At 56.7% G+C, this 461,373-nt stretch carries 418 protein-coding genes, 7 tRNA genes and 1 other RNA gene; 300 read left to right on the top strand and 126 right to left on the bottom strand.

Features of this window, described 5'->3' with window-relative positions:
• The first annotated feature begins 82 nt into the window (after positions 1–82).
• From NCG89_RS03320 to NCG89_RS03235, 18 genes are all read left to right on the top strand, one after another.
• Positions 83–1,225: a CaiB/BaiF CoA transferase family protein gene (locus tag NCG89_RS03320; protein WP_251088353.1), complete on the top strand. Its 1,143-nt coding sequence runs from the start codon at positions 83–85 to the stop codon at positions 1,223–1,225.
• Positions 1,226–1,330: 105 nt separating this feature from the next.
• On the top strand, positions 1,331–2,347 hold the full coding sequence (locus tag NCG89_RS03315; RefSeq protein WP_251088352.1) for an SAM-dependent methyltransferase: 1,017 nt from the start codon (positions 1,331–1,333) through the stop codon (positions 2,345–2,347).
• Positions 2,348–2,455: 108 nt separating this feature from the next.
• The gene (locus NCG89_RS03310) at positions 2,456–2,677 is read left to right on the top strand and encodes a hypothetical protein (protein ID WP_251088351.1); all 222 of its coding nucleotides are present in this window, start codon (positions 2,456–2,458) and stop codon (positions 2,675–2,677) included.
• A gap of 1,676 nt (positions 2,678–4,353) precedes the next feature.
• Positions 4,354–4,809, top strand: coding sequence for a flagellar basal body-associated FliL family protein (locus NCG89_RS03305; RefSeq protein WP_251088350.1), 456 nt, complete (start codon positions 4,354–4,356; stop codon positions 4,807–4,809).
• Positions 4,810–4,819: 10 nt separating this feature from the next.
• Positions 4,820–5,764, top strand: coding sequence for a flagellar motor switch protein FliM (locus NCG89_RS03300; protein ID WP_251088349.1), 945 nt, complete (start codon positions 4,820–4,822; stop codon positions 5,762–5,764).
• A gap of 5 nt (positions 5,765–5,769) precedes the next feature.
• A complete protein-coding gene (gene fliN / locus NCG89_RS03295; RefSeq protein ID WP_251088348.1) occupies positions 5,770–6,159 on the top strand; it encodes a flagellar motor switch protein FliN in 390 nt (129 codons plus the stop codon).
• Positions 6,160–6,162: 3 nt separating this feature from the next.
• Complete coding sequence (gene fliO / locus NCG89_RS03290; protein WP_251088347.1) at positions 6,163–6,636, top strand: flagellar biosynthetic protein FliO; 474 nt, start codon at positions 6,163–6,165, stop codon at positions 6,634–6,636.
• On the top strand, positions 6,633–7,478 hold the full coding sequence (gene fliP / locus NCG89_RS03285) for a flagellar type III secretion system pore protein FliP (protein WP_251088346.1): 846 nt from the start codon (positions 6,633–6,635) through the stop codon (positions 7,476–7,478). The genes fliO and fliP overlap by 4 nt, the downstream gene beginning before the upstream one ends.
• A 9-nt stretch (positions 7,479–7,487) precedes the next feature.
• Complete coding sequence (gene fliQ, locus NCG89_RS03280; RefSeq protein ID WP_251088345.1) at positions 7,488–7,757, top strand: flagellar biosynthesis protein FliQ; 270 nt, start codon at positions 7,488–7,490, stop codon at positions 7,755–7,757.
• A complete protein-coding gene (gene fliR / locus NCG89_RS03275; RefSeq protein WP_251088344.1) occupies positions 7,757–8,551 on the top strand; it encodes a flagellar biosynthetic protein FliR in 795 nt (264 codons plus the stop codon). Before fliQ ends, fliR begins: the two co-directional genes overlap by 1 nt.
• 5 nt (positions 8,552–8,556) lie before the next feature.
• Positions 8,557–9,681, top strand: coding sequence for a flagellar biosynthesis protein FlhB (flhB, locus tag NCG89_RS03270; RefSeq protein WP_251088343.1), 1,125 nt, complete (start codon positions 8,557–8,559; stop codon positions 9,679–9,681).
• A 36-nt stretch (positions 9,682–9,717) separates the two neighbouring features.
• Entirely contained in the window at positions 9,718–11,808 is a 2,091-nt protein-coding gene (flhA, locus tag NCG89_RS03265; RefSeq protein ID WP_251088342.1) for a flagellar biosynthesis protein FlhA, read from the top strand.
• 20 nt (positions 11,809–11,828) lie between these two features.
• A complete protein-coding gene (gene flhF, locus NCG89_RS03260) occupies positions 11,829–13,202 on the top strand; it encodes a flagellar biosynthesis GTPase FlhF (protein ID WP_251088341.1) in 1,374 nt (457 codons plus the stop codon).
• A 115-nt stretch (positions 13,203–13,317) separates the two neighbouring features.
• On the top strand, positions 13,318–14,145 hold the full coding sequence (locus NCG89_RS03255; RefSeq protein WP_285236389.1) for a MinD/ParA family protein: 828 nt from the start codon (positions 13,318–13,320) through the stop codon (positions 14,143–14,145).
• On the top strand, positions 14,142–14,870 hold the full coding sequence (locus tag NCG89_RS03250) for an RNA polymerase sigma factor FliA (RefSeq protein WP_251088339.1): 729 nt from the start codon (positions 14,142–14,144) through the stop codon (positions 14,868–14,870). The genes NCG89_RS03255 and NCG89_RS03250 overlap by 4 nt, the downstream gene beginning before the upstream one ends.
• 72 nt (positions 14,871–14,942) lie before the next feature.
• The gene (locus NCG89_RS03245; RefSeq protein WP_251088338.1) at positions 14,943–15,425 is read left to right on the top strand and encodes a DUF2802 domain-containing protein; all 483 of its coding nucleotides are present in this window, start codon (positions 14,943–14,945) and stop codon (positions 15,423–15,425) included.
• A 233-nt stretch (positions 15,426–15,658) separates the two neighbouring features.
• The gene (locus NCG89_RS03240; RefSeq protein ID WP_251088337.1) at positions 15,659–16,768 is read left to right on the top strand and encodes a hypothetical protein; all 1,110 of its coding nucleotides are present in this window, start codon (positions 15,659–15,661) and stop codon (positions 16,766–16,768) included.
• A 182-nt stretch (positions 16,769–16,950) separates the two neighbouring features.
• Positions 16,951–17,319 carry a hypothetical protein gene (locus tag NCG89_RS03235; protein ID WP_251088336.1) on the top strand — a complete coding sequence of 123 codons (369 nt, stop codon included), beginning with the start codon at positions 16,951–16,953 and terminating at the stop codon, positions 17,317–17,319.
• Between the two features lie 202 nt (positions 17,320–17,521).
• Here NCG89_RS03235 and NCG89_RS03230 read toward each other — a convergent pair whose 3' ends face one another.
• Genes NCG89_RS03230 through NCG89_RS03215 form a run of 4 tightly spaced genes read right to left on the bottom strand, consistent with a single transcriptional unit; the run spans position 17,522 to position 23,432 of the window.
• Entirely contained in the window at positions 17,522–20,623 is a 3,102-nt protein-coding gene (locus tag NCG89_RS03230) for an efflux RND transporter permease subunit (RefSeq protein ID WP_251088335.1), read from the bottom strand.
• Between the two features lie 11 nt (positions 20,624–20,634).
• A complete protein-coding gene (locus tag NCG89_RS03225; RefSeq protein WP_251088334.1) occupies positions 20,635–21,627 on the bottom strand; it encodes an efflux RND transporter periplasmic adaptor subunit in 993 nt (330 codons plus the stop codon).
• Positions 21,620–22,879 carry a TolC family protein gene (locus tag NCG89_RS03220; RefSeq protein WP_251088333.1) on the bottom strand — a complete coding sequence of 420 codons (1,260 nt, stop codon included), beginning with the start codon at positions 22,877–22,879 and terminating at the stop codon, positions 21,620–21,622. The genes NCG89_RS03225 and NCG89_RS03220 overlap by 8 nt, the downstream gene beginning before the upstream one ends.
• Positions 22,880–22,928: 49 nt before the next feature.
• Entirely contained in the window at positions 22,929–23,432 is a 504-nt protein-coding gene (locus NCG89_RS03215) for a hypothetical protein (RefSeq protein WP_251088332.1), read from the bottom strand.
• Between the two features lie 252 nt (positions 23,433–23,684).
• Between NCG89_RS03215 and NCG89_RS03210 the strand changes: the two genes are divergently transcribed.
• The 12 genes from NCG89_RS03210 (at position 23,685) to efpL (ending at position 35,758) form a co-directional block, all read left to right on the top strand.
• On the top strand, positions 23,685–23,870 hold the full coding sequence (locus NCG89_RS03210; protein ID WP_251088331.1) for a hypothetical protein: 186 nt from the start codon (positions 23,685–23,687) through the stop codon (positions 23,868–23,870).
• Positions 23,863–24,852, top strand: coding sequence for a sigma-54 interaction domain-containing protein (locus NCG89_RS03205; RefSeq protein ID WP_251088330.1), 990 nt, complete (start codon positions 23,863–23,865; stop codon positions 24,850–24,852). The genes NCG89_RS03210 and NCG89_RS03205 overlap by 8 nt, the downstream gene beginning before the upstream one ends.
• Positions 24,853–24,862: 10 nt before the next feature.
• A complete protein-coding gene (fliE, locus tag NCG89_RS03200; RefSeq protein ID WP_251088329.1) occupies positions 24,863–25,252 on the top strand; it encodes a flagellar hook-basal body complex protein FliE in 390 nt (129 codons plus the stop codon).
• Between the two features lie 21 nt (positions 25,253–25,273).
• Positions 25,274–26,881: a flagellar basal-body MS-ring/collar protein FliF gene (fliF, locus tag NCG89_RS03195; RefSeq protein WP_251088328.1), complete on the top strand. Its 1,608-nt coding sequence runs from the start codon at positions 25,274–25,276 to the stop codon at positions 26,879–26,881.
• Positions 26,868–27,878: a flagellar motor switch protein FliG gene (fliG, locus tag NCG89_RS03190; RefSeq protein WP_251088327.1), complete on the top strand. Its 1,011-nt coding sequence runs from the start codon at positions 26,868–26,870 to the stop codon at positions 27,876–27,878. Before fliF ends, fliG begins: the two co-directional genes overlap by 14 nt.
• 33 nt (positions 27,879–27,911) lie before the next feature.
• Positions 27,912–28,673, top strand: coding sequence for a FliH/SctL family protein (locus NCG89_RS03185; protein WP_251088326.1), 762 nt, complete (start codon positions 27,912–27,914; stop codon positions 28,671–28,673).
• Positions 28,666–30,021: a flagellar protein export ATPase FliI gene (gene fliI, locus NCG89_RS03180; RefSeq protein WP_251088325.1), complete on the top strand. Its 1,356-nt coding sequence runs from the start codon at positions 28,666–28,668 to the stop codon at positions 30,019–30,021. Before NCG89_RS03185 ends, fliI begins: the two co-directional genes overlap by 8 nt.
• A complete protein-coding gene (gene fliJ / locus NCG89_RS03175) occupies positions 30,018–30,470 on the top strand; it encodes a flagellar export protein FliJ (protein WP_251088324.1) in 453 nt (150 codons plus the stop codon). The genes fliI and fliJ overlap by 4 nt, the downstream gene beginning before the upstream one ends.
• Before the next feature lie 918 nt (positions 30,471–31,388).
• A complete protein-coding gene (locus tag NCG89_RS03170; RefSeq protein ID WP_251088323.1) occupies positions 31,389–32,612 on the top strand; it encodes a flagellar hook-length control protein FliK in 1,224 nt (407 codons plus the stop codon).
• Positions 32,613–32,974: 362 nt separating this feature from the next.
• Complete coding sequence (locus NCG89_RS03165; protein WP_251088322.1) at positions 32,975–34,867, top strand: hypothetical protein; 1,893 nt, start codon at positions 32,975–32,977, stop codon at positions 34,865–34,867.
• A 21-nt stretch (positions 34,868–34,888) separates the two neighbouring features.
• Entirely contained in the window at positions 34,889–35,059 is a 171-nt protein-coding gene (locus NCG89_RS03160; RefSeq protein WP_251088321.1) for a hypothetical protein, read from the top strand.
• 126 nt (positions 35,060–35,185) lie between these two features.
• Complete coding sequence (gene efpL / locus NCG89_RS03155) at positions 35,186–35,758, top strand: elongation factor P-like protein EfpL (protein WP_251088320.1); 573 nt, start codon at positions 35,186–35,188, stop codon at positions 35,756–35,758.
• Between the two features lie 51 nt (positions 35,759–35,809).
• Here the strand turns inward: efpL and NCG89_RS03150 are convergent, their stop codons facing one another.
• The 3 genes from NCG89_RS03150 to flgA all read right to left on the bottom strand — a co-directional run bounded on the left by NCG89_RS03150 (position 35,810) and on the right by flgA (position 37,326).
• Positions 35,810–36,217 carry a flagellar export chaperone FlgN gene (locus tag NCG89_RS03150; RefSeq protein WP_251088319.1) on the bottom strand — a complete coding sequence of 136 codons (408 nt, stop codon included), beginning with the start codon at positions 36,215–36,217 and terminating at the stop codon, positions 35,810–35,812.
• A 1-nt stretch (position 36,218) separates the two neighbouring features.
• Positions 36,219–36,518: a flagellar biosynthesis anti-sigma factor FlgM gene (gene flgM, locus NCG89_RS03145; protein ID WP_251088318.1), complete on the bottom strand. Its 300-nt coding sequence runs from the start codon at positions 36,516–36,518 to the stop codon at positions 36,219–36,221.
• Between the two features lie 94 nt (positions 36,519–36,612).
• Positions 36,613–37,326, bottom strand: coding sequence for a flagellar basal body P-ring formation chaperone FlgA (gene flgA, locus NCG89_RS03140; protein ID WP_251088317.1), 714 nt, complete (start codon positions 37,324–37,326; stop codon positions 36,613–36,615).
• A 375-nt stretch (positions 37,327–37,701) separates the two neighbouring features.
• Here flgA and flgB point away from each other — a divergent pair, with 375 nt between their 5' ends.
• The 17 genes from flgB to NCG89_RS03045 all read left to right on the top strand — a co-directional run bounded on the left by flgB (position 37,702) and on the right by NCG89_RS03045 (position 53,872).
• Positions 37,702–38,124, top strand: a complete 423-nt coding sequence (gene flgB / locus NCG89_RS03135) for a flagellar basal body rod protein FlgB (protein ID WP_251088316.1) — start codon at positions 37,702–37,704, stop codon at positions 38,122–38,124.
• A 3-nt stretch (positions 38,125–38,127) separates the two neighbouring features.
• Positions 38,128–38,529 carry a flagellar basal body rod protein FlgC gene (gene flgC / locus NCG89_RS03130; protein ID WP_251088315.1) on the top strand — a complete coding sequence of 134 codons (402 nt, stop codon included), beginning with the start codon at positions 38,128–38,130 and terminating at the stop codon, positions 38,527–38,529.
• A gap of 10 nt (positions 38,530–38,539) precedes the next feature.
• Positions 38,540–39,199 carry a flagellar hook assembly protein FlgD gene (locus NCG89_RS03125; RefSeq protein WP_251088314.1) on the top strand — a complete coding sequence of 220 codons (660 nt, stop codon included), beginning with the start codon at positions 38,540–38,542 and terminating at the stop codon, positions 39,197–39,199.
• Between the two features lie 36 nt (positions 39,200–39,235).
• On the top strand, positions 39,236–40,453 hold the full coding sequence (flgE, locus tag NCG89_RS03120; protein ID WP_251088313.1) for a flagellar hook protein FlgE: 1,218 nt from the start codon (positions 39,236–39,238) through the stop codon (positions 40,451–40,453).
• 39 nt (positions 40,454–40,492) lie between these two features.
• Positions 40,493–41,233 carry a flagellar basal-body rod protein FlgF gene (flgF, locus tag NCG89_RS03115; protein WP_251088312.1) on the top strand — a complete coding sequence of 247 codons (741 nt, stop codon included), beginning with the start codon at positions 40,493–40,495 and terminating at the stop codon, positions 41,231–41,233.
• A gap of 13 nt (positions 41,234–41,246) precedes the next feature.
• A complete protein-coding gene (gene flgG / locus NCG89_RS03110) occupies positions 41,247–42,032 on the top strand; it encodes a flagellar basal-body rod protein FlgG (RefSeq protein ID WP_251088311.1) in 786 nt (261 codons plus the stop codon).
• Between the two features lie 26 nt (positions 42,033–42,058).
• Positions 42,059–42,742 carry a flagellar basal body L-ring protein FlgH gene (gene flgH / locus NCG89_RS03105; RefSeq protein ID WP_251088310.1) on the top strand — a complete coding sequence of 228 codons (684 nt, stop codon included), beginning with the start codon at positions 42,059–42,061 and terminating at the stop codon, positions 42,740–42,742.
• A 16-nt stretch (positions 42,743–42,758) separates the two neighbouring features.
• The gene (locus NCG89_RS03100) at positions 42,759–43,898 is read left to right on the top strand and encodes a flagellar basal body P-ring protein FlgI (protein ID WP_285236388.1); all 1,140 of its coding nucleotides are present in this window, start codon (positions 42,759–42,761) and stop codon (positions 43,896–43,898) included.
• Positions 43,899–44,315 carry a rod-binding protein gene (locus NCG89_RS03095; protein ID WP_251088309.1) on the top strand — a complete coding sequence of 139 codons (417 nt, stop codon included), beginning with the start codon at positions 43,899–43,901 and terminating at the stop codon, positions 44,313–44,315.
• Positions 44,316–44,318: 3 nt separating this feature from the next.
• Positions 44,319–46,208: a flagellar hook-associated protein FlgK gene (gene flgK, locus NCG89_RS03090; protein WP_251088308.1), complete on the top strand. Its 1,890-nt coding sequence runs from the start codon at positions 44,319–44,321 to the stop codon at positions 46,206–46,208.
• A gap of 24 nt (positions 46,209–46,232) precedes the next feature.
• A complete protein-coding gene (gene flgL / locus NCG89_RS03085; protein ID WP_251088307.1) occupies positions 46,233–47,426 on the top strand; it encodes a flagellar hook-associated protein FlgL in 1,194 nt (397 codons plus the stop codon).
• A 513-nt stretch (positions 47,427–47,939) separates the two neighbouring features.
• A complete protein-coding gene (locus NCG89_RS16860) occupies positions 47,940–49,406 on the top strand; it encodes a flagellin N-terminal helical domain-containing protein (RefSeq protein WP_285236387.1) in 1,467 nt (488 codons plus the stop codon).
• Positions 49,407–49,696: 290 nt separating this feature from the next.
• Positions 49,697–49,975, top strand: a complete 279-nt coding sequence (locus tag NCG89_RS03065; protein ID WP_251088306.1) for a flagellar protein FlaG — start codon at positions 49,697–49,699, stop codon at positions 49,973–49,975.
• 145 nt (positions 49,976–50,120) lie between these two features.
• Positions 50,121–51,521, top strand: a complete 1,401-nt coding sequence (fliD, locus tag NCG89_RS03060) for a flagellar filament capping protein FliD (RefSeq protein ID WP_251088305.1) — start codon at positions 50,121–50,123, stop codon at positions 51,519–51,521.
• Between the two features lie 115 nt (positions 51,522–51,636).
• Entirely contained in the window at positions 51,637–52,053 is a 417-nt protein-coding gene (gene fliS, locus NCG89_RS03055; protein ID WP_251088304.1) for a flagellar export chaperone FliS, read from the top strand.
• 9 nt (positions 52,054–52,062) lie between these two features.
• On the top strand, positions 52,063–52,410 hold the full coding sequence (locus NCG89_RS03050; protein ID WP_251088303.1) for a flagellar protein FliT: 348 nt from the start codon (positions 52,063–52,065) through the stop codon (positions 52,408–52,410).
• 343 nt (positions 52,411–52,753) lie between these two features.
• Positions 52,754–53,872: a sigma-54 interaction domain-containing protein gene (locus NCG89_RS03045; protein WP_251088302.1), complete on the top strand. Its 1,119-nt coding sequence runs from the start codon at positions 52,754–52,756 to the stop codon at positions 53,870–53,872.
• A gap of 48 nt (positions 53,873–53,920) precedes the next feature.
• Here NCG89_RS03045 and NCG89_RS03040 read toward each other — a convergent pair whose 3' ends face one another.
• Together NCG89_RS03040 and fliK are read right to left on the bottom strand one after the other, a co-directional pair.
• Positions 53,921–54,205 (bottom strand): EscU/YscU/HrcU family type III secretion system export apparatus switch protein, encoded by a 285-nt coding sequence (locus tag NCG89_RS03040; protein ID WP_251088301.1) that lies wholly within the window; start codon positions 54,203–54,205, stop codon positions 53,921–53,923.
• Positions 54,202–55,566, bottom strand: a complete 1,365-nt coding sequence (fliK, locus tag NCG89_RS03035; protein WP_251088300.1) for a flagellar hook-length control protein FliK — start codon at positions 55,564–55,566, stop codon at positions 54,202–54,204. Before fliK ends, NCG89_RS03040 begins: the two co-directional genes overlap by 4 nt.
• A gap of 276 nt (positions 55,567–55,842) precedes the next feature.
• Between fliK and NCG89_RS03030 the strand changes: the two genes are divergently transcribed.
• Positions 55,843–55,919, top strand: a tRNA-Arg gene (locus NCG89_RS03030).
• A gap of 166 nt (positions 55,920–56,085) precedes the next feature.
• On the opposite strand, the gene NCG89_RS03025 is transcribed toward NCG89_RS03030, so the two are convergent.
• Positions 56,086–56,262, bottom strand: coding sequence for a helix-turn-helix domain-containing protein (locus NCG89_RS03025; protein ID WP_432757881.1), 177 nt, complete (start codon positions 56,260–56,262; stop codon positions 56,086–56,088).
• A gap of 171 nt (positions 56,263–56,433) precedes the next feature.
• Between NCG89_RS03025 and NCG89_RS03020 the strand changes: the two genes are divergently transcribed.
• The 13 genes from NCG89_RS03020 to NCG89_RS02960 all read left to right on the top strand — a co-directional run bounded on the left by NCG89_RS03020 (position 56,434) and on the right by NCG89_RS02960 (position 76,873).
• Entirely contained in the window at positions 56,434–56,673 is a 240-nt protein-coding gene (locus NCG89_RS03020; protein WP_251088298.1) for a hypothetical protein, read from the top strand.
• Positions 56,666–57,883 (top strand): Arm DNA-binding domain-containing protein, encoded by a 1,218-nt coding sequence (locus NCG89_RS03015; protein WP_251088297.1) that lies wholly within the window; start codon positions 56,666–56,668, stop codon positions 57,881–57,883. The genes NCG89_RS03020 and NCG89_RS03015 overlap by 8 nt, the downstream gene beginning before the upstream one ends.
• A gap of 57 nt (positions 57,884–57,940) precedes the next feature.
• Positions 57,941–58,849 (top strand): hypothetical protein, encoded by a 909-nt coding sequence (locus tag NCG89_RS03010; protein ID WP_251088296.1) that lies wholly within the window; start codon positions 57,941–57,943, stop codon positions 58,847–58,849.
• The gene (locus tag NCG89_RS03005; protein WP_251088295.1) at positions 58,846–59,190 is read left to right on the top strand and encodes a hypothetical protein; all 345 of its coding nucleotides are present in this window, start codon (positions 58,846–58,848) and stop codon (positions 59,188–59,190) included. The genes NCG89_RS03010 and NCG89_RS03005 overlap by 4 nt, the downstream gene beginning before the upstream one ends.
• A gap of 73 nt (positions 59,191–59,263) precedes the next feature.
• Positions 59,264–59,452: a hypothetical protein gene (locus NCG89_RS03000; protein ID WP_251088294.1), complete on the top strand. Its 189-nt coding sequence runs from the start codon at positions 59,264–59,266 to the stop codon at positions 59,450–59,452.
• Positions 59,439–59,678 carry a hypothetical protein gene (locus NCG89_RS02995; RefSeq protein WP_251088293.1) on the top strand — a complete coding sequence of 80 codons (240 nt, stop codon included), beginning with the start codon at positions 59,439–59,441 and terminating at the stop codon, positions 59,676–59,678. The genes NCG89_RS03000 and NCG89_RS02995 overlap by 14 nt, the downstream gene beginning before the upstream one ends.
• Positions 59,679–59,722: 44 nt before the next feature.
• Entirely contained in the window at positions 59,723–59,965 is a 243-nt protein-coding gene (locus NCG89_RS02990) for a hypothetical protein (RefSeq protein WP_251088292.1), read from the top strand.
• Positions 59,966–60,728: 763 nt separating this feature from the next.
• Positions 60,729–60,878 carry a DUF8742 domain-containing protein gene (locus NCG89_RS02985; protein WP_251088291.1) on the top strand — a complete coding sequence of 50 codons (150 nt, stop codon included), beginning with the start codon at positions 60,729–60,731 and terminating at the stop codon, positions 60,876–60,878.
• 400 nt (positions 60,879–61,278) lie between these two features.
• Positions 61,279–67,695, top strand: a complete 6,417-nt coding sequence (locus NCG89_RS02980) for a P-loop NTPase family protein (protein ID WP_251088290.1) — start codon at positions 61,279–61,281, stop codon at positions 67,693–67,695.
• On the top strand, positions 67,670–70,420 hold the full coding sequence (locus NCG89_RS02975) for a DISARM anti-phage system protein DrmE domain-containing protein (RefSeq protein WP_251088289.1): 2,751 nt from the start codon (positions 67,670–67,672) through the stop codon (positions 70,418–70,420). The genes NCG89_RS02980 and NCG89_RS02975 overlap by 26 nt, the downstream gene beginning before the upstream one ends.
• Before the next feature lie 2 nt (positions 70,421–70,422).
• The gene (locus NCG89_RS02970) at positions 70,423–74,013 is read left to right on the top strand and encodes a DEAD/DEAH box helicase (RefSeq protein WP_251088288.1); all 3,591 of its coding nucleotides are present in this window, start codon (positions 70,423–70,425) and stop codon (positions 74,011–74,013) included.
• A complete protein-coding gene (locus NCG89_RS02965) occupies positions 74,013–76,070 on the top strand; it encodes a DUF8724 domain-containing protein (RefSeq protein ID WP_251088287.1) in 2,058 nt (685 codons plus the stop codon). Before NCG89_RS02970 ends, NCG89_RS02965 begins: the two co-directional genes overlap by 1 nt.
• Positions 76,067–76,873 (top strand): phospholipase D-like domain-containing protein, encoded by an 807-nt coding sequence (locus NCG89_RS02960; RefSeq protein WP_251088286.1) that lies wholly within the window; start codon positions 76,067–76,069, stop codon positions 76,871–76,873. Before NCG89_RS02965 ends, NCG89_RS02960 begins: the two co-directional genes overlap by 4 nt.
• A gap of 402 nt (positions 76,874–77,275) precedes the next feature.
• Here the strand turns inward: NCG89_RS02960 and NCG89_RS02955 are convergent, their stop codons facing one another.
• From NCG89_RS02955 to NCG89_RS02945, 3 genes are all read right to left on the bottom strand, one after another.
• Complete coding sequence (locus tag NCG89_RS02955; RefSeq protein WP_432757880.1) at positions 77,276–78,223, bottom strand: IS5 family transposase; 948 nt, start codon at positions 78,221–78,223, stop codon at positions 77,276–77,278.
• 564 nt (positions 78,224–78,787) lie between these two features.
• Complete coding sequence (locus tag NCG89_RS02950) at positions 78,788–79,720, bottom strand: hypothetical protein (RefSeq protein WP_251088285.1); 933 nt, start codon at positions 79,718–79,720, stop codon at positions 78,788–78,790.
• A gap of 330 nt (positions 79,721–80,050) precedes the next feature.
• On the bottom strand, positions 80,051–80,521 hold the full coding sequence (locus tag NCG89_RS02945) for a Uma2 family endonuclease (protein WP_251088284.1): 471 nt from the start codon (positions 80,519–80,521) through the stop codon (positions 80,051–80,053).
• A gap of 169 nt (positions 80,522–80,690) precedes the next feature.
• On the opposite strand from NCG89_RS02945, the gene NCG89_RS02940 reads away from it, so the two are divergent.
• Both NCG89_RS02940 and NCG89_RS02935 read left to right on the top strand, forming a co-directional pair.
• Positions 80,691–81,368, top strand: coding sequence for a hypothetical protein (locus NCG89_RS02940; RefSeq protein ID WP_251088283.1), 678 nt, complete (start codon positions 80,691–80,693; stop codon positions 81,366–81,368).
• Between the two features lie 836 nt (positions 81,369–82,204).
• Complete coding sequence (locus NCG89_RS02935) at positions 82,205–82,990, top strand: hypothetical protein (protein ID WP_251088282.1); 786 nt, start codon at positions 82,205–82,207, stop codon at positions 82,988–82,990.
• Between the two features lie 579 nt (positions 82,991–83,569).
• On the opposite strand, the gene NCG89_RS02930 is transcribed toward NCG89_RS02935, so the two are convergent.
• From NCG89_RS02930 to NCG89_RS02900, 7 genes are all read right to left on the bottom strand, one after another.
• Entirely contained in the window at positions 83,570–84,346 is a 777-nt protein-coding gene (locus NCG89_RS02930; protein WP_251088281.1) for a hypothetical protein, read from the bottom strand.
• 116 nt (positions 84,347–84,462) lie between these two features.
• On the bottom strand, positions 84,463–89,562 hold the full coding sequence (locus NCG89_RS02925) for a site-specific integrase (protein ID WP_251088280.1): 5,100 nt from the start codon (positions 89,560–89,562) through the stop codon (positions 84,463–84,465).
• Between the two features lie 525 nt (positions 89,563–90,087).
• On the bottom strand, positions 90,088–90,348 hold the full coding sequence (locus NCG89_RS02920; protein WP_251088279.1) for a hypothetical protein: 261 nt from the start codon (positions 90,346–90,348) through the stop codon (positions 90,088–90,090).
• Between the two features lie 13 nt (positions 90,349–90,361).
• Complete coding sequence (locus NCG89_RS02915) at positions 90,362–90,889, bottom strand: hypothetical protein (protein ID WP_251088278.1); 528 nt, start codon at positions 90,887–90,889, stop codon at positions 90,362–90,364.
• Between the two features lie 163 nt (positions 90,890–91,052).
• Positions 91,053–91,559 carry a flavin reductase family protein gene (locus NCG89_RS02910; protein WP_251088277.1) on the bottom strand — a complete coding sequence of 169 codons (507 nt, stop codon included), beginning with the start codon at positions 91,557–91,559 and terminating at the stop codon, positions 91,053–91,055.
• Between the two features lie 35 nt (positions 91,560–91,594).
• A complete protein-coding gene (locus NCG89_RS02905; protein ID WP_251088276.1) occupies positions 91,595–92,623 on the bottom strand; it encodes a methionine synthase in 1,029 nt (342 codons plus the stop codon).
• Between the two features lie 19 nt (positions 92,624–92,642).
• Positions 92,643–93,620, bottom strand: a complete 978-nt coding sequence (locus tag NCG89_RS02900) for a DUF1852 domain-containing protein (RefSeq protein ID WP_251088275.1) — start codon at positions 93,618–93,620, stop codon at positions 92,643–92,645.
• Positions 93,621–93,808: 188 nt separating this feature from the next.
• On the opposite strand from NCG89_RS02900, the gene NCG89_RS02895 reads away from it, so the two are divergent.
• Entirely contained in the window at positions 93,809–94,702 is an 894-nt protein-coding gene (locus tag NCG89_RS02895; RefSeq protein ID WP_251088274.1) for a LysR family transcriptional regulator, read from the top strand.
• Between the two features lie 10 nt (positions 94,703–94,712).
• On the opposite strand, the gene NCG89_RS02890 is transcribed toward NCG89_RS02895, so the two are convergent.
• The 6 genes from NCG89_RS02890 to prpC all read right to left on the bottom strand — a co-directional run bounded on the left by NCG89_RS02890 (position 94,713) and on the right by prpC (position 101,763).
• Positions 94,713–94,934: a cysteine-rich CWC family protein gene (locus tag NCG89_RS02890; protein ID WP_251088273.1), complete on the bottom strand. Its 222-nt coding sequence runs from the start codon at positions 94,932–94,934 to the stop codon at positions 94,713–94,715.
• 122 nt (positions 94,935–95,056) lie between these two features.
• Positions 95,057–95,521: a YiiD C-terminal domain-containing protein gene (locus tag NCG89_RS02885; RefSeq protein ID WP_251088272.1), complete on the bottom strand. Its 465-nt coding sequence runs from the start codon at positions 95,519–95,521 to the stop codon at positions 95,057–95,059.
• 33 nt (positions 95,522–95,554) lie between these two features.
• Positions 95,555–96,418 (bottom strand): isocitrate lyase/PEP mutase family protein, encoded by an 864-nt coding sequence (locus tag NCG89_RS02880; protein WP_251088271.1) that lies wholly within the window; start codon positions 96,416–96,418, stop codon positions 95,555–95,557.
• Positions 96,419–96,677: 259 nt separating this feature from the next.
• Positions 96,678–97,859 (bottom strand): 2-methylaconitate cis-trans isomerase PrpF, encoded by a 1,182-nt coding sequence (prpF, locus tag NCG89_RS02875; RefSeq protein ID WP_251088270.1) that lies wholly within the window; start codon positions 97,857–97,859, stop codon positions 96,678–96,680.
• Between the two features lie 14 nt (positions 97,860–97,873).
• Complete coding sequence (acnD, locus tag NCG89_RS02870; RefSeq protein WP_251088269.1) at positions 97,874–100,510, bottom strand: Fe/S-dependent 2-methylisocitrate dehydratase AcnD; 2,637 nt, start codon at positions 100,508–100,510, stop codon at positions 97,874–97,876.
• A gap of 83 nt (positions 100,511–100,593) precedes the next feature.
• On the bottom strand, positions 100,594–101,763 hold the full coding sequence (prpC, locus tag NCG89_RS02865; protein WP_251088268.1) for a bifunctional 2-methylcitrate synthase/citrate synthase: 1,170 nt from the start codon (positions 101,761–101,763) through the stop codon (positions 100,594–100,596).
• Between the two features lie 328 nt (positions 101,764–102,091).
• Here prpC and NCG89_RS02860 point away from each other — a divergent pair, with 328 nt between their 5' ends.
• Entirely contained in the window at positions 102,092–103,585 is a 1,494-nt protein-coding gene (locus NCG89_RS02860) for a short-chain fatty acyl-CoA regulator family protein (protein ID WP_251088267.1), read from the top strand.
• A gap of 181 nt (positions 103,586–103,766) precedes the next feature.
• On the opposite strand, the gene NCG89_RS02855 is transcribed toward NCG89_RS02860, so the two are convergent.
• Entirely contained in the window at positions 103,767–106,181 is a 2,415-nt protein-coding gene (locus NCG89_RS02855) for an efflux RND transporter permease subunit (protein ID WP_251088266.1), read from the bottom strand.
• A 173-nt stretch (positions 106,182–106,354) separates the two neighbouring features.
• Here NCG89_RS02855 and NCG89_RS02850 point away from each other — a divergent pair, with 173 nt between their 5' ends.
• Both NCG89_RS02850 and NCG89_RS02845 read left to right on the top strand, forming a co-directional pair.
• Complete coding sequence (locus NCG89_RS02850; RefSeq protein WP_251088265.1) at positions 106,355–107,161, top strand: outer membrane lipoprotein-sorting protein; 807 nt, start codon at positions 106,355–106,357, stop codon at positions 107,159–107,161.
• Positions 107,158–108,348 carry a hypothetical protein gene (locus NCG89_RS02845; RefSeq protein WP_251088264.1) on the top strand — a complete coding sequence of 397 codons (1,191 nt, stop codon included), beginning with the start codon at positions 107,158–107,160 and terminating at the stop codon, positions 108,346–108,348. Before NCG89_RS02850 ends, NCG89_RS02845 begins: the two co-directional genes overlap by 4 nt.
• Before the next feature lie 68 nt (positions 108,349–108,416).
• Here NCG89_RS02845 and NCG89_RS02840 read toward each other — a convergent pair whose 3' ends face one another.
• From NCG89_RS02840 to NCG89_RS02830, 3 genes are all read right to left on the bottom strand, one after another.
• Positions 108,417–108,824: a GFA family protein gene (locus NCG89_RS02840; RefSeq protein ID WP_251088263.1), complete on the bottom strand. Its 408-nt coding sequence runs from the start codon at positions 108,822–108,824 to the stop codon at positions 108,417–108,419.
• A gap of 48 nt (positions 108,825–108,872) precedes the next feature.
• Positions 108,873–109,910, bottom strand: a complete 1,038-nt coding sequence (locus tag NCG89_RS02835; protein ID WP_251088262.1) for a medium chain dehydrogenase/reductase family protein — start codon at positions 109,908–109,910, stop codon at positions 108,873–108,875.
• Positions 109,911–110,123: 213 nt separating this feature from the next.
• Positions 110,124–111,074 (bottom strand): AP2 domain-containing protein, encoded by a 951-nt coding sequence (locus tag NCG89_RS02830; protein ID WP_251088261.1) that lies wholly within the window; start codon positions 111,072–111,074, stop codon positions 110,124–110,126.
• Between the two features lie 461 nt (positions 111,075–111,535).
• On the opposite strand from NCG89_RS02830, the gene fur reads away from it, so the two are divergent.
• Complete coding sequence (fur, locus tag NCG89_RS02825; RefSeq protein WP_251088260.1) at positions 111,536–111,949, top strand: ferric iron uptake transcriptional regulator; 414 nt, start codon at positions 111,536–111,538, stop codon at positions 111,947–111,949.
• A gap of 60 nt (positions 111,950–112,009) precedes the next feature.
• On the opposite strand, the gene NCG89_RS02820 is transcribed toward fur, so the two are convergent.
• Complete coding sequence (locus NCG89_RS02820; RefSeq protein ID WP_251088259.1) at positions 112,010–112,447, bottom strand: DUF6491 family protein; 438 nt, start codon at positions 112,445–112,447, stop codon at positions 112,010–112,012.
• A 148-nt stretch (positions 112,448–112,595) separates the two neighbouring features.
• Here NCG89_RS02820 and NCG89_RS02815 point away from each other — a divergent pair, with 148 nt between their 5' ends.
• Complete coding sequence (locus NCG89_RS02815; protein WP_251088258.1) at positions 112,596–113,036, top strand: MaoC/PaaZ C-terminal domain-containing protein; 441 nt, start codon at positions 112,596–112,598, stop codon at positions 113,034–113,036.
• On the opposite strand, the gene NCG89_RS02810 is transcribed toward NCG89_RS02815, so the two are convergent.
• Entirely contained in the window at positions 112,996–115,341 is a 2,346-nt protein-coding gene (locus NCG89_RS02810) for an ATP-dependent DNA helicase (protein ID WP_251088257.1), read from the bottom strand. The two genes, NCG89_RS02815 and NCG89_RS02810, sit on opposite strands and share 41 nt — an antisense overlap.
• Positions 115,338–117,095 (bottom strand): VRR-NUC domain-containing protein, encoded by a 1,758-nt coding sequence (locus NCG89_RS02805; RefSeq protein WP_251088256.1) that lies wholly within the window; start codon positions 117,093–117,095, stop codon positions 115,338–115,340. The genes NCG89_RS02810 and NCG89_RS02805 overlap by 4 nt, the downstream gene beginning before the upstream one ends.
• A gap of 122 nt (positions 117,096–117,217) precedes the next feature.
• On the opposite strand from NCG89_RS02805, the gene ybaK reads away from it, so the two are divergent.
• The 3 genes from ybaK to NCG89_RS02790 all read left to right on the top strand — a co-directional run bounded on the left by ybaK (position 117,218) and on the right by NCG89_RS02790 (position 119,347).
• The gene (gene ybaK, locus NCG89_RS02800) at positions 117,218–117,688 is read left to right on the top strand and encodes a Cys-tRNA(Pro) deacylase (protein ID WP_251088255.1); all 471 of its coding nucleotides are present in this window, start codon (positions 117,218–117,220) and stop codon (positions 117,686–117,688) included.
• A gap of 170 nt (positions 117,689–117,858) precedes the next feature.
• Positions 117,859–118,584: an SIMPL domain-containing protein gene (locus tag NCG89_RS02795; RefSeq protein ID WP_251088254.1), complete on the top strand. Its 726-nt coding sequence runs from the start codon at positions 117,859–117,861 to the stop codon at positions 118,582–118,584.
• Positions 118,562–119,347: a 2-keto-4-pentenoate hydratase gene (locus NCG89_RS02790; protein ID WP_251088253.1), complete on the top strand. Its 786-nt coding sequence runs from the start codon at positions 118,562–118,564 to the stop codon at positions 119,345–119,347. Before NCG89_RS02795 ends, NCG89_RS02790 begins: the two co-directional genes overlap by 23 nt.
• Before the next feature lie 23 nt (positions 119,348–119,370).
• Here the strand turns inward: NCG89_RS02790 and NCG89_RS02785 are convergent, their stop codons facing one another.
• Positions 119,371–119,877, bottom strand: a complete 507-nt coding sequence (locus tag NCG89_RS02785) for a DUF2244 domain-containing protein (RefSeq protein ID WP_251088252.1) — start codon at positions 119,875–119,877, stop codon at positions 119,371–119,373.
• 162 nt (positions 119,878–120,039) lie between these two features.
• Between NCG89_RS02785 and NCG89_RS02780 the strand changes: the two genes are divergently transcribed.
• Positions 120,040–121,065, top strand: a complete 1,026-nt coding sequence (locus NCG89_RS02780; RefSeq protein ID WP_251088251.1) for a hypothetical protein — start codon at positions 120,040–120,042, stop codon at positions 121,063–121,065.
• Between the two features lie 51 nt (positions 121,066–121,116).
• Here NCG89_RS02780 and NCG89_RS02775 read toward each other — a convergent pair whose 3' ends face one another.
• Both NCG89_RS02775 and NCG89_RS02770 read right to left on the bottom strand, forming a co-directional pair.
• Positions 121,117–121,791, bottom strand: coding sequence for a pseudouridine synthase (locus NCG89_RS02775; protein ID WP_251088250.1), 675 nt, complete (start codon positions 121,789–121,791; stop codon positions 121,117–121,119).
• A gap of 32 nt (positions 121,792–121,823) precedes the next feature.
• Positions 121,824–122,186 (bottom strand): cereblon family protein, encoded by a 363-nt coding sequence (locus NCG89_RS02770; RefSeq protein WP_251088249.1) that lies wholly within the window; start codon positions 122,184–122,186, stop codon positions 121,824–121,826.
• Positions 122,187–122,250: 64 nt separating this feature from the next.
• On the opposite strand from NCG89_RS02770, the gene NCG89_RS02765 reads away from it, so the two are divergent.
• Complete coding sequence (locus NCG89_RS02765; protein WP_251088248.1) at positions 122,251–122,925, top strand: class I SAM-dependent methyltransferase; 675 nt, start codon at positions 122,251–122,253, stop codon at positions 122,923–122,925.
• On the opposite strand, the gene NCG89_RS02760 is transcribed toward NCG89_RS02765, so the two are convergent.
• Both NCG89_RS02760 and NCG89_RS02755 read right to left on the bottom strand, forming a co-directional pair.
• Positions 122,922–123,968, bottom strand: coding sequence for an amidohydrolase family protein (locus NCG89_RS02760; RefSeq protein ID WP_251088247.1), 1,047 nt, complete (start codon positions 123,966–123,968; stop codon positions 122,922–122,924). The two genes, NCG89_RS02765 and NCG89_RS02760, sit on opposite strands and share 4 nt — an antisense overlap.
• 169 nt (positions 123,969–124,137) lie before the next feature.
• Positions 124,138–125,073 (bottom strand): LysR family transcriptional regulator, encoded by a 936-nt coding sequence (locus NCG89_RS02755; protein WP_251088246.1) that lies wholly within the window; start codon positions 125,071–125,073, stop codon positions 124,138–124,140.
• A 177-nt stretch (positions 125,074–125,250) separates the two neighbouring features.
• On the opposite strand from NCG89_RS02755, the gene NCG89_RS02750 reads away from it, so the two are divergent.
• From NCG89_RS02750 to NCG89_RS02730, 5 genes are all read left to right on the top strand, one after another.
• A complete protein-coding gene (locus NCG89_RS02750; protein WP_251088245.1) occupies positions 125,251–126,666 on the top strand; it encodes an acetyl-CoA carboxylase biotin carboxylase subunit in 1,416 nt (471 codons plus the stop codon).
• 37 nt (positions 126,667–126,703) lie between these two features.
• Positions 126,704–128,515, top strand: a complete 1,812-nt coding sequence (oadA, locus tag NCG89_RS02745) for a sodium-extruding oxaloacetate decarboxylase subunit alpha (RefSeq protein WP_251088244.1) — start codon at positions 126,704–126,706, stop codon at positions 128,513–128,515.
• A 317-nt stretch (positions 128,516–128,832) separates the two neighbouring features.
• Entirely contained in the window at positions 128,833–130,521 is a 1,689-nt protein-coding gene (locus NCG89_RS02740) for a hypothetical protein (RefSeq protein WP_251088243.1), read from the top strand.
• 212 nt (positions 130,522–130,733) lie between these two features.
• Complete coding sequence (locus NCG89_RS02735) at positions 130,734–132,119, top strand: hypothetical protein (RefSeq protein ID WP_251088242.1); 1,386 nt, start codon at positions 130,734–130,736, stop codon at positions 132,117–132,119.
• Positions 132,120–132,122: 3 nt separating this feature from the next.
• Positions 132,123–133,070, top strand: coding sequence for a 1-aminocyclopropane-1-carboxylate deaminase/D-cysteine desulfhydrase (locus tag NCG89_RS02730; protein WP_251088241.1), 948 nt, complete (start codon positions 132,123–132,125; stop codon positions 133,068–133,070).
• Here NCG89_RS02730 and NCG89_RS02725 read toward each other — a convergent pair.
• Positions 133,020–133,820 carry a DUF1853 family protein gene (locus tag NCG89_RS02725; RefSeq protein ID WP_251088240.1) on the bottom strand — a complete coding sequence of 267 codons (801 nt, stop codon included), beginning with the start codon at positions 133,818–133,820 and terminating at the stop codon, positions 133,020–133,022. The genes NCG89_RS02730 and NCG89_RS02725 overlap by 51 nt on opposite strands.
• Positions 133,821–134,140: 320 nt before the next feature.
• Between NCG89_RS02725 and NCG89_RS02720 the strand changes: the two genes are divergently transcribed.
• The 6 genes from NCG89_RS02720 to NCG89_RS02695 all read left to right on the top strand — a co-directional run bounded on the left by NCG89_RS02720 (position 134,141) and on the right by NCG89_RS02695 (position 140,567).
• The gene (locus tag NCG89_RS02720) at positions 134,141–135,034 is read left to right on the top strand and encodes an NAD(+) kinase (RefSeq protein ID WP_251088239.1); all 894 of its coding nucleotides are present in this window, start codon (positions 134,141–134,143) and stop codon (positions 135,032–135,034) included.
• Complete coding sequence (locus tag NCG89_RS02715) at positions 135,027–135,878, top strand: rhomboid family intramembrane serine protease (protein ID WP_251088238.1); 852 nt, start codon at positions 135,027–135,029, stop codon at positions 135,876–135,878. The genes NCG89_RS02720 and NCG89_RS02715 overlap by 8 nt, the downstream gene beginning before the upstream one ends.
• A gap of 122 nt (positions 135,879–136,000) precedes the next feature.
• Positions 136,001–136,279 (top strand): YeaC family protein, encoded by a 279-nt coding sequence (locus NCG89_RS02710; RefSeq protein ID WP_251088237.1) that lies wholly within the window; start codon positions 136,001–136,003, stop codon positions 136,277–136,279.
• Between the two features lie 3 nt (positions 136,280–136,282).
• The gene (locus NCG89_RS02705; RefSeq protein WP_251088236.1) at positions 136,283–137,119 is read left to right on the top strand and encodes a DUF2797 domain-containing protein; all 837 of its coding nucleotides are present in this window, start codon (positions 136,283–136,285) and stop codon (positions 137,117–137,119) included.
• A gap of 18 nt (positions 137,120–137,137) precedes the next feature.
• Positions 137,138–139,792 carry an aminopeptidase N gene (gene pepN, locus NCG89_RS02700; RefSeq protein WP_251088235.1) on the top strand — a complete coding sequence of 885 codons (2,655 nt, stop codon included), beginning with the start codon at positions 137,138–137,140 and terminating at the stop codon, positions 139,790–139,792.
• Between the two features lie 145 nt (positions 139,793–139,937).
• Positions 139,938–140,567, top strand: coding sequence for a phosphoadenosine phosphosulfate reductase domain-containing protein (locus NCG89_RS02695; RefSeq protein WP_251088234.1), 630 nt, complete (start codon positions 139,938–139,940; stop codon positions 140,565–140,567).
• Between the two features lie 54 nt (positions 140,568–140,621).
• Here the strand turns inward: NCG89_RS02695 and NCG89_RS16855 are convergent, their stop codons facing one another.
• Positions 140,622–140,750: a hypothetical protein gene (locus NCG89_RS16855; RefSeq protein ID WP_285236386.1), complete on the bottom strand. Its 129-nt coding sequence runs from the start codon at positions 140,748–140,750 to the stop codon at positions 140,622–140,624.
• Here NCG89_RS16855 and NCG89_RS02690 point away from each other — a divergent pair.
• The 8 genes from NCG89_RS02690 to NCG89_RS02655 all read left to right on the top strand — a co-directional run bounded on the left by NCG89_RS02690 (position 140,749) and on the right by NCG89_RS02655 (position 149,776).
• Positions 140,749–141,774: a quinone-dependent dihydroorotate dehydrogenase gene (locus tag NCG89_RS02690; protein WP_251088233.1), complete on the top strand. Its 1,026-nt coding sequence runs from the start codon at positions 140,749–140,751 to the stop codon at positions 141,772–141,774. The genes NCG89_RS16855 and NCG89_RS02690 overlap by 2 nt on opposite strands.
• The gene (locus NCG89_RS02685) at positions 141,774–142,433 is read left to right on the top strand and encodes a MarC family protein (protein WP_251088232.1); all 660 of its coding nucleotides are present in this window, start codon (positions 141,774–141,776) and stop codon (positions 142,431–142,433) included. The genes NCG89_RS02690 and NCG89_RS02685 overlap by 1 nt, the downstream gene beginning before the upstream one ends.
• A gap of 198 nt (positions 142,434–142,631) precedes the next feature.
• Positions 142,632–143,945: an ABC1 kinase family protein gene (locus NCG89_RS02680; RefSeq protein ID WP_251088231.1), complete on the top strand. Its 1,314-nt coding sequence runs from the start codon at positions 142,632–142,634 to the stop codon at positions 143,943–143,945.
• Between the two features lie 203 nt (positions 143,946–144,148).
• Positions 144,149–145,360 carry a sensor histidine kinase gene (locus NCG89_RS02675; RefSeq protein WP_251088230.1) on the top strand — a complete coding sequence of 404 codons (1,212 nt, stop codon included), beginning with the start codon at positions 144,149–144,151 and terminating at the stop codon, positions 145,358–145,360.
• A 27-nt stretch (positions 145,361–145,387) separates the two neighbouring features.
• Positions 145,388–147,064 carry a sensor domain-containing protein gene (locus NCG89_RS02670; protein WP_251088229.1) on the top strand — a complete coding sequence of 559 codons (1,677 nt, stop codon included), beginning with the start codon at positions 145,388–145,390 and terminating at the stop codon, positions 147,062–147,064.
• Positions 147,065–147,284: 220 nt separating this feature from the next.
• Positions 147,285–148,775, top strand: a complete 1,491-nt coding sequence (locus NCG89_RS02665) for a DUF3336 domain-containing protein (protein ID WP_251088228.1) — start codon at positions 147,285–147,287, stop codon at positions 148,773–148,775.
• A 141-nt stretch (positions 148,776–148,916) separates the two neighbouring features.
• Positions 148,917–149,345, top strand: coding sequence for a YeeE/YedE family protein (locus tag NCG89_RS02660; RefSeq protein WP_251088227.1), 429 nt, complete (start codon positions 148,917–148,919; stop codon positions 149,343–149,345).
• Between the two features lie 11 nt (positions 149,346–149,356).
• Positions 149,357–149,776 (top strand): DUF6691 family protein, encoded by a 420-nt coding sequence (locus NCG89_RS02655; protein WP_251088226.1) that lies wholly within the window; start codon positions 149,357–149,359, stop codon positions 149,774–149,776.
• Positions 149,777–149,826: 50 nt separating this feature from the next.
• Here the strand turns inward: NCG89_RS02655 and NCG89_RS02650 are convergent, their stop codons facing one another.
• Positions 149,827–150,795, bottom strand: coding sequence for a tRNA dihydrouridine synthase (locus NCG89_RS02650; RefSeq protein WP_251088225.1), 969 nt, complete (start codon positions 150,793–150,795; stop codon positions 149,827–149,829).
• Between the two features lie 114 nt (positions 150,796–150,909).
• Here NCG89_RS02650 and NCG89_RS02645 point away from each other — a divergent pair, with 114 nt between their 5' ends.
• From NCG89_RS02645 to glpK, 15 genes are all read left to right on the top strand, one after another.
• Complete coding sequence (locus tag NCG89_RS02645; protein WP_251088224.1) at positions 150,910–151,674, top strand: hypothetical protein; 765 nt, start codon at positions 150,910–150,912, stop codon at positions 151,672–151,674.
• Between the two features lie 171 nt (positions 151,675–151,845).
• On the top strand, positions 151,846–152,013 hold the full coding sequence (locus NCG89_RS02640) for a DUF3012 domain-containing protein (protein WP_251088223.1): 168 nt from the start codon (positions 151,846–151,848) through the stop codon (positions 152,011–152,013).
• Positions 152,014–152,286: 273 nt separating this feature from the next.
• Positions 152,287–153,174, top strand: coding sequence for a type II secretion system protein N (locus NCG89_RS02635; RefSeq protein ID WP_251088222.1), 888 nt, complete (start codon positions 152,287–152,289; stop codon positions 153,172–153,174).
• The gene (gspD, locus tag NCG89_RS02630; RefSeq protein WP_251088221.1) at positions 153,171–155,255 is read left to right on the top strand and encodes a type II secretion system secretin GspD; all 2,085 of its coding nucleotides are present in this window, start codon (positions 153,171–153,173) and stop codon (positions 155,253–155,255) included. The genes NCG89_RS02635 and gspD overlap by 4 nt, the downstream gene beginning before the upstream one ends.
• A 1-nt stretch (position 155,256) precedes the next feature.
• Positions 155,257–156,744 carry a type II secretion system ATPase GspE gene (gspE, locus tag NCG89_RS02625; protein WP_251088220.1) on the top strand — a complete coding sequence of 496 codons (1,488 nt, stop codon included), beginning with the start codon at positions 155,257–155,259 and terminating at the stop codon, positions 156,742–156,744.
• Positions 156,731–157,945: a type II secretion system inner membrane protein GspF gene (gene gspF, locus NCG89_RS02620; protein WP_251088219.1), complete on the top strand. Its 1,215-nt coding sequence runs from the start codon at positions 156,731–156,733 to the stop codon at positions 157,943–157,945. The genes gspE and gspF overlap by 14 nt, the downstream gene beginning before the upstream one ends.
• 58 nt (positions 157,946–158,003) lie before the next feature.
• Positions 158,004–158,390: a type II secretion system major pseudopilin GspG gene (gspG, locus tag NCG89_RS02615; protein WP_251089329.1), complete on the top strand. Its 387-nt coding sequence runs from the start codon at positions 158,004–158,006 to the stop codon at positions 158,388–158,390.
• Entirely contained in the window at positions 158,365–158,895 is a 531-nt protein-coding gene (gene gspH / locus NCG89_RS02610; protein WP_251088218.1) for a type II secretion system minor pseudopilin GspH, read from the top strand. Before gspG (NCG89_RS02615) ends, gspH begins: the two co-directional genes overlap by 26 nt.
• Positions 158,892–159,251, top strand: coding sequence for a type II secretion system minor pseudopilin GspI (gene gspI, locus NCG89_RS02605; RefSeq protein WP_251088217.1), 360 nt, complete (start codon positions 158,892–158,894; stop codon positions 159,249–159,251). Before gspH ends, gspI begins: the two co-directional genes overlap by 4 nt.
• A gap of 7 nt (positions 159,252–159,258) precedes the next feature.
• Complete coding sequence (gspJ, locus tag NCG89_RS02600; protein ID WP_251088216.1) at positions 159,259–159,897, top strand: type II secretion system minor pseudopilin GspJ; 639 nt, start codon at positions 159,259–159,261, stop codon at positions 159,895–159,897.
• Positions 159,894–160,886: a type II secretion system minor pseudopilin GspK gene (gene gspK / locus NCG89_RS02595; RefSeq protein ID WP_251088215.1), complete on the top strand. Its 993-nt coding sequence runs from the start codon at positions 159,894–159,896 to the stop codon at positions 160,884–160,886. Before gspJ ends, gspK begins: the two co-directional genes overlap by 4 nt.
• Positions 160,883–162,073, top strand: a complete 1,191-nt coding sequence (gene gspL, locus NCG89_RS02590) for a type II secretion system protein GspL (protein ID WP_251088214.1) — start codon at positions 160,883–160,885, stop codon at positions 162,071–162,073. The genes gspK and gspL overlap by 4 nt, the downstream gene beginning before the upstream one ends.
• Positions 162,073–162,549 carry a type II secretion system protein M gene (locus tag NCG89_RS02585; RefSeq protein WP_251088213.1) on the top strand — a complete coding sequence of 159 codons (477 nt, stop codon included), beginning with the start codon at positions 162,073–162,075 and terminating at the stop codon, positions 162,547–162,549. Before gspL ends, NCG89_RS02585 begins: the two co-directional genes overlap by 1 nt.
• Entirely contained in the window at positions 162,546–163,268 is a 723-nt protein-coding gene (gene gspN, locus NCG89_RS02580) for a type II secretion system protein N (protein ID WP_251088212.1), read from the top strand. The genes NCG89_RS02585 and gspN overlap by 4 nt, the downstream gene beginning before the upstream one ends.
• Positions 163,269–163,370: 102 nt before the next feature.
• Positions 163,371–164,855, top strand: coding sequence for a glycerol kinase GlpK (glpK, locus tag NCG89_RS02575; protein WP_251088211.1), 1,485 nt, complete (start codon positions 163,371–163,373; stop codon positions 164,853–164,855).
• On the opposite strand, the gene NCG89_RS02570 is transcribed toward glpK, so the two are convergent.
• From NCG89_RS02570 to NCG89_RS02560, 3 genes are read right to left on the bottom strand one after another with little or no spacing between them, the layout of a single operon-like run.
• A complete protein-coding gene (locus NCG89_RS02570) occupies positions 164,846–167,665 on the bottom strand; it encodes a putative bifunctional diguanylate cyclase/phosphodiesterase (protein WP_251088210.1) in 2,820 nt (939 codons plus the stop codon). The genes glpK and NCG89_RS02570 overlap by 10 nt on opposite strands.
• A 9-nt stretch (positions 167,666–167,674) precedes the next feature.
• Positions 167,675–168,826, bottom strand: coding sequence for a hypothetical protein (locus NCG89_RS02565; protein WP_251088209.1), 1,152 nt, complete (start codon positions 168,824–168,826; stop codon positions 167,675–167,677).
• The gene (locus tag NCG89_RS02560; protein ID WP_251088208.1) at positions 168,823–169,299 is read right to left on the bottom strand and encodes a hypothetical protein; all 477 of its coding nucleotides are present in this window, start codon (positions 169,297–169,299) and stop codon (positions 168,823–168,825) included. Before NCG89_RS02560 ends, NCG89_RS02565 begins: the two co-directional genes overlap by 4 nt.
• 405 nt (positions 169,300–169,704) lie before the next feature.
• Between NCG89_RS02560 and ung the strand changes: the two genes are divergently transcribed.
• Positions 169,705–170,385: a uracil-DNA glycosylase gene (ung, locus tag NCG89_RS02555; RefSeq protein WP_251088207.1), complete on the top strand. Its 681-nt coding sequence runs from the start codon at positions 169,705–169,707 to the stop codon at positions 170,383–170,385.
• A gap of 11 nt (positions 170,386–170,396) precedes the next feature.
• Here ung and ygfZ read toward each other — a convergent pair whose 3' ends face one another.
• A complete protein-coding gene (gene ygfZ, locus NCG89_RS02550) occupies positions 170,397–171,428 on the bottom strand; it encodes a CAF17-like 4Fe-4S cluster assembly/insertion protein YgfZ (RefSeq protein WP_251088206.1) in 1,032 nt (343 codons plus the stop codon).
• A 105-nt stretch (positions 171,429–171,533) separates the two neighbouring features.
• On the opposite strand from ygfZ, the gene NCG89_RS02545 reads away from it, so the two are divergent.
• The gene (locus tag NCG89_RS02545; RefSeq protein ID WP_251088205.1) at positions 171,534–171,788 is read left to right on the top strand and encodes an FAD assembly factor SdhE; all 255 of its coding nucleotides are present in this window, start codon (positions 171,534–171,536) and stop codon (positions 171,786–171,788) included.
• The gene (locus NCG89_RS02540) at positions 171,757–172,185 is read left to right on the top strand and encodes a protein YgfX (protein ID WP_349631924.1); all 429 of its coding nucleotides are present in this window, start codon (positions 171,757–171,759) and stop codon (positions 172,183–172,185) included. The genes NCG89_RS02545 and NCG89_RS02540 overlap by 32 nt, the downstream gene beginning before the upstream one ends.
• A 1-nt stretch (position 172,186) precedes the next feature.
• On the opposite strand, the gene nadB is transcribed toward NCG89_RS02540, so the two are convergent.
• Positions 172,187–173,785, bottom strand: coding sequence for an L-aspartate oxidase (nadB, locus tag NCG89_RS02535; RefSeq protein WP_251088203.1), 1,599 nt, complete (start codon positions 173,783–173,785; stop codon positions 172,187–172,189).
• A gap of 230 nt (positions 173,786–174,015) precedes the next feature.
• On the opposite strand from nadB, the gene rpoE reads away from it, so the two are divergent.
• From rpoE to recO, 10 genes are all read left to right on the top strand, one after another.
• Positions 174,016–174,612 carry an RNA polymerase sigma factor RpoE gene (gene rpoE, locus NCG89_RS02530; protein WP_251088202.1) on the top strand — a complete coding sequence of 199 codons (597 nt, stop codon included), beginning with the start codon at positions 174,016–174,018 and terminating at the stop codon, positions 174,610–174,612.
• Positions 174,609–175,190, top strand: coding sequence for a sigma-E factor negative regulatory protein (locus tag NCG89_RS02525; protein ID WP_251088201.1), 582 nt, complete (start codon positions 174,609–174,611; stop codon positions 175,188–175,190). Before rpoE ends, NCG89_RS02525 begins: the two co-directional genes overlap by 4 nt.
• Before the next feature lie 93 nt (positions 175,191–175,283).
• The gene (locus NCG89_RS02520; RefSeq protein ID WP_251088200.1) at positions 175,284–176,099 is read left to right on the top strand and encodes a MucB/RseB C-terminal domain-containing protein; all 816 of its coding nucleotides are present in this window, start codon (positions 175,284–175,286) and stop codon (positions 176,097–176,099) included.
• A complete protein-coding gene (locus NCG89_RS02515; RefSeq protein ID WP_251088199.1) occupies positions 176,096–176,566 on the top strand; it encodes a SoxR reducing system RseC family protein in 471 nt (156 codons plus the stop codon). Before NCG89_RS02520 ends, NCG89_RS02515 begins: the two co-directional genes overlap by 4 nt.
• Positions 176,567–176,663: 97 nt before the next feature.
• On the top strand, positions 176,664–178,463 hold the full coding sequence (lepA, locus tag NCG89_RS02510; RefSeq protein WP_251088198.1) for a translation elongation factor 4: 1,800 nt from the start codon (positions 176,664–176,666) through the stop codon (positions 178,461–178,463).
• A 15-nt stretch (positions 178,464–178,478) separates the two neighbouring features.
• Complete coding sequence (gene lepB / locus NCG89_RS02505) at positions 178,479–179,534, top strand: signal peptidase I (RefSeq protein ID WP_349631923.1); 1,056 nt, start codon at positions 178,479–178,481, stop codon at positions 179,532–179,534.
• Between the two features lie 23 nt (positions 179,535–179,557).
• Entirely contained in the window at positions 179,558–179,926 is a 369-nt protein-coding gene (locus NCG89_RS02500) for a DUF4845 domain-containing protein (RefSeq protein ID WP_251088197.1), read from the top strand.
• 2 nt (positions 179,927–179,928) lie between these two features.
• Positions 179,929–180,603 (top strand): ribonuclease III, encoded by a 675-nt coding sequence (gene rnc, locus NCG89_RS02495; RefSeq protein WP_251088196.1) that lies wholly within the window; start codon positions 179,929–179,931, stop codon positions 180,601–180,603.
• A 26-nt stretch (positions 180,604–180,629) separates the two neighbouring features.
• The gene (era, locus tag NCG89_RS02490) at positions 180,630–181,526 is read left to right on the top strand and encodes a GTPase Era (protein ID WP_251088195.1); all 897 of its coding nucleotides are present in this window, start codon (positions 180,630–180,632) and stop codon (positions 181,524–181,526) included.
• Between the two features lie 6 nt (positions 181,527–181,532).
• The gene (gene recO, locus NCG89_RS02485) at positions 181,533–182,279 is read left to right on the top strand and encodes a DNA repair protein RecO (protein ID WP_251088194.1); all 747 of its coding nucleotides are present in this window, start codon (positions 181,533–181,535) and stop codon (positions 182,277–182,279) included.
• Here the strand turns inward: recO and NCG89_RS02480 are convergent.
• Complete coding sequence (locus NCG89_RS02480) at positions 182,256–184,886, bottom strand: ATP-binding protein (protein WP_251088193.1); 2,631 nt, start codon at positions 184,884–184,886, stop codon at positions 182,256–182,258. The genes recO and NCG89_RS02480 overlap by 24 nt on opposite strands.
• A gap of 150 nt (positions 184,887–185,036) precedes the next feature.
• Between NCG89_RS02480 and cysM the strand changes: the two genes are divergently transcribed.
• The 3 genes from cysM to mazG are packed head-to-tail and all read left to right on the top strand — an operon-like array spanning position 185,037 to position 189,046.
• On the top strand, positions 185,037–185,939 hold the full coding sequence (gene cysM / locus NCG89_RS02475; RefSeq protein WP_251088192.1) for a cysteine synthase CysM: 903 nt from the start codon (positions 185,037–185,039) through the stop codon (positions 185,937–185,939).
• A gap of 60 nt (positions 185,940–185,999) precedes the next feature.
• Positions 186,000–188,234: a GTP diphosphokinase gene (gene relA, locus NCG89_RS02470; RefSeq protein ID WP_251088191.1), complete on the top strand. Its 2,235-nt coding sequence runs from the start codon at positions 186,000–186,002 to the stop codon at positions 188,232–188,234.
• On the top strand, positions 188,234–189,046 hold the full coding sequence (gene mazG, locus NCG89_RS02465; protein ID WP_251088190.1) for a nucleoside triphosphate pyrophosphohydrolase: 813 nt from the start codon (positions 188,234–188,236) through the stop codon (positions 189,044–189,046). The genes relA and mazG overlap by 1 nt, the downstream gene beginning before the upstream one ends.
• A 60-nt stretch (positions 189,047–189,106) precedes the next feature.
• On the opposite strand, the gene NCG89_RS02460 is transcribed toward mazG, so the two are convergent.
• Positions 189,107–189,442 carry a type 1 pili tip component gene (locus tag NCG89_RS02460; protein WP_251088189.1) on the bottom strand — a complete coding sequence of 112 codons (336 nt, stop codon included), beginning with the start codon at positions 189,440–189,442 and terminating at the stop codon, positions 189,107–189,109.
• 447 nt (positions 189,443–189,889) lie between these two features.
• Here NCG89_RS02460 and adk point away from each other — a divergent pair, with 447 nt between their 5' ends.
• The 3 genes from adk (at position 189,890) to NCG89_RS02445 (ending at position 192,746) form a co-directional block, all read left to right on the top strand.
• Positions 189,890–190,537, top strand: coding sequence for an adenylate kinase (adk, locus tag NCG89_RS02455; protein ID WP_251088188.1), 648 nt, complete (start codon positions 189,890–189,892; stop codon positions 190,535–190,537).
• A 180-nt stretch (positions 190,538–190,717) separates the two neighbouring features.
• Positions 190,718–191,704, top strand: coding sequence for a ferrochelatase (gene hemH, locus NCG89_RS02450; protein WP_251088187.1), 987 nt, complete (start codon positions 190,718–190,720; stop codon positions 191,702–191,704).
• Positions 191,705–191,828: 124 nt separating this feature from the next.
• Positions 191,829–192,746 carry a hypothetical protein gene (locus tag NCG89_RS02445; protein WP_251088186.1) on the top strand — a complete coding sequence of 306 codons (918 nt, stop codon included), beginning with the start codon at positions 191,829–191,831 and terminating at the stop codon, positions 192,744–192,746.
• 48 nt (positions 192,747–192,794) lie between these two features.
• Here the strand turns inward: NCG89_RS02445 and mobA are convergent, their stop codons facing one another.
• On the bottom strand, positions 192,795–193,424 hold the full coding sequence (mobA, locus tag NCG89_RS02440) for a molybdenum cofactor guanylyltransferase MobA (protein ID WP_251088185.1): 630 nt from the start codon (positions 193,422–193,424) through the stop codon (positions 192,795–192,797).
• Between the two features lie 71 nt (positions 193,425–193,495).
• On the opposite strand from mobA, the gene tsaB reads away from it, so the two are divergent.
• The 6 genes from tsaB (at position 193,496) to NCG89_RS02410 (ending at position 199,649) form a co-directional block, all read left to right on the top strand.
• Entirely contained in the window at positions 193,496–194,182 is a 687-nt protein-coding gene (tsaB, locus tag NCG89_RS02435; protein ID WP_251088184.1) for a tRNA (adenosine(37)-N6)-threonylcarbamoyltransferase complex dimerization subunit type 1 TsaB, read from the top strand.
• Positions 194,183–194,398: 216 nt separating this feature from the next.
• Positions 194,399–195,199 carry an undecaprenyl-diphosphate phosphatase gene (locus NCG89_RS02430; protein ID WP_251088183.1) on the top strand — a complete coding sequence of 267 codons (801 nt, stop codon included), beginning with the start codon at positions 194,399–194,401 and terminating at the stop codon, positions 195,197–195,199.
• 37 nt (positions 195,200–195,236) lie between these two features.
• On the top strand, positions 195,237–196,136 hold the full coding sequence (locus NCG89_RS02425; RefSeq protein ID WP_251088182.1) for an NAD(P)-dependent oxidoreductase: 900 nt from the start codon (positions 195,237–195,239) through the stop codon (positions 196,134–196,136).
• A gap of 7 nt (positions 196,137–196,143) precedes the next feature.
• On the top strand, positions 196,144–197,436 hold the full coding sequence (locus tag NCG89_RS02420) for a M18 family aminopeptidase (protein WP_251088181.1): 1,293 nt from the start codon (positions 196,144–196,146) through the stop codon (positions 197,434–197,436).
• 52 nt (positions 197,437–197,488) lie between these two features.
• Positions 197,489–198,580, top strand: coding sequence for a tRNA-queuosine alpha-mannosyltransferase domain-containing protein (locus NCG89_RS02415; RefSeq protein ID WP_251088180.1), 1,092 nt, complete (start codon positions 197,489–197,491; stop codon positions 198,578–198,580).
• A gap of 61 nt (positions 198,581–198,641) precedes the next feature.
• A complete protein-coding gene (locus NCG89_RS02410; protein WP_251088179.1) occupies positions 198,642–199,649 on the top strand; it encodes a tryptophan--tRNA ligase in 1,008 nt (335 codons plus the stop codon).
• An 18-nt stretch (positions 199,650–199,667) separates the two neighbouring features.
• On the opposite strand, the gene NCG89_RS02405 is transcribed toward NCG89_RS02410, so the two are convergent.
• The 3 genes from NCG89_RS02405 to NCG89_RS02395 form a co-directional block, all read right to left on the bottom strand.
• The gene (locus tag NCG89_RS02405; protein WP_251088178.1) at positions 199,668–199,928 is read right to left on the bottom strand and encodes a hypothetical protein; all 261 of its coding nucleotides are present in this window, start codon (positions 199,926–199,928) and stop codon (positions 199,668–199,670) included.
• 154 nt (positions 199,929–200,082) lie between these two features.
• Positions 200,083–202,125 (bottom strand): TonB-dependent receptor, encoded by a 2,043-nt coding sequence (locus NCG89_RS02400; protein WP_251088177.1) that lies wholly within the window; start codon positions 202,123–202,125, stop codon positions 200,083–200,085.
• Positions 202,126–202,340: 215 nt separating this feature from the next.
• Positions 202,341–202,427, bottom strand: a tRNA-Leu gene (locus NCG89_RS02395).
• A gap of 146 nt (positions 202,428–202,573) precedes the next feature.
• On the opposite strand from NCG89_RS02395, the gene queA reads away from it, so the two are divergent.
• The 5 genes from queA (at position 202,574) to NCG89_RS02370 (ending at position 205,922) form a co-directional block, all read left to right on the top strand.
• Positions 202,574–203,635 carry a tRNA preQ1(34) S-adenosylmethionine ribosyltransferase-isomerase QueA gene (gene queA, locus NCG89_RS02390; protein ID WP_251088176.1) on the top strand — a complete coding sequence of 354 codons (1,062 nt, stop codon included), beginning with the start codon at positions 202,574–202,576 and terminating at the stop codon, positions 203,633–203,635.
• Positions 203,636–203,646: 11 nt separating this feature from the next.
• Entirely contained in the window at positions 203,647–204,747 is a 1,101-nt protein-coding gene (gene tgt / locus NCG89_RS02385) for a tRNA guanosine(34) transglycosylase Tgt (RefSeq protein ID WP_432757887.1), read from the top strand.
• A gap of 75 nt (positions 204,748–204,822) precedes the next feature.
• A complete protein-coding gene (locus tag NCG89_RS02380; protein WP_251088174.1) occupies positions 204,823–205,152 on the top strand; it encodes a YqfO family protein in 330 nt (109 codons plus the stop codon).
• Between the two features lie 5 nt (positions 205,153–205,157).
• Positions 205,158–205,685 (top strand): gamma carbonic anhydrase family protein, encoded by a 528-nt coding sequence (locus NCG89_RS02375; RefSeq protein ID WP_251088173.1) that lies wholly within the window; start codon positions 205,158–205,160, stop codon positions 205,683–205,685.
• Positions 205,686–205,718: 33 nt separating this feature from the next.
• Complete coding sequence (locus tag NCG89_RS02370; RefSeq protein WP_251089327.1) at positions 205,719–205,922, top strand: DUF1289 domain-containing protein; 204 nt, start codon at positions 205,719–205,721, stop codon at positions 205,920–205,922.
• A 16-nt stretch (positions 205,923–205,938) separates the two neighbouring features.
• On the opposite strand, the gene NCG89_RS02365 is transcribed toward NCG89_RS02370, so the two are convergent.
• Positions 205,939–207,198, bottom strand: a complete 1,260-nt coding sequence (locus tag NCG89_RS02365; protein ID WP_251088172.1) for an HlyC/CorC family transporter — start codon at positions 207,196–207,198, stop codon at positions 205,939–205,941.
• 113 nt (positions 207,199–207,311) lie between these two features.
• Positions 207,312–208,100: a cytochrome C assembly family protein gene (locus tag NCG89_RS02360; RefSeq protein ID WP_251088171.1), complete on the bottom strand. Its 789-nt coding sequence runs from the start codon at positions 208,098–208,100 to the stop codon at positions 207,312–207,314.
• Between the two features lie 248 nt (positions 208,101–208,348).
• Here NCG89_RS02360 and ffh point away from each other — a divergent pair, with 248 nt between their 5' ends.
• From ffh to NCG89_RS02290, 14 genes are all read left to right on the top strand, one after another.
• Entirely contained in the window at positions 208,349–209,722 is a 1,374-nt protein-coding gene (gene ffh, locus NCG89_RS02355) for a signal recognition particle protein (protein WP_251088170.1), read from the top strand.
• A 328-nt stretch (positions 209,723–210,050) separates the two neighbouring features.
• Complete coding sequence (gene rpsP, locus NCG89_RS02350; RefSeq protein ID WP_251088169.1) at positions 210,051–210,308, top strand: 30S ribosomal protein S16; 258 nt, start codon at positions 210,051–210,053, stop codon at positions 210,306–210,308.
• Between the two features lie 3 nt (positions 210,309–210,311).
• A complete protein-coding gene (gene rimM / locus NCG89_RS02345; RefSeq protein ID WP_251088168.1) occupies positions 210,312–210,845 on the top strand; it encodes a ribosome maturation factor RimM in 534 nt (177 codons plus the stop codon).
• A 38-nt stretch (positions 210,846–210,883) separates the two neighbouring features.
• On the top strand, positions 210,884–211,624 hold the full coding sequence (gene trmD / locus NCG89_RS02340; RefSeq protein ID WP_251088167.1) for a tRNA (guanosine(37)-N1)-methyltransferase TrmD: 741 nt from the start codon (positions 210,884–210,886) through the stop codon (positions 211,622–211,624).
• A 48-nt stretch (positions 211,625–211,672) separates the two neighbouring features.
• Entirely contained in the window at positions 211,673–212,035 is a 363-nt protein-coding gene (gene rplS / locus NCG89_RS02335; RefSeq protein WP_251088166.1) for a 50S ribosomal protein L19, read from the top strand.
• Positions 212,036–212,168: 133 nt separating this feature from the next.
• Positions 212,169–213,080: a site-specific tyrosine recombinase XerD gene (gene xerD, locus NCG89_RS02330; protein WP_251088165.1), complete on the top strand. Its 912-nt coding sequence runs from the start codon at positions 212,169–212,171 to the stop codon at positions 213,078–213,080.
• A gap of 63 nt (positions 213,081–213,143) precedes the next feature.
• Positions 213,144–213,959, top strand: coding sequence for a DsbC family protein (locus tag NCG89_RS02325; RefSeq protein ID WP_251088164.1), 816 nt, complete (start codon positions 213,144–213,146; stop codon positions 213,957–213,959).
• Positions 213,960–214,101: 142 nt separating this feature from the next.
• Positions 214,102–215,409 (top strand): homoserine dehydrogenase, encoded by a 1,308-nt coding sequence (locus NCG89_RS02320; protein WP_251088163.1) that lies wholly within the window; start codon positions 214,102–214,104, stop codon positions 215,407–215,409.
• Between the two features lie 99 nt (positions 215,410–215,508).
• Positions 215,509–216,906: a threonine synthase gene (thrC, locus tag NCG89_RS02315; protein ID WP_251088162.1), complete on the top strand. Its 1,398-nt coding sequence runs from the start codon at positions 215,509–215,511 to the stop codon at positions 216,904–216,906.
• A complete protein-coding gene (gene recJ, locus NCG89_RS02310; protein ID WP_251088161.1) occupies positions 216,906–218,639 on the top strand; it encodes a single-stranded-DNA-specific exonuclease RecJ in 1,734 nt (577 codons plus the stop codon). The genes thrC and recJ overlap by 1 nt, the downstream gene beginning before the upstream one ends.
• A 216-nt stretch (positions 218,640–218,855) precedes the next feature.
• Positions 218,856–219,954, top strand: a protein-coding gene (prfB, locus tag NCG89_RS02305) for a peptide chain release factor 2 (protein ID WP_251088160.1) whose coding sequence is annotated in 2 segments (ribosomal slippage) — positions 218,856–218,930 and positions 218,932–219,954 — 1,098 coding nt in all. Because the reading frame shifts where the segments join, the coding sequence is not laid out codon by codon here.
• 129 nt (positions 219,955–220,083) lie between these two features.
• Entirely contained in the window at positions 220,084–221,583 is a 1,500-nt protein-coding gene (gene lysS, locus NCG89_RS02300) for a lysine--tRNA ligase (RefSeq protein WP_251088159.1), read from the top strand.
• A 234-nt stretch (positions 221,584–221,817) separates the two neighbouring features.
• Positions 221,818–222,471 carry a Crp/Fnr family transcriptional regulator gene (locus NCG89_RS02295; protein WP_251088158.1) on the top strand — a complete coding sequence of 218 codons (654 nt, stop codon included), beginning with the start codon at positions 221,818–221,820 and terminating at the stop codon, positions 222,469–222,471.
• 30 nt (positions 222,472–222,501) lie between these two features.
• Complete coding sequence (locus NCG89_RS02290) at positions 222,502–223,731, top strand: hypothetical protein (protein WP_251088157.1); 1,230 nt, start codon at positions 222,502–222,504, stop codon at positions 223,729–223,731.
• Positions 223,732–223,739: 8 nt separating this feature from the next.
• On the opposite strand, the gene xseA is transcribed toward NCG89_RS02290, so the two are convergent.
• The gene (gene xseA, locus NCG89_RS02285; RefSeq protein WP_251088156.1) at positions 223,740–225,095 is read right to left on the bottom strand and encodes an exodeoxyribonuclease VII large subunit; all 1,356 of its coding nucleotides are present in this window, start codon (positions 225,093–225,095) and stop codon (positions 223,740–223,742) included.
• Between the two features lie 133 nt (positions 225,096–225,228).
• Here xseA and guaB point away from each other — a divergent pair, with 133 nt between their 5' ends.
• Positions 225,229–226,695 (top strand): IMP dehydrogenase, encoded by a 1,467-nt coding sequence (guaB, locus tag NCG89_RS02280; protein WP_251088155.1) that lies wholly within the window; start codon positions 225,229–225,231, stop codon positions 226,693–226,695.
• A gap of 85 nt (positions 226,696–226,780) precedes the next feature.
• Entirely contained in the window at positions 226,781–228,364 is a 1,584-nt protein-coding gene (gene guaA, locus NCG89_RS02275; RefSeq protein ID WP_251088154.1) for a glutamine-hydrolyzing GMP synthase, read from the top strand.
• Between the two features lie 100 nt (positions 228,365–228,464).
• Here guaA and NCG89_RS02270 read toward each other — a convergent pair whose 3' ends face one another.
• Positions 228,465–229,337: a LysR family transcriptional regulator gene (locus NCG89_RS02270; RefSeq protein WP_251088153.1), complete on the bottom strand. Its 873-nt coding sequence runs from the start codon at positions 229,335–229,337 to the stop codon at positions 228,465–228,467.
• Between the two features lie 282 nt (positions 229,338–229,619).
• On the opposite strand from NCG89_RS02270, the gene tadA reads away from it, so the two are divergent.
• Both tadA and NCG89_RS02260 read left to right on the top strand, forming a co-directional pair.
• Positions 229,620–230,090 (top strand): tRNA adenosine(34) deaminase TadA, encoded by a 471-nt coding sequence (tadA, locus tag NCG89_RS02265; RefSeq protein ID WP_251088152.1) that lies wholly within the window; start codon positions 229,620–229,622, stop codon positions 230,088–230,090.
• A gap of 222 nt (positions 230,091–230,312) precedes the next feature.
• On the top strand, positions 230,313–230,762 hold the full coding sequence (locus NCG89_RS02260) for a BLUF domain-containing protein (RefSeq protein ID WP_251088151.1): 450 nt from the start codon (positions 230,313–230,315) through the stop codon (positions 230,760–230,762).
• Between the two features lie 96 nt (positions 230,763–230,858).
• Here NCG89_RS02260 and mltF read toward each other — a convergent pair whose 3' ends face one another.
• Positions 230,859–232,304 carry a membrane-bound lytic murein transglycosylase MltF gene (gene mltF / locus NCG89_RS02255; RefSeq protein WP_251088150.1) on the bottom strand — a complete coding sequence of 482 codons (1,446 nt, stop codon included), beginning with the start codon at positions 232,302–232,304 and terminating at the stop codon, positions 230,859–230,861.
• Between the two features lie 146 nt (positions 232,305–232,450).
• On the opposite strand from mltF, the gene purL reads away from it, so the two are divergent.
• The 3 genes from purL to secF all read left to right on the top strand — a co-directional run bounded on the left by purL (position 232,451) and on the right by secF (position 239,245).
• A complete protein-coding gene (purL, locus tag NCG89_RS02250; RefSeq protein ID WP_251088149.1) occupies positions 232,451–236,365 on the top strand; it encodes a phosphoribosylformylglycinamidine synthase in 3,915 nt (1,304 codons plus the stop codon).
• Positions 236,366–236,437: 72 nt separating this feature from the next.
• Positions 236,438–238,309, top strand: a complete 1,872-nt coding sequence (secD, locus tag NCG89_RS02245; protein WP_251088148.1) for a protein translocase subunit SecD — start codon at positions 236,438–236,440, stop codon at positions 238,307–238,309.
• A 12-nt stretch (positions 238,310–238,321) separates the two neighbouring features.
• Positions 238,322–239,245 (top strand): protein translocase subunit SecF, encoded by a 924-nt coding sequence (gene secF / locus NCG89_RS02240; RefSeq protein ID WP_251088147.1) that lies wholly within the window; start codon positions 238,322–238,324, stop codon positions 239,243–239,245.
• A 549-nt stretch (positions 239,246–239,794) separates the two neighbouring features.
• Here secF and NCG89_RS02235 read toward each other — a convergent pair.
• A complete protein-coding gene (locus tag NCG89_RS02235; RefSeq protein ID WP_251088146.1) occupies positions 239,795–240,100 on the bottom strand; it encodes a hypothetical protein in 306 nt (101 codons plus the stop codon).
• A complete protein-coding gene (locus NCG89_RS02230; protein ID WP_251088145.1) occupies positions 240,093–240,899 on the bottom strand; it encodes an inositol monophosphatase family protein in 807 nt (268 codons plus the stop codon). The genes NCG89_RS02235 and NCG89_RS02230 overlap by 8 nt, the downstream gene beginning before the upstream one ends.
• 184 nt (positions 240,900–241,083) lie before the next feature.
• Here NCG89_RS02230 and pyrG point away from each other — a divergent pair, with 184 nt between their 5' ends.
• The 11 genes from pyrG (at position 241,084) to rpoS (ending at position 251,251) form a co-directional block, all read left to right on the top strand.
• On the top strand, positions 241,084–242,712 hold the full coding sequence (gene pyrG / locus NCG89_RS02225; protein WP_251088144.1) for a CTP synthase: 1,629 nt from the start codon (positions 241,084–241,086) through the stop codon (positions 242,710–242,712).
• Positions 242,713–242,781: 69 nt separating this feature from the next.
• The gene (kdsA, locus tag NCG89_RS02220) at positions 242,782–243,633 is read left to right on the top strand and encodes a 3-deoxy-8-phosphooctulonate synthase (protein WP_251088143.1); all 852 of its coding nucleotides are present in this window, start codon (positions 242,782–242,784) and stop codon (positions 243,631–243,633) included.
• Between the two features lie 27 nt (positions 243,634–243,660).
• On the top strand, positions 243,661–244,944 hold the full coding sequence (gene eno, locus NCG89_RS02215) for a phosphopyruvate hydratase (RefSeq protein ID WP_251088142.1): 1,284 nt from the start codon (positions 243,661–243,663) through the stop codon (positions 244,942–244,944).
• Positions 244,945–245,068: 124 nt separating this feature from the next.
• Positions 245,069–245,350: a cell division protein FtsB gene (gene ftsB / locus NCG89_RS02210; protein ID WP_251088141.1), complete on the top strand. Its 282-nt coding sequence runs from the start codon at positions 245,069–245,071 to the stop codon at positions 245,348–245,350.
• Positions 245,351–245,359: 9 nt separating this feature from the next.
• On the top strand, positions 245,360–246,070 hold the full coding sequence (ispD, locus tag NCG89_RS02205; RefSeq protein ID WP_251088140.1) for a 2-C-methyl-D-erythritol 4-phosphate cytidylyltransferase: 711 nt from the start codon (positions 245,360–245,362) through the stop codon (positions 246,068–246,070).
• Positions 246,067–246,564, top strand: coding sequence for a 2-C-methyl-D-erythritol 2,4-cyclodiphosphate synthase (ispF, locus tag NCG89_RS02200; RefSeq protein ID WP_251088139.1), 498 nt, complete (start codon positions 246,067–246,069; stop codon positions 246,562–246,564). Before ispD ends, ispF begins: the two co-directional genes overlap by 4 nt.
• Entirely contained in the window at positions 246,554–247,564 is a 1,011-nt protein-coding gene (gene truD, locus NCG89_RS02195; protein ID WP_251088138.1) for a tRNA pseudouridine(13) synthase TruD, read from the top strand. The genes ispF and truD overlap by 11 nt, the downstream gene beginning before the upstream one ends.
• An 11-nt stretch (positions 247,565–247,575) precedes the next feature.
• Positions 247,576–248,244, top strand: coding sequence for a protein-L-isoaspartate(D-aspartate) O-methyltransferase (locus NCG89_RS02190; RefSeq protein ID WP_251088137.1), 669 nt, complete (start codon positions 247,576–247,578; stop codon positions 248,242–248,244).
• A gap of 94 nt (positions 248,245–248,338) precedes the next feature.
• Positions 248,339–249,265 (top strand): DUF368 domain-containing protein, encoded by a 927-nt coding sequence (locus NCG89_RS02185; protein ID WP_251088136.1) that lies wholly within the window; start codon positions 248,339–248,341, stop codon positions 249,263–249,265.
• Between the two features lie 144 nt (positions 249,266–249,409).
• Positions 249,410–250,192 carry a peptidoglycan DD-metalloendopeptidase family protein gene (locus tag NCG89_RS02180; RefSeq protein WP_251088135.1) on the top strand — a complete coding sequence of 261 codons (783 nt, stop codon included), beginning with the start codon at positions 249,410–249,412 and terminating at the stop codon, positions 250,190–250,192.
• A gap of 84 nt (positions 250,193–250,276) precedes the next feature.
• Positions 250,277–251,251 (top strand): RNA polymerase sigma factor RpoS, encoded by a 975-nt coding sequence (rpoS, locus tag NCG89_RS02175; RefSeq protein WP_251088134.1) that lies wholly within the window; start codon positions 250,277–250,279, stop codon positions 251,249–251,251.
• Positions 251,252–251,329: 78 nt separating this feature from the next.
• On the opposite strand, the gene fdxA is transcribed toward rpoS, so the two are convergent.
• Both fdxA and mutS read right to left on the bottom strand, forming a co-directional pair.
• Positions 251,330–251,653, bottom strand: coding sequence for a ferredoxin FdxA (gene fdxA / locus NCG89_RS02170; protein ID WP_251088133.1), 324 nt, complete (start codon positions 251,651–251,653; stop codon positions 251,330–251,332).
• Between the two features lie 140 nt (positions 251,654–251,793).
• The gene (gene mutS, locus NCG89_RS02165) at positions 251,794–254,328 is read right to left on the bottom strand and encodes a DNA mismatch repair protein MutS (protein ID WP_251089326.1); all 2,535 of its coding nucleotides are present in this window, start codon (positions 254,326–254,328) and stop codon (positions 251,794–251,796) included.
• Between the two features lie 317 nt (positions 254,329–254,645).
• On the opposite strand from mutS, the gene recA reads away from it, so the two are divergent.
• A complete protein-coding gene (gene recA, locus NCG89_RS02160) occupies positions 254,646–255,671 on the top strand; it encodes a recombinase RecA (protein WP_251088132.1) in 1,026 nt (341 codons plus the stop codon).
• Positions 255,672–255,692: 21 nt separating this feature from the next.
• On the opposite strand, the gene ppk2 is transcribed toward recA, so the two are convergent.
• The gene (gene ppk2 / locus NCG89_RS02155; protein ID WP_251088131.1) at positions 255,693–256,448 is read right to left on the bottom strand and encodes a polyphosphate kinase 2; all 756 of its coding nucleotides are present in this window, start codon (positions 256,446–256,448) and stop codon (positions 255,693–255,695) included.
• A 106-nt stretch (positions 256,449–256,554) separates the two neighbouring features.
• Here ppk2 and NCG89_RS02150 point away from each other — a divergent pair, with 106 nt between their 5' ends.
• Entirely contained in the window at positions 256,555–257,652 is a 1,098-nt protein-coding gene (locus NCG89_RS02150) for a phosphatase PAP2 family protein (protein WP_251088130.1), read from the top strand.
• Between the two features lie 37 nt (positions 257,653–257,689).
• Here NCG89_RS02150 and NCG89_RS02145 read toward each other — a convergent pair whose 3' ends face one another.
• From NCG89_RS02145 to NCG89_RS02090, 12 genes are all read right to left on the bottom strand, one after another.
• Positions 257,690–258,856: a PilT/PilU family type 4a pilus ATPase gene (locus tag NCG89_RS02145; protein WP_251088129.1), complete on the bottom strand. Its 1,167-nt coding sequence runs from the start codon at positions 258,854–258,856 to the stop codon at positions 257,690–257,692.
• Positions 258,857–258,985: 129 nt separating this feature from the next.
• The gene (locus NCG89_RS02140) at positions 258,986–261,037 is read right to left on the bottom strand and encodes a pilus assembly protein TadG-related protein (RefSeq protein ID WP_251088128.1); all 2,052 of its coding nucleotides are present in this window, start codon (positions 261,035–261,037) and stop codon (positions 258,986–258,988) included.
• 30 nt (positions 261,038–261,067) lie between these two features.
• Entirely contained in the window at positions 261,068–261,322 is a 255-nt protein-coding gene (locus NCG89_RS02135) for a DUF3613 domain-containing protein (RefSeq protein WP_251088127.1), read from the bottom strand.
• On the bottom strand, positions 261,319–262,017 hold the full coding sequence (locus NCG89_RS02130) for a tetratricopeptide repeat protein (protein WP_251088126.1): 699 nt from the start codon (positions 262,015–262,017) through the stop codon (positions 261,319–261,321). Before NCG89_RS02130 ends, NCG89_RS02135 begins: the two co-directional genes overlap by 4 nt.
• A gap of 13 nt (positions 262,018–262,030) precedes the next feature.
• Positions 262,031–262,903, bottom strand: a complete 873-nt coding sequence (locus NCG89_RS02125) for a type II secretion system F family protein (protein ID WP_251088125.1) — start codon at positions 262,901–262,903, stop codon at positions 262,031–262,033.
• A 4-nt stretch (positions 262,904–262,907) separates the two neighbouring features.
• A complete protein-coding gene (locus NCG89_RS02120; protein ID WP_251088124.1) occupies positions 262,908–263,774 on the bottom strand; it encodes a type II secretion system F family protein in 867 nt (288 codons plus the stop codon).
• An 11-nt stretch (positions 263,775–263,785) separates the two neighbouring features.
• Positions 263,786–265,036 (bottom strand): TadA family conjugal transfer-associated ATPase, encoded by a 1,251-nt coding sequence (locus NCG89_RS02115; protein ID WP_251088123.1) that lies wholly within the window; start codon positions 265,034–265,036, stop codon positions 263,786–263,788.
• 18 nt (positions 265,037–265,054) lie between these two features.
• Positions 265,055–266,371 (bottom strand): type II and III secretion system protein family protein, encoded by a 1,317-nt coding sequence (locus NCG89_RS02110; RefSeq protein ID WP_251088122.1) that lies wholly within the window; start codon positions 266,369–266,371, stop codon positions 265,055–265,057.
• A gap of 62 nt (positions 266,372–266,433) precedes the next feature.
• On the bottom strand, positions 266,434–267,336 hold the full coding sequence (cpaB, locus tag NCG89_RS02105; RefSeq protein ID WP_251088121.1) for a Flp pilus assembly protein CpaB: 903 nt from the start codon (positions 267,334–267,336) through the stop codon (positions 266,434–266,436).
• A 199-nt stretch (positions 267,337–267,535) separates the two neighbouring features.
• The gene (locus NCG89_RS02100; protein WP_251088120.1) at positions 267,536–267,985 is read right to left on the bottom strand and encodes a TadE/TadG family type IV pilus assembly protein; all 450 of its coding nucleotides are present in this window, start codon (positions 267,983–267,985) and stop codon (positions 267,536–267,538) included.
• A 66-nt stretch (positions 267,986–268,051) separates the two neighbouring features.
• Complete coding sequence (locus tag NCG89_RS02095) at positions 268,052–268,525, bottom strand: prepilin peptidase (RefSeq protein WP_251088119.1); 474 nt, start codon at positions 268,523–268,525, stop codon at positions 268,052–268,054.
• 2 nt (positions 268,526–268,527) lie between these two features.
• On the bottom strand, positions 268,528–268,704 hold the full coding sequence (locus NCG89_RS02090; protein ID WP_251088118.1) for a Flp family type IVb pilin: 177 nt from the start codon (positions 268,702–268,704) through the stop codon (positions 268,528–268,530).
• A 189-nt stretch (positions 268,705–268,893) separates the two neighbouring features.
• On the opposite strand from NCG89_RS02090, the gene NCG89_RS02085 reads away from it, so the two are divergent.
• On the top strand, positions 268,894–269,340 hold the full coding sequence (locus NCG89_RS02085; protein WP_251088117.1) for a regulatory protein RecX: 447 nt from the start codon (positions 268,894–268,896) through the stop codon (positions 269,338–269,340).
• A gap of 617 nt (positions 269,341–269,957) precedes the next feature.
• Complete coding sequence (locus NCG89_RS02080) at positions 269,958–270,389, top strand: Spy/CpxP family protein refolding chaperone (protein WP_251088116.1); 432 nt, start codon at positions 269,958–269,960, stop codon at positions 270,387–270,389.
• A gap of 63 nt (positions 270,390–270,452) precedes the next feature.
• Here the strand turns inward: NCG89_RS02080 and NCG89_RS02075 are convergent, their stop codons facing one another.
• Both NCG89_RS02075 and NCG89_RS02070 read right to left on the bottom strand, forming a co-directional pair.
• Positions 270,453–273,392 carry an insulinase family protein gene (locus NCG89_RS02075; protein WP_251088115.1) on the bottom strand — a complete coding sequence of 980 codons (2,940 nt, stop codon included), beginning with the start codon at positions 273,390–273,392 and terminating at the stop codon, positions 270,453–270,455.
• Positions 273,393–273,470: 78 nt separating this feature from the next.
• Positions 273,471–274,283, bottom strand: coding sequence for a glutaminyl-peptide cyclotransferase (locus NCG89_RS02070; protein WP_251088114.1), 813 nt, complete (start codon positions 274,281–274,283; stop codon positions 273,471–273,473).
• A 192-nt stretch (positions 274,284–274,475) separates the two neighbouring features.
• Here NCG89_RS02070 and NCG89_RS02065 point away from each other — a divergent pair, with 192 nt between their 5' ends.
• Complete coding sequence (locus tag NCG89_RS02065) at positions 274,476–274,700, top strand: hypothetical protein (protein WP_251088113.1); 225 nt, start codon at positions 274,476–274,478, stop codon at positions 274,698–274,700.
• A gap of 168 nt (positions 274,701–274,868) precedes the next feature.
• Positions 274,869–276,011 carry a Na+/H+ antiporter NhaA gene (locus tag NCG89_RS02060; RefSeq protein ID WP_251088112.1) on the top strand — a complete coding sequence of 381 codons (1,143 nt, stop codon included), beginning with the start codon at positions 274,869–274,871 and terminating at the stop codon, positions 276,009–276,011.
• Here NCG89_RS02060 and mnmC read toward each other — a convergent pair.
• The gene (mnmC, locus tag NCG89_RS02055; RefSeq protein ID WP_251088111.1) at positions 276,008–278,080 is read right to left on the bottom strand and encodes a bifunctional tRNA (5-methylaminomethyl-2-thiouridine)(34)-methyltransferase MnmC2/FAD-dependent 5-carboxymethylaminomethyl-2-thiouridine(34) oxidoreductase MnmC1; all 2,073 of its coding nucleotides are present in this window, start codon (positions 278,078–278,080) and stop codon (positions 276,008–276,010) included. The genes NCG89_RS02060 and mnmC overlap by 4 nt on opposite strands.
• A gap of 47 nt (positions 278,081–278,127) precedes the next feature.
• On the opposite strand from mnmC, the gene NCG89_RS02050 reads away from it, so the two are divergent.
• From NCG89_RS02050 to NCG89_RS01995, 12 genes are all read left to right on the top strand, one after another.
• Positions 278,128–279,837: a peptide ABC transporter substrate-binding protein gene (locus tag NCG89_RS02050; RefSeq protein WP_251088110.1), complete on the top strand. Its 1,710-nt coding sequence runs from the start codon at positions 278,128–278,130 to the stop codon at positions 279,835–279,837.
• A 30-nt stretch (positions 279,838–279,867) separates the two neighbouring features.
• Entirely contained in the window at positions 279,868–280,785 is a 918-nt protein-coding gene (locus tag NCG89_RS02045) for an ABC transporter permease (RefSeq protein ID WP_251088109.1), read from the top strand.
• Positions 280,782–282,089, top strand: a complete 1,308-nt coding sequence (locus NCG89_RS02040) for an ABC transporter permease (protein WP_251088108.1) — start codon at positions 280,782–280,784, stop codon at positions 282,087–282,089. The genes NCG89_RS02045 and NCG89_RS02040 overlap by 4 nt, the downstream gene beginning before the upstream one ends.
• A complete protein-coding gene (locus NCG89_RS02035) occupies positions 282,086–283,069 on the top strand; it encodes an ABC transporter ATP-binding protein (protein WP_251088107.1) in 984 nt (327 codons plus the stop codon). Before NCG89_RS02040 ends, NCG89_RS02035 begins: the two co-directional genes overlap by 4 nt.
• Positions 283,066–284,037, top strand: coding sequence for an oligopeptide/dipeptide ABC transporter ATP-binding protein (locus NCG89_RS02030; RefSeq protein WP_251088106.1), 972 nt, complete (start codon positions 283,066–283,068; stop codon positions 284,035–284,037). The genes NCG89_RS02035 and NCG89_RS02030 overlap by 4 nt, the downstream gene beginning before the upstream one ends.
• A gap of 120 nt (positions 284,038–284,157) precedes the next feature.
• The gene (locus tag NCG89_RS02025; RefSeq protein WP_251088105.1) at positions 284,158–285,858 is read left to right on the top strand and encodes an AMP-binding protein; all 1,701 of its coding nucleotides are present in this window, start codon (positions 284,158–284,160) and stop codon (positions 285,856–285,858) included.
• 81 nt (positions 285,859–285,939) lie between these two features.
• Positions 285,940–289,830 carry an ATP-dependent RNA helicase HrpA gene (gene hrpA / locus NCG89_RS02020; protein ID WP_251088104.1) on the top strand — a complete coding sequence of 1,297 codons (3,891 nt, stop codon included), beginning with the start codon at positions 285,940–285,942 and terminating at the stop codon, positions 289,828–289,830.
• Between the two features lie 160 nt (positions 289,831–289,990).
• A complete protein-coding gene (locus NCG89_RS02015; protein ID WP_251088103.1) occupies positions 289,991–290,854 on the top strand; it encodes an HvfB family MNIO-type RiPP peptide maturase in 864 nt (287 codons plus the stop codon).
• Positions 290,854–291,585 carry an HvfC family RiPP maturation protein gene (locus NCG89_RS02010; protein WP_251088102.1) on the top strand — a complete coding sequence of 244 codons (732 nt, stop codon included), beginning with the start codon at positions 290,854–290,856 and terminating at the stop codon, positions 291,583–291,585. The genes NCG89_RS02015 and NCG89_RS02010 overlap by 1 nt, the downstream gene beginning before the upstream one ends.
• A 215-nt stretch (positions 291,586–291,800) precedes the next feature.
• Positions 291,801–292,487 carry an MlaA family lipoprotein gene (locus tag NCG89_RS02005; RefSeq protein ID WP_251088101.1) on the top strand — a complete coding sequence of 229 codons (687 nt, stop codon included), beginning with the start codon at positions 291,801–291,803 and terminating at the stop codon, positions 292,485–292,487.
• 130 nt (positions 292,488–292,617) lie between these two features.
• Positions 292,618–293,793: a PP2C family protein-serine/threonine phosphatase gene (locus NCG89_RS02000; RefSeq protein ID WP_251088100.1), complete on the top strand. Its 1,176-nt coding sequence runs from the start codon at positions 292,618–292,620 to the stop codon at positions 293,791–293,793.
• 4 nt (positions 293,794–293,797) lie between these two features.
• Complete coding sequence (locus NCG89_RS01995) at positions 293,798–294,286, top strand: STAS domain-containing protein (RefSeq protein WP_251088099.1); 489 nt, start codon at positions 293,798–293,800, stop codon at positions 294,284–294,286.
• A gap of 98 nt (positions 294,287–294,384) precedes the next feature.
• Here the strand turns inward: NCG89_RS01995 and NCG89_RS01990 are convergent, their stop codons facing one another.
• The 4 genes from NCG89_RS01990 to dusA all read right to left on the bottom strand — a co-directional run bounded on the left by NCG89_RS01990 (position 294,385) and on the right by dusA (position 298,629).
• On the bottom strand, positions 294,385–296,103 hold the full coding sequence (locus NCG89_RS01990) for a Na/Pi cotransporter family protein (RefSeq protein WP_251088098.1): 1,719 nt from the start codon (positions 296,101–296,103) through the stop codon (positions 294,385–294,387).
• Between the two features lie 92 nt (positions 296,104–296,195).
• The gene (locus NCG89_RS01985; protein WP_251088097.1) at positions 296,196–296,645 is read right to left on the bottom strand and encodes a tellurite resistance TerB family protein; all 450 of its coding nucleotides are present in this window, start codon (positions 296,643–296,645) and stop codon (positions 296,196–296,198) included.
• Between the two features lie 3 nt (positions 296,646–296,648).
• Positions 296,649–297,596 (bottom strand): transaldolase, encoded by a 948-nt coding sequence (gene tal / locus NCG89_RS01980; protein WP_251088096.1) that lies wholly within the window; start codon positions 297,594–297,596, stop codon positions 296,649–296,651.
• Entirely contained in the window at positions 297,586–298,629 is a 1,044-nt protein-coding gene (gene dusA / locus NCG89_RS01975) for a tRNA dihydrouridine(20/20a) synthase DusA (RefSeq protein ID WP_251088095.1), read from the bottom strand. The genes tal and dusA overlap by 11 nt, the downstream gene beginning before the upstream one ends.
• 106 nt (positions 298,630–298,735) lie before the next feature.
• On the opposite strand from dusA, the gene gltX reads away from it, so the two are divergent.
• From gltX to NCG89_RS01910, 13 genes are all read left to right on the top strand, one after another.
• Positions 298,736–300,235, top strand: coding sequence for a glutamate--tRNA ligase (gltX, locus tag NCG89_RS01970; RefSeq protein WP_251088094.1), 1,500 nt, complete (start codon positions 298,736–298,738; stop codon positions 300,233–300,235).
• A 94-nt stretch (positions 300,236–300,329) separates the two neighbouring features.
• Positions 300,330–300,405, top strand: a tRNA-Ala gene (locus NCG89_RS01965).
• Between the two features lie 199 nt (positions 300,406–300,604).
• Complete coding sequence (locus tag NCG89_RS01960; RefSeq protein ID WP_251088093.1) at positions 300,605–300,883, top strand: polyhydroxyalkanoic acid system family protein; 279 nt, start codon at positions 300,605–300,607, stop codon at positions 300,881–300,883.
• Positions 300,884–300,966: 83 nt separating this feature from the next.
• Complete coding sequence (locus NCG89_RS01955; protein WP_251088092.1) at positions 300,967–302,367, top strand: DegQ family serine endoprotease; 1,401 nt, start codon at positions 300,967–300,969, stop codon at positions 302,365–302,367.
• Positions 302,368–302,408: 41 nt separating this feature from the next.
• A complete protein-coding gene (locus NCG89_RS01950) occupies positions 302,409–303,020 on the top strand; it encodes a DUF4136 domain-containing protein (protein WP_251088091.1) in 612 nt (203 codons plus the stop codon).
• A 106-nt stretch (positions 303,021–303,126) separates the two neighbouring features.
• An RNA gene (gene ffs, locus NCG89_RS01945) (signal recognition particle sRNA small type) lies at positions 303,127–303,223 on the top strand.
• Between the two features lie 161 nt (positions 303,224–303,384).
• The gene (gene dnaX / locus NCG89_RS01940; RefSeq protein ID WP_251088090.1) at positions 303,385–305,397 is read left to right on the top strand and encodes a DNA polymerase III subunit gamma/tau; all 2,013 of its coding nucleotides are present in this window, start codon (positions 303,385–303,387) and stop codon (positions 305,395–305,397) included.
• Positions 305,394–305,714 (top strand): YbaB/EbfC family nucleoid-associated protein, encoded by a 321-nt coding sequence (locus NCG89_RS01935; RefSeq protein WP_251088089.1) that lies wholly within the window; start codon positions 305,394–305,396, stop codon positions 305,712–305,714. The genes dnaX and NCG89_RS01935 overlap by 4 nt, the downstream gene beginning before the upstream one ends.
• A gap of 2 nt (positions 305,715–305,716) precedes the next feature.
• Positions 305,717–306,313, top strand: a complete 597-nt coding sequence (gene recR / locus NCG89_RS01930) for a recombination mediator RecR (protein WP_251088088.1) — start codon at positions 305,717–305,719, stop codon at positions 306,311–306,313.
• Positions 306,306–307,415, top strand: coding sequence for a ribonuclease D (gene rnd, locus NCG89_RS01925; RefSeq protein WP_251088087.1), 1,110 nt, complete (start codon positions 306,306–306,308; stop codon positions 307,413–307,415). Before recR ends, rnd begins: the two co-directional genes overlap by 8 nt.
• Positions 307,415–307,672 (top strand): YcgL domain-containing protein, encoded by a 258-nt coding sequence (locus tag NCG89_RS01920; RefSeq protein ID WP_251088086.1) that lies wholly within the window; start codon positions 307,415–307,417, stop codon positions 307,670–307,672. Before rnd ends, NCG89_RS01920 begins: the two co-directional genes overlap by 1 nt.
• A gap of 5 nt (positions 307,673–307,677) precedes the next feature.
• Positions 307,678–308,121: a YcgN family cysteine cluster protein gene (locus NCG89_RS01915; RefSeq protein ID WP_251088085.1), complete on the top strand. Its 444-nt coding sequence runs from the start codon at positions 307,678–307,680 to the stop codon at positions 308,119–308,121.
• A 2-nt stretch (positions 308,122–308,123) separates the two neighbouring features.
• Positions 308,124–308,582, top strand: coding sequence for a hypothetical protein (locus NCG89_RS01910; protein WP_251088084.1), 459 nt, complete (start codon positions 308,124–308,126; stop codon positions 308,580–308,582).
• 66 nt (positions 308,583–308,648) lie between these two features.
• On the opposite strand, the gene cysK is transcribed toward NCG89_RS01910, so the two are convergent.
• Positions 308,649–309,608, bottom strand: coding sequence for a cysteine synthase A (cysK, locus tag NCG89_RS01905; RefSeq protein WP_251088083.1), 960 nt, complete (start codon positions 309,606–309,608; stop codon positions 308,649–308,651).
• 179 nt (positions 309,609–309,787) lie between these two features.
• Between cysK and NCG89_RS01900 the strand changes: the two genes are divergently transcribed.
• A complete protein-coding gene (locus tag NCG89_RS01900; RefSeq protein ID WP_251088082.1) occupies positions 309,788–310,636 on the top strand; it encodes an AAA family ATPase in 849 nt (282 codons plus the stop codon).
• Between the two features lie 4 nt (positions 310,637–310,640).
• The gene (locus tag NCG89_RS01895; RefSeq protein ID WP_251088081.1) at positions 310,641–311,816 is read left to right on the top strand and encodes a vWA domain-containing protein; all 1,176 of its coding nucleotides are present in this window, start codon (positions 310,641–310,643) and stop codon (positions 311,814–311,816) included.
• A 19-nt stretch (positions 311,817–311,835) separates the two neighbouring features.
• On the opposite strand, the gene NCG89_RS01890 is transcribed toward NCG89_RS01895, so the two are convergent.
• The gene (locus NCG89_RS01890) at positions 311,836–312,618 is read right to left on the bottom strand and encodes a TrmH family RNA methyltransferase (protein WP_251088080.1); all 783 of its coding nucleotides are present in this window, start codon (positions 312,616–312,618) and stop codon (positions 311,836–311,838) included.
• A gap of 395 nt (positions 312,619–313,013) precedes the next feature.
• Between NCG89_RS01890 and NCG89_RS01885 the strand changes: the two genes are divergently transcribed.
• The 3 genes from NCG89_RS01885 (at position 313,014) to NCG89_RS01875 (ending at position 315,482) form a co-directional block, all read left to right on the top strand.
• Positions 313,014–314,303, top strand: a complete 1,290-nt coding sequence (locus NCG89_RS01885; RefSeq protein WP_432757896.1) for an ammonium transporter — start codon at positions 313,014–313,016, stop codon at positions 314,301–314,303.
• Positions 314,304–314,433: 130 nt separating this feature from the next.
• Positions 314,434–314,682 carry a glutaredoxin family protein gene (locus NCG89_RS01880; RefSeq protein ID WP_251088079.1) on the top strand — a complete coding sequence of 83 codons (249 nt, stop codon included), beginning with the start codon at positions 314,434–314,436 and terminating at the stop codon, positions 314,680–314,682.
• Positions 314,679–315,482: an MOSC domain-containing protein gene (locus tag NCG89_RS01875; RefSeq protein ID WP_251088078.1), complete on the top strand. Its 804-nt coding sequence runs from the start codon at positions 314,679–314,681 to the stop codon at positions 315,480–315,482. Before NCG89_RS01880 ends, NCG89_RS01875 begins: the two co-directional genes overlap by 4 nt.
• A 39-nt stretch (positions 315,483–315,521) precedes the next feature.
• Here the strand turns inward: NCG89_RS01875 and NCG89_RS01870 are convergent, their stop codons facing one another.
• On the bottom strand, positions 315,522–317,462 hold the full coding sequence (locus NCG89_RS01870; RefSeq protein ID WP_251088077.1) for a transglycosylase SLT domain-containing protein: 1,941 nt from the start codon (positions 317,460–317,462) through the stop codon (positions 315,522–315,524).
• Positions 317,463–317,558: 96 nt separating this feature from the next.
• On the opposite strand from NCG89_RS01870, the gene NCG89_RS01865 reads away from it, so the two are divergent.
• Positions 317,559–319,454 carry an ATP-binding cassette domain-containing protein gene (locus tag NCG89_RS01865; protein WP_251088076.1) on the top strand — a complete coding sequence of 632 codons (1,896 nt, stop codon included), beginning with the start codon at positions 317,559–317,561 and terminating at the stop codon, positions 319,452–319,454.
• 4 nt (positions 319,455–319,458) lie between these two features.
• Here the strand turns inward: NCG89_RS01865 and NCG89_RS01860 are convergent, their stop codons facing one another.
• Positions 319,459–319,902: a universal stress protein gene (locus NCG89_RS01860; protein ID WP_251088075.1), complete on the bottom strand. Its 444-nt coding sequence runs from the start codon at positions 319,900–319,902 to the stop codon at positions 319,459–319,461.
• Between the two features lie 270 nt (positions 319,903–320,172).
• On the opposite strand from NCG89_RS01860, the gene NCG89_RS01855 reads away from it, so the two are divergent.
• The 5 genes from NCG89_RS01855 (at position 320,173) to NCG89_RS01835 (ending at position 324,701) form a co-directional block, all read left to right on the top strand.
• Positions 320,173–320,670, top strand: coding sequence for a hypothetical protein (locus NCG89_RS01855; RefSeq protein ID WP_251088074.1), 498 nt, complete (start codon positions 320,173–320,175; stop codon positions 320,668–320,670).
• Positions 320,663–320,932 (top strand): DUF1653 domain-containing protein, encoded by a 270-nt coding sequence (locus tag NCG89_RS01850; RefSeq protein ID WP_251088073.1) that lies wholly within the window; start codon positions 320,663–320,665, stop codon positions 320,930–320,932. Before NCG89_RS01855 ends, NCG89_RS01850 begins: the two co-directional genes overlap by 8 nt.
• Positions 320,933–321,048: 116 nt before the next feature.
• A complete protein-coding gene (gene topA, locus NCG89_RS01845; RefSeq protein ID WP_251088072.1) occupies positions 321,049–323,709 on the top strand; it encodes a type I DNA topoisomerase in 2,661 nt (886 codons plus the stop codon).
• A 17-nt stretch (positions 323,710–323,726) separates the two neighbouring features.
• The gene (locus NCG89_RS01840) at positions 323,727–324,212 is read left to right on the top strand and encodes a hypothetical protein (protein ID WP_251088071.1); all 486 of its coding nucleotides are present in this window, start codon (positions 323,727–323,729) and stop codon (positions 324,210–324,212) included.
• 204 nt (positions 324,213–324,416) lie between these two features.
• Positions 324,417–324,701 carry a hypothetical protein gene (locus NCG89_RS01835; RefSeq protein WP_251088070.1) on the top strand — a complete coding sequence of 95 codons (285 nt, stop codon included), beginning with the start codon at positions 324,417–324,419 and terminating at the stop codon, positions 324,699–324,701.
• Between the two features lie 23 nt (positions 324,702–324,724).
• On the opposite strand, the gene NCG89_RS01830 is transcribed toward NCG89_RS01835, so the two are convergent.
• The 3 genes from NCG89_RS01830 to NCG89_RS01820 all read right to left on the bottom strand — a co-directional run bounded on the left by NCG89_RS01830 (position 324,725) and on the right by NCG89_RS01820 (position 326,340).
• Entirely contained in the window at positions 324,725–325,213 is a 489-nt protein-coding gene (locus NCG89_RS01830; protein WP_251088069.1) for a hypothetical protein, read from the bottom strand.
• The gene (lexA, locus tag NCG89_RS01825) at positions 325,213–325,815 is read right to left on the bottom strand and encodes a transcriptional repressor LexA (protein ID WP_251088068.1); all 603 of its coding nucleotides are present in this window, start codon (positions 325,813–325,815) and stop codon (positions 325,213–325,215) included. Before lexA ends, NCG89_RS01830 begins: the two co-directional genes overlap by 1 nt.
• 207 nt (positions 325,816–326,022) lie before the next feature.
• The gene (locus tag NCG89_RS01820) at positions 326,023–326,340 is read right to left on the bottom strand and encodes a DUF6763 family protein (protein ID WP_251088067.1); all 318 of its coding nucleotides are present in this window, start codon (positions 326,338–326,340) and stop codon (positions 326,023–326,025) included.
• A 264-nt stretch (positions 326,341–326,604) separates the two neighbouring features.
• Between NCG89_RS01820 and NCG89_RS01815 the strand changes: the two genes are divergently transcribed.
• Both NCG89_RS01815 and NCG89_RS01810 read left to right on the top strand, forming a co-directional pair.
• Positions 326,605–327,732, top strand: a complete 1,128-nt coding sequence (locus NCG89_RS01815) for a mechanosensitive ion channel family protein (RefSeq protein WP_251088066.1) — start codon at positions 326,605–326,607, stop codon at positions 327,730–327,732.
• Positions 327,722–328,471: an S-methyl-5'-thioinosine phosphorylase gene (locus NCG89_RS01810; RefSeq protein WP_251088065.1), complete on the top strand. Its 750-nt coding sequence runs from the start codon at positions 327,722–327,724 to the stop codon at positions 328,469–328,471. The genes NCG89_RS01815 and NCG89_RS01810 overlap by 11 nt, the downstream gene beginning before the upstream one ends.
• A gap of 6 nt (positions 328,472–328,477) precedes the next feature.
• Here the strand turns inward: NCG89_RS01810 and NCG89_RS01805 are convergent, their stop codons facing one another.
• On the bottom strand, positions 328,478–329,272 hold the full coding sequence (locus tag NCG89_RS01805; RefSeq protein ID WP_251088064.1) for a CsiV family protein: 795 nt from the start codon (positions 329,270–329,272) through the stop codon (positions 328,478–328,480).
• Positions 329,273–329,322: 50 nt separating this feature from the next.
• Positions 329,323–332,787, bottom strand: a complete 3,465-nt coding sequence (mfd, locus tag NCG89_RS01800; protein WP_432757879.1) for a transcription-repair coupling factor — start codon at positions 332,785–332,787, stop codon at positions 329,323–329,325.
• Between the two features lie 320 nt (positions 332,788–333,107).
• Here mfd and NCG89_RS01795 point away from each other — a divergent pair, with 320 nt between their 5' ends.
• The 10 genes from NCG89_RS01795 to NCG89_RS01750 all read left to right on the top strand — a co-directional run bounded on the left by NCG89_RS01795 (position 333,108) and on the right by NCG89_RS01750 (position 343,674).
• Positions 333,108–334,499 carry a glyceraldehyde-3-phosphate dehydrogenase gene (locus NCG89_RS01795; protein ID WP_432757895.1) on the top strand — a complete coding sequence of 464 codons (1,392 nt, stop codon included), beginning with the start codon at positions 333,108–333,110 and terminating at the stop codon, positions 334,497–334,499.
• Between the two features lie 223 nt (positions 334,500–334,722).
• Positions 334,723–336,063 carry a Na(+)-translocating NADH-quinone reductase subunit A gene (locus NCG89_RS01790; protein WP_251088061.1) on the top strand — a complete coding sequence of 447 codons (1,341 nt, stop codon included), beginning with the start codon at positions 334,723–334,725 and terminating at the stop codon, positions 336,061–336,063.
• 3 nt (positions 336,064–336,066) lie between these two features.
• Complete coding sequence (locus NCG89_RS01785; RefSeq protein WP_251088060.1) at positions 336,067–337,263, top strand: NADH:ubiquinone reductase (Na(+)-transporting) subunit B; 1,197 nt, start codon at positions 336,067–336,069, stop codon at positions 337,261–337,263.
• The gene (locus tag NCG89_RS01780) at positions 337,256–338,026 is read left to right on the top strand and encodes a Na(+)-translocating NADH-quinone reductase subunit C (RefSeq protein ID WP_251088059.1); all 771 of its coding nucleotides are present in this window, start codon (positions 337,256–337,258) and stop codon (positions 338,024–338,026) included. Before NCG89_RS01785 ends, NCG89_RS01780 begins: the two co-directional genes overlap by 8 nt.
• 3 nt (positions 338,027–338,029) lie before the next feature.
• Positions 338,030–338,695 carry an NADH:ubiquinone reductase (Na(+)-transporting) subunit D gene (locus NCG89_RS01775; RefSeq protein ID WP_251088058.1) on the top strand — a complete coding sequence of 222 codons (666 nt, stop codon included), beginning with the start codon at positions 338,030–338,032 and terminating at the stop codon, positions 338,693–338,695.
• The gene (gene nqrE / locus NCG89_RS01770; RefSeq protein WP_251088057.1) at positions 338,696–339,304 is read left to right on the top strand and encodes an NADH:ubiquinone reductase (Na(+)-transporting) subunit E; all 609 of its coding nucleotides are present in this window, start codon (positions 338,696–338,698) and stop codon (positions 339,302–339,304) included. It begins immediately after the preceding gene.
• 27 nt (positions 339,305–339,331) lie between these two features.
• Positions 339,332–340,555, top strand: coding sequence for an NADH:ubiquinone reductase (Na(+)-transporting) subunit F (nqrF, locus tag NCG89_RS01765; RefSeq protein ID WP_251088056.1), 1,224 nt, complete (start codon positions 339,332–339,334; stop codon positions 340,553–340,555).
• A gap of 7 nt (positions 340,556–340,562) precedes the next feature.
• Positions 340,563–341,570 carry an FAD:protein FMN transferase gene (locus NCG89_RS01760; protein ID WP_251088055.1) on the top strand — a complete coding sequence of 336 codons (1,008 nt, stop codon included), beginning with the start codon at positions 340,563–340,565 and terminating at the stop codon, positions 341,568–341,570.
• Between the two features lies 1 nt (position 341,571).
• A complete protein-coding gene (gene nqrM, locus NCG89_RS01755) occupies positions 341,572–341,817 on the top strand; it encodes a (Na+)-NQR maturation NqrM (protein WP_251088054.1) in 246 nt (81 codons plus the stop codon).
• A gap of 678 nt (positions 341,818–342,495) precedes the next feature.
• Complete coding sequence (locus NCG89_RS01750) at positions 342,496–343,674, top strand: integrase core domain-containing protein (RefSeq protein WP_251088053.1); 1,179 nt, start codon at positions 342,496–342,498, stop codon at positions 343,672–343,674.
• Between the two features lie 278 nt (positions 343,675–343,952).
• Here the strand turns inward: NCG89_RS01750 and NCG89_RS01745 are convergent, their stop codons facing one another.
• Positions 343,953–345,056: a 3-deoxy-7-phosphoheptulonate synthase gene (locus NCG89_RS01745; RefSeq protein ID WP_251088052.1), complete on the bottom strand. Its 1,104-nt coding sequence runs from the start codon at positions 345,054–345,056 to the stop codon at positions 343,953–343,955.
• Between the two features lie 127 nt (positions 345,057–345,183).
• Between NCG89_RS01745 and NCG89_RS01740 the strand changes: the two genes are divergently transcribed.
• The 3 genes from NCG89_RS01740 to NCG89_RS01730 are packed head-to-tail and all read left to right on the top strand — an operon-like array spanning position 345,184 to position 348,356.
• Positions 345,184–346,431 carry a lipoprotein-releasing ABC transporter permease subunit gene (locus NCG89_RS01740; protein ID WP_251088051.1) on the top strand — a complete coding sequence of 416 codons (1,248 nt, stop codon included), beginning with the start codon at positions 345,184–345,186 and terminating at the stop codon, positions 346,429–346,431.
• Positions 346,424–347,134, top strand: coding sequence for a lipoprotein-releasing ABC transporter ATP-binding protein LolD (gene lolD, locus NCG89_RS01735; RefSeq protein ID WP_251088050.1), 711 nt, complete (start codon positions 346,424–346,426; stop codon positions 347,132–347,134). Before NCG89_RS01740 ends, lolD begins: the two co-directional genes overlap by 8 nt.
• 1 nt (position 347,135) lies before the next feature.
• Entirely contained in the window at positions 347,136–348,356 is a 1,221-nt protein-coding gene (locus NCG89_RS01730; RefSeq protein WP_251088049.1) for a lipoprotein-releasing ABC transporter permease subunit, read from the top strand.
• On the opposite strand, the gene NCG89_RS01725 is transcribed toward NCG89_RS01730, so the two are convergent.
• On the bottom strand, positions 348,353–348,889 hold the full coding sequence (locus NCG89_RS01725) for a DUF2062 domain-containing protein (protein ID WP_251088048.1): 537 nt from the start codon (positions 348,887–348,889) through the stop codon (positions 348,353–348,355). The two genes, NCG89_RS01730 and NCG89_RS01725, sit on opposite strands and share 4 nt — an antisense overlap.
• 94 nt (positions 348,890–348,983) lie before the next feature.
• On the opposite strand from NCG89_RS01725, the gene NCG89_RS01720 reads away from it, so the two are divergent.
• From NCG89_RS01720 to NCG89_RS01640, 17 genes are all read left to right on the top strand, one after another.
• Positions 348,984–351,320 (top strand): DNA internalization-related competence protein ComEC/Rec2, encoded by a 2,337-nt coding sequence (locus NCG89_RS01720; RefSeq protein WP_251088047.1) that lies wholly within the window; start codon positions 348,984–348,986, stop codon positions 351,318–351,320.
• A 198-nt stretch (positions 351,321–351,518) separates the two neighbouring features.
• A complete protein-coding gene (locus NCG89_RS01715) occupies positions 351,519–352,172 on the top strand; it encodes a MotA/TolQ/ExbB proton channel family protein (RefSeq protein WP_251088046.1) in 654 nt (217 codons plus the stop codon).
• The gene (locus tag NCG89_RS01710) at positions 352,169–352,600 is read left to right on the top strand and encodes an ExbD/TolR family protein (RefSeq protein ID WP_251088045.1); all 432 of its coding nucleotides are present in this window, start codon (positions 352,169–352,171) and stop codon (positions 352,598–352,600) included. Before NCG89_RS01715 ends, NCG89_RS01710 begins: the two co-directional genes overlap by 4 nt.
• Before the next feature lie 22 nt (positions 352,601–352,622).
• Complete coding sequence (msbA, locus tag NCG89_RS01705) at positions 352,623–354,422, top strand: lipid A export permease/ATP-binding protein MsbA (RefSeq protein WP_251088044.1); 1,800 nt, start codon at positions 352,623–352,625, stop codon at positions 354,420–354,422.
• 6 nt (positions 354,423–354,428) lie between these two features.
• Complete coding sequence (gene lpxK, locus NCG89_RS01700; RefSeq protein WP_251088043.1) at positions 354,429–355,409, top strand: tetraacyldisaccharide 4'-kinase; 981 nt, start codon at positions 354,429–354,431, stop codon at positions 355,407–355,409.
• A 43-nt stretch (positions 355,410–355,452) separates the two neighbouring features.
• Complete coding sequence (gene kdsB / locus NCG89_RS01695; RefSeq protein ID WP_251088042.1) at positions 355,453–356,220, top strand: 3-deoxy-manno-octulosonate cytidylyltransferase; 768 nt, start codon at positions 355,453–355,455, stop codon at positions 356,218–356,220.
• Entirely contained in the window at positions 356,217–356,693 is a 477-nt protein-coding gene (locus tag NCG89_RS01690; protein ID WP_251088041.1) for a low molecular weight protein-tyrosine-phosphatase, read from the top strand. The genes kdsB and NCG89_RS01690 overlap by 4 nt, the downstream gene beginning before the upstream one ends.
• 4 nt (positions 356,694–356,697) lie before the next feature.
• The gene (gene murB, locus NCG89_RS01685) at positions 356,698–357,705 is read left to right on the top strand and encodes a UDP-N-acetylmuramate dehydrogenase (RefSeq protein ID WP_251088040.1); all 1,008 of its coding nucleotides are present in this window, start codon (positions 356,698–356,700) and stop codon (positions 357,703–357,705) included.
• Between the two features lie 186 nt (positions 357,706–357,891).
• Positions 357,892–358,536, top strand: coding sequence for a UvrY/SirA/GacA family response regulator transcription factor (uvrY, locus tag NCG89_RS01680; RefSeq protein ID WP_251088039.1), 645 nt, complete (start codon positions 357,892–357,894; stop codon positions 358,534–358,536).
• A 17-nt stretch (positions 358,537–358,553) separates the two neighbouring features.
• Positions 358,554–360,395, top strand: coding sequence for an excinuclease ABC subunit UvrC (gene uvrC, locus NCG89_RS01675; protein WP_251088038.1), 1,842 nt, complete (start codon positions 358,554–358,556; stop codon positions 360,393–360,395).
• Positions 360,396–360,480: 85 nt separating this feature from the next.
• Positions 360,481–361,041, top strand: coding sequence for a CDP-diacylglycerol--glycerol-3-phosphate 3-phosphatidyltransferase (pgsA, locus tag NCG89_RS01670; protein WP_251088037.1), 561 nt, complete (start codon positions 360,481–360,483; stop codon positions 361,039–361,041).
• Positions 361,042–361,149: 108 nt separating this feature from the next.
• Positions 361,150–361,225: transfer RNA gene (locus NCG89_RS01665), tRNA-Gly, on the top strand.
• Positions 361,226–361,381: 156 nt separating this feature from the next.
• Positions 361,382–361,455 (top strand) — tRNA-Cys (locus NCG89_RS01660).
• Positions 361,456–361,601: 146 nt separating this feature from the next.
• Complete coding sequence (locus NCG89_RS01655; protein ID WP_251088036.1) at positions 361,602–362,429, top strand: SOS response-associated peptidase; 828 nt, start codon at positions 361,602–361,604, stop codon at positions 362,427–362,429.
• A gap of 145 nt (positions 362,430–362,574) precedes the next feature.
• Positions 362,575–363,021 (top strand): hypothetical protein, encoded by a 447-nt coding sequence (locus NCG89_RS01650; RefSeq protein ID WP_251088035.1) that lies wholly within the window; start codon positions 362,575–362,577, stop codon positions 363,019–363,021.
• Between the two features lie 4 nt (positions 363,022–363,025).
• Complete coding sequence (locus tag NCG89_RS01645) at positions 363,026–365,425, top strand: CFI-box-CTERM domain-containing protein (protein WP_251088034.1); 2,400 nt, start codon at positions 363,026–363,028, stop codon at positions 365,423–365,425.
• A gap of 126 nt (positions 365,426–365,551) precedes the next feature.
• Positions 365,552–365,639, top strand: a tRNA-Leu gene (locus NCG89_RS01640).
• A gap of 131 nt (positions 365,640–365,770) precedes the next feature.
• Here the strand turns inward: NCG89_RS01640 and NCG89_RS01635 are convergent.
• The gene (locus NCG89_RS01635; protein WP_251088033.1) at positions 365,771–366,523 is read right to left on the bottom strand and encodes an endonuclease/exonuclease/phosphatase family protein; all 753 of its coding nucleotides are present in this window, start codon (positions 366,521–366,523) and stop codon (positions 365,771–365,773) included.
• A 237-nt stretch (positions 366,524–366,760) separates the two neighbouring features.
• Here NCG89_RS01635 and NCG89_RS01630 point away from each other — a divergent pair, with 237 nt between their 5' ends.
• The 5 genes from NCG89_RS01630 to NCG89_RS01610 all read left to right on the top strand — a co-directional run bounded on the left by NCG89_RS01630 (position 366,761) and on the right by NCG89_RS01610 (position 371,931).
• Complete coding sequence (locus tag NCG89_RS01630; RefSeq protein ID WP_251088032.1) at positions 366,761–367,423, top strand: outer membrane beta-barrel protein; 663 nt, start codon at positions 366,761–366,763, stop codon at positions 367,421–367,423.
• Positions 367,424–367,642: 219 nt separating this feature from the next.
• Positions 367,643–368,149 carry a (2Fe-2S)-binding protein gene (locus tag NCG89_RS01625; RefSeq protein ID WP_251088031.1) on the top strand — a complete coding sequence of 169 codons (507 nt, stop codon included), beginning with the start codon at positions 367,643–367,645 and terminating at the stop codon, positions 368,147–368,149.
• Positions 368,146–370,314 carry a xanthine dehydrogenase family protein molybdopterin-binding subunit gene (locus tag NCG89_RS01620; protein WP_251088030.1) on the top strand — a complete coding sequence of 723 codons (2,169 nt, stop codon included), beginning with the start codon at positions 368,146–368,148 and terminating at the stop codon, positions 370,312–370,314. Before NCG89_RS01625 ends, NCG89_RS01620 begins: the two co-directional genes overlap by 4 nt.
• 81 nt (positions 370,315–370,395) lie before the next feature.
• Complete coding sequence (locus NCG89_RS01615; RefSeq protein ID WP_251088029.1) at positions 370,396–371,481, top strand: MBL fold metallo-hydrolase; 1,086 nt, start codon at positions 370,396–370,398, stop codon at positions 371,479–371,481.
• Between the two features lie 15 nt (positions 371,482–371,496).
• On the top strand, positions 371,497–371,931 hold the full coding sequence (locus NCG89_RS01610; protein ID WP_251088028.1) for an HIT family protein: 435 nt from the start codon (positions 371,497–371,499) through the stop codon (positions 371,929–371,931).
• Here the strand turns inward: NCG89_RS01610 and NCG89_RS01605 are convergent.
• Positions 371,928–373,796: a cation:proton antiporter gene (locus tag NCG89_RS01605; RefSeq protein ID WP_251088027.1), complete on the bottom strand. Its 1,869-nt coding sequence runs from the start codon at positions 373,794–373,796 to the stop codon at positions 371,928–371,930. The two genes, NCG89_RS01610 and NCG89_RS01605, sit on opposite strands and share 4 nt — an antisense overlap.
• Before the next feature lie 216 nt (positions 373,797–374,012).
• Between NCG89_RS01605 and NCG89_RS01600 the strand changes: the two genes are divergently transcribed.
• Positions 374,013–375,617: a hypothetical protein gene (locus tag NCG89_RS01600; protein ID WP_251088026.1), complete on the top strand. Its 1,605-nt coding sequence runs from the start codon at positions 374,013–374,015 to the stop codon at positions 375,615–375,617.
• Between the two features lie 55 nt (positions 375,618–375,672).
• Here NCG89_RS01600 and NCG89_RS01595 read toward each other — a convergent pair whose 3' ends face one another.
• Positions 375,673–375,933 carry a hypothetical protein gene (locus NCG89_RS01595; RefSeq protein WP_251088025.1) on the bottom strand — a complete coding sequence of 87 codons (261 nt, stop codon included), beginning with the start codon at positions 375,931–375,933 and terminating at the stop codon, positions 375,673–375,675.
• 125 nt (positions 375,934–376,058) lie between these two features.
• Between NCG89_RS01595 and NCG89_RS01590 the strand changes: the two genes are divergently transcribed.
• Both NCG89_RS01590 and rdgC read left to right on the top strand, forming a co-directional pair.
• Positions 376,059–377,045, top strand: coding sequence for a cation diffusion facilitator family transporter (locus tag NCG89_RS01590; protein ID WP_251088024.1), 987 nt, complete (start codon positions 376,059–376,061; stop codon positions 377,043–377,045).
• A gap of 102 nt (positions 377,046–377,147) precedes the next feature.
• Positions 377,148–378,065, top strand: a complete 918-nt coding sequence (gene rdgC, locus NCG89_RS01585) for a recombination-associated protein RdgC (protein WP_251088023.1) — start codon at positions 377,148–377,150, stop codon at positions 378,063–378,065.
• Positions 378,066–378,699: 634 nt separating this feature from the next.
• On the opposite strand, the gene NCG89_RS01580 is transcribed toward rdgC, so the two are convergent.
• Positions 378,700–378,787 (bottom strand) — tRNA-Ser (locus tag NCG89_RS01580).
• A gap of 450 nt (positions 378,788–379,237) precedes the next feature.
• Here NCG89_RS01580 and NCG89_RS01575 point away from each other — a divergent pair.
• From NCG89_RS01575 to NCG89_RS01525, 11 genes are all read left to right on the top strand, one after another.
• Positions 379,238–379,621, top strand: coding sequence for a hypothetical protein (locus NCG89_RS01575; RefSeq protein ID WP_251088022.1), 384 nt, complete (start codon positions 379,238–379,240; stop codon positions 379,619–379,621).
• Between the two features lie 132 nt (positions 379,622–379,753).
• Entirely contained in the window at positions 379,754–380,404 is a 651-nt protein-coding gene (locus NCG89_RS01570; protein ID WP_285236385.1) for an MBL fold metallo-hydrolase, read from the top strand.
• A 7-nt stretch (positions 380,405–380,411) separates the two neighbouring features.
• Positions 380,412–380,903, top strand: coding sequence for a cyclic pyranopterin monophosphate synthase MoaC (gene moaC / locus NCG89_RS01565; RefSeq protein WP_251088021.1), 492 nt, complete (start codon positions 380,412–380,414; stop codon positions 380,901–380,903).
• Positions 380,900–381,148: a MoaD/ThiS family protein gene (locus NCG89_RS01560; RefSeq protein ID WP_251088020.1), complete on the top strand. Its 249-nt coding sequence runs from the start codon at positions 380,900–380,902 to the stop codon at positions 381,146–381,148. The genes moaC and NCG89_RS01560 overlap by 4 nt, the downstream gene beginning before the upstream one ends.
• Positions 381,149–381,152: 4 nt before the next feature.
• The gene (locus NCG89_RS01555; protein ID WP_251088019.1) at positions 381,153–381,608 is read left to right on the top strand and encodes a molybdenum cofactor biosynthesis protein MoaE; all 456 of its coding nucleotides are present in this window, start codon (positions 381,153–381,155) and stop codon (positions 381,606–381,608) included.
• Between the two features lie 204 nt (positions 381,609–381,812).
• Positions 381,813–382,289, top strand: a complete 477-nt coding sequence (locus NCG89_RS01550; RefSeq protein WP_251088018.1) for a flavin reductase family protein — start codon at positions 381,813–381,815, stop codon at positions 382,287–382,289.
• A complete protein-coding gene (locus NCG89_RS01545; RefSeq protein WP_251088017.1) occupies positions 382,290–382,850 on the top strand; it encodes an NUDIX hydrolase in 561 nt (186 codons plus the stop codon).
• Between the two features lie 108 nt (positions 382,851–382,958).
• Positions 382,959–383,864: a PhzF family phenazine biosynthesis protein gene (locus tag NCG89_RS01540; protein WP_251088016.1), complete on the top strand. Its 906-nt coding sequence runs from the start codon at positions 382,959–382,961 to the stop codon at positions 383,862–383,864.
• 53 nt (positions 383,865–383,917) lie between these two features.
• On the top strand, positions 383,918–385,354 hold the full coding sequence (locus NCG89_RS01535) for a DNA recombination protein RmuC (protein WP_251088015.1): 1,437 nt from the start codon (positions 383,918–383,920) through the stop codon (positions 385,352–385,354).
• A gap of 8 nt (positions 385,355–385,362) precedes the next feature.
• On the top strand, positions 385,363–385,857 hold the full coding sequence (gene bcp, locus NCG89_RS01530) for a thioredoxin-dependent thiol peroxidase (protein WP_251088014.1): 495 nt from the start codon (positions 385,363–385,365) through the stop codon (positions 385,855–385,857).
• Between the two features lie 75 nt (positions 385,858–385,932).
• Positions 385,933–386,370 carry an OsmC family protein gene (locus NCG89_RS01525; RefSeq protein WP_251088013.1) on the top strand — a complete coding sequence of 146 codons (438 nt, stop codon included), beginning with the start codon at positions 385,933–385,935 and terminating at the stop codon, positions 386,368–386,370.
• A 7-nt stretch (positions 386,371–386,377) separates the two neighbouring features.
• On the opposite strand, the gene NCG89_RS01520 is transcribed toward NCG89_RS01525, so the two are convergent.
• Positions 386,378–386,857, bottom strand: a complete 480-nt coding sequence (locus NCG89_RS01520; RefSeq protein ID WP_251088012.1) for a YkvA family protein — start codon at positions 386,855–386,857, stop codon at positions 386,378–386,380.
• 191 nt (positions 386,858–387,048) lie between these two features.
• On the opposite strand from NCG89_RS01520, the gene yajC reads away from it, so the two are divergent.
• From yajC to NCG89_RS01505, 3 genes are all read left to right on the top strand, one after another.
• Complete coding sequence (yajC, locus tag NCG89_RS01515) at positions 387,049–387,384, top strand: preprotein translocase subunit YajC (protein WP_251088011.1); 336 nt, start codon at positions 387,049–387,051, stop codon at positions 387,382–387,384.
• A 64-nt stretch (positions 387,385–387,448) separates the two neighbouring features.
• Positions 387,449–388,462, top strand: a complete 1,014-nt coding sequence (locus tag NCG89_RS01510; protein WP_251088010.1) for a 1-aminocyclopropane-1-carboxylate deaminase/D-cysteine desulfhydrase — start codon at positions 387,449–387,451, stop codon at positions 388,460–388,462.
• A 28-nt stretch (positions 388,463–388,490) separates the two neighbouring features.
• Positions 388,491–389,843, top strand: a complete 1,353-nt coding sequence (locus NCG89_RS01505) for an alanine/glycine:cation symporter family protein (protein ID WP_251088009.1) — start codon at positions 388,491–388,493, stop codon at positions 389,841–389,843.
• A 29-nt stretch (positions 389,844–389,872) separates the two neighbouring features.
• On the opposite strand, the gene alr is transcribed toward NCG89_RS01505, so the two are convergent.
• Complete coding sequence (alr, locus tag NCG89_RS01500) at positions 389,873–390,946, bottom strand: alanine racemase (RefSeq protein ID WP_251088008.1); 1,074 nt, start codon at positions 390,944–390,946, stop codon at positions 389,873–389,875.
• Between alr and NCG89_RS01495 the strand changes: the two genes are divergently transcribed.
• The 4 genes from NCG89_RS01495 (at position 390,941) to thrH (ending at position 395,284) form a co-directional block, all read left to right on the top strand.
• Positions 390,941–392,383: a trypsin-like serine peptidase gene (locus NCG89_RS01495; protein WP_251088007.1), complete on the top strand. Its 1,443-nt coding sequence runs from the start codon at positions 390,941–390,943 to the stop codon at positions 392,381–392,383. The genes alr and NCG89_RS01495 overlap by 6 nt on opposite strands.
• A 76-nt stretch (positions 392,384–392,459) precedes the next feature.
• Entirely contained in the window at positions 392,460–393,383 is a 924-nt protein-coding gene (locus tag NCG89_RS01490) for a 5'-nucleotidase (RefSeq protein ID WP_251088006.1), read from the top strand.
• A 67-nt stretch (positions 393,384–393,450) separates the two neighbouring features.
• Positions 393,451–394,425, top strand: a complete 975-nt coding sequence (cysB, locus tag NCG89_RS01485; protein WP_251088005.1) for an HTH-type transcriptional regulator CysB — start codon at positions 393,451–393,453, stop codon at positions 394,423–394,425.
• 241 nt (positions 394,426–394,666) lie between these two features.
• The gene (gene thrH / locus NCG89_RS01480) at positions 394,667–395,284 is read left to right on the top strand and encodes a bifunctional phosphoserine phosphatase/homoserine phosphotransferase ThrH (protein ID WP_251088004.1); all 618 of its coding nucleotides are present in this window, start codon (positions 394,667–394,669) and stop codon (positions 395,282–395,284) included.
• Positions 395,285–395,338: 54 nt separating this feature from the next.
• On the opposite strand, the gene NCG89_RS01475 is transcribed toward thrH, so the two are convergent.
• Positions 395,339–396,694: an anthranilate synthase component I family protein gene (locus tag NCG89_RS01475; protein ID WP_251088003.1), complete on the bottom strand. Its 1,356-nt coding sequence runs from the start codon at positions 396,692–396,694 to the stop codon at positions 395,339–395,341.
• A 489-nt stretch (positions 396,695–397,183) separates the two neighbouring features.
• Here NCG89_RS01475 and NCG89_RS01470 point away from each other — a divergent pair, with 489 nt between their 5' ends.
• The 6 genes from NCG89_RS01470 to NCG89_RS01445 all read left to right on the top strand — a co-directional run bounded on the left by NCG89_RS01470 (position 397,184) and on the right by NCG89_RS01445 (position 406,069).
• Positions 397,184–398,917: an acyl-CoA carboxylase subunit beta gene (locus NCG89_RS01470; RefSeq protein ID WP_251088002.1), complete on the top strand. Its 1,734-nt coding sequence runs from the start codon at positions 397,184–397,186 to the stop codon at positions 398,915–398,917.
• 49 nt (positions 398,918–398,966) lie between these two features.
• Positions 398,967–401,810, top strand: coding sequence for a biotin/lipoyl-containing protein (locus NCG89_RS01465; RefSeq protein ID WP_251088001.1), 2,844 nt, complete (start codon positions 398,967–398,969; stop codon positions 401,808–401,810).
• 112 nt (positions 401,811–401,922) lie between these two features.
• The gene (mce, locus tag NCG89_RS01460) at positions 401,923–402,336 is read left to right on the top strand and encodes a methylmalonyl-CoA epimerase (RefSeq protein WP_251088000.1); all 414 of its coding nucleotides are present in this window, start codon (positions 401,923–401,925) and stop codon (positions 402,334–402,336) included.
• 60 nt (positions 402,337–402,396) lie between these two features.
• Positions 402,397–404,556, top strand: coding sequence for a methylmalonyl-CoA mutase (gene scpA / locus NCG89_RS01455; RefSeq protein WP_251087999.1), 2,160 nt, complete (start codon positions 402,397–402,399; stop codon positions 404,554–404,556).
• 98 nt (positions 404,557–404,654) lie between these two features.
• Positions 404,655–405,620 carry a methylmalonyl Co-A mutase-associated GTPase MeaB gene (gene meaB, locus NCG89_RS01450; protein WP_251087998.1) on the top strand — a complete coding sequence of 322 codons (966 nt, stop codon included), beginning with the start codon at positions 404,655–404,657 and terminating at the stop codon, positions 405,618–405,620.
• A gap of 2 nt (positions 405,621–405,622) precedes the next feature.
• The gene (locus NCG89_RS01445) at positions 405,623–406,069 is read left to right on the top strand and encodes a YiiD C-terminal domain-containing protein (protein ID WP_251087997.1); all 447 of its coding nucleotides are present in this window, start codon (positions 405,623–405,625) and stop codon (positions 406,067–406,069) included.
• A gap of 15 nt (positions 406,070–406,084) precedes the next feature.
• Here NCG89_RS01445 and NCG89_RS01440 read toward each other — a convergent pair whose 3' ends face one another.
• Positions 406,085–407,296, bottom strand: a complete 1,212-nt coding sequence (locus NCG89_RS01440; protein WP_251087996.1) for a patatin-like phospholipase family protein — start codon at positions 407,294–407,296, stop codon at positions 406,085–406,087.
• 12 nt (positions 407,297–407,308) lie between these two features.
• Positions 407,309–408,127 carry a posphoenolpyruvate synthetase regulatory kinase/phosphorylase PpsR gene (ppsR, locus tag NCG89_RS01435; RefSeq protein WP_251087995.1) on the bottom strand — a complete coding sequence of 273 codons (819 nt, stop codon included), beginning with the start codon at positions 408,125–408,127 and terminating at the stop codon, positions 407,309–407,311.
• 122 nt (positions 408,128–408,249) lie between these two features.
• Between ppsR and ppsA the strand changes: the two genes are divergently transcribed.
• The gene (ppsA, locus tag NCG89_RS01430; protein WP_251087994.1) at positions 408,250–410,625 is read left to right on the top strand and encodes a phosphoenolpyruvate synthase; all 2,376 of its coding nucleotides are present in this window, start codon (positions 408,250–408,252) and stop codon (positions 410,623–410,625) included.
• A gap of 124 nt (positions 410,626–410,749) precedes the next feature.
• Positions 410,750–411,064, top strand: a complete 315-nt coding sequence (locus NCG89_RS01425) for a Rieske (2Fe-2S) protein (protein WP_251087993.1) — start codon at positions 410,750–410,752, stop codon at positions 411,062–411,064.
• Between the two features lie 13 nt (positions 411,065–411,077).
• Here the strand turns inward: NCG89_RS01425 and NCG89_RS01420 are convergent, their stop codons facing one another.
• The 9 genes from NCG89_RS01420 to NCG89_RS01380 all read right to left on the bottom strand — a co-directional run bounded on the left by NCG89_RS01420 (position 411,078) and on the right by NCG89_RS01380 (position 418,455).
• On the bottom strand, positions 411,078–411,671 hold the full coding sequence (locus NCG89_RS01420; protein ID WP_251087992.1) for a cytochrome c oxidase subunit 3: 594 nt from the start codon (positions 411,669–411,671) through the stop codon (positions 411,078–411,080).
• Positions 411,668–411,943 carry a cytochrome C oxidase subunit IV family protein gene (locus tag NCG89_RS01415; protein WP_251087991.1) on the bottom strand — a complete coding sequence of 92 codons (276 nt, stop codon included), beginning with the start codon at positions 411,941–411,943 and terminating at the stop codon, positions 411,668–411,670. Before NCG89_RS01415 ends, NCG89_RS01420 begins: the two co-directional genes overlap by 4 nt.
• Before the next feature lie 102 nt (positions 411,944–412,045).
• Positions 412,046–412,957, bottom strand: a complete 912-nt coding sequence (locus NCG89_RS01410; RefSeq protein ID WP_251087990.1) for a GNAT family N-acetyltransferase — start codon at positions 412,955–412,957, stop codon at positions 412,046–412,048.
• Between the two features lie 7 nt (positions 412,958–412,964).
• Positions 412,965–414,104 (bottom strand): JmjC domain-containing protein, encoded by a 1,140-nt coding sequence (locus tag NCG89_RS01405; RefSeq protein ID WP_251087989.1) that lies wholly within the window; start codon positions 414,102–414,104, stop codon positions 412,965–412,967.
• Positions 414,082–415,446, bottom strand: coding sequence for an adenylosuccinate lyase (purB, locus tag NCG89_RS01400; protein ID WP_251087988.1), 1,365 nt, complete (start codon positions 415,444–415,446; stop codon positions 414,082–414,084). The genes NCG89_RS01405 and purB overlap by 23 nt, the downstream gene beginning before the upstream one ends.
• Before the next feature lie 60 nt (positions 415,447–415,506).
• The gene (hflD, locus tag NCG89_RS01395; RefSeq protein ID WP_251087987.1) at positions 415,507–416,148 is read right to left on the bottom strand and encodes a high frequency lysogenization protein HflD; all 642 of its coding nucleotides are present in this window, start codon (positions 416,146–416,148) and stop codon (positions 415,507–415,509) included.
• A complete protein-coding gene (gene mnmA, locus NCG89_RS01390; protein WP_251087986.1) occupies positions 416,141–417,262 on the bottom strand; it encodes a tRNA 2-thiouridine(34) synthase MnmA in 1,122 nt (373 codons plus the stop codon). The genes hflD and mnmA overlap by 8 nt, the downstream gene beginning before the upstream one ends.
• Before the next feature lie 16 nt (positions 417,263–417,278).
• A complete protein-coding gene (locus tag NCG89_RS01385; protein WP_251087985.1) occupies positions 417,279–417,722 on the bottom strand; it encodes an NUDIX hydrolase in 444 nt (147 codons plus the stop codon).
• A gap of 43 nt (positions 417,723–417,765) precedes the next feature.
• Entirely contained in the window at positions 417,766–418,455 is a 690-nt protein-coding gene (locus NCG89_RS01380) for a pseudouridine synthase (RefSeq protein ID WP_251087984.1), read from the bottom strand.
• A gap of 148 nt (positions 418,456–418,603) precedes the next feature.
• On the opposite strand from NCG89_RS01380, the gene icd reads away from it, so the two are divergent.
• The gene (icd, locus tag NCG89_RS01375; RefSeq protein ID WP_251087983.1) at positions 418,604–419,860 is read left to right on the top strand and encodes an NADP-dependent isocitrate dehydrogenase; all 1,257 of its coding nucleotides are present in this window, start codon (positions 418,604–418,606) and stop codon (positions 419,858–419,860) included.
• A gap of 342 nt (positions 419,861–420,202) precedes the next feature.
• Here the strand turns inward: icd and cspD are convergent, their stop codons facing one another.
• Positions 420,203–420,418, bottom strand: coding sequence for a cold shock domain-containing protein CspD (cspD, locus tag NCG89_RS01370; protein WP_251087982.1), 216 nt, complete (start codon positions 420,416–420,418; stop codon positions 420,203–420,205).
• 217 nt (positions 420,419–420,635) lie between these two features.
• Here cspD and clpS point away from each other — a divergent pair, with 217 nt between their 5' ends.
• Complete coding sequence (clpS, locus tag NCG89_RS01365; RefSeq protein WP_251087981.1) at positions 420,636–420,962, top strand: ATP-dependent Clp protease adapter ClpS; 327 nt, start codon at positions 420,636–420,638, stop codon at positions 420,960–420,962.
• A gap of 33 nt (positions 420,963–420,995) precedes the next feature.
• Entirely contained in the window at positions 420,996–423,260 is a 2,265-nt protein-coding gene (gene clpA / locus NCG89_RS01360; protein WP_251087980.1) for an ATP-dependent Clp protease ATP-binding subunit ClpA, read from the top strand.
• A 72-nt stretch (positions 423,261–423,332) separates the two neighbouring features.
• Here the strand turns inward: clpA and infA are convergent, their stop codons facing one another.
• From infA to trxB, 4 genes are all read right to left on the bottom strand, one after another.
• Positions 423,333–423,551, bottom strand: a complete 219-nt coding sequence (gene infA, locus NCG89_RS01355) for a translation initiation factor IF-1 (protein ID WP_022957154.1) — start codon at positions 423,549–423,551, stop codon at positions 423,333–423,335.
• Positions 423,552–423,709: 158 nt separating this feature from the next.
• A complete protein-coding gene (locus NCG89_RS01350; protein ID WP_251087979.1) occupies positions 423,710–424,420 on the bottom strand; it encodes an arginyltransferase in 711 nt (236 codons plus the stop codon).
• A gap of 67 nt (positions 424,421–424,487) precedes the next feature.
• Positions 424,488–425,207 carry a leucyl/phenylalanyl-tRNA--protein transferase gene (aat, locus tag NCG89_RS01345; RefSeq protein WP_251087978.1) on the bottom strand — a complete coding sequence of 240 codons (720 nt, stop codon included), beginning with the start codon at positions 425,205–425,207 and terminating at the stop codon, positions 424,488–424,490.
• A 19-nt stretch (positions 425,208–425,226) separates the two neighbouring features.
• A complete protein-coding gene (trxB, locus tag NCG89_RS01340; protein WP_251087977.1) occupies positions 425,227–426,177 on the bottom strand; it encodes a thioredoxin-disulfide reductase in 951 nt (316 codons plus the stop codon).
• 328 nt (positions 426,178–426,505) lie between these two features.
• Here trxB and NCG89_RS01335 point away from each other — a divergent pair, with 328 nt between their 5' ends.
• From NCG89_RS01335 to gorA, 7 genes are read left to right on the top strand one after another with little or no spacing between them, the layout of a single operon-like run.
• On the top strand, positions 426,506–428,758 hold the full coding sequence (locus NCG89_RS01335) for a DNA translocase FtsK (RefSeq protein WP_251089395.1): 2,253 nt from the start codon (positions 426,506–426,508) through the stop codon (positions 428,756–428,758).
• A gap of 7 nt (positions 428,759–428,765) precedes the next feature.
• Positions 428,766–429,371, top strand: coding sequence for an outer membrane lipoprotein periplasmic chaperone LolA (lolA, locus tag NCG89_RS01330; RefSeq protein ID WP_251087976.1), 606 nt, complete (start codon positions 428,766–428,768; stop codon positions 429,369–429,371).
• Positions 429,371–430,678 (top strand): replication-associated recombination protein A, encoded by a 1,308-nt coding sequence (locus NCG89_RS01325; RefSeq protein WP_251087975.1) that lies wholly within the window; start codon positions 429,371–429,373, stop codon positions 430,676–430,678. Before lolA ends, NCG89_RS01325 begins: the two co-directional genes overlap by 1 nt.
• A 41-nt stretch (positions 430,679–430,719) precedes the next feature.
• Positions 430,720–431,094 carry a fluoride efflux transporter CrcB gene (crcB, locus tag NCG89_RS01320; RefSeq protein ID WP_251087974.1) on the top strand — a complete coding sequence of 125 codons (375 nt, stop codon included), beginning with the start codon at positions 430,720–430,722 and terminating at the stop codon, positions 431,092–431,094.
• Positions 431,095–431,123: 29 nt separating this feature from the next.
• On the top strand, positions 431,124–432,425 hold the full coding sequence (serS, locus tag NCG89_RS01315; RefSeq protein ID WP_251087973.1) for a serine--tRNA ligase: 1,302 nt from the start codon (positions 431,124–431,126) through the stop codon (positions 432,423–432,425).
• 1 nt (position 432,426) lies between these two features.
• Positions 432,427–433,830: a siroheme synthase CysG gene (gene cysG, locus NCG89_RS01310; protein WP_251087972.1), complete on the top strand. Its 1,404-nt coding sequence runs from the start codon at positions 432,427–432,429 to the stop codon at positions 433,828–433,830.
• A gap of 24 nt (positions 433,831–433,854) precedes the next feature.
• On the top strand, positions 433,855–435,204 hold the full coding sequence (gene gorA, locus NCG89_RS01305; RefSeq protein WP_251087971.1) for a glutathione-disulfide reductase: 1,350 nt from the start codon (positions 433,855–433,857) through the stop codon (positions 435,202–435,204).
• Between the two features lie 137 nt (positions 435,205–435,341).
• On the opposite strand, the gene NCG89_RS01300 is transcribed toward gorA, so the two are convergent.
• Positions 435,342–437,336 (bottom strand): carboxy terminal-processing peptidase, encoded by a 1,995-nt coding sequence (locus NCG89_RS01300; RefSeq protein WP_251087970.1) that lies wholly within the window; start codon positions 437,334–437,336, stop codon positions 435,342–435,344.
• A 1,005-nt stretch (positions 437,337–438,341) separates the two neighbouring features.
• Here NCG89_RS01300 and NCG89_RS01295 point away from each other — a divergent pair.
• Positions 438,342–439,034 carry an FRG domain-containing protein gene (locus NCG89_RS01295; RefSeq protein ID WP_251087969.1) on the top strand — a complete coding sequence of 231 codons (693 nt, stop codon included), beginning with the start codon at positions 438,342–438,344 and terminating at the stop codon, positions 439,032–439,034.
• Positions 439,035–439,310: 276 nt separating this feature from the next.
• The gene (gene nhaB, locus NCG89_RS01290; RefSeq protein ID WP_251087968.1) at positions 439,311–440,819 is read left to right on the top strand and encodes a sodium/proton antiporter NhaB; all 1,509 of its coding nucleotides are present in this window, start codon (positions 439,311–439,313) and stop codon (positions 440,817–440,819) included.
• Between the two features lie 62 nt (positions 440,820–440,881).
• Here nhaB and gspG (NCG89_RS01285) read toward each other — a convergent pair whose 3' ends face one another.
• The 8 genes from gspG (NCG89_RS01285) to NCG89_RS01250 form a co-directional block, all read right to left on the bottom strand.
• The gene (gspG, locus tag NCG89_RS01285; protein WP_251087967.1) at positions 440,882–441,352 is read right to left on the bottom strand and encodes a type II secretion system major pseudopilin GspG; all 471 of its coding nucleotides are present in this window, start codon (positions 441,350–441,352) and stop codon (positions 440,882–440,884) included.
• A gap of 3 nt (positions 441,353–441,355) precedes the next feature.
• Positions 441,356–442,354, bottom strand: a complete 999-nt coding sequence (locus tag NCG89_RS01280; protein ID WP_251087966.1) for a YhdH/YhfP family quinone oxidoreductase — start codon at positions 442,352–442,354, stop codon at positions 441,356–441,358.
• Complete coding sequence (gene sohB / locus NCG89_RS01275; protein WP_251087965.1) at positions 442,351–443,388, bottom strand: protease SohB; 1,038 nt, start codon at positions 443,386–443,388, stop codon at positions 442,351–442,353. Before sohB ends, NCG89_RS01280 begins: the two co-directional genes overlap by 4 nt.
• Before the next feature lie 60 nt (positions 443,389–443,448).
• Complete coding sequence (locus NCG89_RS01270) at positions 443,449–444,093, bottom strand: cation/multidrug efflux pump (protein WP_251087964.1); 645 nt, start codon at positions 444,091–444,093, stop codon at positions 443,449–443,451.
• Positions 444,090–445,802, bottom strand: a complete 1,713-nt coding sequence (locus NCG89_RS01265) for a FimL-related protein (protein ID WP_251087963.1) — start codon at positions 445,800–445,802, stop codon at positions 444,090–444,092. The genes NCG89_RS01270 and NCG89_RS01265 overlap by 4 nt, the downstream gene beginning before the upstream one ends.
• 130 nt (positions 445,803–445,932) lie before the next feature.
• Positions 445,933–446,649, bottom strand: a complete 717-nt coding sequence (dnaQ, locus tag NCG89_RS01260; RefSeq protein ID WP_251087962.1) for a DNA polymerase III subunit epsilon — start codon at positions 446,647–446,649, stop codon at positions 445,933–445,935.
• Positions 446,646–447,101 (bottom strand): ribonuclease HI, encoded by a 456-nt coding sequence (rnhA, locus tag NCG89_RS01255; RefSeq protein ID WP_251087961.1) that lies wholly within the window; start codon positions 447,099–447,101, stop codon positions 446,646–446,648. The genes dnaQ and rnhA overlap by 4 nt, the downstream gene beginning before the upstream one ends.
• Before the next feature lie 7 nt (positions 447,102–447,108).
• The gene (locus NCG89_RS01250) at positions 447,109–447,873 is read right to left on the bottom strand and encodes a class I SAM-dependent methyltransferase (protein ID WP_251087960.1); all 765 of its coding nucleotides are present in this window, start codon (positions 447,871–447,873) and stop codon (positions 447,109–447,111) included.
• Between the two features lie 95 nt (positions 447,874–447,968).
• Here NCG89_RS01250 and gloB point away from each other — a divergent pair, with 95 nt between their 5' ends.
• The 9 genes from gloB to NCG89_RS01205 all read left to right on the top strand — a co-directional run bounded on the left by gloB (position 447,969) and on the right by NCG89_RS01205 (position 458,512).
• Complete coding sequence (gene gloB / locus NCG89_RS01245; RefSeq protein ID WP_251087959.1) at positions 447,969–448,751, top strand: hydroxyacylglutathione hydrolase; 783 nt, start codon at positions 447,969–447,971, stop codon at positions 448,749–448,751.
• A gap of 78 nt (positions 448,752–448,829) precedes the next feature.
• On the top strand, positions 448,830–450,461 hold the full coding sequence (locus NCG89_RS01240) for a LysM peptidoglycan-binding domain-containing protein (protein WP_251087958.1): 1,632 nt from the start codon (positions 448,830–448,832) through the stop codon (positions 450,459–450,461).
• A 42-nt stretch (positions 450,462–450,503) separates the two neighbouring features.
• Positions 450,504–451,538, top strand: a complete 1,035-nt coding sequence (locus NCG89_RS01235) for an ABC transporter permease subunit (protein WP_251087957.1) — start codon at positions 450,504–450,506, stop codon at positions 451,536–451,538.
• Positions 451,535–452,590: an ABC transporter permease gene (locus NCG89_RS01230; RefSeq protein WP_251087956.1), complete on the top strand. Its 1,056-nt coding sequence runs from the start codon at positions 451,535–451,537 to the stop codon at positions 452,588–452,590. The genes NCG89_RS01235 and NCG89_RS01230 overlap by 4 nt, the downstream gene beginning before the upstream one ends.
• Positions 452,583–454,400 (top strand): extracellular solute-binding protein, encoded by a 1,818-nt coding sequence (locus NCG89_RS01225; RefSeq protein ID WP_251087955.1) that lies wholly within the window; start codon positions 452,583–452,585, stop codon positions 454,398–454,400. Before NCG89_RS01230 ends, NCG89_RS01225 begins: the two co-directional genes overlap by 8 nt.
• Positions 454,400–455,386, top strand: a complete 987-nt coding sequence (locus tag NCG89_RS01220) for an ABC transporter ATP-binding protein (protein ID WP_251087954.1) — start codon at positions 454,400–454,402, stop codon at positions 455,384–455,386. Before NCG89_RS01225 ends, NCG89_RS01220 begins: the two co-directional genes overlap by 1 nt.
• Positions 455,383–456,372, top strand: coding sequence for an ABC transporter ATP-binding protein (locus NCG89_RS01215; RefSeq protein WP_251087953.1), 990 nt, complete (start codon positions 455,383–455,385; stop codon positions 456,370–456,372). The genes NCG89_RS01220 and NCG89_RS01215 overlap by 4 nt, the downstream gene beginning before the upstream one ends.
• Positions 456,373–456,480: 108 nt before the next feature.
• Positions 456,481–457,356: a tyrosine-protein phosphatase gene (locus NCG89_RS01210; protein WP_251087952.1), complete on the top strand. Its 876-nt coding sequence runs from the start codon at positions 456,481–456,483 to the stop codon at positions 457,354–457,356.
• 16 nt (positions 457,357–457,372) lie between these two features.
• Positions 457,373–458,512, top strand: coding sequence for a methyltransferase (locus NCG89_RS01205; RefSeq protein WP_251087951.1), 1,140 nt, complete (start codon positions 457,373–457,375; stop codon positions 458,510–458,512).
• Positions 458,513–458,536: 24 nt separating this feature from the next.
• Here NCG89_RS01205 and NCG89_RS01200 read toward each other — a convergent pair whose 3' ends face one another.
• Entirely contained in the window at positions 458,537–459,841 is a 1,305-nt protein-coding gene (locus NCG89_RS01200) for a methyltransferase domain-containing protein (protein ID WP_251087950.1), read from the bottom strand.
• Positions 459,841–460,140 (bottom strand): hypothetical protein, encoded by a 300-nt coding sequence (locus tag NCG89_RS01195; RefSeq protein ID WP_251087949.1) that lies wholly within the window; start codon positions 460,138–460,140, stop codon positions 459,841–459,843. Before NCG89_RS01195 ends, NCG89_RS01200 begins: the two co-directional genes overlap by 1 nt.
• A gap of 126 nt (positions 460,141–460,266) precedes the next feature.
• Here NCG89_RS01195 and NCG89_RS01190 point away from each other — a divergent pair, with 126 nt between their 5' ends.
• Entirely contained in the window at positions 460,267–461,340 is a 1,074-nt protein-coding gene (locus tag NCG89_RS01190) for a 3-deoxy-7-phosphoheptulonate synthase (RefSeq protein WP_251087948.1), read from the top strand.
• The last annotated feature ends 33 nt before the right edge of the window (positions 461,341–461,373 follow it).

Below are 461,373 nucleotides of genomic sequence, written 5' to 3'. Positions count from 1 at the left end.
TGTAAGCAAACTCGGGCGGTGGCGCTGGGAAGATGTACTGCCCCTCCCGGGATAAAACAACAGATAAAAGGAAAAATAGCCCATGGGACCATTACACGGTTTTAGAATTATCGAGTTTGAGGGCCTTGGCCCCGCCCCCTTCGCCGGCATGATGTTTGCCGATATGGGGGCAGAGGTGATCTCCATCACCCGCAAAACGGTGTCGGAAGGCAAGCCCTTCGATAACGCCATTAGCGAGCGGGGCAAAAAGTCGATTGCGGTGAACCTGAAGTCGCCTGAAGGCATTGCGTTGATTTTGCAGTTGATCGAATCTGCCGACGCGCTGATCGAAGGCTTTCGCCCCGGGGTCATGGAGCGCCTGGGCTTGGGGCCCGAGGTGTGTCAGGCGCGCAATCCCAAACTGGTCTACGGGCGCATGACCGGGTGGGGGCAGACTGGCCCCAAAGCCCATCTGGCCGGACACGACATCAATTACATTGCGCTGTCTGGCGCCCTTCACGCCAGCGGCCGGGCAGGTGAGAAGCCGACCCCGGCGATCAATCTGGTGGGCGACTTCGGTGGCGGCGGTATGTACTTGGCCTTCGGGGTTGTGTCCGCGATGTTGGAAGCCAGTCGCAGCGGCCAGGGACAGGTGGTGGATGTGTCCATGGTAGAGGGTGCCGCCTCGCTGATGAATATGGTGTACAGCTTCTTCAATAACGCCAACTTTGGCTGGAAGGACGAGCGCGGCGTGAACATTCTGGACACCGGCGCTCACTTCTACGACACCTACGAAACCCGCGATGGCAAATACATGGCCATCGGTCCCATTGAGCCCCAGTTCTATCAGCTGTTGAAAGAAAAAATGGGCCTGAGTGAAGACCTCTTCGGCGATCAGAACAACCAGGAGAAATGGCCCGAACTCAAGGACCGGCTGGCCGAGATCTTCAAAACCCGCAGCCGGGACGAGTGGTGCGAACTGTTGGAAGATTGCGATGCCTGCGTTGCGCCGGTGTTGTCCATGACGGAAGCACCCCATCACCCCCACAATTTGGCCCGGCAGAGTTTTGTCGAGGTTGGTGGCCATTTGCAACCGGGACCGGCGCCAAAGTTCAGCCGCAGCGTGCCGCCGGTGCCGACCCCGGCATCCCGCCCCGGCAGCGACACCGACAGGGTGCTCAGCGAACTGCTAGGCTGTAGTGAGCAGCAGGTGCAGTCTTACCGGGCCAGTGGCGTGCTGACTTAAGTCCGCCCTGGGTCAATTCACCCCGGTGTGTTGCTGGGGTGATGCTCCGAAAGTCCTCCCCCGGCGTATAGCTGGCTTAAAACAAAAATTGGAGGAGCTTGCGAGATGGACCCGATATTTCTAGCTGAACGCGGCCTGGTACCCGACACCCTGTTGCGAATGGGGATTCGTCGACAACTCGCTGATCGGCTCGCCGAGGAGCATCGCGGCGATTTGCAGGAGAGCGAAGACCGACGTCGCCGTTTTCGTCGGGACCTGCGCGAGTCCGCCATCACCATTAATACCGCCGATGCCAATGCCCAGCATTATGAGGTGCCCGCAGCGCTATTCGAACTCATGCTCGGCCCCCGGCTGAAATACAGCAGTTGTTGGTGGGAGGGCGCTGCCAACCTGGCCGAAGCGGAAGAGGCCATGCTGCAGCTCTACGCCCAGCGTGCCCAGCTGGCCGATGGTCAGCGCATTCTCGATATGGGTTGCGGCTGGGGCAGCTTTACGCTGTGGGCGGCGGAGCATTATCCCAACTCGAGTATCACTGCCGTCTCTAATTCCCACGGCCAGCGCGAATTTATCGAGCAGCGGGCCCGAGAGCGCGGGTTGAGCAATATTTCGGTCATCACCTGCGATATCGCCAAACTGGAACTTGAACAACGCTTTGATCGGATCGTCACCGTCGAGATGATGGAGCACGTGCGCAACTATCGGGATCTGTTGGAAAACTGCGCCAGCTGGTTAGCACCGGAAGGGCTGATGTTTGTGCATATTTTCTGCCACGCTTTTTTGCACTATCCCTTCGATGGCGGCTGGATGACCGACAACTTTTTCAGCGGCGGCCAGATGCCGGCCTTTGACACCCTGATGCATTTCTCTGATCACATGCGCATCGTCGACAGCTGGCGGGTCAATGGCGTTCATTACTCCAAAACCCTTGAAGCCTGGTTGGCGCTGCTGGACGACAACAAGGCTCAGGCCCTGGAGATTTTGCGGGACGCGCCCAATCCCAAAGTGCAGTTGCAGCGCTGGCGGATTTTTCTGCTGGCCTGCTCCGAGCTGTTCGCTTATCGGGGTGGTCAGGAGTGGTTTGTTGGTCATTATCTGCTCACCCCGGGCAAGCGGGCCGACTGAAGCCCCGCGCCGCTAAACCTGAATTGTGCATATTTACACTGAATGCATCCGGGGGATGCTGGTCACAAGGGGTGAGAGCACAATATTCACCTACTAGGAGGATTCAACATGAAAGGGAAAAATCTGTTAATTCCGGGCGTTATTATTGTTGGCTCACTGGCGCTGTTTGGCTGCGCCGACGACGAAGCTGCCAGCAGCGGCGGCAGCGCGCCCCAGTCGACTTCGCTGAGTATCGATACCGATGAAGGCGCCTTTTCCTACAAGAATGATGGCGGCGGCGAAAGCACCTCTGTCAGCGTCGACACCGATGGTGACGGCAAGGATAAGTAATCCGCTGACGCGATAATCGAAACCCCGGGCAGGGTAACCTGCCCGGGGTTTTTTGTGGCCGGTGGGTTTTGCACCGGACGGGGCCAACATTTTGTGTCTTCAGGCGGGATGAGTTCAGTTCAGCAATGTCAGCCCCCCATCGCTCCCTGACCCGGAGAGGAACTGAGAGTAACGGAGGGGAAGGGTTCATATTTGAGGCAGTAGTCTGGACGATTGTGCCGTGGTTCGTGGACTCTTCGCTGCGCTCAGAGAACGACGGGGAGGAGCGTGACGATGAGTTTAGCTCTGGAATACCAGCCGCTTCCGTCGCTCCCTGACCCGGAGTGAAACGTAGGGGAAGGGTCCACAGACTAGGCCGCGGCCCGGATGATTGTGCCGTTGTTCATAGACCCTTCGCTGCGCTCAGGGAACGACGGGAAGGGACGTGAGGATGAGTTCAGCTCTGGAATACCAGCCGTCTCCGTCGCTCCTTGACCCGTAGTGGAACGGAGGGGAAGGGTCCATATTTGAGGCAGTAGTCTGGACGATTGTGCCGTGGTTCGTGGACCCTCCGCTGCGCTCAGGGAACGACGGGAAGCAACGTGAGGATGAGTTCAGCTCTGGAATACCAGCCGTCTCCGTCGCTCCCTGACCCGGAGAGGAACGGAGGGGAAGGGTCCATATTTGAGGCAATAGTCTGGACGATTGTGCCGTGGTTCGTGGACCCTCCGCTGCGCTCAGACAACGACGGGGAGGAGCGTGAGGATGAGTTTAGTTCTGGAATGCCAGCCGTCTCCGTCGCTCCCTGACCCGGAGAGGAACGGAGGGGAAGGGTCCACAGACTAGGCAGCGGCCCGGATGATTGTGCCGTTGTTCATGGACCCTTCGCGGCGCTCAGGGAGCGACGGGAAGCAACGTGAGGATGAGTTCAGTTCTGAAATACCAGTCGCTTCCGTCGTTCCCTGACCCGGAGAGGAACGGAGGGGAAGGGTCCACAGACTAGGCAGCGGCCCGGATGATTGTGCCGTGGTTCGTGGACCCTTCGCGGCGCTCAAGGAGCGACGGGAAGCAACGTGAGGATGAGTTCAGTTCTGGAATGCCAGCCGTCTCGGTCGCTCCCTGACCCGTAGCGCAACGGAGGGGAAGGGTCCACAGACTAGGCAGCGGCCCGGATGATTGTGCCGTTGTTCATGGACCCTTCGCGGCGCTCAGGGAGAGACGGGAAGCAACGTGAGGATGAGTTCAGTTCTGGAATACCAGCCGCTTCCGTCGTTCCCTGACCCGGAGTGGAACGGAGGGGAAGGGTCCATATTTGAGGCAGTAGTCTGGACGATTGTGTCGTGGTTCGTGGACCCTTCGCGGCGCTCAGGGAACGACGGGACGGAACGTGAGGATGAGTTCAGTTCTGGAATGCCAGCTGTCTCCGTCGCTCCTTGACCCGGAGTGGAACGGAGGGGAGGGATCCACAGTCTAGGCCGCGGCCCGGATGATTGTGCAGTGGTTCGTGAACCTTTCGTCGCGCTCAGGCAACCACGGCAAGGCCCGCCAAAGTTTTGTCGCGCAGCAGCCAAAAACTGTATAAGCATCTGAAAAACAACAATAAAAATCATTGGCACAGCGATTGCAAAATCCCTGCAAACAGACGCCTGTCAGCCAAAATCCTGACGGCGTGGTCATGAGTAAAGGCAGGGAACCCAATGAAGTCCAAGATCATTTTAATTCTCGTCCAAGTGGTGCTGCTGGGGGTGGCAGGCGGCGCTACCTGGTGGTTTACCAAGGGGAGTGCGCCAGCGCCGGTGGATGGTGAGGTTGTTGAAGAAGCGCCTAAGGCCAAGCAGCCGATCTACTTCAGCATTGAGCCCGCCTTTGTGGTGAATCTGCAGGACACCCGCTCGACTCGCTTTGTACAGATTCAAGTCGACCTGATGAGCCGTGAGCAAGAGGTACTGGACCACGTGGAAATGTACCTGCCCCGGGTGCGCAATGATTTGATCATGCTTTTCTCCCGCCTGGATCGGGAGGCAATTTCTACTGAGGAGTCGCGCCTGAAATTGCAGCAGGACACCCTCGATACCGTGAATACCGTGTTGAAAGACGAAGCTGGCAAGGCGGGTATCGAAGCGGTGTATTTCTCCAAGTTTGTCGTGCAGTAAGGAGCGCGCCGTGGCCGGTGTACTGGACCCTGAAGAACTCGACGCCCTGATGGATTCTGCCGAATCTGCCCGGGAGGGCAGCTCGGGAAAGTTTGATCTTTCCCGGCAGGACTTTGCCCTGCAGAGGCTGTTGCCGGCGGTATCGCAATTGTGTAACCAATTTGCTGCCGGTGCCCGCGAAACCCTGCTGGGCCTGGTGCCGGGTGTTGCTACCGTCAGCCTGGATGAAATCTCCTCCATGCCCTTTGGCGAGTTAAAGGCCCGTCTGCCCGCGCCCTGCAGCGCGGCCCTTTATCAGGGCTTGCCCGACGGTGCCGGGTTTTTGCTGGCGATGGAGTCCGAGCTTGTGTTCCAACTGGTTGACCGTTACTACGGCGGTCGTGGCGGCGCAGTGCCGGTACGGGAAAAGCTGTCGGTCACCGAACAGAGCTTTACCGAACAGGCGAATGGGCTACTGAAGGACAACCTCGCCACGGCCTGGAAGTCGCTGTTGGCCCAACCGCCGAGCCTGATTCAACAGGCCTGGAATATGGGCGCGATTGAGGCCTTTGAAGACCACGATGCCATGGTTGCCTGCCGCTTTGTGGTGAGTTTTGGTCTTGAAGGCGACAACTTTGGCATGTGGACCGCGCTGCCCTGGCCAGCTCTGGATGCCCTGCGGGACCGACTGAAAGACACTCCCCGTGCCCACAACGAGGGTGACGCTCAGTGGCAGCAGCGCCTGACCAAACGCCTGGAGTGTGCCCCCTTGGATTTGGCTGCCGTGCTGGCGGAAACCGAACTCAGCTTGAAGCGGGTTCTGGCCTTTAAACCTGGCGACATTATCGATATTGCCGAGGCTGACGAAGTGGTGATCAAGCTTGATGGTCGGCCTTTGTTTTTTGGCCGCCTGGGCAGTCAGCAGGGTAATTTCGCGGTGCGTGTTGAGGGGCGCTGTCCCCCGGAAGAGGAGTAGCGGCCATGTCCGACACCAATCCTCCCCAGGATCGCCCCCAGCGGGCAGAACTGAATGAGTTTGGCGAAGCCTCGCCAGCAACCAACAACCCTCCGGCGGCCAACGCCGGTCAGCAAATAGGTGCAAAAATGGGTGATATGAGCCTGGATATGATCATGGATGTGAATGTCGGCGTTTCCGTGGAGGTCGGCCGCAGTCGAATGAGCATCCGCGATCTTAAGGAAATGAAGCAGGGCGCTATCATTGAGCTGGATCGCGCTGCGGGAACCCCGCTGGATGTGCGGGTCAATGGCACCCTGGTAGCCCGGGGCGAGATTGTCGTGGTGAAAGAAAAGTACGGCATTATGCTCACCGAAGTGGTCAGCCAGGAAGAGCGCCCCCGGCGCGGCGAATAAGCCATGAAGCAGCTGTTAGTGGCTATTGTTGCACTGCCAAGCCTGGCGCTGGCCGCCGAGGACAGCGCCCCGGCCCTGCCAAAAATCGGTGCGGGCAGCGGTCTGGCCAATGCCGATATCGGCGGCATGCTGGCGGCTTTTGTTCTGGTGTTAGGCTGTTTGTTTCTGGTCAGCTGGTTTCTGCGCCGCTCTCGCCTGGTCGGTGCGCCGAACCAGGCTGGGGTGAACGTCATCGCCCAGTTGCCGCTGAACATGAAGGAAAAACTGCTGGTCGTGCAGGTGGGTGAGGAGCGCCTGTTGTTGGGCGCCACCCCCGGTTGTATTCGAACGCTGCACACCTGGAAGGCCGACGAGCCGATGCCCGGTGAGGTCCATAAAAACTTCTCATCTTTGTTGAGCGAACGTCTTGGCGGGCTCAAAACGCGCAATCGGGATTCCGCTGCCCAAGCTCCCGCAGAAAAAGGAGCCGAGCAATGAGTCTCCTGTCCCGGTTAGGTCTTTCTGCTCAGGCCAGTGACGAGTCCAACGCGGCGCAATCTGAGGTCATTCCATGCAGTGCAGGCAGCCGCCTCTGGCAGGTTGTGTGTGGGCTGATTGCACTGGTCGCACTGTTATTGCCGCTGGATGGTCTCGCACAAAACTTGAGCATGCCTGCAGTGACCTCCGTGCCCACCTCGGGCGGCGGTCAGCAGTACAGCGTGTCGCTGCAACTGTTGGCGGTGATGACGGCACTGACTTTGTTGCCAGCCCTGTTGCTCGGTATGACGGCCTTTACCCGAATTATGATTGTGCTGTCGATCCTGCGTCAGGCGCTGGGCACCGGCCAAACCCCATCCAATCAGGTGCTGCTCAGCCTGGGGCTGTTTCTGAGTCTGTTCATCATGTATCCGGTCGGAGAGGTTGCCTACCGGGACGCGATTCAACCTTACATTGCTGAGCAGATCGAATTCGACGAGGCCCTGCAAAAGGCGGCGGCGCCATTTCGGGATTTTATGTTGCGCCAAACCCGGGAAGAGGACATTGCCCGCTTTGCCGAAATCGCCGGTTACCAGGGCTTTGATAAGCCCGAGGACGTGCCTTTTTCGGTGTTGATGGCCTCCTTTCTCACCAGCGAACTCAAAACCGCTTTCCAGATCGGCTTTTTGTTGTTCATTCCCTTTGTGGTGATCGATCTGGTGGTGGCCAGCGTGCTGATGTCGATGGGGATGATGATGTTGTCGCCAATGATGATCTCGCTGCCCTTCAAAATCATGTTGTTTGTGCTGGTGGATGGCTGGGGCCTGATCATGGGCTCCCTCGCTGCCAGCTTTTACCAGTAGGGGGCCGGGATGAACGCCGATACCGTCATCGAATTGGGCCGTCAGGGGATGAATATCACCGTGCTGCTGGCGGCGCCCCTGTTGCTGGCTGCCCTGGCCGCCGGTCTGCTGATTGGTATGTTCCAGGCCGCCACCCAAATTCAGGATATGACCCTGAGCTTTATCCCCAAGCTGGTGGTGCTGGTGCTGGTGCTGGCCATTACCGGGCCGTGGATGTTGACCCAGCTGGTGGATTACACCCGCAAATTATTTGAAATGATTCCGGGGCTGGTGAGCTGATGTTCCCCGGGGTGGCCTTTTCTGAAGCGCAAATGATGAGCAGTCTGGCCGCAGCCTGGCTGCCCTTTATGCGAATCGGCGGCGCCCTGATGACGGCGCCGCTATTCAGCGCGGCCTATGTGCCCATGCGCATTCGCCTGATGATTGCGATTTTTATCAGCGCCGCCTTGTTGCCCTTCCTCAACGCGGGGCAAGCCGCCGGGCCCCTCAATTTACTGGGTATTGAAGCGGTGTTGCTGGCCGGTAAAGAATTGCTGATCGGTATCTGCCTGGGCTTTTTTCTGCAGTTGGTCTTCGATGCTATTCTGGTCGGTGGCCACCTGATTGCTAACGGAATGGGCCTGGGCTTTGCGATGATGGTTGACCCCCAGCGCGGGGTACAGGTGCCGGTGCTGTCGCAGTATTTGTTGATCGTCACCATGCTGCTGTTTGTGGTCTTAGACGGGCACCTTGCCTTTTTGGCCATGCTGGTGAGAAGTTTCCAATTGTGGCCGGTTGCCGGCGTGGGCTTTAGCCCCGACCAGTTTGGCTTGATTGTGGCCCAGGGCGGAGTGATTTTTTCCGGCGCCATCCAGATCGCGATTCCCGCCGTTATCGCCTTGCTGTTAGTCCAAATTTCGATTGGCGTGATCAGTCGCGCGGCCCCGACCCTGAACCTCTTTGCCGTGGGCTTCCCGCTGGCGATGCTGGTGGGCTTCCTGCTGCTGGAGCGGATTCTGCCGAGTCTGCTGCCCCAGCTTAACAGTCTGCTCAATGGCGCCTACGACGCCATTGGCCGCTTCCTCGGAGTCTAGGGGCGATGGCTGAGAATCAGGACGGTCAAGAACGTACCGAAGAGGCGTCGGCCAAGAAACTGGCCGACGCCAAAAAGAAGGGCCAGGTGCCCCGCTCGAAAGAGCTGTCTACCATGATGGTGACCGTTGCTGGCGCGCTCACCCTGCTGGCCACCGGCGGCCAGTTGGGTCAGACGATGATGGACCTGATGCGCCACGGCTTGTCCCCCGAGGGCCTGCTCACACCCACCGAAGACCTGGGCGGCGAATTTATGTCCCAGCTGGGTCAGGGGCTGATTTCCATTTGGCCACTGCTGCTGGTGGCGATCATTGCCACCATCCTGTCCTCGGTAGCGCTCGGTGGCTGGACCTTCAGTCTGTCGGTCAAGCCTGAACGGCTCGACCCGATTAAAGGCTTCGCCAAATTGTTCTCCCTGCGCAGCCTCGGGGAGTTGGCAAAATCCATTCTCAAAATGTCGGTGATTGGCCTGGCTGCCTACATTCTGCTGCGCAACACCGAGGCTGATATTTTGCTGCTGGGTTTGCAGTCGGCGGACACCGCCATTGCCAGCAGCGCGTCATTGCTGGCCTGGTTCTTTCTGCTGGTCAGTCTGCCCCTGATTCTGATCGCGGCCATCGATGTGCCCTGGCAGATGTTTAACTACAAAAAAGAATTGAAGATGACCCGCCAGGAAGTGCGCGATGAGCACAAGGAATCTGATGGTCGTCCAGAAGTGAAAGCCAAGCTGCGTGAGATGCAGCAGGCGGCGGCTTCTCGCCGGATGATGGAAAAAGTCCCCGACGCCGACGTGATCATCACCAACCCCACTCACTTCTCGGTGGCCTTGAAATACGACGAGGCCCGGATGTCGGCGCCCAAACTGGTGGCCAAAGGGGCCGACCATATTGCCGCGCGGATTCGGGAAGTGGCGGGGGAGCACGACGTGCCCATCGTGGAGTGTCCGCGGCTGGCCCGGGCAGTGTATGCCAGCGTGGAGCTGGATCAGGAAATCCCCGGCGGTTTGTATCTGGCAGTAGCCCAGATACTCACCTACGTCTATCAGCTGCGCAGCTGGGAGAGCATGGGTGGCGAGCAGCCCGATATACCCCAGCCCGAGATTGACGACCAATTTTTGAAGGACCTGCTGTAAAGCAGCGCGACGAGGCGAATCATGGCGAGCCAAACAATGACAATGCCAAACTGGATGCACAATGTGGCGGGAAGTGGCCTCGGGGTATTGGCCCTGTTGCTGGCTTGCCTGGCGATGCTGGTGTTGCCCATGCCGCCCTTCCTGTTGGACTTGCTGTTCACCTTTAACATCACCCTGTCGCTGGTGATTATTCTGGCGGTCATCTATGTCGAACGGCCGATCAATTTCAGTGTGTTTCCTACGGTCTTGCTGCTGGCCACCTTGCTGCGTTTGGCATTGAACGTGGCTTCCACCCGGGTGGTACTGCTGGAAGGGCATACCGGCCCCGGCGCGGCCGGGAAGGTGATCGAATCCTTTGGCGAGTTTGTTATCGGCGGCAATTATGTGGTCGGTATCGTGGTGTTCATCATCCTGGTGGTCATCAACTTTGTGGTGGTCACCAAGGGTGCTGGCCGGGTATCGGAAGTGACCGCCCGGTTTACGTTGGATGCCATGCCCGGCAAGCAAATGGCCATCGACTCCGACCTCAACGCGGGGATTCTCAGTCAGGAAGAAGCCAGCCGCCGTCGGGAGGAAGTGCGTACCGAAGCCGATTTCTACGGCAGCATGGACGGTGCCAGCAAGTTTGTTCGCGGTGACGCGGTCGCTGGGATTCTGATTCTGTTTATCAACGTGCTCGGCGGGCTCGGTGTGGGCATGAGCCAGCATGGGCTGAGCTTTTCCCAGGCCATGCATAACTACACCCTGCTCACCATTGGTGATGGTCTGGTTGCCCAGTTGCCCTCGCTGCTGCTCAGCGTCGCGGTGGCCATCATCGTCACCCGGATCTCTCGCCCCCAAAACATGGGCGAGCAAATGGTCGGGCAGATGTTTGCCAACCCCAATGTGCTCTACCTCACTGCGGCCCTGCTGGGGCTGATGGGCATTATCCCCGGTATGCCCAACCTGGTCTTTCTTATGCTGGCAGCCGCCTGCGGTGGCCTGGGTTACTGGGCGGCGCTGAAGAAAAAACAGGCGGTGGAAATCGTCGACGAAGAGGAGCCGGTTGAGGCGCCCGCCGCGGCCAAGGAGCCCAGCGAGTTGAACTGGGAAGAAGTGACCCAGCTCGACATTATCAGCCTGGAGGTGGGTTACCGGCTGATCCCCCTGGTGGACCGCAGTCAGGGTGGCGAGCTGATCAACCGGATTACCGGAGTGCGCAAAAAGCTGTCCAAGGACCTGGGCTTTCTGATTCAGCCGGTGCACATCCGCGACAACCTGGAGTTGGCCCCCGGCGCCTACCGCATTCAGTTTTTGGGAGACACCATCGCCCAGGGCGACATCCAGCCCGGCATGGAGCTGGCGATCAATCCGGGCAATGCCCAGGGTGCGCTGCGGGGCGTTCACACCAAGGACCCGGCCTTTGGCATGGACGCGGTGTGGATTGATGCCGGTCAGCGGGATCAGGCCCAAACCATGGGCTATACGGTGGTTGACCCCTGCACGGTGATCGCGACCCACCTCAGCCAGTTGCTCAAACAGCATGCCCACGAGCTGCTCGGCCACGAAGAAGTCCAGCAGTTGCTGGATCGGCTGGCCAAAACCGACGCCAAGCTGGTGGAGAACCTGGTGCCTAAACAATTGCCTCTTAGTATCGTAGTTAGAGTTATGCAAAGTCTGCTCAAGGAAAACGTCTCTATACGTAGTATCCGCAGTATTGCCGAATCTTTGGCGGAGCAAGCCCCTCGTACCAAGAACCCCGACGAACTTTTGGAAGGGGTGCGTGTCACCTTGGGTCGAATGATTATCCAAGAAATCAATGGCTTAGAAGAGGAGTTAGAAGTCGTCGCCCTCGATCCTGATTTGGAACAGTTGTTGCAAGACCTTACCCGAGGCGCCAATGGCGTGGCGGGGCTGGAGCCTGGCATAGCAGAACGCTTGCAAACCCAGCTAGTTGAATTCGCCCAGCGCCAAGAAATTAGCGGCAAGCCATCTGTGGTACTGGTGTCGCCGTCGATTCGGGCTTGGTTGTCGCGATTTATTCGCCGCAGTGTGCCCAGTTTGAATGTGCTGTCCTACAACGAAGTGCCGGACAGCAAACAGGTGAGATTGCTGTCCACGATTGGTCAGCAGGCGAGATTGAACTAAGCCGCTCTTGAGGTAAGGCCATGAAGATTAAAAAATATCGCGCTGCGGACACCCGCCAGGCCATGAAACTGGTGAAAGCCGCCCACGGTCCCGATGCCGTTGTGCTCGACTGCTACAGCGTCGATGACGGTGTTGAGCTGGTGGTGAGCTGGGAAGATACCAGCCATGCTCCCAATACCGAACTCAGCGCGGTTGATCTGTTGCGTGCCCGTGAGCAGGCTGCTGCCGAAACCCAACAGCCGGTTCAGCAGGCTGCGCAGAACACCAATCAGGCCCAGCCGACACCGGCCGCTGCCCAACCCCGAATGGTCTGGTCTCAGGATGACGAACTGCTGACCATGAAGCGGGAACTGGCTGAAATGAAAACCATGCTGATGGGTCAACTCAAGGGCCACAGCTGGAAAGAGGCCGATTACAGCGCGCCGGAACACACCGATCTGCATACCTTTATGGCGGCCCTCGATCTGGACCCGGAGCTGGGTAGTCAGCTTGCCGAGCAGATTCCCGCCGACGAAGCGCCAAGCATTCGTCGTGAAATTCTGAAAATGGTGCTGGCCCGTTCGCTGCCGGTGATTGCACCGCCAAGTGTTGGCGCCATTGCCTTGGTCGGCCCACAGGGCTCCGGTAAAACCACCAGCATTGCCAAGCTGGCGGCGCAACACGTGTTGCAGCACGGCAAAGACAGTGTCGCCATTTTGAGTACCGATACTGCGCGGGTGGGTGCCCAGGAGCAATTGCGCGCCTACGGCAGCATCCTGCAGGTGCCGGTTCACTGCGCGGATACAGTGGAAGAGGCCGGCAAAATTTATCGGTTGTTGCGTAAGAAATCGCTGTTGCTGGTGGATACCGGCGGCGTGTCTTTCCGCGATAAGGCGGGCATCGATGGCCTGGCCAAATTATTGGCGGCCTTGCCCGAGGTTAACGTCATGCTGAACTTGCCGGCGGATAGCCAGGCCCATGTGCAGCGCGAAATTTTAGACGCTTATCGGGTGCTGGCACCGCAGGCGGTACTGGTCAGCCGTATCGACGAAGCCACCCGTCTGGGCGGCGTGATTTCCAACCTGATTCAATGCCAGTTACCCATGACCTGGGTTTCCAACGGTCCCAATGTGCCCCGCAATCTGTCGGTGGCTGATGCGGGCAAGCTGGTCAAAATGGCGGTCAAGATGGCCAGTTTCTATGAGCGCGCTAGCAAGCCTACAGCGCAAGCTGCCCCACGTCAGGCAGAAGCTGCCGGCGCAGCATCCGCGCCCGGTCAGGCAACACAACAGCATGCTCAGCAGCAGGCCGGGCAAATTCCGGGTCAGCAAATTCCGGGGCAGCAGCCGGGCCAGGCATCAATGCCGCCGCGCCAGCAGGTAACTGGCGGACAGGCGATCAGTGTGCACGGTTGATCTGCAGTATCGGTTTTCCTTGGATAAATAAGGTGTTTATGGAAAAGCATCAGTCGTTACAAAAGGGACTCCTCGCGGGGAGTAGCAACAGAATTCGGTGGGGGAGCGCCAAAGCATGAGTGCGGTAAAAGTCGTAGCAGTGACCAGCGGAAAGGGCGGTGTTGGTAAAACCAATGTGTCGGTCAATCTCGCCTGCCAAATGGCCAGGGCGGGTCACAAAGTACTGTTATTGGACGCGGACCTGGGGTTGGCCAATGTCGATATCATGCTCGGCCTGCGCCCCAAGTGGAACTTGTCCCATGTGCTCGCCGGCGACTGCAATATCGATGACATTCTGCTCACCGGTCCCAACGGTATTCACATTATTCCCGCCGCCTCAGGCATCAAGAAAATGGCCGAGTTGGGCCCCGAACAGCACGGTGTCATCGTGCGTTCCCTAAGCGCCCTCAGTGAAAAATATGATGTATTGATCGTCGACACTGCCGCTGGTATTGCCGACAGTGTGGTGACCTTTAGCAAAGCCAGCCAGCATGTGCTGGTGGTGGTGACCGACGAATTGACCTCCATGGCCGACGCCTACGCCCTGATCAAGGTATTGAACCGGGATGCAGGCATTCGCCGTTTCAAAATTTTGCGCAATATGGTCGACAGCCAGCAGCAGGCCCGGGAGGGCTTCAACCGGCTGGATGAAGTCGCACGCCGCTTTCTGGATGTCAATCTGGAGTACTGCGGCTATGTGCCCCGTGATCCCTTCCTGATCAAGGCCGATGCCCGTCAGCAAGCGGTGAGCGAACTCTACCCCGGCGCGGAATCGTCATTGGCCTTCCGGCGTCTCGCCGACACGGTGGAGCGCTGGGAGACGCCCCTTGGCCCCAGCGGCAACATTGAATTCTTCATGGAGCGGATGCTGGAAGAACAGGCGAGTGCGGGAGCCGCCTCGTGAGTGTTCACAACGCCTATCTGGACGTTCAGCGCGGCAGCCGGGATGAGCTGGTGTTGCGCCACGCCACCCTGGTCAAGCGCATTGCCTATCACATGATCAGCCGACTGCCGAGTAGCGTTGATGTTGAGGACTTAATCCAAGCGGGCATGATCGGCCTGCTGGAGGCGGGCAGCCACTACCAGGGTGATAAAGGCGCAAGTTTTGAAACCTATGCCGGTATCCGTATTCGGGGTGCCATGATCGACCAGCTGCGTCAGAGCGGGTGGGCGCCCCGCTCAGTATCCAAGCAATTGCGTGAACTCAGTGAGGCGGTTGCCCGAGTGGAAGCGCGCCTGGGTCGGGAAGCCGGTGCCAACGACATTGCCAGAGAAATGGGCCTGTCGCTGGACGATTACCACGAATTACTCAAAGACACGAGTTCGGTGCGGCTGTTTAGCATCGACCAGATTCGAGAGGAGGGCGGCGATGCCGACAACCTCGCCGGAGATGAGCGCTACGCCCCCCTTGAGAATGTACTCGAAGCGGGGTTTCAGGCTGACCTGGTCAGCCAGATAGACGGTCTGCCCGAGCGCGAAAAACTGGTGCTGTCCCTGTACTACGATCAGGGGCTGAACTTGAAGGAAATTGGCGAAGTGCTGGAGGTGAGTGAATCCCGGGTTTGCCAGATTCACAGCCAGGCCATTGTTCGCCTGAAGAGCCGCATGCGGGAATGGACCGCCGAGTGACACCGTTTTAACGACAGTAATTTATGGGGTTAGGCGGTCAGCTAGCCGCTACCCAATGAGAGGGCTAAAGCCATGAACGAATTGATCCGCGATATTCTCGATGCCACCGCCCCGGCGCTCAATGCCCTGGTGGCCACGCCAGTCACCCATTTGGTAGGTGGCCTGATGACAGTGATCGGCCTCGGGATTTTGATGCAGTTTTTGCGCCTGCGCCGCCGAGCCAGCGAGCAGCAAGTCGAAGAATCGCGACTGGCGAAAGAAGCCGAGTTTGCCGCCCAACATCAGGCGGAGGTCGAGCTGCTGGAGCAACGCCTCAAGTCACAGGACAGCGCGCTGTTGTTGATGGGTGAGCGAGTGCAAGCGCTGGAAGAGTATCTGGAAATGCTCGGTAGCAAGCAGCAACGCCTGGAAGCCGACAAGAAAAGCCCCCACTTTTATCAGCACCTGCGCCTGCTCGCCCACAAGGGCATGAGCGCGGTGGAGCTGGCGCAACGCTTTGGCATTTCTGCCTCGGAAGCGTCTCTGATTGCGGCGATGAATCGCAAGGCGGGTTAGACCGCTCTGCAAGGTTTCTGTGGACTTGCCTGGCATCAAAGCAAGTCCTATCGATGAGGGTTTCGGTCATTTCGGCCAAACCCACTATCGCGTCTTTACCCGCCTGATTTAGGTCTCCCCAATCGCGAATAATTTGCGGAGCAGTTTGTATTGCATGCACGGCGTCTTTGCTAGAATTCCGCCGCAGTCTGGCTGGCCAAATTCTGGCCCGATGTTTAGAAAGGAATCTACCAATGAATGCTCGTATCTCCGCACTTGTGGTTATGGTGCTGCTAATGCTTGCCGGGTGTGCCGGTCAGCCTGCGGCGCTGACTCAGAGTCAAATCGACGAAATCCAAACAATTCAAATCGTCAATTTTGTCCCCCAGCGCGAAATTAACGCCAAATTGTCCACCACTCAGATGTATCCCGTATACATGGGGCCAGGTGGATTTGTAGCCGGTGCGCTGTTTGGTGCGGCGGTCGGTGCTGCCAACGCGCTTGGAGATCACATGGGCGCAAAAGGTGCCGAGGAAAAGGCGCAATTTTACCGGGATGAACTCCTGCATTTTGATTTTCCCAAAGCACTCAGCGGCCATCTTGAATTAAGTGCGCAGCAAATTCCCTGGGCTCAGTCTCGGGGTGTTTCTGATTGGGTTGGGGTTGATGAATTGGATGTTGCCAGTTTGCAGCCCCAGAACCCTCGCGACACCTTGCTTGTTGTTCAATCGATGTATTCCATTGCCAGCGACCAGACCATTGTTGCAATTGATGCCATTGCCACACTGTTTCAGATTGAGACAAAAAGTGATTCACCCAAGGTGCTGCTGAGTAACCACTACCATGTTCAGTCGCCCGTCCATCGCGTGCCAGACGGAGATGAGGGCCTGGAGCTTGTTAATGCTGAGCAAGGGGCTGAGCTGATTGCCGAAATAAAGGATAAATACCAGCAGAAAGCCGATGCCGTGGAGTACAACGAGTCGCGTCTTCAATATTTGAAGAAGAAACGGGATGGCGAAATTCGCGATGTGGAGAAGCGCATCGTTTCGTCTCAGTATCTCGTCGATATTAGCAAACAGCCTTGGAGTTCGGCGACGTTGGCCAGCGCTTTGGACGCGGGCGCCCAACAACTTGCTCGCCTTATCAGCATTGATCTTTCGGCTCAAGCCAGTGCTAGCGCTGAGCAAAGCGCGCTTGAAGATATTCCGGCTACTACTGTGGGCAGCACGATGAGTAGTCACACCAAGCTGAAAGGCCGCAACCTGGGCGATTCTCAGGGTTACACGGCCTATCGGATGGAGGCTGGTCACTTCTACGCTGCGCCTCAGGGGCAGCGCCTTCGTCTTTACGGCCCTGAGCGTTGAGGAGAGTCATTGCAGGCCCGCTCTTCGCAATTTGGTGGGCCTTTATTACCGGGTGCGTATCAACGGTCAATGAAGTCCAGCCCGATTACCGCACCTTTGGCGGAAGGGGACCGCGTTCGCCGAATGGTTTCTCTGCTCAGAATACGATTTGTCTGGCCTATACCGACGAAAGAGCGAGTGAAGTGTCGGCCTACACGTCGGTAAGCAGAGAGAGCGCCAAACAGTGGCTTGAAAATGCGCTTCAACAGACCTTTGGTCTGCCTGTTATTTTGGACACGTTGCCAGCCTCGCCGACCAGCACGGAAGTGATTTTGCGTAGGGCCTATTTTCGTGGAATGGGTACGCCAACCATTGCCGCAAATGTTGTATTAAGTCTGCGGCTTGGCGAGTCTGAGTATACCTACCGAGGACAATACACCAAGACAAACTGGTTCAGCGCGGATAGCGAATACGAAGCCAGCCTTGACAAGGCTTTACAGCAAGCACTGACCAAAATAGCGGCAAATCAACAGGCGCGAAGTGTTTATCTCGCTGCGAGGTGCCAACTCTGATCGCCTGCCAGTGTCGGCCGGGTGGGTGTCTGGAGATTCTCAAAGTAGTTGTGAATAGTAGTGAGCTTGGCAGGAGCAAATTGGCGATTCAACCGGAGCTGTAAGCGATTATTGCCAAGGCCGAGACAGCAGGCTTCTGATCCTGTTTTCCTGGAACTCGGTATGACTGGCAGCCGTTTTGCTGCCAGTCAATTCTGATAGGCTAGTCGGTTTGATTTCGCCGGTGTACCCAGCGATAAAGCACCGGCAATACAAATAAGGTCAACAAGGTCGACGAGATAATGCCGCCGATCACCACCGTGGCCAGCGGGCGTTGAACCTCAGCTCCGGTACCCGTATTCAAGGCCATTGGCACAAACCCCAGGCTGGCAACCAAAGCTGTCATCAATACCGGGCGTAGCCGAATTAGCGCTCCTTCAATGATAGCCTCACGCAAATCGCCCGTCTCGTGCCAAAGGTCACGAATAAAGGCCAGCATCACCAAGCCATTCAAGACCGCAACCCCCGAGAGCGCAATAAAGCCAACGCCTGCCGAAATTGATAGGGGAAGATCGCGTAGCCACAAGGCCAATACGCCGCCGGTCAGGGCCAGGGGCACACCGGTAAAGATGATCAGTGAATCCTTTAAAGAACCGAAGGCCATTACCAATAGCCCGATAATAATGGCCAGTGTGACGGGCACCACGAGCGCCAGCCGCTGGCTGGCGGATTGCAGTTGCTCAAAGGTGCCTCCGTAATCCAACCAGTAGCCACTGGGCAAATCCACCTTTTCGACAATCTGACGTTCAACCTCATCCACAAAACTGCCCAGATCCCGGTTTCGCACGTTGGCGGTAACGACCACGCGACGCTTGCCGTTTTCCCGGCTGATTTGCGCCGGCGCCGGTTTAAGCTGTAGCGCGGCGACTTCCGCCAGCGGAACATAGTTGCCATTGGGTAGGGGAACCGGCAAAAATCCAAGGCTGTCGATGTCGCGCCGTATCGCTTCGGGTAACCGTAAGGCAAGGGTAAAGCGGCGATCCCCTTCGTAAATCAGCCCAACCTCTTCACCGCCGATGCCCGCCGCAATCAGGGATTGCAGGTCATCAACTGTCAAACCGTAGCGGGCCAGTGCAATGCGGTTGGGAATAATCGACAACATGGGCAAACCGCTGACCTGCTCCACACGCGCGTCAGCGGCGCCATCGACTTCCTGAACCACCGCCAAAATGTCGTCGGCGGTTTTTTCCAGCTGATCCAGATCATCACCGAATACTTTGATGCCCAGATCCGCCCGTACACCGGAAATTAACTCGTTAAACCGCATTTGAATGGGTTGGGTAAACTCGTAGTTGTTGCCCGGTAAGGCTTCGAGTGCTTCTTCCATTGCATTTACCAGCTCTGCCTTGGAACGGCCTGGATCAGGCCATTGACCTCGAGGTTTCAGCATCACAAAGTTGTCAGCGACATTGGGTGGCATGGGATCGGTGGCCACTTCTGGTGTGCCGATTTTAGCGAATACCTTATCGACTTCCGGAAAGCCTTTCAGGCGCTCTTCGAGTATCTCCTGCAATTTGATGGATTGCTCAAGCCCAGTGCCGGGTATCCGCATGGCATGTAGGGCGATGTCGCCCTCGTCGAGCTGGGGTATAAACTCCGAGCCCAGTGTGGTTGCCAGCCACAGGCAAAACGCCACCAACAGCGCTGCGCTTGTGACAACCATGCCAGGCAGGGCGAGCGCCTTTTCCAGCAGCGGGCGATACAGATTTTTGCCAGAGCGGATGATCCGGCTTTCCTGCTCCTGGATCGGGCCCTTCATAAACACCGCAACCGCTGCAGGAACCAGCATGAGCGAGATGATCATGGCTGCCAGCAAGGCCATCACAACGGTGGCAGCCATTGGGTGGAACATTTTTCCTTCCACCCCGCTGAGGGTAAAGATTGGGATGTAAACAACGGTGATGATGGCCACGCCAAACAGGCTGGGGCGGATCACCTCCCGCGTCGCGTCATACACCACCTCAAGACGCTCGCGTAATGCCAGCGTTTGACCAGTATGACTCAATCGCCGAATGCAGTTTTCAACGATGATCACCGCACCGTCAACAATCAGTCCAAAGTCCAGCGCCCCCAAACTCATCAGGTTGGCAGAAACGCCGGTGCGTACCATCCCGGTAATGGTTGCCATCATGGAAAGCGGTATGACCGCAGCGGTAATCAAGGCTGCACGAATATTGCCGAGCAGCAGAAACAGCACCACGATGACCAGCAACGCGCCTTCCAGCAGGTTTTTCTGCACGGTGACGATGGTTTTATCCACCAGTGTTGTGCGGTCGTAAACGGTTTCTACCTTGATACCGTCCGGTAAAGAGGCTTTGACACTTTCCAGCTTGGCCGCAAGATCTCGGGCCACCGTGCGCGAGTTTGCACCGGTCAACATCATGGCAGTGCCCAACACCGTTTCTTTACCATCGCGGGTGGCTGCGCCGGTACGCAGCTCCTTGCCAATAGCAACCTCAGCCACGTCTTTGACCATGACGGGGGCTGAGCCGTGGAGACCGACAACCACGTGTTCTATGTCGATAATGGTCTGAAGCTGCCCCGGCGAGCGCACCAGTATCTGCTCACCATTGCGCTCGATATAGCCAGCACCACGATTATTGTTGTTGGCCTGTAAAGCACCAGCGATATCCTGCAAGGTGATGCCGTGCTCCAGCAACTTCATCGGATTCGGTGTTACGTGGTATTGCTTGTCGAAACCACCAATGGTGTTGATCTCCACCACGCCGCGAACCTGAGCCATCTGCGGTTTAATAATCCAGTCCTGAATTTCCCGTAGTGCGGTTGCATCCCACGGTTCGCCACTGGGCTGAAGGCTGTCTTCGTCTGCCTGTACGGTGTAACTGAATATTTCGCCCAGGCCAGTAGCAATTGGCCCCATCCGGGGTTCAAGGCCCGAGGGTAAGGCGCTTTTGATGGCGGCCAGTCGCTCGTCAATCAGATTGCGGGCGTGGTAGATATCCGTGCCTTCCTCAAACACCACGGTAACCTGCGACAGGCCGTAGCGGGACAGCGAGCGGGTGTAATCCAGTTGCGGTAACCCATAGAGCGCTGTTTCAACCGGAAAGGTGATCCGCTGCTCGGCCTCGAGGGGGGAGTAACCCGGCGCTTCGGTATTGATTTGTACCTGCACATTGGTAATGTCCGGTACGGCGTCAATGGGAAGCTGCTGATAACTCCAGATGCCCATCCCGGTCAGAACTAGTATGAGACTCAGCATCAGAAAGCGCCTCTCGATGGAGAGCCGCACAATTGAATCAATCATGTTTCTCTCCTTCAGTGTTCGTGAGCTGCGCCGGATTTTTCGATATCGGCCTTGATCAGATAGCTGTTCTCGACGACGTAGTGCGCACCCGCGTCCAGCCCCGACAACACCTCTGTATGGCGGCCATCGCTGCGACCGGTTTTTACAACCTGTGCGTGGTATTCATCGCCTTGCTGAACAAAAACCACCGTGTTGCCGTCAAGCTGCTGCAGCGCCCGGCTTTCCACAACCAGCGGAGCGCTAATGATTTCCGCATCGATTTCACCGCTTACTAGGTCGCCGGGTGCCATATCCCCATCAGGATTATCGAGCGCTACGCGGGCCAGGATGTAAGGTTCGCCCTGGTCTGCGGGGGCGAGGGATTCTATGCTGCTGTCGTGACGGTGACCGTTGTGTACAACGTGCACCGGTAGCCCCGGCTTTACTTCAAAACGCTGGGCGGAAAATACCTGCAAGGTGGCCCACAGTTGCTGGGTATCCACCACGGTAAACAAGGGGGCATTACCACTGATCTCACCGACACTGGTCTGGCGAGACTGGATGACACCCGCAATAGGCACGCGGATCGCGTAATCTTTTAAGCTGTCGTTGGATTCAATGATGGCCAGTACCTCACCCTTGCCAACTTGCTGGCCAACACGAGCGCTGACGGATTTCACCAGACCAGCAAAGCGGGCCCGGACTTCAATGCGTTGATCCGGTGGCAATTCAAGGCGACCGTAAACCCTGAGATGACGTTCTATGGTGCCGGGGGCTGCGATGCCAGTGCGAATACCATTGCGGCTAGCCATGACTTCGGAAATGGTGGTCGATGGCGTTCCCTCATCGTGTTCATGCTCAGCATCTTCGTGATTTACGGACTTCGAATGGTCTGCAGCGCCATGATTGTCATGCCCCCCACCAGCAAGGGTTTGTTGTGCGGGCAAGGAGAGAAAGGTTCCGAGCAAAAAGTATTTTAAAGTCGTCGTGATTTTCATGGTGTGTTTTCCGAATTTATCAGTCATGGCGGCTCTCCCCGTTAAGCGGAGTCGCTGTAAGCTGTTCGATCAAGGCCTGATGGTAGAGGGCATTGGTTGCCTCGCTGATCAGCCGCCGCTGTGCGTCCAGCAGTTCCTTCTGAACCGCTAACCAGTCGCTATAGCGATAGCGCCCTTGTTCATAGGCGCGGCGAGTATGGGCTTGTGCCGATTCTAGTGCTGGGATGACGTCGGTCTGGAGGGAGCTGGTTGCCAATTGACTCTGCTGGTAGGTCTTCCAGGCCCGATAAAGGCCTCTGCGCAGTGCGAGACGTGCCTCCTGCTGGCGGTAGGCTTGGCTTTCCAGCTGCGCTCGTGCCGCCTTTTCTTCGCCGCGATTGCGCCTGCCTGAGAATAGAGGAATGTCCATGCTGGCGATCAAACTCGAGTCGCCGCTGAACTGATCGCGCCGCACGCCTAGACGCCAACCAACATTGGCGCTGGATTGACTGCGTACCAGTGCCAGTTCGGCCTCAGCTATTCTCTGTTCGGACGCCAGTATCGCTATGCCGGGGGACGACACGACGCGACGCCATAGATTGGGAAAGTCTCCCGGCACCGGGTGAGCAAAGAGGTTCCCGCTGACCTCTTCAAACTGAGCTTCGCTTGCGTCCCACAACGTTGCCAGCGCGAACTTTTCGGCATCGTATTTGGCCTGCAGCGTCGCAAGATTCAGTTCTACCTGAGCCTGCTGCGCTTTCGCCCTGAGTCGGTCGGCATCCGGCGCCGCGCCTTTGCGGGCAAAACGTGAGGCAACAGCCAAGGTTTCGTTAGCAAGTTGCAAAGCCTGATCTTCGACTTCAATTTGCTGTTGCAAACTGAGAACGGTAACAAAGCCTTGGGTTACCGCAGCGATCAAATCCAGAGCGGCGACCTCTCGCTCTAGAACAATTTTCGCGTAGCGAGTGTCGGCCACTGCGGTACGGGCTGAGCGTTTACCACCAAGCTCGATAACCGAACCTATAGAGAGTGCGTATTCCGCCTTGTCGGCTCCGGAGAACTCGCCACTACCTGCGAGATTTTCCGTGCCAATACCCAGTGTGTAACCGGGACTCATATTGGTGGATTCTCGTTGCGCTTTAGCGGCTTTCTGCCGTAAAGGAAAAACCTGTAGCTGAGGGTTTTCGTCAAGCGCGCGAGTGATCGCTTCCTGCAGTGTCAGCTGTGCCTGGGCCGCAGGCGCAGCCAAGCACAGCACCAGTGCAAGCCACCGCCCGCACGGGAAATACAAGATATTCATGGATTAATCCTGTTGTGTTAACGCAAAAAAGTTTTGGTTGAAACAGGATTTAGTGGATTGGCGGTCTGAACGGCGTGGTTTGATGAGCTTCCGTTAGCCAGGCGAAATAGTTCATGGCTTTCGTGCCTCGGCCAGTCTGCTCAACGAGGGCATTAGAGGGGGGTAAGAAGGTCGTTTGATGAAAATGACAATGACAGCAGTGAACGCAGCTCTCTGCATCATCGCTATGCTGTTCTTTATCACTCACATCTGCGGAGTGCCCATCATGGCGTAATTCTTCGCTAGCTGCAGTGTCGCCACTAATGCCGTGTTCATCCAGCATTGCCCACACGGATTGCGATGCAATCAGCGCGACAAGCATATAGATGATGCGGATGTGGCTTTTCATGTCGATAAGCGTGGTTAGAGAAAATGCATGATTGGAAAGAGTATACGTTACAGGCGATTGAATAAAGTTCCTGGATTGACGAAGGTGATGGCTTGATGCCGGGGCTGCTGTCCAAGTTTCAAAAAACTGATCTTTGTCGAAATTCACGAGCCATGACAATCGCATACAGTCACTCTGTCCCCATCGTATTGGCATTCGCAACTGAGCATATGGGATTTATGCGCAATTTCACTGGGATTCTCTAGTCGATGGGGCGTCTCATCTCAAAATAGCACTTGGCAACGCCAAAACCCCAGCGCCAAAAATCCGTCAAAATCCTGAGGGATATATATAAGTATTTGAAAAATAACAATTAAAAACACTGGCACGGTGATTGCAGATCCTAGCCAAAAGCGACTGTTATTAGGCGTTAGGACTATGAAAGCAATCATTGCGAAAATCAGACCCTCCGCGTCCCGCACGGCGCCCCAGCGGCTTGTCAGTGCCGACCTTGGCCTGTGCGAGCAGGAGCTGCGCCAGGCCAGTGACATGATGCTGCGCTACCTGGATTCACTGGCCAAGCAACCCAGCCCGCTGGTAAGCGAGGGTTGTGGTCATGCCTGAGTTGATCGCTGCCGATATCGCTTCCAAAACGGTGAAAGGACTGGCCAAGCGGGTCGCCCAGACCGATGCCTCGGTGTTGCTCTGCGGTGCCAGTGGCGCGGGCAAGGAGATTTACGCCCGTTTCATTCACAGCCAGTCCCGCCGGGCCGACGGCCCTTTTGTGGCGGTGAACTGCGCAGCCATTCCCGAAAACATGCTCGAGGCCATGCTGTTTGGTTACGAGAAAGGGGCCTTCACCGGGGCTATTTCCAGCCATGCCGGTAAATTCGAGCAGGCGCAGGGGGGAACCTTGCTGCTGGATGAAATCTCGGAGATGGATCTGGGGTTGCAAGCCAAGTTACTGCGGGTGTTGCAGGAGCGGGAGGTGGAGCGCCTGGGTAGTCGCAAAACGATTACGTTGGATGTGCGCCTGATCGCCACCACCAACCGGGATCTGAAGGCGGCGGTCAACGCTGGCCGCTTCCGGGAAGACCTGTTTTATCGACTGAATGTGTTTCCCCTTTATGTGCCCCGTCTTAACGAGCGCCGGGACGACATTCTCCCCCTGGCTGAGCACTTTTTGGCCCGCCAACCCGGTGTGCGTCACCCCCAGAGCGTGCTTACCGATGCGGCTCGCCGCAAGCTCTGTGATTACACCTGGCCCGGCAACGTGAGGGAACTCGACAATGTGATTCAGCGGGCGCTGATTTTGCGCCAGGACGATTACATCGATGAGGTCGATATTCAGTTTGAGACCGGGCTGAATTTGATGAGCAGTGCCGCACCTTATGTTGCCGATAGCGATATGGCAGCCAGTGACCACCCTGACGACCCGGAAATGGATGCGCCGCTGAGCGGTATTATCCGCGACCAGGAACGCTTGGTGATTAACGACGCCCTGCGCCGCGGCAAGTCCAAAAAAGAAGCTGCTGAGATTCTTGGCATCAGCCCACGTACCCTTCGTTACAAACTGGCTCGCCTGCGCGAGCACAGCGCCAGCTAGGTAGATAGCCATGAGTGATAGTTTGAGTGTCAACCAACTGCTGAGTCAGATTCGGACCATTCGTCAGCAAACGGCGATGCCTGCCCAGAATCCGATGGCGCAGAACACTGGCGAGCTGGATCGGGTCAATCCCAACCCCGGCGAGCTGCGCACTGGCAGTGTTGGCGGCCCTCAGCAGACCGGCTTTTCCCAGCTGCTGACCCAGTCGATTGATGCGGTTAACGAGATGCAATCCAAATCGGGTGCTCTGTCGGCGGCGTTTTCCAGCGGCGATAAGAATGTGTCGTTGACCGAGGTGATGGTTGCCTCCCAAAAAGCAGATGTGTCGTTCAAGGCGCTGGTAGAGGTCCGCAACAAGTTTGTGGACGCCTACCAGGAAGTCATGCGGATGTCGATCTAACCCCGGAGCTGAGAAAGCATCATGGCTGAACAACAAGGCAAAGCGCCCAATCTGCTGCTCAACCAGTTGGCGGGGAATCCCATTACCCGTCAGCTGTTGATCCTGATCGGCATCGCCGCCAGCGTGGCACTCGGTGTGGCAGCGGTGCTCTGGTCCCAGGGGCCGGACTACCGCAGTTTGTACACCGGCCTGGCGCCGGAGCGGGCTGCCGCAGTGGTTGACGCCCTCAATGCCGCCAATATTCCCTACAAAGTCCAGGACAGCACGGGTTCGATCATGGTTCCTGCCCAGCAGTTGCACGATGCGCGGCTGAAATTGGCGGGCGAAGGTGTGATGCGCGATGGCAGCGGTATGGCCATGCTCGATCAGCAGCAGGGATTTGGTGTTAGTGAGTTTATGCAGTCTAAAAAATATCACTACGCCCTGGAGCAGGAACTGGCCAGAACCATCGAAAGTATCCAGCAGGTGCGCAAGGCGCGCGTGCATCTGGCCATTCCCAAGCAATCCGTATTTATCCGGGATCGCAAGCCGCCAACGGCGTCCATTATGCTCGACGTATACCCGGGGAGCCGCATTCAGAAGGGCAGTGTGGATGCCATCGTCAATCTGGTGGCGACCAGTGTGACCGGCATGCAACCGGAAGATGTCACCGTGGTGGATCAATTGGGCAACCAGCTCTCCGAGAAGGAAAGTCAGGATCAGCTCAGTGTCAGTACCCGGCAATTGGATTATCAGCGCCGCATTGAAGCGGGCTATGAGGAGCGGGTGGCCGGTTTGATCCGGCCCTTTGCAGGTTCCGGCCGAGTGCAGGTGCAAGTGGCCGCGGATGTGGATTTCTCCACTGTGCAGGAAAGCCGCGAGAGCTGGAACCCGGATCGTCAGGTGGTGCGCAGTGAACAGATCAATGAGCGCGGCCCCCTTGATGGTGACCCCGCTAATGCCGCCGGCGTGCCCGGTGCCCTGAGTAATCAGCCGCCGATGGCCGGCACGAAGGGTGCCGACAATGGCGACGTGAACGGTACTCGTTCGGTGGTGCGCAACTACGAAATTGAGCGGGTGCTCAACCACACCGTGAGCTCCAGCGGCATGATTCGCCGTCTGTCGGTGGCCGTGGTGGTGGACAACAAACGGATTACCAACGAAGAGGGGCAGGTGATCTCCCAGCCCTTGAGCGAGGCAGAGATTGGCCAGCTGACTTCGCTGGTAAAAGATGCGGTGGGTTTTGATGGCGAGCGCGGTGATCGGGTGACGGTCATGTCGGCGGATTTCCGCATGGAAACCGCGGAGCTTGAAGAAGTGTCGGCTCCCGGCTTTTGGGAGCAGCCCTGGTTCGCCAGTTTAATCAAGCAGATTCTGGCAGGGCTTGCGGTGTTGATCATTGTCTTCACCGTCATTCGCCCAGCCCTGCGCAATCTGATGCAGGCCAATCAGCCGCCACCGGCCTTGCCCCGTGGCGAAGAGGATGGCCTCAGCGGTGAAGTGATGCAGCGCCCGGTAGCGGCGCTGGCGGGGCCGGGAGCACCGGCCTTTGAGCAAAAAATGAATGATGTTCGGGCGGCGGCAGAGCAAGACCCCCGGCGAGTGGCACAGGTGGTAAAACGGTGGGTGGCAGAAAATGGCGAGTCTTAATGCGATGACAGTAGCGGGCAGTGAGAAAGCGGCGCTTCTGCTACTGATGTTGGGTGAAGACCAGGCGGCCAAGGTGCTCAAGCATGTGGACGCGGTGGATGTCGAAAAAATCGGCTCGGCGATGGCGTCTATCCGCGATGTGGACAACCGCAAAGCCGAATCGGTAGTCAATGAGTTTCACCGGGCCCTGTCCTCGGAAAATACCCTCGGTGTGGGGGTGTCTAACTATGTCCGCAAGGTGCTCACCAATACGCTTGGCGAACAGAAGGGCGCAACCCTGGCTGACCGGGTGTTGGGCCAGGAGCAGGCCCTCGAAATCGATTCGCTGCGCTGGCTTGAAACTGAGGCGCTGGTGCAGATGCTCAAAGACGAGCACCCCCAGATCATTGCTATTACCCTGGCCCATCTGGCCAAGGAGCAGGCGGCGAAAGTGCTCAAAGCGTTACCCACGGATCTTCAGGAAAACGTGGTGATGCGCATTGCCACCATGCAGACCATCCCCCAGGCGGCCATGAAGCAGCTGCAGGATGTGCTCAAGAAAAAACTGTCGGTGTCGGCCTCCTTCAAGACCAGTACGGTTGATGGCGCCATGACGGCGGCCAGCATCATTAACTCGCTGGATGCCGATTCAGAGACCCGGGTGCTCGAGGCCCTGGCCAAGGCGGATGAAGCCCTGTCTGATCGTATTCAGGACCTGATGTTTGTGTTCAGCAATCTGATGGATATTGCCGACAAGGGCATTCAGATGCTGCTGCGGGAAGTGCCCTCAGATATTCTGCCCATCGCCTTGAAAGGCGCTGAAGAGCGGGTGCGCGACAAGATTCTGAATAACATGTCCAAGCGCGCCAAGGAGATGATTATTGAGGATATGGAAGCCCGCGGCCCGATCAAAATCAGTGAAGTGGAAGAGGCCCAGAAAGAAATTTTGGCCATCGCCAGAAAACTGGCAGAGAGCGGTCAGATCGATCTGGGCAAAGGTGGCGACGATTATGTGTAAGCCAACGCCACGGGCATTGTCAGGGCGATACTCGTGACCGAGACCTTTGAGCGTTGGTCTCCCCGGCGCATTGAGGGGGACGACCAGCCTGTCGAGGCGGTGGCTCAGGCAGAGCGGCCCTCGCTGCAGGGCGATGTGCGCCCCTGGGTGCCGGCTGACCTGGGGGCGGTAGCCGCCAAAGCCGCGGCAGGGTCTTCGTCTCACGCCGCTTCGACTGCGCACGCCCAAACCCAAGCCCAGCGCCAACAAAACCACCAAAGTGAGCTTGATGCCCTGCGCCAGCAGGCCCAGCAGCAAGGTTATGAGGAAGGGCTCCGGCGGGGCCAGCAAGAGGCACACAATTTGTTGGCCCAACAAAGCCAGCAGCTGCAAAACACCATTGCGGCTTTGCGTAATGTCGCCGGGCAGTTGGATGAATCCCTGGAGCGGGAAGTCATTGGCTTAAGCGTGGGCCTGGCGGCGCAGCTTCTGCGTCACGAATTGCAGCAGCACCCCGAATGGCTTCATGAGCAAATTCAGGCGGCCACCGCGATGCTCCCCGGTGCGGGGGGCGGTTTGGAAATTCATCTGCACCCGGCCGATGTCGATACGCTGCAGCAGCATTTTGCCCAGAGCGGCGAGGTTGCTGAGGGCAACTGGCAGTTTGTCGAGGACGCCAACATCAGCCCCGGTGGCTTTATGCTGGCCAATGACAACTCCCGAGTTGATGAGCGGCTGGAAACCCGCTTAGCGGCCATTCTGCGACAAGCCTTTGCAAATTCTCCTTTCGTGTCTGGGGGCCGGGTTGATGACTGAGTTCAGTCACAGCGATGGCGGCAGTCTGGCCCAGCGGATAGCGGGCTACCGGCAGCGGCTGGGTGATGTCGGCCAAACCCGGGTCGAAGGCAAGCTCAAGCGGGTCGTTGGCACCATGCTCGAAGCGGTTGGCTGTAAGTCAGCAGTTGGTGGGTATTGCATGGTTGAGACGGTGGATGGCAACTGGCTGGAAACCGAAGTCGTCGGCTTTGCTAACGACAAACTGCTACTCATGCCCACCGGCGAGTTGCGCGGTGTCATGCCCAACGCCCGGGTGATTCCCATTGAAAAAGGCTCCGACGTGCCGGTTGGCGACGGCCTGTTGGGCCGCGTGCTCGACGGCGCCGGGCGGCCCCTGGATGGCCGGGGCAGCTTGCACTGCAGCGCCAGCCGGCCATTGTCGGGGGAGCCGATTAACCCCCTGTCCAGACAGCCGATTCGGCAGCCCCTCGATGTGGGGGTTAGGGCAATCAATTCCCTGCTCACAGTAGGTCGCGGTCAGCGCCTGGGCCTGTTTGCCGGCAGCGGCGTGGGCAAGAGTGTGCTGCTGGGCATGATGACCCGCTTTACCAGCGCCGATGTGGTGGTGGTTGCCCTGATTGGTGAGCGCGGCCGGGAAGTCAAAGAATTTATCGACAGTATTCTGGGCCCGGAAGAAATGCGCCGGGCGGTGGTGGTGGCGACCCCTGCAGATCACCCGCCGCTGATGCGGATGCGGGCGGCATGGCTGGCCACCTCGATTGCTGAGCACTTTCGGGACCAGGGTAAGCAAGTGTTATTACTAATGGATTCGCTGACCCGCTTCGCCCAAGCTCAACGAGAGATTGCACTGGCCGTGGGTGAACCGCCCGCCACCAAGGGCTACCCGCCGTCGGTGTTTGCCCGCTTACCGGCACTGGTAGAGCGCGCTGGAAATGGCGAGGCTGGCGGAGGGTCCATCACTGCGTTCTACACGGTGCTGGCCGAAGGGGACGATCAGAACGACCCCATCGTGGATTCCGCCAGGGCGATATTGGACGGTCATATCGTGCTGTCCAGAGCGCTGGCCGATGCCGGGCATTTTCCAGCAATAGATATTGAAAAGTCGGTGAGCCGGGCAATGAACGACATCACCGAAAAGGGCCACCAGGATACGGTGCGCTATTTCCGGCAGATGTACTCGCTGTACCAGCAAAACCGGGACCTCATTACCATTGGGGCCTACCAGCGGGGCAGTGATGCCCGATTGGATGAAGCGGTCAGTTTGTGGCCCAAAATTAGCGGGTTTCTGCAACAGGCCTACGACGAATCAGAAACCTTTGATCGAAGCCTGGATGAGTTAAGTCTACTGGTGAGTGGAACTGAATGAAAAAATCCGAGCGCATGGACAGTGTGTTGAAGCTGGCTGACAAAGCGGAGCAGCAAGCCGCCGAGCGATTTGCCGCGAGTCAGCGCAACGCCAACAAGCAACGCCGCAAACTGGATGAACTGAAACAGTATTACCGCGAGTACAGCGCTGCGAGCAGTGCCGCCGGTGCTGGACTGGATCTGCGGCGGTTGCAGGAAACTCGACAGTTTATGAGCAAGCTCGCCACCGCCATCGGCATGCAGCAGGAACAGGTGGATAAGGCTGAGCGCAATATGCAGGGTGAACGCCAGCAGTGGATGAGCACTCGCCAACGCAGCATGAGCCTGGAAAAGCTGACCGAACGCTATCAGCAGAGTGAAGCCCAAGAGGCGGATCGCCGGGAGCAGTTTGTGGCAGATGATATGGCCGCGCAGCGCTTCCTGTGGAATCGGAGCATGCCGGTGCTGTAGTGGCTTTGGTCTGACGTCGGACGCAGTGACGTGGTAAGAGAGCCCGGGGTGATTCGTTGCCTCGGGCTTTTTTTGGGCGGGAGATGCTGGACGGGAGATGCAAGGCGGGAGATGCAAGATGCGAGACGGATGGCACTTACTTTAGATAAATATTGCCCAAATTGTCGTTCCCGCGAAGGCGGGAATCCAGGTTTTGCTGAAATATCAGTGTACCCGCGCACGTGGGTGCCCAGTACTTTGGGCTGAAATATCGTCGTACCCGCGCACGCGGGTATCCAGTATGTTTGCTAACGTAGCCGGGTTTTCTGGATGACCGCATTCGCGAGCATGACCACCTAAAAATGATTCCGCTCAGTAGTGCGCCTTCTCGGGGATGACTGGCTTAAAGTAGAAACAGAATCTTCCGCGACGAGACTTGATTTACCAAAGCCTGAATGTACGACCGTCTGGAGGGGTTACCGAAATATCGTCGTACCCGCGCACGTGGGAATCCTGCAACGATAGCACCGGATATCGTCATACCCGCGAACGCGGGTATCCAGTATGTTTGCTAACGTAGCCGGGTTTTCTGGATGCCCGCGTTCGCGAGCATGACGACCTAAAAATGATTCTGCACAGTAGTGCGCCTTTGCGGGGATGACAGGTTTAATTAAGTGCCATTCAGTCGCGAGACGCCATACGGGTCATCTAGCGCGTTAGCGCTCCGGTGTCTGACCAAAAAACGCCTTAACCAACCTACACAGCCACACTCAAATTTCTGGGGTGCTACCGATTATGATAAGCCGCTGGCACAGCCTTTGCTCTAAACCCTAAAGAGTCACCTAATTTTGCCGCTTTTGGCCCCCTTCAACGGGCTTTGGCGGCCCTAACGCAAACTCTGTTAGAGGCAATTGCACGATGCAAACTCCGGCCATTTCAGTGAGTAATATCTTTGAGTCCCTGCTTGGCAAAGGCGCCCCTTCGGGCGCGGCCAGCGCGGCAGAAACCCCTTTTAATCAACTGTTTACCGCACAGCAGCTGAGTTTGCTGGGCGGTCAGCCCCAGGATTTCGCCGCCATTCAGGCCCAAGCATTGGCCCAATTCAGCCAAGAGCAGGGCGAGGCCTTGTCGGCCGAATCCTTGCTATCGGAGGTTGCCTTGGGCGACGGTGAGGGCTTTCCTCTCGGCGGCAAGGGATTGCCGCAGTTGCAGTCCTTGCTGGCCAGCCAGCCTCAGGGCGTTGGTACTGCGCTGAACGGCGAGATGGCAGCAGAGGGTGACGACGTGGCGGAGTCGGGTTTGGCGCTCTCGGCGATGCTGCAGCAAATGGTTGCCAAAAGGACCGCTGGCGATTCGGTCACCGGAGCGGCGGCTGAAGCCCATGGTGAGCCTGGCAGCTTGAAGACGGCCGATGCCAAGGCGGCGCTGAACCAACTGACGGGAGCCACCCCGGACAAGGCACCCAGCCAGGGTACGCTGGCCTTTGGTGATACGGCGTTAGCCAAACCCGAGGCAATGACCACCGCCGAGGGCTTCCGTCAGGCCCTTGTCCAGCAAAGCGGCGAAACCACCAGCGATGAAAAAGTCGGTGCTATCACCGAGAAGGCCGACAGTGATATTGAACTGGCCAGCTTGATGCGGGATCTGCGTGGTGCGCAAAACTCGGCCCAAACCAAAGCGCCAGCCATGTTCACCGTGAGCCAGAACGCGGTCACTGACCCCGCCTGGAGTCAGGCAATGGCAGCCCGGGTGGGTTATATGATGAACAACGGGGTTCACACGGCCACCGTGCAACTACACCCCGAAGAACTGGGCAGTATTCAAGTGCAGATCAGCCTCGATGGCGATAGCAGCCGTGTGCAGTTTCAAACTCAGCACGCTGAGACCAGTGAGCTGGTGGAGCGAATGTTGCCGCGTTTGACGCAGGGCTTTGAACAGCAGGGCCTGCGCCTGGACGATGTAAAAGTCAGCCTGATGAACCAGAATGCTAACGCCAGTCTCGCCCAGGGTCAGGGACAAGGCCAGAACGCCGCGACCGGTCAAGGTGGCAATAATCCGGGCGCGCGGGGTGATCAGCAGGGCAACATGGGGGGCAATGGCGAAGGCGAAGTATTGCGTAATGTGGTACTGAGTCGGGCCGGTGGGGTGGATGATTACGCTTAGTGGTCCGTGCGGCAAATAAGGTCACACTCAGAGCGTCTGTGTGGGTGCGAACCGAGGCGGTTTCGCCTCTAATGGCCCAGTCCTTAGCAAGGCGGGCGCGCCCGCACAGGCGCTCCCGAAGGGCCGCAGCACAAGGGATTTTGGACTGCGTTGCAGCCCTTGCAAAGGGCCGGGCCATTCCCTGCGGACTGCGCCTTGCCAAAACCCCTTGTGCTGTGGCTCAGCGTAACCGTATTTGCCGCACGGACCACTAGTGCTCCATGCAAAAATGCGATTGTGTCGGCCGCTTGCATCATTATCCCCTTTTACAGCGGTAGTTTTGTAAACTGTTGCAAAGATAAGGAACCCATAAGGGCCAGTGAGTGAGCTCCCCAAGCAAAGTCGTTTTCTGTTTTACCCTGATTTTTTCTGCCTGTTTGAGCTTTGCCGGGGATAAATACACCGACCTTACCGATAGCAGTCAGAGTCCGGGATTCAGCAAGCGCATCGTGCGGCATGAGGACAGCCAGTTTTCGGTCATGGTGGGCATGCGCGTCCATCTGGCGCTGACGACGTTAATGGGAGAGCCGTTGGTCTACTGCCCGGCGACATGGTGGCTAGATGAGATATACGATCACAGTAGCGGCGAGGCAAGTGTCCATAAATTTCCGGTAGACCTGCTCCCCGCGAGTGTTCAGCGTGATCTGGATTTTTACAGCCCCAAACTCATTTTCAAGCTGAAAAGTGGTTATTTACTGGCTTGTGATCCGGGTGTGATGTCGGAAGCTGCTAGTGAAGCACCCAGTTTTACCGTTCCTGCCAGCCCAGCATGGGGAAAGCTGCTGTTTTCGAGGGAGGGGGATAAGTCATCTTTTCTCCCGGCGGAGCGTGCTCAGTCGATTTTGCGCGATCTTTTTGAAAGCCAGCAGCACTCCGCTCACGTTGTCAGTGAAGTGTGGATCGCCGACGAGTCAAAAATTAACCTGTGGTCGCTAGCAAGATTCCGTGCGCAAAATGCCATGAATGCGCTTTCCCGGCAGAGGGAGCAGAGCACAGACCCGCAGCGTATAAGTGAGTTGGACAGGGCCATTGGTGATCAGGCTGGCCGATTCAGAGCGGCCTTTAACAAGAGTATGTCTATGCCGGGGCGGTTTGCCCGGCAACGTGGCCTGAAGACCACCCCTTGTCAGCAACAGGCAGCAAAGGCCCTGACCACACTCGCCGAAGCGGCTGAGATTGGTCGTCGTATGCAGCGATGTATTCCGAACGCTCCCAAAGCCGCCACCGCCAAATCGGTACCGGATTTACGCCTGCAGACGGCGGAGCTGGAGCAGGTCGGCGAGATTCAAATCAGCGGTGATCTTCGCTACGTTAAATCGATGAGTTCAGGGGTGGTGCTGCAAAAGTACGATGATCTCTATTTTCACCGTCGCGATGGTGATCTTCGTCAGCTTGATGGCCAGTTGGCCAAGCGCACGCTAGCAAATTACGCCAATGTCATTGAGCGTGATAACGGTAGTTTTCTGACTTACCTTCAGGGCACTCAGCTGGCGCATTACGGTAAAAGCGGGCGCAGGTTGGCAGCGCTGGCTTTGCACACCCAAAATGCCACGGTCATGCGCAGTAAATCACGTGAAGGCAGCAGCCTCATTGAGCTTGCGCCGGGCCCCGACGGTTCAGTTCTGGCGGTCTATCTATCGACAACAAACCAGCGGGATGATCACAGGCTGGAAGTTGATCAGTGGCGAGGCGGCGAATTGGTAAGCTTGGTCAGCAGGCCGTTGGGTGCCACCTTGTACTGGCCTCAGCTCACTGTGAATACCACCGGACCCGGTGGGTATTGCTGGCTTCAGGCAGAGCTAAGTTACACCTCTGCGGACGAAAAAGTGGTGCAACACCAATTCTGCCTGCGCCACCAAGGTGATCGCTACCAGCTCGATTCAGTGGACCTTGCCACGCGAACTGCTATTGAGGAAGCAAATCAGAAACAGCGCAATTTGTTTGCCCAGCGCGCCGAGCGTCTGCAGTATCCTGAGTGGCTCGAAGAGGAACACTTTGCACACCAGGCTGGGGTTTACCATTACAGCGCAAGAGAATCGAAAGGTTTGAGCGATGGTGAGAACGATACTGGTTGGATTTATTTGCGCAGCCCGAGCGGTGCGTATTTGTTGCCGAAATCCTTTGGTGTGCGAGAGCGGCTGAGAGCGGTCGATGCTGACGGGAAGTGTCTGGCAACCGGCCAAGGAAAGATATTTCGATTCTATTGCGTTAAATAAGGGCTAATCGGAGAGCGAATAATGACCATTGACGACAAAAGCCCGAGTGACCCAAAGCGACTACTCGATCACATCTGCCGCTGCTGCGGCCACCGCTACGCCCTGCCCAGTATGAATCGCGAGGGATTCACCGTGTGGCATTGCCCCGCCTGCGACCTTGAAGAGCGAATTCATATCACACCCCGGCGGTGAGATCGCGACGACTGAGCCGTTTCTGCCGTCGTGGATTAATCGCTATACAAATCCCCGCTATCACTCCTAAAATTCCGCCACGCAAATCTGCCGGGCTAGCCCGGCCCCTATACAGGAAGCAAGCCCATGCCGAAGGCGAGTGAGATCAAAAAGAATATGGCGTTGGATTACAACGGCGGCACTTACATGGTGAAGGATATCGAGCGTTCGGCGCCCCAGGGTCGGGCCGGGGGTAGTTTATACCGGATGCGTATGTACGATGTGGTGACCGGCCACAAGATCGACGAGACCTTTAAGGACTCGGATATTTTGAATTTTGCCGATTTAAGCCGTCGAGCGGTGATGTATTCCTATGCCGATGGCGATGAGCATGTGTTTCTCGATCAGGAAGATTTCTCCCTCTACAACCTCAATAAAGACGCCATCGCTGAAGAGATGATGTTTATCAACGAGGATACGCCCGGCGTGCATGTCGTGGTGGTCAACGATATGCCGGTGGCGCTGGATATGCCGACCAGTGTGGAGCTGGATGTGGTAGAGACGGACCCTTCAATTAAAGGCGCATCGGCGACCTCCCGGACCAAGCCCGCCAAATTGTCGACGGGCTTGACCGTGCAGGTGCCGGAGTACATCGCTACGGGTGATCGCATTAAGGTGAATGTTGAAGAGCGCCGGTTTATGTCCCGGGCGGAAAAGTAAGCGGGCATCCCCCGATATCAATGACGGGGGAGGCTGGTTGCGGGTAGGTGATTAGGCTTTGGCCAGTGCGTGGCTGCGGGAGTTTTGCTGGCTGACGCCATTGGCGGTATACACGCCGCCGTCATCGCCAAGCCCGAGAATATCCAGGGCGCGACGGGTATAGCGCAATTGCGACGACACATGGGCGCCGGCCTGCTGATTCAGTCGCTGGCAGTTGGCCAGGCTGAGCCGGATAGTGTCGGGCAATTGTGGTGAGACTTCGGGGTGGCTGCTTAAATAGGCCTGGCGCTGGGCCTCTAGAGTCTGCAGGGTGGTGCTGAGGCGGGTTTTTTGCTCAGCCAGTGCCAGCAATTGGCCGTGCTCGGGTGCCCGCTCCAGATTTTCGCACTCCTGGCTCAACAGAGCTTCCAGTGCAGCGCTATGGGTTTCGATGGCTTGCAGCAGATCGAGATATTCCATATCAGCGCACCGATACCATTTCCATGTCGATAAAGGCTGCCGCCAGCCGCTTGGCGTCCACGACGTATTCGCCGTTGCGAATGGCAGTTTTGATCGCGTCGACCTTGGCCCGGTCAATGCCGTCGCTGGCGTTCACCGCCGCGCGGGCAGAGGCGAGCAGGGGGGCATCGGCCTTCGACATGCCGGTCGACGGCGCCTCGATTTGGCTTGGGGCATTGCTGGTGCCGGCTTTGCCGCTGGCCCGGCTGGTGTCCAGCTTGCCGGTTTGGCTGGGGGAGCCACCATCAATACGGTAGATCATGGTTGATATCCTTTAAGCGAATCGCTTTATCTTGGTTATCGGCCGTCAGGCGGAAAACTTTAGTGTGACTATTGCCCATAAATTGCGGCCCTGTTCACGGAATCAGAACCTGGTGGTCTGACTCCACAACCCCTTCCAACTGCTTGCCAGAGCTTAGGTTTTTAACCTTGATCCGGCCGCCCAGCGGCGCGTTTTCCATGGCGATTCCGGCCATGGTTACCTTGATGCCGCCAGTGTTGCTGTTTAAGTAAACTTTTTGACCCTTCTGAATGGCGCTGTCGGCCTCCACCATATTGGGGGTGAGCACGGCGCCCTGGGCAATGCTGTAGCGGGCGCGATAGCCGCCGCGGCCTTCGAGGCTGCGCAGATAGCCATAGCCCAGCGTAGCGATATCCCGTTTGCTCCAGCTCACGTCCTCGGCGCGAATCAGGCTGCCGGGGGCGATGGGATACCGGGCGACCATCACCTTGGTATAGGCGGCGATGCTCACTGGCACGTAAATCTTCCAGGCTTGGCCACTGGTGCAGCGTACACCGACGGTCGTCCGCCGTTTGATCCGGCCACCCGGCGGCAGAAAGGCCTCCAGCGCAGCGTCGCACTTGGCTAGCTTGCTGCGCGGATCGAGCCGATCGGCCGTCACCTCGGTGTTCATGTCTTTCCAGGGATTGCGGGCCGCAATATAGGCCTTGGCCGTCGCGGCGATGCGCTCAGGGCTTTCGTAACCGGCTTGGGCATAACTGGCCTGGGCAAGTGTCGCGATACATGCGCCGCTTAACAGTAAGGCCTTGATGAAATGTCCTGTTGCCATCGTCAGTTACCCAGTTTCTCCAGCAAATCGCCAATTTTTTGTCAGTTATGTGGTTCTGTAGAGGGTTTTGCAATTGCTGTGCCAGCGTCAGGGATGCTGCTGGGCTATGGCGACAGTGGAGGGAAGTACGCAGGTAACTAGGTAGTTATGCGGCGTCGAAACTTTGCCGCTGGAGAGGAAAAAATCTGCCGAATTTTTGGCTATTTGCCGTCTTTGCTTTTGTATCTGTCTGAAAAATAACAACAAAAAATATTGGCACAGCGTTTGCCTCGTCCCTGTCAAACACGCAAGTCCGACTTTAAACGCCGCTTCATAGAGTTTATCGGATGAAAAACGAAAAACTTTAGTGGCATTTTTCGGAAAACGGGTAACACGATGGCAATTAATTTTAACAAGGCATTGGGAGTTCACGAGCAGGCGTTGTACCTGCGCGAGCGCCGTAATGAAGTGTTGGCAGGAAATATCGCCAACGCGGAAACCCCTGGGTACAAAGCCCGCGACATCGATTTTCGCGCTGCACTGGGTCAGGCCGAAGGGCAGTTGGGCATGAATTTGGCGGTGGCAAAAACCCGAGCCGGGCATATGGACCTGGGGCCGGTCAACGCAAGCGCCAACGGGGTAGAAGCGGTTGATTTGAAATACCGTAATCCCCAGCAGCCCTCCCTGGACGGCAACACAGTAGAAAGCCACGTTGAGCAGGCCGAGTTTGCCGACAATGCCCTGCGTTACCAGAGCACGCTGCAGTTCTTGGGCAGCCGCTTCAGCAGTTTGAAATCCATTATTCAGGGAGGCCGCTAAGCCATGGCTAATTCTTTGGATCTGGCCGCAGCTGCGATGAACGCGCAAATGCTGCGCCTCAATACCGTGGCCAGCAACCTGGCCAATGCCGATTCCATCAGTGGTAGCGAAGAAGACGCCTACCGGGCCAAACAGCCGGTGTTTTCCGCGGTGATGGATCAGCAGCGGGCAACCACCAGTGTGGCGGTCACCGGTGTAGTAGAGAGTGAAGCGCCCATTCAGAAGCGTTACGAGCCCGGCAACCCGATGGCGGATGCTGACGGTTACGTCTATGAGTCCAACGTGAATACGGTGGAGGAGATGGCAAATATGATTTCTGCCTCTCGGGCCTATCAGAATAACGCCGAGGTTTTTTCCACCACCAAAGCCCTGTTGCTGCGCACGTTGCAACTGGGCCAGAACTGAGGAATAGGGGATGGAACTTCGCTCCGTGACTGAATTGCAGCAAGCCTCTGCTGCCGCCAAGAAAGATGCCAGCTCGTTGGATCAGGACGACTTTATGAAGTTGATGCTCCAACAGTTGAAAAACCAGGACCCCTTCAAACCCACCGACAACACCGAATTTATTAGCCAAATGGCCCAGCTGACCTCGGTCAGCGGCATCAGCGAGATGAATGCCAACCTTGCCACGCTGGCGGATTCGCTGTACTCGGCCCAGCTCCTTGAAGCCTCCTCATTGATTGGCAAAGAAGTGCTGGTCGACTCCAACAAAATTGCCCTGCCGTCCTCGGGTGGTGTGGGCGGGCAGTTGACCCTGCCGGTCAGCAGCACCGCCGTGAATGTTGAAATTCTGACACCTGGCGGCGAGGTGGTGGGCAAGGTGTCCCTGGGGCCACAAAACGCCGGCGATGTGCCCTTTGAGTGGAATGGGGTGGGCCTGAATGGCAACCGCCTGCCACCCGGCAACTATCAGATTCAAGCCAGCTATCGTAACGGCAATACCCAGGAAGCCCTGGGAACCCAGGTGCGGGCGGCCGTAAACAGCGTGAGCGTGCCCAGTAATGGCGGCAGCGCACAATTGCAATTGAAGGGATTGGGCACTGTGGCGCTTTCCCAGGTTATCGAAATTCGTTGATCCCGGTGGGATCGCTATGCCAGTAGGAGTGACATTATGAGCTTTCGTATCGCACTGAGTGGATTGAACGCCGCCTCTGCCCACCTGGATATCACGGCGCATAACATCGCCAACGTGAATACCACGGGCTTCAAGAGTTCCCGGTCGTCCTTTGCGGACGTATTCGCCACCTCGAACAACGACGTCACGGCCACCACCCCCGGTGCCGGTGTGCGTCTGAACACCATTACCCAGCAGTTCTCCCAGGGCAATATCGACTTCACCGATAACAACCTGGACCTGGCCATCAGCGGTGAGGGCTTCTTCACCATGAAAGGCGCCAACGGGATTACCTATACCCGCGCCGGGGCCTTCAGCGTTGATCGTGACGGCTACGTGGTGAACAGCAACCTGGAAAAACTGCAGGTGTTTCCGGCGGCCGCCAATGGCACCTTTGCCACCGGCTCCCTGGCCGATCTGAAACTGCAGATCACCGAGAACCCACCGCAACAGACCAGCCGCACCGACATTGGTTTGAATCTGCCTGCCAATGCGCCCGTCCCGGCGGCGAGCCCATTCGACCCGACCTTGCCCTCGAGCTACAACCACGCTACCTCGATGACGGTGTACGACTCCCTGGGCACCAGCCATACGGCGACCATGTACTTTATTAAGGAGCCCACTGCTAACAACTGGAGTCAGCGCTTGTATGTGGACGACAACCCGGTGGGTGGCGCCAATACCCTGACCTTTGATAATGCCGGTATTTTGACCAGCCCGGCCTCAGGTCTGGTTACCTATCCAGCCTACGATCCCGGCACCGGTGCCGCCGATCTGAACCTGAGCTTTAACTACATCGACACCACCCAGTATGGCCAGGAGTTCAGCGTGAACAACCTGCAGCAGGATGGTTTCACCACGGGCCGGATGACCGGCATCGAAGTCAGCAGCACCGGGGTGGTCTCTGCCCGCTTCACCAATGGCCAGTCTTCGCAACTGGGAAAAGTGGCGATGGCGATCTTCTCCAACCCCAATGGCCTGCAGCAGCAGGGCGATACTTCTTGGGCGGAAACCTATACCTCGGGTGGTCCGCGCTTGGGTGAGGCTGGTACTTCCAATTTTGGGCTGTTGCAAGCCGGTGCCCTGGAGGGTTCCAACGTGGACTTGACCGCCGAGCTGGTGGAAATGATCACCGCCCAGCGGAATTTCCAGGCCAACACCCAGATGATCTCCACATCTGACCAGGTAACTCAGGCGATTATCAATATTCGCTAATGACTGAGCTGAAGCAGATAAGCGAGTAAGGAGCAGACGATGGACAGATTGGTTTTTCTCGGCATGACCGGTGCGAAGCACACCCAAATGGCACAGACCAACAATGCCAACAATCTGGCCAACGTCAGCACTGCGGGATTTCGGGCTGACTTTCAAAGCCTGATGACCCAGAACATTGACGGACCGGGCCACGCCACCCGCGCCAATGCGGTGATGGCGGGCACGGAAACCGACTTTACCCCGGGCGCGGTGATGAGCACCGGCCGCGACCTGGACGTGGCTATTCGCGGCAGCGGCTGGTTTGCGGTGCAGGCTGCCGATGGCAGCGAAGCCTACAGTCGTCGGGGCGATTTCAGTCTGACCAGTGATGGCATGTTGATTAACGGCGCCGGCCAACCGGTGATGGGTGACGGCGGCCCGGTGGCCATTCCCGATCATCAAAGCCTGTTTATTGGTGACGATGGCACCGTGTCGATTGTCCCCCTGGGCCAGGGGCCGGAATCCCAAGTGACAGTGGACCGCATTCGCCTGGTGGATGCGGACCCCGCGCAATTGGTGAAAGGGGAAGATGGCTTGATCCGCCTGAAGGATGGCGGTCAGGCAGAAACCTCGGCGGCGGTGCGAATTACCGCCGGCAGTTTGGAGTCATCCAATGTGAATGCGGTGGACGCCATGGTGAATATGATCGCGCTGGCGCGCCAGTTTGAAATGCAGGTGAAGGTGATGGATACCGCCAAAACCATCGACGAAACCAGCGCACGTCTGATGCGATTGGAATAAGAGGAACGACAGTATGAACTCATCTCTGTGGGTCGCAAAAACCGGCCTGGATGCCCAGCAAACCCGGATGCAGGTCACCAGTAACAACCTGGCCAACGCCAATACCACCGGCTTCAAGCGGGACCGGGCGTCCTTTGAAGACCTGCTGTACCAGAATCAGCGTCAGGTGGGCGGCCAAACCTCCCAGCAAACCCGTTCACCCAGTGGCCTGGCTGTGGGAACCGGGGTGCGGGTGGTGTCGACCGAGAAAATCCATCAGCAGGGCAGCATGAACCAGACTGGCAACTCGCTGGACCTGGCTATTCAGGGCCGCGGCTTCTTTCAGATCCGCATGCCCGATGGCTCCATGGCGTACACCCGTGACGGTGCCTTTCAGCTGGATGACCAGGGACAACTGGTCACCAACACCGGCAATATCGTGGAGCCCGGTATCACCGTGCCCCAGGGCACCCAGAGCATTACCGTGGGTAGCGACGGGGTGGTGAGCGCCCTGATCGCTGGGGAAACCACACCATTACAAATCGGCAGCCTGCAGCTGGCCGATTTTGTGAATGCCTCCGGTCTGCAGGCCCGGGGCGAAAACCTGTATCTGGAATCCGCCTCTAGCGGTGCGCCCCAAACCGGCACCCCCGGCTTGACCGGCATGGGCACGGTTGCCCAAGGCGCCCTGGAAGGCTCTAACGTGAACGTGGTGGAAGAGCTGGTGAATATGATCGAAACCCAGCGTGCCTATGAGATGAATTCCAAGGCCATCTCCACCAGTGATCAGATGATGCAATATGTTAACAACAATATGTAATTCGGCTTCGGCCCCGGGACGACACCATGCGTAGAACTCACTTTACCCGCCTGCTGCTGATCGCCGTACTCGCTGCCTTGGGCGCCTGCGCCCAGAACCCGGCGGCCCGCAACAACGCCAATTGGGAGTCAGCGGCGGTACCGGTTGAGCCGATGCCGCCGGCGACCGCCGGATCAATTTATCGGCCGAACTATGGCATGAAGCTCTTCCTCGACCGTCGGGCCCGCCAGGTGGGGGACATTATTACCGTCACCCTGCAGGAAAAGACCGATGCCAGTAAGTCGTCTACCACTGCCACCAGCAAAAGCAGTGATCTGGAGATTCCGGGGGCGACTGTACTCGGCCGGGCGGTGACCCGCGGCGGCATTCCCATTGATACCTCGGTCGGCAACGAGCAGGAGTTTTCGGGGCAGGGCAGCAGCTCCCAGAGCAACAGCCTGACCGGCAGCATTACCGTTACCGTGTCTGAGGTGCTAACTAACGGCAGCCTGCGGGTGCGCGGCGAAAAGTGGGTGACGATTAACCAGGGCGAAGAATTTATCCGCCTGATGGGCATTGTTCGCCCAGAGGACATTGCGGCGGACAACACGGTGCCGTCTTACAAAGTGGCCGATGCCCGCATTGCCTACAGCGGCAAAGGTACCTTGGCCGATGCCAATTCCATGGGCTGGCTTGGCCGCCTGTTCCAGTCCGTGCTGTCGCCCTTCTGAGGGTGGTAGGAGAAACATGATGAAGAAACTGTCGGTGAATCTTGGTAAGGGCCTACTGTCGGCGCTGTTGTCGGCCAGCCTGATGCTTGGCTTGAGCCAGGTTGCCCGGGCCGATCGGGTGAAGGATCTGGTTAGCGTCGCCGGGGTGCGGGAAAACCAACTGGTGGGCTACGGTCTGGTGGTGGGCTTGAGTGGCACCGGGGACCAAACCAGTCAGGCGCCTTTTACCGTGCAAAGCATTAAAAACATGCTCAGCGGCTTTGGCATTCGGGTGCCGGATAATGTGAACCCCCAGCTGAAAAACGTGGCTGCGGTCACCGTGCATGCCAATTTGCCGCCCTTCGCCAAGCCCGGCCAGACCATTGATATTACGGTGTCATCCATTGGTAATGCTGCCAGCCTGCGCGGCGGCAGCCTGTTGATGGCGCCCCTGATGGGAGCAGATGGCCAGGTCTACGCCATTGCCCAGGGCAGCTTGCTGGTGGGCGGTTTGGGCGCTTCCGGCAATGACGGCTCCCGGGTAACCGTAAACATCCCCAGCGCCGGTCGTATTCCCAATGGCGCGACCGTCGAGCGGGCCGCGCCCAGCACTATGGCCGCTAACGGTGAAATCATGTTGAATTTGAAGAAGCCCGATTTCACCACCGCTCACCGTCTGGCCCAGGAAATTAACAGCAAGTTCGGTGCGGGCACTGCCAGCGCGCTGGATTCTGCCTCCGTGAAAGTGCTTGGCCCCAGCAACCCGGATCGCAGCGTGACCTTTATCTCGTTGCTGGAAAGTCTGGAAATCACCCCGGCGGAAGCCGGTGCCAAGGTCGTGGTGAACTCCCGCACGGGCACCATTGTTATCGGTGGCAACGTCCGGGTGATGCCCGCCGCGGTGACCCACGGTTCCTTGACGGTATCGATCAGCGAAAACCTGAATGTCAGCCAGCCCCAACCCTTCAGCCGAGGCGGCACCACGGTGGTCACCCCGGAATCGTCCATTGAAGTGACTGAATCAGGCTCGCGAATGTTCCTGCTCGATGCCGGGGTCACCCTGGAGGAAATCGTCAAGGCGATTAACTCGGTGGGCGCGGCCCCTGGTGACCTGGTGGCGATCCTCGAGGCGCTGGATCAAGCGGGCGCGCTGCGCGCCGAGCTGGTGGTGATCTAAATGGATATCAAGGCCCAAAACTATCACGACTTTTCCGGTCTGGCGGCGCTCAAGAAAGAGGCTGCACAAAGCCCGGAAGAAGCGGCGATGCCGGTCGCGCGGCAGTTTGAGGCCCTGTTTGTGCAGATGATGCTGAAAAGCATGCGCGACACCGTGCCCGAGGGCGGGTTGTTCTCCGACTCCGGCCAGAAAATGTATCAGGACATGCTCGACAGTCAGTTGTCGGTGTCGATGTCTGAGCATCAGGGTATTGGCCTGGCTGAAGTCATCGCCAAGCAACTTGCCCGGCAACAGGGAGTATCCGAGTCGAGCAGTGGCGAGTTGACCGCCACGGCGGACTCTCTGCGCCTGCAATTGCGCCAGGCCCGTATTCAGGAAATGGCCAGCGGTGCCGATATGTCGTCTTTAGAGAGGTAAATCATGGGTGATATGTTGGGCAATTCTCTGTCGGCGCTGGTGTCCTACCAGCGGGCGATGGCTACTAGCAGTCACAATATCGCTAATGCCGATACCGAAGGCTACAGCCGCCAGCGGGTCGACTTTTCCAGTCGCACACCTCAGCAGGTGGGCAACCTGAGCATTGGCTCCGGGGTGAGCCTCTCCTCGGTGCGGCGGGTTTACGATGAATTTGCCACCAGCCAGTTGCGCGATGCGACGGCGGGCTTTAACCATCTGGACAGCTACTACAAGCTGGCCGTCCAACTGGACAATGTGGTGGCCGATCCGGACATCGGCCTGGCGTCGTCCATGTCGCGGTTCTACAACAGCATTCAGGACATGGCGGACGACCCGAGTTCGATTTCGTCGCGCCAGTTAATGATTGCCGAAGCCAATTCCCTGGCGTCGCGGATTGCGGAGCTGGATTCGCAAATGTCGTCCATGGATAAAGAGGTCAATCTGCGCATTAGCAGCTCGGTGGCATCTATCAATGACCTGGCCGCACAGGTTGCCGAAATGAACCGGTTGATCTCAGAGAGCGAAGGGCAGTTTGGCACAGCGGCCAATGACCTGCTGGATAAGCGGGACCAAGCCGTCATCCAGCTCAATGAGCTGATTGGTATCAAGACCGTGGTACAGGACGACGGCGCGCTGAACGTGTTTATCGCCAACGGCGAATCCCTAGTGTTGGGACAAAAGAGCACCCAGTTGGCGGCGGTGCGCAGCGAGTTTGAGCCTGATCGGGTGGAGCTGGCCCTGCAGAAAAGTGGCGGCAATGCGGTGATTTCTGACATTGTCAGCGGCGGTGTGCTGGGCGGCGTGCTGTCCTTCCGGGACGGCATTCTCAGCGAGGCGAAAAGCGAGCTGGGCCGGATTACGGTTACCCTGGCCACCACCTTAAACGAACAAAACCAGGCAGGTATGGACCTGAACGGCGATATGGGTCAGGCCTTGTTTGGCATCTCTGAACCCCAGGCTTTTCGCTCCACCGCCAACACCGGCAATGCGACGGTAACCGCGCAAATCACCGATATGGGCCAGATCACTGGCGACAATGTGCTGATGCGCTTTGATGGCAGCAACTGGAATTTTTATACCGCAGGCAGTCAGGTGCCCGTGACGGGTGTGACAGGTGCGGGCACAGCGGCTGACCCCTTTGTCTATCAGGGTGTCAGCTTTGTGGTCAGCAATACGCCGGCGACAGGGGATCGCTTTTTGCTGCGCCCCACCGCGGATGCGCCCCGTCACCTCTCGGTGTTGATTAATGACCCTGCGCGAATAGCCGCAGCGGCGCCAACCCGCACCCGTGCCGAACCTGACAATGCCGGCGGCGCCAGTATCAGTCAGACAGAGATTATTGATCCCAGCGACCCGGCCTTGCTCAGTGATGTGACCATTGAGTTCACGAGCCCGACCACCTATAGCATCAACGGCAGTGGCAGCTTTAGCTACGTTCCGAGTGCGAATATCGACATTAACGGCAATCGGCTCAGCATTAACGGTAATCCAGCGGCAGGTGATCGCTTTTTTATCGGCGCCAACGTTGGCGGGGTGGGCGACAACCGCAATGCCTTGAAGCTGGTGGCCACTGAGACCAAAGGTGTTTTGAACGGCGGCACCGCCAGCTTGCAAACCACCCTGAGCGGGTTGGTTGGCGATGTTGCCGTGGCGACCCGCAGCGCCGAGGTCAACCGGCAGTCCCAGCAGAATTTGCTGACCCAGACCCAGGCCCGCCAGCAGGAGATATCCGGGGTGAATCTGGACGAAGAGGCGGCCAATTTGCTCAAGTTCCAGCAGGCCTATCAGGCAGCGGCCAAGGCCACCAGTGCCGCCAACGACATGTTTCAGGCGCTGATGGCGGCGTTCCGCTAAGCGGCGTATTGAGGTAGTGACACCATGAGAATCTCCACCGGACAGATTTACGCCAAGGGCCTGGGTGCCATGCTGGAGCAGCAGGCTCGGCTGGCCAAAACCCAGGAGCAAGTGGCAACCGGGAAGAAATTATTGTCTCCCGCCGACGACCCGGTCGGCAGTGTCCGGGCTCAGGAATTGACCCGGGCCCTGGAGCGCACCGGCCAGTATCAGCGCAATGCCAATGTGCTGGACAACCGCCTGCGTTTGGAAGAGGGGGTGTTAGGCAACAGCGTTGAAGTGCTGCAGCGCATTCGGGATCTTGCCGTGCAAGGGGCCAACGCCACTCAGGACAACGAAAGCCGCAAGGCCATTGCGAACGAGGTCTGGCAACAATTAAACAGCCTGGTGGGCTATGCCAATACGCGCGACAGCAGCGGCAACTTTATCTTCGCTGGCTTCAAAGAGGGGAGTCAGCCCTTCAGCTATGCCAACGGGTCTGTGACCTATAATGGCGATGATGGCGTGCGACAGCTGGAGATTGGCCCTGCGGCGGCTATTGCTGATGGCGACCCCGGGTCGGCGATTTTCATGAATATTCCCAGCGGCAATGGTCGCTTTCAGGTTTTGCCTAGCGCCGCTAACCAGGGCGATTTGATTGCGGAGGGAGGCTCGGTGTCCGACCCTTCCCAATTCACTGGCGCCGGGCTGCGGATCGAATTTACTGCCCCGGACCAATATCAGGTGGTGGATAGCGGTGGAGGAGTTGTGGCTGCCGGTAACTACCAACGCGGCGATAGCATCACCGTTGCCGGGATGACGGTAAATCTGACCGGTAGACCGGCCGCCGGAGACAGTATCGAGTTGGCACCCGCTCGCGTTAAGGATGTGTTCGCTACCGTTGCGGAGTTTGCGACGGCACTGGATACCTCCCGTTCCAGTGCTGCGGATCGGGCCACTTTAACCAATCAGATTAACGCGGTGATATCGAATCTGGATCAGGCCATATCCCATCTGGTGGACAAACAAGCCGGTGTCGGCGCGCGGATGCAGTCACTGGAATCGCAAATGGATATTAACGCGGGCGCCGAAATTCGCCTTCAGGAATCCCTTGCCGATATTACGGAACTGGACTACGCCGAGGGCATCAGCCGGATGAACCAGCAGCTGCTCGGCCTACAGGCCGCCCAGCAGGCCTTTGCCAAGGTGCAGGGCCTGTCGTTGTTTAATTATCTTTAAGGCGGCTGCGCTGCCGGTCTGACGGCGGTTGTGGGACGCATGACGGGAGACGGGAGATGCGGCGCGTTATGTTATGCGCTTCTTGTCGGCCTAAGAGATATTTTGTCATTCCGGACGCGTTTTTTTGCGATCCGGAATCCAGTGGCTTGCGTTCGTAGCCGTCTGGGCCCCGGTTCGAAGCTTACCCCGGGATTGATCTGGGGGCGGGGCGATGTACGGCGTAATCAACTTGCTATCGCGCCAAATTCTCAGAATGGGGTTTTGCGTGTTACCTGGCCTCAGACTTCAGACAATCAAAGTCCCCTGTTTACACCCGTCAACTGCAGTGCTCTACTCGTCCGAAACGTGCCGCTTTTTTAATACGTTAGGCCCACTAGGTACATCTACTAACCCTAAAATTCTTAAAGGTTTTTTCCTTCTCACCGATACAGAGTTTGAAAGCGCAACGAAGCCGACAGGCCGCTGCTTAACAAAGACGACAGTCTTTATCTCGATGAGATTAGGAGAAACACCATGGCACTTAGTATCAACACCAACGTCGCCTCCCTGAACGCACAGCGTAACCTGTCGCGCTCACAAGACACCCTGAACACCTCCCTGCAACGTCTGTCTACTGGCCTGCGTATTAACAGCGCCAAAGACGATGCTGCAGGCTTGGCCATCTCAACCCGCTTCACTACCCAGATCAATGGTCTGAACCAGGCGGTTCGTAACGCCAACGACGGTATCTCACTGGCTCAAACCGGTGAGGCCGCGCTGGACGAAATCACCAACAACCTGCAGCGCATCCGCGAGCTGGCGGTACAGTCTGCCAACTCCACGTACTCTGCCTCTGACCGCGCCGCGCTGGATGCTGAAGTACAGCAGCGTCTGGCTGAGATCGACCGGATCGGTGGTCAAACTGCCTTCAACGGCACCAAGATTCTTGATGGCACCTTCGGCACCGCTACTTTCCAAGTTGGCGCCAATGTGGGCGAGACCATCAGCGTTAACTTGACCACCGGTGTGAAGTCTACCCAAATGGGGCAAATCGCCACTGCAACTGGTGGAGCGGTCACCGCCAACGCCCTGACAGATGGCGGTTTGACCATTGCGGTGGGTAGCAATGCCGCTGTCTCGGTACAAGCGTCCGTTGCTGGCAGTGACAATGGCCAGGCCGCTACTAGCGCCTACGCCAAAGCCGTTGCAATCAACTCAAGCGGTGTACCTGGCTTGACTGCAACCGCCTCCAACAGCGTGGTTGACGATGGCTTTACCGACATCACTGCGGGTGATACCGGTGCAGACACCTACGACCTCACCATCAACTCAGTCAATATCTACTCTTCATACGATTTGACTGGAGGTGACATTACCGCCTCGGATATGGCTGCTCAGATCAACTTGTACTCCAACCAAACTGGTGTGACCGCGAGTTATGACTCGGTTGCTGATGAGTTAACCCTGTCGACTGCTGATGGTCGCAACATTGACGTCACTTCAACGTTGACCAATGTTGGTGGCGGCACAGCCCCTGCTGGTGGCTTCAGCACAGACGTGGCCACCAACAACACCGGCACACTCACCAACAATCGCGGCACGATCAGCCTTACTTCCACTGAAAACATCGCAATGACTGGCCAGTTCGCTGATATTGGTCATGCCAACAGCATCACTAAGGACACCAGCACCCTGTCTTCCGTGTCAGTGTCTACTGTGGCTGGCTCTAACGACACCATCAGCCGGATCGACGCCGCGCTGACCACCGTGAGCGACTTGCGCAGCACCTTCGGTGCGGTACAAAACCGCTTCGAATCCACCATCACCAACCTGCAGACCATTTCTGAAAACCTGTCTGCATCGCGTGGCCGGATTCTGGATGCGGACTTCGCCGCCGAAACTGCCAACCTGACCAAGGCGCAAATCCTGCAGCAAGCGGGTACCGCGATCCTGGCCCAGGCCAACTCCCTGCCGCAGAGTGTACTCAGCCTGCTGCAGTAAGCCGAAACCGCCCCGCAGCCCAGGCTGCGGGGATTTTTTGGCTTAACAATTTATGTCGGATTTGGCGGAAGGGCCGTTCAGCTCTTGCCGCCGTTTTTGCATGTCGGCAGATAATTCTCAGCCGGCGAGGTAGGTGACAAATGGACACCAATCTTTCGATAAGCAACGCTGTGCGAAGCGTGCCAGCCGCTAAAGCTGAAGCTGGGCCGGTTCGACAGCAGGCCGCGTCTGTATCCAGTGCACCGGGCTCTGGGTCAGAGCTCGAGGCCAAAAGCTCAGGCCAACCTGAAGTGAGCCGCCTGGCCCTCGCTGTTGTGGCGCTGGCTGACCAGGGGCGCGCGCCGGATGTTGAGAAAACTGAAGAGGCGGTGGCGCGTCTGAATGAAATATTGAAAGACCGGCGCCGCGAACTGGAGTTTTCGGTGGATCAAGACACGGGGCTGACTGTCCTCAAGGTTATCCATGCTGAAAGCGGTGAAGTCATCCGCCAGATTCCGCCAGAGGAGCTGCTGCACATTGCGCGCACGTTTATTGAAGGAACCGGGAGTTTCATTGACGATCAGGCGTAATGACTGATCGATTTCGCCGCGGTAGGGGAAAGTACGATCTGCGCTGCTTGCGGCTGAGTAGTATAGTTTGAATAGAAAATTACGTTGTTTGAATTACGATTTTTGAATCACGTTCTTCTGAATCACGTTGTATGCTGGAGACAACATGGCATCGCTTACAGCTTCAGGTATCGGCTCGGGATTGGATATCAACAGTATTGTTTCCCAGCTCGTCACGGCAGAACGCGCGCCGCAGCAAAATCGTCTCGATGCCAAAGAGGCGCTGATTCAGGCGAGGATGTCGGCCTATGGCACCCTGAAGTCCGCGTTGAGTGAGTTCAAAACCAGCCTGACTGCCCTGAAAGACCCGACAACCTTTGCCAAGCGCAGCACCACGGTTGGTGATGCCACGGTATTCACTGCCAGCGCGACCACCTCAGCGGTGGCCGGTAACTACGCGGTGTCGGTGGAGCAGCTGGCGACCCGCCATAAAATTGCTTCCGAGGCATTCACCGATTCAGACACTGTGGTTGGCACCGGTACACTGAGCATCTCTGCTAACGGTGAATCTTTCTCCTTCGCCATCGCGAGCGGCAGCGATTCGCTGTCGGCGATCCGCGACCAGATTAATAATCACGCCGACAATTTTGGCGTGACTGCCAGTATTGTGACCGACCAGGACGGCGCACATCTGGTTCTCAGTGCCAATAATAGCGGTGTGGAAAATCGCCTCACCGTGACGGCGACACCGGCGGTGGACGACACCGGTGATTTGAGCAAGCTGGCATTTGACCCATTAGCGGCCAGCAACGCCATGACCCAGAAAGTGGAAGCGAAGGATTCCATTGTGATGGTCGATGGCTTCACCCAGACCAGCCCCAACGACCAGGTTACCGGCATGATTGAGGGTGTGACCCTGAATCTCAAAACCGCCAAGCCGGGTGAAAATATCAATCTGGTGGTGAGTAAAGATACTTCTTCCGTGCGCAAGAGCATCGAAAGTTTTGTGACCAGCTATAACAAGCTGATTACCACGGTGAAAGACCTCACCGCCTATAATCCCGAAGCGGATACCGCCGGCTTGCTGCAGGGGGATTCCACCACCCGCAACATCGCTAACCGCCTGCGTCAGGAAATCAGCGCCGCAACCACGGGGGCGGCTTCCGAGCTGGATACCCTGGCCGAACTGGGCATTACCACGGCAGAGAGCGGTAAGCTTGAGATCGACGCAGGCAAGCTGAATGAAATTCTGGACAGTGATTTTGCCAGCATCCCCAGTCTTTTCGCAGGCGATACCGGCTATGCCTCCCGCCTGGACTCGCTGATCAGTAGCCTGACCGATACGGGCGGTTTGCTTTCGACGCGTACCGATGGATTGGAAAGCCAGATCGACCGCATTAACGATCAGCGCGATGCCCTGGAGCGTCGTATTGCGGCGATTGAAGCGCGCTACACCGCGCAGTTTTCCGCTTTGGATAGTTTGATTGGTCAGCTCAGTAGCACTGGCGAGTTTCTCAACCAGCAGCTGGCAAATCTGCCTGGCATTGCCAGCAATAACAACAAGTAAGCTGAACGCAGCTCGCATCGAGAAATCCGTATAAATACTGGGTAAGAAACCGATAAAGAAGCCTCTCTCGCTGCCGATAAGGTAAGTAGAAGATGGACAAACACGAGGTAGGGCAATGACTTACACAGCGGGAATGGCCAGTCGGGCCTACAGTAACATCGGTGCGCAAACCCAGGTGACCGGCGCGAGCCCGCACCGCTTGATCCAATTGCTGCTCGATGGCGCGCTGGATCGCCTGGCCGCAGCCAAGGGCCAGATGCAGCGTAATGAGACGGTCAATAAAGCGACCACCATCGGCAAAGTGATCTCCATTATTGATGGTCTGCGCATGAGTCTCGATCATAACGTCGACGGTGAAATGAGTGAGAATCTCGAAAACCTGTATGACTATATGAATCGGCGCCTGTTGATCTCAAACATCAACAATGATGTACCCGCGCTCGAAGAAGTTGCAGCCTTACTGCGTGAGTTGAAAGAGGCTTGGGATGCCATCCCCCAGAGCCAGCAAGACGTGTCAACAGTTGCGGTATGAGGTGACATTGTGGGAATCGAAACCTTTAGACATTCAGACGGACTGAGCCCTCGGCAGCGCGAACTAAGCGGTCTGCTCGATCTGAGCGAACAAATTTTGAGCTTTGCTGAGCTGGGCGATTGGGGGTCGGCGGTCAAGCTCCAGCGCCATCGTCGCCTGAGTATGGACGCCTTCTTTGCCGAACCCTGTGCGCCCGCCGAGAGCGCTGAAGTGTCCCGGGTGATCCGCAGTATTCTGGATATTGATCATCAGGTATCCGACATTCTGTATAACTTTCGCCACCAACTGGTGAAGGAATCCGGGGCTGCTTCCCGGGGAATGCGTCAGGTCGATACCTATCTCAGCAACAGCGTGTAGTTCCTCTTCCCCCGTGTCCCGTCCCATGCGGTTTATGGGCGGGGCACACCTTTAACTCGCCTAATCCATACCCGCCTAGTGGTAAGCGCTTATTGGTTCCCCCATCCGCTTTCGGCACACTGTTGAAAAGTAAGGGCAGACTTGCCGATATCGTGGGAATTCTGAGACAGCGTAGCTGCCCCAAAAAAAAACATAAGCAAAGCGTTAGGTTTTCTAAGAAGATTTACGTATTAGATCGATACCGCTTCTGTCTTAGCATAAAGATGTAAACCAATAAAAGTCGTGGTTTTGAGACGCTCCAGCATTGCGACAGACATGCTGATTATTTGGGGGGAGCTTGGTAATGGATGGTATGTTGGCTAACCCAACCCGCAGTAAATCTCAGAATATGACAACGCAGCGAGGTGGCCTGGTGTCCAAGGTTATGTGCGATTTAGAGCGCGTAATCAAACAGGTCGCTGAGTTCGACACCCTGGTTCTGATTCGTGGTGAATCCGGTGCGGGTAAGGAAGTGGTTGCCCGTCGAATCCATGAATCTTCCAACCGCGCAGGCCAGCCTTTTATTCCCGTTAACTGTGGCGCCATTCCGGCAGACCTGTTGGAAAGCGAGCTGTTTGGCCATGAAAAGGGGGCCTTTACCGGCGCCGTAGCCACGCGCAAAGGTCGCTTTGAAATGGCCGAGGGCGGCACCCTGTTTCTCGACGAGATTGGCGATATGAGCCTACCCATGCAGGTGAAATTGCTGCGGGTGCTGCAAGAGAAAAGTTTCGAGCGAGTGGGCAGCAATCAGACCCAGAAGTGCAACGTGCGGATTTTGGCCGCAACCCATCGCAATCTGGAAGACATGGTCAATGAAGGCAGCTTCCGTCAGGACCTGTTCTATCGCCTGGAAGTCTTCCCCATCGAGGTGCCGCCGCTGCGTGAGCACCCGGAAGATGTTGCCGTACTGATGGGCAAGTTTATGGCTCGCTTGGAGAGCCGGGGCATGCGGACCCCGCGTTTTTCAAGTTCCGCCATGCGCTCATTGCAGCGCTACTCCTGGCCCGGCAATGTCCGGGAGCTGGAAAACCTGATGGAGCGGATGTCCATCACCCACAGCGGGCAGGTGGTTAGGTCGTCAGACCTGCCCCGGCAATACCGCTCTCTGGATGTGGTGGACACGGCAGATGACGACCTGGACAGCGATAACGGTCAGGACCAGGCTGCGCTGTTGGATGCCCTGACTCGGGACCGCCAGGACGAGGCCGACGAGAGTGCGCCCATGGTGAATAACCTGGGCAGTGGTTCACCCGTGCTGCCTAGCGCTGGCATGGATTTGAAAGGCTATCTCCAGGACCTGGAACAGTGGTTTATTGTGGAAGCACTGCGCAAGGAAGACGGGGTCATCACGCGTGCCGCGCAATTGCTTGGCCTGCAGCGGACCACCCTGGCTGAGAAAATGAAGAAGCTGGGTATCAGCTAATTTGCAAATCGGGGCGGGTGTTGTCGCGTCGGCCCGTTCCTCCCTGTGTTACTCGGTATATCCCTCAGGAACTTTGTCCTTTAGCCGGTAAGCGAAGGCGATAATTTCGGCCACTGCCACATACAATCCCCGGGGGATTTCCTCGTCCAGTTCAACCTGCATCAGCAGTTTCATCAGGTCGGCATTCTGGTAGATGGGAATATCGTGCTCAGTGGCCAGTTCCAGAATGCGCCTGGCCACCTCGCCTTCGCCTTTCGCGGTGAGCTGAGGCGCATTGCGGCCGTCGTAGTGCAGGCTGACGGCCACCTGTTCTGGTTGCTGCGGTCCGCTCATGCTTTCACCTGGATAAATGTGGTCTCGCTCAGACTGTTTTCACCACGGCTTGATGACAGGCCGAGTTGCAAGGCGAGTTGGGGGGAATCCACACCCTGGGCGACCAGGCCGTCCCGCAGCTCGTGCAAATGCTGCTCGAAAAGGCTGAGCGTATGGCTGTGCGCGAAATTGAAACGGCTGGAGAGGGTTTCCTTTTCCCACTCCAATGCCACCTGAATCGGGCCCAGCCCCGGTAGATCGAAGCTGAGTTTGACCTGCCAGCGTCGCTCCCGTGTCGTCTCCGGGCCCTCTTGCGCGCCGGGAGATTCACCTTGTCGCTGATCCCGGTTCCACAGGAACTGCATTTGCCAGAGGTCCACACCATCCCGGTCGAGCACCGGTAGCTCCACCATCAGTGAGGCTGGTTGACCCTCCGGTTGGCGCAGATGGAGCAGCTGGTTCGATTCAATTCTGGCCAGGGCTGATTTGATATCTGCCAGCAGGCGAAGGGTTAGCTGCGCTTCGCTTGTTGAAGGTGGTTGCAGTGCTTTGCGCCCCTGTGGAAACAGCTCTCCGGGCAGCTCTGATCCCGATGAGGGCGTCGGGTAGGCCTTGGCCAATTGCTGCTGGCGATCGATGGGGGGCGCGCCAGGTGTTGCCGGCAGGTTCAGCGGGGGCGGCAAGGGGGCGGCGGCTGTCGCGCTGGCGCCGGACGGGCTCACGGGGGGATAGGCGCTGGTTTTGCTATTGCCTGAGCCAGGTGGTGCCGCCCCTTTGGGTGTCGTTTGGGATTCGTTCTGAAGCTGCTGCAGCAACTTCAGCATGGCGGCTTTCAGATCAGGTTGCTGGGCCGCTGGTGCGGATGTTGGCGACGGCGTATTGCCGGTATTGAGCAGGTTCGCCTCCATAAAGGTGCCGCTGCGTAACACCTGCTTGCGCAGGTTCGCGGCGTCGAACAGCTGCTCGGGCTGGGGCAACTGACCCAGCAGCGCTCTGGCGAATTGAGCGGCAGGTTGCTGGCTTGCCTGCAATGAGGCTGATACCAGTGTTGCCATCGCCTGTGGCAGCGGCTGCTGATTGGGGAGCAGCTGGCGAAGTTGCCGGTTCACTTCGCTGGCCGGAGCGTTAAGAATCCGCAGGGTGGGGCGTTGGCGATGGTCCCGGCCGCTGAGCATCAATCGCAATTCTTCGCCGCTGCGCAATGGGGTCTGGCTTTCGGCCATCAGGCGCAAATTGCCAGAGGCCAACTCGTATAAATGGTTGGCGCGCTCACCCAGTACGGTGGCAATCAACACCCGGTCAGCGGGAATCACCGGCGCAGGACCGGCCGGGCGGTTCACCGCGGCAGGTTGGCTGGGCACTGTGGGGTTAATGATTACCATGACATATTTCCCAATGACTCAACTTGTTATCGGCAGGTTGCAGCGGAACTTGAGTCTCCCTGACCGAACGCGCGCCGCATCGCGACGGTGGTGTTGGTCATTGCTTCCCACCTGGAAAAGAGGCTGGGGGTGACTGAAATCTGCCCAAAATGGTGAAAAAAGAATCAACGAAATCAAGGGATTGCCGGGAAAAAGGCCCCGGCCATCTTTTATTAAAAATATTCGGTGCCAGCGTTGACAGTACCGGACACCTTCAATATAGTACGCACCCTCGACGCGCTCGTAGCTCAGCTGGATAGAGTACCTGGCTACGAACCAGGCGGTCGGAGGTTCGAATCCTCCCGAGCGCGCCATTATTAAGTTGCTGAATTGCAACGGAAAAGCCCAGCCTATGGCTGGGCTTTTTTATGCCTGAAATTTGGGGCTGTGGCAGGTTTGTGACAGGTTTTGTGACACATCTTCCGGCCCTATAGTTCGGCTTGACCTCTTGGTGCATGCCTAAAGCACACGATGTTGCTGTTATCCCTCTATGCGCTCAAACAGATCTTTCACATCGCAGTTGAAATAGTCGCAGAGCTTATCAATAGCCTCAAGGTCCACCCTTGTGGCTGTCTCTTTGTAGAGCAACGTTATCGTATTTCTGTGCAGGCCTGTGTCTCGTGCGACATCGGTCACTTTCAATTTTCGCTCGCCCATGAGTCTACTTAAGTGGCATTTAATCATTCTAAAAATTTATTTGTCATCCAGAATGCAAAAAAGGTGTTGAAAAAGTCATTTTTCCAGCTAGAATGTTATTCAGGATGACAAACCGCCTCCCTTGATGGCTTTTTGTCATTTCGAAATTCTAGCATAGAAGGAGTGACGCAAATGCCTGATCAAACGTTTTTGACTACTGACGAGCTCTCGGCGCGGATTAAATACGATGCTCGGACAATCCGGAACCAGCTGAAAGATTCAGTTTTGTTGGAAGGAGTGCATTACTTTCGTCCTTTCGGTGGGCGAAAAATTCTCTACATTTGGGAAACCATCGAAAGGGATATGAAAAAAGTTCGGCCCGTCACTTCCATTGATATCCCCATGTCATCAGGAGGAATGTGTCGTGTCTAAAATTCGAGTGAGAAAAGAAACAGGATTTTTATACTTTGATTTCTTTTTTAGGGGCCAGCGCTGTAGAGAGCAGACTCGATTAGAAGATACGCCGCCAAACCGCAGGAAAATGGAGCAGGTCTTAAAGAAAATTGAAGCCGAGATCATGCTCGGTCAATTCGACTACCTTGCGTATTTTCCGAACTCCAAAACCGGCCAGAAGCTTGTTCAAGAAGAAGGGCTCCGTCTTCAGTCACCCGCACAGGCATCAGTGGCCCGGGTACAGCAGATGCCCTTGCAGGAATCGATGGACTGCCCAAATTTCCAAGTGTTTGCGGAGCAGTGGCTGATCGAAAACGAGGTTCGTTGGCGCAAGGCGACGCTGGAGCTTCAGCAGTCCATCCTGAAACGGCACCTGATGCCGGCATTTGCGGATAAAAGCGTCAACAGCATCACCAAAGCGGAAGTGCTGTCGTTTCGGTCGACACTTGCCAAAGTCCCCGGTCATAACGACAAGATGCTAAGTGCTAAAACCATCAACGAAATTGTTGGCTCCCTTAAGGCCATCTTGGATGAGGCTGCTGACCGGTATGGCTTTACCAGCCCGACGGAACGCATCAAACGTCTCAAAGTACAGAAGAAGGACATCCAGCCGTTTTCTCTGGAGGAGGTACGGCTCATCCTCGAGAAAGTCCGGGAGGACTACAACCCCTACATGACAGTTCGCTTCTTCACCGGAATGCGGTCCGGTGAGCTCCACGGCCTTAAGTGGCGGTTCGTTGATTTCGAGCGGCGTCAGATCCTGATTCGCGAGGCGTTCTCGAAAGGGCGCACCGAATATACAAAGACCGATGGGAGTCAGCGGGAGATACGCATGTCGGAATTGGTCTATCTGGCGCTGAAAAAGCAGGAGGCAGCGACGCGAAAACTCAGTGAATACGTGTTTTGCAATACCAGGGGCCTGCCATTGGACAACAAAAACTTCACTGATCGCGTGTGGTACCCCCTGCTTCGTTTCCTTGCCCTGGAACCACGGCGCCCATACCAGACACGGCACACCGCCGCCACGCTCTGGTTAGCCGCCGGTGAGTCGCCAGAATGGATCGCCACGCAGCTGGGTCATACCTCGACTGAAATGCTATTTCGCGTGTATTCCCGCTACGTGCCCAATCTGACGCGGCAGGATGGCTCAGCCTTCGATCGGCTGTTGGCGGAAGGAGAGCAAGCATGAACGTGATTACCGTGGCGGGATCCGCCTCCAGTGAGAGCGTCGGCGAGGAGGAATGCAATGCAGCGACTATTTGAAGGGAATGGTCACCATCTCGTGCCGACATCACCAGCGGCATTGCAAGCACAAGACAGTGTGCCGCTCAGGGACTACTACTTCCGCGTCCTGGGTCGGATTGACCGGCTGAACCGGGCAGGGCAGGGCTGTACCCGGCTGGAGTTGGGTTGTATTGCGGGTACCGCGACTGCAGTGCTGCGGCATGACCACTTCCTTCCCCGACAGCGTGATGTGAATCACGGCGATATTGTCAGGGTGTTCGGTGAGTTGCGGATGTTGAATGGTCGTAATGTCATCAAGATCGGGGCTTTTAAGCGACTTGATCCTGGGGCCACCGTGTCTGCCCGAGCGCTATTGCCCCGAGAGTGGGTGCTGCCATTGTACATTCCAGACCTTAGAGCCGTTGTCCGCCATTGGGAGGCCATTGGTCATGCGCCGTTATCCCAGTTTCTGTCGGGGGTGTTTAGTGATGCCAGTACAGCAATGGGTTTCCTGAATGCCCCTGGCAGCTACCGCCATCACCACGCCCATCAGGGCGGATTGCTAGAACATAGCGCCGACATGCTACGGCGATTTGAAGGGCAGCCGCTGTACCAATGCCCGGGCCCAAAGCGAGATCTGGCGACAGTACTTATCCTGCTTCACGACATCGGCAAAACGGTCACTCTAGTTGGAAGTAGTTGTTATCCACGCGGAGCGCGCCAGCCGCATGAAATGGCGGGCTTGGAGATGATGGCTGCTCCTCTTGCTCAACTGGAGATGGTTGATCCGGAGATGGCCAATTTGATCCGGGGCTTTTTCAAGCCAGGACACTGGGCGCCCCGGCACCACCATGCAGTCTACCGATTGGTGTCCGCACTGGACCGCCAGAGTGCGGATATCACCCTTACCCAAAGAGAGTGGCAAAAATGAGTCAGCAAACACCTGGTTTTGAACAACAGCAGCGCCAGCTGAGGCCCTTACCCAAGCGAGAGGTCACAATCCCGTACATGGCGAACATGGCTGAGGAGTTCCTCGTCGGCTTGACCTGGACGCTTTTCGGGGTCGTTGAGAGCAACGAACTGGCGGTAAGGGGCAGAGCGGGGCGTGTCGACGTCTTTGGCCACGTCCCCTCACTCTTGTTCTACCCGCTGATCGCGAACCGGCTGTTCGGGATCAATGCGGCCGACAGAGTAGCTGCTGAGCGCCTATCGGGAACGACGTCTACCCAATACGAGATCAACTTCAGGGAGGCATCAAAAAATGCGGATTAAGACTATTACGGCCGCCAGATATGCCAGGGAGAGACGCCCCATCGCGAAAAACCTAGCGCGGGGTGGCGTCGACATGTACTTGCTCACCAAAAATGGACAAATCTCAGGAGCGGTAGTTAGTTATGAGAGGTGGTTACAAAGCATCCGTCGCCAGGAGCTAGAAGAAGCCTTCGCTGAGTTCACAGCTATTCTGCGTGAATTCGAGGCCGGTCAAGACGCGGTGGATACGGCTGGGCAAAAAGGAGCACATGATGATTCTTGAGCTGATATCGCCGAGGCGCCTGAAGCGGGAATTGAACAAGGTCATAAAAAATCTGGAGAAAGGCAACCCTGATATCTACATTGTCTCCAGAAAGGGCAAGCGTGTGGCATATGTTATGGCGCCAGACCTCTTCATGGACTGGCTCCATCGGGTCGATCACGCGGATTCCGATGAGGCGATTCGCGCCCTGCGTGAGCAGCGATCAGCCCCGACAAAAGCACCGTGACGTGGAATTTTCGATTTCTTACAAATGGACAGGGAGGCATAGATATGAAGCATACAGTGACGGAAACGATAGAGATCGACCGCCTGAACGCGATCACCTGCGATATATGCCAGACGACATACCGTGACGGTCTGGAGATGCAGGAATTTCATCACATCCTCACGACTGGCAGCTATGGATCCATATTTGGTGACGGAACGTTGATTGAGTGCGATATCTGCCAGCATTGCCTGATGCGGTTGCTGGGGGGGTACATCCGCACAGAACATCAGGATGAGCGAGCCTGAATGCGCTGGATACCAAGCAAAAATTAGTGTGGACGATTGTCTATGCTGGAGTGAGACACTGCCAAATGCCTTCGGGATGTATCTGTTAAGCAGAGCCTGAACCGATCAGAGATCAGTTATATCGGCTAGTCGAACACAACTCGCCAAAACTCCGTCCAGATTAAAGGTAATCGAGGTGGAACATCCCCCGTCGGAGTCGTTACAGCAGCTTTAAGCTTCGAAATTGAGCCGGTCGCTTTAGGAAGGTTTTCGCATCGACTGTATACCGGTCTCCGTGTATTGCAATTTCCGCGAACACATGACGGCCGGTATCATCCCAAGGCTGATCCGCAACAATGCCCGAAAGATCCTCTCCTCGGCACTCAAATATGCTCGAGATGGCTACTGCGTTGAGCTTCAAGGTCTCGCGCTGCTTAGACCACATACACGTTCTGTCAGCAAGGCTGGCGCGATAAATGGGGATTTTGGTCAACCAGTAATTGATTAAAAAAATGCTCATTCCAGCTTAGAGTTTTGCCGCCAAGCTGTACCATCTGCCTGAAAATGCGACATGATCATGTATACAATATATAAATATAAAGGCATTTGGATTTTAATAACATAATAACTGGGGCCGGCACATTTTTTAGTCCGTGCTTCTGCGCGCATGGTCAAAAAACTCATTGCGCAACAGATACCTAGCTACATTCTGGAGCTAATACCTACCTGCTGGTCAGGCTTGCTGCTACACTCCCTGCGGTCAGGGAAAGGAATCTCAATAAGAATGCTGAAACTCGAAGATATCAAGTCAGGGGCTGAAATTCGGGGTATACAGGGCGACGACATCGTTAAAGTCGCCCATATTGATCCTGTAGGCTCAGACGCTGTCACGGTCATTTATAAAGACGCTCAGGCAATCTGGGCGAGCAAATGATGTTTCGCTCCGACGAGTCATGCTTGGAGCAGTCAAAATTAGGCTGCATTCGGCAGCGGATGAATCCATACCCCCAACACACCGTCGTGAGATTACAGGCCAGTGGCCCCGCCTCTAAAACCATCAGTCGGATCTATCTTGTCCTAGGCTCGCTAATGCTTGTAGATGACAAGCTATCGTGTTTTTTTTGTTCAAGCTCCGTAGTTGGGCAATTGCAATACGAGGGGCTATGGGAAATTAAGTCCCGAATCGAAAAATTCCGCTACCAAAAGCAGGGAACGTCAGTTGTAGGTACTTTTTATAAACATACTGATTGCGTGATCTTCCGATTAGATCAGCTATTCCGAGGTAAAAATGACCTTTTGCATTCACTATTGACTCTTCAGAGCAAGGGACTTAAATGAAAAGCTATCAATTCAAGGAAACGCCAGTAGGTCTACCGGATTGCCAACTACTCTCGGGCGGAAAGTTCTCTTTGACCGGGTTCAGCAAGACACTAGGGATGGACAGGGCAAAACTTGGCAAAGCCAAGAAAGCGGTACAGAGCCTGAAAGGCGAAACGTCCTCCGTCTGCCCTAAAAGCAACCCAAATCACGTTATTGTCAATTTCTATTCCACCCCTTGGTTCCGTTTGTTTACCCTCAAGAAGGTTGTCAACAGTGGTAAAGATACCTATCACGACGGCAATCTCTACTCATGGGATAAGGCAGTGATTGAACAGTATATGCCGGATTTTTTCCGATTTGCCTCTGCACCTACCCCCATACCATCGCTGAATAAGTTTGAGCCACCGACTGACAGCTGCGCGGCGTCGCTTATAAAAGTTCCCGATTTTTCGCGAAATTCCGGACTGGATGATGGGGATCGAAAACATTTAGATGAATTGGAAGCAGTCCTATCAAAGCTTCAATTAAGAATCCCGGCCTTAATTGAGCAGCTTAACGAGGACGTCGAAAATTGGGCTGAACTGGATGACGAACGACGATCCCTTGCCGCAATGGTGGTGTGGTCAGTCGGTACTGTATTTAACTTGAGTACTCTTAACGAAGCTTTAGAAGAAAACCCGCAAATATTTGTGCCTTACTACGAGAAGATGATTTCCAAACTCGACCCAGGTACTTATACAGAAATCGAAATAGAGACACCTGAGGAAAAGCGACAGTCGGTCGCAGACTCTATTTCAGACCTTGATCTGGAAGTAATGTCGGTTCCCTCACTTTGCGAGGAAATGATATCTGCGGCAAATTCATTAAAAGCATCGCCGAAGGACAAAGCTCTTTCCCGCCGAATTTTGGCGTTGGCCACCTCAATTAGCTTGAGACAAAAAACTAAAGCGGTACTGAGCCAAGAGGAGTTCGACGAGTTTACCAAGCGTGTAATCGAGGTGCTTTCGTTCCTTTACCCGCCATCACCAATGGCAAGACATTTTTCTGGCGAGGATGGTGCAACCCTGGCGATAGATTGGGTTATTTGGTCTGCGTGTGGGGGCCTGGACCTAACTCCGAAGACTGTTGTCGACTCGCTGCGCGCTGTGGTCGTCGACGCCGAACCAAGTATCGAACGCGTTGTCGAGCTGGAGGACGAGTTATCCAAGCTGACTGAGAAACTGGAGGAACTTGGGGCGAAAGAGGAACCATCAAATATTCGAGATAAGCGCGATCACAAAAACGCGATTGCTGCCGCCACTAGTGAAAAGGTTGCGTTGGAAGCCCAGCTTAGCGATCTTGCTCTGGATATTTATGAGCTTTGCTACCCTGACTTGGGTGATATGAGCAAGGAAGATAAGGCCCTCACCGCCACTGCCTATCCCAGAGAACGTGGCCTTGAAATCATGGCTCTGCTTCCTGAGTTTGTTCCCGACGGTTCCGGCGATGGGCAGGAAGCAGAACCTGAGGGCGAGCTAACACCACCTAGCGAAGATGCCGAGCGGGCCCTCGAGCGTGAGACGTTTGTCACCAAGGAAACACAGGAAAGCAGCCCTGCCAATTCTGATACGGCAACTCCTGATCAGGCAGAGACTCGTGAACCAGTACCAGTACCAGAGCCAGAGCTAGAAAGGGTCGCTGAAGAAGAGCTTGGCTCGGAGCAAGAGATCGTTAAAGAAGAGGTCAAACAGGTTACCACCAGAGCTCATACTGTGATTGGGCAGGAATGCCTTGATGCACTTGAGCAGGATGCCTTCATACCCGGCGAGAAAATCAACGATCTGTTTAATGAAAGCCTCGTACTGCAACAGGTTAACTACGCTGCGCAGCTATCGTATTCGCTCGAAGAGACCCAGCTAAGCACAGATTTTTTGCCGTGGCACCTTTTCAAAGCAGCGTACTACGGCGTGAACACTTTTGACGATCGCGCGGTCTTTTCTAAATCGCAGCGCACACTGAACGGCATTACCCCGGCCGATATTGAGAGCTGGTCAAAACAGCGTGGCGGAGAGATGCTCCCTTACCTAGTCTTTGCAGCGGCATTCCAACCGACCGTTTTTGGCGGTACCGAGTCCACGGGACATCTTCTGTTAGCCTCGCTGCCTGAGACCATGTTTGATAAAAACACGGCCAGCCTGATTTCTGAGACGGCAGAAATGGCGCGCCGCGGCGAGAAAATGACACTGTCACTGCTTCGCCAGGCCAAAGCGGGCGCCGCCCAAGAGGCGCAGAAGTTCGAAACCGGTCAGGTGGAAGAGTGGTGCAAGAAAATTGTCACCGCAACGCGAGGCTATGCACCCTACCGCAAGGCGCAGTCACTGAGTCTTGAATCAGGCTTGTTTGGTCGCGTGACCGACGCTCTCATCTTGAACAAGCGCGAAGAGTACACCTTCATTGAGCAGTTCGTTGGTCAGTACCAAACGCCAGAAGACGCTCAGCGCCTGCTTGTCGAACTGCTGCAACACGTCAATATGTATCAAGGTGAGGACATCACCAAGATCGGTATGACGCGGTTTTTTGCCAAGATGTCTGCACTGACGTCAATGTGCCGTGAATGGCTGGCAGTTAACCGCCCAGTTCACAGCGACAAATCCGAAGAGTACGCGAAGAAATTCATTACGCGCCTTGAAAACACCATCACCTTCTTTGCTGAAGGATCAAAGGCCGCATCGAGCGCGGGTGCCGCTGCCGGTATGGGCTTCCTCGCGGCGACGTTGTCTAGCCTGCTCCGCGTGATCAACCGCGAAGTTCCTCGCCTGCCTTACGACATGGTAAAGGGTTGGTATTACCACCCTCGCCAAAAAATGTTTTTGGAGACAGGACATCGTAGCGATGAAACCTCTGAGGCCGTTCGCTGGATGATCGGCAACGTGGGTGTTCAGGTTGAGACGCGCCATGCCTATGAGTCCGCTCTCGCCGCCGGCCGCGTTCACATGGCCGAGGTGATCCGTCAGCGCCTTGAACTGGGCGGGGTATCGATTGATGGTGCAGCCACAAAGCGTGCCTTTGAGAGCGAGAAAAAGAAATTACTCAATCGCTGCATTAACCTCGAGTCCATGGTCGAGACGGCCGCGCACAGTGGTCTGCTCAGCGAACAAGGTCCACAGAATTTCATTACCCAGCTTGAAGAGGCTCGAGATGAGATTGAAAGCTTCGACACCATCCGCCCCATGGATGACGTTGAGGCCGAGATCGATAGCGTCGACCGCAAACTGCGCGCGAAAACAGCCTCCCTCAAAGAAAAGCTCGAGAATCGCTACATCGAAGGCGTAGAGAAACTGCGGTCACAAGTTGCCGATGCGGTGCCGGATTCCTGGGTGGAAAGCATTGAGCGCGCTCTGTCTGAAGACAACCTGCCGGTAGTGCAGGAAATGCTCGCAGACCTCGATCGCCACATCGAGCGCGGCGAGCGCATGCGCGCCCCCGACATCAAAGAGTTGCCGGTACTGTCTCAATTCATCACAAAACAACCCGGCATCTTCCGTTTCATGCAGGGCAAAGGCCTGCGCCGCGACGTGCTCACCGAGGCGAATGAAGGCGGCGCAAAGATGGGCCTGTCGATTACCAAAGCGACACAGCTTAAACGTCCTCTGCAGGTGATGGATGAACTGCTTGGCAAGAAGCCCGCTGCCAAGCTCAACCAGACGCTGTTCGAGCAGATGGCTGGTATTCTGGCAGCAGTAGGGATAGCCCCGACCGAGGCAACCTATAACGCCAAAGTGCAAAACAGTATCAAGCACGACACGGCTCACGGCACCAGCTTCACTTATTTGCAGCTTAAAGCGCAGGAGTCTCGGCGTCCTTTCCCGTACTTTGGGCCGCGCCGAGACGGGCAGTACTGGACGGTCATCATTGCCTACCAGAACTGGACGGTGGACAACCTGCGTGAGCAGTTGCAGAACCGCAGTACGAGCGCCGGCAACTGTATTCTGATTTCGGTTACTCCGATTACGCCGGAGCACCGCGATGAATTCGCCCGCTACTGTAAAGATGCTCAGCGCACCATCTTCCTGATTGACCCGGTATCGCTCGTCTTCCTGGCGTCCGTGGATAACGACGAACTGGGGACGACTGATACTGAGAAGTTCCTGTGGCAAGCCGCGCCGTACACCTACTACAACCCGTATGTCGGTAAGACGGCAAGTCCGCCGGAACCGGAAATGCTGTTCGGTCGCGAGCACGAAATTACCAGTCTGCTCGACATGCGCAGTGGCGCGGCCATTGTCTATGGCGGTCGCCAGCTGGGTAAATCAACCATTCTGGAAGCGGTGCAGCGTGCGTATCACAACCCTCGCCAGCATCACTATGCCTATTACAGCCCGCTCGACCGTGAACTGTGCCGCGATGATCCGCAGCGCAAAGAGTCGCTGGATCTGGCCAAGCGCGAGGTGTGGGGTCGTTTGTACGACTTCATGCTGATCGATGGTCTTATCGCCGATCCGGTGAAAGAGCGCACCTCCGAGCTGCTTGAGAAGGCCGTGACCGATACGATCACCTCCAGAAAGGATGTTCACATCATCGCCCTGTTCGATGAGATCGACCCCATTCTGAAGATCGACTTCGCTCATGACTTCCCCATCTTCCGTGCGATTCGTTCGCTGATGCGGGGCCAGGGTGTGCAAGGTCGCTTCAAGATGATTATCGGCGGTCTGGCAAACGTGAAGCGCTTTGAAGACAGCCCGAACTATCCGCTGAGCCAGTTGGGTAGCTCCATTCAGGTCAGCATCATGCCATCGCGTGAAGCAACGCATTTGGTGGTTGAGCCCATCCAGGCGGCAGGTTACCGCTTTGAGTCGACCGATGTGGTGAATGCGATTCTCGCTTCAACAAACCGTCACCCGGGCCTGATCCAGATACTCTGTAACCAACTGCTGATTTCCATGGGCCGCAACGCCAATGGTGCGGTAGGGCAGACCATCATCACCCGCGAGAACGTGCAGTCCGCATTGAACGTCCCAGAGGTTCTGGACACGATCCGCGAACGCTTCGAGATGACCCTGAACCTCGATAAACGTTATCTGGTCATGGTTTACTCGATTCTCAACGAAGGCACCGGTGCGCAGAGCTTCTCGGTTGCTGAGGCAAAAGACCTGGCCACGATTTGGGCGCCGAAAACCTTTGGCTCCTATTCAGAACGCCAGTTCAAACACTTCCTAAACGAACTGGTTGGTCTTGGCGTCATGCTCGAACTGGAATCGGGCCGCTTTGAACTGCGAAACTCCAGCGTGAGAAAGCTGCTGTCCGAGTCGCGCACGCTTGACGTCCAGAACAAGCTGGAACAAGCCATCATCGATATGGATCAAATCGACCCGATGGACTACCGCTCGTTCAGCCGCTCCGATGCGAAAAGCTACCCGCGCCCCATTACCTTCCGTGATGAGAAAACCATCACCGGCATGGTGAGTGAAATCGATTCGCAGAAGCGTGGCTTCATCCAGCCAAAGCACTTCACCTCGACGATGGTTGTAGGTTCGGATGCGCAGGGTATTAAGGATGTCGCCCTGACGATGCCCTCGCTCTTTGAAACCGAGCAGGCCTTCTTCAAAGACGGGGCCTCTCACAAGGCCTATCAGATGTTCAGTGTCAGCAGCGCGAAGTACAAATCGCCCGCCGACCTCGACAAGAATATGGGCGTGTTGTTTGCCAACGCCGAGAAGAAGCCGCAGATGCTGGTTATCGATGTGGCTGAAGATGTCGGCATTGCCTTGCTGCTGGGTCTTTTGGATACCTCAAACAGCATTGGCAGCGCGCAGAAGGCGTCGAAGTATCCCGTGCGAATTATCTTCCTGGTTGGCCCCGTTGTTTACTGGGAGTGGCTGCAGGCCGCCGAGTTTACGGCGGGTCGCGAAGACGCCCAGGCCGTTATCCACTTGGCCCGCTGGAAGCGCTGCGCAATCAATTTGCTGCTGGAACAGATCGACATGGTCGACTCTGCCCCGGCGGTTGAAGAGGCGGCAATCAGCACCGGCGGTTGGCACTGCGCCCTGAATACCGTCGTGACGCTTCGCCGCAGCAAAAAGAATGCAACCTCGATCCGCGATTTCGGTCGCAATTTCCAGCCGCTGCCGGAAACCGATGAGCGCAATTCCCGAAGCTTCCTGAAAATGGCGGGCGTATTCAGCCTGCCCTGGGTTGAGCCTTTGCTGGTTCAGCTGTCTCAGGATGGCAGTGGTTTTGACCGTGACGGGTTCGGCATCAACCTCATCTGCGTGGATTCGTTGGCGGATACCCCCGAGTCTGAAATCGACGGCTACCTGAAGTGGCTGCTCTCCATGGACCTGCTCAAAGCAGAATCGATGCAGGGTCAGCAGCGCAAACTGGTTTACAGCGTTGCCCCTGAAATCAAGCACATGGTGGAGATGGTCCATGGCTCAACAGCCTCAGTGGATTGAAAAGGCGCAAGGGTATCGCTTTGCGATTCCCGCCTTTAACTACATCGAGACTCTGGCGTGCGGCGATGTGCTGGGTAGCGCCGCCGCGGCGCTGGGCTACAGGCTAAGGCACGGTCAGTCGGTTTGGTTATCGGCGCCTGTTGCGGGGGCCGCTGATTTAGGCCACTTGCTTTGTTATCTGCATGCGCTGCGCATGGAGGCTCACAGCGGGGTTCTGCAGTCCCGGTGGTTTAATCGTATCAATATGTATGAGCGTCCCGACCTGGTGGTCTGGACCAACCGCCGCGAGCAGTTTGTTGGTCTTCGTACCAACCCGGAGCTTGGCGTGGATATGATTCGCGCCAATGCCAGTCATCGAGATGGCATTGTTCCACTCCTAAATCCCGATCGCGTGCTAAGGACACTGCTTGCGCAATCCAGCGCGAACACGTTACAGCTTTGCGAGGATCTCGTCGGCAATTGCCATCCTTTCGCCATGGTTGTCGATGCGACACCCTACGGGCGAAGAGATGACGTCGGCACGTTACTGGAAACGCTGAACTCCTACTTCCCAAGCGTCCCCGTGGTCATTCTGACGGCGATGGGTGACTTTCACACTGAGCAGGACATTGCTCGCAGGCCGTTCAATCTATGGAGGCAGCCGGTAGGGCGAGGGCTCTTCAAGGAAAAGACCCAAACAAACTTGAGGCCGCGAATCCTCGTCGCCAAAGACAACACGTTCAACGAACACTTGACGCTGCTTTGCGACCAGGGCCGACAGGTTAAAGAGGCCGTGAAGTTCAGCCCCTCGGGCCGCGAGGCTATCAAGGCTATTGACCAGATCACCAGTGCACTGCGCTCGTTGGCCGTTCCCCTGTCATTCCATGAGAATCACCAAAACGCCAACCGTCGTGGAGGGCCCTATCCCGTCAAGCCGGTCAGTGATTGGCTGGACGACCTGAGTCGGGTGTCACTTTCGAGCGGCGAGCATCAGGAGCTGCTGTACCTGTTCACGCAGCAGGCGTCTCAGCTATTGGAAATGCTGGAAGAGGGGGGCGTTGGTAAACAGCAGGCGGTTGATAAGTGGATAAAGGAAAACCTTAAGACCGGTACCCGCATTGCAATTGGTGTCGGGAGCGAACGCTCAGCAAGTCTTCTTCAAACCTGGCTCATCGCCCAATACAACGTGTCAATCTCGGACGGTTCGCTGTCCGTTGTCGGGGTGAATAGCAGTCGAGACCTTTACCGGAAAAGCACAGCACCCATCGACAAACTCCTCCTTGTTGGCCCCTTATGGCTACAAGGCTATTGGGCTTTCACGCTGGCAAATAACGTTGACCTGCTCTGCTATGAATCCGAGTCGTACTGGGCAATCAAACACGGTCAGCGCTGGAAGGCTTATCTCAATGGCGATGCCGATTCGCCGTCGTGGTGGGACCTTAAACCCAGTCCGTTTCGCTATATCAATCCCGCTGAAACTGGGATGCCGGTGGAAGTGTGGTCTGACTGCTCGGGCCAATACAAACACCGTATCGAACTCGACATAACACTGCCCAAGGATAACGCGTGGTTCGACATCCTCATGGCACCCATTGCCGAGCCGGCGCCATCCGGCGCCCGGGAGCCAGACGATGACGATGTTGTCGTATTGACCGATGCCGGGCGCAAACACTCATTCCACCGCCGCCAGCGCGTGTACGTCGTTCGGGATGAGGATGGCAAAGACAAGCTCAAACGAATCCCTGCCGAAGACATTACGACGCATGACACCCTCTTGCTTACCGATGACGGGAGCGATGATTGCCAGGCGCTGCTTGAGACTCTGATCAGCTACACATCCGATAACACGGCGGACTACGACCTCGTTCGCCAGTTCTCCGCGCGGTGGGAAGATTATGTCAGCCTGGCGATAGACAAGACCGGCAGCACCGATGCGTTCCACAAGGCTCTCACCGCCGAAGGTATCAAAATCGGGTTGCCGGCAGTCCAGGGTTGGGCGCGTCACACGGGCATTGGCCCCAGTGATGGCGTGAGAAGCACCACCGAGCATGTGTTTGCCGTTGCCAAAATAGCGGGGGTGGCCACCAAGCCGTCCGAGGTTGAGCCGATTGCCAAGGCTATCCAGCATATCCGCAATATCCACAGAGGCCTCGGCAAAGATTTGCGGCGCCTTATCGCCAATGCCGCGGTTCCGGACAGAGAGATAACTGGCTCAGCGGCCAAGGTTTTGAACCAGGAGGTGTTATCCGACCTGGTTCGACTTGAAGGCGTAGAGAAAATCATCCAGTTTCCGCATGCCCCAAAAGATACTGTCCGGACGCTTTCCGGGCTGTTAAAGGACCATGCTGAAATCAGTGACCGTGTTGTCGTGACACCGCGGGCGGTGAGGTCTGCCGAGGACTCAAACTACGGCAATCTCGACAAGGCAGAGAAGTGCCTGTCGCTGCTGGAAAATGAGTACTTCGACATGTTTATGGGTGACAAACATCCCTCTGACTGCGAGCTAGCCTCTCGCCGCGCCGGTATTACCTATGCCGGCGGCATGTCGGCGGTTACGCAAGGGCAGCATGCCTCCGCGTACAGCGTGCGTTATAACGGGAAGAACGTTGATATCGGTCGCCACTTGAGAATAGGGTCGAGTCGAGACCCAGAGCTGTGTTTTCGCACCCACTTTCACTGGGACGATCAAGATAAGAAAGTGGTCATACATCATTTCGGGCGACACCTGCCCACAAGGAAACGGTAACCATGCCTACAACCCCGCCCCTCAGTTTCGCTGAGAAATCAGCAATCAATCGCAAGCTTATCGACGCGTTTTCGCTAAGTCTTTTCGACAAGGAAACGGATGTGATTGCCTGGCCGGGTAAGGTCTACAACGAGTTCGCGCCATATCAGATGGCACTGGCAGGATCGATAGGCTACGCGCCGAAGCCTGACTTTGAGGGCGCGCAGGCGCCCAACGCTATGGGCATGGTGCTGCTTGTTGAGCCAACGGAGAGTGGTGACGTTGAAGCGCGGGTAAGCGGTCAATTCGATATCTGTTTTCGGCAGATCCCAGATATCGCCATTCAGCGCTCGCGACTCAAGAAAGAGGGCGGAGACCCGAAAGCAACCCAGTCTATTGTGTTGAGTTATCGCCGCCTCACCGTCCAGTTTGAAGACGTTCCACTGAGCATGAATATCAACACCGGCCTTAATCAATGGGTTACCCCTCCGGCCGCCAACAGTATCGTTAAAGGCCTGAGTGACATTCAGGACATGTGCCTGACAGACCCGCGGATATTCAAGGTGCCTGAGCTGACGGACAAAGGCTCGGCCAAGTTTGTGTTCAACTGGCCAGAAGGTGGCGACTATGCCATCGCCGATCAGGACGAATTCAACCAGACTATCGCCCGCGATATCTTTGAGCGCGAAACTGACCTGATGCGGCACAATGTGCGCCTGCGGGCCCGCATCCGCAAAGCTCCAGTCAGCCTGAGCGATCGGCCAAACGCCCATCTTGTCGAAATCTATCTGGAAAACATCACCACGCGGGATGAGGCCAGAGCGTTTGGCCTGGATTCCAGCGCCTTCCTGTTTGATGTCCGGTTTAATACCAAGCTGGTCGCCGGGCAAGGCCACCTTTTGCCCCACAAGCTGGCGCCGAAGGATTACCGGTATATGGAAAACGACGGGGTGCCAGGGTATGGCATCACCACGTCCATCGAGCAGATTGCCGACAATCACTATGGCACCAACGCCATCCCGGTGTCAGGGCTGAGCAGAATCAAGAACCCGAGCCCCGCTGAGTTGGGCATGTCCTCAGAGCCATCCTTCGCTCATCTGTCCACGAATCCGGTACCAACCCTCAAAGGATTGGTTGCCGCAATGGATGCCTATTTGCTCGAGTGGCAAAAGCAGATTGACGGCATGTTGGCCGCCGGCAAAGAGTCCGAAGCAGAAGTCGCCATGGCTGAGCGCGCGCTATTGGTTGCAGAAAAGGCCAATATCGACGATGGCGTATCACTGCTGGAGACCCATCCCAAGCTCTTGCAAGCGTTCAAGTGGATGAATGAGTCGATGTTGGAGAGCTTTAAGCATCAAGGCAAACCCATCGATCAGTGGCGGCTGTTCCAATTAGGGTTCATTCTGACGCAGGTCAGGGCGGTGTATGAGCGCTGCAGCCCAGAGTCGGAGTTAACGGATCATCTCTCGACAGCCGAGGTACTCTGGTTTGCCACCGGCGGCGGTAAAACCGAAGCCTATATGGGCATCATCGTTATGGCCATGTTCTACGAGCGGATGTACCAGCGCCTATACGGACCCACGGCGTGGATGAAGTTCCCACTGCGCATGCTGTCCGTGCAGCAGTTTCAGCGCCTTTCCTATGCCGTTGCCCAAGCCAACCGTATCAAGGTCAGGGAGGGAGCCACCCTCGCGGGGCACCCTTTCACTATTGGGTATTTTACCGGGGGTGGTACGCCCAGCGGTATCAGCTCCAACTACAACAACGCTGAGCAATATTTCTTGCCCAAGCTGGATGCGCGCTCAAGAGAGAAGCTGCAATTCATCAGTGACTGCCCCTACTGCAATCACCAGGACAGTATCAAGGTCGTCACCGATATTCCGGACGCCAGGCTGAAGCATGTCTGCGAGAACCCTGAATGCTGGTCGAACACTGAAATGCCAGAGGGTACGTATGGCGAGGGTACGCGCGGGGAGCTGGGTATCTATGTGTCGGATGAAGAGGTTTACCGCTATCTCCCAACCGTGCTGGTAGGTACCATCGACAAACTATCGGTTATAGGCCACAACCGTCGCTTCAAGGCGCTCTTAGGCAGCGCGCCGTATTTCTGCCCGGTTCACGGTTTCAGCTCGACAACGAAGTGTGAGCATCGATCCATCACCCGCGATAGCGACGGGGAATACCAATCGGACTCCTGTCCTAACAACACCAAAACGTCGGCCGTGAGAGTGGTGCCATCACCACCCGGCCTGAAAGCGGGCATCTCCTTTATCCTTCAGGATGAGCTTCACCTGCTCAAAGAAAACACCGGTAACTTTGACGCACACTATGAGTCCACAATGCGGGCGCTCCAGATGGCGCAGGGATGCCGTGAACCCAAGGTGTTGTCGGCCACGGCTACCATCAAAGGGTATGAAGACCATATTCACCACCTGTATCAAAAGCATGCCCGCCGCTTTCCTTCGCCAGGGATGAAGCGGGGAGAGTCATTTTATTCGCGGGTCGAACTGGGTGAGGATGGCAAGCCGTTAATTCAACGCTGGTACGCCGGGATACTGCCGATTGGCAGTGGCCGTATCATGCAGCGTAGCTCTGCGTTGGCGAGCACCAAGTTTCTCACAATGATTGACGAATGGAGAGCAGAGCTTACTGCTAACCCGAAGTCAGTCTGTGACACTCTCGGCGTCGATGTTAGCAAAGCGCCAGTGCTGCTCGATTACATCGAGACCTACCTGAATACCTGTTTGCTATACAGCAACTCAATGAACGACAACACGGACATTCACCGGGCGCTCGATGAGTTTCAAGAGGGAATGGGGCGTGTCTACGAACATTTGGACGGCAACTCAACGCTGGACCATATCCAAGGAATCATCCACCACATTGAGCGCAAGCGGCCGGATGATCCATTCCGCCAAGTAGTCGCCACGAGCGTTGTTTCGCATGGCGTCGACATGCATCGCCTGAACTTTATGATTATGGCGGGCTGGCCTAAGTCCATATCAGAATACCTTCAGGCTTCGGCGCGCGCAGGCCGGGTTGAGCCGGGCGTCGTTCTAAACGTCCTGAACAGCAAGACCCTGTTTCAAACGAATGTCTTTTTGGACTTCCAGGATTATCACCTCTTCATGGATAGAATGGTGGAGAGCGTGCCGGTTAACCGCTTTGCTCCCAACCTGCTCCAAAAGACCCTGCCGGGGGTGGTTAACGCCGCAATCCTGAACTGGATGGTCAATCACCCAGGGTGTGGTGAGGGAATTCTGAAGAGCGCTGGAAACCTGCGTGACGCGCTTCGGGATACCACCAATGGCGCCGCGGATGGTCTTCGCACGCAGCTGAAAGAGTCTCTTGGTGTTCCAGATTTTGCCCGCGCGTTCTTCGATCATCGTGTGCTGGCAAAATATGAAATGCAGCTGGATAAGGCGATTACACGGGTTCTGCATGGGTTGGAGAATCTGCCCAGCCAGCTTGCTACTGCGCGCCCTGCAGAAGCACTGGAGCGCATATTGGGTAATCGGCCGATGCGCAGTTTGCGGGATATTGAAATCAGCGTCTCAGTTCGCGTAAATGAATCTATCTCGGAAGACCTTTTAGAAGCACTGGGAGATCGCTAATGGCTGGCTTTTTGGATGAGGGTATTAATAAAAGCAAATTGTTTTACGACGGGCTACTGCCAGGCAATATTGTCCGCCTTCAAAACTACAGCTACGCAAAGGTCGCAGGGGTCTCAAACAATGATGAGGATGCGAGTCGAATTGATGCTCAGCAGCTCATCTCAGTTGCTTCGCGTGTGATAAAGCAATGGGGTGAACTGACCAATGCCGTCATTGACCCAGCCTTGGAGCGCGCGCTCGAGTATCACGACGAGATCAAAATAGTATCGCCGGACGGTGTGTATGTTGACCCGTTTCCGATGCTTTTGACCTGCAGCGTTTGCAAGAAACTCGACTACCACCTGAACCCGCGGGATGAGTCCGATAAGCGATCTGAAGCTCATCGCCGCATCCGAAGAGCCGGCGGAAAGCCGTATATCCCTTGCCGCTACCCGGGCTGTAACGGCCACATGAAGCAGCTTAAGCTGATTGCCATCCACCGTTGCGGGGTGATGATTCCGCTACAGACGCCAGGTGGAGCAAGACGATCCTCTAACCTGAAGTACGAGGCAACCGGCGGCGGTGTGTTTCAAAGTAATTTTGTGGATATGGATAACGGTGATCAATTTCACTCGCTGCAACCAGACTGCCGGTCCTGCTTGTCGCTCTATCCAGACAGTGCCCAGTCCAGTCTGAGGGCGACACCGGTTACAAATAAAGACCGTCTGTATCCAAAAAACATTCAGTATTTATGCTTGAACGAATCAACAGGGCGCATGGTTGCCAATGCCATGGCTCTTGCAGGTGGCATTGATGATCCGTTGACTCCGCTGGGGAAAGATGTCGGCCAGGGTATTGCGAGTGCGTTGCTTGGCCTTGCCAGCGGGGAAGACCTAATCAACTACCTACGCGATTCTGTCGGCAAGGCAGGCCCTGACGACGGAGAAATTGAACGCATCACCAAAGAGCTGAACAAACAACGCAATGTGCTTTCCCAGCTAGATCAAATGGGTCTTCCTGAAGATACGCTGCAAACAATGCAGCAACTTTCAAAGGACAAGATCACAGAGCTTGAGGGAGAGTTGAAGCGCGCGCAGGGCGTCTTTGCGGGCGTGGAAGAATACATTCACAACGATGAGTTGCTCGCTACCTTGGTTCATAACCGCAGAGCGGTCGAGGCGGTGTTGCTTCCGCAGGATTTCAAAGAGCGAGAAACAACAAAGCGGTACGCAGACCAGATATCTTGCCCCGAGGAACGAAGCGATACATATAACTCGATAGCACTGCTCAAGGAACGTTTTCACGTTAAAGAGGTCTCGCATTATCCACAGGTCAATGTCGTGTTGGCGAGCCTTGGATTCACCAGAGAGCTATCATCGCCCCCCGAAGGGGATGGTGTACCGCCAGTCGTGCTAAGCCCATATCAAGACGTGGCCTCGTCGCGTTATGCAGGGAAGCAACTGTTTTATGCGCTGCCAGCGGAAACTGAGGCCATTGAGATCAAGCTTGACCCATGCGCCGTTTTACGCTGGTGTGTAGAACAGGCAGGTTGGGAAAATCCAGGTAGTGATGTGGTTGACGACGAAGTTAGAGCCAAAGCTTATTTGCTGCTGAACTGTCCGGCACTATCCATGTCGCCGCCAGACGTGTTGGGGGCAACAAAAGACCGGCCGCTTAGGGAAAGCGCCCCATTCCATCTTCTCCACTCCATCAGCCACAGCTTGCTTGCGACGATCAAGCCTCATACCGGTTACGATGAAAAGTCGGTGATGGAATATCTCCTGCCAATGGATCTGTCGATACTGCTCTATGTGACAAGCGTTCAAAACTATACAGCGGGCGGCCTGCTTACACTCTTCCGTCACCATCAGCTTGCCTGGTTTAACGACGCATCCAATTTTGCGCTGACGTGCGTTTTCGATCCTATTTGCTCCGATCGCGGCGCGGCCTGCAGCGGCTGTATTCAAGAGGTTTTAGGTTGCGAGACTTTCAACCATGGATTGTCGCGTAGCTATATACACGGTGGCACGCTGGACCCATCCGCCATGATTACGATACCAGAAGGATTCTGGCAGTGAACTCCGCTGCGCTATACGAGGCGCTTTTCCAGTGCTTCAGATGCATGCAATTTAGACAGGCGAAGCAAATCGCCAATGACCTGACTCTCGCTATCAACAATGCCCTGCTATGCGGGGCTGTTTCTATAGACACCCGCTGCTTACCCCCTGAACTTAGTGCAAGGCTGTCTTCTGTTAAGCCAAGCCCAGCAATTATCTCGGTGCCCTGGCAGGCCTATAGAGCTAGTCAGGTGGGGCAAATGGATATGTGGCTCCATTATCCCGAGTTAGAGAGAATATTGGCCACAGCCCCCGCTGAGTATGAGGACAACATTCATGCCCCATGGAGCTGGATGCAGCCCAATGCGGGTTCATTACTAGGCTTCATGGCTGCATTGTTGTTTGAGGCGAAGGAGCAGCTTCTGATTGTTAATCCATATTGGAGTGTTGATGGGGTGAACAACCTGAAGGTGTACAAAGGGAAAGATGTCTCAGCCCCTAGATCTATTACCGTAATGACCTGGCCAAGCCCCAATTATGGCGATCGGGCGGGCCTGAAAGCATTTTGCGACTGGATGGAAGCCGAAGGAAGTTCGCTAAAAATCCTTATTCCAAAGCCCCTGGCAAACGGACAGTTGCCGCTCGTTCATGCGAAGGTAATGGCGACCGATACTATGAAGGGTTACCTGGGGAGTGCCAATATTTCAGAGAACGGGTTGCAGCGGTCAATTGAGGCGGGGGTGGCACTCCAGGGGCCTGCTGTAGAGCAGTTACGCCGATGGTTCGATGGAATAGCCTGTAACTTTGAAGAATTAGACTGTTGAATTACAGGCGAATTTGAATCATTTATATCAAATATTTTCAGGATTTGATTCCCTCGTACTTTCAAATATCTACTTGATGAAAAACGGTTAGTTAGTTTCCGGTTAGATGGTTCAAAATTCGATGCAATTTGAGAGTCGATCTGGAATGCAAGTAAACAAGTTGTTTCAAGAATTACTTTGCTCACTCCAGTTCAGTACATTTATGGAGAATGTATCCCGTCAGAGCATATGAGACAAGTAAATCCGGTAAGTCCTTTCTCACTATTGTCTTGGGAAGCTCTGCACAACTTCCCGCGCTCATAAAATATGGTCGTTTTCCCGCGCCATTTGCGCAAAACAGCACCATTTACTGTTCCGCCTTGTCTGTAGTCAGCCATATGGCTGGCTACAGACGCACCTTCCCTACGAAGGCAGGTATTTTTCCGCTCTCAGCAGGTTGGTGAACGCTGAGAGGACATACAGGCGATTGGTATTTTTCGCCAGTCCACGGTAACGAACCTTCCCATAACCAAACTGCTGCTTGATCGTCCGGAACGGATGCTCAACCTTTGCACGAACGCTGGCCTTTATCCCCTCCAGCATTTCCTGCAGCGGGTCAGCCAGCTTGCGCCGGGTGCCGGGGCGTAGCGCAATACGCCAATCGACATCCCGATCTGTAAATTCATCTCGCTTATGGATGCCGGTATAACCCGCATCACCCCAGACCCGCTGTTCTTCTCCATATAGAAGCTGATCTGCCGCATTAAGATCATGCACATTCGCGGATGTGGTCTCGATGCTGTGAATCAAGCCGTCCCGGTCATCCACGCCAATATGCATCTTCATGCCAAAGTGCCATTCATTGCCTTTCTTGGTCTGGTGCATCTCGGGGTCTCGCTCGCCCTCCTGATTCTTGGTTGAGCTGGGCGCGGCGATAATCGTGGCATCAACAATGGTGCCTTCACGCATCATCAGGCCCTGCTGACGCAACTGGGCGCTCACGGTATCGAAGATCACTTTGCCCAATTTGTGGCGCTCTAAAAAATGACGGAAGCGGAGAATGGTGCTTTCATCTGGCAGCCGGTCGGACAATCGCAGCCCGGCAAAGCGGCGCATGGACTCGATCTCGTACAACGCATCCTCCATCGCCGGATCGCTGAGGTTGTAGAACAATTGCAGGCAATGCACCCGAAGCATAATGGGCAGCGGGTAAGGCGGGTTTCCATTCTCACCCTTGGGATAGTGCTTGCGAAGCCTCTTCTCCAGCTTGGCCCAGGGAATTAAGCCATCCATTTTTTCAAGGAACAGCTCCCGCCGCGTTTTACGCTTTTTGTTCTGGTATTCGGCTTCGGCGAAGGTAAGCTGGCTCATGCAGTAGTCCGGTTAAAATGGGTGGTCGCAGAATTGTCTCAAATTCTAGAGGTTGTGCAGAGATTCCCTTGGCTCATAGGTTTGCCGTTTTAATTGAAGCCGGCCTTGGGAAATGATGTTGATTTAAGATCGTATACAGATATTAATGCTTGCCATCAATATTTAACGGAAGAGCAGTCTGTAAAATTGGATAACCTATAGACGTTCCTACTATCAACAAGAAAATCGCGATTAAAAAGCAGAAAGTTTGTACAATTCCAACTTGTCTTTACCGAGACGCACAACGACGAATCAGGAGGAAAAACAAAGCGGAAGGAAACCAAAAATAACGCCATAATCGTGACTAACGAGGTGGGTCAATTTTAGATGCAAATTTCGTGTCAGTTTTAAATTAAAATCAACACTTGGATTAAAACGATTCGACTGGACGCAAGCGAGCTATTACTCAGAAAGCTCAGACGCGATTACGCTAAAAATCTCCGTAAAATTTACCTGTCGGAAAAGAACAAAAACAGCTTAAAATAAAGGAATAGCTGGGTGGCGTCCTTCTGCACGCCACCCAGACTAGCGGCTATCGTATGGCCTTAAGCCGGCCCTAAGTAGAAGAGATTCTCTACCTCGCAATACAACCCTTGAAACCACGCCACCCTTTGAGGGAGCCTTTAGTACAAACGCCGGAAATGGGCCCATCAAGGTCTCCTTATCCGGGGGGAGAAACGTCACCGCTTCCGACAAATCCCAGCTGAGTAGCGGTCGGTAGTATTTGTCATTTAACCGAAGATCTTCTAGTCTAGCAGTGTTCAATAAGTGCCGGGATCTGACTGCGCACTCATAATCAACTATATCTAGGTCATCCGAAAACTTAATGTTGCAATATCCGCTGTTCAAATCAATTCCATGGTTAACGGCGATACCTTCGCGGTATGCGAATTGAACATAGCCCTTCCTCCCAGGTAAAGTCGTGTTTGGCTTTAGTAAGCTTGTAACTATGTTAAAGATGCCAATGGTGATGGGCTTATCCGTGCCGCATTCGCTGCAATAGTATTTTGAAGTTGCCATCCCTTCAATCGCCGTAATCACCACCAGTTCCTTGCGCTTATATGCGATCAGTTCATCATCTATGACCTGGCCGGTGTATGCCATCCGTGAAACCCGGCCAACCACTTCACCTTGGTCTAGCTGAAGATTGATACCCACGACAGGGCTACGGCCGCCAATCAGCACGGCCTGCTCCTTTGACGATCCTCTGGCATATCTGGCAGTGACGATGCTATGGCGCCCTTGTCCAGAGAAGAAAAAGTGGTCGTGGAATCCGGAATAGACCTTTCGCTCTACCTCCGCGTTAAGAAGATTTGGGCTCAAGGACTCCTTACGATAGGCGATTTCATCTATTTCGTGAAAGTGACTATCAGGGCACAGGTACTCAGCCCAGTCACCGGCAAAGCTGATCTGACTGTAGACGAGGTATCCCAGAGCTGCGATGAGGACTAAGCGCATTGTCTTACACCAATCATGTAGTTGGCATAATTTTCGGGTCAAAACAGACCTAATGCAAATCCAGGTGTAATCTCCCCGAAGAATAATCGAGGTTTCGAGTAGAGACTTTTACGATACTCGCACAAGGAGCGAATGATGAAGCCGGACAACGTCTGTCCGGACAGAAAGGCAGCTTCATTGAAGCTGACGGTGGATCTCCTTGGAGACGCGCGCTTCCAGCCGCCATTTTGCCGTAGCTCCGTGAAGTTTTGTCATCAATTGACGCCTTTCTCATTGCAGCGTCTTACTCGCGGGCTATTTACCATTGCTGGCCTAAAGCTGGTCTTCTGGCTAGTTGTCCCTGCCCAGTAGCGCAGTAACCGGCATATCCAATTCAGCAACGGGTTCAGCGCACACCGGTTCACAGCCGGAAAAGGTACCCGTTTTCACCCATTCGTCACCGGTGCACTGATACGTTTCGATTTCACACTGCTCAGGGGTAGCCAGCCATAAATACGTTATGCCTAGTTGGGCATACAGCGCTAACTTCCGCCGCAGACAGACATCCTTTGCTGCCGGCGAGGTCATTTCACAAATCCAGTCGGGTTTGGTCATGAACTTGTGATCATCCGGTATTATGAGTGGGCGACCCTTTCGCCAGGCGGCGATATCGGGAACCAGCACGACCTCGTCCAGTTTGAAATGGATTTCAGGGCTTTTCGACGAACTAGCGCCATCGATGCGAGCATCGGAAGCGATAAGCGGGACACGCTCAAGGAATCTCAACACCATGCGCAGTCGAAGGAACTCAATGCCGCTCACTCCAAAGTAGAGGCTGCATCACAGTCTTATGAGAAGGCAAAATCTCGGACCAGCACTTTGGGGGCTAAGCAAGAAGTGGACGAAGGTGTGCTGGCTAACCAACTAATTCAAGCTGGGGGGGCTGGGGCAAGTTAGGCAGGCAATACAGAATCTCGGGCTGGGATAGGCGGTGCAGGACTTACAGCAGTCTTTGGTAGGAACGCGCTTTCTTGATACAGCGGAAGGTAGAGAGCAGGCGGAGGTGGCGGCATCGTTATGGGCGCTGCATGGAAGGGGTAGCACCAAGCCGGCAGATCAAGAAGCAGCGAACGAATCTATCTTGCGATTAGCTGACATCGGGATGACGTCGGGATTAACTATGGATCACAGTATTAATGCTGGGTCAAATGCAGGCTTGGCGCCTGGGGTGGAAGAAAAAGCAGCGGCGGTGGCTAACGAAGCGTCCATAGCTGGCGATGCGGTCGCCGCAGCAACCGCTGGGGTGGGGAGCGAGCTGGCTGCGCTTCAAGAGAAGGGTTGTAGAGCTTTCATGGCGGAAGGTGAGAAAGCTGATCAGGAGGCTTACCAGGCATTTGTTGACGAGGTCGATGCCCAGACCGAACCAAACAAGGTGAAGGCGGAGAAAAATTCTATCGGCGGGAAGCAAGAGCAGCGCACACCGCAACAGTTAGCTAAACAGGCGGAAGAGAAAAATGAGTCCGTTAACAAAGGGCTGACGAGATCAACCTTGAATGATATGGCGAAGGCTGCGAATGCAATGGTTACTGGTGAGGAGCCTGAGGACTCCGATGACATGGGCTCAAAAAGGCGGACAGGAGGTAGTTCGAGCCGGAGAGACTCAAGATGACGACCGGTCAGTCGATGCGGTCGTCATCGTCGGTAAAGCCGAGTGTAAGCGGGTTGAAGGTTGTTGAAAGCGGAGAAATGCCACATTCGTCACTTGAGGAATGTTCTTGTGACTCGCATTGCGGGCTTTGATCCGGGGTGCGGAGATGGATTCGAATACTCGCCGCGATAAGCAAGAGCGATAAAAGAATAAGAACCAGAGGTATGACCATATTCAACTTCCGTATCAATGAAGGGGTTTGAATGAAGAAGCCGTGTTGAATGGTGGCTATTCTGTGATCGAGTATGGCTGGGGCGGCACTCGATTTCAAGCAAATTAAATACCAAGATTTTACCATTTGGATGGATTGCGAAAAAATATTGCGTCTATGTATCGCTATGTTAGTGGATAGAAATTCCAGATTGGAGGTTGAGGGGCTTTCATTGAAAGCAGACCCTAACGCAGGAGGATGCCAGGCAAAGACTTTGGAACCAGCCCGTAGAGCCCAGTCCAGTGAAAACGATAACGGCGGAGGAGCTTTGCGTTTCCCTCTTATCTCCCTAGTGTATGGCATATCGCGCAGAGGAATGAGATTTTGGACCTACGAAGACGTTCTTCGTATGAATACATGGACTACCTCCAAAGTAGTCCAAGATTTTATCCGCATCCCCCTAGGTCAGTTTTGGATGCAATTCAACAAACCGCAGTTTGCGCACCCAATCATGCGGAACTAATCCACTAGCCTCCCCCGGACATAGCGCGCGTCCGCGCATGTTTATCCTTCCTCCCTGGGCAGAATTTGCATTAGTTTTTTCTGGCGTCATAATCCTCTCCAACAGTTAAGAGGAGTCGCCACGATGCCTATTCAGCGAACTTTCACCATTGCTCTCTCAGCAGCCTTATTGCTGGTGGCGATTACCGGCTGTTCGGATTCCGACATCTCGGGTGCAGCTGTCATTGACGAAAGCCTCAAGAGTACCACCGAGGTGAGCGGGAAAATGTCCCTGGACAACCCGTTCGGAGACCCCGTTGGCACCGAGTACGAAAAGCACATCGTCGACAAACAGCAGTTTTATAAAGAGGTCGCGAAAGGGGTTTCCAATACGCCCAACATCCCGCTGAAGCCTGGACTTTACGCTGGCATGATCGATGACACCGCAAGTAGCGCTTATTGGGTGGATGGCGTCGCCTACGCCGGCCACATCTATCTCGTGATCAACGACAATGGAACCTTTGATTACTACGAAAGCTTAAAGCGAGTTGGCGAAGATGACATGGCGATTAGAGGTGTTCATGGCAGATATTCAGTGAAGGGATTTACACTGCGAACCAGCAACGTAAAGGGACACCTTACTCTTCTGCCCCCAGGGAACACTTTTGTCGTGAATAGTCTCAATGTGGGTAACGATATGCGGAAGGACTTTCCAGAGCAGCACATCGACTGGGCCAAGACGAAGGCCGGTGAACTCGTGGCTCACTTGCTGCGCAAAGACCTCGGGCTGACCGAAATGATTGGGGATGATCTTCCAAAATCCGAAACAGCGCTGATTGACAACCTGCAGTTTGATGACAGATTCAGTAACGATGCCGATTTCCGCAATGCCGTCATTAGTCGCCCATATGATGACCCACTGATCCTGTGAGCGCCCACAAATGTCGCCACTATTCTCAAACACCCCAATATTCAAAGGTTGTGCGGAGACCCCCTAGACCTGGAATCTTCCCGAGTTTCTCGGAGAGTTATTCGCTCTGGTTTAGACGCGCCCTGCCATAGAGGTGGCGGGTGATTTGGTCATTTTTGATTTGGCACTGCGCAAGCTCTGCTTCCGCTCTAAGGCGCCAAAATCCGCGGAGGGCTATCGGGCCAATGATGCAGATGGCCGCAATCCAAGAAAGTCACGCATCAATTAAGGCTTCTGTGGTGTGGTACGCTGGGTCGCTATCAAGATTACGTTTTGCGCGGTCTAACAGCAATTGATCCTCACGTCGACCATCACAAATGTGATACGAAAGTAAGGCAGTTACAATAACTGCCATGAAAGCGCTTATGATCGCAAGTCTTGTTGGCATCGCTGAAAATACTCATTTGATTTTTCTCTTTGTCCACTCCGACTAGGTGCGAATCTCAATCATGGGGAGATTGTTCAATGTAACCGTCCGATAGAACGGCAAGCTTAGTAATGAGATTAACGCTGTGGTGACTGAGCCTTCGTGATGTATTTTCAATTGTCGTCATAAAGATCATGTCCTGAATCGGGAATTCTATCAGCGTCTTCAATTTCGAGTTCTGCTAATACTTGTGCTATTAGCGATAAAACCTTATGGAGGTCTGTTCTGATTATCTCATAAGTGTGGGTTAGTTGTTCTTCGTCCGCTTGATAAGTATTAATTGATACGATGTTTGTTATTCTATTGTTTGCCACAATTTCTTCAATTTTTTCCCGAGTTTTTCCGCTAAGTTTAAGAAAAGTGGACGTAATAGAAGAAAAATCTTTGTGATTTATTTTGCTGTGTATGGTTTTGATGGTGCCGTCATGCAGATTTAATTCTGACACGTTTCCTGTGATTCTTATGCTTGATTTCTTGCCGGTGAAGGTCGGGATCGCGCGCTCATCTTTCGGAACCGATTTCCTTTCATTGTTTTTTAGTATTAATTCCGCTGAATTTTTTGAAATATTTTTTCTGCAGGACAGAATCTTATTTTTCGTAGATTGTTTTGTGTCGCGGAATTTGCTGTTGAACTCTGATTTTTCTGAGAAGAGTATGGCTTTTAGTGTTTCGAAATCGTCTTCGTTGAACATTCCAAATTGGGCGGGATGTGTGCTCTCGACGTGCAAATCAAGAAGTATTTTGTCTTCTACATCTCTTGGCATGTTTTTCCGATGAACGAGGATGAGGTTTAGGATTGAGGCGGCTTTGTTCCAATCTGAAAGCGCGTCCCAGATGTTCGTTTCGGACGCTCTGGGCACTGAGAGTGTGATGTGTGGTGCTGGATCCATGGAATTCCTCCCTTCACTGTTTCCAAGGACAGTCTTGCACACATTTTTGTGTATCAAATGTCAGTGAGATGGGGTAAATGGCGCATCTCAACGGCTATTTTTGATTTTTTTTCAGTCTAGGCGGCCGAATTTTGGCTAAATCGATCGTGGGTCAGGACCGCCAGGACGACAAATCTCGCCAAGTTTCGGTCGAGTTTTTCCTCAGGTGCCTGAGTGTCGGGCAGTAATTTGATGCCTTTTTTGTCTCCAGTCATCTTCATCTTAAATCCAATATTTGAAAATTCTTGAATGAGACGGGGTTGTTCGGAGGCGGAGCAGCGTATTACCACGTGCTGGCGGGCGCGGAGACGTAATCCCCCAAGGTGCCGGAGCAGCATCCTCGGGATGTCAGTTTGCTCAGTGCGGATGCTCGCAATCTGCTGATCAAGCCAACCTGGTGGAATATACCGGTGAAGTGCGGAGGTTTCCTGAAAAGCAGATTTATCCTGGAGGTACTGAGGATTTATTTTGTGGAGACGGTTCGGATCAATTAATTGCCAACCTAGAGAATACTGTGTGTCTGTCAGTGCCTCCGCGAGTTTTTGTAAGTCAGAAAGCGTTAGTGGTAATCCCGCTGCGGCGTCAAATGGATCGACGCCTCTGGAACAGGCGGTGAGCCACGAGGTGGTCGTTTTTATTGATTTCCCCGCGTTTAAACTTAGTCTACCTGACAATAGTTTTGGTGGCTCTGGTATTGAGGGCGTCTCAGCTTGGGCATGGATGTCCTCTCTTTGCAGGCCATATGCGTACTGAGTGGCGATGGAGGATCCCTCCCGCACACGCTGTTGTCGCTTCCGGAGATAGCCAGGCGTTTCATTAAAGAGGGCGGCCATTACGGTGTTGTCTAGAGGCGCGGTCGCTGCCGAGATCATCCTAGCGATATGGAAGTGGGCAGTGTGAATATAGTACTGAAATGTGACGCCCACATTGGCGTGGCCTAGGGTGGCCGACGTGTATGTTAGCTGACGGATTCTCTCTATCACTTCAGTCTCAGGAGGAAGCGCCAATAATGCCTCTGAAGGCGATGAATGCCGAAATCGATGCGGGACCCCGTTCTGGTCGTGGGTTGCAAATTTGATGGCGCTGTATAAGCCTGCGAGTAGCAACCGTTCGTTTTCCCCGCTCTGAAGGTAATCAAAAAGATGCTCGCGCCGTTTGGGGTTGGGGGGCAGGCTGATTTTCTCTTTCAGCACTAGCGTTCGTATGCCAGCTGCGGTTTTGATTGACCGGTCTGCATGGGGTCGAAAAAGGACAACCTGAGTGTCACCGTATTGAGCGAGATCGCTGTCGCGTAAGCGAGTCACCTCTGATATTCGCGCGCCTTTTTCACGCATCAGCTGCATGGCAACTCTCATTTGGCCGATCCCTGCACCAATATGCGCGTGGAGCTGACCAGACTCCGTCCAGGCAGAGAGTATGGAATCAATGAGGGTGTACTCAGTCTCGGTGATCACGCCCGCGTCGATGCCTGCCCATGAATCTTTGCCAGTTGTCTTCAATGAAATACTTGGCAGGTCATAGTGCTGCCCCATCTCATAAAAGAGGCGATTAATCGCTTTGGCATGGCTGTCTGCCGTTTTGCGGTTTCCGGGAAGTGCAGCTTCGAGAAGGCCCGTGAGCTCATCGCTTTCGTAGTCAAGAATGCATCCGTTCTCGCAAGAAACGCTTAAAGCTGACCATGCCTCAAATAGATAATCCCTGACGGTATTTCGCTTGAGTGTTTTGCCGGTATGCTTGTTCGCATGTGGTCCAAGCATAATTTCAGCCCAATGGGCGAGGAGGTAGGTTACCTCGGATAAATCCTCGGTGTTTCTCCGCCAGGTGCTGATGTGGTCAATCAGCTGCTCTCGAGCAGGCGCGCGGCTTTCTTCGTCTTTAGGTATGAAGGAGCGAAGTCGTTTGAACTGGGCAGTTTGGCGTTTGGGCTGCGCCGACGGGCGAGAGAGGAATTCCCGTGGCGGTCGGTCTGCCAGGATTGGATCTACTGACCGGTCGGCTGGCCGGTTGTAGACTAGATCGAGTAATCGTCTTCTGGAAAGCTCCGCGTGAGGGCGGGCCATGTTGATGATGTCGGCATAGAGCGGTGGCAGTGTGATGCGTCGCGCGTAAGCGACTGTGGCCTCCAAGGTTGCCACGGAGATTGCTGCGCCAAATATCCTGCTGGGCTCTGAATTGGAGGCTTCTCCGCCCAGCCGAAGCCAGGCCAGGCAGCATAGTAGCGCTGGCCCAGCCAAAGTACGCGCCTGTCCCTCGATCTCTATCACCTGAAAGTCTGCACCCTTGATCAGCGGTGTAGCTGCGAGGGCCGCGAGCCATGTCTCAGTTTTTTTGAAGCTGTGACAGGTCCCCCAAATCATGAGCGCACAACGGGCAATCAGGTAGCGATCCACCGGCTCGCCTCGTGCAATGTAGTCAAGCAGAGACTGTTCTAGCGCCGTGAGTTGTCCGGCGGCCACCATATTGGCGCGAGTAATAGACAGCGGCGGCCGGACATCCCAGGCTGTTGCTGCCGGCAATGCAATCTTACATCCGGGGTCAGAGCGATGGGATTTGAGCCGGATCCTGGCTTCCCGGCAAACTCGGTAGCTTGTCAGTAGATTATCGGCGGTTCTGGCAATAAGCGTGTCACGGATAGCCAGCGCCGTGTTCTCAGTGACAATCGTCCCCTGCGGTAATCTTGCCGGCGAATATCCGGGAATATGTTGAGCGAAAACCTCGGTGATCAACTCTCGGCGTGACCGCAGTAGTCCCCCTTTTATTTCCTCTTGGATTTGGCCAAGCAGAAGTTTGGTGTCTGACTCTTGTTCTGCCTCTTCCAGCGCTTTGAGTTTTTTGCTGGAGACCCACAGGTGGGGTGGGGCTTTAACAGATTTGGGCGCTTGGATGGCCAAATCTTCAAAAAATTGATTGAGATAAGGCCGAAGTGTCGTGGCAAGCTCTTTGGGGCTAACCAGGCCGTAGTCCCCAAAGACAATCCCTTGAAAGCCGTGGCCGAGATGCGCTTCAACGAGCAAGGGCGGTGCGCTCAGCTCCCGGAGCAGGGTACTTTGCAGGTGCCGCATTTGGTTGATATCAATGCCGGAGGGGAGATACGAGCGCAGCCATTGGGCGGGATCGATATCGCAGATTTCATCCCCGTCGACTTGGAAGAACAGAGGCCTTGCACCATTTAGCGCAGACTTGGCATCCTTCTTTATACGAGAGGGGGCGTGGATAACGCCCGAGACCACCTCGCTGAGGTAGGAGAGATACTGGAAAAGGTATGCCAGGGCAAAACTGGGAATCACCGCAAGGCGGCGATATACGGCGCTGTCGCTGGGTTTGTCCCTGAAAATGACCAAGCCATAGGTCAGGCAGAGATCGTGGGAGCGCAACTGCCCCAGTTCAAAAGTAAAGCGGTGCGCCGCGCCGAGGCCGAGAGCGGTACAGGCCAGTTGTGCACGTCGCCCCAGGTGTTCGGCTACATTGCTGGGTGAGAGTCGCCGCAGGGATTTTTGCAGGCGGTTCATCTCTGCAATCGCATTGTCGAAAACTGCTGGCCGGATACCCGACTTGGGGGCACCGACGCGAGTTGAGATGCGATCAATGGATGGCGCGGGCATTACCTCCCCGTAAAGCGTCTGTATTGCTCGGTGCCATCGGGTGTGGAGATTTTCATCAGAGAAGCTGATGTAATGCAGCGCGGCTAGACTGCCTTGCACTCGCTCGGAAAAGAGAAGCTGTGTAAGGGGTAGATCGTACTCCTGCATGAAGACTGCCTGAAGGACGCTGCCTCTCAGTCGGGTTTCGGTGAATCGCTCAACGGCATCGCGCAGAGCGCTTCTGATTTGGTCTTTTGCCGCAAGTAGCTGGTCGATCTTGGCGTCAATGTTGGCGTCATCGGCAGAGGCCAAAAATGCCCAACCGTCCTCTAGCGACACATCGTCTGGCAGTTGGCAGCGCAGCTGAAATTGGGTTTGCACGGGGGATGCGAGTTGATGGAGCGGTGCCGCGGGTAGGCTGCTGGCGATAATGTGCTTTATCGTCACGACTACGGCATCGCCCTGACGCTCTATCGAAATGATTCCCCCATTGGGAGCCGATGCGACCTCATTGTCGCTACCTCCGATGAGCGCCGGTGCGAGTTCATCGAATGGTCGGCCGTATAGTGCCGTCAGAATCCACAACAATTTGGCCGCTTCCCGTTCTGGCGTGAGCGCAGGAAGTGCAAGAAGACACTTCATGGCCTGCCGGGCCTGCCGGGCCTGCGGGTCGGTAAATGCCTCAGAACTCATGCCAGCGAAAGCGCGGTTTAGTCGGATATGGTGACTATGCTGATTGAATGTTCTGGCCTGATTCTCTGAATCTGTGGCAGCTGCCTCGTCGTAGAGGATCAGCTCAGGTTCAAGTGCTTCAGAGTCGTCGTCCGGCGACTTCGCTAAATGTGTAAAGCGGATGTGGGCTGGCGGAGGTTCGTCGTTTTCCAGCCCGGGCGGCGTACCTCGTAATGCGACCGCGGCTCGGTAGCGCTTCTCGGTAGACTGCCTTGAGGTTCCTGTGGGTTTTGTCTGCGATCCCTTTCCGGTTTGCGCGCCCCGGGGACGTCGACTGGTCCCATGGACGATCTGGAGCAGGCTCTCCAGGATAACCAGCCATTCATCTACGCGGGGCCCGCTAACCCTCTTCTGCGCAATATCCCCCCGCAAACGATCCACGCAGGCATTGATACTCGCGGCATCCAGGCTCTGAGGCCGGTACGACTGCAGTTGGGTGCGAGCTACCGACTGGGCCGGCAGTTGGTGCACAAAATTACAGGTACCTACCAAGGTGGTAGCGGACAACTCGGACCTGAATAAAGACAGCAGAGTGACATATCTGGCCAGGTCGAGTAGTGGGGCTGATGCATTGTTCTCGTAGTCGAGCCGTTCATCATTTGCCAGCGAGGCATAGATTGGGGAAAGCGTCTTAAAGTTTGCCAGTGGGTGGGTTCCACGGCGTGTTTTTAGCGCGGGTGATGCCGATGTCCTGATTCGGCTGGCAGCCTCGAAGAGATCCTCGATGTCCTGAGAGTTCAGCCAGGAGCGGAGGGGGGCGGAATCCTCAAGCAGGTGTTCAATGGTGCTCGCGACGGCTAGTCCATGACTGGCCGTCCTGCATTTTGTCAGATCGAGGTCGAGCACCTTTTGACTGATAAGCACGATAAGACGATCCCAAGAGGTCCTTCAGGATAGTAAAACGTGACACTTAATAAGTCGATAATTTCGAGATTTATATCTATAAGGGTACGATTAGAAGTATTTAAAACGACATTAAAATGTAAATAACCTTTTGAAAATATAGGTTTTTATAGATTTTAACGGATGGCTTGGTTGTTTGAGGTATGTTAACGTGGGTACGGAAATTTTGTCTACGAACCAGGCGGGGTTCGAATCCTCCCGAGCGCGCCATATTTAAAGGGCTGTAGCGATACAGCCCTTTTTTATTTTCCTAAACTCCTGCTTTCTTCCTAAATTCTACGCAACTTCCGTCGCTATTCTGCAACCAGGGTGGGGCGCCTTCTTGCTATAGCGCGCAGTTTTTAAAACCATACGCTCGCCGCGAGATCATTTCCGTGTTGTTGTGGAAACCCTCGGAGACATAGCTGCTCGTGCCACACTGCCACGATGGCCGAATTAGTCTTGGCTGACCCGCCTGAGAAGGGGCGAAGCGAAGATCCTATTTGTTTAACGACACAGCACCATCAACCAGGTGGGCAGGGTGGCGGATAAAATAAATAGACTGCCGCAAAACAAGAATGAATGACGTGGCGCTATTGACCACAATAACGCCACCAGCGAGGTCGCCGCGCCGATGTGGAATACCGTCAGACATTGTTCGGTGCTATCCAATGGCAGGCGCAGGCTCAACTCTGCGGCAAAGAAAATGATGGTGTAGGTTGCCGTACCTGCGAAGCTACTGCGTAACACCAGCTGGTAGGAGGGCATGGGCATCTGGCGCTTAGTGTAGGGTCTGTGACGCAGCGGCCAGGCTGGCGCTACGATAGATGTGGAGCGGCACATCGCTTCCGGCATTTTGGGGCGGCGACAGGTGCAAGCCCGCGTCCAGCATGGCATGGCTGAGGTTTTTGAGCAGAGAAATGGCGAGATGGCGATGCTGCTGAGAAAGGCGGTCGCCAAGGCAGCTATCCAGTTGAGTCCACTTTTGGCGTTGCGCCAAGCTTGCGCAGGCCAGTAGCCAGTATTCGCCGCGGCTAGCGATGGGGCAAGCATAATACTTCACGCTGGGAGCGGGTCGGCAGGCCGTAAATATCAACCCGAGAAAGGCGTGGAAGCTGCGCTCGGCATCAAGGGTCAGACCCACCGCTTTGAAACCGCTGCGCCAGTCAGGGGCAGACGGCGTGCGCGTGAAGTGCCCGTGTTCCTGTGCCCAGAGTCGAATGCAAATCACCAATAAATTGTCGGTCGACTGCAGTTCGCGCAGTGGTCTGCCCTGGGTTTCTGATTCGAGGCTGAAATGCAAACTCATCTGAGGCTCCAGTGGTTCTTATTCAGATCTTAAATTACCCCCAAATCAGCCTTGGTGCAAATGATAATTAATAGCATTTGGTGAAAATGATGAAACCTTCAAGGTGACGGTGTCCCAGGCGGGTGCCGGCCAGTGTGTTCCTGCTTCTTTTAAGGAAAACGGTCTAGCTTGCTTGGGGCAATGCCAGATGGCGGTACTGCCCTTTGAAATACAGCAGTGGCTCTGTTGCTGATGCCCTTGTCGGCGTGATGGCTTTTACCTCGCCAATAACTATCAGGTGATCGCCTGCCGGGTGTTCAGCCTGAATCTCGCAGTCCAGCCAGTGCAGACTCCCGCCCAACACCGGATTGCCCATCGGTGAGGTTTGCCAGGCTATTCCCCGCCATTTGTCCGCCCCCTTGCGCGCGAATTGATTGGACGTGCTGATTTGCTCGCCGGACAGGATATTGACCGCGAAGCGACCGGCGCGCCGAATTTTGGGGTAGCTCAGGGAGCTGGACATAACGCTGAATGACACCAGGGGCGGGCTGACCGACACACTGTAGAAGGACTGGCAGGTGAAGCCAACGGGCTGGCCGTCAACACAGGATGTGATGACGGTAATACCGGAAGCAAAGTGCCCCAGCGCGTCGCGAAAGTGCTGGGCTTCGATAGGGGTAACAGGGCACATAATAGGATTTTGCAACAAGTGGAGGGATTACCGGGTCAGCGCGTAAGCTCTGCCCGGACGATGGCGGCGCCGGCGCTCAAGGCGTTCAGCTTGCCGTTGGCGACCTGAAGGGACAGGGGCGCCATACCGCAGTTGGTGCAGGGGTAGAGCTTGTCGGCGTCCACATACTTCAGTGCCTCCCGCAGGGTATTGGCGACCGCTTCTGGCGTCTCAATGGCGTTGCTGGCCACGTCAATGGCGCCCACCATCACTTTTTTACCGCGAATCAGTTCAAGCAGCTCGATGGGAACATGGGAGTTATGGCACTCCAGTGAGATCAGATCGATATTGGATTGTTGCAGCTTTGGAAAGGTTTCTTCATATTGCCGCCACTCCGCGCCCAGGGTCTTTTTCCAGTCGGTATTGGCCTGAATGCCGTAGCCGTAGCAAATATGCACTGCCGTTTCGCATTTAAGCCCCTCGATGGCCCGCTCCAGGGTGGCTATGCCCCAGTCGTTGACCTCGTCAAAAAATACGTTAAATGCAGGCTCGTCGAATTGAATAATATCGACCCCGGCGGCCTCCAGCTCCCTGGCTTCCTGGTTGAGGATTTTGGCAAACTCCCAGGCGAGTTTTTCCCGGCTTTTGTAGTGTTTGTCGCACAGCGTATCAATCATGGTCATGGGGCCGGGCAGGGCCCATTTTATGGCCTGGTCGGTCTGCTGGCGCAGGAACTTGGCGTCCTCAACAAATACCGGTTGTTGGCGGGAAACGGCGCCCACCACCGTCGGCACACTGGCGTCGTAGCGATCGCGAATTCTCACGGTTTCGCGCTTTTCAAAATCCACACCGTTGAGGTGCTCAATGAAGGTGGTGACAAAATGCTGACGGGTTTGTTCGCCATCACTGACGATATCAATGCCCGCCTGTTGTTGTTCGTGTAAGGACAATCGCAAGGCATCCTGCTTGCCCTCGCGTAATTGTTCGCCCTGTAACTTCCAGGGTGACCATAGCGTTTCCGGCTCGGCCAGCCAAGCGGGCTTGGGCAGGCTACCGGCGGTTGACGTGGGGAGTAATGCTTTCATTGGTATTGACCTTAATTTGTTATGCGGCGTCACTGGCGGCCCATTGTTCAAGAAGGTGTTTGTAGGGCTTGATAAACCGCTCTTCAGTAAATTTTCCCTGTTTTACCGCGAGCTGACTCCGCTCCTCTCTGTCGTAAACAATGCGGGTGAGCGAATAATCCTGATGTGTCAGGCTGGGCTGATACGTTTGTCCCGCCGCCGCGTTGGCATTGTAAATTTCAGGCCGGTAAATCTTCTGGAAGGTTTCCATGGTGCTAACGGTGCTGATCAGTTCCAGGTTGCTGTAATCACCCAGCAGGTCGCCGCTAAAGTAAAAAGCCAGCGGGGCGACGCTGCCCGGGGGCATAAAATAGCGAACCTGCAAACCCATTTTTGCAAAGTATTCGTCGGTTAATGAATATTCATCCTGCCGGTACTCAGCTCCCAGTACCGGGTGGCTGTTCTCGGTGCGATGATAAATTTTGCTGCTGGACACGCTCAGGCAAATCACCGGCGATTTTTTGAAGTTGTCCTTGTAGGCGCTTGAGTTCAAGAAGGCCTTGAATATCTTGCCGTGCAGCTCGCCATAATTGTCAGGCAGGCTGAACTCGCGGCGATCCTTGTTGTGTTCCGCCAACACCACGCTGAAATCATAATCTCTTACATAAGAAGAAAAGTTGTTGCCAACAATGCCCTCAATACCTTGCTGGGTCTTGTGATCGAAAATATTGGTTTTCAGAATCTCTATGGTGGGGAAGGTGTCACCCTTGCCCTCAATATCGATGTCCACCGAAATGATTTTCAGCGCAACGGCGTAGCGATTTGCCTGTGGGTTGTCCCAGTGCGCCAGCGCATTAAAGCGGCTGTTGATCATCTGCAGAGTGTTTTTCAGGTTCTCCTGGCGATGCTCACCCCGGGCCAGATTGGCAAAGTTGGTGGTGATGCGGGTGTTGTCAGACGGGTGATAGTCCTCGTCAAAGTTCAGGGTTTTAATGCTGAAGGTAAACGGCGTACTCATGGTGGTCCGGTTTCCTGTATATCGTGTTAAACAGAGCGCTAGCGCAGGCGTCATCAGTAATAGACTACCGAAAAATAGGGCTGCAAGGTCAGCGAGCAGGGGGCAGAGTAGAGGACTTAACAAATGAATAAAAATGGTTTATTTTCAGAAATCCATTATTTATATTCATGCATAGGTGCCGCTGATCCATGCTCGAACGTATCCATCTCACTGTTATTCAGGCTGTTGATCAGCGCGGTTCACTGACGGCGGCGGCCGATCACCTTTGCCTGACCCAATCAGCGTTAAGCCACACCATCCGCAAGTTGGAAGATAAACTCGGCAGCCAGATCTGGATCAGAGAGGGCCGCAGCCTGCGCCCTACTCAGATCGGCGAATACTTGCTGGGGGTGGCCAATCGCGTGCTGCCCCAGTTGGATCACGCCGAGACTCTGCTCCAGCAAATGGCCCAGGGCGAGCGGGGTACTCTTCGCATTGGCATGGAATGCCACCCCTGTTATCAATGGTTGTTGAAAGTGGTGTCGCCATTTCTAGCCCAGTGGCCCGATGTGGATGTGGACGTTAAACAGAAATTTCAGTTTGGTGGCGTCGGCGCGCTGGTCGGTTACGACATCGACTTGCTGGTTACCCCCGACCCCTTTCACAAAGCCGGTCTCCATTTTCAGCCCGTGTTTGACTATGAGCAGGTATTGGTTGTCGCCGGTGATAGCTCGCTGGCACGGCGCCGTTTTCTGAAGGCGGAAGATTTGCGCAATGAGGTACTGATTACCTACCCGGTGCCAAGCGATCGTTTGGATATTTACACCCAGTTTCTCAACCCGGCGGGTGTAAACCCGAAACGCCACAAGACCAGTGAAACCACCGATATCATGTTGCAAATGGTCGCCAGCGGTCGCGGCGTGGCTGCACTGCCGCGCTGGTTGGCAGAGGAATATGCCACCAAGCTGGACATCACTTCGGTGCGCCTTGGTCGCAGTGGTATTGCCAAGCAAATCTACCTGGGTACTCGGCAAGATGATGGCGATGCCGACTACCTTCGAGCGTTTATCGAGTTGGCGAAGCAGTATCAGCAGGGGGAGTAGTGTGGAGAAATCAGCGGATTTTGACGGGACGGGCGGCAATGTCCCGCAGGCACTGACTGCATAAGCAATCTTGCCAGCGCTCGGCGATCCACTCTTGTTGCGCAGTGGTCAAGGCGATATCGACGCAATGGCAAATCGTGATCGCCCCGGGTTTGCACGCGAAATAGGCACCGCAACGGGGGCAGGCAATGGCTTCATGTTTGCAAGCGGACTGTGCTTTCGAAAGTGCCACAAGGTTACCTTTAAGTTGTGGACAGGACACTGGTGCGCCATTGCGGTTTGACCCTAAGCCGTTTGACTCTGAGACACTTGGCTCTAAGCCGCTTGCCCCTATGCAGCGTAACCCGAGCCGAGTCACTGGGAGACGCGCTGAATCACCTTGTAGGTGCCGGTGTAGACGGCCACCTGTTTGCCGTCTTGTTCAACCATGACTTGCAGGGTGATACGCCCCTGGCGCTGTTCGTCCAACACCTGATTGAACGTTGCCATGGCGGAATCGCTGACATTGGCAATGGCATAGAAATTACAGGTGGCGGGGGCGAGATAGCGCATGTGACTCTCTGTCACCATCACGTCATAGCGATGGGGTCTGGACTTCAACATCAGCGAGACTATCGCCCAGCCCGCGGCGGTTGCCAGCGCGGCGATACTGCCTCCAAAGCCGGTTTGCTTGTCGTTGATATTGGGTGCCAGCGGCATATCCACCCGCAGGCGGTGGTCGCCGAATTCGGTGAAGCGCAGATCCATTGACTGCAGCAGCGGAATCGCCTGGCGCGTCTGTCGACAGAACTCGCTCAGTGAAAATTCAACCGTGTTCATTCTTTTCACCTTGTAAAGTGTGCTGGCGCCGGGTCAGGCGCGGTAGCGCTGTTCCAGTTCGTCGATGAAATCTTTACCGACAAGACGCTGGCGCTCTTTAAACGGTGCGACCAGTGCCGGGTCTTCCGTCAGGTGGCGCTCGTCGCGCAGCACGGTCAGTGCGCGCTGCATACCGGCGACGGCACTTTGCAGGGCGGCGTTGGCGTAAAGCACCATGCCGTAGCCGTACTCGGCCAATTCGTCGGTGGTCGCGATGGGTGTCTTGCCGCCAATCACCATATTCATCAGCAGCGGTGCGCGCAGGAATCGCGGCAGGCGACGCACTTCGTCGGCGGTTTCCAGCGCTTCCACAAACAGAATGTCGGCACCGGCTTCGGCGTAGCGCTGGGCGCGCTCGACGGCGGCATCAAAGCCGTCGATGGCGCGGGCATCGGTGCGGGCCATGATCAGAAAATCTTCGCTGCGGCGTGCATCTACGGCAGCTTTGATTTTGCCCACCATTTCATCGGCGCTGATCACCGCTTTACCGTTAAAGTGACCGCAGCGCTTGGGGCTGACCTGATCTTCCAACTGGATGCAATCCGCACCGGCGCGCTCCAGGGTTCTGACGGTGTGACGGGTATTCACGGCATTGCCAAAACCGGTATCGGCGTCCACCAGTATCGGCAGCTCCACCGCATCGCGGATACGGCCGGTCTGCTCGGCAATTTCTGCCAAGCCCATAAAGCCCATATCCGGCAGGCCGATATGCATATTGGTCACACCGGCGCCGGTCACGTAGATGGCGTCAAACCCGAGGTCGGCAATAACCTTGGCGGACAGGGCGTTAAAGGCGCCGGGGACCAGTGCGCCGCGGCGGGCGTTGGCTAATTCTCTGAGTTGCTTTCCGGTGGACATGATCTTTTCCTGTTTGAATTTGTGGTGTTAAAAAATTTTCTTGCTTTACTTGCAGGGGGGCTTAGCTTTCCAAAAGGTCCACCCTCACCCCAGCCCTCTCCCAGTGGGAGAGGGAGCCCATGAAGCCGGGCTGTTAATTCCCTCTCCCAGAGGGAAAGGGGGCCACGAAGCCAGCTGTTAATTCCCTCTCCTCTGGGAGAGGGTTAGGGTGAGGGAATTTGGTGCTGAGGGGCGATGGTCAAGATGAGGCCAATACTCCTTAAAAGGCATCCCCAGGCACCCGCACCCAGCCTTCCATCAAAATTCGCGCACTGCGGCTCATGATGGCGCGCCGGGCCTGCCATTGGCCGTTTTCCTGTAGGGCTTCCGCGCCGACTCGCAAGGTGCCGGAGGGGTGGCCAAAGCGGACCGCCTGGCGCTCGCCACCACCGGCGGCCCTATTTACCAGCGTGCCGGGAATGGCCGCCGCCGTGCCGATGGCCACCGCGCAGGTGCCCATCATGGCGTGATGCAGTTTGCCCATGGATAGGGCGCGCACCAGCAGGTCGATATCCTTGGCGGCGATGTGGTTTCCACTGGACGCTACGTAATCCTTAGGCCCAGCCACAAAGGCCACTTTGGGTGTGTGCTGGCGCTGCTGAGCTTCTTCCGGTGTGTTGATCAGGCCCATGCGCAGCGCACCGGCAATACGAATCTGTTCCAGTCGTGCCAGCGCAGCCGCATCGTTATTAATCTGCTCGCGCAGCTCGGTGCCGCTGTAGCCGATCTCTTCCGCTTTAACGAACACGGTCGGAATCCCGGCGCTGATCAGGGTCGCCTGCAGTGTGCCAATGCCGGGAACTTCGAGCTCATCCACCAAGTTGCCGGTGGGAAACATTGAGCTTTCCCCATCATCGGACGGGTCAAGAAATTCCAGTTCGATTTCAGCCGCGGGGAAGGTCACGCCGTCCAGTTCAAAATCACCGGTTTCCTGCACCTGGCCGTTGCACACTGGCACGTGGGCGATAATGGTTTTGTTGATATTGGCCTGCCAGATGCGCACCACACTGGTGCCGTTTTCCGGCACTCGTGAGGGATCAATCAAACCGGCGTGAATGGCAAAAGCACCAGCAGCGGTAGAGAGATTGCCGCAGTTACCGCTCCAGTCGACAAAGGCCTTGTCGATGGCGACCTGGCCGTAAAGGTAGTTCACATCGTGATCGGGCTCGTCGCTTTTCGACAGGATCACGCACTTGCTGGTGCTGGAGGTCGCCCCACCCATACCGTCGATATGGGCGGCATAAGGGTCGGGGCTGCCGATCACCCGCATAAACAACTGATCGCGCGCCGCGCCGGGTCGCTGGCAGCTTTCGGGCAGGTCTTCCAGACGGAAGAACACGCCCTTGGAGGTGCCGCCACGCATATAGGTGGCGGGGATGCGAATTTGTTGCGCGAAACTCATGCTGTTCCCTCTGATCAGGCGGCTTGATTGCTGGCCAGGAAATCCTGGGCAAAACGCTGCAGCACACCACCGGCAGAGTACACGGAGACTTCCTCGGCGGTATCCAGCCGGCAGGTGACAGGAACGCTAACACGTTCACCGCTGCGGCGATAAATAATCAGGGTCAGCTCGGCGCCGGGCGCAATCTCACCGATCACGTCGAAGGTTTCGGTACCGTCAATGCGGTAAGTATTGCGGGTTTCGCCTGCTTTGAATTCCAGCGGAAGCACGCCCATGCCGACCAGGTTAGTGCGGTGAATACGCTCAAAACCTTCGGCAACAATCGCCTCCACCCCAGCCAGTCGCACGCCTTTGGCGGCCCAGTCCCGGGAAGAACCTTGGCCGTAGTCGGCACCGGCCACAATAATCAGCGGTTGCTTGCGCTCCATATAGGTTTCAATGGCCTCCCACATGCGCATCATTTCGCCTTCGGGTTCCAGTCGTGCCAGCGAGCCCTGAATTACCTCGTCGGTCTTGCCATCCCGGCACATTTCATTAAGCAATTTCGGGTTGGCAAAGGTGGCGCGCTGGGCGGTCAGATGATCGCCCCGGTGGGTTGCATAGGAGTTGAAGTCTTCCTCCGGCAGGCCCATTTTTGCCAGGTATTCACCCGCTGCGCTGGACGCCAGAATGGCATTGGAGGGCGACAGGTGATCGGTGGTGATGTTATCGCCCAGCACGGCCAGCGGGCGCATCCCTTTCAGCGTGCATTCGGTGGCCAGCGCGCCTTCCCAGTAGGGCGGGCGACGAATATAGGTGCTCTGGGGGCGCCAGTCGTAAAGCGGGCTGGGTGCACGCTCGCCGCGATCCAGATCAAACATCGGGATATACACCTGATTGAATTGCTCGGGCTTTACGTGCGCAGCGACCATGGCGTCGATTTCTTCGTCTGAAGGCCACAGGTCTTTCAGGGTAATGGCCTTGCCGTTTTGATCCGTGCCCAGCACGTCTTTTTCAATATCAAAGCGCACGGTACCGGCAATGGCATAGGCGACTACGAGCGGCGGAGACGCCAGAAAGGCCTGTTTGGCATAGGGGTGGATACGGCCATCGAAATTGCGGTTGCCCGACAGCATCGCCGTGGCGTACAGGTCGCGGTCGATAATTTCCTGCTGGATGATTGGGTCCAATGCGCCGCTCATGCCATTACAGGTGGTGCAGGCATAGGCAACAATGCCAAAGCCCAGCTTCTCCAGTTCCGGCAGCAGACCGGATTCTTCCAGATACAGGCGCGCCACTTTAGAACCCGGTGCAAAAGAGGATTTCACCCAGGGCTTGCGTAGCAAACCCCGTTCGTTGGCCTTTTTCGCTAGCAAACCGGCGGCCACCACATTGCGCGGGTTGGAGGTGTTGGTGCAGGAGGTAATCGCCGCAATAATCACTGCGCCGTCGGGCAGTTTGCCATCGACTTCTTCGGCCTGGGCCTGCTCCAGATTGACGGCGATACCGCGCGCTTTCAAATCGCGGGTGGCCAGGCGGCGGTGGGGGTTGGAGGGGCCAGCCATTGTGCGTTCAACGCTGGAAAGATCAAAGGTTAAAACACGCTCGTACTCGGCATTCGCCAGATCATCGGCCCACAGGCCGGTGGTCTTGGCGTAATTTTCGACCAGCGCGACCTGCTCGGCATCGCGGCCGGTCAGCCTCAGGTAGTCGATGGTTTGTTCGTCTATATAAAACATCGCCGCTGAGGCGCCAAATTCCGGGGTCATATTGGAGATGGTGGCGCGGTCACCAATGGTGAGTGCGCGAGCGCCTTCACCAAAAAATTCCAGATAGGCTGAGACCACTTTTTGCTGACGCAGAAATTCGGTCAGCGCCAGGACAATATCGGTGGCGGTAATGCCCGGCTGACGTTTGCCCGTCAGCTCCACGCCGATAATATCCGGCAGGCGCATCATCGAAGGGCGACCCAGCATCACGGTTTCCGCTTCCAGGCCACCCACGCCAATGGCGATCACGCCCAATGCATCCACATGCGGCGTATGGCTGTCGGTACCGACACAGGTATCGGGGTAGGCGACACCCTTTCCGTTTTCATCCGGGCGGGCTTGAATCACAGGCGACATTTTTTCCAGATTGATCTGGTGCATGATGCCGTTGCCGGCGGGGATTACATCAACGTTTTCAAAGGCAGTTTTGGTCCACTCGATAAAATGGAAACGGTCTTCGTTGCGGCGGTCTTCAATGGCGCGATTTTTTTCGAAGGCATCAGGATCAAAGCCGGGGGCTTCGACGGCCAGGGAGTGATCCACAATCAACTGGGTGGGCACCACCGGATTCACCTTGGCGGGGTCGCCGCCTTGCTCGGCAATCGCATCGCGCAGGCCCGCCAGATCGACCAGTGCGGTCTGGCCAAGAATATCGTGACAAACCACTCGGGCCGGATACCAGGGGAAATCCAGATCCCGGCGACGCTCGATCAACTGTTTGAGCGAGTCGGTCAGCGCCGCTGGATCACAGCGACGGACCAGCTGCTCGGCCAATACCCGTGAGGTATAGGGCAGGGACTCGTAGGCGCCGGCCTGAATGTCATTCACGGCGGAGCGGACATCGTAGTAGTCCAGGGCGGTGCCAGGCAGGGGCGTGCGGTAAGCAGTATTCAAAGACAACAAGGTAGCAATCTCTCAAAAAAAGGTGCGACAGCGCGTCCGCTGTCGCAAAGGCATGACAAATGGGGTTTATACCGGGGCGGCAATCACAGGCGCTGGGCCATTGGGGTAAAGGCCAGATCTTCCGGGCCCGTGTAATTGGCACTGGGGCGGATAATCTTGTTATCGATGCGCTGCTCAATCACATGGGCAGACCAGCCAGCGGTGCGGGCAATCACAAACAGCGGCGTAAACATGGCAGTGGGCACGCCCATCATGTGGTAGCTGACCGCGCTGAACCAGTCGAGATTGGGGAACATTTTCTTCACTTCCCACATGACGCTCTCCAGGCGCTCGGCAATGCTGTACATCTTCAGGTTGCCCGCTGCTTCCGACAGCTGTTTTGCGACGTCTTTGATGACGATATTGCGCGGGTCGCTCACGGTATACACCGGGTGGCCAAAGCCGATGACCACTTCCTTGTTTGCCACCCGCTGGCGGATATCGGCTTCTGCTTCGTCGGGTGATACATAGCGCTTCTGAATTTCAAAAGCCACCTCATTGGCGCCGCCATGCTTCGGCCCGCGCAGGGCGCCAATGCCACCGGCAATGGCGGAGTACAGATCACTGCCGGTGCCGGCAATCACCCGGGAGGTGAAAGTAGAGGCATTGAACTCATGCTCGGCGTAAAGAATCAGCGAGGTGTGCATGGCCTTCACCCACTGCTCAGAGGGCTTCTCGCCGTGCAGCAGGTGCAGGAAATGACCGCCGATGGAATCGTCGTCGGTATCCACATCAATGCGGCGACCAGAGGTAGACCAGTGATACCAGTACAGCAGCATCGAGCCCAGCGAGGCCATCAGCCGATCGGCAATATCCCGCGCGCCGGGAATATTGTGGTCGTCTTTTTCCGGTAATACGCAACCCAGGGCCGACACACCGCAGCGCATCACATCCATGGGGTGGGCGGCGGCGGGAACCGCCTCCAGGGCGCTTTTCACATTGGCGGGCAGGCTGCGCAGGGCCTTGAGTTTGGTTTTGTAGGCGCGCAATTCGGCAGCGCCGGGCAGCTTGCCGTGAATCAGCAGGTGGGCAACTTCTTCAAACTCGCAGTTTTTGGCGAGGTCGAGAATATCGTAGCCGCGATAGTGCAGATCATTGCCGGTGCGTCCCACCGTGCAGATGGCGGTGTTGCCTGCAACCACACCCGACAGGGCCACCGATTTCTTGGGCTTCTTGACCGAGGGTGCGGCGGTATCCAGTGCGGCGTTACTCATTGTGCTCTCCATCGGGGTTGGGGTCGCGGTTCAGATAAATTGAAATCGGGACCGCGATTTTGCAAAATTTGCATCCGGGCGGTGCACTCTCTCGAGGGCGCGCCACCGGGAACTGGCGACGAGGACTGATGCTTTGAGTGTGGGCCGTTAAGCCGAATTTATAAGCGCTGAACCTCGATGGCGGGCATCTTCACGCGATGCCCCGTTTGCCTCAAGGCCTGAAAATGTGGAGATTTGCGAAAGGAAATTGCGATTTTGCGAAGTTTGCAAAAATTGCTCGGGTATAATTTCGCCATCAGCTGGCCCGCTGCTGTGGGAAGGAAGAAATATGCGCAAGATCTATATGGGCGTTCGCCTGCGGGCACTGCGGGAGGAGCGCCAGTGGACCCAGACCCTGATGGCTCAGCAGTTAGATATTTCGCCAAGCTATCTCAACCAGATCGAAAACAATGACCGTCCGCTGACGGTACAGGTGTTGCTCAAGCTGCAATCCCGGCTGGGTGTTGATCCGCAGTTTTTCTCCGAGGACGAAGAGGCGCGGCTGTTGGCCCAGCTGCGCGATGCGGTGGCGGATATGGCCGCCGACGTGCCCAATGCCGAGCTGCAGGGCTTTGTACAGCAAATGCCGGCGCTGGCCGAACTGGTGACGCGCTTGCATAAACGCTGCAGCAGCGCGGAAGAGCGCAATATCGGCCTGACCAACAGCAGCGACGACCGCAACAAGGGGGGCGCCAGCGGCCTGGCCCAGCCCCATGAGGAAGTGCGGGATTTTTTCTACGCCCGCCACAATTATATTGATGCACTGGATACCTACGCTGAAACCCTTTACGAAACGCTAACCTTAAGCGGTGGTGCCATTCCCGGTGGTGCCATTCCCAGTGGCGGGAGAAGCGGCGCGGGGAAAAAGCAGGACACCCTCAGCTGTGTCGAACTCATACCCCTGCTGCGGGAGTACCTGTTTGAGGCTCACGGCGTTCGCGTGCTAAGGCGCTCCACAAAGCAGGGTGAGGCCCTGCGCCACTACGATCCAGAAGCCAAAATTCTGCAAATCGATACCACCATTGAACCCGGGCGGCAGGCCTTTCAACTGGCAAACCAATTGGCGCATCTTGAGGTTGGGGCCTTGATTGAATCGATTACCGAAGATGCGGAGTTTAGTGGAGACTCTGCCCGGGAGCTGACCGGCATCGGTCTGGCCAGCTATTTCGCCGGTGCCCTGATCCTGCCGTACCGCCGATTTTTGCAGGCCGCCGAGCAACGTCAGTACGATATTGAATTGTTGTCGGAACAGTTTGGTGTGAGCTTCGAGACAATCTGTCACCGCCTTTCCACCCTGCAGCGGCCTGACGCGCGGGGTGTGCCCTTCTTTTTTGTGCGGGTTGATCGGGCCGGCAATATTTCCAAACGCCAGTCGGCAACCGATTTTCACTTCTCCCGCACCGGCGGCACCTGCCCGCTGTGGGCGGTCTATGAAGCCTTTTCCCAACCTGAGCGCATTCTTACCCAGTTGGCCACCATGCCCGATGGCCGCAGCTACCTCTGGCTGGCCCGCTGTGTTACCCACCGCAGAGGGGGCTTTGGCAAGCCGGCCCGCACTTTCGCCATTGGTTTGGGTTGCGATCTGCGTCATGCCGAGCGGTTGGTTTACGCCAAGGGGCTCAACCTCAACGATCCCAGTGCCGCCACCCCCATTGGTGCAGGTTGCAAGGTCTGTCATCGAAACGACTGCGGGCAGAGGGCCTTTCCCGCACTGGACCGGCCCCTGTACATTGATCCCCATTCCCGGGAATGGCAGCCTTATCCTATTGATGTTCGCGACTGATTTCCTGTTGCAGAAGAGGCGCCGTGGTCGGGCATGTCCCGCTAACCCAGCGGCCCCGTGATGTTGTTCGGTCAATCCTTGACCGGCAGGGCTACAGCCAATCAGTTGCCATCACTATTGAGCAAACCACACCTGAACCCGGGCCCTTTGTCGCGTTGTTGAGCAAGGTTGGAGCTGACCCTTAGTCTGAATCGGAGGCGGCTGGGTGCTCTTTGCCGAAGGGCTTGGTTAGCATTAGCAGTGCCGGCATAAAGAGCAGGTCTGCAATCAGTGCGCTGGCAATCGATACCGATAGCAGTAGGCCGAAGTCGGCAATCACCGCCATGTTGGAGAACTGGTAGCAGGCGAACGCGCCGAGCAATATCAGGGTGGTAATGATCAGTGCCGGGCCGACATCCTCCAGGGCTTGCTCCATGGCCTTGGCATAGTTGCCCGTCTCTTTGAAGCGGTGCCGGAAGCGGGTGACCAGGTGGATGCTGTCATCAACGGCAATACCGATGGCGATGGTCGCCAGCAAGAGCTTCATGTAGTCCAGGTGCATATCCAACCAGCCCATCAAGCCCATTACCGCGACCACCGGCAAGATATTGGGGATCATGGTCAGTAAGCCTACTTTGATCGAGCCAAAGGCAATGCAAAGAAACAGCGCGATGCCGACAAAGATCAGGCTGTACCCGTAGAGTTGGGTGTCGGCGATGTAGTCGGCGATTTTGATCCACATTAAACCGATACCGGTTTTGCGTACGTCGGCGCCGGGCAGGGGGTTCTCCTCAAGGTACTGGTCGATGGCGTTCATAATTTTGCGCACTTCGGATGACTCCATAATCTCAATGCGCAATTCCAGCACGGCGGTGGCGTAGTCTCGGCTGACAAAATCCTCCAGTTCTTTGCCGCCGGATATTTCATAGACCAGAAAATATTGCCCGATCAGTGCTCGGTCATCTGGTACCCGGTACCAGCTTTTATCATCGCCGTGAAAACTCCGGTTCAGATCTTTCTGGATATCGACCACCGAGTAGGTCTTTTTAACCCGCGGTAGCGACTCAGCATATTGCTGCAGTCGGTCCAGAGCGTGCAGCAGCTCAGGGTCTTTTACGCCATCGGCTTTGCCGGTATCGATCAAATAGGCAAAGTTCAGTATGCCACCCATCACCGACTCGGCTTTTTCGGTGTGCTGACGCCATTCGACGTGGGGTTTGAATTCAGTGAGGAAATTAAAGTCGGTGCGCAGCAGCGACAACCCGGCCACGCTGACCACAATCACCGCGCCACCCATACCGAGTAGGGTTTTGGGTCGGCTCAGGTTTTGCCGGATACACCATTGCACCGCTGCCAGCACCCAGCGATTTACCCCGAGGGCCGCGGGCTTTTTGCTTGCTGATTTTTTACCGCCCGCCAAAAACACCACCAACAAACTGATGGAGAAGATCAGGGTGAACATCACCCCGGCAGCGGCATACATGGCCATCTCGCTGAGCACTTTGAGATGGGAGACGCTCATGACCAGAAAGCCGAAGGCGGTGGTCAGCGCGGCGAGCAAACAGGCGCCACCGACCTTGCCAATGGCTTTTTCCACTGATTTTTTGCGGTCACCGGTCACGGCCAATTCGCGCTGGAACTCGAGAATAATATGCACCGACTGGGCCACACCCACCGCGCATAGCAGCGTCGGCACAATGCCAAAGAACAGGCCGATCACCCAGCCGAAGATGCCCATCACGGCGAGAACCAGAATGGTGCTGAGCAGCACAACGGCCAGGGGGCCTAGCAGCCCCAGCCAACTGACCCGGAACAGCAGGGCGGACATCACCGCCAGCATGGCCAGTGTCAGCAGGGTGCCGATGGCGGTGTCCTCGGTGAAGATGTAGTTATAGGCGGCGTTCATTGCGACATCGCCGGTGATGTAGAACTCCAGTCCGGCATACTCCGGGCGACTCAGAATCTCGCGTATTTTGCTGTCACTGGCCTGGGGATAGAGGTTTTCCAGGGTGGGGCCCTGCTCGGGGTCGAGAATGATGTCGTCCAGGGTGTCGACGCTGCTCCGCGACATTTCGAGAATAATGGCGCCGTAGCTTGCGTCCTGATTGATCAGGTAATTTACATAAATGGGCTTGTCGAGTACCGACTCCCGCAACTCCAGCAAGGTGCTCTGATTGTCGGGAAAGTCGATCATCAGCTCGTCGATGGTAATACTGTCGCCATCGGCCCGAATGAATTCCACGTTGGTGAGGCTGGTAACCTCCCGGAGGAAAGGCACTTCATTTTCCAGTGCGGCGGTCAGACTGGCGATTTGCTGCATGGCCTCATAATTAAAAGGGCCGTGGGGGCGATCGGGCACCCGGTATAGCAGATAGCTGACCTCGTCGGAGTGGAATTGATCGAGATACTCCTCGTAGGCGATGTAGGCGGGGTCGGCTTTATCAAAGTAGGCGTCGAGACTGTTATCGGTCTGTACTTTGCCGGCAAAAAACAGACCGCCACCAAGCAGGGTAAGGCTGAACAACACCACCAACAGGCGATGATTTACCGCCCAGCGGGCGATATTGGCGAGGAGCTGGTCGACGATATCGACCAATTTGGTGGCCTGATTTGCCATAGCGCGTTTCCCATTGTTGATTATTGTTTTTGTCTGGAACTGGCGAAGGTTTGCCAAGTTTCAATGGCGTAGATAGTATTCAATGAGCGTTAGGTTATCCAGTGTGCCGGTGACGCAACCGGGTATGCTATCGCCTAGCAATGCCAAAAAATAAGATAAAACAGGGGAGTGTCATGCAATTTTACCGGAACCTTATCGGTCTACTGGTCGCAATGATTGTCGCCTTGAGCGCGGTGGCTGACGATGCTGATTCTGCGACCGATCCCGCTGTCAAGGGGCTGGAGATTGCCGAGGAAATGAAAGCCAGGGATCGGGGTTGGGGTGACAGCACGGCCCACCTGGAAATGCAGCTGTTCGACAAAGATACCCTGCTTGCCACCCGGGAGATGCGCCTGAAAAATCTGGAAGTGCTCGATGATGGGGATAAATCGCTGACGATTTTTGATACCCCCAGAGATGTGCAGGGCACCGCCTTTTTGAGTTTTACCCACGTGCTGGAGCCCGATGAGCAGTGGCTGTATTTGCCGGCCCTGAAACGGGTGAAGCAAATCTCGTCAAAAAATAAGACCAGTCCGTTTATGGGCAGTGAATTCTCCTACGAGGATTTGAATTCCTTTGAGGTGCCGCGCTATGACTATCGCTGGCTGCGGGATGAGATGTTCGACGGGCAGGATTGTTTTGTGGTTGAGGCGCGCTCGAAGGACCCGTATACCGGCTATTCCCGCGAGGTTGTCTGGGTCGATAAGGCGGAATACCGGCCGTTGAAGGTGGAGTATTACGACCGCCGCCAGCAACATCTCAAGACACTGATCTATTCTGACTACCAGCGTTACCTCGATCGACATTGGCGCGCGTCCTTGCAAACCATGACCAATCACCTCAACGGCAACAGAACCGAGGTCCGTTTAACAGGCTATCGTTTTCAAACCGGGCTCAGTGACACCGACTTCAGTCAAAATAGCCTGAAGCGCGCCCGTTGAAGGCGTTATTGGGTTTACTGCTGTGCGTTGCCCTGCCAGCAGTGGCAGAGCTGCAGGGGCGGGTTGGACTGGAAGAACGCTGGTTCCCTGATAGTCCCCTTGATTCTCGGCAGCGCGATCACAGCCGGTCGGTACTGATCGAGCCCGAGTGGTACCAGCGCCTTGGCGGCGACGACAGCCTCAACCTTAAAGTGTTCTACCGCCATGACGATGGTGATGTTGAACGTCGTCACGGCGATATTCGCGAAGCGTACTGGCTGCATGTTGGCAGCGACTATGAGCTCACCCTGGGTATCAATCGGGTGTTCTGGGGCGTCACTGAATCCCAGCACCTTGTTGACATCATCAATCAAACCGATCTGGTTGAAGCCCCTGACGGTGAAGAAAAGCTGGGCCAGCCGATGGCCCACCTGGCTTTGCTGCGCGACTGGGGTGTGGTGGATTTGTTCCTCTTGCCCGGCTTTCGTGAGCGCACTTTTCCGGGGGTTAAGGGTCGCCTGCGCAGTCATCCCGTCACGGTGGGCGATGCCCAATACAGCAGTGGCGCAGAGAAAAAACATGTGGATCTTGCCGCGCGCTGGAGTCATTACGTTAATGACGTCAGCATTGGGCTGTCGGCCTTTCACGGCACGTCACGTGAGCCCCTGTTTCAGCTCCAGGATCAAGGCGGCGCCGCGGTGTTGCAGCCGCTGTACCCTCAGATCACCCAGTCTGGCCTGGATCTGCAATATGTTCAGGGCGATTGGTTATGGAAGTTGGAAGCGATCTACCGACACCTTGTGTCGGATGTGGGTGCTGGAACCTCCGCCGCCCATTTCAGCGCGGCAACCGGCGGCTTTGAGCGCACCCAGGTGGGAATTTTGGGCTCTGACTGGGATCTGGGGTGGATATTGGAGCTTTCCTACGATAGCCGCCAAAGCGGCATGACGGCGTTTCAGCGGGATCTGTTTTGGGGGGCGCGTTTTACCGCCAATGATATTGCCGGCACAGAGGTACTGGTGGGCTTTGGTCAGGACTTGCAGCAGGATAAGGTGGAGTTATTTCGAATGGAGGCGAGTCGACGATTTGGTGCGGCCACTCGCTTGAGCTTGGAAATCAGTATTTTTGACGGGGCATCACCCGAGTCGCCGCTCTATCTGCTGCGCCGTGACAGTTATGCCGAGCTGGGGGTTGAATACTTCTTTTAGGTTTTTTTCAGTCAGGCGCAGTGAACGGAAAAGCTCACTGCGCAGTTTTCCATTGATTAGTGCGCGAATCACATCGGCGGCATGGCCTCAAACTGGGCGACGCCATCAGCGATGAGGTGGAAGGGCTGTTTGTCTTTGGTGAAGATGGCAACCTGGGCTTTTCCGAAAGCGGAAGGGTCGTCCAGTGTGCCAACCTTGACTATCACGGCAGGGAAGCCTGGCGCTCGGGTTAATAGCTGGGTGCCGCAGTTACTGCAAAATTCCCGGGTGACCGGCTTTTCAATATCGCTTCGGCGAAACTGCGTGGGTGTTCCCTGGGTATATTCGAAGCTGTTCTGATTGACCATCATAAAATAGTTGGCGCCGCCGCCAGCCAGGTATTGGCACTCCCGGCAGTGGCATTGCCCTTTCATCATCACGTCACCATCCACCTGATAATGAATGTTGCCGCAGTAGCATCGGCCTGTCAGTTTCATAAGGTTCTCCATTGTTATGGTTATGTTGCCTTGGTGAGCAGAGCTCGGTTACTCCAGAATCAGTTTACCTCGCGATTCGCCGCCACTTAACTGGTTTTGCGCTCTTGCCGCTTCCTCGAGCGGAATGCGCTCGCCAATGAGTGGCTTCAGTTTGCCTTCGGCGAGCAAATCCATCAGCGCGGCCAGGTCCTGATGGTAGAGTTCGGGATACTGGTGGCGCCAGATATCCACATTGTAAGTGCAAAGGCTCTTTGCGTTGGAGAGCAGTTTTAGCGGCGAAAAGAACAGGCTATAAAACAGACTCCGAATAAAATTCTTAATGCTGGGTCGTCCCTGGTTCATCAGACTCAGGACGCCATAGCTAATCACCACTCCGCCGGGTTGCAGCATGCGAATGCTGCGCAGGGTCTCTTTTCCGCCGATGGAATCAAAGACGGCGGCGACACCTTCACCGCCGGTAATTTCCTGCACCCGCGCATCGATATCTTCGTTGTGGTAATCGATAGCGATACCGCCACGCTTGATGACAATGCTGTGCTTCTCAGCAGAGGCCAGCGCGATGGTCTTGATATTGTGCAGTGCGGCCAGTTCCAGCAGGGCGGTACCAACACCACCGGCACCGGCGTGGATCAGCACCCAGCTGCCGGCTTGGGCACGAGAGACACGAGTTAGCATTTGCCAGGCAGTGAGGTAGTTCAGTACCAGGGCAACTGCTTCGCCACTGTCCACGCCTTCCGGCACCGGCACGCACTGGGCGGGGTCGAGCAGTCGATGGCGGGCATAACTGCCGTGAACGGTGAGTGAGGCCACTCGCTGGCCCACGGCGAATTCGTTACTAACACCGGGTCCTATTGCCTGAATTTCCCCTACCACATCATAACCGGGGGTGCGCGGCCAACCGATATCTTTGGGCAGGGGGTACACGCCTTCTCTGAGCATTACGTCGGCAAAGGCCACACCGGCGGCATGCATTTTGATTTGAATTTGTCCGGGACCGGGCTTTGGAATAGGCGGATGAAGGACCTTGAAAACCTGCGGTCCCCCTCGCTTGCTGGCGATCACCACTGTGGAGAGCTTATCGCGCATATTATTCCTTACTTGCTGGCCTGTGGGGCTGACGTGGATATTCAGACTTGAGGAGGCAGTGTAATTCACAGCCAGCGCGCTGTGAACGCTGGCGTGTTGATACCGCATTGGCGCTAAATAGCTGCTGCCACTGCCGCTTTCAAAACCGGCGGCGCGAGTCGTTGCGGCGAGGGCTCACTGAGGTGACAGCCAGCCGGGTTGCGCAGCGATGCGCTAGCGCCGCGATTTGCGACTTTTGGTGCTGGCCGATTTTTTGGCGGCGGTCTTCACCGGCGCCTTCTTGGTTGGGGCTTTTTTCGCTGCGACCTTTGTCACTGCCGCTTTCTTGGCCGGTGTTTTCTTCGCAGGCGCTTTCTTTGCGGGTGCTTTCTTGGCCACCGGCTTTTTCGCTGGCGCTTTTGCAGCCGCCTTTGATGCTGCAGCTTTTTTCGCCGGCGCGGCTTTGGCTGTCGTTTTCTTCACGGCTGCCTTCTTGGCGGCGACTTTTTTAGCGGCCGCTTTCTTGGCTGTCACTTTCTTTGCGGCCACCGGCTTGGGCGCGACTTGCTTTTTGGCTACTGCCTTTTTCTTGGCAGCGGCTTTCTTGTTTGGCGCAGCCTTCGATTTGGCGGTGGTCGTCTTAGCCTTTTTTACGCCGGGCTTTTTGGCCTCGTCAGCTGCAGCCTGGGCCGCAACGGCGTCGTTCAGCTCGCCGCGTTTGGAGGCCCAGAACACACCTTTAAGACGGGCGATACCGGCTTGGCGTGCCTGGATGGCCAGCTCTTTGGCCTTTTTCTCGCCAAAGGTGTTGTAGGAGAAGCTGGCTTTTGCGCTGCTGTTTTCGCCGACCGGCCAGTGAGCTTCCCAGTAGCGAGTTTCGCGAATACTGCCATCTTTCAGGGCGTAGCGTTTGCCGTAGGTATACACGCCGGGAATACCTGACGTGTTGTTGCGACGCACGGTAGCGCAGAATTGTTTGCGGGTAGTGGGTGGATAATCCCGGATGACTTCATCCCGGTAGGCTTTGGCTGCCTGTTGGGCTTTGCGCTTGCCCCCATATTTTTTGTCGGGAAAGTTTTTTACGTGAAGCTTGCCTTGTCTGCGCAGGCTGACTCGCCAGGCGTGAGTGCGGTAAAGATCATCATCAATCCGCGAGATACCATACATCGCTTTGCTGTTCGACATAATATTTTTGCTTAATCCATTAATAACCGCAGTGCATCAGGAGGCAGCCGCAAAGGCGTTCCGACTGATCGATGTCAAGATGGGGCTCATTGTGGATGGGATATCTTTACCAGACAACGGGGAACCACATGTCGCGCCAACTCTTACATCGGGGCTGCCTAGCACGCTAAAGCCGGTCACTGCGCGCCGAGCGTCGAGAAAAAATCCAGGGACTTTACCGGGCGAATGGTAATGGGTTTCTCCGCATCGTGCAATTATTGACTTTTCTTTCAAGAGCTGTCTGTGCCACGGATGGCGCGGGTTTGCCGGTGTCACTACATTTGAGTTTCTCGGCAGGTGTTCCGTTGTGAGTCTGCTGCTCAGCCAAATGAATGATGTCCTCAAATCGCGCAGCAATACTTTTACTCAGCACGCTTTGCAGGCATGATTGCCGCTGAAATTAACTAAGGAGCGGCAGAGCAATGTCGACGGAAACACAGGACATTCGTGAAGCAGGCCTGAAGGTCACCCTGCCGAGGGTCAAAATTCTGCAATTGATGGAGTCAGCGGCCGAGGCCGGCGACCACCTGAGTGCCGAGGATGTTTACCGGCGCTTGCTTGAGGGCGGCGAGGATATTGGTCTGGCGACCGTGTATCGGGTGTTGACCCAGTTTGAGGCTGCTGGCTTGGTGATGCGTCACAATTTTGAAGGGGGCCATTCTGTGTTCGAAATGGCCGGTACAGAACACCACGATCATATGGTTTGTCTTGATGACAACTCCATTGTGGAGTTTCACGACCCGGTGATTGAAGCGCAGCAGAAAAAGGTTGCCGACAAGTACGGCTTTGAGTTGGTTGATCACTCCCTGGTGTTGTACGTGCGCAAAATCGACTGAGGTTTCGCCGCTGTCTTGTCGGGCCGGCACCGCTTGAGGACGCCGGCCCGCGCTCTCTGATTATTCCCTGCTAGCCTTGTACAACGTGTCAGCGTCCTCTGCGCTAATGGGGTAAAACTCGCCCAGACCACAGGAAGCGCCGCGCATAAAGCTGCCACCGACGTCGTCGATGACGGTAATGATGTCGACGTTACACAGTTCGTGCAGGGAGGTTTTGTAGGTGACGGCTTTGAAGCGGGTCAGGCCGCCGCAGGCGCGATCCAAGGTGTTCAGGTAGACCTGGTCGGGGCGGGTGTAGAACAGGATATTGCGGTTATCCAGCACCTTCATTTCCCGTATGCGGGTAATGCCTAAACAGCGCTCCGCCTCGCCGGTTGCCATGGTTTTGGTGGCTTCCATTACCGGATCTGGTTTTTTGTCTGCCGCATTGTTGTCTGCTAGCGCCACCGAGCTGGCGGCAGTGATGAGTGCGGCTGCGGTGATACCGATAACGCGCATGAGGTTCTCCAGGGTTGCTAACGATTGAATTTATCTTGTTTATTGTAGCGCCTTCCAAGCTGAACGGTAGCTGAGTGGCAGCCTCAATGCTGTCGAGTTTAAAGGATGTGTCCGGCCGGACGGTCTGGCAAGTAGTGGAAGTTTATCGTTGAAATTTTTTGAAGATTTTGCCCCCGGGCAGCGGGTTACCTCGACCCGCAAGTATTGCGTTAGTGAAGCTGAAATTATCGAATTTGCTACGCAATGGGATCCCCAGCCCTTTCATGTTGACCCCGAGGCGGCGCGCCAAACTGAGTTTGGTCGGGTGTTCGCTTCGGCCCTGCATACCCAGGCTATTACCACTAAACTCGCCCATGAGTGCGGGTTTTACGATATGGCCATGGTGGCCGGATTCGGTGTGGATGAAATGCGCACCCCCAAACCGGTTTTTGGCGGCGATGAACTCGATCTGGTGGTTGAGGTGGTGGCGGTAAAATCCTCAGCCAGTCGCCCCCATCAGGGGATTGTCACCTTTGGCTTTACCAGTGCCAATCAGGCTGGCGAGGTGGTCATGACGTATCGTCTGGCGCTGCTGCTGAATCGGCGTTGAGTCGCGCGGCTGGCACCGGATGCCACCAGCTGGGTAGCAGCGCGTTGACTTCGGCCTCGGCAAATCTTGGGTCAATCAGTTCGATGACTCCGCTATCGCTGGGGCTGCGGATCAAGCGTCCGGCCGCCTGAATCACCTTTCGCAGGCCCGGGTAGAGGTAGGTGTACTCGTAGCCATTGCCAAAGCGCGCGTGCATCCGCTGTTGCAGAATCTGATGAAAGTGGTCGAAGGGCGGCAGGCCGAGAGTGGCCACAAACACCCCGATTAACTGCTCGCCCGGCAGATCGATTCCCTCTGAAAACACCCCGCCCAATACCGCAAAACCGACACCGGCGTGGCCGCTTTTGAATCGGTCGATAAAGTCTTGCCGCCGCTGGGGCGCCATCGCCGGGGTTTGCTTGAACACCGGCACGTCCGGATGGGCTTTTGCCATTTGTGCGGTCAGGTCATTCAGGTAGCGGAAGCTGCTCACATACATCAGGTAGTTGCCGGGCTTGCGCTGGTATTGCCGGGCAATTCGCTCGGCAATCGGCGCCAGCGATTGCTGGCGGTGTTGCAAGCGGGTGCTGATATGCCGCACTACCCGCAGCTCCAATTGATCGGCCGAGAAGGGGCTGTCGATATCCTGCCAGTGGCTGTCGGCGGGCAGGCCCAGCAGGTCGCGGTAATAGTCCGGTGGTGACAGCGTGGCGGAGAACAGCACGCTGCTGTGGGCGCTGGCAAATCGCGCCTGGAGATGGTCGGCGGGAATCAGATTGTCGATATTCAACATTGCGCTGCCGGGCAAGGCATTGCCGCTAAGATCACGCTGGAAATCGAGACTGCACAGGGAGTGGTCGCCAAACAGTTCTGCGAGGCGCAGGTAGGCTACGGCGGCAAATAACAGCTGCTGGGTTTCATTGTCGCCGGCGTGTTCGCTGAGGTGGTCGATCACCGCGTGAATCAGCCCTTGCAGGGCCTGGTTCAGCTCGTCGGGCGGGGCGGGCAAATAGTGGCGTTCGGTGGTGGCACTGCCCTCACGCTGGCCGATCTGCTGCTGGTAGTGGTCGGTCAGTTGGCGCCACGCCTTGTTTAGCGTGGTAATGGCTCTGGCCACCGGTTTGGCCATGCGTTTTCTGGCCCCTTTGAAAAGCCCTTCGCTCAGGCCGACGCTGTACATTCCCCGGGCCCGGTCGACCAGGTTATGGGCCTCGTCGACCACCGGCAGGCAGCGCCATTCATCCTGCTGGCTGAGGGCAAACAGCAATGCCTGCTGGTCGAAGTAATGATTGACGTCGCCCACGGTGACATCGCTCCAGCGGGCCATCTCCTGGCCGAGAAAGTAGGGGCAAATCTGGTGTTCAAGGGCAATGCGCCGCAGGGTCGGCTGGTCCAGAAAACCGGCTTCAGTTGCGGCTTGCCTGGCACCATCAAGGCGGTCAAAAAAGCCGTCAGCCAGTGGACAGGATTCGCCGTGGCAGGCCAGATTAGGGTGCTCACACGCATGCTCCCGGGCGCTCAGCTCCACTATTCTTAAAGGCACCGCCTCACGCTGGCATTGCTTGAGTGCGCCAAGGGCATCGAGTGCCAGTTGCTTGCCGGTGTTGCGACAACTGAGAAAGAACAGGCGATCGATTTGTTTGCGGGGCAAGGTCAGCAGCGCGGGGTATAGCACACCGAGGGTTTTGCCGATGCCGGTGGGCGCTTGTAACAGCAAATGGCGGCCGGTGCTGATGGTCTTGTAGACCGTTTCTGACAGGTCGCGCTGGCCCCGTCTAAAGTGGTCAAAGGGAAATTTCAGCGCGCTGAGGGCAGTATCACGCTGTTGACGATGACGTTGATTTTGCTCTGCCCACTGCCGGTAGCGCGCGCACAGTTCGCCGGTGAAATTGAGCAAGTCGGCAGCCTCGAACAGTAGCTCCTCACTGGTTTCCCGCTCTTTGACTACATCAAAATAGGTCAGCTTAAGACAGATGCTGTCGCGGTTCTCTCGCAGGCAGAACAATGCGCCGTACACTTTTAACTGGGCCCAGTGCAGTCCCCTTGGGCCAGGGCCAATACGGCGAACGTCCCCCCGATGGGTTTTGATCTCCTCAAGGTAGGGGCTTTTTTTGCTGGCGAAGTAGCCATCCACCCGGCCGCCCAGGCTGAGTCCTTCCCACTCGCCGCTGAGCGGATACTCGGCCACATAGGGGTCGGGTCGTCGGGACTGGACCTTGATGTGGCCGGTGACGCCTTCCAAGGCAGTGGGTGAGGGGGTGTAGCGAAAATCCAGGCTGCCTTTGCGAGCGGCGAACTCACACAATGAGCGAACTGACACATTCATGACGGTGTTGCCTGCGGGGTCGGGTCGCGCCAACGAACCTGGGCAACTGATGCCTTGACCCCGAGTTGGTTGAAAACGTTCAGCCACAAGGTTTGGTGGTCCTGAAGGCGATCACCGGGGCCTTTGACTTCGATAAGTTCAACATCGCGCTGGGGCAGATTGAACTGAATGAGGTCGGGCATGCCGCGGCGGTGGTGACGCAGGTCCAGCAGCAGGTGCCGAAAAATCGCCAGCAATTTTTGCGGTGCGATGCAATCCAGCGCCTGCTCGATCAGGGTTTCGCTGAGGGCGGGCCAAAAAATCAGACTGCAACTCATACCGTGTTTAGCCTGGTAGCACTGCCGAATATGGTCCCGGTAGCTGCCGTCCTGCAGGCTGGCCAGGCGGGCTTCGATGGCATCTCGCCGGCGACTGACAAAATCTTCCCGGTACAGATCGGCGGGGCCGGATTGAAAGGGGTGGAAGAACGCGCCGGGCAGGGGGGCGAACAGGACCGGCCAGAGCAACAGGCCGAGGAGCCCGGGAAACAGGTGGTTTTCGACGTAGTAGACCGGCGTTTCTTCAGTGCTGAGCTGGTCGCGAACGGTCATTTCTACCGACTGATCAGGTTGCTGCATCAGTTCAAGCTGCTGTTGGCGAATGGGCGCTGTGCGCTGCAAATTCAGGCTTGGCAGCGCGACATCGGCCACCTTCTTCTGCAGTCGTTTGGCGACGCGCCCCAAATGCAATTGCACCTCTGGCTGGGGGAAGTAGTGAAATTTCTCGCTGAGCTCGTGGAGCAGGGCTTCGGTCGCCTCGGGTTGCTTCTCGCGCATCCGGAAGTACCGCACCCAGGCCGTGCCGAGGTGACATTGCCGATACAGGTTGGCGGCGTCTTCGTGGCGGCCGCCGCGCTCGGCATGTTGCCCCATCGCCAGCAAAAGGCGCTGTCGGCGGTGCTCCAACCAGGGGTTGGTTGAGGCGGGCGGCGGGGTCAGGGGCGGCACTGCTGTTCCAGCATCAGTCTGGACATCCTGCTGGGCCGCCTCAGTGAGTGCCTGTTGGCAGTGGTGGAGGGTCAGGTAATAGTCGACTTCATCCCGGGTATGAAAGGCCCGGGAGTCGGCAGTGAAGGGGACGTTCTCATAGCTTTGCACCCCCAGTTCAGCCAGTACAAACTCGCTCCAGTCCTGGCGCATGTTGCCGAAGAACATCAGGCGGACTCGCTCGAGCAATGTCTCGGTCTCTAGCGCCACCACCGAAAAAAGTGCGGCTGGCCACAGCGTGCCCAGGGCAGTGTCCTGCTGATCAGGCAGCTGCGCCACCAGCAAACGGCTTAATTCAGCCTTGCCCGCGCTCGCGCCCAAAACCGATTTAGCATCTGGCTTGAGCGCGCTGAGCTGCAATAGCAGCTGGTGCAATTCAGCGCGCCGGCACAACTGGGCGATTTCCAGAGCCTGGATAGGTGGGTCCGGGCGAACCAGCGTTTGCTGGACCAGCTCGGCCAACGCGCTGTCGAGGTCTGTGATTTCTGCATAGCGCAATTTGTCGGTGCGAAACAGGTGGCCCTTGCGCATGGTCATCCGGGCCAGCAGCGCCATGGCTGGCAATGATAGAGCCAGAATACGATCGAGTTGGGTCTGCTCTTCTGCTAGCAGCAGGTCACCATGATGATGACGACACCAACTGACTACGCTCTGAAAATTGCGCAGGTAGTAAAACGGGTCGGCCAGCGGCGCGGGGCGCAGACCCTCTGGAGTGGGCTTCGACGGCATCGGAATGTTTGGATAACTGGTTTTTTGTACAGTATCGTGTTTTTGTTGTGACTCTGGCAAGTTCGCTATGGCAATATTTTTGCGGCCCGTCGATGAGCCCCCACTAAACCGACCCTACCTTTATGACACCTGCTATTGATCAAGCCCGGCGTGCGGGCATTACCTTTGAACGGCACGAATATCGCCACGACCCAAAAGCGGACTCCTACGGCATGGAGGCAGCTGAGAAGCTGGGTGTTTCGCCGCAGCAGGTATTTAAAACGCTGGTGGCCCAGCTAGACGGCAAGGAATTGGTGGTCGCCGTTTTGCCGGTGGATAGCCAGCTCAACCTGAAAAGTCTGGCCAAGGCATTGGCCGGAAAGCGGGCCGTAATGGCCGACAAGAATGCGGTGCAGCGCAGCAGCGGTTATGTGTTGGGTGGGGTGAGCCCCTTGGGGCAGAAACGAGCGCTGCGCACGGTGATTGATGCATCGGCAGAAAGTCTGCCGCAAATGTACGTCAGCGCTGGCCGGCGGGGCCTGGAGATTTCACTCAGGCCCCAGGACTTGGCCATGCTGTGCGATGGGCAGTTTGCCGATATCAAGGATTCATAGCCCTGGTCTAGGGTAGGTAGGCTAGAGCGGGCAGACTAGGGCAGGCACGTGTGGGAAGGCCAATGCGGGCAGGTCAGGGCCGGACGCCCGCGGTAGGCAAGCCCGATGGAAAGGCGGTGAACCGAGTCTGCCCGATGGGCTCTAACAAGCACATTCAAGGGGAGTGCGATATGCAAGGACAACCATCCACCACGCGGGTTGCCGTAATTCTTGGCCTGTCTCTGGTGCTGGGCCTGGGGCTGCTGGGCTATTTATTGGGCGACGCCGCCCTGGGGGTGAAGGAATACGAGCGCAGCGTGACCGTCAAAGGGCTGGCGGAGCGGGAGGTCGCAGCAGACATTGTGATTTGGCCGATTCAATTCACCGAGGCAGGCAATGACCTGGGAAAGCTCTATCGGGATATTGATGCCAGTACCGCCAAAATCCGCGCTTTTCTGCTTAAGCATGGGGTGGCTGCGGAGGCGATTTCAGTGGATTCGCCAGCCATTACCGACAAGTTGGCGCAGCAGTATGGCAACAATGGGCGGGGGGAATTTCGCTACACCGCGTCCCAGAATGTCACGGTGTATTCCAGTGACATACCCACCATTCGCACTGTGATGAGCTCGCTGTCTGAGCTAGGCCAGCAGGGCATTGCCTTTACCGGCGCAAATTATCAGGCGCGCACCGAGTATTTGTTTACCGGTTTGAATGACATCAAGCCGGAAATGATCGAAGAGGCCACTCGCCAGGCCCGCCAGGTTGCCGAAAAATTTGCCGAGGACAGTGACAGCCAGTTGGGCAAAATCCGGCGGGCGTCTCAGGGGCAATTCAGCATCACTGATCGGGACAATAACAATCCCCACATTAAGAAAGTGCGCGTGGTGTCCACCGTTGAATACTATCTGTCTGATTAAGCGCCGGTGTGCCTGGCTTTGGGTGGCGGCCTCACTATTGTGGGGGCCGCTCGCCATTGCCGCCGACCCTGGCGATCTGGAGTCGGCCTATCGCCTGCAAACCAAGGCAATCCATTTACAACTCGCCGGCCAGCAACCCTTGGGTTTTAAGGCTGGGTTAACCTCCCGGGCTGCGCAACAGCGATTTGGTGCGAGTGGCCCGGTGGCAGGTGTGTTGCCGGCCAATGCCGAGCTTGGCAGGCAGGTGCGGTTGCAGGATTTTCTGCAGCCGATGCTGGAATTGGAATTGGCCTTTCGTCTGCGTGAGCCGGTGGATACCCCTATTGCCAGTGTGGCGGCGCTGAAGGACCTTGTCGCCGCGTTCACGGTGGCTGTGGAGTTTCCTGATCTGGGTTTGCTGACCCTCCCCGGTGGGGAGGCCGGCCGTGCTCCCTCAGTGGCGGACATTATTGCCGCCAATGTCGGCGCCAAGCACCTGATCCTCGGTAATACCCTACGTCTGGCCGACCAATCGCCGGACGATATTACGTTGAAGTTATTGCTCAACGGTCAAGATTTGCGCGTTGCCCAATCTTCAGATCTGAGCGACGGTCAGTGGCAAACGCTGCTGTTTCTGGTTAACCGTACGGTGGCCAGCGGTTGGCGGATTGAACCCGAGCAATGGTTACTGACCGGCGCGTTGGGGGGGATGATGCCTTTGCAAGCGGGTGAGTACCGCCTGTTGAGCGACCTGGGTAAAATCCGCTTTTCGGTGGTGCCGTGAAACCGCAGCCGGGAGTCGTGTATTCAGGCCTGGAGGCGGGCTTCGGTGCTGAACTGGCGCACCGGCAGGCCCAGACGCTTTAACTCTGCGAGCAGGGTGCTGCAGTCTTCTTTGTTGAGGAACCGCCCCAGCGCCACTTCTTCTCCCTGATGGCTGAGACTGATGCGCAGTGGGTCCCAGGGATGGGGTAGCACGGTGACCAGCACACTGCAGGTTTGGCGGGGCCAGCACCAGCGCCGTTCCGGGTAAAAATAGCCGCTCTCTATCAGCAGGCTGGCGCCGTCAAGGTGGACAATTTGCTGCAGCTGCAGCTTGCCGAACACCTTGCGGAGCAGGTACCACAGCAGCACAAGTTCCAGGCCCATAAAGGGCAACACCAGCCATGCCCCCATAGCGACAAAGCCGCTGGCGAACAGGCAGTTCAAAGCGAGCACCCCGGCCAGAATGCGGCGATTGCTCTGCCAGCTGGCGGAGCAATTGGGGCGTAGTGTGATCAGGGTCGCCTCGTGTTGGGTTTCAACTTGCACCATTTGTCGCGTCCTCGATGCCTGTCTTCAGTCTATCAGTGCTCGCCACATCTGCCCATATACGGCTCTTTACGCCATTTTGCAGGCTGGTCTCTAGAATTTTCTGGCCACTCCCACTAGGCTTTGTCACTTTGTTGTCAAACTATGTCTTACTGGGGTGCGCAGATGGTAAAGGGATTGGTGAAACGCCGTGTTGGCTCAGGACTTATTTGGTTGGGCGCGGCTGGCGTTGCCGGGCTGCTGAGTGCTTGTGGCGGCGGTGGTGGCGGCGGAGGCGGTGGCAGTTCCTCCGCCAGTGAGGCGAGTATTAGCAGCGAGCGCAATCTTGCTAACTGCGTTGAGCAACCGACTTCCACCGATGTCTACGATATTGATGCCTACCACGCCTGCGGAGACGAGACTGGTGACCTGACCGGATTGTGGATGGTGGTTGCTGACTACCAGGTGACTAGCACTCTGGGCGGCTCCTACGAGGGACAGTGGCGCATGACCATGCGCATTGCCGAGGAAGAAGGACAGCTGTTCGCCCATACCTGTAAGGGCTTTGCCTTTCCCGCCAGTCATAATGTGACTGCCAGTATCGACGACGAATCCGAGTTCACCATAGAAGACCCGATGTCCGGGGCGGTCATTCGGCTGACTGCCATCGATGCCTTGAACCTGGAGGGCGAGCACGAGAGTGCGGATTCGGTGCCTCTTACCGGAACGAGCGTTGCCCGCAGTGTGGTGTCGGCCAGAAAACTGACCGACGATACGGAGCTGCCCTTTGGGCGCTTTGATATCGATTACCAGATCCAGGGCCAAAGCGGACAAGTAGACGGTCAGGCCAACAAAGCGCCGGTGACCTGTATGGTGCAGTCGTTGGGTGAGACAGTGCAGCCCGGTGGGAGTATTCCGTACAGCGAAATTACCAATGTGGTGGCCCAGATAGGCTCGGCAGCATCGCCCTCATTAGTGTCGGCTTCGGCGGGTGAGGCCAAACCCCGTCCCGGAGAAACCGATCCCGATTTCGACTTTAGCGCGGTCGAAGTGGTGGTCGACGGTGATGCGATGGTGGGCAGTTCCGATCCCGATCAGCACGAATTTGAATACCTCATCAATGACCGCGCAACCATCGAGTTGGTAACTACCGTTGACGATGGCGAGGAGCCGCGCAGCTTTGCCAATACATCGGCGACGCTGGATTTCTAAGGCTGGTCTCTGCGCTGGCGCGGTGTCGAACCTATCGCCACCGACGCCAGGTCACCGCTGTGCGGCAAAGCCTGAATCCAGGGTGAAGGTCATCACCTTTCCGCCATTGGGGTGGGCAAATTGCAGGTGGCAGGCGTGGAGCATCAAGCGGTCAGCCTGGCATTTTGCTGCGTCGTGGGCATAAAACTCACATCCCAGAATGGGGTGGCCGATGGCTGCCATGTGCACGCGAAGTTGATGGGAGCGGCCGGTGATGGGCATTAAGCGCATCAGTGAATTCCCCTCGGGGGTCACTTCAATCAATCGATAAGCTGTTTGTGCCGGTTTGCCGTATTCGAAGTTGACCTCCTGCCGGGGCCGGTTAGGCCAGTCGCAGGCCAGCGGCAGGTCGACCTTGCCCTGGGGATTGTCCGGCTGGCCATAGACTACCGCATCGTATTCCTTTTCGACGCTGCGTTGGGCAAAGGCCAAGCTCAACACGCGGTGGGTGTCTTTGTTCCGCGCCAGCACCATCAGTCCCGAGGTGGCCATATCCAGGCGATGCACTATCAGGGCCTCGGGGTAGTCCTGCTGTACCCGGGTGATCAGGCAATCCTGATTTTCGGGCAGCCGACCCGGCACCGATAATAGGCCGGCAGGCTTTGCCACGACGAGCAAATGATCATCAATGTGGATCAGCTCATGGGTGGCATCGCAGCGGGGAGCAATAAATTCGGAGTTGGCCATAGGCGGTCAGTAATCAGATTGTCGCAGTCAGTCTAAGGGCGGCCGACCAGACTGCCGGGAATCAGGCCAAAAAAGGCGTCGCTGCCGTCGTCGTAGAACCAGCCGAGGTGGGTCTTGCACTCTTCGCACAGGGCGTACTGCCATAAATAATCGGCGAACCAGCTGAACTCCGTAGTGGGTTGGCCGCAAATGGCGGCGCCGGGCGCCCACTGAAAACAGCATACGTCGTATACTTGCGCGCTTGGGTTGAGGAAGCGATGTTGATGGGCGCCGTCCACCTGTATACGAAAGCCTTCTGCGGTAACGGCCTGTCGGCAACTGCGACAGTGGAGCAGCTCTCGCTGGTCCAGGTTGCCGGGGAGATCCAGCAAATCTGCAATGGCTTGGTGGCTCATACCGCGGGCTCTCTCACCCTAAAGTTGGTTCAATCCGGTAAAGGCTATCGTACTTCGAGGGGACATGTCTTATTCCTTGGCAAATTTGAAAGCAAAATTAACTCGCCAACTGGCAGCGTATATTCCCGCCGCGGAGCTAAGCCAGCAAGCGTTGCCACTGGTGCCGGAAATTTCGCTGCTGTTGATTGAGCAGAGCTATCCCCAGTCCCAACTCACCCAGGAACAGGTGCAGCGGATCATGAATTATCCCGCTTACTGGAGTTTCTGTTGGGGAAGTGGCCAGGCCTTGGCCCGCTATTTGTTGGACAACTGCGCTCTGGTGGCGGGCAAGCGGGTGCTGGATTTTGGTTGTGGCTCGGGTGTTGCCGGGATCGCCGCCGTGATGGCTGGCGCGTCGGAGGTGGTCGCCTGCGATATTGATGAAGACGCTATTCTGGCCAGTCAGGCCAATGCCCAGATCAATGGCGTTTCAATGATGTACTCCGGGGATTTTTTCGCTGATCAGCAGCACTATGACGTGATTTTAGTGGCTGACGTGCTCTACGATCGAGAGAACCTGCCTTTGCTCGATGCCTTCCTGACTCGGGCCGATCAGGTGCTGGTGGCCGATTCCCGGGTAAAGGATTTTAGCGTGCCGGGGTACTGCCATATCGGTCATCAGCGCGCCACCACGGTGCCCGATCTTGCCGAGTCGGAGGCCTTCTCCCATATCAATCTTTATCTTGGGAATTCGGCCTAACGCGGAGTTTTTGGTGCTAATGGGTGGGGCTTGTCTGCCACCGCCGGCTCTGGCAGCAGGCGCAGGAAGTTATCTCTGGCAACTCCCTCGGCAACGTCGCGGGGCAGCGCGTCGAGCAGCGGCAGAAAGTCATCGAGGCTGCTGCCAATGTTGTCGTACTTGCCCAGCGCGTCCGAGCCAATCATAAAACGATCAGGATAGCGCTTGATCAGTGCCAGCCAGTCTGGATCGGGCTGGTCGCCCTTATCCAGAATATAGGGCCGCAACACCGTCCAGGACAGATCGATATACAGGTTGTCATGCTCGGCCAGGAGCTGCTTCAGGGTTGGTAGCAAAAAAGCCATTTTGCCCTGGTAGCGATGCAGGGTTTTGCTGGTGCCCGCATGGGCCCAAATAAAATTCACGTCAGGGTGGTGCTGCAGCGCCTCCTTCAGCTCGCCCAGGTAGAGCGGGTTGCGCTCGCGCTTTGAGGTAATGTTGGAGTGGAGCATGACCGGCATGCCGTAGCGCTGGGCAACGCGATACACCCCTTCCATTGCCTCGCTGTTCGCCCGGGGCGGCTCGTCCTGGGTGAGTGCAGTCAGGTCATCGTGGCGGGTGAGAACCTCGCCGATTCCCTGCCACACCCCTGGGTACATTGCGATTAGCGCCTCCAGCTGTTCACCCGCATTTTTATCGGTGGGATTGAAGCCCACAATGAACGGGTGCAGGCGTTTGCGCTGCTGGGCGGTGAGCGTGTCGAGGGCTTTGATGAGGTAGGTGTCGGTGGCGCTATACCAATACAGCCCGCCGTTATCGCCGCTGTAGTAGCGCGGTCTTTTCGGTTCGTCTTCGTGCCACTTCTTCATGAGCGGAATGCCACTGATCATGGCGTGGTCGATCTTGTGTTTATCCATCATGGCGATGAGCTCGGTTAATGGCTCGCCGCGCTGAAAGAAATCGACGATGTGCAGATGGCTGTCACTGTATTGATACTGCCCGTGGCTGAGCACGCTGGCGGTTGTCAGGATTATGGTGCTGAAGCACCGGGCAACCCACCCCATGATTTTCTCCCTGTTTACATTGCGCTGTTGGTATCCCTTGGCGGGATTTACGACTGGCGCGTAGCCGGGTGGTTCCGTGGCCGGTATGAAGTTGGTGCAGATTGGCGGTGCTGGCGCGGTGGCGATGCTCGGCTGTATTGGCTACCTGCACCAGCTTGTGCCGCGGGCCCTATGGCCTTTGATTCAGGAGAGCATCCGGGGTGTGGAGCGTGTTGAGAAAGGCATTGGCTAGGGGGTTGAGATGTTTGCCTCGGGGATAGGCGCTGCACCAAGAGCGACGAATAGGAAAGCTGCTGACCGCGAGCTGGATCAGTTGCTGGCGGCGCAAGCTCTCCTCAACAAGGGGGCGAGGCAATATGGCGTATTCATCGGCGTCGCCTGCTTGGCTGAGAAGGGTGGCCAAGATGGTCTGGTGGCTGCCCAGCTGGCGTGTTCTCTGCAGGATCAGGCTGTTTTCCCGGCAAAAGCTCTCGAATATTTGCCGGGTGCCGGAGCCGGGTTCGCGACAAAGCAGGCGATGGTCGAGCAGGTCGAGGAGGCTGAGTTGCGTACTGTGGGCCAGGGGGTGAGTGGGTCGTGCCACGGCCAGTAATTGATGCTCGGCAAAGGGGGTGTAGTTCAAGCTGCGGTCGCCCGGAACCTGGGTCATGATCGCCAGATCGTCGAGGTTTTCCTGCAGCCGTTCCATCAGCCGCTGGTGATTTTCCACATGCAGAACAATTTCCGCTTCTTTGTGTTGATGGCAAAAGGGCAGGATGTATCTGGGCAGTAAATACTCCGCGCTGCTTTCAATGGCGATGCTCAAGGTGCCGGACAATTTGCCATGCAGTTCGGTGAGCTCAATTTCCAGATGGACCAGTCTTTGCTTGATCTCTCGGGCGGCCCGCTCGAGCAATTCGCCCGGCGCGGTGAGATAGAGCTGGCGACCGATATAGTCAAACAGGGGCTGCTGGACCAGTTCTTCCAGGCTGCGCATCTGGCTGCTCACCGCGGGTTGGGTTAAGGCCAGATGATCGGCGGCCTTGGAGTAGCTGCGGTGTTGGCACACGGCTAAAAAGACGTCGAGCTGGCGCAGTGTGAGGCGATTCAAGTAGCTGGGTTGCATGGAAACTGGCCTGACGGATGCGTTTTTGAAATATAAGTAATTCCTTATGGTGCTGTAAATTATTATTAATTTTTTATTGTGATGGCTTTTGGCTAGGGTATTAGCAAATTCAGCGCCTGTGGGCGACTCCGCCCAATGGTGGGGTCGGTATTGGCGGCGTGAACAGGGAGCGCGGGAATGTTAAAGAAAATCCTCATTGCCAACCGCGGTGAGATTGCGGTGCGAATTGTTCGAGCATGCGCCGAAATGGGCATTCGCTCGGCGGCCATCTACACCGAACCGGACCGGTTTTCGCTCCATGTTAAGCGCGCGGATGAAGCCTATAACGTGGGCAGTGACCCCCTTGAGGGCTATCTCAATCCTCGCAAGCTGGTGGCTCTGGCGGTGGAGACCGGCTGCGATGGTCTGCATCCCGGCTACGGTTTTCTGTCTGAGAATGCCGAGCTGGCGGAAATCTGCGCCCAGCGGGGCATTGTGTTTATTGGCCCCAGCAGTGAAGTGATCCGGCGCATGGGTGACAAGACCGAGGCCCGCCGGGCGATGAAAGCGGCCGGTGTGCCGGTTACACCCGGCACGGAAGACAACCTGGCCAATGAAGACGAGGCCGCCAAGGTCGCCGCCGATATTGGCTACCCGGTGATGCTCAAGGCAACCTCGGGCGGTGGCGGGCGCGGTATTCGTCGCTGTGACAGCGAGGCCGATTTGCGTCGTCAGTTTGGTCGCGTCGTCTCTGAAGCCACCAAGGCTTTTGGCAGGGCGGATGTTTTTCTGGAGAAGTGCATTGTTAATCCCCGGCACATCGAGGCCCAGATCCTCGCCGATAGCCAGGGCAATGTGATTCACCTGTTCGAGCGGGATTGCTCTATCCAGCGGCGCAATCAGAAGCTGATCGAAATTGCGCCATCGCCCCAGCTTACGCCTGAACAGCGGGCCTATATCGGCGATCTTGCGGTGCGCGCGGCGGAGGCAGTCGGTTATGAAAATGCAGGCACGGTCGAATTTCTTCTCGCTGACAACCAGATCTATTTCATGGAAATGAACACGCGGGTGCAGGTCGAGCACACCATCACCGAGCAGATTACCGGGGTGGATATTGTGCGGGAACAGATTCGCATTGCCTCGGGCCTGCCCTTGTCCTACCGCCAGGAGGACATCTCTTACCGCGGTTATGCCCTGCAGTTTCGGGTGAATGCCGAGGACCCCAAGAACGATTTTTTGCCGAGTTTCGGCAAGATCAGCCGCTATTACGCGCCGGGTGGGCCGGGTGTGCGCACCGATACCGCTATTTACACCGGCTACAGCATTCCGCCTTATTTTGATTCGATGTGCTTAAAGCTCATCGTATGGGGGCTGACCTGGGAGGAGACCCTGAATCGGGGCGAGCGTGCTCTGAACGACATGCGGGTACAAGGGGTGAAAACCACGGCGGCCTACTATCAGCAAATCCTGAAACACCCGGATTTTCGCGCTGCCAAATTCGACACCAGTTTTGTGGAAAGCCACCCCGAGCTAACCCAGTACTCGGATAAGAGTCGCCCCGAGGAGGTCGCCCTGGCGGTGGCCGCCGCGATTGCCGCTTACGCCGGGCTGTAATGCCTGACAATCAAACATTGCCGCAGAGAGTCTCACCATGAGCAAAGCCAAAGCAGTCAAAATTACCGATGTTGCCCTGCGCGACGGGCATCAATCCTTGATCGCCACCCGCCTGCGTACCGACGACATGCTGCCGGTGTGTCCGGAGATGGACGAGGTGGGGTTCTGGTCCATGGAAGTGTGGGGCGGTGCCACCTTTGATTCCTGCGTGCGCTTTTTGAAGGAAGACCCCTGGGAGCGTCTGCGCAAACTGCGCGCTGCCTTGCCCAATACCCAGTTGCAGATGCTGCTGCGTGGCCAAAACCTGCTGGGCTATCGGCACTACGCCGATGACCTGGTGAAAGCCTTTGTGCAGAAGTCCGCCGACAATGGCATGGATATTTTTCGTATCTTCGATGCCATGAATGATGTGCGCAATCTGGAAACGGCGATTGCCGCTGTGAAGGAAACCGGTAAGCATGCCCAGGGCACCCTGTGTTACACCACCAGCCCGGTCCACAACACCAAAACCTTTGTGAAGCAGGCCAAAGCGATGGTCGCCATGGGGGTCGACTCGATAGCCATCAAGGATATGGCGGGCCTGCTGACCCCGGATGCCACCGCCGATTTGGTGGCGGCACTGAAAGATAAATTCGATGTGCCCATCGCCTTGCACAGCCATATGACCTCGGGGCTGGCCGGCCTGTGCCAGCTGCGCGCAATTGACGAGGGCGTGGATATCATCGATACCGCAATGGCAGCCTTCGCCAATGGCACCAGCCACCCGGCTACCGAAACCATGGTGGCCGGCTTGAAAGGAACCGCCAGAGATAGCGGGCTGGACCTTGAGAAACTGCAGAGCGTGAGCAAAAAGCTCTGGGCGGTGCGCAAGAAATACCATCAGTTTGAGAGTGAGTTCACCCGGGAAGATGTCAGCGTTCAGATCAATCAGGTGCCCGGGGGCATGATGTCGAATCTGGCGAATCAGCTGAAAGAGCAGGGCGCGCTGAATCGAATCGATGAGGTCTTTGCCGAAATTCCCGCAGTGCGAAAGGATCTGGGTTATCCCCCTCTGGTAACACCAACCTCACAGATTGTCGGCACCCAGGCGGTGATGAATATTCTTGCTGACAAGCGATACACCACCATCACCAATGAGGTGAAGCGATATTTGCAGGGCCATTATGGCGCTGCGCCGGCAGAGGTAAACAAGGAATTGCGCGCTCAGGCGATCGGCAGTGGTGAGGTGATCGACGTGCGTCCCGCCGATTTGCTTCCCCCTGAACTAGACAAACTGCGCAAGGAAATTGGTGACCTGGCAGAGGGTGAAGAAGACGTGCTGACCTACGCCATGTTCCCGGACCTGGGGCGGAGCTTTTTGGAGCAGCGTCGGGACGGCAGCCTCAAACCCGAAGTGCTTGAACCCCAGGCGGGTGCCAGTCGGCCCGTTGGCGAAGGCGGCGTGCCGACGGAGTTTGTGATTGATGTTCACGGCGAAAGTTATCAGGTGGCGATCACCGGAGTGGGGATCAAAGGCGCCGGCAAACGCCACGTGTACATGACCCTGGATGGCATGCCAGAAGAGGTGGTGTTTGAGGCCCTGAACGAGTATCAGGCCGAGGGTAGCAGTGGCCGCAAGCAGGCCAGTAAGCCCGGCCACGTCAGCACCAATATGCCGGGCAATATCGTTGAAGTGCTGGTAGCCGAGGGCGACACCGTGAAGGCTGGCCAGGCGGTGCTGGTGACCGAAGCCATGAAGATGGAGGCCGAGGTCCAGGCGCCCGTGGCGGGCAAAGTGGTGAGTATTTATGTTGCCAAAGGCGATCGCGTGACCCCGGGCGAAGTACTGTTGGAGATCGCGCCGGAATAACCGCGGGGCGGTTGCCTGAATTAAATAGAAAAAAATCACCGTCGAGGCTTGCAAACGTTAATGATAATAAATATCATTAACAACAAGTCGCCGGTGGTGGTTAATGTCTCCCCCTCGTTTCACACGCCATTGCCGGTGGCTTGTCTCTCCGTATTGACCCCAGTCGACGCTGTCGGCTGGGGTTTTTTTATTGCCGAAGTTACACCGCATCTGGCGACGGCGGCATGGAAAATTGCTTTTGCTCATAGGCTGTGATTTTATCTTGCCGGTCTGGCCAAGGGAGGCTGGTCGAATACAAAGCACAACAGGAGGTGCACATGCGTCAGAAAAACCTGAAGGTTTTTTTATTATCTTTTCTTTTCCTTTTCGCTCTCTCTGCCTGTAACGACGATAGTAAAGGCAGTGGCGGTAGCTCTGGGCCAGAAACGGCGACACCCGCTGTTGAAAGTGAGCATGCCAATCTCGCGCTTTTTGGCGACATCGACCCAAACAAAACCACGGAGGCTGGCGAGTCTCAACCCTCTCTTTTACTCGATGATGAAGATATCGATTATTCGGCATTCGGGATGCAATTTGTCAATGTGCAGGAGCCTGCTGTGGCTCAGGCCGAGGGCGATGCCACTCCGACGTCTGATGCGGTCGATGAAAAGCTTCAACTAGTTCGCTCGGCGCTGGAGGAGCAAGGTGCCTCGGTAAACGAACTGGTCAATCGCAATATTTCTGGCATTCAAGCCGCTGTCAGCTTGATTGTGCTTGATGTGGAGTTTGCCGGAAGCGCCTACACGAGTTCGGCAATCCGTAACCTACTGCTCGATCAGTTTGGCTCCGATGCAAATGTTGCCGTGTTGCCTTCAGGCGGAGCGGCAGGTCGTGAGTTTCGGGTTAGCATGGCATTTTGGCAGCTCGACGATCAGCTTTTTACTTGGCTAGCGGTATTTGCCAGCAGCTTCGCCGAGCAGGTCACTCGAACCTATGGCGACATCAATAACGGTTCTGCGGTGATGACCGCGGGCACCGCTGCAAATTTGGTCGACAATTCCCAGAGCTTCAGTCAGAACGAGGAGGCCAGCAATGCGGCGGATATTCTTTGGGTTATCGATAACTCGGGCTCAATGTCTGAAGAGCAACAAAATCTGGGCAGCGGAGTAGACCAGTTTTTCGATAGCTTGATCACGGCGGGTGTGGACTTCCATTTGGGCGCCACCACGACGGATTCGGGATTTTGCACCGCACTGACTGAATTGCCTGACGGTTCTGGCGATCGTTTCATTTCTCCTGCCACCGTCAATGGGAAGGCAATGTGGAGTCATGAAGCGGAGGGAGAGGCCCCTTCCGGAATTGCGCGCCCCGGCGCAAATGGTAGCGGCTCCGAAACCGGATTTTTCTGCGCTGATCAGGTGGCCCTCGGCGATTTTGATCGAGAAACGGCGCCAAATATCGCGGTCTTTGTTTCTGACGAGCCGGAAAATGAATCGGTTTATGAGGTTAAACCCCACGGTGCCGATTCCATTTATGTGGCTCGAAATTTCAACACGTACAAACAAGTTTTTACCGCGAGTGGTACGACGTTCTTCGCCATTGTCGGCCCGTCGGAGCAGACCCGAGACACCTTTGAATCTCCGATGCCGTCGGGCGAAGGTTACGATTGCGTGGGTGATGGCGGGTCGGCCAGCGGCGGCGCACACTACCGGGATATCGCTTTGAGTACGGGGGGCAGCGCCTCTTCAATTTGCGCCAGTGCAGATAGCTGGAACGTGATGTTCGAGCAGGTTATTCAGGCGGCTACGGGCCTCGCCAGTAGTTTTCAGTTAGATTTCGTGCCTTTGGCTTCCACGGTTGAGGTGACTGTCGATGGTGTTGCTGTACCGCGGGATGTGGGTCACAGCAATGGCTTTGACGTGCTTTACAGTAATCAGGGAGCAGCGCTTGTATTTTATGGTGATGCGTTGCCCCAGGCGGGTGATGAAATCTCCGTTACCTACCAATCACTCCCCCCAGCGCCCTAACGCGTAGTCCTTTCTCTCGCAATGCCCCTTGCTGCCTCAAAGGTGGGGAGGGGCATGGTACGGAACGGGAGGAGGCTGATATTTTGTGTCATAGCGCTTCTAGAGAATCTGGGGCGCTGTTGTATTTGGCAAAACGTGGTTGGTGTCGTTGTTTATCCGGATAAGCCCCCCCTATAATCAGCATGTTGCAGAGATAACAAGGGGACAACTTCTTGGGTGCCATTACCGAAGCCGTGGTGTTTTTCCGTGAGGGTAGCATCGTCAAGGAGATGTATCTGTCCGAGTTTGAAGCCGTGTTGGATGAGGTGGTCGGCATTAATGACTTTGCCGGCGACGAGGTCCACGCGGTTTTTTTGCAGGTTAACTCCCAACTGAAAATCACGGCTGCGGTTTTCTTTTTGATTAGTTTCGATGCCCGTGGCCGGGTTTCCGGTAGCTGGAATATCCCGTTACGTCATCTGATGGACTATGCCTCCCTGGGCCCCGATTTAGGCGGCGGGCCAATCAAAGTGGCGTGTTATAGCGCTTGTCCGGAAGACTGGTATAAGAACCAGCTCTGGGACCCGGATATGACGGAGGGCAAGACCTTTCGTCAACTCAGCGCGGCCATTGAGCGCAACCGTTTGGGGATTTTGAGTGAGCGCAGTGCGCCGGTACATCAGCCCGTCGCTGCCCAATTTTTTGATGGTTATGCCGGGTCTTCTCCAGATCAGGCAAGCCCTGCACCCACTCCGGTGTCCCCGCCGCAGCCAGCATCCGCGCCGCCGCTGCAAACTCAAGCCAAGCCGGCAGGGCCGGTGTTTAACCGTCGTTATCGCCAAAAGCGCAAGGCCTTGATCGCCCGGTATCGACTTGCCATGGCGACACAAGCGCAGGAGCTGCGCAGACGGCGCGAGTCCCTGGAATTGCGCCAGCAGGAGCAGCTCCAGCAGCGCGATACGCAAATTCTGGCATTGCAGACGGAATTGGAGGCGCTGCGCCAGCAGGATAAAAACACCGAAATGTTGCTGCACCGGGCGCGCAAGCAGATTGAAGACACTTCCCGGGAGATGGAGTCGGCCCTGTCGAAGGGAAGTGGTGAGCACAGTGCACAGATTAGTGCCTTGCGTGATCAGTACGCGCGCGAGCGAGACGAGCTTTTGGCGGAGCAGAAGCTGAAGTACGAAGGCCTAATCCAGCGGCGTGAGGAAGAGTTGTTTGCCAGGGCCACGGAGATCGTCGAAATTCGCGCCCAGCTCAGCGAGGTCAAAAAGCAGAATCATGAGTTGATGCTGAGCAGCGGCGACAACGTTGTTGATGAAATGGCAAAGAAGGGAATTGTCTTCGTTGCCTACCACCCCGGTATCGAGCATTTGCTGATCGCCCGGGATGATATGCCTGAGTATCTGGCTGACCCAGTCGCTTTTGCAGCGCAGCGCTGTGAGGTATCGGTGGAGCATTATAAGGAGTGGCTGGCCCACTACCGCCTGCCTATTTGTCGTGCTCTGGAAGAGGGGCACTATTGCGGTCGTCCGGTAGACAAGGTGCTGCGGCCGCGATTATTCCGCGCCGGCGAGGGGGATCGTTGCACTGCCCATCGCCACGGGGTCCAGGAATAACACTTGCCTGAAAGAAAACTGCACGGGGAGGGGGGCTCTCCGCTGCAACAGACTCGCCTGGCTGGACGCAGCGTCGATGTCCTTCGATTGGATCAGCTCGGCGGTCTCGCGCCGGGCAATAAATGGTTCAAGCTGCGGGAAAATCTCCGCGCCGCCCGCGCCCAGGGGGCGAAGACCCTGGCCAGCTTTGGCGGGCCCTGGTCGAACCACCTTCATGCCCTGGCGGCCTGCGCGCAGGAGGAGGGCTTTGCGTCTGTGGGCTGGGTGAGGGGCGAGGCGGATTCATCGATGACGTCGATGCTTGCCGATGCCCGGGCCTGGGGAATGCAGATCCGTTTCTTAAGCCGCAGTGATTACCGCCGCCGCCATGACCCCCAATTTATCTCGACTTTGGTGGCCTCCCTGGACGCTCCCTATGTGCTGCCCGAAGGCGGTGCCAACGAGCTTGCCGCCCGAGGTTGTGCCGGGATTCTGGATTTGCTTCCCGATGGCGGGCGGGACTATGACCTTATTCTGGTGGCTTGTGGAACGGGCACAACCCTAGCCGGATTGGCGGGTGCTTATCAGGGCAGGGCGCGGCTTATTGGTATTCCAGTCTTAAAGGCTGAAAAGTTTATGGCCGCTGATATTGCCCGGCTGATCGGCCCCCCGGCGGGTCAGGGGGCGCGTTGGCAATTGGATTTTCGCCATCACTGGGGACGCTACGGAAGTATGCCGGCGGGGCTTGGTGAGTTTGTGCGCGCCTTTGAGGCTGACGCGGGAATTCCCCTTGATCCGATCTATACCGCAAAGCTGTTTTACGCGGCCCAAACCCTTATCGCCACCGGTGAAGTGGCTGCGGACGAAAAAATGCTTCTGCTGCACACTGGCGGTTTGCAGGGGCGGCGAGGTTTTCCCGGCTTATTCGGCGACGGGGCCGAGTTCTTGCCACAGGTCAGGGCACAAGAATAAAAACCCACCCGAGGGGTGGGTCAGCATGATAGGGCGTGCGCGGGCGAGATTGAGGTGGCGCAGTGTCAGCGCTTCGGCCTGTTGAAAGGTAGCGCCCAGCCAATCCGGCTTTGCCAGGTAGCGCCACTCTTGTCGCTGCCCCCATTGCATGAACTCAGAAACCGTCATCCACTCACCCTGGGGGTGATCTGCCAGAAAGTCCTCGGTTGCTTCTGCGGTGTGGCGACGGTGCCGAAACAATCGGCCGCTCAACTGCAGTTGCCGCTTGTCGACGCAAATACCCGCTGCTTGAAGGCTCTGCTGCGCCGCCTCAGTGGAGGAAAGGGGGAGTTGATGAGTGACAAGGCGGTGGATTTTTTTGTCGAGTCGGTCGGCCTGATTTGGACCGAGCCAGCCGGTATACGGCGCGGCGTTGTGGAGCGATGGGGCATACAGGTAGAACTTGACGGCCAGCTCCAGGTGAATGGTTTGTTCACTGGACAGGCAGCGATAAATGACATCGAACTCTCCCAGGGTGCGCCCCTGTTGGCGCACCGCAAAATTGTGGCAAAGGAGCTCGGTCTCGGGGTCCTGGTCGAGAAAGAAATGCCACAGGCTTTCGAACAAGAGCCCCAGTCGTGGGCTCTGATTGCGCGCGGCCAGGAACTGGCGCAAGGGGCTGTCGTCTTCGTCCAGTTGGCACAGCCAATCGGCGCGATGTGGGGTTAACGGCAGTTTTGGCGCGCAAATTGAAGTGCCGTCGAGGCACACGTCGTTAATCAGAGCGGATTGAAAGCAGCTCCAGGCGAGGCTTCTTACCAGCGCTGAGCGGTAGGGCAGCGGTGCGGTGTAAATGATCGGACCCTCGGCGTTGCCCCGGCAGCATCCGGTAGCAGTCGATTGAATTCTGGGTCAGCCTAACTAAATTGCCGATGGCAGACCAGCTTCGGGCTGAGGGGCTGGCGCAAGGGGCGCCTTATCTGCGAGCATCCAGTGTCCTGTCCGGCAGCTGAGCCGGTCCTAAAACCGGGTGAGTAGCTTTCTTTCTCACGCATCTGGTTATAATGGCCACCCTCTTACGGCGTAGACTTATGGAAAATTTTCGCAATATCGGAGTAATGGGGCGGGAAGGCAACGGTGTGGTGGAAACGCTGCGGCGGCTGCTGGTGTTGCTTGAGGGCCGCAATGTCACCACGGTCCTTGATGAGAGCCTGTCCCCTTTATTGCCCGACCATGGCCTGCGGGTTTGCCCCCGTAAAATGATCGGAGAAATCTGCGATCTGATCATTGTTGTGGGTGGTGATGGCAGCCTGCTCGGCGCAGCCCGAAGCCTGACCCGGCAAAGTGCGCCAGTGCTCGGCGTAAACCGCGGACGGCTGGGGTTTCTCACCGATATTTCCCCGGGGGAAATTGAAAGTCAGATCGGCGCCGTGCTGGACGGTCACTATGTGACGGAAAAGCGGTTTCTGTTGGACGTGGAGGTGATGCGGGACGGCGCCCGCATCGGCCGGGGTGATGCGCTGAACGATGTGGTGCTGAACTCAGGGACCTCTGGCCACATGATGGAATTTGAGCTGTTTGTCGATGGCGAGTTTGTCTACCGGCAACGCTCAGACGGCCTGATTGTGTCGACCCCCACAGGGTCAACGGCCTACTCGCTTTCTGCCGGGGGGCCGATTATGCACCCGCGTCTAGATGCCATCGTTATTGTGCCGATGTTCCCCCATACACTCAGCAGCCGCCCCATTGTGATTGGCGGTAACAGCGAAGTGAAAATGGTGGTGTGCGCCAGCAATGTGGTGAACCCACCGGTGACCTGCGATGGTCAGGTGAAAATCACAACCCAGCCTGGTGATGCCATTTACGTGCGCAAAAAGCCCCATAAACTGAAGCTTATTCACCCCCTCGGCCATAGTTTTTACGCGAGCTGCCGGGACAAGCTGGGCTGGGGCGGACACATGCCGATAGAGCCAAGCGATGACTGAACGAGTTGCGTTGCGCGAGCGTCTTGAACGCGATCTTAAAGGCTTCTCTCGCCTGCTGTGGCAGGCCGGTTTGCCCCACCGCATTTCAGAAGAGCGCGGCGAGCAGGTCGTTTGGGTGCCGGGGGAGGATGAAGCCGAGCAGGTCCGGGCCCTTTACCAGCGCTTTAACGATGGTGAGCTTGCCGCCGTCGAGATTGTCGATGCCCCGGTTGCCGCCAAGCGGGGGCTGTTTCGCCACAATTTGGCTGCCTTGCCGGTGCTCGCAGTACTGTTACTGCTGAGCGTTTGCGGTGGCGTGCTGGCCTGGCTCGACCGGGATTTCCAATGGTTGACCTGGCTCAGCTTTTACAAGCTGAGCATCTTTAATGGCCAGTTGATGGGGGAGTGGCCCAGCGATCAGCCCTGGCGGATCATCACGCCAATTTTTCTGCACTTTGGGCTACTACACCTGGCCTTTAACAGCCTGTGGTTGTGGGAGCTGGGCGGAATGATCGAACGCCGTCAGGGCAGCCTGCGGATGATTGCCATTGTGCTTTTGGTCGGCGCCGGATCGAATATTGCCCAAGCCATGGTTGGGGTCAGCCTGTTCGGCGGCATGTCTGGCGTGATCTACGGCTTGCTGGGTTATATTCTGGCCTGGAACAAACTTGCGCCGTCGCGGCCCTTTCCGCTCGTGCCGGGTGTGGCGATCGCCATGTTAATCTGGCTTGGTCTGTGTGTGGTGGGCTTTGCGAGCCTGCTCGGCGCGGGCGATATCGCCAATACGGCCCACATCAGCGGGCTGATTCTCGGCCTGGTGCTGGGCGCGGCTGCAGGCTGGTTTTCGCGCCGGGCATCGGTCTGATTACCGACAAATCCCAAACTGCCGCTGGCAGCGTATGACTTTGGTATACTGCCGCTCACCAAGGGCGCCTCGATGGCGCCGCCGGCAGTCATGTCCTCTCTACAATCCTGGTTAGACACCCGATGAATTTTCAGCAGTTAATCGACAACCTCAACCCCGAAATCTATCAGGCATTAAAACGTGCGATTGAAATAGGAAAATGGCCCGATGGCCGTACCCTCAGTGCTGAGCAGCGCGAACATTGCATGTCGGCAGTCATCGCCTACGACCTGAAAATGCACAAGGAAGAACAGCGGGTTGGGTATATCGATCGGGGCCATAAAGCCGAGGGTGAGCTGTGCGGCGACGATCATGAGCATGGCAGCTCGGACGACCCCCAAACCCTGAAGTGGGCTGATTGATCCATGGCGTTGACGGAAATGGCCGGTGCCGTGGCCAAGATGAAAACCGCGCTGAATGAGGGGGAGGCCCAGTACGCCCTGCCCCTCGGCGACGAGTTACTGTCCATGAATGAGCGCATCGGCCGGCGACTGCGGCTGCATTACTCCGGGCAAATCAATTGCGTGCACTGTGGTCGGTTGAGTAAAAAGAGCTTCAATCAGGGGTATTGTTACCCGTGCTTTCAGCGTCTGGCTCAGTGCGATAGCTGTATTGTCAGTCCGGAAAAGTGTCATTACTTCGCCGGGACGTGCCGGGAGCCCGAGTGGGGTGAACAGCACTGTATGATCGACCACATTGTTTATCTGGCCAATTCCTCTGGTGTGAAGGTGGGAATTACCCGAGGGACCCAAGTGCCCACTCGTTGGATTGATCAGGGCGCGGTAGCAGCATTGCCTATTTTTCGGGTGAGTAACCGCCTCCAGTCCGGGCTGGTCGAGACTCTTTTCAAGGCTCATGTGGCGGATAAGACCAGTTGGCAGGCGATGCTGAAAGGCGAGCCCGAGCCCGTCGATTTGCATCAGCGTGCTGCCGAACTTCGTCAGGCCTGCGAGGTTGAGCTCGCTGCGCTGACTAAGGAACAGGGTTTGCAAGCCATCCAGCCTCTGGATGAGGCCGAGGCACTGGAGATCCGTTATCCGGTTGAGGCGTATCCGCGCAAAGTCAGTTCCTTCAATCTGGATAAAACCCCCTCGGTGGAAGGCACCTTGATGGGGATTAAAGGCCAGTACCTAATTTTCGATACAGGGGTAATCAACATGCGGAAATACGCGGGTTACCACCTGGTGGTTACGGAGTCCTGAGGGACAGGAGAGATATTCATGCGCGACGCGCAGCCTCGCACCATTTATCTGAAAGACTATCAGCCCCCCGCGTTTTTAATCGACGAGACCGAGCTGAGTTTTGCGTTGGGTGAGCAGCACACCCAGGTGCGCAGCCGTTTGCGGCTGCGGCGAAATCCCGCGGTCGCCGGTGTTCAGGGGCTGGAGCTTCACGGTTGCGACCTGGAGTTGCTGTCTTTGGCGATTGATGGAGAGGAACTTGCCGAGGGGCAGTGGCAGATCAATGGCGAGCTGCTGCAAATCGCCGAGGTACCCGATGAATTTGTACTGGAGTGTCACACGCAGATTTATCCGCAAAATAACACCTCGCTAGAGGGGCTGTATAAATCCTCGGGCATGTTCTGCACCCAATGCGAGGCCGAAGGTTTTCGCAAGATTACCTATTACCTTGACCGGCCTGATGTGATGTCGGTATTCACCGTGACGGTTGAGGCCGACGCGACCCGATATCCGGTCTTGCTCTCCAATGGCAACTTGGTATCTGCCGAGGACATTGGCCAGGGGCAACATCGCGCCGTATGGCACGACCCCTTTCCCAAACCCGCGTACCTGTTTGCGCTGGTGGCTGGGGACCTCGCCGTGGTGGAAGACGGCTTCACCACCGCCTCTGGTCGGGAAGTTGAGCTGAATATCTACGTTGAGGAGAAAGACCTCGATAAGTGTGACCATGCGATGGCGTCGCTCAAAAATGCCATGCGCTGGGACGAAGAGGTCTACGGCCGGGAATACGATCTGGATATTTTCAATATCGTGGCCGTCGACGACTTCAATATGGGGGCGATGGAAAATAAGAGCCTCAATATTTTCAACACGTCCTGTGTGCTGGCCAAGCCCGAAACCACCACCGATATGGGCTTTCAACGGGTTGAGGGTGTGGTTGCCCACGAGTATTTCCACAACTGGTCTGGCAACCGGGTGACCTGCCGCGACTGGTTTCAGTTGAGCTTGAAGGAGGGCTTCACGGTATTTCGCGATGCGGAGTTCTCGGCGGATATGGGCTCCCCAACCGTAAAACGGGTTGAAGACGTTACCCTGCTTCGCACCGCCCAGTTTGCCGAAGATGCCGGCCCGATGGCCCACCCTGTGCGGCCCGATTCGTTTATTGAAATATCCAATTTCTACACTGTGACCGTGTATGAGAAGGGCGCGGAAGTGGTTCGGATGATCCACACCTTGCTGGGCGCAGAGAACTTCCGGAAAGGCAGTGACCTCTACTTTGAGCGCCATGACGGTCAGGCAGTGACCTGTGAGGATTTCGTGGCGGCAATGGAGGCGGCAAGTGGCATCGATCTGGGTCAATTTCGCCGTTGGTATTCCCAGGCGGGTACCCCGATTGTGGAAGTCAGCGGTACCTTCGATGCTGATCGAGGCAGTTACGCCCTGACGGTGAAACAAAGCTGCCCACCGACACCGGGCCAGCCGACTAAAGAAGCCTTCCATATTCCTCTGGCCATGGGCTTGATTGGCGAGGCAGGGGCATTACCCCTGAGCTTGGAAGGTGTGCCTGCCGATCCGGATACCGCCGACAATACGCAGCGGGTGCTGAACATCACCCAGCCGGAGGAGACCTTTGTCTTCACGGGGCTGGCTGAGGAACCGGTTCCCTCTTTGCTGAGAGGTTTCTCGGCGCCAGTGAAATTGCGCTTCGGGTATAGCCGTGCGCAATTGCTCCGCTTGATGCGCAGTGACACCGATGGTTTCTGCCGTTGGGATGCCGCTCAACAACTGGCGGTGATGGAAATTGAGGCGGCGGTGGCTGCCCTGCAGGCAGACCAGCCGGTGAATGTGGCTGATGATTTTGTCGGTGCCTGTCGAGCGCTGTTGGCGGACGACGCACTGGATCCGGCCATGGTTGCATTGATGCTGCAGCTACCCTCGGAAGCGTATTTGGCCGAGCTGTACCATCCCGTGGATGTGCATGCATTGCACCAGGCCCGGGATGAGGTGCGCTTGGCCCTTGGCAAGCAGCTAAGCGAGATCTTGTGGCAGGTATACCAGCGCTGTCAGTCCGATGAGCCCTATGCCCCAAGCGCTGAGCAGATCGCCAGACGGAGCCTGAAGAATTGCGCGTTGTCCTACTTGATGCGCGCCGGGGGAGAGCAGGCAGTCGCTGCGGCCGTCGCCCAGTTTGAGAACAGCAAGAACATGACTGACCGATTGGCTGCGCTGACGCAGCTGGTCAACAGCCCAGCCGAGTACAAGGCCCAGGCCTTGCAGCGTTTTTACCAGGATTGGCAGCATGAACCCCTGGTGATTAACCAGTGGTTCCAGGTGCAGGCGATGTGCCAGCTGCCGGGTACGCTGGAGAAAGTCCGCAGTTTGATGGGCCATCCGGCCTTCGATATCCGCAACCCGAATAAAGTCAGAGCCCTGATCGGCGCGTTCTGTGGCCAGAACACGGTGAACTTCCATCGTGAAGATGGCGCCGGCTACGCCTTCCTGGCTGACCAGGTGATTGACCTGAATCGCAGCAATCCGCAGATCGCCTCCCGCCTGTTGGTGCCACTGACCAAGTGGCGCAAATACCTGCCGGCGGTGCAAGGCCGAATGAGGGCGGAGCTGGAGCGCATCATGGCGGAGCCCGCCCTGTCCAACGATGTGTATGAGGTGGTCTCGAAGAGTTTGGCTGAGTAGGTGCGACAAATCGGTGCTATAAAAAGCGAGATTGTTATAACTATATGCTTTAATGTTATAACTGTATGATTTTTATAGAAAAATATTCTCTTTTTCGGCTGTTGTGGTAAAGTGGCGGCCCGTTAAGCCAACGATAGCACTGAGCATGAATCTCGACCTGGAGCAACTCAACAAGGAATTGCGCGATAAATCTGCCGCGGACATCATCCGCTGGGCAGTCGGTTTGGGTGAGCCAATGATGGCTTCCACCAGCTTTTCGCCCAATTCGGCCGTGATGCTTAAATTGGTGACCGAAGCGGCGCCTGCTATGCCAGTGGTGTGGGCGGACAGCGGCTACAATGTTCCCGACACCTATCGGGTGGCCGAGCAGCTGATCAAGTTGCTCAAGCCCAATCTGAAGGTCTACATTCCCGAGATGACCGCCGAGCGGCGCAATGCGCTGATGGGTGGCATTCCCCATCCGGATGACAATCCCGAACTGCACAAGGAGTTCACCCGCCAGGTAAAACTGGAGCCCTTCGACCGTGCCTTTAAGGAGCTGGCGCCCAAAATTTGGGTGACCGGTATTCGCAAGGAAGAAACCGCTTTCCGTCAGGGCTTGGATATTCTGTCCTGGGATGGCCGCGGCATTCTCAAGGTGGCGCCGATTTTTTACTGGAGTGAGCAGGACGTGCTGGATTACATGCAGTCCCACCAGCTTCCCAGCTGCAAACACTATTTTGATCCCACCAAGATTGCTGAAAATCGCGAGTGTGGGCTTCATACCTCGGCCTGAACGTGCTGATGGCGCGACATGGCGCGCCGGTGGTCGTGGCTCGGGTAGGGCATATCATCCTGAATAACCGTCATCGGCCGCCGGTTTCTCATTGAGGACCTTGGCGATCGGGTGATATCCCGCTTTGTTTGCCAGCGCAGTTTTGGGTATCCTTCCCGCTTCCCAATGAAGGTCGAATTTCATGTACAGCTTCTTGCGTCGGGCGCTGTTTTGCCTGCCTCCCGAAATGGCTCACACCGTCTCTCTCACCGCCATGTCCTGGCTGGATCGACTGGGGCTCAGCGGCCTGATCGCCACCACGTTGCCCCCTCAGTCCAAAGAGGTAATGGGCATTTTGTTTCCCAATCCGGTTGGGCTGGCCGCGGGCCTGGATAAAGATGCACGTCATATTCGCGGTTTAGCGTCGTTGGGGTTTGGCTTTATCGAGGTCGGTACCGTGACCCCAAAGCCCCAGCCAGGCAATCCCAAGCCGCGCCTGTTTCGCCTGCCCGCTGCCGGGGCCATTATCAATCGGATGGGCTTCAATAACCGCGGCGTTGAGGCGCTTGTGGAGTCGGTGACGCACAGCGGATACCGAGGCGTGCTGGGAATCAATATTGGCAAGAATAAAGATACCCCGGCCGAGCGAGCGGTCGACGATTACCTGATTTGCCTCAAAGCCGTGTATCCCCACGCCAGCTACATCACAGTGAACCTGTCCTCGCCGAATACGCCGGGGTTGCGCGATTTGCAATTTGGGCAGCCTCTGATCGATCTGCTGTCCCAGTTAAAAGATGCCCAGTCGGCACTGGCGGCTTCCCATAAGCGTTATGTGCCGCTGGTGGTCAAGATTGCACCGGACATGGCTGACGACGACATCCGTCAGGTGGCCAAGGTTTTTCTGGATCAAAAAATTGATGGCGTTATTGCCACCAATACCACCATCGATCGCGCTGCTGTGCAGGGTATGCGTCACTGCGACGAGGCCGGCGGGCTCAGCGGTGCGCCGGTTCGCGACAAATCGACTCATGTCATTCGCGTGCTTGCCGACGTGCTTGCCGGGGAGATTCCCATTATCGGTGTCGGCGGGATCAGTGACGGCGCCAGCGCCGCAGAGAAGATTGCCGCCGGGGCATCGTTGGTGCAACTCTACACCGGGTTCATTTACGAGGGACCATCGCTGGTGGGGGAGAGTGTGGCGGCGATTGCCGAGCAAGAGGCGCGTTAATGGCGTTGAGCGGCTTGCTAGAAAGCGTTTCGATTTCTGTCGCAACCTTTTTTGCGATGGTTGGCCCCATCGATGTGGCAATTATGTTTGCCGCCTTGTCAGGGGGGATGACCGAAGCGGCACGGCGCCGGGCGGCGATTCCCGCGGTATTGATCGCCACCGGGATTTTGCTTGCCTTTGCGCTGCTCGGAGAGTGGGTTCTCAATATGATGGGGATTTCGTTGGCGGCATTGCGCACGGCAGGTGGCGTGCTCCTGCTGTTGATTGGTATCGAGTTGGTTTCGGCCAAATCCTCGGGCGCAACTGGTGCTACCCGTGAGGAGACTCGGGAGGCTGAACAGAGTGAGGATATCAGTGTTTTCCCGCTGGCAACGCCGCTGATCGCCGGCCCCGGTGCCATTGGTGCGGTCATTCTGCTGATGGCCCACGCCGAGGGGCACTTGCTGGAGCAGGCCGGTGTGGTTGCCAGCCTGGTCTTTATTATGGCCATCACCCTGGTTTGTTTGCTGCTTGCCAGTCAACTGCAGGACCGACTGGGGGTAACGGGTGCCCACATGATCAGCCGGGTCTTCGGCGTGCTGTTATGCGCATTGGCGGTGCAGTTCCTGTTTGATGGTATCGCGGAGAGCGGTTTGCTGCCTGCGATTAGCCCCTCCTGAGCGGGTAATTTCTTCGATATTCCCCGGGCGGTCATAGTCTCGACGCGGGATTTGTGATTACCTAAACGCGCTCCAAGCAGTGGGTGTTAATTTCCGCTAGCTGCGCTGCTGTAGCACGGTGGCGTGGGCAACCCCTTGGCCCGGCACCGGCAGTTTTCCATGGACGGCGATTTTCGTACTCAGGAGATGATGGGACAGATGATTCCAAACAGACAATCCATTGTGAAAGGCGCCGCATCGCCCCAAATCGGTGTCGCCGAACTGGGTGTGCGTGGATCCTGGCGGATGGCGCAAACTTTGGTGGCGGTCTACCCGCGAGCCTTGAAATGGCTGGTTCAATGGCGTCGTCCGACGCCGGCGGAAGTGCGTGAGTTGTTCGAAGCCCTCGGTGCCACTTATATCAAGCTGGGGCAGTTTATCGCGAGCTCACCGTCAATCTTTCCTGCTGCCTATGTGGAAGAGTTTCAGCGCTGCCTAGATCAAACACCCTCGTTGCCCTTCGGAAAAATTCGGCAGATTATTGAGCAAGACCTCGGCCAACCCTTGTCGGCGGTGTTCTCCCATATTGAGCCCAAAGCCCTGGCCTCGGCATCGATCGCTCAGGTTCACGCCGCGCGACTGATCACCGGTGAGGATGTGGTTGTGAAGGTGCAAAAGCCCGGCGTGCAGGCGGTGCTGACCACCGATATGAATGCGGTCTATCTGGTCACCCGCATTTTCGAGCTTATTTTGCCCAATACTGACAAAGACGCGGTAGCGGGACTGGTTTCGGAAATGTACCAGTCAATGATAGATGAGTGTGATTTTCGCAAAGAGGCCGACAATCTGGATGCCTTTCGGCAATTTCTGAGCGATCAGCGCAATACCGCTGTGGTGGCGCCCAAGCCCTATCGACAGGCTTCAGGCGCGCGGGTGCTGACGATGGAGCGCCTATACGGCACAGCCCTGACCGATCAGGGAATGGTATCGTCCAAGGCCGACCCCGCCGAAGGCTTGTTTAACGCGCTTAATACCTGGTTTGCCAGTCTGACCCAATGTGCTTTCTTTCATGCAGATTTGCACAGCGGCAACCTGTTGTTGCTCGAAGATGGCCGGGTGGGGTTTATTGATTTTGGCATGGTGGGCAGAATCAAGCCCGAGTCGTGGCAGGCGATGTTTAGCCTCTTTATGGGGGTGAGCGAGCAGAATTATTCGATGATCGCTGAGGCGATGGTAGTGGTGGGCATCACCCGGGACGAAGTCGATGTGGCCGCCCTCAGCGCAGATATCGAGCGCCTGTTTGTCGGAATGAATGACCTGGAGCCGTCGGCGGTGTTGGGTAACGGCGCTGGCGATGGCATCAATCAATTGCTGACGGATCTCGGTGCTATTGCCCGCGACTATGGGATTCGCTTCCCCCGCGCATTTACCATGCTGCTCAAGCAGTTCCTGTACTTTGATCGTTACATGGAATTACTGGCTCCGGGAGCGGATATTTTTCGCGACGACCGGGTGGAGCTGTTTTTGCGCTGACGGGCAATCCCGACTCCCCAGGTAGGTAATTGCCACGATAGGGCGGCCTACCTGCCGTGCTACATTCGTTTCAAGTCTGCCAAGCGGATCGATTTGCTCAAATAAAAAAGCTTGGCAAACCGACAACACATTGCGCCATCAGTGAAAAACGGCGAGTCTATTGGCAGTGCTCCCTGGACTTACTACATCAGGAACAGATCTTCATGGTCGAACGGAAATTATCCGAAGCGGCGCCAGAGCAGGGGGAATATTCCCGGCTACTGGCTGACTATGCCCAGCTGGATGGCGCCAGCAAGGACCACTGGAAGGTCCTGATTGTTGATGACGAAGATGAAATTCATGTGGTGACGCGCTTGGCGCTTCAAGACTTCCACTTCGGTGGGCGCCACCTGGAGTTTATCAGTGCCTACAGCGCCGAGCAGGCGCGCAGCGTGCTCCGGGCGCAACCCGATATCGCGATCATTTTGCTCGATGTGGTAATGGAAACCGATGATGCAGGTTTGGCAATTGCCCGATTTATTCGGCAGGAGCTGGGCAACCATTTTATCCGCATTATTCTGCGGACCGGCCAGCCCGGCATTGCGCCAGAACGGCGGGTGCTAAAGGTCTACGATATTAATGACTATCGGGCAAAGACGGAGCTCACCCAGGATCGCTTGTTTTCCGTTATTTACACCGCGCTGTCGTCCTACCGGGACTTGATTGCCCTGGCCCGTAGTCGCCATCAGCTCATCGGCCTGGTCAATGAAATTGAGCAGTTATCCCATTTGGCTGCTCGGGATTTGCAATTGCCATTGGTGGATATCGTCAGCAGCAAACGCAAGATCGATCTGGATGACCCGAGTGTTGTGCCTGAAGCCCTGCGCCAGGATCTGGGCGAAATTTTCTGCAATATCGATCATATGCACTCGGCGCTGAATAAGTTGGTGGCCCTGACCTCGGCCGGGCGTTTTAATGAGGTGCGTGAAACGGTGGATTGCAATGCGGTGATCAGTGATGTGCTTGTCAATCTCCGGCAGCAGTTCGAGACCAGTCACGCCAATTTACATTGCGATACCTTGCCGTCGCTCTACGCGTCGCGTCGGCAGATTGTTCAGCTATTTCAAAATTTGATCAGCAATGCCATCCGCTATACCGAGGGGCGCGCGCCGGAAATTCATATCAGCGCCCAGTCCTACGAGCGCAACTGGCTTTTTTCTGTTGCGGATAATGGCCGGGGCATTGAGGCTGAGCATCACAGCGGTTTGTTCAATCTTTTTCACCGCGATAACGGTGGCAGCGGGGTAACCCGCGAATCCGGGGTGGGTCTGGCCATCTGCGAGAAGATCGTGCGCTGGCACGGCGGCAAAATTTGGTTGGACTCCGAGCCGGGTAAGGGGTCGACCTTTTTCTTCACTATCCCGCTTGCTAAGTAGCGACCTCGTCACGGGGGGTAATCAGCGATGTGGGCAACCTGGGTGTTGGGCAGTTTACATAAGGGGATGGTATGTCTCGATCTCGAGGGCAATGTCCAGCTTGTTAACGCTGCCGCCGAATCGCTGCTGGCCGTCGGCGCGTCGGACGTTATCGAGCAGGATTTTTTCTCCGCCTTTGAACCTCGCCGAAGTGATGGCGAGGTGGCCTCGCTGGCCGATTTACAGCAGTTGGCGGAAGGGCAGGGATGCACCTTATATCTACCCCAGTTCGGCGGTAAAGACGGCTTGCTGGGATGTGCTATCCCGCTGACCGATGAGCACCGGCAAGTGCGTGGCTTTGCGCTTGAAATCCAACAATCCCATGTCGATGAGGTCGTCAAGCCGACGGGCAGTGCGCCTGAGGGCGGCGATGACGCGTTTATCACCACCCGCCGAGTATTTGAACGGCGGCTCGAGAATCTGGTGGACGATGCGCTGACCAGTTCGCGGACTCACGCGTTGCTGTACATTGATATCGACCAGTTCCGAGTCGTTAACGATACCAGCGGTCACACAGCCGGGGACAAACTGGTCCAAATTGTTGCTGCCAGTCTGGAGAACGAACTGTTGGTTGGCGACGAGATCAGTCGCTTGGGCGGCGACGAATTTGGCGTCTTGCTCAGTAATGTCGATACCTTCGAAGCAAAGGCGGTGGCCAATCGGCTGGTGAAGGCCGCCAAAAAGATTAAGTTTCACTGGGGCGGAATATCTCACAACGTTTCCATCAGCATTGGGGTGGTGCTGATTAATGACCGCAGTGTGGATCAAGGAACGGTGATGAGTCAGGCGGATATTGCGGTCTATTCCGCCAAAGACAGTGGTCGGGGGCGGTTGCACCTGTATGACGAGCAGGATCAGCAGCTGCACCAGCTTCATACTGATATGGACTGGGTACACCGAATTCATCATGCCCTGTCAAAAAACGAATTCCGCCTTGTGAGTGAAAAAATCATTGCATTGCAGCACGGTGGCGCCGATGAGGATATTCACTACCAGGAGATTCTCGTGCGCATGCACAGCAACGGTGAGTTGTTGCGACCGGGGCAGTTTATGCCAGCGGCGGAGCGCTTTGGCTTGATGCCGCAGATCGATCGCTGGGTGATCAAGAATTTCTTCGATTTTTTGCAGAGCCGTCCCGACATTAGCAAGCAAAATGCCCTGTTCTCGATCAATATCTCCGGCCAGTCCCTCTGCGAGGAGTCTTTCCTCGAATTTGTGTACCGCTATTTGCAGCGGCCCGGAATCAACCCCCAACTAATTTGTTTTGAAATTACCGAGACGGTTGCGATTACGAACTTCAAGGTGGTTTGCGACTTTATCGCCCGGGTTCACGAGTTAGGCGGGCGCTTTGCGCTCGATGACTTTGGTACCGGGATGTCGTCCTTTGGCTACCTGCAGGAGTTGCCGGTGGATTTTGTCAAAATCGACGGCCTGTTTGTCCATGATATGGATACCAACGACATCCATGAGGCGATGGTCCGGTCTATCAACGACATCAGCCGCGTGTTGGGCAAGCGCACCATCGCCGAGTTTGTTGAGCGCCCGGCAATCATCGAGCGACTGCGCAAACTCGGTGTGGACTTCGCCCAAGGCCATTATCTGGGAATGCCGACGCCATTGGATCAGCTGCAACTGGGTTGGCCCGGTTTGTTGGGGGATGGTTAAGTAGAAGTAGACTCGCTTTTCTAATTTTCTCCGGCTTTCTCAGTTCCTTTTAGATATAATCCGATTCGGCGAATTTTCTGGCTTTTCGCTACCAATTAATAAATTTTTAAGTTCGGGGCCGGATTATTACAATCCCTTATGGCTTCGGTCTACGCGATTAGCTAGAGTGAGGCATTGGGTCGAAAAGCCCCCGCGTGGTTTTGGTAAAGAAGGGTGTAATGTGAAGAAACTTGAGAAAAAACTGGATCAGGCAACCAGTTATCAGGAGTGGAAAGCGCTGGCCCTCGAGCATGACCGCTGTTCGGGCAGAGAACATTGGAAGAAAATCGACAAAACCAGTCTGTATGACTATGCCTCCATCCGCTCCCGCCTGGAGCGGCTAAAATATTTTCGGGCCAATGAAGATAACATTGGTCTGCTGTTTACCCTCAATGAGGGCATTCACGGCAATATGGGCGGGATGGGTAAGCCTGTTCTGTATAACCGGGCAAAGTTTGGTACCAAGCAACTCATCCAGGATTATGTGGATGAGATTACCGATGCCCTTGATCACCTGGCCCGGCTGGAGGGCGACTGTCCGAGTTTTCTGGAGCGGCTCGACTTTTTTCGCCGTGCCAATAAATGCTTTGGTCAATCGGCGCTGATGCTCAGTGGCGGCGCGGTGTTGGGCAACTTCCATGTCGGGGTAGTCAAAACCCTGCTGGAGCAGAAGCTGCTGCCCAATGTCATTTCGGGCTCCAGTGCGGGCTCATTGCTCGCGGCGGTGTTGGGCACCCGAACCGATGAGGAGCTGAGCCGTTTTCTCGATACCAATAATCTGCTCAAAGATTTACTCCATGAAGAGTCGGAAGTGGTTAATCAGGGGCGCAATGCGTCGCCGCGAATTAATCACCAGGTTTTGAAGGAAAAAATTGCCAAGCTGATCCCTGATCTCACCTTTCAGGAAGCTTTTGAGAAAACCGGGCGCCACATCAATATTTCTATCTCACCCTCAGATGTTCACCAGACCTCGCGCTTGCTCAATGCCATTGCTTCGCCGAATGTTTATATTCGCAAGGCGGTATTGGCCTCTTGCGCGATTCCCGGCATTTATCCGCCAGTCATGCTCGAGGCGAAAAATGTGCATGGTCACCCGCAGCCCTATCTCGCTACGCGGCGTTGGATTGATGGCTCGCTCAGCGACGACTTGCCTGCCAAGCGCCTGGCCCGGCTGTACGGGGTAAACCACTTTATTGTGAGCCAGACAAACCCGCTGGTGTTGTGGGCGGTGCACGACGCTAAATCCCAGGGGAGCAGCGTGCTGGGCGCAGCGCGGCAGATTGGTGCGCGCACCATTAAAGAGTGGTCGAAGGTCAGCAGTAATCTGACCCGCCGGTATTTTAAAAACTCGCCCCGGGTGCGTAGGGTGGCCAACCTGGTGTATTCCGTGATCAATCAGGAGTATACCGGTGACATCAATATTATTCCCCGCTACCGTTTCTTTGACCCCCGGCGCCTGTTAACCGAGGTGAACGAGGAGGAGCTACTGCAATTTATTCGCGAGGGTGAGCGAGCAACCTGGCCGAAAATTGAGATGATCCGGGTCAGCACCAAGATCAGCCGAAAATTGAGCGAAATCCTGCAGGTCTACGAGGCCGAGGAGGTTACCCGCTTGGGGCAAGGGCATCACCATCTCGGTGGGGAAATGGCACGGAGCAATCGCTCCGCCTGATCGCTAGGCAATATGGCGCGATAGACCAGTCCTGTAGCCAGGGCTGGTTTTTTTTGAATTCCGGAAATATACTGCAGGGGGTATATTTGGGCCGCTCGATGGTTTGGGCGGCGCGATGTTTTGGCTTGGTGGAGATGGGTTATGGTTGCGGCTACGGAATTTACCCCGGTGATTTCATTGCTGGGGGGAATGATGATCGGCGCGTCAGCGCTGTTATTAATGTGGTCGGTAGGCCGAATTGCAGGGATCTCGGGTATTGTCGCCGGCGCGCTGACGAGTGGCGGTGCGGAGCGATCCTGGCGATTGGCCTTTATTGTCGGGCTGTTTGCCGGCGGGGTACTCGCGGCGTCGACCAGCGACGCCCTTGAGGGTGTGGGTCCGGCCGCCAGCTGGCCCTGGCTGGTGGTGGCTGGTTTAGTGGTTGGCTTCGGTACTCGTCTGGGGTCGGGGTGTACCTCGGGTCACGGTATCTGCGGCCTCTCGCGTTTCTCCAAGCGGTCGATCTGGGCCACCATCACATTTATGGCCAGCGGCTTCGCTACCGTATTTGTTCTTCGTCATCTGATCTGAGGAAAAACTTTATGCATTTGTTGATCGTGCTGTTGGCTGGCGCCTTGTTTGGTGGTGGCATCGCAATTTCTGGAATGGGTAACCCGGCCAAGGTGCAGAATTTTCTCGATTTGGCAGGGCAATGGGATCCGAGCCTGGCCTTTGTCATGGGTGGGGGGTTGCTGATCACCACCCCGGGATTTTGGCTGCTATTCAAGGGGAGCAAGCCGCGGTTTGCCGATGCCTTTGCGTTGCCCACCCTGAAGGAAGTTGACGGCAAACTGTTGGCGGGTGCAGTCTTGTTCGGGATTGGCTGGGGTGTCAGCGGCTTGTGCCCGGCGCCGGCCCTGGTTGCCTTGTTAACCGGGCAGGCCCCCTTCTTTATCTTCGCCGCTGCCCTGGTGGCTGGCATGTTGCTGCACTACCTTACCCTTGAGCGCCGCAGCACCTGATGGTATTTACACCCTGTTGGCGCGTTGCAGGTGGCTGAGAATTGCCTGCGTCAGGCGGCGATAGCGACATCGCGTCGATGCTGCTGCAGCGCGCTGTGCAGGTCCTCCGGCGAGGTGAGCCGCTTGATTGTGCTGAATAATTGCCCGGCCTCGGGGTAGGTTCTGCGCAGATACCCAAGCCACTGCTTAACCGGGCCGCCCACGTGACGCGGTTGGCAGGTAATCAAGCTGTCCTCAAACAGGAATATGAGTAACTGCAGCACTGCTTGCCATGCCATCGGCAGGTAATGGGTGCCCGAGATGGCGGTCTTGATTTGCAGGGCCAGGTCCGGTTGGGCCAGCAATCCTCGCCCTAGCATGACATCCTCGCACTGACTCTGAATCACGCAGGCTTGATAGTCCGACACTTGCCAGATTTCGCCGTTGGCGTAGATGGGTAGCGAGTGGCGCTGTTTTAGGGGGGCGATATGCTGCCAGTGTGCGGGCGGTTTGTAGCCGTCTTCCTTGGTGCGCGCGTGAATAGTGAGCTCATTTGCCCCAGCCGAGACGATGGCGTCGACGATCTCCCCGAGCCGTCCGGTGTCTCGATAACCAAGGCGAATCTTCGCGGTGACGGGAATGGCGGGGTCGACGGCCCGGCGTACCTGGTTGACGATCTGATGGAGAAGGGCTGGCTCATCCAGCAGAACCGCTCCGCCGCGGTGCCGATTCACGCATTTTGCCGGACAGCCAAAATTAATATCGATGCCCGGTGCGCCCAGTGTTGCGGCCCGGTGGGCATTCTCGCCCATGAGCGCCGGGTCGCTGCCTAACAACTGAACGTAAACCGGGATGCCGCTGGGTGTCAGACCCTGGTCCTTCAGTTCGGGACATAAGCGATGGAATACCCGGGCGGGCAGTAGTTGGTCCGACACCCGAACAAATTCGGTTACGCAGCGATCTACACCGCCAACAGCGGTAATGAGGGCGCGCATGCGCGCATTGACGACGCCCTCCATCGGGGCAAGGTGAATTCGCATAATTGATCGCAAAGACTGAGTGCTTGTGTTGGCCGGTTTTCCGAAGGGCGCAGTATATATCAGCGCGCAGGACTTGGATAAACTGCAAGCTGAGGTAGATGAGATCTGGTCCCGATGTATCGATGGATATTTGCGGTGGTATTTGCCGCCGCTCTGGTCGGCCTGCTGGTGCTGGTCACGCAGGTGGAGCTTGCCCGCAGGCCGCTGAGCCAGGCCGAGCTGGAAGAGGCGCGCATTTTTAATGCCGACAATGCAGAGTGGTTTGGTGAGGACCCTGAGGTTGGTGTCTCGGTGGCGCTGCTGGCGCTGGGCGAAGACGGAGAGGGCGGGATAGCCACCCTTGAAGTCAATGGCCGCCCGGAAACCGCTCGCGTTGGAGAGACCCTGCTGCCGCCCTGCGTGTCGGTGGCCGCCATGCTGGAAGATGGTGTGTTGCTCGACCTGTGTGGTGGCTACGACCTGCTGAAATTGTCAATTGGCGTCAAAGTGTTGACGTTGCCTTCGGATCTGGCCGCTCCCGACAGAGTCCGCCCGCCATCGATTGTCGATCTTCGGGACAATGCCAGTCTGCGCGCACTGGTGCGGGATTACCGCTCGCGGCTTTTTAACAAGCCCTTATCGTTGATCGGCCAGATAGAGGTGGATATCAAACAGGGCGAAAACGGCCAGCGCCGCTTCTTTGTGTTTCCAGGAAAGGATCGGCGCCTGTTCTCTGAGCTGCCGCTGCAGGCTGGGGATCAGGTGCTTGCGGTTAACGGCACCCCGTTGTCGGCCCGTGAGTCCATCAGCGATATTTATCAGAATCTCGACGATGCCCAGCAGCTGACGGTGACCCTGGTTCGTAATCAACAAGATCTTGTGCTGTTACTGGCCTTCTAGTTCGGCCTATTTCCCTGGTTTGGTCGGTGGCGCCGCGCTGGTTTGGGCTGAGGCCGGCCGCTGTTTTGTCAGGTAGCTGATTTTTCAGGTAAAAGCGTGGGGCAGTGCTGTCCGCGTAGCGGGGCTCTGGTACACTCTTGGGGTTTTCTTAACTGCATTGGGAATAACATCATGAGAATAATTCAGGTTGGGGGATTGCTGCTGGCAATGCTGATGCTGGGAGCTTGCGCCCCGGAAGTCGGCAGCGAAGCATGGTGTGAGGCAATGAAAGAGAAGCCCAAAGGCGATTGGTCCGCCAACGAAGCCGGCGATTTTACCAAGCACTGCGTCTTCAAATAATCTACCAGCGGCCTACGCCGGTCTGCGGTAAAGGTGGGAGTAGGGAGTACCACCTCTATTGGTCTGACAGCCGCTTGACCTTGCATTAGCCCGGTTTTGTTTATAGCGGGTGTTGTAACAAAAGACCGGCGCGGGCCGTTTTTTGTAATATTAACGTCATGGGGCTTTTCTACCATGGCGGCCTCCTGCGCTGGATTGTTGGGCGCGGCATGCCGGTTCCCTGGCTGTCGCGATGCCCCCGAACACGCCGAATAGTGGAAAAATGGAATCATTGTGGAAAGCGCATCACAACTGACAAAACTGCTGCAGCCTCGGTTGTTAAAGCCGCTTACCTTCGCGCTTGCCGGCCTGTTGATTTACTTGCTGGCAGAACTGACCTGGCAAGTGGTCGCCCTGTTCCGGGAGCCGCCGTTACCGCAAGTGGCGTCGTCTTCCGCTGCGCTGCCGGCCGTCACCAGCGATAGTGCCGATGTTAACGTGCAGGCGCTGCTGGCGGTGCCTCTGTTTGGTATCAAGCCCGCAAGCGAGAACCCCACTGCCGACTTGGCCGCAGAGGATGTGAAAGTTTCGGCGCTGAAAATCAAGGTCCTGGGTCTGGTTGCTGGCGGTGGGGACGCGGGGATAGCCGTGCTGCAGTATGGCGGTAAAACTCGCGCTTACGCGGTCGGCGAGAAAATTGAGGTTCCAGGCGATGTTAAGTTGCTGGCCGTGTTGAGCGACTATGTGTTGATTGAGAACAATCGCCGCCGAGAAAAGTTAGAGCTGGACAAACGGCCCCAAGTCTCCGGGGTTAATGCGAGTAGCGCTCCAGTGCAATCTGGTGACGAAAATCTGGATATCGACCGGCCGGAAATTCGGGAGCTGATTGGCGATCCCCGGGATACGGTACAGAAAAGCCCCTTGAAGTTGGCGCGCTTCTTCTCGGTTTCGCCAGTGAAGGAAAACGGCCAAATGGTGGGGTATTCTCTGGCGCCAGGTCGAGATAAACGGCTATTTGAACTGCTCGATGTGAAGGCCGGGGATATCTTGCTGTCGGTAAATGGCCAATCCCTTGTTGATGCCTCGACCCCCGAACTACTTAAGATGATGGAAGAGACCAGCAGTTTTGAGCTGTTGGTTAAACGCGGCGACGCGATACTGACCAAAAGACTTAACCTATGAAACTGATTTACCTGGCGCTGTGCCTGTCCTTGTTGTTGCCCCTGTCTGCCATTTCCCAGGAACGCTATGAGCTGGATATGCAGAATGTCGATATTTCCGACTTCATTGACACGGTGGCCAAACAGACCGGCAAAACCATTGTGGTGGACAGTCGGGTAAAGGGAAAAATCACTATTCAAAGTCACCGCAAGCTTGATGCTGAAGAGCTCTACCAAGTGTTTCTGCTGCAGCTGGGTGTGGAAGGGTACTCGGCGGTCGAAGTGGGTGATGGCATTCTCAAAGTCATTCCCAATCAGGCCGCCAAGATTGAAGGGGTTGAGGTGCAAGGCAGTCGCGCCTCCCTGGGGCGGAGTGAGTCCATTGTTACCCGTATTGCCCATGTCGATAACGCTGACGCGGATGAACTGGTGAAATCTCTGCGGCCTCTGGTAGATAACAAAGTGGGGGTGATCACCAGTTACGCTGAGTCGAATATCGTACTGATTACCGACCGGGAATCTAACGTTCGCCGATTGATGTCGATTATTGACTCCATTAACTCGGTGGATTCCCAGTTGATGGAGACTGTCACCCTGCGTAATTCCTCCGCGGAGGAGGTGGAGCGGGTGATTAACAAAGTGCTTTCCCAGCAGACCCGCAAGCGCGGTGCCTCCAAGCCGGTGGTGGCAGCGGATTCGCGGACCAATAATCTGATTTTGTTTGGTGACGATGAATCCCGCGCCTATTTGCGCCGTCTGGTCGCCGATCTTGATAGCGAAGTGAGCTCCCAATCGAACATCAAAGTGGTGTACTTGAAGTATGCCAAGGCCAAAGATCTGGTGCCGGTACTGCAGAGCATCAGCGATACCATTGTTAAAGAGGATGAAGCCGCTGGCCGGACCGCGGCAGGGGCGGCGCCGACGGCGATCAATATTGAGGCCCACGAGCAGACCAATTCGATCGTGCTATCGGGTAGTCCCCACATTATTTCCAATCTGAATCAGGTGATCGGCGATCTGGATATTCGTCGTGCCCAGGTGTTGGTTGAAGCCATTATTATCGAAGTCAGCAATAATCGCGCGAAGGAGCTGGGGGTACAGTGGCTGTTTCGCGGTACCGATGATGGCAGTCAGCCGGTGGGTGGCATCAATTTTGGTGGCGGCGGCTCTGGCACCACCAACACCCCTGGTATTGTCAGCCTGCTGGCCGGAGAAGAGGCCGCGGCCACTGCGGCGAGTTCACTGCGTGGGGCGGCTTTCGGTGTTGGCAAAATTGCTGACGACGCGTTCAGTTTTGCTGCGCTGCTGACGGCGCTGTCCAGTGACTCCCAAAGCAACATTCTGTCCACGCCGAGTCTGCTGACCCTGGACAACGAAGAAGCGTCAATTCTGGTGGGGCAGGAGATTCCCGTTGTTACCGGGTCGACGGCCAGTTCCACTAACACCAACCCCTTCCAGACCATCAGTCGTCAGGAAATCGGGGTAAAACTCCTGGTGACACCACAGATCAACGATGGCGACGCGGTTCAGTTGGCGATTGAGCAGGAGGTTTCATCCCTCAGCAATAGCAATATTGCCGCCGATGTCATCACCAACAAACGGACGATTAAAACAGCGGTGCTGGTTAACGATGGCGCGACGATTGTGCTTGGAGGTCTGATTGACGATCAGGTCGATGAGAACTCTGCCCGGGTGCCGGTGCTGGGTGATATCCCGCTCTTGGGGCGGTTGTTCCGAGCGGACAACACCAATATTGTGAAGCGCAACCTGATGGTATTTATCCGGCCGACCATTATTCGCGATCAAGCCACCTTGTCTGAGCTGAGCGGCCGCAAATACAACTATATCCGGGCCGAGCAATTGCTGAAGAAGGAATCTGGCATCAGCCTTTATCCCTTTACCGAGATGGCGGTGCTGCCGGCCTGGACGGGACTGGAACCGACAAAGCCGGGAACGATTCCCCTGGAGCAGATCCCCAATCCGCTGTCGCCCTCTGAGGATGCGGTGATGAAAAAGCAAGAGCAGCTCAAGCGCGAGGGGAAAACCGAGGGCGAAGACGACGGAGTGATTCCGGCGTCGTCCTTGCCGGAGTCGGTGGACTGATATGTCGGCAGGCTTGAGTTATGCCTTTGCCCGATCTAATCGGGTATTGGTCGTTGATGGAGAGCGCGACGGGCTGCAACTGCTGTGCTGTCTGAGCACGCCCCCCCAGGCCATCGCCGAGGTCAAGCGCAGCCTGGTGCCGCGCAAGGTTTCCCTGGTGATGTGTGAGGAAGAGGCCCTCAAAGAGCAGATCAACGACAGCTTTCAGCGTCAGCAAGGCGATGCCATGTCGGCCATTGGTGATATCTCTAACGAGGTAGACCTGGACCGACTGGCCGAGGAGATTCCCGACTCCCAGGACCTGCTGGACGCCCAGGACGATGCACCGGTCATTCGCTTGATCAACGCATTGTTCGGCGAGGCCCTGAAGCGTGATGCTTCGGATATTCATATTGAAACCTATGAAAAATCCATGTCGGTGCGTTTGCGGGTAGACGGTATTCTGCAAGAAGTGCTGACACCCAATCGCCGTCTAGCGCCCCTGTTGGTGTCGCGCATCAAAGTTATGTCGAGATTGGATATTGCCGAAAAGCGGGTGCCGCAGGATGGCCGGGTGTCGCTGCGAATTGCCGGTCGCTCGGTGGATATTCGGGTGTCGACCATTCCGTCGAACTATGGCGAGCGGGTGGTGATGCGTTTGCTCGACAAGCAGGCAGCGCGGATTGATCTGAATCATCTGGGTATGCCAGAACAGCAGCTGGCCACACTGAAGGACCTGTTGCACCAGCCCAATGGCATCATTCTGGTGACCGGTCCCACCGGCTCGGGAAAAACCACCACCCTTTACGCCGGCTTGATGGCCCTGAACGACCGCCGTCGCAATATTCTTACGGTGGAAGACCCCGTGGAATATGACATTGAGGGCATTGGCCAGACTCAGGTGCATGCCAAGGTCGGTATGACCTTTGCGCGCGGGTTGCGGGCGATTTTGCGCCAGGATCCAGATGTAGTGATGGTGGGTGAGATTCGTGACCAGGAAACCGCAGAAATAGCGGTACAAGCCTCGTTAACGGGTCATATGGTGCTGTCGACCCTGCATACCAACACGGCCGTTGGCGCGATCACCCGTTTGGTGGATATTGGTGTTGAACCCTATCTGATTGCCTCCAGCTTAAAAGGTGTGCTCGCTCAGCGTCTGGTGCGCCGTCTGTGCACCCATTGCCGCCAGCCCCACTCGTTGGATCGGGCAGAAGCGCGCCTGTTGGGTGATCCGAGCATTGAAGGCCAGCAAGCCTTTGTCGCCACCGGTTGTGAGGAATGCCAGCACACCGGCTATCGGGGCCGACAAGGGGTTTACGAGTTGCTGGTTGTTGATCGGGAAGTGGCCGACATGATTCATAATAAAGCGGGGGAGAATGACATCCTCCGCTATTTAGGCGGCAATATGCATTCGCTGATGTCGGAGGGGCGCCGCCTCGTGCTGGAAGGGAAAACCAGCATTGATGAACTGCTACGCAGTGTTCGCGAGGGCACCGATGCCAGCGTATGAGTATCGTGCGCTGGATGCCGCGGGCGCGAATTGCAAGGGAATGATCGAGGCGGATTCCGGTCGTCAGGCGCGGCAGATGCTGCGCGAAAAGAAGCTGTTTCCAATTGAAGTGAAGCAGACCCGGGAAAAGGCCGCCGGTGGTGCACGTCGCTTCGGCGGTGCACGTATTGGTGTGGCAGACCTGGCCTTGTTCGTTCGCCATTTGGCTACCCTGATCCAGTCTGGTATTCCAGTCGAAGAGTCCCTGGCCGCAACGGCCAAACACTGTCGTAAAAATTCCCTTAAACGCATCATTCTGGATCTGCGCTCCCGGGTGCTTGAGGGACACTCCCTGGCCGATGGGCTAGAGGATCATCCTGGCGTGTTCAATCCCGTGTTTCGGGCACTGGTCAGCTCGGGGGAGAAGTCCGGCGATCTGGCGCTGGTGCTCAACCAGTTGGCCGAATACACCGAGGACAGCCAAAAGTTGCGCGGTGTTATCGTTCAGGCTGCCCTTTATCCGGTAGTGCTGTGCCTGGTGGCGATCTGTGTCATCGCGGCCCTGATGATCTACGTGGTGCCCAAGGTGACCGCCCAGTTTGACCATTACGGCGAAGCGCTGCCTCTGCTGACCCGGGTGTTGATTAGCATCAGCGACGGCTTGGCCGCCTACTGGGTCTATATCGTGATCGCGGTGCTTGGGTTGGTGGTGGGTGTTAAATGGTGGCTCAGAGATCCGGGTCGCCGCCTGCAAGCCGACCGCGCCGCCCTGCGGCTGCCTCTGTGGGGCGCGCTGCAATTGGAACTGGATGCCGCCCGCATGCTTCGCACCCTCGCCATATTGCTTTCATCTGGCGTGCCGTTTCTGGAAACCTTGAAGGTCTCTTGCAATACCCTGAGTAACAGTCACCTGAAACAAAGTATGGAGCGGGTGAGGGAGCAGGTGAGGGAGGGCAATAGTTTTAGCCGCTGCTTGCAGGAAGAGGATCTGTTACCGCCAATGGCGATTTATATGATCGCCAATGGCGAGGCCAGCGGTGAGCTGGAAGACATGACCCAACGCGCGGCGGCGAACCTGGAGCGCGAGTTACAGGCGCGGGTTCAGATGTTCGTAAGCCTGTTTGAGCCGCTGTTGATCGTGGTGCTCGGCCTGGTTGTACTATCGATTGTTTTGGCTATTCTGCTGCCAATGTTGCAACTGAATAATTTGACCCAGTTTTAGGAGGTATCCCGTGCAGAATCAACGCCCATCGGAGAAGGGTTTTACCCTGTTGGAAATCATGGTGGTTATTGTGATCCTGGGCCTGTTGGTAGCCGTTGTTGCGCCCAATGTTCTACAAAACCAGGACCGCGCCATGGTGGAAAAGGCCCGGGCAGATATTGCCGTGCTGGAGCAGGCGCTGGATATGTATAAGTTAGATAACCACGTGTATCCCAGCACCGACCAGGGGCTTGCCGCACTGGTAACCAAGCCAGATCGTAGCCCCGAGCCCAAAAACTATCGCAGCGACGGTTACATTAAACGTTTGCCGGATGATCCCTGGGGCAATCCGTATGTGTACCTGCAACCCGGTGAGCACGGTCGCTACGACCTGTATTCAACCGGTGCCGACGGCGAAGAAGGCGGCGACGAGTTAGCCCGTGATATTGTTAACTGGGCCGAATAAGCCGAGGCAACACGTCCGAGGTTTTTCACTGCTTGAACTGCTGGTGGTGATATTCATCGTCGGCTTACTCAGTGGGGTTGCGGCGTTGACCTTGCCTGGCAAAGATGGCGCGGCGTTGTTGAACGAGCAGCGCTATTCACTGCTCTCCAGTTTGCGCGCAGCCCGGGCGGAGGCGGTATTCAGCGGCCGCAGTCTTGGCTTGCTGTGGCAGGGTCGGAGCGGCGTGTATCAGGTTCTGACGCAGGAGGGTTGGCTGCCCATCGACACCGGGGTGCTGGCCAAACCGGTTAAATTGGCAGACGGTGTGCGGGCGGACATTTTGGTGGGTGGCGAGCCTCTGAAAACGGCTGCTGTCGAGCGTGAGGATAGCGAAGCCAAAGCCCAGTCTCCCCAGATTTTATTTGTCGGCGACGGTCAGGTGTCGCCCTTTGAATGGCGTTTGTTTGCCGACGACGCCGAGTCCGTGATGTTCGATCAATCCCTGCGTCTGGAGACCTCGCCATGATGGCCTCGGCGCGTAGCAAAGGCTTTACCCTGCTGGAAGTATTGGTCGCACTGATGATCTTCGCTACTGCGGCGGTAGCCTTGACCAAGAGTCTTGGCCAGAGCGCCGACGCGACCTCAGCCCTGGAGGAACGGCAATTTGCGGACCTAATGGCCCACAACCTCCTGGTCGATTTTTTGCGGGAGGGACAGGGGACGCGCAACAGTGGCAGCCAGTCCCTCGCGGGCTATGAATTCTTCTGGCGCCGGGAAATTTCAGATACTCCCCACCCCGATATGCGCCGGGTCGACATTACTATTCTGCAGTCAGAGCAGGGCGACGTTCTGGCCAGTCGCTCCGCCTTCCTGGAGAAGTAGGCAGCATATGTCCCGGCGGAATTCACAATTCTTCCCTTGGCGCCATCGGGCCGGCTTTACGCTGGTCGAGCTGCTGATTGCCATTGGCATTATGGCACTGCTGGGCACGGCCGCCAGCGTGATGCTAAATGCGGCGGTGAATAATGAGGATGCTATCGGTGCGCGCCAACAGGCCCTGGAGGAGGTTGCCCTGGGATTGCTTACCCTGCGCCGCGACCTGGAGCAGTTGGCACCGCGAATTCCGCGAGACGTCCAGGGTGACCCCTTAGCCGCTCGCATCGTGGGAGCGCAAATTGGCGAGGACAGCGAAATAGAGTTTGTCCACGACGGCCGCCGCATTCTGCCGGGGCAAACCCTGCTCAGTAGCCTGGAAAGAGTGCGTTACGAGCGCGAGGACGATGCCCTGGTTCGCTACAGTGTGGCGGTGGCTGATCCGACCGCGAACACCGACTGGCAGCGGCGGGTCCTGATCCGCGACGTTAAACGCTTTGTGGTGAATTTCTACAGCGGCGACCGGTGGTCGCCCTTCTGGCCGCCGAGCTCGCAGGTGTCGGCGCCGCAACCCGCGGGTATTCAAATCACGATGGATACCGAGATCTGGCCCGATCTGCGCCTGAATGTATTGCTGCCAGAGAGTGGCCAATGAGACACACGGGGCGAAAGCAGGGCGGCGCCGCACTCATCATGGTCATCCTGATGGTGGCGTTGATGACGGTATTGGCAGTGGGTCTGGTGGACTCGGTTCGTTATAACAGTCAGCGATTGCTGAATCAGCGGCTGATGGACCAGGCTTACTGGTATGCCCTGGGTGGCGAGCAGATCGCTAAATTTGCCTTAAAAGATGCTGTCGAGGACGCGACGATCAATTTGTCTCAGGTGTGGGCGCGGCGAGATACCTTGTTCCCAATCGATGGCGGGTCAATTGCTGGATATATTGAGGATCAGCAGGCCTGCTTCAACGTCAACAACTTGTACCAGGTTAATACCGAAGCGGAGCCGGGTGCGGTGATCACCGAGCCAGCCTCGCTGACGGTGTTGCGAGGCCTGCTGCTGAACCTGGATCTGTCGCCCGAGCGGGCCGACTTTATCGCTGACCGGGTCAACGACTGGATCGACGAGGATTTTGGCCCCGAAGGGGTGTACGGCGCCGAAGATCTATACTATTCGGATCAGGATTTTCCCTACATGCCTCCGAACCAGGTAATGGTCAGCCCGAGTGAAATGAATTTACTGGCGGAGTTTGAAGAGGGCGAGTGGCAGGCGCTGAGCCCGTTTTTGTGTGCGCTGCCAGAGGTCAACACACCGATCAATATCAACACATTGCTGCCCGAGCACGCTGCGCTGTTGGCGGCAGCCATTGGTAACACTGTATCAGTTGAGCAGGTGAGAGCCGTGCTTAACGCGCGCCCGGAAGACGGCTGGCCCGATGTGGCTACCTTCATCAGCGAGTTAGCCTTGCCTCTTGAGCAGCAACCCAGCACGGAATTGCTGCAAGGTCTGGCGGTGCAGTCGAAGTACTTCCGAGGTCTAGCCGATATTTTTTATCAGCAGCGGCAGCTGAAAATGTACTCCCGGTTTGTGATCAAGGGCGGTAAGGCGGTAGCGTATGCACGAGAATATGGAGAGGTCTTTTGACAAAGAAATTACTGCTTGATTTGCCCCTGTTGCCCGATCAGCCCGTTCACTGGTTGGTGTGGGATGATGGGCGAGAGCTGGCTTCAGGGAGTTCGGCCCCGGAGAAGCTTGATTTTCTGGCGGAGCGATATGCCGGGGTGGCTTGTTACGCGCTAATCAATGGCCAGGCGGTGAGTCACCATCGCATTGTGCTGCCCAAAGCGGGTCGCGTCGGCATGGCCGCCCTGCCATTCCAGCTCGAGGAGCGGCTCTGCACGGACCTCGATCAGGTACACATCGCCCACACTCCAATTCGGGCGAACCAGCCCTGCGATGTATTGGTAATTGACAAGGATGTGATGACGCGCTGCCATGAATGGTTGTGCGCTGCCGGCCTGAAAGTGACCGCCATGTTGCCGGATTTCGCGGTGTTACCAGCCAATGTGCTGGTGCTTGATCGCCAGCGCGCCAGCGCACACCTTGCGGCGGGTGGCGCCGCCCTCGATAGCGAAAATTTTCCGGTGTGGTGGCAGATTGCCGCCGGCGATCAGGTGCCTTCCAGTCACGACGACCTGCAAGTGTTTACCGAAGCGGGCTGGCAACCGGATTACGAACTGCCGGAGGGGCCGGGCAACCCGTTTAATCAGCGGCTGCAGGTTTATGCCGAGGTTTTTGCGCCATGGAATCTCAACTTGCTCTGTGGTGCTTACGCTATTAAGGAACAGCGCAGCGCTGAACTTCAGCTGTTGCGTTGGCCATTGCTTTTGCTGGTGGCTGTTTTGCTGGTGCATTGGGCCGCGTTGGGGGTTCAGATCATCACGGCGAACTCTCGGGCGGAGCAGCTGGATCGTGCGATGGATGCCCTGTATCAGCAGACTTTCCCGGGTGCTCGGGTAGTGAATGCCCGGGCGCAGATGCGCACGCAATTGGCGGCGCTGGAAGGTGGCAGTAGCGAGCAAAGCCAGCTGCTACCCTGGTTGGAGCGCCTGGCCTCGGCGACCAAAAATCAAAAGATCGACATCAAACAGATGACCTTTGAGCATCGTCCGACCCTGTTGAAGGTGCAGGTAACGTCACCGGGCTTTGAGCAGCTCGACCAATGGGTCGCCGCGCTTTCGGCCCAGGGTTTCAATGTTGAGCGGGGTGCCTTTAATCAGGAAGCCGCGGCCATTGTTGGTCAGGTGGTATTGCGCGGGGAGGGACAATAATGAGCCGTTTTGAAAAATTGCTCGACGGGCGCACCGAGCAGGAGCGCCGCACCCTTGCGATAGGCGCGGCCGTGGCGCTGCCCTTGTTTATTTATTTGCTGGTTTGGCAACCTCTCCTGAGCGGCGCGGCACAGGCAGCAGAAAAGGCGCAACAGAAGCAGCAGGCCTATGAGTGGATGCTGGGTGCCGCCGAGCAGATTCGGGCTCTGGCGCCGCGAGGCGTAACGAATAATGTCGGTTCGCCACAGCAGTTGATCACCAGCGCCGGGCGTGAGCAAGGCATCACCTTCAATCGAATAGAACCGCAATCGGGTGGTCGCTTCAACGTGTGGATCGCCGGTTGCGATTACAATGCCTGCGTGCAGTTTCTCGACACGGTCATCAGTCGTGGTTTGCTCGTAAATGATATGACTCTCTCTCGATTAGCCACGCCGGGCACCGCCTCCCTGCGCGTCACGTTGGGAGCGCCCGAGTGAAAAAAGCGGTTTTGATTTTGTTGGCGGCGGGGATGTTTGTGGCGGTGCTTGTCGCCAAAGCACCGGCTTGGCTGTTGCTTGACACGATTCGGGGGCAGGTTCCCGGACTGGCGCTGGGACCAGCTTCCGGTACCGTGTGGCAAGGCGATATCGACTCAGTACGATTTCAACAGTTTAGCGTTGGTGGTGTCGCCTGGCATCTGCGTCCCTGGGCATTGTTCGGCCATGCGCCATTGGCGATCTCTACCCAGACCCCGGTTCGGGCGAGTGCCCTGTTGGGGGTGACGGGTGAACAACAACTGGTTTTGACGGATTCCTCGGTAGAAGGCGAAATTGGTCCGTTGCTGGCGGCGGCAGGCCTGCCGAGCATGGGATTCGAGGGACAATTTTCGCTCAAACTCAGTTCTGCCACGCTGGCCGCTCAGGGCTGTAACTCACTGGATGGTCAGCTGCGGATTGCCGGATTGCGCGGTGATATTGCGGGCATCGACAGTCTCGGCGCAATCGTGGCAGCGTTGTCCTGTCGTGGTGGCGCCGTGCGCTTGAGCATCGATGAGAATAATCCGAACCGGGTTCGAGGTAGCCTCACGGTGAGTGGTGATGGACGCACGCGGGGGCAAATCACCCTGTCGCCACCGCCGGGGAGTGAGCTGTTTTTAAGTTTGCGCGACTTTTTGGGCCAGCCACGCAATGGCAAGGACTTTGTTATTCGGCTCTGATCGAAATTTTGTGGCCCGGACAAATTTGACCCTCGCCAATGCTTGTATCCACATTTTGCAGATCGTAGTCTGTTGCCAAAGCGCTTTTACAGGGGAGTTTCGATGGGACAGTACTTGCTGGCAATTGATCAGGGCACGACCAGTTCACGGGCGATTGTCTTTGACCGCGGTGGGAATATTTGTGGGGTAGGGCAGAAAGAATTTACCCAGTTCTATCCTCACGACGGCTGGGTTGAACATGATCCCGAGGAAATTTGGGAGACAACAGTGGCCAGTTGCCGGGCGGCAATCGATGCGGCGGGGCTGCGTGCCGACCAGTTGAGCGGGATCGGTATCACCAATCAACGCGAAACGACGCTGTTGTGGGAGCGCGATTCAGGTAAAGCCGTGTATCCCGCGATTGTCTGGCAGGATCGGCGCACGGCGAAAGCCTGCGCGGAACTGAAGGCGCAAGGGGTGGAGCAAATGGTCACCCGGCGTACCGGCCTGCTGCTCGATCCCTATTTCACCGGCAGTAAACTGGCTTGGCTGCTGGACAATGTGCCGGGCGCTCGCAAGCGCGCTGAGGCCGGTGAGCTCGCATTCGGTACCGTTGATAGCTTCTTGTTGTGGCGACTGACCGGCGGCCAATCCCACGCGACCGATGCCACCAATGCATCACGTACCCTCTTATTCAATATTCATACCCAGCAATGGGATGACGAACTGCTCGAGTTGCTGCGCATTCCCCGGGCGATTCTGCCCGAAGTTAAAAATACCTGTGATGATTTTGGAACCACCGATGCCGCTCTCCTGGGCGCATCGCTGCCGGTGGCTGCGCTGATTGGCGACCAACAAGCCGCGACGGTTGGCCAAGCCTGCTTTACCCCGGGCATGGCCAAGAGCACCTACGGAACCGGCTGTTTTCTGGTGTTAAATACCGGCGACCAGGCGATGGTGTCGAGCAATCGCTTGCTGACCACCGTCGCGTACCGAATTAACGATAAGGTGTGTTATGCCCTGGAGGGCAGCATTTTCGTCGCCGGTGCGGCGGTGCAGTGGCTGCGCGACGGTTTACAACTCATCAAATCAGCCGCAGAAACCCAGCAACTGGCGGAGAGTGTCACCAGTTCTGACGGCGTTTATCTGGTGCCGGCGTTTACCGGACTCGGCGCACCCTACTGGGACCCGGATGCCCGCGGCGCGATTCTCGGCTTAACCCGGGACAGCAGCGCTGCTCACATTGCCAGAGCTACCTTGGAGTCAGTGTGTTACCAAACCCGCGACCTGATTGAAGCCATGCGCGGTGACGGGGCCGACTTCAACGACATTCGTGTTGATGGTGGGATGGTGATCAATGACTGGCTGGTGCAGCGTTTAGCCGACATGCTGGGCTGCTGCTGCGAACGCCCCCAAGTCACCGAAACAACCGCCCTCGGGGCAGCTTATATGGCCGGTCTTCACTTGGGTGTGTATGCCGACCTGGAAGAAATTGCCGCCCTTTGGCAAAGCGAAAAGGCATTTAATCCAAAGATGGCAGAGAGTGACCGGGAGCGGCGTTACCACGGCTGGAAAAACGCGGTGGCCAGAGTGCGCAGTCAGTCCTGATTATCGCTGTCTGGATTGAGAAGATGCCCCAGGGGCATGTTCAGATTCAATGCGTCGAGGGGCATTGGCTTAGAAATGAAGTAGCCCTGAACATACTCGGCGCCCAGTTTGCGAACAATCTCCATGGCCTCCTGGGTTTCTACCCCCTCCACAATAACCTGTTTGTTCAGGCTGTGGCTCATTTCTATCATTGAGCGCACCAGCGCCTGGTCGTTGGGGCGCTCGTGAATGAAGCGCACAAAAGACTGATCAATCTTGATGAAGTCCACCGGTAACTCGCGCACATACTCGAAGGAGGTGAAGCCCACGCCAAAGTCGTCCAGGGCAATCCGGGCGCCGATTTTGCGGAAATTTTTGAGCAGGGTGTTGGCCTCGTGGATACTATCGAGGGCGTCGGTTTCGACGACCTCAAAAATCAACTTGCTGGGATCTGCGCCGGTTTTTTCAATAAGCTGTTTGAGGTGAATTTCAAAGTCGGGCAATTCCATGGTCGGCGCGGTCAAGTTGATACTCAGGCCGATGTCCACGCCACTGTCCTGCCATCGCCGTTGTTGCTGCATGGCCATTTCGATCACGGCGAAATCAATCTGAGACATCAGGCCAATTTCGGCGGCGACGCCCAGGAATTTGTAGGGCGGAATAAACTGACCTTCCTCGTCCAGCAGGCGCACCAAGCATTCGCAATGGCTGATCACTTGATTATGAATGTGGATGATGGGCTGATAAAACAACAGTAGCCGGTTTTCATCAAGGGCCTGCTGAATCAGGTCCTTCATGTGGTATTTTTCCTGCCGGGAAAGCCGGTCGATATGCTCTTCGGTGGCGACAAATACTTGGCCGCGTGCTTTGCTTTTCACCCGGCGCATCAGCGCTGTGGTGTCAGAGATCAGTTGGTCAATGGCCATTTCCGCCTGGCTGCGGAGATGGTTCAGCACGACGGATAGATGGACGTTTTCACTGCCCTCGGTAGTATCGATGGTATAGCGGGTGAGGGACTCCAGAGTTTTGTGGTAGTCGGCTTCGTCCAGTTCCTTTTGCACTTCAATGAGTGCGATGAACTCGCCTGAGCCGCTGCGAGCCAGCAAACTACCCTCGGGTAGAATCATGCTGATGTAGCGGGCCAACTCCAGCAGTAGTTTATCGCCAGTGGAAAAATCGAACTGATCGTTAAAGCGGGCAAAGTCATCAATATCGATCAAGACGATATCAAATTGCGTGTTCGCGCCAGCATGGACAATGTGGCTCTGGGCCTCGTCAATGAAACTCAACCGATTAAGCAGACCGGTGACGCGGTCGTGGCGTCCCAGCCACTGCAGGCTGCGTACCGCCTCATGCTGCTCAGTGACATCCATGCCCATCGACAATATGCGCAGTTGTCCCTTCACTCTGATTGCCCGGTGAACCCACAGAATCTCAACCCGCAGCCCGTTGCGGTCAAACAGGGGCATCTCGCCCTGAACGGTCTTGCCCTCATCGTGCATCAGGTTGGCAAGGGCATCTGACAAAGAGCGTTGTTGAAAGTCGTTTCGTACCCAGTCGTTGATATTGGCGGGGCGGCCGTCGTCGTTGATGGTGTTGATCATTTCGCGGCCAAGCGCGTTGATGCTTTGAATCGTGCCGTCCGACTCATGAATGATGATCACCAGAGGAGAGGCGTCGAGCAACATGTCGTTGAATTTAGTTGCCTCAGTCAGCTCAAAAATCTTTTGCTTCAGTTTTTCCCGCTGCTCGTTGTTCTTTTCGTTCAGGCGCTCGAGGTCACCTATCACGCTGCCAATGCTCTCTCGCAAAACGTCAGTTTCGTCCCGGTGCTGGCGGCTTTTTGCTATCTCGGCGAGCTGGCTTCGGGCACTGGCAAACTCACTTTCGGGCAGTAAGCGCAGCAAATTGGCTAGCCCCAGCACCTTTTGCAGCGGTGGTCGCAGTATTAGTGTTATCGCTGCCATCGAAAATAGCAGGGTCACCAAGACGGTGATGACGGTGTCTTTGAACTCGCTTTCGATCAGTACTTCGGTGCCCGTCTCCGGTGCGTGAATGAGGACACTGATTTCGGGGGAGACTGCGCCGTTGAGAGGGAAGTGTTTAGCGCTGAAGTAGCGAGTGTTTAGTTTGCCAAAAAAGTGATTTTCCTGGGGGCCCTTTATGATGATTTTTTCCAGTAGCGGCAAAATCCGGTCGCGACTGGTTGCCGCATTACTGGCAAGTAGAATGGTTTCAATAGTGATGCCATTGTCGATCTCTTTGGCCAGCAGGGCGACATCCATATTGGTCAGATTAAAGAAGTCCTGCATCACGATATTCGGGCTGCGATTGATGTTAACGATCAATTCGCTACCGTCTTCCGCAATAGTTGGCACAAAGGCCCGTTGCAGGCATTGCTGCTTGCAGTCGACAAAGCCGGTGGGCCGCTGGCTTTTTGCGACTTGTTCCAGCGCGCTGCGCGTGCTGCGGGTCAATTTTGGTGGGTTGGATTCGCTGAGTAAGTCGCGGCCGTCGGCGGAAAAGAAGCGCACGGAATCGATTCCCGCCAGCAGTGATGGTTGCGCTAAGCGCTTTAATGATTTGGCGTTGTTCGAGCGGATGTCATAGTTGTCGGCAATACGGAATAGTTCGGTGTATGAGCGGTCTATCAGTGCGCGAAAGGTGTCGTCTGCGCGTTCGAGGTTTTCCAGAATTACCGCACGATGATTCGCCATGTTGCGACGGAAACTGGCGAACTCCAGCGTGCATAGCACGATAATCAACACCAGAAAGATGGCTGTGCTGAGTTTGCGCTGTAGGCTGACAATTCGCTTCGTCGGTTGGGACATGGGGCAGACCTAGAACCGGTACGCAATCATGGCGGCCAACAGCGTGGTGTGTTTGTCTTCTTCGCGCCCTCGGTTATCGATAGCGGGGATACCGCCAGCGCCTTTGATACTGTAAATATCGAGGGCCAATAGCCAGGAAATATCAGGGGTCCACTGCAGCCCTGCCACCCAGTGTTTGGAATTACTCAGACTGCCAAGTTCTTTGTCCTCGTAACTGCCGTGCTCGTAGCGCAGGGTCGCGACCAGGTTGTTGGCCAGGTGTCGGCGTGCCTGAAGATAAAAGGTTTTGGACTCGGCGTCCTGGTTTTGAGTGCTGCCAAGGTAGCCCTCAACCCTGACGAAACTGTACTCGGCTGTGAGGGCCCAGTCGAGAAAGTTGCGCTCAGCAGATAGCACAACCCCTGAGGCATCAATGCTGGCCGAGGGAATTGGCGACCTGGCGCCATCTGCCCGGAGCGTAAGGTTGAGCGTTGACAGGGCATAGCGGGATTGCCCGCCATTGCGGCTGTGCAACAGCTGGGCATAGACCGGATTTTTTATCTCCGCGTTGCGGAACATTCCCGAACCTCCCGTAATGATATCGAGGGAGTCCTGGGGAAGGCTTTTGTCCTTGCCCACTGAGAAGCTGAAGTTGGTGGAATGCTCGGCTTCATCCCAGTAGCCATAGAGTTGGAGGCCGTCGCTGGAAAACAGAAACTCCCGCAGCCCATTGCCCTCGAAGTACACCGCCTGGGGCATCAGAATAGTTGGGCGGGTAAAAACCACATCCCGCGTGTCGTTGTAAAAACCGTAGCTGTTGCGTACGCGACCAATTCGGGCGCCAATGCCAGACTGATCGTTTTCGCCAAGCTTGTAGTCGGCAAAGAGGTAGTCGAGGTTGATGTCGCCGTTGTCGGTATTGCCCGCGTCACGGGAGATAACTTGCCCTGCGACATAGAGTCGGCTGCTGTGCCGGTAGTTGGCATTGAGTCCGGCTTCCATGAAGTCGGTGGAGCCATCAAGGCTATCGCCATAAATATTGTTACCCTCACTTTTCAGAAATGCCTGCGACGCAAATCCGTGGACTTGCAGATCATTGCCAATAGTGAGGGCGAGGCCGGGTGTGGCTAGCCAAGCTGAAGCGATGATCAGGCTACGTTTCATAAACCCTGTTGAATTCATTCTGATCTCCCTGTGGTGTCAGAGCGGCCTTGCTGTGGGAGGGTAGATAGGGGGAGTTCGTCGTCAGCGCCAGCGGGAACAGACTGATAGCCGATTGCACCGGGAGTGGTGCTGACGATGGTCTTTAGCTCGGCTTCCGATTTCGCCACTCTGGGCGCGGTACCGGTGCCGCTGAACATCAGGCGATCCCAGTGATCTCGCAGCACGTAAGGGTAGATTTGCAGCTTGGTTCGGCAAAATTTTCGGTGCACAGGGTGCTCGTCGGGGAGGACGACCACGGTGATAGGGGTGCCGTCATCCCAACTGCGCTTGCGCTGGGAAAAGATGGATCGCAGGGTTAGCAGCGTTAAATTGTTTTGGGAGACCGATTGATTGATGACAATCCCGACTGCCGAGTTATCGGGTTGTGTCAGCGCTAAGGGCGAAAGCAAATACAGGCCTAGTGCCAACAGAAGCCGGGTCCAATGTCTCATGGAAGTACGAGTCATTGCTGTTGGATGAAGCGTCAAAAGCAATTCCCTGAAAGTCTCAATTTCACTGTCCTCGTGCCAATTTGAGAACGTACCGGTTGTGCAGTCCCGCGTCAGTGCGTGAATATACTGATTCAACCCGCTCGGCGAGTGATCTCGCCTGCGAAATTTGCCGCTGATGACACTCCTGTTGGTTGCAATATCTGTGAGGTGATTTGCGACCTTGGCGGATTCTACTCTGGCCATTGAAACGTAAAAAAGCTTGGCAAACAATGGTCTATAGAAACTTTAAATAATTGCCTGTAATCACTTTATTGTGTCGTTGCTGCCTTGTTGTCGCGCCGGCAAAGGGCAGATACATGCCGTTGTTTGTTATGATCGCGGCGGGCTTAAGTGTGGTGGAGATAGATGGCGACGACGGTTCAATTAGAAGCTTCCTGGCTTGCAGCGCTGGGTGCTGAGTTTGAAAAAGATTACATGAAAGACCTGCGTGCTTATCTATTGGCGAGAAAGCGTGACGGCGCGGTGATTTACCCTGATTCATCCAACTGGTTCGCCGCACTGAATACCACGCCGCTGGAGCGGGTCAAAGTGGTGATCCTCGGGCAGGATCCCTATCACGGCCCGGGGCAGGCTCACGGTTTGTGTTTTTCGGTAAAGCCGGAGGTTCCGATTCCGCCCTCACTGCTTAACATCTACAAAGAACTGCATGACGATATCGGCATTGCCATGCCCCAACACGGGTATTTGGAATCCTGGGCGCGGCAGGGGGTGCTGCTGCTCAACAGCGTTTTGACAGTGGAGCAGGGCAGGGCCGGCGCTCACCAGGGGCGTGGATGGGAGCAATTTACCGACGCGGTCATCGCTGAGCTGAACCGTCGGCGAGAGGGTGTGGTGTTTATGCTATGGGGCAGCTACGCGCAAAAGAAAGGGGCACACATTGATCGAACTCGCCACCTGGTGCTGTCTGCCCCCCACCCGTCGCCCTTGTCGGCTTACCGGGGATTTTTTGGCTGTCGGCATTTCTCTCAGGCCAACGAGTACCTGGGTGATCAGGCACTGGATTGGGCGCTGCCATTCGAGCCCTGAACAGGGCTGAATCAGACCTCAGTGTTTTGTGTGGCGCGCAGGTTTTGCAGTGGGCTGTCTGGCTGTGATTCCACTATCAGGGGAGCACCGCTGCCAGCCGCATCCAAACTGATGACCGCCAGCAGCGCGATACCGTCAGTATCCGCGGCGAGATTGACGATTTCCCCCACAGTCTGACCGCTGTCTCGCATGATGATTTTCTCGCCGGCAGCGGGCAAAATCTGACTGCCGGGCAACAGCGCCCGATGCAGGCTTTTCTTCAGTTTCCCCCGATACGCCATTCGAGCGATCACTTCCTGGCCGGTATAGCAGCCTTTTTTGAAACTCACGCCGCCATTGGTATGTAAATCCAGCTGCTGAGGGAGAAAGCGATCCTGTGTTGCCGCTGACACGTCAGCCGATCCCTGCTGAATGTTTCGCCGTTGCCAATGCCGGCTGCCAACCAGGGGAGCAAGTGCGCTGAGTTGTGGCCAGATGTGGTCTAGACTTTGGGTCGACAGCCAGCACTCAAATTGCTGTTCGGTGGCATCGACTTGAATAAGGGTTGCGTCGGCAGTGGACAGCGCAGCGTGTTGGCCTTCGGGAGCCGCGCCGAACGCCGCGCGCACAGTGTCTCGGGCTCTTTCGCCGACAATACCCAAGGCGACCCGGGTATCGCCAGAATCGCGCATTTTCGCCTTGGAAAAGACAATGTATTTGGCCAGGGTGTCGCAGAATGAGGCCACGATATCCGCGCGCATGCGCAGTGTTGTGGTGGTTTCGTCCGTCATCGTTGCCAGGAAGGTGCTCAACGCCCTGCCTTTGATGTTGCAGTAACTGCCCGGGCTGGCCGTTTCGCGAGTGATGCGCCGCCAGTCACAGCTGGTTTGGCCCTGCAGAAACTTGCTGGCATCGGGCCCGGCAACGTCCACGAATCCGTATTGGCTCAGCGGGGCAATCCAGGTATCGCCGCTGGCTTGTTCGTCAGCGGTAGTCCAGAAGCCCTCTCGGTCGAAGGTGCTGTCGGGGTGGGTGTCTAATAGAAATTGCCAGACTGCTTGCATGAATATTGCCTGTTGCCGGTAGGGTGCTTCGGAACGCTGCTAACCGCTATACTGTGCGCTTTTATCGGAAAGGTCGCGGCGGATGTCGCCGTGCAGTGGAAAATAATGCTTTCAGAAAATGAGTTCAAGCGGATTCGTTGGGCCTGTCGTCGGGGAATGTTGGAGCTGGATCTGGTGATGGTGCCCTACGTCGAGGGGCGATTCCGCGATCTGGATGCGGAAAATCAGCAGCGCTTTGTCAGTCTGTTGGAGTGTGAGGATACCGAACTGTTCCAATGGTTTCTGGGTAAGGGGCAGCCTGACGATCCTGAGCTGGCGCTAATCGTCAATGACATCCTCGCATTTACCAAAAAGGCGTGAGTTCGTCCTCGGGGAGTCCTTGCTTGCCCGGCGTTTATTGGTAGTCAGCCATCTGCTGGCAGCGATGGCCATAATATTGCTGCTACCGGCGGGGGTTTGGATGGCGGTCGCGTCAAGTGCCCTTGCCCTGAGTGCGATGGTGTATTTTCTCCCCTTGGCGCGACAGCGCCTCGAGGCAAGACGGGTGTGGCGGCTGGACTACCGGGAGAATATGTGGACCCTCCAGTCTTGTGCGGGAGCATGCCGTGGCGAGCTGGCCGGTTTCAAGCTCAGTACGGAACTGGTGCTACTGAAACTGCGCCTGGAACAGGGCCGGCGGCGCCGTGTGGCGGTGTTCCGCGATCAGTTGAGCGCAGACGACTGGCGGCAGCTGCGCGTGCTGCTGGCAATGAGCTAAATCAGGGCTGCCTGGGCACGGCAAAATTCGATGGGGTCAGAATGGTGTCCTGGGCGATTTCCAATTGGTCTGGATAATCCAGTGTGTAATGCAAGCCGCGGCTTTCCTTGCGTGCCATGGCAGAGCGAATGATCAGCTCGGACACCATGGCCAGATTGCGCAGTTCCAGGAGGTCGTTACTGACCTTGTAGTTGGAGTAATACTCGGCAATTTCCTGCTGCAGTAAGCCTACCCGATTCAGGGCGCGTTGCAGCCGTTTGTTGGTGCGAACAATGCCGACGTAATCCCACATGAAGCGACGCAGCTCATCCCAGTTGTGAGAGATGACCACATCCTCATCGGAATCGGTCACCTGAGACTCGTCCCACATTGGCGCGGTAGGCGGGGAACTTAAGCCCGGCAGTCGTTTAAGGATGTCTTCGGCAGCGGCGCCACCGTACACGACGCATTCGAGCAGTGAATTGCTGGCCAGTCGGTTGGCGCCGTGCAGGCCCGTAAAGGCGGTTTCGCCGACCGCATACAGCCCCGCGATATCTGTCCGGCCCGCCATATCCGTCATAACGCCGCCACAGGTGTAGTGGGCAGCGGGTACCACAGGGATAGGTTCGCGGGTGATATCAATTCCCAGCTCAAGGCACCGGGCTTTAATGGTGGGGAAATGGTCCAGCAGGAAGTCGGCCGATTTATGGCTGATATCCAGATATACACAGTCCACACCGAGGCGTTTCATTTCATGGTCGATGGCCCGGGCGACCACATCTCGAGGGGCCAACTCGCCGCGCTCGTCGTAGCGGGGCATAAACCGTTCCCCAATCGGGTTGAGCAAGATACCTCCTTCTCCCCGGATCGCTTCGGTAATCAGAAACGATTTGGCTTTGGGGTGGTAAAGGCAGGTGGGGTGGAACTGATTAAACTCCATATTGGCGACCCGGCAACCTGCTCGCCAGGCCATGGCAATGCCATCCCCCGAGGCTCCGTCCGGGTTGCTGGTATATAAGTAGGCCTTGTTTGCCCCTCCCGTGGCCAACACCGTCACTTTGCTGTGGAACAATTTTACCCGGCCACTGTCTCTATCGAGCACGTAGGCGCCCTGGCACTGGCCGGACCTTCCAATCAGGTCGACTGCCACATGGCGAGTAAGCAGCTGGATGTTTGGGTGAGTGAGGGCGCGTTCGGTGAGGGTTTCAGACAGAGCCCGGCCGGTGGCATCGGCTGCGTGAATGATGCGGCGGTGGCTGTGGCCGCCCTCTCGGGTGAGGTGAAATTCGCCTTGTTTAGTCTCGTATTGGCTGAACCGGACACCCTGGGCAAGCAACCAGTTAATTGAGGTGGCGCTTTGCTCAACGGTGAATCTGACCGCGTCTTCGTGACAAAGCTGGCCGCCGGCGTCGAGGGTGTCTTGGACGTGGGAATCCACTGAATCGTGATCGTCGAGTACCGCGGCAATGCCGCCCTGAGCCCAGTAGGTAGAGCCTTGATTGGTTTCCCCTTTGCAGATCACGGCAACGCTGATGCCCTGCTGCGCCAGCTTCAGCGCCAGGGTGAGGCCGGCGGCGCCGCTGCCGATGACCAGTACGTCGTGGGAGTGATGGTGACTCATACTGGCGGGGAACTCCTGTGGCTGGGGCAGGTTTTTACAGGCACTTTTAACATCGGCCTCGGATAAAATTTTGGCGCAAAGTATACTCGTGGCGAGGCGGCTTACCAGTCTTTCGTTTCGGCGCCACCCAAAACCTAAAAAATGGAAATTTAAGTAGATTATGGCAGAACTTCCAAAAGGACCCGCGGTCTATCTCGCCAGTGTGGTCGGCAAGCTGTTTGTGAGGTGCTATGAGCGAGGCTAAGCACACCGACCAGCAGCTGGTCGAGCGCGTTAAAAAAGGGGATAAAAGAGCATTTGATATGCTGGTATTGAAATATCAGCATAAGATCTTTGGCTTGGTTTCTCGCTACGTCAAGGACAGCGACGAGATCCAGGATGTGGCCCAGGAGGCGTTTGTCAAAGCCTACCGGGCGCTGCCAAAGTTTCGTGGAGACAGTGCTTTTTACACGTGGTTGTACCGTATAGCCATTAACACCGCCAAGAACTATCTTGTTGCGCGGAATCGTCGCCCGCCCGGCGTCGATGTGGATGTGGCGGATGCGGAATACTTCGACGGCCCCTCGGCGCTCAAGGATATTGAAACGCCGGAAAATCAGCTGTACGGGGAAGAGTTAAAAGCGGTCGTTCAGGATGCGATCAAGTCGCTGCCAGAAGATTTACGGGCGGCGCTAACTTTAAGGGAATTTGATGGTCTCAGTTACGAGGACATCGCAGCGGTGATGGAGTGCCCAGTCGGCACGGTCAGATCGCGTATTTTTCGGGCTCGAGAGGCGGTGGATAGCCGTGTCAAAGCCCAGGTCAGTGGTGAAGAGGTGGGAGTATGAACGATACCCTTAAAGAGTCTTTGTCGGCATTGCTGGACGATGAAGCAAATGATCTGGAACTGCGGCGTATTCTGGCTGCCGACGATGAGGCGGTGCGTGAGCACTGGGCCGAGTTGAACCGCGCTCAGACTGTGCGTCACGGGGGAAGTGTGCCCTTCGCCGATCTGGATATTTCCAAGCGGGTCATGGCGGAAATCGCAGATGAGCCAGTGGCTCGCCAGGGCATGAGCGGTTGGCGGCAGGCGCTGTCGGGGGTCGCGGTGGCGGCCAGCGTGGCGGCGGTCGTCGTGTTCGGCGCCATGGGCACCGACATGGTTGGTAGCGGCGATACCGCCGTGGCGTCTGCAGCCAGCCCCAGCGCGGGTCGTGTGTTCCCTGCCCAGGCAGTACAAGGCGGTAATGGCGGCGTGCCCGTTAATGCCCAGTTACAACCAGTGACTGTCCCCGATGCGGCAGCGGATGATGAAGCCAAGCGCCGGTTTGAGACGTATCTGCTGCGTCACGCTGACCGTGCGGCCCAGAACAGTGGTCAGGGTGTAATGTCTTACAGCCGTGTGGTTGGTCCGGAGTCTGAGTAAGTGCGGATACAGGCAACAGCCTTAGCGTCGCTTTTATTGGTTGTCGTCTGCAGAAGTTTTGCGCAGGACTCCCCGGCTGACTGGCTGGCTAAGATGAGCCTTAGTCAGCGCCAGCTGAACTACGAAGGGGTTCTCACCTACCTCTATCACGATCAGATGCGCAGTTTTCGGATTGCTCATCTGGTGATGGATGGCCACGAAATTAATCGTATCGAAACCCTGGATGGCCCCGAGCAAGAGTTGGTGCGCCAGGGTCATGGTCCAGATTGTGAGCATGCTGGGCCCAAGTTGATCACATTGTCTGGTCGCGCCGGGCGCGAGGGCTTTGAACGGTACTACGATGTGAATCTGGCTGGCCCGGACCGGGTGGCTGATCGTGATGTGGTGCAGCTTGAAATTCGCCCGCGCGATGTCTACCGGCTGGGTATCGACCGGGACACGGGGTTGTTGCTACGTTCTGAAGTGCTGGATCAGCAGGGTAGAACGCTGGAACGCCTGCAGTACGTTTCCCTGAACTACGCCCCCGAAGTCGACGGGGTGGCAGCCCTATCTGAGCCTTCTCTGTCAACTTCGCCGACGGATGCCTTGGCCGGCACGGATTCACGGCCGCAGAATAATTGGCAGACCAGTTGGTTGCCCGCCGGGTTCACCGCAGCCAAGTATGATGATTTGCATGCCCAGGGGCGCAGTTACACTGATGGCCTTGCGGTGTTTTCTATTTTTGTCGAATCGATGATTTCTTCCAATGGCGCTGACATGGTAGCCGTTGAAGGAAGCCGTCGACGCGGTGCGTCTATTAGCTACACGGCGGTGTTTCCCGATCGCCACGCTCTGGTAACGGTCATTGGTGAAGTGCCCCTGCTAACCGCTCGGCAAGTGGCGCGATCCATTGTGTGGACAGGGCAATGAGCACGGAATTTGGGCGTGTCATTGGTATTGAAAGTGACTTTCTTTGGTTGGAGACGGTAAGCCGCTCGACCTGCGGCACTTGTTCCGCCAATAAGGCCTGCGGCCAGGGTGTGATGAATCGTTTGCTTGACGGGCGTCGCAACCAACTCAAAGTCGCTTTAGGCGACTGCTCTGCGGCTGACTTTCAACTGGGGGACCAGGTTGAGGTCAGCATTCCAGATCAGGTTCTATTGTCGGCGGCCTTCATCGTGTATCTGCTGCCGCTATTGACCCTGGTGGCCGGAATTGCGCTGGCAAACCAGATTGGCCCCGGTGGGGACCTGTTCAGTGCCGTTGGGGCTGGTGTGGGATTTATCGCCGGCCTGGCGGGCGTTAAAGTGCACAGTATCATGACCGCCGCAAATCCACGATTTCTCCCTGTCGTGGTTGGATCAAGCGCAATTCGTCCGATCCACCCCCCTGTTTGAGTCAAGCCTCCGGGTTGCATAGCTTCGGTGCGCGCCTTTGCGATACAATCGCGCCTTTGATTTTCCCTGTCTCCCAATGCTGAGGTTTTAAGCGAGCGTGCACAGTCTCGAGCTGATTCGTAACTTTTCCATCATTGCCCACATCGATCATGGCAAATCCACCCTGGCAGACCGATTTATTCAGGTCTGCGGGGGACTTACTGACCGCGAAATGGCGGAGCAGGTTCTCGACTCAATGGATATCGAGCGGGAGCGGGGGATCACCATCAAAGCGCAGAGTGTCACCCTGAATTACACTGCGGCGGATGGTAAAACCTACCAGTTGAATTTTATCGACACCCCCGGACACGTTGACTTTTCCTATGAGGTGTCACGCTCTCTGGCCGCCTGTGAAGGCGCCCTGTTAGTCGTCGATGCTGCCCAGGGTGTTGAAGCCCAGTCGGTTGCCAATTGCTACACCGCAATCGAGCAGGGCTTGGAAGTGCTGCCCATTCTCAACAAGATGGACCTGCCTCAGGCAGATCCCGACCGGGTAAAGCAGGAAATCGAAGAAATCATCGGGGTTGATGCCTCCGAGGCGGTGCCGGTGAGCGCCAAATCCGGCATGGGCGTGCCGGAGGTGTTGGAGTACCTGATCCACAAAATTCCGCCGCCGGAGGGCGATCCTGAGGCAGGTCTGCAGGCGCTGATCATCGACTCCTGGTTCGACAACTATCAGGGGGTTGTCTCTCTGGTTCGGGTGAAAAATGGCACGCTGCGCCGCGGCGATAAAATTATCAGTAAAACCATTGGCAAAGCCCAGGTGGTTGATCATGTGGGCGTGTTTACCCCGAAGCAAACCAATACTGACGTACTGCGTGCCGGCGAGGTGGGTTTCGTCATCGCCGGTATCAAGGATATTCACGGCGCGCCGGTAGGGGACACATTCACCCACGCCAGCACCAGCGACTTGCCGGCGTTGCCTGGCTTCCAAAAGGTCAAGCCCCAGGTTTACGCCGGTCTGTTCACCGTGTCGACCGACGACTATGAGGACTTCCGTGACGCCCTGAGCAAACTGACCCTCAACGACGCCTCACTGTTTTATGAGCCGGAAACTTCCGACGCGCTGGGATTTGGCTTTCGCTGCGGTTTCCTTGGCACCCTCCATATGGAAATTATCCAGGAACGTCTGGAGCGGGAGTATGATCTCGACCTGATTACCACCGCGCCCACAGTAATCTATGAGGTGTTGAAGAAAAATGGCGAGGTAGTACTGGTGGATAACCCGTCGGCAATGCCCGACCCGGGTGAGCTGGAGGAAACTCGCGAGCCAATTGCCACCGTCAATATTCTGGTTCCCCAGGAACATCTGGGGAACGTGCTCAGCCTGTGCGCCGAAAAGCGCGGGGTGCAAAAGGATATGCAGTTTCTCGGACAGCAGGTTTCTGTTAGCTGGGAAATCCCGATGAGCGAGGTGGTGTTGGACTTTTTCGACCGGCTCAAGTCTGTGAGCCGCGGCTTTGCCTCGCTGGATTACAGCTTTGATCGCTTCCAAGCGGCAAATCTGGTCAAATTGGACGTGTTGATCAATGGCGATCGGGTCGACGCGCTGGCGCTTATCGTTCACCGGGATCATGCCCAGAGTCGCGGGCGGCAACTGGTGGAAAAAATGCGGGAGCTGATTCCACGGCAGATGTTCGATGTGGCAATTCAGGCGGCAATTGGCGGACACGTTATTGCTCGGCAAACGGTCAAAGCACTGCGCAAAAATGTGACGGCGAAGTGTTATGGTGGCGATGTTTCCCGGAAGCGGAAACTCCTGGAAAAACAAAAGGCAGGCAAGAAACGGATGAAACAAGTGGGTAACGTGGAAATTCCCCAGTCCGCCTTTCTAGCCGTACTAAAAGTTGATGACTAAAGGGCGCTCGGCCGGATGGTAAATCTTATTCTCCTCTTTGTTGCGGCAGTGTCGCTATTGGTCTGGTTGCTGCAGGAAGTGAAGGGGCGGCGCCAAATTCAGCAAACGCTGCAATGGTGTGCCGAAAAGAAAACCGCCAGCGATGCGGAGTCGCTGAAGCAGCAGGTTTTGCCCGGCTGGCTGGAATGGACCTACCGCCTGGTGGTGTTTCTCTGGTTTGTGTGGCTGGCCAGCGTCATTCTGGTTAAAGACGGTGATTTCGCCCTTGCCCTAGTTATTTTGACCTTTCTCGCCGGCATTATCGGTGGTCTGGACCGCTTTGTGTTTGAGCGTTCCCGCCAAGCCTTTGTAAAGGCCGGCAATGTGGCTGCCTACATCACCTACTTTGTGAAGCAGGACCAGGATGCCTTGCGTGCCCAGTTTGGCGGCACTCTACCCATTGCCGAAAATGCCCGATCCTTTTTTCCGGTGCTTCTTGTTGTACTGGTGCTGCGCTCATTTGTGGTGGAGCCTTTTCAGATCCCTTCTGCGTCGATGGTCCCCAGTCTGGAAGTGGGTGACTATATTCTGGTAAATAAATTTAAGTACGGACTGCGCCTACCCGTTATCGGCACAAAAATTGTTGAAGTGGGAGAGCCCCAGCGCGGCGATGTGATGGTCTTCTTTCCGCCGGATGACAGTCGGTACTTCATCAAGCGTGTCATCGGTTTGCCCGGTGATGAAATACGCTACGAGAACAAGAAACTCTATATTAATGGTGAGTTGATTCCCCAAACCCTGGTTGCCGAGGTGCCGCCACTGCAGCCCGTTACCCAATTGCTACGTGAACAGTTGGGTAACGTTGACCATTTGGTGCGCCACGACAAGCGGATTTATCGCGGCGATTTTGCCACCACGGTGAAGCCCGGCCATTATTTCATGATGGGAGACAATCGCGACAACAGCAGTGATAGCCGGGTTTGGGGCCAGGTACCCGAAGAGAACATTGTTGGCCAGGCCTTTGCGATCTGGATGCATTGGCGGGGCTTTAACAACTTGCCCAGCTTTGACCGTGTCGGGCAAATTCGTTAATTTTTTTCGTCGAGGCGACTGCGATGCGTAAGCAACAAGGTATTGGAATGCTGCCCGCCCTGGTGTTACTTGGGGTGGCCAGTGTCATTGGAACGGCGGCTGTTCGTTTGATGCCCATTTATCTTGATAACTGGACCCTCGATAACATCATTGAAGATGTTGTTGCTGAGTACAGCGGCAAAGACAATACACCTGCTCAAGTACGATCCGCCCTCAGTCGTCATTTTGTGACCAACCGAGTGGAATCCATCTCCTTAAGAGATATTGAGATAACGAGCGAGCGCGAGGGTGTGGTGATCGATGCGAGTTACGAAACCCGAACCAAGCTGTTTTTTAATATCGATGCCATTGTGAAATTCGAGGGGAACACCTTCGTGATTCCACGGAGTTAACGGTGCAGGATTTTCAGTCACTCTGTCGCAGAGTGGGGTACCGGTTTCAGAGCGTCAATCTGTTGCATCAGGCGCTCACTCACCGAAGCTACAGCGCGGACAACAATGAAAGGCTTGAGTTTCTCGGCGATGGCTTACTCAACCTGATTATTGCCGAGTCGTTGTTTCAGCGCTTTGAGGAACAAACCGAAGGTAATCTCAGCCGGATGCGGGCCAAGCTAGTTAACGGCGAGACACTTGCTGAGATTGGCCGGGACTTTCAGTTGGGCGACTTTCTTCGTCTTGGAACGGGCGAGCTGAATGCCGGTGGCCGGGAGCGCGACTCCATTCTGGCTGACGCTGTCGAAGCATTGATTGGCGCGATTTACCTGGATAGCGATTTTGACACATGCCGCCAGCACGTTCTGAGCTGGTTTTCGTCCCGCTTGGCATCCATTAATCCCCGGTCGAGTCACAAAGACGCCAAAACCAAATTGCAGGAGTTTTTGCAGGCGCGGAAAATGGCGTTGCCTGTGTACGACCTGGTCGATATTAGCGGCGCAGACCACCAGCAGTGTTTTACCGTGTCCTGCTCGGTAGCGATGCTCAATCAGCCACTTTTGGCCAGCGGTGGCAGTCGGCGCAAAGCAGAGCAGGCGGCAGCGGAAGCTGTTCTCAATGCGCTGCAAGCGCTGTAGAAGTTTTAATTTATGCGGATCGATCTATGAGTGAACAACGCTGCGGTTATGTTGCGATAGTAGGGCGGCCTAATGTTGGCAAGTCGACCCTGCTCAACCACATTTTGGGCCAAAAGCTTAGTATTACCTCGCGCAAGCCGCAAACCACCCGGCATCAGGTGCTGGGTATCAAGACCGAGGGCGATACCCAAGTGGTATATGTGGATACCCCCGGTTTGCACTTGAAGGAAGCCAAAGCGATCAATCGCTATATGAATAAAGCTGCCAGCTCTGCGCTCAAGGGTGTGGACCTGGTGTTATTTGTGATTGATCGTGATCGCTGGACCGAGGAGGACGACCTGGTGCTGTCCCGGCTTTCCAACCAGGGTTGTCCGGTTGTGTTGGTGATTAATAAAGTGGACCGGATTGACGATAAGGCCCAGCTACTGCCGTTGATTGAACAGATGCAGGCTCGTGGAAACTTCGCCAGCGTTGTGCCGGTGTCGGCATTACGAGGCCATAACCGGGACGACCTGGAAGCGCTGATCAGCGGATATCTGCCTGCCGGGCCGCATATGTTTCCTGAGGATCAGATTACCGACCGCAGCGAACGTTTTCTGGCAGCAGAGCTGGTTCGTGAAAAAATCATGCGTCAGCTCGGTGAAGAAGTCCCCTACGCGATGACGGTGGAGATTGAGGAGTTTAAGGCCTCTCCTCGCTTAATCGAAATCAGTGCACTTATCCTTGTTGAACGCCAAGGGCAGAAGAAAATTTTGATCGGCGAGGGCGGTAGTCGTCTGCGCCAAATTGGCACTGAAGCCCGCAAGGATATGGAAAAGGCTTTTGACAGCAAGGTGATGCTGCGCCTGTGGGTAAAGGTCAAGTCGGGCTGGTCAGATGATGAGCGGGCGCTGCGCAGTCTCGGTTACACCGATTTCGAGTAGTGCGGCATGAGTCGCGCTGTCGGGGAGCCCTGTTTCATCCTGCATCAGCGGCCGTATCGTGAGACCAGCGCGCTGGTGGATGTCTTCAGCCTCGATTATGGCCGCTTCGCCGCTGTGGCCAAAGGGGTGCGGGGCAGTCGGCGCCAGCGCCGACCCTGGCGCTCATCCCTGCAGCCATTCCAGCTTTTGTCTCTGTCATGGACAGGAAGCGGAGAGGTAAAATCTCTTGTTGAAGTTCAGTCCCAGCAGTCATTCCCGCTGGCGGGTCGCACCTTATTTTGCGGTTTCTACCTCAATGAGCTGTTGCAACGCTTGCTCCATCAGTTCGATCCCCATCCGGATATTTTTCATCATTACCAGTACTGCCTGAGCCAGTTGTGTGCCGGTGAGGAAGAGCGCACCAGCCTTCGCCGTTTTGAATTTTCGCTACTGGCAGCGCTGGGATTTGGTTTCTCCGGAAAGCAGGATATTCTCGGTAACCTGATTGACGGACAGGCTTGGTATCAGTTTATTCCCGAGCAGGGTTTTCAACGGGTTCACAGCCAAGAGCGGGGTTATTTTTGTGGCAGTGACATTCTTTCCCTCGCCTCTGGCAAGATAAACGGCGAGTCGGAGTTAGCGGCCAGACGCTGGAGTCGGCAACTGATTCACCACTTGCTCGGCGGCCGTCCGCTGCGCAGCAGAGAGCTGTTTGCCGCGGTTGTGTTGGGGGAGAATCCGGATTCAGCGTCAGTCGGCGAAGAGGACAGGTAATTCGTGGCATTCCTGCCACTGCAGCAGTTCGTCCATGGCCGCCAGGACCAACTCTACCTGCGCGTGCAGATCGCTTTGTTCACCGCTGTTGTCCAGCGCTACACCTAAATCAAGATTGGCGGCTTTAAGAAGCGGTGTGCCCGTGTAGCAGCAGGCACCCTTAATATCGTGCTGGATCGCCGCCAGTCGCTTCACATCCCTTGCCTCTAGTGCCGCAGTTAGCGCCTGTTTGTGGGCTGGCAAACTGTTGAGCAGCATTTGCAGCATCTCTTCCGCCAGCGCAGGGCGACCTTTGGCAAGCTTCAGACAGCTGGTGATATCGACTGGTTTGCTAATGATCTGATCCGGACCGAAGGCGGTTTTTCGCAACAAAGACAAGAGCTGGCTTTCGTCGATTGGCTTGCTCAAAAACTCGGCAATGCCCGCTTCCCGGAGCTGCATTGGGTTCTCCGGGGCCAGATAGGCTGAAAGCGCCACAATGGGCGTGTTTTTATTAAGGCTGTCACTGTGGATTTCCTTGCTGGCTTGAATCCCATCAATATGGGGCATCTGGATATCCATCAGAATCAGGTCAAAGACATTTTCTCGGCACAGCTGAATGGCTTCTACGCCGTTTTGAGCAGATTGGGCGGCGACATCGTGATCGTTCAAAAAGCTTTTAAGTATCAGTAAATTTGCCGGGTTATCGTCTACTGCCAACACGCGCATGTTGGGGAAGCGCTCCACGTTATTCGATGCCCGCGGGGCTCTGTTGTTAAAGGCATCGAACAGTCTCACCTGTGACACAGGCTTTTGCAGGCTTCGAAACTTCAGGCTTTCAGGTGCGGCGTCAATATCGGGGACAAGCACGATAGGGGGGTGAGCTGCAGAGGGCAGCACGGTTTCCGAAGGCAGTTGCTCGCTGGTGGTCAGACTCAAAAGAATGAAATCGCATTCATCGGCTAAGCCGTCGAGGGTACTGCTGTGCTTGACGTCCATGCCCCATTGCTTAAGCATCTGGCTGATGGCATCAGCGTGAAGTGCGCTGCGATCGTAATAGGCGACTGATTTGCCTTGCATGGCTGCAAAATTGCGCATTCGAATGGCATTCTTCACTTCGGGGAGTCGCAAGGTGAACCAGAAAGTGGACCCTTTGGCCATTTCACTTTCGACGCCAATCTCGCCGCCCATTTGGTCGACCAATCCTTTGACGATAACCAGCCCTAAACCGGTGCCGCCATACTGTCGGGTGATAGAGGCATCCGCCTGACTGAAGCCTTTAAAAAGCGCCCGCTGCTGATCCTTGGACAGGCCGATGCCGGTGTCACTGACCTGCACGGTGAAGGAAACATCCTGGCCGTGGCGTTCATTAAAAATGACGTTGACCAGAACATGGCCAGCGGGGGTGAACTTGATCGCGTTGTTTAGCAGATTCGTCAGGATTTGCTTTAATCGCAGACTGTCTGATACCAGCATGGCTGGCATGGCGGGGTCGACAAAAAGGGCCAGCTCCAGGTTTTTGTCATAGGCGGAGGGCGCCAGTATTGTCAGGGTGTCCTCAATCAACTCACGGACGTCCACCGGTGCCTGGTCGAACACCAGCTTGCCGGCTTCCATCTTCGAAAAATCGAGAATGTCGTTGATGATGGTCAACAGGCTATCTGCTGATTTGCGGATGGTCTCCACCGCATCGTATTGCTGTTGCTCAAGCTCTGATTTAAGCAAAATTTTGGTGAATCCGAGAATGCCGTTCAATGGGGTGCGGATTTCATGGCTGGTGTTGGCCAAAAATTCGGACTTGATACGGCTGGCGTTCATCGCCTCCCGTCGTGCCAGATCCAGCTCGATATTCTGGACTTCGACGGTTTCCAGGGTTTCGCGAAGATCACTGTTACTTTGCTCAATGCCCCGGCGAAGTTCTCTGAGTTCGTGCTGATGGGCCTCGTTGAGCAGGTTGAGCTGTCGAGCGAGCTCACTGAAATCGTCGTTGCCAGGAATGTGGGCCTGAAAATCCTTATTGCCGTCAATTTGTCGGCGAATAATCAACTTAAGCTGATCAAAATCGTTGCGCAGGGCCTTGGTGATATAACTCACCATCGCAATTGAGAGCAGCAGCGCCATGACCAGGAACACGACCGCAGCCAACAGTGTTTGATATTTGCGCACCTCGTATTGATGCCAGCTGTAATGAGAGCTGATCCATCCCGCTGGGGCGTCGGCGCTGATCTGACGATGCGGAATAGGGGTAATGATCTGCAGCTCGGAGGCGTGGTGAATAATCTGGGCGGTGTGCAGCGGTAAGGCTTCTTTGTCCGGGGGTGCGGCAATCGGGCCGGCTTGAACCAGTGTCGCGCCCTGGCTGTCTAAAATGGTAATACTGCGCAGGCCGGCTTCCTCAAGGGCGGCGGTTGCCAAATCGGATAGGGCGGCTTGCCTGGTGGGGTTGAGAAATTGCCCGGCGAGCACAGCAAGTTGCTGGCTCGATAGCTGGCTGCGGTCGAGCAATGCGGTTTTCACATCGCGCAACTGGTTGTAAACCAGCAGGCTTCCCAGGGCAACACTCATGCCCAAGGTCGGCAGCAAGCCCATGAGCAGAATCAGTTTTTTTATTCCTAGACGGTTGCGCATTCGCAAGTGGAGCCCCGGTTATTGGCAGTGGTATTATGACGGCTCAAATTTTCCCTCGCTACTGTTGCTCGCACTGCCCACCCAGTGGTTGCAATGGCAGTGGAGGTCGTATGCCGGTGTGTTAGCGCTGACAGAGGCTTTTTTATTTCTATGAAACAGTACCCCACCATCGACCAGTTTATCGGCAATACGCCGTTGGTGCGCCTGCAGCGTCTCCCGGGAACTACCACCAACACGGTGTTGGTGAAGCTTGAGGGAAACAATCCTGCCGGGTCGGTAAAAGATCGCCCGGCCATCAGTATGATCCAGCGTGCTGAGGATCGGGGTGATATCGTTCCCGGCGATACCTTGATTGAGGCCACCAGCGGCAATACCGGCATTGCCTTGGCCATGGCGGCGGCGATCAAGGGATACAAGATGATTTTGATCATGCCAAGCCACATGAGTCTGGAACGGAAGTTGGCGATGGCGGCCTACGGTGCCCAGTTGGTGGAGGTGTCCAAGGAAGCGGGTATGGAAGGCGCGCGGGATTTGGCATTAGAAATGCAAGCCAGTGGCAAGGGAAAAGTACTGGATCAGTTCTCCAATAGCGATAATCCTCAGGCCCACTACGAGGGCACTGGCCCGGAGATCTGGCGAGAAACCGGCGGCGAAATTACCCATTTTGTCAGCTCAATGGGTACCACCGGCACCATCATGGGGGTGTCCCGGTATCTTAAGGAAATGAATCCAGCCATCGAAATTGTTGGCCTGCAACCCGATGATTGCTCTGCCATACCCGGTATTCGACGCTGGCCCGAGGCGTATTTGCCTCGCATCTATCAAGCGCCTCGCGTGGACCGAATCGTCGATATGGATCAGGCTACCGCGGAGCGGACCATGCGCGCGCTGGCCGCGGAAGAGGGGATTTTCTGCGGAGTGTCCTCTGGCGGTGCGGTTGCTGCAGCACTGCAGCTGAGTGCGCAGGTCGAGAATGCGGTTATTGTGGCGATTGTTTGTGACCGGGGTGATCGCTATTTGTCCACCGGGGTGTTTGACGACGCCCTGGCGTAGGTATCCATCGCCCTTATGGGTGACGGGCTCGGTGTCGTCGACACCATCAGGTAGGAAAGCATGGTAAAGGTAAGAGAGGATTTTCCCGAGCTGGCCGATGGCCGGGTAGACTTGAGCCGATGGATGGCTCGCCTGCCCATTGATCGAGATCACGTCAGTCTGGTGGAGCTTGAGCGAGCCTTTGGGGTGGCCGAGCAATGCGCTGATAGACCCTCCCAGCTCACAGGCGAGCAGGATGCGAGTCAAAGCAGTTTTTTTACCGCGTTGGAAATGGTCGAAATACTCGCCGACCTGCATCTGGATCAAGACAGCCTGGTGGCGGCTGCGCTGTTTCGGGTGGTGCGCGAACACCGCTTATCAATTGATGACGTCAGTGCCCAGTTCGGTGCGCCGGTAGCCAAACTGATTGACGGTGTGTTGGGTATGGCGGCGATTTCCAAGGTCAATGCCCAGCTCGACGTGCCGGTGCTCGGTCAGTCCGAAGCCCAGAGCGAAACGATTCGCAAGATGCTGGTGGCCCTGGTGGATGATGTCCGGGTCGCGCTTATCAAATTGGCGGAACGTACCGCTGCCATCCGTAGCGTTAAAAACCACAGTGAAAAGCGCCAGCGCGTTGCCCGGGAAGTATTCGATATCTATGCGCCGCTAGCCCATCGCCTTGGGATAGGGCATATCAAGTGGGAGCTGGAGGATCTGTCCTTTCGCTACCTCCAGCCAATGGCCTACAAGAAAATCGCTAAACTGCTCGACGAGAAGCGGCTCGACCGACAACGCTACATCGATGATGTCATTCAGATGCTGAGCGATGCCCTGAAGGCGGATGGTATTGATGCGGATATTGCAGGTCGCGCCAAGCATATTTATAGCATTTGGCGGAAAATGCAGCGCAAGGGCATAGGCTTCTCGCAGGTCTACGACATTCGTGCCGTGCGGGTGTTGGTACCCGACCTGAAGTCCTGTTACTCGGCCTTGGGCTTGGTCCACGGTCTATGGCGAAATATTCCCAACGAATTCGATGACTATATCGCCAACCCCAAAGAGAATGGCTACCGCTCTCTGCATACCGCGGTGATTGGCCCTCAGGGCAAGGTGCTGGAAATCCAGATTCGCACCCGCGGTATGCATGAAGAGGCGGAGTTTGGGGTGTGCTCCCACTGGATGTACAAGGGCACCGACAAACACGCCAAGAACAATTCCAGCTACGATGAAAAAATTGCCTGGTTGCGGCAGGTCTTGGACTGGCATGAAGAGAGTGGCAGCAGCTCTGACGTGGCCGAGCAGTTCAGTCGTGCCCAGGATCGTGTCTATGTATTTACCCCCGAGGGACACGTTGTCAATTTGCAAAATGGCGCGACGCCCCTGGATTTTGCCTATCACATACATACCGAGGTGGGTAACCGTTGCCGGGGGGCCAAGGTTAACGGTCGTATTGTGCCGCTCACCTATACGCTCAAGACCGGCGAACGCGTCGAAATTCTCACCGGCAAAGACAGTGAACCCCGGCGCGACTGGCTGCAGACCAACCTGGGTTACCTGAAGACCTCCAGGGCTAGAACCAAGGTTCAGCACTGGTTTCGGCAGCAGGCGAAGGAGGACAACATTACTGCCGGGCGCGCACTGCTTGAGAAAGAGTTTCGTCGCCTTGCGCTGAACAGTATCGACTACAAGTACATTGCCGATCACCTCCATTGCCCCAGCGTTGAGGATATGTACGCCTCGGTGGGAGCAGGGGAGATCAGCACCCTGCAGATCATTAAGGCAGCCCACCAGGTTGCTGGCAAGGAAGAGGCTGAAGGTGTTGCGCTGTTGCGGCTGCGCCCGCCCAGCAAGGGAAGCAAAGGCGACAAGGTCCGCATCAGCGGGGTGGGCAATTTGATGACCCATTTCGCCCGCTGCTGCAAGCCCTTGCCTGGTGAAGCCATTGCGGGCTATATCACGGTCGGGCGGGGTGTCAGTGTGCACCGGCAGGATTGCAATAAATTGCTGCAATTGCAGAGTGTCGAGCCCCAGCGCATTATCGCCGTGGATTGGGCCGGGGATCATATTGATACCTATCCCGTCGATATTCTGATCAGCGCCTACGACCGTCAGGGGCTGCTGCGTGACATCACCCTGCAGCTTGCCTCTGAGAAAGTGAACGTCATCTCGATGAACACGGTGACAGATACCGAGCAGCACATCGCCAGCATGCGTATTCGTATGGAAATTTCTGATTTGGCGGCGCTGTCGGGGCTATTTAACCGCGTCAACAGTCTGCCAAATGTGATCTCAGTCGAGCGAGTAAGAGAGGGTTGATGGCACGTTACACCTTGGAAGATCTGCTGACGCTGATGGCCCGCCTGCGCGATCCCGATACCGGCTGCCCTTGGGACCTCAAGCAGAATTTTGCCAGCATTGTTCCCCACACCCTGGAAGAAGTTTACGAACTGGCCGATGCCATTGAGGCCGACGACAGTGCCCAGATCCGGCAGGAACTGGGCGATGTACTGTTTCAGGTGGTGTTCTACAGCCAGCTGGCCCGCGAGCGGGGACTGTTTGGGTTTGCCGATGTAGTGAACGATATTACTGCCAAGCTGTTGCGCCGGCACCCGCACGTGTTTCCCGACGGAACGCTCGACTCAGTGCGCGGTGAGGCGCCGCCCGAGGAGGCACAAATCAAGCTTCGCTGGGAGGAGATAAAGCAGCAAGAACGGCAGGGAAAGTCGCAGAATAGTGTGCTCGATGATGTACCGCTGGCGTTGCCCGCGCTGAGTCGGGCGGCGAAATTGCAGAAGCGGGCCCGCAATTTGGGTTTCGACTGGCCCGACGTTGATGCGGTGATGGCCGGGTTCAAAGAAGAAATTACAGAGTTGACTGAGGCAATGGCGAGCGGCGACAGAGACGCGATTGCCGATGAACTAGGTGACGTGATCTTCTCGGCGGTGAATATTAGTCGCCACCTTGGCCTGGACCCTGAAGCGGTGACCCGGGCGGCAGGCAAGAAGTTTGAGCGCCGATTTCGCCATGTAGAAGCCCGCTGTCAGGAAGAGGGTGTCAACACCGGCACTGAGGGTGCTACCGCCCAACTTGAGCTGTTTTGGAATGAAGCAAAGGCCCAGGGCCTGTGAGGCCGTAAGTCTGTACTCGCCCGTCAGTCGCCGGGTGTGAGACGCGCTAAATGGGCGCGGCTAATGGTCCTGGTGCTTCTTGTAGCTGCTCAGGTGCTTTTCTGTCAGCGTCAGGTAGCGGGGGGTTGGACCGATATCTTCGTACATGGGGTCGCCCAGCTCGTCAGTCGCAACCACCTTGGAACCCCGGATATAAGGCATAACCCCTTCGAGCTCGTCCAGCGAGGCGCTTAGCAGATCAGTGATCAGCTCCTCTATGCTGCGACGGGGGTAGAGTTCCTGGAGTGCTTTCAGGCGGGCAGCGTCTTTGATCGGGAGCCTGACGGCAAAGGCATCTGCTGTTAAGTCGCCACTTGCAGTCTGTTCCCACAGCGATAACAAATCTCGTACATTCATAAACCGATTCCTGTCATCCAAGCAAAACGTTAAAGCCTGGTTGCCTCGTCAGTCCAGATGTCGCCACCTGTCAGGGCAACCGCATTTCCATAGTACCGGGGTGGGCGCTGCCGCGGCTACTACGACAGACGTAAAAAATGTCACAAACTTAGGCGACTTTGCGCGGAACTTATGCCTAACAGGAGCGACCGGGCAAACCTTGTTTATCATGGGGGTTGTGTGTATTGTTGACCCCTTTTCAGCGGGCGGGATTTTCGACCTTTGGCGACCCAGCCCCGCACATGGGTTAATCTGTATTGTCCCCCATTTCTGGAGCGCCGTTTCATGCCGCTCGTTGGGTGTGCCTAGCCTGGGGCGCTCGCCTGTGTCTGGTGGGTGAGCTCGAAGGCGATTACATTGCTTGTGATGCCATGTGAACCGATTTGAAATTATGAGGAGTCTGTCATTATGCGGGTTATTTTGTTGGGGCCGCCCGGCGCGGGCAAGGGAACACAAGCCCAGTTTATTTCCGAAAAGTTTGCAATCCCCCAGATTTCAACCGGTGACATGTTGCGCGCTGCTGTGAAAGCGGGCACCCCGCTTGGCTTGCAGGTGAAAGAGGTCATGAACTCGGGAGGCCTGGTGTCGGACGACATTATCATCGCCCTGGTAAAAGAACGGATCGAGCAAGATGATTGCGCAAACGGATTTTTGTTTGACGGTTTCCCCCGTACCATTCCCCAGGCTGAAGCGATGCTCAACGCCGGCGTAACCATCGACAAAGTCATCGAGATTGCCGTTGCTGATGAAGAAATCGTTACCCGCATGAGCGGTCGGCGGATGCATGAGGGCTCCGGACGGACTTACCACGTGGTCTACAATCCACCCAAGGTTGAGGGTGTCGATGATGTTACGGGCGAGCCCCTCATCCAGCGTGATGACGATCGTGAAGAGACAGTCCGCAACCGGCTAAAGGTTTACCATGATCAAACCAAGCCGCTGGTGGCATTTTACAGCGGCCTTGACGGCGCAGATGCTCCTGATTATGCCAAGGTAGATGGTGTTGGCGCAGTCGACGATATCACCGCTCGGGTGTTTGCTGCGCTGGAAAGCTAAGCACTGCAAACAGGCTAATGAAGGCACCTCTCGCGGTGCCTTTTTTTTGTCTAAAATTTGAGTTCAGGGCCAGCAGGTCATCTTGTTTTGACAGATTCTGCGTATATCGCAGCAAGCAGTCGGCGCGAAAAAAGTTCGTCGCCGCGTGCCCCGTCGAGTCAATCTGCCTAGGAGAGTTTGGTGAAATCAGCAATTGTGTTCATTAATTTGGGAACGCCAGCGGCCCCCGATAGCAAACATGTGCGGCGCTTCCTGAAGGAATTTCTATGGGACCGACGGGTGGTAGAGGTGCCCCGGGTACTATGGTGGCTGATTCTTAATTTAATCATTTTACCCTTCAGGTCGCCTAAAGTTGCTGGCGCCTATCGGCAGATATGGATGGATAACATTTCGCCGCTGCGATTCTTTAGCGAGAGCCTGGTCAAGCAGATAGCTGAAAAGCTGCAACAACAATACCCCGATCAGGAAATTGAGACGGCATTGGCGATGACTTACGGTGAACCCGGTATCGCTGAGCAAATCGCAACGCTCCGCGAAAAAGGCTGCGATCGGTTTCTGTTTGTTCCTTTGTATCCCCAGTATTCGGCTACCACCACAGCGGCGGTGCATGATCAGATCAATCGCTATTTTGCTAAATGCCGCGATATCCCGGCTTGGAGCTGGGTGCGCGATTATCATGATCACCCGCAGTATATTAATGCGCTTGCCGACAGCGTTCGGGATCATTGGAAAAGTAACGGCCGGGGCGAAAAATTACTGATTTCATTTCATGGCATCCCCAGACGTAATGTCGACCTTGGCGACCCCTATCTGGCTCACTGTGAGAGGACGACAGCACTGCTGGTTGATGCGCTGGGGCTGTCGGACAACGAGTGGCAGTTAAGCTTTCAATCTCGTTTGGGAAAAGCGGAATGGTTGCAGCCTTATACAGATAAAACGGTGATCGGCCTTGCTCAAAGCGGTGTTAAGCATCTGGATGTGATATGCCCCGCATTTGCTGCCGAGTGCCTGGAGACGCTTGAAGAGATAGATGGTGAGGCCAATGAACTCTTTCGTCACCACGGCGGTGAGCGTTTTAGCTATATCCCTTGTTTGAACAGTGGCGCTGGTCAGCAGACATTGATGCTGGAGTTATGCCGCGTTTTTCTACAAGAAAAGTTGTCTTAATCGGTAAATGTGTTGGTAAAAACGTAAATTGTGAAATAGAAAATGCACATTGTTTTGCGCTGGCTATTTTGTGTGCTATTTTTACCATCACATAGTCGCGAGGCCGAATGCTTAGGAGAAAAACATGCCTGCCGCAAAAAAGAAAACCAAAGCTGCAACAAAAAAGTCAGCTCCTAAAAGCACACGCAAAGTAGCTGCGAAAAAAACTGCTGCAAAGCGGCAGAGTGCCGTTGTTGGTAGCCCTCTTGTTAAGAAAGCCGAAGAGGGTCTGAAAAAAGTCGAGGCAATGCTCGCTGCCGAGAGAAAAGCCCTCGCTGACGCAAAATCTAAACTCGCGGCTGCGCAATCCGCGGCGAAGAAAAGTGCTAAGGCTGCGGATAAAAATGCCGCCAAGCGGGCCGCAAAAGCCGCCGAAAAAGTGAACGCAAAACTCAAGGCGACCAGAGCGAAACTTGCTGCCAACAAAGCCGCTTTGAGCAAAGCGAAAGCGGCCGCTAAATTGAAGGCGTCCGAGGAAGCGGTTAAGCAAAAAATGCAGGAGCGTGCCAAAGCGCTGGCCAGCAAGGCTGAGGCAGACTTGAGCAAGGCGCTTAAGCAGTTTGAGCAGCGTTTCATGAAGAAGCGCACCGCGGAAAACAAAGCCAAGTTGGCCGTGATCGAGCGCAAGTTGGTCAGCAAGCACAAGCAAGCGGTCAAGCAGTTGTCCAAGAAAATAGAGGGCGAGCCAAAAGCGAAGCGTAAAGCGGCCGTGAAAAAGGCCACAGCCAAAGTGACCGCAGCGCCGACGAAAAAATCAGCGGCAAAAAAAGCCGTTGCCAAGAAGAAAGTAGCGGCCAAGAAGGTAGCCACTAGAAAGGTAGCTGCGAAAAAAACAGTCGCTAAGGTCGCCAAGAAAAAAGCACCAGCAAGAAAGGCACCGGCAAAAAAAGTAGCAAGCAAGAAAGCGGTCGCTAAGAAAGCTGCCACGAAGCGGGCGCCTCGCAAGAAAGCGGTTGCCGCGCCGGTAGCGGCCACGCCGCCAGCGAGCAGCACTGAATCTTGATCAAACGGGTTTAACGGTGTCATGAAAACGGGAGCTTCGCTCCCGTTTTTATTTGTTCTCTGCTTTGGTCAAGACGTCTGGGGTTAGCGCGTCTGGCAAGTTGTAGTTGGCAAAACCGTCCGGCGAATCGTTAAAGTCGACAGCAAGTGCGCCTTGCTCGCCATACCAATGGCGCACACTGCGTTGCCCCGTGGCGAGATAGTTTTGCAGTGATTGCAGACACTCGCGTTGAAGCAGCGCAAACAGATATTGGTTCCGGTCGCCTTGACGAGCAAAGCAAATCTGATTGCCGCTGGCAGCCATTGCCTGGTAAAGCCGCTGAAACAAGGTTGGGGGTGGGGCGGGGCAGTCGCAAGGCACAACTAAAACGTGGCCCTGGGTGGCCCGCTGCAAGCCAGCTTCTATACCGGCTAACGGGCCCTGAAACCCCGTCCGATTGTCACTGAAGGCAATGCCGTATTCGGCGTAACGGTTCAGGTTGCGATTGCAGCTAATCAAGCGCTCGGCGTATCCGCTGGTCATGTTGGCAATCAGATGTTCGACAAGCGGTCGGTCCTGCCACAGAGCCAGACCTTTATCACAGCCGCCCATCCGGCGACCTTCGCCGCCGGCCAAGATGAGCAAGCTGTAGTTTGGGCGTGGGGAGTGGGAGCTATCCGGGGTCATGGTCTGTTTCATCAGGGCTTTGCGCCTATGATATGATTCAGCCACACGAATGCCCACCCCAGACCTCAAGTTGCGAATTCTGTATGCCCACGCTGTTAGCGATTGATGCTGCTACCGATGCCTGTTCCGTTGCACTGTATCAGGCAGGCCGGGTCAGCGAGGACTTTCGCTTATTACCCAAATCCCACACCCAGTTCCTGCTGCCAATGGTAGACGAGCATCTGGCCAGCCGAGATTTGAAACTGGCCGATATTGATGCAATTGCGTTTACCGCGGGGCCCGGGTCTTTCACCGGTCTGCGGGTTGCCTGCGCCATGGTGCAAGGGCTCGCCTTTGCTGCTGATATTCCGGTTATACCAGTGTCCACGTTACAGGTGATGGCCCAGTACGCCATCACGTCAACGCCGGTGTCTGAGGGCGCGATTATTGTGCCGGTGTTGGATGCCCGTATGTCCGAAGTCTATTGGGCCGCCTTTGAGGTGAGAAATGGCATTGCAGAGCGCCGTTTGGAAGATGCCCTGAACTCGCCCGATGGTGTACAACTCGGTGAATATCAGGGGCGGCAGCTCTGCGGTATTGGTGACGGCTGGCAATATGCCAGCGAGTTTAACGGCGCCTTCCCTGATGCAACGGTGCTGCAATCGGTTTTGCCCCACGCGAGCGCGGCCTTGCCCTTTGCCCTGGAACGCTGGGAGCGCGGAGCGTTATTGGCCGCTGAATTGGCTCAGCCGACGTATTTGCGTGATAGCGTGGCCTGGCAGAAGTCCTAGATGGCGCAGTGATGTTCAATAGGCTTAGACAAGTTGTTCATTGGCCTGCCACGCAACCTGGCTTGGGTGCGCGCCGGCTGGCCAATACCTGGTGATTGCCAGTCGATGGCACCTGCTTAAGCAAGTCATTGTGAATACCCGGCAGTAGGAGATAACAGGCCACGCCAGAGGTGGCCTCTTCAGGAATTAGCTCCCAGCATTAAGGAAATTGCGAAAATGGATGCAGTAAAAGCAGTGATATTGGCGGCCATTCAGGGCCTGACCGAGTTTCTCCCCATCTCCAGCTCAGGGCACCTGGTCTTGCCGCAGACGCTGCTTGGCTGGGAAGATCAGGGCCTGGCCTTCGATGTGGCTGTTCACGTGGGCTCCCTGGTGGCCGTGGTGTGGTTCTTTCGGCGGGACGTGATCAACTTGGTCTCTGCCTGGCTGGTCAGTGTTGGCCGGCGAGAGCACTCCACCGACTCCCGCTTAGCCTGGTACGTCATTGCGGCAACGGTGCCTGCGGTGCTGGCGGGCTTGTTGTTTAATGATTTCATCGAAAGCCATTTGCGCAGTGGTGAAGTGTTGGCGGCGACCACGCTGGTGTGGGGGATCGCGCTGGGTGCGGTGGACCGCTACTCCAGTCATCGGCGAAATTTGGTCGATATCGGCCTGGGGCTGGCGCTGTTTGTGGGGTTCGCTCAAGCCTTGGCATTGGTGCCCGGAACGTCACGCTCAGGCATTACCATCACCGCGGCCCTGTTAGTGGGCCTCAATCGTGGCGATGCCGCCCGGTTTTCCTTTCTGTTGTCCATGCCCATTATCGCGGCGGCGGGCAGTTATAAAATGCTGGAGTTAATTGAAAGTGATCTCGCCGTCGCGTGGGATTTACTGGCGATTGGCGCGGTGGTGTCGGGGGTGACTGCGTACCTTTGCATTCGCGTCTTTATGAACTGGGTAGAGCGGATTGGCATGATGCCCTTTGCCATCTATCGGGTCATTCTTGCGCTCATCATTTTTGCGGTGATCTCTCAGTAGGCGAGTTGCTCACCGGGCACAGTAAAGGGGAGGGGTTATGACGATTGCGTTTTTGGGCCTTGGCACGATGGGCGGTCCAATGGCTGGCCACCTTGTCGCCAAGGGCTTTGCGGTAAAGGTATACAACCGCAGCCCCCAGCGCGCGCAAGCCTGGCAACAGCGTTTTGGCGGTCAGGTTGCCGATTCGGTCGCTGAGGCCGTGTCTGAAGCGGAGATCGTCGCCCTCTGCCTTGGGGCTGATGAAGATGTGCGCGCCGTTGTCGCCGGTGAACACGGTGTGCTCGCCCAGCTACCGCCGGGCGGCCTGATTATCGATCACTCGACCACCTCGGCAGCCCTGGCCCGCGAAATGGCGACCCTGTGTGAACAACGTCAGGTCGGATTTCTGGATGCACCGGTCTCCGGCGGCCAGGCTGGCGCTGAGAATGGTCGCCTTACCGCCATGGTGGGCGGAGCGCAGCAAGACTTCGATCGGGCGCTGCCGGTACTGGAAAGTTATTCTGCCTGCGTGCGTTTGCTCGGGCCGGCCGGCAGTGGCCAGTTAGCAAAAATGGTGAACCAGATCTGTATCGCGGGGCTGCTGCAAGGCCTGTCTGAGGGCTTGCACTTCGGTGAGAGCGCGGGCCTGGATATGGCTGCCGTAGTGGAGGTGATCTCTGCCGGTGCCGCCCAGTCTTGGCAGATGAACAATCGCGCCAACACCATGCTTGCCGGACAGTTCGACTTTGGTTTTGCGGTGGATTGGATGCGCAAGGATTTAAAGTACGTGTTGGAGGAGGCGAGCCGACAGCAGCTAAGCCTTCCGGTGACCGCCCTTGTCGATCAATTTTATAGCCGGGTTCAGTCCCAGGGCGGCGGCCGATATGATACCTCCAGTCTGATTTTGGCCCTCGACCCAGCCAAGGGGCGTGGTCAATCCTTTACTGAAAAGAAGTGATGTTGCTATGAGCCAAACACCCTTTAATAACGCCGATCTGCTGGCTTTTTTAGACGCCAGCCCCACACCTTATCACGCCGTGAGTACCATGAGCGCTTCCCTGCTGGCGGCGGGCTTTGTCGAGTTGAAGGAGCGGGATGCCTGGACCTTGCAGCCCGGTGGCCGTTATTTTGTGGTGCGTGAAGGCTCATCAATTATTGCTTTTACCTTGGGTCACGATGACCTTGCCGAAGCGGGTTGGCGAATGGTCGGTGCCCACACCGACAGCCCGTGCCTGCGGGTCAAACCCAATCCCGAATTGCATCGTCACGGCTTTAACCAATTGGCGGTAGATGTGTACGGCGGCGCCTTGCTGAACCCCTGGTTCGACCGGGATCTGGGTTTGGCGGGGCGGGTGAACTACCGCCAGCGCGGTGGCGCGGTGAAATCGACGCTGATAAATCTCAATCGGCCTGTTGGGGTGGTTCCCAGCCTGGCCATTCACCTGGACCGTGAGGCGAATAACAACCGCACCGTGAACCCCCAAACCGATATGCCGGTGGTGTTGTTTCAGGATGAGAAGAAGCTGGATTTTCGCCAGTTGCTGGCATCGGTACTGGCGGAGCAGGGGCTTGGCGATGTTGAACAGGTGCTGGATTACGAGCTCAGTTTTTATGACTGCCAGGGCGCTGCCGTGGTCGGTTGGCAGGAAGATTTTATCGCCAGCGCCCGGCTAGATAATTTGCTGTCCTGCTATCTAGGCTTACAAGGGTTGCTCAACGCCGAAGGGGACGGGCATCGCATCCTGGTCTGTAATGATCACGAGGAAGTGGGCAGCCAGTCTGCCATCGGCGCCCAGGGGCCGATGCTCGAGTCGGTTTTGCGACGCATTGCCGGGGACGAGGTCAGTCTGCAGCGGGCGGTGGCCAATTCTATGATGATCTCGGCGGACAATGCCCACGGCATCCACCCCAATTACAGTGACAAACACGATGCCAATCATGGCCCGCGGCTCAATGGCGGCCCAGTCATCAAAATTAACGTCAATCAGCGCTATGCCACCAGCAGCGAGACGAGCGGCATCTTCCGCAATCTGTGTAGCGAATTGGGTGAGGCGGTGCAAAGTTTTGTGGTGCGTGCTGACATGGCTTGCGGCAGCACGATTGGCCCCATTACCGCGTCCGGTATTGGCATTCGCACTCTGGATATTGGTGTGCCGACCTTTGCCATGCATTCCATCCGGGAGTTGGCGGGGAGCCGCGATAGTGCGGCAATGGTCCGGATTTTAGCCGCCTTCTATCAGCTGTCGTCGCTGCCATGAGTCGGTCAATTTTGCGGTTTAGTCCGGCGGCTTAGTTTGGCGCCCGGTTAGCATGAAGGTTCTATTGCTCTCTGCCTACCACGCTGAAAGCCATCGGCAGTGGGCAGAGGGACTGCAGCGCCATTGTGCTGGTATCGACTGGACTGTGTTGTCTCTGCCACCGCGCCACTTCAGCTGGCGGATTCGCGGCAATGGACTCTCCTGGAGTATGTTGGAGGCCGATACCCTGCGGGCTGGGTATGATGCCATTCTAGCGACCTCGATGACTGACCTCGCTACCTTGCGGGGGTTGTGCCCCGAACTCGCAATGACCCCGGCAGTGGTCTACTTCCACGAAAATCAATTTGCTTACCCTGCGTCCGAGCGACAGCACGCGAGCCTGGAGCCTGCCATGGTCAATTTGTACTCGGCGTTGGCGGCGCAAAAGGTGTTGTTTAACAGCCAGTACAATCGCGATTCCATGATTGAAGGTTGCAAGGCGCTGTTGTCCCGGCTGCCGGATTTTGTCCCTACCGCTCAGGTGCTGGCGCGATTGTCTGCGGCAGAGGTACTACCGGTTGGCATCGATCCGCTGGAGCCTGCGTTGCCACGGCCCGGTGGGCGATTGCAGGTTATCTGGAATCATCGCTGGGAATACGACAAAGGCCCCGAGGGTCTGTTGGCGGTAGCGCGGGCCTGCGATGCGCTTGGTCTTGTCGCCGACTTTCACGTGGTCGGTCAGCGCTTTCGACGGCAACCCCCGGTCTTTGCTGAATTGCGCACACTGTTGGATTCGAGCGCGACGCTTGGATTGGGGCGCTGGGGATACCTGGAGGTCGACGATTATCGCCGGCTCCTGGCACGTTGCGATATTGTCCTGTCAACGGCCCTGCACGACTTCCAGGGTTTATCGGTCCTTGAGGCGGTGGCCGCAGGTTGCGTGCCGCTATTGCCCAAGCGCTTGTGCTATCCCGAGTTCTATCCCGGCAGCTCGCTCTATCAGGGCGACAGCGCTGCAACCGAGGCCGCCGCCTGCGCCGCAGCGTTGGCCCGCTTCGCCAGTGATAAAGCCCAGGGCGAGCTGAAGGCGCCTGTTGTGACCCAGTTTTACTGGGGCGCCCTTGCGCCGCGCTATGAGGCGGTGCTGATGGGGCTGCGGCGGTGACACTGGCCATGGCAGCCAGTATCATTAGCGCCTTTGTCGTTTCGGCCAGTAAGGACAGGTTATGAGCAGATCCCGGGTATTGACCGGTATTACCACCACCGGCACCCCCCACTTGGGCAACTATGTTGGCGCCATTCGTCCGGCGGTGGCCGACAGCCATGACGAAAGTATCGACAGTTTCTTTTTTCTGGCCGATTACCACGCGCTGATTAAATGCCAGGACCCCGCCCAGGTACATCAATCTGCGCGGGAAATTGCCGCGACCTGGTTGGCCCTGGGCTTGGATACCACCAAGAGCACTTTTTATCGTCAGTCGGACGTGCCAGAGGTGCTCGAACTCAACTGGATCTTGAGCTGCGTGTGCGCCAAGGGCCTGATGAACCGCGCCCATGCCTATAAGGCGGCGGTTCAGGACAACGAAGGCAAGGGCGAAGACGCCGACTTTGGTATCACGATGGGCTTGTTTAGCTACCCGGTGCTGATGGCCGCCGATATTTTGGCCTTCAACGCCGACAAGGTGCCGGTTGGCCGGGACCAGATTCAGCACATTGAAATGGCCCGGGACATGGCCCAGCGTTTCAATCATTTATTCGGTGAGACTTTCACTCTGCCCGAGGCGGTGGTCGACGATAATGTGGCTGTGCTTAGCGGCTTGGATGGTCGCAAAATGAGCAAAAGTTACGGCAATACCATTCCGCTGTTTTTGCCGGAAAAGAAGCTGCAAAAACACATCAATAAAATCAAAACCAATCTGCTTGAACCGGGTGAGCCCAAGGACCCTGACGACTCAACGGTGTTTCAGATCTGGCAGGCCTTTGCCACGCCAGCAGAAACGGCCGAGATGCGGCAACGCTTTGCTGACGGGATCGGCTGGGGTGATGCCAAGAAAGCCCTGTTCGCACTCATTAATGATCAGATCGGTGAAGCCCGGCAGCGGTACGAGGAAATTTTGCAGGATGGGGCCTATCTGGACGACGAGCTGCGCAAGGGAGCGGAGCGGGCGCGGGCGGAGGCGGCAGCGTTGCTGGATAAGGCGAGAAAGGCAGTAGGCTTAAGTCGGTTTGCGTGATGGAGTTTTCGGTCGGGTCTAGAAACGCGCCCTGACCGAGACGCCAGTGCCTTCCATTTCCAGCTCAAGTGAACCATTTTTTAGCAGACTGGCTCGCTTGTCGCTGAAGCGAAACTCCCACAGTCGTAGGTGCTGATTTTCGACCGGGTAGTGATTGTTTGGGCGGAACAGGTGAGGAACATTGCTTGTTGCCAGCGTGCTGGCGGCCCCGGGCCAGCCGGACTCGACCTGCCGTGGGCGTTCAGCCCAAGCGGCGCCAGCCAATAGCACCAGAATCATAAAACATCCGAATTTGCGACAGCGCATCTGACAGAACCATTTAGTTGCTCATGGTTCAAATATAACGATGTAGATTAGCTGTTGAATGGGGGTTTTACTCAGATGCGAACTGAGTCACGCATTTTCTCAAAAATGCGTGACTCGCGGCACAGGATTACAGTCGCAGGCCCAGCTCCAGGTAGACGGCGCGGGGCTCGCCAATAAAGTACTGATAGTTACCGAAGGCAAAATCGGCGCGCTCGGCGTAATCCTCATCCGTTAAGTTGCTCACTCTAACAGCGGCATAGAGGGATTGGCTGAGCTGCTGGCGCCAGCGCAGGTGGAGCAGGCTGTGGCCGGGGTAGCGGTGTTGGTTGGCGCTATCCAGATAGTATTCGTCCTGAAACACCCATTCCAGCTCAATGCGGCTGCTGGCAAAGGGCTGCCAGGTTAATTGGCTGCTCAGCAACTGGCGCGGTGCGGTGTCGAGGTCATCACCCTCATTGCCCACCACGTCGTTACCATATTGATGAGCGGCGTAGCTGGCTTGAACCGCCCAGTTCAGGCTGGGAGTGATGTCCCAGTCAAGCTCCAGCTCCAATCCTCGATGCTCCGTCTGGCCGCCGTTGCGGTTGCGGCGCTGGTCGTCGCGAATAATGACATCTTCCTTTTGCATCCAGAACGCGACCAGTTGGTAGCTGAAACTGGGCCAGGTGCCTCGAAAACCCCATTCCAGCGTTGCCATGGACTCTTCATCCAGATTGGTGGATAGCTGGGTAGACTGCAAACGGTACAGCTCACTCGCCTGGGGTGCGCGAAAGCCCTGGTTGGCATTGGCAATCAAGCTAGTGTGATCGGTGAGGGTGTGAACCAGTCCCAGGTGATAGGACCAGTTACGAAAGCGCTGTTCCTCATCGTCCGGGCGGGCATAGCGACAAGGCGCAACGAGGCAGGGGGCGCCTTGGTCATCGGTATTGCCACTGATCATCTGGTTATCGTAGTCGTAAAACTGAATGTCGTAGCGGGTGCCGAAGTTAATCAGGGTATTTTCACTGGCCTGCCAATCACCGCCAATAAACCAGGCAAAATAACGACCGTCCACCTCGTAGTCGTAGTGCTTGCCGCTAGGGCTGTCACCCACACTGGGGCCGCCCTGAGTTTGCTCCAGATAGGCCTGGGTCAGCTCCATATCAAAGCCATTAAACAGCGTCACGTCTTCGCTCGGTGAGTGATAGAACGCCGTTTGGACGCCCACCGTTCGTTCGCCGTTTTCCTCAAGCGGTGTGCCCGGCAAAAAGTGCTGGAGAAATTCCATATCGGTGACCCGCAGGTAGGGGGTCACTACAAAGCGGCTGTCGTTCAGACCTTCGCGTTGAAAGCGGCTGTAATAACGCAGGCTGCGACTGTTGCGAAAGGCGTCCGGGTTGGGATTGCGCTTTTTAAGGTTGTCATTTTTATAGGCATCTTTGCCAATAACGTAGCCGGCGGTCTCCTGGTCCAGGTTGGTGGTGGCCAGCATGGACTGGATGTCCCAGGTCTCACCCGCATAATCGTGACGCAGATTGAGCTTTTGCTGTTCAAAGCCGGAGTTGTCCTTGTAACCACCATCGTGATTGCCCTGCAGGCTCAGGCGGTAGCCGTGTTTGCCGACGGTATCACTCTGGCTGAATTTAATGCGGCCATACTCGTGGGGGCCGGCTTCCAGGCTGAGCCAGGTGTCATTCTCTTTACTCGGCGCCGCGCTGATCACATTAATCACACCGTTAAGGGCATTGCTGCCATGCACGGCGGTGCCGGGCCCGCGGAGCACTTCAACGCGCTGTGCCTGCTCGCTGTTAACATCAAACAGGGCGTTAACATTACAAAAGCCGGGCGCGCGCAGGGGGATGCCATCCTCAGCCAGATAAAATGCGCCACAGCTACCGGGTCCGGTGAGCACTGATGATCGGATCGCCGTAAGGTGTTCCTGACCGTTGCCGCGGCTGATCCATACACCGGGAACCCGGTTTAGAAGCTCGTTGATATGGGTATGGCCCACCGTGGCGATGTCATCTGCACTGATCAGGCTGAGCGACAGACTTTGCTCAGCAACGTCTTTAGCAATGCGGCTTCCGACTACTGAGGTGTGCTCGGGTTTGCTATCGTCCCCAGCCAGCGCTGCCAAACTGGGTAGCAAACTCAAGGTGAGGGTTGTCGTTAGGAGTGTCCGCTTTGTCATCGCTTCTTTTAATTCTCGCGTCGGAGTGGCGCCACGGTCCCTGGCCAAGACTGATCAGAGCGCGACAGAATCAATAATTGCTGGGTCGGCAAGCACTTGCAGTGGATTGCTGCCTATTGACGAAGAGGAGTGTAATGGTCGGCAGGGCAAATGCCTAGTCCAACGAGTGAGTCTGGGGGCGGTAAAAATGCTTAGCGCTCACCGAAGTGAGAGAGTGGTACCAGTGGGCGGACTCGAACCGCCACTCCCGCAAGGGAACCAGATTTTGAATCTAGCGTGTCTACCAATTTCACCACACTGGCATGTGAGGGCGGGGATTATAACAATCTTTATCGCCGGGTCAATTGATGGCGCAATATTGTTTTCATACTGGCTGCGCCGCCCGCTTGGGTGGAGTCAGTCAGCGAATTCCGCTAATCTTGCGCGCTCACTTTGGACGACCCCGCAGATGCATCGCAGCGACTTTTATTTTGATTTGCCCCCGGAGTTAATTGCCGATCGGCCAGCAGCGGCCCGGGATGGCAGCCGGTTGTTAGTGCTCGACGAGATGGGCCGCGTTGCGCATCACCGCTTCCCCGCGCTACTGGATTACCTGCGCGAAGGCGATTTGCTTGTCTTTAACAATACTCGCGTCATTCCTGCCCGCGTTTTCGCCTGTAAAGACACTGGCGGCCGCGTCGAAATCATGTTGGAGCGGGTTGTGAGTGACCGCGAGGCCCTGGTCCAGATGCGGGTGAGTAAACCGCCCAAGGCGGGGGCGTTGTTGTCGTTGTGTGCCAATGCCGAGGCGGCGCCTGGTGACGAGACCCTGCGGGTGTTGGGTCGCGACGGGGCAATGTTCAGGCTGGCCAGTGAACGGCCGCTGTTGGAGGTATTAGCGGCGTGGGGGCATATGCCACTGCCGCCCTACATCGAGCGCGCTGACACCGAGGAAGATCAGCAGCGATACCAGACCGTCTATGCCAGTCGCGATGGCGCCGTGGCGGCGCCCACTGCCGGTCTGCACTTCACTGATGAATTGATTGCCGCCTGCAAAGGCAAGGGTGTTGATACGGGATTTGTTACTCTGCATGTCGGTGCCGGGACCTTTCAGCCGGTGCGTTGCGACGACATTCGCGACCATCAGATGCACTCAGAATGGTTGGAGGTCAGTGAGGAGCTGGTCTCCCAAGTCAAGGCCTGTCGGGCCCGGGGTGGCCGGGTGGTTGCAGTGGGCACCACCAGTGTGCGCAGCCTGGAAACGGCCTCCCAGTCCGGTGAAATCAGCCCCTTTGCTGGCGACAGTCAGATATTTATCTATCCCGGCTACGAATTCCGCAGTGTGGACGCCATGGTTACCAACTTCCACCTGCCCGAATCCACGCTGATTATGCTGGTCTCGGCGTTTTGCGGGCGCGAGCGTATTCTGGCCGCCTATCAGCAGGCGATTGCCGAGCGCTACCGCTTCTTTAGCTATGGTGATGCCATGCTGTTATTTCCCCGTGTTCCCGAGGAGGGCGATACCCCATGAGCCAGTGCCGCATGCAATTTGAATGCAGTGCTCAAGACGGTTATGCCCGCCGGGGCAAGCTGCAATTTCCCCGGGGAGAGGTGCAAACCCCGGCCTTTATGCCCGTGGGTACCTACGGCACCGTCAAGGGCATGCTGCCTCGGGATATCGAGGATATTGGCGCCCAAATCATTCTTGGCAACACTTTCCATCTGATGTTGCGGCCGGGCACTGAGGTGGTTGAAGGCCACGGTGATCTGCACGATTTTATTGGTTGGAAAGGGCCGATTCTCACCGACTCCGGCGGCTTTCAAGTGTGGAGCCTGGGTAAGTTGCGCAAAATCAGCGAGGAGGGCGTCTCCTTCCAGTCTCCGGTTGATGGTTCCAAAGTGTACCTGGATCCGGAGCGCTCAATGGAGGTTCAGCGCAAGCTGGGTTCTGATATTGTCATGATCTTCGATGAGTGCACCCCGTACCCGGCCACTGAGAAAGAAGCGCAGGTGTCAATGGAGCTGTCCCTGCGCTGGGCGGCCCGCAGCAAGGCAGCCCACGAAGGCAATGATGCAGCGTTGTTCGGCATTATTCAGGGCGGGATGTATCCAACCCTGCGCAGCCAATCGTTGCAGGGTTTGACCGAGATTGGCTTTGATGGCTATGCCATTGGCGGGCTGTCGGTCGGTGAGCCCAAGGATGAGATGCTAAAAGTGCTGGATGGGCTCGCCGATGATTTGCCGGTGGATCGCCCGCGCTACCTGATGGGGGTTGGCACACCCGCGGATATTCTGGAAGCGGTGATGCGTGGTGTGGATATGTTCGACTGCGTGATGCCCACCCGCAATGCCCGCAATGGCCATCTGTTTACCTCCACCGGCGTCATCAAAATTCGCAATGCCGTGCACCGCCATAGCGACCAACCGCTGGATGCGAGCTGCGATTGCTATACCTGCCAGAATTTTAGTCGCGGTTATCTGCACCACCTGGATCGTTGCAAGGAAATGTTGGGTGCGCAGCTCAATACCATCCACAATCTGCGCTTCTATCAAAATCATATGGCAGGGATTCGCGAGGCCATTGAGCAGCAGCGTCTGTCTGCTTTCGCCGCGGAATTTTACGCGGCGCAGATTCCTCGCTAAGGTCATGGGTCGCCGCGGTGACCAGTCGCGGTGACCAGTCGCGGTGACCAGTCGCGGTGAGAATGGGAGGGGCTGATGTATAAGTTGGTCGTGTTTGTGCCCGAAACGCACGGGGAGGCAGTAAAAGAAGCCATCTTTGCCGCCGGTGCGGGGCGTCAGGGAAATTATGAGGCTTGTTGTTGGCAGAGTGCTGGCACTGGACAATTTCGGCCGATGGCCGGCAGCCAGCCCTTTATCGGCAGTCACGGAGCGCTGGAGCGGGTCGCTGAGCTACGGGTCGAAACCCTGTGTTCGGCTGAGGTGATGGGGCCGGTGTTGGCGGCACTTCGCGAGGCTCACCCCTATGAAGAGCCGGCCTTCGATATTATCGCACTAGTGGACCCCAACGAATTCGAGAGTAGGTAATAGTCATGTTATATCAACTGGATGACACCAAGGTACGCCTTGAGGGCGAGGGCCACTTTGTGGCAGAGAGCGCTGCAGTGATTGGTAATGTGACCCTGTGCGAGGACGTTAGCGTCTGGTTCAATGTGGTGATTCGCGCTGACAACGAGCCCATGCACATTGGCGCGCGCAGCAATATTCAGGATGGCTCCGTGCTGCACAGCGATGAAGGGTTCCCGCTGACCATCGGTGAGGATGTCACCGTAGGGCACAAGGCCATGATCCACGGCTGCACCATTGGTGATGGCAGCCTGATTGGCATCAATGCAGTGGTGCTCAATGGCGCAAAAATTGGCAAGGGCTGCTTGATTGGCGCTGGTGCGCTGGTGACGGAGGGCATGGAGGTGCCTGATGGCTCTCTGGTGCTGGGCGCCCCCGGCAAGGTTCGTCGTCAGCTTAGCGAGGCGCAACGTGAAGGCCTGCTGGCATCAGCCGCCCATTATGTTGAAAATGGCCACCGCTACCTTCGCGGGCTGAAACCCCAAGAAGGTTGAACACGCGGCAGTATGGAGGCCCCAGAATTGAAGATGAAAGACCAGGTAGAGAAGCCCGTCGCGTCGCCTTGTGTGTCAGTGTGCGCCCTCGACGACGAGGACGTGTGCACGGGGTGTTTCAGGGATCTGGACGAAATCGCCCGCTGGTCAACTCTCGATAATCCAGCCCGCCGGGAAGTGCTGCTCCGTTGTCAGCAACGTCGCAAGGCCCGGTTTGGTGATTTTGGCTTGGGGTGACGGTCACGGGGCTTGATCAGCCTCTGGCAGAAAACGCGCGAACCTTCTGAATCAGGTTGCCTTTGACCTCGATAATTTCAAAACGATAGCGATCAAATTTCACCCCCACCGAGGCCTCGGGAAAGGACTCGAGGCGCTCCAATAGCAGACCATTCAAGGTCTTTGGCCCGTCTGTGGGCAATTCCCACTTCAACGATTTGTTGATATCCCGGATGGTAGTAGTGCCGTCAATCACGAAGCTGCCATCCTGCTGGTGGGTAATGTCATCGGTTTCACCGCTTAGGTTTGAAGTGAACTCGCCGACGATTTCCTCAAGCAGATCTTCCAGGGTGACAATGCCTTGCATCACGCCATATTCGTCTACCACGATGCCCATGCGGCGTTTTTTCTGCTGGAAATTAAACAGCTGCGTGTTGAGCGGGGTACCCTCGGGGATAAAGTAGGGGCTGCGCAGCGAGCCGAGCAGGGCATCCCGCTGTACCTGGCCCTGTTTGTTGACGCTGTTGATAATGTCGCGCTGGTGGAGGATGCCGACAATGTTGTCGATATCGCCTTTATAAACGGGGATGCGGGTGAATTCAGCGGTGCGCAACTTCTCAATGATGGTTTCGGTGTCTGCCTCAATATCGATGCCGAAGACCTCATTGCGGGGGATCATGATGTCTTCCACTGTGATCTGCTCAAGGTCGAGGATGTTCAGCAGCATGCCCTTGTGGTGCTTGGGAATCAGATGGCCGGCATCGCCTACAATGGTGCGCAGCTCTTCAACGCCGATATGGTCGCTGCCATCACCTTTCTCCACACCGGTCAGGCGCAGAACAAAATGGGTAATGTGGCTGACCAGCCAGATGACGGGTGACAGGAGTTTGCGCAGTGGCAGCAGAATATGGCTTACCGCGTAGGCCACTAGCTCGGACTTATAGGCGGCAATTGTCTTGGGAATAATTTCTGCGAAGATCAGAAATGCGAGGGTTAGCAAAATCGAGGCGGGCACCACGGCGTTGTCGCCGTAAAGTCGAATCGCCAGTACGGTGGCAATGGCGGCTGCCAGGTTGTTGACGAGGTTATTGCCAATCAGAATGGTGCTGATCAGGCTGTCTGGCTGCTCCAGCAGTTTGGCCGCCCGGCGGGCGCCACTGTGACCAGACTTTGCTTTGTGGCGAAGACGGTAGCGATTCAGGGACATCATTCCGGTTTCGGAACCAGAAAAAAACGCCGACAAAACGATCAGCGCAGCCAAGACGCCGAAAAGAAGACCCAGCGGTGCTTCGTTCAAAAAGCCAACAACTCCCTAATAAATTTGAGACGCACATCTTGAATAAAAAGTGCGTTGGGAACAAGGAATATTGAGACCGGATCGGTCATTTCCCCGAGAAGATTCGCATCACCCTAATTCAAAATCCACTGCAGCACCACCTGGGTGCCAATATAGGCCAGCATCAGAAAGGCAAATGCCCATAGCGTCCAGCGAATGGCGGTGCGTCCGCGCCAGCCCAGCGTTGCCCGGCCCCAGAGTAAAATGGCAAACAGAGCCCAGGCCACCACTGAGAACACAGTTTTGTGGACCAGGTGCTGGGCGAGGAGGTCTTCCACATATAACGCGCCGCTGGCAATGGCCACGGTGAGCAGGGCAAAGCCAGCCCAAATAAACTCAAACAGCATCTCCTCGATGGTCTGGAGTGGCGGCAGGAGGTTGGAAAGGCCCAGCAGCTTGTGCTGTTTCAGGCGCTTGTCCTGGATCGCCAGCACAATGGCGAGCGCCGCCGCCACTGACAGCACGCTGTAGGAAAGAATGGACGAGATAATATGAACAAAAACGCCAGTGCCGACATGGCTGAGAATGTCGTGGTTGGGCGGCAAGGTGAGTTCGGCCAGGAGCGCGAGGGCCGCTAGCGGGTAGACCGCAATCAGCAGGCTGTGAACCGGACGCCGAAAACTGGCGAGCAGGGTGATCAGACAAATCACCCAGCTGATTAATGAAAGGCTTTGGGGCAGGCCCAGGTCTATGCCGATATCGGTGTAGATTGCGGTAATGGCAGCCACGGCATGGGCGCTGACCGCGCCAAACGCCAACAGCGCGGGGAGCATTTCGCCGCTGCTGGATTTGATCTGGCGAATTTGTAAGCCACCGGCCAGACCGTAAAGCACAATGGCGGCGATGCTCAAATATACATTCATTCGGTGTGTTAGCCGTGGTTGTGAGTGGCCGAGGGCGGCGGCGCGATTGCCAAAAAGAGACGGGTCGTCTGCATTGGGTCGCGCTGCTGACTCGGTTATACTGCTCGCCCTTTGTTGATTCCGGCTGCCGTGGCCAACGCGGTGCTGAGCAGTGGCAGATTGTAAGCGCGTTGGCGCTGAGCTGTCGACACGCTGCGAGCCAGCCGGGCACCGACCCGATGTAAACCTACAGAGTAAGAGAGCAAAGCATGTTCGAGAGCTTGCAGGAACGCCTTTCCCAGACCTTGCGCTCGGTAACCGGTCAGGCCCGGTTGAGTGAGGACAATATCAAGGATGCGATGCGCGATGTGCGCATGGCGTTGCTTGAGGCCGATGTCGCCCTGCCGGTAGTGAAGGACTTTGTCGAGGCCGTACGCAGCCGCGCGGTGGGGCAGGAAGTCAGCAAGAGCCTGAGCCCCGGGCAGATGTTTATCAAGATCGTCCAGCAGGAGCTGGAGAACATCATGGGCCAAAGCAATGAGGCCCTGAATCTGTCGGTGCAGCCCCCGGCGGTGATCCTGATGGCGGGCCTGCAGGGTGCAGGTAAAACCACCTCGGTGGCCAAGCTGGCCAAGTTTCTCCAGGACAAGCAGAAGAAAAAGGTGCTGGTGGTCAGCGCCGACGTGTACCGCCCGGCAGCGATCAAACAGTTGGAAACCGTTGCTGGCGAAGTGGGGGCGACCTTTTTCCCCAGTACAATTGAGCAAAAGCCGGTGGATATCGCCAAAGGCGCAATCAGCGAAGCCAAGCTGCGCTTTTTTGATGTGGTGATTGTGGATACGGCCGGTCGACTCCACGTCGACGCCGATATGATGACCGAAATCACCGATTTGCACGCGGCCATCAATCCGGTCGAAACCCTGTTCGTGGTGGATGCCATGACCGGTCAGGATGCGGCCAATACCGCAAAGGCCTTCAACGAGGCGCTGCCACTCACCGGGGTGATTTTGACCAAGGCTGACGCCGATAGCCGCGGTGGTGCTGCGCTGTCAGTGCGTCATATCACTGGCAAGCCCATCAAGTTTATCGGTACCGGCGAAAAAACCGATGCCCTCGACCCCTTCTACCCTGATCGTATCGCCTCCCGTATTTTGGGGATGGGCGACATCCTGTCGCTGATCGATGAAGCCGAGGCCAAGCTCGACAAGCAAAAAGCCGAGAAGCTGGCCAAGAAGCTGAAAAAGGGCAAGAAGTTCGATCTGGAAGATCTGCGCGACCAGCTTCAACAAATGCAGCAGATGGGCGGGCTTGGTGGCCTGCTCGACAAGCTGCCGGGCATGGGCAATATGGCCCAGATGGCCCAGAGTCAGGTGGATAGCAAAATGTTCACGCGCATGGAAGCCATCATCAACTCCATGACGCCCGCTGAGCGCCGCAATCCGGATATTCTCAATGGCTCTCGCAAGCGCCGTATCACCGTTGGCTCGGGCACCGAAATCCAGGATCTGAATCGCCTGCTAAAGCAGCACAAGCAGATGGCGAAGATGATGAAGAAGATGGGGCAGAAGGGCGGCATGACCAATATGATGCGCGGAATGGGCGGTATGATGCCGCCCGGCGGTGGTCGCTTCCCTGGCATGTAAGGCGCGCCGGCTGAGTGAGTTGGCTGATTATGTAGACAGGGCGCCGGTGGCTAGGGCGCTTTTGTCTTGATAATAAACTTGCAAAGATCAGGCTAACTAACTGAAATTAATCTTTAAAATTATTTTCTCTCCGGGCGAGTTCTCAGTCTGTCCGCTGCGGGGATATTGGAGTCGCGAAATTCGCCAGAAATAAATCCCTAAGTGTTTCAAACACCACGCATTTCCCTTATAATGCCGCGCCTTTACGGCCGCGCCCTGTGCGTGGTTGTGCAAATTTTTTAGCAGCGGGTCGACAGGCTCGCCGTAAACAACAGGAAATGAAACAAGAATGGTCACTATTCGTTTGTCTCGCGGCGGCTCTAAAAAGCGTCCTTTCTACCACCTGACTGTTACTGACAGCCGCTCTTCTCGCAACGGCCGGTTTATTGAGCGCGTAGGTTTTTTCAACCCGATCGCTCGTGGTCAGGAAGAGCGTCTGCGTGTTGACGCTGCGCGCGTTGAGTACTGGGTTAGCCAAGGCGCGCAAGTGTCTGATCGCGTTGCTCAGTTGCTGAAAGACAGTCAGAAAGAAAGCGCTGCCGCTTAATTTATGGCAGGCCCCGGCGATTATGTGGTGATTGCGAAGATCACCACGGTTTACGGGGTGAAAGGTTGGGTGAAGGTGCATTCCTTCACCGACCCGTTAGAGAACTTTCTGAACCACTCCCGCTGCTTTTATCGTCGGGATAAAGAGTGGAAAGCGCTGGAAATCGTCACCAGTCAGCGGCACGGCAAGGGCATTGTGGCCCAGCTGGCTGGGGTAGACGATAGAGACGCGGCCAGAGAGTTTTGTGGCGTGGAGCTGGCAATTGCCAACGATGCGCTGCCGTCACTCGAAGAGGGTGAATATTACTGGCACCAATTGATCGGCTTAAAAGTCTATACCCATCAGGGCGGCATGCAGTTGCTGGGTGAGGTGAGCGATCTGATGGAAACCGGTGCCAACGATGTGCTGGTGGTGAAAGCCTGCCAGGGTAGCATCGACAAGCAGCAACGCCTGGTGCCTTATCTGCCAGGACAGTTTGTAGAGCGCATCGATCTCCAGGCGGGGGAGATGTTAGTGGACTGGGATCCGGCCTTTTAACAACGCCGTTGACTAGTCAGGTTTTTGGGAGACGAGTCATGGATATTGCCGTCGTGACCTTGTTTCCAGAGATGTTTAGCGCGGTCAGCGATTATGGCGTGACCGGCAGAGCGGTAAGCAGCGGTGGGTTGGCAATTAGCTGTGTTAACCCCCGCTATTTTACTGCGGATCGTCACCAGACGGTGGATGACCGGCCCTACGGCGGTGGTCCCGGGATGGTGATGATGGCACCGCCCCTCGCTAAGGCCATTACTGAGGCCAAGGCGAAAGTGGCGCAGGGAGCCAAAGTGATTTATCTGTCTCCCCAGGGGCAGACACTCAGCCAGCAACGGCTTGAGGCCCTGGCCCAAGAGCCTGCATTAATACTGCTGGCGGGTCGGTATGAGGGAGTGGACGAGCGCTTGATCAATGAACTGGTCGATGAGGAGTTGTCGATTGGTGATTATGTGCTCAGTGGCGGTGAGTTGGCTGCCATGGTGGTGATCGATGGTGTAAGCCGTCTGTTGCCAGGCGTGTTGGGGCATCCGCTGTCTGCGCAGCAGGACTCCTTCACCGACGGATTATTGGATTGTCCGCATTACACACGGCCCGAAACCTATCAGGGGAGCTCGGTGCCGGCGGTGCTAACCAGTGGCAATCACGAGGCAATACGGCGCTGGCGGCTCAAGCAGTCGCTGGGTCGGACCTGGCAAAGACGCCCGGATCTGCTGGAAAAGTGCGATCTGAGTGAAGAGCAAAAATTACTGCTGGCGGAATTTATCCGCGAGTGTGACGATTAACTGACAAGCTAGCTGTGAAGCTACACTTTTTATTTTTAGGAGCAGGCCATGAGCACCAACAAAATTATCGCTGAGCTGGAAGCGGAACAAACCGCCAAAGAACTGCCAGAATTCGGCCCCGGCGACACCGTTGTCGTTCAGGTAAAAGTAAAAGAAGGTAACCGCGAGCGTCTGCAGGCCTTTGAAGGTGTGGTCATCGGTGTTCGCAACCGCGCCCTGAACTCTGCTTTCACCGTGCGTAAAATTTCTCACGGTGTTGGCGTTGAGCGTACTTTCCAAACTTACAGCCCGCTGATCGACAGCATCCAGGTCAAGCGTCGCGGTGATGTACGTCAAGCCAAACTGTACTACCTGCGCGAGCGCAGCGGTCGTTCTGCCCGCATCAAAGAAAAGCTGGCCAACAAAGGCTAAGTGGTTGGGCGCAAGCCCGATTCGCTCCGAGAAAGGCAGCCCGAGGCTGCCTTTTTTTGTGCCGGTGTAAAATCGCTTGAGTGCGGTTTGGGCTGATATGATGGCCCGCAACATGTTCTCAGGAAGCCAGTTGATGGCAGTTGATGTTCCCCAGAGTGATCTCCGTCTGATTGATGGCTACGTCGATGCACTGTGGCTGGAGAAAGGGCTGGCCGCCAACACATTGGAGGCTTACCGGAGAGATTTGACGTTTTGGGCGCAATGGCTGGCTGAGCGAGAGGGTGTCGGCCTGCTCCAGGCCGGTAAAGCGCAGGTGCTGGCTTATCTGGGAGCCCAGGGTGCGCTCCAGCGTTCGGTTCGCAGCAGCGCCCGATTACTATCGTGTTTGCGGGGATTTTATCGCTACCACCTCAGAGAATCGCGCATTCAAGTAGACCCTACCGCTGATATCGATTCGCCCAAGCTGGGTCGGCCACTGCCGAAATCCCTCAGCGAGCGCGATGTTGAGGCGCTACTATTGGCGCCCAATGTTGATGAACCCCTCGGGTTGCGCGACCGGGCCATGTTGGAGCTGCTGTATGCCTCTGGCCTGCGAGTTACCGAATTGATTGGGCTGCAGTTTTCTCAGGTCAGCACCAATCAGGGAGTGGTCAAGGTAATAGGCAAGGGCAATAAGGAGCGCTTGGTGCCGATGGGGGAAGAGGCGCTCGACTGGCTGCAGAAGTATCTGCGCTATGGGCGACCCGCGCTTTGTGCAGGGCCGCCAACGGAGGTGATTTTTCTCAGTCAGCGCGGCGGGCAGATGACCCGGCAGACCTTTTGGCATCGCATAAAGCACTGGGCGACGGTTGCCGGAATTCGGGCCACCATTTCGCCACACACCCTGCGCCACGCTTTTGCCACCCACCTGATTAACCACGGTGCCGACTTGCGGGTGGTACAATTGCTTCTCGGCCACAGTGACCTGAGTACCACCCAGATATACACTCACGTGGCTCGGGAGCGAATGAAAGCCCTGCACGCAGCCCACCACCCCAGGGGTTAGCGTGCTGAACTCCTAACGTTTTCGGTGTTCTTAAAGCAGTTATTTGTGATGACGGAGTCGATTTTGAAGACCAAAAAAACCACTTTCTTGCGTTGCGCCAGTGGCTTGACCCTGACGCTTGCGCTGACCCTTACCGCGGCGTGCTCAAAGCAGGCGTCTGACGCAGATGCAGACAAGCCCGCCGTTGCAGCCGGATCCAGTCAGGCTGCTGGTGGCGATGAGGCGGCGATTCGCCAGCGCTTTAAAACCGCACGTCCCGATGTGGTGATCAGCCAGGTTGCGCCCAGTGATGTCGCTGGCATTTACCGTGTTGAGCTGCAAAACGGACCCGAAATCTATGTATCTGCCGACGGCAAATACTTTTTCCTCGGCGATATGTACTCGGTCACCGAAACGGGCTTTGTCAATCTGGCCGAAACCCGGCGCAACGGCGAGCGGCAAAAGCTGATGGCCGAGGTGAAGCGGGAGGATATGATTATCTTCAGCCCGGAGGGTAAGCCCAAGGGGGCGGTGTACGTGTTCACCGATGTGGATTGCGGATACTGCCAAAAGCTGCACAAGGAGGTACCTGAGCTCAACGCGATGGGGATAGAGGTCCGCTACCTCGCTTACCCGCGGGCCGGTTTGGGTACGCCAACCTACAAGAAGATGGAGTCGGCCTGGTGTGCAGATGACCGGCTCGCGGCGATGGATGCGCTGAAAGACCGTCGGCCCATTCCTGAGAAGAGCTGTGACAACCCCATTGCCGAGGAATACAAGCTCGGCGGCGAAGTCGGTGTCACGGGTACACCGGCGATTGTGACGACCTCTGGCCAGTTGATTCCTGGTTATATGCCTGCTGACCGCCTTGCCAAGGTCGTTCTGCAAAGCGAGTCCTGATCCATTGAAGCCCGTCGCCCCGGAATAATGCCGGTGGCGATGGCTTTAGTGCCCCGGCTTGACTAAAATGTTCGCCTTTTCCAGCGCCCGTGAGGGTTCGCTGGCATCATTCTTTACGGTACAAAATGACTAAGGAGCGTCCGTGGATCCGGTCAAAGTAGGTATTTGTGGTTTCGGAACAGTTGGTAGCGGCACCTATGCCGTGCTGACCCGCAATGCGGCAGAGATTGCCGCCCGTGTGGGCGCCGAAATTGTGGTGGCCGAAATCGGCGCCCGGCGTGGCTGTGAGGACAGTGACGTGGGTGCTACAGCGGTAAACCGCGATGTGTTCGCGGTCGCGGACAACCCGGAAATCGATATTGTTGTTGAGCTGATTGGTGGCACGACCACGGCCAAAGATCTGGTTCTGCGCGCCATTGAAAACGGCAAGCATGTGGTGACGGCCAACAAGGCGTTGATCGCCGAGCACGGTAACGAAATTTTCGCCGTGGCTGCCGAAAAAGGCGTCTCTGTGGCGTTTGAAGCGGCTGTAGCTGGGGGCATTCCGATTATCAAAGCCCTGCGGGAAGGTCTGGCCGGTAACCGGATTCAATGGCTGGCCGGGATTATCAACGGCACGGGCAACTTCATCCTGACAGAAATGCGCGATAAGGGCCGGGACTTCAGCGATGTGCTGGCCGAAGCCCAGGCGCTGGGGTATGCCGAAGCGGACCCCACCTTTGATGTAGAGGGTATCGACGCCGCCCACAAACTGGTTATTCTCGCGTCGCTGGCCTTTGGTATTCCGCTCCAATTCGACAAGGTCTACACCGAGGGCATCAGCCGCATTGCGCCTGAGGATGTCACTTACGCGGAAGAGCTGGGTTATCGCATCAAGCACCTGGGTATTGCCCGGGACACTGACAACGGTATTGAGCTGCGGGTTCACCCCACGCTGATTCCCGTCAAGCGCCTGATCGCCAACGTTAATGGCGTAATGAACGCGGTGTTGGTGCAATCCGACGCCGTCGGCCCCAGCCTATACTACGGCGCGGGTGCGGGCAGCGAGCCCACCGCCTCGGCAGTGGTGGCCGATATTATTGACGTTGCGCGGACCCTTGGCGCCACACCGGATGCCCGAGTACCGTACCTGGCCTTCCAGCAATCGGCCCTGAGCGCCCACCCGGTGCTGCCCATCGATGAGGTAGAGACCGCCTTTTACTTGCGGATGTCCGCCGTGGATCGTCCCGGGGTGCTGTCACGGGTGGCCCAGATTCTCAGCGACGAGGGCATCAGCATCGAAGCCCTGATCCAGAAGGAGCCGCCGGAAGAGGCCAATCTGGTGCCGATGATCATCCTGACCAACCGCACCATCGAGGGCAAACTGTCTTCAGCGGTGGCTCAGATCGAAGGCCTGGAAAGCATCGTTGGCGAAGTCACCCGGATTCGGGTGGAGTCCCTGGCGGGCTGATCTTTGAGTCTGACGTCTGACGTCCGACCAATGATTATTTGAAGGAGTCCGCTCTAGGGTGGGCTTTACGCGACTACTGTAGCTAGAATCGAGAACAACGTGAAATACATCAGCACCCGGGGCAAGGCCCCCGCACTAAACTTTGAAGACGTTCTGCTGACTGGCCTGGCGCCAGACGGCGGTTTGTATGTGCCCGAATCGCTGCCGCAGTACAGCAAAGCGCAGATCGCCGCGTGGTCGTCCTTGCCCTACACCGAGTTGGCCTTTGAAATCATTCAGCCCTTTGTCGCGGGCTGTATTCCCGATGCCGATCTGAAGGCGATTATCGAAGACAGTTATGTGGACTTCCGTCACCCGGCCATCGCGCCGCTGGTGCAGCTGGGCCACAACGAATGGCTGTTGGAACTGTTCCAGGGCCCGACCCTAGCCTTTAAGGATTTTGCCCTGCAGATGCTGGGCCGTCTGCTGGATTACGTGCTGGAAAAGCGTCAGCAAAAAGTCGTGGTGATGGGTGCCACTTCCGGTGATACCGGTTCTGCCGCTATCCAGGGTGTGAAGCGTTGCGCCAATGTCGATATTTTTATTCTGCACCCCTATCAGCGGGTGTCTGAAGTTCAGCGCCGCCAGATGACTACCGTCGTGGGCGACAACATCCACAACATCGCATTGAAGGGACACTTTGACCACTGCCAGGCATTGGTCAAAGCCAGCTTCGCCGATCAGAGCTTCCTGCCGGAAGGCCGGCAGCTGGTAGCGGTGAACTCGATTAACTGGGCGCGGATCATGGCCCAGATCGTTTATTACTTCTACGCCGCCTATGCTGTGGGCGCCCCCGACCGCAAGGTCAGCTTCTCGGTGCCCACCGGCAACTTTGGCGATATTTATGCCGGCTACCTGGCCAAGTGCATGGGCCTGCCCATCGATCAGCTGGTGGTGGCTACCAACCAGAACGATATTCTGCATCGCTTTATCAGTAGCAATCAGTTTGAAAAACACGAGCTGCAGCACACCCTGTCGCCAAGTATGGATATTGTGGTGTCCAGCAATTTTGAGCGGATGCTGTTTGACTGCTTCGACCGGGACGGCGCCGCCATTGCCGATTTGATGCAAAAGATGAACACCGAGACCACCTCCATTCCGGCGGGGGCCTTCGATAAAGTGCGTGAGCTGTTTGCCAGCAGTGCGGTCAATGATGAAGACACTGTAGCGACCATTGCCTCGGTCTATCAGGCCAGCGAGTACCTGCTGGACCCGCACTCAGCCATCGGCGTCAAAGCCGCCCGGGATTGCTGGCGGGATAAGAGCGTGCCGATGGTGACCCTAGCGACCGCCCATCCGGCCAAATTCCCGGAAGCGGTAATGAAGGCGGGCTACCCCTCGGCGCCGCCGCTGCCACTGCATATGGCTGACCTGTTTGACTTGGACGAGCGTTACGAAGTCCTGGACAACGACATGGCTGCTGTTCAGCAGTTTATGGCGGCCAATATCCGCGCCTGATGCCATTTCCTCGCATTGTCCTGCGTGAGCGTCGGGCCGAAGAGGGTCCGGCGCCAGAATTCCCCCAACTGCCCGATCTGCTGACCCGCCTGTACCACAATCGGGGGTTGCGCCGCGCTCAAGAGTTGTCGCTGGGTCTGGATGCCTTACCCGCGCCGACCATGAAGGGCCTGGACGTGGCGGTGGAATTGTTGGTAGCGGCCATTGCTGGCAATAAGCGCCTACTGATCGTTGGCGACTTCGACTGCGACGGCGCAACCAGCACCACCCTGGCCATGCTGGGTCTGACCGCACTGGGTGCTCGCCAGGTCGACTTCCTGGTTCCCAATCGTTTCGAGTATGGCTACGGCCTTAGCCCCGAGATAGTCGCCGTGGCCGCCGAGCGCCAACCCGATCTGATTATCACCGTGGATAACGGTATTTCCAGTATCGACGGGGTTGAGGCGGCGAGGGCGCTGGGGATTCCGGTATTGGTGACCGATCACCATTTGCCCGGCGATGAGTTGCCCAAGGCTGCCGCGATTGTGAATCCCAACCAGCCCGGCTGCGAGTTTCCGGATAAAGCCCTGGCAGGGGTGGGGGTGATGTTTTATCTGCTGCTGGCCCTGCGGAGCAAGCTGCGAGAGCAGGGCGCCTTTGTCGATCGCTCGGCACCGAATCTGGCCGAGTTTCTCGATATTGTTGCTCTGGGCACAGTGGCTGATGTGGTGCCCCTCAGTCATGCCAACCGCATTCTGGTTGAGCAGGGCCTGCGCCGGATTCGGGCGGGGCGCTGTCGCCCCGGCATCTCCGCGCTGTTGAAGGTCTCGGGCCGCGACGCCGGCCGTCTGGTGGCCAGCGATCTGGGCTTTACCGTGGGACCGCGCCTCAACGCCGCGGGGCGCCTCGATGATATGACCATCGGCATCCGCTGCCTGTTGGAAGAGGATCCCAATCGAGCCCTGAACCTGGCGGCCGAGCTGGATGACCTCAACCGGGAGCGGCGCAGCATTGAGCAGAGTATGAAGGACGAGGCCTTTCGGGCCCTGTCCCATCTGCACCTAGAGGGCGCCGATCTGCCCGCGGGTTTGTGTCTGTTCGAACCCTCCTGGCATCAGGGTGTGGTGGGGATACTGGCCTCCCGGGTCAAGGAACAATTCCACCGCCCGGTGATTGCCTTTGCCGAAACCAGCAATGACGAAATCAAGGGGTCGGCCCGGTCCATCCCCGGTCTGCATATGCGCGATGCCCTGGATTTGATCGCCAAGCGCCACCCCCAACTGCTGCGCAAATTCGGCGGTCACGCCATGGCGGCGGGGCTCAGTCTGGCGCGCAAAGACTTTGACACCTTTCGCCAGGCCTTTGCTGATACCGTGGCCGAGCTGGTCAGTGAGGACGACCTGGAAGCGGTGGTCCACAGTGATGGCGAACTGAGCCAGGCCAGCCTGACCCTGGAAAATGCCGAGCTGCTGCGCAATGCCGGGCCCTGGGGGCAGGCCTTCCCCGCGCCGGTCTTTCATGGCCGCTTCCGCATTCAGCAGCAACGTCTGGTCGGCGAAAAACACCTGAAAATGGTGCTGCTGCCCGAAGCCACTGATGCGCCCCTCATAGATGCCATCGCTTTTAACATCGATACCGCAGTCTGGCCTGATACTGGCGTGGAGTTGGTGGAGCTGGTCTATAAGCTGGATAGCAACCTGTGGCGGGAAAATTTGTCGCTGCAGCTGTTGGTGGATCATTTACGGGCGGTTTGACGGGAGACGCTGGACGGGAGCAGCCAAAGCACTCGCTGTGCTCGCGGGCTGGGCCCACGGTAAACGCAAAAGCGGCCGCGGCTTCGCCGCGGGATGCTGCGAGAGCGGCAAAGCCGCATGTAGTTGCGTCTCCCGTCTCCCGCACCAGCCTTTCCGCCACCCGGTCCATCAGGTAAAATGCCCGCCTTTTGTAAAATCAGGCTCGGACCGCACTCAATGTTAGAAATCAATGCCCTGCGCAATGCCCTCAAGGATATGACTGAGCGTACTGATACGCTTAGGGGGTACCTTTGACTACGCTAACAAGAAAGAGCGCTTGACCGAGGTTGAGCTAGAACTGGGGGATTCCTCTGTGTGGGATGATCCTGCCCGGGCCCAGGAGCTGGGTCGGGAGCGCAGCAGCCTCGAATTGGTGGTGGCCTCCATCGACGAGCTGGATGCCGGAATCACCGACGCCGAAGAGCTGCTGCTTATGGCGGCGGAAGAGGATGACGAAGACACCATCAACGCGCTGCAGGAAGATGTGAAGAAGCTGGAAGCGGTGCTCGCCACCCTGGAATTTCGGCGCATGTTTTCCGGTGAAATGGACCCCAACAACTGTTACCTGGATATCCAATCTGGCTCTGGCGGTACCGAGGCTCAGGATTGGGCCAGCATGGTGCTGCGCATGTACTTGCGCTGGTGTGAAGACAAGGGCTTTAAGGCCGAACTGGTCGAGGCCTCCGATGGCGAGGTGGCCGGTATCAAAAGTGCCACCATTCATGTGCAGGGTGAGTACGCATACGGTTGGTTGCGCACCGAAACGGGTGTTCACCGCCTGGTGCGCAAATCGCCATTCGATTCTGGCAATCGCCGCCACACCTCTTTTTGCTCGGTGTTTATCTCCCCTGAGATTGACGACAATATTGAGATCGATATCAACCCCGCCGATGTGCGTACCGATACCTACCGGGCCAGCGGCGCCGGTGGTCAGCACGTCAACAAAACTGACTCGGCGGTGCGCTTGACCCACGTGCCCACCAATACGGTAGTGCAGTGCCAGACCGAACGCTCCCAGCACCAGAACCGGGATAACGCCTGGAAGATGCTGCGCGCCAAGCTCTATGAACTGGAGCTGCAGAAACGCAACACCGCCGCCCAAGCATTGGAAGATAGCAAGGCCGATATCGGCTGGGGCAGCCAGATTCGCAGTTACGTACTGGATGACCAGCGCATTAAAGACCTGCGCACCAATGTTCAAACCAGCAACTGCGGTGCCGTGCTGGATGGCGATCTGGATATGTTTATTGAGGCCAGTTTGAAGTTTGGGCTTTAAAGAACTGGGCCGGACGTCGGAAGCCTGACGTCTGACGCAAAGCAGCCCCAGGGTTTTAACGTCCGACCCGATATTTAGCACTACACGTCCGACATCAGACGTCCGACGTCCGACCAGAGATATTTATCCATGTCTGATACAGAAAATACCCAAATCACCGCGCAGGAAGAAAACCGCCTGATCGCCGAGCGTCGCAGCAAGCTGGCGGCCATTCGCGAAAAGCGCAATGCCTTCCCCAATGCCTTTCGCCGGGATGCCTATGCCCAGCAGTTGCAAGAGGAGCTGGGTGACAAGGACAAGGCAGAACTGGAAGCGCTGGATCGCAAGGCCAAGGTGGCCGGGCGGATTATGGCCAAGCGCGGGCCCTTCCTGGTGCTGCAGGATATGAGCGGTCGCATTCAGGCCTATGTGGATAAAAAGCAACTGCCGGAAGAACTTGCTGAAGAAATCAAACACTGGGACATCGGCGATATCGTGTTTGCCTGTGGTCCGGTGCATAAATCCGGCAAGGGCGATCTGTATGTGTATATGGAAGAAGCGGGCCTGCTGACCAAATCCCTGCGTCCGCTACCGGATAAATTTCATGGCCTGCAGGATCAGGAAATGCGCTACCGCCAGCGCTATGTCGACCTGATTATGAACGAGCAGTCCCGCCGCACCTTCGCGATTCGCTCAAAGATGATTACCAGCATTCGCAATTACCTCCAGCAGCGCGACTTTATGGAAGTGGAAACACCGATGATGCAGGTGATTCCCGGTGGCGCCAGCGCCAAGCCCTTTGTCACCCATCACAATGCTCTGGATCTTGATATGTATCTGCGTATTGCACCGGAGCTGTATTTGAAGCGGCTGGTGGTGGGCGGCTTTGAGCGGGTATTTGAAATCAACCGCAACTTCCGCAACGAGGGCCTTTCGACTCGGCACAACCCCGAGTTCACTATGATCGAGTTTTATCAGGCCTATGCGGACTACAACGACCTGATGGATTTAACCGAAGACATGCTGCGCACGGTGGCCCAAGAGGTCCTTGGCACAACCACCATTCAATACCAGGGCAGCGAATACGACTTCGCCCAGCCCTTTGCGCGCCTGTCGGTATTCGACGCGGTGCTCAAGTATAACCCCAATGTGACTGCCGAACAGTTGGCTGATAAAGCCCAGGCAATCGCGGTCGCCAAGTCCCTTGGCATAGACGTGAAAGACACTTGGGGGCTGGGCAAAATCCAAATTGAGATCTTCGAAGAAACCGCTGAGCATAAGCTGGATCAGCCGACGTTTATCACCCAGTACCCTACAGAGGTATCGCCACTGGCCCGGCGCAGTGATGACAATCCCTTCGTAACCGACCGCTTTGAGTTCTTTGTGGGTGGTCGTGAACTGGCCAACGGCTTCTCGGAGCTGAATGACGCCGAGGATCAGGCGGAGCGCTTTATGGCCCAGGTTGCCGAAAAAGAGGCCGGAGATGATGAGGCCATGCACTACGACGCCGACTTTGTTGCAGCGCTGGAATACGGTTTGCCGCCCACCGCGGGCGAGGGGATCGGTATCGACCGTCTCGTGATGTTGTTTACCGATTCACCCTCCATTCGGGACGTTTTGCTGTTCCCCCATATGCGACCTGAAGCGTAACAAGCGCTTGTAGATATCGCCGATATACCAGCGACCGCCCTGTGACACAGTGAGGCGGTCGCCTGGTTTCTTGCCAGCCAGATTTTCCGCTTTTGTGTGCTCCGCCAAACCCTAGGCTGGACAATAACTTATGGGTCTGTACTATAAGCTCAAGCCGGAACTTCGACCGGTCCTTCCAGCGTTTTTTGGCACGGTTGGTTTATTTCCAACGCGGCATTGTCAGGAGTGGAGTCGATGAGTATCGAGAATGTGGATTTGTTTGACGGGCTGTCGCCAGACGAGCTGCAAATTTTGCGCGATACCAGCGTAATGCGGGAGTTCGCCAAAAATACCGTGCTCATTCACGAAGGTGACACTGCAGATTCGCTGTACGTGATCGAGTCCGGCCGGGTGAAAGTGTATTGCAGCGATAAAAGTGGCAAGGACTTTGTGCTGAATATTCTCGAATCCGGAGACTATTTTGGCGAGCTTGCTCTGCTGGACGATGACAAGCGCTCCGCGTCGGTAAGAGCGATGGACGCGACCCGGGTGCGGATTGTGTACAAGGAAGACTTCAAAGCGATCCTTGACCTTCACCCCAATATTACCCGGATTCTGAATAAGAACCTGACCCGCCGCATTCGTAAACTCACCAATGATGTGAAAAGCCTCGCCCTGCAGGATGTCTACGGTCGCGTGGTCAAGGTGTTGACCAGCCTTGCCGAACCCTTCGGTGATGGCGGGCAGATGCGTATCGAGGAAAAGCTGACCCAGCAGGAAATTGCTGATCGGGTGGGTTCCTCTCGTGAAATGGTTGCGCGTATCCTCAAGGACCTGACCATCGGCGAGTACGTCGAAGTGGAAGGCCGACACATCATCATTAAGAAGAAGCTGCCGGAAAGTTACTAGGGCCTGTTCACACTATTGGCTACTTTATCTTTGCTCAGGGTTTTGGAGCACCGCAAAATTACTGTTTTACGTCAGCTTAAGGCGCTTTGCCTGATTTCTTTGTGCTTCGGTTTGCTGGCCTGCGCCACCACGCCAAGTCCGCAAGCCCGCGACACTGCCGTTACCGGGGCTACCAATCTAGAAACCAACCAGCTCCCGGCGGTGTCGGTTTTTTTTCAGCGCCCCTCCAGCGAATTTTTGGCCAAGTGTCAGGCGTTTGAGCAGCGTTCGTTATTACACCATTGCCGCTTTACCGCGCCACCGCTGGAAAAGCTGCGAACGGCGATAGAAGCTCAAGGCCTGTTCGCGGAAGTTCGTCGCGCCGATGATGATATTCCCTACCGTTTGAGTTTCTCTATCGCAGATTTCAACGAGAAGACGGCAGCCGAAGTTGGCAGTGCCGCGCTGTCCGGTGCCACGCTGCTGGTTCTGCCGATGCGCCAGACCAAGGAGGTTAGGGTAGAGGCGAAGCTGTACTGGTTTAATCAGTTGCTATCCAACTTTGATGTATCGGTGGAGGATGAGCGATCCGTTTCGCTGTTCACCTTGGGCAAGGATTTCGAGACGCCTTTGGCCAGGCAGATCGCTGAGAAGGTGACGCACACCCTGCAGTCCCACCCTGAATTGTTCAGCGCGCAGTTTCTGAGCCGTACATTGGGTGCAACGGACTACGATCGCGAGTTGAAAATGCCCCAGGCGGTGGGCGCCTTTCAGGTGGCGGGTTCGCGGCAATTTCATCATCCCTTTCTCGGTATGCAGTTCCATTATCTTCGCCCAGCACAATTTGAGGATGCGGCGGATGTGTTTGTCTACCCGATCCGCCAGATAGCCTGGCAGAATTCGGCGATCGCGATAGAGGCTGAGTTAGAGGCGATTCGTGAGGAAATCAGCCGCTTGCTCGAGGCCGAGGAATTTCTTGCGCCCCAGTTCAGTGATCCGCAAGTGGAGGCAGGACCCGAGGCCGAACCGGTGGTGCGCTTTCACGTCGACTATGCCGACGCCCTCGATAACCACTTTCGATCCCGGGTGGTGCTCGCCGTACGGGGCGACAAATTTGTCAAGATTCGTCACACCGGGCTGGCCAGCGATCCGGCCGCGGAGCTGATCGCCGATTTTTCCCAGCGCCTGCTGGAGGGTATCGAGGTGCCCGGGGAGTCGCCTTTCATGGCTGAGGTACGGCGCGGTTGGGCGGCCGAGTTGAGTCGCGAGGGCGGTCAGTAATTTCCGGCTTATTGAGCTTGTTTTTTTGTCACTGCCAGCTGCGCCCGGCCCCGGGCAAAGCGCCCCTCAAGTTGTTGACCCTCGGTAAGGGATTCGCTATCCCGAATCGCTTGGCCACGCTCATCCAGCACAATGGCGTATCCCCGGTTGAGGGTTTGCTGGGGGCCGAGGGATTTTAGCTGTTGCTCCAAATGCTGTAGATGGGTGCTGGCCGCCTTGTGGCGCTGTTGCCAGGCGGTCTGCAGCCGGCCGTTGAGCGCGCTCAGCTCCCTGTGCCGCTGGCCGAGTTGACGGGTCGGGCTGAGCAAATGCAATTGCTTTTCCAGACCGTGCAATTGCTGAAATCGGCGGCGCTGCCCCTGCTGCCATTGGCTGGTGAGGCGCATTTCCAAATCGTCGAGGCGCTGGCTTTGCTCGCGAAGTTGGCTGCGTGGGTCCTTTAAACGACCAAACAGTTCTCGGCAGCGTTGGCGCATCAGGTCCAGGCGGCGGGTTTGTCCGGCGACCAAGCGCCCGTGTAACAGTTTCAGTCGAGAGAGCAGGGTGTGCTGGTCGGGGCTGAGCAGCTCGGCGGCGGCCGAGGGGGTGGCGGCGCGAACATCGGCGACAAAATCGCTAATGCTAAAGTCGACTTCGTGGCCCACTGCGCTCACCACCGGCAGACTGGAGGCACGAATCGCCTCGGCCACTCTCCGTTCATTGAATGGCCATAAATCCTCCAGCGAGCCGCCGCCCCGGCTGAGCAGAATGACGTCGAAATCCTGGTGGCCGGCATCTCGCCAGCGGTTGGCGGTGGCGAGGGCGTTGGCAATTTGCGCCGCCGCCTGATCGCCCTGAACCAGCACCGGCAGCACGGACACCCGCATTGCGGGCCAGCGCCGGGCAAGTACAGACAAAATATCGTGAATGGCCGCGCCGGTGGGTGAGGTCACTACCGCGATGTGATTGATGGTTTCTGGCAAGGGCTGTTTCAGTGCGGCGTCAAACCAGCCGGCCTCGCGCAACTCCTCTTTCAGTCGTTCAAAGGCGGCGGCCAGGGCACCGGCGCCGGCGGGCTGCATTTCGTCCACAATCAACTGATAGTCGCCGCGGCCCTCATAGAGACTGACTTTGCCAGTCACCGTGACCTGCTGATCCACTTCGGGCTGAAAGCGAACCCGCATATTGCGGCCTCGGAAGAAGGCGCAGCGAATTTGGGCGCGATCATCTTTGAGGGTGAAATACCAATGCCCGGAGCTGGGTCGCGACAAGGTGGATAGCTCGCCGCTGACCTTGACCTGAGCGAAGCAATCTTCCAGCAACTGCTTGGCCAGCCGGTTCAGCTGGGTGACGGATAGGGTGTCTTGGGGAGTCGGGGTGTCCATCGCGGCATTGTAGCACCGCAGGCCGGCTTATCGTGTGTGGCGCGGCAGCGTTGTTGGCCAAACAATCGGTTTACTCAACCCGCCGCATCACTTAAAATTGCGAGGATTCTAGCCACAGGCATTGGAATCATCTATGTTACGCATCTCTCAGGAAGCACTGACCTTTGACGACGTGCTGCTGCTTCCCGGCTACTCCGAAGTCACTGCCAAAGACGTTAGCCTCAAGACCCAACTGACGCGCAATATCTCGCTGAATATCCCCCTGCTTTCCGCCGCCATGGACACCGTGACCGAAAGCGGTCTGGCCATTGCCCTGGCGCAAGAGGGCGGCATTGGCATCATCCATAAGAGCATGACCATCGCCCAACAGGCCCAAGAAGTGCGGGCGGTGAAAAAGCATGAGAGCGGTGTGGTAAAAGACCCCATTACGATTGAGGCCAGCGCCCCGGTTCGCGAGCTGTTTGAGCTGCGCAAGCGTCACAAAATTTCCGGTGTTCCGGTGATGGACAACGGCGACCTGGTCGGCATTGTTACCAGTCGGGACGTGCGTTTCCAGGAAGCCCTGGATGTCCCCGTTTCCAGCATCATGACCCCCAAGGACAAGCTCGTTACCGTCAACGAAGGCGACGACATGTCAGTCGCCCGTGAGCTGCTGCACAAACACCGGATCGAAAAGCTGCTGGTGGTGAACGACAAGTTCGAGCTGGTGGGGATGATCACCGTTAAGGACATGAATAACGCCCAGACCTACCCGCTGGCCTGTAAAGACAGCTCTGGTCAATTGCGGGTTGGGGCATCGGTGGGCACCAGTGCCGACACCGATGACCGTGTTGCCGCATTGGTTGAGGCGGGTGTTGACGTGCTGGTGGTCGACACCGCCCACGGCCACTCCATGAATGTGCTCAAGCGAGTGGCCTGGATCAAAAAACACTACCCCCAGGTCGATGTGATTGGTGGCAATATCGCCACAGGCGAGGCCGCACTGGCCTTGCTTGAGGCGGGTGCAGATGCAGTGAAAGTGGGTATCGGCCCGGGCTCGATCTGTACCACTCGTATCGTTACCGGGATTGGTGTGCCGCAGATTAGTGCCATTGCCAATGTCGCGGCGGCACTGAAGGACAGCGGCTTGCCGCTGATCGCCGACGGCGGCATTCGCTTTAGCGGCGATCTGGCCAAGGCGATGGCGGCCGGGGCCCATGCAGTCATGATGGGATCGATGTTTGCCGGCACTGAAGAGGCGCCCGGTGAGGTCGAATTGTTCCAGGGGCGGACCTATAAATCTTATCGTGGCATGGGCAGCCTGGGCGCGATGACCAAGACGCAGGGCTCCAGCGACCGCTACTTCCAGAGCGCAGAAGATGGCGCCGAGAAACTCGTCCCCGAGGGCATTGAGGGCCGGGTGCCCTACAAAGGCCCGCTGGCTGCCATCGTTCATCAATTGATGGGCGGCCTGCGCAGCGCCATGGGTTACACCGGCAGTATCGATATCGACACCATGCGCAGCAAACCCCAGTTTGTGCGGGTAACGGCGGCCGGTATGAACGAGAGCCATGTGCACGACGTGGCGATCACCAAGGAAGCGCCAAACTACCCGACCTGAGCCTGAGGGCCCTGTCCAGAAACTGCGAGTCTGATCCCTAACCGGCGCCTTTGTGCCGGTTACTTTTTTAGCAAGAGAGAGCCCTGTGTCCAGCCCTGATATTCATGCCCACCGCATTCTCATCCTCGATTTTGGTTCTCAATACACCCAGCTGATTGCCCGCCGCATTCGGGAAATTGGCGTGTATTGCGAAATTCGCGCCTTTGATCTGAGCGATGCCGACATCGACGAATTCAAGCCCTCGGGCATTGTGCTTGCCGGTGGACCAGAGTCAGTTACCCAGCCAGGCTCGCCCCGGGCACCGGAGCGGGTTTTTTCAATGGGTATTCCGGTGTTGGGGATCTGCTACGGCATGCAGACGATGGCCGAGCAGAACGGCGGCAAAGTCGAGGGCTCGCCCGTACACGAATTTGGTTACGCCCAGATTCGCCTGGAAGCTGAAAGTGAGCTGACCCGGGATATCAAGGATCACGTCGACCATGCTACAGGTGCTGGCCTGCTGGACGTATGGATGAGCCACGGTGACAAGGTGGTTCAGCTGCCGGAGGGTTTTGAGGTGCTGGCGTCAACGCCATCCTGCCCGATTGCCGCCATGCAGTGTGAAGCCAAGCGCTTTTACGGTGTGCAGTTTCATCCCGAGGTGACGCACACCCTGCAGGGCAAGCGTATTTTCGAGCATTTCGTTCACAAACTGTGTGGCTGTGAAGCGCTGTGGACGCCGGAAAACATTGCTAACGATGCCATCGAAAGGGTGCGTGCTCAGGTGGGTGGCCAGAAAGTGCTGCTCGGTCTGTCCGGCGGTGTCGACAGCTCGGTGGTGGCGGCATTGCTGCATCGGGCCATCGGCGATCAGCTGACTTGTGTGTTTGTTGACAACGGCCTGCTGCGCAAGGGTGAAGGCGATCAGGTGATGGACATGTTTGCCAAAAACATGGGTGTCAAAGTGATTCGCGCCGATGCAGAGGATTTGTTTCTGGGCAAATTGACCGGCGAGGCCGACCCAGAGAAAAAGCGCAAAATTATCGGCAACACGTTTATCGACGTGTTTGATGCCGAGGCGGCCAAGCTGAAGGACGTTAACTTCCTGGCCCAGGGCACCATCTATCCCGACGTCATCGAATCTGCCGCGGCCAAAACTGGCAAGGCCCATGTGATCAAGTCTCACCACAATGTCGGTGGTCTGCCGGAAGATATGGCAATGGAGCTGGTTGAGCCGTTGCGGGAACTGTTTAAAGACGAGGTGAGAAAGATCGGTTTGGAGTTGGGCTTGCCCTACGACATGGTCTATCGCCACCCCTTCCCGGGGCCGGGGCTGGGTGTGCGTATTCTTGGCGAAGTGAAAAAGGAATACGCCGATATCCTGCGCGAAGCCGACGCCATTTTTATCGAAGAATTGCACAAGGCAGACTGGTATCACAAAACCAGCCAGGCCTTTGCGGTGTTTCTGCCGGTGAAATCCGTTGGTGTGGTGGGGGATGCCCGCCGTTACGAATACGTGATTGCGCTGCGCGCAGTGGAGACCATCGACTTCATGACCGCCCGTTGGGCGCATTTGCCCTACGAGTTACTCGAGACCGTGTCCAATCGCATCATTAACGAAATTACCCATGTTTCCCGGGTCACCTACGATGTGTCCAGCAAGCCGCCAGCGACAATAGAGTGGGAATAAGTTCTGGCGGTGACTGAAGCGGGCGCCTTCGCTTTGTCCACACAAGTAACAGGCGCTCCTCTTCGGCAGATTCTGGTGGTATTCGGGATTGTCAGCCGGCTCAGCTGCCAAAACGCTCCGCCAGAAAACTAACAAATAAGCGCACTTTTGCCGATAGGTGGCGGTTGTGGGGATAGACGGCCCAGACCCCGGTGTCGGTGGGCAGAAACTGCTCTAAAATCGGCACCAGCTGGCCCGATTCAATCGCCACGCTGGCGTAAAAATCTGGTAATTGCACAATTCCCAAATCGGCGATTGCCGCGTGAACCAGTGCGCGGCCATTGTTGCTGTGCCAGTCGCCACTGACTTTCAGGTCGAAGTGGCGGCTGCCTTCCTTGAAACGCCAGGTGCTCAGGGTGCCGACCAGGCAGTTATGATTCACCAGTGCGCTGACGCTCTCTGGTGTGCCATAGCGCTTGAGGTATTTGGGGGAGGCGCAGGTCACCAGCCGTCGATTGCAAATCCGCCTGGCGATAAGCGATGAATCCTTGAGCGTGCCTGCGCGAATGGCCAGGTCATAGCCTTCGGTAATCAGGTCGACGACCCGGTTACTAAAGTCCAGTTCTACCGCCAGCCCCGGATTCTCTGCCATAAAAGCGGCAGCAGCGGGGGCAATAAAATCCTCTCCAAATGCGCCGGCCACGGACAGTCGCAGGTTGCCTCTGGGGCGCTCCTGAAGATCAATGACTGCCTGCTCGGCTTCATCCAGAGTGTTGAGTATGTCCTGACAGCGAAGGAAAAAGGCCTGACCGACTTCGGTGAGGGAGACGCTGCGGGTCGTGCGCAGCAAGAGCTGCGCGTCCAGTCTGCTCTCCAGCTGGGCAATCTGCTTGCTGATATGAGAGCGGGATACACCGAGCTCTTGAGCGGCTTTCGAGAAACTTTGATGTTGCGCGACGCTCACAAAGGCCTCGATTCCTTCCCATTTATGCATAAAAGTTGCTTTCCACGCCTAGATTGTTTCTGGTGATCAACGCTGTATTTAATATTTAAGCTTATTTGTTTTCAACAAATATAGTTAAAGCAGCCTGACTATCTCATTCCTGGCTTGCGCTGGCACTTCCCGCTGAATCGCAATTTGCCGCTCGGCGCAAAACGCTGAGCCGTTGATATGCCTGCATTTGGGCTGCGCGCTCTCAGGAATCTCTGCTAATGTAGTGCCAAATCACGAGCGGTGCAGAGGTGTGCTCTGGAAAGGAATATCGACGAAGTCTGGATGGCGCGAGCATTGCGGTTGGCAGAGCAAGGGGGCCTAAAGGGGGAGGTACCCGTCGGCGCTGTGGTGGTGTCCGGGGAAGGTGAGCTCTTGGGCGAGGGCTTCAATCAGCCCATTTCCACCGCGGATCCCACTGCCCATGCAGAGCTGGTGGCACTGCGGGCCGCGTCTGGGCGTATCGGCAATTATCGCCTGACGGACAGCACGCTCTATGTCACGATAGAGCCCTGCGCGATGTGCAGCGGCGCGATTGTTCATGCCCGGGTGGCGCGGGTGGTGTTTGCCGCTACCGAACCAAAAGCCGGTGCCGTGTGTAGTCATTTACAGTTATTTGATCAGCCGCAGATGAATCACCGAGTGCAATGGCAAGGCGGCGTGCTTGCCGACCAGGCGAGCGCGGTGATGCAGGGTTTTTTTAGTCGTCGCCGGGAAGAGAAGAAAAGGGCGAAGGCCCAGGCCAATAGCGATTGAGTGCAATCTGACTTATGAACGATAAGCCACGGATGATGGGCGATGTTTGTGGGTTTTACGGAGTTTTCGGCCTTTTCGGGATGGGTAGAATGCAAAAAGGGCGGTGGGGTGCTGTCCTGGGGGGAGTTGGTGACAGGGCGAGGTTAGCCGTTGTCGGGAAAGGTGTTGTCCTATGGAGAGAACGGGCAATGCCGGAAAAGTCGAAATTCCTTAGGGGAAGCTGTGAAAGCCTTCGTTTACTTCAGTAATGCGACCCAGCCACTGAGTGATGTGGATTTGAAAACACTGGCCAGACAGGCGCGCACCAAGAATTCGGTTGCCGGTGTTACAAGCTATCTTTTCTTTTGGGACAACGGGGTGTTCCTCCATTATTTTGAAGGCCCCGACGAAAAGGTCGAAGACTTGATGAAGCGGTTGGCCAACGACAACCGGCATCAAATCGAATTCCAATTGAGTCAACCCAATTTTACCAGTCGCCGTTTTCCCGACGACAGTCTGGCGTTTCATGTGGGCGGAACCCAAAAAGGGATTTTTCGGCTGGAAGAGGTGGTCAAGCAGCAGTTGGAATATTGTCGGGATGGGATTGGTCGTGTTGAGCGCTGGTCTGAGAAAATCTGGCTCAATCTGGACAAGATCGCCAACATCACCTTCGCCCAGCCATCGGAGTATTGATTTCGATTGCGGGTCTACCGCTAGTCACTCGAATGGTCTGAGGGTTTTTCGTCGATGTTTGCGACTGCCGTCGGTGATGGGGCGTTGCAGGGTGGATTACAGGGCATAGAAGCCGCGATTGATCGCATCGGGAAGGTAGTCTGCCACAATCCTCGGTGGCGGCACGCGATACCGGTTGAGCTCGTCCCAGGTCAGCAGAGAATAATAGTGGCGGATATTTTCCACGTAGCGAACCGGTTCATCGCCCCGGGCGAAGCCATACTTCGTGGTTTTGTACCATTTGGCCTGGCGCAGTAGGGGAAGGTGGGTGCGTACATCTTTCCACAGGTTGGGGTCTTGTCCAGCCCGTTGGGTGAGCACCCTGGCATCCTCTAGGTGACCCAGGCCGATGTTGTAGGCGGCCAGGGCAAACCAGCCCCGATCGGGTTGCTCGATTCCCGCGGGTAATCGGCTGAGCAGTTTGCGGTAGTAGCGCGCACCGCCGCGCAGGCTTTGCATGGGGTCCAGTCGATTATCCACACCCAGTTCGTCTGCGGTGGCCTGGGTTAGCATCATCATTCCGCGCACGCCGGTAGGCGAGGTGGCTTCGGCCTCCCAATGTGATTCTTGGTAACTGATGGCGGCGAGCAGGCGCCAGTCCATATCGTATTCAATTGCGACCTGCTCAATCATCCCTTTGACCTCCGGCAGGCGCTGCTCCATGCGTTGCAGGAAGGTATGGGTGCTGACAAAGGACTGCCGCTCACTGAAGGTGAAGTGACGATCAATCAGGCGGGCCAATTTGCCGCTGTCGCGCAGGTGCTCAAAATAAACCTCCATTTCTTTTCGCAGGGGCTCGTTGGCCGGTTGGCGGACCATGGCCCAGGCCAGCGGAACGGGCTTGCCTGCGCTGAAGGCAATGCGGAAGTCGGGGTAGAACGCCCGGTTTGCGTAAAAGTCGTTGGAATCGATCAGTGTGAAGTCAATTTCGCCGTTGACCAGCTGCTCCAGCAGGTCGATGGTCTCCAGGTCGCGACTTTCCTTCCATTCCAGTGCGGGGTGGCTGACTTGCAGGGTTCGTAGCAATTCAGCGTGAGCGCTGTTGGCCATCACCCGAATGCGTTTGCCGATGAGGTCTTCCACTTCGTTGGCCCGTTGGCCAAGGGCTCGGTTATAGATGAACAATTGCTTGATGCTGATATAGGTGGGGCCAAACATCAGTCGGTTGTGGCGCTCTTTGGTGATTGTCAGGCCGGCCGCTGCCATATCGGCATTGCCTTCTTCGAGCTGGATAAAAATATCTTCCAGGCCCACCACTGGGATCATCTCCAGCTCCACGCCAAGGTGATCGGCAAAGCCTTTGGCGAGCTGGTATTCAAAGCCGGCGGGATTGCCCTGACTTTCGTAATACGTGGTGGCGGAGTTGCGCGTGATTACTCTCAGTACCCCTTGGTCCTTGACGTGTTGAAGGCTGTCGGTGGTGTCTCCCCAATTGCTGAATACCAGTGCGACGATCAGCACCGGAATCGAGAAAAGCGCGAATTTTTTAAGTAGCGGAAACACAGCTAAATGCAATCTTCCAATAAAGGAGGGCCCATTGTATCGGCCGCGTCGGGGCAGAGCCATAAAACGTATTTCGGATAAAAATTTGGCGCTATTTCCTATACAATGGCCGGCTTCAATTCCGTCGATCGAGGTTGTCGCCCCGCATGTTGATCCTACCCGGTGCCCCCGCGCTTTCTGATTTCCGCATAGCCAAACTGTTGGGGCAACTGCGCCAGGCCATTCCCGATCTGGAGGCGGTCAGCGCCCGGTTTGTCCACCTCGCCCAGACTCGGGTGGCGCTCGATAGTGACGAGGCCGAGGTACTGGAAAAATTGCTTCGTTACGGCCCGACCGGCGAGGCCGATGATTTTGAGGGGTTGCCGTTTTTCGTTATCCCGCGGCCGGGCACAATTTCTCCCTGGTCCAGTAAAGCCACCGATATTGCGCATAACTGCGGCCTAGAAAAGGTGCAGCGCCTGGAGCGCGGCATACTGTATCAACTTAAGGTTGCTGCTCCCTTAACCAGCGAACAACAGCAGGTGGTGATGGCGGCGATCCACGACCGTATGGTTGAGGCGGTGGTGGATACCCCAGAGGCGGGCGCTGTTTTATTTTCTCAGCAGAGCCCGAAGCCGATGACTGCGGTGGACGTGCTCGGCGGTGGCCGCGAAGCCCTGGTGCAAGCCAACGCCAATCTTGGCTTGGCGCTGGCCGACGACGAAATCGACTATTTGACCGACAGTTTCAATCAGCTCGGTCGCAACCCTAGCGACGTGGAGTTGATGATGTTTGCCCAGGCAAACTCCGAGCACTGTCGCCACAAGATTTTTAATGCCAGCTGGACGATTGATGGCGAGGACCAGCCTCACTCCCTGTTTGGCATGATTAAAAATACCTATCAATTGGGTGGGGAAGGGGTGCTAAGCGCCTATGCTGACAACGCTGCCGTCATAGAGGGGCCCCAGGCGCTGCGTTTCTACCCGAGCTCGACCGATGGCGAGTATCGCTTTAGCGATGAAAACATTCACATTCTGATGAAAGTGGAAACCCACAACCACCCCACCGCCATTGCGCCGTTCTCCGGGGCGGGTACCGGGGCTGGTGGCGAGATTCGGGACGAGGGTGCCGTGGGTCGTGGCTCCAAGCCCAAGGCAGGCTTGACCGGATTTAGTGTGTCCAACCTTCAGGTGCCGGATTTTGTTCAGCCCTGGGAGCTGGACTACGGCAAACCCGAGCGCATTGTGTCGGCGCTGGAAATTATGCTGGAAGGCCCAATCGGGGGCGCAGCCTTTAACAATGAGTTTGGCCGGCCCAATTTGTGTGGTTACTTCCGCAGCTACGAGCAAGATATCGACACCGGCGCCGGTGCAGAGCGGCGCGGTTATCACAAGCCGATCATGATTGCCGGTGGTTACGGCAATATCAAAGCCGAACATATCGACAAGCCGCCCTTTCCCGCCGGCTACAAACTGGTGGTGCTGGGCGGCCCGGCCATGTTGATTGGCCTTGGCGGTGGCGCGGCGTCGTCCATGAGCTCTGGTGCCTCTAGTGCCGACCTGGACTTTGCCTCGGTGCAACGTCAGAACCCCGAAATCGAGCGGCGCTGCCAGGAAGTTATCGATCGCTGCTGGGCCATGGGTGAGCAAAACCCCATCGCGTTTATTCACGATGTGGGTGCTGGCGGTCTTTCCAATGCCTTTCCCGAGTTGGTGAAGGATGGTGGCTGTGGCGGTCAGTTTGAGCTGCGCGATGTGCCCAATGACGAGCCAGGTATGTCGCCACTGGAGATTTGGTGTAACGAGTCCCAGGAGCGCTATGTCATGGCCATCGCGCCTGCCGATCTACCGGTCTTTGCGGCGATGTGTGAGCGCGAACGGGCACCTTATGCGGTGGTGGGTGAATCCACGGAGGAGAAGGTTCTCCGCTTGGGTGATCGTCATTTTGGCAACAACCCCGTTGATCTGCCCATGTCAGTGCTGTTTGGCAAGCCGCCGAAGATGCACAGAGAGGTTAAGCGCATTGCCCAGAAAGCCCAGCCGCTGAGTTGCGATCTTAGTGTCGCCGAGGCGTTGGACCGTTTGTTATGTCTCCCCGCGGTTGCCTCCAAGAATTTTTTGATCACCATCGGTGATCGCTCTATTACCGGCACGGTGCATCGGGATCAGATGGTCGGCCCCTGGCAAGTGCCGGTGGCTGATTGTGCGGTGACGACCTCCGGGCTCGATAGCTATGCCGGCGAGGCGATGGCAATGGGCGAGCGCACCCCGCTGGCGCTGCTGGATGCTGGCGCCTCGGCCCGTATGGCGGTGGCAGAGTCAATCACCAATATTGCTGCGGCCCGCATTGCCAGCCCAGGCTCCGCGCCGGGTTCTGCGCAGTTGAGCGACATTAAGCTGTCTGCCAACTGGATGTGTGCGGCAGGACACGCCGATGAAGACGCCCGGTTGTACGACGCGGTGAAGGCGGTGGGGCTGGAGTTCTGTCCCGCCTTGGGTATCACTGTGCCGGTGGGCAAAGACAGTATGTCAATGCGCACGGCATGGCAGGATGGTGCCGAGGCCAAATCGGTCACTGCGCCCATGTCGTTGATCGTGTCCGCTTTTGGCCCGGTCAGCGATGTGCGCAAGACGGTCACCCCGCAATTGCAAATGGACAGCGGTGAGACGGTATTGCTTCGGGTTGATGTCAGCCCCGGCAAACGCCGCCTGGGGGGCAGCTGTCTGGCGCAAGTGTGTGGCCAGCTGGGCGATTGCGCCCCCGATGTGGATAAGCCCGAGTTGTTGAAGGGCTTTTTCTGTGCGGTCCAGCAGTTGCTGGATGCCGAAAAAATTCTCGCTTATCACGACTGCTCCGATGGCGGCATGATGATCGCCGCGCTGGAAATGGCTTTTGCCGGGCACTGCGGTTTGCGTCTGGAGTTGCCAGCGACGGAGTCGCCACTGGCAGAGCTGTTTGCGGAAGAAGCCGGCGCGCTGTTACAGGTTCGCCATGCGGACCTGGCCGAGGTTCAGCAGCTTTTCCGTGACCAGGGGCTGGGCGACGATGCGCTGAAGGTCATTGGTGCGCCGATCAGTGGCGGCCGGATACAGGTCTCAATGGCTGGCGAGTCGGTTTTTCAGGGTGAGCGTCTGACCCTGCAGCGGCGCTGGAGTGAACTTAGCTACCGAATGCAATCGCTGCGTGACAATCCGGCCTGCGCCCAGCAGGAGTACGATAGCTTAAAAGAAGACGACCCGGGGTTGAGCGTCGCCCTGAGCTTTGATCCGGCTGACGACGTGGCTGCTCCCTTTATCGCCACTGGGGCAAAACCCAGAGTCGCGATTCTGCGGGAGCAGGGGGTTAACGGTCAGCTAGAGATGGCGGCAGCCTTCACCCGGGCGGGCTTTGCCGCAGTAGACGTTCACATGAGCGATATTCTCAGTGGTCGCGTCAGTCTGCAGGATTTTGCCGGCTTTGCTGCTTGCGGGGGCTTCTCGTATGGCGACGTGTTGGGTGCTGGCGAGGGCTGGGCGAAGACGATTTTATTCAACAACCGTGCCCGGGATGACTTTAGTGCCTTCTTTGGCCGCAGCGACAGCTTCGCTCTGGGTGTGTGTAACGGTTGCCAGATGATGTCCACCCTTAAGCCGTTGATTCCTGGTACGGATCACTGGCCGCGATTCGTGCGCAACCGCTCGGAACAATTCGAAGCCCGGGTGGCAATGGTTGAAATTCCGCAATCTCCCTCCATATTACTGGCTGGAATGGAAGGGTCTCGCCTGCCAGTGGCGGTCGCCCATGGTGAGGGGCGCGCCGAATTTGCTAGCGGCGGTCAATTGCAAACGCTGCAGCAAAACGGCCTGGTGGCATTGCGCTATGTCGATAATTACGGCGCTGTCACCGAGACCTATCCCGCCAACCCGAATGGTTCACCCGCCGGTATTGCCGGGGTCAGTAGCCAGGATGGCCGTTTCACCATCATGATGCCCCACCCTGAAAGGGTGTATCGCAAGGTGCAGAATTCCTGGGCGCCGAAAGAGATGGGTGAAGACGCTGGCTGGCTGCGCTTGTTCCGCAACGCCCGTAAAGCCTTGGGTTGATCGCCGGTTAATCGCAATAACGAATTACATAATGAAGGGGCTGCGGGCTAAGCAGCTACAGATGGGGAAACAATGCTGAACAAATATCCACTTTGGAAGAATCTGCTGTTACTGGCAGTGCTGGGTTTCGGCTTACTTTACGCGATGCCCAACCTGTATCCGCCGGACCCGGCAGTGCAGATTTCCGGCCAAAGCAGCGGCATGAAGATCGATCAGCCGACTATCGAACGGGCTTCCCGTGCCTTGGATGCGGCGGGTATTGAGCACTTTGGCGAATTGGCGAGTAGCGATGGCAAGAGCGGGCTGATTCGCCTTTACGCCAGTGATGGCCAGTTACGGGCTCAGCGGATTATTCAGCGCGCCCTCGGCGACGGCTACATTGTCGCGCTTAACCAGGCGTCTACCACCCCAGACTGGCTGAGCAACCTCGGTGCCCAAGCAATGAAGTTGGGCTTGGATTTGAGTGGTGGTGTGCATTTTCTGCTGGAAGTGGATACGGATGCGGCCATTGATAATCGCCTGGACCAGTACACCACGGGTATTAAGAAGGCGCTGAGGGAAGCGGGTATCCGGGGTTATGTTTCGCTGGCAGACAACGGCGAAATCCAGGGCAAGTTTCGTTCGGAAGCGTTGCGGGACAAGGCGTTGTCCGTTATCCGCAAAGAGTACACCGATCTCACCGCTCAGCGTGCCGAGCAGTCTGACCCGGAAAACTTTGATCTGGTCGCTTTGCTAAGCGACACCAAGCGCAAGGAAATTGAAGACTACGCCGTTGGCCAAAACCTCACCACCCTGCGCAACCGGGTTAATGAGTTGGGCGTGTCCGAACCTTTGGTACAACGGCAGGGCCGCAATCGCATCGTGGTTGAGCTGCCCGGCATCCAGGACACGGCAGAAGCCAAGCGGATTCTGGGCAAGACAGCCAACTTGGAATTCCGCCTGGAGGCCCGTTACGATGCGCCGGCGTCTGATCGGGAGCAATTTGAGTTTCGTAACCCCGGCCTCGGCGAGCCCTCGGCGTGGCTGGAGCGCGATGTGGTGATCACTGGTGAGCGGGTCGCCAATGCCCAGTCGAGCTTCGACGAGAACGGCATGCCCCAGGTCAATATCACCCTGGACAGCGAAGGTGGCACGTTGATGCACCGGATGACCCGCCACAATATCAATCGCCGGCTCGGTGTGCTGTTTATCGAGCGTAAGAGCCGCACTCGCTACGAAGTGAATGAGGCGGGTGAAGAGCAGATCATCAAGATTCCCTACGACGAGAAGAAAATCATCAGTCTGGCGACCATTCGCGATGCGCTGGGTGTGCAGTTCCGCATTACCGGGCTGAACGCGCCCGGTGAGGCCAATGAGTTGGCCCTGTTGCTACGGGCCGGTGCCCTGGCGGCGCCCATCGATTTTGTTGAGGAGCGTACGGTCGGGCCCTCGCTGGGCGCGGAAAACATCGCCAAAGGGGTTATCTCGGTACAAATCGGCCTGGGCTTGGTAGCGCTGTTTATGGTGGTTTACTACCGGGTCTTTGGTGTGGTCGCGGTGGCGGCGCTGGCCTTCAATATTGTGCTGCTGGTGGCGGCCATGTCGATTCTGGGCGCGACACTCACCCTGCCGGGTATTGCCGGTATCGTGCTGACGGTGGGGATGGCGGTGGATGCTAACGTGCTGATCTTTTCGCGAATACGGGAAGAGGTGCGCAACGGCATGGCACCTCAGCATGCCATTGATGCCGGTTACGGTCGTGCTTACGTCACGATCATGGATGCCAACATCACCACCTTGCTGGTTGCCCTGATTCTGTATGCCGTGGGTACAGGGCCGGTGAAGGGCTTTGCGGTGACCTTGTCTATCGGGATTCTGACCTCCATGTTCACGGCGATCATGGGTACTCGGGCGATTATTAACCTGATCTACGGCGGTCGCCGTGTGAAGAAACTGGCGATCTGACGGGGTTGAGCAATGTCTACTGAAAGCAAAATTATTAATTTTATGAAGCTCCGGGGCCTGGCTTCGGTGCTGTCGATCGCCATGGTATTGGCCTCCATCGGAATTCTGGCCACCAAGGGGCTGAATTTCGGCCTGGATTTTACCGGCGGTACATTGATTGAAGTGCTCTATGAAGAGCCTCAGCCCTTGGAAGAAGTGCGCAGTACGCTATCGGGCGCCGGCTACGAAAATGCCATTGTCGTGAACTTTGGCTCCGACACGGATGTGTTGGTGCGCCTGCCCCAGGGCATGAGCCCTAAGCTGGGTGAAGAGGTGCTGGCGACGCTGCGGGCCGACGCGCCCTCGGAAGTCGAGTTGCTGCGGATTGAATTTGTTGGTCCTCAGGTAGGTGAAAAACTGCGGGAGCAGGGCGGCCTGGCGGTATTGCTGGCACTGATTGTGGTGCTGATTTACATCGCCATGCGCTTTCAGATCAAGTTCGCGGTGGGTGCTGTGGCAGCCTTGGTTCACGACGTCATTATCACCCTTGGTGCCTTTGCCCTGGTCGGGTGGGATTTTGACCTGACGGTGTTAGCGGCGATTCTGGCGGTCATTGGTTACTCATTGAATGACTCCATTGTGGTAGCTGACCGGATTCGGGAAAATTTGCGCAAATTGCGTAAGCATGAAGCCTTTGATGTCGTCAATATCTCCCTGACCGAGACCCTGGATCGGACCCTGGCGACCTCCGGCACTACAATGCTGGTATTGGTGGCGCTGGCGGTCTTTGGTGGCGATATGATTCACAGCTTTGCGCTGGCGTTGATTATCGGTATTGGGGTGGGGACTTACTCGTCGATCTATATTGTCGCCAATCTGCTGCTCACCATGAATATCAGTCAGGATGATCTGATTGTGATTCAGAAGGAAGGGGCGGAGATTGACGATTTGCCTTGAGTGACCGGGGTCGCGCGCCGGACGCTAGAAAAGGTGAGGATAAACAAAAGGCCAGTTCCGAAAGGAGCTGGCCTTTTTTGTTCTGCAGGGGTTGTGGTGTGATTTCGGCGTCAGCGTTGTTCTGGGCGGACTGTTTGCGATGCCGAATCTAGGGGTTTTGGGCATGGGAGCCGCTGGGCCACGGCTCGGGGCCGGGGCGACAGAGGTGGGATTTCGTCTTAAGGGTGACAAGGCCATTGGGTTGTCGTCATTCCGGACGCGCTGCTTGCGATCCGGAATCCAGTGGCTTTGAGCTCGGGAGTCACTGGGCCCCGGCTCGGAGGCCGGGGCGACGGAGAGCGGAGTGGGTCTGACGTCGGACGTCAGACGCGGCGCCTCCGGAAGATTCCACGTATCCGTCATTCCGGACGCGTCTTTTTGCGAGCCGGAATCCAAAAGTTTTGCGAGTGGTAGCAACTGGGCCCCGGCTCTGGGGCCGGGGCGACAGGGTTAAGAGTTCATCTTGAGGGCGACGCTGAATAGAGATTGGCGTTGAAATAAAAAAGTGCGCTAAATGCTTGACATGCGCAGGCGCCAAATCATGCTTTTCCAGCGTCCAGCGTCCAGCGTCCAGCGTCCAGCGTCCAGCGTCCAGCGTCCAGCGTCCAGCGTCCAGCGTCCAGCGTCCAGCGTCCAGCGTCCAGCGTCCAGCGTCCAGCGTCCAGCGTCCAGCGTCCAGCGTCCAGCGTCCAGCGTCCAGCGTCCAGCGTCCAGCGTCCAGCGTCCAGCGTCCAGCGTCCAGCGTCCAGCGTCCAGCGTCCAGCGTCCAGCGTCCAGCGTCCAGCGTCCAGCGTCCAGCGTCCAGCGTCTAGCCAATATGCTCCAGGTGTGGCCGTACGACCTGCAAAATGCTCTTCAGGCACTTGGGGTTGGCTGCCACGATATTCCCGGTTTCAAAGTAATCACCGCCGCCTTTGAAGTCGCTGATCAGGCCGCCGGCTTCGCGCACCAGCAAAATGCCGGCGGCAATATCCCATTTGCTCAGGCCGATTTCCCAGAAGCCGTCCAACCGTCCTGCAGCAACATAGGCCAGATCCAGGGAGGCTGCGCCCGCCCGGCGAATCCCGGCGGTCTCGCCCGCAATCGCTTCAAGGCTGCGCATGTAGGCGGGGATATGTTGCTCGCTGCGGGCTTTGAAGGGAATGCCGGTGCCGATCAGGGCGCCTTCCAGGGTGGTCGCGCCCATGGCAACGCGAACGCGACGGCCATTGAGCTGAGCGCCGCGGCCACGGCTGGCGGTGAATTCTTCCCGGCGGATCGGGTCGAGAATCACCGCATGTTCGATCTGACCCTGATAGATGCAGGCGATGGAAATGGCGAAGTGGGGTATGCCGCGAATAAAGTTAGTGGTGCCGTCGATGGGGTCGATTACCCATTTGTAGTCGCTATCAGGGTTGCCAGACTCGCCGGACTCCTCGCCCAGAAAGGCGTGATCGGGGTAGGCCTTCTGCAGGTGAAAGATGATCTCTTTCTCGGATTTGCGGTCAATTTCGGTAACGAAGTTGTTCTGACCCTTTTCTTCCACCTGGACCCGGTCCAGTTGCTCGGAGGCGCGTGCGATAAGATCACCGGCCTTGCGGGCGGCGCGCAGGGCAATATTGAGCATGGGTTGCATATGACTAAGACCTTGAATGTTCTGGCAATTGGGTGCGCATTATAGCAGAGGTGCGGCCGACGATGAGGGCTATTTTCATTGTTTCATCGGGGCCTTGCTGATAAACTGATCTCCCATCTTTGGGGCAAAGAAGCACCGCTTTTTCCAGCCCTGTACCTTCTTGATTCTTTGTAAAAGGCTCTACATGGCGCGATTTATTTTCGTCACTGGCGGTGTTGTTTCTTCTCTTGGGAAGGGTATCGCTTCTGCTTCTCTGGGCGCAATTTTGGAAGCTCGGGGCCTCAATATCACCATGCTCAAACTCGATCCCTATATCAATGTGGATCCGGGAACCATGAGCCCCTTCCAGCACGGTGAGGTGTTTGTCACTGAAGACGGTGCCGAGACAGATCTCGATCTCGGTCACTATGAGCGTTTTATTCGTGCCAAGATGGGTAAGCGCAATAATTTCACCACTGGCCGGGTGTACGAAACGGTGCTGCGTAAGGAGCGCCGGGGCGATTACCTCGGTGGGACCGTTCAGGTTATTCCCCATATTACCGATGAAATCAAGCGCCGGGTCATCGCTGGTGCTGGTGATGCCGACATTGCCATTGTGGAAATCGGTGGCACCGTGGGTGACATCGAAGGCCTGCCTTTCTTTGAGGCGGCCCGCCAACTCAAGGTTGAGCTGGGGGCCAAGCGCGCGATGCTGATGCACCTGACTCTGGTGCCCTACATTGCCACCGCCGGTGAAACCAAAACCAAGCCCACCCAGCACTCAGTGAAAGAGCTGCGGTCCATCGGCTTGCAACCCGATATTCTGCTGTGCCGCTCGGATCACGAAGTGGATCAAAGCAGCCGCCACAAGATTGCCCTGTTCACCAACGTTGAGTCGCGGGCGGTCATTCCGCTGCGCGACGTTGATTCGATTTACCGCATTCCCTCCCTGTTGTCCGCAGAGGGGCTGGACGAGTTGGTGGTCGAGCGTTTTGGTCTGGAATGTCAGCCCGCCGACCTGTCTGAATGGGACAAGGTGATCGAGGGTGATCTGCACCAGGAGCAGACCGTGACCATCGCCATGGTGGGGAAATACATGGAATTGCTCGATGCTTATAAGTCGCTCAATGAAGCGCTCAAGCATGCGGGCATTCACCTGCGCACCAAGGTGCAGGTGAAGTATATCGACTCCGAAACCGTCGAGAACGATGGCCTTGATGTGCTCAAGGATGTTCACGGTATTCTGGTGCCCGGCGGCTTCGGTAACCGGGGTGTGGAAGGCAAGATCAGTGCGGTGCAGTATGCCCGGGAAAATAATATTCCCTACCTTGGGATTTGCCTGGGGATGCAGGTCGCGGTTATCGAGTTTGCCCGCAATGTGTTGGGGCTGGAGCAGGCGAACAGCACTGAATTCGATGAGAAGTGCCCTGACCCCGTGGTGGGTTTGATCACCGAGTGGATCACCGAAGATGGCAGCGTGGAGCTGCGCAACGCGGCGTCTGATCTCGGTGGCACCATGCGTCTCGGTGCTCAGGAATGCCATTTGGTGCCGGGCTCAAAAGCTGCCCAGGTATACGGCAACGACACTATTAAAGAGCGCCACCGCCACCGCTACGAAGTCAATAATCACTACATTGACCGGCTGCAAGCGGCGGGCCTGAACATTGGTGGCTGGTCTGCGGATAACACGCTGGTTGAGGTGGTGGAAGTAGCGGACCATCCCTGGTTTGTTGCCTGTCAGTTCCACCCGGAGTTCACCTCCACACCTCGGGACGGCCACCCGCTGTTCACTGGGTTTATTCAGGCCGCCCTCGACCACGGGCAATCTGCCTGAACTCCGACTGGTGGCCATTGGCCAGACCCGGGCACGTTACCGGCAAGTGCAAGTTAAGAGACAGCAAACATGCTCAATAAAGTGATTTCAGTAGACGGCATTGATGTTGCCAATGATCAGCCATTTGTTTTACTGGCGGGGATGAATGTACTGGAATCCAGGGAGATGGCCCTGGAAGTGGCGGAGCACTATGTGAGCGTGTGCACCAAGCTGGGCATTCCCTATGTGTTCAAGGCCTCTTTCGACAAGGCTAACCGCTCATCCATCCATTCCTTTCGTGGGCCGGGAATGGAGGCGGGGCTGAAAATCTTCCAAGAGATTAAAGACCGCTTCAAGGTGCCCGTTATTACCGATGTTCACGAAACCTGGCAGGCCGCCCCGGTGGCAGAGGTTTGTGACATTATTCAGCTGCCGGCCTTCCTGGCCCGGCAAACGGATCTGGTCGCAGCAATGGCTGCCACCGGCGCGGTCATCAACGTGAAAAAGCCCCAGTTCCTCAGCCCTCCGCAAATGAAGAACATTGTCGAGAAGTTTGCCGAGTGTGGTAACGACAAAATTATGTTGTGCGAGCGCGGCAGCAATTTCGGTTACGACAACCTGGTGGTCGATATGCTTGGCTTCCGGGGGATGAAGGAAGTCAGCGGCGGTGCGCCGATTATTTTTGATGTCACCCATGCGCTGCAGTGCCGCGATCCGATGGGCGCTGCCTCGGGCGGCCGCCGTCACCAGGTGGCAGAACTCGGCCGCGCGGGTTTGGCCGTGGGCATCGCCGGGTTGTTTCTTGAAGCCCACCCCGACCCCGATAAGGCCAAATGTGATGGCCCCAGTGCATTGCCGCTGGCAGCGTTGGAGGCCTTCCTGAGCCAGATGAAGGCGGTAGACGATGTGGTAAAAGGTCTGCCCCCACTGAATATTCAATGATTTAGCGATTAAATGGAGATTTAAAACATGGCAGAAATCGTCGACATCAAAGCCTTCGAGGTTTTGGATTCACGGGGTAACCCCACCGTCGAAGCCGATGTGATCCTGGCATCTGGTGCAGTGGGCAGTGCGTGCGCGCCCTCTGGTGCGTCTACCGGCTCTCGCGAAGCCCTCGAACTCCGTGACGGCGATAAAAGCCGGTACCTGGGTAAAGGTGTGCTTAAAGCCGTTGCCAATATCAATACGACGATTCGCGACCTGCTGATTGGCATGGATGCCGAGGATCAACGTGCCCTGGATGGGGCCATGATTGAAGCCGACGGGACTGAGAACAAAGGTAACCTGGGCGCCAATGCGATACTTGCCGTTTCCCTCGCGGCGGCGAAGGCCGTTGCCATCGAAAAGGGCATTCCACTGTATCAGCGTATTGCCCAGATCAACGGCACCGAGGGTCAATACTCTATGCCCGTGCCGATGATGAATATCCTTAACGGCGGCGAGCACGCTGACAACAATGTCGATATCCAGGAGTTTATGGTGCAGCCCGTGGGCGCAGAAAGCTTCACTGACGCATTGCGTGTGGGTGCCGAGATATTCCACGCCTTGAAAAAGGTTCTGGTAGCGCGCGGCCTGAACACCGCAGTGGGTGACGAGGGTGGGTTTGCACCAAACCTGCCTTCTAATGAGGCGGCCCTGGAAGTGATCGCGGAGGCCGTTGCCAATGCGGGTTATAAATTGGGTGAGGATGTGACCCTGGCCCTCGACTGTGCCTCTTCCGAGTTTTACAAGGACGGCAAGTACGACCTGGCTGGTGAAGGCAAGGTGTTTGATGCCGAGGGCTTTGCTGCCTACCTGGACGAGCTGAGCCAGAAGTATCCCATCATCTCCATTGAAGATGGCATGGATGAAAGTGATTGGGCCGGTTGGGCAGCGCTCACCAAGCGCGTCGGTGATCGGGTGCAGTTGGTTGGTGACGATCTGTTTGTGACCAACACCAAAATCCTGAAGCGTGGTATCGATGAAAAAATCGCCAATTCCATTCTGATCAAATTTAATCAGATCGGCTCGCTGACCGAGACGCTCGATGCCATCAAAATGGCGAAGGACGCTGGCTACACGGCGGTCATTTCGCACCGCAGCGGTGAAACCGAAGACACCACCATTGCCGATCTGGCTGTGGCAACCGCTGCTGGTCAAATCAAAACGGGCTCTCTGTGCCGCTCAGACCGGGTTGCCAAATACAACCGCTTGCTGCGCATTGAAGCGGAGTTGGGCGCCCCTTATCGCGGTCGTGACGAGTTCCGCGCCTAATTAGTCGGGGTGCTAGGCACCCCGCATTACTGGAGCTTTTGATGGCGACAGTTTGTCGAACAGGGTGGTATTTCGGGGCGGCTGGTGATCCAGACGCCCCGGTTTGCTTTTTGCGGGGGGTAAAATGACCCGGCGCAGATTGCTGATACTACTGGTAGTGATTTTTGTTTTTCTGCAATTTCGCCTGTGGACTGGCAGCGGCAGCTGGGAGCAGATCGCCAGTCTGAAACGTGATATAAAATCTCAGCGGCAAGTTAACGCTGAGCTTCAGCGGCGAAATGAACGCCTTTACAGTGAAGTGGACAGCCTGAAAAATAACCTCGACAGCATTGAAGAGCGGGCGCGAAACGATATGGGCATGATCAAGAAAGGTGAGGATTTTTACTTGATCATTGAAGGGCAATAGGACAAAGCCGTGCGGGGAAACGAAAAGATCTGGGCAGTGATGCCTGCGGCGGGGGCGGGGCGCAGAATGCTCGCCAGTCGCAGTAAGCAGTACCTGCCGCTAGCTGGCAAGGCAATGATTGAGCACAGCCTTGAGTGTCTTCTCAGCGAGCCAACGATTGAAAAGATATTTGTTGCCGTCAGTGAAGAGGACGACCATTTTGCGCTGATGGAGGTGGCCTACAATCCGCGGGTGGAACAAGTGATCGGCGGCGCGGAGCGCATGGACTCGGTGTTAAATGCCCTGCAGGCGATGGACGGCATTGCCCAACCCGCAGACTGGGTGCTGGTCCACGATGCTGCTCGGCCCTGCCTGCCTCAGGTGGACCTCAAGAAACTTCTCGAGAAAGGACGCCAACACAAGGTGGGCGCGATATTGGCATCGCCGGTGGTGGATACCTTGAAACGCTGTGACCCCGAGACGGATGAAATTGCCGAGACTGTGGATCGCAGTGGTTTATGGCGAGCCTTGACCCCCCAAATGTTCCGCTATGGTTTGTTGCGGGTGGCCCTGGAACAGTGTCAAATGCGGCACCTGCCCGTCACCGACGAGGCCTCGGCGATGGAGCATCTGGGTCGCCGGCCACTGTTGGTAAGTGGCAACCCCTGTAACATCAAGGTGACCTATCCGGACGATTTGGCCCTGGCGGATTTTTATTTGCGAGAGCGTGCGAGCCGATGACACTACGTATAGGGCACGGCTACGACGTGCACCGCTTTGGCAGTGATAAGCCCCTTGTATTGGCCGGCGTGGTTGTTCCCCATGACCGGGGGCTGATTGCGCATTCCGATGGCGATGTCGCGCTGCATGCCCTCTGTGATGCCATTCTCGGCGCGCTGGCGCTGGGTGATATTGGCAAACATTTTCCCGATACCGATCCGCGTTACGCGGGTGCTGATAGCGGTGACTTATTGGCACATTGCATTGTCCTGGCGGCACAGCAGGGCTACCAACTGGTTAATGCAGATCTCACTATCGCGGCCCAACGGCCCAAACTGGCGCCCCACATTGACGCAATGCGGCAACGCATTGCCAGTCTGGCGGGCGTTGATATTGGCCAGATCAGTGTGAAAGCCACTACCACCGAAAAACTGGGTTTTGTTGGTAGGGAAGAGGGGATTGCTGTGGACGCCGTTGTATTGATGCAAGGGGTGTTGCCCAAACATGCTGCCTGATTGGCCCCGGGCCTGGGGAGGCCCTGCAGCTCAGGCCGTTTTGCGTCAGGCCAACACCGATTTTCAGGTGGAAGAGCTGTTTGAATTTCTTCCCAGTGGCGATGGCGAATTTGATTGGCTGCTGGTAGAGAAGTCTGGCGACAGTACAGAATTTGTTGCCAGAGCGCTGGCAAAACAGCTTGGCTTACCGGCTCGCGCAGTGGGTTACTCCGGGCTGAAAGATCGTCATGCACTGACTCGCCAATGGTATTGCCTGCACCGTCCCGGCAAAGCGGCGCTCAACTGGAGTACCCTGCTGGGCGACAATTGGCGGGTGGTGAAGGGTGTGCGCCACCGGCAAAAATTGCGCCGGGGCAGTCATCGCGGAAACCGCTTTGTACTGATTCTTAATGAGGTGGTGGGTGATCGTCCGTTACTCAACGAGCGTTTGTCAGCATTGACCGCCGGATTTCCCAACTATTTTGGCGAACAGCGTTTTGGCATTGATGGCGGCAACATTGCGGCCTGTCGTCAGTGGTTTGAACAGGGCGGCCAGCCGGCCCGCTTCGAAAAAGGCCTCTACCTTTCCTCGGCTCGCTCCTGGTTATTCAATCAGGTTCTGGCGCAACGTGTTTTCAGCGGGACGTGGGATAAAGCTCTGGATGGCGAGGTTCTTGCTTTGCGCGATAGCGGCAGTGTTTTTTCTGAGCCGTTGAGCGATGAAATTGTTGCCCGCGTGGCCAGCGGCGATCTGCATCCCACCGGCCCGCTCTTTGGTGCCCCGGCAAAAATCAGCGTTGCCGGTGAGGTAGCGGCCCTTGAACAACAGCAATGCAATGCGGAGCCGGTGTTGTGTGCGGGTTTGGCAAAGCACGGTCTCAAGATGGAGCGGCGTGCGCTGCGGGTCTTGCCTAAGGAGCTGTCTTGGGAGTGGCTTGATGCTAAGTGTCTGCGGTTAGAATTTGCGCTGCCCCGGGGCTGTTTCGCGACAGCGCTTGTGCGAGAATTGGTGACATACTAAGAGAATAAAGGGTGACCACTCTGAACCTGCAAGGCATAGGGATGACTTCCCAGCGAACCCGGGACCGGCTGATTCAGCGCTTGCGGGAAAGGGGCATTGAGGACGACGCGGTATTAAAGGTGATGCGCGCCACGCCGCGGCATATTTTTCTGGACGAGGCGCTGGCTCACCGCGCCTATGAAGATAGCTCCCTGCCAATCGGCTTCCAGCAGACCCTTTCTCAACCCTACATTGTTGCGCGGATGACCGAGTTGCTGCTCGCTTCGGGACCCAAATCCCGGGTCTTGGAGGTGGGCACTGGCTCAGGTTACCAAACGGCGATTCTGGCCCAATTGGTCGAGCGGGTGTTCAGCGTAGAGCGCATTCGTCCATTGCAGGAGAAGGCTCGGGAAAGGCTGCGCCACCTGCGTCTGCACAACGTACATTTGCGTCACGCCGATGGCGGAATGGGCTGGCCGCAACGGGGCCCCTTCGACGCAATTCTCTCCGCCGCAGCCCCTGAAGTGGTGCCCCAGGATCTACTCGATCAGCTCGACATCGGCGGCCGCCTGGTGATTCCCATCGGCAAACAGAACGGTCAGCAGTTTTTAGTTGTCTATGACAAAACCGAGAACGGTGTGGTCGAGCAGCAAATCGAACCTGTGACCTTTGTCCCCTTGCTCGGTGGCGTCGTCGCGTAAGCTTTTTTGTGCCTGTGTTCTCCCCCAATCGGAGGCTTGCTGGCACAGGCCGGTAACCCGAAGACATTTCTCTGCCTAGAAGGAATTGGAGTTAGTGAAAGGATTTAAGCCCGCAATTTTTCTACGGGGTATGGCAATGGGCGCGGCAGATATTGTGCCGGGTGTTTCCGGGGGAACCATCGCCTTCATTACTGGCATTTATGATGAGCTGATAGAAAGCCTGACCTCCTTCAACCTGCAGGCAGTTCGTGTGTTACGGCAACAGGGTATTGGCGCCTTATGGCGTCATGTGAACGGCGGCTTTCTGTTGAGTCTGGTGACGGGGGTGCTGATTGCCGCGCTGTCGTTGGCCAAGGCTATTTCTTACGCGCTGGAGCACCACCCTGTACCGCTGGCTGGTTTTTTCTTCGGGTTGGTGTTGGCCTCCGCGATCCTGATTTATCGGCAAATTCCCGAGCGCACCGTCGTCACTTTGGTCTTATTGATTCTTGGGGCAGGGGTGGCAATCGGAATCGGGGAAGTGCGACCAGCCAGTATTGCCGTCACTCCGCTCAGCCTGTTCCTGGCCGGTGCGGTAGCCATCTGCGCCATGATTCTGCCGGGGATTTCAGGCAGTTTTATTCTGCTGTTGATCGGTATGTATGGGCCCGTTATCGATGCCATAAAATCGATGGATTTGTTGGCGATTGCTCTGTTTGGGGCGGGTTGCGCAACCGGGTTGATGCTATTCGTTCGGCTGTTGTCCTGGCTACTGCATCACTACCATGGCGCCTTGCTGTCATTCTTGTCCGGCCTGCTGATAGGTTCGCTCTCTATTATCTGGCCTTGGAAGCTTGACAGCGTGGGCCAAGCTGGCGGGCTGGGCAGCGGTCTGGAACTGGCCAATTCGTGGCCCTGGCATTACGCGGAAGTGGCTGATGCCCATTTGCTGCTCACCGGGTTTCTGGCGGCCTTTGGTGTTATTCTGGTGCTGGCGATTGAGCGACTTGCCGGGCACAAGCAGTCGGCCGTTGGTGAGTGAGGTCTTCAATTTGTTTCGTACCGCGGTAGCACGATTTAGGGATTCGCGGATTCATCAGTCTTTTTAATGCGTGGCAGATAGTTTGGATAATACTGGGATGACAAGGATGAAGCCCGATGATCGCCTGGCTTGCCCGGCCGGGGGATGTCGCCGCTGATGATGCCGCGCTTGCACATACTATTGCTGTCAGTGGTGCTCTTGCTGATGCATGGATGTGCCAGTGGCGGCTCGGCACCCATCGAAGATCGCTATTCGCCGTCGGAGCGGGCGCCGGAGTATTACATTGTCAGTCGCGGCGATACCCTGTTTTCGATTGCCTGGCGTTATGGCTTTGACGTGAAGGGTCTCGCCGCTGCCAATCAAATTGGTCCTCCCTATACGATCTATCCCGGACAGCGTCTCGCCTTGCGGGAGCGTTCTACCAGTGTTTCGCCGCCGGCTGCGGCGCCCCGTAACACACCAGTCAGAGCGGCAGCTCCGCCGCCCTCAACTCCATCCTCCCCACCGGTGGCTAGCTCGCCCAAGCGCCCTGCAAAAGCCGTGGTTTCTGCACCATCCAGTGGTGGTTGGCGATGGCCAGTGAAGGGGCCTGTGGTCAGGGCGTTTGTTGCGACTGGCCAAGCGCATAAAGGTATTGATATCGGTGGAAAAATAGGGGAGCCTGTACATGCAGCGCGCAGTGGGGTTGTTGTTTACTCGGGTAGTGGATTAGTGGGTTACGGCAATCTTCTAATCTTGAAACACTCTGAGCAAGAACTCAGCGCATATGGGCATAATCGAAAGCTGTTGGTAAAGGAGGGACAGCAGGTAAAAGCAGGGGCCGTCATTGCAGAGTTGGGAGACAGTGGCACAGACTCGGCAAAGCTCCACTTTGAAGTTCGTATTAACGGAAAACCGGTTGATCCTTTACGGCTGCTTCCTAGGTAAGAACGAACAGGTAAGACCTGACATCAGTCGAAAGAATCACCCCAATCAGTCAATGAAATTCTCGACAAAAATAAGGATTTGACGATGCGGGTATTGGAATCGGAGCTCGACCAAGAGCGCTTTATCGACACCATCCAAACTGAGGATGACTCGGAAGAGTCTCGTGCAGAGGCACCATCCTCCACCAAGAAAAGTCGTACACGGCAATACAGCAGCGAGTTGGATGCAACCCAGCTATACCTTAGCGAAATTGGGTTTTCGCCTCTGCTGACGGCCGATGAAGAAAAGCATTATTCAAGATTGGCGCGAAAGGGCGACGAGGCCGGTCGCAAACGCATGATTGAAAGTAATCTGCGGCTGGTGGTGAAAATATCCCGACGCTACCTCAACCGGGGGCTCACTCTCCTGGATTTGGTCGAAGAAGGAAATTTGGGGCTGATCCGCGCGGTAGAAAAATTCGACCCGGAGCGCGGCTTTCGCTTTTCTACCTATGCCACCTGGTGGATTCGACAGACCATAGAGCGTGCGCTGATGAATCAGACGCGAACCATCCGCTTGCCGATTCACGTCGTTAAAGAGCTGAATGGATATTTGCGCGCTGAGCGGGAGTTGAGTCAACGGCTTGACCACATGCCCTCGCCCGAAGAAATGGCGTCGGCGATGGACCGGCCGCTGGCAGAAACCAAGCGCCTGTGCAGTTTAAAAGAGCGGGTGGGCTCTATCGATGTGCCAATGGGCCAGGGCACTGACCAATCCCTTTTAGATACCCTGGCGGATCAGCAGGCGCCTAACCCCAGCGATGTGCTGCAGAGTCAGGATATCCAGCGCTGCATGGACAGTTGGCTTGATGAACTCAGCGAGAAGCAGCGGGAGGTGGTATTGCGTCGCTTTGGGCTGCGGGGTTACGAGAGCGCTACTCTGGAGGAAGTCGGCCGAGAAATTGGCCTGACCCGGGAGCGGGTTCGCCAGATTCAGGTCGAGGCCCTCAAGAGCCTGCGGGTGATGTTTGAGAGTAACGGGCTCAGCGCTAGCGCCTTGTTCTCCGAGGCGGCGGAGTAGCCAGCACAGCGGGTTAATCGGGCAAAAAAAAGACCTGCATTTGCAGGTCTTTTTTATTTCTGTACCAACATCGGCGCGTTAGCGCTCCAAATACTGCAATTTGTCCGGCTTGCCATTCCACTCTTCTGCATCGGCCGGGGCATCTTTCATTTCAGTGATGTTCGGCCACACTTCTGCCAGCTCGGCATTTAGCTCAAGGAAGACTTGCTGGTCTTCGGGCAGCTCATCTTCGGAGAAGATCGCTTCAACGGGGCACTCGGGTTCACAAAGGGCGCAATCGATACACTCGTCGGGGTGAATGACCAGGAAGTTTGGACCCTCATAGAAGCAGTCTACTGGGCAGACTTCAACGCAGTCCGTATGCTTGCATTTAATGCAGTTTTCACCCACTACAAATGTCATTTTGGTTCGGCCCCTCTGTAAGCTGTTGTGGTCGGTTTCCACGAGCCGCGTATTGTAACACCGGCTAAAAAAATCGGAATAGATTGGTCTTAACAATAATTCAGCTGTTGCTTATCACTTTTTCAGATGATCGTGTCTGTTTAAAGCAAATCCCTCAACATATACAGCATGTCATGGGCTTGGCGGGGGCTGAGGTTATCGGGGTCGATCTCCTCCAGGCGCTGCAAAACGGGGGAGGGCGCGGGAGGTGGGGCGAACAGATCGGCCTGGAGCTGAGGGTCCTGCTTGCCTTTCAGGGTCGTTGTGGTGGCCTGGCGCTCGAGCTCTTCCAGTTTTTTTCGTGCTGCGCTCACCACATTGCTCGGAATACCCGCCAATTTGGCTACCTGTAGCCCATAGCTGCGATTGGCTGGGCCCTCCTCAACCTTGTGCAAAAACACAATGTGATCCTGGTACTCAGTCACCCCGAGATGCACGTTGGCCGCCAGCGGGTAGCTTTCTGGCAAGGCGGTGAGCTCAAAGTAGTGGGTGGCGAACAGAGTGAATGCCTTGATTCGACTGGCCAGGTCGATACCGCTGGCCCAGGCGAGAGACAGGCCGTCAAAGGTGCTGGTGCCGCGCCCCACCTCGTCCATCAATACCAGGCTGTTGGCCGTCGCGTTGTTGAGAATGTTGGCCGTTTCGGTCATCTCCACCATAAAGGTCGAGCGGCCGCCTGCGAGGTCATCGGATGAACCGATGCGGGTGAAAATCTGATCGACCAGACTCAGCTCCACCGCCGCGGCCGGCACATAACTGCCGATGTGGGCGAGCAGCACGATCAATGCCGTCTGGCGCATAAAGGTCGACTTACCGCCCATATTGGGGCCGGTGATAATCAGCGTCCGACGCTGGTCATACAGATCGAGATCGTTGGCGATAAAGGGTTCGTCCAGTACCTGCTCGACCACCGGGTGTCTGCCCTGATGAATTTTCAGGCAAGGTGCATCGCTGATAACGGGGCGGCAATAGTCGAGTGCCAGTGCCCGCTCAGTCAGATTACAGATGACATCGAGCTCGCACAGGGCGGCGGAGGCATCCTGCAGGGGCAGTAAAATAAGATTGAGTTCATCGAGGAGTTGCTCGTACAACAGCTTTTCGCGAGCCAGCGCCCGGCTTTTGCTGCTCAGTGCCTTGTCTTCGAATTCTTTCAGCTCTGGGGTGATGAATCGCTCGGCATTTTTCAGTGTCTGCCGGCGGATATATTCCGCGGGGGCTTGGGCGGCCTGCACCCGGCTGATTTCAATGTAATAGCCGTGCACCCGGTTGTATCCCACCTTCAGGCTACTGAGTCCGGTGCGGGCCTTTTCCTGCTGCTCCATTTGCAGCAAAAACTCGCCGGCGTCGCTGCTTAAACTGCGCAGCTCGTCCAGCTCGGAATCATACCCTTCGGCAATGACACCGCCGTCACGCAGCACCATTGGCGGATTTTCGATAATGGCACGTTCCAGCAGACTGGCCATGTCGGGAAACTCGCCGATTTTCTCCGCCAGCGAGCGCAGCAGATCGGAGTCTGTTTCACGGGTTGCACGCTGAAGCTCTGGCAATGCTGCCAGAGCCCGCTGGAGGCGGGACAGGTCACGGGGACGGGCAGACCGAAGTGCAACCCGGGCCAGAATGCGTTCCAGGTCGCCAATTTCTTTCAACAGCGGCTGGAGTGCATCGTGACCATAGCTCTGTTGCAGTTCGGCAATCAGCTGCTGGCGCTGCTCCAGTACCTCTTTATTGCGCAGTGGCCGATGTAGCCAACGCTTGAGCAAGCGACTACCCATGGCGGTTTGGCAGCGATCGATCACCGAGGCCAGGGTGTTTTCCACCGTGCCACTTAAGTTGATATCCAGTTCCAGGTTGCGGCGGGTGGCGGCATCCATCGCGACGGCGTCGTTGCGCGATTCGTGCTGCAGGCGATGAATATGTGGGATCTGGCAACGTTGTGTGTCTTTCACATATTGCAGCAGACAGCCCGCAGCTGCGATGCCGAGGGTAAGCTGGTCGCAACCGAAGCCACTTAAATCTTGTGTCTTGAAATGCTGGCACAGTGCCCGCCTGGCAGCGTCGATTTCAAACTCCCAGGGGGGGAGGCGGCGCAGACCGGGTCGCCGGGCGAGGGCGGGGCTGACCAATTCATCGGGAACTAGCAATTCCGCGGGCTGCAATCGCTGAATTTCGGCCAGTAGCGCGGCCTCATCAGCAATCTCGAAGACCAGAAAGCGGCCGCCACTCATATCGAGGCTCGCCACGCCAAAACCGTGTTGGCCCTGAGCGACCGCCACCAGCAGGGTGTCTTTACGCTCCTCGAGCAGGGCTTCGTCGCTGAGGGTACCGGGCGTGACGATGCGGGTGACCTTTCGTTCCACCGGGCCCTTGCTGGTCGCCGGATCGCCGATCTGTTCGCAGATGGCAATGGAAACACCCTGGCGAACCAGGCGGGCGAGGTAGTTCTCAGCGGCGTGATAGGGGACCCCGCACATGGGAATGGGGTGCCCGCCGGACTTGCCCCGGGCGGTGAGCGTGATATCAAGCAGCTGGGCGGCGAGCTTGGCATCGTCAAAAAACAGCTCGTAAAAATCCCCCATCCGGTAGAACACCAGTTCGTTGGGGTGCTGTGCCTTGATGCTCAAATACTGCTGCATCATTGGGGTGTGCTGGGGGGCGTCAGTCAAGCGAGGGTCCGTCGAAAAGTGGCTGGAAAACCCGCGATACTACCGCAACTGGCGGGCTCGCTCAAAACGCATTGATCACAAAGGATCGCTCTGGCATATCCCGTACAGTTGGGCTAGGTTTTTATTCTCGGCCGTCACCCAGGAGAGCAGAAATGTTGGACACGGGCATTGACAAAGTGAGTCGGGATACTGATTATATATACAGTTGTTTGGTGATGGGGTGCCACCATCATCGCTGTAAACCATCACATCAAGAATTCAAGTCTATCTCGAGATAAAAGGGAATACGCATGGACCCAAATAAGCAAAAGGCGCTGGAGTCGGCGCTGAGCCAGATTGAACGTCAGTTCGGTAAAGGCTCAATCATGAAGATGGGGGACAGCTCCCGTGAAGTCATGCCGTCGATTTCCACCGGGTCTTTGGGCTTGGATGTGGCGTTGGGTATCGGTGGTCTGCCCTGCGGTCGAATTGTTGAGATCTATGGTCCGGAGTCTTCTGGTAAAACCACCTTGTGTCTACAGGTCATGGCAGAGGCACAAAAACTCGGGAAAACAGTCGCCATCGTTGACGCTGAGCATGCCCTCGACCCGCAGTACGCGGAAAAGCTCGGCGTCAACTTGGAGGACCTACTGGTATCCCAGCCTGACACCGGCGAGCAGGCCCTTGAAATCACCGATATGCTGGTGCGCTCCGGTTCCGTGGATGTCATTGTGGTGGACTCGGTAGCTGCACTGGTACCCAAAGCGGAAATCGAGGGCGACATGGGTGACTCCCATGTTGGTCTGCAGGCACGGTTGATGTCCCAGGCCTTGCGTAAGCTGACTGGCAGTATCAAGCAAACCAACACCCTGGTGATTTTTATCAACCAGATTCGGATGAAGATCGGGGTAATGTTTGGTAACCCCGAAACCACCACCGGTGGTAATGCATTGAAGTTCTACGCTAGTGTGCGTCTGGATATCCGTCGTATCGGCTCGGTGAAAGAGGGGGACGAGGTCGTTGGTAACGAGACGCGGGTGAAGGTGGTCAAGAATAAAGTGTCACCACCCTTCAAACAGGCCGAATTCCAGATTATGTACGGCAAAGGAATTTATCGCCTCGGTGAGGTGATTGACCTCGGTGTGAAGTTGGGACTGGTCGATAAATCGGGTGCCTGGTATGCCTATAAGGGAGACAAGATTGGCCAAGGTAAGGCCAATGCCGCGCGTTTCCTGGATGAAAACCCGGAAATCGCCCAGGAGATTGAGGGTGCTATTCGCGGTGAATTGCTGCCTAAACCCGCGGCTAAGAAAGTCGAGGAGTCGGTAGCGGAGTAAGCGGCAGTCCTGACTGGCGGGCTATTTGCTCGCCAGTTGCTGTGCTGAATATCGTCGTACTGCCGAAAAAGGCGTGTCCATGGCCGGGAGATTTTTCCCCGGAAACGCGAGCTGTTCCATAAGGTGATAAATCACACTGAGTCGGGCGCGGCGTTTGTCGTCGGCATCAACTATGTACCAGGGCGTATCGTCGGTATCCGTGGCGGCGAGCATTTCATCCCTAGCCCGGCTGTAGTCCTCCCAGTGATCGAGTGCGACCGCATCGATTGGGCTTAATTTCCAGTGTTTTAATGGGTCGGTTCGGCGCGACTCCAAGCGCATCCGCTGTTCTTCCTCAGAAATATCCAGATAGTATTTTACAATCTCGATGCCGGCATTGCTGAGCATTTTCTCAAAGATGACCGTGGCACTGAGAAAATCCTCGGCCTCTTGGGGGCTGCAAAAGCCCATCACTTTTTCAACACCTGCCCGGTTGTACCAGCTGCGGTTCATTAACACTATTTCCTGGCCGGAGGGTAGACAGGCAACATAACGTTGAAAATGCCAACTTGCTTGTTCACGGTCCGATGGCTTGCCCAGGGCAATTACGCGGGTTTCTCTCGGGCTCAAGTGCTCGGCAATGCGCTTGATCACGCCATCCTTACCTGCCGCATCGCGTCCTTCAAAGATAATCAGCACTTTCCTGTCATGGCTAATCAAATGCCGCTGTAAGGCGACCAGTTGAATCTGAAGCTGTCTCAGAAGTGCCTTGTACTCTTTGTGATGGATCGGTTGCATTTACAAGGGGTCGCTCTTTAGTAGTGGATTCGGTTCATGCGTATTACGTCGAGGTAGCCGCAGTGCTTTACTTTGACTTTACGGTAATCGCAGGGGCGCGAAAAGAGTGAACACGGAGAAGGGGGCAAGCAGGTTGCTTGCTCCGGTTTATTCCTGCTTGCGCGAGGATAGGGCGATTTACTGCTGCCTATATGGCTTTGTCGCGGCAGCGGCGATATTTCTCAGCTCACAAGGTTTGTGGTCTCGCTTTTCTTTGTGGGTCTATCCAAAAGTCACGTTGGAGATTTTCCTGATTTTTTCGCAGGTGACGCTGCTGGGATATCTCCTGCATACCATGATCCTGCGTCGGCCCGCCGCCCTGATTGAAACCGTCTCTGGCGAACTAATGAACTACCTTCGCAACGGGGGCTTTCTACGGGGCCTGTTGCTGCTCATTAGTGCATCTGTCTTCTTCTCCAGTATCTCTTCCTTTAAAACGTTGATACCCGAAATTAACCCGTTTCACTGGGACCCCGATTTTTATCAGCTGGATCTTCAACTTCATGGAGGGGTATCCCCCTGGCAATGGTTGCATGGGATTTTGGATTGGCCTTGGGCTACCTGTGCGCTGAATGCGGTGTATAACGCTTGGTTTTTTCTCATGCAGGCCGCGTTATTCTGGTTCTTCTTCTTTGCCCGTAAGGGGGTAATTCGACAACAGTTTTTGCTCAGTTTTATTTGTTGCTGGGTGGTGAATGGCGCGGTGCTCGCACTAATTTTCTCCTCCGTGGGGCCAGCATTTTATGAGCGGCTGTACCCGGGCGTCACAAGTCCCTATACCGATTTGATGACGTACTTGCATCAGGCTAATGAGAGCTACCCGGTATGGGCGTTAGCGACGCAGGATTACCTGTGGCAGCTTTATCAACAGGGCGAAAACGGGATTGGTGGCGGGATTTCAGCCATGCCGAGCATGCATGTCTCAGTAGCGCTGTTGCTGTGCTGTGCAATTTGGCCCCGCGGTCTGCTGGCCCGGGTTGCTGGCTGTCATTTTGTGCTGATTATTCTAATGGGCTCGGTTCATCTTGCGTGGCACTACGCTGCAGATGGCTATCTATCCCTAGTTACCAGTCTGGCAATATGGAAAGTGTGTGGCTGGCTTCTCAGCTTTCGGCCGACCCCGGAAGCCGAGCCCGATGTCGTGCCAAGCCTGGCAAAACATTGAGCGGCGGCAAGTAGTCAAATGATTACAGCCTTGTGAGTCAGTTTTGCGCTTCTTCGTCTTCCTCTTCGGCCTCGATCGCCAAGCTGAAGCCGGAGGGTCTTGACTGGGACTGATCGGCTTGCATCTCACCGGCGGGCAGCCCGCGCTTGCTGTGAAGCTTGATCCGCAAACGTAAATTATTGGCTGAGTCGGCGTTTTTAAGGGCTTCTTCGAAACTGATTTTGCCGTCTTCATACAAGCGGAACAGTGCGGCATCGAAGGTCTGCATGCCCAGGTTCTCTGACTTGGCCATAATCTCCTTGATGCTTTCCACCTCACCTTTATGAATTGCCTGGTTAACGGTGGGGGTTCCCAGCAGAATTTCGATGGCAGCCGCGCGTTTGCCATCTTTGGTAGGCACCAGCCGTTGAGAGACGAAACAGCGCAGATTCAAAGAGAGATCCAGTAGTAACTGATTACGTCGCTCTTCGGGGAAGAAGTTAATGATGCGGTCCAGCGCCTGGTTTGCGTTATTGGCATGCAGGGTTGAGATGCACAGGTGCCCAGTTTCAGCAAAGGCGATGGCATGCTCCATGGTTTCACGGTCGCGAATTTCACCAATGAGAATTACGTCAGGTGCTTGTCGTAGCGTGTTTTTCAAGGCTTGGTGAAAGCTGCGAGTGTCAACACCGATTTCCCGTTGGTTGACGATGCACTTTTTGTGACGATGGATAAATTCAATGGGGTCTTCAATGGTGATGATGTGACCACTGCTATTACTGTTGCGGTGATCGATCAGCGCGGCAAGGGAGGTGGATTTGCCTGAGCCTGTGGCACCGACAAAAAGCACCAAGCCGCGCTTTGCCATCACCACCTCTTTCAGGATGGGGGGCAAGCCCAGGCTATCGGCGTCGGGGATTTCTGTCACAATATTTCGCGCCACGATGGAGATTTCATTGCGCTGCTTAAAGATATTTACCCGGAAGCGGCCGACCTTGGGAATGCTGTAGGCCAGGTTCATTTCCAGCTCAGTCTCAAATTCCTTTATCTGCTCACTGTCCATAATTTCGTAGGCGATCGTTTTGATATCGCCATTCGAGAAAGGCTCTTTGCTAAGGGGTTTGAGTTGGCCGTGAAATTTTGCGCAGGGAGGGGCGCCAGTGCTTAGAAAAAGATCCGAGCCGGAGTTTTTCGCGAGCAGCGTCAGGTAGTCGTTAAAAGTCATCAATACATCCCTAAAAACTGGGGGCGCTGCCTATCGCGCCCTGTGGCCACCGGCATTTTACGGTTACCGAGCAAGATAAACTATCGCTGTCTGATGACTCACTCGGACTTTCCCGTATGACACCTCGCGTTACATGACCAGTCGGACTTTATCGTTTTCGCAGGTCATGGCGCCGCCGACTTCTACCTCCGCCAGGGAAGCACCCAGCGTTGCGAGAATCTCATTGATAATACTGTCCAGCAAAGGGGCAATGACGGCATCCAGTGCATCGGTCAGGCCATCGGTCAGACCGTTGGCTGCTGATCCGGCTAAATTTAGCAGGGTTCCAAGGCCGTTGCTGCCAATGCCGCCACTTTCGGGTTCATAGAAAATTAAATCGAGATCGGTCAGAGCGCCGTTTACATCTGAAACAACGCCGGACGAACCTAATGCCTCATAAGCGTTACCCGAGAGGGTGGTGCCAATGTCTGGCAAATAGGTATCGTCCGGATAATTTTCATGAAGCACTGTGCCGGTTGCTGGCGAAGTGGGCGATTCGCGGTTGTCCACTGCGATTGCAATGCCGCCTCCCGCATATGCATCACGGTCAGCCAGCGCTTTGTTTGACACCCAGCTCCCGCCACTCCGGTAGGTGTAAGAGCAAGAACCTAACAAGCACGTCTTTCTTACCTCAATAGTGCCAATGTCGATGATCGGAATGGGGGTGATGGTGAAATCATCTGACGCCATTGCGTTTGCTGCTGCGTCGTCGCGATCACTGCCCATGTTGCCCAAAGCGACGGAGGCAATAGACGATTGGGCCGAGCTGGTCAGGGATTTTTCGTCCGTTGTCGAGTCGCAGGTGTAATTGCTCACCCTGGCGGTACCTTCACCTGCGGTAATCAGAACGTCTACCCGGGGTGAGGATAGGATGTCGATGTCGACCATCGTTTCCTCTTCCGTACAGGTGATTAGACAGGTAATGCTTGTGAGCAAGCCAATAACATCCAGTGACAGCGCGTCGTTGACCATATCAGTAACGCCAGCGATCAGCGGATTATCTAGAAGAGAGTTCAGTGAGCTGGCTAACGGTACCTCTACCGAAGCGAAGGCTTTCACAGTGGCGGAGCGGACATAGATAGCGTCACTGCCGTAGGGGTTTATTTTGGCGAACTCGGGGTTCCCGACGGCGGAAAACTGCGGGGGCTCAACGACTTTCAACGTGAGATAGGCTGTGGCTACCCCCAAATTCAAAGGGATTTCCGCGGCCAGACCTGACTCGCTATTCGCCAGTTGGATTGCCGCCTGGACCAATTCCATGACCTGAACATTGGTGTTTAACGCAGCTTCCTCGGCACCGCTCTGAATTTTCAAGATGTCGACTAGCTCAATTGCGGGTGTAGACAGAGGAATTGAATCCGACAGCAGGCCCAGAGCGGAAACGGCGGCCGTATTTCCGCCGTCCTGTAATACGTCCGCAGCGACGTCAAGCAAGTCGCCCACGGTGATTTCGGTACTCAGAATGCCATCGTAGTCGCCAACATCGAGGCTCATTTCGGTTGCCAGCGCATCCATGAAATTAAGCAAGTTGAGATCGGTATTAACAAGGTTCTGCCAATCACCGACTCCTAATGCCAGGCTGGTGCCGAGCATGCCGCCAAGCAATGAGTTGAGCAGCGCGGAGTCATCGCTGTTCACGCTAACTAAATTACTGCGCATGCTAAGTTGTGCGGTTGGCTCACAGGCTTGGGCCACACTTGAGCGGCTCAGGCTGATCGAGCTTGGTGTGGTTGGCCATAGCTGTTGGAATAATGACGCCGGAATGGTTCGTGTTAGGGTGACCTGAATCGCCTTGCCAGTTGCGTCGGCGACAAACTGGCGGTCAAACCCTCCGGATCCGTCGCTTACCCTTTGGGTTCGGCCCAAGGCGACGGCGATATCCCCCTCGTTGCCCTTGAAATCATTGCGGCTGGCTGAGAGCACATCCACCGCGACAGCCTTTCTGCCGTCTTCGTCCATGGTCTGGTCGCGGCAGTAAAGCAGCGCGGTTTCCAATGCCGCCAGGTCCGCGTTTTTCTGCAGGGACCGGCGCTCCAGAAATAGACGCCCGGTGTCGACCACCACTGCGAGGAACATCAACAAGGTGGTCATCATGATGGCGGCCATCACCGCGACAGCGCCATGCTGTTTTTTTCTCGTCATTTGGCGAAGGGGCGTCTTCATGGCCTGGGATCACTCAGATTTAAAGGAGTCTTTAGCGAAGCGGGCAGGAATTGGGTGGCTAAAGCTCTTCACATAGCGTTGGTACACCTCTTTGCGAACTTTGCCACTCAAATACTGATCTTCCGTGCTGGCCAGCTCGCCCGAGGCCTGGGCCGCCAATAGGCGCCCTGTGACCGTGCTTGGCTGCTCCTTGTCTTCGGGAGCAGCGACAGCGAGAGTGGAAACCAGTAATGCGGCTGTGGTGCAGAGGACTGATCGTTTCATAGTGGTGCTCCTTGTTTGATGCTGCTGGAATTGGCAAAGGCGGGCTGTTTAAAGCGGTTGGCTTTGCCAATCAGTTCTCTAAATTCTTCCACGGGGATGCCATTGTTCTTGGCCATTCTGGCGGCAGTGCGGGTATCACCATCCAGTATCAGGCTCATTACCATATTGCGGGTGGCGACGGGATGCCCCGGTGCCAGCTGAAGGGCCGTCATGAATTCCCGTTGGGCGGCTTTGAATTCCCGGTGGACTAACAAAATGAAGCCGTAGTCGTTGCGGATATCAGCATCGGTCGGTGCCAGTTTGCGGGCGGTTAGCATCTGCTGATGGGCCTGGGGAACATTGCCGCGGGTGGCCAGGATTTTCGCCATACCGGCGTGGCCGTATGCGGTCATGCAAGTCAGGCTGAGGTCGCGGTAGCTCTCGTAAGCCTCATCCAGCAATCCAGTTTTCCGTTGTGCTTCAGCTCTCAGCCATAATGCATGGGGGCTGTTGCTATTGTCATTTTCCAGGTGGGCGAGGGCAGAGTAGTACTGCTCACCATCAATCAGCTGGCGAACCATGTCCAGTTTTACGCCGTTTTCCTGACTGACAGGCGCATTGCATACGCCGACCACCGAGGCCTGCTTATTGGCGGTGCTAGCACAGCCGACAAGGCCTGATAAAGCGAGACAGATCATTAAGGATTTAATGTTCATCAGGGTTTCCTTATTAAGAAGCGACATCACCGAGCGCCTTGGAAAGACTGGTAAAGCTGGGCCCGCCGACAAAAATCAGTAGCGCTGGGAAAAAACACACCATCATCACCAGCGACATTTTGCCAGCCAGCTTGTTGACCACTTCCTGCAGTTCGAGCTTTCTGCGGCTTTGTAATAGCAAATAGAGTTCATCTAGCGATTTGTCGATGCTGCCGCCAGTGATCGACTGTTGGCGAATCACAATGAGGTACTCTTTGAAACCTTCTGCGCCGGTGCTGTTAATCAAGTCATAGAGGGCTTCCTCCTGGCTTTGGCCCGACTCAATCTTATTCACCGCCAAATTCAACTCGGTAGCACAATTCGGGGTCAGTTCTTTTAACTCTTCACAAATAATGGCGAGGGTCTTTGGCAGCGACAGGCCGACCCGCCACAACATTCGGGTTGTCTGGATCAGCATGAGGGTTTCAGCTTCCAGTTTGGCTTGCCGGTCCTCAGCATGCTTTTTCAGAAACATATAGGCCAGTAAAGGGAAGCCGAGCAGGCTGGCGCCACAAATCAGCAGTGCTTGCGGAATGGGAAGTCCCTTAATCAGCGCGCTTACCCCAAAGGCCAGCGCCAGGGCCGCACAGAGTATCCCGGCGATGGTCACCGCTTTAATTTGCTGATCTGTCTTGACCATACCCGCTCGGCGAAGTAGCTGTGACAGAGAAGCAATATGGGTATTTTCTTCGCGAAGCTGCCGCCAGATATCTTTAGAACTGAATTCGAGCTGGGCATTTTTACCACTGCTGCTGGAGCCCTCCATATGGGCAATCGCTAGCAGGACGACGGGAGCGGTGCACAGCACCACCGCGCCAATAATGAAATAGATATGATGTGCTTCCATCGCTTCAGGTCCCTACCGATTTGATCATTCGCCACAGCGCTACAACGCCAAACAGCTCCATAAAAGTTGCCGCCAGCAATGCATTCTGGCCGCCCGGGTCATTCCACATTGTCATGACCATATCGGGCATCATGTACATCATGTACGCCACGGTTGCCGGCGGGATAAGCGCCAGCACCACAGCGGTGAAGCGGGTTTCCCCGGTCATCGCATTGAGTTCACGTTTGCCGGCTTCGTCCAAGCGAAGGATGGCGACGATGTCGTCCAGAATGGAACGGATGCTGCCGCCGTATTGTTCGTTGATTCGAATGGCGGTGGCGAGTACGTTGAACTCCTTCAGACGATTGTGATTTGCCTCCCGGTCAAAGGCGCGATGCAGCTCTTCACCCATGTGCACCCGGCGGACAACTCGGCGCATAACGGTTCCCAAGGGGCGTTCTAGGGTTTCTACCGAGTCGCTAAAGGCGTTTTCAACCGAGATACCGGCGGAAAGGCGGCGGGTAACCTGATTGATGAACGAGGGAAGTTGTTCCAGCATCATCTGCTTGCGACGATTCCCGAGGGATTTCATGCCCAGATACAACACGCCGGGTATGGCGGCGCTGACAATCAACGCGATCTTGAAGGGCAGTACCAGCAAACTGATCAGGACGCCGCCACCGGCAAAAGCCATGATCAGATAGATAACTTGGGGCGGCAATTCGACGCTATGCTGGGCCAAGTAGTCTTTGATGAAAGAAGGCACGGCGTCTTGCTTTTTGTCGACAACGACGCGGGGGTCAACTTTGCCTTCTTGTTCATTGGAACCCAGCATCAGCAAAACCACGAAGGCCAGGCCGATCACCAGCAAAGACAGAGCAATCCAGATCATGATCCTCTCCTTCAGCCAGTGACTTCGTCATCGAGCAGCGGTACCACCTTGGTGTCAACCGCGCGCAGCGTTTTACTGGTGTCGTCATAGGTAAACAGCGGATGAAGCTTTACTTCCCGGTCTACCATGCGCAGCTCCGCGACCTGAAGCACGCAGCGGTGGCCATCGGGCTTGCGCCCTATCTGCACAATGAGGTCGAGCGCGCTGCCGATCATTTTCAGGATCAAGTCACTGGAGCCTTTGAATCCTGACATGCCGACCATCATTTCCAGACGGGTCATGGCATCGGCGGCAGAGTTGGCATGTACCGTACTCATCGAGCCACTATGCCCGGTATTCATCGCTTGCAGCACATCCAGTACTTCACCGCCGCGACTTTCACCGACGATAATCCGGTCTGGGCGCATCCGCAGCGCATTCTTTACCAGCTCCCTTGCCGATACTTCACCGACACCTTCGTTGTTCTCGGGACGAGTCTCCAATCTAACGACGTGGTCGTTTCGCAGCTGCAGCTCGGCGGCATCTTCAATCGTTACAATCCGTTCTGTCAGCGGAATGTATTGGCTGAGAATGTTCAGCAGCGTTGTTTTTCCTGAGCCGGTTGCGCCGCTGATAAGCATGTTTCGTCGACTTTTGACGGCGTTGGTGAGGTAATCCAAGACCTCTTTGGTGATAGAGCCGCCGGCCAATAATTCTTCTGCCGTCAGCGGGTCTTTACGAAATTTCCGGATGGAAAGGCAGGGACCGTCCAAGGCCAGCGGGGGCACAATGGCATTGATACGGCTACCATCAGCCAGGCGACCGTCCACGATGGGGCTCGATTCGTCGATACGGCGACCCAGGGGGGAAATCATCCGGCGAATAACGCGCAGAACATGACGGTTGTCGAGAAAACGCATGTCTGCGCGTTCCAAAACCCCGCCACGCTCGATGTAAATTTTTCGCGGACCATTGATCAGAATGTCATTGATGGTCGGATCCTCCAGCAGGGTTTGTAGAGGACCGAAGCCGACAATCTCATCAAGTAGTTCTTTTTCCAGCGTTGCGAATTGCTCGCGACCAATATTGATCTCATAAATTCGGCAGTACTGGCGGATGTAGGACGAAATCGCATCTTCCAGCTTTTTCTGGTTATCGTCGTAGATGATCTTGTCATCTTCGATTCGGTCGATAACAAAGCCGTGCATCGCCGCCTTAAGACCTTCGTGGTCACTCACATCGGTCTTTTTATTGTCCGGTTCGCGCCGTTCCAGAATTCTCATGGGATTCTCCAGGTTTGCCTAGTTTGCAAAGCCGACATCGGCTGGACGGGACTGGCTGCCTGCAGCTGCCGTTGCCTTCTCCTGGCCTTCAGGATCGAAAATCAGATCCAGAAAAGAAGGGGTATATTGGCTGTAGATTTCGCCGGGCAGCTCCGGCAGCTTGGTGCCTTTCGCGATCGGTTTGACCAAGTGAGGGGTGACAATCATCACCAGCTCTTTGTCCTCTTGCTCAAACTTGGTTGAGCGGAACAGCGCGCCGAGAATCGGAATATCGCCAAGGCCCGGGATTTTATCTGCGTTTTTGAAGGTGTTTTGACTCACCAAGCCGCTGATGATGAAGCTCTCGCCCGGTGCCATCTGAATGGCGGTGTCGGTTCGGCGTACCCGCAGCAGGGGGACTGCCACACCGCTGGCTTGCACGCCGCTGTTGAAGTCCAGGTCGCTGACCTCAGGAGCCACCTTCAGCATGATGCTGTCTTCGCTGAGCACGGTGGGGGTCAGGTTCAGGCGGATACCAAATTCCTTGAACTCAATTTGCACCTGGCCATCCTGGTTGGATACGGGATAAGGAAATTCACCACCCGCCAGAAAGCTGGCAGTTTGGCCGGACAGGCTCACCAGTGAAGGCTCTGCCAGGGTGTAGGCGTAGCCGTTTTGTTGCAGGGCGTTAATGGCTCCCCTGAAGGAATTGGTGGCATGACCGATCAGAATGGAAGAGGCATCTGCGCCCGAAACCGTATTGCCGATCAAGGCGCCAACGGGGCTGTTTGAGAGGAGCGACAGCAGGTTGGTGGAGCCAACTGCCACCGAGGAGTCTCCGCCCAGGTAGGCAAAGGCAGTACCGATTTGCTTAAGCTGTGAGCGACTGTACTCGACGATGCGAATATTGGTTTGGACCTGGATGGCACCGCTTTGTACCGTGTTGTCCTGAACGCCAGCCCCTGCGGCGGTTAACAGTTGATCGTGTTGCGTCAGCGAGTGGGTCTTACCTTCCAGCTGTACGCTGGCGCCGTTGGCGTCAACAGCGACACCAGGTGTGCTGCTGGCTGGCAGGTCCGGCACCACATCGATCTGCACTGTGGTGGGCTCTGCGCCAGCCTGCCATAGCAGCAGTTGCGTTGAACCTAGCGTTTTGCCCGTGAGCAGGAATTCCCGGGAGTTCAGTACATTTAGCGAGGCCACAGCGGGGTTACCAATCGCGCTGCGCTTAACACTGTATTGGGTCGTCAGCGGATATTGTTCGCCGACCTTGAGCCGCAGCGTTTTATAGGGTGCAGCGTGGGCTGAGGTAATGGCGGCGACAACCATCACGCCTGCCAGGAAGAGGTGTTTCATTGCCGATACTCCTTTAACGGACCGGTGGAAAATGGTGTGCTGGTTGTTTGAGTGACTGTTCATTACTTCGGCACCCGAATGGTTTCGACTTTATCGCCGCTGTATACATACACCGATTTGGGCGGTGCGGGCGGTTTGATGCCGGTGACCGAGCGGATAAACGTGGCTTTGTCTTCTTCATCGCTGCTGCTGAGAATGGTGCCTTCGCGTTCGGCCTCGGCTTTGGCATTGGCTATATCCATCTCACCTACTGCAGCTAGGCGAAGCGTGCCAGAGCTTTCTGCAAGGGTAAGGATGTTGATGTCGTCAAGCGCCACTTCCAAGACGGCAGAGCGGCTGCGCTTGCCGGAATCTTTTTGTTGAGACTGACCGCGCTTTGCCTCTTCGGGGTTGGCCACCTCGGGCAGGTCTTCGCCGATATCGGCGCCATAGGCTAGCAGGCGTACGTTGCGAAGTACGCGGCGAGAATGGCTTTTCTCGTAGTTTTCCTTGCCAGCTCTGGCGGTGTAGATCACGTCGACATAGTCGCCGGGAACCAGGAAGCCGCCGGTGCCGACCACCTCATTCACGTCAACGGCGATTGCCCGGTGTCCTTCGGTGATGTCCTCGGCGAGCAGGCTCTTTTTGATGAAGTGCTCAGCCCGGATCACATCACCCTTGCGAACGCCATATTCAAGGCGCTTATTGACCACATCGGTGACCTTGGCAAAGCTGTCGTCCACCGGAATGGGGAAGGGCAGGAGTTCGAGGTGCTCTTCCGTCAGCACGCTGCCTTTGGGGAGATCCTGATTCACCACCAACAGCTTTTGCGCGTAGGTGATTTCAGCATTCGAGGATTCTGACGTCGTTGTTGCGGCGTGTGCGCGAGAGGTATCCTGCTGGCTGATTTTGTAGCCAATTACCCCCATCACGATGGCGCTGATAATCAACAACGCAGCGATAATCTTTAATGTCCTTGCTTGCATGGTGGTATCCCTGGGTCAAGTCGTTTGATTAAGGTCTAAGCTGACGAATCTGGTTTCTTTATAGCCGCTGCGAAGCCGATGCCGCTTAAGTAACTCTGATGCTATGAGGTGTGTCGTAGTGGCACTATTGTGGTTGCTACCTATATCGGAATTTATGTGCGACAAATCTCGTTTGCGCTTGAGCAATGGTCGCCCGTTGTCATAGACGGAGGCTGGCTCGACCCACCAGTTGATCAGGGAGGTCGGGGACTTCGCCAATGAGTGGGAGCGTGATGCCAGGGATTAGCGGGGTTGCGCTCAGTCGTACCGTGCATAGCATGGTGCCGTCGCAGCTAAAGAAGTTTTCTCCCGCAGTGGCGCTGGCAACCAGTGACGCAGGTAGCCATGGCAGGGAAGCCTGTACCTGGGCAGCAACAATGGGTTTGAGTTCTGCTTCTGTGCAGGTAGCCGCCGCGCACTCCGTTGCGAGTGCAGCGCGTAGCGCATCTTCGCTAGCGTAGGTGAGGCTTTGCACCATCAAAAAGGCCAGGCCGTAGCCAGCAATGGCGTACACAATTCCGATGAAAACCGGCAGGATCAGCGCCAGTTCAATGGCCGCTGCACCCCGTTGTCTGGAGCTGCTGGTAGACCCAGCATGTTCGTTGCTCATCACTCAAATCCCTTCAGCCACGTAAATGTGGAATACACCGTAATCAGGTTGCAGGTTCGCGGCGTGCTATCCAAAAACCGCGAGGACCTGCGTGATCAGTGCGCCGAGAGCGATGGCGGTGCCCAGAGGCAACCCTCTACTAAACCTCAGATCGAAGGAATGCCCGCAAGGGGGCGATTGACTTGGAGTGAGCTTTTTGACAAGTGACGCCTGGGTGACGATCTTCTGAAGCAGCATCACTGCCACCAGACTTAGTATCCCCAGCGCAAAAACTTGCAGAAAAATCACTGTTGGCCAAACCGGGCTCAACACCAACATGAGCTTCACGTCGCCAGCGCCCAATATTTTCTTCGCATAGGCAGGTGCGGTCACAACGAGGGCAAATACAACATTGCTAAAAAGCACAATGCCCGTTGGGCCGGGCATTGTGTTTCTATGCAGCACAACAATGCCCAAAAGCACCGCCAGCAGAAGATTGGGTATTCGTCGCTGTTGCCAGTCGATAGCGCCGATGAGCAACAGAACGGATACAAGTAACACTATTAATCCAGCGAGGTGCTCACTGAGGTGAACTTTGTATCCATTTTTCCGCCGATACCGTTGAAGGCGAGCAAGCCAACGACGATGACGATGGCGGCGATAACAGCGTATTCAACGGCGCTGGCGCCTTTTTCGTCTTTGGCAAAACGGTTCAGTTTTTTGGCAAATTTATTTAGCATGGGTCTTTACTCCGTTGGGGGTTTTGTTTCGACCGAAACACGTAGGACATCCCTATCGGCCTTGGGGCTACTTTGGTCCTTGGGCTATCTAAAAAAAATAAGTGTTTGCCGTAGCGTTTCTAAGGAAAAACGAAGCTGGATAAGGGCTTGTGCTAGGGTGTGTGTAGATTGCGTCACAGAAGTAGTGATATGTCCCTCGAAAATGACATCCGAATTAAGGCGATGGACCTGTTGGCCCGGCGAGAGCACAGCCGGTCTGAGTTGTCTACCAAGCTGAATCAGCGATTTTCAGATTGCCCCGACCTGATCGTGGCCGCTGTTCAGCGCTTGAGCGATGAAGGCCTGGTGAGCAATCAGCGTTTTGCTGAGTCATTTGTACGGCAACGTGTTGCCAAGGGGCATGGGCCGCTGCGGATTCGTCAGGAGTTGCGCCAGCGGGAAGTTGAAGAGGGACTGATTGGGGAGGCCCTGGCGGAGGCCGGGATCGACTGGTGGGCCCTGGCGGAAGAGGCGGTGCAACGTCGTTTCGGCGCGGAGGCACCTGCAGACTTTAAGGAAAAGGCGAAGCGCATGCGATTTCTGCAACAGCGCGGTTTTACCTTTGAGCAAATTCAGAGCGCAGTCGCTGGCCAGTAGTCGCCGCTGGAGGTGTTATCAATTGCTTAGGGCCTGTTAACACTAATTGAATTGCACCTGCTGGAGGGCATTTTTGCCTCCAGCTAGCGGTACGCCGCCCGGGCGTAGGAAGCGTAGTTTGGTTATTCCAAATAAGCGACCGAGAACAACGCTGGGGGCAAAAATGGCTCCAGCGGAACGCCGCCCGGCCCTTCGGGTTGTGGCTAAAAATCCACCACTCGTCGTCATTCGGACCCAAAGCACTCGCTACGCTCGCGGGGCCAGCTTTCGTTCATTTGGAATAACCAAACCTCTCTCCTCATTCCCGCGCGGCGTCCGCTAGAATGGCGAATTTTTAGGCACAACAGGCGTAATCCAGTTAGTGTTAACAGGCCCTAGGGAATTTTTCCCGGGCTTGCTACTCCAAGCGGGCTAACGATGATTGTTAACCGTATGCGCTATTACCGAATTAATCAGAGGGGTCTTGAATTTGGCCCCTGGCGATAATGCGCATTTTGCAACTTGTGGCGAGCAGCCCACTTGCAGCAATTAGTGCCAGCGTTTAGTTTGGTCAGTCTGACGGCGGTTGCCTGGCCGGTTTGGCGGTTGGCGCGCTATTTCATTAAAGGAGTCTGTCAATGTTTACCCGTTTCACGGCCACGCTGGCCGCCATCACGTTTTTTGCCCTGTTCAGCGTCAACAGCTATGCCCAGGGCGCCGATTTAGCTGCAGCCGGCCTACAGAGCCTGGTGACCAAGCTGGAATTAAGCGATAGTCAAAAGAAAGAGGTGGATGCCCTGATCGGTCGCTATACCGAGAATGCCACCGCCATTCGCACGAAGGTGGTCGCACTGCAGCAGGAGATGAAGCAAATTGATCTGGGTACGCTGACCAAGAAAGAAATACAAAAAATGTCGGCCGATACGGGTCGGTACTCCGCCCAGTTCACCGAGCAAACTCTGCTCCTGCAGTCTGGCTTCTACGCCATCTTGAACAAGGAACAGCGGGCCAAGTTCGACGAGTTGCGCAATCAGGTGGCTGAGCGCCGGGCCGGCGCACTGCCAAAGTAATCATTGCTTTTCCTGCTCACACTACCGCCGGCCGGGCGCCGCCAGTAGTGTGAGCAGCAGCGCTTATACGCGCTCGACAGTAAATCCCGCTTCGCTTAACCACTGCGCCAAGTCCTTGGCCTTACTCTCGTTGCTCACCACTGCGGTGCTGGCGTTGCCGTCACTGAGATAGGTCTTGCACACCCGCTGTAAATCTTCTGCCCGCGTGTTAAGGACCCGCTGCCGAAACTGACGGCGCTGGGCGAGGGTTCGGCCAAATAACTGATTTTGAAAGTCTTGCTTCGCCTCACCGGCGGGGGAGCCGGGTTTGTCGATGCTGCCGATAATGCCCAGAATTGCCTGCTCCAGTCCCTCCTCGGAGATGGGGTTGTCGAGTAACCAAGTGATCGCGTCATCGAAGTCGCCGAGCGTCTCCTTGAGGCGTGGGTCCCGATAGGAATAAAAACGGAAAGCCGCGATATTGGAATCCTGTGAAGCGCCACCACCGTAGGCGCCGCCCTGTTCGCGGATGCAGCGATGCAGGTAGCCATTGCGCAGGTAGGTTGCCAGCACAGTCAGTACCGGGGCGTCGGGATGATCCGAACTGACCGTCGGGTAGGCTTTGGCGCAGAAATTAACCTGGGAGTTGGCAATCCAGAATTCCTGGCGCGCCTCGCGCAGCGCCGGTCGGCGGAAAGGTTCACAAGTCTGGTTGTCGAGACCCTGCCACACCGGACCGAGGGTGTTGCGAAGCTCCTCCAGGTGCTCCTCATCGGCTACGAGCAGCAATTGCTTGTTCGAAGCGAGGATCTTTTGGTGGAGGGCAGCCAGCTGGGTGGCCAGTGATTGTCGTTGGGCCGCTTCTTTTAAGCCATCGCTGCGCTGTTTGGCCGATTTAATGCCCGGCAGGCCGCCGATGCGATGGTTGAGCAGGGCAATTGGACTCATTCCGGCACAGGCTGCCGTCATTGCCAATCCGTGTCCGTTGCCGGTGATGGAGGACTGTTTGCGGGCGCTGATTTGGGCAGCAATATCGGCAATGCGGTCGAGCTCGTCGAAGCGCTGGCGGATGAGGGTATCGAGCATCAATTCGGCCTGGGCCTTTGCATTTCGTAGCAGCGCCTTGGAGCTGAGTACCAGATAGGCCTGGGTTTGTTGCTCGTCATTGATGTCGCCGCGCATGCTTGAAAACGCCGATATGCCGCCACAGACCTGGGCCTGGCGGTGCTGGGTTTGCAGGTAGTTAGCTTCACCCAGCCCCAGCTCGGTCAGGACCTGGCTGTACAGCGACAGGATGTCGAGCTCGGCATCGTCCAGATCAGGCAACTGCAGGTAGACCTGCTGATAGACCAGCCCGTTGGTGCCTCGGGCGTAAACGGTGCAGGGCAACTTGCCGAGGGTCTCCCGTGTGGAGGGGATTTCCGGTATCTCCAGCGGCACGTCATCCAGCGACACCTTGGGCAAAATAGATTCGTCTTCTTTCACCGTCTGGCGCTCGGCCAGTGCGGCGGCCTGATCAATGATGGCCTGCTTTTGCTCATCAGTGAGGGTGGTCTGTAGTTTGGCCAATTTTGCGGCTTCTGCGGCCTCCCGGCGCTGCTGCATTTCGGTATTGGGCGCCATCACCAGTGTCACCCGGTGGGGGTTATCCCGCAGCTGCCGCGCTAGATTCTTGATGTAGTTGGGGTCTTGGATATTGCTGCGCAGCTTGCTGATCGCCGGGTCGAGATCCAGTAGCTCAATGGGGCGGCCCCGGTGAGTCGCGCTGCCCATGGCATTGAGAATCAGCTGCAGGCCGTAGGGGTAGCCGTCGCCACTGATTTCTCGCTGTTGTAATTCCAGCTGGTGCAGCACTGCTTCAACGTTTTCGGTGGGTACGCCGTGGTTGGCGATGCCATCCAAAACACCTAGCACCAGGCTCTCCAGGGCCTGTTGGTGTTCGGCCTCACTGCCCTCAATGCCACAGGCCAGCACCATTTCTTTCATCGAGTCTTCCAGCCCGCAGAGAGGCGACGGCGCACTGCCCAACTCGGTGGTTTCCAGTGCGTGGAGCAGTGGGCTGGCGCTGTTGTCGAGCAGCACCCCGGCGAGTAATTGGGCCTCCAGCAAAGTGTCTAGGTCGGTGCTGGTGCCGAGCAGCCATGCCATGACGATGTGGGTCTTGCCTTCCACTCCGTCTTCGGCAGAGACCGGGTAGTGCTCCATGATTCGAATCGGCGCGTGGTAGCGTTTTTCGTCGGGCACAGCGATATGAACGTCGAGGGAGTCGAACCGCCCCAGGGCCAGCTCCTCAAAACGGGTTTGGTGCTCGGCGGCGCTGATGTCGCCAAAGGTCATGAAGGTGGCGTTGCTGGGATGGTAGTGGCTGCGGTAGAAGGCCTGTAGCTCTTCGTAGCTGAGGTCAGTGATTGCTTCCGGATCGCCGCCGCTGTTGTAGTGGTAGGTGTTGCTGGGAAAGAGATGCTTACACAGGGTGTGCCACAGCTGACTGTTCACGCTGCTCATGGCGCCTTTCATTTCATTGAAGACCACCCCTTTGTACACCAGCGGTGAGGCGGGGTTGCCAGGCTCGCTGAACTCCAGGCGGTGTCCCTCCTGGGCAAAATCCAGGGGATGCAGGCGGGAGAAAAATACGGCATCCAGATAGACCTGCAGCAAGTTGTCGAAATCCTTGCGGTTGCAGCTGGCGAAGGGGTACGCGGTCCAGTCTGAGCTGGTAAAGGCATTCATGAAGGTGTTGAGCGAACGCCGGATCATCATGAAGAAGGGGTCGCGCAGCGGGAAACGCTCACTGCCGCACAGCGCGGTGTGCTCGAGAATATGAGCGACGCCGGTGGAGTCCTTGGGCACAGTGCGCAGTGCCACCAGAAAGACATTCTCCGGGTTGTCGCTGGCAATGTGGTAGTGAACCGCACCGGTTTTTCGGTGGCGATACTCGGCGAGCGCGACACCAAGGGCCGGGATGGGATCCTGGCTGATTAATTCAAAACTGGGGTGCGGTGGGGTTGCTGCCAGCTGACTCATGAAGGGGCAATTCCTTTCGTTTGGACGTTTGCCCCCATTCTAGCGGCTCGGTGCTTGGCTAAGCCAGCATCGGCGTGGTCATTGCGCGGTGGGTAAGGGAATATGGAGGCGGTACATTACCGGCCACAATTTGCCGGTCACCAGCCAGCTAGCATCCTGCTCATCAAAGGCAATCCCGTTAAGCACTGCCTGGTCGCTGCTCACTTCGGGTTTGAGTGCTGAAAGGTCAACTCGCGACTTCACCTGGCCAGAATTGGTGTCGATAAACACAATATCGTTACTGTGCCAGATGTTGGCCACGATATAGTTGCCGACACATTCCAGCTCGTTCAGTCTTTCCACCGGGGCGTCGTTATCCGTGACCCGTATGTGGCCGACCTTTTTCATCGTGTCCGGCGAGAGCAGCTGCAGTTGGTCGCTGCCATTGCTCATCACGAACAGGCCTGCCTCACCGAGCTTACGTTGAAAGCATAATCCCCAACCTTCTCCCTCGTAACTGAAACTGCCCAGCAAACCGAAGTGCTCGGCATCCAGAATCAACCCCTTTTGGGCGCGCCAGGTGAGCAGGTAAACCCGGTCGCGATAAAGGGTTAAGCCCTCTGCGAAGGCGGTGTCGGGCAGGGCGACGCCTTTCAGGTCGGGATCGGCCTGTGGGGGAAATCGACGGCTGATCACCTTCGAATGGCCGTAAAGGCCAGTACTCTCAAAGAGTCGGTTTTTGTATAACTCCAGGCCCTGGGTAAACAGCACCGGATTGTGAGGGTACTGCTCGAGCACTCGGTAGCCGGAATCGGTCAATGCGGAGGCTGGCGTCGACGCTGCGGGCTGAGCCAGCACAGTTGCGGACGCGGCGGCGAGCAGCGCGAGAAGAAATCGGTAGGTGTTCATCATGCGCTGATTTTACCGCGGTGGTCGGAAGGGGCGAAGCGAAATAATAAATGTGAAAATTACCGGGACGGGAACAACTTGGCCGGGTGTTATGTCTGAGTTATCGCTGGCCAAGCAAGGCTAGTGCTTTTTCAGAGCCGGGTTAAGACCCATCCGGCGATCATTTTGCGATAGCTCAAGGAGGGCTAGATCACAATGAAACATCACTCTGAACGTTCCGTTTTCTCATTGATCAGTCGTTTTGTCCTGGTCGCCGTCTTGGCCGGTACCGGACTGTTTGCGGTAACTGCATGCGAGAAGCAAGGCCCCATGGAAGAGGCCGGGGAAAGCATTGATGAAGGCATGGAAAGCATGGGCGACAGCATGGAAGAGGGCGCGGAAGAAGTGCAAGACGAGGTGGATGACCACACTACTAACTAATGGTGTGAGCCAGCTCTGCGCCACAAGGAATGTGGCGCATCCTCTGCCGGTGATCTAAATTTACCACTTGTGCCATAGCTTGCAGGTGGTGGTAATAATCCCTTACTGTTGTCGGCGCGAAGACTTAGTCCTTCCCTGTGATACGGCGCCGAGAGAAAGGTTTTTGACATGACCGGTTGTGATGCAAAAAGGCGCCGCCCGCAATGGCTGGGGTCGCTTTTGTTGGCCGGGCCATTACTTGCCGTCGGCTTCGCGTTGATCGCAGCCAATTCCCGCTACAGCCGATTCTACGATGGCTTGGTTGATACCCAACTTTCACTCCCTTTCCTGCTGATTCCCGTCACGCACCCCCCGTTGTTCTGGATTAACGAAGCACTGATGGCTGCTGCATTTTGTTGGATAGCCTGGCAGGGACGGCAAGGGTGGTCGGCCATGCGCAAGGGTGGAGATCAATACTGTTCTTGGTACTCCCTTGGCGCCGCTGCTGTGGTTGCCCTGGTGCCCGCGGCATTGCTGATGGTCTTTCACGGCGACTGGAGCGGTCGTTGGTTAGCGGCAGGTGCAGCCGATCCGTTGTTGGTCTGGCTGGTGCTCGTGGCAACCGGCGGCGTGGAAAGTCGCACGCGTAATGTACTGGTTGGTTGGCTTGCCTTGCAAAATCTGGCGGTGCTGGCGGCGTCTTACGCGATGTTGCAGGGTGAGGTCATCGCCGAGGCAGCCTGGTTTGCTGTCGGGGCGATGGTCTTGGCAGCGGGGCTTGCCGCTCATCGGAGTAAAGGGGGCGGGGCGGTCGCCGTGTTGTTATTACTGGGCGCGTGGTGGAGCCTGCTCCGGGCGGGTCTGCCTGGGAGTGCGGCGGCGGCGCAGCTGGGCTGGTTGTTGCCGGGTTTTTTCGCTGGCCGGACCACGCCGCAGGCGCCGAGCAGATTGGGATTGTTGTTCGTCTTCTGCCTGTTGGGCGCCATGTTGGTAGTCAATGCGGGCATTAGTCTGCGAGGGGTCGTTCCCACTTATGTTCTGCAAACGACGCCGCTGAGCGTGCTGATCGTCCTTGCCGGAGTTAAATCGATATTGGCGTTTCCTGCGATATCCTGGTTCGTTCTACGATATGCGCCCGGTGCGTCAATGCCTGCGCAGGTGCGTTGCGGCCTAGCGCTGCTCTGTGGCCTGGGCGGCACCGGGGTGTTGTATGTTGCCAGCCTGCATCATGACGTGGGTAACTACCTGTTTGACCATCGCCTCGCCGTGCTGTGGGGAGCGCTTCTGCTGTTGCTGCCGATTGTGGCGCTCTTCCGGTTGACACCCCGTTAGCGACGCCGCTTTTTCAGGTCCCGGATCAAAAAGCGGGCTGGCGACAGGTGCTCGCACAGCTCCCGTGACATTGGGCTGAGCTCTCCCGCAATATAACTGGCAAGCAGTTCAGCGCATAAAGGTGTGGATGTCAGGCCGCGGGACCCATGGGCGATATTGACGTAGAGGCCGGGCAGGTAGCTGCCAACGGTATCGATGGTTGTCTTGGCGTCGACGCGCAAGGTCTCGTAATCCGTATCGAAACGCGCCACGTCGGGCAGGGGACCCACGATGGGCAGGTAATCCGGGCTGGCGCAGCGCAGCGCGGCGCGGCCACCCACCGGGGCGGCACCCGGCCGCAATATTCCCGGGGACAAGGTCTCAAGCTGGCTCAAATTCCAATGATGATCAGCATCCTCCACTCGAGAGTGGGGGTTGCGCAGATCAAAACTGGCGCCCAGGCACAGCTTGTCGTGCTGGGGTGGGGGCGGGGCGAGGTAGCCTTCGTGACAAATCACTCGACTCGGCGGTTGGTGCAATGCTTCGGTCGGCAGGTAAGTCAGTTGACCTCGAATCGGACGGGTCGGCAGGAAGCGGCTGGCCTCGAAGGCCTTCGCATCATTGCTGTTGGCAATCACGACCAGGTCTGCCCCGGCGAGGGCTATGTCATCCAGCCCCCGGATGTGCCAGGTCTGGGCTTGCTCGTCGCGGCTGATACTTAGCGCATCGCGATTGCAGTGAACCGTGATGTTAGGGTGGTCGAGCCAATAGCGGCACACTCGGGTGGGCGACAACCAGCCTGCGCCGGGAAAGAACAGCGCGGGGGAGCGGACGGGTATGCCCGCCAGGGCGCTTGCCCCTTCGGCGTCCACATATTCCACCCAATCCTGATTTTTCAGCAGGGTTTCAAGGCGCTTAAATAGAGTGATATCGCTATCATTGTTTGCCACCTGCACTACGCCGCAAAGGTCACCGGCAATCAGACCGGCTGCCAATCTGGGCCGGTAATAGGCTAGAGCGTGCAGAAAGCTGGCAAGGGTAAATCGGTTGAGACTGCCGGGGTCGGGCGATAATTTGGTGTACAAGATGCCCTGCGGGTTGCCTGATGCACCGCGTGCGGGCTCAGCTTCGCGCTCGATGACGGTCACGCGATAGCCCCGCTCCGCCAGGGCCCTAGCACTGCTGCTGCCGGCCAGCCCGCCACCAATGATGCATACCGCTCTGCCGGTGACGGCGCTTCTGGGTTGATGCCAGGGGGTGAAGCGGAGAGGGGGGGCTGCTTGGTCGCACGGCGCTGGATGTAAATGGACCAGGTCCTGGTAGACACCCCGCAGCATTTCGCGTTTGCGGCCAAAGCCGGCAACTTTCTCCACGGCGAAACCCTGTTCTGCCAAGCCTCGGCGGACCGCGCCCACGGCGGTGAAGGTGGCGAAGGTGGCGCCGATTTTGCTGAGCTGACCGAGTTGGCGCAAAACGTCCAACTGCCACATGTCGGGGTTTTTCGCTGGGGCGAAGCCGTCCAGGAACCAGGCGTCCACCATTCTCGCTTCGTGGCCATTTCCACGGGCTGAACTTGCCTCAATTAAGGCGGTGAGACCCGCCTGGGCCTCGTCAAAGATCAGCTCAAGACAAACGGGCTCACAATTCATTTGCCGGCGGTGTTGCCCCGGTATCAGCGGGGGATAGTTGTGCTGTAGTATGGCGGCTAAATGCTGGAGTTCTGGCCAGGACTGGTGCGACTTTTGCAGATCAGTCAGCGTCAGAGGATGTTTCTCGAAAGAAATGAAATGCAGGCGCCAGTGTTTGGGGGCGACCTGTTGCCAAAGGTGCCAGGCCAACAGAAAATTTAGGCCGGTACCAAAGCCGGTCTCAACGATGGTAAAGGTTCCGGGCGCGTCAGGCGCAGCCGTGCTGGCAAGGGATAGCCATCGTTGACGCAAATCGTTGTGATGCAAAAAAACATGACGGCTTTCGGCAACACCGTCATCCCGAGAAAAATAAACATCGGCAAATTGACGAGCAACGGGAACGCCATCGTCCCAATCAATGCGTGCGGGCTCCAGAGCATACGGATTGGCGGGGCTATCCATGGTGGGAACTGTGTGACCTCTCGGAATGGCGGGATCGAATTGTAGCAGTGATTAAGTCTGGCTTTGTTGATAAATGGACCCGCGCCGGGAATTGGCGGTATTTCTGGTCGCCATGCCCTTGCCAGGCCTTGGCAGCCCTGCGAACAGCGTTTGCCGGTTCACTCGCCGCGGTGCTGCTGGTTGCCTGGGTGGTACTGTCGGCACCGGCTGCCCAGGCTCAGGCCGTCGACGTGGAAAAGGCAAAGGTGACGGTGGCACTGGCCACCGAGCCGCCCACATTGAACAGCGCCCAGGCAACCGACTCCATCGCCAATTTTGTGCTCTCCCATTTAATGCAGGGCTTACTGACCTATGGCCCCGAGGGCAACTTGGTGGCGGGAGTTGCTGAGCGGTGGGAGCTGCGCGCGGATGGCGCGACCTTCTGGTTGCGGGAAAACGCCCGCTGGAGTGACGGCGAGCCAGTTAGGGCTGCGGATTTTGTTTTTGCCTGGCGGTACGCTCTGACGCCTTCAACGGCTTCCCAGTACGCCTTTATTTTCTATCCGATTAAGAATGCCGAAGCCGTTAACAACGGTATTTTGCCCCCCCATCAGCTAGGGGTGACCGCCGTGTCAGACAGGGAGTTGCAGGTGGTGTTTGAAACCCCCTGTCCTTACTTTTTGAGTCTGACGGCTTTCATGACGTTTATGCCGCTGCGCGAGGATGTGGTTACCCGGTGGGGAGGGCGCTACGCGGCGGATAAGGACAAAATGGTTTACAACGGGCCCTTTGTGTTGGATACCTGGGTTCACGGCGCCCACGTCCGCTTGCGCAAAAATGCCGCTTACTGGAACGCAGATGAGGTGCAGCTGAATGAAATCGATATGCCCTACGTCACCAGTGACTTCAGCGCCCAATTTAATTTGTTTAGAGATGAGCGAATCGCGCTGGCCGCGCTGGATACCGGCCTGCTCGATGAAGCCGTTCGACGCGGCTACGATATTCATGACTTCCATACCGGCTCACTGTACTTTCTGGAATTCAATTTTCGCCCCGGCAGGGTCACAAACAATCTGAGTTTTCGCCGGGCCGTGCAGCGCTTGATCGATCCGGCGCTGCTGGTCAACAAGGTGATTGGTATGCCGGGGATCGCGCCGGCCTATTCTTTGTTTCCCAAAACGGTTAAAGGGCAGAAGGGGTTTTTCCGGGATGAGTACCCTGAGCCTCGAGTCAAGGCCGATTTGCTGGCTGCCCGGCACCTGTTGGAGAAGGCAAAGAAGGAGTTAGGCATTTCGCGCTGGCCGCCGCTGATGTTGCTGTCGGGTGACAGTCCCCGTGCACAACAGGAAGCGGAATATTATCAGTACCTGTTTCGCGAGGGCTTGGGCATTGAATTGCGAATTGATCAGCAGGTGTTTAAACAGCGGCTGGAGAAAATGCGCCGCGGCGATTTCGATATTGTGGTAGCGGCCTGGGGGCCGGACTATGACGACATCATGACCTTTGGTGATTTGTTTGCCTCCTGGAATGACAACAACCGGGGGCGTTACAGTAACCCCCATTACGACCGCTGGGTGCGCATTGCCCAGCGCAGCGATGACCCGGAAACGCGCTTCAAAGCCATGGCGCAAGTGCAGCGCATTGTGGTGGAAGATGTGCCCATCCTGCCTACCTACGAAAACGGCATTCTCTATGTGCAGCACCCCCGCTTGAAAGGCGTCCGACGCGGGGTGTTTGGCGGCGATCCCAATTTTATTTACGCCTGGATAGAGCCGTAATCGATGGGCTGGTTTATTTGCAAACGGCTATTGTCAGGCGCGCTTACGATTTGGTTTATCGCCACCGCGACTTTCTTTGCCATGCATGCGGTGCCCGGTGATCCGTTGGTGCGGGATAAAGCCATGTCGCCCCAGGTTCGGGCCCAGCTCGAAGCCCGATACGGGCTGGATCAACCTCTGTTCAGCCAGTACACCCTGTTCCTGCGAAATATGCTCAAAGGCGATTTTGGCATCTCCTTCACCCAGGAAAACCGCTACGTCAATGACATTATCCGCGAACATTTTCCGGTATCGGCGACCCTGGGTTTGGTGGCACTGTTAATCGCGGTGACCGGTGCCATCGCCGCGGGCAGTGTCGCTGCCCATTATCGCAACCGCTGGCCGGACCGGCTGGTGATGCTGGCAGTAATTGCCGCGATTTCGGTGCCCAGTTTTGTGATTGCCGGGCTTGCTCAACTGGTGATCGTGGCCATTAACAAAGCCTTTGATCAGGCGCTGATTCCGGTGGCGGGGTGGGGCACCCTTGGCCAGATATGGGTGCCAGCACTGGTGCTTGGTCTGGGCACCATGGCCTATCTGAGCCGCCTGATGCGGGCCTCCATGCTGGAGGTCATCAACACGGACTATATTGTTGCCGCCAAGGCCAAGGGGGTGGGTGCCTGGCCCCTATTTTGGCGCCATCAATTGCGTAACGCGGTATTGCCAGTGGTCACCGAGTTAGGGCCAACAGTGGCGGCGGTTACAACCGGCGGCTTTGTGGTGGAGCTGGTGTTTGCCATTCCCGGTCTGGGACGCTACTTCGTGCAGGCGGTGCAGCAACTGGATTACACCGTCATTATGGGAACCACGGTCTTTTATGGCGCATTTCTTGTCCTGGTGGTCGTGCTGGTTGATATCAGCTACGGGCTCATCGACCCCCGCATTCGGCTCTATCGGGGGCGTTCATGAGTATCCCGGTATTTCGATTTGCGCCCTGGCGGCCACCTCAGTGGGAGGCGGCCGAGTTACCGCCCAGCCTGCCGCTGCCGCGTCTGGCCAGCCCGGCGGTGGTGGTGTCGCTGCTGGTGGTGGTCGGCTTGATTCTATTCGTTTCCCTCGGGCCCCATGTATGGCGTCAAGATCCCAGCCAGCAGTGGTTGTCTCAGATTTCCCGTGGGCCGTTGCCAGCCACTGAGGTGCTGGTGGTGGCCGACGATAGCCGTTGGCAGCCCCGGCGAAAACTTCGCGGCGGCCAGCTGACAGTGGTTGAGGCCAACACTGAGCGGGTTCGGTTGCGGTGGCCTGCTGTGATCGGCACCGATCGCTTTCAGGTGTATCGTAATCTGGCTTCCGAGCCTGGCATTGGATTGCCGCTGGTCACCACCGAAGCGGTTTTCTTCGAAGACAAACTGCAACTGCGTCACCGTATTTATCGCTATACCGTGGTGGATGCCGCTACGGGAGTGATGTTGTTTGCCCGGGACGTTCGCCCCGTGCCGGCAATTTCCCTGTTTGAGGCCCAGTTGCAGGGGCTCGCACCTCTGACTGGTGCCGCGCCGGACTATGTGACCTTACCCGCTCACCCCCTCGGCACTGACGCTTTGGGCCGCGATATTCTGGCGCGGCTGATGGCTGGCGGGCGCACCTCGTTGTTCGTCGGTGTGGTCGCGCCGCTGCTGTTTATCAGTGTGGGCTGCCTGCTTGGCGCAATATCAGGACTGGCCGGTGGTTGGGTGGATCAGGTGTTGATGCGCCTGGTGGATTTTGTGGTGGCTCTGCCGTTTTTGCTGTTCATGATTCTGTTGCGGGTTGCCTTTGGCATTGGGCCGGGCGAGAACGGCATTGCACCATTGATTCTGGCATTGCTGCTGTTGAGCTGGCCCAGCAGTGCCCGGCTTATTCGCGGGCAGGTCCTGGCACTGCGTGGTCAGGCTTTTGTTGAGGCTGCGCGGCTGGCAGGGGTGAACCGGGCGGTGTTGATCTGGCGTCACCTGATGCCAAATGTCTTGCCGCTGATTCTGGTGGCGTTCAGCTTTGCCATTCCCCAGGCAATTTTCACCGAGGCTTTTCTCTCCTTCATTGGTATGGGGGTATCGCCGCCGACCACCTCCTGGGGCGCAATGTGTAACGACGGCATTAAGACCTTGTTGTCCCACCCTCGGCAATTGCTGCTACCAGCGCTGCTGATCAGTATCTCGGTGCTCGCCTTCAATACCCTTGGCGATGCACTGCGTGACGCCACTGATCGTCGAAAGGGGGTGGTCAAAGCATGAGTAAGCCCATTTTAAGGTTGGACGGCTTGCAGTTGAATCTGAACGATCACGCCATTTTGCGAGACGTGAGCTTATCGCTGGCGCCCGGCGAGTGCCGCGCACTGGTGGGAGAGTCCGGGAGCGGCAAGTCTGTTACTGGGATGACCTTGCTCGGACTGGCGCCCAGCCAGGCCAAGATTGCCGCGGCCCGCTGGCAATTCTGTGGCGAGGCGATGGCCGGTTTAACGCCAGCACAGTGGCGCAAGATCCGCGGCAACCGCATCGCCATGATCTTTCAAAATCCCATGTCGGCACTTAACCCCACCCAAAGGGTGGGCGATCAAATTGCCGAGCCCATGCGGATTCATCATGGCTTGAGTCGCCGGGCGGCCCGGTACGAGGCCATCGCCTTACTGGAGCGCCTGGCCATTCCGAATGCGGCGCGGCGGGCAGAGCAATATCCCTTTGAGTTTTCCGGTGGCATGTTGCAACGGGCGATGATCGCCATGGCCACGGCCTGCAAGCCAGCGTTGTTGATTGCCGATGAACCAACCACCGCCCTGGATGTGACCGTGCAGGTGGAGGTGTTGGCCCTGCTCCGGGAACTGCAGCGCGACCGCGGTATGGCGATGCTGTTTATCACCCACGATTTAGGGGTGGTGGCCAATATTGCCGACTCGGTTTCTGTCATGTACGCCGGGCAAATTGTGGAGGCAGGGGGAATCGATCAGGTATTTCGTCATCCGGCCCACCCTTACACCGAGGCGCTGCAAAAAGCCGTGCCGAGTCTGGCCCTCGACACGCCGATAGAAGCGATTGCCGGCAGTCCGCCGGATTTGCGGGACTTGCCAAAGGGCTGCAGCTTTGGCCCCCGCTGCTCCCGGCGGATGGCAATCTGTGAAGAGGCACCCGTACCGCATTCGGCGGGGCAGGGACATCTCAGCCGGTGCTGGCGTTGGCATCCCGAGCACCCATTGCGTTGGCGCGAGGCGGAGTCATGAGTCAGCCGATTGTGAAGATGCGTGACCTGCGCTGTCATTTTGATGGTCCCGGGGGCTTGTTGGCGGCGGTGGATGGCGTTGATCTTGATATCTACCCCGGCGAAGTCCTCGGCCTGGTGGGTGAGAGCGGCTCGGGTAAGTCCACCCTTGGTCGCATGATTGTGGGTTTGCAGGCGCGCAGTGGGGGTTATCTTGAGGTGGACGGCCGATCGTTGCCTAGCCGGTTTTCGAGTGGCGATTTCCGCTTTGCCTCCCGTCGTGTGCAAATGGTCTTCCAGGACAGCTATGCGAGTATGAATCCGCGCATGACCATCCTGGAGAGCTTGATTGAACCCTTGCTGGCGACCCGTGTGCCAGTAGCGGAAGCGCGCGCACGAGGCCGGGTCTGGTTGGATCGGGTTGGTCTGGCCCGGGCTGCCGCAGCGCGTTATCCCCACGAGCTCTCTGGCGGACAGCGACAGCGGGTCGGGATTGCGCGGGCTTTTATTGCCGAGCCCCGCCTGGTGATTTGCGATGAGCCGGTATCAGCATTGGATGTCTCCGTACAGGCACAAATCATTGAGTTGCTGCAGGCGCTGCAACAACAGCAGGGCACGGCCATGCTGTTTATCGCCCATGATCTGGCGGTGGTGAAACATCTTAGTCGTCGTACAGCAGTAATGTATCTGGGGGAGGTGGTTGAGCTGGGGGACAGTGCGTCGCTGTTCCGCAACCCTCAGCATCCCTATTCGCAAACGCTGATAGGCGCCCACCTGAGTGCGGATCTGGATAAACGGCCGGCGTTGGCTGCGTCTACGGCCTCGGCGCCCCGGCGTCAGCCTCTTGCCGGCGATGAGGGTTGTCGCTTTGCTGCCCGTTGCGCACACGCGGTGGGCCAATGCCAGAGTCAGCCCCCTTGGCTACAATCAAGTCAGGGTGAGAATCAGGCTGCGTGTCACCGTTTACCCTGGGTGAACTGGAAGGGTTGACTCAGTGTTGACAGTGAACACAAAAGCCGATAGCTTGCCGGTATTGCTCAGCTGCCAGTGTATGGGCCGATAATTTATTGGGCTCTCTGGCAATAAAAATAATCTTGTGGAGGGCGAGTTTTGTCAGATAAGCGTGAGGCCGTTGCCAAGGCCATTAGGGAAGGGCAGAACCGGGCCGGAGTGTCCAATAGTGTCGACACCAGTCAGTTCGACAATCTCGCGCAGATGTTCCAGCACTGTGTTGACAGAGCCAAAGCGAGTCCGGCTACCAGTTGCATGGGCCAGACTCTCAGTTATCAGAATCTGGATACCCTGTCTGCCCAATTTGCCTGCTTCCTGCAGCAGGAGCTGGGTCTGAAAAAGGGCGACCGAATCGCCATTCAACTACCCAATATCCTGCAATATCCGGTAGTGCTGTTTGGCGCTATCCGGGCTGGAATGGTCGTGGTGAACACCAACCCCCTCTACAGTGAGCGAGAGCTGGAGCATCAATTGAATGACTCCGGTGCCAAGGCCATGGTGGTGCTGGCCAATATTGCGGAAGTGGCGGCAGCGGTGGTGCCCCGCACCGGCGTGAAAACGGTCATCGTCACCGAGATTGCCGATCTGCACGCGTCGGTGAAGCGGTTACTGATCAATAACGTGGTGAAACACGTTAAGAAAATGGTGCCCAAAGTCAGTTTTGCCAACGCCCTGGGGTTTCGTCAGGCCCTTGCCAAAGGTCGCAGTGGTAAGTTCGAGGCGGCTGACTATGCTCAGGAAGACCTGGCACTGCTGCAGTACACCGGCGGCACGACGGGTGTCTCCAAGGGAGCAATGATCAGTCACGGCAACCTGATTGCCAATGTGCTCCAGAGCAAGGAGTTGTTTGAAAGCTACGGCCTCAAGCCCACCCAGGAGTTGTTTTTGGCGCCGTTGCCGCTGTATCACATTTACTCTTTCATGCTTTCGTTTGTTGTGATGATGCAGGGCAACCATTCCGTTCTTATCCCCAATCCCCGCGACCTGGACAGCGTAATTAAAGAAATGAAACGCTGGCCCTGGACCGGGATGAGCGGCATAAACACCCTGTTTGTGGCCTTGTGCAACCACCCCGAGTTTGCCAGTCTGGATTTTTCCCGGGTAAAAGTGACGCTGTCTGGCGGTATGGCCCTGACGGCGGGCGCCGCCAAAACCTGGGAGGAAATGACCGGCACCCAAGTTTACGAAGGTTATGGCCTGACTGAGACCTCGCCGGTGGTGTCGATTAACCCGGGCGGTGCCAATCAGGTCGGTACCATCGGCCTGCCATTGCCGGGGACCGAAATTAGGATCATTGCCGAAAATGGTGAAGATTGTGGCATCGACGAACGCGGCGAACTCTGCGTTCGCGGTCCCCAGGTAATGATGGGCTACTGGCAACGTCCGGACGAAACCGAAAAGACCATTCGCAGCGGCTGGCTTCACACGGGGGACGTCGCCATCGTTCGGGATGATGGGTACATGCGCATCGTCGACCGGATGAAAGACATGATTCTGGTGTCGGGCTTCAATGTATACCCCAACGAAATTGAAGACGTGCTCAGCTCTCACCCCAATATCCGTGAGTGCGCCGCCATTGGCGTGCCCGATGAGAAGTCGGGCGAGGCGGTGAAAATATTTGTGGCGGCCAAGCAGGGCGACATTGACAAAGAGGAGCTGAAAGCCTTTTTGCGTGAGCGCCTCACCGGCTATAAAATGCCCCGCTACATTGAGGTGCGGGACGAGTTGCCCAAAACCAATGTTGGCAAAGTGCTGCGGCGTCATTTGCGAGATGAGGAGTTGGCCAAGAAGGCCAGCTGAGAACTCTCTCAACAAAGGCGCCAATCGGCGCCTTTTTTTTGCCCGTTTCCCCGGTGAGTCCGGGTTACCACAGCGAGTCCTATGCCTGAGGCATCTCTACAGCCCTACTTCGACGCACTTGCAGATTGCTACCTGGCAGATCAGCCCGGCTTGCGGCGCCGTTTGCGACAGCTCAGCGAGCGTGACCTTGTCACCGAAGTGGCGGGCGGGCGACTCGCCGACATTCGCCAGCGTATCGATGCGTCGATAGCGCGCCGCCGCGAACGTCTTGAGGCCCTGCCCCGGGTGAGTTACCCGCCTCAACTCCCGGTCAGCGAACGGGTAGCCGACCTGCGCGAGGCTATTCGCGATCATCAGGTGGTCATTATTGCCGGTGAGACCGGCTCGGGCAAAACCACGCAGATTCCTAAAATCTGCCTGGAATTAGGGCGTGGGGTCGCAGGGATGATTGGCCACACCCAACCCCGGCGGCTGGCGGCGCGCACGGTGGCCCAGCGCCTGGCTGAAGAGCTAAATACGCCCCTTGGGGAGGGGGTGGGGTACCAGGTGCGTTTTCAAGATGTGAGTGGCCCTCTCAGTCATATCAAAGTGATGACCGACGGGGTACTCCTGGCCGCCATTAACCACGATCGACTGTTGTACCAGTACGACACGCTGATTATTGATGAGGCCCACGAACGCAGTCTCAATATCGACTTCTTGCTGGGTTATCTCAAAACCCTGCTGCCGCGTCGGCCGGATCTCAAACTGATCATCACGTCCGCCACAATTGATGTGGACCGCTTTGCCGCCCATTTTGATCAGGCGCCGGTGGTTGAGGTCAGTGGCCGCAGTTTCCCGGTGGAATACCGCTATCGGCCGATGGAAGAATCCGAGACGGGCAATGATGTGCCGGCGGCAATCGAGTCTGCCCTGGAGGAGTTGGTTGAAGAGGGCGCATCCCGCCGGGGTGATGTATTGGTGTTTCTTAGCGGTGAGCGGGAAATCCGCGAGGTTCACCGGCACCTTCGCCATTGCACCATTCCCAATTTGGAAGTCCTGCCGCTCTATGCCCGCCTGAGCAACGCAGAACAGCAGCGGATTTTTGATCTGGGCGGCCGCCGCGGCTGGCGGGTCGTGCTGGCCACCAACGTGGCGGAAACCTCGCTGACAGTTCCCGGAATACACTTTGTGATTGATGCAGGTACCGCCCGGATAAGTCGCTACAGCGTGCGCAGCAAGGTGCAGAGACTGCCTATCGAACCGGTCTCCCAGGCCAGCGCCAATCAGCGCGCGGGACGTTGTGGTCGCCTTGCGCCCGGCATTGCTTACCGCCTGTATAGCGAGGAGGACTTTCAGCGGCGACCGGCCTTTACCGACCCAGAAATTCAGCGCACTAATCTGGCGGCGGTCATTCTGCAAATGTTGCAGCTTGGTCTTGGGGATATCGAAAAATTTCCCTTTATCGATCCCCCGGACCGGCGTCAGGTGAACGATGGCTACGGCTTGCTGCAGGAACTGGCGGCCGTGTCCGGTCGACGGTTGAACCCGCTGGGTAAACGCCTGGCGCAGTTGCCGGTCGATCCGCGGATCGGCCGTCTGTTGTTGGCAGCGGCAGAGAAAGGCTGCCTGCGGGAAATGTTAATCATCGCCAGTGCGCTTAGTATCCAGGACCCACGCGAACGGCCTGCGGACAAGCAACAGGCCGCGGATGAAAAGCATCGCCGTTTTCGCGATGAAGATTCCGACTTTCTGGCCTTTTTGTCGCTCTGGGATTACGCCGAGGAACAGCGTCAGGCGCTATCGAGCAATCAGTGGCGCAAGCTGTGCCAGAAGGAGTTTTTGTCCTGGACCCGGATGCGCGAGTGGCGCGAGGTTCACCATCAACTGATGCTGTTGTGCCGGCAGTTGAAACTGACCCTCAATAAGGAGCCCGCGGACTACAACCGATTGCATCAGGCCTTGCTGCCCGGCTTTTTGAGCCAGATAGCCTTTAAAACCGAGGAGCGTGACTACCTTGGTGCCCGCAACCGTAAACTGCGCATTTTCCCCGGCTCGGCACTGGCTAAGAAAAAGCCAAAGTGGATTGTGGCGGCGGAGCTGGCCGAAACCAGCCAGCTGTTCGCGCGCTGTGTTGCCCGCATCGAGCCTGACTGGGTATTGGGGATTAATGACGATTTGCTGAAGCGTCGTTACTACGAGCCCCACTATCAGGCCAAAACCGGTCGCGTGGTGGCCTTTGAGCAAACCCTGTTATTTGGCTTGCTGCTGCGAGATAAACAGCGGGTAGGTTACGGCCCGATCAATCCCCAGGAGAGCAGGGAGATTTTCATTCGTCAGGCGCTGGTGGAAGGGCGGTACCGCGGTAAAGCCGATTTCTTTCGCCACAATAAGGCCTTGATTGAAGAGATCGCCGGCCTCGAGGACAAAACCCGGCGGCGGGATATCCTTGCCTCTGACGAAGAGCTGTTCCGTTTCTACGACGAGCGTTTGCCCGATTCGGTGATTTCTGACCGGCATCTGCACAGCTGGCTTAACAAACAGGCTGGCGACAAGGCGTTGCAGCTCAGTCGCGGTGATGCCATGCGCATTGCCGACCTCGACGCGGCGGAGACCCAATTTCCGGATTCACTGCATTGGGCCGGTCATTGGTTACCCTTGAAGTATCACTTCGAGCCCGGCCATCCCGCAGACGGCGTAACGGTTTTGCTTCCGCTGGCGCTGCTGGACAAAGTCGCTGGTGCGCGACTCGATTGGCTGGTGCCGGGCTTGCTGCGCGAAAAATGCATTGCCTTGGTCAAGGCGCTACCCAAGGCTCAGCGCAAGCAGTTGGTACCGGTGCCGGATTATGTGGATCGGGCGTTGGCGCGTTTGCAGCCTAGCGAAACCCCGCTGATGGAAGCACTGGCGGTGCAGCTCAAAGGGCTCGCCTCCGTGGACATTGATCTGCAAGCCTGGTCCGAGCAGCAAGTTGATGACTATTATCGAATGAATATTCGGGTGCTGGATGATGCAGGCCGGGCGCTGGCTGAAAGCCGGGATTTGGCGGCGCTGCGGCGCAAATTGAGCCATCGTGTACAGGCCAGTATTGCCCAGGAAACCGGTAATGGCTTTGCCTCGCGGGAAGTCGACAGTTGGGATTTTGGCGATTTGCCTGCGGAGCACCGCTTCCGCCAGGGCGGGGCAACTCTCACCGCTTACCCCTGCCTTCGGGCCGAGGGCGGTAAGGTTGAGCTGGTGCTGGCGGAATCAGCCGATCAAGCAGCCCGGCAGAGCAAAGTCGGCGTGCAGCGGTTACTGATGTTGCGCTTGGGACAGCAGGTCAAGATGCTGCGCAAAAACCTGTTCAGTGATAATACCCAGCAGTTACAGTTTGCCGCCTGTCAGCAGGACCGGCGCCGCTGGACAGAGGATGCCTTGCTAGCCGCCGTTGCCGAGGCCTTCCAGGTGAACCAGGACTCTCTGCCCCGCACCGAGGCCGAGTTTGAGACTGTTTGGGAGCGGGGGCGGGCTGAATATATACCGACGGCAGAGCGCTATGGTGCGCTGTTGAGCGATATTCTGTCCCAGTTCAGTGACCTGAGTCGGCGGCTGAAAAAGCTCAATAATCTGGCCTTGGTGCAGTCGGTAAATGATATTCGTGGCCAGCTGGCCAGGCTATTTACCGTCGATTTCATCATCGACTTGGGCTTGGCAGAGCTGCAACAGTATCCTCGCTATCTAAAGGCCATCGGCCAGCGATTGGACAAGTTGGAGGGGAATTATCAGCGCGATCGCCAGTGCACGCTCACATTGGCACCGTTGCAGGAACAGCTGGATAGTACCTTGGCGAAAAACCCCGATGCCCTGAACATTCCAGCCTTGAGAGACTATCGCTGGATGCTGGAGGAATTTCGGGTATCGTTGTTTGCGCAGCAGTTGGGCACGGCCTTCCCGGTGTCGGAAAAGCGCCTAAAGCAAGCCTGGAAAGCGCTTGTTCCGGCACTCAGTTGATGCGGCAGCTGGCCCCTCAATGAACTTGTTGCCATCAGCAAAGGTGTGGCGAATGTAACATCGGCCGGTTTGAGCCGTCTGTGAGGGAGGGGCGCGGTGGCATCGGCTGGCAGTCGAGCACCGTAGGCAAGAAGACCCAATCATCAATGCCGGAGAATGAATGACCATGCAACGTAACGATGGCGCGGCCAGTGCAACCACCGCTCTTGCGGGCTTGGGGCTGCGGCGGGGCTTGCTCGACGACTTTGCGCGGTTGTCAGCGGATGACATCGATTTTTTTGAGGTCGCCCCGGAGAACTGGCTGCATATTGGCGGGCGACTGGGCAAGGCCTTTCGTCGTTGTGCGGAGCGCTTCCCGGTCTACTTACATGGCCTGTCGCTGAATATCGGCGGTTTTGCTCCTCTGGATACCGACCTGATCAACGCGGTCGCCGGATTTATGCGGGATTTCGACTGCGTGCTCTATTCTGAGCATTTGACCTACTGCGCTGATGAGGGCCATCTGTACGACCTCATGCCAATTCCGTTTACCGACGCAGCCGTGGCCCATGTCGCTGAGCGGGTACGCCAGACCCAGGATATTCTCGGGCGGCGCATCCTGCTGGAAAATGCTTCTTACTACGCGGCCCCGGGGCAGGAAATGAGCGAGAGTGAGTTTATTTGCGCGGTGGTCGAGCGCGCCGACTGTGATTTGCTGCTCGACGTTAACAATGTGCACGTCAACAGCATTAACCATCGCTATGACCCTTACGAATTTATCGCGGCGCTGCCCGCCGAGCGAATCCGCTATTGCCACATTGCCGGCCACTTCAAGGAGGCAGAAGACCTGCGAATCGATACTCACGGCGCGCCAGTGATCGATTCCGTCTGGTCGCTTCTCGATGCCAGTTATGAACGGTTTGGGCCGCTGCCGACCCTGCTGGAGCGGGATTTTAATTTTCCGCCGATGAGCGATCTGCTCGCGGAAGTGAGCCGCATTCGCCACGCCCAGGCCCGTGTCTTGGCCGCCGAGGTGAGCGCGTAATGGAACTGACCCAACTCCAAAAGCAGCTGAGTGATCATGTTCGTGACCCCGAGGCTAATCCGGGGCCGGCTGATATTGAGCGGCGGCGACTCGATATTTACCGGGATCTGTTCTTTAACACCGTAGATGGCTTTCTGTGCACTGCCTTTCCGGTGACGCGAAAGCTTCACTCAGACGAGAACTGGAGGGCGTTAGTCAGAGATTTTATGCGCCGTCATCAGTGCGCCAGTCCTTATTTTGTCCAGCTTGCGGAGGAGTTCTTGGAATACCTCAATGGTGAGCGAGACGGCACCGCAGCAGATCCACCGTTTTTGATCGAGCTGGCGCATTACGAGTGGGTGGAGTTGGCGCTGGATATCAGCACGGAGACCTTGCCGCCGGCCAGGCCGAGGGGGCAGGGCGAGTTGCCCGCGGCGGTTGAGGTGTCGCCCCTTGCCTGGTCGCTCGCCTATCAATTTCCAGTGCACCGGATCGGCCCGGAATTTCAGCCCCAAGAGGCCGATGGGCAGCCCACCTTCTTGCTGGTCTACCGAAACCGCGAGGATGAAGTGGGTTTTATCGAAATTAACGCTGCGACCGCCCGTCTGTTGGCACTGTTGGATGAAAATGCGGGTGAGATCGATGCCTGCATCGATCTGTTGGCAGCAGAAATGGGTGTGGCGAGCAGCGCCGTGCGAGGCTTCGCCAATGAATTGCTAGATCAGTGGTTGAGTCAGGATATCCTCATCTGAGGGGCAGATGCCAGCGGTGGGCGGAGTTAGGGCCAGGGTGGCTGACAGAAAGCGCTAACCAAGTTCAAACAATCGGGTATGATTGCTGCTGGAGAATGGCGATGGCTTCACAGTAGACAAAAGAAAGCCGGGCCGAGAATTAACGAGGGTGGTGCGGAGGAACAATGGCTGGGAATTGCCGGATAGACCTTAAACACATTTTTACAGCAGTGCTGATGGCATTGTTGTGTAGCGCCGCGCTGGGGAATGACGACGCCGACCCGAGAGATCCATTCGAAAGCTGGAATAGAAAGATTTTTGCCTTCAATGATGTGGCCGACCGGTATGTACTCAAACCGGTGGCGAAAGGCTACCAGTATGTGACCCCCAATGGCGTTGAACAAAGCATCGGCAACTTCTTCAACAATATTGGTGAAGTGCAGAGCATGGGTAACGATGTGCTGCAGGGAAAACCCAGAAACGCGATGGTCGATGTGGCGCGGTTTATTATCAATTCCACCGTTGGGGTGCTTGGCCTGTTTGATGTTGCTGGCCATATCGGCCTGCCGCGGGAGCCGGAAGATTTTGGGCAAACCCTGGCCGTTTGGGGTGTCGGCTCTGGCCCCTATCTGGTGCTGCCCCTGTTTGGCCCCAGCACCCTGCGGGATGGTACCGGCCTGGCCGTAGACAGCTTTACCTCGGTGGAAGGGGCTATTGACCCCGAACGAGCGCGCTATTATATGAAGGGGCTGGATATTGTCGATACGCGTGCCTCACTGCTCAGCTCGGAAGAACTGATTTCCGGTGATCGCTATGGTTTCTTGCGGGATGCCTACCTCCAGCGCCGGCAGTTTCTGATCAATGACGGCGAAATGGAAGACAGTTTTGGCGGTGAAGATTTTGAGTCCTTTGAGGAGTTCTAACGTCAATCGCAATGTGCTGGCTGTTAAATGAACTGCCAATGAATGTGGCCAATTTGCCTGCCTCGTGCGCCGTGAATCCTGCACAGCTTTGGCGCTTGTGTGATGATGGTGATGCGAGTAAAAAGGCGACATGAGCATCCCTTTAAGCCATCGTTTGCTGCTGGTTGGGCAGGCGGTCACCAATTACGCTGATCTGCGTGCCACCCTGGAAAGTTTGGGGGTGGAAGTGCTGCTTGTGATTCGGCGCCAGGAGGCCCTGACCGGCTTTCGGGAAGACGATATCGACATGGTAATGATCGATATTGATGCCAGCGATGGTATTGCCATGCTGGCGGAAATGGCCGAAGACCCCAGGGAGCTGCCGCTGATCGCGATCTCTCACCGGGAGAGTGCGGCAACGGTGGTGTCGGCGCTGCGTCATGGCGCCACCGACTATCTCATGCTGCCGGTACAAAGCCGCGATGTGCTGGCTCACGCCATGGACCGGGCCATGGAGCGAGGTAACCTGAAACGGGAGAACCTCGCCTACCGGACCAAATTGGAGAACGCCAACCGCGAGCTGCTGGAAAGCCTGACGCATTTGCAGCAGGACCAGCAAGCGGGCAAGCACGTTCAGCAACTGCTACTACCCGACACCCCCAAAGAAATCGGCGGGTATCAGTTTTGCCACTTTATTCTGCCTTCGCTCTACCTGAGCGGTGATTTCGTCGACTATTTTCTGGTGGGCGGCGATCACGCGGTCTTTTTTGTTGCGGATGTGTCCGGCCATGGCGCCAGCTCGGCTTTCGTAACGGTGTTTCTGAAAAACCTTTTCGCTCGCAAGCGCAGTGACTTCTTGCATCGGGGCTCCACGGCGATCCTTTCGCCGGCCAAAATGCTGGCGATTGCCAACCGCGAGCTGATTGAGATGGGTATCGGCAAGCATGTGACCATGTGTGTTGGCGCCCTTGATCTCAAATGCCAGCAGTTGAGCTATTCCGTGGCTGGCCATTTGCCCGCGCCGGTAATGGCCACTGAGGGCCGGGCCGCATTTCTGCCAGAACACGATATGCCGGTGGGCCTGTTTTCAGAGGCGGAGTTCAGCGACCATATGATCAGCTTCCCCCCTGGGGCTGTGCTGACCCTGTTTTCCGATGGTATATTAGAGGTGCTGGAGCAAGACAGCCTGGAGCAGAAAGAACAGGCTTTGCTTGATTTACTTGGCTCCGGGCAGCGTTCTTCAACAGAACTGGCGGGGGCTTTCAATCTGGTTACTCAGGATGAACCCCCAGACGATATTGCGATTCTCGTAGTAAGCAGGTTATAGGCTAATGCAGCCGGGAAAAATTCTTGTCGCCGAGCAGGATGGTGCCTTTGTCATCAAACTGGTCGGCGATGTTCGTTTAACGCTGTGCACCACCCTCGACGAGTTCTTCGATGAGATGCTCTCGGTGCAGGGTTTTGCGAGTGTGGTGGTCGATCTGGCAGACGCCGTGAATATCGACAGCACCACCCTTGGCCTGTTGGCCAAGCTGGCGATTAAGGCCAAGCAGCGTTATCACTATGTTCCTTTGATTCTGTCCACAAACTCGGATATCACCCGGGTGCTGGAAAGCATGAGTTTTGACCGGGTTTTCCGCATTCGCGAAGCGCCGCTGATGAACGACGAGGATTTGGGTGAATTGCCGGTTCTGCCTGACTCCGAAGAGGGAGTGCGTTTGCGGGTGCTTGAAGCCCATCGCGTGTTGATGGGTATGAGTGACAGCAATCACGCCAAATTTCGCGAGCTGGTGTCGTTGCTGGAAGGGCAGTGCTACTAGCCAGCACCCAGGTTGCCGCTAATTATATCGGCCCTTGCTGACAGCCCTCGTTGCTCGCCGCTGGCAGTACTTGTCCCGCTTGTTCTCCCCCAACCAGATCACCGCTCGGGCTCTTGCCGCGTTTGATTGGCGGGGGTTTGGCTCTGCGGGGAACCGGCGTCCAGCTCCGTCACCGTGTCTTTGCTTGCCTGGTTCTGTACCTGCCCGATATCGCTGCGCAACCGGCGCAATAGCACCACGGCTTTGAACCACTGGTCAGCAAAAAATCGTAGTTCGGCGAGATAATCGATTGCGGTAATCATTTGCTCTAATTCCAGCGCGTCCTTGGTACCCTCACTGAGTAATTCGGCCTTGAGTTCATCGTGGCGGGCCAGCATGGCCTGGCGCAGCAACGAAAATTCGGTCTGAAAATCCGCCGCCGGGGGCGAGCCGGTGATCGTGACCATCCCCAGGCAGTGATGCTTAAATTGCACTATTCCGGTGGAGGCATTGGCTGGGAGTTGACCCATCGCAGCGTACTGCTCCCGGCTCGCTATAAGACTGTTGGCCGCCGTCAGTAGGTATTGGTCGACCCGCATCAATCTTGCCAAATCAGTTGTGACCGCCTCGCTCAACGCGGTGCGTTGCAGGTCGACAATAAACAGCGAGATGAGTCGTGACAGGCGCCGTGCCGCTTTGCTGATATCGTCGATTTGTTCGGGCTGAGCGGGAGAGCGTAGGATCGCCGTAGCCATTTCTGCCAGCATGCGGACATTGCGGTCCAATTCCATCAGGATTGCGTTGACCGCAAGCACCGGGGTTTGGGCGACTGTTTTGTCGAGAAACTGGGGGCGCGACAATGACTCCTCGATGCTCACAAATCGCCTTTCCAAAAAGCGAACCAGACGACGGTTCAATGGCAGGATCAGCAATACGCCGAGGCAATTAAAAGTGCTATGGAACAGTGCCAGGGTGACTGCGATATTGGGGGTAAGCCCCAGTAGAGATTCCAGACTCGTAATGAAATAAAACATGAGCGGTAGCAGCGTCAGTGCCACAGCAGCAGTGCCGAGATTAAACAAAACCTGGGCGCTGGCTACCCGCTTAGCATTGGCGGTGGCACCAATAGCGGCAAAAACCGCGGTTGAAGTGGTGCCCACGTTGGCGCCAATGATCATTGCCGCGGCGGCATAAAGGCCGATAATCTGCGCTGCGGCGGCGGTAATGGTCAGCGCAATAGCGGCGCTGGAAGACTGGGTCAGAATTGTCATCACGATACCAACCAGCATAAATGCAAGCACACCCAGCGGGCCTTGCAGGGTGATTGTCTCGAGTTCAAAGCGCGCTACCAGACCATCGAAGGCGCCGCTCAATGTGTCGATACCGATGAAAAACAAGCCGAGGCCGACTAATGCTTTGCCAGCACCTTGTTTGCCGCCAGCCTTTGACATCACCAGGGTAAAGGCGCCCACGCCAATGGCCGGCAGGGCGATGGCATGCACGTCGAGTTTGAAGCCAGTGACAGCAACCAGCCACGCCGTCATGGTGGTGCCTACGTTGGTTCCGTAGATAACGCCAAGAATTTGTTGCAAGCCGATAAGTCCGGCATTGACGAAGCCCAGCGAGGCGACGGTAACCGCGCTGGACGATTGCACCAGGGCGGTCATCAACAAGCCACTGAAGATGGCGCGGGGCAGGCTGCGGGTGCTGCGGGTGAGGATGCTGCGCAGAGCGGGGCCCGCCGACTGACTCAGTCCGTCTGTCATCATCTTCATCGCGACCAGAAACAAGCCGAGGCCACCGAGCAAGGTGCTGATAACAGAGAGCGAATCAAGCATACCGATAGATTCCGTGGTCAGTTTTTACAGAGCGCAAAGTGCGCAGCTAAGCATTGAATCCCGGTAGTAGCTGATCGGCAATGCCCGGAACCTTATTCGATGTTGTCCAGGTTTTCGGTGACCACTAGCTTTGCCCGAATGTATTCCCGGTGAGGCAGGTAAACCAGATCGGCAATCTTGCGAATCAGGTGCTCTTCGTATTTGTCGATGCGCCCATCTTCCGCGGCAACTTCCCACAGTGACAACACCAGCTGATATTTTTCGTCAGTGCTGCAATTGTCATTGATATAGCGGGTGAAGGGGTAGAGCGAAGTATTCTCGATACTGCCTTGCTGGGCCAGGCTAATGGCTTCCTCGACGTCGGCCTCGCCCAGACCGAAATGACGCATGAGCAGGGCCCGAATTTTGTCGACCTCTGCAGGGTCCTGATCGTAGTCCGACTTGCTGACTTCGATCAGTAGGGCCGCCGCGGCTTTGTGCAGGGTCATTTCCTCCTGCACGTCCTCGTCGGCCGCAAAGAACTTTTTCAATTGTTCAAACATGTGTTACTTCCATTCCCTGAGCAGGCTCTCCAGCTTGATTTGGTCCGCGGCAAAGGCGCGAACGCCTTCGGCGAGTTTTTCGGTGGCCATTGCGTCTTCGTTCATTGCCCAGCGGAAGCTGGATTCGCTCAGGGCCAGCTTCGGCACCGCCGGAAACTCCGCGTCGGACGACAATTTACGGGGGAGAGTTCCTTCAGCGGTTTCAAGCTCTTCGAGCAGGGCGGGGCTGATGGTCAACCGGTCGCAGCCAGCCAGGGCCTCGATTTCGCCAATGTTGCGGAAGCTGGCACCCATGACCACGGTAGCGTAACCATGTTGCTTGTAGTAGCTGTAAATGCTGCTGACCGAGATCACGCCGGGGTCCTCCTCGGCATTGGCGGGAGAGTTGCCCCGGGCCACGTGCCAGTCGAGAATTCGGCCGACAAAGGGGGAGATCAGGGTGGCACCTGCCTCGGCGCAGGCTGCTGCCTGGGTCAGGCTGAAGAGCAGTGTCAGATTGCACTCAATGCCTTCTTTTTCGAGGATCTCGGCAGCCCGAATTCCCTCCCAAGTGGAGGCGATTTTGATGAACAGGCGAGATTTGTTCACACCTTGCTGCCGGTACAGTTCCACCAGCTTGCGCGCTTCATCCACGGTGGCGGCGGTGTTAAATGACAAGCGGGCATCGACTTCAGTGGAGACCTTGCCTGGCACGATCTGGCAGATTTCCCGGCCGATACGCACGGCAATTTGCATCACCGCTTCTTTGAGTGAGGCTGGTTCTCGGTTGCTGCCGAGGCCGGCAACGACTTCGCTGATCATCGCCTGGTACTGGGGAAGTGCCGCCGCCTTTAAAAGCAGTGAGGGGTTGGTGGTGGCATCCTGGGGCTGGAAGCGACGAATTGCTTCGATGTCACCGGTGTCGGCCACCACGTCGGTCATGGCCTTTAACTGCGTCAGTTTATTGGTCATTCACAAGTATCCTGTCATCGTGTCGGGGTGCATTGGCCGCTGCCACCAGGGCCATAGCCTCCCGAAGTACATCTGCGTTCGCCCCTGGCAGGTGCGCATGTTGGCTCAGATGGCGGCGAAACTGCTTGGCGCCGGGTTGGCCGTTGAAGAGGCCAAGGATGTGCCGGGTAATATGGTTGAGACGCACACCGCCCGCAGATAATTCCCTGTCAATATAATCGAGCACGCCGTCCAGCACCTGCAGCCGGGTCGGACTGGCGCCAGATTGCTGGTAAAAACGCGAATCGACCTCGGCGAGCAGGAACGGGTTCTGGTATGCGCTGCGGCCCATCATGATGCCATCCACATGTGACAAATGCGAGGCGGCCTGCTCCAGGGTCTCTATGCCGCCGTTGATGATGACCTCCAGCGCGGGGAAGTCCCGTTTCAACTGGTAGACAAAGTCATAATTGAGCGGTGGAATTTCTCGGTTTTCCTTCGGGCTCAAGCCCTGGAGCCATGCCTTGCGGGCATGAACAATTACCGTTTCGCAACCGGCATCGGCTAAGGCACCGACGAAATCGCGCATGGGCTCGTAGCCTTCCTGGTCATCAATGCCAATGCGGTGTTTGACGGTAACCGCAATGCTGCAGGCGTCGCGCATGGCCTTTACGCAGTCGGCCACCAGCGCCGGGCGGGCCATCAGGCAGGCACCAAACGCGCCGTTCTGTACCCGGTCTGAGGGGCAGCCGCAATTCAGATTGACCTCATCATAGCCCCATCGCTCTGCCAGCTTCGCCGAGCTTGCTAACGCAGCCGGATCACTGCCTCCGAGCTGGAGCGCGAGGGGGTGTTCGATGTCACTGTAGCGCAGGTGGCGTTCGGCATCGCCGTGAAGCAGGGCGCCGGTGGTGATCATCTCAGTATACAGCACGGCCCGCCGGCTAAGCTGACGCCAGAAACTGCGACAGTGACGATCCGACCAGTCCAGCATCGGTGCAACGCAGAAACGTCGGTCCAGGGTGGCGGTTGAGAGGAGGTTGGAATTCTGCATGAGTAGATGATTCTGCCATCGGGCTACGTATAATACGCGCGGTAAAGCACTGTCGGCGCAAGACCGACCCAAACCCGTATTCTATTGAAATGGTGGCAAACTCTCCATGACCGTCCGCACCCGCATCGCGCCATCGCCCACTGGCGATCCCCACGTAGGAACCGCTTATATTGCATTGTTTAACTACTGCTTTGCCAAAAGTCAGGGCGGTGAGTTTCTGCTGCGTATTGAGGATACCGATCAGCAGCGCAGCACAATGGCCTCTGAAAAGGCGATCCTCGATTCCCTTCGCTGGCTTGGTCTGGAGTGGGATGAAGGGCCGGATGTCGGGGGTCCTTGTGGGCCGTACCGGCAAAGCGAACGCAGTGAAATATACCAGCAGCATTGTCAGCAGCTGATTGACCAGGGCAAGGCGTTCCGCTGTTATCGCACGGCAGAGGAGCTTGATGCGCTGCGTGAAGCCCGCCGGGAAGCGGGCCAGCACACCGCTCTCAAAGCCAGTGATCTTAAGCTTGCCGACGATGAAGTGGCTGCGCGGGAAGCCGCTGGCGCGCCCTACGTGATTCGTATGGTCGTGCCGGAAGAGGACGGCCGCTGCGAGATTGACGACATGCTGCGTGGCAAGATCGAGCTTGAGTGGTCTCAGGTCGATGCTCAAATTCTGCTCAAGTCGGATGGTTTGCCAACCTATCACCTGGCTAACGTGGTCGATGATCACCTCATGGGCATTACCCACGTGCTGCGGGGTGAGGAGTGGATTAACTCGGCGCCCAAGCACAAATTGCTCTACGAGTACTTTGGTTGGGAAATGCCCCAACTCTGTCACCTGCCGCTGCTCCGTAACCCGGACAAGAGCAAGCTCAGCAAACGCAAAAATCCGACCAGTATTCTTTATTACCAGCGCATGGGTTTTATGCCTGAGGCGCTGCTGAACTATCTCGGGCGTATGGGTTGGTCGATGCCTGACGAAAGTGAAAAGTTCAGTCTGCACACCATGCTTGAAAACTTTGATTTGAATCGCGTGAGTCTGGGCGGCCCGATTTTTGATGTCGAGAAACTGCGTTGGCTGAACGGTCTGTGGTTGCGCGAAGAGTTGAGCCAGCAACAGTTGGCTGAGCGCTTGGTGCAGTGGGCGCTGAATCAGGAAACGCTGATGAAAATTTTGCCCCACGCGCAAAATCGCATTGAAGTGTTTAGCGATTTGGCGCCGCTGGCCGGTTTCTTCCTGTCGGGTATGCTGCCGCTTACCCCCGAGAGCTTTAGTCAGTGCGCCTTGGACGAAGAAGAGCTGGTTGCGGTGCTGCAGTGTGCCGCCTGGCGCCTGGAGGCCGAGGCCGACTGGCAGCGGGACACGCTGTTTGCAGTGATTAAACAATTGGCCGACGGACTTGGCATCAAAATGAAAGACTTCATGCCGCCGTTGTTTATTGCCATTGCCGGAACAACCGCCTCGATTTCGGTGGTCGATTCCATGGAGGTACTCGGCCCGGATATGAGTCGCGCGCGGCTGCGCCACGCGGTTGAGGTTCTGGGCGGTCTGGGGAAAAAGCGGGCAAAGAAACTGGAAAAGCGTTATCAGGACGCGCTGCAAAACGCTGCTAATTAAAGGTGTTTTGCGCTGTTCCCAAGTCAGTCGATTTTTTATTTAAGATTTGTTGACAAGGCTGGGGACGAACATTAATATGCGCAGCCTCTGCTTTGGGGCTATAGCTCAGCTGGGAGAGCGCTTGCATGGCATGCAAGAGGTCGGCGGTTCGATCCCGCCTAGCTCCACCAAAGTTTTTGATAAAAAGGCCACCTGTTTCAGGTGGCCTTTTTTCGTTCCAGCCATCGGCATAGGGAGGGCAGCTTTGCCTATGAATCCCATCATTGCGGCGCGGCGTTTTCCGGTCTTTTCACAACAACCCACGGTGGACCTCCTCGACGGGACGCGCTTAAATGGGTGTCGATTTCTCAGCTGGATGGAGCGTCACTCGTGTCAACAATTTCTGTTACCCAATCCCATAACAAATCAGTGACAGAAGTGCGGGAGCTGGTTGATAGCCTCGCCAAAAAACTGGATGAGCGTTATCAGCTCAAATCCCGCTGGAGTGGTGAGCGCCAGGTGGAGCTGACCCGGGCGGGGGTGAATGGCACCCTCGAATTTGATGAGCAGGAAGTCCGTGTCGATATTAAGCTGGGCTTAATGATGTCTGCCTTTAAATCGGTGATCAGAGACGAAGTTGAGCGTGCTATGCGGGAGAAGCTGGTCTAAAAAGAAATCCGTTTGCCGCCGGAATTTTTGCTAGTGCGGTCGCTCTAACAGGCTGTCGTAGTGAACCTGGAGATTGTTGTCCGATGCCTTACCGATTAACTGCATTTGGAAAGTGGCCAGCCCATTTCGTGCTGTCGTTGTTTTTACTGGTCGGTGTGTTGGGAAGTCACAGCGCGATGGCGTTGTTCCCCTCGGTGGATTCCCAGGGGGAGCCTTTGCCCAGCTTGGCGCCAATGCTGAAACAGGTGAATCCCGCGGTGGTAAATATCTCGACGTTTACCACCCGAAAAGTGCAGCAAAATCCCTTGCTCAACGATCCCTTTTTCCGGCGTTTCTTTAATGTGCCGGAGCAACAGATGCAACCCCAGCAGCGGCGCACTCAGAGTGCGGGTTCCGGCGTCATTATTGATGCCAAGGCCGGTACGGTATTGACCAACCACCATGTGATTGACGGCGCTGACGAAATCACTGTGGCGATGGAGGACGGGCGCAGCTATACCGCTGAACTTGTCGGCTCCGATTCTGAAATGGATATAGCCGTCCTGAAAATCAAGGGTGACAACTTAACTGCAGTAAAGCTGGCTGACTCAGACGCCTTGCAAGTGGGCGATTTCGTTGCCGCCATCGGTAACCCCTTCGGCCTCGGTCAGACGGTCACGACGGGAATCGTCAGCGCTCTGGGCCGGACTGGTCTGGGCATTGAGGGTTACGAAAGCTTTATTCAGACCGATGCCTCGATTAATCCGGGCAACTCGGGCGGCGCCTTGGTTAACCTTCGGGGTGAGCTGATTGGCATTAATACGGCGATCCTGGCGCCTTCGGGCGGCAATGTGGGGATCGGCTTTGCCATCCCGATTAATATGGCGATGGCCAGTATCAGTCAGATTCTGGAGCACGGTGAGGTACGCCGTGGCCAACTCGGTGTGGTGATTCAGGATTTAACACCGGAACTGGCCGAGGCCTTTGATATTGATCGCTACCAGCGCGGTGCTGTAGTGGCCGAAGTCCAGGAGGATTCGGCGGCAGAGAAGGCTGGCTTGGAAGCCGGCGACGTGGTGATCGCTGTGGATGGCAAACAGGTCTTGAGTTCGGCCCAGTTGCGCAACGCCGTCGGTGTACGCCGAGTGGGTGACAAACTCAAAATTACCGTGCTGCGGGATGGCAAAGAGAAGACCTTCAAGGCTACTCTGGCCGAGCCGGCATCAGTGAAGGTGGCTAAAGACAGCGATATTGCCAGTGAATCGCTCCGCGGGGCTACCCTGCAGGATTCCGAGGATGGCAAGGCGGTGGTGATTGCCAAGATCGATCCCGAGTCCGCAGCGGCCAGTTCCGGCCTGCGCCCCGGCGACCTGATTGTGTCGGTAAACCGCCAGCGAGTCCGCAACGTAAAAGAATTTACTAAGATCGCCGCCAACAGTGGCGATCGAATTCTGCTGCGGGTGGTTCGCGGGCAGGCCGCCCTTTGGGTGGTATTGAAGAATTGAGGTGTGTTGCCGCCCTCTGGCGGCAACCTGGAGGCAGAGCGATGAAAGTCTTGATTGGGTTGGTCGTTGCAGCAATGTTAACGGCTTGTGGAGGGGTTCCGGTGAGCACCGATTATGCCCCGAGCGTCGATTTTTCGAGCTTGAGTAGCTATGCCTGGTTGCCGGAGGTTGAAGGCGACAAGCCTGAAAAGCCCGTCGATCCAGAGGCCGACAATGACCTGGTCCACCAGCGAATTGTCGATGCGGTTGATGCCCAGATGCGGGCCCGGGGCTTTACCCAGGTGACGGACCCGGATAAAGCGTCCATGCTGATTACTTATCATAATGGGCTGGAAGACAAAATTACGGTGGATAATCACGGCGGCTGGCATAGCCGCTTTGGTTATTACCCGTGTTACCACTGCTTCCACCGGCCGGGTTACGGCTTCTACGGCGATCCGTACTTTTTCCATGATGACACCTGGGTGCGAAACTACACCGAGAACCGTCTGATTATTGATATCGTTGACCCCCAGAGCCGCTCATTGATCTGGCGCGGGATTGCCAAGCGCAGCTTGCCAAGACTGAGCACGCCGGAAGAACGGCGCCTGTATGTGGTGGAAACGGTGTCGGCGATTCTGGCTGGATTTCCGCCGGGACGGGTTGCCCCTTAACAGTGTGCGGCAAGGCCGTGATGACGACTTGCATGTCGGCGGCCTTTACACCACAATAGCGCCCGCGTTGCAGGGCCCAGCTCAAAAACGTGCTCTATGGTGGTCCTTCCGGTCCCCTCGCAATGATAGATAGCAAACCCCGCCAGGCCCGGAAGGGAGCAACGGTAGTTATCGACTCGTGTGCCGGGGTGTGGCTGGTTGGACTGCCACCCACTCTCCCTGCAGTTTCCCTCCGATGTTGTTGATTTGTTTATGTGCCGGCACCGCTGGTGTATTCTTGCGGGCGTCGATAGCGGTCAGGGCAGGGGCGGCTCCACCTGGTTGCCGACGACTCCCAACGACTTGAAGGTCCAGGAAATCATTAATGAGTTATCAGGTATTGGCGCGCAAGTGGCGCCCGAAAAGCTTTCGAGAGATGGCTGGTCAAAACCACGTCCTCAAGGCACTGATTAACGCACTGGACCACGATCGTCTCCACCACGCTTACTTGTTTACCGGCACCCGGGGTGTCGGCAAAACCACCATTGCCAGGATTCTGGCCAAATGTCTCAATTGCGAGACAGGCATCAGCTCAGAACCCTGCGGGCAGTGTCAGGCCTGTGTTGCCATTACCGAAAACCGCTTTGTCGATCTGATCGAAGTGGACGCCGCATCGCGGACCAAAGTCGAAGATACGCGTGAGTTGTTGGATAACGTCCAGTACGCACCGACTCAGGGGCGCTACAAGGTCTACCTGATCGACGAAGTCCACATGCTCAGCGGCAGCAGCTTTAATGCGCTACTCAAAACCCTTGAGGAGCCGCCGCCCCACGTGAAGTTTCTGCTGGCGACGACAGATCCCCAGAAAATTCCGGCGACGATCCTGTCTCGCTGTCTGCAGTTCTCCCTAAAGAATCTCAGCCCGGAGAAGGTGGTCGAGTACCTCAAAATGGTGCTCGACAAAGAGATGATCCAGTATGAAGAGCCCGCGTTGTGGCTGCTTGGCCGTGCTGCCGATGGCAGTATGCGCGACGCTTTGAGCTTGACCGACCAGGGAATTGCGTTTGGCTCGGGTAAGCTGCAGGAGCGGGATATTCGGCAAATGCTCGGCACCATCGATCACAATGCGGTGTTTCGCTTGATCGAAGCTCTTCAGCAGCGAGATGGGCCCGGATTGATGGCGGTCGTCAACGAAACCCTGGAGCTCGGCGTCGATCCGGCCGGTGTGGTCGATGAAATGCTCAGCGTGCTGCATCGCCTGGCCCTGGCCCAGGCGGTGCCCGCTGCTATTGACAATAGCCTCGGTGACCGGCAGCAGTTACTGGACCTGGGACAACAAATGCCCGCCGAAGACGTCCAGTTCTTCTACCAGATGACGCTGGTCGGGCGCCGCGACTTCGGTCTGTCCCCAGACCCCAGGGCGGCGTTGGAAATGTTGCTGCTGCGTCTGCTGGCGTTCGTCCCAGCTGGCGTTGCCGAGCCTCCTCAGCGGGCGCTGCCCGGTGATGCGGCGGCGCCAGCCGCCATCGAAAAGGGAATGGCCGAGGTTGCCAGTACAGCAGGGCAGGGGGCTGCCGAGCCCGAAAAAAAGCCGATAGCTGAGCCTCCAGCGGCGGCGCCGGAGCCCCAGCCCCAGCGCGTTGAACCGACGTCGCAGGCCGCTCCCACGGTGGCCGCCGATGCCGCTTCTGAGAATACCAGGGCGGCGAGCGCGCCAGTGAATACGGTGAAGCCGCCAGCGGATTCCAGCCAAGACCACTCGCCAGCCCGCGCAGCGCCGGATCCCGTCCGGTCCGAGCTTCCGCCTTGGGAGGACGATGATCGTGAGGAGGATGACGACGCGTCCTCGGACTACGCCAATTATGCGGCGCTCGAAGCCGAAGCGCTGGTTGCGGCCCAGCAGGCGTCGGCGCCACTGGATACGACCCCGGCTGAGCCGCCCCCAGAGGTGGCGGCTTTCCCGGCTGCTGGCGGGCAGGTGTCCTGGGAAGCCCTGAATACGGTGACGTGGCGGGAGCAATTCGGCAGTTTTGCGCTGCCGGGGATGCTCGGCAGCATTGCTTCCCATTGTCAGATCGTCAGCAAGGCCTCGGATAGTATTGCGTTTTGCATCGATCAACAAAACGCCGCGCTGTTGAATCCGCGTCATATCGAGCGTTTTGCTGAGTGTTTGACGGCGTATTTTGAACGGCCGATACGGGTTACCATTGAATTAGGGCAGGTGGTGGAAGAAACCCCCGCCAGCTACCGACACCGCTTGTTACAAGAGCGCGTGGCGCATGCGCAACAGGCGCTGTTGGCAGACCCCCTGGTTCAGCAGATGATGTCGGAGTTCGACGGCGCCTTCGAGGAAGGGTCGGTGGAACTGCCGCCAACACAGGAGAAAGGAGGCCAATGAAAGACCTCAATGATTTAATGAAGAAAGCGGCTGAAATGCAGGAGCAGATGAAAAAAGCCCAGCAGGAAGCCGCCCAGGCAGAAGTCTGTGGCGAAGCGGGCGCAGGCCTGGTCAAGGTGACCATGACCGGTCGACACGATGTGCGCCGGGTGCAGATTGATGCGAGCCTGATGGACGAAGACAAGGAAATGCTTGAAGACCTGCTTGCCGCCGCGGTGAATGATGCGGTGCGCAAAGTGGAAGCGGCCAATCAGGAAAATATGCGCGATATGTTTTCGGGGATGCCCATGCCTCCCGGATTTAAGATGCCTTTCTGAGAATGAGTTATAGCCCCCTGATTGATGAGTTGATCGATGCCCTGCGCTGCTTGCCCGGTGTCGGTCAGAAAACCGCCCAGCGTATGAGCTTTCAGCTACTTGAGCGCAATCGCCCCGGGGGGCTGCGCCTGGCTGAAGCACTGCAAGAAGCGGTCGCGAAGGTGGGCCACTGCCAGCGCTGCCGGACCCTGACCGAAGATGCGCTGTGCCGCGTCTGCGCCGATCCCAAGCGGGATGCATCGTTAATCTGTGTGGTGGAGTCACCGGCAGATGTAGCAGCCTTTGAAGGGGGCGGCGAGTATCGCGGTACGTACTTTGTGTTGATGGGGCATCTGTCACCCATTGACGGTATTGGTCCGGCAGACATCGGTATTGATCTGTTGGTTGAGCGCGCCCGTGAGGGGGTTTCCGAACTTATCCTCGCGACTAATCCTACCGTAGAGGGAGAGGCGACGGCGTATTACATCACCCAGCAAATGCGCCAGTTGGGTGTCTCGGTGAGTCGAATCGCCCACGGTGTGCCCCTGGGTGGCGAATTGGAATATGTGGACAGTGGTACGCTGGCTCACGCAATGAAAGGGCGGCGTCCCATTGACTGATTTTAGTTATATAGACAGTAACGCGGGCTTGTCGACGCTGTGCGAGCGGGCTGCTTCGGCCGACTTTGTGGCGCTCGATACCGAGTTTATTCGGACCGATACGTTTTATCCCATTGCCGGACTGGTGCAGGTCGGGGTGGGTGGGCGTTCCTATTTGATTGATCCACTGGAGATCGACGACTGGGCGCCATTAGTCGCGCTGTTTGCTGATGAGAGTCTGGTTAAAGTGATCCACTCCTGCAGCGAGGATTTGGAGGTCTTCCAGCGTTTGCTCGGTTGTTTGCCCCGGCCACTGCTTGATACCCAAATCGGTGCAGCTCTGGCCGGGCTGGGCGGGGGAATGAGCTATCAGCGCCTGGTGGAGGCGGTTTCTGGTGTTCATGTTGAAAAAGGCGAAACCCGTTCCGATTGGCTTCAGCGACCGCTGAGCGATCGCCAGTGTCTGTACGCGGCCCTCGATGTTGATCACCTTCAGGGCGTGTATCAGGCGCTGAGGGGAAGTCTGGAGCGTCAGGGAAGGCTGCAATGGTGGTGGGACGAGTGCGAGCAAATGATGACCAGTGCCGCATCACCGGCCGGAAACGAAGGCTATTACCTTCGCGTCAAAGGCGGCTGGAAGCTGCGTGGCAAGCATCTGCTGCTACTGCAGCGACTGTGCGAGTGGCGGGAGCAGCAAGCGCAGGAGCAGGATGTGCCCAGAGGCCGGGTACTCAAAGATCAGGCTTGCTTCGACATTGCCTTGAAAAGCCCCGGCAACGTGAACCAACTGGCCGGCATAAAGGAAGTCAGCCCGAAGCTGGTGCGGCGCCATGGCGAGGGGATTTTGGATATTGTTTCCTCGGCAATGACAGCAGCAGAGAGCGAGTATCCTCTCCCGATTCCCGCACCGCCTTCCGGGGATGATTTGAGAAAATTCAAAAGTTTGCGGGAATTTGTTCAGGTTGAATCTGAAAAATTATCGCTCCCACCGGAGTTGGTGTTGAAGAAGAAAGAGATGGAAAGCCTAGTGCGTGATGGTCGCTGGCCCGACAATTTGCCGGGCTGGCGTAAAACCGTGTTGGGTGACGGGCTCGGCCGATTTCTGAAAGTGCAGGGGGCCTGATGAAGCGAATTTGCGCCATTTATCGCAGCCGCCGTCACCCCGGCATGTACCTGTTCGTCGACAAGCAGGAGGCCCTGAGTCGGGTGCCAGAGGCGCTGCTGCAGCGTTTTGGCGAAGCCGAATTTTCCATGACATTGCTGCTGCATCCTGAGCGATCATTGGCGCGGGCAAACGCAGAGAAAGTGTTAAGTGAAATTGCCGAGCAGGGCTTCTATCTGCAGTTGCCGCCGGTGCCGGGGACCGAGGTGGAAGTGTAGCCCTAATGTCTGCGTTGGCACCCCAGTTCTGGCAACACAAATCCCTCGACGAGCTCAATGCTCAGGAGTGGGAGGCGCTGTGCGACGGCTGCGCTCGTTGCTGTCTGCATAAGCTGGAAGATGAAGACACAGGCGACCTGTACTACACCAACGTCGCCTGTCATTTGTTGGATCCGGCGGCTTGTCGCTGCGGGGACTACCTCAACCGTGCGGCCATCGTTAGCGACTGCATTAGCCTGGCGGCGGAAGATCGGCAAAGCCTGGAATGGTTGCCGAGCAGCTGCGCCTACCGGCGACTGGCCGCTGGACAGGGCCTGGCTGACTGGCATCCGTTGGTATCAGGCGACCCCGAGAGTGTGCACCGGGCCGGTATTTCCATTCGTGGCCGCTGTCTGTCGGAGCGGGATGTAGATTCGCTTCAAGAACATATTATTCACTGGATTGATTGAACATGATTGACCAAGGGGACTACCAACTGGCCTGGCAGGCCTATCTGGGCTGCGGCGCGCTCGCTATTGCCTTGTGGATTTTTGTGGTTCGGCGCCTGCCCAATACCTTTTTGCGCTACTGGCTATCCTTGGCGGGAATTGCGTTTCTATTCACGCCGGTTCGCCACCCCTCTGCGCCAGAGTTATGGGTGCCGGGTAATGTTGCGGGTGTGCTGGGGTTGATGACGGAAAGTATTGAAGTCGCCATGCCGGTACTGCTGACCCTGGCCATTGGCCAGATTGTCGCGCTGGTGGTCGCAATCAGCCTCGTGCTCTGGTTGGGCGGAAGCAAGCGCGAAGCGGCTGGCGATGCGGCCGAACCGGCAGTCCGCCAGCCCGCCGGGAAACCGCGTCAGGCGCCGAAAACCGATTCGGCGCGTAAAGAGCCAAGTTTTGGTGCTGAACTGGAAAGCCGGGATTGACGCCGGTCGCGATTGGCCAAAACGAAAAGAACAGACAAGGGGCCGATGGCCCCTGTTTTTTTACTTTCACTGGATTTCGGTGAAGGCGCCTTCGAAGAGGGCGGAGCTGAGGTAGCGCTCAGCGGAGTCGGGCAAAATGACCACGGTGGTTTTGCCGGCGTTTTCTGGCCGGGAGGCGACCCGTTCGGCAACCGCCATGGCCGCACCACTGGAAATGCCCGCGAGAATCCCTTCTTCCTTCATCAGACGATGGGCCCACTGCATCGCCTCTTCGTTACTTACCGCTTCACAGCTGTCGACCATGCTCAGGTCCAGGGTATCGGGCAGAAAGCCCGCGCCGATGCCCTGAATCTTATGGGGCGCGTGGGTGGGCTCTTCCCCGCTCAGTGCCGCGCGAATGATAGTGGATGACTCGGGTTCGATCGCCACCGATTGAATCGCCTTGCCGCACCGCTGTTTGATGTAGCGGGAGATGCCAGAGATCGTGCCACCGGTGCCGACACCACTGATCAGAATGTCGATCTGGCCGTCGGTATCCCGCCAGATTTCCGGGCCGGTGGTCTGCTCGTGGATCGCAGGGTTGGCGGGATTCTTAAATTGTTGGGGCATAAAATATTTGTCGGGGTCCTGCGCCACGATGGATTCGGCGGCGGCAATGGCGGCCTTCATGCCTTTGCTGCCATCGCTCAGTACCAACTTTGCGCCTAAGGCCAACAAGACTTTGCGGCGCTCTATGCTCATGGTGTTGGGCATGGTCAGGGTAATGGGGTAACCCCGGGCGGCAGCCACAAAGGCTAGGGCGATGCCGGTATTGCCGCTGGTCGGCTCGACGATTTCCATGCCGGGCTTGAGTACACCATCTTTTTCGGCCTGCCAAATCATGTTGGCACCAATCCGACATTTCACGCTGTTCGCCGGGTTACGGCTTTCCATCTTCACCAGGATGTTGTGTTGGCTGATGCGTTTGACCCGGATCAGCGGGGTATGGCCAATGCTGAGGCTGAGGTCGTCATAGGGCGACGTCATGGTAAAACTCCTTTTCTTCAGGTCGCCGCCCGGCGGGCAAGCGATTTAACTTGTGGGTGCTGGAAGGTAATATAGCGGCTCGCTGCGGTCATTGCCTTATTTGGCAGGGCTGCTAGGCTACGCGTTTTGTCTTTTGGCCAGGCCCAGTCAATTAGGGCGGTATTATCTAGGAAAAGTGCATGAAATTTACCGGAACCGACTCGTATGTATCCACTGATGACCTGAGTATGGCGGTCAATGCAGCGGTCACCCTGCAGCGGCCCTTGTTAATCAAAGGGGAGCCGGGCACGGGCAAAACCCTGCTGGCCGAGCAGGTAGCTCAGGCGATGGGAAAACGTCTCATACAGTGGCATATCAAATCAACCACCAAGGCCCAGCAGGGTTTGTATGAATATGACGCGGTCTCTCGCCTGCGTGATTCCCAGTTGGGTGATGACAAGGTTCACGACATCGCTAACTACATCAAGCGCGGCAAGCTGTGGGAAGCTTTCGACGCCGATGAGCAGGTCGTATTGCTGATCGACGAAATCGACAAGGCCGATATTGAGTTCCCCAACGACCTGCTGGTGGAGCTCGATCGGATGGAGTTCTTCTGTTACGAAACTGGTGAGACCATCCGCGCCAAGCACCGGCCCATCATTATTATCACCAGTAACAACGAGAAAGAATTGCCAGATGCCTTTCTGCGCCGCTGCTTTTTCCATTTCATCAAATTCCCGGATCGCGCGACCATGGAGCAGATTGTGGAAGTGCACTATCCCGGCATTGCCAAGAAGCTGGTTCAGGAGGCGCTGGAGGTGTTCTTTGAAGTCCGTGAGATTCCCGGCCTGAAGAAGAAACCGTCTACATCCGAGTTGATTGATTGGCTAAAATTGCTGATGGCCGACGATATCCCCGAGGAGATTCTGAAGAACCGGGATGGCAGCAAGGCGATTCCGCCGCTGTACGGCGCGCTACTCAAGAATGAGCAGGACGTCCATTTGCTCGAGCGCCTTGCCTTTATGCATCGTCGGGAAAGCCGGGTTTAACGCTATGTTGGTTCAGTTTTTCCTCGGCCTGAAAAACAGCGGCGTCCCGGTGAGTATCCGGGAGCTGCTCGATGTGATTGAGGGCCTGCAACAGCGACTGGCATTTATGGACGTGGATGAGTTTTACCAGCTCACCCGTTTGTGCATGGTTAAAGATGAGAAGTATTACGACCGCTTTGACCTGGCCTTTGCTCGCTATTTCAATGAGCTTTCTGACCTCGACGATATTATTCAGGCAATGATTCCCGACGACTGGCTGCGCCGGGAATTTATCAAACAGTTGAGCGAAGAAGAGAAAGCCCAGATTAAATCCTTGGGCGGCCTGGACAAACTGATCGAGGAATTCAAAAAGCGTCTGGAAGAACAGAAGGGCCGCCACGCCGGTGGTAGCAAGTGGATTGGCACTGGCGGCACCTCGCCCTATGGTCACAGCGGCTACAACCCGGAGGGCATTCGCATTGGTGGCGAGAGCCGCAACAAAAAGGCGATTAAGGTCTGGGAAAAGCGGGATTTCAAAAATCTGGACGACAGTGTCGAATTAGGTACCCGCAATATTAAAGTGGCGCTGCGGCGACTGCGCAAATTTGCGCGCACTGGCGCAACTGAAGAACTGGATATCGACGATACCATTTCGTCCACGGCAAAAAATGCCGGCCTACTGGATTTGAAGATGGTGCCCGAGCGTCATAATGCGGTGAAGGTGCTGCTGTTTTTTGATGTGGGGGGCTCAATGGACCCCTTCATTCGGGTGTGCGAGGAGCTGTTCTCGGCGGCTCGCAGCGAGTTTAAACACATGGAGTATTTTTACTTCCATAACTTCGTTTACGAGTCGGTCTGGGATAACAATATTCGCCGTCATACCGAGCGGATTTCGCTGCTGGACGTGATGCACAAATACAGCGCCGATTACAAAGTTATCTTTGTTGGCGATGCCGCCATGTCTCCCTATGAGATAGCCCAACCCGGCGGTAGCGTCGAACACTGGAATGAAGAGGCGGGCGCGGTTTGGATGCAGCGGATGCAAGAAACCTATAACAAGGTGGTCTGGATCAATCCAACCCCCCCGGAAGAATGGCGCTGGACCCACAGCATTCGCATGGTCGAGGAACTGATGGACGGCCATATGTATCCGATGACCCTGGCCGGCCTTGAGGCCGCTATGGCCTACCTCGCCAAATAATCGGCTTTCACCGGCGGCGCTAGCGGCTGGCGCCCGCCGCATAGAAGGCAATCAAGGCGGCGGTCACCGCCACATTCAGTGACTCCACGCCATTGTGCATTGGAATGCACAACTTCTGCTGGCACAGCCGGCTCACTTCTGCACTGACCCCATCGGTTTCATTGCCAAGCACATAGATGCTGGTGCCCTGGTAGCTGTCTTCCAACAGTGACTGGCTGGCATGGGACGACAGAGCGCACAGGCGCGCTCCCTGACTGCTGAGGTCTTGCAGACAACGGGACAGATCGTCACACAGGTAAATGGGCGCCCGAAACAGGGTTCCGGCGCTGCTCTTAATAACGAGCGGCGACAGGGCAGCGCAGCCCTTGCGGGGCAGAATGATACCGCCAATGCCGCTAGCCGCCACCGATCGAATAATCATGCCCAGGTTCTGCGGGTTGGTGATTCTATCCAGTGCGATATATTGCTGGGGTTTATCGGTATTTATGTCGGCGGTGAGGTCACCCGCATCGCGCAGCCCGCGCAGCTGCAGGTCGGCCGCGACCCCCTGGTCCTGTTTGCCATTCTTGGAAATGCGCGACAGTGCCTGGCGATCGTGCATTTCTATCGCAACCCCCTTCGCGTCGGCGAGCTCTCGAATCTGGCGTATTGCGCCGTCCTCTCGATTACTGTTTGCCAGATGCACTTTGTAGACCTGCAGGGTGGCGTCGGTGAGTGCCTCGATGACGGGTTTGCGGCCGTAGATGGTCAGCATCTGGGCGAAGAATGCTTTGCGTTGACGGTAATTTTCGGAGTCGGACATAGGGGTTCCCGGTCTGTATGGCGCGCCGGGCGCAGTATACCCCCTCGCTGAATATGAATCCTCATTGGTGCCAGGCAGGCGGACCTTGATGGCTCAATGGTAAATTCTGGTGCGGGCGAACCAAGAATGGGCATGCATATTGCATTGTTGTGGTGCGATCTTTCCTGCTGCCCCATTGCTGGTCATCGACTCAATGGGAATCGGAGCGTGGTTCCGTCGGGGAAAATTGCATAACTGTATGGCCTGTCAGCAGATAAGCCCCACAAAGGGGGAAGGGCAGAGGCAATGATGCGAAAGCGAATGCTGCATTATTGTGGTGCCTTTCTGGGGTTTGTGATCGCTTTCGGTGCAATCGTCGATATTTGTGGAGACTTTACGTGAAAAAAATACGCTGGATGAAGCCGATGGCTTACGTCATTAGCCTTTTGGGGATGATGTTTGCCCCGCAATGGGCCCTTGCCCAGGAGTTAAACCCCGCCAATACCGCGTGGATTCTGACGTCTACCGCGCTGGTGCTGTTCATGACCTTGCCTGGCCTGGCGCTGTTTTACGGTGGCCTGGTGCGCAGCAAGAACGTACTGAGTGTGTTGATGCAGTGCTTTAGCATCACCTGCGTGGCTTCACTGTTGTGGGTGATCGTTGGCTACAGCATTGCCTTCGCCGATGGCAACGGCTTTATGGGCTCTTTCAGCAAAGCCTTTCTCTATGGTGTCGCCGAGGACAGCTTGAGTGGCGATATTCCCGAGACGGTGTTTGTGATGTTTCAGATGACCTTCGCCATCATTACACCCGCGCTGGTGGTCGGCGGCTTTGCGGAGCGGATTCGCTTTTCTGCGGTCATGTTGTTCTCTGCCGCATGGCTGCTGGTGGTTTATGCGCCCGTTACCCATTGGGTTTGGGGCGGCGGTTGGCTCGGTCAAATGGGCTTGCTGGACTTCGCTGGTGGTACGGTGGTGCACATCACCGCCGGTGTGGCGGCGCTGGTGGCCGCCGTCGTGTTGGGGAAACGTCAGGGCTTTGGTCAAATGGCCTTGCCACCGCACAACCTCACCATGACCTTCACCGGCGCGGGTATGTTGTGGGTGGGTTGGTTTGGCTTTAACGCCGGCAGTGCGCTGGCCGCCAACGGCGATGCCGGCATGGCAATGCTGGTGACACACCTGTCCGCCGCGACAGGCTGTCTGACCTGGTCGGCGATTGAATGGCTTAAATTCGGCAAACCCAGCGCTCTGGGTGCGGTTACCGGTATGGTGGCGGGTTTGGGTACCATCACCCCGGCGTCAGGCTATGTGGGCCCAGGCGGCGCGATTGCCATTGGTTTGGCAGCCGGCATCGTGTGTTTCTACTGCACACTGGCCATGAAAACGGTGTGGAAAATCGATGACTCCCTGGATGTTTTCCCGGTACACGGCGTGGGCGGTATTCTGGGCACCTTTCTGGCGGGCATTTTCGCCAGTGCAGATCTGGGCGTATTTTCCGGCCAGGGCTTGGCAGAGGGCGTAAGTATTGCAGCCCAGCTCAAGGTGCAGTTGATCGGCATTGCCGCAACCTTTGCCTACACCGCGGTAGTAACCTACGTGCTATTCAAGGTTATCGATGTGTTGATCGGCCTGCGGGTTAGCCCAGACGAAGAGAGTGAAGGTTTGGACTTGGTGGGTCACAACGAAGTGGGTTACGACCTCTGATCATACGCAGGGCCTTGGGCGGGTTCGCCCGATCCTCTGCCCGTGCCCTCTGCTGAGAGAGTAATCGAGGTAAAATGACACCGGCATCAGGTTGCCCCTGATGCCGGTGTTTTTATTTCGGGGATATCGCGTGAAAGAGTTACAACTATTGGGGACCTCTGCCTGCCATTTGTGCGAACTGGCCGAGGGCGTGCTTTCCCACTGTCTGGCGCAGGGTTATGCCTGGGAGGTCGAGGTCATTGATATTGCCGATGACGACGTGCTGATTAGTCAATGGGGGGAGCAAATTCCGGTTCTGCTGGACCCGGCAAGTGGGGCTGCCCTGTGCTGGCCCTTTGACGGGGAGGCGGCCATTGCCTTTGCCGAGTCAGCCGCATGACGATCCAGGTGAGCCAGCTGTGGCGCTTTCCAGTGAAATCCCTGGCCGGTGATCGCCACCCGGCCTTGCCGCTGGACGGGCGCGGGCTCGCCGGTGATCGGGCGTGGATGGTGGTCGATGCTCGGGGGCGCTTCGTTACCCAGCGGCAGGTGCCGGCGATGACGCGAATTCAGGCAGTATACGATGGCGATGACCTGAGTCTACGTCACCTGGACCATTCCCAGGCTGAATTGCGCTTGCCCCAAGCGCCTCAAGGTCGCGCCGTAGAGGTGACGGTCTGGCGCGACCAATGTGAGGCAGTCGACGCGGGCGACGAGGCGGCTGTCTGGCTGTCGGGCCTGCTGGGGAAGCCCCTGCGTTTGTGCTTTTTGCCGCCGACTTTTCGTCGGCAGGTGGATGTTAACTTTGCCAAGGCGGGTGATGAGGTGGGATTTGCCGACGGCTTCCCGCTGTTGGTGTGCAACCAGGCCAGCATTGATTATCTGAGTCGCGCCGGGGGGCGGCTTCTGGAGCCCCAGCGTTTTCGGCCGAATATTGTGGTAGACGGTGCCGAGCCCTTTGCTGAGAACCATTGGCGGCGCCTGCGCATTGGTGAGGTAGAGCTGGATCTGGTGAAGCCCTGTGCCCGCTGTGTGATTCCCAGTCTCGATCCCGGTACGGCCGAGCAGCAGCCCGCGGTGCTCGAGCTACTGCGCGCCCATTGCCGGGGAGCGGATGGGCAGATTTATTTTGGCCAAAACGCCATTCACCGGCAGTATGGCAGATTAGCGGAGGGGGCCGAGGTCAAGGTGTTGGACTAGCCTGCACTACCGCCTAACGCTTGAGCCTCGTAGCGAGGCTCAATTCTTCGACGCCGTTCGCAGGTTATCCTGACCAATGCTGCGTTCGTGGTTAGCCAGCAGAGGCCGTTCTGTGTTCAGCTTTTTCCCGTAGATAATGCTGAAAGCCAGCACGTTTTTAACGTACTCTCGGGTTTCGCCGTAGGGCAGGTTTTCAATCCAGATGTCGGCGGGCAGGTCGCTGTCTTGGCGGCGCAGTACCCGCTCGATTCGGGTTGGCCCCGCGTTGTAGGCTGCCGTCGCCAGGATGCGGTTGCCGCCAAACTGATCGAGCAATTGGGCGAGGTAAAAGCTGCCAAGGGCAATGTTTTGGTCTGCTTGATAGAGGTCGCTGCTGCTGACCCGGCGGCCCATCTGCTTGGCTACCAGTCGGGCGGTGCCCGGCATCAGTTGCATCAAACCCTGCGCGCCAACCGGGGAGCGCGCTTCCTCAGAAAACGCACTCTCCTGCCGGGCGATAGCGTAGATCCACTTTAGCTCGATACCCTGGGTTTTTGCCGCCTTGGTAAATTCCTCCGCAAATGGGGTGGGGAAGCGCAATTGCATGTCGTCCCACTCATTGGCGCGAATGGCGGTCATAATGGCCTGGTGATTCCAACCCCAGCTCATCGCCAGGTGGGCTGCAGCAACCTGCTCTTCGCGGTTCAGGGTGGTCATGGCTTGGGCCCATTCCAGCCGCGCGGTATAGGTCTGCCCCTGCCAATGCAATTCCTTGGCCCGTTGAATGGCGCCGCGCTGCTGCACTTCGCTGATGAGTTCTTGGCGCAGGGTGGTTTTCTCGGCCAGTTGATAGGCCTCGTTGAGTAAATCGGCCGCCATAAAGCTGTAGTAACCCCGCTCGGAGGCCAGCTTTTGCAGGATAAGCTGGGTGGCAACGCTTATTTCGCCCTGGCGGGCAATATCGGCCCTGGCCCACCAGTATTGCCAGTCAGCTTTGTCCTTGAGTTCGTCAGGCAAGAACCCGATCAGGCGTTGGACCTCTGCCCATTGGCCACTCTTCAGCGCCAGGCGAATGCGCCACTCGGTGAGGTAAGGGTCTTCAAAGTTGGGATCGTTGGCTTTTACCCAGTCGTCGGCGTAATCCACATCGCTGGCGATAATCTGGCGGGCCAGAGCGTCGCGGAGCACATAATTCTGGGCCTTATTGAAATGCAGGCGTCGATCGAGTTGGTGCCAGAGCCCATTGGCGCGCTCAAAGTTAGAGCGCGCCAGGCGCAGCAGGCTGTGGGTGGCAATGATTCGGCTTTCCTCTGAAACGGGCAGTTGATCCGCCCGCCGATAGAGCAGTTCCGGGTTTTGAATAAGTTGGATGTGAAGCGTGTCAGCCGATATCCGGCGCAACAGGTACTGGGCCAGGGAGTATTGTTTTTCTTCCAGGGCCAGCTGCGCACGAAGCCAGTATTGCTCGCGCTTCTCGCTGGCCGACAGGCTGGCGGTCCAGAAATTCAGTGTTGGATCGCAGATGTCTGGCAGGGAATGACCGGTTTTCCACAGTTCACTGGCTTTTTTCAGCGCGGCGTCGGTTTGCCCGGTTTCTCGCAGCGCGCGGATGGCAACGCACTGCATATCTTCTCCGCCATGCCCCTGGTAATAACGCAGGAAGCCTTCCCAATTGCGGCTGCGCATCATCTGATTGACCCAGGCAATCCGCATCCGCTGACCAACTATGGTGTTGCCGTATTCTTGCAGATAGGTGTCGATGGTTTGCCGGGAAAGGTTGCCAATCTGGGCTTTTACCAGTTCCAGCTCCAGGTACGGGTACAGGGGGTAGCCCTGGAGTTGGGGGGCCAGTCTTTCTGCCGCGCCGATCTGCCCCCGGCTTATATAGCTCAGGGCATCACTGTATAATTTGCGCGCTTCGTCCAGCGTTGGCGCGGCCTGAGCAGGCAGAATCTGCAGCACCACACACAGCGCGAGAAGTTTCAGCCTGAGGAATTTCATTGCGTCATTTGCCCCCAAAAAACCGGATTAAGCATCCAGTGTATCTAATGTAACCATGGGCACAAGCGTCTCCAGGGGGCGACAAGAGAATATTTTATGTCTTTGTTAAGAGTCACACAGCTACAGCATCACATTGGCCAGCAGGTCATTTTCGACAACGCAGAGCTGCTATTGCAGCCGGGAGAGCGGGTGTGCCTGCTGGGCCGCAATGGCTCTGGTAAATCGACATTGCTCAGAATTGTCGACGGTAGTCTACAGGCCGACAGCGGTGATATTTGGCGCAAGCCGGGTCTGGTGGTGAGCCGCATGGAGCAGACGTTGGATTTTGCTGATCCTGAGAGCAGGGTGTACGAGGTGGTGGCGGGAGGCCTGGCGGAGTTAGGCGCCGTGTTAAGCCGTTACCACGAGCTCGCTGCCAGTGCGCCCGATGCCGCCGGGCTGAAAGAAATGGAGCGGCTTCAAGCAGAAATAGAAAGTGCCGACGGCTGGCTGTTTCAGCAGCGTATCGACAGCGTCATCAGCCGCCTGCAGCTCGATCCTGAAGCGCCACTCAGCGCCTTGTCCGGCGGCTGGCTGCGGCGGGTGTCTTTGGCCCGGGCCCTGGTCTCGGAGCCGGACGTTCTATTGCTAGACGAGCCCACCAACCACCTCGATATTGAGGGGATCCTTTGGCTCGAGCAGGCGATCATGAGTTTTTCCGGCTGCGTGCTGTTTGTCAGCCACGACCGGGCGCTCATTGAAAAGTTGTCCACCCGGATTGTGGAATTGGACCGGGGCCATTTGCGCAGCTATGACGCGAACTACTCCCGCTATCTGGAGTTGCGCGAGCAGTTTCTTAAGGCCGAGGCGGAGCAGGCGGCGCTGTTTGACAAGCGCCTGGCTGAGGAAGAGGTCTGGATTCGCCAAGGAATCAAGGCTCGACGCACCCGCAATGAGGGGCGGGTCAGGGCCCTGGAGCAGATGCGCCGGGAACGTGCGGCGCGGCGGGAGGTGGGCGGCAATGCCAAGCTGACCGTCAATGTTGCCGAGCAGACTGGCAAGATTGTGGCAGAGCTGACTGATGTCAGCTACCAGATTGGCGGCAAACAACTGGTTAACGGCCTGTCCACGTTAATTTGCCGAGGCGATAAAGTGGCCTTGATTGGACCCAACGGTGTGGGTAAGACAACGCTGCTGAAACTGATCCTCGGCGAGCTTGACCCCACGGGCGGCAAAGTGCGCCAGGGCACCAAGCTTAATATCGCCTACTTTGACCAGCTTCGTGATCGCCTGGATGAGAATCAGCGCGTGGTCGATATTGTTGGTCAGGGCCGGGACAGCATCACCGTGAACGGCAAGGATCGCCACATCATGAGTTATCTCAGCGATTTCCTGTTTACTCCCGAGCGGGCCAGAAGTCATTTTGGGGTACTGTCTGGTGGTGAACGGGCCCGGGTGCAGCTTGCCTGTCTGTTCAGTCAGCCGGCCAATGTGCTGGTCATGGACGAACCGACCAATGACCTCGATATGGATACGCTGGATTTGCTGGAAAGTCTGCTGGTGGAGTTTAGCGGCACGGTATTGCTGGTCAGCCACGACCGGAGTTTCGTTGACAGTGTTGCCAGCAGTTGCCTTTTATTTGAGGGCAATGGGGTGATCAGCGAGCATATTGGTGGCTATACCGATGTGGCTGCCTACCAGCGTCGGCAGGCTGATCAGGCGAAGGCGGCTGCGGCAAGCCGTGGGACTGGCGATGAGACCAAGTCTAATGCGGTGAAATCCGGCCAGAGCAAGCCGAAAAAGCTCAGCTACAAAGATCAGCGCGAGCTGGATGGATTGCCCGCCAAAATTGAGGCATTGGAGGCGGAAATTGCCGTCTTGACTGAGCGTGCCGGTCAGCCTGAGTTCTACCAGCAAGATGGGGCGCTGGTGGCGGCGGCCATGGCTGAGCTGAGTGCCCTGCAGGAAGCATTGGATCAGTGTATGGAGCGCTGGCTGGAACTGGCTGAATAAGCGCTCAGTCAGTTTTTTTGCCGACCCGCACCGCCAACACATCGCAGGTGGCGCCATGAAGTACGCCGTTGGCGGTGGAGCCGAGCAGCAGGGCCAAACCCTTGCGGCCGTGGCTACCGACAATAATCAAGTCTGCGCCGAGCTCCTGGCTGAGCTGGTGGATTTGCTGGTCAGGCTGGCCTACCAGCACATGGCGTCGCTCGGCAGACACCTGAAAATGCTCACCGAAGGATTTCATGCCCGCCTCAGCCTGTTCTTGCAGCTGTTCCTGAATGCTGGCGAAATCCATTGGAATGTCACCGCCATAGGCCATGCTCAGTGGCTCAACAACATGGGCCAAATGCAGTTCGGCGGTGTGATGTTTTGCCATTCCGGCCGCGCGTTCCAGGACGGGCTTGGCCTCTTCAGAGAGGTCGATGGCGGCGATGATCTTTTGATAATTTGGCATGGGTGCTTCTCCTGGAGTTTGCGGGCGAGGCGAATCTGGCTCTCGATCTTTAAAACTCGCTATCGGTAAAAACAGGTTAGCGCGTAAATCGCTGTCTGTGGTGACGTGAATCAAATCTTTAGAGATTGTTGGCGATTTTGAATGTCAGTCAATTTATTCACGCGGGGCTTGGGTACAATCCGGGCTCGTTGTGAACAAGCACTGCGCCCGCCCGCAGCGGGTTATTGGGATACTGGGCTACACTAAACGGCCGAAAACAGGGAGATAAAAATGGGATGGTTGATTGGTATCGCCGTCATCGCCTTTATGCTGGCACCGATAATCTGGATTTTGCCGAGCCCCCGACAGCAGCGGCAAACTCGCCTGCGCGAAGCGGCGCGCCTGAAGGGGCTTCAGGTCAGGGTGACGACGCTTCCTCAGACCCGGCGGCAGCGGGTCCGCCGGGAGGCGCAGGAGAGAGTGGTGAGCTACACCCGGCCCATTCACAATCGCCAGCCCGGCAATCGCTGGATTCTCTGGTTGACACCCCAGGATGAGCCCCAGGATGACGAGCTGGCCGTCGACGACCCCTTGCGGGAGATTATTGGCCAGCAGCGTTTTCCTGAGGATGCGGAGTTGCTGGAGTATACCGGTCTGGGATTGAGCCTCTATTGGCGCGAGCGCCGGGCAGACAAACAGACGGTTGAAGCGTTGTCGCAGGTCCTTGAAATCATCATTCGCGATGGCGGTCTTGAGACAAAAAAGGGGGAGGCGGTGATCAATGCCTGAAGTCACAGGTGACATGTTGAGTGAAATGGCGCTGGGGCCAGCCCCGGGTAAATACCGGCACTATAAAGGAGGGCTGTACGAGGTCTACGGCACAGCTCGTCACAGTGAGACGGGTGAAGTGGTGGTGGTATATCGGCCGCTCTACGGCGAGCGCGAACTCTGGGTGAGACCAAGCCAGATGTTCTTGGAATATGTTGAAATTGATGGGGAAAAAATTCTTCGATTTGAAAGGGTTAGCGACGATATGGAAAGCTCGTTATAGTTTGGTTGTGGCTTTTACTTGTCGCGAATGTCCTTGACCCCCGGATTTTGAACACTTATATATGTCGCCTCGCCAGCCGCTGGCGTCGCAGATTCAACGAATTGTAGAAGGACACTATGGCCAAATCTCTCGTTATTGTGGAGTCACCCGCCAAGGCCAAGACCATTAACAAGTATTTGGGCGCGGATTTCGTCGTGAAATCCAGCGTGGGTCATATTCGGGATTTGCCGACCAGTGGCAGCAATTCCAAGCCGGTCGACCCCAAGGCGCGGGCTAAAGCAGCGGCCGAAACCCGCAAAATGTCCGCCGAGCAGAAAGAAATTCATAAAAAGAAGAAGGCCAAACAGCAGTTGGTCAGCCGGATGGGGGTGGACCCGGAAAACGGTTGGGCTGCCCACTATGAAATACTGCCCGGCAAAGAAAAAGTGGTTAGCGAGCTGAAAAAGCTGGCCGAAAAAGCCGACACCATTTACCTCGCGACGGACCTTGACCGGGAGGGAGAGGCGATCGCCTGGCACCTACGTGAGGCGATTGGCGGAGACGAGTCACGTTATCGCCGGGTGGTGTTCAACGAGATTACCAAAAAGGCGATCAAAGAAGCCTTCGAGCGTCCGGCTGAACTGGATATTGATCGGGTTAATGCCCAGCAGGCGCGGCGTTTTCTGGACCGGGTTGTTGGCTATATGGTGTCGCCACTGCTGTGGGCGAAAATTGCCAGAGGCCTGTCAGCTGGCCGCGTGCAGTCAGTTGCGGTTCGACTGATTGTTGAGCGGGAAAAGGAAATTCGCGCCTTTGTGCCCGAGGAATATTGGCAAGTGTTTGCCGACACCAAGGCAGATGCCGGGGCGCTGCGGCTGGAGGTGAAAAAGCAGGGCGGCGAAAACTTCCGTCCCGGCGATGAGACCAGTGCGATGGCAGCGGTGGCGGCCCTCCAGGAAAGCCAATTTGAGGTTGCCGCGAGAGAGGACAAACCCACTCGCTCCAAACCAGGGGCGCCTTACATCACATCTACCCTGCAACAGGCCGCCAGCACGCGGCTGGGGTTTGGGGTGAAGAAAACCATGATGCTGGCTCAGCGGCTTTACGAGGCGGGCTACATCACTTACATGCGTACCGACTCGACCAACCTTAGCCAGGAGGCGGTGCAGGCCTGTCGAGAGTACATCGGCAATAATTTTGCCAAGGCCTATCTGCCGGATGCGCCCCTGTCTTACAGCAGTAAAGAAGGCGCGCAGGAGGCTCACGAGGCGATCCGTCCCTCGGATGTCAATGTACAGCCGACCCAGCTTCAGGGAATGGAACGCGACGCTGAGCGGCTATACACACTGATTTGGCGGCAATTTGTGGCGTGTCAGATGGCGCCGGCCGAATTTACCAGCACCTCGGTGGTGGTCAATGCTGGCGACTTTGAGTTGCGCACCCGGGGTCGCGTGGTCCGCTTTGATGGCTTTATGGCAGTGCAGCCGCCCATGCAGAGCAAAAAAGACGAAGATCAGGTACTACCCGATGTCAAAGTCGGCGATGCCCTGAAGCTGGTCAAAGTCGATCCCAGTCAGCACTTCACCAAGCCAGCCCCGCGCTACTCCGAAGCGGCGCTGGTCAAAGAGCTTGAAAAACGTGGTATTGGCCGGCCTTCAACTTACGCCTCCATCATTTCGACGATCCAGGATCGGGGCTACGTCAAAGTAGAGAGTCGTCGTTTTTACGCTGAAAAGATGGGCGATATCGTTACTGATCGCCTGGTCGAAAGCTTTAGCAATCTGCTCGATTATGGCTTTACCGCACGCATGGAGGAGTCCCTCGATAGCGTGGCTTCGGGCGATAAGGATTGGAAAAAGCTGCTCGATGAATTCTATAGCGCCTTTCAGCAGGCCCTGGAAACCGCGGAGGCAGATGGCCCCAAGGGGATGCGCAGCAACCAGCCGACCGAGACCGATATTAGCTGCCCAAATTGCTCCCGTCCCATGCAGATTCGCACCGCCAGCACCGGGGTATTTCTGGGTTGTTCGGGATACGCATTGCCGCCCAAGGAGCGTTGCAAGCAAACAATCAATCTCGTTCCCGGTGAAGAGTTCGTCAGCATCGATAGCGAAGATGACGAGGCGGAATCCAAGGTACTGCGCAGCAAGCACCGCTGCAAGATCTGCAATGCCGCCATGGAAAGCTACCTGATTGATGAAGGTCGCAAGTTGCATATCTGTGGCAACAACCCCGATTGTGCCGGCTTTGAAATTGAGAAGGGCGCCTTCAAAATCAAGGGCTATGAAGGACCGACCATCGAATGCGACAAGTGCGGGTCGGAAATGCAATTGAAGACCGGTCGTTTCGGCAAGTATTTTGGCTGTACCAGCGAAAGCTGTAAAAACACCCGGAAGTTGCTCAAGAACGGCGAGCCCGCGCCGCCGAAGATGGATCCGGTCGACATGCCCGAACTCCAGTGCGAGAAAGTCGACGACCACTACGTCCTGCGCGACGGTGCTTCGGGGCTGTTTCTGGCCGCCAGTGGCTTCCCGCGTAATCGGGAGACCCGCGCGCCCTTGGTGAAGGAGATTCTTCCTCACAAGGCCGAGATTGATCCTAAGTACACTTTCTTGTTCTCTGCGCCGGTGCAGGATGACGAGGGCAGGGACACGGTTATTCGCTACAGCCGCAAGAGCAAAGAGCAGTATGTCCAGTCTGAAGTCGACGGTAAGCCATCGGGCTGGTCGGCCTTTTACGAGGGTGGCAAATGGCAGGTGCGGGATAAAAACGCCAAAGCCAAAAAGTCGGCCAAGTAACCGGAGGGACACGCGCAATGAGAGAGTCCTATCGCGGGCAGTGCAATCTGCATACCCATTTTGCCAAGCAGTTTCTCGCCGCCCTTGCAGAGGAGGGCGGCGCCCACTGGGGTGGCCATTACCCCAGGGCGATGGCCGATGCGGTGGTTTGGCAATTACAGCTGGCCTACCGCGCCCACCTTGCCGATATGATCACCCAACAGCCTAAATTTCCTCAGCAATTGCCTGCCGGAAATTACTTTGCCCGGGATTTTGAAGGCCGAGAGATGCCGCCGGAAATCGTGGAGCTGGCCGACCGGGAGCGCCACACCGCTTGGCTCAAGGCCATGGTGAGCGAGACTTTTATCAATGCGCCGGGCGCGGTAATGACGGCGGAAGTTTCTGGTCTGATCGCCCGGGACAGCCTGGCCACCCACTCCCGCGACGTGGATGAGTTGCAACAGTGGTACGACGAATTGCTCAGTATCATCAATCGCCACCGGGCGACGCTGATGGAGTACTGAGGGTCGCAAAATCGAGGTGCCGCGCACCGCTGCGCCTGACCGCCATCACCATCTTTCCTTGCCTGTCCCCCGTCAGTGGGCGTAGTCTGAAAGCAGCGCGTGTAAGCCAAGTGCCACGCCGCCCATTTTGCAGGCCAGCAAAATTAGCAGCGTTGCAATGCCATTTGGTACACTACCGGCTACGGCGCCTGATGAGGGGCCTCAATGACCAAGGAATCGTTTGTGCTGTCATATCTTGAATTGGTGGAATTAGCGAACGGCGATATCGTCCTGCAGAAAGCAGAGAGTGACGAGAAGCCCTTGCTTGTAATCCAGTTTTCCGACGAAACTCGGCGTCATATCACCGGATCTTGCCTGGAGGTAGCCCGCGCTATGGTTCAGGCAGGGCTTGAAGCCGCTGCGGTGATGGACGATGAGGCGGCCTTGAACGCCGAGGAAGAAGACGAAGTCGACACCCTCGACATGGACACATCAAAGACCCTGCATTAATTACCAATGGGTGCCGGGCGTCATTACGCCATTCGAATAATCAGGCACTCTGCACTGCCCGCCCGGGCGGCATCTGACAACAATTTCTGCTGAGCGCTGCTGAGCGTCTCGCTAACCAGCAAGGCAACGGTATGGCTGCGGCCTGTTTCCAGCGCCCTGGCAGCGATTTGGCAAAGATTGTCGTTCTGGGCAACCACCTGAAGAATTCGCTGGCCTCTGAGGCTGCTGCCGGCGTCGAGCAGGGGTTTCAGGGGGCGAGGTCCAACCCAGCATACCCAGCGTTGATCCGAGCTACCGCTCAACTCCAGCAACACTCCGGCAAGCAGGGCTTTGGCCATATGGCTGTTGCCTGTCAATTTGATTTCGTTCAGACCGCTGGCCTGGTCCAGCATGTTGGCTTCATCTGGCTTGCTAGACTCGCGCCGCTCTGGACGGGGCGCGCTGAGGGCAGCACTGCTGTTGGTGTTGGCGTGATCTTGATACAAAGACAGCTGTTCAATGTTAGACATCATTAATTCCCCCGGCGCAGTACGCCAACACTGAGCCCTTCGATAGCAAAATCCTGCTCACGCAGGTCTACTTCAATGGGCGCGTAGTCATCGTTCTCGGCAATCAGGCTGATCTGATACTTGTTCTTGTGCTGCTTGAAGCGTTTTACCGTTACTTCATCATCAATGCGCGCCACCACAATCTGGCCGTTCAGCGCGGTGTTACAACGGTGCACGGCCAGTAAGTCGTCATTGAAAATACCGATGTTGATCATGCTGTCGCCGCGAACACGAAGAAAGTAGTCCGCGCTGGGAGAAAAGATCGAAGCGGGCATATCGCAGTAATCTTCAATATTTTGCTCTGCCAGAATGGGGTTACCCGCTGCAACCCGGCCAATGATAGGAATGCCCTGTGACTCCGGCAGGCGAATGCCCCGGGAGGCGCCGGCAATAATTTCGATTGCTCCCTTTCTGGCCAGGGCCTTGAGGTGCTCTTCGGCAGCATTGGCTGAGCGAAAGCCGAGTTCCCTGGCGATATCGGCCCGGGTGGGTGGGTAGCCAGTGTCATCAATATGGTTGCGGATAAGTTGCAGAACCTGAGCCTGTCTTGCGGTTAGCTTTTCCATATTTGCGCTGTCTCGGTATCTGGTTATCTATACAGTACCTGTGAGTATATACAGTAATCACAGGTGTGCAACCTTCTTTTTGCGACAAGCACTACAGCAAGCTGGAGGCGAGTTGCTGCGTGGGATGGCAAGGGGTGCTGGCGATGAAAACAGCGCGGCAGGCCCGCCGAAGATGGCGGGAGCAGGGAGGGAGAGTCGGGGCCTTACTCAGTAATCGTCGAGAATCCCGTTAATGACGTCGGACTCGATTTCATTGAGCGGGCTGGTCCACGTTTCTGGAACAATGGTGTCGTCCCAATCGCGGAAGTCGTCGTCGCTCAACTCAAAGGCGTTGCGCCAATCTTCCGGTTCTTCAATGGCTTCCAGTGTCAGCTGACGCCAGCTCTCGCTGTCGTATTCGCACAGCTCGCCATCAATGAGCTGAGCATCGACTGTGCCCATATCGTCGATGGCAACCACCTCAAATACCTGTCCCATCTCAAGTTCTTTGTACCAGCGTCCTACCTGTGGTCTTACAGCGGCCATATTGTTTCCTCCAACATGCGAGCCTGAACTAACGCTAACACAGCTACTGTGTTAGCCGAGTCTGTATTTTCCCGAGGTGCTTCGATGCTAATACCCAAAAGACAAAAAGCGTGAATTCGCTTTATTTACACCTGTTATTTTTGTGTATGGGTCAAACTTAATCTTCCTGTCCCAAAAAAGTAATGGGTTTTTTAGGCTGGTTTTTTATATATTTGCCACCCTTAGTAAGCAATCTGAATAACCGGGCAGCGGAGGTAGCAGGGCATGTTGCAGCAGTGGTGGGCCGAATATCAGCCAGAACAGTATCCCTGGATGGGCGAGGTCATTATCGCGGTGCTGGTCGTGTTGAGCGCCAATCTGCTGTTGAGCGCTTTTTTGCGACGCCTGGCGGTGCGATTTGCCCGAACCCACAACCTGTGGGACGACTCCTTGCTGGAAGCCAGCCGCCGGCCTTTGATCCTCATGCTCTGGGCGGTGGGCGCGAGCTACGTGTTGGAGGTGGTGGGCAATTCCACCGATGCTGAAATTTTCCCGCTGCTGTCCTCGGCTCGTGCAATGGGGGTGGTCCTGATTCTGGCCTGGTTCCTGGTGTCGCTGGTGCGTCAGGTCGAGCGGCGCCTGCTGTCGGACGAATACCGCAACGCCGATGAGCCGGTCGATCAAACCACGGTGATGGCGCTGGGCAAGCTGGTGCGCAGCACGGTGATCATCGTGGCCAGCCTCATGGTGCTGCAAAACCTCGGGTACAGCATTTCCGGTGTGCTGGCTTTTGGCGGGATTGGGGGCATTGCCGTGGGCTTTGCGGCGAAAGACCTGCTGTCGAACTTCTTTGGCGGCTTGATGATTTATCTGGATCGACCCTTTTCGGTCGGTGAGTGGATTCGCTCGCCGGACAAAGATATTGAAGGGACGGTGGAGAATATCGGCTGGCGGCTGACCCGCATTCGCACTTTTGACTCACGGCCGCTCTATGTACCCAACGCGACCTTTGCCCAAATTGCGGTGGAAAATCCCTCCCGGATGCTCAATCGGCGGATTTACGAAACCATTGGTGTTCGCTACCAGGATGCCGACCTGATGCCGGAAATTATTCGCCGGGTGAAGGCAATGTTGGAGGACCACCCCGATATCGACCTGGGCCGCACCCTGATAGTCAACTTCAACAAGTACAATGCCTCCTCCCTCGATTTTTTCATTTATACCTTTACCAAGACCCGGGATTGGGTGGAGTATCACGCCGTTAAGCAGGATGTGTTGCTCCAGGTGATGGCCATTATTCATGAACTGGGTGCCGATGTGGCTTACCCGACCACCACGTTGAAAATCGATCCCATCGCATTCGCAAATCAATCTGAATCAGCAATTGAAGGCAGGCAAACTCATGGCGCATAAAGTGGCGGTGATAGGTGGAACCGGATTGTGCGATTGGCCCGGGGTACAGCCCGGTAAAGTTCGCCGGATCAATACCGTGTATGGGGCGCCCAGCGCCGATTTGCAGTCACTGCAGTTTGATGACCTGGAGTTTTTGTTTTTGCCCCGTCATGGCGGCAAGCACTCGATTCCGCCGCACAAAATTAACTACCGGGCCAATTTGTCGGCGCTGCACTCTGTTGGCGTTACCCAGATTCTCGCAGTGAACGCAGTGGGCGGCATTGGCAGCCGCTTTGGCTCGGGGGTGATCGCTATTCCCGATCAGCTCAATGATTACACCTGGGGTCGGGAGCACACCTTCTTTGACGGCGAAGATGGCGCGGTTGAGCATATTGATTTTAGCTACCCTTACAGTGAATCGCTGCGTCAGCAGCTGATCAGTGCGGCCCAAACACTGGCGATGCCCATTGTCCCCGAGGGATGTTATGCGGCAACCCAGGGGCCACGACTAGAAACCGCAGCGGAGATACGGCGCCTGGCGCGTGATGGTAATGATCTGGTTGGAATGACCGGTATGCCCGAGGCGGCATTGGCGCGGGAGCTGGAGATGGACTACGCCTCGGTATGCCTGGTGGTGAATCCCGCTGCGGGAGAGACTGAGGCATTAATCACCATGGATGACATCCGCCGCGTGCTGGATACCGGCATGGCGCAGGTAAAGCAATTGCTGGCGGCGAGTCTGCGGCGTTTGCAAGTGTAAGCGCCCCTACGGTGTGGGCTCCTGAGGCGCGGCTTCAACAGGCGGCAAATCGTCGGCGTTGCTGATCATTACCAGCACACCAAACAAGGGATGATCGAGGAAGTGCAATTCGCCACTGCGCAGACGGCGTTCCTGATTCATGACCACGATGCGATTAATCGGCGTGGCGTTGGCCACTGGCGCCGGGCTGGCAGTGCCGGAATCCGCTGTATCTGGTCCTTGCTCAATGTCGAGATCATCGGCCGCAAATAAACTGTCAAAGTCGGGTTCGACCGGCTCATTGGCGCCGGGCTTGTAAGGCGGCATGGGGAGATAATAATTGCCACCGTTGCCGCCAAAGCGGGTAAACCACAAGTCGGTGCTGATGTAGAGGTAGCGCTCTACGGCGACTTTGATATAGCCCTCTAGCTCGAAATGCTCGCCACTGGGGTCGCCGCCCTGAATAACAATGGCAGGTGCCCGGCTGCGCTTGGTCAAGGTTTGTCGCCAGCTCGCCTGAATCAGCTTGCGATATCGGGATGACAGGCTCATCGACTTGAGGGTTTTGGCGAACTCGGGCGCAACCGTGGCGACGCGGGTGATTTCTCGGTCCGTGCTGCCCACCGGCGGGAGCGCCCGCCAGTTGCTGGGATAGCGCAGGCGGAGGTTGTCGGGCCAGTTTTCTGAAAATGCCGCACTGGGGTCATTGTTGGCGTACACCAACAAGTCAATCTGGAATTCTCTCTCTTTGGCGCTGACGGTAACCGGCAGCACCAGTATCAGCAGCAGTCCCAGCGTTATTTTCAATCGCAGTGTGCTCATTGGCATTTTGTGTCCAGTAGGCGGCGGCAGTTACTATCGCAGTTATCGCTTTAGGGTTCCAGCTTGTCCAGCAAATCTTCTATATATTCAAAACGTTGCGCTGGACTTTCCAAGTCGGCTTTGCATTTTAATGCAGTGGCGCCGTCGAATTGATATTCCGTGGGAGAGGCCTGCACCAGCTTCACCAGCTTCAGCGGATCGACCTGGGTTCGCTCACTGAACTCCACCCGGCCACCCCCGGCCGAAAATTCCATTTTGCTAATGCCCAGCGCGGCGCCGCGCTGGCGCAGCTCCGATACCCGGAACAGGTTCTTGGTTTGGTCTGGGAGCAGGCCGAAGCGATCAATCATCTCTACTTGCAGCTCGCGCAACTCATCGGTCGTTTTAGCGCTGGCAATGCGTTTGTAGATCATCAGGCGGCTCTGCACGTCGGGCAGGTAATCATCTGGGATGAGCGCGGGCAGGCGCAGGTTGATATCCACATTGTCTTCGCTGCTGTTCTCCAAATCGACGGTACGTCCGGACTTAATGGCATTTACCGCCCGGTCGAGCATATCCATATACAGAGTGAAACCGATCGAGTGGATCTGGCCGCTTTGTTCCTCGCCCAACAACTCCCCAGCGCCCCGAATTTCCATGTCGTGGGTAGCCAGGGTAAAACCGGCACCGAGGTCGTCAGCTTCGCTGATGGCCTGAAGTCGCTTTTGTGCATCCACGGTGAGCTGTTTCGTGGGCGGGGTGAGCAGATAGGCGTAGGCCTGATGGTGGGAGCGGCCGACTCGTCCGCGAAGCTGGTGCAACTGGGCCAGGCCGAACTTATCGGCCCGGTCAATGATGATGGTGTTGGCGTTGGGTACGTCGATGCCGGTTTCTATGATGGTCGAACACAGCAGCACGTTGTGGCGGCGGTGATAAAAATCGCTCATCACCTGTTCCAGGTCGCGCTCGCGCATCTGCCCATGGCCAATGCCAATGCGCAGCTCGGGGAGCATCTCTTGGAGATCCCGGGCAACCTTGTTGATGGTTTTGACTTCGTTGTGGAGGTAGTACACCTGACCGCCCCGCAGAATTTCCCGAAGGATGGCCTCTTTGACCAGGGCGTCATCTCGCTCGCGAACAAAGGTCTTTACCGACAGTCGCCGGGCCGGTGGGGTGGCTATGATGGACAGATCCCGAATCCCCGACATGGACATATTCAGGGTGCGGGGAATCGGCGTGGCGGTGAGGGTGAGAATATCTACCTCGGCTCTCAGGTTCTTTAGCGCTTCCTTTTGGCGAACGCCAAAGCGGTGCTCCTCATCGATAATCACCAGCCCCAGCTCCCGGTATTTAATTTCGCTGCTGAGCAGCTTGTGGGTGCCAATCAAAATATCGACCTTGCCGTCGGCCAGACCCTCAAGCACGCTTTTTTGCTCGCTGGCACTGCGAAAGCGGGACAGTACCTCGACGGTGACTGGCAGATCGGCAAAGCGGTCGCGAAAGGATTCAAAATGCTGTTGGGCGAGCAGGGTGGTGGGCACCAGAACCACCACCTGACTGTTGTTCTGTACTGCCACAAAGGCGGCCCGCACGGCCACCTCGGTTTTGCCAAAGCCCACATCCCCACAGACAAGTCTGTCCATGGGTTGGGTGGCCTTCATGTCGGTGATGACTGCCTCAATGGCTGTTTTCTGATCCGGGGTCTCTTCAAAGGGGAAGGCTTCGGCAAACAGCTGGTAGTCGGTCTCGTCCAGGGTGAAGGAGCGTCCCTGACGGGCGCCGCGTTTGGCATAGATATCGAGTAGCTCGGCTGCCACGTCGCGAATTTTCTCGGCGGCTTTGCGTTTGGCGCGGCTCCACTGGTCGGAACCCAGGCGATGGAGAGGCGCGTGATCTTCGTCGCTGCCGCTGTAGCGGCTGATCAGGTGCAGGTTGCTCACCGGCACGTAAAGTTTAGCCCCCTCGGCGTACTCCAAGGTCAGGAATTCGTTGGCCTCGCGATCAACATCCAAGGTTTGCAGGCCGAGATAGCGGCCGACCCCGTGGTCGGCATGCACGACGGGTGCACCGGGGCGCAGCTCGGCCAGATTGCGCACCACCAGATCGGGATTGGCGGCGGGCTTTTTGCGGCGCCGGTCTTGGGATACTCGTCGGCCGAACAGTTGGGATTCAGATACCAGTGCAAAGCGGGGGGCTTGGTCGCAGCTGAATCCCCCTTCGAGGGGGGCCACGGTGATCCCCAAGGGGTGCTGGCTGGCTTTGAAGTCCTTCCAGGATGAAAACTCGGCAACATCCATTTTCTGGCGGCGCAGCAGATCTCGCAGGGCTTCCCGGCGGCCAGCTGACTCGGCGCACAGCAGTAGGCGGCGAGTGCTGGCATAGGCTTTGAGCGGCGCGATGGGGTCGTCTGATTTTGCGTCCACCGCAAGGGCGGGACCGTCTTCAAAGGGGAAGTCAAAGCCGCCACTCTCTGTGGCCTGGCTGTTGGCACAGAGGGTGATTCTGGGATAGGGCTTCAGGTTGGCAAACAGCTCGGGCACCGGCTGAAAGATGCTTGATGGCGGCAGTACCGGCCTTTGCAGGTCGCCCTGGCGTTGTTCGAAGCGCTGGTTGATGTCCTGCCAATAGTGTTGGGCGGCGTCTTCAACGCCGGCTTCGGTGATCAGTTTTACCCCTTCAGGCAGGTAATCGAAGAGCGTTGAGGTCTGTTCAAAAAACAGGCTCAGGTAGTACTCCACACCTGCCGGGGCGATGCCATCGCTGACGTCCTGATACAGGTTGCATTTACGGTGGTCGACGTCGAAGCGCTCATGCCATTGGCGGCGAAACAGAGCGATGCCAGTCTCGTCGAGGGGAAATTCTTTGGCCGGCAGCAGATCGACCTCGTCGACCCGCGCCGTGCCCCGTTGGGTCTCCGGATCAAACTCGCGAATGCTGTCGATTTCGTCGTCCAGCAACTCGATGCGCAGCGGCTGGCCAGAGCCCATTGGAAAGATATCGAGGATGGCTCCCCGCAGGGCGTATTCACCGTGCTGATACACGGTGGTGGCGTTGCGGTAGCCGCTGCGCTCAAGCTGCAGGCGCAGCTCGCCGAGGTCCAGGGTCGCGCCGACCTTAAGCTGCAGGCTGTGCTGGGCGACGTAGGTGGGCGGCGCCAAACGCTGCATCAGCGTGGTGATTGGAACGATCAACACCCCCCGCTTCCAGGCGGGCAGCCGGCTCAAGGTTTTGAGCCGATCGGAGATGATGTCTTCGTGCGGCGAGAAGTTATCGTAGGGCAGGGTTTCCCAGTCGGGTAATAACTGCACGTTCGAGGTAGTGAAAAAGGCCAACGCCTGCTCAAGCTGGTAGGCCGATGCCGAGTTTCGGCACACCACCAACAGTGGCGAGTCGGTGTCTTCGCAGAGGCTGGCAATGATCAGGCCCCGGGCGGCGCTGGGCAGGTGGCCCCAGCGCTGGTTATCTTGCCAAGGTGTCGGCGTGGCGGGCAGTGTAATCACAGGTCGCTGAATTCTGTCAGGTGAAAAACGAGGCATTGTAACTGGTTGCGCCCGCTGCCGTAACAGCTGCGTTGTCGGCTGCTGTTGGCAATTGTTTGAGTGGGGTTCAATAAGTGCGCTGTCGCACCTCTGTTCCAGCTTGTTTGGCAGCAAAGCCAAAATTTTTATCGCTTGCCACCGATCTATTAGGTGATTGCTACTGAGTGACAGTTGAACTGAACGACCGTAATAAAGATAATACGCGCACTATTTTCTCCCGCCGCAAGCACAAAGGTACAGCCGTGACTGAAAGAAGACGTGAGCGTCCCGATGATTACTTCGCCGATTGGAAAGAACGCGAAGCTCTCGCAGAGGGGATGATTCCCCTGATTGGTAAACTCTACCGGACCAATAACGTAAAAACCTACATCTATGGAAAGAACCTGGTAAACCTTTCAGTTCTGGACATCATGCAAGCGCACCGCTTTGTGCGCCAGGTTGAGCAAAACGAGCTCTCCGAGTTTGAAACCTTCCCCGTCATTCGCGCACTTGCTTCTCTGGATCTGGGCACCGCCCACATTGATGCTGGCCGTATTGCGGTTAACTTTGAAGAGCAGGGCAAACCCGCTGGTAAATCGGTTGACGAGTTCGTTAAAGAGCAGGTCGCGGGCCTGATCGGCGGCTCGACTGAACCGGTTCGTCCACCCCGTGATGTCGTGCTCTACGGCTTCGGCCGTATCGGTCGTCTGATGGCACGACTGCTGATTGAGAAAGCCGGTGGTGGCGAAAACCTGCGTCTGCGAGCCGTTGTTGTTCGCCCAGGCGGCGCTGAGAACGACCTGGTGAAGCGCGCCAGCCTGCTGCGTCGTGACTCTGTCCACGGTCCCTTTGAGGGCACCATCCGGGTAGACGAAGAGCGCCAGTCCTTCGTTGCCAATGGCGTGGAGGTTAAGGTGATCTATGCGGCTTCTCCCGAAGAGGTCGATTACACCCAGTACGGTATCAACGATGCGATCGTGGTGGATAACACGGGCAAATGGCGCGACGCCGACGGTCTGTCAGTCCACTTGCGTTGCCCCGGGGTGTCCAAGGTGATTCTGACTGCGCCCGGCAAAGGCGATATGAAAAATATCGTTCACGGTATCAACAGCGACATTATCGAAGACAGCGATACCATTATCTCTGCCGCGAGCTGCACGACCAACGCCATCGCGCCACCACTGAAAGTGCTGGATGATCATTTTGGAATTGAAAGCGGTCACGTTGAGACCGTGCATTCCTACACCAATGACCAGAACCTGATCGATAACTATCATAAGGGCGATCGCCGCGGTCGCAGCGCGCCATTGAACATGGTTATTTCTGAAACCGGCGCGGCGAAGGCAGTGGGTAAAGTATTGCCCCAGTTGCTTGGTAAGTTGAGCGGCAATGCTATTCGGGTGCCAACGCCTAACGTTTCTCTGGCGATTCTGAAGCTGAACCTGAAGACCGCCACGACCAAAGACGAGTTGAATGAGTACATGCGCAAAGTGGCACTCCATTCGCCGTTGCGTAAGCAGATCGATTACTCCAACTCGCCTGAAGTCGTGTCCAGTGACTTTGTCGGTTCGCGTCATGCCTGTGTGTTTGATAGTGAAGCGACCATTGTGAACGGCACGTCTGCCGTTCTGTACTGCTGGTACGACAACGAGTTTGGTTACAGCTGCCAAGTACACCGCGTACTGGAGCAAATGGCTGGGGTGAACTACGCCGTTTATCCGAAGGAATAAGTCACAGGCCCGTCGATAGGGAGGGGGCGACGGGTAAGTGTCAGAATTGAAAGGCCCTCGTTGTGCGCAAGCGCGCTTATGGATGCCCTGTTAGTCAGGGCATCTGCGTAGCTGAAACAACGACTTTTTTGGGGCCGGTATCCACCCTCCCGGGGCGCTTCTCAACGCCCGAGATCGTGCAGAATTGCAATTTCGCGTTTAACCGTAAGAGTGTTACAACCTTATGACTACTATTAACAGGGGGCTAAACCTGCCTATTACCGGTGCGCCTGAACAGCGCATCGAGGCCGGGCCCAAAGTGCGATCTGTCGCCGTTATCGGCTTCGATTATGTGGGGATGAAACCGACTATGTCGGTGAAAGTGGGGGACCGGGTGAAAACCGGTCAACTGCTTTTTACCGATAAGAAAACCGAGGGTGTGCAATACACCGCGCCGGCGACCGGTGTTATCTCTGCAATCAATCGCGGTGAGAAGCGGGTGCTTCAATCGGTCGTGATTGATGTTGAAGAGGATGAATTTGAGAGCTTTTCGGCTTATAAGCCAAGCGAGCTTTCTTCTCTAAGCGCTGAGAAAGTAAAAGAAAACTTAGTTAGCTCCGGTTTGTGGACAGCGTTCCGCACGCGCCCTTTTAGCAAGGTGCCGGCACCGGCAACCGAGCCTACGGCGATTTTTGTCACGGCGATCGACACTCACCCACTGGCTGCTGATCCGGCGGTGGTGATTGCCGATGCCAAAGAGGATTTCACCAATGGCCTTGAGGTTATCGGACGTCTGACTTCCGGCAAGGTTTACCTCTGCGTTGCGCCCGATGCCGATATCCCCAGCCTGGATAACGACCAGCTTCATGTGAGCACCTTTGGCGGTGTTCATCCCGCAGGCTTGCCCGGCACCCATATTCATATGCTCGAAGGCGCCAGCCTGAAGCGGGTGATGTGGCACGTGGGTTATCAGGACGTGATCGCCATTGGCCGCCTGTTCACCACTGGTAAGCTGAACGCAGAGCGCGTTGTTGCCTTGGGCGGCCCTCAGGTCGACCAGCCTCGCTTGTTGCGTAGCCGCTTGGGCGCCAACCTGGAGGAGCTGGTTGCTGGCCAGGTGAAACCGGGGGATAACCGTCTCGTTTCGGGTTCGGTGCTAGGTGGTCGCACCGCCCGCGGCGCCGTTTGCTATCTGGGACGCTACCACAATCAGGTTAGCGTGCTGGCAGAGGGCAAAGAGCGCGAATTTATGGGCTGGCTGTCGCCGGGTGCCAAAAAGCATTCATCGCTGCGTATCTACTTGAGCCAGTTTCTCTCGCCCAAGGTGGCGTACACCACGAACACCAACGGCAGTGAGCGAGCCATGGTACCCGTGGGCGCGTACGAGAAAGTAATGCCGCTGGATATTTTGCCAACCCAGTTGCTGCGTTCATTGATTGTGGGTGATACCCAGATGGCCCAACAACTGGGCTGCCTGGAGCTGGATGAAGAAGATCTGGCCCTGTGTACCTACGTCTGTCCAGGCAAATACGAGTACGGTCCCATTTTGCGGGACAACCTGACTCGTATTGAGAAAGAGGGTTAAGCCATGGGACTGAGAAAAGTTTTAGATGACCTGGAGCCGCATTTCGAGAAAGGCGGCCGTTACGAAAAATGGTATGCCCTCTATGAGGCGGTCGATACTATTTTCTATTCACCCGGTTCAGTCACCAAATCCACCGCCCATGTGCGCGATGGGGTTGATCTGAAGCGGATCATGATCACGGTTTGGTTTTGTGCCTTCCCGGCGATGTTCTATGGCATGTGGAATATTGGCTTCCAGGCCAACACGATCATGGCCGAGAGTGGTCTGGCGGCTGGCGAAGGCTGGCGTCATGCGATGATCGCGCTGTTTGCCGGTTACGATCCCAGCAGCATCTGGGACAACTTCTGGCACGGTTTCTGGTATTTCATCCCGGTTTACGCTGTCACCTTTATCGTCGGCGGTTTCTGGGAAGTTCTGTTCGCCATGAAGCGCGGCCACGAGGTTAACGAAGGCTTCTTTGTTACCTCGATTCTGTTCGCCCTGATCTGCCCGCCCAGCATCCCGCTGTGGCAGGTGGCACTGGGTATCAGCTTCGGTGTCGTTGTCGGCAAAGAAGTGTTCGGCGGCACGGGTAAGAACTTCCTCAACCCCGCACTGACCGGCCGTGCCTTCCTTTACTTTGCCTACCCGGCGCAAATGTCGGGCGATGCGGTATGGACCGCGGTTGACGGTTACACCGGTGCCACTGCGCTGTCGGTTGCCGCCAGTGACGGTATGGCCGCGCTGGAAGCCAAAATGTCGTGGATGGACGCGTTCCTGGGTAACATCCACGGTTCGATGGGGGAAACCTCAACTCTGGCCATCCTGATTGGTGGTGCGGTACTGCTGTGGACGGGTATCGCGTCCTGGCGCATCGTCTTGGGGGTGTTCGGCGGTATGGTGGCGACCAGCTTACTGTTCAACTCCATCGAAAGCACCAACCCCATCATGGCAATGCCCTGGAATTGGCACTTGGTGGTGGGCGGTTTTGCCTTCGGTATGATCTTTATGGCCACCGACCCGGTGTCCTCATCCATGACCAATAAAGGCAAGTTCATTTTCGGCGCACTGATCGGCGTGATGACCGTACTGATCCGGGTGGTCAACCCGGCCTTCCCCGAGGGCATTATGCTGGCAATTCTGTTTGCCAACTTGTTTGCTCCTCTGATCGACCATTTTGTTGTGCAGGCGAATATCAAGCGGAGGTTGGCACGTGGCTAGTAATGACAGTATTAAGAAAACGCTGATCGTTGCGTTTACCCTCTGTATCGCCTGCTCACTGGTTGTGGCCAGTGCAGCAGTGCTGCTCAAACCCGCCCAGGTAGCCAACAAGGCGCTGGACCGGAAGGCGAATATTCTCGCCGCCGCCGGGATGCTAAAAGCGGATAGCAGCGTGGAGGAGCAATTCGCTCAGATCACCACCCGTATCGTGGATTTGCGTACCGGCAAGTTCACCGATGAAGTTGCCCCGAAAAACTTCGACCAGAAAAAGGCTGCGGGTAATCCCGAGACCTCGATTGATCTCAATGCCAGCGAAGATTTGGCCAAGATCAAACGGCGGGAAAACTTTGCCGAGGTGTATCTGGTCGGTGAGCCTGGCGATTATCAAAAGGTGATTCTGCCAGTTCGCGGCTATGGCCTTTGGTCTACTCTCTACGGTTTCCTGGCCTTGGAGGGCGACTTCAATACCGTGGCCGGTTTGGGTTTTTACGAGCATGGTGAAACCCCCGGGCTCGGCGGTGAGGTCGATAACCCCAAGTGGAAGGGTTTGTGGCCCGGCAAGGAAATCTATGACGACGGCGACGTTGCCATTGAATTGGTGAAGGGCAATGTGGACAAATCCACGCCCGGTGCGGAAAACAAGGTCGATGGTCTTTCCGGTGCGACCTTGACCAGCCGCGGTGTTTCTAACCTGATTCGCTTCTGGATGGGCGAGATGGGTTATCAATCATTTCTCGAAAACCTTCGGTCAGGGGAGGCCTAAGCCATGGCAACATTGAAAGAAGCCCTTACCAGTCCCGTATTTAAAAATAACCCCATTGCCCTGCAGATCCTGGGGATCTGTTCGGCATTGGCAGTGACTTCGAGTCTGAAGGTCACCCTGGTTATGTGTATCTCCGTGATTCTGGTAACCGCTTGCTCCAGCTTTTTGGTGTCATGCATCCGCAATCACATTCCCGGTGCGATCCGAATCATCGTGCAGATGGTGATTATCGCCTCCCTGGTAATCGTGGTTGACCAGGTGCTGAAAGCCTACGCCTTTGCCATCAGCAAACAGCTGTCGGTGTTTGTCGGCCTGATCATTACCAACTGTATCGTTATGGGTCGTGCTGAAGGTTTCGCGATGAAGAATCCGCCGGTGGCGAGCTTTATCGACGGTGTCGGCAATGGCCTGGGTTACAGCGTTGTGTTGTTCAGCGTTGGCTTTATCCGTGAGCTGTTCGGCTCGGGCAAGCTGTTCGGTATTGAAATTCTGCCTCTGGTCACCGATGGCGGCTGGTATGTGCCTAACGGCCTGCTACTGTTGCCACCCAGCGCCTTCTTCCTGATCGGCTTCTTCATTTGGGGGCTGCGCAGCTGGAAGAAAGAGCAGGTCGAAAAAGAGGAATTCAAAATCACCAAGAACACTCGCAGCGTTAAGGAGGCTTTTTAAATGGAACACTTTATTAGCCTCTTCGTGAGGTCCGTTTTTATCGAGAACATGGCTTTGGCCTTCTTCTTGGGGATGTGTACCTTCCTGGCGATCTCCAAAAAGATTCAGGCCGCCATTGGCCTGGGTATTGCCGTTATCGTGGTACTCACCATCACCGTTCCGGTTAACCACCTGATCTACGACAACCTGTTGCGTGAGGGCGCTCTGGCCTGGGCCGGCTACCCGGAAGTGGATCTGAGTTTCCTCGGTCTGCTGAGTTACATCGGGGTTATTGCCGCGATCGTTCAGATCATGGAAATGTTTCTGGATAAGTTCGTTCCCGCTTTGTACAGCGCCCTGGGCGTGTTCCTGCCGCTGATCACCGTAAACTGCGCCATCATGGGTGGCTCGCTGTTCATGGTGGAGCGCGACTATAACCTGGGTGAATCGGTTGTCTATGGTGCTGGCGCGGGTACTGGCTGGGCGTTGGCGATCATGGCCCTGGCTGGGATTCGCGAGAAGCTCAAGTACAGCGATGTGCCCGAAGGGCTGCGCGGTCTGGGCATTACCTTTATTACCGTTGGTCTGATGTCGTTGGGCTTTATGTCCTTCGGCGGCATTGACCTGTAACCGAGAAGAGATACTGGAGGCGTTTTAATGAATACGGTAGTTGTTCTCGGCGTTGGTATGTTCACCGCGATCGTTCTGGCGTTGGTGTTCATCATCCTGTTTGCCCGTTCACGTTTGGTGAGCAGCGGCAACGTCAATATTGTTATCAACGGCGAAAAGACCATCACGGTGCCCTCTGGCGACAAGCTCTTGGGCACCCTGGCAAACCAGGGCGTGTTCCTGGCCTCTGCCTGTGGTGGCGGCGGTAGCTGCGCCCAGTGCAAGTGCATCGTCGAAGAGGGGGGCGGCTCCATGCTGGCCACTGAAGAAGCCCACTTCAGCCCCCGCGAAGCCAAAGAAGGCTGGCGTCTGTCCTGTCAGACACCGGTTAAACAGGACATGAAAATTGAAGTGCCCGAAGATGTATTCGGTGTGAAGCAATGGGAATGTACTGTTGCGTCGAACCCGAACGTGGCGACCTTCATCAAGGAGCTGACTCTGCAACTGCCAGAGGGCGAGAACGTGGATTTCCGCGCTGGTGGTTATGTTCAGCTGGAGTGTCCGCCTCACCATGTGAAGTACTCGGATTTTGACATTCCCGAGAAATTTCGCGGCGATTGGGAGCGCTTTGGTTTCTTCAACGTTGAGTCCAAGGTAGACGAAACGGTCATCCGCGCTTACTCCATGGCGAACTATCCGGAAGAGAAGGGCATTGTGAAGTTCAATATTCGTGCAGCGACCCCACCGCCGAATAACCTGAGCCTGCCTGCCGGTAAAATGTCTTCCTGGGTGTTTAACCTCAAGCCCGGCGACAAGGTGAAAGTGTACGGTCCTTTCGGTGAGTTCTTTGCCAAGGAAACCGAGGCCGAGATGGTCTTTATCGGTGGTGGTGCTGGTATGGCACCGATGCGCTCGCACATCTTTGATCAGCTCAAGCGTCTCAACAGCAAGCGTAAAATCTCCTTCTGGTATGGTGCTCGCTCGCTGCGCGAAGCTTTCTACGTGGACGAGTACGACAAGCTGGCTGCAGAGAATGACAACTTTGAGTGGCATTTGGCCCTGTCAGATCCCCAGCCTGAAGATAACTGGACGGGTCTCACCGGCTTTATTCACAATGTGCTGTACGAGCAGTATCTGAAGGACCACGACGCGCCGGAAGATTGCGAGTTCTACATGTGTGGACCGCCGATGATGAACGCCGCCGTCATCAAGATGCTCGAAGACTTGGGTGTCGAGCCCGAAAACATCCTGCTGGATGACTTCGGTGGCTAAGGCGCTTATGTGCCAAACAAAAGCAGCCATCGTGCTGCTTTTGTTGTTTCTGGCTGGCTGTAAACCCGCTCCTGAGCCGGTTATTCAGATCAGTGGTGCCACCATGGGCACCACCTACCATGTGACCCTGGTGAACCCGGGTGAGCTGCGCGCTGATGAGCTAAAGCGTGATCTGGATTTCCAGCTGGAACACTTCAATACGATTGCCTCGACCTACATTGGTGACTCCGAGCTCAACCGCCTGAATCGCGCGGCAGTAGGGGAGTGGCATGACATCAGTCCGGTGTTGTATGCCATTCTCAATATGGCCATCGAAGTCAGTTGGCTCAGTGGTGGCGCCTTCGATATCACCGTGGCACCGTTGGTAAATCTGTGGGGCTTTGGCCCGCAGAAGCACGAGTACGTGCCAGATCAGGCCGGTATCGATGCGGCGATGGCGCTGGTGGGTTATCAGAAACTGGAAATGGACATGCTTGAGCCCAAAATGCTCAAGCGTGAAGCTGTGCAGCTGGACCTGTCGGCCATCGCCAAAGGTTACGGGGTGGATGCAACCGCTGTGTGGCTAGCATCGCTGGGGGTCACCGATTACCTGGTGGAGATCGGCGGCGAAATGCGCATGGCGGGCAAAAGCCCCCGGGGCGACAGCTGGCGGATCGGGGTGGAAAACCCCGACCCTGACGCCGAAGGCGTCCTACCGGTTGCCGTTACCGATATGGGGGTCGCGACCTCGGGTGATTACCGCAATTACTTTGAAAAAGACGGTAAACGGTATTCGCATACCATCGACCCCCGCACCGGGCGGCCCATCACCCACCGGCTTGCATCGGTAACCGTGTTGGACCCATCATGTGCCTATGCAGATGCGCTGGCGACAGCCTTCTCGGTGATGGGCGGTGATGCCGCGTTGGCGATGGCGAACAGCCAGGATATCCCGATCTATCTGATTGAGAAGACCGATGAAGGCTTTGTGAGTCGCTACAGCGACGCCTTCGCGCCTTATTTGGAGGAGCAATAACATGTTGGCAACCATTATCGCTGCAGCGATATTTTTGATGTTGGTGATGGCCGCTATGTCCATTGGGGTGTTGCTGGGACGCAAGCCTATTGCTGGGTCTTGTGGCGGTGTTGGCGCGGCCATGAATGATCCGGACTATGTTTGTGATCTTTGTGGGAATGATCCCAATAAGTGTGAGGAGCGGAGTCAGACGGCGGCCTCATCTGCCAAGAAGGGTGGGGTGGAGTTTTACAACGCCGATAAGTGAGCAAAGGGGCGAAGCCCCTTTGCTGATTCCCTTGTTTCCTGGCATTTCTTCCCTGTGTATCTTTCTTGGTTCCCCGGTTGCGGGAGCGCTGTTCATTTTGGCTTTTGTTTAGAGTTTTGGTTTCGCCCAGCTGGGCGACCTACTTCTTTTTTGCGCCAAAAAAGAAGTAGGCAAGAAAAAGGGCGCCCCATCGCTCGCCCTTCGGGTGCGTTGCGCTTCTCGGAATTTGAAGGGAACGCTGCGGAACTCGCCTGCGGCTCAAACAGTCCTCGCTAAAAGACTCCCTTCAAATTCCTGCGATGCTCACCGAGCTCAAAGGGGGATTAACCCTCGAACTCCGAATTGAATACTTTTAGTTTTGAACATGGCGCAGCCTTCTATTCTGCTGGATGCATTGAAAGCAGACCAAATTCGATGCTGCGGCCTTTCCCCCTTGTGGAGCTGCTGAGCACTGCAGCGGCTCGCGGAGATAAGCGAAACACTGTTTGAGCGCAGCGAGTTTGTTTCGGGCCACGTTGGTCGCGCCGCGAGACGCGAAGCGCGCAAGGAACCGATGGCGTCTTTTTGCCATCGGCAGCGGAGCCGGGGTGTGTAGGGTTCAACAACATAGGTAACAGTTTGTTTCAAATACATAGGTAACACATTGGTTAAATAGTGAGCACCGGATAGGAGGTGCTCATGCCTTGGCGAGATGTGAAACCGATGGACGAACGAGTGTTATTTATTAGCGATTATCTTCGCGGTGGTCGGCGCTATTTTGCTGAGCTATGCCGCTGCTACGGCATCAGCCGTAAGACCGGCTACAAGTGGGTCGAGCGATACCAAGCCTCCGGCATTGAGGGCCTCCAAGAGCGAAGCCGCCGGCCTCTTCATCACCCAGCGGCGATCCCCTACGCCATTGAGCAGGCGGTGGTGGCGTCTCGTTGTATCGGTCGTATGACGTTGGGCCCGAAGAAGATCCAGCAAAAGCTCCGGGAGCAGTTTCCTGATACACCGGTGCCGTCGATCACTAGCATTCACAACATTCTTAAGCGACACGGCTTGATTGAGGCCCGCCAACCCAGGCGACGGGTCAGTCCTTATCGTGAGCCCTTTGCGCCGGTCGCTGCCCCCAATGATTTGTGGAGTGTGGATTTTAAGGGGCAGTTCAAGCTTGGCCACGGGCCGTGGTGCTTTCCGCTGACGGTGATGGATCATCACAGCCGATTTCTATTGGGCTGTCAGGGGCTTGAGGGAACCGAAACAAAGGCGGCTAAGCAAGTCTTTGAGCAGCTATTCAAAGAGTATGGGCTGCCTCGACGAATTCGCAGTGACAATGGGGTTCCCTTCGCCAGCAAAGCGCCAGGGGGCCTTTCTGCTTTGTCGGTCTGGTGGGTGCGGCTGGGCATTGTGCCCGAGCGCATCAAACCGGGAATGCCCCAACAAAATGGGCGCCATGAACGGATGCATCGGACCATGAAGCAGGCCGTCACCAAGCCCGTCGCTGACACGATGGCAGCTCAGCAGCATTGTATGGATATCTTTCGGCGAGACTACAATGAGCAGCGCCCACACGAATCACTGGCGCTTAGCGTACCTCAGGCGTGTTACAGCGCTTCGCAGCGGCATTATCCCGAGCGACTTCCGGAGCTGGAGTACCCCAGTTACTACTCTGTAATGAAGGTGCAGCGCAGCGGTACAATCTATTGGGGCGGCGGGCAGGTCTATGTGTCCCATTCCCTCAAAGGTGAGCGTGTGGGACTTGAGCAGGTTGACGATGGAATTTGGGATATCTACCTTGGACCCATTAGGTTGGGTGGCTTTAACCAGCGCAATATTGGCGGTAAAGCCTTCCCCTATTGGACGATAAAAGTGTAACCCATGTATTTGAAATAATGTGTTACCCATGTATCTGAATCATACAGCGCCCTTTTTCTTGCCTACTTCTTTTTTGGCGCAAAAAAGAAGTAGGTCGCCCAGCTGGGCGAAAAAAAGCTATCAAAGCCTTTTACAAACCCGACAGGGTGCCCATAAGGCAAGACCCACAAGACCCAATTGAATCAAACGCCATCCGCAAAGATAAGAACCCCCAACCGCGCTTCCATTCCAAAACAGTAATCTGACTCCCGAGCAGGATAAGTAAGCCGGCGACCGCCTTACTGCCAAACCGCGCAGCGCTTGAGATAGGCCTCCCGCGCAATCTCAACATCCTTGAGAAAGGGCTCAAGCTCACTCATCAACATCGCCTGAGGCCCATCAACGAGCGCCTTTTCCGGTGCTGGATGAAAATCCACCAGCACCATATTCGCGCCGGCGGCCACGCCCTGTGCGGTGGCATGACAAAGCTCCAACACGCCATCGGGGGCGCGCTCCCGGCTGCCGACGGAGTGGGAGGGATCAATACATACCGGCATCCGGGTGAGGCGTTTCACCGTGGGTACCTGGGCAAAATCCACCAGATTACGATGGGGCGCGCCGAAGTCGCTCTTCATACCGCGCAGGCAAAAGATCACCTGAGAATTGCCTTCGCTGGCCAGGTACTCGGCGGCATTGAGGGACTCGTTCAGGGTGATGCCAAAGCCGCGCTTAAGCAGGGCAGGGTGACGCTTTTGTTTTCCGATGGCTTTGAGTAGTTCGAAGTTTTGGGTATTGCGCGTGCCGATTTGCAGAATCACGCCGCAGGGGTTGCCGGTCTCTTCCAGCGCGGTGTTGATCTCGTCAACGTGCTGCTCTTTGGTGACCTCCATGGCAATCACCTTGATGCCGTACTTGCCTGCCAGCTCGAATACCCAGGGCAGACAACTGGCGCCGTGGCCCTGGAATGCATAAGGGTTGGTGCGGGGCTTGTAGGCGCCCATGCGGCTGCATTGCAGGCCGTTGGCTTGCAGGGCACGCATCATTTCTTCCACGTGTTTTTTATTGTCGACCGCACATAAGCCAGCGAACACGTGCAGGCTTTGCTGGTCGAAGGTCAGCCCCTGGTAACTGAAACCGCTGATTCGGGCGCTGTCGCTGTGGCGGCCCAGGATGCGATATTCCTCGGAGATGCGGATGACCCGCTCGACCGCGGGCAAGCTGGCGATGTCGTCGGCATCGAGGGCGTGGGTTTTGCCGAGCAGATAAATTTCGTGGAGCTCTTGGAGCTGGCCCTGTACCTGGTGTTCACGCACTTCAATGTTGGGCAGGGCATGCAGGTATTTGAGGGTTTCTCGGTAGGCGTCGTCGCCGGTTTTAATGTCAGAGCGAAGTATCAGTAGCATAATTACCCCTGTGCTGCTGAGCGGAATGTGTCGTTGAGTTTGCCTCGCGCAAATGACAACGAATTCTTGGTCTTGCAGTGATAGTATAGTGCCAGTTTCAGCCAGCGGATGGTCCAATCGCCTCGCCATGTCTTTACCACTCAGTCTCAGCATCGGTATCCGCTACTTTCGTCGCGCCTCCAGTCACGATCATTTTTTCTCGCTGATTTCCTGGTTCTCGTTGCTCGGTATGATGCTGGGTGTCTGTGCGCTGATTATTGTCATGTCGGTCATGAATGGCTTTGAGTCAGAGCTGCGTCAGCGGGTGCTGGCGGTGGTGCCCCATGGGTATATCGAAGGGGCCAATGGCCGGCTCACCGACTGGCAGCAGGTTCGGGAGACCTTGCTGGCAGCGGAGGATGTGGTCGGGGTGGCGCCCTATATCGGTGGTAAGGCGCTGCTGGCAGGCCGCAATGGCTTGCGCGGCGTGGCCTTGTACGGTGTTGATCCTGAGCTGGAGAACAGCGTGTCGTCGGTGTTCGAAAAAATTCTGGCCGGGCGCCGCTTGCCCAGCAGCGGCGGCGATTTTGGCATTGTGATGGGCGATATTCTTGCCCGCCAGCTCGGGGTGAGTATTGGCGATAGCATCCAGGTCACCTTGCCGAAGGTGACAGTGACTCTGCTGGGGTTGTTTCCCCGGCAGAAGGACTTCACGGTGCTGGGGGTGTTCAGTGCCGGCGCCCAGTTGGATGGCACCACCGCCTTTATCCACATTGAAGACGCCCAGCGGCTCTACCAGTTTGGTGACGACGTGGAGGGTTTGCGAATTGAACTGAGCGACATGTTCGCCGCTCCCAATCGCATTCCCGAGTTGGCGGCGGAATTTCCCGAGGGCAGCCGTGGCCAGGACTGGAGCCGCAGTCAGGGCAGTCTGTTTCAGGCGGTGAAAATGGAGAAAACCATGGTGCGTTTGCTCCTGCTGTTCATTATTTTGATCGCCGCCTTCAACATCATCTCCATTCTCACCATGGCAGTCTCGGATAAGCGCGGTGCCATTGCGGTGCTGCGCACCATGGGGGCGAGCCCGGGCCTGATTCTAAGGGTGTTTATGATCTATGGCATGGCCAGCGGCATCCTCGGTGTGGCACTGGGGCTGATTCTGGGGCTGCTGATCGCTGCGAATGTGGGCGATATCGTCGCCTGGCTGGAACAGATTTCCGGCATGCAATTGTTTGATCCACAAGTGTACTTCATAACCCATTTGCCGTCGGAGCTGCACTGGCAGGATGCGCTGGGGGTGAGTGTTGCCGGACTGCTGCTGAGCTTTCTGGCCACGCTGTATCCGGCCTGGCAGGCATCAAAGGTGCAACCGGCGGAGGCTTTGCGATATGAGTGACGAAATTCGAGATCCTGCAACCTTGGTGCTGCGCTGCGAAGCGCTGGGCAAACGCTATCGGCAAGGCCCGGAAGAGCTGCACATTCTTAACGATATCAATCTGGAGATCAGCCAGGGCGAGCGCGTCGCGATTGTCGGCCCGTCGGGGGCGGGAAAAACCACCCTGCTGCATATGCTCGGCGGCCTGGATGTGCCATCGGAGGGGCGGGTCGAAGTTGCGGGTCAGAATGTGGCCAAGATGGATGATCGCAGCCGCAGTGCACTGCGCAACCGGGAGCTGGGCTTTGTCTACCAGTTTCACCATCTGCTGGCAGAATTTTCCGCCCTGGAAAACGCAGCCATGCCGCTGATGATTGGCGGCATGGCAAAGGCGAGCGCGCTGAATAAAGCCAAGGTATTACTGGAGCGTGTTGGCCTGGGGCACCGCCTGCAACATCGTCCGGCAGAGCTCTCTGGGGGCGAGCGCCAGCGGGTCGCCATTGCCCGAGCGCTGATCAATACGCCAGCGTGTGTGCTGCTTGATGAGCCCACCGGTAATCTTGATGGTGATACTGCCGTGTCAGTGCAAAACCTGCTGCTGGAACTGAATCGGGAGCTGTCGATCAGCCTGGTGATTGTGACCCACGATATGGGGCTGGCTGGCCGCATGGACCGCATACTGCATTTGCGCGACGGTCACCTCAGCGAGCGGGAGCCTGGCTAACATGAGAGGGCTACCCTGGCATATTGGCCTGCGCTATTCCATGGATCGGAGCGGCAATCAGCTAGTGTCTTTTCTGTCGCGTTTGTCGATGGTCGGCCTGATTCTCGGGGTGGCGCTGTTGGTAGTGGTGTTGTCAGTCATGAATGGCTTCGATCAGGAAATGCGTAGCCGCATTCTGGCCCTGGTGCCCCACATTACTCTGCAGCCCTGGCAGAGCGGGGCGATGGATGCGGATAGCCTGCAGTCTGAGGTGGCGACCCATCCGGCGGTGACTGGCTCGGCGCCCTTTTTGCAGGGCAATGTGTTGTTAATTAAAGGTGCGGCGGTAGAGCCCGCTTTGCTGCTGGGGATCGACCCTGCGGCTGAGGCGACGGTATCGAGCTTGAACACCTTTGTCGATTTGGATCGCTTGCGGGCAGCCCCTGACGGGCTGATTCTGGGCAGTGCTCTGGCGGCCAAACTTGACGTGACCGAGGGAGATCGCCTGAGTCTGGCGGTGCCCCAGTCAGATCAGGCCCGGGATGTTCGCTTTGCACGGCTGCCCATTCTGGCGGTGGTCGCCACCGGCACCGAGTTAGATCAGCAGTTGTTGGTGGGTTCAGTAAGCAAGGTGCAGTCGCTGTTGCCTGACGGTGAGCCGCTTTCGCTCAGGGTGAGCATCGACGATGTCTTTGCTGCGCCGCGAATCGCCTGGGAGCTGGCCTCGGTGCATGGCCGGGAATACATCGTGCGGGACTGGACCCAGCAATTTGGCAATATGTACCACGCCATTCAGATGTCACGAAAACTGGTGGTGGTGATGCTGTTGGCGGTGGTCGCCGTCGCTATTTTTAATATCGTCTCTACATTGGTGATGGTGGTGAACGATAAATCAGCGGATATCGCGATCCTGCGCAGCCAGGGTGCCAGCCGAGGCGATATCTTACGGAGCTTTCTGGTTTACGGTGCGGTCATCGCCGGAGTCGGTACCAGTATTGGCGGCGGTTTGGGGGTAGTGTTGTCCCTGGTGATTGGTGATCTGGTGGCCGCCCTTGAGCACGCCCTGGGGCTACAATTGCTGCAGAGCGATGTTTACCCGATTAACTATTTGCCCTCGGCCCTGCGCTGGGGAGACATTCTCGGCGTGTGCGGAACGGCCTACGGTATGAGTTTGATCGCGACCCTGTATCCGGCCTGGCGCGCCTCCCGGCAGCCGCCAGCTGAAGCTTTGCGCCACGGCTAATCCGATTGCCGCGCCCGCGATTCTCGTTGCAGGCGGCGTTTGCGCCAGCGGTGAATGACGTGAATGCGCCACAAGATGTGCACGGATGCCGAGCCCAGCAAGCCGAAAAACAAGCCAGTCAGTAGCGATCCCAGCAATAGCGGCCGCCACAGCTTGATCAATTCCTCTTCCAGCCAGTGAATCGACAACTCAAATTGCACGGGGTGGGTGTCGACGCCCAGCACCAGAGCACCTATCTTGTAAGTGAAGTAGAAAATAGCTGGGATGGTCAGGGGATTGGTAATCCACACCAACATGACTGACAGCGGCAGGTTCGCCCGAAACAAGATTGCCGTCAGGGCGGCGAGCAACATTTGCGATGGGACGGGAATGAAGGCGACAAACAAGCCGATGAATACTGCCAATGTCACGGATCGGCGGTTGAGGTGCCATAGATTTGGGTCATGCAACAGGCTGCCAAACACCCTAACCGAGGGGTGTTCGCGCATTTTTTCTGGCGCCGGTAGCAGGCGTTTTAGGAATTTACGAGCCATGTGCCCTGGAGTACTCGCGTTCTAGGGTGACAAAGTGGCGTTTCGCCCACGCTAGGCGGCGCTATTATGCACACAAGCCATAAGGGAAACCAGCATGTTGTCATGGACGACGACAGCGGCCGCCATCCTGGGCAGCGCATATTTGCCCTGGCCGCTACCCCCGATCACTTGCTCGATGGCAGCAGTGGGGATGCTGTGGCTCCGCCTGCGCTATCCCGCCAATCGCATTATCCGCTGCCTTCTGGCATTAGTGCTGGGCCTGAGTTTTGCTGCCTTCCACGCCCACTGGCGCCTCAACCAGACACTGCCAGCGGCGCTGGAGGGGCAGGATCTGCGCTTGCGTCTGCTCGTGCAGCGCGGGCCGATGGCCCTGCAATCCGGTGATCGCATCCGAATCGATGCGATGGTAGCCCGGCTGCTGGATTGCGGCGCCACCGCCTGTCCAGCGCGCCTGGGTAAGCTTCGTTTAACGTTATATCAAGGTGATGGCAGCGCGCCGGGCCTGAAACAAGGGGATGAAGTTCTTGCCACCGTGCGCTTAAAGCGGCCCCGGGGCTATGCCTCACTGGGCGCCTTTGATTACGGCCGTTGGCTGTTCAGCAATGGCTACGCCGCCAGTGGCTACATTCGCCAGTATGAGATTTTTCGGGCCGCCCCTGAGTCTGGGCAAGATTGGCGCCAAACCGCGATTCGCCGCGTGTGGCAGCGGCTTGAAGGACTGGCCCAAGGCGACCTGATTCTGGCGCTGCTGTTTGGAGAGCGCGACGCCATGTCTCCCGGCCGATGGGCAGTGCTGACGGAGACCGGAACGGGCCACCTGCTGGCCATCTCGGGAATGCATATCGGCCTGGTAGCGGGCTGGGGGTATCTACTCGGCCGCGTGGTCGGTGGTTTGCTTCGGAGCAGCGTCTGGGCCACCCGGATACCCCCGCTGCTAGGCTTGCTGCTGGCCCTCGGTTACGGCGCGATGGCGGGATTTTCCCTGCCCACCCGCCGGGCGCTGATCATGTTGCTGCCGTTCATCGCGGCAAGGTTACTGCATCGGCGCGTGCAGGTGTGGCAGTGCCTCAGTCTGGCATTATTGGGGGTCGCCTTGTTAGATCCTATGGCAGCCCACCAGCCCGGCTTCTTTTTGTCCTTCGGTGCGGTGTTTTTGCTCTTCTGGCGGTTTTATGGCGCAACCGAGCGGGTGTCACGGGGCGGTGTGGTTAATCTGCTGGAAACCCAATGGCTGTTAGGCGTGGGTTTGGTGCCGTTGCTGTGCGCCTGGCAGTTCACCTTGAGCAGCGGTTCCCTGCCGGCAAACATGGTGGCCATTCCAGTGGTGGCGGTGGTGATTTTGCCAGCGATTTTGCTGGGATATGTCATTGCCGCCTGGTGGCCATTCGCAGGCCAGGCGCTGTGGCAATTCGCCGATCTGTCGCTGGCGGGTCTGCTGCTTTACCTCGAGCAAGTGCAGCGTTGGTTTCCCAGTGGTGCCTGGTCGGCGAGTCCGGTCACACTGGTGCTGGGTGTGGTTGGTTGTATCTTGCTACTGCGCCCCGGCCTGCCCGGCAAAGTGGCAGCCGGGTTATTGCTGCTGCCGATGTTGCTTGGATCTCCTGCGCGCCCACCGACTGGGCAATTTGATTTACATGTGCTGGATGTGGGGCAGGGCTTGTCGATTATCGTCACCACTGAGCACCACGGGCTGGTGTATGACCTGGGGCCGGCGTATGACAGCGGCTTCAATACCGCGGATGCGGTTGTTCGTCCCAGTCTTGCCCGATTGCGAATCAGGGAGTTGGACGCACTGGTGCTCAGCCACAACGATCGAGATCACGTTGGCGGTGCGGCGGATTTCCTGGACCGCGTTCCTGTTAGAGCCCTCTACCATGGTGAACCGCTACCGGCGATATTGTTGCCCTGGCGAAATCGTGCGAAGGCGTGTCATTCCGGTCTGCGCTGGGTCTGGGATGGTGTGCCTTTCGTGTTTTTGCGTCGTGCCAGCCCGTCTCACAAAAACAGTAATGACGCGTCCTGCGTGCTGGTGATCGGCAGCGACGCGGGGAGGGTATTGTTGCCAGGCGATATTTCTTCCGTTGTGGAGCACCAGCTCGGTGACTCGTTGGCGCCGATGGCGGTGGTGGTTGCCCCGCATCATGGCAGCCGCACGTCCTCCAGTGCGGAGTTGATTCGGTCGACCACGCCTGCGCTTGTGGTTTACTCATCGGGCTACAAGCACCACTACGGGCATCCTTCACCCTTGGTTGTGACCCGCTACCGCGACAGTGGGGCGGATTGCTGGGCCACGGGCTGGCAGGGAAGTCTGGCCCTGAGACTGTCACCTGAGGGTATCCAGGCGCAGCGAGCCTGGCGGTGGTATCCCTTCTATTGGCAACGCGGCGGGGGTGGCCCTTGCCCTCCGATAACGGCTGACAACACCAGGTGAGGTTGATACAGACACTCACGTCACTACGTTGGCACTGATGTGGGCACTTAGGTGGGCACTGACGCGGGCACTCAAGTCTGCGGCGCTGCGGGAAAGCATGAATGGTGGATTAGTGGGGTGGGTTTCAGGTTTTGACTTCTTCGGCGCCCGATCACTCCGTATAATGCCCCCTTTCGAATATAACACCGGGGTATAACCGTGCTGGAACTGGTGAAAGCCGGGGGTTGGTTGATGTTGCCGATCCTACTATCGTCCATTGCTGCCGTGGCAATTTGCGTCGAGCGGGCGCTGGCCCTGAAGCCTGAAAAAGTCGCGCCAAAAGGATTGCTTAGCGAAGTCTGGAAGTGGTTGTCGAGTAAAAAGCTCGATGCGGAGAAACTCCGGGAATTGCGCCGGGGGTCACCACTAGGACAAATTCTTGCTGCCGGCCTGACTAACGCTAAATACGGCCGCGAGGTGATGAAGGAAAGCATCGAGGATGCCGCCTCCCATGTCATTCACGACCTTGAGCGCTACACCAATGCCCTGGGAACCATCGCGGCTGTTGCGCCGCTGTTGGGCTTGCTCGGCACCGTGCTGGGGATGATTCGGGTGTTTACCGACATTATGATCGAAGGCTCTGGCAACACTGCCATACTGGCTGGTGGTATTTCCGAAGCGCTGATTACCACCGCCTCGGGCTTGTGTGTTGCGATTCCGGCGCTGATGATGCATCGCTACTTTCTGCGCAAAATAGATGGTCTGGTGGTAAACCTGGAGCAGGAATCCATCAAATTGCTCAATGCGATGTACGGCGACACTGCGGTGAAGGAAGCCGCCAATGCGCCGACCGAGGCGAGTAAGGCCTCGTGAAATTTCGGCGCCAGCGTATTGAAGACGGCGGGATTAATCTCACCCCTCTTATTGATGTGGTGTTTCTGCTGCTGATTTTTTTCATGGTTTCTACAACCTTTACCAAAGAAAGCCGTCTACAGATTGAGTTGCCAACCGCGACCGGCGAGCCGCCGCCGGAGGAAAGAATGGCCCTGGAAATCGTGGTAGACAGCCAGGGACAGTACCGAATAAATGAAAAGGCGCTGCAGGGCCGTGACATTGATGCGCTGATGGCCGCCATAGAACGCTTGGCCGAAGGGGACACCGATATGCCGGTGATGATCACCGCCGACGCCAACAGCCCGCATCAGGCAGTCGTGACCGCGATGGACGCGGCAGGGCGCTTGGGTTTTTCCCGCTTGAGCCTGACCACTCAAAAGCCCCAAGGGGGCCAAGGACCGAATTAACTCCCTGCGGGGAGTTCACGCTATGAAAAGAGACCAATCTGATCTGTATATCTACGGGCGGCTGCTCAAGTACGTCGTTCCCAGTTGGCACCTGTTTTTGCTCAGTGTGCTGGGCTTTGCACTCTATTCCGCTACCCAGGTACTGCTGGCTGATTTGATGCAGCTGGTGGTGGACTATATTGGCGGCAATATGGAGCGCGGCGAGGGCGGCATTATCGCCAAGCTGATGTGGAAGGCCGGGGGTGAGGATTTTGATCTGGCCAATGCCCGTGGTGCCATTGTGGTGGTCATGGTCGTGCTGGGTATCTTTCGTGGCTGGGGTTTTTTGGCCGGGAATTATTTTCTGGCAATGGTCTCGCACCGTCTGGTGCACACTCTTCGCTGTGAGCTGTTTGATCACATGCTGTATATGCCCAGCAGCTACTATGATCGCAATTCCACCGGGGTGCTGATTTCCCGCATTACTTTCAATGTTGAGCAAGTAACCGGGGCGGCGGTAAACGCCATGAAAGTGGTGCTTCGGGAGGGCAGCTTTGCACTCGGCTTGGTGCTGTTCCTGCTGTACACCAACTGGAAATTGACCATGGTGTTCTTTTTGGCGCTGCCCCTGGTCGGTGTGATTGTGTATTGGGTCGGCAAGCGCTTTCGCAAAATCAGCCGAAAAATTCAGAATGCCATGGGCGATGTTAACCAGGTCGCCAATGAGTCGATCAATGCCTACCGGGAAATCCGCCTGTACGGTGGTGTCGACTCGGAGCGGGCCCGATTTGTCGAGGCCAGTAGCCGCAACCGTCGTCAGAACCTGAAGATGGCCTTTTACAATGCCATCAGTCCCACCGTGGTTCAGTTCCCGGTGGTGCTGGCAACGGGTTGCCTGGTGTGGATTGCCCTTGGCCTCAGTGGCGATATGACTCCCGGTGCCTTCGTCGCCTATTTGTCGGCGGCCTTGTTCCTGCCGAAACCGATTCGCCAACTGGCTGAGGTGAGTGCAACCATTCAAAAGGGCCTGGCGGCTGCCCAGAACATTTTTGAGTTTGTTGATACCGATACCGAAAAGGATACTGGCAGCTATGTCACCGATGCGGTGAAGGGCGAGATTGAATTTAAAGACCTGAGCTTTGCCTACACGGCTGACGGTCCGGATGTACTCAGTGGCATTAATCTCAAGATTCCCGCGGGGACATCGATGGCGCTGGTTGGGCTATCGGGTTCGGGCAAATCGACCTTGGTCAGCCTGATTTCCCGGTTTTACCAACATGAGCGCGGTGAATTACTGCTCGACGGTCGAGATGTTCGCGATTACAAATTGGCTGATTTGCGCGAGCATATGGCTCTGGTCACCCAGCAGGTGACCCTGTTCAACGACACGGTATTTAACAATATCGCCTACGGCGGCATGGCAGGCGCCAGCAGGGAGGCGGTGATTGCGGCGGCCACCGCCGCCCATGCCATCGATTTTATCAATGAGTTGCCCCAGGGGCTCGATACGCTGATTGGCGAGGACGGTGTGATGCTGTCCGGCGGCCAGCGCCAGCGGCTGGCGATTGCCAGGGCCTTTCTCAAGGACGCGCCGATATTGATTCTGGACGAGGCGACCTCGGCCCTGGATAACCGGGCGGAGAGTCATATTCAGCAGGCGATGGAAGAGATCATGCGTGGTCGAACCACCATTGTGATCGCCCACCGGCTGACCACCATTGAAAATGCCGACTGCATTGCGGTGATGTCTGGCGGCAAAATTGTTGAGCTTGGCAGCCACAATGAGCTGCTACAGCAAAACGGCGCCTACGCCCAACTGTATAACAAGAATTTTGAGGAGTGATTGCCGGTGGGGCTTACCAGTGCAATCGAAAAAGCCTGGTACCGCCGATCACCCGGGTGGCTGTGGTTATTGCTGCCCCTTGAGGGCGTGTTTCGCGTATTGAGTGCGCTGCGCCGGCGATCGGTTAGGCCCGTTTCTGCCGAGGTGCCGGTAGTGGTGGTGGGCAACCTGGCGGTGGGCGGCAGCGGCAAGACCCCGCTGGTACTGGCCCTGACAGAGGCCCTGACTGCCCGCGGGTATCGGGTGGGCATTTGCAGCCGCGGTTATGGCAGCCGGGCGCCGAGCTATCCCTACTTCGTTACCAACACTTCTCTGGCCGTTGAGGCGGGCGATGAACCGCTGCTACTGGCGAGGCGCAGCGGCGTGCCGGTGGTGATCGCGCCGGATCGCCCTTTGGCAGTCAGCTACTTGCGCGACCAATGCCAGTGCAATGTGATCCTTAGTGACGACGGCCTGCAGCATTACAAGATGGCGCGTAAGGTCGAAGTGGTGGTGATCGATGGCACCCGGAATCTGGGCAACGGCCACTGTTTGCCGGTGGGCCCCCTGCGTGAGCCCCCGTCTCGGTTAGGCGAGGTGGATTTTGTGGTGGTCAATAACCCTGGCCAGGGCAGTCCGGTAGGGGAGAAGATGCACCTGAAGCCTATGCCGCTGCAACCCCTCAATGGCGGCGCCGCTGACAGCGACTCATCGGTCTGGCGGGATGATGTGCGTCGGGTACACGCCGTTGCCGGTATAGGGAATCCGGCGCGGTTTTTCAGCACCCTGCGGCAAATGGGCCTGGAGCTAGTCGAACACCCCTTTGCGGATCATCACAAGTTCACCCGGGACGATTTTCAATTTGCTGCAGACCTGCCCATCGTGATGACCGAAAAAGACGCGGTAAAATGCGGTCACTTGGGTTTGACCAACGCCTGGTATGTGCCGGTGACGGCGGAACTGCCGGCAGATTTTCTGGATCGGGTGATCGCGGCCATCGAGCACTGAGCCGCTCACCTGTAAATCTGTTTTAACAGCGAGTTAGTTTGTTATGTCGTTTACTGTGATTATTCCGGCCCGCTACGCCTCAACTCGGCTGCCCGGCAAGCCACTGCAAGATATTGGCGGCAAGCCCATGATCCAGCATGTGTGGGAGCGGGCGCGCGCCAGTGACGCGGCCCGCGTGGTGATTGCCACCGATCATGCAGGGGTGGCCGATGCGTGCGCCAGTTTTGGCGGCGAAGTGTGCATGACTCGGGAGGATCACGAGTCTGGCACCGACCGACTACAGGAGGTGGTCAGCAAGCTGGGGTTGGACGATAGCGAGATCGTCGTTAATGTGCAGGGCGACGAGCCACTGATTCCGCCGGCGCTGATCAATCAGGTCGCTGCCAACCTGGCAGCTCACCCCGGTGCGGGTATTGCCACCCTTGGCGAGCCGATTGATGACGAGGCCACTATTTTTAACCCAAACGCGGTCAAAGTGGTGGTGAGTCAGGCGGGCTATGCCTTGTACTTCAGTCGCGCCCCTATACCCTGGTGCCGGGATGAGTGGGCTGGCGGCGAGCACTCCCTGCCAGCGGGCGTGCCTTTTCTTCGCCATATTGGCATTTACGGTTATCGGGTGGGATTTCTACATCAGTTTGTTCGTTGGCCGATGGGGCAGCTGGAGCAAGCCGAAAAGCTCGAACAACTGCGAGCGATGGAAAACGGCGTGAGTATTCATATTGAACCGGCCGCGATGGCGATGCCGGCGGGGGTCGACACACCCGCTGACCTGGAACGGGTGCGAGGGTTGCTAGCGGGGGCAGGGCAATGAGTCAGGCAGTGCTGTTTGTTTGTCTTGGCAATATTTGTCGGTCGCCCACTGCCCACGGCGTCTTTCAGAACATGGTGGATCGCGCTGGATTAACTCAGCAAATCACCATTGACTCAGCCGGTACGGGTGACTGGCATATCGGGCACCCCCCTGACCGGCGCATGACCGCGGCGGCCCAGGCGCGCAACATTGATTTAACGCCGTTGCGTGCCCGTCAGGTTAGCGTGGACGACTTTCACGACTTTGATTTGATTCTGGCGATGGACCGCAGCAACCTCAGCGATCTGCTGACGATGAAACCCGGCCATTGCCGGGCGACAGTCAAGCTCTTCCTCGATTACGCCGACTCACCCTTGCAGGAAGTGCCAGACCCGTACTATGGCGGCCCGGAGGGGTTCGAAACCGTGCTGGATTTGGTCGAAGACGGTGCCCGCGGTCTGCTGGGTGAGTTGCAGCGGGGCGCCCTGGAGTAATGCGATGACCCTGCTCGAAGACGTTTCACTGCAGGAATTCAACACCCTGAGTATTCCGGCCAGGGCGGCGTATTTTGCCGAGGTCGTGTCTGCGGCTGATATAGAGCGCATTTTGGCCAATCCCGCGCTGGCGACCTTGCCGCGGCTGGTGCTGGGGGGCGGCAGTAACATTGTGCTGCGAGGCGATTTTCCCGGGGTGGTGCTACACATTGCACTGCGGGGCATTGAGGTTGAGGAAAACGGGACGCAGCGCTTGCTCAAGGTGGCAGCAGGTGAAAATTGGGACGCATTGGTTCGTCATTGTTTAGCGCAAGGCTGGTATGGCATCGAAAACCTGATATCGATTCCGGGGTCGGCAGGCGCCGCACCCATTCAGAATATCGGCGCATATGGCGTGGAGCTGGCGGATGTCCTGGTTGCCGTCTCCGGCTGGGATCTCAACACCCAGCAATGGCGCCGGCTGAGTGCCGAGCAATGCCAGCTCGGCTACCGTACCAGCGTGTTCAAAGCGGCAATGCAGGATCGTTTTATCATTACCGAAATCGAGCTGCGCCTCAGCACCGAGGCACAGCCTAACGTCAGTTATGCGGCCCTGAATGAGGTCTTGAGCGATAGCGAATCGGTGACACCGGAATCGGTGGCGGAGGCGGTAGCGGCGGTGCGGGCGTCCCGACTACCGGATTATCGCACCGAACCCAATGCCGGCAGTTTTTTCAAAAATCCGATTGTCAGCGCCGGTCGGGCCTCGGTGCTGAAGCAGCAGTTTCCCCAGTTGGTAACGTGGCCGATGGCCGACGGGCGCGTGAAGCTGGCGGCGGCCTGGTTGGTAGAGCAGTGTGGCTGGAAAGGACGACGTCAGGGAGAGGTCGGAATTCATCCGCGTCAGGCAATTGTGTTGGTGAACTACGGCCGGGCAAAGGGCGCGGAGGTATTGGCGCTGGCTGAAGCCATACAGCATTCAGTAGCGGAAACCTTTGGCGTCAGTCTCGAGATTGAGCCACGCTTGTACTAAAAACGGTGGGCTCAAAAACATGAGATTACCATTCAATAAACTACCTTAAGATATTGATATTAATAGTTTTAAATTGAACAATTTTGAGGCTGCAGTGGGCGTGGGGCAGGGCAGGCGAGTGTGTTGCCCCTTGGCGATACGCTGCCCTCGATGCTATCGTCTCCGCGTTGTACTCGAGGCAATTCCATGATCACCGTTCTGGTAGCAGATGACCACGCTATGGTTCGCACCGGCATCGTTCGGATGCTGGACGACGCGCCGGATATTTCGGTTGTCGGACAGGCGTGTAGTGGCGAGGACGCCATCAGCCAGTGCCGGGAATTGCAGCCGGCGGTGGTACTGATGGATGTGCGCATGCCGGGTATCGGTGGGCTTGAGGCAACGCGCAAGCTTTGCCAAGTGGCGCCAAACAGCCGGATTGTGGCGGTGAGTGCCTATGATCAGGAGCCCATGCCGAGCCGGCTGATCAAGGCCGGGGCGGCGGGATATGTCAGCAAGGAAGCGTCCGAGGACGAAATTCTGACGGCGATCCGGCAAGTCGCCAAGGGGCGCCGGTACCTGAGCCCGGTGGTGGCCCAGGCCATGGCGCTGCGGCCCTTTGAAGTGGAAGGGGCGACCCCCTTTGACAGTTTGTCGGACCGGGAAATGCAGATTTGCCTGATGATAGCCAACTGCCACAAGGTTCAGGACATTGCCGACCATCTGCATATTTCTGCCAAAACCGTGAACAGCTATCGCTACCGTATGTTTGAGAAACTGGGCATCAGTGGCGATGTGGAGTTAACGCACATGGCAATCCGGCACGGCCTCATAGACGCCACCAGCCTGTAGGACACAGCCGGTTGTCGATGAGCGAGAATGCGTCCCCCAAGGGGTTTGATCACCAGCGATTTTTAAAGGAAGTCACCCGCAAACCCGGGGTGTACATCATGCTGGATCAGGCGGGCAAAGTGCTTTACGTGGGTAAGGCCAAAAACCTGCGCAACCGCCTTGGCAGCTATTTTCGTGCCAGCGGGTTGACCACCAAAACCATGGCCTTGGTCAACCGCATTGACCAGATCGAAGTGACGGTGACCGCCACCGAGCGGGAAGCGCTGCTGCTCGAACAGAATCTGATCAAGCAGTACAAACCGCCGTACAACATTCTGCTCCGGGACGATAAGTCCTACCCCTATATATTTCTCAGCGACCATCGCCACCCCAGACTGAGCCTCCACCGGGGCAGCAAACGCAAAAAAGGGCGCTATTTTGGGCCTTACCCCAGTGCTGGTGCGGTGCGCGAGAGCCTCAGTTGGCTGCAAAAGGTGTTCAAGGTCCGTCAGTGTGAAGACGCTTACTACCGTGCCAGAAGTCGCCCTTGCCTGCAGTATCAGATCGGTCGATGCACTGGCCCCTGTGTTGGCAAGGTCAGCGATGAAGACTACGCCAATGATGTGCACCAAACCGAGCTGTTTCTCAGTGGCAAGAGCGACGAGCTGCGCAAGGAACTTGCTGATGAAATGGAGCAGCGGGCGGCGAATCTGGAGTTTGAAGAGGCCGCCGAGCTGCGCGACCGAATCAGCCAGTTGCAGGAAGTCCAGGCAAGCCAGCATATTGAGGGTGAGCGGGGGGATCTCGACATCGTCGCCGCGGTGGAGGAGGCCGGGGTAGTCTGCCTGCAATTATTGTATGTGCGCGGCGGCCGGGTGCTGGGGAGTCGCAGTTATTTCCCCAAGAGCCACCTCGGCGAAGGCCTGCCAGAGCACATCGAGGCATTTCTGGCGCAGCACTACCTGACCCAGGTTGCCACCATGGAAGTGCCGCGCGAAATTATCTGCAACATCGCGCCCAGCGATGTGGCTCTGTTGGCCGACAGCCTGAGTGACGAGGCGGGTAGACAAGTCACTATTACCCACAAAGTGCGCGGTGGCCGGGCCAAGTGGCAGGCCCTGGCAGTCACTGCCGCGGAACAAAATCTGCGTAACCGGTTAGCCTCTTCTAGCGGCATTCAGCGGCGCTACCAGGCGCTGACTGAGGTCTTGGGCCTGGACAGTCCGCCCACGCGGATGGAGTGCTTTGATATCAGCCATAGTAGTGGCGAGGCCACCGTGGCGTCCTGTGTGGTATTTGATGGCGAGGGGCCGTTGAAGTCGGATTACCGGCGCATGAACATTGACGGCATTGAGGGCGGTGACGACTACGCGGCGATGCGCCAGGCCCTGACCCGACGGTATAAGCGGGTAAAAAATGGCGAGCTGGTGCTGCCTGATCTGCTTTTTATCGATGGCGGTAAAGGCCAGCTGAGCCAGGCAAAGGCGGTGATGGCTGAGCTTGGCATCGACAATTTGCTGATGGTTGGTGTCGCCAAGGGCAGTGATCGACGCGCTGGCCTGGAGGTGCTGATTCGCAGTGATAGCGGGCGCGAAATTTCCCTGCCGGATAACAGCCCGGCCCTTCACCTGATTCAACATATTCGTGATGAATCCCACCGCTTTGCGGTTACCGGTCACAAGCAGCGCCGGGACAAGGCGCGTCGTCAGTCCAGCCTGGAGGCCATTCCCGGTATTGGCGCCAAGCGGCGGCGGGAGTTATTGCGCTACTTCGGTGGTCTGCAGGCCGTGCGAGATGCCAGTGTGATCGATTTGCAGCGGGTGCCGGGGATCAGTGAGAAGATCGCCCAGGATATTTACGACGGATTGCGTGGCGCTTGATGGGCCTGGTTGAGTGGAAATTAGTAGTAACGTTCTGCCTCCCAATCCACGTAAAATACGGCGGACGTAAACCGATGAGAATGCTATGAATATCCCCAATGCTCTAACGTTGTTTCGCATTATTCTGATTCCGGTTTTCGTTGTCGTTTTCTATCTGCCGTTCTCTCTGAGCTATGTCGTTACCGCTGCCATTTTTGGTCTTGCTGGCATCACCGATTGGCTGGATGGCTACCTGGCTCGGCGCCTTGGCCAGGCCACGCCGCTTGGGGCCTTTCTGGACCCGGTGGCTGACAAACTGATGGTGGCCGTTGCTCTGGCCCTATTGATCGAACGCTATGATGCCTGGTGGTTTACCTTGCCGGCGACCATCATCATTGGCCGGGAAATCGTCATTTCCGCCCTGCGTGAATGGATGGCGGAGCTGGGCAAGCGCACTAGCGTGGCGGTGTCTTACCTTGGCAAGATCAAAACGACCGTGCAGATTATTGCCATCATCGGACTGTTGTTGATCTCGCCGGCCCATCAAGGCTTTTTGTATTTCGCTAACCTGGTCTTCTTATACAGCGCGGCGGCCCTGACCCTGTGGTCCATGTGTATCTATCTGCGCGCCGCCTGGCCGGACCTGCGAAGTACCGCCAAGGACTAAAAAATTGGCGTTAAATCAGCGACTTTCCTTGACAGTCAGCGGCGACTGACTAGAATAGGCGCCTTCTTCGAATGCGGCCCCTCGGCCATAGTTCGAAAGGTTGTTTTTGCGGGATTAGCTCAGTTGGTAGAGCGGTACCTTGCCAAGGTACAGGTCGTCGGTTCGAACCCGATATCCCGCTCCAGTTTTTCACCTCAGAATAGGGTGTAAAACTAAACGATCAAAGGCGTAGAGGCACAGCGGTGATTCAGCAGACTGCAACGCCAGCGCCCGCAGCGAAAAAATAGGGCCGGTGATTCGAACCGGCGTACACCACTCGGTGTAGAAAAAAACGATCAAAGGCGCGGTGGCAGAGTGGTCATGCAGCGGACTGCAACTCCGTGTACGCCGGTTCGATTCCGACCCGCGCCTCCATTTCTACGGCGGTTTCCAAGTAAGGAGCCACTAACCGCAGTAATTCCGCACGAATCCTTTCATTATTTACCGATCCTCTTCAGGGTATTTCCGTGCCTTTTCGGTGGCTTGATCAGCACGTAATAGTTCCGCATTGCCTCTGTTGAGTGCGCGCCTTTATCAGTGGCCTTGTCTGCCGCCAAGGCTTCGTCAGTAAGACCGCGCTTTCGAAGGTCGACAAGTTAGTACATTTCAGCAATTGCCGCGCCTTTCTCGGTGCACCGCGCCCTTGCCTCCGTCCACTTGTTCTGCTTCGCGGCCAGCGGCAAACTGCATTGATGTGCGGAGGCTATGCAATCAGAAATAATCGGCGGCGCTGGGATCGCCTAGACGGGCTGGTACTCGGTGACGAGGGGGAATGGTTGCCCTCCCGAAATCAGGTGCGCCCCGGTGAGATGGTGCCCATTGTCACTGGAGAAATGAGTGAGATCTCCCAGCGGGAAGTCCTGTGGGGCAGGGTGACGCGGCGTCACCCCCGGCCCTTGATCAATGCTCGGGCAGAAACGGTTTTCGACAAGCCCACTTTCAAACAGGCGATTCGCCAGCGTCGTTGTTTAGTGCCGGCCGACGGTTGGTACGAATGGGTGGCGGAAAAAACGGGGCCCCTGACTGCGGCCGAGGCTCGGGCAAGGGGTCTTACCCGGGCGGGTAAACGGCGCAAATTTTATCGTTTTTCAACAGATCAACCTTTCTGGATGGCTGGCATCTACGGAGGTGCGGAAGTGCGGGAAGGCGACGACTACCGTCCCGTCCAGTCGCTCATCATTTTGACAACAGCAGCCTGGCCTCAAATTGCTGCCAGCGGGCACCATCGGCAACCCATTCTCATTGATGAGCAGGACTGTGAACAGTGGTTGTTTGAATCCGCTGACACTGCTGACGGAATAAAGAAACTGCTTTTGAGCCGCGATTATTACGGCCTTGAAATTGATTGAGCCTGGCCGATTTTGACTTATGTCAGCAAATTGCTCGGGCTCGCCCAACTAATGCGCAAAAAGCCTCTACAGGGAAATCCCTTACAGTAAACTCAGCGTAAGCGGTCTAGTCTGCTGCATATTTGAGACTCTTCGGAGCGCGACCATGCAGACAATTTATTTTTCGCCAATGGCACTACTGCCTGCGGCTCTGGCCGCCGTGCTGCTGTTCCTCTGTGCTTGCGGTGGCGGTCAAAAGGCGGCGAGTGCCGGATCGCGTCATCTGCTGTTACAGGGTGAGCTGGCCGGGCTTGCTGGCGCCAACCCCGATAGCGAGTGGGAGGCGGAGGTTAGCCGGCTTGGTTTGGCCCGGGACGATCATGGACGCCTGCTGGTTGAAATTCGCTATATCGCCGGCGCGCTGGGCAACGTGCGTAGCCAGCTGAAAGATAGAGGCTATAGTATTCAACTGGTGAAACAACATTACGAGCGGTTGAACGTGTGGATAAGTGATGCCGACCAGCTTCAGGGACTGACACGGATCGGCGATGTCAGCCTGGTAACGCTTGCCCCGCCAACCGACCTTCTAACGAGTATCACGGCGGTGGAATAATTTAATGCGGCAGCAATGGACCAATAGCAAATCTCTTCGTTTTTTTGTGGTGGCGTTGATCGCCAGTGCCTTTCCAGCGATAAGTAACGCAGACAACGCTAAACAACGCTTCGCTGCTAACCACCCCGTTGAGTCGAAGATCAGCGCCCAGTTGCGGCGCCTGCTGCCAGAGCCTCAGGTCAGTAGCGATGCGTCCCCCAGAGCTGTACCGACGGCTGACCCCTTGTTTCATCAGCTCCGTGCCCGTGCTTCCTCCCGCACCGGCTTACCGGTGGAAATTCTGCTGTCTGACTCCCAAGGCTTCGAGAACTACCTGCAAGAACAAGGCTTACACGCTGAGTATCTGAGCAATGATGGCCGTTGGGCAGTGGTTGCCGTTACCGCCCCCGGGCAAATGACTACGTTGGCCCAATGGCCAGCGGTGATCAGCGTAAATTACGCGCCGCCGCCGATTACCCGGCGCGGCGCGGCGACAAGCAGGGCGCCCAAGGCATTGGCTGGCGATACCTTGTCCAGTCGTCTCGGTGTTGACGGGGCGGGACAAATTGTCGGCATTGTATCCGACAGTTTTGCCCATACCGGGTCGGTTCGCGACAGCAATACCAGTCCTGCCAAAGGTGCCTCTGGTGTTCTACAGGGTAGCAAGCCCCAGGATAGCGGCGACCTGCCCAGCCAGGTGGTGCTATTGAGCGATGATGTTGCCGGCACCGATGAAGGGGCGGCAATGGCAGAGCTGGTACACGATCTGGCGCCGGGCGCGGCGATCGCATTTCACAACGCGGGGCAAAACCGAAAGGCCATGGCCGATGGTATAGCGGCGCTTTGTGATGGCAACGCGACGGTTGTGGTTGACGATATTCTATTCCTGACCGAGTCGGTCTATCAGGATGACCTTCCGGCGATTGCCATTCAAAACTGTGTCGGCAAGGGCATCCCGTATTTTGCCGCCGCTGGCAACGATGCAGACGCGGGTTACCGTTATCTCTATAACGACGCTGTGCCGGGCACCGACGAGGCGGGAACCCAGTCTGCATTCCCAACGGGCAACGACTTACACAATTGGTCTCCTGACCAGGGGACGTTGGATCGCTTCTTGGGGATTACGTTGGAGCCCAACTCGAGTCTGTATGTTGTGCTGAACTGGAACCAGCCCAATGCCTCGGTGAACAGTAATAACGGCGCCCAAATCGACATGGATTTGTATGTGGTCACCGCGCCACAACTCGCCGCATTAAATCCCGCCTCAGCAGATTTTTATGCGCGTGGAAACAACCTTCAAGGCACTTCGGGCCGCCCGAGGGGCGACGCCAACGAGGTGGTACTGCTGGAAACCGGGAGTCAGGCTCAGACCTTCTTTATCGCGGTGGAACATTTTGACGGGAACCAGCAGAGCATTCCGCAAAATAGTTCGGTGCCAGTAGAGTTCCGCCTGTTTTTTACCGGCGATGGCGGCATTGCCGCGGCGGAATACGATTTCAACGGCCCCAGTATCTGGGGGCATGCCTGGTCAAACAGTACCGTTTCGGTGGGGGCGGTGCCTTGGTGGGAAGCACCCGCTTTTGTTCCCGGTTCCTACACAACGGTGAATATCGATCCGGAGGGTTTCTCCTCCCGTGGCGGCACAGTGACCTTCCAGTTTGATCGTCAAGGCAACTATGCTGGTAGCCCCCGGCAGGCACCGACGCTGGCATCGATTGACGGCAACAACACGACTTTTTTAGGTGTTGATTCAAACTTATTGCCCAATGAAGACGGCGAGCCGGATGGCTTTCCCAACTTTTTTGGTACCTCTGCGGCCGCGCCAAATGCCGCGGCAGTTTCCGCTTTGTTACTTGAGGCCTATCCCGGCGCTAGCGTATCCCAACTGATTCAGGCCTTGACCGATAGCGCAATCGACGTTGATGGTCGCCGTGCCGGTGCTGGGGACGACGATGTGACCGGGGCCGGGCTGGTGGATGCCGATGCCGCGGCGGTTCGCCTCGCAGCGCTACTGGCTGATGACGCCGGCGGCGATAGCGGCAATGGCGATACAGACAATGGCTCGGGCAGTGCCGCTGGTGGTTCATCCAGCGGTGGCAGCCGCAGTGGTGGCGGAGGCGGCGGTGGTTGCTTTATTGCCACGGCCGCCTACGGTAGCTACATGGCTGACGACGTCAGGGTATTGCGGGAGTTTCGAGATCGCGTGCTCTTACAGAGCCAGTGGGGCACGGCCTTTGTGAAGTATTACTATCGTTACTCCCCGGCAGTGGCTAATCAGATTGCCGCGAGCGACAGTCTCCGCGCGCTGACCCGGTGGACACTGACCCCGCTGGTGTACAGCGTCAAATATCCTCTGGCCGCGCTGATGTTGGGGCTGTTATTGATTGCATCCCTCGTGGGCAGAAAATGGCGGAGCGCGGCCTGAGAGCGTTGATTTATAACGCTCGCCTCAGTAGACTGCGGGTCGCTTTTCAGCGGCCTACCGCAGCTTTGCTCTTACGCCGAATTGGCATGCCTAGCTCGGCGAAGAAAAACTTCGCCAACCCTCCCTGCCCGGGTGGTGAAATCGGTAGACACAGGAGACTTAAAATCTCCCGACCGTTTAGGTCGTGCCGGTTCAAGTCCGGCCCCGGGCACCAATAAAATCAACTTATTCCCAAAGTTCTTCCCATGCTTGTCGACACGTGGCCCTAATCTGGTGGCCGCGCAGTAGCCGTTTGTGATCATCCGGAGTATTGCTGTTGCGCAAACGCAATGATGCCTTGTGTTTTCAGCTAACGAAGCTAACTACCAAGGGCATATGATCGCTTAAGCTTATCCAGTCTTCGTATCGGCCCACCTCGATATCGGCAGCGCCAAGTAAGTCTGCAGAAAGAAAGGCATAGTCGATATGGTAGGGATTTTCTTGCTTGCGGTGTAAGAACAGCGTTGGTTGTGATTCCTTCCCGGCATTTTCATTGCTGCAGTGGTGATAAAGGCTGCGGAGCCCCAGCCTTTCCAGTTCTGCCACCGTGTCCGAGTGGCTCCACCAGCGGTCTGGTTTGTCCCATCGGGTGTTGCTGTTGAAATCGCCAATAAGAATAGTGCGTTCCTTGCTCAGATTGCTGTGATGGATTTGAAGGTATTTCCAAAGCTGCCCCATGTAACCGAAGGCTTGATCTTCCTTGCCTTTCGTCCATACCGCCAGGGCGGTGATGGTGTGATTAACGGTAAACGGCAGAAATAGGCGTAGCTCATTAGTTTGCCAAGTGATACTTCGGCTGGCGCTTCTCAAGCCGGGGATTGTAAATTCACCATGCCAGTCTAATTTTTGCACTGTGTTACCGTTTCGCGGAAAAACCCCAAGCCCTTTGTTTTTCGATTCTCCCAGCCAAAGGTAGTCGCCAGCCCACTCTTTGTACCCAGCCGTTGATCGTGACGGGTCTTCGCATTCTTGGATGATAAGAAGGTCGGCGGCGAGTGGCGCGAGGGCATGGTATTTCTTTCTGAAAGCGCCGTTACAGTTCCACGTGATGATTTTCATTAGTGCTCCATTGTCATCCGCGTTTCAGGCCGATTTTGCCAAACTGGCACTAATTTACGGCAGAGCTGGAATTCTCCACCATCTAATCTAGATGCTGACAGTGGTTGATCATTTTAGCTACCGATGCATTTAGCACGCGGACGTTTACCCATGCTCGGCTTAAAAAACGCTGCACAGCTATTCAGCTAGAATTCAGTGTTCGAGGCCAATACTCCTCCAAAAACTGGAGGAATTCCCATGAAAAAAACAGTGTTGATGGCGTCTTTGGCAGCCTTGGCCGCATCGGTTCCGGCCCAGGCAAATCACTATGGGCGTGCTTACAATGCGTCACCCACCATGTATTTCTTCGGCGGTGTCAGCTCGTCGGATTACAACCTGTCTCGCGAAGATGTGCGTTTCAGTTTTGGCGATGGCTCGTTGCGCAGTATTGATCAAGACAATCAGTCTGTGGCCTGGGATGTTGGTGTGGGTTATCGAATAGGACCGGTGCTGTCGATGGAGTTTGGTTATGTTGATTTGGGGGAGTTTGCGGTAAGCGCCCAATCGGACGGCTCAGCAGCGGCGCTCAATGGTTATGCGCCGGGGCGGGTGGATATCGACGCAAGTACCGACGGGGTTTTTCTGGGGCTCAATGTCCATACACCCGACTCTGAGCCCGTCGGCCTGTTTCTTCGCGGAGGGATATACAGCTGGGAAGTAGAGGGCCAGGTGCAGGACAGTGCCCGCCGGGGGCGGTTTCTGGTTGATGGGGTGGATCCCTTTGTCGGTGCTGGAGTGCGGTTGGCGCTGGACAAACACATCCAGGTGCAGCTCGGCTATAACTACTACTTTGTTGATGATGACAGTGCACTGGATTTTGGTACGGGTGTGGTTGGCGCAGACCTGTTTTTCTACTTCTAAAGACGAAGGGCGGTGGCGGCCGCTGCGTTTGGCCGCCAGCCCCGTTTAATCTTCTCACTTCACCAGCGCGCATTGCCGGGCAATTTGCGCGATAATCCCGCTCTCATTACTGCCTGACGCACCGCCGTGTTGGGCGGCCATTGCGATAACAACAATTCAAAACCAGAACACCACCGACCTTTCGTGATCGGAAGCTGGTGCACAAATTAGGGGAGTGCGATGAGCGATATTGAAGTGCTTATTAATGGCAAAACCCACCAAATCAGCGTTGAGGACGGGACGCCCTTGCTTTGGGTGCTGCGTGAACAGCTGATGATGACCGGCACCAAATTCGGGTGTGGTCTGGGTCTGTGCGGCGCCTGCACCGTGCATCTTGACGGCAATCCGGTACGCAGTTGCAGTTATCCCGCCCAGCTCGCCAATGGTCGCAAAATTACGACTATTGAGGGCTTGGCGCCGAGTGACGATGAACTTCATCCGGTTCAGCAAGCCTGGCTGGAAATGAACACGCCGCAATGCGGGTACTGCCAGTCGGGCCAGATCATGTCGGCGGCGGCCCTGTTGGCCAGCAACCCTCAGCCCAATGACGGCGAAATCGATGCGGCCATGTCGGGTAATTTGTGCCGCTGTGGCACGTATCCGCGAATTCGCAAAGCCATTTACCATGCCGCCGCGCTGCTGGCGGTTGAGGCGGCACCGCTGGCAAGTGAAGAGGTGCAAAAATGAAAATGAAGCGGCGTCAGTTTCTGAAATCCACTGCCTTAGTGGGCGGTGGGTTCGCGGTGGGTTTTCATTTGAGTAGCTGCGAACAACCTCCGAATCCGGGCAGTGCCGATGAGCTGAGTCCCAACGCGTTTTTGCAGTTGAATAGCGCGGGCGAAATTGTGCTGCAATTGCACAAGTCTGAAATGGGGCAGGGGGTTTACACCGGTATGGCGACCCTCGCAGCAGAAGAACTGGGTATCAACCCTGCTGAACTCAAAATCGTGCAGGCGCAGTTTCATCCGGCCTACCGCGACCCGGAAATGCGGGCAATGGTGACCGGCGGAAGCACGTCTTTAAAAGGCGCATATCAGCCGCTCCGGGAAGCCGCGGCGGTGATGGGGGAGTTGCTGCGCCACGCGACCTCCTACCAGCTTGGGGTGCCGAAAGAGCGGGTATTTCTGCGCAATGGTCACGGCATTTATGAGGACCAAATGGTGAGTTTTGCGGAGCTGCTGCCGGTCGCTCGCAAACTTCCCCTTCCCGAACAGCCGCCGCTGAAGGCTAGCCGGGATTTTCGTTACATTGGCCAATTCGACCAGCGGTTGGACAACCGGGACAAAGTGACCGGTAAAGCCCAGTTTGGACTGGATGCTCAGTACCCCAACGCGCTTACGGCAGTGTTGCTGCGTTGTCCCCACTTTGGAGGCTCCCTGACCTCTTTCGACGCCGCCAAGGCGCGGGAGAAGTCGGGTGTGCACGCGATCTTTGAAATGGATGGTGCCATTGCGGTGGTCGCGACCTCCTACTGGCAGGCCCGGCAGGCGGCGAATCTGGTTGAGGCGGAGTGGGACAAGGGCCCGCTGGCGGGGTTGTCGAATGCAGAAATCAGTGACCGTCGACGTCAGCAACTGGACAGCGATGAACGCCGCACCGCCGAGGAGGTTGGTGAGGAAAACCAGTTTACCGGTGCGGTGTTTAGCGCAGAATATCAGGTGCCCTTGCTCGCCCACGGCACCATGGAGCCGATGAACGCATTGGCAGTGGTGAATGACCAAACCCTGGAAATCTGGTCTGGCAATCAAGCCCTGGAGATTGCCAGAAGTGCAGTTGCCGATGCAGTGGGTTTCCCGCGGGAACAGGTGGTGATCCACAACAGCATGCTTGGCGGTGGTTTCGGTCGGCGCCTCAACGCAGATTACCTGGTCGAGGCAGCAAAATTGGCCGTGCATTTGGCATCGCCGGTCAGGGTGGTGTGGAGTCGAGAAGATGACATCCGCCACGATTTTTATCGGCCGGGGGCGGCCGCGCGGCTGACGGCCAAAATAGACGATGGCCGATTAACGGGTGTGCATGCCGAAGTGGTTTGTCCGAGCCTGCTCAAGCACTTTGTGCCGACCGTTACTAACAGTCTGCTACCGGCGTGGACCCCGGATCGTCTGCACAGCCTGGTGGGTGGTCTGATCTCCGGATTTGACCCCACCGTCACCGAAGGGCTGGTGAAATACGGTTACCAATTTGGCTATACCAAAACCGACTTTATCGAGGAGGTTTCGCCGGTGCCGGTCGGATTCTGGCGCTCGGTCGGGCATTCTCACAATGCCTTCTTTATCGAAAGTTTTGTCGATGAACTGGCTCATGAATTCAAGCAGGACCCGGTGGCCTTTCGTCAGCGCCTGCTACCCACCCAGGGCCGCCACCAAACCGTGTTAAAGCTGGCGGCGGAAAAGGCCGGGTGGGGCAATCCCAAGGCGGGGCAGTTCCAGGGTGTGGCCTTACATGAGTCGTTCAATTCCATTGTGGCCCAGGTGGTGGATCTGTCGGTGGAGCACGGCCAGATTCGCGTCCACAAGGTGGTTTGTGTGGTGGACTGCGGGCTCGCGGTCAACCCGGATATTGTGCGCATGCAAATGGAGAGTGGCATTATTTTCGGGCTGACGGCGGCATTAAAAGGGCAGATCACCCTGCGAGACGGTGCGGTGCAACAAAGCAACTTTCACGACTACGAACTGTTGCGTCTGTTTGAATCGCCAGAAATTGATGTGGTAATTGTCGATAGTCACGACGCACCCACGGGGGTGGGTGAGCCCGGCGTGCCACCAATCGCGCCGGCCGTCGCCAACGCGGTCTTTGCGGCGACTGGACAACGTTTGCGAGCGCTGCCGCTAAGGCTTGCGCCGTCGGCGTAAGCCGGTGGCAGTCTCAGCCCAATCCGCCTAATATGGAATGTTTTCTGGGTACACATTGGCGACTTTGGGTTGAGGTCTAGCATGAATAAAATCCGCTATCCATTTGATGAAAAACCAATAAAAGGAGATTGGATAGCGGTTGCGCCAGGGGTTTACTGGTTGCAGATGGCGCTGCCAATGGCCCTGGATCACATCAATCTTTATGTCTTGGACTCGCCCTCAGGCTGGTGGATTGTCGATACCGGCATGAAGGTGGGTGATACGCGGGAATGCTGGGAGCAGCTGTTTGCCGGCCCGATGCAGGGCAAGCCGGTGGTGGGGGTCATTTGCACTCATATGCATCCGGATCATATCGGCCAGGCGGGTTGGCTGTGCGAACACTGGCGCGTGCCGCTGTATATGAGTTTTGGCGAATACCTCGCCGCCCGGGCCTTTGCCGAGGTGAAAGGCGGTAGTCTGTCCTGGACCACCGAGGAGTTTTACCTGCGCGCTGGCGTGCCCCAGGAGCATTTGACCGCCGCCGGCAAAAAATTCCGGGGTTTTAGTCATATCATCGAGCCGGTGCCGACCAGTTATCGCCGGCTTCGAGAGGGCGATCATCTGACCATTGGCGACCGTTGCTGGCAGGTCATCACCGGTAGCGGTCATTCGCCGGAGCATGTCTGTCTTTACAGTGCCAGTGACAAGCTTTTGCTTGCCGGGGATCAGATCATTCCCCGCATTACCTCCAATGTGAGCGTGATGCCAACGGAACCAGAGGGCAATCCCCTGGAGGACTGGCTGGCGTCACTGCGGAAATTCAAGCGCAGCATTGCCGAGGACACCTTGGTGCTGCCCGCGCACAATGCCCCGTTCTATGGAGTGAAGACCCGGCTGGAGGATTTGCTGGCGCACCACGAAGGGCATTTGGCGGCCATTGAGGAGGCCTGCGTTGAACCCAAACGGGCGATGGATTTATTAGGAGTGTTGTTCAGTCGCCGTCTGGCAGCATCGCAAATCAGCCTCGCGCTGGGTGAAGCGATCGCCCATCTAAACTACCTGATGATTGAGGGGCGGCTGCAGCGAACCCTCCACGAGGACGGCGTTTACCGGTATCAGAATTTGTACCCGGGCGCGCCGCGGTTTCGCGGGCAAATTGATCGCAGCGCGCCGCTGATGGAAGTATAGCGTGGGGGAGGTGTAGTGGTGGTGCAATCGGCCTGTGTCTTTTGCGACATTATCGCCGGCACTGGCCCGGCGGAAATTCTCTACCGGGATGCCCACAGCGTAAGCTTTCTGGATATTATGCCGTCGGCACCCGGGCATGCCTTGGTGGTGCCGGTAAACCATCACACCGACCTGTTCAGTCTGTCCGCGGAAGAGTTGGCGGCCATCGCTTGCCACAGTCAGTTTCTCGCCCGGCATATTATGGCTGCCTGTGGCGCAAAGGGCATGGGCGTTCATCAGCTTAACGGCGCGTTGGCCGGGCAGACCGTGTTCCACTACCACAACCACCTCATTCCCGCCTACCCGGGGGTGCGGCGGGGCTTGCATGGTCGCCAGCGCGCCAGCGCCGCCGCCTTGGCGGAAACGGCAGCGGCCATTCGCCAGCAAATCCTCGACCCCCAGTCGAATTAGGGCAGCGGTTTATTGGGCGCGGCCTCGCCGTTTTGTCGGTTTATTGCTTCCTGCCTGGGGGTAGGTTCTTGCTCCGGCTCCGAGCCTTTCGTGACTTCTGGCGGCACAAAACTGATGATGGTGTCGCCTTCCTGAAACTTCCTTTCATCCTGAGTTAGCCATTGCAGCTTGCCGTCGTCTCTTTTAACGGCCATGCGGATGCTGCCCTCGGCAAGATTCTGCAGAAATTGCTTTTCGGTGAAAGTATCGGTGATGGTGGTTTTGCGAAAGTGCCAGCCCCGGATCAGGCGTGTCCATAGCTCGGCATAGGAAACCCGTTCGCTAAAGGCGGTCACGCCGCGACGGGTTTCCGCCACGGTGCGCGCTTGGCGCTCGTCGCCGCTGTCGTAGGGCTGAAAGACCCGGTGGCGACCGAGGTGGGGAGCGTAATGGTTGCACACCATTGAGTTGTAATGGTTGTTCCCGGTAGCCGCCAGCACGGTATAGACATTGTCCAACGCCAGCGCCTCATCGGCCATGTCAGACAACACTTCGCCAAACCAGGTGTCCACGCCTTGCTGGCGGGCGTTTTGCAGGCGGCCCCATTCGCTGTCAGCAATGATCACGTCCTGCTTCATTTTTTTCATCACCAGGGCCAGCTCAACGCTCCAGGGCGAGGCGCCAACGATGAGCACCTTTCCTTTTCCCGGTGAGCGCAGCTTGAGGAATTTGGTTAAGGGGCCGAGGGAAAAACCGTGGGCGATAACGGTGGTGAAAATGATCATGAACACGGCCGGCACGAGATAGCGAGCGTCCTCAAAGCCGGCGTCTATCAACGCGGGCGCAAAGGCCCCCGCAGAGGCGGCCGCCACCACCCCGCGCGGTGCTATCCAGCCGACTAACAGGCGGTCTCGCCAGTCACAGCCGGTGCCGATGGTAGCCAGGAACACCGCCAAGGGCCGAACCACCAGCAGGAAGGCCGCGACCATGACCACCAGCGGCAGGTGAATGGTGCGAAGGTCCTCCAGGGTCAGCGAAGCGGTGAGCACCACAAACAGGAAGGACACCAGCACCAGGGTGATGTACTCCTTAAAGCGGCGCATTTCGTCCAGCGAGCGCAGGCGCATGTTGCCCATCACAATCCCCATCAGCGTGGTCGCCAGCAGGCCGGACTCATGCTGCACCAGGTCTGAAATGGCGTATACCGCCAACACTGAGGCGATGATGGAGGGGGCTTTCAGGTATTCGGGAATCCAGCCTCGACGGAACAGCGCGCCCAGGGTCCAGGCAACACCACCCCCTAATACCAGTGAGACGCCTGCGGCAAGACCGAGGCTGGCAAGAATATGACCGAAGGCCGGACCCTCACCGGAGTACAGCAAATACTGGTATACCAGCACCGCGAGCAAGACCCCGATAGGGTCATTGATGATGCCCTCCCATTTCAGGTAGGAGGCCGTGCGCCGATTCAGTTTGGCGTGTTTCAGGAGCGGCATAATCACCGTGGGGCCAGTGACCACCAGGATGGCGCCGAGCAGCGCCGCAATACCCCACTGGAGGCCACCGATATAGTGCGCCGCCAGGGTACCGATTCCCCACGCCAGTACCACGCCGATGGAGGTCAGCCGCCGGGTGACTTTGGCGGTTTCGCGCAGCTCGTGAAATTGCAGGTTGAGGCCGCCCTCAAACAAAATAATGGCAACGAACAGGGAGGTTACGGCTCTGAGGCCTTCACCAAACTCCTGTTGTGGTTGGAGCCAGCCGCTGATTGGCCCGAGTAGCAGGCCGCCGGCAGCAAGTAAGACGATGGCGGGCAGGCGAAAGCGCCAGGCAAGCCATTGGCAGAAAATTCCGGCTACCAACACGGCAGCCAAGCTGGTTGTCATAATGTCGTTATCCCTAAGTCGCCGAGCTTCAGCCTTTGAGTGTAGGACCTTTACAAGCTTTCCGAGCGCGCAAAAACGCCGCCATGCTTGCGCAAAGTTGGGACCTCGGTCAAGGGCTCCTGTTCGCTGATGCATTAGCATGCAATGCGCAATTTGGCGCAATTGGGTGTTACGGTTAGGAAGGGATAGATGGTTTTTGCTGCAAGGGAGTGGTCAATGGGATTTCTACAAAGATGGATTGTCGCGGCAGTCTTGTCAGGCCTGACCGCCTGCGCCAGTCAAACCGGGGAGCGGGAGTTTACCCTGGCGTCCGGCGAGCGGGTGCATTTTGCGGGGCAGATGGACGACGATGCCTTTGTGGAAGGGAAAGCCACGTTCTCTCCAGCCGACGCCTCGGCCGAATTGACCTCCTTCGAAGGGCACTTTGATGCTGCCGGATTTCCCGCAGCGGGCAGGATGGAGCAGGTCCTGCTCGGTACCGGTGGCGAATTGTTGACCCTGCATTTGATCGGTAACTTTGACGTTCACCATGAGAGGCTGACGATCGACTTTCTCGGTGAGTTCATCCTGCTCGACAGCCGCGGTCGCACCCTGGCCGAGGGCAGCGACAGTCGCTGGCAGGGGATGTATGCCGACGCCAACCCCTATCTCGCACCTGGCCAGCTTGGGTTGAACGGCGCTGTTACCTATCGCCAGCACCGCCGGGATTTGCCCCTGGCCGAGAGGCAGCTGGGGCTGATCGACATACAGCGGCCATTGCGCGGGCCATTTCTTGTTGCGGGTGCCTTCTACCAGGGGGCGCCTCAGGGTGAGATTCGCATTACGGCAGAAAATATCGGTGGCAAGGCGTATCTGACCGAGCACCAGTTTTTCAGTGATTATCTCCGCTATTTCTACTACGAACCGGGAAGCTTTAGCGCCATTGACCTGCTCGGTGACTGCGCTGACACACCGACGTTAACGGTGCCGATCAAGATCATGCAGGCCTTTGCCTACGACTGTGCTAACACCGTATTTCTGGCGGTGAGCCCGGAGTTTCGGGGAGCCCAGGTCGCGATTCATGCTGAGGATATTGATAACAGTGGTGCGGTTAAGCGGATTCAGGTTCGCCGCGGGGAGCGGCTGATCGATATGCAGGTTGATGGGCAAATGCTCTATGACGGCACCCTGATCCCGCAGGGTCAGGTGTTGGAGTTTTATCGAGGAGGGCTGCAATCCCTGCGCGATTACCATCAGGGCCAGCCGGTTGGCATTGGCATCAGCGTTGATGGTGATCAGGCACGTTACCGCCGTTACCACTGGCCTGAGGCGACCCTAACCTTGCCGCCCCCAACGTTGATGCCCGCCCTGTCGGCTCAGTACCGGCAACGCCAAGCCGCCGTGGCAGACCTGGTTGGCAAGCCTCGCGCGTCCAAGCGGGAGACCCTGGCCAGCGCAAATCAGTTGATCGATAACGCGACCTTGCCGGCAGAGGGCGAGCAGGTAGCTGGTTTGCGTGTTGACCTACAACGCTGGCAGCAAGACAGCCGGGCGAGGGTCACGGCCTGGGCCGACACGGCGGGGCGCAGCGAGGACGCGCTAAACGGTTTGCAGCGCAGTCTGACAACGGTATTGGATCAATGGTGGCAAACCAGTCACCAGCGCGTGGTTGCACAAGGACAGCAGGCCTGCGCAGCCCAGGGCAAAAGTCTGAGTATCCCGTCCTGGCAATGTGATGTGGCGCCGACGGCTGCCACAGAAGCACTCTGCGCCCAGTATTTGGGGGAGGAAACTTGTCAGCAAATGGCGCGGACGTTGGTCATGGGGGATCTGGGCGGCTAGCGGTCCATGCGGCAATAACCGACCGCAACGAAAGACGCTAAGGATAGGCTCCAGCTCAGTCGTCGCCGGGGCCGAGCAAGCGCGAAGAGTCGGTGGTGGTGCGAGTGAGCCCGGTAAACCGAGACAGGATTTGCTGAAACTCGTCTTGGCTGATATCCACCAGCTCCAGCACCCGCCCATACAGCATAATGGTGGGCACGTTGCGACCGCCAAGTTCTTGCTGGGTTTGCTGCAGGCAGTAAAGGATGGTGCGCTCCTTGCGGGTCAGTCCGTCGCGCACATCGGGGATGTTATCCCAGGGGCCAGAGTCATTCATTGCGGTTCTCGCGGGAGGAGGGTTTTTCAATCGGCGATGCGCGCTCGATTGTTTGTTCTGCCTGAAGCCTCGGCGTATGCTCCGATGTACTCTGCCAATCTGCAAGTTTGTTATGGATATTGCTAATGGGACATGGTCATTCCCACCATCACCATCACGATTACGGTGCTGACGGCGAGCAACGAATCGCCTGGGCATTTGCGCTCAACCTCGGCTTCACCATCATTGAGTTTATTGGCGGCGCGTTAACCAACAGCACCGCCATTATGGCCGATGCCGTCCACGACCTCGGTGACAGTTTGGCCATCGGCTTGGCGTGGGTGCTGCAACGGCTGGGTCGGCGCAGCGCCAGTGACAGCTTCACCTACGGCTACCGTCGATTATCCCTTTTGGGCGCCCTTATAAATGGTTTGATCTTGATTGGTGGCTCGGTATGGGTGCTGTCCACGGCGATCCCGCGTTTGTTTGACCCGGTCATGCCTGTGGCAGAGGGGATGTTAGCCTTGGCGGTGTTGGGGGTAGCGGTCAATGGATATGCTGCTTACCGCCTGAGTGAAGGCAAGAGCCTAAATGAAAGGGTGCTCAACTGGCATTTGATTGAGGATGTGCTCGGCTGGGTGGCTGTGCTGGTGGTGTCACTGGTGCTGATGGTGGTCGACTGGCCCATCCTGGACCCGCTGCTGTCGATCGCTTTCAGTGTGTTTATTTTGGTCAACGTGTGTCGCACCGTTTACCAAACCCTGCGGCTGTTTGTGCAGGCCGTTCCCGATCGCGAACTGCATCGTGAAATTCGCCAGCGCCTTGATGCATTGCCGGAGGTGGACAGTGCCCATCATGTCCACCTGTGGTCTCTCGACGGCGAACATCATGTGCTCACCGCCCATCTCAGTTTGAAACGCGCCCAGGACGCCGCCAGCCAGACCTTGTTCAAGGGGCGCATCGCTAGTGCGTTGGCAGATTTCAGTCTTGCGCATACCACCATCGAACTGGAGTTTCCGGATGAGGCGTGCCGGGATCAGTCGTCGGCGCATCGTCATCATCACGATGCCCCTGTCTGTGGGGACGAAGGCTCCCGGCTGGACTTGCATCCACCAACTGGCGCGACGAAGTGAACAACCTGGATTGCCGAAGATCAAGTCTGCTATCCCGATGCGATAGGGTTTAGAATGCCCGGCCCGTAAAGGGTCCCTTTGGCAACCAGGAATGCATTGTTCATGTGGTTTAAAAACCTGCTGATTTACCGTTTCACTCGTCCATTCGAAATGACTCCAGAGCAGATCCAGGAGAAGCTGGTCGCACGGGAGTTTGCGCCCTGCGGTAGCCAGGAGCTGTTTTCGCTGGGTTGGGTGAGACCGCTTGGGCAGCAGGGAAGCGAGCTGGTGCACGTGACCAATGGCTGCGTCATGGTGTGTGCTCAGCGTCAGGAAAAGGTGCTCCCCGCGGCGGTGGTCAAAGAAGCGCTGGAAGAAAAAGTGCAAATGCTGCGCGAAGACGAAGACCGCAATCCCGGCCGCAAAGAGCGCCTGGAAATGAAAGAAGAGCTGGTCTTTGAAATGTTGCCCAAAGCTTTTGCCAAGTCCCGTAAGCAATACGCCTATATCGACCCAACCAATGGCTGGCTGATTGTTGACAGCGCGACCCACAAACGAGCGGAAGAGCTCATGGTGCTGTTGCGGGAATGCCTGGGCAGTCTGCCGGTGATTCCGGTGGTCGCCAAAAACACCGTTCACCACAGTATGACGGACTGGCTGAAAACTCACGCTCCCGAGGGCTTTAGCTTGGGCGGGGAGTGCGAGTTGATCGACGCTGCTGATGAGAGCGCGGTGATTCGCTGCAAGAATCAGAATCTGGCCTCGCCGGAAATTCTCAGTCATGTGGAGGGCGGCATGTTTGTCAGCAAGCTGGCCATGCAATGGGGCGAGCGGCTGGAGTTTGTCCTCGATGACCAGCTCACAATCAAGCGCCTTCGCTTTGGTGATCTGATTATGGAAAAGGCCGACGATATCCACACGGACTCGGCGGCCGAGCAGTTCGATGTGGACTTTTCAATTATGAGCGCGGAGTTTGCGCAATTTATTCCCGCGATCCTTGGGGCACTGGGCGGCGAGGATCTGAGTGACGTTGATGGGTGAGGGCTGAATGGCGCTTATTTAAGCCGGTCAATCCCGCGACGGTGCACTGCTGTCCGGTATAGATTGAGTCGCAGCTTGCAACTTTACATCGTGGACGGAAACAGCATCTGCCGGGTGTGAGGCGTGATTTACGAAAGTCTGAATATACGACCGGCCGGAAGGGTTACCCCGAAATATCGTCATACCCGCGCACGTAGGTATCCAACATGCTGACGTAGCGGGGGTTTCTGGATGCCCGCGTTTGCGAGCATGACGAAATAGAAATTATTCCGAACAGTAGTGCACCTTCGCGAGAATGAGAATCTGGGCGATATCTGTCTAAAGTAAGTGCCATTGGGGGGGGAGGACTCAGATTGAGGCGCTATTGCCGGTGCGGCAGTGATCCATTGGTCGGGATTGATTCGCGCTGTCGCGCTTACCCCTTCGGGGCGCCTTCGCTGCGCTACGGCGTCTAAAACGCTATCGCGTTTAATGATCGAAACAGGTTATGGCCTGTTTCGCCCCTTCGGGCATGACAGACTGCGTCATGTCTAAAACGCTGACGCGTTTTATCGAACCCGGCGAGGGTTCTCTTCCGTCCCGAACCGGTTAAACAAAAAAGCCCCGGTCGAGAGACCGGGGCTTTTTTCTTTAATGGCGGTGAGGGAGGGATTCGAACCCTCGGTACGTTGCCGTACACACACTTTCCAGGCGTGCTCTTTCGACCACTCAGACACCTCACCGAAACTTTGTCGGCCGCGATGGTGACGGGGTAGCGCGGCCTGTTCTGCAATCGGTTCAGGCCGTTGTCAGGCCCCCGATTTGAGGGCGGCTACTCTATAGCTTTTTGTATTGGAAGGCAATTCCCAGTTTGTAAAATTCGCTGCTGGAAATTTCATAAGGGCAGCGGCCCGGTCTGATCTGGTGTGATCACTTTCGGTGCGACGACTTTTTGCTGCTTTTAATTGGTGCTTTAGTCGCCCTCGGTTGAGGAGGTTGGCGGAGGGAGCGCGGGCGATAGCGCCGCTCTGGCACTATTGCGAATAGGTTTGTAGTAGCATTGCGCACGATTAATCTGTGTTGCGGGCAATTTAGGGCTGGTTTTAGCTGAGTGGAACGCTTTTTGCTGGCTCTGAAGCAAATCGGCATTTGTTGGTAAACGTCCCGTGCGCATGACTTTTGAAGGAATGTATATGGCCTACTCCCCGGAGATGGTATCGCTGTTACAGCAGTTGCGGTCACGTATTTTCGCTGAGTTTGGTATGAAGATCCGCTTGGTGGACCCGGAGTTGCTGTCCACCCTGGGGCAGTTGGGCAAGAAATCCCGCGATCCCTTCACCCGCAAGACGGTAGTGAAGATCATGGAATTGGGGGATATCGACTATGACATTGACGACGTGGACGGCAAGGCTCGCAAGGCTGCCCCGGTTGAGGATGAGGTCGAGGAATCATCGACCATGACCTATCGCGGCAGCAAGATTCCAAAGCCAAAGGCGGCACCAGCGGTCGCTGCTGCTGAGCCCACGGCGGGCAGGCAGGTCAAACAGGTGTACCGCGGTCAGGTGATTTACAAGTAGCTCCCTTCTTATCTCATTTTCTTGTTTGAGACTCTCTTGTTCACGACCCGCTTCGAACGCTGATCGGGCAGGTCGTGCATCAACGCTCCGTGCTATCATTGCGGCTCGATTTTCAGCAAAGCAAACGATGTTATGGCAATGAAATGTGGCATTGTGCCAGTGACGGCATACCAGCAGAACTGTTCAATTTTTGTCTGCGAGGAATCCGGTGCGGCCGCCGTGGTTGATCCCGGTGGTGACATTGAGCAGATTGAGGCTGGCCTTGAGCAGCTCGGTGGCAAACTAGACAAAATTCTATTGACCCACGGTCACATGGATCACTGCGCCGCGGCAGATGTGCTGCGCCAGAAGTACGGGGTGCCCATCATTGGTCCCCACAAGGATGATGCCTTCTGGATCGACCAGTTGCCAAAGTGGTGTGAGATGACCGGCTTTCCACGGGCCGAGGCTTTCACACCTGACCAGTGGTTAAACGAGGGCGATACTGTCGAGCTGGGTAAGCACACCTTTGATGTTCGCCATTGCCCGGGGCACACGCCAGGCCACGTGATTTTCTTTAACAAAGATATGAAAGTGGCAATGGTTGGCGACGTGCTGTTTCAAGGCTCCATTGGTCGCACAGATTTCCCACGGGGCGATCATGACACCCTAATTCAGTCCATTCAGGACAAACTTTGGCCCTTGGGTGACGACGTCACCTTCATACCGGGCCACGGTCCCACTTCCACTTTCGGTCACGAGCGGCAGACCAACCCCTTTGTTGCCGACACACGGTTTGGTTGATCCAACGATGGCGGAATTTACGCATTTTGATGGCCGCGGCAATGCCCAAATGGTGGATGTGACCGATAAGGCATTAACCCAGAGAGAGGCGGTCGCCAGTGGTCGCGTTTTCATGACGGCGCAAACCTTGCAGATGATTGCTGAGGGCAGTCACAAAAAGGGCGATGTGTTGGCGATTGCACGGATAGCCGGTATTCAGGCGGCAAAAAAAACCGCTGACCTGATTCCCCTTTGCCATCCGCTGATGCTCTCCTCGGTGAAGGTCGACTTTAGCCTGCAAGCCGACCAGGGCTGTGTGGACATTGAGGCACGCTGCAAGCTGGCTGGACAGACCGGGGTTGAAATGGAGGCGCTCACCGCGGTCTCCGTGGCGGCGCTAACGATTTACGATATGTGCAAGGCGGTAGACAAGGGAATGCGAATTTGTGATGTCCAGCTCGAGGAGAAAACCGGCGGTCGATCAGGCCATTGGTTGCGCGCCGGGGAGACAGGCGAATGATCAAGGTGCTGTTCTTCGCGAAACTGCGTGAAGCACTGGATTGTGACCAATGCTCCATCGCGTTGGAGTCGGCGTCGGTGGCGGAGTTACGCACCAAACTGATTGAGCAGGGCGGCGAACGATGGGCTCGGGAGCTGACCGCAAAGAACGTGTTGTGCGCGGTGAACCAACGCTTGGCCAAGGATGACCAGCAGGTGACCAGCGGCGATGAGGTTGCCTTTTACCCGCCGGTAACCGGAGGTTAATGCGGTGAAGGTGTCGGTGTCCGTGCAGGAAAAGGATTTTGACCTGGCAATTTTGAGCCGGGTGCTGCGGGCCAGCGCCAACGATGTTGGCGCCATCGCGAGCTTTGTGGGCTGTATGCGCGGCAGCAATGCCAACGGCAGTTTGCGGGAAATGTTCCTGGAGCACTACCCCGGCATGACAGAGCGCAGTATTCGAGAAATTGTTGAAGCTGCAGGTGAGCGCTGGCCCATTGTGGCCTGCTCTGTGGTGCATCGGGTTGGCTGGATTCGTCCCGGTGAGCATATCGTGTTTGTCGGGGTCGCCAGCAGCCATCGCGGGGAAGCCTTCCAGGCCTGCGAATACATTATGGATTACCTAAAATCCCGAGCGCCATTCTGGAAAAAAGAAGTCAATGAAGATGGCAGCGGCGAATGGGTAGACGCCCGTGATAGCGACCGGGAAGCCCTTGCGCGCTGGTAGCCCTGCCCAACCACCACCTAATTACCCTTTCTTTGAGCTGCCCGATCGCTCCGCAACTAAATCCTGTTTTTTGATCTCGCCAAAGGGGCACTTAGCCTGTCATCTGCCACACTGTTGGGCAGGGACTCACGGTGTATAATGCCGCGCTTGCCCATTTGATGAACGAGTGGCGCGGCATTTGAATGACATTGCAAAGGGGATGGTATGAATCTGGATCAGCGGCAATTGCGTAACGCTTTAGGGCAGTTTGCAACGGGCGTATGCGTCGTGACCGCCAATGCCGCCGAGTTGGGGCCCTTTGGTATGACCGTTAACTCCTTCAGTTCAGTGTCTCTCGACCCGCCACTGGTGTTGTGGAGTTTGCGCAATGACTCCGAATGTTTTGAGGCCTTTCGTCAAACACGCTTTTATGCCATCAATGTGCTTCGAAATGACCAACAACAGCTTTCCAACCAATACGCCAGTCCGGTCAATCATCGTCTGTCACCGGAGCATTTTTCGATTGGGAAGACCGGCAGCCCGGTATTGCGCGGCGTGCTGTGCACCTTCGAGTGTGAAATCTGGCAACGATACGACGGCGGCGATCATACGATTCTTGTCGGCAAGGTTTTGGAGAGCCAGAGCAACCCGACTGGAAAACCGCTGGTGTTCCATGGCGGGCTTTACCGGGAACTCTGGTAAATGAAGTTTTGCAGTGAATGCGCGGCGCCGTTGCGGGAGATGATCCCGGAGGGCGACAACCGCCCTCGTTATGTGTGCAGTGCCTGCGATACGATCCACTACCAAAATCCGCGCGTCGTCACCGGGTGTCTGGTGACCGCCGGACGGCAAGTATTATTGTGTCGCCGCGCCATAGAGCCCCGGCTCGGTTATTGGACCATTCCCGCCGGGTTTATGGAGAATGGCGAAACCATGCGGGAGGGCGCCCTCCGGGAAACCTGGGAGGAAGCCGCCGCCGAAGTTGAGGATGTGGCCTTGTATCGCCTGTTTGATATTCCCCATATCAACCAGGTCTACGTTTTTTTTCGGGGTGAGCTTGCCGGCGGCTACGGCATCGGCCCGGAGAGCCTCGAGGTTCGCCTGTTCGACGAACAGGATATTCCCTGGTCAGAGCTGGCCTTTCCCATCGTTACCGACGTGCTAACTGATTACTTCAGTGATCGGCAAGGCGATGAATACCCGGTGCGGGTCAGTAAGCCCAGCCCGCTCTGGGCAAAACAGACGCAGCACAAGCGCAGCTAATTCCCGCGCTGGAGCGTGGACAAGTGAGCCGGCGCTGCCTACATTGCAAGAAGCCTTTTCTATTACGATCAGAAAAACAAATAACCGATAACAAAAAGGGTTCTCGCCATGCAGCACTACAAAATTGTCGACGTGTTTACCCAGCAGGCCTTCAGTGGCGCCCAGATCACGGTGTTTCCCGACGCCAGCGCCCTCAATGACGAGCAGATGCAGCACATCGCTCAGGAAATCAATCATGCCGAGTCGGTCTTTGTCATGCCGGCCGATGGCGGAGGCGATACCGAACTCAAGATATTCTCGCCCCGTGGCCCCCGACCACCGGGCAGCCATAGCTGCGTCGCTGCCGCCTACGTGCTGGCTGAGAGCGGTCATTTTCAGTTTGCCGACGATCGCTGCGACACCCGGCTTCGCCACGCCGGGCAAGCCCTGAACATCAGTCTTCGCCGTGAGGGCGATAAGGTTCACACCCAGCTGTCCCGCCAGCTACAGCCGGAAATCGATCGCTATGTGCCGGATCATCGGGAGTTGCAGCAGATTCTTGGCTTGGGTGAACACGACATCGAGCAGATTAAAGCCCGCAGCCTGTTCGTCAGTTGCGATATCCCTTATTTGATCGTGCCTCTGCGCAGTATGGAGGCGGTCTATCGCGCCAAATATCACGCCGAGGCCTGGGCCCAGAGCAGTGCCTCGTCGATTCCGGTCAGTGAAATCTTGCTCTATTGCCGAGAGAGTGAGCACCCGAGTGTCGACTTTCACCTGCGCCTCCTCGGGCCTCAGATTTCCACCCAGGACGATCCGCCAGTCGGCGCGGCAGTGCCTGCCTTTGCGGCTTACCTTCGGGAAATTCAGCAACTGGGGGAGGGGACCCACAGCTTTTGGGTGGAGCGCGGCCTTCAATCTGCCCGGCAGAGCTTGCTGAAGGTGGAGCTGCTATATAAAGCCTCAGCGCCGCTAACGGTAATGGTGGGTGGTGATGCGGTGCTCGTGGGAGAAGGGCGTTTGTTCGCCTTGTAGAGGCGATAACCGCTATACTCTGGGCCGTTTTTTATCGGGAATAGCGGAGTAAGATGACGACCTCATCGGGCATATTGCTTATTGCTGGCGCAGTGGCGCTGGCGATCGGATTTCTGGCGGCCTGGCTATTGCGCGGCAGAGTGGCGGGGCAGCAGATTGCCCACGCCCAGCAGGCTGCCGAGGCCCTGGAACAGCAGTTGCAGCAGAGCCGCGCAGAGACCTCCGCCCGCAGCCATGCTGAACAACAGGCCCTGCAACAATTGGCGGCCCTGCGATCTCGGGACGAGGCCCAATCCCGGCAGGTGGCGACGCTGGAAGAGCAGCTCCAGGCGGTTCGGCAGCAGTGCGCAGAGCTGAGTATCAAACTGACCCAGCGGGACAGTGAGTATCAGCACCTCAAAACCACCTCGGATGAAAAAATCACCTTGCTCAACGATGCTCGAAAGCAGTTAACCGAGCAGTTCGAACAGTTGGCCAATCGCATCTTTGACGAGAAAACTCAGCGTTTTCAACGCAGCAGTCAGGATAGTTTAGAACTGTCGCTCAAGCCCTTTCGCGAACAGTTGAAAGATTTTCGTACCCGGGTTGACCATATCTACGACAGCGAAAACCGCGAACGGGGTGAGCTGCGCGAACAGCTCAAAAGTCTGCAAGACATGAATCGCAGTATCAGCCGTGAGGCCCAGAATCTCACCAAGGCCCTGAAGGGCGACAACAAAGCTCAGGGCAACTGGGGTGAAGTCATCCTTGAGCGGGTGTTGGAAGAATCGGGATTGCATAAGGGCCGGGAGTACGAAACCCAGGCCAGTTTCGCCGATGAGAGTGGCCGCCGCCGACAGCCGGATGTCATTGTTCATTTGCCGGAAGACAAAGACATTATCATTGATGCCAAGGTATCGCTGATTGCCTATGAGCGCTATTGCAGTGCCGAAGATGAGGCTGAGCGGGCTGCGGCATTGCGCGAACATATTCAATCCGTTCGCCAGCATGTCAGCGGGCTGTCCACCAAGGCCTACCAGCATATTGAGGCCATCCGCAGTCTCGATTTTGTGTTTATTTTCATTCCTATTGAAGCCGCTTTTATGGCGGCCTTTGAGCACGATCCGGACTTGTTTCGCAGTGCCTATGAGAAAAACATCATTGTTGTCGGCCCCACAACCTTGCTGGCAACACTGCGCACGGTGCAGAGCATCTGGCGCTACGAACGACAAAACCGCAACGCCGAAAAAATCGCCGCGGAAGCGGGCGCCTTGCATGACCAGTTTGCCCTTGTAGTGGAATCGTTAGAGGAAATTGGCAAGCATCTGGAACGCGGGCAGGGTGCGTATGATAAAACCCTCAAGCGGATGACCGAGGGGCGGGGCAACCTGGTGGGCCGGGTTGCGCGCCTGGAGGCCCTTGGTGCAAAGGTGAAAAAGCAGCTTCCCAGCGCTCTGGTCGAGCGCGCGGATGTGGATGCGACAGACAATGACAATCCTGATGAAGAGTGAGGACAAACGTGGCATTTCCAAAAGTTGGCAATATGGCTCCGGCATTTACCCTGTGTGATCAGAACGGTGACAAGGTCAGCCTGAAGGATTTCAAGGGCAGCAAGAATGTGGTGCTGTACTTTTACCCCAAGGCCAAAACACCGGGCTGTACGGTGCAGGCCTGCGGTATTCGGGACAGCCGCAAAGCTTTCGATAAAGCCGATACCGTGGTGTTAGGTGTGAGCCCGGACCCCGTGGCCAAGCTGAAGAAATTTGAAGAGAACCCTAAAAAGGAAGAGGCGCCGCTGAACTTCACCCTGCTGTCAGATGAGGATCATGCTGTTGCCGATAAATATGGTGCCTGGGGGCCTAAGAAATTTATGGGCCGGGAGTATGACGGTATTCTTCGCACCACCTTTATCATCGGCAAGGACGGTCGCTTGAAGCACGTGATGGAGAAGGTGAACACCAAAACGCACAATGAGGATGTGTTGACCCTGATCAACGAGCTGGGCCTGGCCTAGTCATATCGTGATCTGGCGCCGTCATTCCGGCTGCGCCAGCCAAGGGCCGAAAACGGCTTGGAGGAACGCAAAGCGATGGAACCACTTCCCCATGTGTACACGGTGCGCGCGGTCGGCAACCGTCAGGCGGTTGCCCTGCACTGTGAATCTGATGATCTGCCGTCATTGAGTGTGGCCGGTCCCGCGGAGTTCGATGGCCCCGGCGATCTATGGTCGCCGGAAACCCTGCTGACCGCCGCCCTGGCCAACTGCTTTGTGTTGTCATTCAAGGCGATTGCCACAGCGTCGCGCTTTGAGTGGCTGGACCTGCAGTGCGAGGTTGAGGGAGAGCTGGATAAGGTAGAGCGCAGCTTGAAGTTCACCCGTTTTCATCAGCAGGTGGTGCTGCGCATCAGTGATGAAAGCGGGCGTGAAAAGGCGGCAAAATTATTGGAGAAGGCCGAAGGCGCCTGCCTGATTGGTAACTCCCTTAACGCGCAGATCACGCTGGATTATAAAATCACCGTCGCCTGAAGCTGGCTCACTGGTCCTGTTTCCCCGGGGTGCTGTCTGTGTCTACGGCATCGGTTGCGCCATCTTGGCTGGCATCGACCGGTTCGCCCGCTGACCCATCCCGGATTCGCCGAAACAGTCGGTACTGATCGAGATCCTTCACCACCAGGTCGAGACACAGTTTGAGTACCACCGCATCGTCGATAAAACCGGCGATGGGGATGAAATCCGGCAGGGCATCCAAGGGCAGCAAAATATAGAGCAGGGCGGTGGAGATCGAGCCAATCGACCACCACGGTATTTCCCGGTAATTACCCTTGGCGTAGTCCTGCAGCATTTGAAACAAGACTTTCACCTGATCAATGTAGGGCGCGAGTTTGGCGCTCGCCTGAACCCGGTCCAAAATTCGTTGGCGGTTGCTAAGCGCCTTATCGACCTTGGCCTCATCCTGATGGGCGGCGCCCTCATCAAGAATCTGTTTGGCGCGCTTGCGGGAAAATAATGTCACTGAGCAACTCCAGACCGATTTACATTCCATTCTATGCGGGTGGGCACAGCAGGTAAATCCGCGGCGGAAGCCGTCGGCATGACTCGCTTTGGCTCAGGGCCTTGTGTAGTATTGCAGGCTGATTTTTCTGCTCTGCTGGCTCACACCGCAGCGCGTATAAAACCCTAAGCTAGCCCTACGAAGGAAGTCCCATGAGCTTTTTTATCTCTCAAGCCCACGCCCAATCCGGTGCGGCCGGTGCGCCCCCCGGCGGTGAGCTGTTCCAGATTGGTTTTCTGGTGCTGATGTTTGCCCTGTTTTACTTTATTGCGATTCGCCCCCAGCGCAAGCGCCAGAAAGAGCACGCCGCGATGATCTCGGCGCTGAGCAAGGGCGACGAGGTCGTTACCAGCAGCGGCATTCTCGGCAAGATCAACAAGCTGGATGACGACTATGTGGTTGTGAGCGTGAGCGATAATGTGGAGCTCAAGTTCCAGCGCTCCGCCATTCATGCGGTGTTGCCGAAGGGTACCCTGAAAGCCATTTGATCGATTTACAACGCCCCGCCAGTCGGGGCGTTTTTTTGCAACGTTAGTGATGACGGTGCCGCCGATGACAAACCACCCTGCAGAAAATTCGCTTCAGCTCCCTCCACGTCTTTCCCTGGCGCAATTGCCGACTCCCTTACAAGCCCTGGACCGACTCAATCAGCAAATCGGCGGCCCCCGCATTTGGGTAAAGCGCGACGATCTGACGGGCAGCGTGTTATCCGGTAACAAGGTTCGCAAGTTGGAGTTCAGTCTGGCCCAGGCACAGGCTGAAGGTTGCGATACGGTGATTACCTGCGGTGGCCTGCAATCCAACCACTGCCGGGCCACCGCCTTGCTGTGTGCCCAGCTGGGATTGAAATGCCACCTGTTGCTGCGCGGCGAACCGAGTGGTCACCCCGATGGTAACTTGCTGCTGGATCACCTGGCTGGTGCCGAGATTCACTGTTATCCCGCCCGCCAGTACCAATACCAGCTAACAGATTTGCTGCGCCAGTGGCAGCAGCATTATCAGGACTTGGGGCGGCGCGCCTTTGTAATCCCAACGGGGGCGTCTGACGGCATTGGTGTCTGGGGCTATTTTGAAGCCTGCCGGGAACTCAAGGCAGATTTTGAGCGCGCCAATATTTCGCCGCAGCATATTGTGTGCGCCACCGGCTCTGGCGGCACCCAGGCAGGCCTCACCGCCGGTGCCCATTGGTATGGCCTGAATGCCCAGGTATGGGGCGTGAACGTGTGTGATGACGAGGCCTGGTTTCTCAATAAAGTGGCTGCAGATTTGGCGGATTGGCACGCCCGCTATCAGCTACCGGTAGATGCAGCCAGCCTGGCGGTTAAGGTCATTGACGGCTATGTTGGCCCGGGCTATGCAATAGCAGAACAAGAGATCTACAAATGCATTGCCCAGGTCGCGGCTCTGGAAGGTCTGGTTCTGGATCCGGTTTACACCGGCAAAGCCTTCTTCGGCATGCTGCAAGAACTCCGCGCAGGCCGCTTTGGTGATGCTGGTGATATTGTATTCGTGCACACCGGCGGGGTGTTTGGCGTGTTCCCCCACAAACAACACTTCGAATTCTGAGTAATTCGTTATAACAATAGGAGCGTCTATGGAGACCATCAGCCTGTGGGTTGGCGCGGTCAACGGCATTGTCTGGGGACCGTTAATGCTGGTGCTGATACTGGGCACAGGCGCCTGGTTAATGGCCGGGCTGGGCTTTATGCCGCTGCGGGGAATTGGTACTGCCTTTCGCATACTCTGGCGCGGGCGCGAGGGTCGGGGCAGTGGTGAGATCAGCCCGTTTCAGGCGCTGGCGACTTCGCTTTCGGCCACCATCGGCACGGGCAATATCGCCGGCGTGGCAACGGCTATTGCCTTGGGCGGACCGGGGGCGCTGTTCTGGATGTGGTGCACGGCCCTGGTGGGCATGGCCACCAAGTATGCCGAGGCGGTGCTGGCGGTGAAATTTCGTGAACAGGCCGATGACGGCAGCTTTAGCGGCGGCCCCATGTACTATATCAAAAATGGTCTCGGCCCAAAATGGCGCTGGCTGGCCGGGCTGTTTGCTTTCTTTGGCGCCTTTGCCGGCTTTGGCATCGGCAACACCGTGCAGGCTAATTCCGTGGCCGACGCGCTGTTTACCACCTTTGCGGTTCCCTACTGGATCACCGGTCTGGTGCTGTTAGTCGGTGTCGCGCTGGTGGTGCTCGGCGGGGTAAAGCGCATCGCCCATGTGGCAGGTTACCTGGTGCCGATCATGGCGCTGGCCTATATGGCGGTGGGCCTGCTCGTGCTGGTTCTGCACATCAGTGAGGTTCCGGGGGTAATTGCCCTGGTGGTCGACAGCGCCTTCAATGGCACTGCGGCGGTGGGTGGCTTTGCCGGGGCCGGTATTGCCGCGGCGATTCGCTTTGGGGTTGCCCGGGGTGTGTTTTCCAATGAGGCGGGCCTGGGCAGTGCACCCATTGCCCATGCAGCGGCCCAAACCAACAACCCGGTTCAGCAGGGCATGGTCGCCATGCTGGGCACTTTTATCGACACGATTCTGGTGTGCTCGGTCACCGGCTTTGTGATTCTGATATCGGGCCAGTGGCAAACCGGCGAGAGCGGTGCGGCGTTGTCGGCAAATTCCTTTGAGGCTTTATTGGCCGGTGGCCATTACATCGTGGCGGTGGGATTGGCGGTATTTGCCTTTACCACCATGTTGGGCTGGGCTTACTACAGCGAACGTTGCGTGGTGTACTTTTTTGGCAGCCGCGCCGTGATGGTTTTTCGCATTGCCTGGGTCATCGCGATTCCCCTGGGCGCGGTGGCAAAGTTGAGTTTTGTCTGGCTGCTCGCCGATACCCTGAATGCGCTGATGGCGATTCCCAACTTGATCGCCTTGCTGTTGTTAAGCCCGGTCGTGTTTTCGCTGAGCAAGGGCGCGCTGCAGCAGGTGCGCGCCACATCAGCGGATTGACGCTCGCCGCGAGCTGGGTGAGTGCTGTCCTAGTCGTAGATACGGGCAACCCGGTCGGTGATACGAGTGAATAATTCGTAGCTGATGGTGCTGCAATGCTCACCCACCTCGCTGGCGGGAAGCCCCTCGCCCCACAGGGTGACCGGGTCGCCCACCTTAATGTCTTTCAGATGGGTGATATCGATAGTGGCCAGGTCCATCGACACCCGGCCGGCAATCTTCGCCCGTTGGCCATTCACCAACACCGGCGTGCCATCCCGTGCTTGACGGGGGTAGCCGTCGGCATAGCCGGCGGCGACGGTGGCGATTTGCCTTTCGCCAAAGGCCCGCCAGCGCCGGTTGTAACCCACACCAGCGCCATCCCGAACCGTGCGAATGCTGAGGATCCGCGCTTTAAACGTCATTACCGGCTGGAGGGTGTTGGGCGGCAGGGACGTCGTCGGATCATCGCCATAGAGCATAATGCCGGGGCGTATCCAGTCGCTATGGGCATCGCGATGGGCGATGATGCCAGCCGAATTGCTCATGCTTTTGGGAACCGAGTCGAGACTTTGGCTGCGCCCGATCAAGCGTTGAATTTGGGCGCCGGTCTCCACGCTGAGCAGGTCGTCGGCTTCGCTGAAGTGACTCATATGATGAATGGCACTGACCTGGTTGGCGTGGCGCAGCAGATTGTGGGCACGGGCGAAATCGGCGGGTGTCATCCCCAGCCGGTTCATACCCACATTAAGCTTGAGCCAGACACAGATCGGTCGGGGCAGGGCGGCTTCTGTGATTAACTGGGCGGTCTGCAGGTCGTGCACAACCACGTCCAGTGCCAAGTCGGCGCAGTCTTGCAAGCCCTGTTCATCGAGCAGGGTGCCCAGCAGCACGAGGCGGCCCTTGGGATAGGTTTTTCGCAGAGTCTGGGCTTCCGCCATTCGGGCAACGGCGAAACCATCTACCTCGCCCGCCAATGTTTCAGTGACCCAGCCCGCGCCGTGGCCGTAGCCATTGCCTTTCACCATCGCTAAGATGGCCGCCTCGGGCGCTAACTTGCGCACCACCGCCACATTGTTTAGCAGTGCGGCGGCTGAAAACTCTACCCACGTGGTGTTATGCATAAAACCCTGCTCAAAACTTTCGGCAATTCTATCGGCCTTGTGTTGGCGATGGTAGCGCTGGTGTGTTCGCAACCCCTTCGCGCTTGCCCTGAATCAATTTTTCCGCCGGTATCGGATAACGAGCTGTTAATTGCCCCTGAGCGGGTCGAAAGTTTGCTCGACAAATCCAAAATGGCCCGGGCAAGCGAATGTGATGAACTGGCGGCCGATTTGGCTCAGCTGTTCTTTTGGGGGGTGGGTATTCAGCCGGTGGATTTTACCGCCGCTGCCCGTCAGTTGGCGTTTTTGCAGGCCCTTTCTCCGGGCGATGCAACATTGCGGCTACTTGAACCGGCTGTGGTTCTGTTGGGAAAGAGTGCTCGCCTGGACGTAGATGAGGCAATGCGCCGCTACCAGCGGGAGATTAACAGTGGCGATGCCTTGCGCCGTGATAAGGCCTTGGCGGTGCTCAATCAGCTTGCCCGGGAGCAACCCAAGGTCAATTTGCAGGGGCAGCCACTGTATCTCGATGCGGGTCGGCATTTGCCCGCGCCGGCGGCCCAGCGCGGTGTCATCCTCGACGCGGACCAGGGTCGCTTGCTGGTAGATAGTGGCGGCGGCATGCCGGCCTTACGCTGGATCAGTCCTGGCCTTGAATTGCCCGCCTTAGCAGGGCCGATGGCTTTTTTCGCCCATCGCGCACCCGGTGCAGACCAGCGGCGCCAGCAATGGCAGATGCCGAGCCAGAGCCTGACCACCGGCTTACTGCGCAGTGGTTTTGGCCAGCGTGATCAGTTTCTGGAAATTCAGTGCACGGCCACCGTGATTGGCCCCCAATGGTTGCTGACGGCGGCCCATTGCCTGTCGGCACCCGATGGCGGCGATGAGGTCCTGCAGCAATTGGCCTTCGCCTGGCGGGGAGAACGTTGGGTGGTGAGTCAGGCCTGGCGTCACCAGGAGCACCGTTCCGGGGACCAACAGCGTGGCAATGTCGGTCAATACAGTGGCTCTGATGTCGCGCTCTTGGCCCTGGCGGCGCCGCTGCCGGTGACCGACTTTCCGCGCCTGGCCAGCCCGGATAGCGAGGTTGAGATCTACAGCTTTGGTTACCCTCAGGACAAAGCGCCGGGAACCCTATGGGCCAGTGAATGCCGGGGTCAGCTTCGTCGGCCAGATGGCCCGGGCGAGCTGCGCGTTTATCGCCTCGACTGCAGCAACACAGTGGGCCAGAGTGGCTCGGCAGTGATTGATAAAGCTCGCCCAGATACGGTTTACGGTGTGCTGTCAGCCAGAGTGCGGGAGCAACAGGATGACTTCAATGTGTTTGCGGCCTTCAGCCCGGCGCTGGTGAAAGACATCCAGCGCCTGATCAGTGGTGACACCGACATTCAGGCCAGTGGCCGCAGCCGATTCCTGCAGCGCTATTATGCGGCGCCGGAGGTGATCTCCCGCAAGTGATTCATGATGCCGCCGTGAGAGTTGCCTGGGGTAGCGCATCTTGTATAGTGGCAGGAGTTTTCCCAAAGGTACTCTCATGCCGAAAGGACTAGAAAATAAACTGGTGGTTGCCATCTCATCCCGGGCGCTGTTCAACCTGGATGAAAGCCATCAGGTGTTTGAGCAGGAAGGGCTGGAAGCCTACCAGCGTTACCAAATTGAACACGAAGATCAGATTCTTGAACCCGGCGAAGCCTTTGGTATTGTGGAGCGGCTGCTGCTGTTGAACCAATACTTGGACGTGTCCCGAGTGGAGGTGATCCTGCTGTCGCGCAACTCGGCCGACACGGGCTTGAGAGTGTTTAACTCTATCGAGCACTACGGATTGAATATCAGCCGCGCGGCTTTCAGTGGCGGCGAAAGCCCCTACCGTTATGTTTCGGCCTTTGGTTGCCACCTATTTTTGTCCACCAATGCGGAAGATGTCTCCCGGGCCCTGGAGCACGGCGTTGCGGCGGCGACATTGATGCCCCGCGGCCGCAAAAGTGGCAAGCAGGAAGCCAAGAAAGAATTGCGCTTCGCCTTTGACGGCGATGCGGTGCTGTTTTCCGATGAGGCGGAGCGGGTATTTAAAACCCAGGGGTTAGAAGCCTTCACCGCCAGCGAGGTGGCCTCGGCTCACCAGCCTCTCAGTGGCGGTCCCTTTAAACCGTTTTTGGCGGCACTCAACCAGTTGCAGTCGGAGTTTCCGGCCGATAATCCACCGATTCGCACGGCCCTGGTGACGGCGCGATCTGCCCCGGCCCACAAACGGGTGATCAACACTCTGCGGGAGTGGAATATCCGCATTGATGAATCGCTGTTTCTTGGCGGCCTGGACAAGGCCGATTTCCTGCGCGCCTACGGTGCGGATGTCTTTTTTGATGATCAGCCGGGGCACTGTGAAAGCGCTCGGGAGCATGTATCAACCGGGCATGTGCCCCACGGTATTGCCAACATAAAAACAGAGTCGCCAGGCTAGACCAAGTTCTGCCGCGCTGCGCTACACTAAGCCCAACTCTGATGGTTGGGTGGGGAGCAAACCTTCGATGAAGCTGCAACAACTGCGTTATATCTGGGAGGTCGCCCATCACGAGATGAACGTGTCGGCCACCGCCCAAAGTTTGTTCACCTCCCAGCCCGGCATCAGCAAGCAAATTCGGATGCTGGAGGACGAGCTGGGTGTCGAGATTTTCGCTCGCAATGGCAAGCACCTCACCCATATCACCCCGGCAGGGGAGGCGATTCTCAAAACCGCTGGCGAGATTCTGCACAAGACCGAATGCATCAAGCACATTGCTCAGGAGTTTAAGAATCCCAGCAAAGGCAGTCTGTCCATTGCGACGACGCACACCCAGGCCCGCTATGCATTGCCGCCGGTGATTAAGGCCTTTATCGAGCGCTATCCCGATGTGTCTTTGCACATGCATCAGGGCACGCCGATGCAAATCTCTGAACTGGCGGCCAACTTTGGCGTGGATTTCGCCATTGCCACAGAAGCCCTGGAGCTCTTCTCCGATCTGGTGATGATGCCTTGCTATCGCTGGAACCGAACCATCTTAGTGCCGCGGGATCATCCTCTGACGAAAGTCAGCTCGCTGGCAATTGAGCATATTGCGGCCCACCCGATTGTGACCTACGTCTTTGGCTTTACCGGGCGTTCCAAACTCGATGAGGCCTTCAGCAAGCACGGCTTCGAGCCGCGGGTGGTGTTCACCGCCACCGACGCGGATGTGATCAAAACCTACGTGCGCCTGGGCCTGGGCATTGGCATCGTTGCGCAAATGGCTTATGACCCCACTACCGATGGCGACCTGGTCGCCCTGGATGCCAGCCATTTGTTTGAACCCAGCGTGACCAAAGTGGGTTTCCGCCGGGGCACCTATATGCGCAAATTTATGTACGATTTTGTTGAGTTATTTGCCCCCCATCTCACCCGGGAACTGGTCGATAAGGCGTATGAGTGTCACAGCAAAACAGAGCTGGATGAGCTGTTTGCGGATATTGAGTTGCCGATGTACTGAGGTGGGGCTGTGGAGGCTGGCGCTTGCTGGGAGAGCTGAACGCTGGACGGGGGATGGGAGAGGCTGGACGGGAGACAGGAGACGCAAAGACATTGCGGCTTTGCCGCTCTCGCAGCATCTCGCGGCGAAGCCGCGCCCGCTTTTGCGTTTTCCGTCTCCCGTCCAGCGTCTCCCCATAATTGCTTTCTTGCGCCCAAGCCGCTAGATTGAGCGCCGTTTTTGACTTCAAAGGAGTAAGCCCGTGGAAATCGCCTGTCTTGACCTGGAAGGTGTGCTGATTCCCGAAATCTGGATTGATTTTGCCGAGCGCACGGGCATTGAGGCCTTGAAGGCAACCACCCGGGATATTCCGGATTACGATGTGCTCATGCAACAGCGCCTGCGCCTGCTGCACGAGAACGGCTTGGGCTTGCCTGATATTCAGGCGGTGATAGCCGATATGCGGCCAATGGACGGCGCCAGAGAGTTCCTCGACTGGCTGCGCGCGCGTTTTCAGGTGGTTATCCTGTCCGATACTTTCTACGAGTTCGCTGCGCCGCTGATGGCGCAACTGGGCTGGCCGACGCTGCTGTGTCACAAGCTGGAAACCGACAACCTGGGCAAGGTGGTGGACTACAAAATCCGCCAGGTGAACCCCAAGCGGCAAGCGGTATTGGCCTTTAAAACCCTGTACTACCGGATTATTGCTGCGGGTGATTCCTACAACGACACCACCATGCTTGCAGAGGCTGACGCCGGTATCTTGTTCAAGGCGCCGGATAACGTTATCCGCGAATTCCCCCAGTTTCCCGCGGTTCACGATTATGAAGCGCTCAAACTGGAGTTTCTGAAGGCCTCCAATCGCGAATTGAGCCTGTAATGCCACCGGATGCTGAGGGCTTTATCCTCAGCATCCGGTTTTGCTTGCCCTTACTTACGCGGTCTCGCGGGTGCCAAACAAGGCCAGCAGTCGGCCGATCTTGCTCCAGGTTTCATCAAATTCCTCATCGCTTTTCGAGTCAGCGACAATGCCGCCACCGGCAAAACCGCTGACCTGCCCCTGGGCGCAGACAAAGCTGCGAATCAGAATATTGCTGTCCAGAATGCCGCCCGGCCCCAGGTAGAACACACTGCCGCAATACAAACCGCGTCGGTGGGATTCCAGTTCCTCAATGATCTCCATAGCCCGTTTCTTTGGTGCACCGGTAATCGAGCCGCCGGGAAAGGCGTCTAGCAGAGCCCGCAGTGGGCTGAGCCCGGGCTTGAGTTGGCCGCTGATGGTGCTCACCAAATGATGCACGGTTTCAAAGTGCTGTAGCTCAAACAAAGTGTCTGTGCGAACGCTGCCAGGCAGGCAACTTTTGCTGAGATCATTACGGATGAGGTCGACAATCATCACGTTTTCCGCACGATTCTTTTCACTCTGGGCCAGGGCGGTGGCGAACGCCGCGTCTTCCTCCGGCGAGCGCCCGCGGGGGGCGGTCCCTTTGATGGGTTGACTGAAAATTCGCCCCTGGTCAGCGGCGAGAAAGCGCTCGGGAGAGGCAGATAACAATTGCCCCTCAGGCATATTCAAGTAAACAGAAAATGGCGCGGCAGCCTCCCGGCGAAGGCGTTGATACGCGGACCAGGGGTTTTGGCCGGCGCCGCTGATACTGCCGACAAAGGCCCGGCTGAGATTTATCTGGTAGCAGTCCCCGGCAAAAATATACTGTTGGCAGGCGTCAAATGCCCGGTCGTAGTGGGCGCGGTCGTAGGGGTCAGCCATGGTGTCGCTTAACGCGAAGCTGGTTTCTGGCTCGGGGGGTTGCTGTACCAAGGTTAGGATCTGCGCCAGGCGCGCTTCCTTGACTGATGGCTGGGTGATCAATTCGCAGCGGCGCAGTTCATGGTCGACCACAATCGCCCAGTCATAAACACCAATATACAGGGCTGGAAGTGCGCCTGTTTCGGGCAGGGGCCGGTTGATTCGCAGGGCTTCGCCAAAATCGTAGCTCAAATAGCCAATTGCACCGCCACAGAAGGGGAGCTCCGGATGGCGCTGCATGCCGTTCACCGCGTCATCAATGGCGCTTAGCAACTGGGTTGCCTGTTCCGCTATTTCTGCCGGTGTGCCGCTGCTCAGGCGATAGTGCTGCAAAGGCTGGGCACTCATAATGTCGTAGCGACCCCGCTGACAGAAGGGCCGGGCACTGTCGAGAAATACGGCACCCTCCAATTGGTGCAGGGAAGCAAACAGGGAGCAACTGTCCTCCTGATAAATCAGGGGCTGGCGCCGAGGCAGAGACATAAATGGGTCCGGGAATTGATGGGGGCGTATTCTACCGGGGTAGACTATCAAACTGGCTTCCCGGAAGGAATTTTTCCGCCGGTCTTTCGGGTTTTTGGCCGCCGCAGCTCCAGGCCATCAGTGACCGATCCACTGCAACAGAATGCCACTCAATATTTAATTGGGTGATTAATTAAAACCTGCCGATAAAAAGGTCTTATTCTTTTTCTGTTAGATGGTTCTAGGCGACTGATTAAATTGACTTTTTTGTTTTTGCCTCCAATGTCTCCCGGTGGGAATACGTTGACAACAGGAGGCCGACTATTTAATGTTAAGCGCCGCTGTGAGAACCAAAAACAATGCCGTGCGCTGCTGGTCAGCGCCCAATAAAGAGCACGGGTTCTCCTTCGACTGTTTTCCGGCCCTACTGAATGCTGACTGGCGGTTGCAATGATGCCACCTCGCTGGGCCCGGATAACAGCCATAAGGACTAGCTGGGAATCTAACAATATGCCAAAGAAAACGGGCTTTGCCCCCTCACTGACCAATCCATTCCAGAAAGAAGTTGAGCTGGAATTCACTGTTCCGGGACAGATCGATTACGAACCGGGCTTGTACGAAGAGGCCCTGCGCGCTGGCCATGCCCTGCAGCAACGGCCACTGAAAGCTGCAGGTGTCAGCAGCATTCAGAAACAGCACGAAAAAAAGCGCATGACCATCTGGGAGCGCATCGAAGTGCTGGCAGATCCCGGTACTGAGCCTACTGTGCTGTATCAAAACTGGGGTAAAAACCTCGATGGTGCTTCACTGGTCACCGGCATTATTAAGGTCAACGGGCGAGACGTGGCAATCTACGGTCACGACTTTACGGTCCGGGCCGGTTCCATGGACGCGACTAACGGCAGCAAGCTGGCACGACTGTTTGAGCTGGCGGGCAAGTTGGGTATTCCGCTGGTAGGGATGAATGACTCCGCCGGGGCCTATATTCCCGCCGGGGTAGGGGGGCTGGACGGCTACGCCGAAGCCTTTACCGCGCTGCGCAAGATTAACGGTGTGGTGCCGTCGATTATGTGTATGTTCGGCTACAACGCCGGTGGTGGCTCCTACCTGCCACGGCAGGGCTCTTTTGTGATTCAACCCAACGATACCTTTTTCGGCCTGACCGGGCCGGGTGTGGTCAAGTCGGTACTCGGTGAAGACGTCACCGCCGAAGAGCTGGGCGGGCCATTGGTGCATTCAAAGTCCGGGGTAACCGACTTTGTGGTGCCCGACGAAGTTGCCGCCTTGAAGAAAGTGCAGGAGCTGCTCAATTACCTGCCCAACAATAATCGCGAGCTGGCACCGTTTCAGCCCACTTCAGATCCTATCAGTCGGCGTACCTGGGATGTCGACCTGCTGCTCAAGAAAGCCTTTAACAGCCCGACTGGTTTCAACACCCCCTTTGAAATCGGCATTATCATTCAACAGCTCTGTGATCACGGCGATTACTTTGAAATGCAGCCGGACCGGGCACGCAACACGGTTTGCGCGCTGGGTCGGATCGGCGGCAATGTGGTCGGCTTTGTGGCCAATAACTCTGCCGTGGCATCGGGTCAGATTGATATCGACGCGGCTTACAAGAACGCGCGTTTCATTCGGTTCTGCAATATCTACAACATTCCGATTATTTTCATGGAAGATACCACCGGTTTCTTGCCTGGGCGCGAGCAGGAGGCCGGGGGAATTGTGCAGGCCGGTCGGGCGATGCTCGATGCCATCGTTGACCTGCGCACCCCGCGGTTTCTGTTGATTGTGCGCAATGCCTTTGGCGGCGCTTACGCTGCCTTCAATAACTATCCCACTGGCGCCGATTTTGTGTGTGCGTTGCCGACTACTCGCCTGGCGGTCATGGGGCCGGCCGGGGTTGAGTACGTGTACAAGGATGAAGTGCGCAAGATTCGCGGTGCGGTAAAAGCCAAGGTGGCCGAGGCGACCAAGGCAAACATCGCCGCTGGGATGGGCGAGGCCGAGGCCCAAGCCCAAGCGGCTACCGCCGTTGCCCAATGGCAAAAGCAGGAAGAAGCGGTTCTCACTCAGCGGTACGAGCGGGAGCTAATGAATCCCAACGAAGCCCTCAGCCTGGGATCAATATCCCAGATCGTCATGCCCTCGGACCTGCGCCAGGTTCTGGGTGAACAACTGGAGTTGCATTTGCGGGGCTACCAGCCCAGCGCCATGACCGGTGTACAGCGGGAATTCCACTAAGCCCGCCGCCTGTAACTAACCACGACGAATTGCTGAGAAGGATAAAATTGTGAAAACAAGCAACAACCATTATCTGCACAACCCGCTGACCCATCAGGACCGCAAGCTGGCCAACTCTTCCTCAAGCTGGGTCAGAAGCTTCGACTGTAGTGACTTGAATCCATTAATTATTTGTCGCGGACCTATCCGTAAGGAAGCGATGGATGTGTTTGCCGAAATGGGGATCACCCACTTTGGTATTTTGCTGTCGGAGAAGGATTCAATCACCTATACCAATGCCCTGGCCCCCGAGCTGCGCAGCCTCACCGACCCCAGCCGGGTGCACCGGGTGCCAGACTATACCGGCGCCACCAAGGAAGAGCGCAACCGGCGCATTCAACAAATTATTGGGATTGCCCGGGACAATGGCTACAACGCCATTTTTGCCGGTTACGGCTTTATGTCCGAAGACGCCGAAATGGTCGAGGCGATGGAAGAGGCCGGATTGAACTTCATTGGGCCGTGCTCCTTCACTCAGCGCGCGGCGGGGATGAAAGACCAGGCAAAACGCACGGCCCTGGAAACCGGGGTGTCGGTCACTCCCGGGGTAAACAATGCCACCAGCCTGGCGCTTTTTGCCAAATATGGGGTCGACGGCCTGGAGAAGTGCGCCAGTGATCATAACCTGCAGGTTGATTTTGCTGCCTGCAAGGATGATGAAGAAAAGGCCTTGGCTTTGCTGGCGGCCTCCTATGACGCCGGTATCGATATCATTGACGCCAAGGACATTGGCGCGGCCTTGCAGGTCGAAGCCAAACGCATGCTGGCGGAGAAGCCAAACAACCGCTTTCGATTGAAGGCCATCGCCGGTGGTGGTGGCAAGGGCCAACGCATTTTGCAGGCGGCCAACGCCTACCCCGGTGACACCCTGGAGGAAAAGGTAGAGAAGGCAGCAGCGACCGTGCCCTCGCTGGTGCTCGAGTGTTTGATCGAGCTGAAAACCAACGGGGTCGGTGACAACAAAAACGTCCTCATTGAAATGAACATCGAGACCACCCGCCACCAGGAAATCCAGGTAGTCGGTAACGGCGAGTGGTGTATGACCATGGGCGGTCGCGACTGCTCTTTGCAAATGCACGAGCAGAAACTGCTGGAAGTGTCAGTGACCGACGAGGAACTGGCGGCGGCAATTTCGGTGGCCAAAGAGCAGGGCAGGGACGAAGAGGCGGCTCAGCTGCAGCGGGATCGGCAAATTCTGCAGCGCATGGAAGAAGAGGGCGCCATCTTTGGTAAAGCGGTGAAACTGGACTCGGTCGGCACCTTTGAATGTATTGTCGATGGCGAATCCCATTATTTCATGGAGATGAACACCCGGATTCAGGTTGAGCATCGGGTGACCGAGCTGTGCTACAAACTCAAGTTCACCAACCCCGATGATTCCGGCGATTACTTTGTGGTGGAGAGTCTGGTCGAGGTCATGGTATTGCTGGCTCGCCACGGCAAGCGCCTGCCCAAGCCCCAGCGGCTGATGCGTGAAAAGACCTCGGTTGAAGCGCGTATGAACGCCACCAACCAGGCACTGCAGCCCCACGCCGGCGGGGTAATAGAGTACTGGTCCAACGCCATTGAAGGTGAAATCCGCGACGACCAGGGCATCTCGCTGCACAATCCCGACACCGATGTGTTCATGAAGTACCATCTGGCCGGCGCTTACGATTCTAATATCGCGCTGCTGCTCACTACCGGCGAAACCCGGCTCGACAGCTACCGCCGGATGGCCGAAATTCTGCGCCGCACCGAGCTGCGCGGCCGCGACTTGGCCACGAATCTGCAGTTTCACTATGGCCTGGTGCACTGGTTTATTGGCAATGGCATTAACGCCCGCCCGACCACGCGCTTTATTGTCCCCTATCTGACGGCGGTGGGGCTGCTAAAACAGGTGGCAAATGAGATCGACTTGGACTATGCCTATCAACAGCTGATCGAGCGTTATTGCGCAGACCAGGGCGAGCAAGCCGAGGCCTGGGGCGCGATGATGGCATCGAAGAAGCTGCTCTTTACCCGCCCTTTGGAGCGCCTGTTTTCCGAGCCCCACTTTATGGCGGGCTGGATTAGCGTCAACAAGCATGCGGTGACCATCACTGATGGCAAGGTGGAGTGGCATGCCAACCCCATATTGCTGCTGCGCGACACTTACCACTATCTCAACATGGATTACGAGGTGGGCAAGCCCGCCCGGTACATGATCTGGGATCACGACAATGCCATTCTCGCCGCCGGTGTCGACTTCTATGAAACCCTGTCAGAACGGTTGGGCATCTCGGATTTCAGCGAAATTGACACGCTGCTGTCTGGCGCCAGCGCGCCGGCCGGATTCAGTGATGCGGAATGGCAGGGTGTCCAGGCAGCTCACGCCAGCTACATGGCTGGCACGGAGCTGTTGGCGGTGCTGGCGCATATCGCCGCCGAAACGGGATTCTGTGATCTCAAAGTCAACAGCGACTTGAGCATCACCATTCCTGATCGCCTTAGCGACGAAGCGCTGCAAAAGCAGATGGCCAAGGTGCTGGTACCACCGCCGATGGCGAAATCCGACGAAATTCTTGCGGCCAGTGGAGGTATGTTCTACCCGCGGGAAGCCCCGGGCATGGAGGAGTTTGTTAAAGAAGGGGATCACTTTGAGGCCGGGCAGGCCCTGTACATTGTTGAGGTCATGAAAATGTTCAACAAGGTCAAGGCGCCCTTTGCCGGCACCATTGAGAAGGTACTGGTGGAAGGCGATGGTGTGATCATCAAGAAGGGACAGCCCCTGTTCAAAATCAGCCCGGACGAGAAAATCGAAGAGGTTAGCCTCGCGCAAATCGCCGCCGGACGTCGGGCAAAGACTGATGCTTTTTTGACCAGTATTGCTTGATCGGGAAGAGGCCCAACGGGAGACGGCAAACGCTGAGGCGAGTCACCACGCTAGCAGTGGCCATTGCGTCTCCCGCCTCCCGTCAAGCGTTCAACAATTCACGGAGAACACCATGATTACCGCCCTGGACCACATCGCCATCGCCGTACCCGATCTGCAAAAAGCCATCAAGCGCTTTATGGAAGACTTTGGACTGCCCTTTGAGGGCACGGAAGATGTCGAAAGTGCAAAAACTTCAACCGCCTTTTTCCCTTTGCCGCCGACCAGTATAGAATTGGTGCACCCTCTCAATGGTGAGGGACCTATTGCTAAATTTCTGGAAAAAAAGCCCGGTGGCATTCATCATCTGTGTTTTCGCAGCGATGATATCGAAGCGGACGTGGCTCGCCTCAAGGAAAAAGGCTATCAGTTCTTATCTGACGCGCCATCGCCCGGCGCCCACGGTTGCCAGGTTATTTTTATCCATCCAAAATCCTGCGACGGCGTGTTGATTGAGCTCAATCAGCCCAGCGAGGATCATCATTAACCCGAACAAATTGCCAGCCCAGAGGGTTGGCTGATGCTCACACAAGATACAGGTAGAAGTATGGCGGATTACAAAGCACCCCAGGCCACCCTTGACGAATGGATGGCTGCGGCCAACAAAACGCTGGATAAATCAGGCAAGAGCCTGGATGACCTGGTTTGGCATACGCCCGAAGGCATTAACGTCAAGCCGCTATACAGCCAAGAAGATATTGCCAATCTGCCTTACACCAACACCTTCCCCGGCATGGAACCGTTTATTCGCGGTCCGCAACCCACCATGTATGCCGGTCGCCCCTGGACCATTCGCCAATACGCCGGTTTTTCTACCGCCGAGGAATCCAACGCCTTCTACCGCAAAGCGCTGGCCGCTGGCGGCCAGGGTGTGTCAGTGGCCTTTGACCTGGCAACCCACCGGGGTTATGACTCAGATCACCCTCGGGTCACCGGCGATGTTGGTAAAGCCGGTGTCGCAATCGACTCAGTCGAGGATATGAAGGTGCTGTTTGACGGCATCCCCCTGGACAAAATCTCGGTCTCCATGACCATGAACGGCGCCGTACTGCCCGTATTGGCGGGTTACATCGTGGCGGCCGAAGAGCAAGGTGTCAGCCAAGACCAGCTGTCGGGCACTATTCAGAACGACATTCTGAAAGAGTTCATGGTGCGTAACACCTACATTTATCCGCCGCTGCCGTCGATGAAAATCATCGGCGATATTATTGCCTACGCGTCGGACAACATGCCCAAGTTCAATACCATCTCCATTTCCGGTTACCACATTCAGGAAGCTGGCGCGGATGCGGCCCTGGAGCTGGCCTACACCTTGGCCGATGGTAAGGAGTACATTCGCACGGCGATTGCGGCGGGTTTGGACATCGATAAATTCGCCGGCCGTCTGTCCTTCTTCTGGGGCATCGGCATGAACTTCTACATGGAAATCGCCAAAATGCGCGCCGCGCGTCTGCTGTGGGCAGAGATCGTGTCCGAGTTCAATCCTAAGAACCCCCGTTCCAAAATGCTGCGGACCCACAGCCAAACTTCAGGCTGGTCGCTGACTGAGCAAGACCCCTACAACAACGTGGTGCGTACCACCATTGAGGCCATGGCCGCGGTATTTGGTGGTACCCAGTCGCTGCATACCAACGCACTCGATGAAGCCATTGCGCTGCCCACCGAGTTCTCTGCCCGGATCGCCCGTAACACTCAGTTGATCATCCAGGAGGAAACCGGTATCACCAAAGTGGCTGATCCCTGGGGCGGCTCTTACATGATGGAAGCGCTGACCAATGAGATCGCCGACCGTGCTCGGGAGCTGATTGCCGAAGTTGAAGAGAAGGGCGGCATGGCAAAAGCCATCGAAACCGGGATGCCAAAACTGCGCATTGAAGAGTCTGCCGCCCGCAAGCAAGCCCGCATTGACCGGGGTGAAGATGTGATTGTCGGGGTTAACAAGTACATTCTCGACAAAGAAGAAGACGTTGATATTCTCGATATCGACAATGAAAAAGTGCGTCAGTCGCAGATTGCTGCACTGGAGCGCATTCGCGCCAGCCGGGACGAGAAAGCCGTTGAAGATGCCCTTGAAGCTATCTATCAATGTGCTGTAACAGGTCAGGGTAACCTATTGGATTTGGCCGTAAAAGCGACTCGTGTGCGTGCCACCGTCGGCGAAATTTCCTTCGCCATGGAGCGCGAATTCGGCCGCTTCAATGCCCAGGCCCAGACCGTGTCTGGTGTTTACGGCAGCGCCTATCAGGATGACGAAAACTGGAACGGCATTGCCTCTGATATCGATGCCTTTGTTGAGCGGCACGGCCGCCGTCCGCGGATGCTGGTATGCAAGATGGGTCAGGACGGTCACGACCGTGGCGCCAAAGTTATCGCCACCGCCTTTGCCGATGTCGGTTTTGATATCGATCTGAGCCCGATGTTCTCCACCCCGGAAGAGGTGGCGAAGCAGGCGGTTGAAAACGACGTTCACGTGGTGGGTGTCTCCTCCCAGGCAGCGGGTCACAAGACCCTGGTGCCGGCCCTGATCAACGAACTGAAAAAAGCAGGCGCCGACGACATTATCGTGGTGGCCGGTGGGGTAATTCCCCGCCAGGACTACGACTTCCTTTACAAGGCTGGTGTGAAGGGTATTTTTGGTCCCGGTACCAAAATCCCGCTGGCCGCCCGTGGCGTTCTCGATTCCATCAACGAAGCAGTAAAAGGGTAATAGCGAAAGGCGCTGGACGGGAGACGGAAGACGCTTGGCCCTGCAGACATTCTGCGGGGTTTGCGTCTCCCGTCTCCCGTTTGGCGTTCAGCAATCTCATGATTGATATCGACGCACTCAAATCTGGCCAGCCCCGTGCGCTGGCCAAAGCCATCACCCTGGTCGAAAGCAAGCGCCTGGAACACCGCCAGCAGGCTCAAAGCCTGCTCGAGGCCGTGCTGCCTGCCACCGGCAATAGTATTCGTATCGGTATTACCGGTATCCCAGGAGTGGGGAAATCGACCTTTATCGAAGCCTTTGGTATGTACCTGCTGGAGCAGGGCAAACGGGTGGCCGTGTTGGCGGTGGACCCGAGCTCGCCCATTGCTGGTGGCTCGATTCTGGGTGATAAAACCCGCATGGAAATGCTGTCGCGCAGCCCGGATGCCTTTATCCGCCCGTCTCCCTCCGAGGGCTCGCTGGGCGGTGTGGCGCTCAAGACACGCGAAACCATGCTGCTTTGCGAAGCGGCAGGTTACGATGTGATCTTGGTGGAAACCGTTGGTGTGGGCCAGTCGGAGTATGAAGTAGCCAGTATGGTCGACTTCTTCATGGTGCTGATGCTGCCCAATGCCGGTGACGAACTGCAGGGCATCAAAAAGGGCATTATGGAGCTGGCCGACGCCCTGGTGATTAACAAAGCCGATGGCGAAAGTATGAATTACGCCGAGCAGACCCGGCGGCATTACCAGAATGCCCTGCATCTGCTGCGTCACACCAGTTTCTGGACACCCCAGGTGCTGACCTGCTCGGCGCTGAAAAACCAGAACATTTCCGCAGTCTGGGGCATGATCAGTGACTTTCAGATTGACGCAACAAAGAATGGCTCGCTGAAAGAAAAGCGCGCGCGACAGGCCCGGGAGTGGATGAACAAACTGCTCCATGAAATGCTTGATCGCAAACTGAAGGAAAACCCGCAGGTGAAGCGCCTGCTGCCTGACTTGAATCGGCGGGTCACCCAGGGCGAAACGACACCCTACGTTGCTGCCGAAACCCTGCTCAATTTGCTGTTTGACGCGGATTAATTATGTCGACCACTGCCCTGGATGCCTTTATCGCCAAACACCTGCCGTTGGCGCAATTCATGAATTTGAAGGTGCAGGCGTACGACGGCAATCACCTTGCGCTTTCTGCGCCACTGGCTCCCAACATCAACGATAAATTAACCGCTTTTGGCGGCAGTCTTTTTTGCGTGTCGGTGATGGCTTGCTGGGGCATGGTGTACATGCGCTGCGTTGATTATGGATTGGACCCGGATATCGTGGTGGCCCAGGCTGAAATCGAATATCTCAAGCCGGTGGCGGGGGAGATTGTTTCCCAATCGCTGGAAATTGACGAGAGCCGTTGGAGTCATTTCTTTGCCCGCTATGAAGAGCGGGGCAGAGCCAAAATTGATTTGGCCTCTGAGATCAAAATCAACGGTGAAGTAGCAGTGCGCTTTTCTGGGCTTTACGCCATTGTCGGGGTGAAGTAATTCCGCAAGGTCCCGTCAGCGCCCCTCACTGTTGGCCGCCGTGGGGCGATACAGAAAATCCTCCAATGCCTGGCGCTCTCGCATGCCGTCCCGATACCCCAGTGAAATCAATTTGCCGCAAAACTCCGGTGTGAACAGCAGGTAGCTGGCGATGTTAGTGCCGCCGCCACTGCTACCCGTTCGGCGCAAAAACACACGGAGACTGTAGGGCAGTTCCTGAACGTGATCGTCAGCAATGCGATCTATATCCTCGCTGGGACTGATCACCAGACACTGGATGGGGATCAGCTCCCGGCCCATCAACTCGACTGAATCCGAGGGCACCAGGCGCAGTAATTCGTTGATCCGCTCTAGCCGCTCCAGGTCGGTTTCGATACTGTCGATAAACGCGCTGTTGAGCAATTGACCCAGAATCTGGCCAAAGGCGGGGGAGTGGATCGGCTTGGGTTGATGGTGGTATTCCCGCCGATGGCCGTTGGCCGGAATGACCAGTACCCGATGGGCGCCCAGGTGGATGGCCGGGCTAATCGGCGTCAGCTGACGCAGGGCGCCGTCACCGTAGTAATAACGCCCGACTTTGGTGGGCGGGAAAATCGTGGGAATGGCGCTGGACGCCATCAGGTGCTGCAGTTGAATCGGGGTGGCCAGGCCCTGACGGCGCCAGCGTTGCCAGCCCGCGTGCTGGGGGCCTCCCTGAAAAAAGGTCTCTGACATGCCCTGAGTGTAGTTCATGGCGGTAAGGCACAGAGCGTCGAGGTGGCCGTTTAGAATATTCTTGCCGATCTGTTCAAAGTTTACATTCTCGCGCAGCAGCTCCCGTAACGGGGCGTTGTCGAGAAGGCCGACTGGACGTCCTACCGCGATGCCGGCATTGAACAGTGACAAGCCCAGCCGCAGCGCATTGCGCATGACACCCAGCAGGTCGGCCCGGTAGATTTTATCGGTCGTCAGATTGCTCCAGAGATCCTCGAGCCGTCGCGCGGCGCCCTGAAAATCATTGGCGCCGGCTGCCATGGAAACCGCATTAATGGCTCCAGCCGAGGTGCCGGCCAAAATCTGAAAGGGGTTGCCACCCCGGCCGCGATGAATTTCTACCATGGCTTTGAGCACACCCACCTGATAGGCCGCCCGAGCGCCGCCACCGGGTAACACCAACGCGGTATTGGCATGGCTGTCGGGCAGGGTCGCCTCACCAGGTGAGGACAGGGCAGGCTGATCGCTGGACATGGTCAAAAACCTCTACCGACCCTTACCCCGAAGTCCGGAGTCGAACAGAATGCGGGTGGCAATTTCCTCCACCGAAGCGTGAGTGGTATCCAGATAGGGAATACCAAACCGGCGAAACAGGGCTTCGGCCTGGCGGACTTCATCCTCGCAACGGGTCAGCGACGAATAGGGGCTGTCGGGCCGGCGCTCAGTCCGAATTGCCATCAACCGGCGGGGATCAATGGTCAGACCGAACAGGCGCTCCCGGTGGGAGGCCAGGGCCTTGGGCAGGCGCACATCATCCAGATCTTCTTCCGTCAGTGGGTAGTTGGCAACAAAGACCCCTGACTGCAGCGCAAGATACAGACAGGTTGGCGTTTTACCGCTGCGCGACACGCCAATCAGAATGATCTGGGCTTGATCGTAGCGATTAATGCGCGCACCGTCGTCGTTGTCCAGGGCGAAGTTCACCGCGTCGATGCGGTTTTTGTAGTTGGCGTCGTAGTCAGCATTTTTTAGCCGGCCGACGGTGCTGGACGGCTTTTCGCCCAATGCGGTTTCAAGCTGGCGAACAAAGGGACCAAGGACGTCTACAATAATGCCCTGACTGGTGGCGATGACTTCGCGAATGCTTTCGTTGACCAGGGTGTCGAAGATAATCGGTGTGACACCTCGTTCCTCGGCGGCCCGGTTAATACGTTGGACGGCGGCGTGGGCTTTTTCCAGGTTGTCGACGTAGGGAACAATAATATGTTCGAAATTCAGGTTTTCGAATTGGGCCAGAATGCTCTTGCCTAGGGTCTCGGCAGTGATGCCGGTGCTGTCTGAAATAAAAAACGCTGGGCGAATCATGTAGTTTTTTTACTCAAAGCCAGGTCGATCTCGACGGGAATTTTCAAAATGCGTCGCTTAGTATAAACCCGTAAAGCACTTATAACTGCAAATTCACTGCTTTGTAAAATAGGAGAAATCCCGTGTCTGAATACGTAATCTGGTTTCAGAAGCTCGGCATGCAGGATGTAGATCGCGTGGGCGGAAAGAATGCCTCCCTGGGCGAAATGATCAGCCAGTTGGCCAAAGCGGGGGTGTCCGTTCCCGGCGGTTTTGCCACCACGGCCCAGGCATTTCGCGATTTTCTTGAGCAAAGTGGATTGAAGCAGCGCATTGCCGATCGCCTGCAGGGTCTCGATATTGATGATGTGCGTACCCTGGCCGAGACCGGCAAACAGATTCGCCAGTGGATTGTTGAGACGCCTTTCCCCGAGGCGCTCAACGACGCAATCAAAACCGCCTTTGTCGAAATGGCGGGCGACAATGCCAACATGGCGGTGGCGGTGCGCTCCTCCGCAACCGCGGAAGATTTGCCCGATGCTTCCTTTGCCGGGCAGCAGGAAACCTTTCTGAACATCCGCGGCCTCGACAACGTGATGGTCGCAATCAAAGAAGTCTTTGCCTCCCTTTATAACGACCGGGCCATTGCCTATCGCGTTCACAAGGGTTTTGAGCACGCCGAGGTGGCACTGTCTGCGGGTGTGCAGCGGATGGTTCGCTCAGAGACCGGCGCCGCCGGGGTAATGTTCTCCATGGACACCGAATCCGGTTTTGACGGCGTGGTGTTTGTTACTTCGTCCTATGGCCTGGGCGAGACGGTGGTGCAGGGCGCGGTGAACCCCGACGAATTTTACGTTCACAAGGCGACGCTGGAGAAGCAGCGCCCCGCCGTGCTGCGCCGCAATCTGGGCAGCAAAATGATCAAGATGGTCTACGGCAGTGAGGCCAGTGCGGGTAAGTCGGTAGAGACTGTGGAGGTCACCGAAGCTGATCGCGACCGCTTCAGTATCAATGACGACGAAGTGCAGTCTCTGGCTCGTCAGGCCCTGATCATTGAAAAACACTATGGTCGGCCAATGGACATCGAGTGGGCCAAAGATGGTGATGACGGCCAGTTGTATATCGTTCAGGCCCGGCCCGAGACGGTGAAAAGCAACGAGTCCACCGCCATGATGGAGCGCTACCTCTTGAAAGAGAAGGGCGCCGTGTTGGTGGAAGGCCGGTCAATTGGTCAGCGTATTGGCGCCGGCCCGGTGCGGGTCATCGACAATATCGACCAAATGGAACAGGTTCAGCCCGGCGATGTGTTGGTCACCGACATGACTGACCCGGACTGGGAGCCAGTGATGAAGCGGGCCGCGGCCATCGTCACTAACCGTGGCGGCCGTACCTGCCACGCCGCGATCATTGCCCGGGAGCTGGGTATTCCAGCGGTGGTTGGCTGTGGCGACGCCACCGAGCGTTTGAGCAGTGGCGTTGAGGTGACCGTGTCGTGCGCCGAAGGCGACACCGGGATGGTTTACGAAGGTCTGCTGGCCTTTGATATCAACACCAACAAGCTTGACGCCATGCCTGAGCTGCCCTTCAAGATTATGATGAATGTGGGCAACCCCGATCGGGCTTTTGATTTTCAGTCCTATCCCAATGCCGGGGTTGGCCTGGCCCGGCTGGAATTTATTATCAACCGGATGATCGGCGTGCACCCCAAGGCGTTGATGGATTACGCCGAGCTGCCCCGGGATGTGCAACAAGCGGTAAAGCGTCGTATTGCCGGCTACGGCGATCCGGTAGAGTTTTACGTGGAGAAATTGGTCGAAGGCATAGCCAGTATCGCCAGCGCGTTCTACCCCAAGCGGGTGATCGTGCGGATGTCAGATTTCAAATCCAATGAATATGCTCACCTGATCGGCGGTTCGCTGTACGAGCCCTCGGAAGAGAATCCCATGCTGGGTTTCCGGGGCGCGTCCCGCTACATCTCTGATTCTTTCCGGGAGTGTTTCGAGCTGGAATGCCGGGCACTGAAAAAAGTGCGGGATGAGATGGACCTGAGCAACGTCGAAATCATGGTGCCCTTCGTGCGCACTGTTGATGAGGCCCGTCAGGTTGTCGAGCTGCTCGAAGCCAATGGCCTCAAGCGCGGCGAAAATGGTCTGCAGTTGATCATGATGTGTGAGCTGCCTGCCAACGCGCTGCTGGCGGATCAGTTCCTGGAGTACTTTGACGGCTTCTCGATAGGCTCCAATGACCTCACCCAGCTCACCCTGGGCCTGGACCGGGATTCCGGCCTCATTGCCCACCTTTTTGACGAGCGTAACGATGCCATCAAGGTGCTGTTGAAGAACGCCATCGAAGCCTGTAAGCGCGCTGGCAAGTATGTTGGGATTTGTGGCCAGGGGCCCTCTGACCATCCGGATTTCGCCCAGTGGCTGATGGAGCAGGGCATCGACAGTGTTTCCCTCAACCCGGATTCCGTGCTCGATACCTGGCTGTTCCTCGCGGACAAACTCAAGCAGCAGTAACGAATTAGCAGGTCTGTTTGGCGGTCTCCCTCGGAGCCGCCTTTTTTTTGCCTGTTGTCTCGCCCTTTCTTTTACTGGCGCAGATCAACTACAGTTAGCGTTTGCGTCTTCTGCCTGAGCGCCCATGTACTATCGCAGCCTGGACAAACTGATCAATCTCTACGATGGCTACTGCAAAGTCTTTAAAGTCGATAGCCACGATATGATGCTGCTTCAGCTCGACGGCCAGCGCTATTTGATCGAAAGTCGCTGCCCCCATCGAGAACACCCATTAACCCGTGCCGACGTTCAGGACATGACCTTGATCTGTCCTTTGCATGGCTACCGTTTTGACCTGGCCAGCGGGGCGCTGCGCTATCACAGCGAGGAGCCTTGCCGCGGTTTAAAACTCTACGAATTGGTCTATCGGGATAATGAGGTGGGTGTCATGCTCGGTTAATGCCTAACAGCAATCAGGGTAAGAGATAGACAAGGGTAAAAATAACAATCCACAACAAATCCACCATGTGCCAATAAATCCCGGCTGTTTCCAGGTATCCCAGTTGCCGATCGCTGGGTGGTTCACGCCACAGCTGCCAGGCAAACCACAGCAGCACGATCACCCCAACCACCACATGGGTGAAGTGGAATCCGGTAAGGGAGTAGTACAGGGTAAAGAAGTCGTTGCTCAAATAGTGGATGCCCAGGTCTGCTTTGGCGATAAACTCCGAGGCTTTCAGCGCGCTGAAAATGGCTCCGCATAACAGCGTTGCCAAGATCAGCTTGGCGGCTTTGCGGTGCTCCGCTTTTCGGGCGGCATGAATGGCCAGCACCATAAACCAGGAACTCACCAACATGATCAGTGAATTGATCCCACCAATGGTGAGGTCGAGGCTTTGCTGGGACTGCTGAAATAGCACCAGATTTCCCTGGCGGAGCCAGCCGTAGTAACAGAATCCGGCGACGAAATTGCTCATATCACCGAAAATCATCACCCAAATAATCGTATCGCCAATCATTCTCTGAGGCGCTGAGGCCGAGGCGAGGGGCATCCGGGCGTGACTCACTGGGCGCCCCCCAAATTGAAAAACATCACCAGCAGGTAACTGGCCAGCAGCCAGGCGGCAGCGGTCATTTTCAGCACCCTCGGCGCGTGGCGCACTTCCATAAAATCACCCATGATCAGGTGGACTTTGAAAAAGGCCAGGCTGATCAGCACCAAAGCGCTAATGGTGGGGTTGCTGCCGTGGCTGCCGCCAAGCTGCCAGCTGATCAGGCTGAGCAGCATCAATAGCAGCCAGGTTCGACTTTCCCTCGATAAGCGCAGTTGTTGCAGCATGATCCGCTCGCGTTGCATAAAAGGGTAATGCTGGGTGCTGCGTAATAAGGGGTAATCGTCGCTTGCGACGAATTGTGAAAGGCAGGGCGCGCGGAAAGGCGACTAGAACAGGTTTTTCAGCCACGGGGAAGGCTTGGCAAATTCCCACAGACGGTCAAATCGCGCCTGGTAGTCCCGGGCCAGGGGCGGCATTGGGCTACGCCAGGCCATCGCGCTGTCGCTGTCTTCAATGACCAGCACATCCCGCACATCGGCGATCAAAAACCGCTCATTACCGTTATCCCGCGGCAGTGTTGCAGCAACGCGCAGATGGATGGAGGAGCTGAGGCGTCGGGACAGCGTGACCAATGGATGGCGGATTTCGCGCAGGGGCCGATCGTCAACAATCAACAGGCGCACCCGGCTATCTGGGTGACGCCGGGCAAAGGCAGAGACGGTGTCTGCCAATTCCTGGTATGCAAACCACTGGGGCTCAAGGCAATGGCTAAAAATATCCAGGCTGCGTCGGGCTGTGTCAGTCAGCTGCAATATGGCGCCGGGAATGTCTGTGACCCGCTGACGTGGTTCTCGGAAGGGGGCGTCACCCTCACTTGACGTGGTCAACACGAGGGTCATTTGCCGATGGGGTATACCTGCATCCATAAATACTTCGCCCTCGGCGACAAAGCCTAGGGTCTGGTAAAAACCGATTGCGTGGCATTGGGCAGACAGTGTCAGCGCGCTGCGGCCGTCGCGGGTCGCGGCATCAATACAGGCCTGCAGCAAGCGACGGCCGATACCTTTACCCCGGTGCTCGGCCAGCACCGCCATCCGGCCGATGCTATTGTTGTCTAGCAACCTTAGGGTGCCCACGGGCTGATCATGCTCTGCGATTAGCCAATGACGGGCCGAGACATCGAATTCGTCCAGCTCCAGTTCCTCGGGCACCGCTTGCTCTTCGACAAATACCCGGTAGCGGATGTCGGTGAGAACGTCGCGATGCGTCTGCCAGCTTACTTCAGAGACCGTCAGCATGGGGGCGCTATTCGTCGTCCAGGGCGCAGGTCAGTGTGCCGCGCTGATACAGTTGAAACAGGATGTCGTGGGGGAGGGTGTTCGGGGAAATGATGTCGCCGGGCTCCAGCCGACAGAAGCTAGCGAGTGCATCGGCATGAACCTCGCCAAGCTGATACATCTCGCCATCGGCAAACAAGTCGGTGCCGCGAAAGGCCAGTCGGGCACCCAGTGCCAGAAACACGGCGTGATCAGCGAGGGCAGCGCTGAATTGCGTTGCATCCAGCTCGCCGGGAAAGGCGGGCGCCGCCCGGTGGGTCATCAATTGACCAAACCAATGGGATAACTGGCGTGGGTCGTTGACGGCCGCGCTGAGCAGCTGGTGGGCCTGGGCCAGGGCCGCATCGGAGATTTCGCCCCAGTGCGTTGTCGGCTTGATTAACGGGTCGGTGTAGCGCGCGGGCGAAACGCTTTGCTCACCCACGAACTGCCCGAGGTCTTGCAGCATGTCATCGACCGCGGGTGCCCGAAAGCCCACCGACAGAGTGATGCAGTCTGGCGATTCCGCAATGCCCCAATGGGCGCAGCCCGGCGGAATATAGAGAATGTCGCCAGGGCCAAGGAGAAATTCCTGCTGGCATTGAAAATCAGCCATCAGCTGCAGCTGGGGGTTGTTGCGCAGGGCCGTGGTGGTGTCGCAACGCTGGCCAATTTGCCAGCGCCGCTGGCCGCTGCCCTGAATCAGAAAGACGTCGTATTGATCAAAATGGGGGCCAACATTACCGCCGGGGGCCGTATAGCTCACCATAATGTCCTGCTGGCGCCAGCGCGGCAGGAAGCGGAAAAAGCGGTTAAGGTCGGCGACCTCTGGAATAAAGGCATCAACGGCCTGTACCAGAAGCGTCCACTGAGAAACGGGCAGGCTGGCAAAGCGGTCTTCAGCGAAAGGCCCAGACTCCAGGTGCCATTGATCGCCCTGCTGGATGATAAGACGGCTGTCGATATCTTCCTCGCAGGCCAGACCCGCCAGGTCATTACCATCGATCGGACATTCAAACTCGGGCAGGCCTTGCCGGATCAGCCGGGGCTGCCGCTGCCAATCTTCGGCCAGAAAGGCAGCAGCATCAAAGTTGGCCAGTAGGGCCTTAGATGCGCTTGGCTTGGGCAATCGCATTACCAATGTAATTTGCGGGGGTCAGGCTGCGCAGCCCGGCTTTGGCATGCTCGGGGATATCCAGCGACTCGATAAAGGGCGCCAGCGTCTCCCGGGTGATTGCCTGGCCGCGGGTCAGTGCCTTGAGTTTTTCGTAAGGCTCTTCGACACCGTAGCGGCGCATGACGGTTTGGATCGGCTCAGCCAATACCTCCCAGCTCGCATCCAGGTCTTCGGCAATACGGCTGGGGTTAATTTGCAATTTACCCAGCCCCTTCAGCGTGGCCTGGTAAGCGATCAAGCTATAGGCAAAGCCCACACCCATGTTGCGCAGTACGGTGGAGTCGGTGAGGTCACGCTGCCAGCGGGAAATGGGCAGCTTGGCGGCCAAGTGGCTCAAAATGGCATTGGCAATACCCAGATTGCCCTCAGAATTTTCAAAGTCGATCGGGTTGACCTTGTGGGGCATTGTTGACGAGCCGACTTCACCGGCGATGGTCCGCTGTTTGAAGTAACCCAGGGAAATGTAACCCCAGGCATCCCGGTCGAGGTCGATCAGGATGGTGTTGAAGCGCGCCACGGCGTCGAACAGTTCGGCGATATAGTCGTGGGGTTCAATCTGGGTGGTGTAGGGGTTCCAGGTTAATCCCAGACCACTGACAAAGGACTCAGCGTTGGCTTCCCAATCAACATCCGGGTAAGCAGACAGGTGGGCGTTGTAGTTACCCACGGCGCCGTTAATTTTGCCCAGCAGCTCAATACTGGCAATCACGTCCCGTTGGCGGCGGAGCCGGGCCACGACGTTGGCAAACTCTTTACCCATCGTGGTCGGACTGGCAGTCTGGCCGTGAGTGCGGGACAGCATGGGGACCTCGGCAAATTCCATCGCCTGTGCGGCCAGTTTGGCGATGATCTTGTCCGCCTCGGCCAGCATCACCGCGCGGCCCTCCTGCAACATCAGGGCATGGGACAGATTGTTGATGTCCTCGGACGTGCAGGCGAAGTGAACAAACTCCGAGATAGCGGCCAACTCGGTGTTGTCGGCGATGGATTGCTTAATAAAGTACTCAATCGCTTTCACGTCGTGGTTGGTCGTGGCTTCGATGTCTTTGACCTGTTGGGCTTGCGCTTCGCCAAAGTTCTCAATCAGTGCTTCAAGTACCGCATTTGCCTCGTCGCTGAGTGCGGGCACTTCCGCCACACCAGGATTGGCCGCCAGCTGTTGCAGCCAGCGCACTTCAACAACCAGGCGACAGCGGATCAGGCCGAACTCGCTGAATATCGGGCGCAGGCTGGCGGTTTTGCTGCCGTAGCGGCCGTCGACGGGAGAAATAGCGGAGAGGGCTGATAAATCCATGTTGGGTACCTGTATGCAGGGGCTGGCGGTCAAGTTTTGAAGGCGGCAATGATACCCGACTCAGTGGCGAATTTCAGTGCTTAACAGTTCCTTGGCCGTGTCGAAAATGCGGCGGCGCTGCAGCAAAAGTACCCAACGGCTGCCGCCGGCCTGACGCCACAGAAAGGCTGCTCGCACGGCTGCCAGCAGCAGGGCGCGAATTTTCGCAGCATTGTTGCTGTCTTGCAGTTGCTGGGCGCTGCCGCGAATTTGCAGTCGGTAGGAAAAGTTCGACAGAGTATCTTGATAAATTGAAGAAAGAGATCCGCACAAGCCAATGATATCATTAGAATTTGAAAACTCTTTCTTCTTCGCGGCATGCTGCAGCCGCGAGGCCATGAGGTCCATCATGTCGCGATTTTTGCGAAGTTTCTTTTGTAGGTAGAGCACGCCCATGGCATAGCGCAGAATATTGGGCTTTTCCGCGTAATCGTTGCCGCTGAGTAAATCGCGTAAACCGCGCAACCCAAACTCAATACTGGCCACCCCCTGAAAAGCCTGCTCGGCATTGTCGCTGGAAAAGGCAAACAGGCTGTCGATGGATGCTTCCATGGCCTCGGGATCGGCCTGGCCGGTGCGCGCAACCTGGTCAACCAGGCCGACAGCTTGGATCAGTGCGGCCAGGGCCAATGTGCGTTGTCGCCATGCTGCCGAATCAGACACTGTTAAACCCCGCTTCAATCACGCCGCCGCCCAGGCAAACCTCGCCCTGGTAAAACACCACCGATTGGCCAGGGGTAATGGCCCGCTGGGCCTGATCGAAGTCCACCCGATAGCCGCCGTCTACACTGACAACCTGGCAGTGTTGGTCGGGTTGCCGGTAGCGGGTCTTTGCGGTGCAGCTGAGCGGTAAATCCGGCGCGCCGTTAATCCAGTGAATTTGCCTCACGCTCAGGCTTTGCTTGAACAGCGCAGGGTGGTCGGTGCCCTGGGCAACCACAAGCACGTTTCGATCGAGGTCCTTATCGATGACATACCAGGGTTCGTCGCCACCCCCGGCAACGCCGCCAATACCGAGCCCTTGGCGCTGACCAATGGTGTGGTACATCAGGCCGGCGTGTTGACCGAGCGCTGTGCCGTCCAGCGTTTCGATGGTGCCGGGCTGCGCTGGAAGGTATTGCTGGAGAAAATCCTTAAAGCGTCGCTCGCCAATAAAGCAGATGCCGGTGCTGTCCTTTTTGTTGTGGGTTATCAAATCGTATTGCTGGGCCAGTGCCCGTACGGCGGGCTTTTCCATTTCACCTACCGGAAACAGGGTTTTGGCCAGCTGCTCTTCGCCAACGGCGTGGAGGAAATAACTCTGATCTTTGTTGGCATCCAGCCCCTTGATGAGCTGGCTATGGCCGTTTTCATCGCGGCGCCGGCAATAGTGTCCCGTGGCGATGCCATCCGCACCGAGCATCAGCGCATAGTCGAGAAAAGCCTTAAATTTAATTTCACGGTTACAGAGTATGTCGGGGTTGGGGGTGCGGCCGGCCTGGTATTCGGCAAGAAAGTGTTCGAAGACATTGTCCCAGTATTCGGCGGCAAAGTTGGCGGTGTGGAGATGGATGCCAAGGCGATCGCACACGGCTTGGGCGTCGCTGAGGTCTTCTTTGGCAGTGCAATACTCCGTGCCGTCGTCTTCCTCCCAGTTCTTCATAAACAGACCCTCTACCTGATAACCCTGCTGCTGCAGTAGCAGGGCCGAAATAGAGGAATCCACGCCACCGGACATTCCCACAATAATGCGGGTCTGTGATGGTGCCATGTCGGTAAGAAGCTGAGAGCCAGTCATGGGAGGTTCCAAAAACCTAAGAATCAAAAATCATGGAAAGCGGGTAACGCTGCCCCGCCAAATATTGCTCAAGGTTGTCGAGGACGAGGGGGCTGCGCAGCCTATCTTGTTGTTGCCGGAGTTCATCAAGGCTAAGCCACAGCACCTCCTGAATATCGGGATCGCGACTTGCGCTGTCGAGAAAGCTGAGCGGCCGGCCGAAAAAGCAGGTGCGCTGATAAGTCACCCCGTTGGCCGGCGCCCGATAGAGGCCCAGACCAACCACGCCATCGATACTCACCTCCCATTGGGTTTCTTCTAACACCTCACGGCGAGCGGCAGCGATCAGGGTTTCATCCCGCTCTAAATGCCCTGCGGGTTGGTTAAGCACCCGGCGGCCATTGGCAATTTCCTCCACAAACAAAAACTTGCCATTGTTTTCCACAATGGTCGCCACTGTCACGTGGGGGTACCAACTCATAAAATTGCCCTGCCTGAAAACGGCGGATTGTAACAGTCCTTCGCTATTTTGGCCTACTACGACGTCCTTTAGGGGCAGGGCGAGATGGTCCCGCCCGGTTGCCACGTAATCGCTGCGGTCGACTTGGTCGGTGCCGCCGGGTTGGGGGCTTGTCATTTGTGGGCGAGCTGGCCAGTTTGCGAAGTTGCAGCGGGACCGCCGCCTCGCGCAGTTCCCCCGGCGGCAGGTCGGCCAAGGTCCAATCGCCTATCTGGGCTCTGATAAGGCGGAGGGTAGGGAAGCCAACTGCCGCCGTCATGCGGCGCACCTGCCGGTTGCGACCCTCTCTGATCGTGAGTTTTAGCCAGGAGGTGGGGATATTGGCCCGGTAGCGCACGGGTGGCTGGCGCGGCCACAGGTCCTGGGGTTCATTCATCGTTTCAGCCAGGGCGGGCAGCGTTGGGCCATCATTTAATACGACGCCCTGACGAAGTCGCTCCACGGCGGCCTCGCTGATTTCGCCTTCGACTTGGACCCAATAGGTTTTGGGTAATTTGAACTGGGGATCGCTGATGGCGCTTTGCAAGCGTCCATTGCTGGTGAGCACCAGCAAGCCCTCAGAGTCAAAATCGAGACGGCCCGCTGGATAAATACCGGCTATATTGATGTAATCTGAAAGGCAGGCGCGGTCGTCCGCCTTCCGAAATTGGCACATCACACGGTAGGGTTTGTTGAATAAAACCAGCTCACTCACAGGAAATAGGGCCATTCATGGAAGAAATTCGACTATAAAATGGTATAATGCCGCGCTTTTTTGGATTTCTGGTGCCGATTGTATCACCCGACAGCGTGCCATCAGGAGTCAAGCAACGATCCTCAACCAATAAACCATGGAGTCAAAAATGGGATACCAACATATCAAGGTTCCTGCTGAGGGCGAGAAGATCACCGTCAATTCGGATCTCTCCCTGAACGTACCCGATCGGCCAATTATTCCTTTTATCGAAGGTGATGGCATCGGTATCGATATTACTCCGGTGATGATTAACGTCGTTAATGCCGCCGTTGAAAAAGCCTACTCAGGCAAGAAAGCCATCAGCTGGATGGAAATCTACACTGGTGAAAAAGCCGCTGAGCTGTATGACGGCGATTGGTTTCCGGCCGAAACCCTCGATGCAATCAAAGAATACGCGGTTGCTATTAAGGGCCCTCTGACTACCCCGGTGGGCGGCGGTTTTCGGTCTTTGAACGTAGCCCTGCGCCAAGAGCTGGATTTGTATGTTTGTCAGCGCCCGGTGCGGTGGTTTGAAGGTGTGCCTTCTCCAGTAAAAGAGCCCGGCAAGACCAATATGGTGATCTTCCGCGAGAACTCCGAAGACATCTATGCCGGTATCGAATGGAAAGCTGGCACCCCCGAAGCCGACAAGGTGATCAACTTCCTGCAGGAAGAAATGGGTGTAACTAAAATCCGTTTCCCGCAGAACTGCGGTATCGGCATCAAACCCGTTTCCGAAGAGGGCACCAAGCGCCTGGTGCGCAAGGCCCTGCAATACACCATTGATCAGGACCTGCCTTCACTGACGATCGTGCACAAAGGCAACATCATGAAGTTCACCGAAGGCTCCTTCAAAAACTGGGCCTATGAACTGGCCATGGAAGAGTTCGGCGGTGAGCTGCTCGACGGTGGCCCCTGGGTTAAACTGAAAAACCCTAACACCGGCAAGGAAATCGTTGTTAAAGACGTGATTGCTGATGCCATGCTGCAGCAGGTTCTGCTGCGTCCCGATGAGTACAGCGTTATTGCCACCCTCAACCTGAACGGTGACTACCTGTCTGACGCACTGGCTGCCCAGGTGGGCGGGATCGGTATCGCACCCGGTGCCAACCTGAGCGACAACGTGGCGCTGTTTGAGGCAACCCACGGCACCGCGCCAAAATACACCGGTCAGGACAAGGTGAACCCCGGTTCGTTGATTCTCTCCGCTGAAATGATGCTGCGTCACCTAGGCTGGAACGAAGCCGCAGACCTGATCATCGACGGCATGAACGGCGCTATTCAGGCCAAAACCGTGACCTACGATTTTGAGCGTCTGATGGATGGCGCTACGCTGCTGAAGAGCTCTGAATTCGGTGATGCAATCATTAAGCACATGGCGTAATGCCTGACTGCGCATGACTCAAAGCCGCCTTAGGGCGGCTTTTTTTTGGGCCCGGGATAATGCGGCCCCATGACTACACGCTTGCGCTGGAGCCGACAGTCGCTAAGCGAAAGTGCCTGTGTAAACGTAGGTGTAACACCGCCACAGAAGAGAGTCGCCGTGATCAAGTCATCGGCAGGGGAGAAGTATGCGTAGCAGAGGGAGTGGGCTAATGAAGTGAAGAATGAGGCAAGGGCGTCCTCTTGACGCGAGAAGTACCCGCCGGAGCGCCTTGCCGCGAAAACTAACCGTTAGGCAGCGCAATTGCCCGTCGTGGCAATCGCCAGTTGAGGTCGGAGGACCTTACTCCTGGGGCGCGCCAGTTTTAATCGTCGTGGCGTGTAAGCCCTTAGGGCCGGCTTCTGCATCGAAGGATACGGACTGACCCGCTTTGAGAGTCTTGTACCCCTCCATGGAAATGGCAGAGTAGTGAGCAAAGATCTCCTCGTCACTGCTTTCCGTGACGATAAAACCGTAGCCCTTTGCATTGTTGAACCATTTAACAACACCGTTTTGCATAGAAGAGAACCCGCATTTGTCGTTATATTTATTGTGAAACTACGCTGTTGCCCTTGTTTTTGGCCAGCGCTAACCCCATTTTTTAAATCAGGTTGGGGCCGGCAGTCAAGTAAAGCCGTGTCCCGTGAGAAATTGGTGCATCTCCCTATTGCGCGGCCATGCAAGGGTGATAAGCTCGATCCAACGTAGTGAGATTATGCAATCAGATATCTGCAGAATGAGTCAGGACTCCGACGAGGACCACGGCAGCGGTCTGGCTATCGAGACAGCCAAGCCCCGACTCAAGAAGCCGCCAATGTATTTAGTGGTACTTCTCAATGATGACTATACCCCTATGGAGTTTGTCATTGAGGTGCTCGAGGACTTCTTCTACATGGATCGGCAGCGGGCCACCCAGGTGATGCTGACGGTTCATACCCAAGGAAAGGGTGTCTGCGGCGTGTTTACCCGAGATATTGCTGAAACCAAGGCTGCTCAGGTGAATCAGTACGCGAGGGATAATGGACACCCGCTGCTGGCGGAGATAGAAGAGAGTGAAGCTTGAGTGTTGTTAACTGCGTAGAGGCGGAACCAGGCGATGTTGAGTAAAGACCTTGAAACGACGTTAAGCCAGGCCTTTAAGTCGGCCCGCAATCGCCGTCATGAGTTTATGACGGTGGAACATCTGCTGTTGGCATTGGCTGACAATGCTGCCGCCATCAAGGTGCTGCTAGCCTGCGGAGCAGACCTCGCTCAGCTAAAAGGTGACCTCGACGAATTTGTCGAAGCCACGACCCCACGTATTCCCGAAGAGGATATGGAGCGCGACACCCAGCCCACGCTGGGTTTTCAGCGCGTGCTGCAGCGCGCTGTCTTCCACGTACAGTCATCCGGTAAACAAGAGGTGACTGGCGCCAATGTTCTGGTCGCTATTTTTAGCGAGCAGGAAAGTCAGGCGGTTTATTTCCTCAAATCCCAAAACGTGAATCGCCTTGATGTGGTGAATTTCATCACCCACGGCATATCAAAAGTGTCCGGCGCGGAAAATGCCGAAAGCGAGCAGAGCGCCGAGCAAGAAGCCGAAGCCGGTGATCCCGAGCAACGGCCATTGGAGAATTTCGCGACTAACCTCAACGAAGAGGCTCGGGCAGGTCGTATCGATCCGCTGATTGGGCGCGCCGCTGAAGTGGAACGTGTCGCCCAGATACTCACCCGTCGTCGCAAGAATAACCCCTTGCTGGTCGGTGAATCGGGTGTTGGCAAAACCGCTATTGCCGAGGGCTTGGCCAAGCGCATCGTCGACGGCGAAGTGCCCGACGTGCTGTTAAAAAGTGTGGTTTACTCACTCGACATGGGCGCCTTGTTGGCGGGAACCAAATATCGCGGCGACTTTGAGAAGCGCCTGAAAGGCCTGCTTGCCGACCTGAAAAAGCGTGAAGGCGCGATTCTGTTTATCGACGAAATCCACACCATCATCGGTGCAGGTGCGGCCTCAGGTGGGGTGATGGATGCGTCAAACCTGCTTAAGCCCTTGCTGAGCTCCGGCCAGATGCGCTGCATTGGCTCTACCACGTTCCAGGAATACCGCGGTATCTTTGAGAAAGACCGGGCACTGAGCCGCCGTTTCCAGAAGGTTGATGTCACCGAACCCTCGGTAGAAGACACCTACCTGATTCTCAAAGGCTTGTGCTCTCGTTTTGAGCATCACCACGATCTGAAATACAGCGATGCGGCCCTGCGTTCGGCGGCAGAGTTGTCCTCTCGCTACATTAACGATCGCTTCCTGCCCGATAAGGCCATTGATGTGATCGACGAGGCCGGTGCCTATCAGCGCTTGCAGTCGAAGGAAGATCGGGTGGAGCTGATTGATGTGCCGCAGATCGAGGCGATTGTCGCCAAGATTGCCCGCATTCCGCCTAAGTCCGTGTCCAGCGATGACAAAGCCTCGTTGGCGAAGCTGGAAGACAACCTGAAAATGGTGGTGTTTGGCCAAGATCAGGCGATTTCCGAGCTGAGTGCGTCAATCAAGTTGGCCCGTGCCGGCCTGAAAGCCCCCGACAAACCCATTGGCTCCTTCCTGTTGGCCGGACCGACCGGTGTCGGCAAGACGGAGGTGTGCAAGCAGTTGGCAAAACTGCTGGGGCTGGAGCTGATCCGTTTTGATATGTCCGAGTACATGGAGCGCCACACCGTTTCCCGGTTAATTGGTGCCCCTCCCGGTTATGTTGGTTTTGACCAGGGCGGCCTGTTGACCGATGCCGTGACCAAGCATCCCCATTCGGTAGTGCTGCTGGATGAGATCGAGAAGGCGCATCCGGACTTGTTCAATCTGCTGTTGCAGGTGATGGATCATGGCTCCCTGACCGATAACAACGGTCGTACTGCCGATTTCCGCAATGTGATTTTTGTGATGACCACCAATGCCGGTGCCGAAAATATCAGCCGCCGGTCGATGGGCTTCACCGAGCAAAATCACGACACCGATGCGCTTGAGGCGATCAATCGCCTATTTACCCCGGAGTTCCGCAATCGGCTCGACAGCATCATCAGCTTTGGTCCGCTGCCAGAGGAGGTGGTGTTGACCGTGGTGGATAAATTCCTGATCGATCTGCAGGCTCAGCTCGACGAGAAAAAAGTGGTGCTGGATGTGGACGATGACGCGCGCCGCTGGTTGGTGCAGAAGGGCTACGACAAAACCATGGGCGCCCGGCCGATGGCTCGCGTTATCCAGGAGCACATCAAAAAGCCCTTGGCAGAAATGGTCTTGTTTGGTGACCTGGCTGATGGCGGCACCATCTTCGTCAGCGTGGATGGCGATGGCTTGAGTCTGTCGAGTGATGTTGCCGAGTTGGCAGTAGAATAAAATTACACATGCACAAAAAAGCCGCGGCGAGCAATCGCCGCGGCTTTTTTGTAGTGGTGCGCTGACCGAGTGTTAGCGGCCGCGGAAGGTGATGCGACCCTTGGTCAGATCATAGGGGGTCAATTCAACCTTAACCTTGTCGCCAGTCAGAATGCGGATATAGTGTTTGCGCATTTTGCCGGAAATATGGGCCGTCACAACATGGCCGTTTTCCAGTCGAACCCGGAAGGTCGTGTTGGGCAAAGTGTCGATGACTTCGCCTTCCATTTCTATCTGGTCTTCTTTCGCCATTCGGCAATAATCCTCACTGCTTGTCGGGAGATTCCAGCCTTTGTTAGCGGCGGCCTGGAAAAAGAAGCGCGCATTTTGCCTGAAAACGTCCCGCTAGGCAATTTCGATGTCGATTAGCATGGCGGAGAGAGGCCTGAGCGTGCTTGCCAGGATCGGCGTTAATTGAGACGAATCCAGCGATTACTCATAAAAAGCTCAAGGGGGCGGTAGTCCGTTTTGTAGCGCATCTTGGCGCAATCCCGAATCCAGTAGCCGAGATAGACATAGGGCAGGCTCAGCTCCCGACAGTGCTCTACCATCCACAATATGGCCATCGCGCCCAAGCTTCGCCGGTTGTAATCGGCATCTGGGTCGTAAAAGGTATAGATAGCAGACAGCCCGTCTCCCATCACATCGATAACTGACACCGCGATCAGCGTGTCCTGAAGGTAAAAACAGGCAAAACGCGTTGAGGGGATGGTATCGCACAAAAACTGTTCGAATTGCTCCCGGGAGGGCGGGAACATATCTCCATCCTGATGGCGCACCCGAATATAGCGCTCGTACAGGGCATAGGCGTTATCCGCCATGGTCTGTTTCACAACCACCTTTAAGTCGGCATTGCGATGCTGGCAGCGCCGTTGCTTTCGACTCGGCGTAAAGCGGGCGACAGGGATTCGGGTGGCGATACACTGCTGACAGGACTGGCAATCCGGGCGATAGACGTGACGGCCGCTGCGACGAAAGCCCCGCCGAGAGAGCTGGGTGTACAGGGCGCCCTCGAAGGGAATATGAGGATCAACAAACAGGGTCTTCGCTTCCCGGTCCCTGAAATAACTACAGGGGTGCGGGTAAGTGGAGTAAAGCTTGATCGATTTGTCGTTGCTCATGGCTAGATTTTCTCAGCCTTCCGGCCTCTGCGCCAGTGGAGATCGTCGGCGCCCTGCCATTCGTCAATTATGCGCCGCGATTGACGCTATGCCAGTGCCAATCCCAGGGGGAGGGTGGTGTGGCATCGTCTTGTGCACTCTCGTTGAGGATTGCCTGGAAGTTCCGCCGGGGTATTTCCTCCGCTCCCATGCTGGTGAGGTAAGGGTTGCCAACCTGACAGTCGATCACCGCAAAGTCCCGCGCCATCAGCCACTCACACAGCGCACACAGCGCGATTTTCGAGCCGTTTGGGGCGAGGCTAAACATGGATTCGCCGAAAAACACCTTGCCCATTGCGACGCCGTAGAGGCCCCCTATGAGGTCCTCTCCCAGCCAGACTTCCACGGAGTGGGCCCGGCCAGCCTTGTGCAAGCTCAGATAAGCCTGGCGCATATCATCGGTAATCCAGGTGCCGGGACGGCGGGCAGAAACGGCAGCGCACTGATCGATAACCTCGGAAAATGTGCGGTCGGTTGTGCAGTGGTAGGGCGCCCGCTTGAGGGCTTTGGTGAGGCTGCGATTAACCTTCAGCCTGGTTGGAAACAGCACAGATCGGGGGTCGGGGGACCACCATAGAATCGGCTGGCCTTCTTCATACCAGGGAAAGATCCCGCGGCGGTAAGCTTCCAATAAGCGTTCTAACCGAAGGTCGCCGCCAGCGGCCAGCAAACCGTTGGGTTCTTGAGTCGCGTGCTCGAGGGGGGGGAAGCGGAGATCAACCGGATCCAGCCAGGCGATGCTTGGCATCCAATGATCTCCGCTCGGATCAGGCCAGGTCGTCCAGATAGCGCTCGGCGTCGAGCGCTGCCATGCAACCAAAGCCGGCAGACGTGACTGCCTGACGGTAAATGTGGTCGGCAACATCGCCTGCCGCAAAAACCCCCTCAACACTGGTCGCCGTGGCATTACCCGCGGTGCCGCTGTTGATGGTCAGATAGCCATCTTTCATTTCCAACTGGCCCTGGAAAATATCGGTATTGGGCTTGTGACCAATAGCGATAAACACCCCGGCCAATTCAATATCCTGGGTGCTGCCATCTTTGGTACTGGCGACACGAATTCCGGTAACGCCGCTGTCATCGCCCAAGACCTCGTCCAGCGTGTGGTTCCAGCAGAGGGTAATGTTGCCATTCTCTGCCCGCTCAAACAGCTTATCTTGCAGGATTTTCTCGGCCCGCAGCTCGTCGCGGCGGTGAACCAGGGTAACCTCAGAAGCGATGTTAGACAGATACAGGGCTTCTTCCACGGCGGTGTTACCGCCGCCGATTACCGCGACTTTCTTGCCTCGGTAAAAGAACCCGTCACAGGTCGCGCAGGCGGACACGCCCTTGCCCATAAAGGCTTCTTCAGAGGGTAGGCCCAGGTATTGAGCCGACGCACCGGTGGCGATAATCAGTGCATCACAGGTGTAAGTGTTGCTGCCAACCAGAGTGAAAGGTTTCTTTTTCAGGTCAACCGATTCGATATGGTCGAACAGCACTTTCGTATCAAAGCGCTCGGCGTGCTCCTGCATGCGCATCATCAACTCGGGGCCTTGAACGCCGTTTTGGTCGCCGGGCCAGTTATCTACGTCGGTGGTGGTGGTGAGCTGGCCACCCTGTTGCATCCCGGTGATGACGACGGGGCTCAAGTTCGCTCGGGCGGCGTAGACAGCGGCGGTGTAACCGGCAGGGCCTGAGCCGAGAATGATAAGGCGGTGGTGTTGGCTATCGCTCATAGATGTGCAAGATTCCCAGTTATTGTGGCCGAACCAAAATCGGCCAGGGGTGACAGAGACTAATCGACGATGCCTGCGCTCGTCGAGCAGGGTTGGCGAACTGCCCCGAGGACAATTCCAAAGGCCAATATCATAGGTTAAAACCCCCTTCGCGGCAAAAACTCAGCGGCGACAACGGCACGATCTTGATGCTAACATTGCCGGGCCTTTAAGGTGTCCTCCACGACTCAATCCGATCCAGAAGGGAGCCGGTTTTTTCTTGGCAAAACAAACGATTGCATCAAAGTCTGAGCGCAGTGACACACTGCAGCTGCGACTGAGAGAAGGCATGCTCATCGGCCTGTCAGCCTTTTGCATCCTGATCGTCATGGCATTGGCGACCTACAGTGCAAATGATCCAGGGTGGTCCAGGACGGGCACCGGTGACGCGGTCGCCAATGCCGTTGGTCCCGTGGGCGCCTGGGTGGCAGATGTCTTCTTTGCCCTGTTCGGCTACATGGCCTATCTTTTTCCCGCGATGCTGGGGTTTCGAGCCTGGCGACTGTTTCGGGATCGGCTCGCGCCACCGGCTTTTGATTCTTTAATACTGTTTCTGCGCATTATCGGATTTGTACTGGTTATGATTGCCAGCACCGGTCTGGCGGCGAATCAGGATGGAGGCAGCAGTGGGCTGCCCTTTGGCGCGGGCGGTGTGCTCGGTGACGCCATTGCCCACGCAACGGTCGAATCCTTCAGCGGCTTTGGTAGCCGACTGCTGTTGACCGCCATCTTGCTGTTTGGGGTAACGATCTTTACGGACCTTTCCTGGATTCGGCTGATGGATTGGCTGGGCGCCAAAACGCTGCACTTGCTCGACCTGGCCCGTGACAAAGCCTACCAGTTCAAGTTGGCCCAGGCTGAGCGGAAAGCGGCCCGCACTGCCACACAAAAGCGGCAGGAATCGGTCGCCCGTAAAACCGAGGTTCAAAAAACCCGCGTTGCACCCACTATTGAAGTGCCTGCCAAACCTGCACCCAAGTCTCAGCGGGTGGAAAAGGAGCGTCAGACAGGCTTGTTTGATGGCCCGGTCACTGGCACCTTGCCGCCACTAAATATTCTCGATGAAGCCTCTCACCACAGTCGTGGTTATTCACCCGACACGCTGGAGGCCATGTCCCGGCTGCTAGAAATCAAACTGCTCGATTTTGGCGTGTCGGCCAAGGTGGTGGCGGTGTTTCCTGGCCCGGTCATTACCCGCTTTGAACTGGAGCCCGATGCCGGGGTGAAGGTTAGCAAGATCAGCAATCTGGCCAAGGACCTGGCCCGCTCGCTGGCGGTCATCAGCGTCCGGGTTGTGGAGGTCATCCCCGGCAAGCCCTACGTTGGTATCGAGATTCCGAATGAAGATCGCGAGATCGTCAATTTTCGTGAGGTCTTGTCTTCCGAAGCCTTTGACTCAGCCAAATCCTTACTGACGCTGGCCCTGGGCCACGATATCTCCGGCGAGCCGGTGTGCGCAGATTTGGCAAAAATGCCACATTTGCTGGTCGCAGGTACCACCGGCTCCGGTAAGTCAGTTGGCGTTAATGCAATGCTGATTAGTCTGCTATACAAAGCGACTCCTGAGGATCTGCGATTGCTGCTGGTTGACCCGAAAATGCTGGAACTGTCGGTTTACGACGGGATTCCCCATTTGCTGACCCCGGTCATTACCGATATGAAGGATGCTGCCAACGGCTTGCGGTGGTGCGTGGCGGAGATGGAGCGCCGTTACAAGCTGATGTCGGCCATGGGGGTGCGCAACGTCGCGGGCTTCAATAAAAAGGTGCGCGATGCTGCTCAGGCAGGCAACCCATTAAAAGATCCGCTGTGGATTCCGGATGAGCATTTTGAGGCCGGCATGGAAGAGGCCGAGGCCCCCGAGCTGGAGGTTCTGCCGGCGATTGTGGTGGTGATTGATGAGTTTGCCGACATGATGATGATCGTCGGCAAGAAGGTGGAAGAGTTGATCGCGCGTATTGCCCAAAAGGCACGGGCGGCGGGGATTCACCTGATTCTGGCCACCCAGCGGCCATCTGTGGATGTGATTACTGGTTTGATTAAGGCCAACGTGCCCACCCGGATCGCCTTCCAGGTGTCGTCCAAGATTGACTCTCGCACGATTCTGGATCAGGGCGGCGCCGAGCAGCTGCTTGGGCACGGCGACATGCTTTACCTGCCACCCGGCAGTGGTTTACCGGTCCGTGTTCACGGCGCCTTTGTGTCGGATGACGAGGTGCACCGGGTGGTTGCGGACTGGAAACGTCGGGGCGAGCCTCGCTACATCGATGGCCTGCTAGAAGAAGGCAGCACCAGTGACGCCATGCCGGGCATGTCGCCCGATGGTGACGGCGGTGATGGTGAGGGGGATGCCCTCTATGATGAAGCCGTTTATTTTGTCTGCCAATCTCGGCGGGCATCAATTTCAGCAGTGCAACGCAAGCTGCGTATCGGTTACAACCGGGCCGCCAGATTGATCGAGACCATGGAAGCTGCGGGTGTGGTGTCGGAAATGGCCAGTAATGGAAGCAGGGAGGTTCTGGCGCCTCCTCCTGCGGAGTGAGACATAAATGCGTCGTTTGTTTGTGATGTTTTTTTTGCTGTGTGCGACGTCGGTCAGTGTGGCAGACGGCGATGTGGCGCAGCTACATTTGTTGCTTTCTAGCGCGAACAGCCTGCAATCCGGGTTTGAACAAACCGTCGTTGACGCCGATGGGGCGGTCCTTCAGAAAAGCAGTGGCCAAATCTCTCTGCAGCGCCCCAATAAAATTCGTTGGCAGAGCACTGAGCCCTTTAATTATCTGATGATCAGTGATGGCGACACCTTGTGGCGCTATGATGCCGATTTGGACCAGCTCAATACTGAGCCCTTTGATCCCAGTCTGGCCCAGGCACCAGCGATGATTTTGGGCGCCTCGATCGAGCAGCTGGACAGTAACTTTGATGTGGCGATCAGCAAAAATGGCATTGAGCGCAGCTTTATCCTCACACCCAAGGAGGAGGGCGGCAATTTTTCCCAGCTGGTGCTGCACTTTAACCAGGGCAAACTGATTGGCATGGCATTGGTGGATACCCTTGAGCAGCGTACGGATATCAAACTCATCAAGCCTGATTACAAGCCCAAATTCCCCGCCCAGCATTTCACCTTCCAGGAAACCGACCAGGGTAGTTCCTGATGCCTGCCAACGAGGCGCCCTTGCAGGCGCCCCTTGCCGCGCGGATGCGGCCGCGGCAGCTCACTGAGTATCTCGGCCAGGAAGCCATCCTCGCACCGGGCATGCCTCTGCGCGAGGCGCTGGATTCTGGGCAGCTTCATTCGATGATCTTGTGGGGGCCGCCGGGGGTAGGGAAAACCACCCTGGCGCAACTGGTTGCCACCTGTTGTGAGGCGCGTTTTATTAGCTTGTCTGCAGTGTTAGCCGGGGTCAAAGATATTCGCCAGGCGGTGGAAGAGGCGAAAACTGAATTGCAATACGGTCGCCGAACCGTGCTCTTTATTGATGAGGTCCACCGGTTCAATAAAGCGCAACAAGATGCCTTTCTGCCCTATGTGGAAGACGGAACGGTTATTTTTATCGGCGCAACCACCGAAAACCCATCCTTTGAATTAAACAATGCTTTGCTGTCTCGGGCTCGGGTTTACCATCTTGCCGCGCTGGACGCGACGGCCCTTGAGCAGATTCTTCAGCGCGCGCTTACTGCAGAGGGTTGGCAAGCAGACCCAGCGCAGCTCGGGAGGCTGATTGAATTTGCCGACGGCGATGGTCGGCGCGCACTAAACCTGCTTGAAATTGCGCTGGATACCGCGCGGCAATCCGGTGGTGAAGCTACCCTCGACGCTTCGGTTTTTGACCGCGTGCTGCAGGGGCAGACCCGCCGCTTTGATAAAGGAGGGGATCTTTTCTATGAACAGATATCAGCGCTGCACAAGGCGGTAAGAGGCAGCTCTCCTGACGGTGCGCTTTATTGGTTTGCGCGAATGCTCGATGGCGGTTGTGAGCCGCAATATATTGCCCGCCGCCTGTTGCGGATGGCCTCTGAAGATATCGGTAACGCGGACCCTCGCGCATTGCGTATTTGCATTGACGCCTGGGATGTTCAGGAACGTCTCGGCAGCCCCGAGGGAGAACTGGCGCTGGCTCAGGCGGTGTGTTACCTGGCCGCTGCCCCCAAGAGCAATGCGGTCTATACCGCGTACAACAAAGTGCGCCAGGAAATTGCCCAGGGACAGTCCTTCGACGTACCGATGCATCTTCGCAACGCGCCGACAAAAATGATGAAGGGCCAAGGCTACGGTGATGGCTACCGCTATGCCCACGACGAGCCCGAAGCATACGCTGCTGGCGAAAGCTACCTGCCAGAGCCCTTGAAAGATCGGCGCTACTATCAGCCAGTCGAGCGGGGCTTGGAGAAAAAAATCGCAGAAAAATTGCGCTTTTTAAGGGACAAGGATAATCGCAGTACGCGGCAGCGTTATCCTTGAGGCGGATGCTGCTAGAATATAGCCCTTGAAAGGGGGCAGTCATGAGCTTGCAAATACTACTGGTCGCCATTGGCGGCGCCACCGGCGCACTGGGGCGTTACGGCGTTTCTCGCTTGGTGACTAGCGTAGCACCCAGCCACGCCTGGCCCACCGCGACGATGCTGGTGAATTTGCTGGGCTCGACCCTGATCGGCGTACTCTACGTCATCATTACCGAGAAATCGGTCTTGCATCCCGACTCGCGCCATATTCTCATGGTCGGCTTTTTGGGCGCGTTCACCACCTTTTCGACCTTTTCGTTGGAAACTGTTGCCCTGTTGGAATCAGGTCGCCCGATGTTGGCGTTGAGCTATGTTTTTTTTACTTTAGTCAGCTGCATTGTCGGCTGCTGGCTGGGGATACAACTTGCCCGTTAGTCGGGTTGTATTAATTGGAGTTGCTTCACATGTTGGATATCAAGTTAGTCAGACAAAACCCAGAGGCCGTCGCCGAGGCGCTGAAAAAGAAGCGTTTTGTCTTTGACTCCTACGCATTTAAGTCGCTGGACGAAGAGCGTAAGGCGGCTGACGTTGCCAGCCAATCGCTGTTGGCTGAGCGCAAGCAAGCCTCCAAAAAAATTGGTGAACTGGTGAAAACCGGAGTCAGCGTTGACGAGGCGAAAGCCCAGGTCAACGAGATACTGGCCAAGATTGAGAGCCAACTGGAAGAACTCAAGCAGCGCGCCAGCCAAGCCAACGACGCCCTGGATAATATGATGCTGGGTGTTCCCAATATCCCCGCTGAGGATGTGCCTCCCGGTGACGACGAGGAGGCTAACGTTGAGGTGCTCAAGTGGGGAGAACCTCGGCAATTTGATTTTGAGGTCAAGGACCATGTAGATGTCGGCAGCACGGTCGGGGGGCTGGATTTTGATACTGCAGCCAAGCTGACCGGCAGTCGTTTTGCGGTGATGCGTGGCGGCATTGCCCGTCTGCATCGCGCATTGATCCAGTTGATGCTCGATACTCACACCGGTGAGCACGGGTATCAGGAGGTCTATGTGCCCTTTATGGTCAACGCCGACTCTCTGCGCGGCACTGGCCAGTTACCCAAATTTGAAGAGGATCTGTTCAAGTTGGAGGGTGAACAGGATTACTACCTGATTCCCACGGCGGAAGTACCCGTGACGAATATGTTCAGAGACACTATTGTCGACGACGCGACATTGGGCCAGTCGGGTTTGAGTTTTGTCTGTCACACACCGTGCTTTCGCAGCGAAGCCGGTAGTTATGGTCGCGATACCCGGGGCATGATTCGCCAGCATCAATTTGAAAAGGTCGAGCTGGTTCGCTTTGTGCGCCCAAGTCAGTCGGAGGCCGCGCTGGAAGAGCTCACCGGTCACGCCGAGGCGATTCTGAAGGCGCTCGAATTACCCTACCGAAAGGTGGTGTTGTGCGGTGGGGATCTCGGCTTCTCGGCAATGAAAACCTACGATCTGGAGGTCTGGTTGCCAGGGCAGGCGGCCTATCGGGAAATCTCTTCCTGCAGCAACTTTGGCGATTTTCAAGCTCGGCGAATGCTCGCCCGGTGGCGCAACCCAGACACCGATAAACCCGAGCTGCTGCATACCCTGAATGGTTCGGGCCTTGCCGTTGGCCGAACCCTGGTGGCGATTCTTGAGAACTATCAGCAGGTCGATGGCAGTGTGACGGTCCCCGCAGCACTTCGACCCTATATGGGCGGGCTTGAGAGTTTGGCTGGGGGCTAAGGTGGAGTTCTTACCACTTTTTACTCAGCTCACCGGCAAGCCGTGCTTACTGCTCGGGGGAGGGCAGGTCGCCCTGCGTAAGGCGCGCCTGCTCAGCAAGGCAGGGGCGAAGATTCGGGTGGTGGCACGTGACGTGCTCCCGGAGCTGGCGGCGCTGGCAGAGCAGTCCGGCGGTGAGGTTAGGGTAGGCGAGTTTGACGAGGCGGACCTCGGCCAGGTTTTTCTGGTGATCGCCGCAACCGACGACCACGCGCTGAATCAACACGTGTCTGAGGCCTGTCATCAGCGGCTTCTACCGGTAAACGTTGTCGACAGCCCCGAACTCTGTAGCGTCATACTGCCAGCCATCGTCGATCGCTCGCCCCTGGTGATCGCGATCAGCAGCGGCGGCAAGAGCCCGGTTTTGGCGCGAATGATGCGTTCGCGTCTTGAGTCGAGCATTCCAGCCTCCTATGGCAGATTGGCAAATTTGGCCAGCCGTTTTCGCGATGCTGTGAAAGCAAAATTTGGCGATATTGAAGATCGGCGCTTGTTTTGGGAACGTGTGCTCCAAGGCCCCATTGCGGAGATGGTTTTTGCCGGAAAAGACGCAGTTGCCGACCAAATGCTGGCCAAGGAAATTGATCAGGCGGGCCCGCAAGTTGGTGGTGAGGTTTACCTGATCGGCGCTGGTCCCGGCGACCCCGACTTAATGACCTTCAAAGCCCTGCGCCTGCTGCAAAAGGCCGATGTGGTGCTCTACGACCGATTGGTTGCCCCCGAAATTGTCGAGATGTGTCGAAAGGACGCCGAGCGCGTATTCGTGGGCAAAAAGCGGTCAGATCACGCGGTTCCCCAGGATGGCATCAACCAGCTGCTTATCGATTATGCAAGACAAGGCAAGAAAGTCGCCCGCCTGAAAGGTGGTGACCCCTTCATATTTGGCCGTGGCGGTGAAGAAATCGAGCAGCTGGCGTTGCAACATATTCCCTTTCAAGTGGTACCGGGTGTCACTGCCGCTGCAGGTTGTGCGAGCTATTCCGGCATCCCGCTGACGCATCGGGACTACGCCCAGTCGGTACGGTTTGTTACCGGTCACCTGAAAGACAACAGCATTAATCTGCCTTGGGCGGAATTGGTTCATTCCCACCAGACAGTGGTGTTTTACATGGGTTTGGTCGGCCTTCCCAGCATCTGCGATCAGTTGATTGCCCATGGTCGCAGTCCCGATACCCCTATTGCTTTGATTCAGCAGGGAACCACGCCAAATCAAAAGGTGGTGGTTGGCACGCTGAGCAATATGGTAGCGAAAATCGCTGCTGACCCGGTTCAGGCGCCGACCCTGATTATTGTTGGTGAAGTGGTGCAATTGCGCAGTAAACTGGCGTGGTACGAAGATCGCGACCTTGCTCAACCACAGCTTTAACGTTGAGTTAAGCGCAGGAGATTTATGACGGAACATTACGATTTATTTGTCATTGGCGCCGGCTCCGGCGGCGTCCGTGCGGCCAGAATGTCAGCGTCTTTCGGCGCTCGGGTGGCAGTGGCTGAGTCCCGCTATCTGGGTGGCACCTGTGTCAATGTTGGCTGCGTACCCAAAAAACTCTTTAGTTATGCCGCTCACTTCGCCGACGATTTTCAGGATGCTCGTGGCTTTGGTTGGCAAGCAGGCGAAATCAGCTTTGACTGGGCGACCTTGCGAGACAACAAAACTCGAGAAATTGAGCGGCTCAATGGTATCTACCGGGGCCTGCTCGAAAAGCCCGGGGTCGACATCATCCGAGGTCACGCCAGGCTGTTGGGTCCCAAAAGTGTTCAGGTTGGCGAGCAGGTTTTTCACGCCGACAAAATTCTCGTCGCTGTTGGTGGTTGGCCGTATGTACCGGATATACCGGGCCGTGAGCACGCTATCACCTCGAATGAAATATTTTATCTAGACACGCTGCCGGGTCATATCACCATTGTTGGCGGCGGCTATATTGCAACAGAGTTTGCCAGTATCCTCGCCGGCCTTGGCATTCAGGTGTCCCAGATCTATCGGCGTGAGCTATTTCTGCGTGGTTTTGATAGTGAATTAAGAGAGCAACTGGCCGGCGAGATGGGTACCAAGGGCATCGACCTGCGTTTCAATGAAAACGTGGCGGCCATTGCGAAAGCCGGGGAGGGGTATCGGCTCTCGCTGACCAGTGGCGGTGAGCTGGACACCGGAGCCGTGCTATTTGCCACGGGACGACGCCCGGCGCTGGAAAACCTGGGGCTTGAAAATACCGCGGTGTCGATCACCAGCGGCGGCTATATCGAGGTCAACAGCCAGTTTGAAACGCAGGAGCCAGGCATCTATGCCCTGGGTGATGTCACTGGTGGGGTGGAACTCACACCGGTGGCGTTGGCAGAGGGTATGAATCTCGCTCGCCGTTTGTTCAACGGTGATGACCGGGCGGTTGATTACGCCAATATCCCCACCGCGATCTTTTCCTTGCCAAACCTGGCGACGGTCGGCTTAAGTGAAGAGGCCGCCCGAGAGCAGGGCAAAGATATTGCCGTGTACACGTCGCACTTTCGACATCTCAAACACACCTTGAGCGGCAATCCGACAAAGACCTTTCTGAAGCTGATTGTGGAGCGGGGCAGTGACAAAGTGATTGGCGCCCATATGCTGGGGGATGAGGCAGGAGAAATCATCCAAGGTATCGCGGTGGCAATCAAGGCTGGTGCAACCAAGGCGGATTTCGATAGTACCATCGGCATTCACCCTACCGTAGCAGAGGAATTTGTGACGATGCGCGAAGCCACGCGATAGTTTTTAACTCGGGCCGCCGACTGGGGTGGCCGTCAAGAGTGTGTGCCGTCGCCGCAAGAAAAAAGCCCGGGAGCGTGTCCCGGGCTTTTTCATTTCAGTTACACCAATGTGCGGCTGTGAAGCGACAACAATAATTACTAGGGGCCAATGGCCAGACGTTCGGGCCGGAAGAAGGGGATGGCATCGACCAGAATGCGGCTGGCTTCTATCACCATCGGGTCTGGCTCTTTGTCTTCGTCGTCCTTCGATTCGTCCTCAGCAGCATTAATCTCGCTTTCTTCTGCCGCTGCCAAATCATCGCTCTTGCTGTCGTCGTCTTCAAGCTTCTCCAGCGGCGGCTCGCCTTTAGCGATGCGGCGACGATTTTCCATCGCTAGCCGGAGGGTCTTTTGCTCTTCGCGCTCAGCCTTACGCGTTTCCATATTGAGGGATAAAGTTTTGCGGTTGCGCAATTTTTCGATCTGGGAAATCTGTTCCTGCAGATATACAAAATCCGGATCCGTCGCAATGCGCTTCTCGTGACTGCTTTGTAATTTCGGAAGGGCAGACTTCAGGTCGAAATAGTAGTTGTGGCGGGCGGACGGGATCCGGTCCCAATTCATCGCATTATCCAGAATGCTCTCGCCGATTTCGTCCTTGTCGTAGATAGGCGGAAACGCAATATCGGGAATGACACCGCGGTTTTGCGTGCTATCACCGGACACCCGATAAAATTTGGACTCCGTCAGTTTCAGTTGGCCGTGGCTAAGCGGATTAACCGATTGCACTGTGCCTTTGCCGAAGGACTGGGTTCCCAGCACGATGCCACGTTGATAGTCCTGAATGGCACCGGCGAAAATCTCTGAGGCCGACGCACTCATCCGGTTGATCAGCACCGCCAGGGGGCCAGAGTAGTAGGGGGAGCTGCGACGCTTCCCCTCACGAATAATGCGGGCACTGGAATGGCGAATTTGCACCGTGGGGCCGGACTCAATAAACAGGCCCACTAGAGCGTTGGCCTCGGTCAGAGAGCCGCCGCCGTTGTTACGCAGGTCAATGACAATGCCCTCGGCATCCTGATTCAGCAAATCTTCGAGAATCTTGCTCACATCTCGGGTGGTGCTCCGATATTCGGGATCGCCAAGCCGGAAGGCTTCAAAGTCCAGATAGAAAGCGGGCACATTGATCACGCCGATCTTGTGCATCTCGCCATTCGGACCCGGAACTTCAATAATTTCGCCCTTCGCGCTTTGCTCCTCGAGCTTTACCTCATTCCGCTCGATCACAATTTCAATGCGCTCTTCTTCACTCTGAGCTACCGCAGGTATCACTTCCAGCCGGACGATAGAGCCTGCTGGGCCGCGGATGAGGTCGACAACATCATCCAATCGCCAACCAATCACATCCTGCATTTCGCCGCCTTTGCCCTCGGCGACACCGACGATGCGATCAGAGGGGTGCAATTGTCCCTGCTTGTCTGCGGGGCCCGCCGCCACCAGCCTCACGACCTTGGTGTAATCGTCCTCCATTTGCAGAACCGCGCCGATCCCCTCCAGCTTCAGACTCATATTGATCTGGAAGTTCTCGGACAGGCGAGGGGAGAAATAGTCGGTATGAGGGTCGTAAAGAGAGCCGACCGCGTTGGCGTAGCTCTGAAACACATCTTCGGCTTCTATCTGGCTAAGCCGCTTCAGCTGATTCTTGAAGCGCTTGGTCAACAATTCGACGATGTCCTCGTCCTTTTTCTCGGCCAATTTAAGGCTGAGCACGCGATTCTTTACCTGTTTACGCCAGATTTCGTTGGCTTCTTTTTCGGATTGGGGCCAGGGCGCTTCTGAGCGATCAAGGGTAATTTCTTCCTGCTTTTTGAAGTCGAAATCTGCCACCAATTTGGGCAGTTCTTTAACCGTAACGCCTAGCTGCTGGGTGATCCGTTCCAGATACCGATCGAAAATTTTGTAAGCCGCAGTCAGGTCACCTTTCTTCAATTGATCATCAAGCAGCGAGCGATACGATTGGAACTCGGTAATGTCACTTTGCAGAAAATATTGGCGATTTGGGTCCAAGTCGTCCAAGTAGGCGTTGAGCAGACGAGAGGAAAAGGCGTCGTCGACGTCAAGCTTGACGTAATGCCGACTTTCCAGCTGCTTCACTATTTCCGTGATTGCCTGCTTGTGTTCTGGCGCAGGGGTAAGTGCGTGGAGACTTGGTGCGAGGAGCAGACCAGCAAAGAGAAGCGCACCAGGGACCGAGCGGGCTAGCTTGTAACAAGAGAATGCGAGACGTGGCACAGAGAGTAACTTCCAGATCATTTTAATAATTCGCATCAATACTACACCGGAGCTAGGACAATTACAGTGACAACAGCGTAATTGTGGGGTTCCTTTGATATTTTTCCGGCAACCGTGTGGTTGCCTGTTATTAAGGTTGAGCAGTGACACAGGAACACTAATGCAACTTGCAGGTTTAGCGTGCACTAGGGGTGAGAATAAAAAATGATGGCGGCGTAGTCTGTAAGCATAATTACTACCGGCCGTTAATCAGTGGACTGCATTCACCACGGCTTGCTCCAGAGGGTTTCAATCGCTATGGCAGGTCGGCGGGTGATCTGTGCCCAGCTGCGTGCGATCTGCTGCGCATGTTTACAGACAATACTTATGGTAGAGCATGTTCCAGTGGTGGTGAGCTGCTCGTTGTTTCTTCTTGGCTGTGCCGCAAGAACTTTTCTTGATGCACTTTTCGAGATACTGGAAGTTTCGGGTGTAGGCCCTGCACTCACTTTGGCTGTGCTGGCGTCGCTTATCGTCTAGCGATTTATCAATGGTGAAAACGCTGTACTTTCCTGCGTTCAACGAGCTACAGCAGACGCTGAGGAGTACAGCGAGTGAGAACTTCCTTGGCATTGCGATTCCTTCAGATAATCAGCCTTAACAAAATACGTTCGGCACTGTTGTGGAGTCTGAAGGATAAAGCGCAGGTGAACCGTCGGTCTAGACAGAGATTTTCCTCCTTACCCATGATTTAACATAATATACATTATACGAAGTTAATGATATTTTGATTTAACGCAGAGGCCAAATCAAAGTACATTGAACTAAAGAAATCTGGCGTTAGATACTCGCCTCTCGATTAAATGGTTCTTTTGCTAGGAAATTAGTTTGTTTCGGTCATGGCATGACTACAAACAATGGGCTACGTCACTGATTCACCAGGGAAAACCATTCTATTTCCGTGGGCACAGCAATCCTGAATGGCAGCTTCGTACTAGTTTCCATCGGCTGACCGACGGGACGGCCATGAGTCTTTCCCGATATTTTGACGAGTTGTTGCCCGAGGTTGCTGAACAGGCGTCTTTCTATGAAAAAACGCTGGTTAAGATCAGCGGCCCCCGTGAGCTATCCGATTATCTGGGAAAGTTGCATTACTACGGTTTTCCGACGCCCATTCTCTCCTGGAGTTTGTCTCCTTATGTCGCCGCTTATTATGCTTTTCGGGATTTAGCCGAAGGCGACCACGCCCGAGTATACGCGCTTCGCTATGGTAGCTGGACTCGCCACCCCAGCATTATTGAGAGCTTGCGGGAGCCCGACCCCGTGATTGCGGCCTTTGGTTGCTATGACCCAGACCGGATGCGGCTGATGCGCGAACTGAGGGTATCCATCATCAGTAACGCCAGCGAGCTTGTTCCCTTTCTTGGCAACCACTCTGAAACCAGGTTACTTACTGCAGAAATCCCTGGGTCTGAACGCGAAAAGGCACTGAGTGAACTGGCTGCCATGGGTATCGACCAGGTTGTGGGGCCACCCAATGAAAACCGGGTGTACACCGCATTGAAGGCCACCTTTTTCTAGGAACTCTCCTTAACGACATACCAATGCGCTACGGCACTAGGGCTAAGCGGGCTGTCCTTTGAGTTAAAGTATGGAAAAGTGTGTGGTATTGATACGCCTGTTATCCCTATGCCCCAATCTTTTATCAAACTCGTAATACGCCTGCAAAATGGATTTTTTCCGAATGGCCCGGTTGCCCGCTTTGTATGGGCTGTGGTCTGTATTATTATTCCGGCGGCTATAATTGTCGAAAAATGTGCAGAATGCACATTGGTATACAAAAAGGATAACGATGCTATGGACCAATCCACCATGTCGCGCGCCTTCGCCGGAAATTTTCTGGGAAACGCGCCACTCTGGTACAAAAAAACGATAATTGGATTCCTGATTCTCAACCCGATCCTACTATTTACCATAGGGCCCTTCGTCACCGGCTGGTTTCTCATTGCTGAATTTATTTTCACCCTGGCGATGGCGCTGAAATGCTATCCCCTGCAACCGGGTGGATTGCTCGCTATTGAGGCTATCGTGATTGGAATGGCCTCACCAGAGGCGGTATATCTTGAGGCCAAGAACAATTTCGAGGTGATCCTGCTGCTGGTATTTATGGTCGCCGGTATCTATTTCATGAAGAGCCTGCTGCTCTTTATTTTTACTAAATTACTGCTAAAGATTCGCTCCAAGGTCATGTTGTCGCTGATGTTTTCGGCGATGGCCGCGATGCTGAGTGCATTTCTGGATGCGCTGACGGTAACGGCGGTGCTCATCGCAGTGGGCGTGGGTTTCTACTCGGTTTATCACCGGGTTGCCTCTGGCGGTCATTTCTCACATAGCGATCACGACCACGGTGATGACCAGCAGGTCAAAGAAAACGCCCGGGCCGACCTCGACCAGTTCCGCGCCTTCCTGCGCAGTTTGCTGATGCACGGCGCAGTGGGCACCGCGCTTGGCGGTGTTTGCACACTGGTGGGAGAGCCCCAAAATCTGTTGATTGCAGAGAAGATGGGCTGGGACTTCATACACTTTATTCAGGTGATGTCGCCAGTCACTATGCCGACCCTGGCCATTGGCTTAATCACTTGTATTTTACTGGAGGTCACGGGCAAGTTCGGCTACGGCGCTACGCTGCCGCAGTCGGTGCGCAGCGTGCTGGTGGAATACGATGCCGAGCAAGACAAGGTGCGCTCCAAGGCGGATATCGCCACGCTGATTGTTCAGGGTTTGGTGGGGGTTTTCCTCGTAATTGGGTTGGCAACCCATATTGCTCCTGTTGGCCTGATTGGTCTTACGATCATTGTGCTGCAAACGGCTTTAAATGGCGTGGTCGAAGAACATCGCATTGGTCATGCCTTTGAGGAGGCGCTGCCTTTCACCGCGTTGTTGGTGGTGTTCTTTGCCATCGTCGGCGTCATTCACGAGCAACACCTGTTCAAGCCCATCATTGAGCATGTGCTGGCCCTCGAGGGGCAGTTCCGAACGCTGATGTTCTTTGTCGCCAATGGCCTGTTGAGCGTGATCAGCGATAACGTCTTTGTGGCGACGGTGTATATCAATGAGGTGAAAGCTGCTTTTGATGCGGGAAATTTGACCCGAGAAGAACTTGAACACCTAGCGGTTGCCATCAACACCGGCACCAATATCCCCAGTGTTGGGACGCCCAACGGGCAAGCTGCTTTCCTGTTCTTGTTGACCTCCGCCCTCGCCCCGTTGATTCGGCTGTCCTATGGTCGCATGGTCGTGATGGCCCTGCCCTACACGGTCAGCATGAGCACCGTTGCAATGCTTGCGGTTTGGTTATTTGATTGATCCCAAAGCAGGAATGCAAAAGGGGCCGCATGGCCCCTTTTTGTCTCAACGGCGCTGCTTTTCTAGCGTTGACCATCGGCGCTTTGGTAGCGAAGCAGAGTATCGGTAGCCGCGCCCTCGCCGCCCTCTTTGCCATCAGCACCGAGAGATCTGAGCACAAAGGAAGGTGGTGCAAACTCACTTTGATACTGGTAGAAGCGCCCCCAGGGGTCCTGCAGCAGAGAGTCTCTGGTCAAATAAGGGCCGTGCCAATACTTGGCCAGCGGCCAGATTTCGGGGGCCGACAACAGTGCTGCCAAGCCCTGATCGGTCGTGGGGTACCGTTTGTTATCTAGCTTGTATTGGTGGAGCGCCGCAGCTATCCGCTCCATATCGCTGCTCATCTGTTCCTGTCGGGCTTGGTTGAGCCGTCGGCTCAGCTGCTCGGCGACGACCAGCCCCAGCACGGACAGAATCACCACCATGATGACCAGTTCAAGACGAGTAATGCCTCGGCAGTATCCGATCAATGTGGGTTGCTGCTTCGCCGTCATAACCTAGCCGACATTCACGCGGTATCGGCCAACAACGGACGACTTGAGAAAGTCGCCCAGAATAGCGGCGCCTTCTGTCAGGGAAATATCAGTGACAATGCTGGCAAGCGCCGCCTCCGGTAAGGCCCATTCGTCGGCAAAATGCTGCCAAACAGCCGCTTTATCCGCGAGCGGAATTTCCACCGAGTCGACACCGAGCAGGCTAATGCCACGCAGGATGAAGGGGAAAATACTGGATTCAAATTGAGTCCCGCCGGCCATACCGCAGCACGCCACCGCACCACCGGGGTGGATCACCTTGAGAATATTCGCCAGGGTCTCTCCGCCAACGGTATCCACTGCGCCATGATAAATGGCCTTACTGATGGGGCGGGTATCAAGCTGGCGGCGCTCGGCCCTGGCCATCACATGGGTGGCGCCGAGGGATTTCAACCAGTCAAATTGGCTTTTTTTACCGGTAACCGCCGTAACTTCCGCACCGAGGTGGTTAAGCAGCACCACCGCTAAGCTGCCCACCCCGCCACTGCTACCGCTCACCAGAATAGATTTTCCCTTGAGGTCTCCAATTACGGCGATGATGCGCGACACACAGAGCCCGGCGGTGAGACCGGCAGTGCCGAGAGCCATGGCTGACCGGCAATCCATGTTTTCCGGCAGAGGCACCAACCACTGGCCTGGGCAGCACAACTCTTGGGCCAGACCGCCATCGCTGTTCATACCCAGGTCGTAGCCGGTAACGACGGCCTTTTGGCCAACCGGCATGTCGGCACAATTTGACTCCAACACTTCCCCTGCCGCATCGATGCCCAGCACATGGGGGTATTGCCGGGTGATACCCCGATTACCACAGGCCGACATGGCGTCTTTATAGTTCAGCGAGGAGTAATGAACCTGCAAGCGGACCTGGCCGGGTTCCAGAGGCAACCTTTCCAGCTCGACCACTTCGGTAAGGTAACGACCATCTTCTTCTCGCGTTTGCAGGGCTTTATAGGTTTCGCTCATTGAAAAAATCTACTTTCACGAAGCCGACCCAGCAGCGCGGTGGTGCCCCTGTCCACGGCACCTTGAGTGGCGACACCAACGCGCTCTGCGATTGACTTCTTCAATCGGTATTTGACCTGGAAAATATCGCTGTCGGCCCGGCGACTCAATAGGTAATCGTCGCTAGTCTGGATGGCATCTACCAGGGACTTTTCCAGTGCTCTGCGACCATACCAAACCTCGCCGGTGGCGATTTCCTCGATGTTTAACTGGGGGCGATTTTCCTTCACAAATTCCTTGAACAGGATGTGGGTCTCTTCTAGTTCTTCGATGAATTTTTTGCGTCCCTCGTCGGTGTTTTCACCAATCATGGTCAGGGTCCGCTTGAACTCCCCGGCAGTGTGTAGCTCCACGTCCACTTCGTGCTTTTTTAGCAGACGATGGAAGTTGGGGAGCTGGGCCACCACGCCAATTGAGCCGATCACGGCAAAGGGCGCGGCGAGCAGCTTGTTGCCGATACAGGCCATCATATACCCGCCACTGGCAGCGACCCGATCAATGGCGATGGTAAGTTGCACATCCTTATCGCGAATGCGCTGAAGCTGGGATGCCGCCAGACCGTAGCTATGCACCATGCCGCCGGGGCTTTCGAGACGGAGCAAGACTTCATCATCGGGGGTTGCCACGGTCAGGATTGCGGAGATTTCGTGGCGCAACAGTTCAACATCGGAGGCTTGTATATCGCCGTCAAAATCGACCACAAAGAGGCGCTTGCGGCCAGCAGCGGCTTCACCCTTCCCTTTCTTTTCGCGTTTGGCCGTTTTCTTTTTCTCTTTGTGCATCTTTTTATAACTGGCTTCGTCGTGCAGGTGAAACTGCATCAAGTCCTCCCAGTCTTCGAAACGCTCGTGCAGACGCTCGATTTCAATGTGACCTTCCGCCTGTTTCTTATTGCGCTGACTGACAGAGGCAATCAGGCCAATGACCAAGGCAATAGCGACCACCGCGGTGGCGCTTTTTGCCAGAAACAGGCCGTAACTAGATAAAAATTCCAAAGGTGACTCCTGGCGGACTTATCGGAAAGGGGGTGATCTTAGAGCGCCTTGACCTGGGGCTCAAGGCGACCATTGCCGGAGGGCGGCCTGGGCAATGGGATTGTCCGGACGAATACTCAGGCCGCTGTAGGTCATATAAACAGAATATTGAGCGCCATCAATCATGGGGGCATAGACCGCACTCCCATAATCCGCTGCAACCCATTGCCACAAAAAGTCGATCTCCCTGACCCAGTGCCATACGTCGACGGGCGCCGAGGAATTCACCAAGTACGCGGTGCGGACCGCCGACGTTTCGGCATTGATGTCTTGGTAGCGACCAGAAATGCGCTCTAAACGGAAGAGGTTATCAAAGCCGATCCGGGCCAGCTCTTTGTCCCATTTCAGCACACGGCTGTCCAGTTGCCACTCGTCACCGGCAATCATAAAAGACTGCAGTGCATCTTCATTGCGTTGATCCACGCTGACCACGTAGCGCTGCTTGTCCCGTTGACCGATAAAGACTTTGGCCACCAGTTCCTCGTCGCCCAGGCGCCGGTAACTCAGCACATCGCGGCTGAGCAGTGCAATTCCAACCGTGGCTGAAACGGTGATGATCAAGGCAATCAGGCCCGCCAGGGGACGGCGACGCAGCAGCATCAAGCTGAGCAGGCACAGAATAAAACCGGCACCACAGGCACTGTACAGGAACTGATCAAGACTCATACGGTGACCACCTTTTCACGAAGCTCCGACAATGAGGCTTCGGCAAGCGCCAGAATACGCTCATCGGCCTGGTGATGCCGCGTCAGTTCATTGAGGTAGTACTCGATACTGATCATGGCGTCTGCCAAGGTTTCCAGGGTTCGATTGTCTTCGCTGATTTCGACATTGCTGCGCCGCACAAAACGGTCCATAAACACCGCAGAGGCACGCATGATCTCGGTGATTTTGGGCATGCACATCAACTTGAATGCCCCCCTGGCCGAGTGCAGAAAATCCGGCAGATTGGCAATATGACTGCTGTCAAAGCCCGAGTCCGCGTAGGCGGCAATCGAGCGTTTGACCAGATTGATAATGTCTTTTGCTTCTTGAATAACAATGCCCCGCGCTTCAGCCAGCTGACTGTCGGCACAGATTTGGTCGCGCTTCTCTGGCGACAGGTCGGCGAAATCCTCTGTGGTCAATTGCCGCCGCTCAATTTGGGCCAGGCTGGACTCCACAAACAACAGCGCCTCGGCCAGGTCGTCCAGTTCATCGGTTTTACCGGCCAGGTCCAGGCCCACCATGGCATCGAGCTTGTCGCGGTGCCCGATGAGCAGGTCCGCCAGGCTCCCCAGGTTCAACACCCTGAGTACATCGCTGCTCTGCCGCAGGAGCTGAGACAAAGGTGATATCTCTTCTTCTTCAGAACTGCCGTGCTGGGCAAGCAGCTCCAGTACATCACGGGCGTGCCGCAGCTCGGCACGTAACTCATTGAGCACCGATGAAACGGTATCGTAGCTAAGCCCCAGCATTTGGTGCCGAAAATCCCGAAGCTCGGCGTCGGTGTGCTGTTCCGGGCGAATCCCGGCGGCTTTGATAACCCGCCCGGCTAGCCCCTCAGTACAGCCAGACAGCTGCAGCAAAAAAACAATTTCCTGCTCAAGAACTTCGTTGCCAACCGGCCGTTCTTTCAATTTTGCGCGGATCTGGCCCTCAACCGCGGCGAGCACACGCTTGCGCTGGGCGGTTAACTCCAACCCGCCCTGGCAATAGGCATCAAGCAGCGCATTGGCCAGCAGCCAAAATCGCTGTTCTGGCCCCGGTTGTGCCATGCCGCACAGCCGGCGCGATGCGCGACTCATCAATTGCGCGTGGGGCTGAACCTCGTTGTCGCGAAACATGCCCAGCAGTCCGGTCTGGTAGATCTGCCGCTGGCGTTGCAACTGACTGGGTAGCTCGGTATCTGCCACCGGGTCGGAGGTCACTCGCAACTTTGAATCACGTGAAAACAGGAACGGGCTGGGGCCGGAAAAGTAGTTGTCAGGAAGCAGCAGCTGGCCGTGGGCGGCCCGCAGCTCATTGGCATGACTCAGAGCCAGTACCGGCAACTCGGCCCGGTTGTTCTGCACCGACTCCAAATACCGGGGCAGTACAAAAAACGCAGTGGAGAGTGCGTTGAGCTGATTTTCGGGTACGGCTTCGGTATTGCCAATAATATTGCGCGCCAGGGCCCGCATTTCGTCGGCGATCAATGCGGCGCCTTTAATTTCAAGCAGTCGAAGGGTGCCGCCTATCTGGCGAAGGTCGGCCTCACATTGAGACAGCAGGTCGAGGCTATGGCGCTCTGATAAAAAGGTCTCAAATGCCCCGGTTGCCTGCTGCAACGTTTTATTGAGCTCTTCGGAGACGAGCCCCATCGAGCTGGAATTGATTTCAAATCTAAGGGTCACGCGCTGACCTCGTTGCCGACAAATTTTGACTCAGCACCTTTATTTGTGCATTTAAGCTGCCGATATTTAAGACTATTTACCACCATTTTGCTCGCTTTCCCAGCGCGCAATCCGGCAGTGCTCATTAAAATTATTCTGGCGTGCGGCGCCAAAGACTGGTGCCGCCGCTGGCTTTGTCGACAATATCAAGCAATTTGTTGTGGGCTGCCAGCTCCTCAGAGTTGGCAGAAATCACCCTCAGCGGTGGGCGTTGACTGCTGAGCCGGCGGATGGCGTTATCTGATCGAGCCTCCCCATCGTCGCCCTCCTCTGCCGACAAGGCCAGCTTGGTTTGACCGCCAGTCATCAGGAGATAGACGTCGGCGAGAATTTCGGCATCCAGCAAGGCGCCGTGGAGGTCCCGTTGGGAGTTGTCCACCATGTAGCGCTGGCACAATGCATCCAGCGAGTTTCGCTGGCCAGGGTGCTTTTGACGGGCCATCACCAGGGTGTCGACCACCGTGCACAGACTGTTGACGGTTTCCTCGCGAAGCTCGTGGCGGAGTTCGGCATCAATGAAGCCAACATCAAAGGGGGCGTTGTGAATCACCAGTTCCGCACCGCGGATGAAATCCAGAAAATCATCAACAATCGCAGAGAATGTGGGCTTGTCTGCCAGCATTTCGTTGGTGATACCGTGCACCTCAACGGCGCCGGCGTCCACCTCCCGGCCAGGATTGATGTATTGGTGGTAATGGCGGCCCGTCAGTTTACGGTCCACCAGCTCAACACAACCGATTTCAATAATGCGATGCCCCTGGTTGGGGTCCAGGCCGGTGGTCTCGGTATCGAGAACAATCTGTCTCATTTTTTCATTCTCAAGGTGTCTATTCCGCGATTGGCCAGGGCGTCGGCCAGCTCGTTTTCAGGGTGGCCGCTGTGCCCCTTCACCCACTGCCACTGAATGCTATGCCGGCTTGCCTGCTCGTCCAGCCGCCGCCATAGGTCCGCATTTTTTACCGGCTGCTTTGCTGCGGTTTTCCAGCCACGCCGCTTCCAGTTTTCAATCCACTCGGTAATGCCCTTGCGAACGTACTGGGAGTCAGTGGTCAGGACGACCTCACAGGGTTTCTTCAAGGCCTGCAGAGCTTCGATCGCGGCCAACAGCTCCATTCGGTTATTGGTGGTATCGGCTTCGCCGCCATAGAGCTGCTTTTCCGCGTCCCCCCAACGCAGCACGGCGCCCCATCCACCGGGCCCCGGGTTCCCCCGGCAGGCGCCATCAGTAAAAATCTCAACCGTTCTTGCGGTTTGTGTCATCGGTGTCTCATGTCTTGATGTTGCGGGTTGCGCCGGCCATTGCTGGGTGGCGCAGAATCTGGGCGCGGCTGCGCAAGGAGTCCGCCGAGGGTGTCAGCGGCGCGCGGTATTTTGTCGCGCTGAGCACAAAAATGCCACCCATCGCGATGGTGGTTGGCAGGGGCCGATGTTGCATGCACACAGCGGGTTTGTTGATGGGCAGGCGATGAAAACCGTAGGAGACATCTTGCACATCAAAGCCCAGCAACGACAGCCAGTCGGTGATGCGATGAATCGTCAGGCGGTGGTTTTGCCACATCGCGCTGCGCTTGACCTTGCCCAGCAGGCCACGCATTGCCAGCAGCGAAAAGGGGTTGATGCCGCAAATTACCACCTTGCCATGAGGTACGACGATCCGCTCCACTTCTCTGAGCACCCGGTGGGGATTGTCGACAAACTCCAGCAAGTGATGCAGCACCACCACGTCCTGGGACTCGTTGGCAATCGGCAGCTGTTGAAAATCGCAGATAGCATCCAACACTTGACTGAAGCCGTACTGTGCGGGGCTGCCCAGATGGAACTGACGCCGATAATCTTCGGCATCCAGGGGACAGCCGTCGGGAATGACGCTAAGTTTGAGCAAGTTGCAGTGGGCAATATCATTATCGCTGACCGCGCGGTTAATTAACGGTCGCTCCTCCTGAAGCACTGTTCGGCCCACCGAAGACTTGAACCACTGCCGCAGTGCAGGGAGCAGAACATCAGGGGAGTGTTGAGTGCGCCAACTGGCCATATCCCTTCCTCCGTGACGATTTCATGAACTAAAGCCCAAGTTTTTGGCACTGTTCTTGCCAGATAAAAACGGGTTTATTACCCTAGCGAACAATTATGCAGAACACGATTACGATAGATCTCATACCGGCGTTTCAGGACAACTATATCTGGTGCCTTCGCCGGGGCAATGAAGCGATCCTGGTTGATCCCGGCGATGCTGTGCCCGCAATCGAGGCGCTGTCTCGCGCCAATCTAGAGCTTATCGCAGTTTTCATCACCCATCATCACCCTGACCATGTCGGTGGTCTCGCCAAACTGATGGCAAAATGGCCCAATCTTCCCGTCTATGGTCCCCAAAATTCCGTCCCGGAGATTAATCGCCGCCTTTTCGATGGCGACCGGGTTCACATTTTTGACATTGCGTTTTCGGTTCACGAAGTCCCCGGTCACACCCTCGATCACGTTGCCTACTTCGCACAGCCCGATAATTGCGACCCAATCCTGTTTTGCGGGGACACTTTGTTCGCCGGTGGTTGCGGTCGGCTGTTTGAGGGTAGCCCCGAGCAAATGCTCAACTCCCTCACCAAACTGAGCGAACTTCCGGGTGCCACACGGGTCTATTGCGCCCACGAATATACCCTCAGCAACCTGGTTTTTGCCTCGGCGGTTGAGCCTGAAAACCTTGCGCTTAAGGCGCGTTTCGAAGAAACTGAGAAAAAACGTAAAAAAAGTATTGCTACCGTTCCCTCCACCATCGAGCTGGAACGGCAAACCAACCCTTTTCTGCGCGTCAAAAGCCAGGAAATACAACGCAACGTAGCCAGCTGGGCTCAGCTGCAACGCTGGACTGATGTCCAGATATTTGCAGGCTTGCGTTCCTGGAAAGACAATTTTTGACCTGCAACAAGGGCTTACAATCGATAATTAAAACTAATTATGACAAAAAATAGCGGCCTAATTTTAGCTCTTCTCAGCGTGGCGATACTGCTTGTCAGTGGCTGTGCCCCGGTACAAAAGCGCCCCGATACTGCGAGGTCAGGCACTTCTGGCCAGCAGCGGTTGTGCAGCAATGCTGGCTCTGTTCGCGACGGCAGCTGCCAGTTGGTGGGCATCCAGGAAGAGAAAGTCGAGCGTAAGCACAACTCCAAAGGTTACCGCTACGACGGCAAGCCAGCCGCCAAAACCGTCGTCGCCTCTGCTCAGCCCCTGGTGGCGCAGGTACGCGCCAAACCCGTCACACCGCGGGTTTACGACTCCATTTGGGTGCGCCTGGCAGATCAGCTCGAATTACAAGATCTGGCAAATCACGCTGAAGTTGAAGACAAGCAGGCTTGGTACGCCAAACACCCCTACTACCTGACTAAAGTCAGCAAGCGCAGCTCGCGCTACCTGCACTACATCATGCACCGGCTGGAAAAGCGCGGACTGCCCACCGACCTGGCACTGTTGCCCATTGTTGAAAGCGCTTACGATCCGCTCGCCTACTCCCACGGTCGTGCTGCGGGACTGTGGCAGTTCATTCCGAGTACCGCCAAGCATGTGGGCATTCGTCAGGACTGGTGGTTCGACGGTCGCCGGGATGTCATTGATGCAACCGAGGCAGCACTGGATTACCTGGAGAGCTTGAACAAGCGTTTTGATGGTGACTGGCTGCTGGCGCTTGCCGCCTACAACGCCGGGTCAGGCACGGTGGGTAGAGCCATCAAGAAGAATCGCGCCCGCGGCAAAGGCACCGACTTCTGGTCGCTGAATTTGCCCTCTGAGACAGAAGATTACGTCCCCAAATTTCTCGCTCTGGTACAGATCTACAAAAACCCTGCCAGCTTTAATATCAGCTTGCCCGAACTGGCGGATACCCCCCATTTTGCGGTGGTGAACACCGGCAGCCAGATCGATCTTGCCCAGGCGGCCAAGCTGGCGGACATTTCGGTGGATGAAATGTATCGCTTGAACCCCGGCTTTAATCGCTGGATGACCTCACCGGAAGGCCCCCACCGCTTGCTCGTGCCCAGCGAGAGCGCAGACAGCTTCCGCCAACGGTTGGCGTCGATTCCGCCGGAAAAGCGGATCAGCTGGCAGCAATACAAGGTTCGCTCTGGCGATAACCTGACCAAAATCGCCCGCGCTCACCACGTTGATGTGGCCACCATTAAAAATAACAACCAGCTCAAGAGCAGCACGCTGCAGATCGGTCAAACGCTGTTAATCCCGGACGCGCGCAATGGCGATAGTCTGGTGAGCGGTAACGAGAGCACCGAAGTCGTTAAGCAGTTCTACACGGTTCAGCCTGGTGACACCCTCAGCCATATTGCGGCCCAGTTTAATACCTCCACGAAAGAGCTGGCCTCCTGGAACCGCCTCAGCCAGAAAAATGTGATTCGCCCTGGGCAGCGTCTTTCTGTCTGGGTGGAGAAGGAAATTGATTCCCGAATGATTCGCAAGGTCGGGTATAAGGTCCGCAAAGGCGACTCTCTGGCACGCATCGCCAATCGCTTCAAGGTAACCGTCAACGATATTCTGGAGTGGAACAAGATCAATCCCAGTAAGTATCTGCGCCCCGGCCAGTCCCTCACACTTTATGTAGACATCACTCGCGCAGGCCTTTAAGTTAGCAACGGTCTGTCACCTGATTTGATCTAAGCGAGGTCTATGGCGGCTTATTTCCTTCGCCGGTTTCTGCTCATTGCGCCCACCTTCATCGGTATCACCCTTCTGGTTTTCGCGGTCACGCGGGTGGTTCCCGGCGGGCCGATCGAGAGGATGATGACCCAGGCGCAACTGGGGGGCGAAAGTGGCGCCATGCAAAAAAACCAAGGCAGTGGTGGCACGCTTTCGGAGGAACAGCTCAAGGATCTTGCGGCCTATTATGGCTTTGATAAGCCAGTGCTAACTGGTTATGCAGAGTGGTTGGGCAAGGTGCTGCAGTTTGATTTAGGTCACTCCACCCGCTATCAGGATCCCGTTTGGGACATCATCAAAGAGCGCTTTCCGGTATCGCTGTTTTTCGGCATCACCACCCTCATCCTTACCTATGCGGTATGCATTCCCCTCGGGCTGCTCAAGGGGATGTATCATGGCAGCCGTTTTGACGCTTGGTCCTCCGGGGTTGTTTTTTTCGGCTATGCCCTGCCCAGTTACGTTATTGGGATTGCGGCTATTTCGCTGTTTGCTGGCTACTGGGACTGGTTTCCGCTGGGCGGTTTCGTTAGCGATGATTTCGATGACCTGAGTTATTGGGGACGGGTCCAGGACGTTTTCCACCATGCGGTGCTACCGCTGATCGCCTACATGGCCGGCAGTTTTGCCATGACCACCTTCATGATGAAAAATGCGCTGATGGATCACCAGTCTGCCGACTATATGCGCACCGCCGCCGCCAAGGGCCTGTCTCGCCATCAGGCGGTACGGCGCCATGCCACCCGCAATAGCCTGATTCCCATCGCAACCTCTTTTGGCAACAATATTTCCGTGCTGATTGGCGGCTCCTTTCTGATTGAGACCATTTTCAATATCGATGGTATTGGCTTGTTGGGTTACGAGGCGATTCTCGAACGGGATTACCCGGTCGTCATGGGCATTCTGGTGATCTCGTCCTTGTTGTATATGGTCGGCAATATTCTCTCGGACCTGTGCGTGGCCTTGGTGGACCCCCGTATTCGCTTTGGTGGCCCTGCAACCGCATGAGCATCTTCAGCCTGAAAAATCCCGTTGCAATCAAGCGCTGGCAGCGATTCAAGCGCAGCCGACGCGGCTATTACTCGGCCTGGCTCTTACTGCTGCTCACTGCCCTGAGCCTGGGGGCAGAGCTTCTCGCCAACAATCGCGCCTTGCTGGTTCATTACCAGGGCCAGTGGTACTTCCCTACGTATAGCAATGTGTATAGCGGCGAGCAGTTTGGCCTCGATTACGCCTACGAGGTCAATTACCGGGATCTGCAACAGCATTTTGCCGACCAGGATGAGGGTAACTGGCTGCTGATGCCGCCAATCCCCTTTGGTCCATTAGAGACCGATTTGATTGCCGGAGACTTCCCGCCCCACGCCTCGTCTCTGGCAACGCAACATTATCTAGGCACCGACACCAGCGGGCGAGACGTGGCGGCGCGGTTGCTATACGGCTTTCGCATCGCAATTTTATTTTCGATCGCGCTGCTCATCCTCAACTATGGCGTTGGGGTAGCCATTGGCTGCTTGATGGGGTTTTGGGGCGGCGCCTTCGATCTGATTTTTCAGCGCATTATAGAGATCTGGTCGAACGTCCCCTTCCTGTACGTCATCATGATTGTCGCCTCCATTATCACTCCCGGCTTCTGGACCCTGCTGTTAATCATGGCATTCTTCGGCTGGACCGGCATGACCTGGTACATGCGCACAGCAACCTATAAAGAGGTTGCCCGTGATTACGTGATGGCGGCCAGAGCACTGGGCGCCTCCGGCAGCCGGATTATGTTTCGCCATATATTACCCAACAGCGTCTCCACCCTGGTGACCTTCGTGCCCTTCTCCGTTGCCAGCGGTATCACGTCCCTGACGGTGCTGGATTTTCTCGGCTTTGGCCTGCCGCCACCGACGCCAAGTTGGGGAGAGCTATTGAAACAAGGCACCGAAAACCTCGAGTCCCTGTGGATAGTGGGCTCAGTTGTGGTGGCCATGACCGTCATCCTGATGCTGGTCGCCTATGTGGGTGAGGCCATTCGGGATGCCTACGATCCGAAGCAGTTCAGTTACTATGAGTAAAATCGTCGCCAGCCTGTTGCTGGTCCTGTTCGCCAATCTATGCGCCCTACCAGCGCAGGCCGGGTTACCAGAGGCCCTGCCTGCGGATCTGCAGTGGCAAACCAACAATGAAGACCCCATCTTCGCCAGCCCGGATGCGAAACGGGGCGGACGCTTTCGCACCTTTGTCACCACTTTCCCGTTAACCTTGCGCCTCGTGGGGCCGGACTCCAATGGCAGTTTCGCCAGTTTTTTGCGCGCCAATGATCTCGGCTTAGTGGGCCTCCACCCCAACACGCTAAAGCCGATCCCAGAGTTGGCAACCCACTGGGCCTTCGGTGACGACGGCCACAGTATCTTTTATCGGCTTGACCCCGATGCGCGCTGGTCAGACGGCGAGCCAGTGACTGCGGACGACTATGTATTCGCCCTGTCGTTCATGCGCTCAAAATTCATTCTGGCCCCCTGGTATAACAATTATTTCTCAGAGGTGATTACCGAGGTGGTGAAGTACGACGATCACACCATCGGCATTGCCGGTTCGGTCGCCAAGCCCGCCGATGAAATGTTGTTTGATCTGAGCCTGTCGCCCGTTCCTGAGCACTTTCACATCCTGGATGAGAACTGGGTACGGGACTACAACTGGCGTATCGAGCCAAATACCGGACCCTATCAGATCAGTGAGGTCCGCAAGGGCAAATACGTCGAATTTACCCGCAAGGCAGATTGGTGGGCCAACAATAAGCGCTATTTTCAGTATCGCTTTAACCCAGAGCATATCCGGGTGAAGGTGATACGCGATATCAACGTGGCCTACCAATATTTTCGCAAAGGCGAACTGGATAACTTTCCGCTGCTGATGCCCCGCTTCTGGCATAAAAAAGCACAGGGTGAGATCTACGAGCAGGGCTACGTGGCCAAGATCAAGTTCTACAACGATGTGCCTCAGCCGATTAACGGCCTGTTCCTGAATGAAGATGCCCCACCTCTGGATGACAAGCGGGTCCGCTACGCCATTGCTCACGCCCTCAACGTGCAAAAGGTGATCGACACCGTATTGCGGGGCGATTACGAGCGCATGCAAACCGCCAATGAGGGCTACGGTGATTACACCAATACCCATATTCGCGCCCGTCGCTTTGATTTAGCCAAGGCCGACCAGTACCTGACCGAGGCTGGCTGGAGCGAGCGGGGCCCCGATGGCATTCGGGTCAAGGATGGCCAGCGCTTGAGTATTCGGGTCACCTACTACAGCAGCGGACACAATGATCGCCTGGTGATACTGGCCCAGGAGGCGCGCAAGGCCGGCATCGAGTTAGCACTCAACCTGCTGGATGGGTCCACCGCCTTCAAACAGATTCTGGAAAACAAACACCAGGCCGCCTGGATGGCCTGGTCCGGTGCCGGGCTCTCGCCGCGATATTGGGAGTTCTATCACTCCGATAACGCCCATAAGCCCCAGACCAATAATGTGACCAACACCGACAATCCCCAGATGGACGAGAAAATCATGGCCTATCGAACGGCCACGGATAAAGTGACCCGGGTAAAACTGGCCCATGAGCTGGAACAAATGGTGTATGAACAGGGCTCCTATATCCCGACGTTTAAAGTGCCCTACACCCGGGAAGCCTATTGGCGCTGGTTAAAGTTGCCCGCCTTTCACGGGACGCGCACCAGCGACCAGCTGTTTTCACCCATGGGCGGCAGTGGTGGCCTTTTCTGGATTGACGAAGCGGCCAAACGGCAGATTGAAGACCTGAAGGACAAGGGTCAACCCCTCCCCCCGGCGCCGCTGCTGGAAATTGACGAAACGTGGAAGCTTAACTAATGAGCCTGCTTGCCATTGCAGATCTGGCTGTGGAAATTCGCGATGACGAGGGCGTCTACCGGGAGCTGGTCAGTGGCGTTTCCCTGCAAATTGGGCAAGGGGAAACCCTTGGGCTGGTTGGTGAATCTGGCTGCGGCAAAAGCCTCACGGCCATGTCGATTCTCGACCTGCTACCCAAGCCCCAGGCGCGCCGTAGCCGGGGATCGATCCAGTTTCAATCCCAAGCATTGGATGCCCTCGACGTTAACGCGATGGCCCGTCTGCGCGGGCGCCAGATTGCGGTGATCTTTCAGGATCCGATGAGCGCCCTCAATCCAGTACACCGTATTGGCAAGCAAATTGGCGAGGCATTGGCCCTGCACTTCCCCGAAATGAGTCAAGGCCAACGCCGGGCGCGAGTGATTGAATTACTCGCCGAGGTGGGTATCCCGGCGCCGGAAGATCGGGTAGATGCCTACCCCCACGAGCTGTCAGGCGGTATGCGTCAGCGGGTGATGATTGCGCTGGCGCTGAGTTGCGAGCCCACCATGCTGATCGCCGATGAGCCGACGACAGCACTGGATGTCACCATCCAGGCGCAAATCGTCCAGCTCCTCAAGCGGCTGCAATATGAGCGCGGCATGGCCATGCTGTTTATCACCCATGATCTGGCGCTGGTGTCTCAGCTTAGCGACCGTATTGCGGTGATGTACGCTGGTCAAGTCGTTGAGCAGAACCACAGCGCGGCGCTGTTTTCCACTCCGCGCCATCCTTATACCAAGGGCTTGCTTGGCGCGCTGCCCGGCGCCGGTCATCCGCCAAAGTCGCCCTTGAGATCCCTTGAAGGCCAGGTGCCGTCAGCCAGTGAAATGCCGGCGGGCTGCCGCTTTGCCAACCGCTGCCACCGTGCAGATGAGCGCTGCCGACAGGAGAACCCGCCCCTCACCCCGGCTGATGAAACCAGCGGCTGGGTTGCCTGCCACCACTGGCGGGAGCTGCAGGCATGAGTGCACCGCTGTTAGAGGTCGAAAACCTCAAACTCCACTTTCCCCACAAAGGGGGAATGTTCTCACCACGCCAATGGCTGCGAGCAGTCGATGGCGTCAGTTTTTCGCTGCAGGCCGGCGAAACCCTGGGCTTGGTTGGTGAATCGGGCTGTGGCAAGAGTAGTCTGGGCAAGGCCCTTCTCAACCTTCACCGGGCCACGGCGGGCAGCATTCGCTATCAGGGCCGGGAGTTGGTGGGACTATCAGACCGGGAGATGCGCCCGCTGCGGGCCGACCTGCAGATGATCTTCCAGGACCCCTTCGAGTCTTTAAACAGCCGCCATCCGGTTGAAACCCTCATTGAAGAGCCGTTAGTGATTCACGGTGTTGGCAATCGCGCCAGCCGCCGTCAACGGGTCTTGGCCCTGCTGGATATGGTCGGCCTTCCCCAAAGTGCTGCCAACAAATATCCCCACGAGTTTTCCGGCGGCCAGCGCCAGCGCATTGGTATCGCGCGGGCCATCGCCCTCGAACCGAAGATTCTGATCTGCGATGAGCCGGTCTCCGCCTTGGACGTGTCGGTGCAGGCCCAAATACTCAACCTGTTAGTGGATATCCAGGCTGAGTTGGGGCTGGCGATGCTGTTTATCTCCCACGATCTGTCAGTAGTGCGCCACATGAGTGACCGGATCGCGGTGATGTACCTTGGAAAATTGGCCGAGGTGGGGCCGGCAACCGCAGTTTATGAAGGGCCGCGGCATCCATATACCAAAACCCTGTTGTCTGCCCTGCCCCAGCTTGGTGTGCCGCCGTCACCCGTACAAGTCGCCAAAGGCGACTTACCCTCACCACTGGCACCGCCCAGTGGTTGTCGGTTTCACACCCGTTGCCCCCACCGCCAGCCCACATGCGCGGAAGCCGAACCCGCGTTGGAATCGGCGCCAGCAGATAGCCACTCGGCGGCGTGTCATTACTGGGAAATATTGGCGCAGCAGGATGGACCGTAGTCGCTTATCGACCCCGTTAGGGCGCCCAGTGTTGGTCAATACTGGCACTGGCAAGGTACAATGCCTTAATCTTGCGGACGCCCCATCTCACCTTAGTGCCTTACGCCCATGAAGCTGCCCCCGGTTGAACCCGTCGAACTTCCCTACGATTATCTGACGCGGCCGATTCCCGCTCAGATGCCGCCCCAGCAACGCCTGGAATTACGCAAGCTGCCCTTTAACAAGGCGCATAACTTTCGCGACCTCGGCGGCTATCTCACCGAAGATGGCCGCAGCCTGAAATGGGGCAAACTGTATCGCTCGGACAAGCTGTCCCGCTTGACCGATGATGACCAGCGATTTCTAGAGCGTCTGGGTATCCGTAAGGTGGTGGACTTTCGCTCTGATGAGGAGCGCCAGGAGTCGCCCCATAGCCTGCTGGATCAGACCCAGATCATCGTCCGGCCCATGCCGGTTTCGGTCGACGCCGCCCAGGTTGAGCAGATTTCCCGCCACCTCATGCAGCAGGACGCCACACCCGAAGAGATGGCCCGTTATCTGATCGAGGCCAATCGCGAAATGGTCGAACGCTTCACTGGCGTGTTCCGAGACTGGCTGGGCATGTTGATGGAAGATGAGCACTATCCCATGGTGTTTCATTGCACCGCGGGTAAGGACCGCACTGGTTTTGCTGCCGCGATGATTATGACCGCCCTGGGTGTGTCCAGAAGCACGGTAATGGAAGACTACCTAGCCACCAATCACTTTACCCAAAACCGCATTGAGCAGGCGGTGCGATATCTGGGTGAGCACAGTATGAACCAGGTAAACGCCGACGTTGTGCGCACCCTGTTTGGTGTTCAGGCCCGCTTTCTGGAAGAGGCCTTTATCGCCATTGAAGAGCACTATGAGACCGTCGACAACTACCTGGAAATCGGTTTGGGCTTAGGCGCGCCAGAGATCGCCGAATTACAGCGACAGCTGCTCGAGTCTCCCAGCGCCTGAGGGCCGGGCCGCATTCATGTCCAACACTTTGATGACCTCCCCCTTTGGGTCGGCGCAATTGTTGCGTCGTCCCCGCCGCCCCCGGGAAGTGCTGCAGGCCTGGGATGCAGCCGACCTCTTGCTATTACAGCATATGGCCGATCAGCCGCCGGATGGCGATGAGCCGGTGCTGTTAGTCAATGATCGTTTCGGCGCCCTGGCGGTGGCCCTCCAGCAAGAGGGATACCGCTGCGTCAGCTGGGGCGATTCTGCCGTCGCCCAACTGGCCACCGTGGAAAACACCGGGCGCAACGGCGCGGCAAATCCTCAATTTCTGCCTGCCACCGAAGTGCCGACGGGGCAATACAGCCGAATTTTCTTCCGCCTGCCCAAGAGCCACTCGCTGCTACGCTTCCAGCTGGAACGATTGATTGATCTGGTGAATGCGGGCGCGCAGTTGATCGGTGCCGGGATGGTCAAGCATATCGACCGGCCAACCATCGATTTGATCGACAGCATTGCCGGACCAACCCAGCCCAGTCTGGCCTGGAAAAAGGCGCGACTGATTTTCTTTGGCGAAGCCTTGGGTCCAGCCGATATTCAGGAAGATCGCCAGGTCACCAACCTGCCTGAATGGGATCTTGCGCTGTCTAATCGGGCCAATGTCTTTTCTCGCGGCAAACTGGATCGCGGCAGCCGGTTGCTGATCGGGGTGATGCCTCAGCTCTCGCCCCCGGGCCAGCCGCGAATCGCAGATCTGGGTTGCGGTAATGGCTTGCTCGGCCTGCGCGCCCTACACCACTGGCCACAGGCGCAACTGCATTTCTTTGATGATTCCTTTCTGGCCATCGACAGCGCCCGGGAAAATATGGCGGCACATTACCCGACCACCAAGGCCCAATTTTGCGCCGGTGACGGCATGACCGCCTACCAGGGTGCGCCCTTTGACCTGGTGCTGTGCAACCCGCCCTTCCACCAGGAGTACGATCTGGGCGACCACATCGCTCGGCAGATGTTCAGAGACGCCCATTACCACCTAAGCCCTGGCGGCCAGCTCTGCGTTGTGGGAAACCGGCATTTGGGCTATCACCAGGACTTGAAACGACTGTTCGGCAAGATTGAGGTGATTGCCTCAGATCCTAAATTCGTGGTGTTGCTGGCAAAAAAATCGGGCTAGTTGGTGATCAGCACCAAACTGCCGTTAGCGGCGCAGCAGCACCAGTGACTCTGCATGGTGGCTGTGGGGAAACATATCGGCAGCCAGAGCAGACACGACCCGAAATCCACCTGCGGTCAGAATTGCCAGGTCGCGCTTGAGACTGGCAGGGTTGCACGAAACATAGGCAAGGCTGGCGAGTGCTTTGCGGCCCGCCAAAAATTCGCACAAGGCCATTGCACCCGCCCGGGGCGGATCGAGAACGGCTTTCTTAACCCCCTGAGGCAACCGCAAATGCGCCGGGTTGAAAAGATCGGCCTGTGTGTACCGAATGGGCAGTTTTTCTGCATCAGCCTGGATCTGGGCTCGCTGCAACATCTGCTCCCCCATATCAAAACCCTCGACCTCTGCGCCGTGGCTGGCGAGCACCCGGGCGAAGTTACCCAAGCCACAAAAATAATCGGCAATGCGCTCGCCGGGTTGAGGCAATAGCCACCGGCTGATGGTGAGCAGAATCTGGCGATTTACGTTCGGGTTCACCTGGGTAAAATCCCCAGGCTCAAAGGCGATCGACAAATCCCCGGGCAAAGGATACGCCAGTGGCGCGTTTTCACCCCGCCAACCCCCGGTTGCGGCGTGAACAGCAAACAGCATTATTTCAGGTGCAAGCGTCTGGGCCAGGTGTTCAATAGCCGCTTGGTGGAGCGGGGCTTTTTGCTGGATGGTGAGGCCAACACGGCCCTCACCCACTGCCAACAACAACTCCGATGGCCCTGCATCCCGAAGATACTCGAGCAAGATCCCGCGCTTCTCCCGAAACGCCCGGTCCAGCACCGGGTCGAGAATCGGACAGCTGGCGATGTCGACAACGTCGTGACTGGCCGCTGCGCGAAATCCCAATACACCCTGGCGGTAGCTCAAGCGGGCCCGGTGCCGATAACCCTTGTCATGGGACACCAGCATCTCCAGCCCGTCGGTATCGATTGTCTGGCCAAGTGCTCTGGCCAAGCGATCCACCTTTGCCTTGCGCTGGGCATCGATTTCCAGATGCTGGAGCTGGCAACCACCGCAACGTTCAATGTATTGGCAAAAAGGGGTAGTTCGTGACGGAGATGGCCTGATCACTTGCGACAGGATGGCATCGTCATAGCGCTTCTGCTGCCGCACCAAGGTGGCCGAGACCCGTTCTCCCGGGAGCGCACCGACGACAAACACCACCTTGTCTTGGTGTCGGGCCACTCCCCGGCCGTCATCGGCGAGATCGACAATATCGAGCTCGAACGCTTTCTGCGGTGGCGTCTTCTTTCTGGGGCGAGCTTTGAACGTGGTGGGCCCCTTGCGTTGGGCCATTAGCGCACTCCGTCGCCTGGAGTGAAAGCCCGGTACTTTTGCAAGCATTGCTGACGGCGCGCCTGCAGGTCACGGCGGTGTTGCTCGCTGGTGGGTTTGACCTGCCCGACCTGATCACAGGGCAGCTGGTTCGGGTCGTCGTGGGGGAGTATTCGCGGGCGCGGCGACCATTTTTCAAGGGGCAAGGGCTGCTCTTTCACCGGAGTGTTATCGTCGTGCGAAGGGTATTTTTCCCCCGACTGGGCCTGACTCCCAAGGGGCAAGACCAGCAAAAGGGCAAACAGGCGAAATAACAACAACGGCTAACATCCACAGCGACCAATTATTTGCGTATTTTACTGCCGAATTTCCTCGCTGTGCATTTATTTAGCGAACCTTTAGGGTAAAATGCCCGGCTCTTTTGAAATTGATGTTGCGTAGGCCTTATGTCTAAACCGATTGTCGAAAATCTGAATGTCGAAGCCCAGGAGATCCTCATTACTCCGGCTCGACTGAAAGCCGCGCTGCCAATGAGTGACAGTGCCCGGGAGCTGGTATCCCAAAGCCGCCAAACCATCCGCGATATTCTCGATCGCAAAGATCACCGTTTGTTTGTGGTGGTTGGCCCCTGCTCTATCCACGATGTTGAGGCCGCCCTTGATTATGCCGGTCGCTTAAAGAAACTGGCCGATGAAGTCGCTGATACACTGGTCATTGTGATGCGTGTGTATTTTGAGAAGCCGCGTACCACGGTTGGCTGGAAGGGCCTGATCAACGATCCCCATCTCAATGACACCTTCAAAATTGAAGAGGGGCTGCACATTGGTCGCAAATTGTTGATGGATATCTGCGACATCGGCCTGCCCACCGCCACCGAGGCGCTGGACCCCATTTCGCCCCAGTACCTGCAAGACTTTATTGCCTGGTCGGCGATCGGCGCCCGCACCACCGAGTCGCAGACCCACCGTGAAATGGCCAGCGGCCTGTCTTCGGCTGTGGGCTTCAAAAACGGCACCGATGGCGGTGTTGACGTTGCCATGAATGCCATTGGCTCTGCCGTTAACCCCCACCGTTTTCTGGGTATGAACGACGATGGCCAGGTCGCGGTTATCCACACCCGGGGCAACGCCTATGCTCACGTAGTTCTTCGCGGCGGCAGCGCCGGCCCAAACTACGATTCAGTCCACATCAAACTGTGTGAGGATGCGCTGACCAAGGCCGGCCACCCGCTGAATATTATGGTGGACTGCAGTCATGCCAACTCGAACAAAAACCCGGCGTTGCAGCCTCTGGTGGTAGAAGACGTGGGCAACCAGATTCTCGAGGGCAACAAATCCATCATTGGTTTAATGATCGAGAGCAACCTCAAGCCAGGCAATCAAAGTATTCCCGCTGACTTGAGCCAATTGCAGTACGGTGTTTCGGTGACCGACGGTTGTATCGGCTGGGACGATACCGAAACCACACTGCGCAAATTACGCAATAAAATCAAAGATGTACTGCCAACGCGTAACCAATAGTCGGAAGTGCAGACGGCGCTCCCGCCTGAATTG

Source organism: Spongiibacter taiwanensis, from assembly GCF_023702635.1.
GTDB lineage: Bacteria > Pseudomonadota > Gammaproteobacteria > Pseudomonadales > Spongiibacteraceae > Spongiibacter > Spongiibacter taiwanensis.
The sequence above is the reverse complement of the archived record's forward strand: the minus strand, read 5'-3'. Positions and strand labels throughout refer to the sequence as shown.

Coding starts and splice junctions, on each gene's coding strand:
- NCG89_RS02540 (WP_349631924.1), top strand. CDS start 171,757: ATGACATCCTCGCATTTACCAAAAAGGCGTGAGTTCGTCCTCGGGGAG.
- NCG89_RS02830 (WP_251088261.1), bottom strand. CDS start 111,074: ATGTCGAACAGCAAAGCGATGTATGGTATCTCGCGGATTGATGATGAT.
- cspD (WP_251087982.1), bottom strand. CDS start 420,418: ATGCAAAACGGTGTTGTTAAATGGTTCAACAATGCAAAGGGCTACGGT.
- NCG89_RS02425 (WP_251088182.1), top strand. CDS start 195,237: ATGACGATTGCGTTTTTGGGCCTTGGCACGATGGGCGGTCCAATGGCT.
- msbA (WP_251088044.1), top strand. CDS start 352,623: ATGAAAAGAGACCAATCTGATCTGTATATCTACGGGCGGCTGCTCAAG.
- topA (WP_251088072.1), top strand. CDS start 321,049: ATGGCCAAATCTCTCGTTATTGTGGAGTCACCCGCCAAGGCCAAGACC.
- murB (WP_251088040.1), top strand. CDS start 356,698: ATGACCCTGCTCGAAGACGTTTCACTGCAGGAATTCAACACCCTGAGT.
- secD (WP_251088148.1), top strand. CDS start 236,438: ATGCTGAACAAATATCCACTTTGGAAGAATCTGCTGTTACTGGCAGTG.
- fliP (WP_251088346.1), top strand. CDS start 6,633: ATGAGTCTCCTGTCCCGGTTAGGTCTTTCTGCTCAGGCCAGTGACGAG.
- lolA (WP_251087976.1), top strand. CDS start 428,766: ATGCGTCGTTTGTTTGTGATGTTTTTTTTGCTGTGTGCGACGTCGGTC.
- nqrE (WP_251088057.1), top strand. CDS start 338,696: ATGGAACACTTTATTAGCCTCTTCGTGAGGTCCGTTTTTATCGAGAAC.
- dnaX (WP_251088090.1), top strand. CDS start 303,385: ATGAGTTATCAGGTATTGGCGCGCAAGTGGCGCCCGAAAAGCTTTCGA.
- mce (WP_251088000.1), top strand. CDS start 401,923: ATGATTACCGCCCTGGACCACATCGCCATCGCCGTACCCGATCTGCAA.
- NCG89_RS02140 (WP_251088128.1), bottom strand. CDS start 261,037: ATGACGAGAAAAAAACAGCATGGCGCTGTCGCGGTGATGGCCGCCATC.
- purB (WP_251087988.1), bottom strand. CDS start 415,446: ATGGATTTATCAGCCCTCTCCGCTATTTCTCCCGTCGACGGCCGCTAC.
- NCG89_RS02775 (WP_251088250.1), bottom strand. CDS start 121,791: ATGGCCAACTCCGAATTTATTGCTCCCCGCTGCGATGCCACCCATGAG.
- tsaB (WP_251088184.1), top strand. CDS start 193,496: ATGCCCACGCTGTTAGCGATTGATGCTGCTACCGATGCCTGTTCCGTT.
- aat (WP_251087978.1), bottom strand. CDS start 425,207: ATGCCAAGCATCGCCTGGCTGGATCCGGTTGATCTCCGCTTCCCCCCC.
- NCG89_RS01350 (WP_251087979.1), bottom strand. CDS start 424,420: ATGAGCAACGACAAATCGATCAAGCTTTACTCCACTTACCCGCACCCC.
- NCG89_RS02360 (WP_251088171.1), bottom strand. CDS start 208,100: ATGAATGTATATTTGAGCATCGCCGCCATTGTGCTTTACGGTCTGGCC.
- NCG89_RS16860 (WP_285236387.1), top strand. CDS start 47,940: ATGGCACTTAGTATCAACACCAACGTCGCCTCCCTGAACGCACAGCGT.
- NCG89_RS01325 (WP_251087975.1), top strand. CDS start 429,371: ATGCCTGCCAACGAGGCGCCCTTGCAGGCGCCCCTTGCCGCGCGGATG.
- NCG89_RS03230 (WP_251088335.1), bottom strand. CDS start 20,623: ATGATTGATTCAATTGTGCGGCTCTCCATCGAGAGGCGCTTTCTGATG.
- NCG89_RS01505 (WP_251088009.1), top strand. CDS start 388,491: ATGGAGACCATCAGCCTGTGGGTTGGCGCGGTCAACGGCATTGTCTGG.
- NCG89_RS02410 (WP_251088179.1), top strand. CDS start 198,642: ATGAGCAGATCCCGGGTATTGACCGGTATTACCACCACCGGCACCCCC.
- NCG89_RS02690 (WP_251088233.1), top strand. CDS start 140,749: ATGTACAGCTTCTTGCGTCGGGCGCTGTTTTGCCTGCCTCCCGAAATG.
- NCG89_RS02810 (WP_251088257.1), bottom strand. CDS start 115,341: ATGAATGTGTCAGTTCGCTCATTGTGTGAGTTCGCCGCTCGCAAAGGC.
- prpC (WP_251088268.1), bottom strand. CDS start 101,763: ATGAGTAACGCCGCACTGGATACCGCCGCACCCTCGGTCAAGAAGCCC.
- adk (WP_251088188.1), top strand. CDS start 189,890: ATGCGGGTTATTTTGTTGGGGCCGCCCGGCGCGGGCAAGGGAACACAA.
- NCG89_RS02750 (WP_251088245.1), top strand. CDS start 125,251: ATGTTAAAGAAAATCCTCATTGCCAACCGCGGTGAGATTGCGGTGCGA.
- NCG89_RS01280 (WP_251087966.1), bottom strand. CDS start 442,354: ATGAGCGAAACCTATAAAGCCCTGCAAACGCGAGAAGAAGATGGTCGT.
- NCG89_RS02585 (WP_251088213.1), top strand. CDS start 162,073: ATGAGCCGTTTTGAAAAATTGCTCGACGGGCGCACCGAGCAGGAGCGC.
- NCG89_RS01190 (WP_251087948.1), top strand. CDS start 460,267: ATGTCTAAACCGATTGTCGAAAATCTGAATGTCGAAGCCCAGGAGATC.
- rnhA (WP_251087961.1), bottom strand. CDS start 447,101: ATGACACAAACCGCAAGAACGGTTGAGATTTTTACTGATGGCGCCTGC.
- gspI (WP_251088217.1), top strand. CDS start 158,892: ATGATGGCCTCGGCGCGTAGCAAAGGCTTTACCCTGCTGGAAGTATTG.
- NCG89_RS02000 (WP_251088100.1), top strand. CDS start 292,618: ATGAGCATCCCTTTAAGCCATCGTTTGCTGCTGGTTGGGCAGGCGGTC.
- cysK (WP_251088083.1), bottom strand. CDS start 309,608: ATGACGTCGCCCTATGACGACCTCAGCCTCAGCATTGGCCATACCCCG.
- NCG89_RS01630 (WP_251088032.1), top strand. CDS start 366,761: ATGAAAAAAACAGTGTTGATGGCGTCTTTGGCAGCCTTGGCCGCATCG.
- NCG89_RS02030 (WP_251088106.1), top strand. CDS start 283,066: ATGAGTCAGCCGATTGTGAAGATGCGTGACCTGCGCTGTCATTTTGAT.
- NCG89_RS01605 (WP_251088027.1), bottom strand. CDS start 373,796: ATGACAACCAGCTTGGCTGCCGTGTTGGTAGCCGGAATTTTCTGCCAA.
- serS (WP_251087973.1), top strand. CDS start 431,124: ATGTTGGATATCAAGTTAGTCAGACAAAACCCAGAGGCCGTCGCCGAG.
- NCG89_RS02135 (WP_251088127.1), bottom strand. CDS start 261,322: ATGAAACGATCAGTCCTCTGCACCACAGCCGCATTACTGGTTTCCACT.
- NCG89_RS02965 (WP_251088287.1), top strand. CDS start 74,013: ATGGCTGGCTTTTTGGATGAGGGTATTAATAAAAGCAAATTGTTTTAC.
- xseA (WP_251088156.1), bottom strand. CDS start 225,095: ATGGACACCCCGACTCCCCAAGACACCCTATCCGTCACCCAGCTGAAC.
- NCG89_RS01830 (WP_251088069.1), bottom strand. CDS start 325,213: ATGATGTCTAACATTGAACAGCTGTCTTTGTATCAAGATCACGCCAAC.
- NCG89_RS02715 (WP_251088238.1), top strand. CDS start 135,027: ATGACTGAACGAGTTGCGTTGCGCGAGCGTCTTGAACGCGATCTTAAA.
- NCG89_RS01795 (WP_432757895.1), top strand. CDS start 333,108: ATGATTCCCCTGATTGGTAAACTCTACCGGACCAATAACGTAAAAACC.
- NCG89_RS03225 (WP_251088334.1), bottom strand. CDS start 21,627: ATGACTGATAAATTCGGAAAACACACCATGAAAATCACGACGACTTTA.
- NCG89_RS02445 (WP_251088186.1), top strand. CDS start 191,829: ATGCCTGCCGCAAAAAAGAAAACCAAAGCTGCAACAAAAAAGTCAGCT.
- NCG89_RS02015 (WP_251088103.1), top strand. CDS start 289,991: ATGACCATGCAACGTAACGATGGCGCGGCCAGTGCAACCACCGCTCTT.
- fliR (WP_251088344.1), top strand. CDS start 7,757: ATGTTCCCCGGGGTGGCCTTTTCTGAAGCGCAAATGATGAGCAGTCTG.
- uvrY (WP_251088039.1), top strand. CDS start 357,892: ATGATCACCGTTCTGGTAGCAGATGACCACGCTATGGTTCGCACCGGC.
- nadB (WP_251088203.1), bottom strand. CDS start 173,785: ATGAGTCACCATCACTCCCACGACGTACTGGTCATCGGCAGCGGCGCC.
- NCG89_RS01740 (WP_251088051.1), top strand. CDS start 345,184: ATGTCTTTACCACTCAGTCTCAGCATCGGTATCCGCTACTTTCGTCGC.
- cysM (WP_251088192.1), top strand. CDS start 185,037: ATGAAACAGTACCCCACCATCGACCAGTTTATCGGCAATACGCCGTTG.
- NCG89_RS02115 (WP_251088123.1), bottom strand. CDS start 265,036: ATGAGAATTCTGGAACGGCGCGAACCGGACAATAAAAAGACCGATGTG.
- NCG89_RS02705 (WP_251088236.1), top strand. CDS start 136,283: ATGGCGTTGACGGAAATGGCCGGTGCCGTGGCCAAGATGAAAACCGCG.
- ppk2 (WP_251088131.1), bottom strand. CDS start 256,448: ATGCAACCGATCCATCACAAAGAGTACAAGGCACTTCTGAGACAGCTT.
- NCG89_RS03025 (WP_432757881.1), bottom strand. CDS start 56,262: ATGGGCGAGCGAAAATTGAAAGTGACCGATGTCGCACGAGACACAGGC.
- eno (WP_251088142.1), top strand. CDS start 243,661: ATGGCAGAAATCGTCGACATCAAAGCCTTCGAGGTTTTGGATTCACGG.
- NCG89_RS02805 (WP_251088256.1), bottom strand. CDS start 117,095: ATGCCGTCGAAGCCCACTCCAGAGGGTCTGCGCCCCGCGCCGCTGGCC.
- crcB (WP_251087974.1), top strand. CDS start 430,720: ATGAGCTTGCAAATACTACTGGTCGCCATTGGCGGCGCCACCGGCGCA.
- trxB (WP_251087977.1), bottom strand. CDS start 426,177: ATGAGCGATAGCCAACACCACCGCCTTATCATTCTCGGCTCAGGCCCT.
- NCG89_RS02910 (WP_251088277.1), bottom strand. CDS start 91,559: ATGTGCCCTGTTACCCCTATCGAAGCCCAGCACTTTCGCGACGCGCTG.
- NCG89_RS01560 (WP_251088020.1), top strand. CDS start 380,900: ATGATCAAGGTGCTGTTCTTCGCGAAACTGCGTGAAGCACTGGATTGT.
- NCG89_RS01200 (WP_251087950.1), bottom strand. CDS start 459,841: ATGGCCCAACGCAAGGGGCCCACCACGTTCAAAGCTCGCCCCAGAAAG.
- NCG89_RS01570 (WP_285236385.1), top strand. CDS start 379,754: ATGGCAATGAAATGTGGCATTGTGCCAGTGACGGCATACCAGCAGAAC.
- fliD (WP_251088305.1), top strand. CDS start 50,121: ATGGCATCGCTTACAGCTTCAGGTATCGGCTCGGGATTGGATATCAAC.
- tal (WP_251088096.1), bottom strand. CDS start 297,596: ATGACCAATAAACTGACGCAGTTAAAGGCCATGACCGACGTGGTGGCC.
- lysS (WP_251088159.1), top strand. CDS start 220,084: ATGTCTGATACAGAAAATACCCAAATCACCGCGCAGGAAGAAAACCGC.
- NCG89_RS01220 (WP_251087954.1), top strand. CDS start 454,400: ATGAGCCTGCTTGCCATTGCAGATCTGGCTGTGGAAATTCGCGATGAC.
- NCG89_RS03000 (WP_251088294.1), top strand. CDS start 59,264: ATGTACTTGCTCACCAAAAATGGACAAATCTCAGGAGCGGTAGTTAGT.
- pyrG (WP_251088144.1), top strand. CDS start 241,084: ATGGCGCGATTTATTTTCGTCACTGGCGGTGTTGTTTCTTCTCTTGGG.
- NCG89_RS01875 (WP_251088078.1), top strand. CDS start 314,679: ATGACGATCCAGGTGAGCCAGCTGTGGCGCTTTCCAGTGAAATCCCTG.
- fur (WP_251088260.1), top strand. CDS start 111,536: ATGTCGACGGAAACACAGGACATTCGTGAAGCAGGCCTGAAGGTCACC.
- infA (WP_022957154.1), bottom strand. CDS start 423,551: ATGGCGAAAGAAGACCAGATAGAAATGGAAGGCGAAGTCATCGACACT.
- flgK (WP_251088308.1), top strand. CDS start 44,319: ATGGGTGATATGTTGGGCAATTCTCTGTCGGCGCTGGTGTCCTACCAG.
- NCG89_RS01470 (WP_251088002.1), top strand. CDS start 397,184: ATGCCAAAGAAAACGGGCTTTGCCCCCTCACTGACCAATCCATTCCAG.
- NCG89_RS03305 (WP_251088350.1), top strand. CDS start 4,354: ATGAAGTCCAAGATCATTTTAATTCTCGTCCAAGTGGTGCTGCTGGGG.
- rpsP (WP_251088169.1), top strand. CDS start 210,051: ATGGTCACTATTCGTTTGTCTCGCGGCGGCTCTAAAAAGCGTCCTTTC.
- NCG89_RS01250 (WP_251087960.1), bottom strand. CDS start 447,873: ATGGCCAGTTGGCGCACTCAACACTCCCCTGATGTTCTGCTCCCTGCA.
- recR (WP_251088088.1), top strand. CDS start 305,717: ATGAGTTATAGCCCCCTGATTGATGAGTTGATCGATGCCCTGCGCTGC.
- NCG89_RS01910 (WP_251088084.1), top strand. CDS start 308,124: ATGATTGACCAAGGGGACTACCAACTGGCCTGGCAGGCCTATCTGGGC.
- NCG89_RS03010 (WP_251088296.1), top strand. CDS start 57,941: ATGCAGCGACTATTTGAAGGGAATGGTCACCATCTCGTGCCGACATCA.
- flgE (WP_251088313.1), top strand. CDS start 39,236: ATGAGCTTTCGTATCGCACTGAGTGGATTGAACGCCGCCTCTGCCCAC.
- NCG89_RS02640 (WP_251088223.1), top strand. CDS start 151,846: ATGAGAATAATTCAGGTTGGGGGATTGCTGCTGGCAATGCTGATGCTG.
- NCG89_RS02120 (WP_251088124.1), bottom strand. CDS start 263,774: ATGATCTGGATTGCTCTGTCTTTGCTGGTGATCGGCCTGGCCTTCGTG.
- gspK (WP_251088215.1), top strand. CDS start 159,894: ATGAGACACACGGGGCGAAAGCAGGGCGGCGCCGCACTCATCATGGTC.
- NCG89_RS02695 (WP_251088234.1), top strand. CDS start 139,938: ATGAATCTCGACCTGGAGCAACTCAACAAGGAATTGCGCGATAAATCT.
- flgH (WP_251088310.1), top strand. CDS start 42,059: ATGCGTAGAACTCACTTTACCCGCCTGCTGCTGATCGCCGTACTCGCT.
- NCG89_RS03210 (WP_251088331.1), top strand. CDS start 23,685: ATGAAAGCAATCATTGCGAAAATCAGACCCTCCGCGTCCCGCACGGCG.
- NCG89_RS02880 (WP_251088271.1), bottom strand. CDS start 96,418: ATGTCCACCGGAAAGCAACTCAGAGAATTAGCCAACGCCCGCCGCGGC.
- ybaK (WP_251088255.1), top strand. CDS start 117,218: ATGACACCTGCTATTGATCAAGCCCGGCGTGCGGGCATTACCTTTGAA.
- NCG89_RS02850 (WP_251088265.1), top strand. CDS start 106,355: ATGCAATTTTACCGGAACCTTATCGGTCTACTGGTCGCAATGATTGTC.
- NCG89_RS01235 (WP_251087957.1), top strand. CDS start 450,504: ATGGCGGCTTATTTCCTTCGCCGGTTTCTGCTCATTGCGCCCACCTTC.
- mobA (WP_251088185.1), bottom strand. CDS start 193,424: ATGAAACAGACCATGACCCCGGATAGCTCCCACTCCCCACGCCCAAAC.
- scpA (WP_251087999.1), top strand. CDS start 402,397: ATGGCGGATTACAAAGCACCCCAGGCCACCCTTGACGAATGGATGGCT.
- mnmA (WP_251087986.1), bottom strand. CDS start 417,262: ATGACTGGCTCTCAGCTTCTTACCGACATGGCACCATCACAGACCCGC.
- NCG89_RS03020 (WP_251088298.1), top strand. CDS start 56,434: ATGCCTGATCAAACGTTTTTGACTACTGACGAGCTCTCGGCGCGGATT.
- NCG89_RS02515 (WP_251088199.1), top strand. CDS start 176,096: ATGAGCACGGAATTTGGGCGTGTCATTGGTATTGAAAGTGACTTTCTT.
- NCG89_RS01820 (WP_251088067.1), bottom strand. CDS start 326,340: ATGGCCGCTGTAAGACCACAGGTAGGACGCTGGTACAAAGAACTTGAG.
- NCG89_RS01540 (WP_251088016.1), top strand. CDS start 382,959: ATGCAGCACTACAAAATTGTCGACGTGTTTACCCAGCAGGCCTTCAGT.
- NCG89_RS02480 (WP_251088193.1), bottom strand. CDS start 184,886: ATGCGCAACCGTCTAGGAATAAAAAAACTGATTCTGCTCATGGGCTTG.
- nhaB (WP_251087968.1), top strand. CDS start 439,311: ATGGACCAATCCACCATGTCGCGCGCCTTCGCCGGAAATTTTCTGGGA.
- fliQ (WP_251088345.1), top strand. CDS start 7,488: ATGAACGCCGATACCGTCATCGAATTGGGCCGTCAGGGGATGAATATC.
- fliN (WP_251088348.1), top strand. CDS start 5,770: ATGTCCGACACCAATCCTCCCCAGGATCGCCCCCAGCGGGCAGAACTG.
- dnaQ (WP_251087962.1), bottom strand. CDS start 446,649: ATGAGACAGATTGTTCTCGATACCGAGACCACCGGCCTGGACCCCAAC.
- NCG89_RS02500 (WP_251088197.1), top strand. CDS start 179,558: ATGCGTAAGCAACAAGGTATTGGAATGCTGCCCGCCCTGGTGTTACTT.
- NCG89_RS01775 (WP_251088058.1), top strand. CDS start 338,030: ATGGCAACATTGAAAGAAGCCCTTACCAGTCCCGTATTTAAAAATAAC.
- NCG89_RS02085 (WP_251088117.1), top strand. CDS start 268,894: ATGTCCCTCGAAAATGACATCCGAATTAAGGCGATGGACCTGTTGGCC.
- NCG89_RS02070 (WP_251088114.1), bottom strand. CDS start 274,283: ATGATGAACACCTACCGATTTCTTCTCGCGCTGCTCGCCGCCGCGTCC.
- NCG89_RS02100 (WP_251088120.1), bottom strand. CDS start 267,985: ATGAGCAACGAACATGCTGGGTCTACCAGCAGCTCCAGACAACGGGGT.
- NCG89_RS03040 (WP_251088301.1), bottom strand. CDS start 54,205: ATGAGCGGACCGCAGCAACCAGAACAGGTGGCCGTCAGCCTGCACTAC.
- kdsA (WP_251088143.1), top strand. CDS start 242,782: ATGCTCAATAAAGTGATTTCAGTAGACGGCATTGATGTTGCCAATGAT.
- NCG89_RS01865 (WP_251088076.1), top strand. CDS start 317,559: ATGTCTTTGTTAAGAGTCACACAGCTACAGCATCACATTGGCCAGCAG.
- NCG89_RS01385 (WP_251087985.1), bottom strand. CDS start 417,722: ATGAGTTGGTACCCCCACGTGACAGTGGCGACCATTGTGGAAAACAAT.
- gltX (WP_251088094.1), top strand. CDS start 298,736: ATGACCGTCCGCACCCGCATCGCGCCATCGCCCACTGGCGATCCCCAC.
- NCG89_RS02570 (WP_251088210.1), bottom strand. CDS start 167,665: ATGTCCCAACCGACGAAGCGAATTGTCAGCCTACAGCGCAAACTCAGC.
- NCG89_RS02650 (WP_251088225.1), bottom strand. CDS start 150,795: ATGCGAATTCACCTTGCCCCGATGGAGGGCGTCGTCAATGCGCGCATG.
- NCG89_RS02180 (WP_251088135.1), top strand. CDS start 249,410: ATGTCGCCGCTGATGATGCCGCGCTTGCACATACTATTGCTGTCAGTG.
- tgt (WP_432757887.1), top strand. CDS start 203,647: ATGCAATTTGAATGCAGTGCTCAAGACGGTTATGCCCGCCGGGGCAAG.
- NCG89_RS02565 (WP_251088209.1), bottom strand. CDS start 168,826: ATGAATTCAACAGGGTTTATGAAACGTAGCCTGATCATCGCTTCAGCT.
- NCG89_RS03125 (WP_251088314.1), top strand. CDS start 38,540: ATGGAACTTCGCTCCGTGACTGAATTGCAGCAAGCCTCTGCTGCCGCC.
- NCG89_RS02685 (WP_251088232.1), top strand. CDS start 141,774: ATGGCGTTGAGCGGCTTGCTAGAAAGCGTTTCGATTTCTGTCGCAACC.
- mfd (WP_432757879.1), bottom strand. CDS start 332,787: ATGCCTCGTTTTTCACCTGACAGAATTCAGCGACCTGTGATTACACTG.
- NCG89_RS02520 (WP_251088200.1), top strand. CDS start 175,284: ATGAGCCTTAGTCAGCGCCAGCTGAACTACGAAGGGGTTCTCACCTAC.
- cysB (WP_251088005.1), top strand. CDS start 393,451: ATGAAGCTGCAACAACTGCGTTATATCTGGGAGGTCGCCCATCACGAG.
- oadA (WP_251088244.1), top strand. CDS start 126,704: ATGAGCAAAGCCAAAGCAGTCAAAATTACCGATGTTGCCCTGCGCGAC.
- NCG89_RS01490 (WP_251088006.1), top strand. CDS start 392,460: ATGCCGAAAGGACTAGAAAATAAACTGGTGGTTGCCATCTCATCCCGG.
- gspG (WP_251087967.1), bottom strand. CDS start 441,352: ATGACGGCGAAGCAGCAACCCACATTGATCGGATACTGCCGAGGCATT.
- flgC (WP_251088315.1), top strand. CDS start 38,128: ATGGCTAATTCTTTGGATCTGGCCGCAGCTGCGATGAACGCGCAAATG.
- efpL (WP_251088320.1), top strand. CDS start 35,186: ATGCCGAAGGCGAGTGAGATCAAAAAGAATATGGCGTTGGATTACAAC.
- flgA (WP_251088317.1), bottom strand. CDS start 37,326: ATGGCAACAGGACATTTCATCAAGGCCTTACTGTTAAGCGGCGCATGT.
- secF (WP_251088147.1), top strand. CDS start 238,322: ATGTCTACTGAAAGCAAAATTATTAATTTTATGAAGCTCCGGGGCCTG.
- NCG89_RS01855 (WP_251088074.1), top strand. CDS start 320,173: ATGGGATGGTTGATTGGTATCGCCGTCATCGCCTTTATGCTGGCACCG.
- NCG89_RS03205 (WP_251088330.1), top strand. CDS start 23,863: ATGCCTGAGTTGATCGCTGCCGATATCGCTTCCAAAACGGTGAAAGGA.
- NCG89_RS01550 (WP_251088018.1), top strand. CDS start 381,813: ATGAATCTGGATCAGCGGCAATTGCGTAACGCTTTAGGGCAGTTTGCA.
- NCG89_RS01955 (WP_251088092.1), top strand. CDS start 300,967: ATGCCTTACCGATTAACTGCATTTGGAAAGTGGCCAGCCCATTTCGTG.
- NCG89_RS02295 (WP_251088158.1), top strand. CDS start 221,818: ATGAGTATCGAGAATGTGGATTTGTTTGACGGGCTGTCGCCAGACGAG.
- queA (WP_251088176.1), top strand. CDS start 202,574: ATGCATCGCAGCGACTTTTATTTTGATTTGCCCCCGGAGTTAATTGCC.
- NCG89_RS01985 (WP_251088097.1), bottom strand. CDS start 296,645: ATGTTTGAACAATTGAAAAAGTTCTTTGCGGCCGACGAGGACGTGCAG.
- NCG89_RS01750 (WP_251088053.1), top strand. CDS start 342,496: ATGCCTTGGCGAGATGTGAAACCGATGGACGAACGAGTGTTATTTATT.
- NCG89_RS01535 (WP_251088015.1), top strand. CDS start 383,918: ATGACGACCTCATCGGGCATATTGCTTATTGCTGGCGCAGTGGCGCTG.
- NCG89_RS01810 (WP_251088065.1), top strand. CDS start 327,722: ATGGCGCATAAAGTGGCGGTGATAGGTGGAACCGGATTGTGCGATTGG.
- NCG89_RS03220 (WP_251088333.1), bottom strand. CDS start 22,879: ATGAATATCTTGTATTTCCCGTGCGGGCGGTGGCTTGCACTGGTGCTG.
- NCG89_RS01835 (WP_251088070.1), top strand. CDS start 324,417: ATGACCAAGGAATCGTTTGTGCTGTCATATCTTGAATTGGTGGAATTA.
- moaC (WP_251088021.1), top strand. CDS start 380,412: ATGGCGGAATTTACGCATTTTGATGGCCGCGGCAATGCCCAAATGGTG.
- NCG89_RS01635 (WP_251088033.1), bottom strand. CDS start 366,523: ATGAAAATCATCACGTGGAACTGTAACGGCGCTTTCAGAAAGAAATAC.
- NCG89_RS01510 (WP_251088010.1), top strand. CDS start 387,449: ATGACAAACCACCCTGCAGAAAATTCGCTTCAGCTCCCTCCACGTCTT.
- fliO (WP_251088347.1), top strand. CDS start 6,163: ATGAAGCAGCTGTTAGTGGCTATTGTTGCACTGCCAAGCCTGGCGCTG.
- NCG89_RS02930 (WP_251088281.1), bottom strand. CDS start 84,346: ATGGATCCAGCACCACACATCACACTCTCAGTGCCCAGAGCGTCCGAA.
- glpK (WP_251088211.1), top strand. CDS start 163,371: ATGGGACAGTACTTGCTGGCAATTGATCAGGGCACGACCAGTTCACGG.
- gspG (WP_251089329.1), top strand. CDS start 158,004: ATGGTGGTTATTGTGATCCTGGGCCTGTTGGTAGCCGTTGTTGCGCCC.
- rplS (WP_251088166.1), top strand. CDS start 211,673: ATGAGCACCAACAAAATTATCGCTGAGCTGGAAGCGGAACAAACCGCC.
- NCG89_RS02760 (WP_251088247.1), bottom strand. CDS start 123,968: ATGGGGTGGGTTGCCCGGTGCTTCAGCACCATAATCCTGACAACCGCC.
- NCG89_RS02980 (WP_251088290.1), top strand. CDS start 61,279: ATGAAAAGCTATCAATTCAAGGAAACGCCAGTAGGTCTACCGGATTGC.
- NCG89_RS02010 (WP_251088102.1), top strand. CDS start 290,854: ATGGAACTGACCCAACTCCAAAAGCAGCTGAGTGATCATGTTCGTGAC.
- NCG89_RS02380 (WP_251088174.1), top strand. CDS start 204,823: ATGTATAAGTTGGTCGTGTTTGTGCCCGAAACGCACGGGGAGGCAGTA.
- NCG89_RS01625 (WP_251088031.1), top strand. CDS start 367,643: ATGAGCGATATTGAAGTGCTTATTAATGGCAAAACCCACCAAATCAGC.
- NCG89_RS01495 (WP_251088007.1), top strand. CDS start 390,941: ATGCATAAAACCCTGCTCAAAACTTTCGGCAATTCTATCGGCCTTGTG.
- mutS (WP_251089326.1), bottom strand. CDS start 254,328: ATGATGCAGCAGTATTTGAGCATCAAGGCACAGCACCCCAACGAACTG.
- ftsB (WP_251088141.1), top strand. CDS start 245,069: ATGACCCGGCGCAGATTGCTGATACTACTGGTAGTGATTTTTGTTTTT.
- mnmC (WP_251088111.1), bottom strand. CDS start 278,080: ATGGATAGCCCCGCCAATCCGTATGCTCTGGAGCCCGCACGCATTGAT.
- truD (WP_251088138.1), top strand. CDS start 246,554: ATGCTGCCTGATTGGCCCCGGGCCTGGGGAGGCCCTGCAGCTCAGGCC.
- NCG89_RS02560 (WP_251088208.1), bottom strand. CDS start 169,299: ATGAGACATTGGACCCGGCTTCTGTTGGCACTAGGCCTGTATTTGCTT.
- nqrF (WP_251088056.1), top strand. CDS start 339,332: ATGAATACGGTAGTTGTTCTCGGCGTTGGTATGTTCACCGCGATCGTT.
- NCG89_RS01785 (WP_251088060.1), top strand. CDS start 336,067: ATGGGACTGAGAAAAGTTTTAGATGACCTGGAGCCGCATTTCGAGAAA.
- gspE (WP_251088220.1), top strand. CDS start 155,257: ATGTCGGCAGGCTTGAGTTATGCCTTTGCCCGATCTAATCGGGTATTG.
- NCG89_RS02270 (WP_251088153.1), bottom strand. CDS start 229,337: ATGCATAAATGGGAAGGAATCGAGGCCTTTGTGAGCGTCGCGCAACAT.
- NCG89_RS02370 (WP_251089327.1), top strand. CDS start 205,719: ATGAAAGACCAGGTAGAGAAGCCCGTCGCGTCGCCTTGTGTGTCAGTG.
- NCG89_RS03315 (WP_251088352.1), top strand. CDS start 1,331: ATGGACCCGATATTTCTAGCTGAACGCGGCCTGGTACCCGACACCCTG.
- NCG89_RS01815 (WP_251088066.1), top strand. CDS start 326,605: ATGTTGCAGCAGTGGTGGGCCGAATATCAGCCAGAACAGTATCCCTGG.
- NCG89_RS01445 (WP_251087997.1), top strand. CDS start 405,623: ATGTCGACCACTGCCCTGGATGCCTTTATCGCCAAACACCTGCCGTTG.
- NCG89_RS01425 (WP_251087993.1), top strand. CDS start 410,750: ATGTACTATCGCAGCCTGGACAAACTGATCAATCTCTACGATGGCTAC.
- tadA (WP_251088152.1), top strand. CDS start 229,620: ATGGCGCGAGCATTGCGGTTGGCAGAGCAAGGGGGCCTAAAGGGGGAG.
- NCG89_RS02375 (WP_251088173.1), top strand. CDS start 205,158: ATGTTATATCAACTGGATGACACCAAGGTACGCCTTGAGGGCGAGGGC.
- NCG89_RS02995 (WP_251088293.1), top strand. CDS start 59,439: ATGATGATTCTTGAGCTGATATCGCCGAGGCGCCTGAAGCGGGAATTG.
- NCG89_RS01690 (WP_251088041.1), top strand. CDS start 356,217: ATGAGTCAGGCAGTGCTGTTTGTTTGTCTTGGCAATATTTGTCGGTCG.
- ppsR (WP_251087995.1), bottom strand. CDS start 408,127: ATGATTCGCCCAGCGTTTTTTATTTCAGACAGCACCGGCATCACTGCC.
- NCG89_RS02780 (WP_251088251.1), top strand. CDS start 120,040: ATGGTAAAGGGATTGGTGAAACGCCGTGTTGGCTCAGGACTTATTTGG.
- NCG89_RS01900 (WP_251088082.1), top strand. CDS start 309,788: ATGAAATTTACCGGAACCGACTCGTATGTATCCACTGATGACCTGAGT.
- NCG89_RS02525 (WP_251088201.1), top strand. CDS start 174,609: ATGAACGATACCCTTAAAGAGTCTTTGTCGGCATTGCTGGACGATGAA.
- NCG89_RS02125 (WP_251088125.1), bottom strand. CDS start 262,903: ATGGAAGCACATCATATCTATTTCATTATTGGCGCGGTGGTGCTGTGC.
- trmD (WP_251088167.1), top strand. CDS start 210,884: ATGGATATTGCCGTCGTGACCTTGTTTCCAGAGATGTTTAGCGCGGTC.
- NCG89_RS01600 (WP_251088026.1), top strand. CDS start 374,013: ATGGGATTTCTACAAAGATGGATTGTCGCGGCAGTCTTGTCAGGCCTG.
- NCG89_RS01725 (WP_251088048.1), bottom strand. CDS start 348,889: ATGGCTCGTAAATTCCTAAAACGCCTGCTACCGGCGCCAGAAAAAATG.
- NCG89_RS02855 (WP_251088266.1), bottom strand. CDS start 106,181: ATGGCAAATCAGGCCACCAAATTGGTCGATATCGTCGACCAGCTCCTC.
- NCG89_RS02935 (WP_251088282.1), top strand. CDS start 82,205: ATGCCTATTCAGCGAACTTTCACCATTGCTCTCTCAGCAGCCTTATTG.
- NCG89_RS02420 (WP_251088181.1), top strand. CDS start 196,144: ATGAGCCAAACACCCTTTAATAACGCCGATCTGCTGGCTTTTTTAGAC.
- cpaB (WP_251088121.1), bottom strand. CDS start 267,336: ATGCAAGCAAGGACATTAAAGATTATCGCTGCGTTGTTGATTATCAGC.
- NCG89_RS02900 (WP_251088275.1), bottom strand. CDS start 93,620: ATGAGTACGCCGTTTACCTTCAGCATTAAAACCCTGAACTTTGACGAG.
- NCG89_RS03100 (WP_285236388.1), top strand. CDS start 42,759: ATGATGAAGAAACTGTCGGTGAATCTTGGTAAGGGCCTACTGTCGGCG.
- NCG89_RS03045 (WP_251088302.1), top strand. CDS start 52,754: ATGGATGGTATGTTGGCTAACCCAACCCGCAGTAAATCTCAGAATATG.
- NCG89_RS01230 (WP_251087956.1), top strand. CDS start 451,535: ATGAGCATCTTCAGCCTGAAAAATCCCGTTGCAATCAAGCGCTGGCAG.
- NCG89_RS01760 (WP_251088055.1), top strand. CDS start 340,563: ATGTGCCAAACAAAAGCAGCCATCGTGCTGCTTTTGTTGTTTCTGGCT.
- relA (WP_251088191.1), top strand. CDS start 186,000: ATGGTAAAGGTAAGAGAGGATTTTCCCGAGCTGGCCGATGGCCGGGTA.
- yajC (WP_251088011.1), top strand. CDS start 387,049: ATGAGCTTTTTTATCTCTCAAGCCCACGCCCAATCCGGTGCGGCCGGT.
- clpA (WP_251087980.1), top strand. CDS start 420,996: ATGTTGAGTAAAGACCTTGAAACGACGTTAAGCCAGGCCTTTAAGTCG.
- NCG89_RS02675 (WP_251088230.1), top strand. CDS start 144,149: ATGGTCGAACGGAAATTATCCGAAGCGGCGCCAGAGCAGGGGGAATAT.
- NCG89_RS02770 (WP_251088249.1), bottom strand. CDS start 122,186: ATGAGCCACCAAGCCATTGCAGATTTGCTGGATCTCCCCGGCAACCTG.
- NCG89_RS01890 (WP_251088080.1), bottom strand. CDS start 312,618: ATGTCCGACTCCGAAAATTACCGTCAACGCAAAGCATTCTTCGCCCAG.
- rdgC (WP_251088023.1), top strand. CDS start 377,148: ATGTGGTTTAAAAACCTGCTGATTTACCGTTTCACTCGTCCATTCGAA.
- recJ (WP_251088161.1), top strand. CDS start 216,906: ATGCCATTTCCTCGCATTGTCCTGCGTGAGCGTCGGGCCGAAGAGGGT.
- recA (WP_251088132.1), top strand. CDS start 254,646: ATGGACCCAAATAAGCAAAAGGCGCTGGAGTCGGCGCTGAGCCAGATT.
- NCG89_RS02145 (WP_251088129.1), bottom strand. CDS start 258,856: ATGACTTTTAACGACTACCTGACGCTGCTCGCGAAAAACTCCGGCTCG.
- fliS (WP_251088304.1), top strand. CDS start 51,637: ATGACTTACACAGCGGGAATGGCCAGTCGGGCCTACAGTAACATCGGT.
- ung (WP_251088207.1), top strand. CDS start 169,705: ATGGCGACGACGGTTCAATTAGAAGCTTCCTGGCTTGCAGCGCTGGGT.
- lepB (WP_349631923.1), top strand. CDS start 178,479: ATGGTAAATCTTATTCTCCTCTTTGTTGCGGCAGTGTCGCTATTGGTC.
- lexA (WP_251088068.1), bottom strand. CDS start 325,815: ATGGAAAAGCTAACCGCAAGACAGGCTCAGGTTCTGCAACTTATCCGC.
- NCG89_RS01575 (WP_251088022.1), top strand. CDS start 379,238: ATGGCCTACTCCCCGGAGATGGTATCGCTGTTACAGCAGTTGCGGTCA.
- NCG89_RS02460 (WP_251088189.1), bottom strand. CDS start 189,442: ATGAATGTACGAGATTTGTTATCGCTGTGGGAACAGACTGCAAGTGGC.
- fdxA (WP_251088133.1), bottom strand. CDS start 251,653: ATGACATTTGTAGTGGGTGAAAACTGCATTAAATGCAAGCATACGGAC.
- NCG89_RS01650 (WP_251088035.1), top strand. CDS start 362,575: ATGCAGACAATTTATTTTTCGCCAATGGCACTACTGCCTGCGGCTCTG.
- NCG89_RS02740 (WP_251088243.1), top strand. CDS start 128,833: ATGCGTCAGAAAAACCTGAAGGTTTTTTTATTATCTTTTCTTTTCCTT.
- flhF (WP_251088341.1), top strand. CDS start 11,829: ATGAAGATTAAAAAATATCGCGCTGCGGACACCCGCCAGGCCATGAAA.
- nqrM (WP_251088054.1), top strand. CDS start 341,572: ATGTTGGCAACCATTATCGCTGCAGCGATATTTTTGATGTTGGTGATG.
- uvrC (WP_251088038.1), top strand. CDS start 358,554: ATGAGCGAGAATGCGTCCCCCAAGGGGTTTGATCACCAGCGATTTTTA.
- pepN (WP_251088235.1), top strand. CDS start 137,138: ATGCGCGACGCGCAGCCTCGCACCATTTATCTGAAAGACTATCAGCCC.
- NCG89_RS02785 (WP_251088252.1), bottom strand. CDS start 119,877: ATGGTGCAAGTTGAAACCCAACACGAGGCGACCCTGATCACACTACGC.
- gspJ (WP_251088216.1), top strand. CDS start 159,259: ATGTCCCGGCGGAATTCACAATTCTTCCCTTGGCGCCATCGGGCCGGC.
- NCG89_RS01885 (WP_432757896.1), top strand. CDS start 313,014: ATGAAGCCGATGGCTTACGTCATTAGCCTTTTGGGGATGATGTTTGCC.
- NCG89_RS01595 (WP_251088025.1), bottom strand. CDS start 375,933: ATGAATGACTCTGGCCCCTGGGATAACATCCCCGATGTGCGCGACGGA.
- purL (WP_251088149.1), top strand. CDS start 232,451: ATGTTGATCCTACCCGGTGCCCCCGCGCTTTCTGATTTCCGCATAGCC.
- prpF (WP_251088270.1), bottom strand. CDS start 97,859: ATGAGTTTCGCGCAACAAATTCGCATCCCCGCCACCTATATGCGTGGC.
- NCG89_RS02060 (WP_251088112.1), top strand. CDS start 274,869: ATGACCGGTTGTGATGCAAAAAGGCGCCGCCCGCAATGGCTGGGGTCG.
- NCG89_RS02840 (WP_251088263.1), bottom strand. CDS start 108,824: ATGAAACTGACAGGCCGATGCTACTGCGGCAACATTCATTATCAGGTG.
- pgsA (WP_251088037.1), top strand. CDS start 360,481: ATGAATATCCCCAATGCTCTAACGTTGTTTCGCATTATTCTGATTCCG.
- flgB (WP_251088316.1), top strand. CDS start 37,702: ATGGCAATTAATTTTAACAAGGCATTGGGAGTTCACGAGCAGGCGTTG.
- rpoE (WP_251088202.1), top strand. CDS start 174,016: ATGAGCGAGGCTAAGCACACCGACCAGCAGCTGGTCGAGCGCGTTAAA.
- NCG89_RS02970 (WP_251088288.1), top strand. CDS start 70,423: ATGCCTACAACCCCGCCCCTCAGTTTCGCTGAGAAATCAGCAATCAAT.
- NCG89_RS03245 (WP_251088338.1), top strand. CDS start 14,943: ATGAACGAATTGATCCGCGATATTCTCGATGCCACCGCCCCGGCGCTC.
- meaB (WP_251087998.1), top strand. CDS start 404,655: ATGATTGATATCGACGCACTCAAATCTGGCCAGCCCCGTGCGCTGGCC.
- ispF (WP_251088139.1), top strand. CDS start 246,067: ATGACACTACGTATAGGGCACGGCTACGACGTGCACCGCTTTGGCAGT.
- NCG89_RS01935 (WP_251088089.1), top strand. CDS start 305,394: ATGAAAGACCTCAATGATTTAATGAAGAAAGCGGCTGAAATGCAGGAG.
- NCG89_RS01645 (WP_251088034.1), top strand. CDS start 363,026: ATGCGGCAGCAATGGACCAATAGCAAATCTCTTCGTTTTTTTGTGGTG.
- gorA (WP_251087971.1), top strand. CDS start 433,855: ATGACGGAACATTACGATTTATTTGTCATTGGCGCCGGCTCCGGCGGC.
- recO (WP_251088194.1), top strand. CDS start 181,533: ATGAGTCGCGCTGTCGGGGAGCCCTGTTTCATCCTGCATCAGCGGCCG.
- mazG (WP_251088190.1), top strand. CDS start 188,234: ATGGCACGTTACACCTTGGAAGATCTGCTGACGCTGATGGCCCGCCTG.
- fliE (WP_251088329.1), top strand. CDS start 24,863: ATGAGTGATAGTTTGAGTGTCAACCAACTGCTGAGTCAGATTCGGACC.
- ygfZ (WP_251088206.1), bottom strand. CDS start 171,428: ATGCAAGCAGTCTGGCAATTTCTATTAGACACCCACCCCGACAGCACC.
- NCG89_RS02655 (WP_251088226.1), top strand. CDS start 149,357: ATGCATTTGTTGATCGTGCTGTTGGCTGGCGCCTTGTTTGGTGGTGGC.
- NCG89_RS01415 (WP_251087991.1), bottom strand. CDS start 411,943: ATGCTGCAACAACTGCGCTTATCGAGGGAAAGTCGAACCTGGCTGCTA.
- NCG89_RS01215 (WP_251087953.1), top strand. CDS start 455,383: ATGAGTGCACCGCTGTTAGAGGTCGAAAACCTCAAACTCCACTTTCCC.
- NCG89_RS01410 (WP_251087990.1), bottom strand. CDS start 412,957: ATGCTGACGGTCTCTGAAGTAAGCTGGCAGACGCATCGCGACGTTCTC.
- flgM (WP_251088318.1), bottom strand. CDS start 36,518: ATGATCTACCGTATTGATGGTGGCTCCCCCAGCCAAACCGGCAAGCTG.
- NCG89_RS02765 (WP_251088248.1), top strand. CDS start 122,251: ATGTCTTATTCCTTGGCAAATTTGAAAGCAAAATTAACTCGCCAACTG.
- dusA (WP_251088095.1), bottom strand. CDS start 298,629: ATGCAGAATTCCAACCTCCTCTCAACCGCCACCCTGGACCGACGTTTC.
- NCG89_RS01920 (WP_251088086.1), top strand. CDS start 307,415: ATGAAGCGAATTTGCGCCATTTATCGCAGCCGCCGTCACCCCGGCATG.
- NCG89_RS01745 (WP_251088052.1), bottom strand. CDS start 345,056: ATGCTACTGATACTTCGCTCTGACATTAAAACCGGCGACGACGCCTAC.
- NCG89_RS01850 (WP_251088073.1), top strand. CDS start 320,663: ATGCCTGAAGTCACAGGTGACATGTTGAGTGAAATGGCGCTGGGGCCA.
- NCG89_RS02990 (WP_251088292.1), top strand. CDS start 59,723: ATGAAGCATACAGTGACGGAAACGATAGAGATCGACCGCCTGAACGCG.
- NCG89_RS02955 (WP_432757880.1), bottom strand. CDS start 78,223: ATGAGCCAGCTTACCTTCGCCGAAGCCGAATACCAGAACAAAAAGCGT.
- NCG89_RS03240 (WP_251088337.1), top strand. CDS start 15,659: ATGAATGCTCGTATCTCCGCACTTGTGGTTATGGTGCTGCTAATGCTT.
- NCG89_RS01805 (WP_251088064.1), bottom strand. CDS start 329,272: ATGAGCACACTGCGATTGAAAATAACGCTGGGACTGCTGCTGATACTG.
- NCG89_RS01205 (WP_251087951.1), top strand. CDS start 457,373: ATGTCCAACACTTTGATGACCTCCCCCTTTGGGTCGGCGCAATTGTTG.
- NCG89_RS01730 (WP_251088049.1), top strand. CDS start 347,136: ATGAGAGGGCTACCCTGGCATATTGGCCTGCGCTATTCCATGGATCGG.
- NCG89_RS01210 (WP_251087952.1), top strand. CDS start 456,481: ATGAAGCTGCCCCCGGTTGAACCCGTCGAACTTCCCTACGATTATCTG.
- NCG89_RS02710 (WP_251088237.1), top strand. CDS start 136,001: ATGAATTTTCAGCAGTTAATCGACAACCTCAACCCCGAAATCTATCAG.
- alr (WP_251088008.1), bottom strand. CDS start 390,946: ATGCATAACACCACGTGGGTAGAGTTTTCAGCCGCCGCACTGCTAAAC.
- NCG89_RS02920 (WP_251088279.1), bottom strand. CDS start 90,348: ATGCCCTCCTACCAGCTGGTGTTACGCAGTAGCTTCGCAGGTACGGCA.
- NCG89_RS01590 (WP_251088024.1), top strand. CDS start 376,059: ATGGGACATGGTCATTCCCACCATCACCATCACGATTACGGTGCTGAC.
- NCG89_RS02080 (WP_251088116.1), top strand. CDS start 269,958: ATGTTTACCCGTTTCACGGCCACGCTGGCCGCCATCACGTTTTTTGCC.
- NCG89_RS01950 (WP_251088091.1), top strand. CDS start 302,409: ATGAAAGTCTTGATTGGGTTGGTCGTTGCAGCAATGTTAACGGCTTGT.
- NCG89_RS02415 (WP_251088180.1), top strand. CDS start 197,489: ATGAAGGTTCTATTGCTCTCTGCCTACCACGCTGAAAGCCATCGGCAG.
- NCG89_RS02660 (WP_251088227.1), top strand. CDS start 148,917: ATGGTTGCGGCTACGGAATTTACCCCGGTGATTTCATTGCTGGGGGGA.
- NCG89_RS02680 (WP_251088231.1), top strand. CDS start 142,632: ATGATTCCAAACAGACAATCCATTGTGAAAGGCGCCGCATCGCCCCAA.
- NCG89_RS01720 (WP_251088047.1), top strand. CDS start 348,984: ATGTTGTCATGGACGACGACAGCGGCCGCCATCCTGGGCAGCGCATAT.
- NCG89_RS02895 (WP_251088274.1), top strand. CDS start 93,809: ATGCTCGAACGTATCCATCTCACTGTTATTCAGGCTGTTGATCAGCGC.
- NCG89_RS03095 (WP_251088309.1), top strand. CDS start 43,899: ATGGATATCAAGGCCCAAAACTATCACGACTTTTCCGGTCTGGCGGCG.
- gloB (WP_251087959.1), top strand. CDS start 447,969: ATGCAGAACACGATTACGATAGATCTCATACCGGCGTTTCAGGACAAC.
- flgF (WP_251088312.1), top strand. CDS start 40,493: ATGGACAGATTGGTTTTTCTCGGCATGACCGGTGCGAAGCACACCCAA.
- NCG89_RS01915 (WP_251088085.1), top strand. CDS start 307,678: ATGTCTGCGTTGGCACCCCAGTTCTGGCAACACAAATCCCTCGACGAG.
- NCG89_RS02645 (WP_251088224.1), top strand. CDS start 150,910: ATGTATCGATGGATATTTGCGGTGGTATTTGCCGCCGCTCTGGTCGGC.
- fliJ (WP_251088324.1), top strand. CDS start 30,018: ATGAAAAAATCCGAGCGCATGGACAGTGTGTTGAAGCTGGCTGACAAA.
- NCG89_RS01475 (WP_251088003.1), bottom strand. CDS start 396,694: ATGTCTCTGCCTCGGCGCCAGCCCCTGATTTATCAGGAGGACAGTTGC.
- NCG89_RS02835 (WP_251088262.1), bottom strand. CDS start 109,910: ATGCGCGATAAGCTCTCCACAGTGGTGATCGCCAGCAAGCGAGGGGGA.
- NCG89_RS03255 (WP_285236389.1), top strand. CDS start 13,318: ATGAGTGCGGTAAAAGTCGTAGCAGTGACCAGCGGAAAGGGCGGTGTT.
- NCG89_RS01860 (WP_251088075.1), bottom strand. CDS start 319,902: ATGCCAAATTATCAAAAGATCATCGCCGCCATCGACCTCTCTGAAGAG.
- NCG89_RS03215 (WP_251088332.1), bottom strand. CDS start 23,432: ATGCGATTGTCATGGCTCGTGAATTTCGACAAAGATCAGTTTTTTGAA.
- NCG89_RS02430 (WP_251088183.1), top strand. CDS start 194,399: ATGGATGCAGTAAAAGCAGTGATATTGGCGGCCATTCAGGGCCTGACC.
- flhB (WP_251088343.1), top strand. CDS start 8,557: ATGGCTGAGAATCAGGACGGTCAAGAACGTACCGAAGAGGCGTCGGCC.
- NCG89_RS02950 (WP_251088285.1), bottom strand. CDS start 79,720: ATGCGCTTAGTCCTCATCGCAGCTCTGGGATACCTCGTCTACAGTCAG.
- NCG89_RS01990 (WP_251088098.1), bottom strand. CDS start 296,103: ATGCTTGATTCGCTCTCTGTTATCAGCACCTTGCTCGGTGGCCTCGGC.
- NCG89_RS01545 (WP_251088017.1), top strand. CDS start 382,290: ATGAAGTTTTGCAGTGAATGCGCGGCGCCGTTGCGGGAGATGATCCCG.
- NCG89_RS01620 (WP_251088030.1), top strand. CDS start 368,146: ATGAAAATGAAGCGGCGTCAGTTTCTGAAATCCACTGCCTTAGTGGGC.
- NCG89_RS02545 (WP_251088205.1), top strand. CDS start 171,534: ATGCTTTCAGAAAATGAGTTCAAGCGGATTCGTTGGGCCTGTCGTCGG.
- xerD (WP_251088165.1), top strand. CDS start 212,169: ATGGCAGTTGATGTTCCCCAGAGTGATCTCCGTCTGATTGATGGCTAC.
- NCG89_RS02670 (WP_251088229.1), top strand. CDS start 145,388: ATGTGGGCAACCTGGGTGTTGGGCAGTTTACATAAGGGGATGGTATGT.
- gspF (WP_251088219.1), top strand. CDS start 156,731: ATGCCAGCGTATGAGTATCGTGCGCTGGATGCCGCGGGCGCGAATTGC.
- NCG89_RS02905 (WP_251088276.1), bottom strand. CDS start 92,623: ATGAAAGCATTACTCCCCACGTCAACCGCCGGTAGCCTGCCCAAGCCC.
- flgG (WP_251088311.1), top strand. CDS start 41,247: ATGAACTCATCTCTGTGGGTCGCAAAAACCGGCCTGGATGCCCAGCAA.
- NCG89_RS03320 (WP_251088353.1), top strand. CDS start 83: ATGGGACCATTACACGGTTTTAGAATTATCGAGTTTGAGGGCCTTGGC.
- NCG89_RS01615 (WP_251088029.1), top strand. CDS start 370,396: ATGAATAAAATCCGCTATCCATTTGATGAAAAACCAATAAAAGGAGAT.
- NCG89_RS02065 (WP_251088113.1), top strand. CDS start 274,476: ATGAAACATCACTCTGAACGTTCCGTTTTCTCATTGATCAGTCGTTTT.
- fliF (WP_251088328.1), top strand. CDS start 25,274: ATGGCTGAACAACAAGGCAAAGCGCCCAATCTGCTGCTCAACCAGTTG.
- NCG89_RS01870 (WP_251088077.1), bottom strand. CDS start 317,462: ATGAAATTCCTCAGGCTGAAACTTCTCGCGCTGTGTGTGGTGCTGCAG.
- NCG89_RS02915 (WP_251088278.1), bottom strand. CDS start 90,889: ATGAGTTTGCATTTCAGCCTCGAATCAGAAACCCAGGGCAGACCACTG.
- NCG89_RS03160 (WP_251088321.1), top strand. CDS start 34,889: ATGACCATTGACGACAAAAGCCCGAGTGACCCAAAGCGACTACTCGAT.
- NCG89_RS02005 (WP_251088101.1), top strand. CDS start 291,801: ATGGCATTGTTGTGTAGCGCCGCGCTGGGGAATGACGACGCCGACCCG.
- NCG89_RS02040 (WP_251088108.1), top strand. CDS start 280,782: ATGAGTATCCCGGTATTTCGATTTGCGCCCTGGCGGCCACCTCAGTGG.
- rimM (WP_251088168.1), top strand. CDS start 210,312: ATGGCAGGCCCCGGCGATTATGTGGTGATTGCGAAGATCACCACGGTT.
- kdsB (WP_251088042.1), top strand. CDS start 355,453: ATGTCGTTTACTGTGATTATTCCGGCCCGCTACGCCTCAACTCGGCTG.
- NCG89_RS01440 (WP_251087996.1), bottom strand. CDS start 407,296: ATGTCCAGCGATCAGCCTGCCCTGTCCTCACCTGGTGAGGCGACCCTG.
- hrpA (WP_251088104.1), top strand. CDS start 285,940: ATGCCTGAGGCATCTCTACAGCCCTACTTCGACGCACTTGCAGATTGC.
- NCG89_RS01525 (WP_251088013.1), top strand. CDS start 385,933: ATGGAACCACTTCCCCATGTGTACACGGTGCGCGCGGTCGGCAACCGT.
- NCG89_RS01840 (WP_251088071.1), top strand. CDS start 323,727: ATGAGAGAGTCCTATCGCGGGCAGTGCAATCTGCATACCCATTTTGCC.
- NCG89_RS03150 (WP_251088319.1), bottom strand. CDS start 36,217: ATGGAATATCTCGATCTGCTGCAAGCCATCGAAACCCATAGCGCTGCA.
- NCG89_RS02405 (WP_251088178.1), bottom strand. CDS start 199,928: ATGATTCTGGTGCTATTGGCTGGCGCCGCTTGGGCTGAACGCCCACGG.
- NCG89_RS01225 (WP_251087955.1), top strand. CDS start 452,583: ATGAGTAAAATCGTCGCCAGCCTGTTGCTGGTCCTGTTCGCCAATCTA.
- clpS (WP_251087981.1), top strand. CDS start 420,636: ATGAGTCAGGACTCCGACGAGGACCACGGCAGCGGTCTGGCTATCGAG.
- NCG89_RS03005 (WP_251088295.1), top strand. CDS start 58,846: ATGAGTCAGCAAACACCTGGTTTTGAACAACAGCAGCGCCAGCTGAGG.
- NCG89_RS02110 (WP_251088122.1), bottom strand. CDS start 266,371: ATGAAACACCTCTTCCTGGCAGGCGTGATGGTTGTCGCCGCCATTACC.
- flgL (WP_251088307.1), top strand. CDS start 46,233: ATGAGAATCTCCACCGGACAGATTTACGCCAAGGGCCTGGGTGCCATG.
- NCG89_RS02075 (WP_251088115.1), bottom strand. CDS start 273,392: ATGAGTCAGCTGGCAGCAACCCCACCGCACCCCAGTTTTGAATTAATC.
- flhA (WP_251088342.1), top strand. CDS start 9,718: ATGACAATGCCAAACTGGATGCACAATGTGGCGGGAAGTGGCCTCGGG.
- NCG89_RS02400 (WP_251088177.1), bottom strand. CDS start 202,125: ATGACAAAGCGGACACTCCTAACGACAACCCTCACCTTGAGTTTGCTA.
- ffh (WP_251088170.1), top strand. CDS start 208,349: ATGTTCGAGAGCTTGCAGGAACGCCTTTCCCAGACCTTGCGCTCGGTA.
- NCG89_RS01335 (WP_251089395.1), top strand. CDS start 426,506: ATGCTCATCGGCCTGTCAGCCTTTTGCATCCTGATCGTCATGGCATTG.
- NCG89_RS01995 (WP_251088099.1), top strand. CDS start 293,798: ATGCAGCCGGGAAAAATTCTTGTCGCCGAGCAGGATGGTGCCTTTGTC.
- NCG89_RS02820 (WP_251088259.1), bottom strand. CDS start 112,447: ATGCGCGTTATCGGTATCACCGCAGCCGCACTCATCACTGCCGCCAGC.
- NCG89_RS16855 (WP_285236386.1), bottom strand. CDS start 140,750: ATGAAATTCGACCTTCATTGGGAAGCGGGAAGGATACCCAAAACTGCG.
- era (WP_251088195.1), top strand. CDS start 180,630: ATGAGTGAACAACGCTGCGGTTATGTTGCGATAGTAGGGCGGCCTAAT.
- NCG89_RS02755 (WP_251088246.1), bottom strand. CDS start 125,073: ATGCAACCCAGCTACTTGAATCGCCTCACACTGCGCCAGCTCGACGTC.
- fliK (WP_251088300.1), bottom strand. CDS start 55,566: ATGGTAATCATTAACCCCACAGTGCCCAGCCAACCTGCCGCGGTGAAC.
- fliI (WP_251088325.1), top strand. CDS start 28,666: ATGACTGAGTTCAGTCACAGCGATGGCGGCAGTCTGGCCCAGCGGATA.
- NCG89_RS02975 (WP_251088289.1), top strand. CDS start 67,670: ATGGCTCAACAGCCTCAGTGGATTGAAAAGGCGCAAGGGTATCGCTTT.
- lolD (WP_251088050.1), top strand. CDS start 346,424: ATGAGTGACGAAATTCGAGATCCTGCAACCTTGGTGCTGCGCTGCGAA.
- NCG89_RS01895 (WP_251088081.1), top strand. CDS start 310,641: ATGTTGGTTCAGTTTTTCCTCGGCCTGAAAAACAGCGGCGTCCCGGTG.
- rpoS (WP_251088134.1), top strand. CDS start 250,277: ATGCGGGTATTGGAATCGGAGCTCGACCAAGAGCGCTTTATCGACACC.
- NCG89_RS02885 (WP_251088272.1), bottom strand. CDS start 95,521: ATGAACACGGTTGAATTTTCACTGAGCGAGTTCTGTCGACAGACGCGC.
- NCG89_RS02985 (WP_251088291.1), top strand. CDS start 60,729: ATGCTGAAACTCGAAGATATCAAGTCAGGGGCTGAAATTCGGGGTATA.
- NCG89_RS02720 (WP_251088239.1), top strand. CDS start 134,141: ATGGAAAATTTTCGCAATATCGGAGTAATGGGGCGGGAAGGCAACGGT.
- icd (WP_251087983.1), top strand. CDS start 418,604: ATGGGATACCAACATATCAAGGTTCCTGCTGAGGGCGAGAAGATCACC.
- fliG (WP_251088327.1), top strand. CDS start 26,868: ATGGCGAGTCTTAATGCGATGACAGTAGCGGGCAGTGAGAAAGCGGCG.
- NCG89_RS01790 (WP_251088061.1), top strand. CDS start 334,723: ATGACTACTATTAACAGGGGGCTAAACCTGCCTATTACCGGTGCGCCT.
- NCG89_RS02230 (WP_251088145.1), bottom strand. CDS start 240,899: ATGCAACCCATGCTCAATATTGCCCTGCGCGCCGCCCGCAAGGCCGGT.
- gspD (WP_251088221.1), top strand. CDS start 153,171: ATGAAACTGATTTACCTGGCGCTGTGCCTGTCCTTGTTGTTGCCCCTG.
- NCG89_RS03310 (WP_251088351.1), top strand. CDS start 2,456: ATGAAAGGGAAAAATCTGTTAATTCCGGGCGTTATTATTGTTGGCTCA.
- NCG89_RS02795 (WP_251088254.1), top strand. CDS start 117,859: ATGCAAGGACAACCATCCACCACGCGGGTTGCCGTAATTCTTGGCCTG.
- NCG89_RS02130 (WP_251088126.1), bottom strand. CDS start 262,017: ATGAACATTAAATCCTTAATGATCTGTCTCGCTTTATCAGGCCTTGTC.
- NCG89_RS02035 (WP_251088107.1), top strand. CDS start 282,086: ATGAGTAAGCCCATTTTAAGGTTGGACGGCTTGCAGTTGAATCTGAAC.
- NCG89_RS01270 (WP_251087964.1), bottom strand. CDS start 444,093: ATGAGTCTTGATCAGTTCCTGTACAGTGCCTGTGGTGCCGGTTTTATT.
- NCG89_RS02860 (WP_251088267.1), top strand. CDS start 102,092: ATGCGCAAGATCTATATGGGCGTTCGCCTGCGGGCACTGCGGGAGGAG.
- NCG89_RS02090 (WP_251088118.1), bottom strand. CDS start 268,704: ATGCTAAATAAATTTGCCAAAAAACTGAACCGTTTTGCCAAAGACGAA.
- guaB (WP_251088155.1), top strand. CDS start 225,229: ATGTTACGCATCTCTCAGGAAGCACTGACCTTTGACGACGTGCTGCTG.